The sequence below is a fragment of the Stenotrophomonas sp. YJH_SMC_81 genome (genome assembly GCF_059370875.1).
Map to the genome: position 1 here is coordinate 226276 of NZ_JCAFUB010000001.1, position 455401 is coordinate 681676.

394 protein-coding genes, 10 tRNA genes, 4 pseudogenes and 2 riboswitches (1 of these 410 cut by a window edge) are annotated in these 455401 nt (G+C 67.0%); of the genes and pseudogenes, 170 read left to right on the top strand and 238 right to left on the bottom strand.

Annotated features, from left to right (window positions below):
- Both metX (AC5P8U_RS01055) and AC5P8U_RS01060 read left to right on the top strand, forming a co-directional pair.
- On the top strand, positions 1-501 hold the 3' portion of the coding sequence (metX, locus tag AC5P8U_RS01055; RefSeq protein ID WP_072168381.1) for a homoserine O-acetyltransferase MetX. It extends 612 nt beyond the left edge of the window; the window shows 501 of its 1113 coding nt (coding positions 613-1113); its start codon lies beyond the left edge, outside the window; the stop codon is at positions 499-501.
- A complete protein-coding gene (locus AC5P8U_RS01060; RefSeq protein WP_061478025.1) occupies positions 502-846 on the top strand; it encodes a DUF1294 domain-containing protein in 345 nt (114 codons plus the stop codon).
- Between the two features lie 85 nt (positions 847-931).
- On the opposite strand, the gene cydC is transcribed toward AC5P8U_RS01060, so the two are convergent.
- Positions 932-2605, bottom strand: a complete 1674-nt coding sequence (gene cydC / locus AC5P8U_RS01065) for a thiol reductant ABC exporter subunit CydC (RefSeq protein ID WP_334271383.1) — start codon at positions 2603-2605, stop codon at positions 932-934.
- The gene (gene cydD, locus AC5P8U_RS01070) at positions 2602-4347 is read right to left on the bottom strand and encodes a thiol reductant ABC exporter subunit CydD (protein ID WP_088497654.1); all 1746 of its coding nucleotides are present in this window, start codon (positions 4345-4347) and stop codon (positions 2602-2604) included. Before cydD ends, cydC begins: the two co-directional genes overlap by 4 nt.
- Before the next feature lie 228 nt (positions 4348-4575).
- Between cydD and AC5P8U_RS01075 the strand changes: the two genes are divergently transcribed.
- The 10 genes from AC5P8U_RS01075 to pgaD all read left to right on the top strand — a co-directional run bounded on the left by AC5P8U_RS01075 (position 4576) and on the right by pgaD (position 15263).
- Positions 4576-6165 carry a cytochrome ubiquinol oxidase subunit I gene (locus AC5P8U_RS01075; RefSeq protein ID WP_053501033.1) on the top strand — a complete coding sequence of 530 codons (1590 nt, stop codon included), beginning with the start codon at positions 4576-4578 and terminating at the stop codon, positions 6163-6165.
- A 15-nt stretch (positions 6166-6180) separates the two neighbouring features.
- Positions 6181-7332 (top strand): cytochrome d ubiquinol oxidase subunit II, encoded by a 1152-nt coding sequence (gene cydB / locus AC5P8U_RS01080; protein ID WP_053501030.1) that lies wholly within the window; start codon positions 6181-6183, stop codon positions 7330-7332.
- 53 nt (positions 7333-7385) lie between these two features.
- Positions 7386-7502, top strand: coding sequence for a cytochrome bd-I oxidase subunit CydX (cydX, locus tag AC5P8U_RS01085; RefSeq protein WP_072168384.1), 117 nt, complete (start codon positions 7386-7388; stop codon positions 7500-7502).
- A gap of 55 nt (positions 7503-7557) precedes the next feature.
- Positions 7558-7634: transfer RNA gene (locus tag AC5P8U_RS01090), tRNA-Pro, on the top strand.
- 140 nt (positions 7635-7774) lie between these two features.
- Positions 7775-7851: transfer RNA gene (locus tag AC5P8U_RS01095), tRNA-Pro, on the top strand.
- Positions 7852-8073: 222 nt separating this feature from the next.
- Positions 8074-9279 carry a CynX/NimT family MFS transporter gene (locus AC5P8U_RS01100; RefSeq protein ID WP_072168385.1) on the top strand — a complete coding sequence of 402 codons (1206 nt, stop codon included), beginning with the start codon at positions 8074-8076 and terminating at the stop codon, positions 9277-9279.
- A 343-nt stretch (positions 9280-9622) separates the two neighbouring features.
- Positions 9623-11650: a poly-beta-1,6 N-acetyl-D-glucosamine export porin PgaA gene (gene pgaA / locus AC5P8U_RS01105; protein ID WP_088497653.1), complete on the top strand. Its 2028-nt coding sequence runs from the start codon at positions 9623-9625 to the stop codon at positions 11648-11650.
- A 1-nt stretch (position 11651) separates the two neighbouring features.
- Positions 11652-13538 (top strand): poly-beta-1,6-N-acetyl-D-glucosamine N-deacetylase PgaB, encoded by a 1887-nt coding sequence (pgaB, locus tag AC5P8U_RS01110; protein ID WP_447897507.1) that lies wholly within the window; start codon positions 11652-11654, stop codon positions 13536-13538.
- Position 13539: 1 nt separating this feature from the next.
- The gene (gene pgaC, locus AC5P8U_RS01115; protein WP_061478032.1) at positions 13540-14796 is read left to right on the top strand and encodes a poly-beta-1,6-N-acetyl-D-glucosamine synthase; all 1257 of its coding nucleotides are present in this window, start codon (positions 13540-13542) and stop codon (positions 14794-14796) included.
- The gene (gene pgaD / locus AC5P8U_RS01120; RefSeq protein ID WP_072168388.1) at positions 14793-15263 is read left to right on the top strand and encodes a poly-beta-1,6-N-acetyl-D-glucosamine biosynthesis protein PgaD; all 471 of its coding nucleotides are present in this window, start codon (positions 14793-14795) and stop codon (positions 15261-15263) included. The genes pgaC and pgaD overlap by 4 nt, the downstream gene beginning before the upstream one ends.
- Positions 15264-15342: 79 nt before the next feature.
- On the opposite strand, the gene AC5P8U_RS01125 is transcribed toward pgaD, so the two are convergent.
- From AC5P8U_RS01125 to AC5P8U_RS01175, 11 genes are all read right to left on the bottom strand, one after another.
- Positions 15343-16614, bottom strand: a complete 1272-nt coding sequence (locus tag AC5P8U_RS01125) for a glutamate-5-semialdehyde dehydrogenase (protein ID WP_072168389.1) — start codon at positions 16612-16614, stop codon at positions 15343-15345.
- Entirely contained in the window at positions 16611-17768 is a 1158-nt protein-coding gene (gene proB / locus AC5P8U_RS01130) for a glutamate 5-kinase (RefSeq protein WP_072168390.1), read from the bottom strand. Before proB ends, AC5P8U_RS01125 begins: the two co-directional genes overlap by 4 nt.
- Positions 17769-17779: 11 nt before the next feature.
- A complete protein-coding gene (locus AC5P8U_RS01135) occupies positions 17780-18043 on the bottom strand; it encodes a YciI family protein (protein ID WP_072168391.1) in 264 nt (87 codons plus the stop codon).
- Positions 18043-19338, bottom strand: a complete 1296-nt coding sequence (argH, locus tag AC5P8U_RS01140) for an argininosuccinate lyase (protein ID WP_188240794.1) — start codon at positions 19336-19338, stop codon at positions 18043-18045. The genes AC5P8U_RS01135 and argH overlap by 1 nt, the downstream gene beginning before the upstream one ends.
- Before the next feature lie 20 nt (positions 19339-19358).
- Positions 19359-20312: an N-acetyl-gamma-glutamyl-phosphate reductase gene (gene argC / locus AC5P8U_RS01145; RefSeq protein ID WP_088497650.1), complete on the bottom strand. Its 954-nt coding sequence runs from the start codon at positions 20310-20312 to the stop codon at positions 19359-19361.
- A complete protein-coding gene (locus tag AC5P8U_RS01150; protein ID WP_088497649.1) occupies positions 20309-20911 on the bottom strand; it encodes a GNAT family N-acetyltransferase in 603 nt (200 codons plus the stop codon). Before AC5P8U_RS01150 ends, argC begins: the two co-directional genes overlap by 4 nt.
- 3 nt (positions 20912-20914) lie before the next feature.
- Positions 20915-22243, bottom strand: a complete 1329-nt coding sequence (locus tag AC5P8U_RS01155) for an acetylglutamate kinase (RefSeq protein ID WP_061478039.1) — start codon at positions 22241-22243, stop codon at positions 20915-20917.
- A 76-nt stretch (positions 22244-22319) separates the two neighbouring features.
- On the bottom strand, positions 22320-23408 hold the full coding sequence (locus tag AC5P8U_RS01160) for an acetylornithine deacetylase (RefSeq protein WP_049412643.1): 1089 nt from the start codon (positions 23406-23408) through the stop codon (positions 22320-22322).
- A gap of 152 nt (positions 23409-23560) precedes the next feature.
- Positions 23561-24757 carry an argininosuccinate synthase gene (locus tag AC5P8U_RS01165; protein ID WP_072168394.1) on the bottom strand — a complete coding sequence of 399 codons (1197 nt, stop codon included), beginning with the start codon at positions 24755-24757 and terminating at the stop codon, positions 23561-23563.
- A 67-nt stretch (positions 24758-24824) separates the two neighbouring features.
- Complete coding sequence (locus tag AC5P8U_RS01170) at positions 24825-25835, bottom strand: N-acetylornithine carbamoyltransferase (RefSeq protein ID WP_072168395.1); 1011 nt, start codon at positions 25833-25835, stop codon at positions 24825-24827.
- 318 nt (positions 25836-26153) lie between these two features.
- Positions 26154-26717, bottom strand: coding sequence for a glycine zipper 2TM domain-containing protein (locus AC5P8U_RS01175; protein ID WP_072168396.1), 564 nt, complete (start codon positions 26715-26717; stop codon positions 26154-26156).
- 188 nt (positions 26718-26905) lie between these two features.
- Between AC5P8U_RS01175 and cysS the strand changes: the two genes are divergently transcribed.
- From cysS to AC5P8U_RS01190, 3 genes are read left to right on the top strand one after another with little or no spacing between them, the layout of a single operon-like run.
- Entirely contained in the window at positions 26906-28282 is a 1377-nt protein-coding gene (gene cysS / locus AC5P8U_RS01180; RefSeq protein ID WP_072168397.1) for a cysteine--tRNA ligase, read from the top strand.
- A 54-nt stretch (positions 28283-28336) separates the two neighbouring features.
- Positions 28337-28789, top strand: coding sequence for a SufE family protein (locus AC5P8U_RS01185; RefSeq protein ID WP_061478045.1), 453 nt, complete (start codon positions 28337-28339; stop codon positions 28787-28789).
- Entirely contained in the window at positions 28786-30033 is a 1248-nt protein-coding gene (locus AC5P8U_RS01190; protein ID WP_188240792.1) for an MFS transporter, read from the top strand. Before AC5P8U_RS01185 ends, AC5P8U_RS01190 begins: the two co-directional genes overlap by 4 nt.
- Before the next feature lie 675 nt (positions 30034-30708).
- Here the strand turns inward: AC5P8U_RS01190 and dksA are convergent.
- Complete coding sequence (gene dksA / locus AC5P8U_RS01195; RefSeq protein WP_447897473.1) at positions 30709-31935, bottom strand: RNA polymerase-binding protein DksA; 1227 nt, start codon at positions 31933-31935, stop codon at positions 30709-30711.
- Between the two features lie 272 nt (positions 31936-32207).
- On the opposite strand from dksA, the gene yidD reads away from it, so the two are divergent.
- The 3 genes from yidD to AC5P8U_RS01210 are packed head-to-tail and all read left to right on the top strand — an operon-like array spanning position 32208 to position 34658.
- Positions 32208-32462, top strand: a complete 255-nt coding sequence (yidD, locus tag AC5P8U_RS01200; RefSeq protein ID WP_014037867.1) for a membrane protein insertion efficiency factor YidD — start codon at positions 32208-32210, stop codon at positions 32460-32462.
- A gap of 1 nt (position 32463) precedes the next feature.
- On the top strand, positions 32464-33810 hold the full coding sequence (locus AC5P8U_RS01205; RefSeq protein ID WP_061478048.1) for a dihydroorotase: 1347 nt from the start codon (positions 32464-32466) through the stop codon (positions 33808-33810).
- On the top strand, positions 33810-34658 hold the full coding sequence (locus AC5P8U_RS01210) for a M23 family metallopeptidase (protein WP_353080619.1): 849 nt from the start codon (positions 33810-33812) through the stop codon (positions 34656-34658). The genes AC5P8U_RS01205 and AC5P8U_RS01210 overlap by 1 nt, the downstream gene beginning before the upstream one ends.
- An 87-nt stretch (positions 34659-34745) precedes the next feature.
- Here AC5P8U_RS01210 and AC5P8U_RS01215 read toward each other — a convergent pair whose 3' ends face one another.
- The 5 genes from AC5P8U_RS01215 to efp form a co-directional block, all read right to left on the bottom strand.
- Complete coding sequence (locus AC5P8U_RS01215; RefSeq protein ID WP_065196619.1) at positions 34746-35450, bottom strand: squalene/phytoene synthase family protein; 705 nt, start codon at positions 35448-35450, stop codon at positions 34746-34748.
- Positions 35451-35461: 11 nt separating this feature from the next.
- Positions 35462-36157, bottom strand: a complete 696-nt coding sequence (locus AC5P8U_RS01220; RefSeq protein ID WP_447897472.1) for a phosphoglycolate phosphatase — start codon at positions 36155-36157, stop codon at positions 35462-35464.
- Positions 36154-36870 (bottom strand): bifunctional 2-polyprenyl-6-hydroxyphenol methylase/3-demethylubiquinol 3-O-methyltransferase UbiG, encoded by a 717-nt coding sequence (gene ubiG / locus AC5P8U_RS01225; protein ID WP_049412667.1) that lies wholly within the window; start codon positions 36868-36870, stop codon positions 36154-36156. The genes AC5P8U_RS01220 and ubiG overlap by 4 nt, the downstream gene beginning before the upstream one ends.
- Before the next feature lie 24 nt (positions 36871-36894).
- Positions 36895-38238 carry a TRZ/ATZ family hydrolase gene (locus AC5P8U_RS01230; protein ID WP_053500540.1) on the bottom strand — a complete coding sequence of 448 codons (1344 nt, stop codon included), beginning with the start codon at positions 38236-38238 and terminating at the stop codon, positions 36895-36897.
- 205 nt (positions 38239-38443) lie between these two features.
- Positions 38444-39010 (bottom strand): elongation factor P, encoded by a 567-nt coding sequence (gene efp / locus AC5P8U_RS01235; RefSeq protein ID WP_005410381.1) that lies wholly within the window; start codon positions 39008-39010, stop codon positions 38444-38446.
- A 96-nt stretch (positions 39011-39106) separates the two neighbouring features.
- On the opposite strand from efp, the gene epmB reads away from it, so the two are divergent.
- On the top strand, positions 39107-40147 hold the full coding sequence (gene epmB, locus AC5P8U_RS01240) for an EF-P beta-lysylation protein EpmB (protein ID WP_447897471.1): 1041 nt from the start codon (positions 39107-39109) through the stop codon (positions 40145-40147).
- A gap of 71 nt (positions 40148-40218) precedes the next feature.
- On the opposite strand, the gene AC5P8U_RS01245 is transcribed toward epmB, so the two are convergent.
- The 3 genes from AC5P8U_RS01245 to AC5P8U_RS01255 form a co-directional block, all read right to left on the bottom strand.
- A complete protein-coding gene (locus AC5P8U_RS01245; RefSeq protein WP_005417742.1) occupies positions 40219-42345 on the bottom strand; it encodes a putative bifunctional diguanylate cyclase/phosphodiesterase in 2127 nt (708 codons plus the stop codon).
- Positions 42342-43217 (bottom strand): phosphate/phosphite/phosphonate ABC transporter substrate-binding protein, encoded by an 876-nt coding sequence (locus AC5P8U_RS01250; protein WP_227836954.1) that lies wholly within the window; start codon positions 43215-43217, stop codon positions 42342-42344. Before AC5P8U_RS01250 ends, AC5P8U_RS01245 begins: the two co-directional genes overlap by 4 nt.
- Positions 43218-43320: 103 nt before the next feature.
- A complete protein-coding gene (locus AC5P8U_RS01255; protein ID WP_072168405.1) occupies positions 43321-44091 on the bottom strand; it encodes an RNA methyltransferase in 771 nt (256 codons plus the stop codon).
- 120 nt (positions 44092-44211) lie between these two features.
- Here AC5P8U_RS01255 and AC5P8U_RS01260 point away from each other — a divergent pair, with 120 nt between their 5' ends.
- Positions 44212-45039, top strand: a complete 828-nt coding sequence (locus AC5P8U_RS01260; RefSeq protein WP_049468091.1) for an inositol monophosphatase family protein — start codon at positions 44212-44214, stop codon at positions 45037-45039.
- A 249-nt stretch (positions 45040-45288) separates the two neighbouring features.
- On the opposite strand, the gene htpX is transcribed toward AC5P8U_RS01260, so the two are convergent.
- Positions 45289-46155 (bottom strand): protease HtpX, encoded by an 867-nt coding sequence (gene htpX, locus AC5P8U_RS01265; protein ID WP_049415827.1) that lies wholly within the window; start codon positions 46153-46155, stop codon positions 45289-45291.
- A gap of 93 nt (positions 46156-46248) precedes the next feature.
- On the opposite strand from htpX, the gene gluQRS reads away from it, so the two are divergent.
- The 3 genes from gluQRS (at position 46249) to phaR (ending at position 48643) form a co-directional block, all read left to right on the top strand.
- Positions 46249-47169, top strand: a complete 921-nt coding sequence (gene gluQRS / locus AC5P8U_RS01270) for a tRNA glutamyl-Q(34) synthetase GluQRS (protein WP_072168406.1) — start codon at positions 46249-46251, stop codon at positions 47167-47169.
- Positions 47170-47186: 17 nt separating this feature from the next.
- On the top strand, positions 47187-47927 hold the full coding sequence (phbB, locus tag AC5P8U_RS01275; protein ID WP_088497642.1) for an acetoacetyl-CoA reductase: 741 nt from the start codon (positions 47187-47189) through the stop codon (positions 47925-47927).
- Positions 47928-48109: 182 nt separating this feature from the next.
- Entirely contained in the window at positions 48110-48643 is a 534-nt protein-coding gene (phaR, locus tag AC5P8U_RS01280; RefSeq protein WP_005417756.1) for a polyhydroxyalkanoate synthesis repressor PhaR, read from the top strand.
- A 74-nt stretch (positions 48644-48717) separates the two neighbouring features.
- On the opposite strand, the gene AC5P8U_RS01285 is transcribed toward phaR, so the two are convergent.
- The 6 genes from AC5P8U_RS01285 to AC5P8U_RS01310 form a co-directional block, all read right to left on the bottom strand.
- The gene (locus AC5P8U_RS01285) at positions 48718-49686 is read right to left on the bottom strand and encodes a TraB/GumN family protein (protein ID WP_495213842.1); all 969 of its coding nucleotides are present in this window, start codon (positions 49684-49686) and stop codon (positions 48718-48720) included.
- A gap of 2 nt (positions 49687-49688) precedes the next feature.
- Positions 49689-50618, bottom strand: a complete 930-nt coding sequence (locus AC5P8U_RS01290) for a DUF1684 domain-containing protein (protein WP_447897593.1) — start codon at positions 50616-50618, stop codon at positions 49689-49691.
- A gap of 11 nt (positions 50619-50629) precedes the next feature.
- Positions 50630-52531 (bottom strand): DNA mismatch repair endonuclease MutL, encoded by a 1902-nt coding sequence (mutL, locus tag AC5P8U_RS01295; protein ID WP_061478061.1) that lies wholly within the window; start codon positions 52529-52531, stop codon positions 50630-50632.
- Positions 52532-52652: 121 nt separating this feature from the next.
- Entirely contained in the window at positions 52653-54224 is a 1572-nt protein-coding gene (locus AC5P8U_RS01300; protein ID WP_061478062.1) for an N-acetylmuramoyl-L-alanine amidase, read from the bottom strand.
- A gap of 82 nt (positions 54225-54306) precedes the next feature.
- Positions 54307-54789 carry a tRNA (adenosine(37)-N6)-threonylcarbamoyltransferase complex ATPase subunit type 1 TsaE gene (gene tsaE, locus AC5P8U_RS01305; protein WP_447897594.1) on the bottom strand — a complete coding sequence of 161 codons (483 nt, stop codon included), beginning with the start codon at positions 54787-54789 and terminating at the stop codon, positions 54307-54309.
- Positions 54786-56270 carry an NAD(P)H-hydrate dehydratase gene (locus AC5P8U_RS01310; RefSeq protein ID WP_088497640.1) on the bottom strand — a complete coding sequence of 495 codons (1485 nt, stop codon included), beginning with the start codon at positions 56268-56270 and terminating at the stop codon, positions 54786-54788. Before AC5P8U_RS01310 ends, tsaE begins: the two co-directional genes overlap by 4 nt.
- Before the next feature lie 23 nt (positions 56271-56293).
- Between AC5P8U_RS01310 and queG the strand changes: the two genes are divergently transcribed.
- Positions 56294-57364 (top strand): tRNA epoxyqueuosine(34) reductase QueG, encoded by a 1071-nt coding sequence (gene queG / locus AC5P8U_RS01315; RefSeq protein WP_061478065.1) that lies wholly within the window; start codon positions 56294-56296, stop codon positions 57362-57364.
- A gap of 44 nt (positions 57365-57408) precedes the next feature.
- Complete coding sequence (gene xseA, locus AC5P8U_RS01320; RefSeq protein WP_072168413.1) at positions 57409-58740, top strand: exodeoxyribonuclease VII large subunit; 1332 nt, start codon at positions 57409-57411, stop codon at positions 58738-58740.
- A 559-nt stretch (positions 58741-59299) separates the two neighbouring features.
- On the opposite strand, the gene AC5P8U_RS01325 is transcribed toward xseA, so the two are convergent.
- Both AC5P8U_RS01325 and AC5P8U_RS01330 read right to left on the bottom strand, forming a co-directional pair.
- The gene (locus AC5P8U_RS01325; RefSeq protein ID WP_005417787.1) at positions 59300-60196 is read right to left on the bottom strand and encodes a M48 family metallopeptidase; all 897 of its coding nucleotides are present in this window, start codon (positions 60194-60196) and stop codon (positions 59300-59302) included.
- An 88-nt stretch (positions 60197-60284) separates the two neighbouring features.
- Positions 60285-62177 (bottom strand): formylglycine-generating enzyme family protein, encoded by a 1893-nt coding sequence (locus AC5P8U_RS01330; protein WP_005417788.1) that lies wholly within the window; start codon positions 62175-62177, stop codon positions 60285-60287.
- An 84-nt stretch (positions 62178-62261) separates the two neighbouring features.
- Between AC5P8U_RS01330 and rnd the strand changes: the two genes are divergently transcribed.
- Positions 62262-63341 carry a ribonuclease D gene (rnd, locus tag AC5P8U_RS01335; protein WP_005417789.1) on the top strand — a complete coding sequence of 360 codons (1080 nt, stop codon included), beginning with the start codon at positions 62262-62264 and terminating at the stop codon, positions 63339-63341.
- Between the two features lie 132 nt (positions 63342-63473).
- On the opposite strand, the gene AC5P8U_RS01340 is transcribed toward rnd, so the two are convergent.
- Complete coding sequence (locus AC5P8U_RS01340) at positions 63474-65804, bottom strand: TonB-dependent receptor (RefSeq protein ID WP_088496275.1); 2331 nt, start codon at positions 65802-65804, stop codon at positions 63474-63476.
- 518 nt (positions 65805-66322) lie between these two features.
- Here AC5P8U_RS01340 and AC5P8U_RS01345 point away from each other — a divergent pair.
- A tRNA-Ala gene (locus AC5P8U_RS01345) sits at positions 66323-66398 on the top strand.
- A 62-nt stretch (positions 66399-66460) separates the two neighbouring features.
- Here AC5P8U_RS01345 and AC5P8U_RS01350 read toward each other — a convergent pair.
- A complete protein-coding gene (locus AC5P8U_RS01350) occupies positions 66461-66631 on the bottom strand; it encodes a hypothetical protein (protein ID WP_162838143.1) in 171 nt (56 codons plus the stop codon).
- A gap of 159 nt (positions 66632-66790) precedes the next feature.
- Between AC5P8U_RS01350 and AC5P8U_RS01355 the strand changes: the two genes are divergently transcribed.
- Positions 66791-67276: a hypothetical protein gene (locus AC5P8U_RS01355; protein WP_447897554.1), complete on the top strand. Its 486-nt coding sequence runs from the start codon at positions 66791-66793 to the stop codon at positions 67274-67276.
- Positions 67277-67282: 6 nt separating this feature from the next.
- On the opposite strand, the gene AC5P8U_RS01360 is transcribed toward AC5P8U_RS01355, so the two are convergent.
- On the bottom strand, positions 67283-68044 hold the full coding sequence (locus tag AC5P8U_RS01360) for an SDR family oxidoreductase (protein WP_072169139.1): 762 nt from the start codon (positions 68042-68044) through the stop codon (positions 67283-67285).
- A gap of 132 nt (positions 68045-68176) precedes the next feature.
- Between AC5P8U_RS01360 and AC5P8U_RS01365 the strand changes: the two genes are divergently transcribed.
- Entirely contained in the window at positions 68177-69019 is an 843-nt protein-coding gene (locus tag AC5P8U_RS01365) for a bifunctional transcriptional activator/DNA repair enzyme AdaA (protein WP_072169138.1), read from the top strand.
- 44 nt (positions 69020-69063) lie between these two features.
- On the opposite strand, the gene curA is transcribed toward AC5P8U_RS01365, so the two are convergent.
- Complete coding sequence (curA, locus tag AC5P8U_RS01370; protein WP_088496594.1) at positions 69064-70089, bottom strand: NADPH-dependent curcumin/dihydrocurcumin reductase; 1026 nt, start codon at positions 70087-70089, stop codon at positions 69064-69066.
- A gap of 364 nt (positions 70090-70453) precedes the next feature.
- Here curA and AC5P8U_RS01375 point away from each other — a divergent pair.
- The 7 genes from AC5P8U_RS01375 to dxs all read left to right on the top strand — a co-directional run bounded on the left by AC5P8U_RS01375 (position 70454) and on the right by dxs (position 76936).
- Positions 70454-70529: transfer RNA gene (locus tag AC5P8U_RS01375), tRNA-Phe, on the top strand.
- A 71-nt stretch (positions 70530-70600) separates the two neighbouring features.
- Positions 70601-70676: transfer RNA gene (locus tag AC5P8U_RS01380), tRNA-Phe, on the top strand.
- Between the two features lie 159 nt (positions 70677-70835).
- Positions 70836-71387, top strand: a complete 552-nt coding sequence (locus tag AC5P8U_RS01385; RefSeq protein ID WP_005417806.1) for a lipocalin family protein — start codon at positions 70836-70838, stop codon at positions 71385-71387.
- A gap of 142 nt (positions 71388-71529) precedes the next feature.
- The gene (locus tag AC5P8U_RS01390; RefSeq protein ID WP_072169136.1) at positions 71530-72006 is read left to right on the top strand and encodes an LEA/WHy family protein; all 477 of its coding nucleotides are present in this window, start codon (positions 71530-71532) and stop codon (positions 72004-72006) included.
- Positions 72007-72070: 64 nt separating this feature from the next.
- A complete protein-coding gene (locus AC5P8U_RS01395) occupies positions 72071-73861 on the top strand; it encodes an acyl-CoA dehydrogenase C-terminal domain-containing protein (RefSeq protein ID WP_061478075.1) in 1791 nt (596 codons plus the stop codon).
- 396 nt (positions 73862-74257) lie between these two features.
- The gene (locus tag AC5P8U_RS01400) at positions 74258-74923 is read left to right on the top strand and encodes an HNH endonuclease (RefSeq protein WP_032954353.1); all 666 of its coding nucleotides are present in this window, start codon (positions 74258-74260) and stop codon (positions 74921-74923) included.
- 105 nt (positions 74924-75028) lie between these two features.
- Positions 75029-76936 (top strand): 1-deoxy-D-xylulose-5-phosphate synthase, encoded by a 1908-nt coding sequence (gene dxs, locus AC5P8U_RS01405; protein ID WP_111200650.1) that lies wholly within the window; start codon positions 75029-75031, stop codon positions 76934-76936.
- A 132-nt stretch (positions 76937-77068) separates the two neighbouring features.
- Here the strand turns inward: dxs and AC5P8U_RS01410 are convergent, their stop codons facing one another.
- The 3 genes from AC5P8U_RS01410 to AC5P8U_RS01420 all read right to left on the bottom strand — a co-directional run bounded on the left by AC5P8U_RS01410 (position 77069) and on the right by AC5P8U_RS01420 (position 78352).
- Positions 77069-77272, bottom strand: coding sequence for a hypothetical protein (locus tag AC5P8U_RS01410; protein ID WP_005417823.1), 204 nt, complete (start codon positions 77270-77272; stop codon positions 77069-77071).
- Positions 77273-77446: 174 nt separating this feature from the next.
- Entirely contained in the window at positions 77447-78013 is a 567-nt protein-coding gene (locus AC5P8U_RS01415; protein ID WP_353080273.1) for a DUF3011 domain-containing protein, read from the bottom strand.
- Positions 78014-78145: 132 nt separating this feature from the next.
- Positions 78146-78352, bottom strand: a complete 207-nt coding sequence (locus AC5P8U_RS01420; RefSeq protein ID WP_072169134.1) for a hypothetical protein — start codon at positions 78350-78352, stop codon at positions 78146-78148.
- Positions 78353-78753: 401 nt separating this feature from the next.
- Between AC5P8U_RS01420 and AC5P8U_RS01425 the strand changes: the two genes are divergently transcribed.
- From AC5P8U_RS01425 to AC5P8U_RS01435, 3 genes are read left to right on the top strand one after another with little or no spacing between them, the layout of a single operon-like run.
- The gene (locus tag AC5P8U_RS01425; RefSeq protein ID WP_088496164.1) at positions 78754-79035 is read left to right on the top strand and encodes a hypothetical protein; all 282 of its coding nucleotides are present in this window, start codon (positions 78754-78756) and stop codon (positions 79033-79035) included.
- A 12-nt stretch (positions 79036-79047) separates the two neighbouring features.
- Positions 79048-79281, top strand: coding sequence for a DUF1653 domain-containing protein (locus AC5P8U_RS01430; protein WP_072169132.1), 234 nt, complete (start codon positions 79048-79050; stop codon positions 79279-79281).
- 33 nt (positions 79282-79314) lie between these two features.
- Positions 79315-79647 (top strand): SMR family transporter, encoded by a 333-nt coding sequence (locus AC5P8U_RS01435; RefSeq protein WP_053499229.1) that lies wholly within the window; start codon positions 79315-79317, stop codon positions 79645-79647.
- A 22-nt stretch (positions 79648-79669) separates the two neighbouring features.
- Here AC5P8U_RS01435 and AC5P8U_RS01440 read toward each other — a convergent pair whose 3' ends face one another.
- From AC5P8U_RS01440 to AC5P8U_RS01460, 5 genes are all read right to left on the bottom strand, one after another.
- A complete protein-coding gene (locus AC5P8U_RS01440; protein WP_088496161.1) occupies positions 79670-79843 on the bottom strand; it encodes a DUF1328 domain-containing protein in 174 nt (57 codons plus the stop codon).
- Between the two features lie 94 nt (positions 79844-79937).
- The gene (locus tag AC5P8U_RS01445; protein ID WP_188240784.1) at positions 79938-80579 is read right to left on the bottom strand and encodes a LysE family translocator; all 642 of its coding nucleotides are present in this window, start codon (positions 80577-80579) and stop codon (positions 79938-79940) included.
- A 98-nt stretch (positions 80580-80677) separates the two neighbouring features.
- Positions 80678-81286, bottom strand: coding sequence for an ATP-dependent Clp protease proteolytic subunit (locus AC5P8U_RS01450; RefSeq protein WP_005417839.1), 609 nt, complete (start codon positions 81284-81286; stop codon positions 80678-80680).
- 37 nt (positions 81287-81323) lie between these two features.
- A complete protein-coding gene (locus AC5P8U_RS01455; protein WP_072169129.1) occupies positions 81324-81674 on the bottom strand; it encodes an SRPBCC family protein in 351 nt (116 codons plus the stop codon).
- Positions 81674-81985 carry an ArsR/SmtB family transcription factor gene (locus AC5P8U_RS01460; RefSeq protein WP_072169128.1) on the bottom strand — a complete coding sequence of 104 codons (312 nt, stop codon included), beginning with the start codon at positions 81983-81985 and terminating at the stop codon, positions 81674-81676. The genes AC5P8U_RS01455 and AC5P8U_RS01460 overlap by 1 nt, the downstream gene beginning before the upstream one ends.
- 86 nt (positions 81986-82071) lie before the next feature.
- Between AC5P8U_RS01460 and AC5P8U_RS01465 the strand changes: the two genes are divergently transcribed.
- A complete protein-coding gene (locus tag AC5P8U_RS01465; protein WP_088496163.1) occupies positions 82072-82764 on the top strand; it encodes an aspartate/glutamate racemase family protein in 693 nt (230 codons plus the stop codon).
- 12 nt (positions 82765-82776) lie between these two features.
- Here AC5P8U_RS01465 and AC5P8U_RS01470 read toward each other — a convergent pair whose 3' ends face one another.
- On the bottom strand, positions 82777-83172 hold the full coding sequence (locus AC5P8U_RS01470; protein WP_061478088.1) for a hypothetical protein: 396 nt from the start codon (positions 83170-83172) through the stop codon (positions 82777-82779).
- Positions 83173-83414: 242 nt separating this feature from the next.
- Here AC5P8U_RS01470 and AC5P8U_RS01475 point away from each other — a divergent pair, with 242 nt between their 5' ends.
- On the top strand, positions 83415-83930 hold the full coding sequence (locus AC5P8U_RS01475; RefSeq protein ID WP_447897458.1) for a DUF3011 domain-containing protein: 516 nt from the start codon (positions 83415-83417) through the stop codon (positions 83928-83930).
- 203 nt (positions 83931-84133) lie between these two features.
- Here AC5P8U_RS01475 and AC5P8U_RS01480 read toward each other — a convergent pair whose 3' ends face one another.
- The 11 genes from AC5P8U_RS01480 to thrS all read right to left on the bottom strand — a co-directional run bounded on the left by AC5P8U_RS01480 (position 84134) and on the right by thrS (position 92584).
- The gene (locus AC5P8U_RS01480; RefSeq protein WP_072169125.1) at positions 84134-84475 is read right to left on the bottom strand and encodes a low molecular weight protein tyrosine phosphatase family protein; all 342 of its coding nucleotides are present in this window, start codon (positions 84473-84475) and stop codon (positions 84134-84136) included.
- Positions 84472-84672 carry a hypothetical protein gene (locus AC5P8U_RS01485; RefSeq protein WP_088496157.1) on the bottom strand — a complete coding sequence of 67 codons (201 nt, stop codon included), beginning with the start codon at positions 84670-84672 and terminating at the stop codon, positions 84472-84474. Before AC5P8U_RS01485 ends, AC5P8U_RS01480 begins: the two co-directional genes overlap by 4 nt.
- A gap of 117 nt (positions 84673-84789) precedes the next feature.
- Positions 84790-84866: transfer RNA gene (locus AC5P8U_RS01490), tRNA-Pro, on the bottom strand.
- A gap of 68 nt (positions 84867-84934) precedes the next feature.
- A complete protein-coding gene (locus AC5P8U_RS01495) occupies positions 84935-85291 on the bottom strand; it encodes a MerR family transcriptional regulator (RefSeq protein WP_053518690.1) in 357 nt (118 codons plus the stop codon).
- Positions 85272-85571: an integration host factor subunit alpha gene (locus tag AC5P8U_RS01500; protein WP_005410432.1), complete on the bottom strand. Its 300-nt coding sequence runs from the start codon at positions 85569-85571 to the stop codon at positions 85272-85274. The genes AC5P8U_RS01495 and AC5P8U_RS01500 overlap by 20 nt, the downstream gene beginning before the upstream one ends.
- 27 nt (positions 85572-85598) lie before the next feature.
- Entirely contained in the window at positions 85599-87980 is a 2382-nt protein-coding gene (gene pheT / locus AC5P8U_RS01505) for a phenylalanine--tRNA ligase subunit beta (RefSeq protein WP_227836942.1), read from the bottom strand.
- Positions 87981-88067: 87 nt separating this feature from the next.
- Positions 88068-89063, bottom strand: coding sequence for a phenylalanine--tRNA ligase subunit alpha (locus AC5P8U_RS01510; RefSeq protein ID WP_072169124.1), 996 nt, complete (start codon positions 89061-89063; stop codon positions 88068-88070).
- Positions 89064-89256: 193 nt separating this feature from the next.
- Positions 89257-89616 (bottom strand): 50S ribosomal protein L20, encoded by a 360-nt coding sequence (gene rplT / locus AC5P8U_RS01515; protein ID WP_005410435.1) that lies wholly within the window; start codon positions 89614-89616, stop codon positions 89257-89259.
- 11 nt (positions 89617-89627) lie between these two features.
- Complete coding sequence (gene rpmI / locus AC5P8U_RS01520; protein WP_005410436.1) at positions 89628-89825, bottom strand: 50S ribosomal protein L35; 198 nt, start codon at positions 89823-89825, stop codon at positions 89628-89630.
- A 266-nt stretch (positions 89826-90091) separates the two neighbouring features.
- The gene (infC, locus tag AC5P8U_RS01525) at positions 90092-90634 is read right to left on the bottom strand and encodes a translation initiation factor IF-3 (RefSeq protein ID WP_080104334.1); all 543 of its coding nucleotides are present in this window, start codon (positions 90632-90634) and stop codon (positions 90092-90094) included.
- 48 nt (positions 90635-90682) lie between these two features.
- Positions 90683-92584, bottom strand: coding sequence for a threonine--tRNA ligase (gene thrS / locus AC5P8U_RS01530; RefSeq protein ID WP_262222731.1), 1902 nt, complete (start codon positions 92582-92584; stop codon positions 90683-90685).
- A gap of 428 nt (positions 92585-93012) precedes the next feature.
- On the opposite strand from thrS, the gene AC5P8U_RS01535 reads away from it, so the two are divergent.
- Genes AC5P8U_RS01535 through AC5P8U_RS01545 form a run of 3 tightly spaced genes read left to right on the top strand, consistent with a single transcriptional unit; the run spans position 93013 to position 95142 of the window.
- Entirely contained in the window at positions 93013-93309 is a 297-nt protein-coding gene (locus tag AC5P8U_RS01535) for a hypothetical protein (RefSeq protein ID WP_005410439.1), read from the top strand.
- A complete protein-coding gene (locus AC5P8U_RS01540; RefSeq protein ID WP_061478092.1) occupies positions 93309-93572 on the top strand; it encodes a hypothetical protein in 264 nt (87 codons plus the stop codon). Before AC5P8U_RS01535 ends, AC5P8U_RS01540 begins: the two co-directional genes overlap by 1 nt.
- A 10-nt stretch (positions 93573-93582) precedes the next feature.
- Complete coding sequence (locus AC5P8U_RS01545) at positions 93583-95142, top strand: PepSY-associated TM helix domain-containing protein (protein WP_423173094.1); 1560 nt, start codon at positions 93583-93585, stop codon at positions 95140-95142.
- A 37-nt stretch (positions 95143-95179) separates the two neighbouring features.
- Here the strand turns inward: AC5P8U_RS01545 and AC5P8U_RS01550 are convergent, their stop codons facing one another.
- The 28 genes from AC5P8U_RS01550 to AC5P8U_RS01685 all read right to left on the bottom strand — a co-directional run bounded on the left by AC5P8U_RS01550 (position 95180) and on the right by AC5P8U_RS01685 (position 124425).
- Positions 95180-96370: a glycoside hydrolase family 18 protein gene (locus AC5P8U_RS01550; RefSeq protein ID WP_188240779.1), complete on the bottom strand. Its 1191-nt coding sequence runs from the start codon at positions 96368-96370 to the stop codon at positions 95180-95182.
- 280 nt (positions 96371-96650) lie between these two features.
- Positions 96651-98759, bottom strand: a complete 2109-nt coding sequence (gene pnp / locus AC5P8U_RS01555) for a polyribonucleotide nucleotidyltransferase (protein WP_005417884.1) — start codon at positions 98757-98759, stop codon at positions 96651-96653.
- 151 nt (positions 98760-98910) lie between these two features.
- Positions 98911-99171, bottom strand: a complete 261-nt coding sequence (gene rpsO, locus AC5P8U_RS01560) for a 30S ribosomal protein S15 (RefSeq protein ID WP_005417886.1) — start codon at positions 99169-99171, stop codon at positions 98911-98913.
- 173 nt (positions 99172-99344) lie between these two features.
- A complete protein-coding gene (gene truB, locus AC5P8U_RS01565) occupies positions 99345-100253 on the bottom strand; it encodes a tRNA pseudouridine(55) synthase TruB (protein ID WP_072169119.1) in 909 nt (302 codons plus the stop codon).
- A 105-nt stretch (positions 100254-100358) separates the two neighbouring features.
- Positions 100359-100742, bottom strand: coding sequence for a 30S ribosome-binding factor RbfA (gene rbfA, locus AC5P8U_RS01570; protein ID WP_005410447.1), 384 nt, complete (start codon positions 100740-100742; stop codon positions 100359-100361).
- Between the two features lie 132 nt (positions 100743-100874).
- Complete coding sequence (gene infB, locus AC5P8U_RS01575) at positions 100875-103523, bottom strand: translation initiation factor IF-2 (RefSeq protein WP_053499259.1); 2649 nt, start codon at positions 103521-103523, stop codon at positions 100875-100877.
- Positions 103524-103615: 92 nt separating this feature from the next.
- The gene (gene nusA, locus AC5P8U_RS01580; RefSeq protein WP_005417911.1) at positions 103616-105127 is read right to left on the bottom strand and encodes a transcription termination factor NusA; all 1512 of its coding nucleotides are present in this window, start codon (positions 105125-105127) and stop codon (positions 103616-103618) included.
- A 4-nt stretch (positions 105128-105131) separates the two neighbouring features.
- A complete protein-coding gene (gene rimP, locus AC5P8U_RS01585) occupies positions 105132-105722 on the bottom strand; it encodes a ribosome maturation factor RimP (RefSeq protein WP_005417913.1) in 591 nt (196 codons plus the stop codon).
- Positions 105723-106088: 366 nt separating this feature from the next.
- Positions 106089-106165: transfer RNA gene (locus AC5P8U_RS01590), tRNA-Met, on the bottom strand.
- 82 nt (positions 106166-106247) lie between these two features.
- Positions 106248-106324, bottom strand: a tRNA-Met gene (locus AC5P8U_RS01595).
- Positions 106325-106451: 127 nt separating this feature from the next.
- Positions 106452-107912: an NADH-quinone oxidoreductase subunit NuoN gene (gene nuoN / locus AC5P8U_RS01600; protein ID WP_049415243.1), complete on the bottom strand. Its 1461-nt coding sequence runs from the start codon at positions 107910-107912 to the stop codon at positions 106452-106454.
- A 15-nt stretch (positions 107913-107927) separates the two neighbouring features.
- Complete coding sequence (locus AC5P8U_RS01605) at positions 107928-109436, bottom strand: NADH-quinone oxidoreductase subunit M (protein WP_005410452.1); 1509 nt, start codon at positions 109434-109436, stop codon at positions 107928-107930.
- A gap of 23 nt (positions 109437-109459) precedes the next feature.
- Positions 109460-111625, bottom strand: a complete 2166-nt coding sequence (gene nuoL, locus AC5P8U_RS01610) for an NADH-quinone oxidoreductase subunit L (RefSeq protein ID WP_227836937.1) — start codon at positions 111623-111625, stop codon at positions 109460-109462.
- Positions 111626-111632: 7 nt separating this feature from the next.
- Complete coding sequence (gene nuoK, locus AC5P8U_RS01615) at positions 111633-111938, bottom strand: NADH-quinone oxidoreductase subunit NuoK (RefSeq protein WP_005417921.1); 306 nt, start codon at positions 111936-111938, stop codon at positions 111633-111635.
- On the bottom strand, positions 111935-112591 hold the full coding sequence (locus tag AC5P8U_RS01620) for an NADH-quinone oxidoreductase subunit J (RefSeq protein WP_005417923.1): 657 nt from the start codon (positions 112589-112591) through the stop codon (positions 111935-111937). The genes nuoK and AC5P8U_RS01620 overlap by 4 nt, the downstream gene beginning before the upstream one ends.
- Before the next feature lie 9 nt (positions 112592-112600).
- The gene (gene nuoI / locus AC5P8U_RS01625; RefSeq protein ID WP_005417924.1) at positions 112601-113089 is read right to left on the bottom strand and encodes an NADH-quinone oxidoreductase subunit NuoI; all 489 of its coding nucleotides are present in this window, start codon (positions 113087-113089) and stop codon (positions 112601-112603) included.
- Positions 113090-113092: 3 nt separating this feature from the next.
- Entirely contained in the window at positions 113093-114187 is a 1095-nt protein-coding gene (gene nuoH, locus AC5P8U_RS01630) for an NADH-quinone oxidoreductase subunit NuoH (protein WP_072168488.1), read from the bottom strand.
- Positions 114184-116418 (bottom strand): NADH-quinone oxidoreductase subunit NuoG, encoded by a 2235-nt coding sequence (nuoG, locus tag AC5P8U_RS01635; protein ID WP_111007443.1) that lies wholly within the window; start codon positions 116416-116418, stop codon positions 114184-114186. The genes nuoH and nuoG overlap by 4 nt, the downstream gene beginning before the upstream one ends.
- Positions 116415-117755: an NADH-quinone oxidoreductase subunit NuoF gene (gene nuoF / locus AC5P8U_RS01640; protein WP_072168489.1), complete on the bottom strand. Its 1341-nt coding sequence runs from the start codon at positions 117753-117755 to the stop codon at positions 116415-116417. The genes nuoG and nuoF overlap by 4 nt, the downstream gene beginning before the upstream one ends.
- 4 nt (positions 117756-117759) lie before the next feature.
- The gene (nuoE, locus tag AC5P8U_RS01645) at positions 117760-118287 is read right to left on the bottom strand and encodes an NADH-quinone oxidoreductase subunit NuoE (protein ID WP_005410460.1); all 528 of its coding nucleotides are present in this window, start codon (positions 118285-118287) and stop codon (positions 117760-117762) included.
- A 97-nt stretch (positions 118288-118384) separates the two neighbouring features.
- Positions 118385-119692: an NADH-quinone oxidoreductase subunit D gene (locus tag AC5P8U_RS01650; protein ID WP_005417935.1), complete on the bottom strand. Its 1308-nt coding sequence runs from the start codon at positions 119690-119692 to the stop codon at positions 118385-118387.
- The gene (locus AC5P8U_RS01655; protein WP_010486428.1) at positions 119689-120438 is read right to left on the bottom strand and encodes an NADH-quinone oxidoreductase subunit C; all 750 of its coding nucleotides are present in this window, start codon (positions 120436-120438) and stop codon (positions 119689-119691) included. Before AC5P8U_RS01655 ends, AC5P8U_RS01650 begins: the two co-directional genes overlap by 4 nt.
- A 33-nt stretch (positions 120439-120471) precedes the next feature.
- Entirely contained in the window at positions 120472-121026 is a 555-nt protein-coding gene (locus AC5P8U_RS01660) for a NuoB/complex I 20 kDa subunit family protein (protein WP_005417936.1), read from the bottom strand.
- Positions 121017-121373 carry an NADH-quinone oxidoreductase subunit A gene (locus tag AC5P8U_RS01665; RefSeq protein WP_005417937.1) on the bottom strand — a complete coding sequence of 119 codons (357 nt, stop codon included), beginning with the start codon at positions 121371-121373 and terminating at the stop codon, positions 121017-121019. The genes AC5P8U_RS01660 and AC5P8U_RS01665 overlap by 10 nt, the downstream gene beginning before the upstream one ends.
- Before the next feature lie 111 nt (positions 121374-121484).
- Positions 121485-121569: transfer RNA gene (locus AC5P8U_RS01670), tRNA-Leu, on the bottom strand.
- A 51-nt stretch (positions 121570-121620) separates the two neighbouring features.
- Complete coding sequence (gene secG, locus AC5P8U_RS01675) at positions 121621-122058, bottom strand: preprotein translocase subunit SecG (protein ID WP_049415231.1); 438 nt, start codon at positions 122056-122058, stop codon at positions 121621-121623.
- 31 nt (positions 122059-122089) lie between these two features.
- The gene (gene tpiA, locus AC5P8U_RS01680; RefSeq protein ID WP_072168490.1) at positions 122090-122845 is read right to left on the bottom strand and encodes a triose-phosphate isomerase; all 756 of its coding nucleotides are present in this window, start codon (positions 122843-122845) and stop codon (positions 122090-122092) included.
- A 602-nt stretch (positions 122846-123447) separates the two neighbouring features.
- Entirely contained in the window at positions 123448-124425 is a 978-nt protein-coding gene (locus AC5P8U_RS01685) for an isopenicillin N synthase family dioxygenase (RefSeq protein WP_049414703.1), read from the bottom strand.
- 150 nt (positions 124426-124575) lie between these two features.
- Between AC5P8U_RS01685 and AC5P8U_RS01690 the strand changes: the two genes are divergently transcribed.
- The 3 genes from AC5P8U_RS01690 to AC5P8U_RS01700 are packed head-to-tail and all read left to right on the top strand — an operon-like array spanning position 124576 to position 128469.
- Complete coding sequence (locus AC5P8U_RS01690) at positions 124576-126453, top strand: DUF3413 domain-containing protein (RefSeq protein WP_072168492.1); 1878 nt, start codon at positions 124576-124578, stop codon at positions 126451-126453.
- Positions 126454-126473: 20 nt separating this feature from the next.
- Positions 126474-127619, top strand: coding sequence for a glycosyltransferase family 4 protein (locus AC5P8U_RS01695; RefSeq protein WP_447897414.1), 1146 nt, complete (start codon positions 126474-126476; stop codon positions 127617-127619).
- Complete coding sequence (locus AC5P8U_RS01700) at positions 127612-128469, top strand: polysaccharide deacetylase family protein (RefSeq protein WP_061480014.1); 858 nt, start codon at positions 127612-127614, stop codon at positions 128467-128469. The genes AC5P8U_RS01695 and AC5P8U_RS01700 overlap by 8 nt, the downstream gene beginning before the upstream one ends.
- 81 nt (positions 128470-128550) lie before the next feature.
- On the opposite strand, the gene glmM is transcribed toward AC5P8U_RS01700, so the two are convergent.
- From glmM to trpB, 5 genes are all read right to left on the bottom strand, one after another.
- Positions 128551-129912: a phosphoglucosamine mutase gene (glmM, locus tag AC5P8U_RS01705; RefSeq protein ID WP_447897415.1), complete on the bottom strand. Its 1362-nt coding sequence runs from the start codon at positions 129910-129912 to the stop codon at positions 128551-128553.
- Positions 129912-130787 carry an acetyl-CoA carboxylase, carboxyltransferase subunit beta gene (accD, locus tag AC5P8U_RS01710; RefSeq protein WP_005417947.1) on the bottom strand — a complete coding sequence of 292 codons (876 nt, stop codon included), beginning with the start codon at positions 130785-130787 and terminating at the stop codon, positions 129912-129914. Before accD ends, glmM begins: the two co-directional genes overlap by 1 nt.
- A 254-nt stretch (positions 130788-131041) precedes the next feature.
- Complete coding sequence (gene trpA, locus AC5P8U_RS01715; RefSeq protein WP_447905071.1) at positions 131042-131857, bottom strand: tryptophan synthase subunit alpha; 816 nt, start codon at positions 131855-131857, stop codon at positions 131042-131044.
- A 1-nt stretch (position 131858) separates the two neighbouring features.
- Positions 131859-132539, bottom strand: a complete 681-nt coding sequence (locus tag AC5P8U_RS01720; RefSeq protein ID WP_072168496.1) for a hypothetical protein — start codon at positions 132537-132539, stop codon at positions 131859-131861.
- Entirely contained in the window at positions 132536-133753 is a 1218-nt protein-coding gene (trpB, locus tag AC5P8U_RS01725; RefSeq protein ID WP_072168497.1) for a tryptophan synthase subunit beta, read from the bottom strand. Before trpB ends, AC5P8U_RS01720 begins: the two co-directional genes overlap by 4 nt.
- 97 nt (positions 133754-133850) lie before the next feature.
- On the opposite strand from trpB, the gene AC5P8U_RS01730 reads away from it, so the two are divergent.
- Positions 133851-134738, top strand: a complete 888-nt coding sequence (locus AC5P8U_RS01730; RefSeq protein ID WP_334271403.1) for a LysR family transcriptional regulator — start codon at positions 133851-133853, stop codon at positions 134736-134738.
- 71 nt (positions 134739-134809) lie between these two features.
- Here AC5P8U_RS01730 and AC5P8U_RS01735 read toward each other — a convergent pair whose 3' ends face one another.
- The 13 genes from AC5P8U_RS01735 to prmB form a co-directional block, all read right to left on the bottom strand.
- Positions 134810-135919, bottom strand: coding sequence for a toxic anion resistance protein (locus AC5P8U_RS01735; RefSeq protein WP_072168499.1), 1110 nt, complete (start codon positions 135917-135919; stop codon positions 134810-134812).
- 44 nt (positions 135920-135963) lie between these two features.
- Entirely contained in the window at positions 135964-136671 is a 708-nt protein-coding gene (locus AC5P8U_RS01740) for a hypothetical protein (RefSeq protein WP_495213846.1), read from the bottom strand.
- A complete protein-coding gene (locus tag AC5P8U_RS01745) occupies positions 136668-142055 on the bottom strand; it encodes a DNA repair ATPase (RefSeq protein ID WP_447897497.1) in 5388 nt (1795 codons plus the stop codon). Before AC5P8U_RS01745 ends, AC5P8U_RS01740 begins: the two co-directional genes overlap by 4 nt.
- A gap of 82 nt (positions 142056-142137) precedes the next feature.
- Positions 142138-144156 carry a hypothetical protein gene (locus AC5P8U_RS01750; RefSeq protein ID WP_005417967.1) on the bottom strand — a complete coding sequence of 673 codons (2019 nt, stop codon included), beginning with the start codon at positions 144154-144156 and terminating at the stop codon, positions 142138-142140.
- Positions 144156-144830, bottom strand: coding sequence for a DUF1449 family protein (locus tag AC5P8U_RS01755; RefSeq protein ID WP_072168502.1), 675 nt, complete (start codon positions 144828-144830; stop codon positions 144156-144158). Before AC5P8U_RS01755 ends, AC5P8U_RS01750 begins: the two co-directional genes overlap by 1 nt.
- A 168-nt stretch (positions 144831-144998) precedes the next feature.
- Complete coding sequence (locus AC5P8U_RS01760; RefSeq protein ID WP_072168503.1) at positions 144999-145655, bottom strand: phosphoribosylanthranilate isomerase; 657 nt, start codon at positions 145653-145655, stop codon at positions 144999-145001.
- Positions 145652-146422 (bottom strand): tRNA pseudouridine(38-40) synthase TruA, encoded by a 771-nt coding sequence (gene truA, locus AC5P8U_RS01765; RefSeq protein ID WP_088497829.1) that lies wholly within the window; start codon positions 146420-146422, stop codon positions 145652-145654. Before truA ends, AC5P8U_RS01760 begins: the two co-directional genes overlap by 4 nt.
- A 33-nt stretch (positions 146423-146455) precedes the next feature.
- The gene (locus tag AC5P8U_RS01770) at positions 146456-146818 is read right to left on the bottom strand and encodes a VOC family protein (protein WP_049414720.1); all 363 of its coding nucleotides are present in this window, start codon (positions 146816-146818) and stop codon (positions 146456-146458) included.
- 26 nt (positions 146819-146844) lie between these two features.
- Positions 146845-148872, bottom strand: coding sequence for a FimV/HubP family polar landmark protein (locus AC5P8U_RS01775; protein ID WP_188240773.1), 2028 nt, complete (start codon positions 148870-148872; stop codon positions 146845-146847).
- 144 nt (positions 148873-149016) lie between these two features.
- Positions 149017-150045, bottom strand: a complete 1029-nt coding sequence (locus AC5P8U_RS01780) for an aspartate-semialdehyde dehydrogenase (RefSeq protein ID WP_072168506.1) — start codon at positions 150043-150045, stop codon at positions 149017-149019.
- An 89-nt stretch (positions 150046-150134) separates the two neighbouring features.
- The gene (locus tag AC5P8U_RS01785; protein WP_072168507.1) at positions 150135-151172 is read right to left on the bottom strand and encodes a 2-hydroxyacid dehydrogenase; all 1038 of its coding nucleotides are present in this window, start codon (positions 151170-151172) and stop codon (positions 150135-150137) included.
- Complete coding sequence (gene aroC, locus AC5P8U_RS01790; protein ID WP_061480026.1) at positions 151165-152268, bottom strand: chorismate synthase; 1104 nt, start codon at positions 152266-152268, stop codon at positions 151165-151167. The genes AC5P8U_RS01785 and aroC overlap by 8 nt, the downstream gene beginning before the upstream one ends.
- Positions 152265-153194 carry a 50S ribosomal protein L3 N(5)-glutamine methyltransferase gene (gene prmB / locus AC5P8U_RS01795; protein ID WP_069139585.1) on the bottom strand — a complete coding sequence of 310 codons (930 nt, stop codon included), beginning with the start codon at positions 153192-153194 and terminating at the stop codon, positions 152265-152267. The genes aroC and prmB overlap by 4 nt, the downstream gene beginning before the upstream one ends.
- 122 nt (positions 153195-153316) lie before the next feature.
- On the opposite strand from prmB, the gene AC5P8U_RS01800 reads away from it, so the two are divergent.
- Positions 153317-153967 carry an SCO family protein gene (locus AC5P8U_RS01800; protein WP_072168509.1) on the top strand — a complete coding sequence of 217 codons (651 nt, stop codon included), beginning with the start codon at positions 153317-153319 and terminating at the stop codon, positions 153965-153967.
- Positions 153964-154806, top strand: coding sequence for an archaetidylserine decarboxylase (gene asd, locus AC5P8U_RS01805; protein ID WP_069139587.1), 843 nt, complete (start codon positions 153964-153966; stop codon positions 154804-154806). Before AC5P8U_RS01800 ends, asd begins: the two co-directional genes overlap by 4 nt.
- A gap of 111 nt (positions 154807-154917) precedes the next feature.
- On the opposite strand, the gene AC5P8U_RS01810 is transcribed toward asd, so the two are convergent.
- Together AC5P8U_RS01810 and AC5P8U_RS01815 are read right to left on the bottom strand one after the other, a co-directional pair.
- Entirely contained in the window at positions 154918-155265 is a 348-nt protein-coding gene (locus AC5P8U_RS01810; protein ID WP_049414732.1) for a ribonuclease E inhibitor RraB, read from the bottom strand.
- Positions 155266-155288: 23 nt separating this feature from the next.
- Positions 155289-156899 carry a transglycosylase SLT domain-containing protein gene (locus AC5P8U_RS01815; protein WP_447897352.1) on the bottom strand — a complete coding sequence of 537 codons (1611 nt, stop codon included), beginning with the start codon at positions 156897-156899 and terminating at the stop codon, positions 155289-155291.
- Between the two features lie 122 nt (positions 156900-157021).
- Here AC5P8U_RS01815 and AC5P8U_RS01820 point away from each other — a divergent pair, with 122 nt between their 5' ends.
- Positions 157022-158527, top strand: a complete 1506-nt coding sequence (locus tag AC5P8U_RS01820; protein WP_447897353.1) for a helicase HerA-like domain-containing protein — start codon at positions 157022-157024, stop codon at positions 158525-158527.
- 86 nt (positions 158528-158613) lie between these two features.
- A complete protein-coding gene (gene greB, locus AC5P8U_RS01825) occupies positions 158614-159120 on the top strand; it encodes a transcription elongation factor GreB (protein WP_005418006.1) in 507 nt (168 codons plus the stop codon).
- An 86-nt stretch (positions 159121-159206) separates the two neighbouring features.
- On the opposite strand, the gene AC5P8U_RS01830 is transcribed toward greB, so the two are convergent.
- Entirely contained in the window at positions 159207-160031 is an 825-nt protein-coding gene (locus AC5P8U_RS01830; protein WP_111201697.1) for a DUF3025 domain-containing protein, read from the bottom strand.
- On the bottom strand, positions 160028-161389 hold the full coding sequence (gene rimO, locus AC5P8U_RS01835) for a 30S ribosomal protein S12 methylthiotransferase RimO (protein ID WP_111201698.1): 1362 nt from the start codon (positions 161387-161389) through the stop codon (positions 160028-160030). Before rimO ends, AC5P8U_RS01830 begins: the two co-directional genes overlap by 4 nt.
- Before the next feature lie 205 nt (positions 161390-161594).
- Between rimO and AC5P8U_RS01840 the strand changes: the two genes are divergently transcribed.
- The 3 genes from AC5P8U_RS01840 to AC5P8U_RS01850 are packed head-to-tail and all read left to right on the top strand — an operon-like array spanning position 161595 to position 162868.
- Positions 161595-162266, top strand: a complete 672-nt coding sequence (locus AC5P8U_RS01840; RefSeq protein WP_065179170.1) for a dienelactone hydrolase family protein — start codon at positions 161595-161597, stop codon at positions 162264-162266.
- Positions 162263-162685, top strand: coding sequence for an HIT domain-containing protein (locus tag AC5P8U_RS01845; RefSeq protein WP_049414742.1), 423 nt, complete (start codon positions 162263-162265; stop codon positions 162683-162685). Before AC5P8U_RS01840 ends, AC5P8U_RS01845 begins: the two co-directional genes overlap by 4 nt.
- A 15-nt stretch (positions 162686-162700) precedes the next feature.
- Positions 162701-162868 (top strand): LiaI-LiaF-like domain-containing protein, encoded by a 168-nt coding sequence (locus AC5P8U_RS01850; protein WP_005418011.1) that lies wholly within the window; start codon positions 162701-162703, stop codon positions 162866-162868.
- A gap of 106 nt (positions 162869-162974) precedes the next feature.
- On the opposite strand, the gene dcd is transcribed toward AC5P8U_RS01850, so the two are convergent.
- Together dcd and apbC are read right to left on the bottom strand one after the other, a co-directional pair.
- Positions 162975-163547 (bottom strand): dCTP deaminase, encoded by a 573-nt coding sequence (gene dcd / locus AC5P8U_RS01855; protein WP_005418012.1) that lies wholly within the window; start codon positions 163545-163547, stop codon positions 162975-162977.
- A gap of 78 nt (positions 163548-163625) precedes the next feature.
- Positions 163626-164480 (bottom strand): iron-sulfur cluster carrier protein ApbC, encoded by an 855-nt coding sequence (apbC, locus tag AC5P8U_RS01860; protein WP_005418013.1) that lies wholly within the window; start codon positions 164478-164480, stop codon positions 163626-163628.
- Between the two features lie 214 nt (positions 164481-164694).
- On the opposite strand from apbC, the gene AC5P8U_RS01865 reads away from it, so the two are divergent.
- Both AC5P8U_RS01865 and AC5P8U_RS01870 read left to right on the top strand, forming a co-directional pair.
- Positions 164695-167484 carry a TonB-dependent receptor plug domain-containing protein gene (locus AC5P8U_RS01865; RefSeq protein ID WP_065185504.1) on the top strand — a complete coding sequence of 930 codons (2790 nt, stop codon included), beginning with the start codon at positions 164695-164697 and terminating at the stop codon, positions 167482-167484.
- A gap of 414 nt (positions 167485-167898) precedes the next feature.
- Positions 167899-170706, top strand: coding sequence for a TonB-dependent receptor domain-containing protein (locus AC5P8U_RS01870; RefSeq protein WP_065179173.1), 2808 nt, complete (start codon positions 167899-167901; stop codon positions 170704-170706).
- 115 nt (positions 170707-170821) lie between these two features.
- Here AC5P8U_RS01870 and AC5P8U_RS01875 read toward each other — a convergent pair whose 3' ends face one another.
- On the bottom strand, positions 170822-173938 hold the full coding sequence (locus tag AC5P8U_RS01875; RefSeq protein ID WP_188240770.1) for a TonB-dependent receptor domain-containing protein: 3117 nt from the start codon (positions 173936-173938) through the stop codon (positions 170822-170824).
- Positions 173939-174496: 558 nt separating this feature from the next.
- On the opposite strand from AC5P8U_RS01875, the gene AC5P8U_RS01880 reads away from it, so the two are divergent.
- The 4 genes from AC5P8U_RS01880 (at position 174497) to AC5P8U_RS01895 (ending at position 181100) form a co-directional block, all read left to right on the top strand.
- Entirely contained in the window at positions 174497-176599 is a 2103-nt protein-coding gene (locus AC5P8U_RS01880) for a M13 family metallopeptidase (RefSeq protein ID WP_072168541.1), read from the top strand.
- Positions 176600-176815: 216 nt separating this feature from the next.
- Positions 176816-178825: a M13 family metallopeptidase gene (locus AC5P8U_RS01885; protein ID WP_188240769.1), complete on the top strand. Its 2010-nt coding sequence runs from the start codon at positions 176816-176818 to the stop codon at positions 178823-178825.
- A gap of 123 nt (positions 178826-178948) precedes the next feature.
- Positions 178949-179443: a VOC family protein gene (locus tag AC5P8U_RS01890; RefSeq protein WP_447897354.1), complete on the top strand. Its 495-nt coding sequence runs from the start codon at positions 178949-178951 to the stop codon at positions 179441-179443.
- A 73-nt stretch (positions 179444-179516) separates the two neighbouring features.
- Entirely contained in the window at positions 179517-181100 is a 1584-nt protein-coding gene (locus AC5P8U_RS01895; protein WP_447897355.1) for a phytoene desaturase family protein, read from the top strand.
- A gap of 90 nt (positions 181101-181190) precedes the next feature.
- Here the strand turns inward: AC5P8U_RS01895 and AC5P8U_RS01900 are convergent, their stop codons facing one another.
- The 7 genes and pseudogenes from AC5P8U_RS01900 to AC5P8U_RS01930 form a co-directional block, all read right to left on the bottom strand.
- Entirely contained in the window at positions 181191-181865 is a 675-nt protein-coding gene (locus AC5P8U_RS01900) for a rhomboid family intramembrane serine protease (RefSeq protein WP_005410509.1), read from the bottom strand.
- Between the two features lie 93 nt (positions 181866-181958).
- On the bottom strand, positions 181959-182387 hold the full coding sequence (locus AC5P8U_RS01905; RefSeq protein WP_404830527.1) for an MGMT family protein: 429 nt from the start codon (positions 182385-182387) through the stop codon (positions 181959-181961).
- On the bottom strand, positions 182294-183214 hold the full coding sequence (locus tag AC5P8U_RS01910) for a DMT family transporter (protein WP_447897356.1): 921 nt from the start codon (positions 183212-183214) through the stop codon (positions 182294-182296). The genes AC5P8U_RS01905 and AC5P8U_RS01910 overlap by 94 nt, the downstream gene beginning before the upstream one ends.
- A 159-nt stretch (positions 183215-183373) precedes the next feature.
- Positions 183374-184732: a glutathione-disulfide reductase gene (gene gorA, locus AC5P8U_RS01915; RefSeq protein WP_072168518.1), complete on the bottom strand. Its 1359-nt coding sequence runs from the start codon at positions 184730-184732 to the stop codon at positions 183374-183376.
- Positions 184729-184881 (bottom strand): annotated as a pseudogene (locus tag AC5P8U_RS01920) (amino acid dehydrogenase); the annotation flags it as partial. The gene gorA and the pseudogene AC5P8U_RS01920, both read right to left, overlap by 4 nt.
- A 35-nt stretch (positions 184882-184916) precedes the next feature.
- The gene (locus AC5P8U_RS01925; RefSeq protein ID WP_353762564.1) at positions 184917-186161 is read right to left on the bottom strand and encodes a DUF418 domain-containing protein; all 1245 of its coding nucleotides are present in this window, start codon (positions 186159-186161) and stop codon (positions 184917-184919) included.
- 99 nt (positions 186162-186260) lie between these two features.
- Positions 186261-186743 carry an FKBP-type peptidyl-prolyl cis-trans isomerase gene (locus AC5P8U_RS01930; protein ID WP_005418041.1) on the bottom strand — a complete coding sequence of 161 codons (483 nt, stop codon included), beginning with the start codon at positions 186741-186743 and terminating at the stop codon, positions 186261-186263.
- A 111-nt stretch (positions 186744-186854) separates the two neighbouring features.
- On the opposite strand from AC5P8U_RS01930, the gene AC5P8U_RS01935 reads away from it, so the two are divergent.
- Complete coding sequence (locus AC5P8U_RS01935) at positions 186855-187394, top strand: C40 family peptidase (RefSeq protein ID WP_005418044.1); 540 nt, start codon at positions 186855-186857, stop codon at positions 187392-187394.
- Positions 187395-187525: 131 nt separating this feature from the next.
- A complete protein-coding gene (locus AC5P8U_RS01940) occupies positions 187526-188299 on the top strand; it encodes a C40 family peptidase (RefSeq protein WP_495213850.1) in 774 nt (257 codons plus the stop codon).
- A gap of 287 nt (positions 188300-188586) precedes the next feature.
- Here the strand turns inward: AC5P8U_RS01940 and AC5P8U_RS01945 are convergent, their stop codons facing one another.
- On the bottom strand, positions 188587-189921 hold the full coding sequence (locus AC5P8U_RS01945) for a dicarboxylate/amino acid:cation symporter (protein ID WP_072168520.1): 1335 nt from the start codon (positions 189919-189921) through the stop codon (positions 188587-188589).
- A gap of 154 nt (positions 189922-190075) precedes the next feature.
- Here AC5P8U_RS01945 and AC5P8U_RS01950 point away from each other — a divergent pair, with 154 nt between their 5' ends.
- The 5 genes from AC5P8U_RS01950 to AC5P8U_RS01970 all read left to right on the top strand — a co-directional run bounded on the left by AC5P8U_RS01950 (position 190076) and on the right by AC5P8U_RS01970 (position 195316).
- The gene (locus AC5P8U_RS01950; protein ID WP_235647962.1) at positions 190076-191782 is read left to right on the top strand and encodes an alkaline phosphatase; all 1707 of its coding nucleotides are present in this window, start codon (positions 190076-190078) and stop codon (positions 191780-191782) included.
- Positions 191779-192324 carry a WG repeat-containing protein gene (locus AC5P8U_RS01955; RefSeq protein WP_188240763.1) on the top strand — a complete coding sequence of 182 codons (546 nt, stop codon included), beginning with the start codon at positions 191779-191781 and terminating at the stop codon, positions 192322-192324. The genes AC5P8U_RS01950 and AC5P8U_RS01955 overlap by 4 nt, the downstream gene beginning before the upstream one ends.
- A 540-nt stretch (positions 192325-192864) precedes the next feature.
- Positions 192865-194151 (top strand): tRNA lysidine(34) synthetase TilS, encoded by a 1287-nt coding sequence (tilS, locus tag AC5P8U_RS01960; RefSeq protein WP_172412115.1) that lies wholly within the window; start codon positions 192865-192867, stop codon positions 194149-194151.
- Positions 194152-194187: 36 nt separating this feature from the next.
- Positions 194188-194448, top strand: coding sequence for an exodeoxyribonuclease VII small subunit (locus AC5P8U_RS01965; RefSeq protein ID WP_072168524.1), 261 nt, complete (start codon positions 194188-194190; stop codon positions 194446-194448).
- Entirely contained in the window at positions 194438-195316 is an 879-nt protein-coding gene (locus AC5P8U_RS01970) for a polyprenyl synthetase family protein (protein WP_072168525.1), read from the top strand. The genes AC5P8U_RS01965 and AC5P8U_RS01970 overlap by 11 nt, the downstream gene beginning before the upstream one ends.
- Before the next feature lie 75 nt (positions 195317-195391).
- Here AC5P8U_RS01970 and AC5P8U_RS01975 read toward each other — a convergent pair whose 3' ends face one another.
- Positions 195392-195763 (bottom strand): DUF4870 domain-containing protein, encoded by a 372-nt coding sequence (locus AC5P8U_RS01975; RefSeq protein WP_005418071.1) that lies wholly within the window; start codon positions 195761-195763, stop codon positions 195392-195394.
- Between the two features lie 87 nt (positions 195764-195850).
- On the bottom strand, positions 195851-197218 hold the full coding sequence (pmbA, locus tag AC5P8U_RS01980) for a metalloprotease PmbA (protein WP_072168526.1): 1368 nt from the start codon (positions 197216-197218) through the stop codon (positions 195851-195853).
- 68 nt (positions 197219-197286) lie between these two features.
- Here pmbA and yjgA point away from each other — a divergent pair, with 68 nt between their 5' ends.
- Positions 197287-197874, top strand: coding sequence for a ribosome biogenesis factor YjgA (gene yjgA, locus AC5P8U_RS01985; RefSeq protein ID WP_088496583.1), 588 nt, complete (start codon positions 197287-197289; stop codon positions 197872-197874).
- Between the two features lie 41 nt (positions 197875-197915).
- Here yjgA and tldD read toward each other — a convergent pair whose 3' ends face one another.
- The 4 genes from tldD to AC5P8U_RS02005 are packed head-to-tail and all read right to left on the bottom strand — an operon-like array spanning position 197916 to position 205396.
- Positions 197916-199361: a metalloprotease TldD gene (tldD, locus tag AC5P8U_RS01990; RefSeq protein WP_072168528.1), complete on the bottom strand. Its 1446-nt coding sequence runs from the start codon at positions 199359-199361 to the stop codon at positions 197916-197918.
- A 58-nt stretch (positions 199362-199419) separates the two neighbouring features.
- Complete coding sequence (locus tag AC5P8U_RS01995; RefSeq protein WP_227836923.1) at positions 199420-203277, bottom strand: YhdP family protein; 3858 nt, start codon at positions 203275-203277, stop codon at positions 199420-199422.
- 30 nt (positions 203278-203307) lie between these two features.
- On the bottom strand, positions 203308-204795 hold the full coding sequence (gene rng, locus AC5P8U_RS02000) for a ribonuclease G (protein ID WP_005418079.1): 1488 nt from the start codon (positions 204793-204795) through the stop codon (positions 203308-203310).
- Positions 204788-205396 (bottom strand): Maf family nucleotide pyrophosphatase, encoded by a 609-nt coding sequence (locus AC5P8U_RS02005; protein ID WP_072168530.1) that lies wholly within the window; start codon positions 205394-205396, stop codon positions 204788-204790. Before AC5P8U_RS02005 ends, rng begins: the two co-directional genes overlap by 8 nt.
- 130 nt (positions 205397-205526) lie before the next feature.
- On the opposite strand from AC5P8U_RS02005, the gene AC5P8U_RS02010 reads away from it, so the two are divergent.
- The 4 genes from AC5P8U_RS02010 (at position 205527) to arcD (ending at position 211701) form a co-directional block, all read left to right on the top strand.
- Entirely contained in the window at positions 205527-206264 is a 738-nt protein-coding gene (locus tag AC5P8U_RS02010; protein ID WP_072168531.1) for an SIMPL domain-containing protein, read from the top strand.
- A gap of 215 nt (positions 206265-206479) precedes the next feature.
- Positions 206480-207130, top strand: coding sequence for an energy transducer TonB (locus AC5P8U_RS02015; protein ID WP_072168532.1), 651 nt, complete (start codon positions 206480-206482; stop codon positions 207128-207130).
- A 195-nt stretch (positions 207131-207325) separates the two neighbouring features.
- Positions 207326-210115 carry a TonB-dependent receptor gene (locus tag AC5P8U_RS02020; RefSeq protein ID WP_495213851.1) on the top strand — a complete coding sequence of 930 codons (2790 nt, stop codon included), beginning with the start codon at positions 207326-207328 and terminating at the stop codon, positions 210113-210115.
- Positions 210116-210279: 164 nt separating this feature from the next.
- Positions 210280-211701 (top strand): arginine-ornithine antiporter, encoded by a 1422-nt coding sequence (gene arcD / locus AC5P8U_RS02025; RefSeq protein ID WP_072168533.1) that lies wholly within the window; start codon positions 210280-210282, stop codon positions 211699-211701.
- Positions 211702-211802: 101 nt separating this feature from the next.
- Here the strand turns inward: arcD and AC5P8U_RS02030 are convergent.
- The 9 genes from AC5P8U_RS02030 to AC5P8U_RS02070 all read right to left on the bottom strand — a co-directional run bounded on the left by AC5P8U_RS02030 (position 211803) and on the right by AC5P8U_RS02070 (position 218902).
- Positions 211803-211879 (bottom strand) — tRNA-Asn (locus AC5P8U_RS02030).
- A 22-nt stretch (positions 211880-211901) separates the two neighbouring features.
- A complete protein-coding gene (gene rlmH, locus AC5P8U_RS02035; RefSeq protein WP_005418108.1) occupies positions 211902-212372 on the bottom strand; it encodes a 23S rRNA (pseudouridine(1915)-N(3))-methyltransferase RlmH in 471 nt (156 codons plus the stop codon).
- 64 nt (positions 212373-212436) lie between these two features.
- Complete coding sequence (rsfS, locus tag AC5P8U_RS02040; protein WP_005418109.1) at positions 212437-212847, bottom strand: ribosome silencing factor; 411 nt, start codon at positions 212845-212847, stop codon at positions 212437-212439.
- A 58-nt stretch (positions 212848-212905) separates the two neighbouring features.
- A complete protein-coding gene (nadD, locus tag AC5P8U_RS02045) occupies positions 212906-213571 on the bottom strand; it encodes a nicotinate-nucleotide adenylyltransferase (protein ID WP_072168534.1) in 666 nt (221 codons plus the stop codon).
- Positions 213572-213574: 3 nt separating this feature from the next.
- Positions 213575-214612 carry a DNA polymerase III subunit delta gene (gene holA, locus AC5P8U_RS02050; protein WP_072168535.1) on the bottom strand — a complete coding sequence of 346 codons (1038 nt, stop codon included), beginning with the start codon at positions 214610-214612 and terminating at the stop codon, positions 213575-213577.
- A 12-nt stretch (positions 214613-214624) separates the two neighbouring features.
- On the bottom strand, positions 214625-215209 hold the full coding sequence (locus AC5P8U_RS02055) for an LPS-assembly lipoprotein LptE (protein WP_005418114.1): 585 nt from the start codon (positions 215207-215209) through the stop codon (positions 214625-214627).
- A 137-nt stretch (positions 215210-215346) separates the two neighbouring features.
- Positions 215347-217989, bottom strand: coding sequence for a leucine--tRNA ligase (leuS, locus tag AC5P8U_RS02060; RefSeq protein WP_072168545.1), 2643 nt, complete (start codon positions 217987-217989; stop codon positions 215347-215349).
- Positions 217990-218094: 105 nt separating this feature from the next.
- Entirely contained in the window at positions 218095-218694 is a 600-nt protein-coding gene (locus AC5P8U_RS02065) for a DUF998 domain-containing protein (protein WP_072168536.1), read from the bottom strand.
- A 28-nt stretch (positions 218695-218722) separates the two neighbouring features.
- Positions 218723-218902 (bottom strand): hypothetical protein, encoded by a 180-nt coding sequence (locus AC5P8U_RS02070; RefSeq protein ID WP_141653594.1) that lies wholly within the window; start codon positions 218900-218902, stop codon positions 218723-218725.
- Between the two features lie 49 nt (positions 218903-218951).
- Here AC5P8U_RS02070 and trxA point away from each other — a divergent pair, with 49 nt between their 5' ends.
- The 4 genes from trxA (at position 218952) to AC5P8U_RS02090 (ending at position 223787) form a co-directional block, all read left to right on the top strand.
- Positions 218952-219809 (top strand): thioredoxin, encoded by an 858-nt coding sequence (trxA, locus tag AC5P8U_RS02075; RefSeq protein ID WP_069139614.1) that lies wholly within the window; start codon positions 218952-218954, stop codon positions 219807-219809.
- Positions 219810-219916: 107 nt separating this feature from the next.
- The gene (locus AC5P8U_RS02080) at positions 219917-221617 is read left to right on the top strand and encodes a FecR family protein (RefSeq protein WP_088496124.1); all 1701 of its coding nucleotides are present in this window, start codon (positions 219917-219919) and stop codon (positions 221615-221617) included.
- Complete coding sequence (locus tag AC5P8U_RS02085; protein ID WP_061479663.1) at positions 221614-223236, top strand: CHASE2 domain-containing protein; 1623 nt, start codon at positions 221614-221616, stop codon at positions 223234-223236. The genes AC5P8U_RS02080 and AC5P8U_RS02085 overlap by 4 nt, the downstream gene beginning before the upstream one ends.
- 98 nt (positions 223237-223334) lie before the next feature.
- Entirely contained in the window at positions 223335-223787 is a 453-nt protein-coding gene (locus AC5P8U_RS02090; RefSeq protein ID WP_072168538.1) for a DUF4442 domain-containing protein, read from the top strand.
- 127 nt (positions 223788-223914) lie between these two features.
- Here the strand turns inward: AC5P8U_RS02090 and AC5P8U_RS02095 are convergent, their stop codons facing one another.
- The gene (locus AC5P8U_RS02095; RefSeq protein ID WP_088496125.1) at positions 223915-225231 is read right to left on the bottom strand and encodes a hypothetical protein; all 1317 of its coding nucleotides are present in this window, start codon (positions 225229-225231) and stop codon (positions 223915-223917) included.
- A gap of 76 nt (positions 225232-225307) precedes the next feature.
- On the opposite strand from AC5P8U_RS02095, the gene AC5P8U_RS02100 reads away from it, so the two are divergent.
- From AC5P8U_RS02100 to rnfB, 9 genes are all read left to right on the top strand, one after another.
- Positions 225308-225991: a DUF502 domain-containing protein gene (locus AC5P8U_RS02100; RefSeq protein WP_227836920.1), complete on the top strand. Its 684-nt coding sequence runs from the start codon at positions 225308-225310 to the stop codon at positions 225989-225991.
- A complete protein-coding gene (locus AC5P8U_RS02105; protein WP_061479667.1) occupies positions 225988-226776 on the top strand; it encodes a queuosine precursor transporter in 789 nt (262 codons plus the stop codon). The genes AC5P8U_RS02100 and AC5P8U_RS02105 overlap by 4 nt, the downstream gene beginning before the upstream one ends.
- A gap of 94 nt (positions 226777-226870) precedes the next feature.
- Positions 226871-228811, top strand: a complete 1941-nt coding sequence (locus AC5P8U_RS02110; RefSeq protein WP_495213853.1) for a DUF885 domain-containing protein — start codon at positions 226871-226873, stop codon at positions 228809-228811.
- A 16-nt stretch (positions 228812-228827) separates the two neighbouring features.
- Positions 228828-229898, top strand: a complete 1071-nt coding sequence (locus AC5P8U_RS02115; RefSeq protein ID WP_088496128.1) for a serine hydrolase domain-containing protein — start codon at positions 228828-228830, stop codon at positions 229896-229898.
- Positions 229895-230299 carry an SMU1112c/YaeR family gloxylase I-like metalloprotein gene (gene gloA2 / locus AC5P8U_RS02120; protein ID WP_072169114.1) on the top strand — a complete coding sequence of 135 codons (405 nt, stop codon included), beginning with the start codon at positions 229895-229897 and terminating at the stop codon, positions 230297-230299. The genes AC5P8U_RS02115 and gloA2 overlap by 4 nt, the downstream gene beginning before the upstream one ends.
- Before the next feature lie 479 nt (positions 230300-230778).
- The gene (locus AC5P8U_RS02125; RefSeq protein ID WP_049415741.1) at positions 230779-231222 is read left to right on the top strand and encodes a DUF2147 domain-containing protein; all 444 of its coding nucleotides are present in this window, start codon (positions 230779-230781) and stop codon (positions 231220-231222) included.
- 100 nt (positions 231223-231322) lie between these two features.
- Complete coding sequence (gene metG / locus AC5P8U_RS02130; protein ID WP_072169113.1) at positions 231323-233395, top strand: methionine--tRNA ligase; 2073 nt, start codon at positions 231323-231325, stop codon at positions 233393-233395.
- Positions 233396-233473: 78 nt separating this feature from the next.
- The gene (locus AC5P8U_RS02135; protein ID WP_495213900.1) at positions 233474-234064 is read left to right on the top strand and encodes an HAD family hydrolase; all 591 of its coding nucleotides are present in this window, start codon (positions 233474-233476) and stop codon (positions 234062-234064) included.
- A 24-nt stretch (positions 234065-234088) separates the two neighbouring features.
- A complete protein-coding gene (rnfB, locus tag AC5P8U_RS02140; RefSeq protein ID WP_061480619.1) occupies positions 234089-234502 on the top strand; it encodes an Rnf electron transport complex subunit RnfB in 414 nt (137 codons plus the stop codon).
- A 50-nt stretch (positions 234503-234552) separates the two neighbouring features.
- On the opposite strand, the gene AC5P8U_RS02145 is transcribed toward rnfB, so the two are convergent.
- The gene (locus AC5P8U_RS02145; RefSeq protein WP_005418155.1) at positions 234553-234900 is read right to left on the bottom strand and encodes a RidA family protein; all 348 of its coding nucleotides are present in this window, start codon (positions 234898-234900) and stop codon (positions 234553-234555) included.
- A gap of 193 nt (positions 234901-235093) precedes the next feature.
- On the opposite strand from AC5P8U_RS02145, the gene mprF reads away from it, so the two are divergent.
- Positions 235094-237658 carry a bifunctional lysylphosphatidylglycerol flippase/synthetase MprF gene (gene mprF / locus AC5P8U_RS02150; protein ID WP_495213854.1) on the top strand — a complete coding sequence of 855 codons (2565 nt, stop codon included), beginning with the start codon at positions 235094-235096 and terminating at the stop codon, positions 237656-237658.
- A 95-nt stretch (positions 237659-237753) separates the two neighbouring features.
- On the opposite strand, the gene AC5P8U_RS02155 is transcribed toward mprF, so the two are convergent.
- The 4 genes from AC5P8U_RS02155 to AC5P8U_RS02170 all read right to left on the bottom strand — a co-directional run bounded on the left by AC5P8U_RS02155 (position 237754) and on the right by AC5P8U_RS02170 (position 240618).
- The gene (locus AC5P8U_RS02155) at positions 237754-239100 is read right to left on the bottom strand and encodes a virulence factor family protein (RefSeq protein ID WP_072169110.1); all 1347 of its coding nucleotides are present in this window, start codon (positions 239098-239100) and stop codon (positions 237754-237756) included.
- A 78-nt stretch (positions 239101-239178) separates the two neighbouring features.
- On the bottom strand, positions 239179-239796 hold the full coding sequence (locus AC5P8U_RS02160; protein WP_072169109.1) for a DUF998 domain-containing protein: 618 nt from the start codon (positions 239794-239796) through the stop codon (positions 239179-239181).
- The gene (locus AC5P8U_RS02165) at positions 239793-239966 is read right to left on the bottom strand and encodes an oxidoreductase-like domain-containing protein (RefSeq protein ID WP_061480629.1); all 174 of its coding nucleotides are present in this window, start codon (positions 239964-239966) and stop codon (positions 239793-239795) included. Before AC5P8U_RS02165 ends, AC5P8U_RS02160 begins: the two co-directional genes overlap by 4 nt.
- A 49-nt stretch (positions 239967-240015) precedes the next feature.
- Positions 240016-240618 (bottom strand): HD domain-containing protein, encoded by a 603-nt coding sequence (locus tag AC5P8U_RS02170; protein ID WP_072169108.1) that lies wholly within the window; start codon positions 240616-240618, stop codon positions 240016-240018.
- A gap of 229 nt (positions 240619-240847) precedes the next feature.
- On the opposite strand from AC5P8U_RS02170, the gene AC5P8U_RS02175 reads away from it, so the two are divergent.
- Complete coding sequence (locus tag AC5P8U_RS02175; RefSeq protein ID WP_188240755.1) at positions 240848-241999, top strand: transglutaminase domain-containing protein; 1152 nt, start codon at positions 240848-240850, stop codon at positions 241997-241999.
- A 7-nt stretch (positions 242000-242006) separates the two neighbouring features.
- Here AC5P8U_RS02175 and AC5P8U_RS02180 read toward each other — a convergent pair whose 3' ends face one another.
- A complete protein-coding gene (locus AC5P8U_RS02180; protein WP_010482882.1) occupies positions 242007-242342 on the bottom strand; it encodes a zinc ribbon domain-containing protein YjdM in 336 nt (111 codons plus the stop codon).
- Between the two features lie 179 nt (positions 242343-242521).
- Between AC5P8U_RS02180 and AC5P8U_RS02185 the strand changes: the two genes are divergently transcribed.
- The 3 genes from AC5P8U_RS02185 to AC5P8U_RS02195 all read left to right on the top strand — a co-directional run bounded on the left by AC5P8U_RS02185 (position 242522) and on the right by AC5P8U_RS02195 (position 244599).
- Complete coding sequence (locus AC5P8U_RS02185) at positions 242522-243883, top strand: Hsp70 family protein (RefSeq protein WP_495213855.1); 1362 nt, start codon at positions 242522-242524, stop codon at positions 243881-243883.
- 228 nt (positions 243884-244111) lie between these two features.
- A complete protein-coding gene (locus AC5P8U_RS02190) occupies positions 244112-244405 on the top strand; it encodes a YkgJ family cysteine cluster protein (RefSeq protein ID WP_111200933.1) in 294 nt (97 codons plus the stop codon).
- 11 nt (positions 244406-244416) lie between these two features.
- A complete protein-coding gene (locus AC5P8U_RS02195; protein ID WP_005410566.1) occupies positions 244417-244599 on the top strand; it encodes a hypothetical protein in 183 nt (60 codons plus the stop codon).
- A gap of 49 nt (positions 244600-244648) precedes the next feature.
- Here AC5P8U_RS02195 and AC5P8U_RS02200 read toward each other — a convergent pair whose 3' ends face one another.
- The 3 genes from AC5P8U_RS02200 to AC5P8U_RS02210 are packed head-to-tail and all read right to left on the bottom strand — an operon-like array spanning position 244649 to position 246650.
- Positions 244649-245530, bottom strand: coding sequence for a DUF4097 family beta strand repeat-containing protein (locus AC5P8U_RS02200; protein ID WP_061480626.1), 882 nt, complete (start codon positions 245528-245530; stop codon positions 244649-244651).
- Between the two features lie 11 nt (positions 245531-245541).
- Positions 245542-246075, bottom strand: a complete 534-nt coding sequence (locus AC5P8U_RS02205) for a hypothetical protein (RefSeq protein WP_072169106.1) — start codon at positions 246073-246075, stop codon at positions 245542-245544.
- Entirely contained in the window at positions 246072-246650 is a 579-nt protein-coding gene (locus tag AC5P8U_RS02210) for an RNA polymerase sigma factor (RefSeq protein WP_072169105.1), read from the bottom strand. The genes AC5P8U_RS02205 and AC5P8U_RS02210 overlap by 4 nt, the downstream gene beginning before the upstream one ends.
- 126 nt (positions 246651-246776) lie before the next feature.
- Between AC5P8U_RS02210 and AC5P8U_RS02215 the strand changes: the two genes are divergently transcribed.
- Together AC5P8U_RS02215 and AC5P8U_RS02220 are read left to right on the top strand one after the other, a co-directional pair.
- Positions 246777-246956, top strand: a complete 180-nt coding sequence (locus AC5P8U_RS02215) for a hypothetical protein (RefSeq protein WP_061480628.1) — start codon at positions 246777-246779, stop codon at positions 246954-246956.
- Between the two features lie 35 nt (positions 246957-246991).
- A complete protein-coding gene (locus AC5P8U_RS02220) occupies positions 246992-247585 on the top strand; it encodes a mechanosensitive ion channel family protein (RefSeq protein ID WP_005418176.1) in 594 nt (197 codons plus the stop codon).
- A 603-nt stretch (positions 247586-248188) separates the two neighbouring features.
- Here AC5P8U_RS02220 and AC5P8U_RS02225 read toward each other — a convergent pair.
- Both AC5P8U_RS02225 and AC5P8U_RS02230 read right to left on the bottom strand, forming a co-directional pair.
- Positions 248189-248455 (bottom strand): DksA/TraR family C4-type zinc finger protein, encoded by a 267-nt coding sequence (locus tag AC5P8U_RS02225; RefSeq protein ID WP_072169104.1) that lies wholly within the window; start codon positions 248453-248455, stop codon positions 248189-248191.
- Between the two features lie 171 nt (positions 248456-248626).
- Positions 248627-249184, bottom strand: coding sequence for a DUF2058 domain-containing protein (locus AC5P8U_RS02230; protein ID WP_005418186.1), 558 nt, complete (start codon positions 249182-249184; stop codon positions 248627-248629).
- Positions 249185-249247: 63 nt separating this feature from the next.
- On the opposite strand from AC5P8U_RS02230, the gene AC5P8U_RS02235 reads away from it, so the two are divergent.
- The 3 genes from AC5P8U_RS02235 (at position 249248) to AC5P8U_RS02245 (ending at position 252213) form a co-directional block, all read left to right on the top strand.
- Entirely contained in the window at positions 249248-249748 is a 501-nt protein-coding gene (locus tag AC5P8U_RS02235) for a M48 metallopeptidase family protein (RefSeq protein ID WP_053499398.1), read from the top strand.
- 47 nt (positions 249749-249795) lie between these two features.
- The gene (locus AC5P8U_RS02240; RefSeq protein WP_005418190.1) at positions 249796-250494 is read left to right on the top strand and encodes an RNA pseudouridine synthase; all 699 of its coding nucleotides are present in this window, start codon (positions 249796-249798) and stop codon (positions 250492-250494) included.
- A gap of 162 nt (positions 250495-250656) precedes the next feature.
- Positions 250657-252213 carry a phospholipase D family protein gene (locus tag AC5P8U_RS02245; RefSeq protein WP_269777779.1) on the top strand — a complete coding sequence of 519 codons (1557 nt, stop codon included), beginning with the start codon at positions 250657-250659 and terminating at the stop codon, positions 252211-252213.
- Positions 252214-252216: 3 nt separating this feature from the next.
- On the opposite strand, the gene AC5P8U_RS02250 is transcribed toward AC5P8U_RS02245, so the two are convergent.
- Positions 252217-253293, bottom strand: a complete 1077-nt coding sequence (locus tag AC5P8U_RS02250) for an HDOD domain-containing protein (RefSeq protein WP_072169100.1) — start codon at positions 253291-253293, stop codon at positions 252217-252219.
- A 277-nt stretch (positions 253294-253570) separates the two neighbouring features.
- Between AC5P8U_RS02250 and AC5P8U_RS02255 the strand changes: the two genes are divergently transcribed.
- Complete coding sequence (locus AC5P8U_RS02255) at positions 253571-254668, top strand: Glu/Leu/Phe/Val dehydrogenase dimerization domain-containing protein (RefSeq protein ID WP_049413064.1); 1098 nt, start codon at positions 253571-253573, stop codon at positions 254666-254668.
- Between the two features lie 47 nt (positions 254669-254715).
- On the opposite strand, the gene AC5P8U_RS02260 is transcribed toward AC5P8U_RS02255, so the two are convergent.
- Positions 254716-257559 carry an autotransporter serine protease gene (locus AC5P8U_RS02260; protein WP_072169098.1) on the bottom strand — a complete coding sequence of 948 codons (2844 nt, stop codon included), beginning with the start codon at positions 257557-257559 and terminating at the stop codon, positions 254716-254718.
- 182 nt (positions 257560-257741) lie between these two features.
- Between AC5P8U_RS02260 and AC5P8U_RS02265 the strand changes: the two genes are divergently transcribed.
- The 3 genes from AC5P8U_RS02265 to AC5P8U_RS02275 all read left to right on the top strand — a co-directional run bounded on the left by AC5P8U_RS02265 (position 257742) and on the right by AC5P8U_RS02275 (position 259948).
- Positions 257742-258917 carry a thiolase family protein gene (locus AC5P8U_RS02265; protein ID WP_227838282.1) on the top strand — a complete coding sequence of 392 codons (1176 nt, stop codon included), beginning with the start codon at positions 257742-257744 and terminating at the stop codon, positions 258915-258917.
- Between the two features lie 124 nt (positions 258918-259041).
- Positions 259042-259383, top strand: a complete 342-nt coding sequence (locus tag AC5P8U_RS02270) for a hypothetical protein (protein WP_005418203.1) — start codon at positions 259042-259044, stop codon at positions 259381-259383.
- Between the two features lie 154 nt (positions 259384-259537).
- Positions 259538-259948: a hypothetical protein gene (locus AC5P8U_RS02275; protein ID WP_088496748.1), complete on the top strand. Its 411-nt coding sequence runs from the start codon at positions 259538-259540 to the stop codon at positions 259946-259948.
- Positions 259949-260228: 280 nt separating this feature from the next.
- Here AC5P8U_RS02275 and AC5P8U_RS02280 read toward each other — a convergent pair whose 3' ends face one another.
- On the bottom strand, positions 260229-261866 hold the full coding sequence (locus tag AC5P8U_RS02280; RefSeq protein WP_353080239.1) for an acyl-CoA dehydrogenase family protein: 1638 nt from the start codon (positions 261864-261866) through the stop codon (positions 260229-260231).
- A gap of 113 nt (positions 261867-261979) precedes the next feature.
- Here AC5P8U_RS02280 and AC5P8U_RS02285 point away from each other — a divergent pair, with 113 nt between their 5' ends.
- The 4 genes from AC5P8U_RS02285 to pdeM are packed head-to-tail and all read left to right on the top strand — an operon-like array spanning position 261980 to position 267669.
- Complete coding sequence (locus AC5P8U_RS02285; RefSeq protein ID WP_088496750.1) at positions 261980-262978, top strand: ligase-associated DNA damage response exonuclease; 999 nt, start codon at positions 261980-261982, stop codon at positions 262976-262978.
- Entirely contained in the window at positions 262975-264582 is a 1608-nt protein-coding gene (locus tag AC5P8U_RS02290; protein WP_072169096.1) for an ATP-dependent DNA ligase, read from the top strand. Before AC5P8U_RS02285 ends, AC5P8U_RS02290 begins: the two co-directional genes overlap by 4 nt.
- Positions 264579-267038 carry a ligase-associated DNA damage response DEXH box helicase gene (locus AC5P8U_RS02295; RefSeq protein WP_494541414.1) on the top strand — a complete coding sequence of 820 codons (2460 nt, stop codon included), beginning with the start codon at positions 264579-264581 and terminating at the stop codon, positions 267036-267038. The genes AC5P8U_RS02290 and AC5P8U_RS02295 overlap by 4 nt, the downstream gene beginning before the upstream one ends.
- Positions 267028-267669, top strand: coding sequence for a ligase-associated DNA damage response endonuclease PdeM (gene pdeM, locus AC5P8U_RS02300; protein WP_072169094.1), 642 nt, complete (start codon positions 267028-267030; stop codon positions 267667-267669). Before AC5P8U_RS02295 ends, pdeM begins: the two co-directional genes overlap by 11 nt.
- 1 nt (position 267670) lies before the next feature.
- Here the strand turns inward: pdeM and AC5P8U_RS02305 are convergent, their stop codons facing one another.
- The 9 genes from AC5P8U_RS02305 to rlmD form a co-directional block, all read right to left on the bottom strand.
- Complete coding sequence (locus tag AC5P8U_RS02305; RefSeq protein WP_495213901.1) at positions 267671-267940, bottom strand: hypothetical protein; 270 nt, start codon at positions 267938-267940, stop codon at positions 267671-267673.
- A gap of 180 nt (positions 267941-268120) precedes the next feature.
- A complete protein-coding gene (locus tag AC5P8U_RS02310; RefSeq protein WP_088496752.1) occupies positions 268121-269389 on the bottom strand; it encodes an FAD-dependent oxidoreductase in 1269 nt (422 codons plus the stop codon).
- A gap of 124 nt (positions 269390-269513) precedes the next feature.
- On the bottom strand, positions 269514-269720 hold the full coding sequence (locus AC5P8U_RS02315; RefSeq protein ID WP_005410590.1) for a cold-shock protein: 207 nt from the start codon (positions 269718-269720) through the stop codon (positions 269514-269516).
- Positions 269721-269808: 88 nt separating this feature from the next.
- On the bottom strand, positions 269809-270549 hold the full coding sequence (locus AC5P8U_RS02320) for an S-methyl-5'-thioinosine phosphorylase (RefSeq protein ID WP_495213858.1): 741 nt from the start codon (positions 270547-270549) through the stop codon (positions 269809-269811).
- Between the two features lie 82 nt (positions 270550-270631).
- Entirely contained in the window at positions 270632-271186 is a 555-nt protein-coding gene (locus AC5P8U_RS02325; protein WP_005418223.1) for a hypoxanthine-guanine phosphoribosyltransferase, read from the bottom strand.
- Positions 271186-272193: a beta-N-acetylhexosaminidase gene (gene nagZ / locus AC5P8U_RS02330; protein ID WP_061479808.1), complete on the bottom strand. Its 1008-nt coding sequence runs from the start codon at positions 272191-272193 to the stop codon at positions 271186-271188. Before nagZ ends, AC5P8U_RS02325 begins: the two co-directional genes overlap by 1 nt.
- A 164-nt stretch (positions 272194-272357) precedes the next feature.
- Positions 272358-273053 carry a DsbA family oxidoreductase gene (locus AC5P8U_RS02335; RefSeq protein ID WP_151354904.1) on the bottom strand — a complete coding sequence of 232 codons (696 nt, stop codon included), beginning with the start codon at positions 273051-273053 and terminating at the stop codon, positions 272358-272360.
- Between the two features lie 113 nt (positions 273054-273166).
- Positions 273167-273652, bottom strand: coding sequence for a CYTH domain-containing protein (locus AC5P8U_RS02340; RefSeq protein ID WP_053500339.1), 486 nt, complete (start codon positions 273650-273652; stop codon positions 273167-273169).
- Between the two features lie 34 nt (positions 273653-273686).
- Entirely contained in the window at positions 273687-275021 is a 1335-nt protein-coding gene (gene rlmD / locus AC5P8U_RS02345; protein ID WP_088496755.1) for a 23S rRNA (uracil(1939)-C(5))-methyltransferase RlmD, read from the bottom strand.
- Between the two features lie 127 nt (positions 275022-275148).
- Between rlmD and AC5P8U_RS02350 the strand changes: the two genes are divergently transcribed.
- Positions 275149-275877: a response regulator gene (locus AC5P8U_RS02350; protein ID WP_447897452.1), complete on the top strand. Its 729-nt coding sequence runs from the start codon at positions 275149-275151 to the stop codon at positions 275875-275877.
- Positions 275878-276185: 308 nt separating this feature from the next.
- Here the strand turns inward: AC5P8U_RS02350 and recO are convergent, their stop codons facing one another.
- The 9 genes from recO to rpoE all read right to left on the bottom strand — a co-directional run bounded on the left by recO (position 276186) and on the right by rpoE (position 284838).
- Positions 276186-276905, bottom strand: a complete 720-nt coding sequence (gene recO, locus AC5P8U_RS02355) for a DNA repair protein RecO (protein ID WP_049447075.1) — start codon at positions 276903-276905, stop codon at positions 276186-276188.
- A gap of 18 nt (positions 276906-276923) precedes the next feature.
- On the bottom strand, positions 276924-277820 hold the full coding sequence (gene era, locus AC5P8U_RS02360; protein WP_005410599.1) for a GTPase Era: 897 nt from the start codon (positions 277818-277820) through the stop codon (positions 276924-276926).
- The gene (gene rnc, locus AC5P8U_RS02365) at positions 277817-278497 is read right to left on the bottom strand and encodes a ribonuclease III (protein ID WP_005418230.1); all 681 of its coding nucleotides are present in this window, start codon (positions 278495-278497) and stop codon (positions 277817-277819) included. The genes era and rnc overlap by 4 nt, the downstream gene beginning before the upstream one ends.
- Positions 278487-278870, bottom strand: coding sequence for a DUF4845 domain-containing protein (locus tag AC5P8U_RS02370; RefSeq protein ID WP_014038086.1), 384 nt, complete (start codon positions 278868-278870; stop codon positions 278487-278489). The genes rnc and AC5P8U_RS02370 overlap by 11 nt, the downstream gene beginning before the upstream one ends.
- Positions 278871-278907: 37 nt before the next feature.
- Positions 278908-279702 carry a signal peptidase I gene (lepB, locus tag AC5P8U_RS02375; RefSeq protein ID WP_005418234.1) on the bottom strand — a complete coding sequence of 265 codons (795 nt, stop codon included), beginning with the start codon at positions 279700-279702 and terminating at the stop codon, positions 278908-278910.
- A gap of 54 nt (positions 279703-279756) precedes the next feature.
- The gene (gene lepA, locus AC5P8U_RS02380) at positions 279757-281550 is read right to left on the bottom strand and encodes a translation elongation factor 4 (protein WP_005418237.1); all 1794 of its coding nucleotides are present in this window, start codon (positions 281548-281550) and stop codon (positions 279757-279759) included.
- 182 nt (positions 281551-281732) lie between these two features.
- Positions 281733-283265 carry a DegQ family serine endoprotease gene (locus AC5P8U_RS02385; RefSeq protein WP_111008361.1) on the bottom strand — a complete coding sequence of 511 codons (1533 nt, stop codon included), beginning with the start codon at positions 283263-283265 and terminating at the stop codon, positions 281733-281735.
- A 74-nt stretch (positions 283266-283339) separates the two neighbouring features.
- The gene (locus tag AC5P8U_RS02390) at positions 283340-284221 is read right to left on the bottom strand and encodes a sigma-E factor negative regulatory protein (RefSeq protein WP_072169164.1); all 882 of its coding nucleotides are present in this window, start codon (positions 284219-284221) and stop codon (positions 283340-283342) included.
- On the bottom strand, positions 284218-284838 hold the full coding sequence (gene rpoE / locus AC5P8U_RS02395) for an RNA polymerase sigma factor RpoE (RefSeq protein ID WP_005418256.1): 621 nt from the start codon (positions 284836-284838) through the stop codon (positions 284218-284220). Before rpoE ends, AC5P8U_RS02390 begins: the two co-directional genes overlap by 4 nt.
- Positions 284839-285073: 235 nt before the next feature.
- Between rpoE and AC5P8U_RS02400 the strand changes: the two genes are divergently transcribed.
- The 4 genes from AC5P8U_RS02400 to AC5P8U_RS02415 all read left to right on the top strand — a co-directional run bounded on the left by AC5P8U_RS02400 (position 285074) and on the right by AC5P8U_RS02415 (position 290128).
- Complete coding sequence (locus AC5P8U_RS02400; protein ID WP_495213859.1) at positions 285074-287137, top strand: 3-hydroxyacyl-CoA dehydrogenase NAD-binding domain-containing protein; 2064 nt, start codon at positions 285074-285076, stop codon at positions 287135-287137.
- A 630-nt stretch (positions 287138-287767) separates the two neighbouring features.
- Complete coding sequence (locus tag AC5P8U_RS02405) at positions 287768-288631, top strand: pirin family protein (protein ID WP_005410608.1); 864 nt, start codon at positions 287768-287770, stop codon at positions 288629-288631.
- Positions 288632-288752: 121 nt separating this feature from the next.
- Positions 288753-289472, top strand: coding sequence for an aquaporin Z (aqpZ, locus tag AC5P8U_RS02410; RefSeq protein WP_134972113.1), 720 nt, complete (start codon positions 288753-288755; stop codon positions 289470-289472).
- A 197-nt stretch (positions 289473-289669) separates the two neighbouring features.
- Positions 289670-290128 carry a hypothetical protein gene (locus AC5P8U_RS02415; protein ID WP_049414687.1) on the top strand — a complete coding sequence of 153 codons (459 nt, stop codon included), beginning with the start codon at positions 289670-289672 and terminating at the stop codon, positions 290126-290128.
- A 128-nt stretch (positions 290129-290256) separates the two neighbouring features.
- On the opposite strand, the gene AC5P8U_RS02420 is transcribed toward AC5P8U_RS02415, so the two are convergent.
- Complete coding sequence (locus tag AC5P8U_RS02420) at positions 290257-291108, bottom strand: pirin family protein (protein ID WP_053499689.1); 852 nt, start codon at positions 291106-291108, stop codon at positions 290257-290259.
- A gap of 215 nt (positions 291109-291323) precedes the next feature.
- On the opposite strand from AC5P8U_RS02420, the gene AC5P8U_RS02425 reads away from it, so the two are divergent.
- Both AC5P8U_RS02425 and AC5P8U_RS02430 read left to right on the top strand, forming a co-directional pair.
- The gene (locus AC5P8U_RS02425; protein ID WP_005418274.1) at positions 291324-293405 is read left to right on the top strand and encodes a carbon starvation CstA family protein; all 2082 of its coding nucleotides are present in this window, start codon (positions 291324-291326) and stop codon (positions 293403-293405) included.
- Positions 293405-293629 carry a YbdD/YjiX family protein gene (locus AC5P8U_RS02430; RefSeq protein ID WP_005410613.1) on the top strand — a complete coding sequence of 75 codons (225 nt, stop codon included), beginning with the start codon at positions 293405-293407 and terminating at the stop codon, positions 293627-293629. Before AC5P8U_RS02425 ends, AC5P8U_RS02430 begins: the two co-directional genes overlap by 1 nt.
- A 117-nt stretch (positions 293630-293746) precedes the next feature.
- On the opposite strand, the gene AC5P8U_RS02435 is transcribed toward AC5P8U_RS02430, so the two are convergent.
- The 3 genes from AC5P8U_RS02435 to AC5P8U_RS02445 all read right to left on the bottom strand — a co-directional run bounded on the left by AC5P8U_RS02435 (position 293747) and on the right by AC5P8U_RS02445 (position 297105).
- Positions 293747-294997, bottom strand: coding sequence for a DUF819 family protein (locus AC5P8U_RS02435; RefSeq protein ID WP_072169169.1), 1251 nt, complete (start codon positions 294995-294997; stop codon positions 293747-293749).
- A 121-nt stretch (positions 294998-295118) separates the two neighbouring features.
- On the bottom strand, positions 295119-296405 hold the full coding sequence (locus AC5P8U_RS02440) for a sensor histidine kinase (RefSeq protein ID WP_088497636.1): 1287 nt from the start codon (positions 296403-296405) through the stop codon (positions 295119-295121).
- Positions 296392-297105: a response regulator transcription factor gene (locus AC5P8U_RS02445; RefSeq protein ID WP_072169171.1), complete on the bottom strand. Its 714-nt coding sequence runs from the start codon at positions 297103-297105 to the stop codon at positions 296392-296394. Before AC5P8U_RS02445 ends, AC5P8U_RS02440 begins: the two co-directional genes overlap by 14 nt.
- A gap of 130 nt (positions 297106-297235) precedes the next feature.
- Here AC5P8U_RS02445 and AC5P8U_RS02450 point away from each other — a divergent pair, with 130 nt between their 5' ends.
- The 4 genes from AC5P8U_RS02450 to AC5P8U_RS02465 all read left to right on the top strand — a co-directional run bounded on the left by AC5P8U_RS02450 (position 297236) and on the right by AC5P8U_RS02465 (position 304034).
- Positions 297236-298939, top strand: coding sequence for an ArnT family glycosyltransferase (locus AC5P8U_RS02450; protein WP_072169172.1), 1704 nt, complete (start codon positions 297236-297238; stop codon positions 298937-298939).
- Between the two features lie 113 nt (positions 298940-299052).
- On the top strand, positions 299053-299820 hold the full coding sequence (locus AC5P8U_RS02455) for a phosphatase PAP2 family protein (RefSeq protein WP_088497635.1): 768 nt from the start codon (positions 299053-299055) through the stop codon (positions 299818-299820).
- The gene (locus AC5P8U_RS02460) at positions 299817-301466 is read left to right on the top strand and encodes a phosphoethanolamine transferase (RefSeq protein ID WP_088497634.1); all 1650 of its coding nucleotides are present in this window, start codon (positions 299817-299819) and stop codon (positions 301464-301466) included. The genes AC5P8U_RS02455 and AC5P8U_RS02460 overlap by 4 nt, the downstream gene beginning before the upstream one ends.
- A gap of 603 nt (positions 301467-302069) precedes the next feature.
- Positions 302070-304034: a M2 family metallopeptidase gene (locus AC5P8U_RS02465; RefSeq protein ID WP_088496823.1), complete on the top strand. Its 1965-nt coding sequence runs from the start codon at positions 302070-302072 to the stop codon at positions 304032-304034.
- Between the two features lie 82 nt (positions 304035-304116).
- On the opposite strand, the gene AC5P8U_RS02470 is transcribed toward AC5P8U_RS02465, so the two are convergent.
- The 3 genes from AC5P8U_RS02470 to AC5P8U_RS02480 form a co-directional block, all read right to left on the bottom strand.
- Positions 304117-304509: a hypothetical protein gene (locus AC5P8U_RS02470; protein WP_005418286.1), complete on the bottom strand. Its 393-nt coding sequence runs from the start codon at positions 304507-304509 to the stop codon at positions 304117-304119.
- Positions 304510-304577: 68 nt separating this feature from the next.
- On the bottom strand, positions 304578-305474 hold the full coding sequence (locus tag AC5P8U_RS02475; RefSeq protein ID WP_072168601.1) for a siderophore-interacting protein: 897 nt from the start codon (positions 305472-305474) through the stop codon (positions 304578-304580).
- 141 nt (positions 305475-305615) lie between these two features.
- Positions 305616-306842: a multidrug effflux MFS transporter gene (locus tag AC5P8U_RS02480; RefSeq protein WP_072168607.1), complete on the bottom strand. Its 1227-nt coding sequence runs from the start codon at positions 306840-306842 to the stop codon at positions 305616-305618.
- A 299-nt stretch (positions 306843-307141) separates the two neighbouring features.
- Positions 307142-307244: riboswitch (glycine riboswitch) on the top strand.
- Between the two features lie 62 nt (positions 307245-307306).
- Here AC5P8U_RS02480 and gcvP point away from each other — a divergent pair.
- Entirely contained in the window at positions 307307-310174 is a 2868-nt protein-coding gene (gcvP, locus tag AC5P8U_RS02485) for an aminomethyl-transferring glycine dehydrogenase (RefSeq protein ID WP_072168600.1), read from the top strand.
- 93 nt (positions 310175-310267) lie between these two features.
- Here the strand turns inward: gcvP and AC5P8U_RS02490 are convergent, their stop codons facing one another.
- The 3 genes from AC5P8U_RS02490 to AC5P8U_RS02500 form a co-directional block, all read right to left on the bottom strand.
- Positions 310268-310678, bottom strand: a complete 411-nt coding sequence (locus AC5P8U_RS02490) for a VOC family protein (protein ID WP_005418291.1) — start codon at positions 310676-310678, stop codon at positions 310268-310270.
- Between the two features lie 186 nt (positions 310679-310864).
- Entirely contained in the window at positions 310865-312232 is a 1368-nt protein-coding gene (locus AC5P8U_RS02495; protein WP_088496821.1) for an amino acid permease, read from the bottom strand.
- Between the two features lie 82 nt (positions 312233-312314).
- Positions 312315-313037 carry a helix-turn-helix transcriptional regulator gene (locus AC5P8U_RS02500; protein ID WP_005418296.1) on the bottom strand — a complete coding sequence of 241 codons (723 nt, stop codon included), beginning with the start codon at positions 313035-313037 and terminating at the stop codon, positions 312315-312317.
- A gap of 114 nt (positions 313038-313151) precedes the next feature.
- Between AC5P8U_RS02500 and AC5P8U_RS02505 the strand changes: the two genes are divergently transcribed.
- Positions 313152-315233 (top strand): catalase, encoded by a 2082-nt coding sequence (locus AC5P8U_RS02505; RefSeq protein ID WP_088496820.1) that lies wholly within the window; start codon positions 313152-313154, stop codon positions 315231-315233.
- 22 nt (positions 315234-315255) lie between these two features.
- Positions 315256-315732, top strand: coding sequence for a hypothetical protein (locus AC5P8U_RS02510; protein WP_072168595.1), 477 nt, complete (start codon positions 315256-315258; stop codon positions 315730-315732).
- Between the two features lie 9 nt (positions 315733-315741).
- Here AC5P8U_RS02510 and AC5P8U_RS02515 read toward each other — a convergent pair whose 3' ends face one another.
- Positions 315742-316482 carry an alpha/beta fold hydrolase gene (locus AC5P8U_RS02515; RefSeq protein WP_072168594.1) on the bottom strand — a complete coding sequence of 247 codons (741 nt, stop codon included), beginning with the start codon at positions 316480-316482 and terminating at the stop codon, positions 315742-315744.
- Between the two features lie 141 nt (positions 316483-316623).
- Here AC5P8U_RS02515 and AC5P8U_RS02520 point away from each other — a divergent pair, with 141 nt between their 5' ends.
- Both AC5P8U_RS02520 and AC5P8U_RS02525 read left to right on the top strand, forming a co-directional pair.
- A complete protein-coding gene (locus AC5P8U_RS02520; RefSeq protein WP_088496819.1) occupies positions 316624-317163 on the top strand; it encodes a hypothetical protein in 540 nt (179 codons plus the stop codon).
- Between the two features lie 14 nt (positions 317164-317177).
- Positions 317178-317468 carry a hypothetical protein gene (locus AC5P8U_RS02525; RefSeq protein ID WP_032954416.1) on the top strand — a complete coding sequence of 97 codons (291 nt, stop codon included), beginning with the start codon at positions 317178-317180 and terminating at the stop codon, positions 317466-317468.
- Positions 317469-317556: 88 nt separating this feature from the next.
- On the opposite strand, the gene AC5P8U_RS02530 is transcribed toward AC5P8U_RS02525, so the two are convergent.
- The gene (locus AC5P8U_RS02530; protein WP_188240743.1) at positions 317557-319683 is read right to left on the bottom strand and encodes a methyl-accepting chemotaxis protein; all 2127 of its coding nucleotides are present in this window, start codon (positions 319681-319683) and stop codon (positions 317557-317559) included.
- A gap of 234 nt (positions 319684-319917) precedes the next feature.
- Here AC5P8U_RS02530 and AC5P8U_RS02535 point away from each other — a divergent pair, with 234 nt between their 5' ends.
- Together AC5P8U_RS02535 and AC5P8U_RS02540 are read left to right on the top strand one after the other, a co-directional pair.
- On the top strand, positions 319918-320880 hold the full coding sequence (locus AC5P8U_RS02535) for a L,D-transpeptidase family protein (RefSeq protein WP_188240742.1): 963 nt from the start codon (positions 319918-319920) through the stop codon (positions 320878-320880).
- A gap of 4 nt (positions 320881-320884) precedes the next feature.
- Positions 320885-321565, top strand: a complete 681-nt coding sequence (locus AC5P8U_RS02540) for a M23 family metallopeptidase (RefSeq protein WP_072168591.1) — start codon at positions 320885-320887, stop codon at positions 321563-321565.
- Here the strand turns inward: AC5P8U_RS02540 and AC5P8U_RS02545 are convergent.
- The 5 genes from AC5P8U_RS02545 to hflK form a co-directional block, all read right to left on the bottom strand.
- Positions 321495-322163 (bottom strand): hypothetical protein, encoded by a 669-nt coding sequence (locus AC5P8U_RS02545; RefSeq protein WP_164263143.1) that lies wholly within the window; start codon positions 322161-322163, stop codon positions 321495-321497. The two genes, AC5P8U_RS02540 and AC5P8U_RS02545, sit on opposite strands and share 71 nt — an antisense overlap.
- Positions 322164-322295: 132 nt before the next feature.
- A complete protein-coding gene (locus AC5P8U_RS02550; RefSeq protein WP_005418326.1) occupies positions 322296-323588 on the bottom strand; it encodes an adenylosuccinate synthase in 1293 nt (430 codons plus the stop codon).
- 317 nt (positions 323589-323905) lie between these two features.
- A complete protein-coding gene (locus tag AC5P8U_RS02555; RefSeq protein WP_005410640.1) occupies positions 323906-324091 on the bottom strand; it encodes a DUF2065 domain-containing protein in 186 nt (61 codons plus the stop codon).
- Positions 324092-324158: 67 nt separating this feature from the next.
- On the bottom strand, positions 324159-325022 hold the full coding sequence (gene hflC, locus AC5P8U_RS02560; RefSeq protein WP_019660037.1) for a protease modulator HflC: 864 nt from the start codon (positions 325020-325022) through the stop codon (positions 324159-324161).
- A complete protein-coding gene (gene hflK, locus AC5P8U_RS02565) occupies positions 325019-326152 on the bottom strand; it encodes an FtsH protease activity modulator HflK (RefSeq protein WP_005418335.1) in 1134 nt (377 codons plus the stop codon). Before hflK ends, hflC begins: the two co-directional genes overlap by 4 nt.
- Positions 326153-326305: 153 nt before the next feature.
- Here hflK and AC5P8U_RS02570 point away from each other — a divergent pair, with 153 nt between their 5' ends.
- Positions 326306-327301, top strand: coding sequence for a YhdH/YhfP family quinone oxidoreductase (locus AC5P8U_RS02570; RefSeq protein WP_072168588.1), 996 nt, complete (start codon positions 326306-326308; stop codon positions 327299-327301).
- A gap of 88 nt (positions 327302-327389) precedes the next feature.
- The gene (pilH, locus tag AC5P8U_RS02575; protein WP_005410644.1) at positions 327390-327761 is read left to right on the top strand and encodes a twitching motility response regulator PilH; all 372 of its coding nucleotides are present in this window, start codon (positions 327390-327392) and stop codon (positions 327759-327761) included.
- A gap of 80 nt (positions 327762-327841) precedes the next feature.
- On the opposite strand, the gene AC5P8U_RS02580 is transcribed toward pilH, so the two are convergent.
- Positions 327842-328729 carry a DnaJ C-terminal domain-containing protein gene (locus AC5P8U_RS02580; protein WP_061478849.1) on the bottom strand — a complete coding sequence of 296 codons (888 nt, stop codon included), beginning with the start codon at positions 328727-328729 and terminating at the stop codon, positions 327842-327844.
- 262 nt (positions 328730-328991) lie between these two features.
- On the opposite strand from AC5P8U_RS02580, the gene AC5P8U_RS02585 reads away from it, so the two are divergent.
- Together AC5P8U_RS02585 and AC5P8U_RS02590 are read left to right on the top strand one after the other, a co-directional pair.
- Positions 328992-329474, top strand: coding sequence for a peroxiredoxin (locus AC5P8U_RS02585; protein WP_049413449.1), 483 nt, complete (start codon positions 328992-328994; stop codon positions 329472-329474).
- 29 nt (positions 329475-329503) lie between these two features.
- Entirely contained in the window at positions 329504-330079 is a 576-nt protein-coding gene (locus AC5P8U_RS02590; RefSeq protein WP_072168586.1) for a ferritin-like domain-containing protein, read from the top strand.
- Between the two features lie 120 nt (positions 330080-330199).
- On the opposite strand, the gene pbpC is transcribed toward AC5P8U_RS02590, so the two are convergent.
- The 9 genes from pbpC to prpB form a co-directional block, all read right to left on the bottom strand.
- The gene (gene pbpC / locus AC5P8U_RS02595; RefSeq protein WP_072168585.1) at positions 330200-332581 is read right to left on the bottom strand and encodes a penicillin-binding protein 1C; all 2382 of its coding nucleotides are present in this window, start codon (positions 332579-332581) and stop codon (positions 330200-330202) included.
- 49 nt (positions 332582-332630) lie between these two features.
- Complete coding sequence (locus AC5P8U_RS02600; protein WP_188240739.1) at positions 332631-337538, bottom strand: alpha-2-macroglobulin family protein; 4908 nt, start codon at positions 337536-337538, stop codon at positions 332631-332633.
- Positions 337539-337698: 160 nt separating this feature from the next.
- Entirely contained in the window at positions 337699-339159 is a 1461-nt protein-coding gene (locus tag AC5P8U_RS02605; RefSeq protein ID WP_447897500.1) for a bifunctional 2-methylcitrate dehydratase/aconitate hydratase, read from the bottom strand.
- 102 nt (positions 339160-339261) lie between these two features.
- Positions 339262-340440: a 2-methylaconitate cis-trans isomerase PrpF gene (prpF, locus tag AC5P8U_RS02610; RefSeq protein ID WP_088496825.1), complete on the bottom strand. Its 1179-nt coding sequence runs from the start codon at positions 340438-340440 to the stop codon at positions 339262-339264.
- 23 nt (positions 340441-340463) lie between these two features.
- A complete protein-coding gene (locus AC5P8U_RS02615; protein ID WP_072168582.1) occupies positions 340464-340790 on the bottom strand; it encodes a type II toxin-antitoxin system RelE/ParE family toxin in 327 nt (108 codons plus the stop codon).
- Entirely contained in the window at positions 340777-341034 is a 258-nt protein-coding gene (locus AC5P8U_RS02620) for a type II toxin-antitoxin system ParD family antitoxin (RefSeq protein ID WP_019338677.1), read from the bottom strand. Before AC5P8U_RS02620 ends, AC5P8U_RS02615 begins: the two co-directional genes overlap by 14 nt.
- A gap of 100 nt (positions 341035-341134) precedes the next feature.
- The gene (acnD, locus tag AC5P8U_RS02625; protein WP_088496814.1) at positions 341135-343753 is read right to left on the bottom strand and encodes a Fe/S-dependent 2-methylisocitrate dehydratase AcnD; all 2619 of its coding nucleotides are present in this window, start codon (positions 343751-343753) and stop codon (positions 341135-341137) included.
- Between the two features lie 97 nt (positions 343754-343850).
- Positions 343851-345008, bottom strand: a complete 1158-nt coding sequence (gene prpC / locus AC5P8U_RS02630) for a bifunctional 2-methylcitrate synthase/citrate synthase (RefSeq protein WP_005418357.1) — start codon at positions 345006-345008, stop codon at positions 343851-343853.
- Between the two features lie 35 nt (positions 345009-345043).
- Positions 345044-345937, bottom strand: coding sequence for a methylisocitrate lyase (gene prpB / locus AC5P8U_RS02635; RefSeq protein ID WP_088496824.1), 894 nt, complete (start codon positions 345935-345937; stop codon positions 345044-345046).
- A gap of 154 nt (positions 345938-346091) precedes the next feature.
- On the opposite strand from prpB, the gene prpR reads away from it, so the two are divergent.
- Complete coding sequence (prpR, locus tag AC5P8U_RS02640; RefSeq protein WP_227837283.1) at positions 346092-347675, top strand: propionate catabolism operon regulatory protein PrpR; 1584 nt, start codon at positions 346092-346094, stop codon at positions 347673-347675.
- 57 nt (positions 347676-347732) lie between these two features.
- Here the strand turns inward: prpR and AC5P8U_RS02645 are convergent, their stop codons facing one another.
- Positions 347733-348092 (bottom strand): YqfO family protein, encoded by a 360-nt coding sequence (locus AC5P8U_RS02645; RefSeq protein ID WP_072168578.1) that lies wholly within the window; start codon positions 348090-348092, stop codon positions 347733-347735.
- A gap of 9 nt (positions 348093-348101) precedes the next feature.
- The gene (pdxH, locus tag AC5P8U_RS02650; protein WP_065178210.1) at positions 348102-348701 is read right to left on the bottom strand and encodes a pyridoxamine 5'-phosphate oxidase; all 600 of its coding nucleotides are present in this window, start codon (positions 348699-348701) and stop codon (positions 348102-348104) included.
- Between the two features lie 40 nt (positions 348702-348741).
- Between pdxH and AC5P8U_RS02655 the strand changes: the two genes are divergently transcribed.
- Positions 348742-349569 (top strand): kinase, encoded by an 828-nt coding sequence (locus AC5P8U_RS02655; protein ID WP_151355325.1) that lies wholly within the window; start codon positions 348742-348744, stop codon positions 349567-349569.
- Positions 349570-349575: 6 nt separating this feature from the next.
- Here the strand turns inward: AC5P8U_RS02655 and AC5P8U_RS02660 are convergent, their stop codons facing one another.
- Positions 349576-349779, bottom strand: a complete 204-nt coding sequence (locus AC5P8U_RS02660) for a dodecin family protein (protein ID WP_447897499.1) — start codon at positions 349777-349779, stop codon at positions 349576-349578.
- 98 nt (positions 349780-349877) lie between these two features.
- Between AC5P8U_RS02660 and AC5P8U_RS02665 the strand changes: the two genes are divergently transcribed.
- The 5 genes from AC5P8U_RS02665 (at position 349878) to mdtD (ending at position 354481) form a co-directional block, all read left to right on the top strand.
- A complete protein-coding gene (locus AC5P8U_RS02665; protein ID WP_061478864.1) occupies positions 349878-350420 on the top strand; it encodes a shikimate kinase in 543 nt (180 codons plus the stop codon).
- Positions 350417-351529 (top strand): 3-dehydroquinate synthase, encoded by a 1113-nt coding sequence (aroB, locus tag AC5P8U_RS02670; RefSeq protein ID WP_188240737.1) that lies wholly within the window; start codon positions 350417-350419, stop codon positions 351527-351529. Before AC5P8U_RS02665 ends, aroB begins: the two co-directional genes overlap by 4 nt.
- 102 nt (positions 351530-351631) lie before the next feature.
- Positions 351632-351871: a WGR domain-containing protein gene (locus AC5P8U_RS02675; protein ID WP_053498927.1), complete on the top strand. Its 240-nt coding sequence runs from the start codon at positions 351632-351634 to the stop codon at positions 351869-351871.
- Positions 351872-351896: 25 nt separating this feature from the next.
- Positions 351897-352979 carry a uroporphyrinogen decarboxylase gene (hemE, locus tag AC5P8U_RS02680; protein ID WP_061478866.1) on the top strand — a complete coding sequence of 361 codons (1083 nt, stop codon included), beginning with the start codon at positions 351897-351899 and terminating at the stop codon, positions 352977-352979.
- 92 nt (positions 352980-353071) lie between these two features.
- The gene (mdtD, locus tag AC5P8U_RS02685) at positions 353072-354481 is read left to right on the top strand and encodes a multidrug transporter subunit MdtD (protein WP_005418383.1); all 1410 of its coding nucleotides are present in this window, start codon (positions 353072-353074) and stop codon (positions 354479-354481) included.
- 336 nt (positions 354482-354817) lie between these two features.
- On the opposite strand, the gene AC5P8U_RS02690 is transcribed toward mdtD, so the two are convergent.
- Together AC5P8U_RS02690 and AC5P8U_RS02695 are read right to left on the bottom strand one after the other, a co-directional pair.
- Complete coding sequence (locus tag AC5P8U_RS02690) at positions 354818-358345, bottom strand: hybrid sensor histidine kinase/response regulator (RefSeq protein WP_088496807.1); 3528 nt, start codon at positions 358343-358345, stop codon at positions 354818-354820.
- A gap of 96 nt (positions 358346-358441) precedes the next feature.
- The gene (locus tag AC5P8U_RS02695; RefSeq protein WP_072168573.1) at positions 358442-361984 is read right to left on the bottom strand and encodes a hybrid sensor histidine kinase/response regulator; all 3543 of its coding nucleotides are present in this window, start codon (positions 361982-361984) and stop codon (positions 358442-358444) included.
- A 164-nt stretch (positions 361985-362148) separates the two neighbouring features.
- Here AC5P8U_RS02695 and AC5P8U_RS02700 point away from each other — a divergent pair, with 164 nt between their 5' ends.
- The 3 genes from AC5P8U_RS02700 to AC5P8U_RS02710 are packed head-to-tail and all read left to right on the top strand — an operon-like array spanning position 362149 to position 363940.
- Positions 362149-362781 (top strand): YceI family protein, encoded by a 633-nt coding sequence (locus AC5P8U_RS02700; RefSeq protein WP_088496806.1) that lies wholly within the window; start codon positions 362149-362151, stop codon positions 362779-362781.
- 10 nt (positions 362782-362791) lie between these two features.
- Positions 362792-363364, top strand: coding sequence for a cytochrome b (locus AC5P8U_RS02705; RefSeq protein ID WP_088496805.1), 573 nt, complete (start codon positions 362792-362794; stop codon positions 363362-363364).
- A gap of 3 nt (positions 363365-363367) precedes the next feature.
- A complete protein-coding gene (locus tag AC5P8U_RS02710) occupies positions 363368-363940 on the top strand; it encodes a YceI family protein (protein ID WP_021202032.1) in 573 nt (190 codons plus the stop codon).
- A gap of 71 nt (positions 363941-364011) precedes the next feature.
- Here AC5P8U_RS02710 and AC5P8U_RS02715 read toward each other — a convergent pair whose 3' ends face one another.
- A complete protein-coding gene (locus tag AC5P8U_RS02715) occupies positions 364012-364242 on the bottom strand; it encodes a glutaredoxin family protein (RefSeq protein ID WP_072168604.1) in 231 nt (76 codons plus the stop codon).
- Positions 364243-364342: 100 nt separating this feature from the next.
- Here AC5P8U_RS02715 and AC5P8U_RS02720 point away from each other — a divergent pair, with 100 nt between their 5' ends.
- Both AC5P8U_RS02720 and AC5P8U_RS02725 read left to right on the top strand, forming a co-directional pair.
- Positions 364343-365725, top strand: coding sequence for an L-serine ammonia-lyase (locus AC5P8U_RS02720; RefSeq protein WP_049415888.1), 1383 nt, complete (start codon positions 364343-364345; stop codon positions 365723-365725).
- A gap of 127 nt (positions 365726-365852) precedes the next feature.
- Positions 365853-366848, top strand: a complete 996-nt coding sequence (locus tag AC5P8U_RS02725; protein WP_072168570.1) for an alpha/beta fold hydrolase — start codon at positions 365853-365855, stop codon at positions 366846-366848.
- Between the two features lie 107 nt (positions 366849-366955).
- Here AC5P8U_RS02725 and AC5P8U_RS02730 read toward each other — a convergent pair whose 3' ends face one another.
- Genes AC5P8U_RS02730 through metX (AC5P8U_RS02740) form a run of 3 tightly spaced genes read right to left on the bottom strand, consistent with a single transcriptional unit; the run spans position 366956 to position 370283 of the window.
- Entirely contained in the window at positions 366956-368023 is a 1068-nt protein-coding gene (locus AC5P8U_RS02730) for a homoserine dehydrogenase family protein (protein ID WP_088496804.1), read from the bottom strand.
- Positions 368020-369255 carry an O-succinylhomoserine (thiol)-lyase gene (locus AC5P8U_RS02735; RefSeq protein ID WP_111200760.1) on the bottom strand — a complete coding sequence of 412 codons (1236 nt, stop codon included), beginning with the start codon at positions 369253-369255 and terminating at the stop codon, positions 368020-368022. The genes AC5P8U_RS02730 and AC5P8U_RS02735 overlap by 4 nt, the downstream gene beginning before the upstream one ends.
- Entirely contained in the window at positions 369252-370283 is a 1032-nt protein-coding gene (metX, locus tag AC5P8U_RS02740) for a homoserine O-succinyltransferase MetX (protein WP_353080228.1), read from the bottom strand. Before metX (AC5P8U_RS02740) ends, AC5P8U_RS02735 begins: the two co-directional genes overlap by 4 nt.
- Positions 370284-370359: 76 nt before the next feature.
- A riboswitch (SAM riboswitch) is annotated at positions 370360-370478 on the bottom strand.
- A 147-nt stretch (positions 370479-370625) separates the two neighbouring features.
- On the opposite strand from metX (AC5P8U_RS02740), the gene AC5P8U_RS02745 reads away from it, so the two are divergent.
- From AC5P8U_RS02745 to AC5P8U_RS02760, 4 genes are all read left to right on the top strand, one after another.
- The gene (locus tag AC5P8U_RS02745; protein WP_088496802.1) at positions 370626-371510 is read left to right on the top strand and encodes a M23 family metallopeptidase; all 885 of its coding nucleotides are present in this window, start codon (positions 370626-370628) and stop codon (positions 371508-371510) included.
- Between the two features lie 66 nt (positions 371511-371576).
- Positions 371577-373181, top strand: coding sequence for a peptide chain release factor 3 (locus AC5P8U_RS02750; RefSeq protein WP_049415910.1), 1605 nt, complete (start codon positions 371577-371579; stop codon positions 373179-373181).
- 159 nt (positions 373182-373340) lie between these two features.
- Complete coding sequence (gene trhA, locus AC5P8U_RS02755) at positions 373341-373979, top strand: PAQR family membrane homeostasis protein TrhA (RefSeq protein ID WP_005418403.1); 639 nt, start codon at positions 373341-373343, stop codon at positions 373977-373979.
- 82 nt (positions 373980-374061) lie between these two features.
- Positions 374062-376035 carry an AsmA family protein gene (locus AC5P8U_RS02760; RefSeq protein WP_434556929.1) on the top strand — a complete coding sequence of 658 codons (1974 nt, stop codon included), beginning with the start codon at positions 374062-374064 and terminating at the stop codon, positions 376033-376035.
- A gap of 491 nt (positions 376036-376526) precedes the next feature.
- Here the strand turns inward: AC5P8U_RS02760 and AC5P8U_RS02765 are convergent, their stop codons facing one another.
- From AC5P8U_RS02765 to mtgA, 3 genes are all read right to left on the bottom strand, one after another.
- Entirely contained in the window at positions 376527-376958 is a 432-nt protein-coding gene (locus AC5P8U_RS02765) for a CBS domain-containing protein (RefSeq protein WP_005418405.1), read from the bottom strand.
- Positions 376918-377937, bottom strand: coding sequence for a glycosyltransferase family 2 protein (locus AC5P8U_RS02770; protein WP_072168565.1), 1020 nt, complete (start codon positions 377935-377937; stop codon positions 376918-376920). The genes AC5P8U_RS02765 and AC5P8U_RS02770 overlap by 41 nt, the downstream gene beginning before the upstream one ends.
- 61 nt (positions 377938-377998) lie before the next feature.
- A complete protein-coding gene (gene mtgA / locus AC5P8U_RS02775) occupies positions 377999-378748 on the bottom strand; it encodes a monofunctional biosynthetic peptidoglycan transglycosylase (protein ID WP_072168564.1) in 750 nt (249 codons plus the stop codon).
- A gap of 77 nt (positions 378749-378825) precedes the next feature.
- On the opposite strand from mtgA, the gene hslO reads away from it, so the two are divergent.
- From hslO to AC5P8U_RS02790, 3 genes are all read left to right on the top strand, one after another.
- Complete coding sequence (hslO, locus tag AC5P8U_RS02780) at positions 378826-379719, top strand: Hsp33 family molecular chaperone HslO (protein WP_072168563.1); 894 nt, start codon at positions 378826-378828, stop codon at positions 379717-379719.
- A gap of 116 nt (positions 379720-379835) precedes the next feature.
- Entirely contained in the window at positions 379836-380684 is an 849-nt protein-coding gene (locus tag AC5P8U_RS02785) for an XOO1806 family protein (protein WP_061478882.1), read from the top strand.
- Between the two features lie 373 nt (positions 380685-381057).
- Entirely contained in the window at positions 381058-383946 is a 2889-nt protein-coding gene (locus tag AC5P8U_RS02790) for a TonB-dependent receptor plug domain-containing protein (protein ID WP_053496147.1), read from the top strand.
- A gap of 141 nt (positions 383947-384087) precedes the next feature.
- Here the strand turns inward: AC5P8U_RS02790 and AC5P8U_RS02795 are convergent, their stop codons facing one another.
- Entirely contained in the window at positions 384088-384690 is a 603-nt protein-coding gene (locus AC5P8U_RS02795; RefSeq protein ID WP_005418411.1) for a TetR/AcrR family transcriptional regulator, read from the bottom strand.
- Positions 384691-384843: 153 nt separating this feature from the next.
- Between AC5P8U_RS02795 and AC5P8U_RS02800 the strand changes: the two genes are divergently transcribed.
- The 3 genes from AC5P8U_RS02800 (at position 384844) to AC5P8U_RS02810 (ending at position 388779) form a co-directional block, all read left to right on the top strand.
- Entirely contained in the window at positions 384844-385761 is a 918-nt protein-coding gene (locus AC5P8U_RS02800) for an alpha/beta fold hydrolase (RefSeq protein WP_188240735.1), read from the top strand.
- Positions 385758-388235 carry an acyl-CoA dehydrogenase gene (locus AC5P8U_RS02805; RefSeq protein ID WP_088496272.1) on the top strand — a complete coding sequence of 826 codons (2478 nt, stop codon included), beginning with the start codon at positions 385758-385760 and terminating at the stop codon, positions 388233-388235. The genes AC5P8U_RS02800 and AC5P8U_RS02805 overlap by 4 nt, the downstream gene beginning before the upstream one ends.
- A gap of 76 nt (positions 388236-388311) precedes the next feature.
- On the top strand, positions 388312-388779 hold the full coding sequence (locus AC5P8U_RS02810; RefSeq protein WP_072168561.1) for a hotdog fold domain-containing protein: 468 nt from the start codon (positions 388312-388314) through the stop codon (positions 388777-388779).
- 487 nt (positions 388780-389266) lie between these two features.
- Here AC5P8U_RS02810 and AC5P8U_RS02815 read toward each other — a convergent pair whose 3' ends face one another.
- A complete protein-coding gene (locus AC5P8U_RS02815; protein WP_072168560.1) occupies positions 389267-389617 on the bottom strand; it encodes a DUF1304 domain-containing protein in 351 nt (116 codons plus the stop codon).
- 42 nt (positions 389618-389659) lie between these two features.
- Positions 389660-390988, bottom strand: a complete 1329-nt coding sequence (locus AC5P8U_RS02820) for an NTP/NDP exchange transporter (protein ID WP_447897465.1) — start codon at positions 390986-390988, stop codon at positions 389660-389662.
- Between the two features lie 285 nt (positions 390989-391273).
- Between AC5P8U_RS02820 and AC5P8U_RS02825 the strand changes: the two genes are divergently transcribed.
- Positions 391274-392674 (top strand): serine hydrolase domain-containing protein, encoded by a 1401-nt coding sequence (locus tag AC5P8U_RS02825; RefSeq protein ID WP_005418422.1) that lies wholly within the window; start codon positions 391274-391276, stop codon positions 392672-392674.
- A gap of 93 nt (positions 392675-392767) precedes the next feature.
- Here AC5P8U_RS02825 and AC5P8U_RS02830 read toward each other — a convergent pair whose 3' ends face one another.
- The gene (locus AC5P8U_RS02830; protein ID WP_072168558.1) at positions 392768-393526 is read right to left on the bottom strand and encodes an SDR family NAD(P)-dependent oxidoreductase; all 759 of its coding nucleotides are present in this window, start codon (positions 393524-393526) and stop codon (positions 392768-392770) included.
- Between the two features lie 114 nt (positions 393527-393640).
- On the opposite strand from AC5P8U_RS02830, the gene AC5P8U_RS02835 reads away from it, so the two are divergent.
- The gene (locus AC5P8U_RS02835; protein WP_447897464.1) at positions 393641-394555 is read left to right on the top strand and encodes a LysR family transcriptional regulator; all 915 of its coding nucleotides are present in this window, start codon (positions 393641-393643) and stop codon (positions 394553-394555) included.
- A 64-nt stretch (positions 394556-394619) separates the two neighbouring features.
- Here the strand turns inward: AC5P8U_RS02835 and AC5P8U_RS02840 are convergent, their stop codons facing one another.
- Positions 394620-395114, bottom strand: a complete 495-nt coding sequence (locus AC5P8U_RS02840; protein WP_252744788.1) for a hypothetical protein — start codon at positions 395112-395114, stop codon at positions 394620-394622.
- A gap of 111 nt (positions 395115-395225) precedes the next feature.
- On the opposite strand from AC5P8U_RS02840, the gene AC5P8U_RS02845 reads away from it, so the two are divergent.
- The gene (locus tag AC5P8U_RS02845) at positions 395226-395597 is read left to right on the top strand and encodes a hypothetical protein (RefSeq protein ID WP_134968390.1); all 372 of its coding nucleotides are present in this window, start codon (positions 395226-395228) and stop codon (positions 395595-395597) included.
- A 292-nt stretch (positions 395598-395889) separates the two neighbouring features.
- On the opposite strand, the gene gcvH is transcribed toward AC5P8U_RS02845, so the two are convergent.
- From gcvH to nudE, 7 genes are all read right to left on the bottom strand, one after another.
- Positions 395890-396285: a glycine cleavage system protein GcvH gene (gene gcvH / locus AC5P8U_RS02850; RefSeq protein WP_005418426.1), complete on the bottom strand. Its 396-nt coding sequence runs from the start codon at positions 396283-396285 to the stop codon at positions 395890-395892.
- 93 nt (positions 396286-396378) lie between these two features.
- A complete protein-coding gene (gene gcvT, locus AC5P8U_RS02855; protein ID WP_049438098.1) occupies positions 396379-397491 on the bottom strand; it encodes a glycine cleavage system aminomethyltransferase GcvT in 1113 nt (370 codons plus the stop codon).
- A 159-nt stretch (positions 397492-397650) separates the two neighbouring features.
- Entirely contained in the window at positions 397651-397953 is a 303-nt protein-coding gene (locus tag AC5P8U_RS02860; protein WP_049415586.1) for an Mpo1-like protein, read from the bottom strand.
- A 124-nt stretch (positions 397954-398077) separates the two neighbouring features.
- Positions 398078-398410, bottom strand: coding sequence for a YnfA family protein (locus AC5P8U_RS02865; RefSeq protein WP_252744787.1), 333 nt, complete (start codon positions 398408-398410; stop codon positions 398078-398080).
- Positions 398407-399246: a nucleoside triphosphate pyrophosphohydrolase gene (mazG, locus tag AC5P8U_RS02870; protein WP_072168555.1), complete on the bottom strand. Its 840-nt coding sequence runs from the start codon at positions 399244-399246 to the stop codon at positions 398407-398409. Before mazG ends, AC5P8U_RS02865 begins: the two co-directional genes overlap by 4 nt.
- 13 nt (positions 399247-399259) lie before the next feature.
- Positions 399260-400063: a 3'(2'),5'-bisphosphate nucleotidase CysQ gene (gene cysQ, locus AC5P8U_RS02875; RefSeq protein WP_111007839.1), complete on the bottom strand. Its 804-nt coding sequence runs from the start codon at positions 400061-400063 to the stop codon at positions 399260-399262.
- Positions 400060-400623 carry an ADP compounds hydrolase NudE gene (gene nudE / locus AC5P8U_RS02880; protein WP_005418435.1) on the bottom strand — a complete coding sequence of 188 codons (564 nt, stop codon included), beginning with the start codon at positions 400621-400623 and terminating at the stop codon, positions 400060-400062. Before nudE ends, cysQ begins: the two co-directional genes overlap by 4 nt.
- 77 nt (positions 400624-400700) lie before the next feature.
- Between nudE and bioA the strand changes: the two genes are divergently transcribed.
- Together bioA and AC5P8U_RS02890 are read left to right on the top strand one after the other, a co-directional pair.
- Complete coding sequence (bioA, locus tag AC5P8U_RS02885) at positions 400701-402092, top strand: adenosylmethionine--8-amino-7-oxononanoate transaminase (RefSeq protein ID WP_216358873.1); 1392 nt, start codon at positions 400701-400703, stop codon at positions 402090-402092.
- On the top strand, positions 402083-402820 hold the full coding sequence (locus tag AC5P8U_RS02890; protein WP_111007840.1) for a 16S rRNA (uracil(1498)-N(3))-methyltransferase: 738 nt from the start codon (positions 402083-402085) through the stop codon (positions 402818-402820). The genes bioA and AC5P8U_RS02890 overlap by 10 nt, the downstream gene beginning before the upstream one ends.
- A gap of 88 nt (positions 402821-402908) precedes the next feature.
- On the opposite strand, the gene AC5P8U_RS02895 is transcribed toward AC5P8U_RS02890, so the two are convergent.
- The 7 genes from AC5P8U_RS02895 to pilG form a co-directional block, all read right to left on the bottom strand.
- Complete coding sequence (locus AC5P8U_RS02895; protein WP_005418442.1) at positions 402909-403373, bottom strand: chemotaxis protein CheW; 465 nt, start codon at positions 403371-403373, stop codon at positions 402909-402911.
- Positions 403370-404707 carry a chemotaxis protein CheB gene (locus tag AC5P8U_RS02900; protein WP_088496837.1) on the bottom strand — a complete coding sequence of 446 codons (1338 nt, stop codon included), beginning with the start codon at positions 404705-404707 and terminating at the stop codon, positions 403370-403372. Before AC5P8U_RS02900 ends, AC5P8U_RS02895 begins: the two co-directional genes overlap by 4 nt.
- Positions 404694-411431, bottom strand: a complete 6738-nt coding sequence (locus AC5P8U_RS02905; RefSeq protein WP_495213864.1) for an Hpt domain-containing protein — start codon at positions 411429-411431, stop codon at positions 404694-404696. The genes AC5P8U_RS02900 and AC5P8U_RS02905 overlap by 14 nt, the downstream gene beginning before the upstream one ends.
- Before the next feature lie 100 nt (positions 411432-411531).
- Positions 411532-413568 (bottom strand): methyl-accepting chemotaxis protein, encoded by a 2037-nt coding sequence (locus AC5P8U_RS02910; RefSeq protein WP_049415562.1) that lies wholly within the window; start codon positions 413566-413568, stop codon positions 411532-411534.
- Positions 413569-413609: 41 nt separating this feature from the next.
- Positions 413610-414140 carry a chemotaxis protein CheW gene (locus tag AC5P8U_RS02915; RefSeq protein ID WP_005418454.1) on the bottom strand — a complete coding sequence of 177 codons (531 nt, stop codon included), beginning with the start codon at positions 414138-414140 and terminating at the stop codon, positions 413610-413612.
- The gene (locus AC5P8U_RS02920; protein ID WP_005410717.1) at positions 414140-414502 is read right to left on the bottom strand and encodes a response regulator; all 363 of its coding nucleotides are present in this window, start codon (positions 414500-414502) and stop codon (positions 414140-414142) included. The genes AC5P8U_RS02915 and AC5P8U_RS02920 overlap by 1 nt, the downstream gene beginning before the upstream one ends.
- Positions 414503-414520: 18 nt before the next feature.
- Positions 414521-414922: a twitching motility response regulator PilG gene (gene pilG / locus AC5P8U_RS02925; RefSeq protein ID WP_005418455.1), complete on the bottom strand. Its 402-nt coding sequence runs from the start codon at positions 414920-414922 to the stop codon at positions 414521-414523.
- A gap of 240 nt (positions 414923-415162) precedes the next feature.
- Here pilG and gshB point away from each other — a divergent pair, with 240 nt between their 5' ends.
- Positions 415163-416110 (top strand): glutathione synthase, encoded by a 948-nt coding sequence (gene gshB, locus AC5P8U_RS02930; protein ID WP_061478899.1) that lies wholly within the window; start codon positions 415163-415165, stop codon positions 416108-416110.
- Positions 416110-416994, top strand: coding sequence for an energy transducer TonB family protein (locus tag AC5P8U_RS02935; RefSeq protein ID WP_445391246.1), 885 nt, complete (start codon positions 416110-416112; stop codon positions 416992-416994). Before gshB ends, AC5P8U_RS02935 begins: the two co-directional genes overlap by 1 nt.
- A 456-nt stretch (positions 416995-417450) precedes the next feature.
- Here the strand turns inward: AC5P8U_RS02935 and tsaB are convergent, their stop codons facing one another.
- From tsaB to mrcB, 4 genes are all read right to left on the bottom strand, one after another.
- On the bottom strand, positions 417451-418164 hold the full coding sequence (tsaB, locus tag AC5P8U_RS02940; RefSeq protein WP_072168547.1) for a tRNA (adenosine(37)-N6)-threonylcarbamoyltransferase complex dimerization subunit type 1 TsaB: 714 nt from the start codon (positions 418162-418164) through the stop codon (positions 417451-417453).
- Positions 418165-418173: 9 nt separating this feature from the next.
- Positions 418174-420222, bottom strand: coding sequence for a DNA repair helicase YoaA (gene yoaA / locus AC5P8U_RS02945; RefSeq protein WP_072168546.1), 2049 nt, complete (start codon positions 420220-420222; stop codon positions 418174-418176).
- A 597-nt stretch (positions 420223-420819) separates the two neighbouring features.
- Positions 420820-421356 carry a hypothetical protein gene (locus tag AC5P8U_RS02950; RefSeq protein WP_050562713.1) on the bottom strand — a complete coding sequence of 179 codons (537 nt, stop codon included), beginning with the start codon at positions 421354-421356 and terminating at the stop codon, positions 420820-420822.
- Entirely contained in the window at positions 421353-423779 is a 2427-nt protein-coding gene (gene mrcB, locus AC5P8U_RS02955) for a penicillin-binding protein 1B (protein WP_188240732.1), read from the bottom strand. Before mrcB ends, AC5P8U_RS02950 begins: the two co-directional genes overlap by 4 nt.
- Before the next feature lie 96 nt (positions 423780-423875).
- Here mrcB and AC5P8U_RS02960 point away from each other — a divergent pair, with 96 nt between their 5' ends.
- Complete coding sequence (locus AC5P8U_RS02960; RefSeq protein WP_188218913.1) at positions 423876-425975, top strand: glycosyltransferase; 2100 nt, start codon at positions 423876-423878, stop codon at positions 425973-425975.
- On the opposite strand, the gene AC5P8U_RS02965 is transcribed toward AC5P8U_RS02960, so the two are convergent.
- Positions 425972-427537 carry a hypothetical protein gene (locus AC5P8U_RS02965; RefSeq protein ID WP_005418464.1) on the bottom strand — a complete coding sequence of 522 codons (1566 nt, stop codon included), beginning with the start codon at positions 427535-427537 and terminating at the stop codon, positions 425972-425974. The genes AC5P8U_RS02960 and AC5P8U_RS02965 overlap by 4 nt on opposite strands.
- Before the next feature lie 30 nt (positions 427538-427567).
- Positions 427568-429724: a RelA/SpoT family protein gene (locus AC5P8U_RS02970; RefSeq protein WP_061480346.1), complete on the bottom strand. Its 2157-nt coding sequence runs from the start codon at positions 429722-429724 to the stop codon at positions 427568-427570.
- A gap of 130 nt (positions 429725-429854) precedes the next feature.
- On the opposite strand from AC5P8U_RS02970, the gene AC5P8U_RS02975 reads away from it, so the two are divergent.
- A complete protein-coding gene (locus tag AC5P8U_RS02975) occupies positions 429855-430379 on the top strand; it encodes a hypothetical protein (RefSeq protein ID WP_053500608.1) in 525 nt (174 codons plus the stop codon).
- A 75-nt stretch (positions 430380-430454) separates the two neighbouring features.
- On the opposite strand, the gene hrpA is transcribed toward AC5P8U_RS02975, so the two are convergent.
- Positions 430455-434537 (bottom strand): ATP-dependent RNA helicase HrpA, encoded by a 4083-nt coding sequence (gene hrpA, locus AC5P8U_RS02980; RefSeq protein ID WP_088497518.1) that lies wholly within the window; start codon positions 434535-434537, stop codon positions 430455-430457.
- A gap of 86 nt (positions 434538-434623) precedes the next feature.
- Here hrpA and AC5P8U_RS02985 point away from each other — a divergent pair, with 86 nt between their 5' ends.
- The 6 genes from AC5P8U_RS02985 (at position 434624) to AC5P8U_RS03010 (ending at position 441439) form a co-directional block, all read left to right on the top strand.
- A complete protein-coding gene (locus AC5P8U_RS02985) occupies positions 434624-435172 on the top strand; it encodes a Dps family protein (protein WP_005418469.1) in 549 nt (182 codons plus the stop codon).
- 511 nt (positions 435173-435683) lie between these two features.
- A complete protein-coding gene (gene recQ / locus AC5P8U_RS02990; protein WP_072167681.1) occupies positions 435684-437489 on the top strand; it encodes a DNA helicase RecQ in 1806 nt (601 codons plus the stop codon).
- A gap of 93 nt (positions 437490-437582) precedes the next feature.
- The gene (locus AC5P8U_RS02995) at positions 437583-437966 is read left to right on the top strand and encodes a CopL family metal-binding regulatory protein (protein ID WP_252745500.1); all 384 of its coding nucleotides are present in this window, start codon (positions 437583-437585) and stop codon (positions 437964-437966) included.
- 75 nt (positions 437967-438041) lie between these two features.
- Positions 438042-439853 carry a copper resistance system multicopper oxidase gene (locus tag AC5P8U_RS03000; protein ID WP_088497079.1) on the top strand — a complete coding sequence of 604 codons (1812 nt, stop codon included), beginning with the start codon at positions 438042-438044 and terminating at the stop codon, positions 439851-439853.
- A complete protein-coding gene (locus AC5P8U_RS03005; protein ID WP_414607095.1) occupies positions 439850-440845 on the top strand; it encodes a copper resistance protein B in 996 nt (331 codons plus the stop codon). Before AC5P8U_RS03000 ends, AC5P8U_RS03005 begins: the two co-directional genes overlap by 4 nt.
- 81 nt (positions 440846-440926) lie before the next feature.
- A complete protein-coding gene (locus tag AC5P8U_RS03010) occupies positions 440927-441439 on the top strand; it encodes a GNAT family N-acetyltransferase (protein ID WP_353761555.1) in 513 nt (170 codons plus the stop codon).
- A gap of 87 nt (positions 441440-441526) precedes the next feature.
- On the opposite strand, the gene AC5P8U_RS03015 is transcribed toward AC5P8U_RS03010, so the two are convergent.
- Positions 441527-441847 carry a TFIIB-type zinc ribbon-containing protein gene (locus AC5P8U_RS03015; RefSeq protein ID WP_061480338.1) on the bottom strand — a complete coding sequence of 107 codons (321 nt, stop codon included), beginning with the start codon at positions 441845-441847 and terminating at the stop codon, positions 441527-441529.
- A 150-nt stretch (positions 441848-441997) separates the two neighbouring features.
- Here AC5P8U_RS03015 and AC5P8U_RS03020 point away from each other — a divergent pair, with 150 nt between their 5' ends.
- On the top strand, positions 441998-442765 hold the full coding sequence (locus tag AC5P8U_RS03020) for a CPBP family glutamic-type intramembrane protease (protein ID WP_495213866.1): 768 nt from the start codon (positions 441998-442000) through the stop codon (positions 442763-442765).
- Positions 442766-442858: 93 nt separating this feature from the next.
- Positions 442859-443284 carry a response regulator gene (locus AC5P8U_RS03025; RefSeq protein ID WP_061480336.1) on the top strand — a complete coding sequence of 142 codons (426 nt, stop codon included), beginning with the start codon at positions 442859-442861 and terminating at the stop codon, positions 443282-443284.
- Between the two features lie 37 nt (positions 443285-443321).
- Here AC5P8U_RS03025 and AC5P8U_RS03030 read toward each other — a convergent pair whose 3' ends face one another.
- The gene (locus AC5P8U_RS03030; protein WP_072167675.1) at positions 443322-444260 is read right to left on the bottom strand and encodes an alpha/beta hydrolase; all 939 of its coding nucleotides are present in this window, start codon (positions 444258-444260) and stop codon (positions 443322-443324) included.
- An 82-nt stretch (positions 444261-444342) separates the two neighbouring features.
- A complete protein-coding gene (locus AC5P8U_RS03035) occupies positions 444343-445194 on the bottom strand; it encodes an alpha/beta hydrolase (protein WP_088497082.1) in 852 nt (283 codons plus the stop codon).
- A 1033-nt stretch (positions 445195-446227) separates the two neighbouring features.
- Between AC5P8U_RS03035 and AC5P8U_RS03040 the strand changes: the two genes are divergently transcribed.
- The 3 genes from AC5P8U_RS03040 to lptA all read left to right on the top strand — a co-directional run bounded on the left by AC5P8U_RS03040 (position 446228) and on the right by lptA (position 448215).
- Positions 446228-446380 carry a hypothetical protein gene (locus tag AC5P8U_RS03040; RefSeq protein WP_227838078.1) on the top strand — a complete coding sequence of 51 codons (153 nt, stop codon included), beginning with the start codon at positions 446228-446230 and terminating at the stop codon, positions 446378-446380.
- An 83-nt stretch (positions 446381-446463) separates the two neighbouring features.
- Positions 446464-446793, top strand: coding sequence for a hypothetical protein (locus AC5P8U_RS03045; RefSeq protein ID WP_072167673.1), 330 nt, complete (start codon positions 446464-446466; stop codon positions 446791-446793).
- 891 nt (positions 446794-447684) lie between these two features.
- Complete coding sequence (lptA, locus tag AC5P8U_RS03050; protein WP_188240725.1) at positions 447685-448215, top strand: lipopolysaccharide transport periplasmic protein LptA; 531 nt, start codon at positions 447685-447687, stop codon at positions 448213-448215.
- Positions 448216-448409: 194 nt separating this feature from the next.
- Here lptA and AC5P8U_RS03055 read toward each other — a convergent pair.
- The 5 genes and pseudogenes from AC5P8U_RS03055 to AC5P8U_RS03075 all read right to left on the bottom strand — a co-directional run.
- Positions 448410-448553: pseudogene (locus AC5P8U_RS03055) on the bottom strand (SAM-dependent methyltransferase); the annotation flags it as partial.
- Between the two features lie 54 nt (positions 448554-448607).
- Positions 448608-448871 carry a DUF6959 family protein gene (locus AC5P8U_RS03060; RefSeq protein ID WP_242015791.1) on the bottom strand — a complete coding sequence of 88 codons (264 nt, stop codon included), beginning with the start codon at positions 448869-448871 and terminating at the stop codon, positions 448608-448610.
- Positions 448872-449019: 148 nt separating this feature from the next.
- Positions 449020-449268: pseudogene (locus AC5P8U_RS03065) on the bottom strand (OmpA family protein); the annotation flags it as partial.
- A gap of 281 nt (positions 449269-449549) precedes the next feature.
- Positions 449550-449735 carry a plasmid partition protein ParG gene (locus AC5P8U_RS03070; protein ID WP_425604529.1) on the bottom strand — a complete coding sequence of 62 codons (186 nt, stop codon included), beginning with the start codon at positions 449733-449735 and terminating at the stop codon, positions 449550-449552.
- Between the two features lie 542 nt (positions 449736-450277).
- On the bottom strand, positions 450278-451444 hold the full coding sequence (locus AC5P8U_RS03075; RefSeq protein WP_353089380.1) for a YadA-like family protein: 1167 nt from the start codon (positions 451442-451444) through the stop codon (positions 450278-450280).
- Positions 451445-452465: 1021 nt separating this feature from the next.
- Between AC5P8U_RS03075 and AC5P8U_RS03080 the strand changes: the two genes are divergently transcribed.
- Entirely contained in the window at positions 452466-452801 is a 336-nt protein-coding gene (locus tag AC5P8U_RS03080) for a hypothetical protein (RefSeq protein WP_188240721.1), read from the top strand.
- Between the two features lie 577 nt (positions 452802-453378).
- On the opposite strand, the gene AC5P8U_RS03085 is transcribed toward AC5P8U_RS03080, so the two are convergent.
- The gene (locus AC5P8U_RS03085) at positions 453379-454368 is read right to left on the bottom strand and encodes a hypothetical protein (RefSeq protein WP_447899899.1); all 990 of its coding nucleotides are present in this window, start codon (positions 454366-454368) and stop codon (positions 453379-453381) included.
- A 444-nt stretch (positions 454369-454812) separates the two neighbouring features.
- Between AC5P8U_RS03085 and AC5P8U_RS03090 the strand changes: the two are divergent.
- A pseudogene (locus tag AC5P8U_RS03090) lies at positions 454813-455136 on the top strand (phage integrase central domain-containing protein); the annotation flags it as partial.
- Positions 455137-455401 lie beyond the last annotated feature (265 nt).

Genomic DNA, 455401 nt, shown 5'->3' on the forward strand with positions numbered 1-455401 from the left:
GACGATGCCGAGTACCCCGAGTCCGGCATGCGCATGGCGCGCAAGCTGGGCGTGATCACCTACCGCTCGGCGCTGGAGTGGGATGGCCGCTTCGGCCGCGTGCGGCTGGATTCGGACCAGACCGACGACGATCCGTTCGGCCTGGAATTCCAGGTGGAAAGCTATCTGGAAGGCCACGCACGGCGCTTCGTGCGTTTCTTCGATCCCAACTGCTACCTGTACCTGAGCCGCTCGATGGACTGGTTCGACCTGGCCGAGTATGCCGACGGCAACGTGCTGGCCGGGCTTGCGAAGATCCGTGTGGAGAAGGCGCTGGCGATCGGCGCCAACACCGACATCCTGTTCCCCGTGCAGCAGCAGCAACAGATTGCCGATGGCCTGCGCGCCGGCGGTGCCGATGCGCACTTCATCGGCCTGGAATCGCCGCAGGGCCACGACGCCTTCCTCGTCGATTTCGAGCGTTTCGGCCCGGCCGTGCGCGGCTTCCTCGACGCGCTGTAAGTGGCGTGGCGGCGTAATCTCGCGCTGGCTGCCTTCGGCGCGTTGATCGCGCTGATGATCAGCGGCGTGCTGCCGCTGTGGCTGGGCGGCTGGTGCGTGCTGGCCAGCGCGGTGTCGTTCGGGCTCTATGGCCATGACAAGCGCGCGGCGCAGCGAAAGCAGTGGCGGATTCCCGAGCGCACCCTGCAGCTGCTGGCCTTTGCCGGTGGTTGGCCCGGCGCGCTGCTGGGCCAGGCGATGTTCCGCCACAAGCACCGCAAGGCCGCGTTCCAATGGGTGTTCTGGCTGTGCGTGCTGGCCAACGTGGCCTCGATCGCGGTACTGCTGCGCGAATTTTCGCGATAACCCTCGCCATCGGTAGTGCCGGCCGCTGGCCGGCAACCTCAGACGCTTCAATTGCCGGCCAGCGGCCGGCACTACCGGACCATCGTCACGATTCGCGGATCAACACCCCATCACGCAACCGGTACTGCGCATCGACCACGCCTTCGGGCAGGTCGTCGTGGGTGATCATCAACAGGCTGCGCCCGTCCAGCAACCCGGAGAGATCGTGCAGCAGCGCACGTGCGGTATCCACGTCCAACCCTTCGGTTGGTTCGTCCAGCAGCAGGATCGGCGCGTTGCGCAGCAGCGCCCGCGCCAGCGCCAGCCGTCGCGCCTGGCCGGCCGACATCGTCGCGCCGTTCTCGCCCACCCAGGCCTGCAGGCCACCGTTGCGCTCGGCCCAGTCGCCCAGGCGCACGCGACGGAGGACCGCCCACAAGGCGGCGTCGCTGGCATCGGGATCGCCCAGCCGCAGGTTTTCTGCCACGCTGCCGGCAAACACCGGTGCGTTCTGTGGCAGCCACGCCAGTTGCTGGTGCCACTCAGCCTGGGCGACGTCGCGCAGATCGCGGCCACCATAGGTGATTCGCCCCTGCTGCGGATCCCACAGCCGCAGCAGCAGGCTGGACAGCGTGGTCTTGCCACTGCCGCTGTCGCCGCGGATGGCGATGCGTTCGCCTGGCGCCAGGGTCAGCTGGAGGCCGGACAGCACCGGCCGCGCCGCGCCCGGCCACTGGAAATGCACATCGTCCCAATGCACGCGCGCGGCTTGCGGCACCGGCTGTGGCACTTGCGGATCGTCCACCGTCGGCGGTTGCTCGACGATCGCCTGCAGGCGATCTGCGGCAATGCGCCCGGACTGCAGCGACTGCCAGGCCAGGCCCATGCCGGCCCACAGTTCGATCAACGCCACGGTCAGGAACACGAGGCCCGCCGCCATCTCCGGCGCGATGCGCTGCTGTTCGGCGGCGTGCAGGGCCAACGCCAGCATCGCCACCAGGCCCAGCCCGGCCACCAGGCCGTGCAGGGTCGAGGCCGCGATCAGGCGCCAGCGACGGCGGCGGTCACGCGAGGCCAACTGCTTGGCTGCCACGCGCACCTTCAGCTGCCACGCGGCATCGGCATGCAGCGCGGCCAGATCTCCCGCCCCCTCCAACCCCTCAAAGGCCGCGGTGCGCAATGCGGCGCGATGTGCGGCGCGGTCGGCTTCTTCATCATCGTGGCCACGCACGCCCAGCCACGGCACACCGAAGGCGATCAGCAGCGCCAGCACCGCCAGCAGGACTGCCGCCGACGGCAGGATCAGCGCCGCCGATGCAACCGCCACCACCGACAGCGCACCCAGCGCCACCAGCGGCCCGATCGCACGTACCAGCAGGCCATCAACTTCGCCGATGTCGCCCAGCAGTCGCGCCAGCAACTCGCCGGTACGCGTAGCCCCCAGCCGTGCCGGCGCCAGTGGCAGCGCGCGGCGGAAGAACCAGACGCGCAGATCGCGGGCGATGCGCAGGGTGGCATCGTGGCCCACCAGCTTTTCGAAGTAGCGCGACACGATGCGCGCCATGGTCAAGCCACGGATACCCGCAGACGGCGAGAAGAAATTGAATCCCTGCCCCAGGCCTGCGGCACCGGCCAGCGCGGCCGCGGTGAGGAAACCACCGGACAGGCCCAGCAATGCAGTGCCGGCCAGCATCGTGGTCCACAACAACAGGATCGTCAGCAACAGGCGTGGACGATGACGCAGGAACACCGCGCGCAGCGAATCAGGTGAACGGCTCATGCGCGCACCGCCTGTGCCGGTTCTACCAGGCGGCCTTCCGGCAGCAGCAGGCAACGATCGGCCCAGGCGATCACCGCCGGGCTGTGGGTGGCGACCACCACGCTGCGGCCACGTGCATATGCGGCCAGGCTGCGCAGCAATGCCGCTTCGGTATCGGCATCCAGGAACGCGGTGGGTTCGTCCAGCAGCAGCACCTGCGGATCACGCAGCAGAAGGCGGGCCAGGCCGATGCGACGCGCCTCACCACCGGACAGGCCGAAGCCACGTTCGCCGATCACCGTATCCAGCCCCTGCGGCAGGCGCTGCGCAAACTGCAGTACCTGCGAAGCCTCGGCCACCGCGCGCAGGCGCGCATCGCTGGCGCCGGGATCGGCCAGGCGCAGGTTGTCGGCGATGCTGCCGTGGAACAGGTACGGACGCTGGCTGGCATAGGCCACCTGCACGCCGGGACGCACCTGCAGCTTGCCGGCACGCGGCGGCAGCCAACCGGCCAGCGCCTCCAGCAACGTACTCTTGCCGGACCCGCTGGGACCGACCAGGGCCAGGCGCTGGCCCGGTTCCAGCAGCACGTCCAGATCCTGCAGCACATCGTGCGGCGCGCCCAGCGGACGCAGCACCAGACCCTGTGCCCGCAGCGGCGGCAGCGCGGCCTCGGCCGGCTCCACCGCCAGCGGCGCAGCTTCGTTCTCGATCAGGCCCTGCTCATCGGGCAGCGACTGCAGCAGGCGCTCCACCTCGGCAGCGGCAGCCAGCGCATTGGCACGGTCGTGGTAGTGGGCGGCCAGCCGTCGCAACGGCGCATAGAATTCCGGCGCCAGCAGCAGGCAGAACAGGCCCGCCCCCAGCGTCGGTACCGTTGCATGCAGCGACATCATGCCCAGATAGCTCAGCCCGAGGTACAGGGCGACCATCGCCACGCTGACCGAGGCGAAGAACTCCAGCACCGTGGACGACAGGAAAGCGATGCGCAGAACCTTCAGGGTGCGCACGCGCACGCCTTCGGCAGCCGCCTCGATCCCCTCCAGCTCAGCCTCGCCGCGGCCATACAGGCGCAGCAGGCCCAGGCCCTTGATGCGGTCGGCGAAATGGCCGCTCATCCGCGCCAGCTCACCCAGCTGCGCGCGGCCGGCCGCTTCGGCCCCCCAGCCCACCAGCATCATGAAGAACGGTACCAACGGTGCAGTGAACAGCAGGATCAGCGCCACCACCCAGTCGACCCAGGCTACGGCGGCCAGGATCAGCAGCGGCACCACCACTACTTCGGTGCGTACCGGCAGGAAACCGCTGTAATAGCTCTCGATCGCATCAGCGTGATGCAGCATCAGTTCGCCCAGTTCGCCGGTGCGGCGCTGGCGCAGCCACAGCGGCCCCAGGCCAAGCAGGCGTCCGAACACGCGTTCACGCAGGGCCAACCGCGCGGCATCGGCCACATCACCGGCGGCGGCCTGGGTGGCGCTGCCCAGCAGCGTGCGCGCCACCAGGATCGCCGCCAGACCGCCCAGCACCGGCAACCCCGAGGCCAGCGGCGCGCGCTCTACCAGCACCTGCTGCACCAGCCAGGCGATGGCGGCCGCCTGGCCGATCAACAGGGCACCGGACAGGCTGATGCACAGTGCCGCCAGCCGCTGGCGGCCTCGAGCAGGCCGCGCCAGATCGGCCAGCCACGCGCTGCGGGCGCGCCGCTGGCGGGTCGTTTCGGCGTCCTGGGACAGGGCGACGGAGGAGGTTTCGGCAGCGCTCAAGGGGTCTTCACGGGCAACGGGGGAGACACGGCATTGTAGGCGCAGGCAATGGCCGGCCTCTGCGGCCAGCAGTCGCAGTCTTCATCAGGTTGGCATACGATCGACCGGGGCACCTGTTCATACATTGATCTGGATCAAGGCTGTTTGAAGTAGTCGGTCACATCATTCACGTCGTAGACCACCCTTCCCGCCACCTGCAACGGCACTATCCAACGAGGTAGCCAGGCCATGATTGATCAGACAGTCGTAGAACTGTCGCGGCTGCAATTCGCGCTGACCGCGATGTACCACTTCCTATTCGTACCGCTCACCCTCGGCCTGTCCTTCATGGTGGCCATCATGGAGAGCGTGTACGTGATGACCGGCAAGGAGATCTGGCGCAGGATGACCCTGTTCTGGGGCGTCCTGTTCGGCATCAACTTCGCCATGGGCGTCGCCACCGGCATCGTCATGGAATTCCAGTTCGGCATGAACTGGTCCTACTACAGCCACTACGTCGGTGACATCTTCGGTGCGCCGCTGGCCATCGAAGGCCTGATGGCCTTCTTCCTGGAAGCCACCTTCGTCGGCCTGTTCTTCTTCGGCTGGAACCGCCTGACCAAGGTCAAGCACCTGATGGTGACCTGGCTGATGGCGCTGGGTACCAACCTGTCGGCGATCTGGATCCTGGTCGCCAACGGCTGGATGCAGAACCCGACCGGTGCGGTGTTCAACCCGGAAACCATGCGCATGGAAGTGGTCGACTTCATGGCGGTGGTGTTCAACCCGGTGGCGCAGGCCAAGTTCGTGCACACCGTCAGCGCCGGTTATGTGACCGGTGCGGTGTTCGTGATGGCGATCAGTGCCCTGTTCCTGCTGCGCAACAAGCACAAGGACCTGGCCCGTCGTTCGTTCGCGGTGGCCGCAGCGTTCGGCCTGCTGTCATCGCTGTCGGTGGTGGTGCTGGGTGACGAGAGCGGTTACGCCGCCAGTGAACACCAGAAGATGAAGCTGGCCGCGATCGAAGCGATGTGGGAGACCGAGCGTGCGCCGGCCGACTTCACCGCCTTCGGCATCCCGAACCAGGACACCCACCAGAACGACTATGCGGTGAAGATCCCCTACCTGATGGGCCTGATCGCCACCCGTTCGTTGAACCAGCCGATTCCAGGCATCCTGGAACTGGTCGAGCGCGCCGAACACCGCGTGCGCGGCGGCCAGCTCGCCTACGGCGCGCTGGAACGCCTGCGTGCGAACAAGAACGACGTGGAAGCACGCGAGATGTTCGACCGCCACTGGCAGGACCTGGGCCACGGCCTGCTGCTCAAGCGCTACCGCGATGACATCCTCAACGCCACCCCGCAGGAGATCTCGCAGGCGGCGATGGATACCGTGCCGCGCGTGATGCCGCTGTTCTGGACCTTCCGCGTGATGGCCGGCCTGGGCTTCTACCTGATCGCCTTCTTCGCGCTGGCCTTCTACTACTCGTGCCGCAACAACTTCCAGGACAAGCGCTGGTTCCTCAAGCTGGCCCTGTGGACGCTGCCGGCACCGTGGATCGCGATCGAGTGCGGCTGGTTCGTGGCCGAGTATGGTCGCCAGCCGTGGGCGGTCGATGGCGTGCTGCCGACCTTCTATGCGGCATCGGGCCTGGCCCTGCATGAAATCGTGCTGACCCTGGCCGGCTTCACCGCGATCTACACCGCGCTGATCGTGGTCGAGATCAAGCTGATGCTCAAGGCGATCCGCAAGGGTCCGGACGAGTTGCTGCCTTCGCTGCAGTCGCCCCAGCCGCATGCTTCCCACAATGCCTCGGCGCCCGCCGCCGGCCAGGCCTGAGGCAGGAGAACCAAGATGGATTTCATTCTTCTGGACTACACCACGCTGCGCGTGATCTGGTGGCTGCTGCTCGGCATCCTGCTGATCGGTTTCGCCGTGATGGATGGTTTCGACCTGGGCGTGGGCACCCTGCTGCCCTTCGTCGCCCGCACTGATGCCGAACGCCGCCGGGTGATCAACACCATCGGCCCGGTCTGGGAAGGCAACCAGGTGTGGCTGATCCTGGGCGGTGGCGCAATCTTTGCCGCCTGGCCGCCGCTGTATGCGGTCAGCTTCTCTGGCTTCTACCTGGCGATGTTCGTGATCCTGTTCGCCCTGATCCTGCGTCCGGTCGGCTTCAAGTTCCGCAGCAAGATGCCCAGCGAACGCTGGCGCAACACCTGGGACTGGGCGCTGTTCATCGGTGGCTTCATTCCCGCACTGATCATGGGCGTGGCCGTGGGCAACGTGTTGTTGGGCGTTCCGTTCCATTTCGATGACAGCATGCGCATCTTCTACACCGGCTCGTTCTTCGGCCTGCTGATGCCCTTCGCGCTGCTGGCCGGCCTGCTCAGCGTGTCGATGCTGGTCGCCCACGGTGCGGCCATGCTGGTGATCAAGACCGACGGCCCGGTGGCCGAGCGTGCTGCCCGCTTCGGCAGCATCGCGGCAATCATCGCCTTCGTGCTGTTCGCAGTGGGTGGCGCCTGGGTGGCCTTCGGCCTGCCGGGTTACCAGATCACCTCGCAGGTGGTTACCGATGGCGCCACCAATCCGCTGCTGAAGACCGCCGAACTCGGCGCCGCCGGTGGCTGGATGCGCAACTACAGCGCGATGCCGGCCACGATCCTGGCCCCGCTGCTCGGCCTGGCGGGCCTGCTGGCCAGTGCGGTGCTGCTGCGTGCCCGTCGTGGTGGCCTGGCCTTCATCGCCTCCGGTGCGGCTATCGCCGGCATCATCCTGACCGTCGGCTTCGCCATCTTCCCGTTCCTGCTGCCGTCCTCGAGCCAGCCCACCTCCAGCCTGACCGTGTGGGATGCCTCGTCCAGCCACCTGACCCTGTGGATCATGCTGCTGGCCACGGCGGTGTTCCTGCCGATCATCCTCGCCTACACCACCTGGGTGTACCGTGTGCTGAAGGGCAAGACCACCACCGAAGAGATGGGCAACAACCCGAACGCCTACTGATTGCCGGTGTGCCGGCCGACGGTCGGCACACCCTTGAACAATGGAGATTGACTATGTGGTACTTCGCCTGGATTCTCGGTGCCGGCCTCGCCTCGACGGTGGCCATCCTCAACGGCATGTGGTTCGAAGCCCGCGAGCAGAACCGCATCGAGAACGGAAATCGTCGCTGAGCTGTAAAAAAGCCTTGCCGCCCTGGCCTTCACACGGTATCTTAGGCGGCTCCTTCGGGGTGTAGCTCAGTCTGGTAGAGCGCTACGTTCGGGACGTAGAGGTCGCAGGTTCGAATCCTGTCTCCCCGACCACTCACGTGGTCGCATTGAAGCCTGGTGAAGTCATCCAGGCTTTTTTGTTCCCTGAGGTGGCACTGCTTCGGCGGTGTGAAGAAAACAGCATTCACCCCTTGCCGCCATCGGGGTGAATCGCTAGAATAGGCGGCTCCCTTCGGGGTGTAGCTCAGTCTGGTAGAGCGCTACGTTCGGGACGTAGAGGTCGCAGGTTCGAATCCTGTCTCCCCGACCACTTCGGTGGTCACCAAGAAGCCTGGAAGACATCACTGTCCTCCGGGTTTTTTTGTACCCCGCGCCAGGCCGCCCGCATGACGGGACCTTGCCGGAGCGCACACGTACAATGGCCGCGCTGCCGGCCCACCTGCAGCCCCCACCCCCACCTGCCGCTTCGGCGTAGACCGATGCCGGCGCTGCATGCCGTTGCTGCGGCGTGCGACACCTGCAAGGACCATCGATGAGTTCCTCCACTTCCGATTCGCCGTCGCTGCTGCACGGTCGCGTCCTCGCGTTTGCCGCGATCCTGCTGGCAGCAGTCAACCTGCGCACTGCGGTCACCTCGATCACCCCGCTGCTGGACGTGCTCGGCCAGCAGTTCGGCTTCGGCACCACCATGACCGGCGTGCTGGGCATGCTGCCGACCGCCTCGTTCGCGCTGTTCGGCGTGGCCACGCCGGCACTGGCGCGGCGCCTGGGCCTGGAACGCACCACACTGCTGGCGATGGCGATGGCGATGGCCGGCCTGCTGCTGCGCTCCAGCGCCGGCAACGTCGGCACGCTGCTGCTGGGCTCGGTAATCGCGCTGGCCGGCATGGGCATCGGCAACGTGGTGGTGCCGCCGCTGGTGAAGCGTTACTTCGCCAACAAGGTCGGCACCATGAGCACGCTCTACATCAGCGTGCTGCAGCTGGGCACGATGCTGCCGGCGCTACTGGCAGTACCGATGGCCAACGCTGCAGGCTGGCGCGTGTCGCTGGGCATGTGGGCGCTGCTTGCACTGGCCGCCGCGCTGCCGTGGCTGCTGCTGGCCAGGCGCGCACCGAAGCCGCTGGCCGACGCCGCCGATCCCACCGCGCAGCCGCACGGAAAGGTCTGGCGCACGTCGCTGGGCTGGAGCATGACGCTGATGTTCGGCATGACCTCGCTGATGACCTATTCGATGTTCACCTGGCTGCCGCGCATCGTGGTCGAGGCCGGTGGCACGCCCGCGTTCGGCGGCGTGATGGTGGCCGTGTTCTCGGCACTGGGCCTGCTGCCGTCACTGGTCATTCCGTCGATGGCGGTACGCATGCAGAACCCGTTCCCGCTGGTGCTGATCGGCTTCTTCTCGTTCGTGATCGCCTTCACCGGGCTGCTGCTGGCGCCGATGAAGGCGCCCCTGCTGTGGGCCTGCCTGCTCGGCGTCGGCCCGTCCACCTTCCCGCTGGCGCTGACCCTGATCAACCTGCGCACCCGCACCCCGGCCGGCTCGGCCGCGCTGTCGGGCTTCATGCAGGGCGTGGGCTACAGCTTCAGCTGCCTGGGCCCGTTCCTGGTCGGCTGGCTGCATACCGTCAGCAATGGCTGGACGCTCCCGTTCAGCTTCCTGTTCGGCTGCGCCACCCTGATGCTGTGCGCTTCGTGGGTCGCCTGCAAGCCCCGCAAGCTGGAAGATCTCTGGTAGCCCGGCCGGGGCCGCCAGAGGGCCCCGCCTACCGCTCGTCAGACACCCGGGAAATTTTGACGCCGGACTGACAATTGCGGGCGGATAGTGCCCACGAATGCCCTTCCTTGCCGCGTGCCGGCATCGGGCATGGGGGCGGCGGCGCCGCCCAGGCCACCACTCGGTGTGCGGGGGACTCTCGTTTCAGACAAGACATTGCAGGTCGCTGTCCGGGTTGTATCCGTCTTCAATGGGCGGGAATGCACGAAGGGAGTGACGCGGGCCACGGCCACGCCAAATACTGGCATGTGATTTGCGTCACATTTTCACAGGTTGTCTGGTTCGGAAGCCAAGGGGGTCCCCAATGGTCGTCCACCGCCGGCTGGCGCTCTGCGTCGGCCTCGCATGCACCGCTCTGGCCTGGGCCAGCGGCGCGGCTCCGACCGACCGCGACGCGGCCCTGGCCGAGATCGGCCGCTACCGCGACCAGGCCCGTTGGCTGGATGCGCTCGGCGCAATCGAGCGCGCCAGCCAGCAGCAGCCCAACGACGATCTGCTGTTCAAGCTGCGCGTGCTGACCCTGGGCGACATCGGCAATGCCTGGCGCGCCTGGGAGCTGTACCAGCAGCGGCCGCAGCTGTTCGACGACGCCCAGAAGCAGCGCCTGGAAGGCGACTACCTGGCCAAACTCGTGGTCTGGAGCCTGGCCTACAGCAGCAGCGAGGACAGCCGCCTGGAAGAAGCCGAGTCGACCCTGGCGCGCATGCAGCGCTACGTCGGCGGCGAAGGCACCCCACCCTCGCAGGCGCCACTGCGCATCCGCATGGACCGGCTGATCCTGCTCAACCGGTTGGGCCGCCATGTACAGGTGCGTGAGGAAGCACGAGCCCTGCAGGCCGAAGGCCACACCCTGCCCGACTACGTGCTGCCTGCCGTGGGCGATTCGTTGATGGGCACCCTGCACCCGGAAGAAGCCATTCCGGTACTGCAGGCGGCCGTCGCTGGCGATCCGGCGCGCGACGCCTCGCATTCGGAACTGGCCTACGCCTACCTGGAAAGCGAGCAGCAGGAAAAGGCGATCGACCTGCTGCAGGCATGGCGCGACAAGGAGCCGGCGTGGCGCTGGAGCAATGGCAAATCACCGTACGCGAACTGGTCACGCTACGAGGCCGATCTCAACCTGGCAATGGTGCGCGCTTACAGCGGCGACCTGGTCACTGCGCAGCACGATCTGGAGTCGATGGTGGACATCGCAGCCGGCAACGGAGGCCTGCAGAGTGCGCTGGGCAGCGTCTACATGATGCGCGGCTGGCCACGCAGGGCACTGCAGCGACAGCAGATGGCACACGCGCTGGACCCGCGTGACATCGAACCGCGGCTGGGCATGGAAGAGGCCTACGTCGCCCTGCAGCGCGACGACCTGGCGCGACCGCTGCACGATGACCTGGTCGCACGCTATCCCACCCAACCGGCCGTCGAACGCATGGACCAGGCCTGGCGTGCGCATCGCGGCTGGCAGCTGAAGGCATGGACCGACATCGGCCGCAGCTCCGGTGGCGGTGGCACCTCGCCACTGGGCAACAACGATCGCCACTACGGTGTGGAAGTGGAGACACCGATCCTTGATGACCGCTGGCGGTTGTTCGCCCTGGCCGACCGGCGCTCGACCGATTTCCAGGACCAGCGCATCGATCCCCTGTGGCTGGGTGCGGGCGTGCGCTACCGCTTCGGGCAGCTGGATGCGGAAGCGGCCGTCCTGCGCGCCAACGACCACATCGGCGATACCGGCCTGCGGGCCGGCGTCGGCTGGCAGTTCAACGATTACTGGCACGCCGGCCTGGTGGCCGCGCGCAATGATCCAGAAGCCTCGATGCAGGCGCGCGCGGCCGGCATCACCGCCGACAGCATGAGCGCACAGGTGGACTACCGGCGCAGCGAGCTCACCCACTGGACGTTCGGCGCCAGCCGCTTCCGCTATGACGATGGCAACCACCGCGAACTGTTCAGCACCCGCCTTGAACAGCGCCTGCTGACCCGCCCGCGCTGGCTGATCGATGGCCTCGCCAGTGCCTACACCAGTCGTGGCAGCCGCGACGATGCGCCCTACTTCAACCCGAAGCGCGACCGCATGGTCGAGATCGGGCTGCGCATCGACCAGCAGCTGTGGCGGCACTACGAACGCCACTTCCGCCACCGGCTGACGGTCTCGCTGGGCGACTACTGGCAGGACGGCTTCGGCAGTGCGCTGGTGCCGTCGGTGTCGTACATGCACGAATGGCAGCTGGGCCCGGGCCGCGTGTTCGAGTACGGCGTGCGCTGGTCGCGGCCGGTCTACGACGGCCACCGCGAGCGTCATATCGGCTTCGAAGCCGCACTGCGCTGGGGAGACTGACATGGCCTGCTTCCTGCGACTGATCGTGCTCCTGCTGCTGGCCATCACGCCACCGGCCTTGGCGCAGCAGGCCGCGCATCTCGATGCGATCGACAATGGCCTGCTGATCCTCAGCTACCACGACATCCGCGACCAGGTCGCGGCCAAGGGCGATGCCGATACCTATGCGGTGAGCACGCAGAACTTTGCCGCACACCTGGACTGGCTGGGCGCGCATGGCTATCACCCGGTCTCGCTGTCGCAGGTGATCGATGCCTCGCAGGGGCGGGCCACGCTGCCGCCCAAGCCTGTGCTGCTGACCTTCGATGACGGCCTGCGCAGCGTCTACGACAAGGCCTTCCCGCTGCTGCAGGCGTACCGCTACCCGGCGCTGGTGGCAGTGATCACCGATTACGTGGACATGGCACCCGGGCGCACGATCGACTATGGCTACCGGCCGTTCGGCCACGATGACTTCGTTACCTGGGCGCAGCTGAAGCAGATGCACGACAGCGGCCTGATCGAAGTGGCCAGCCATACCGACGACCTGCACCACGGCGTGCTTGCCAATCCACAGGGCAATTCAACGCCCGCCGTGGTCACCCGCATCTACAGCCCGGCCACGCACAGGTACGAGACTGAAACGCAGTATGAGCAGCGCCTGCGCGCCGATCTCTCGCGCAGCGTGCAGCGCATCAAGCAGCACCTGGGCGTGCGCCCGCGCGCCATCGTCTGGCCATACGCCGCCTACAACCAGTTGAGCAACGACATCGCCGAACAGCTGGGCATGCCGGTGTCCTTCGATCTGGAGGGCCGCAGCACGCCGGTGGCCAGCGACCTGCATGGTCTGGCGCGCTTCCTGGTCAGCGACAACCCGACCGTGGAAGGGCTGGCCTACGAGCTGCGCCGCGATGTCGCGCTCGATGGCATCCGTGCCCTGCAGATCGACCTGGATGATGTCTACGACGCAGACCCGACGCAGCAGGCACGCAACCTCGATGCGCTGGTCGAACGGGTCAAGCGCATCGCGCCGACGCACGTCTACCTGCAGGCATTCGCCGATCCGGACGGCAACAACACTGCCGATGCGCTGTACTTCCCCAACCGTCACATGCCGATGCGGGCGGACCTGTTCAGCCGCGTTGCCTGGCAACTGAAATCCCGCGCCGGCGTGAAGGTCTACGCATGGCTGCCGGTGCTTGGCTTCGAGCTGCCCGACCTGGCGCAGCGCAAGGCGCTGGCGATCCGCAACGGCGATCCCGATGGCATGTACCGGTTGGACTTCACCAACCCGAAGGCCCGCCAGATCATGCTCGACATCTACGAGGACCTGGCGGTCAATTCCTACTTTGAAGGCCTGCTGTTCCATGACGACGGCTACCTGCGCGACACCGAGCTGCCGACACTGGCAGCCGGGGGCGATGGCAGCGCGCGCACGCAGGCGCTGATCAGCTTCACCCTGGCGCTGCGCGACAGCGCGCAACGCTGGCGCCCGAAACTGGCCACCGTGCGCAACCTGTACGCTGAGCCGGTGCTCCGCCCGCAGAGCGAGGCCTGGTTCGCGCAGCGCCTGGACCTGTTCAACAAGGCCTATGACCAGACCGCGCTGATGGCGATGCCGTGGATGGAAGGCAGCCAGCACCCCGAGCGCTGGCTGGACCAGCTGCTGGCCGCAGTACGCGCACATGACCCGCAGCTGCAGCACACCCTGTTCGAGCTGCAGACCGTCGATTGGCGCAACGGGCAACCGATTCCCGCCGAGCGCCTGCGCGCACAGATCCGCCAGTTGCAGGCGCAGGGCGTGCACCACTTCGCCTGGTACCCGGACGATTTCATCGCCGACCAGCCCTCCACCCGCGATGCCCGCGCGGCGATGTCCGCCGGCACCTTCCCGTACCCGGAGAAGTGACATGGACATGCATCCGCTGCTGCAGGTCCTGTTCCAGTTCGCCTTCTACTACCCGATGGTGATGGCGTTCTTCTGGATGTCCGGCGGCCTCTACTACTACTACCGGCGCGAACGCCACTCGCGGCCGCGCAACGACCCTCCATTGATGGTCGATCCGCCCTTCGCGAGCCTGCTGGTGCCCTGCCACAACGAGGCAGAGAACCTGGATGACACACTCACTGCGGCGCTGGCCCAGCGTTACCCCGCCGACTACGAAGTGATCGCCATCGATGATGGCAGCAGCGATGACACCGGCGCGCGGCTGGATGTGCTGGCGGCAAGGCACCCGCGGCTGCGCGTATTGCACCTGGACCGTAACCTGGGCAAGGCCAATGCGCTGCGCATGGGCGCACTGGCCGCTCGCTCGGAGTACCTGGTGTGCATCGACGGCGATGCAATGCTGGAGGAACATGCGCTGCACTGGATGGTCTGGCACCTGGTCAGCGGCAACCGGGTCGGTGCGGTCACCGGCAACCCGCGCATCCGCAACCGCTCCACCCTGCTCGGGCGCCTGCAGGTGGCCGAGTTTTCCTCGATCATCGGCATGATCAAGCGCGCGCAGCGCGTATACGGGCGCATCTTCACCATCTCCGGGGTGATCGCCGGCTTCCGCCGTACCGCCCTGCACCAGGTGGGCTGGTGGTCGGATGACATGGTGACCGAGGACATCGACATCAGCTGGCGCCTGCAGCGCGCGCACTGGGACATCCGCTACGAACCCAATGCGCTGTGCTTCATCCTGATGCCGGAGACCCTCAAGGGCCTGTGGCGGCAGCGCCTGCGCTGGGCCCAGGGCGGCGTGGAGGTGATGCTGCGTCACGCGCGCTCGCTGCTGCACTGGAAAGAGCGACGCATGTGGGGCGTGCTGCTGGAATACGTGCTGAGCGTGATCTGGGCCTACACCATGTTGTTCATCGTGCTGCTGTGGGCACTGGGCAAGTTCATCGAGCTGCCGCCGCAGCTGCATATCGCCAGCCTGCTGCCGCAGTGGCATGGCGTGATCCTGGCGCTGGTCTGCCTGCTGCAGTTCGCCAGCAGCCTGATCATCGACCGGCGTTACGAAACACAGATTGGACGCAACTATTTCTGGGTCATCTGGTACCCGATGGCGTACTGGCTGATCAGCCTTTCCACCACCCTGGTGGCGCTGCCGAAGACACTGCTGCGCCGTCGCAGCAAGCGCGCCACCTGGACCAGCCCTGACCGGGGGATCCGATGAACGCGCAACGCCCCTCCAACCGCTTCGACTCACGGATGATCCGCAAGCCACACCGCCAGCCGCGCTTCCAGCGCACCGCCTGGGGATTCGTCACCCTGGCGTTCTGGGGCTTCTACTTCTACCTGTGGGCGCCCCTGGTGACACTGTTCTCGTGGTTGGTTGGCGGCCAGCTGGCCTGGCAGCAGTTGTACGAACGGCAAAGCCAGTTCGATCCCTACGTGCTGGTGGCATTGCCGCTGATGCTGTTGTGCGCCAGCGTGCTGCTGATCGGTTGGGCCGAGTACAACCGTGCCCGCTTCCGTGGCCGCGAGCGCCGCCTGCCGCGGCCACTGGCCAGCCTCAACGAAGTAGCCGCCGATCTGGGTGCCAGCACCGGCCTGGCCGAACGCCTGATGAGCTGCAAGGCCGCCACGCTGCACATGGATGATCACGCACGCCCGGTCGGCATCCGCCGCGAGGTGGTGTAGCCCGACAGCCCGGTGGATGCCGGCCTTGGTCGGCACCGGGGTCTGCCGCGAAGAACATCCACGCATGGCGTGGATCCACTTATGTGCGCGTCTGCCCTTCGCCACGCACCACGAAACGTTCGACAGTGAGCGCTTCCAGACCCATCGGGCCATAGGCATGCAGGCGCGTGGTGGAAATGCCGATTTCGCTGCCCAGGCCCAGCTGGCCACCATCGGAGAAGCGCGATGAGGCATTGACCATCACCACCGCCGAGCGCAGCGCAGTAACGAAACGCTCGGCATGGCCGGCGTCTGCGGTCGCGATCACTTCGGTGTGATCGGAGGTATAGCGGCGGATGTGCGCGATGGCCGCATCGAGGTCGTCCACCACGCGCACGGCCAGCACAAGGTCGAGGAACTCGGCGGCGTAGTCCTCCTCGGTCGCCGCCGTGCTGCCCGGCAGCAGCGGCTGCGACTGCGCATCGGCGCGCAGCTGCACGCCACGCTGGCCGAGCGCCTGCGCCACGCGCGGCAGGAAGGAATCGGCTACGTCACGGTGTACCAGCAGTGTCTCCAGCGAATTGCAGGCGGCTGGCCGGCTGCACTTGCCATCCACCAGCAGGTCGATGGCCTTGCCCAGGTCGGCGCTGGCATCCACGAACAGATGACAGACACCCTTGTAGTGCTTGATCACCGGCACCCGCGCATGCTCGGCAACGAAACGGATCAGGCCTTCGCCACCGCGCGGAATCGCCAGGTCGATCAGCTCATGCAGCTGCAGCAGTTCCAGCATCGCCTCGCGGCGCAGGTCAGTCAGCACGGTCACGGCGGCCGGCGGTACCCCGTTGGCCTTCAACGCACCGGCGAGTGCCTGCGCGATCGCGGTGTTGGAGTGAATTGCCTCGGAACCACCGCGCAGGATCACGCCGTTACCCGCCTTCAGGCACAGCGCCGCGGCTTCGGCGGTCACGTTCGGGCGCGCCTCGTAGATCATCGCGATCACGCCCAGCGGCACGCGCACCTTCTGCACGCGGATGCCGTTCGGGCGCACGTCATCGCGGGTGACCTCGCCGACAGGATCTGGCAATCCAGCCACTTCGCGCACGGCTTCGGCCATCGCGAACAGGCGCGGCGGGTCCAGTGCCAGACGATCGAGCATGGCGCTGCCCACGCCCTTCTCGCGCGCGGCGGCGAGGTCACGTGCATTGCCGGCCAGGATCAACCCTGCATTCACTTCCAGCGCCTGCGCCATCGCCAGCAGCAGCGTGCGTCGTGCCGCACTGTCCAGGCCGGCAACGATCTGCGCCGCATCACGGCAGGCACGCGCCTGCGCTTCGATCTCGCTCATCGGTGTGTCCTTCAATCCGGTCATGGCAGCACCAGGTCGTCGCGATGGACGACGCTGCCGCCGTAGTTGTAGCCGAGCACGGCCTGGATGTCGCGCGAATGGTGGCCGGCAATCCGGCGTACGTCGTCGGCAGCATACTGGCTGACGCCACGGGCCACGCAGACACGGCCCTGCGGCGCGTTCCAGCACACCTGTACCATATCGCCGCGGCGGAACACGCCCTCTGCACCGGTGATGCCACCGGGCAGCAGCGAGGCGCCCTTCTCGCGCATCGCCTGTGCCGCACCGGCATCGATGACGATCACGCCCTCGGCCAGCGGTGCATGCCGCAGCCAGTGCTTGCGGGCGGCCTCGCGGCTGCGTGCGGCATGGATGCGGGTGCCGAACAGGCGATCCTGCGCCAGCGCGCGCACCACGTCACCGCTGCGGCCATTGAACAGATAGGTTTCGATGCCCAGGCGCCCGGCCTTCGCCGCCGCCTCCAGCTTGGTCCTCATGCCGCCGGTACCGGCGCGCGAGCCGGCGCCGCCCGCCATCGCCAGCACCTCGTGACCCAGCTCCGGCACGTCGTGCAACGGCCGCGCATCGGCCACGGTGCGCGGGTCGGCGCTGTACAGGCCATCGATGTCGGTGGCGATGAACAGCGCATCGGCGTCGACCAGCGCCGCCACGGTGGCAGCCAGGTTGTCGTTGTCGCCGAGCTTGAGCTCATCCACCGACACGGTGTCGTTCTCGTTGACCACCGGCAATGCGCCCAGGCGCAACAGTTCACTCAACGTGGCGCGTGCATTGAGGTAGCGGCGGCGGTTGCGCAGGTCGTCGTGGGTCAGCAGCACCTGCGCCACCGGGCGCTCGAAGAAGCGCTGCCAGAGCCCGATCAGCTGTGCCTGGCCGAGCGCGGCCAGGGCCTGCCTCGCCGCCATCGCCGCGCCAGGCTCATCGGCCCGAGGCAGGATTGCGCGCCCGGCAGCGACCGCGCCGGAAGACACGATCACCACCTCGCGCCCGGCCAGGACATTGGCTGAGACGAACTGCGCCAGGCCCAGCGCGTGGCGTGGCGACAGGCCGCCGCCATCGGCTGCCAGCAGACTGCTGCCAACCTTGAGCACCGCACGCCGCCACGGCGGCAGCGCTTGTTCGGGGAACGGCGAGGCGACATGGGCAGCGTGCTGGATCATCGGTCAGGCTCTCAGCGGGTGTTCCATTCGTGCACGGTCAGGTCGGAGGCCTGCATCGTCACCAGCGGATCGGTGGCGACGATGGCCTGCGCCTGCGCCAGGCTGTCCACGTTGCACAGCACGTAGGCGCCACCGCTGCCATCGGCGAAGCCACCGGTCAGCTGCAGCTTGCCCTGCGCCTGCAACGCATCGAGGAAATCGCGATGCGGCTGCACCGCTGCATCGTTGAAGTCCGACCGGCGCATGGCCAACACCAGGTAGACCGTGCCCGCCATCAGGACAGCGCCTGCCAGCGCGCGCGCAGTTCGTCCAGGCGCAGGTCAGCGGCCGAGCCCGGCGATACACGCGCAGCCAGGCTGCCTTCCGGCGTGCGTCCCTGCCCTGCGCTGTCGGCACCGGCCGCAGCCGCCTTGTAGGCCTCGCGGAACGGCACACCGGCCACGGCCGCTTCCACCGCCACGTCGGTGGCATACATGCCCGAATCGATCGCCGCACGCAGCCTGTCGTCGCGCCATTCCAGGTTGGCCAGCAGCGCCGGCAGCAGCTCCAGCGCGGCCAGGCCACGGCCGAAGCCGTGGAAGATGGCACCCTTGGACGACTGCAGGTCGCGATGGTAGCCGGACGGCAGCGACAGCAGCTGCTCGATCTCGGTGCGTGCAGCGGCGACGCTGGCGTGGGTGGCGCGCATCAGCTCGATCACATCCGGATTGCGCTTGTTGGGCATGATCGAACTGCCGGTGGTGTACTGCGCCGGCAGCGCGACGAAGCCGAACTCGGCGCTGGTGAACAGTGACAGGTCCCACGCAATGCGGCGCAGGTCCAGCGTGGCGCCACCGAGCGCTTCCAGTGCAGCCAGCTCGAACTTGCCACGCGACAGCTGCGCGTAGATCGGCGAGACCTGCATGCGCGCGAAGCCCAGCGCGGCGGTGGTGTGCTCGCGGTCCAGCGGCAGGTTCACGCCGTAGCCGGCAGCCGTGCCGAGCGGATTGGCGTCGACCAGCGCATGGGTGTCGCGGGCACGGATGGCATTGTCGATGAAGGCCTCGGCCCAGCCCGCCCACCACATGCCGGCCGAGGACACCACGGCACGCTGGATGTGGGTATAACCGGGAATCGGCAGGTCCTTCTCGGCCTGCGCGCGGTCCAGCGCGACCTTTGCCACTTCGGTGCTGAGCTGGGCAACGCGCTGCAGCTTCTCCTTCAGCCACAGGCGCGTGGCGACCAGGATCTGGTCGTTGCGGCTGCGGCCGGTGTGGATCTTGCGACCCGCATCACCAAGGCGTTCGGTCAGGCGCGCTTCGATCGCCGAGTGGCCATCCTCGTACTGCGTATCCAGCACGAAGCGGCCTTCGCGGAAGTCCTGCGCCAGGATCTCCAGTTCGCGCAGAAGTCCGGCAAGCTCATCGGCACTGAGGATGCCGATGTGCTGCAGGCCCTGCGCATGCGCGGCGCTGGCAGCGATGTCATGCAGGAAGAACTCGCGGTCGAGGATCACGTCGTCGCCGGCGAGGAAGGACTGGATCTGGACGTCGACAGCGACGCCGGGCTTCTGCCAAAGAAGGTCTGCCATGGGGGCTCCGGAAGGCGTGTTCAGTGCGGGATCGACGTCAGTTCGTCGATGCCCAGCGCGAGGTTGAGGTTCTGCATGGCCTGGGTGGCCGCGCCCTTCAGCAGGTTGTCCAGCGTCGCCACCACCACCACGCGCTTGCCGCCCGGCGCGAGCGTGAAGCCACCGACCTGGGCACCGTGGCGGCCGGCGATGCGGCTGACCCACGGCGCTTCGTCCACCACCTCGATCAAGGGTTCAACGTCATAGGCCTGCTGGAAGCGCTCGACGATCTGCTCGCGGGTCTGTACGCGGTTCAGCCACAGGTTGGCGGTCAGCGTGATGCCACGGAAGTGCGGCGCGACGTGCGGCATGAACTCGACCGCCACGCCCAGCTGTACGGACACCTCGCGCTCGTGCACGTGGTTGGTCAGCGCGTAGGGCATCAGGTTGTCGGCCAGCAGTTCGACGTTGTTCTTGTCCGACGGCGTGGTACCGGCACCGGAGTAGCCGGAGACACCGAAGCACTGCGGCGGACCCGCCAGCAGGTCCAGCAGCGGATGCACCGCCAGCTGCATCGCGGTGGCATAGCAGCCCGGGTTGCTGATGTGCTTCTGGCCGTTGTACCGGCCGCGGGTCAGCTCCGGCAGGCCGTAGTACCAGCTGTTGTCGAAACGGTAGTCGGCCGAGAGGTCGACGATGACGGTGTCCGGCTTCGCGGTTTCAAGCGCGGCCACGAACGGCGCGGCCAGGCCGTTGGGCAGGGCCAGGATCACCGCGTCCACGCCCTTGGCCGCCACCGCATCGGCGTCCAGGTTTTCGTACTGCAGCTCGCCCTGGAATTCCGGGTGGTGGTCGGACAGGCGCTGCCCGGCGCGCTCGCGCGAGGAGACGAAAGCCAGCTTCAGCCGCGGGTGGGCGGCCACCAGCTTGATCAGCTCGGCGCCGGTATGGCCGCGGGCACCGACGATGCCCAGGGTAAAAGTCGAATCGTTCATGCGTGACTGTCCAGGCGGTACTGCAGGTGGCGCTTCACGCCCTGCCATTCCGCATCGATGATGGAGAAGATGACGGTGTCGCGCGGCGTGCCGTCGGCGTGCCGCTTGTGGTTGCGCAGCACGCCATCCTGCTTGGCGCCGAGGCGGGCGATGGCGGTGCGCGAGGTGACGTTGAACCAGCTGGTTTCCAGCACCACGCTGATGCAGCCCATGGCCTCGAAGGCGTGCTGCAGCAGCAACAGCTTGGCCTCGGTGTTGGCGCCGGTGCGCTGCACGCGCGGCGTGTACCAGGTGTAGCCGAGGCTGAGCTTGGGCACGCTGGCATCCATGTCGTAGAAGCGCGTGCTGCCGATGATGTCACCGGCGGCGTCGCGGATCACGAACGGCAGCACCTTGCCTTCGGCGTGCGCCTGCAGCGCGGCCTGCACATAGTGCTCGACCTGCTGCGGTGACGGCACCTGGGTGTACCAGAGCTGGTCCAGGCCGCTGCCTTCGAGGGCAGCGCGCAGGCCCGGGACATGCTCAAGCTGAAGCGGCTGCAGCGCCACGTGCTGGCCGCGCAGGGTAGGCACCGTGTTCCACACGTCAGGAGGACTCATCGCTCACCCCAGCAGGCTCGGCGCGCGTTGGGCGCAGTGGTCGACATAGGTCTTGATGCGGTCGATGCCATCGGCACCGAACCAGAACACTTTCCAATGGTCCTGCTTGTAGCAGCCATCGGACTCGGCGTAGTAGAAGTGGTTGATCGGGTTGCCGTGGCGCGAGCGCCAGAACAGCTGCGGGGTCTCCTCCAGCATCACGTTCCAGACCGCGCGGCCCAGGCCTTCGCCCTGCGCATCGTCGAGCACGGCGAACTTGTCCAGGTACACGCCTTCGGCCTCGTCGGTGAGGATCACCGCGGTGCGGTAGTTCTCGCTGACATAGGCACGCAGCAGCCTGGTCTTTTCGAAGTAGTCCGGCACCAGGGTGCGGCCGAAGCTGGATTCGATCAGGCCCTTCAGCCGTGGCAGGTCGAGCTCGCTCCAGGCGGTGGCGCGCAGCACTTTCTCACCCTTGCGCACCAGCGTGCCCGAGCCCTTGTGGGTGAACAGTTCCTTGGCCAGGTCGGCCGGGCGAGTGATCGACACCGACGACTCCAGCGGCAGGCGGTCGAGCAGGTCCTTGATCTGTTCGATCTTCACCTTCATGCCGCCGTGGATCCACGGCTGCGCGATGAGGTGGTCGTACTCGGTGGACAGGTTGATCGAATCGATCACGTTGCCCGCCTCGTCCAGCAGGCCACCGGTGCCGGTCAGGAAGATGATCTTGTACGGCTGCAGCTCCTGCACCAGCTCGTTGGCGGCGAAGTCGGCGTTGACGTTGAGGATCTGGCCACCGGCGGTTTCACCCAGGCTGGTGATGACCGGGATCGAACCGGCACGCAGGCTGGCCTCGATCGGTGCCAGGTTGACCTTCTTCACCTCGCCGACGAGGCCGTAGGTGTCCACGTCCAGGTACTCGGCCTCGAACACGCCACCGGTAATCGAGGTGGCACGTGCGCCGTTCTGCTGCAGCGCCTCGACCAGGCGCAGGTTGGACTGCTGGAACACCCGGCGCACGATCGCCAGTGCTTCCGGCGAAGTCACGCGCAGGCCGTTCACGGTCTGCTTCTCGATGCCGGCCGCCGACAGCTCGGCATCCAGCTGCGGGCCGGCGCCGTGCAGCACGATCGGGGTCAGCCCGACTTCCTGCAGGAACGACAGCGAAGAGGTCAGCGCGTCGAGATCGTCGCGCAGCACCGCGCCGCCGACCTTGACCACGGCGAAGCGCTTGGCGTCCAGCTGCGAGAAACGCTTGAGGTACTGGCTGATCTCCTTCGCGCTGGCCATGCTGGAAAGCAGGCGCACGATGGTCTGGCGGGTCTGGCGGTGGGGCTGGAGGGCAGGAGACATTTCGGTTTCGTCACAGGCGGCGGTCGCCGCGTTGCAGTTCCGCCATGCCCGGGGCATGGCGGCGTTGTAGGGTCGATCAGGCGCCGGCGGCGATGATCCGGTGCACGGCGTGGGTATAGCGCTGCAATTGGTCCAGCGTCACGAACTCATCGGCGGTGTGTGCCTGGGCGATGTCACCCGGGCCGAATACCAGTGTGGTGTAGCCAGCGGCCGAGAACAGCGACGCCTCGGTCCAGAAATCCACGGCATTGCCGATCGGCAGCTCCAGCGCATCGGCCACGTCGCGCGCCAGCAGGCGGCGGTTCTCGGCCTCGGCGATGTCACCGGCGGGCAGGCTGGGACCACGGAACGTCTCGGTGAACACGGCGGCTTCCGGCTCGGCGAAACCGGCGAAGGTCGCCAGCAGGCCATCGATGTCCATCGACGGCAGCGGGCGGAACCCGAAGCGCACCTCAGCAGCCGGTGCGATCATGTTGGCCTTGATACCGCCTTCGACGCGACCGATGTTGAAGCGCAGGCCGGTCAGTCCACCGAAGCGCGCCGAGGCCAGCGATTCCACATGATCCAGCGCGCGATTGCCCCAGCGCATGGCCTGGTGCAATGCGCTGGCAGCCGCATCCTGCTTGCCCGACGCATGGCCGGCACGGCCGGCGAACTGCATCAGCACCGAGCTGATGCCACGATGCGCCAGCACCGCTTCGCTCATGGTCGGTTCGGCCACGAGTACGGCTTCATACGGCAGGCCACGGGCCAGGAACGCGGCGATGCAGCGCGGGTCGTTGGCTTCTTCGTCGCTGGAGAACAGGAAGGCGGCATCGCCATCACTAGCGTTGGCCGCCGCCACCAGCGCAGCGGCGGCGCCCTTGATGTCACACACGCCCAGGCCGACCACACGGTCGTCCAGGCGGCGCATCACATGCGGATCGGCACTCCAGTGCGGCGAGTCCGGTACGGTATCCAGATGCACGTTGAACAGGTACTTCGGCGTCCCACGCACGGCGTACAGGCTGACCGCACCCGCGCCATGGTCGATCACCTCGACGTTGAAGCCGGGCAGGTTCGCGCGCAGGTAATCGAAGATGCCACCGGTGGTGATCGCACGCGGCGGGTTGCGAGTGTCGAAGGACACCAGGGCCTGCAGGTGATCGAGCGTCTGTTCAAGCATGTGTCTGAATATCCGTAGGGTTCGAAATCGGTAGTGCCGGCCGCTGGCCGGCTCCGCAATGATCCAGCCGTGCCACGAGCCGGCCAGCGGCCGGCACTACCTTCCATTGACGCTGCGAGGCGCCGGCCAGCGGCCGGCGCCCCCGTCACAGGTCAACCGCGATTGACCTGCGCATAGACAGTCGAACTCATGCCGAACAGCTTGATGAAGCCTTCAGCCTCCTCCACGCCCCAGTCGGCCGACTGTGCGTAGGTGGCGCCCTTGGTGTTGAGCAGGTGCGGCGACTTCACCGCCACCGCGTCGACGCGGCCACCGCGGGTTTCCAGCACCACTTCGCCGTTGACCTTGGCCTGCGAGGACTTCAGGAAGGCTTCGATGTCGGTCTTCAGCGGGTCGTGGTAGAAGCCTTCGTACACCAGCTCCACCCACTTGCGTGCCACGTCCGGCTTGAAGCGGTTCTGCTGCTTGGTCAGTACGGCATCTTCCAGCGCGCGGTGCGCGGCCAGCAGCGAGACCAGGCCCGGGGCCTCGAACACGATGCGACCCTTCAGACCGATCACGGTGTCGCCGGTGTAGACGCCGCGGCCAACACCGTACGGGGCAAACAGCTTGTTGAGCTGGGCCAGGATCTGGTCGCCCGGCAGCGCCTTGCCGTTCAGTTCAACCGCTTCGCCTTCGACGAACTTCAGGGTGACCGTCAGCGCTTGTTCCGGCCACTCGCTGCGCGGCGAGCACCAGCCACGCGCACCTTCGCCCGGGGCTTCCCAACGGTCGATCTCGCCGCCGGACATGGTCACGCCCAGCAGGTTCTCGTTGATGGTGTAGGCCTGCTGCTTGGCGCGCACGCCGAAGCCGCGCTCTTCCAGGTACTTCTGCTCGTAGGCGCGGGTCTGGGTGTGTTCCTTCTGGATCTCGCGGATCGGCGCGATGATCTGGTAGTCACCCAGCGCCTTCACGGCCAGGTCGAAGCGGACCTGGTCATTGCCCATGCCGGTGCAGCCGTGGGCGATGATGTGGGTACCCAGCTCGGCAGCACGCTTCAGCGCGGCATCGACGATCAGGTAGCGGTCCGAGACCAGCAGCGGGTACTGGCCCTGGTAGCCTTCGCCGGCCCACACGAACGGCTTGACGAAGCCTTCCCAGATGGCCGGGCCACCATTGACGGTGACATGGCTGGTCACGCCCAGCTCGGCGGCACGCTTCTCGATGAAATCGCGCTCTTCATCATCCACGCCGCCGGTGTCGGCGAACACGGTGTGCACGTTGTAGCCACGCTCCTGCAGGTAGGGCACGCAGAAGCTGGTATCCAGGCCGCCGGAGAAGGCGAGAACGACGTCTTTGTTGCTCATGGGGATCAGGTCCACTTGGGGGATGGGAATTCGGTAGAGCCGACCGCTGGTCGGCTGAAGTGTTGGATCAGCGCCCGGCAACGGCGGCCATGATCGCCTTCTGCACGTGCAGGCGGTTCTCGGCTTCGTTGATGGCGATGCACTGCGGCGAATCCATCACCGCATCGGTGGCTTTCACGTTGCGGCGCAGCGGCAGGCAGTGGCTGAACACCCCGTTGTTGGTCAGCGCCATCTTCCGCTCGTCCACGATGAAGTGCTTGAACTGGTCGCGGATCGGCTTTTCCGGTTCCCAATTGCCGAAGAACGGCAGCGCACCCCAGCTCTTGGCGTAGACCACGTCGGCGCCGGCGTAGGCGCTGTCGATGTCATGGCTGATCTTCAGCGAACCACCGCTCTCGGCCACGTTCTGCTCGGCCCAGCCCATGTAGCGCTCGTCGAGGATGTAGTCGGCGGTCGGGCACAGCAGGGTCACGTCCATGCCCATGCGGGTGGCGATGGTCAGCGCCGAGTTGGCCACGGCGGTGTTCAGCGGCTTGGGGTGGTAGGTCCAGGTCAACACGTACTTCTTGCCGCGCAGGTCCTGGGTACCGAAGTGCTCCTGCAGCGCCATGATGTGGGCCAGCTCCTGGCACGGATGGGTGATGGTCTCCATGTTGATGACCGGCACCGGCGAGTACTTGGCGAAGCTGTTGAGGACGATGTCCTGGCGGTCGTAGGCCCAGTCGACGAACTTGGGGAACGCACGCACCGCGATGATGTCGCAGTAACGGCCCAGCACCTTGGCCACTTCAGCGATGTGCTCTTCGGTATCGCCGTCCATCACCGTGCCGAGGTTGAACTCGATCGGCCACGCATCCTTGCCCGGCTGCAGCACCACCGCGTGGGCACCGAGCTGGAATGCGCCCAGTTCGAAGCTGGTGCGGGTACGCATGGAAGGGTTGAAGAACACCAGCGCGATCGACTTGCCCTTGAGCTGGTCGCCGAGCTTGTTGCGCTTGAACAGCGCGGCCTGGGTCAGCAGCGCGTCGAGATCGCTGCGGCTCCAGTCCTGGGTGTTCAGGAAGTGCTTGGGGGACATCATCTTTCCTTGCGTGGCGGCGCCGGGTTCGACGCGGTGGAAGGGAAAACAGGAAGCAAAGGTGAAACGAAAAGGTTGCAGTTGCAGCTTTCAGAACGCGGAAACGAAAAAACCCAGCCGGCGGGCTGGGTTTTTTTCGGACGAACAGCAAAAAGCTCCGGTTACCCAGCGAGAATGTGGGGTTCCGGTCGACGCGCACGCGAGGTCATGCCAGACGCCTGTCGGGCTGCGCTGCTGTCGTGCTGGAAGTCGGTGAGCTTCATGGCCGAATATCTTTGCATGCGGCCGTGACCGGCGCAAGGGGCCGGGGTCGCAGAATCAGGGATTGCCGGCGGCGCCCTGCTCCGGACCGACCCAGGGGGTGATCGACACCCGGATCTTGAGCCGGTTGCCCGGGTCTTCCGGCAGCCGCGACCGATACTTGGTGCCCTTGTAGACGTAGTCCACGTCGTAGGCGATGGGCCGGCGGAATTCACGCCCCACCGGCACGATGCGGCAGTCGCGGGTCAGCATCGGGCCATTGTTGGCAGGCGCTGGGGCCGGCGTTTCGGGGCCGGCCTCTTCGGAGGGCTCCTCGTCGCTGCGCTTGAACATCGAGCGCACCGAATCCCAGAAGCGGCTGATCCGGCCCTTGTCCTCGACCGGCTCCTCGCCGGTCACGTTCACCGGGGCCAGGGTCCGTGTCGACACCGGCTCGCAGTGCTCCTCGGTGCGGGTCGCGCGCAGGGTCTGGAACACCGGCTCGACGTTCAGCACCTGGGCGTAGTCGAACTTCACGTTCTCCACGATCACCACCCGGTTGCGGGGCTCGGTCTCCTGGGCCAGCACCACGGCGGGCAGCGCCGACAGGCAGGCCAGGGTCAGCAACGCGGTGGATTTCATTGGCGACGGGAGCAAGGACACGGCAATAGTGTAGGCAGTGGCGAGCGCAAGGGGCTGAACATTACCCGTCCACGCTGCTCCTGCCCACCCCACCCAGGATGGACCCGGCGTCCACCGGTGGCAGCCAGTGCCCCCAAAGGAGGCCGACACGTTCTAAAATCACAGGCTTGTCCCCCAGCCACAGCCCCATGACCCTGCGCCTGCACAACAACCTGACTCGCCAGCTCGAACCGTTCACTCCGCTCGACCCGGCCTGTCCGACCCTGTATGTGTGCGGCCCCACGGTCTACAACTACGTGCACATCGGCAACGCCCGTGGCCCAGTGGTGTTCGGGGTGCTGGCCGATCTGCTGCGGCGCCGTTTCGGCGCGCTGCGCTACGCCCGCAACATCACCGACGTGGACGACAAGATCAACGCCGCTGCGCGCGAGCAGGGCGTGCCGATCAGCACCATCACCGGCAAGTTCGCCGCCGCCTACCGTGAAGACATGGCCGCGCTGGGCGTGGTGCCGCCGGACATCGAGCCGGAGGTGACCGCGCACATGCCGCAGATCATCACCATGATCGAGCAGCTGATCGCCAATGGTCATGCCTACGCCGCCGAGGGTCACGTACTGTTCGCGGTCGCCAGCTTCAACGGCTACGGCAAGCTCTCGCGCCGTGACCCGGAAGAAATGCTGGCCGGTGCCCGTGTCGACGTGGCCCCGTACAAGCGCGACCCGGGTGATTTCGTGCTGTGGAAGCCGTCCAGCGACGACCTGCCCGGCTGGGAATCGCCGTGGGGCCGGGGTCGTCCGGGCTGGCATATCGAATGCTCGGCGATGGCCGCAGCCCACCTGGGCGAGACCATCGACATCCACGCCGGCGGCGTCGACCTGCAGTTCCCGCACCACGAGAACGAGATCGCGCAGAGCGAATGCGCCCACGGAGGTAGGATCTTCGCCCGTTTCTGGCTGCACAACGGCATGCTCAACTTCGGCGGCGCCAAGATGAGCAAGTCGCTGGGCAACATCGAGCGCGTACACGACCTGGTCCGCCAGCATCCGCCGGAGGCGCTGCGCCTGGCCCTGCTGTCGGCCCACTACCGGCAGCCGCTGGACTGGTCCGATGCGCTGATCGAACAATCGGTGCGCACCCTGGACCGCCTGTACGGCACCCTGCGCGAACTGGCGTCGATCGAGGCCACGGCAGTGATCCCCGCCAGCGTCGAAGCGACCCTGGACGACGATCTCAACACACCCCAGGCGCTGGCCGAAGTGGCCCGCATCGCCGCCGACGCGCGTCGTGCCACCGACCCGGCCGAACAGGCACGCCTGAAGGGCGAGCTGCTCGGTGCGGGCCTGGTGCTGGGCCTGCTGCAGGCCGACCCGGCGCAGTGGTTCGGCACCGCAGCGGGCGACGAGGACGACGATGCCCGCGTCCAGGGCCTGATCGACGAGCGCGCCGCGGCCAAGAAGGCACGCGATTTCGCCCGTGCCGACGCCATCCGCGACCAGCTGGCCGCCGAAGGCATCGTGCTGGATGACACCCCGCAGGGCGTTCGCTGGTCGCGCAAGCGCAGCTGACCTGCCCTGCCCCGTGGCCGGTCCGCCGGCCACGCCCCCACCGTAGAGACTGTTGTGACCGACTCCCCGTTCCCGCTTGAACCCACCGCCGCCGAGGCCCAGGCCGCCATCGCCGAGGAATTCGGCTTCTTCGGCGACTGGTCCGAGCGCTACCAGTACCTGATCGACCTCGGCCGCAAGCTGCCGCCCTTCCCGGAAGAATGGAAGACCGAAGAGCATCGCCTGCTCGGCTGCCAGTCGATGGTCTGGATCGTGCCCGAGGGCAACGCGCAGTCGCTGCGCTTCCATGCCATCAGCGATTCGGCGATTGTCTCCGGCCTGATCTTCCTGGCGCTGCGCGTGTACTCCGGGCGCTCGGCGCAGGAGATCCTGGACACCGAGCCGAGCTACATCCAGGACATCGGCCTGGCCCGCCACCTCTCGCCCACCCGCAGCAATGGTGTGGCGGCGATGCTGGCCTTCATCCGCGAGACGGCGCAGGCGCAGCTGCAGCGCGACCCGTCGTGAGCGAACCCGCCACAGCCGAAGACAGTGCACTGGGCCTGCTGTCCCGCCCCGGTTTCGCCAGGCTGCTGGCCTACCGCATCTTCGCGATGCTGTCCTACCAGGTGGTCGCGGTCACTGTCGGCTGGCACATCTACGAAGTCACCCGCAATCCGTTCTCGCTGGGCCTGATCGGCCTGGCCGAGGTCGTGCCGTTCTTCTGCGTGGCTCCGTTCGCCGGTTACCTGGTGGATCACCTGCCGCGCCGTCGGCTGGGCATGGTCGCCTGTTGCGGGCTGATCGCCACTGCACTGGTATTGACCAGCGTAGCCATGGGCTGGCTGCCGATTGACGGCGTGTGGCCGATCTATGCGGCCATCGCGCTGACCGGCATGGTCCGCGCCTTCCTGTCGCCGATCTACAACGCCCTGTTCGCCCGCGTGCTGGCCCGTGACCAGTTCGCCCGTGGCGCCGGCCTGGGCGCGGTGGTGTTCCAGGCCGGCATGATCGCCGGCCCGGCACTGGGTGGCGTGCTGGTCGGCTTCGGTGGCAAGGGTCTGTCCTACGCGGTGGCTACGGCCTTTGCGCTGGTGGCGATGGCCTGCCTGGCCACACTGAAGGTGGAAGAACCGGTGCATACCGGTCCGGCCGCACCGATCTTCAAGAGCATCGCCGAAGGCGCGCGCTTCGTGGTCGGCAACCGGATCATGGTCGGCGCGATGGCGCTGGACATGTTCTCGGTGCTGCTGGGCGGCGTGGTAGCGATGCTGCCGGCGTTCCTGCACGAGATCCTGCACCACGGCCCGGAAGGCCTGGGCATCCTGCGCGCGATGCCGGCGCTGGGCTCGGTGTGCGTGGGCCTGTGGCTGGCGCGCCACCCGCTGCAGCGCAATGCCGGCCGCGTCCTGCTGTTCGCGGTGGCCGGCTTCGGCCTGTGCGTGATCAGCTTCGGGTTGTCGCAGCATTTCTGGCTGTCGGCGCTGATCCTGCTGTTCTACGGCACGTTCGATGGCGTCTCGGTGGTGATCCGCTCGACCATCCTGCAGTTGGCTACGCCGGAAGAGATGCGCGGTCGCGTATCGTCGATCAACGGCATCTTCATCAGTTCGTCCAACGAGCTGGGCGCGTTCTATGCCGGCACGATGGCGAAGCTGCTCGGCCTGGTGCCGGCGGTGGTGCTGGGCGGATTCGCGGTGCTGAGCGTGGCCGGGATCACCGCGTGGAAGAACCCAACGCTGCGGAAACTGAATCTTCGCGACCTGCAGTGAACCTGTAGAGCCGAGCCCATGCTCGGCTGCGTATTTCCGTGCGCCCACGCAGCGGTTGCGCCGGGCCGCGCCCGGCGGGCTACTTCCGCGACCGCGGCGGGGTGTGCCTTTCTTTCCTCGTGCAAAGAAGGTCACCAAAGAAACACGCCGCCATCCGCGAGCCGGCGCTGCGCGCCGGTGCCCTGCGCTCCTCGGCGAATCAGGGGACGGCGCGGAGAGCCAGCCGACTAGCAGTCGGCTCTACAGGATCGAGCGGCCTCTTCGCCCCTGACTCCCCTGCGGTGCTCGGCTCGCTACAAGGCGGACCCAACAGCCGCGAGCGCACGCATGACCGCTCCTGGTGGAGCCAAGCCATGCTTGGCTGCTTCTGCTTTTGCTTTTGCTTTTGCTCTTCCTTGCCCTCCGGCTTCGGCCTGAGCAGAGCGTGGGCTCGGCTCTACATCGGCCGCGCACGCAGGAAACCGTCGAGAGCCTGCGGGAGGGTCCGGGCAGGACCGTCCGCGGCATGGATGCCGCGGCCGAGCTTACAGGGATGTACTTGCAGCCTGTCCTGCCCGGACCCACCCGCAGGCTCACGCCGATCCCCGCAAGGCGCCGCCCTACGCAGCCAACACGAACCCAACAAAAAACCCGGCCGAAGCCGGGTTTTTCGCATGACCAGACAACGAACTGGAATCAGTCGCCCTGCTGCTTCTGCAGGTGCTCCCAACGCTCCTGGGCGTCGATGGTGCGCTCTGCGGTGAGGCGCGCTTCCAGGCGCTCCAAGCCGATTTCTTCGCCGGTGTCGACGCAGTAGCCGTAGTCGCCTGCTTCCAGGCGCTTCAGGGTGCTGTCGATCTTGCCGATCAGCTTGCGGTAGCGGTCGCGGGTACGCAGTTCCAGCGAGTTCTCGGTCTCGCGGGTCGCACGCTCGGCTTCGTCGCCGATGTCACGCACTTCCTCGCGCAGGTTCTCGATGGTCTGCTTGGACTCTTCCACCAGGTCCGCGCGCCAGTTCTGCAGGCGCTGGCGGAAATACTCCTGCTGCAGCGGGCTCATGTATTCCTCTTCCGAGGACGGCTTGTAGCCAGCCGGCAGGATCGGGCGGCCAGTGGCCTCGTCGGTCTTGTACTCGACCACCTTGTACTTGCTGCGCGGGGCCGGTGCTGCCGAGCGGGCGGCGACGGCCACGGCAACCTTGCCGACAGGGCGCGACACGGTCTTCGGGGCGGAATCGGATTTCACGGCGGTTTTGGCAGGCGATTTCGAAACGGGCACGGGATTCTTGGATTGCGGGGCCTTCGAAGCGACAGGAGCGGCGGCCGGGGCCGGCGTTGAGGCCGGCTGGGCTGCCGCCACTGCCACGGTCTTGGCCGGGACAGGCTTGGCCGGAGCCGGCTTGGCAGCAGGCTTCGGTGCGGACTTCACTACTGGGGCCGGGGTCGGCTTTGCGGCCGGCGCGGCAACGTTCTTGGCAACCTTCTTTACAGCGGCGGGCGTGGCGGCCGGTTTAGCCGCAGCGACCTTCTTTGCTACGGGCTTGGCGACCGGCTTGGCTGCAGCCTTCTTCACCACCGCCTTCGGCGTCGGCTTGGCGGCGGCCTTCTTGACCACCGGCTTGGCGGCGGCCTTCTTCACTGGCGCGGCCTTGCTGACGGTCTTCTTCACCGGCGCCTTCTTGCTGGCGGCGGCTGGCTTGGCCTTGGCGGGCGCAGCGGCCTTCTTCGCCACCGGCTTGGTTGCCTTGACCGGCGTTTTCTTTGCGGTGGCCTTCCTGGCCGCCGGTTGCGAGGACGCTGCCTTGGTCGCCGGCTTGCTGGCCGGCTTCTTGGCAACGGGCTTTGCCGCCAACTTCTTCACAACAGGCTTGGCGGTTTTCTTGGCGGCCGTTGCGGCCTTCTTTGCAGTTTTTTTAGCAGCCACGAAACGCTCTTCCTTGGATTTCCCGGGGCCCGGGAAAGCGGGCCTTTATAGCCTACCCGACCCGCAGCAGCAACCTCGGCACCCTGCTCCATTCAGTCCTGGAGCCAAGGCGCCCTGGAGGGCAGTCCGACGAACACGGACCGCCTTGCGCGGTACGGAACCTGGCCAGCACCCGACGGTGCTGGTACCGGTCGCAGGCCATCGGCGACATGCGACCAACGCCCCATCCTGCACAAATGCGTCCTTCATGCCAACTGGCATAAGATGACTGGGTGATCTCGCGCCTGCTCATTGCCCTGCTGCGCTTCTACAAGCGCTTCATCAGCCCCCTGCTGGGGCCGCGCTGCCGTTTCGTGCCGAGCTGTTCTGAATACGCGATGGACGCCATCTCGCGGCACGGCCCGCTGCGCGGCAGCTGGTTGGCTGCGCGCCGGCTGGGCCGCTGCCATCCGTTCCATCCCGGCGGCTTCGATCCCGTGCCCGAGTCCCCCAACGCCCCCTCTTGCCGTTGCACAGGAAAACACTGACATGTCCTCCACCCTCATCACCAACGCCCGCATGGTCAACGAAGGCCGCACCTTCGATGGTGACCTGCGCATCGAGAACGGCCGCATCGCGCAGATCGGCAGCGGGCTCGCGCCGCGCGACGGCGAGCAGGTGGTGGACGCGGCCGGGCGCTGGCTGCTGCCCGGCATGATCGATGACCAGGTGCACTTCCGCGAACCGGGCCTGACCCACAAGGGCGACATCGCCAGCGAATCGGCGGCCGCCGTGGCCGGTGGCCTGACCAGCTTCATGGACATGCCCAACACCAACCCGCCGACGCTGGATTCAACCATCCTGGAAGCCAAGTACGAGCTCGCGCGCGGCCGCGCCTGGGCCAACTACGGTTTCTACCACGGTGCCAGCAATGACAACCTGGACGCGATCCGTGCCCTGGACCCGAAGAAGGCCCCGGGCGTGAAGGTGTTCATGGGTGCTTCGACCGGCAACATGCTGGTCGACAACCCGGAAACGCTGGACGCGATCTTCCGCGAATGCCCGACCCCGATCATCACGCACTGCGAAGACACGCCGATGATCGATGCCAACCTCAAGGCCTTCCAGGAAAAGTACGGCGATGCGCTGACCCCGGACATGCACCCGGACATCCGTTCGCGCGAAGCCTGCATCAAGTCGACCCGCCTGGCAATGTCGCTGGCACGCAAGCACGGCACCCGCCTGCACGTACTGCACATCTCCACCGCCGATGAGCTGGCGCTGTTCGAGAAGGGCCCGCTGATCCGCGCCGATGGCAGCCGCAAGCAGATCACCGCCGAAACCTGCGTGCACTTCCTGCACTTCGCGCGCCCGGACTACGCGACCAAGGGCAACCTGATCAAATGCAACCCGGCGATCAAGGAAGTGTCCGACCGCGAGGCAATCACCGCTGCCTTGGCCGATGACGTGCTGGACGTGCTGGCCACCGACCACGCGCCACACACCTGGGAAGAGAAGCAGAAGCCCTACGCGCAGGCGCCGTCGGGCCTGCCGCTGGTGCAGTACGCGCTGGTGGCCGCGCTGGAGCGGGTGCACGAAGGCAAGCTGACCCGCGAGCAGGTGGTGCAGAAATTCGCACATGCGCCGGCGCAGCTGTTCGACGTGGAAGAACGCGGCTTCCTGCGCGAAGGCTACTTTGCCGACCTGGTGCTGGTGGAGGACGTGCCGTTCACCGTCAAGCGCGAGGACGTGCTGTCCAAGTGCGGCTGGTCGCCGTTCGAAGGCACCACTTTCCGCTCGCGCATCGCCTCCACCTGGGTCAACGGCCAGCTGGTGTGGGACGGCAGCAAGCTGGTGGGTGAGCCCGCCGGCCAGCGCATGACCTACGACCGCTGATGCGTTCGGCACTGATGATCGGGGCGCTGCTGCTGGCCGCGCCCCTGCTCTGCACATCTTCGGCCAACGCGCAGGATGGCATCGGCAGCCTGATCGACAGACGCGTGGTGTTCCCGGCCAGTGCCTCGCAGGGCGCGCTGGTGATCGGCAAGGTGCCCGCAGGCAGTCGCGTGCAGTACGCCGGCCGCCAGCTGCGGGTGAGCGGCTACGGCAGCGTGGTGTTCGGCATCGGCCGCGACGAGAAGGGTCCGCTGCGCGTACAGGTGCAACGCCCCGATGGTGGCAGCGAGACCGCGACCATTGCGGTGACGCCGCGCGACTGGCCCACCGAGCGGGTCAACGGGGTGCCACCGAAGACGGTCAATCCGCCGGCGGCGATCGCCGAGCGGATCAAGCGCGAACAGGCGCAGGTGACCGCCGCACGTGCCCGCGATGACGACCGCACCGACTTCACCCAGACCTTCATCTGGCCGGTACAGGGCCGCATCAGCGGCCGCTTCGGCAATGCACGCGTCTACAACGGGCAGCCGGGGGCCGGTCACTCCGGCATGGACATCGCGGTGCCGACCGGCACCCCGGTGAAGGCGCCGGCGGCCGGCATCGTGACCTTCGCCGGTCCGGACCTGTACCTGACCGGTGGCACGCTGCTGCTCGACCACGGCTTCGGGGTCAGCTCCAATTTCCTGCACCTTTCGCGCATCGACGTAAAAGTTGGCGACCGTGTGGAGCAGGGCCAGGTGATCGCTGCCGTCGGCGCCACCGGCCGTGCCACCGGCCCGCACCTGCACTGGGGCATGAACTGGTTCGACACCCGCATCGACCCGTTGCTGGTGCTGGAACGCAAATAACGGTAGTGCCGGCCGCTGGCCGGCAACCGCATGAATTCTGCAGTGCCCGAGCTGCCGGCCAGCGGCCGGCACTACTAGACAGTTGGATCAACCGCGGGCAGCCCACCACACGCGCAGCAACGTGCGCACCGGGGTGGCTTCGATTGGCTTGCCTGCGGCCTGCGCGGCAACGCGGGCGCGCGCCAGGCTCGACCACACGCGCCGCGGGCGCGGGCCCGGCACGCGGCTGCCCCATCCTTTCAACAGGTACTGGGCCCAGCGCTGCGCGGCCGTGCTGGAATCCTCATCCAACAGGCTGCGCGGCACACCGGCCACGCCGGCGTCCTGCAGGCGCTGGGCCAGGGTCTGCAGCTGCACCGCACGACCGGCGCCGGTGCGCGGCTTGTCGGCAAACAAGGCCGCTTCCACTGCGGCCACGGCGTCGGCGTAATTGGCCAGCGCACGCTCGGCACCGGCTGCATCCAGCGCAACGGTACGCGCTTCAACGAGGTCCGGCAGTGCTTCGGCCAGTTGCACCCACGGCGCACGCACCGGCTCCAGCAGACGGCCCAGCGGATGGCGCGAACGATGCCCTGCCCAGCTGCGCAGCTCCTCGCCCCACCACGCCAGCTTGGCATCGGCGGGCAGCGGATCGCCGCTGGTGTTGAGCATGTCGTCGAACTCCTGCAGCAGCGCAAACCACGCCACTGCGAGCTCGCGTTGCGGTTCGGCCACGAACGGGGCGGCCACCGACCATTCCGGCCAACGGCTGCGCCACTTGTCGAGGAAACTGTCCAGCGCGGTACTGCTCACTACGGGATTCCTTACGGCTGGGCCGGGGCTGCCGGCCGGGTCGGCCAGAGACTGGCCAGTTGCAGAAGTTCAGCGTTCTCGACCAGCACGTCGGCCTGCCAGGCCAGCGGATCGTCGCTTTGCAGGCGGTAGCCCCACAGCGCCGCCACCGACGGCATCGCGGCAGCACGTGCAGCGATGATGTCGCGCTCGTCATCACCCACGTACACGCAGTCTTCGGCGGCCATGCCAATGGCCTGCGCAGCGTGCAGCAGTGGAAGCGGGTGCGGCTTGCGCTCGGCCAGGCTGTCACCGCCGACCAGCACCGCGCAGCGCTGCTGCCAACCCTGCTGCGGCAGGATCAGGCGCGCCAGGTGCTCCGGCTTGTTGGTGACGATGCCCCATACCGTACCGGCCTCATCCAGCGCGGCGAGCATGCCGGCCACGCCGTCGAACAGCACCGCGTGCTGGCCGATCAGCGCTTCGTAGCGCTGCAGGAATTCCGGGATCAATGCATCGCGCGCAGCGGCATCCAGGTCCGGGAAAGCGGCCCCGACCATCGCGCGCGAGCCCTTGGAGACCACCGGCCGCAGCTGCGCCGGATCGATCGCTGCCCGGCCCCGCTCGGCCAGCATCGCATTGCAGGTGGCGACGAAGTCCGGCGCGCTGTCCAGCAACGTGCCATCCAGGTCGAACAGCACCGCACGCGGGAAGCGGGCGGAGGTCATGCCGGCTTGACCGCGTAGGCCAGGTAGTTGATGTCGGTGCGGCTGCTCAGGCGGGCATGGTTGCGCCACGGCTCGTAGGCCATGCCGCTGACATCCACCAGCTGCAGGTCAGCCTCGCGCAGCCAGCGCGCCAGCTCGGCCGGCTTGATGAATTCCTGGTAGTGGTGGGTGCCTCTGGGCAGCAGCCGCGCCACGTACTCGGCGCCGACAATCGCCACCGCGAAGGCGGCCGCGGTGCGGTTGATGGTCGACAGGAACAGGTGGCCGCCCGGCTTCAGCAGGCGCTTGCAGGCGTCGATGATCGCGCCCGGGTCTGGCACGTGCTCCAGCATTTCCATGCAGGTGACCACGTCGAAACTTCCCGGCTGCTCGGCGGCCAGATCCTCGGCGGCCTGCACGCGGTAGTCGACCTTGGCGCCGCTTTCCAGCGCATGCAGGCGCGCGACCTTCACCAGTTCCGGGGCCAGGTCGATGGCGGTGACGTCGGCGCCGGCCTGCGCCAGCGCTTCGCTCAGCAGCCCGCCACCGCAGCCGATGTCGAGCACGCGCGCGCCACGCAACGGTACGCGGTCGGCCACGTACTTCAGGCGCACCGGGTTCAGCGCATGCAGCGGCTTCTGCGGGCCGTCAGCGTCCCACCAGCGGTTGGCCAGCGCGGCGAACTTGTCCAGCTCGGCCTGATCGAAATTGGAGGAAGCGTGGGGGGCAGTCATGAGGGGTCCTTGCGGCGCCAGGGATCAGGCGCGGATATGACGGATGCGCTCGCGCCACTGGCGCGCGTTGGCGATGATGCCCGGCAGGTCCATGCCGACCAGCTCGCGCTGCACCAGCTTCGGCTTGCCGGCGATCCAGACGTCGCTGACCTGCTGGCGGCCGGTGGCATACACCAGCTGCGACAGCACGTTGTGCAGCGGCTGGGTTTCCAGCGCCGACAGGTCGACACAGACCAGGTCGGCCTGCTTGCCGACTTCGATCGAACCGATGCGGTCAGCAAAGCCCAGCGCACGGGCGCCGCCCAGCGTCGCTGCGCGCAGCGTGGTGGCCGCGTCCAGCGCGGTGGCATCATCGGCCACGGCCTTGGCCAGGATCGCTGCGGTACGGTTCTCGCTGAACATGTCCAGGTCGTTGTTGCTGGCGCAGCCATCGGTGCCGATCGCCAGGTTCACGCCGGCGCGCTGCAGGGCGCAGGCCGGGCAGAAACCGGAGGCCAGCTTCAGGTTCGATTCCGGGCAATGCACCACGCTGACGCCGCGTTCGGCGCACAGGTGGATTTCCGCATCGGTCAGCTGGGTCATGTGCACCGCGATCAGGCGGTCGTTGACCAGGCCGAGCCGATCCAGCCGCGCCAGCGGGCGCTGGCCGTGCAGCTTGATCGAATCGTTGATCTCCTGCGCGGTCTCGTGGGTATGCAGGTGCACCTGCATGTCGAGCTGGTCGGACAGCATCCGCACCCGCTCGAAGTTGGCATCGTTGACCGTGTACGGCGCATGCGGCGCGAACGCGGTGCCGATCAGCGGATCGGTGCGCCACTGATCATGCAGTTCACCGGCCTTGGCGAAGTATTCGTCGTCGGTCCTGGCCCAGGCGGTGGGGAAATCGATGATGACCGCGCCAACCAGTGCGCGGAAACCGTGCTTCTTGTAGACCGCAGCCTGCACGTCGCCGAAGAAGTAGTTCTCGTTGGCACAGGTGGTGCCGCCGCGCAGCATCTCGGCGATGGCCAGGGTGGTGCCGTCGGCGACGAACTCGGGGCCGATCACCGCCGCTTCCACCGGCCAGATGTGCTGCTGCAGCCAGGTCATCAGCGGCAGGTCGTCGGCGACGCCGCGCAGCAGGGTCATCGGGTTGTGCGTGTGCGCGTTGACCAGGCCCGGCATCAGCGCCGACTCGGGGCGGCTGACCACCTGTGCGGCACGGAAGCGTGCGCGCGCCTCGGCACGCGGCAGGATGGCCACGATCTCGCTGCCACGCACGGCAACGGCATGGTCTTCCAGCACCACCGCATGCGGCTCGATCGGAACGACATGACCGGCTTCGATGAGCAGGTCGCAGGCTTCGGGGAGGTGCGGGCTATCGCTCATGCGGGCTCACTGGCTGGGGGCGGCGAGATACTTCTGGGGAACACGCCCCTGAGTCAGGGGCTGCCGCGAAGCGGCGGGGTCTGGAGACCCGTGAAGCGCGGCCCATGATCTGCCGAAGCAGATCATGGGAGCGCCAGCGCGAATGCACTGGCGCGTATCCGAGCATGGCTCGGCTCTACAGCAAGGTCGGCCTGCGGCCGGAACCTTATTTGACGCGTGCGGAGTATTCGCCCGAACGCGTGTCGACACGGATCACTTCGTCCTGGTTGACGAACAGCGGCACGCGCACCACGGCACCGGTTTCCAGGGTGGCCGGCTTGCCGCCGCCGCCCGAGGTGTCGCCACGGACGCCCGGATCGGTTTCGGTGATCTTCAGTTCGACGAAGTTCGGCGGCTGAACGAAGATCGGCTCGCCATTCCACAGGGTGACCACGCAGGACTCTTCGCCCTTCAGCCACTTCTCGGCGCCGCCCATGCCAGCCTTGGTGGCCTGGACCTGCTCGAAGGACTCCGGATCCATGAAGTGCCAGTATTCGCCGTCGCTGTACATGAAGTTCATGTCGGTATCGACGACGTCGGCTGCATCCAGCGAGTCGGTCGACTTCATGGTCACTTCCTGGGTACGGCCGTCCTTGATCAGGCGGTACTTCACGCGGGTGAAGGCCTGGCCCTTGCCCGGCTTGACGTATTCGGTGTCGATGATGACGGCCGGTTGGTTGTTGACCAGGATCTTCATCCCGTTCTTGACGTCGTTCATGCCGTAGCTGGCCATGCGTAAACTCCTGAGTGGCAGAAACGCCGCGGGTGCGGCGAGCCGTTAGAATGGAAAGCCCACCGGATGCCGGTGGGCGACTGTTTTTCTGCCCCCATGATAACCGCAGGCCCCCTCTCCATGCAGCTTTCCGCCTTCCCCCGGCCCCAGTCGCCAGGCGCGCCCGTGCGCTGGCAGCAGCTCTGGCGCCAGGCGCTGCGCGACCCCCACGCCCTGCTGGCCCGGCTGCAGCTGGACCCGGCGGCGCTGGGTGTCTCGGAGGCGGCCATGAACCAGTTCGCACTGCGCGTGCCCGAGGGCTTCGTGGCCCGCATGGGCGTGGGCGATGCGGCCGACCCGCTGCTGCGCCAGGTGCTGCCGATCGACGAGGAAATGCGCCCGGCGCCCGGGTTCAGCTTCGATGCGGTGGGTGATGGTGCCGCCAGGAAGGCCACCGGCGTCATCCAGAAGTACCGTGGCCGCGCCCTGCTGGTCGCCACGGGCAGCTGCGCGATCAACTGCCGCTACTGCTTCCGCCGCCACTTCGACTATGCCGCGGAGAACGCCGCCAAGGGTGGCTGGCAGGAGGCCGTAGCCGCCATCGCGGCCGACCCGGACATCGATGAGGTGATCCTGTCCGGCGGTGACCCGTTGTCACTGGCCACGCACAAGCTGGTCGAGCTGACCGACGCCCTGCGCGCGATTCCGCATATCCGCCGCCTGCGCATCCATACCCGGCTGCCGATCGTGCTGCCGGAACGCGTGGACGATGAACTGGTGTGCTGGCTGGGCAGCCTGCCATGGCCGCTGGCGATCGTGGTCCACGCCAATCACGCCAATGAATTCGACGCCAGCGTGGACGCGGCGATGGCCCGCCTGCGCGGCGTCGGCGCCCAGCTGCTGAACCAGGCGGTACTGCTGCGCGGGGTCAACGACAGCGTGCAGGCCCTGCAGGACCTGAGCGAGCGCAGCTTCGCCGCGGGCGTGCTGCCCTACTACCTGCACCAACTGGACCGGGTCGAAGGCGTGGCCCACTTCGAAGTGGATGATGCCCAGGCCAAGGCACTGATTGCCGGCCTGACCGCACGCCTGTCCGGTTATCTGATCCCGAAACTGGTGCGCGAACTGCCCGGCGACCCGAGCAAGCGCCCGCTGTAAAAAAAGGGACGGAGGGGATTAAGTCGCAAATGCATAAGCGACTTAATCCCCTCCGTCCCCTTTTGTGTCGGTCAGAGGCCCGACTCGATCATCCGCACCACTTCGGTGGCGGTCACCGGGTGGCTCAGCCAGTAGCCCTGGCCGAGATCGCAGCCGCGCTGCACCAGCAGTTCGAACTGCGCCTGCTGCTCGATGCCCTCGGCCACCACGGTGATGCCCAGTGCGTGGGCCATGGCGATGATCGCCGTGGTCAGCGCCAGATCGTCGGGATCGCGCTGCATGTCGGCCACGAAGCTCTTGTCGATCTTCACGCCGTCCACCGGCACCTGGCGAAGATGGCTGAGACCGGAGAAGCCGGTACCGAAATCGTCCAGCCAGACCTTCACGCCGGTGCGGTGCAGCTTGTCCAGCAGCTGCGCGGCAACCATTTCGTCGCCGATCACCGCGGTTTCGGTCAGTTCCAGGTGCAGGCGCGACGCCGGCAGCCCGGACTCGTGCAGGCACTGCGCGACCAATGCCGGCAGTTCACCGCCGCGCAGCTGCCGCGGCGACACATTCACCGACACGAACAGATCATCGCCGCCCGCCCCGCGTGGCCACTGCGAGGCTTCCATGCAGGCCGCACGCAGCACCTTCGGGCCGATGAGCTCGATCAGCCCGCTCTGCTCGGCCACTTCGATGAACACCGACGGCGGAATCGTTCCCAGGGTCGGATGCTGCCAGCGCAGCAGCACTTCCACGCCGACCATGCGCCGGTCGCGCATGCGGAAGATGGGCTGGTAGGCCAGGCGCAGCTCGCCGCGCTCCCAGGCCCCGCGCAGCTCCTGCTCCATGTGCACGCGGCGCTCGACCGCGTGGTCCATCGCACGGCTGTAATAGCGGTAGCAGTTCTTGCCGGCCATCTTGGCCTGGTACATGGCGATGTCGCCGTTCTTCAGCAGCGTGGTCGCATCAGCGGCATCGTCCGGGAACAGGGTCACGCCGATCGAAGTGCCCAGGAACAGTTCCCGGCCCTGCACCACCAGCGGCTTGCCCAGCTCGCGCACCAGCACTTCGGCCAGCAGCCGTGCGTTGGCCGCCACGTCGCCATCACCGACCAGGATCACAAACTCGTCGCCGCCAAAGCGGGCCAGCAGCGCTTCATCGCCACCGGCTTCGGTAACCGCACTGCCGATGCGCTGCGCGAACTGCAACAGCGCTTCGTCACCGGCCTCATGGCCCAGGGTGTCGTTGACGCGCTTGAAGTCGTCGATATCGGCAAACAGCAGGCCCAGCCGATGATTGGATGCGCGCGCGGCCATCAGGCGATGGTCCAGCGCTTCCCGGAATGCCAGCCGGTTGGTCAGCCCGGTCAGCGCATCGGTATAGGCCATGCGCCGCACCTCGCGGTCATGGCGGGCGATGGCATCGCGCATGCGGGCGAAGCCGCGCACCAGCTCGCCGACTTCGTCGTCGCGGGTGTTCTCGGCCAGCGGCGCCTGGTAGTCGCCAGCCTCGATGCGGCGCGCCGCAGCGGCCAGGTCCCGGATCGGCGCCACCAGGGTGCGCTGCACGTACAGGATCACCACCACGCCGATCACCACCAGCAGGCCCAGCATCAGCAGCAGCCAGCCCAGGTGGCGGCTGCCGACCTGCTGCAGGCGCTCGCCGAGCGTGGCATTGGCGGCCTGTTCGCGCTGCTGCACCTCGTCCAGCGCCATGCCGACGCGGACGCCGCCGATGCGCTGGTTGCCGACCATGATCGGCATGGTGTTGTCGAGCACCTTGGGCGATTCCTGCACCACCAGCGCCTGCGCCACCGCGGCCTTGGGGGCCAGCGGGTCGGTCATCGGCTGGCCGAAGCCGGACACCTCTATCGAGCCGTCATGCACCAGCCGGCCGCGTTCGTCGAACACCAGCACATAGCGCACGACCGGTTGCCGTGCGGTGCTGCGCACAAGCGCACCGACCTGGTCCAGGTCGCGGTAGTACAACGGGTTGGCCAGCGCGTCGGACAGCTCGCGCGCCATTGCTTCGCCGCGGCTGCGCACGCTGCGGTCGAACAGTTCATGGATGACGCCACCACTGAGGTTGCGCACCTCGCCCTGCATCGCCGCCTGCCGCCCCAGCAACACCGCCAGGATCGCCACCACCACGACCATCGCCCCGCCCATCGCCAGCAGGAACCGGGCCTGCATTCCCGAGCCGAGCCACTTCATTCCACTTCCATCCGCACGCGCGTCAATCCTTGTTTCAATTCATCCAGCCGCTGCTGCGCATGCGCATCGACGCGGTGGAAACCGGAAGTGCCGAAAAACCGATGCAGCGCCCCCTGTGCCTGCGGGTCGCTGGCCGCCTGCAGCAGGACGTCCTGCAGCCGGTCACGCACCCGCGGGTCAAGGTCGGCGCGAACCATTTCCACCGCCCGTGGGTAGGGTTCGGTGCGCAGCAGTTCGCGGAAGTCGCGCCGGAATGCTGCAGGCATCCGTCGCTCGTCATTCCAGTCCACGCTGCTCACCGCCCCCACTTCGACCATGCCCTTGTGCACGAACGTGGCGATGTTCAACTCGCTACGTGCGAACACGTACCCCACGCTGTCCCGGCCCGGCACGTCCCACACACCGGCCAGGATCTGCGGCGCCAGCCCCTCCTGCAGCAGCGTCATCACCGGCACCAGGTAGGCACTGGTGGACGCCGTGTTCTGCAGCGCCAGGCGATGCCCGCGCAGGTCCTGGATCCGCTGGATCGGACTGTCGCGACGCACGAAGAACACGGTCTGGTACTCACGCACGCCATTGCGCTCGGTCAGCAGCAGCGGCCGCGCGCCACTGCGCTGGCCCAGTGCCACCGCCGTACCCGACGTTTCCGTGACCCAGTCGACCCGCCCCCGCCGCAGATAGCTGGCCATCTGCTGCGGGTCGCGTGCCATCAGGATCCGCCCTTCCTTGATGCCGACGTCGTGCATGCGTGCCACTACATAGTCCAGCAACGGTTGCAGCTGCTCGTAATGGGCCTTGGGATCATCGCTGATCCGGCCCAGCACCAGCACCCGGTCCGGTGCTGCATGCACCGTCCCGGCCAGCAGGATCATGACCAGGCTCAGCAGTCCCCTCTGCACTGCCCTTCGCAGACCCGACACAGGCTTCATCCCCCCTGGGTATCCGGACAGACTACCCGAAAAAATGAGAACGTCGTCAGCTGTCCTTGTTGCCCGCCTGCGCCAGCCGCGCCATCCGCTGGGTGTCGGCAAGGATGCCGCGCAACAGGCGCACTTCCTGCTCGCTCGGCTCGCTGCGCAGGAACAGCCGGCGCAGCTTGCGCATCGCCGATTCCGGCGCGCGGCCCTTGTGGAAATCGATCTCGTCCAGGGTGTCGCCAAGCTGGGCGAAGAAACTCTCCATCTGTTCATGGCTTGCTGCCTGTTCGCGGAAACCGGGCTCGGCGTCCGCGGCCGGCTGCGCGCCCAGCAGCTGCATGCGTGTCTCATAGGCCAGCACCTGCACGGCGGCAGCCAGGTTGAGCGAGCTGAACGCCGGATCGGACGGGATGTGCACCGCCGCGTGGCACAGCTGCAGTTCTTCGTTGGTCAGGCCAGTGCGCTCACGGCCGAACACCAGCGCCACCTCGGCGCCCTCGCCCGCCTTGGCCACCGCACGAGCGGCGGCATCGGCCGGCAGGTACTCCTCCAGCTGCACGCGGCGGGCACGCGCGGTGCAGCCCAGCACCAGGCGGCAATCGGCCACGGCCTCGGCCAGGGTGGCGACCACCGGGGCGTCCCCCAGCACATCTTCGGCACCGGCAGAGCGGCGGAAGGCCTCCTCGTCCAGCGGTTTCTCGGGGGCGACCAGCACCAGGCGGGCCAGGCCCATGGTCTTCAGGGCACGGGCGGCGGCCCCCATGTTGCCGGGGTGCTGGGTACCGACCAGGACGAATCGGAGGCGGGTGGTGGCAGGAAACTGGGACATGAACAGGGAAAAGGTCGAGCTGGACGATGACCAATGGTAAACTGTGCGACCGGCCACTGCGCCGGACCCGCTCTTTTCCCCCGCCAGTCCATCTCTTCTGCCTTTCCGGGAGCCCACGCCATGCAGAAACCCGCCGTCACCGTCATGGTCAAGGCCGCCCGCCTCGCCGGCAACGTCCTGTTGCGCAACATCAACAAGCTCGAGGCACTGAACGTGGTGCAGAAGGGCCGGATGGACTACGCCAGCGAAGTGGATGCGGACGCGGAAAAGGTCATCGTCAAGGAACTCAAGCGCGCTTACCCGGACTACGGCATCTTCGGCGAAGAAGGTGGCGTGCAGGGCGAGCGCCGCCAGATGTGGGTCATCGACCCGCTGGACGGCACCAGCAACTACCTGCGTGGCGTGCCGCACTACTGCGTGTCGATCGCGCTGGTAGAGAACGGCGAGCCGACCGACGCGGTCATCTTCGACCCGCTGCGCAATGAGCTGTTCACCGCCAGCCGGGGTGCCGGCGCCGTGCTGAACGACCGCCGCATCCGCGTGGCCGAGCGCAAGGATCTGGAAGGCACGATGATCCACACCGGTTTCGCCCCGCGCGAGCGCAGCCGCGCCAGCGCCCAGCTGAAGGCGGTCGACGCCCTGCTGGTGCACGGTGAGGACATCCGCCGCACCGGTTCGGCGGCACTGGACCTGGCCTACGTGGCCTGCGGCCGTGCCGACGCCTACTTCGAGGCCGGTGTGAAGGCGTGGGACATCGCCGCCGGCCTGCTGCTGGTCCGCGAGGCGGGCGGCAAGGTCTGTGACTTCAAGGGCGCGACCCTGGGCCGCATGGACAACCGTGGCCCGGAGACCCACCAGATCGTGGCCGGCAACCTGAAGGTGGCCGAGTCGCTGCAGAAGGTGCTGGTGAACACCGGCTACGCCGCCGAGTTCGACGCGAAGTTCTGAGGTTTTGCGTAAAGCGGTTCATGGAGACGGCGCCTGCGAGGGTGCCGTTTTCGTTTGTGCGCACGGAGATTCGTTTCCGCGACCGCGGGGGGTGTCACTTTCTTTGCACGAGCAAAGAAAGTGACACCCCTCCGCGGTCGCGGAAATGACTCTCGCCGGGTCGTACCCGGCGCCACAGATGCGTCGGCGCGCCAACAAAAACGCCCGGCGCGCGGCCAGGCGTTCCTGCACTACCTTGAAAGCAGAAGCTTACGCCACCGTCGACGCCCGCAGCGCGGCGATGCGCTCTTCCAGCGGCGGGTGGCTCATGAACAGCTTCTTGGCCGTCGAACCGGAAATGCCGAAGGCGGCAATCTGGGTCGGCAGCGTGCTCTGGCCATGGTTGAGCTGCAGGCGCTCCAGCGCGGCGATCATCTTCTGGCGACCGGCCAGCGAGGCACCGCCGGCATCGGCGCGGAACTCGCGGTGGCGCGAGAACCACATCGAGATCATCGTGGCGAACAGGCCGAACACCATCTCCAGCACGAACACGATGATGTAGTAGGCGAACCCACGGCCGCCGCCTTCGCGGTTGCCCGACAGCGCGCTGTCGATGATGCCGCCGACCACGCGGGCCAGCACGATCACGAAGGTGTTCAGCACACCCTGCAGCAGCGCCATGGTGATCATGTCACCGTTGGCGACGTGGGCGATCTCGTGGCCCAGCACCGCTTCGGCCTCGTCTTCGCTCATGTTGTGCAGCAGGCCGGTGGACACCGCCACCAGCGCGTTGTTGCGGTTGGCACCGGTGGCGAAGGCATTGATCTCCGGGCCGTCATAGACGGCCACTTCCGGCATGCCGATGCCGGCGGCCTTGGCCTGGCGCTCGACCGTGGCCAGCAGCCAGCGCTCGGTCTGGTTGCGCGGCTCGGTGATCACCACCGCACCGGTGGAGCGCTTGGCCATCCACTTGGACAGCAGCAGCGAGATGAAGGAGCCACCGAAACCGAAGATGCCGGCCATCACCAGCAGGCCGCTCATCGAACGCGCGTCCACGCCCAGGATCGACATGACGATGCCGGCCAGGATCAGGACCGCGAGGTTGGTCGCCAGGAACAGGGCAATACGGGTGAACATGGGAAAATCCGGCTCGGAAGGGGTCGATATCCGTCAATTTGCGGTGCGCTCAGCTTGAATTCAAGCGCCAACCTGACCGACGATTCAGCCTGCATGACCGCCATTGTTCCCTGCGGCCGCTTCGCGCCCTCGCCGACCGGCCTGCTCCACCCCGGATCCCTGCTTGCCGCCTTCGGCAGCTGGCTGCTGGCCCGCCACCACGGCGGCCTGTGGCGGCTGCGCATCGAAGACGTTGACCCGCCGCGTACCGTGCCCGGCGCCGCGCAGTCACAGCTGCAGGCACTGGCTGCGTTCGGCCTGGTCCACGACGGCCCGGTCCTGTGGCAGAGCGCTCGAGGCGAGGCCTACCAGGCCGCGCTGGACGTGCTGCTGGCCAGCGACCAGGCCTTCATCTGCCACTGCAGCCGCAGCGAACTGGCTGCCAGCGGCGGCATCCACCACCGCTGCGTTGCGCGGCAACCGCGACCGGACCCCGCCGTCCGCTTCCGCGTGCCACCGGGCAGCGTCGTGCACTTCGACGATGGGCTGCGTGGCCCGCAGCAGCAGGACGTGCATGCCGAAGTCGGCGACTTCGTGCTGCGCCGTGCCGACGGCTGCTGGGCCTACCAGCTGGCGGTGGTGGTCGATGACGCCGCGCAGGGGGTGACCGAAGTGGTGCGCGGCGCCGATCTGCTCGATTCCACCGCGCGGCAGATCCTGCTGCAGCAGGCGCTGGGCCTGGCGGTGCCGCGCTACTGGCACCTGCCGCTGCTGCTCGACGCCCCCGGCCACAAACTGTCCAAGTCGCTGGCGTCGCTGCCGGTGGACAGTACACGGCCGGTGCCGGTACTGCGCGCGCTCTGGCAGCTGCTGGGCCAGGCCCCTGCCGCACTGGACGGCGCCGATGACCGGGATGCGCTGCTGCACACTGCGCAACGGGCATTCGACCCGGTTCGACTGCCGCGGACCGACATCCTGTTGCCGGCCGGCGCACTTTCCGCGCCGATGTTGCAGAATCCCCCTTCCCCCACCTGATTCCCGGACAGCACTCCATGACATCTCGCGTCGCACTGGTCACCGGCGGAACCGGCGGCATCGGTACCGCCATCTGCCAACGCCTGGCCGACCAGGGCCACCGGGTCGCCACCAACTACCGCGACGAGGGCAAGGCCCGCGCATGGCAGCAGGCGATGACCGAGCGCGGCTACAACGTGTCGATCTTCCCGGGCGATGTCTCCGATCCAGGCAGCGCCGAGGCGCTGGTGCGTGCGGTCGAGGCCGAGCTGGGCCCGGTCGAGATCCTGGTCAACAATGCCGGCATCACCCGCGACACGACGTTCCACCGCATGCGCGCGGACCAGTGGCACGATGTGATCAACACCAACCTCAATTCAGTGTTCAACGTCACCCGCCCGGTCATCGAAGGCATGCGGCGCCGCTGCTGGGGCCGGGTCATCCAGATCAGCTCGATCAACGGCCTGAAGGGCCAGTACGGCCAGGCCAACTACGCCGCGGCCAAGGCCGGCATGCACGGCTTCACCATTTCGCTGGCCCGCGAGAACGCCGGCTTCGGCATCACCGTGAACACCATTTCGCCCGGCTACGTCGCCACCGACATGGTGATGGCGGTTCCGGAGGACGTACGCGCCAAGATCATCGCCGACATCCCCACCGGGCGCCTCGGCAAGCCGGAGGAAATCGCCTATGGCGTGTCCTTCCTGGTGGCCGAGGAAGCCTCATGGATCACCGGCAGCAACCTGGACATCAACGGCGGCCACCACATGGGCTGGTAAGCCGCGCAGGGGCCGCTGCGGCATGCGCTGACGGCCCCTGCCGATGGTCATGCTGCGCAGCACGCAAACCCTTGCTGCGCAACATGATCGCTCCTGAAAGCCAAGCCTGGCGGGGGCTGGGGCGGTTGCAACCGCTGCTGCACTGCGCCATGCTGCGCGTCTACTGTGACGAGTACCGCTTCATGGCTGCGACCCGCATCATCAAGAAGTATCCGAACCGCCGTCTCTACGACACCGAGATCTCCAGCTACATCACCATCGAGGACGTGCGCCAGCTGATCCTGGACGGTGAAGACTTCGAAGTCCGCGACGCCAAGAGCGGCGACGACCTCACCCGTTCGGTCCTGCTGCAGATCATCGCCGACCAGGAACAGGACGGCGAACCGATGCTGTCGACCCAGCTGCTGAGCCAGCTGATCCGCTTCTACGGCGATTCCCTGCAGGGCTTCATGGGCAACTACCTGGAGCGCAGCATGCAGGTCTTCCTCGACCAGCAGCAGCAGTTCCGCCAGCAGATGGGCAACCTGCTGGGCCAGACCCCGTGGGCGATGATGAACCAGCTGACCGAGCGCAACCTGGAGCTGTGGCAGGAATTCCAGCGCAGCATGGGCAGCGGCTTCGGTGGCCCGCGCCCGGGCGGCACCGGAACGGGAACCGGCAACAAGCCCGGCGAACCCGGCACCGGTACCGGCACCGGCGGCAAGACCCGCCGCTGAGCTGCAGCAACGGCTGATACGAAAACGGCGCGCCCCTGGCGCGCCGTCTTGTTTGGCATCGCGCCAACCGTGCGTCAGCGTTTGGCCTTGCACCCCGTGCACACGCGCTCGACCTTGTAGCCCTTCGCCCTCAGCTTCTCGACCACGCCATCACTGCCCAGCAGGTGCAGCGTGCCGACCACCACCAGCGTACCGCCCTGCCCGGCCTGCAGGTACGGCTGCAGCTTCGGCACCCAGGCATCGTTGCGACCGGTGTTGATGCGCTGGTACAGCTGCGGATACTGCTGGCGCATCTCTGCCGCCATCTTGGTCCACAGCAGGCGCTCGTCGCCGCGACGCCATGCATCATGCAGCAGCCGCGCCTGCTCATCGGCCTTGCCGGCCTGGTCCAGTGCTTCGGCCAGCATCTGCCGCTGTTCCTGCACCGTCATCCCGTCCAGCATGCCGATCTGGGTATCGATATCTTCCAGTCCCGCGGTCTTGCGGCCGGTCTTCTGCGCGCGTTCCATGAAGTGGCGGTCCAGGCCCAGCGCCGGGTCCAGGCCCAGCTTCTGCATTTGCCCGATCGAAATGCTCAGACCGACGAACCAGGGCTTCATGCCCTGCATCTGCGCCAGCGGCAACTGGTTCTGGGCAGCAAAGGCCTGCAGCTTCTGCCAGGTGGCCGCATCCAGATCACGCTTCAGCTCGCTGCCATCGGTGCGGGTCGCAGCCTGCACCATGCGGCTGGCCAGCTGGGGCGATTGCATGTCTTCCGGCGACAGTTCGAACACCACCCGCTGCGAGGCTTCGAACGCCTGCTCGACATCGGGCGACAGCGGGTAGTCCTGTGGCTTCAGCAGATGGAACGATCCCAGCAGGTACACGCGTGCATCGCCCGGGCCGGTGACTTTCCACAACAGGGGCACCGGCGGCTTGGCCGCCGTTGCGGCCGCGGCCGCGGCCGCGGCAGGGCTGGCCTGGCCAACGCGGGCCGTGGCCAGTGGCGCCACTGCGCAGGCCGCCAGCAGCAGCGCGGTACGGAACAGGTGTTTGATCGGCATGGTCAGCCTTCTCCTTCAGGCAGGTGGTAGGCCTTCTCGCCCGCTTCCACGCGCAGGTCCAACCGGTTTTCCGGCGGCGCCAGTGGGCAGGTCGCGTAGGCGGTGAACGCGCACGGTGGGTTGTAGGCATGGTTGAAATCGATGCGCACCGTGCCGTCTACAGCGGGGGCCTCGGTATCCAGATAGCGCCCGGCCGGATAGCTGCCGCGGCCGCTGGTGCGGTCGGCGAAGATCAGGAACAGTGGCTGCCCGGGCGCACCGATCGCCTCCAGGCGCCAGCTGCGGCCATCACGTTCGAACTCCACCGCACCGGCATTGGGCATCTCGGTGGTCAGGCCAGTGATGTCGACGATCGGCAAGGTCTTCCCCGGCGGATGCGCGATGAAGCGCGCCTGCACCTGCCAGTCCGCGCCGCCCGGCCAGTACCGCAGGCCGGCGAAATCACGCCGCGCCGGTGCCTCGGCATGCTTGACCCGCAGCGCGTCCCGTGGCCCCCGGCGGATGATGCTGAGCTGGCCCTTGCCGCCATCGAAGGCCAGCAGCGTCGGCTGCGTGTCCTTGTCGGTGTCGACGCGGATGCGGCCACGCACCGGCTGGCCGTCGTGGCTGACATCGACACCGGCTTCAGGCGTGAACCACCACTGCGTCCCGTCGCGACGCAGGAGTCCCAGCCTGTCCGGGCCGACCGACAGGCGGATGCCGTTGGTGGCGCCGCTGCCAACGAAATGGGATTTGTTCTGCAGCCAGTGCAGGCCGACCAGGGCCGTCCAGCCATCGGGCCGGGTCAGGTCCTGGTAGCGCGCTACACGCCATTGCTGCTGCGCGGCCGCGTAGGCCGGATCTTCAGCGACCGTCGGCGCCGGCGGAGTTGCCGGGCTGCAGGCGGCCAACACCACGGCGGCCAGCAGGCCCGCCACTCCCCGATAACGCATCGATGCTCCCCTCAACGTCCGCGCAGGAACCAGCGGTCGATCTCCGCCAGCGAAAAACGGGCCCAGGTCGGTCGGCCGTGGTTGCACTGGCCGGACCGTTCGGTGATTTCCATGTCGCGCAGCAGCGCGTTCATTTCCGGCACGGTCAGGCGCCGGTTGGCACGCACCGCGCCATGGCAGGCCATGGTCGACAGCAGCTCGTCGCGTGCACTGGCCACGCGGCGGCTCTGGCCGTGCTCGCGCAGGTCGGTCAGCACGTCGCGCAGCAGTCCTTCCGGTTCGGCATGCGCCAGCAGTGCCGGAATGCTGCGCACGTGCAGCGACCCGGGGCCGGCCCGGGTCACCTCGAAGCCGAGCGCCGCCAGTGTGTCGGCTTCGCTTTCGGCGGTGTCGGCCTCGCGCTCGCCCACCGCCAGCGTGATCGGCACCAGCAACGGCTGCGACTGCAGGCCGATGCCATCGTGCGCATTCTTCAGGCGCTCGTAGCCGATGCGTTCGTGGGCCGCATGCATGTCGACCACGATCAGGCCTTCAGCGTTCTCGGCCAGGATGTAGATGCCATGCAGCTGCGCGATCGCGTAGCCCAGCGGCGGTACACCCGCGTCGGCACTGGTTACCGGCAACCCGTTCTCGCTCGGCATCGGCGGCAACGCCGCTGCGCGTTCGGCACCGGCCGGCGTGGCATACAGCGCGGCGTAGGCGGCCGGTGCATCGGCCACCTGCAGGCCCAGCGGCTGCTGCGGACGCCAGCCTGAAAATCCGCCACCACCACCTCCCGAGCCGGGCGCAGCCCCACGCACCAGCCCGAACCCCGACGCGCCGGCGCTCGATGCCGTCGGGACGGCGGCGGCGTCCGCCGGATGTGCGGGGCCGGCACCGATCTCCTGCGCCGACATGCCGGCACGGGTATCGGCCAGCGCATCCTTCAACGTGCGATAGACGAAATCGTGGACCAGCCGCGAATCGCGGAAGCGCACCTCGTGCTTGGCCGGATGCACGTTGACGTCGACGCGGGTCGGATCCAGTTCGAGGAACAGCACATAGGCCGGCTGGCGGCCGTGATACAGCACGTCGCCGTAGGCCATCTTCACTGCGTGGGCGACGCTGCGGTCACGCACTGAGCGACCGTTGACGTACAGGTACTGCTGGTCGGCGCTCGCGCGCGAATAATGCGGCTGCGCAATCCAGCCATGCAGGCGCAGGCCGGCGCCGCTGTGGTCCACGCGCACGGCCTGGTTGGCGAAATCCTCGCCCAGCGTTTCGGCAAGGCGTGCATCGGAATACAGATCGCCTGGCTTGTAGCGCCGCGAGGCCTTGCCGTTGTGCGACACGCGCAGCTCGACATCCGGCCGTGCCAGCGCCAGCGAACGCAGCCACTCTTCGATATGGCCCAGTTCGGTACGCTCGGCGCGCAGGAACTTGCGCCGCGCCGGCACGTTGTAGAACAACTCACGCACTTCCACCGTGGTGCCCGGCGCATGCGCGCGCGGGGTCACCTCGCCGATCTTGCCGCCTTCGATCTGCAGTGCCGAACCGTGCTCGTCGTGCGCGCGCCGCGAGCACAGGGTGAAGCGGCTGACCGATGCGATCGACGGCAGCGCTTCTCCCCGGAAACCGAGCGTGGCCACCGATTCGAGATCGTCAAGATCGGCGATCTTGCTGGTGGCATGGCGCGACACTGCCAGTGGCAACTGCTCGGGCGCGATGCCACTGCCGTTGTCGCGGATGCGGATCAGGCGCACGCCGCCCTCTTCAAGATCGATATCAACGCGGCTGGCGCCGGCGTCGATCGCGTTCTCGACCAGCTCCTTGACCACCGACGCGGGTCGTTCGACCACTTCGCCGGCGGCGATCTGGTTGATCAGGATCTCCGGCAACGGCCGGATCGGGCGCGGATGGGTAGCAGACGTCATGCGGGGATGATAACGGAGCGGCCAAGGGTAGAGTCGAGCCATGCTCGACTGACGGGCTACCCGCAAGGCCCAGTCGAGCGCGGCTCGACTCTGCAGAAAGCAGAAACCCGCCTTCGGCGGGTTATTTGCTGCCGCCGGCCATGGTGGCTGCGGCGTCGATCTCGGCCTGCGCGCGGGCGGCATACAACGTGCCCGGCGGCGGTTGGCGGCTGAAGAAGGTGTGCACACCATCCAGCACAGCGCCAGCGACCTTGCGCTGGTAAGCCGGGTCCGTCAGGCGGCGCTCTTCATCCGGATTGGAAATGAACGCCGTTTCCACCAGCATCGCTGGCATGTCCGACGTGCGCAGCACCGCGAAGTTGGCGCGCTCGATGTTCGGCTTGTGGTTGTTGCCGATCCGCTTCAGGCCGCCCAGCACGTGGCCGGCGGCGTCTTCGGACGCCTTCATGTAGCCGCTCTGCGCCAGGTCCAACAGCACATTGGCAAGCGTGCCCTCGGTCTGCTGCAGGCGAACGCCACCGACCAGATCGGCCGCGTTTTCCTTGTCTGCCAGCCAGCGGGCGCGCTGCGAAGAGGCACCCTTGGTCGACAGCACGTACACCGACGAACCCGTGGCCGAACGGTTCTCGGCCGCGTCGGCATGGATCGAAATGAAGATGTCCGCCTTGTTCGCACGCGCCTTCTGCGCACGCATCGGCAGCGGGATGAACACGTCGCTGTCGCGCGTCAGGTAGGCCTTCAGGCCCGGCGTGGCGTTGACCTGGCGGGCCAGCTCACGCGCCACGGCCAGGGTGACATCCTTCTCGCGCTTGCCGGTCGGGCCGATCGCACCCGGGTCCTGACCACCATGACCGGGATCGATCGCCACCACAAGGTGGCGCATGCCGGGCTGCATGCGGATGCGCGATGCATCGCTGGGCATGGCCGGACGCGGCGGCTCGGCCGGCGTCGGTGCCGGTGTAGGGGCCGTTGCCGGCGGCGTGGTCACCACCGCAGCAGTGCGCTGGCCGGCGAGGATTGCAGCCGGCGAGGATGAAGGCGTGCTGCTGGCCGCGACACCTGCCGCAGCAACCTGGGCCGGCGCGCTGGTCGGTGCGGGGGTCGGCGTGGCGGGTGCGGCGGCGCTGGCGCTGGCCTGCTGCTGCACCTGTGCGGTCAGCAGGGCGGTGGCCCGCGCAGCATCGGTGCGTGACTGCGCGTTCTCGGCCGGCGTGGGCGCGACTGAGCCCCCCGCAGCGGCCGCCTGCGGCTGCACCGCCGGTGGCGTCGCCGGGCGGCTGGTTGTGGCCACGGCAGGGCCATCACCCGGCCATTCGATCACCAGCTTGGATTCATTGCCCTCGCGCTGCATCTGCGGGCGGAACGGCGCCACCGATTCGGCAAGGTCGAACACGACACGGAAAGTGCCCGGGACCGGCTGTCCGGTACGCACCGCCGTGACCACGCCCTGCGCGGCCGGCATCTTCAGGTTGCGTACGGCGCTGGAGTCGGGGAAATCGACCACCAGGCGGTTCGGGCCGGCCAGCGACAGGGTCTTGTAGCCGCCACTGCCGACCAGTGAGATCTCGGCACGGGTGCCGGTCGCGCCGGTGTTCAGCAGCACCTGGCGGACTTCACCCGCCCACGCACTGACGCTCGCCAGACCCAGTCCGACGGCGGCACAGATGGCGATGAGACGGTTCCCCGGGCGCATGGCTCAGGATTCAATCACCGCGCTGAACGGAATGCAACACCTTTTTCCTTAATAATCCGTAACCTGCCGATCTTTGTTCTCGTCAGCCGACAGAAATGGCCTGCAAGTCGCCCCCTTTGGGCAGCCGTTTCAGCCATTCATGTCCAACGTCGCTGGCTCCGGTGAGACGGACACGGCGCCCCTGTCCTTCGATCTCCAGCGCTACCACCAGATCGGTCGGCGGCAGCGCGCCGGCGCCCCGTTCCGGCCATTCGACCAGCCACAGCACCGCGCTGCCCTCGTCCAGGCCTAGGAAATCCAGCTCACCGGCCTGGCCGATGCGGTACAGGTCCAGGTGCCACGCCTCACCGCCACTGGCCAGCGGATAGCGCTCGACCAGGGTGTAGGTGGGGCTGCGGATCGCGCCCTGCACGCCCAGCGCGCGCAGCAGCGCGCGGGCCGTAGTGGACTTGCCGGCGCCCAGGTCGCCGCGCAGTTCGATCAGCGCCTGCGGCGGCCGGGTGGCCGCCAGCCACTGCCCGAGCAGTTCGGTGGCGTCGCTGTCGGCAAGGAAGAAATCGGTCATGGGAAGCATTCCGGGTTGGCCAGTCGCCGCAACGGCGCCAGCAGATCAGTAGGAAGCAGGCCGCGTGCACCGTCAGCGGCAGCCGCGTCGCCGGCCAGCGCATGCAGCAACGCGCCCGCCGCGGCGGCATCGAAGGCGGCCAGGCCCTGCGCACGCAGGCCGGCGATGATGCCGGTGAGCAGGTCGCCCATGCCCCCCACGGCCATGCCGGGATTGCCGGCGGCGATCAACCGGGGCGTTTGCCCGGGCGCCGCCACGATGCTGCCGGCGCCCTTCAACACCACGACCGCGTGGAAACGCTCGGCGAGCGTCTGCGCACAGGCGTAGCGATCGGCCTGGATGTCGCTGGTGCTGCAGCCGAGCAGGCGTGCGGCCTCGCCCGGGTGCGGTGTGAGGACGGCGCCGGGCAAGGCACGCGGATCCTGCGCCAGCAGGTTCAGCGCGTCGGCATCGACCACCAGTGGTCTGGCGCTGGCCAGCACCCGCGCAAACAGCGCGCGTGCCCATTCGTCCTGGCCCAGACCGGGCCCGATCGCCACCACCTCCGCCCTGTCAAGCAAGGCCGGCAGCGCTTCGCCGTCTTCCAACGCGTGGGTCATCGCCTCGGGCAGCCGAGCCAGCAGTGGACTGACGTGGTCGCGGCGGGTGCCCAGGCTCAACAGCCCCGCCCCTGCGCGCAAGGCGGCCTCGGCTGCCATGGCGATGGCTCCGCCGCTGCCGTGGTTGCCGCCGACGCACAGCACGTGGCCGGATTCACCCTTGTGGGTATTTGCGCGGCGCGGCGGCAACAGGGCCGGCAACCGTGCCTGCGTCCAGTACTCCACGGCAGGCGACACGCTTTGCCATGCGGCCGCGGGCAACTGCAGGGGTGCCAGGGCCTTGTGCCCGCAATGATCCAGCGCGTCGCCGGTGTACAGCCCGCGATGGGCCACGATGAACTGCAGGGTCAGCGCAGCGCGTACTGCCGCGCCGGGTACCGCACCGCGGTCGGCATCGACGCCACTGGGCACATCCAGGGCCAGCACAGGTGCCGCCTGCGCATTGATCGCAACGATCAGCGCCTGCGCCGCGCCCTCCGGCGCGCGATCGAAACCCAGCCCGAACAGGGCATCGACCCAGAGGTCGGCCTCGGGCAGCGCGCCGTCGAACTCGGTGATGGCGCCGCCGTCGGACCTGAACTCCGATGTTGCACGCTGCGCCAGCGCGGTCGATGGCGCCCGGCCCGGCAGGGCGATCACCCTCACCTCGCGTCCGGCCTGCAACGCGTGGCGAGCCAGCACGAGGCCGTCGCCGCCATTGTTGCCCGCACCGACCACCACGCCGATGCGCTGCGCCTGCGGCCAATGCTGCAGCAGGCACTGCCAGGCGGCCTGGCCGGCCTGCGCCATCAGTCCCCAGCCAGCATCCCCCGCCAGGGTGGACGCCTGGGCATCCAGCGCACGCGCGGCAGCGGAATCGAACAGATCGGCGAGGTTGGCCATGCAGGGATTTTATACTGGTGCGCATGTCCCTCGCCCCCTCCCCCGTCGATCCAGCCCAGGCCGTGCAGCGCATCCGCGAACTGGCCCGCGCGCATGGCTTCCAGCGCTGCGGCATCGCCGGTATCGAGCTCGGCGAGGACGAGGCGCACCTGGCCGACTGGCTGGGCCAGGGCCTGTACGGCACGATGGACTGGATGGCGCGCCACGGCACCCTGCGCGCACGACCGGCCGAGCTGTTGCCCGGCACTGTGCGCGTGATCTCGGTGGGCATGGACTACAGCCACAAGGATGACACCGAAGCGTGGGCGACGCTGGCCGACCCGGGCCGCGCCTACGTGGCGCGCTATGCGCTGGGCCGCGACTACCACAAGCTGATGCGCAACCGCCTGCAGAAGCTGGCCACGCAGATCAACGACGAAGTCGCACCACTGGGCTACCGCGTGTTCGTCGATTCCGCCCCCGTCCTGGAGCGCGCACTGGCCCGCAACGCCGGGCTCGGCTGGATCGGCAAGCACACCTGCCTGATCGACCGCCATGGCGGTTCCTGGTTCTTCATCGGCGAGATCTACATCGACATCCCGCTGCCGATCGATACGCCGGCCACGGCGCACTGCGGCACCTGCACGCGCTGCATCGATGTCTGCCCGACCCAGGCCATCACCGGCCCGCAGCGGCTGGACGCGCGGCGCTGCATTTCCTACCTGACCATCGAACACGACGGCGCCATTCCCGAACAGATGCGCCCGCTGATCGGCAACCGCATCTATGGCTGCGACGACTGCCAGCTGGTCTGCCCCTGGAACAAGTTCGCCAAGCGCACCGACGAAGCCGATTTCCGTGCGCGCAACAACCTCGATACCGCGCGCCTGGACCAGCTGTTCGCCTGGGACGAAGCCGAGTTTCTGCGCCGCACCGAAGGCAGCCCGATCAGGCGCAGCGGCCATGAGCGCTGGCTACGCAACATCGCCGTGGCGCTGGGCAATGCGCCGTCCTCGGCCGAAGCGCTGGCTGCGCTGCAGACCCGCATCGACGATCCCTCGCCGCTGGTGCGTGAACACGTGCAGTGGGCACTGGGCCAGCACACGGCGCGCTGACGTGCGATCCTGAGCCCCCGTTCCGCCCGCAGCACGCCGTTTCCATGCAGCCACGCAACAACGACATCCTCACCCCCAGCCAGCTCAACACCCTGGCCCGCGACCTGCTGGAAGGCAGCTTCCCGGCGATCTGGGTCGAGGCCGAACTGGGCAGCGTGGCGCGTCCTGCCTCCGGACACCTCTACTTCAACCTGAAGGACGCGCGCGCGCAGCTGCGTGCGGCGATGTTCCGGATGAAGGCGCAGTACCTGAAGTTCGTGCCGCGCGAAGGCATGCGCGTGCTGGTGCGCGGCAAGGTGACCCTGTACGACGCCCGTGGCGAGTACCAGATGGTGCTGGACCACATGGAGGAAGCCGGCGAAGGCGCGCTGCGCCGCGCCTTCGAGGAGCTGAAGGCACGGCTGGAGGCCGAGGGCCTGTTCGACCCGGCACGCAAGCGGCCGCTGCCGGCGCACGTGCAGCGCCTGGCCGTGATCACCTCGCCCACCGGCGCCGCCGTGCGCGACGTGCTGAGCGTGCTCGGCCGGCGCTTCCCGCTGCTGGAAGTGGACCTGCTGCCGACCCTGGTACAGGGCAGCAGTGCCGCCGCGCAGATCACCCGGCTGCTGCAGGCCGCCGATGCCAGTGGCCGCTACGACGTGATCCTGCTGACCCGCGGTGGTGGTTCGCTGGAAGACCTGTGGGCCTTCAACGATGAAACACTGGCCCGTGCGATCGCCGCCAGCCGCACGCCGGTGGTCTCGGCGGTGGGCCACGAAACCGACTTCAGCCTGAGCGACTTCGCCGCCGACCTGCGTGCACCAACGCCCTCGGTGGCGGCCGAGCTGCTGGTACCCGACCAGCGCGAACTGGCCCTGCGCCTGCGCCGCACGGCCGCCCGCATGGTGCAGCTGCAACGGCATGCGATGCAGCAGGCGATGCAGCGCGCCGACCGCGCCCTGTTGCGCCTGAACGCCCAGAGCCCGCAGGCACGACTGGATCTGCTGCGTCGACGCCAGCTCGATCTGGGCCGGCGCCTGCATGCCGCGTTCAACCAGCAGCAGGAGCGCCGTGCCGCGCGCCTGCGTCACGCGTCTGCGGTACTGCGTGGGCATCATCCGCAGCGCCAGCTGGACGCGATGCAGCGTCGCCTGACCGCCCTGCGTGGGCGGCCGCAGGCAGCGATGCAGCGTCTGCTGGAGCGCGATGCACTGCGACTGCGCGGACTGGCGCGTTCACTTGAAGCAGTCAGCCCGCTGGCGACCGTGGCGCGTGGCTACAGCATCCTGACCCGCAGCGATGACGGTACGCTGGTGCGGAAGGTTGATCAGGTACAGCCCGGTGACGCGCTGCAGGCCCGCGTTGGTGACGGCGTGATCGACGTACAGGTCAAGTAGAGGGGGGTTCGGCAGGGCTGCGCCCTGCACCCGCGGTAGTGCCGGCCGCTGGCCGGCAGCCTCAACAGCAACAGCAAAAGCTGGCATTCCGCGGGTTGGCGGGGCGGTGCCAGAGTGCGGGGACGCCGTAAAACCGCCCATGGGGGCTTGGCAGCCGCATCCATGCGGCTGACACCCCGCACTCCGACACCGCCCCACCTCTGACAGTTTTCCGCGATGGGGTAGATCCACGCCATGCGTGGATGAATCTCCATCGAAATCGAATACATCGAATCGAGATCGACAAGCATCCACGCATGGCGTGGATCTACCGTGTCGACCAAGGTCGACACCTACCAACAGCAGCAGAAATCTGTCGAAGGCGGGGTGGGTCCGGTTGCGGGGGCGTGAGCCGCATGGATGCGGCGACCGAGCTTACATGGACGTACTTGCAGCGGCCCCCGCAACCGGACCCACCCCGCCATCCCACGGAATGCACGCTGTTGCTGTTGCCGTTGAGGTTGCCGGCCAGCGGCCGGCACTACCGCAGGTGCAGGGCGCAGCCCTGACGAACAACCCCCTACTTTGCCTGCTCGCAGAACTTCTGCCGGTACTCGAGCGCCTTCGGCATCAGTGCCTGCAGGTTCTGGATGCGGGTGCCCGGATTCGGGTGGGTGGAAGCGAACTCCGGCGGCGCCTGGCCGCCACTGGCCTGGCCCATGCGCTGCCACAGCGGCACCGCCTCGCGGGGATCGAAGCACGCCGCCGCGGCCAGCATCAGCCCCACTTCATCGGCCTGCGTCTCGTGGCTGCGCGCATAGGGCAGCAGATAGCCGTAGCCCATCGCCGACATCATCATCTGTTGCTGCTGCGCATCCATGCCGCTGGCGGCACCGGCCATCTGCCCGATCTGGGTCAGCTTCTGCTGCGCCATCCGCTGCGCACCATGGCGCAGCAGCGCGTGGGCGATCTCATGGCCCATCACCACCGCCATCGCATCACGCGTACGCGCCACCGGCACCAGGCCGGTGTAGACCGCCATCTTGCCGCCCGGCAGGCAGAACGCATTGGCCTGCTCGGACGGGATCACATTCACTTCCCACTGGAAATCCCGCGCGAAATGCGCCGGCTGCACGCCGTGCTCCTGTGCCAGCGCGGTCTCCACCACGTCCACCTTGGCGATCAGGCGCTGCGCGATGTCGCGCACATCGCGCGCGATCGGCGCATTCGGATCCATCGGCCGTTCCTGCGAGAGGATCTGCTGGTAAGCCTGCAGACCAAGCGCGGTCTCCTGGCGCGCATCCAGGCTGCTGTCGATCATCACCTTCTCGCCAGTGTAGGGATCGACGGTGCGATTGGAGAACCAGTAGAACACCGCATAGCCCGCCGCCAGCAGCAGCACCCACCAGCGGATGTTGCCGAACAGGCCGCGTCGCTGCGGACCTTGGGGCGAGCGGGAAAAGGGATCGTTGCGCATCGGTGGTCTTCCAGCAGACCCCGCCGGCTGGCGGGCACGGCGCAATCTTAGTGCGCGGACGCCAGCAGCGGGTGAAGCCCGATGCCGCTCAGATGCCGCGCACCAGGCGGAAGCCGATGCGCGCATTGGTGGTGTCCGAATCCTGCGATTGACGCCAGGCCGCACGGGTCTGCTCGGGCGCATTGGCCCAGTTGCCGCCCCGGATCACCCGCGACCGGCAGCCCGGGTTGAACCAGGCGACACCATCGGACGGCGCACGCCGGTAGCTGGCGTGCCAGCAGTCGGCCACCCATTCGCTCAGATTCCCGGCCATGTCGTGCAGGCCGAAAGCATTGGCCTGGAAACTGGCCACCGGCGCCGGTCCCCACCAGCCATCGCCATAGCCGATGAATGCGTTGTGCCAGTGCCGACCCGAAGGCGAGACGTCCTTGCTGCCGGTGAAATTGCCGCTGCCCGGCGGCGGCGTACCAGCGTCTCCCCAGGGGTAGCGGCCACTGCTCCCGGCGCGCAGCGCATATTCGAATTCGGCCTCGCTCGGCAGCCGGTAGCTGCGTCCTGTCTGCTCGGACAGCCATGCCGCGTAGTTCTCGGCATCCCGCACGCTGACATGCATCACCGGCGAGTTACCCAGTGCACGCGCGCCATCGTAATCCGAACGCCAGTCGACGCCGCTGCGGCGGATGAAATTGCCGCTGCGCTCGTCATAGACCACCGAGTGGCCGCGCCGGGTCGCACGTGGTCGTGCATTGGTCGACTTCACATAGCGCTCGAAATCGCCGACGGTAACCTCGGTGATCGCCATCGCGAAGCCGCGGTCAAAGCGCACGTAGTGGGAGGGGCGCTCGGCGTCGGTGGAGCCGGGCTCGGCATCACCCGCGCCCATCTGGAAGCCGCCATGCGGCACCACCACCATCTGCGGACCGCGCCCACCATCACGCATCGCGTCGCTGAACACCTGGCCCGGACGGAAGCTGCCGTAGTGGGTGGCCAGATCGATGCGTTCGCGCAGCTGGGCCACCACCGCATCCCCCGGCAAGGCGATGCGCAGGGCCTCGGCCAGCTTTTCGCGCGCCGGCTTCAGCCCCTGCGGCGTGGCCAGCTCGCGCAGGCCCTCATCACGCAGCTGCAGCAGCGCGGCGGCGCGGATCTGCTCGATGCGCTCGAAGGCATCGGCAATGGTCGGTGACGAGTCACGGACCTTGCTGGCTTCGGCCAGCCAGGTGCCCGCACTGGCAAAGTCGCGTACGCGCGCGGCGTCCTCGGCCCGGCGGATCAGGCCACTTTCGGCCGCCGCCAGGCCCTGCCGCGCCCGGCTGTTGTGTTCGTCCAGAGCCAGCGCTTCACGGAAGTTGCCAATCGCACCGTCACCGTCCTCGCCGATCCGCCCCGATCGCAGGTCTTCCTCGCCGGCACGGTTATAGGCCACCACGCGCTGGGCGAGCTCCACCCGGCCCTGCAGCGCGCGCACCTTCTCATCCTTCGGCGCCAGGGTCAGCAGCACCAGTGCCTGGCGACTCGCCTCGGCCAGCGCCTCGCGCTGCCGTAGTGGCCGAACCAGCAGAGCATCGGCCTGCTGCTGCAGGCGCTGGCGAGCACGCTGCAGGCCGCTGCGGGCCAGGCGATCATCCGGATCTTCCTCCTGCACCGCCAGCCACAGCGGAACCGCCGCGTCGGCGTCCTCGTACAGGTGCCCTTCGCTGAACGCCTTTTCGGCTGCGCGGCGCAGCTGGGCGACGCTGCGGCCCTGCCGGTCGACCCGTGGCGGTGTCCACCGCTGCACGTCCTCGGTGGCATCCTCACCGGCAATGGTGACGCTACCCTGCCCTGCCCCCGGTGTCGGCTCCGCCAGTGAACCTTCCTGCGGCCGCGCGTCTTCGCCAGCAGCCGGTCCCGGCTCCGGTGTTGCCGAGGGCGACGGCGTGCAACCGGCCAAGGCCACGGCCAGAGCGGTGCACAGCACGGACGACAGCGGAAAACGCAAGCAGGATCTCCTTCGGCACGGACGCGGACCGACGTTAGGCTATTCTCCCCTGCCTGAGCAAACCCGAGTAGTAGGCCCTGACCCGTGGCAACCTGGATCACCACCCCCGCCGAGCTGGATGCGTACTTCCAGCAGCGTCCGGCCCGCATCGGCCTGGACACCGAATTCATCCGTGAACGCACGTTCTGGCCGCAGTTGGCTCTGGTGCAGATGGCGGTCGGGCAGGACATCCTGCTGATCGATCCGCTGATTCCCGGCATGGCCGAGGCACTGGCGCCGTGGCTGGCCGATGAGTCGATCACCAAGGTGATGCACAGCGCCAGCGAAGACCTGGTTGCCTTCAAGTGGACCTGCGGCGTGTTGCCGCGACCGCTGTTCGACACACAGATCGGCGCCTCGCTGGCCGGCATTGGTGGCGGCATGGGCTACCAGAAGCTGGTCGCGGAAATCACCGGCGTGGCGCTGGCCAAGGGCGAAACCCGCTCGGACTGGATGCGCCGTCCGCTCTCGGAGTCGCAACTGCAATACGCCGCCGACGACGTCGAGCACCTGTTCGCGCTGCATGACGCCATTGATGCCAAGTTGCAGGCGCTGGGCCGCCAGCAGTGGCTGCACGACGACGGCGAGCGCCTGCTGGCCAGCGTCGCCAATGACGAGGACCGCTGGCCGCATCTGGCGATGCGCTCAGCGCAGTTTCTCGATGCTCCCGCGCAGCGCCGCCTGCTGCGCCTGCTGCGCTGGCGTGATGTGCAGGCACGCAGCAGCGACCGCCCGCGCAGCTGGATCCTGGACAACGAACTGGCCGCCACGCTGGCACGCACGCCACCGGCCGATGCCGCCGCGCTGGCCACGCTGTTTGAACAGTTCCCGAAGGCACCGCGCAAGCTCGCCGGCGCGGTGTGGCAGGCGCTGGACACGCCGCTGGCCGATGAGGCCGAGGCACCGCTGGCATTGCCCGCCAACGACACCAACAAGCAGGCACTGAAGAGGCTGCAGGACGCCGTTGCCGAGCGCAGCCGCGAGCTGGGCCTGCCGGATGGCGTGCTGGCCTCGCGCAAGCATCTGGAAAGCTACCTGGAGCGCCGCCAATGGCCGGCCGCACTGGCCGGCTGGCGCCAGCAGGAGCTGGAGTCGCGGCTGCAGGCGCTGCTGCCGGCACGTTGAAGCGCCGAGCACGGCGCCGGATTGCGGTCCGGCTACCGTGGAAGGCCATGAAAAAGGGCGACCCGGATCACCGGGCCGCCCTTTGCATTCCAGCAGTGCGATGGCGGGAAGTCCAGCCACCGTGGCAACGCCTTACCAGTTCATGTTCAGCGAGACACCGACGGTGCGCGGTTCGTTGTAGACCGCAGCCATGTAGTTCTCGATCACACCCTTGAGGTTCTTCTCGTTGGTGATGTTGCGCGCGAACAGCGCCACTTCGTAGGCACCGTAGTTGCCCGAGTAGCCGATCTTCAGGCCGCCTTCGAAATCACCCTTGGAGTTGAACTCCTTGCTGTCGTACAGCACGAAGCTGGTGTAGCCCTGCTTGTTCCAGTCGGTGGACACGAACATGGTGCCGGCGTCGCTGACCGGGAAGTCGTAACGGGCGGCCAGGTTGACGTTGTACTTCGGCGCGTTCGGCAGCGGGTTGCCGTCGATCTGCGCGAAGGTGTTGGCACCGACCTTGATGGTCGGGTCATTCACCGTGCACACCACCTGGCCGTTGAGGCCGCAGACCTGCGCGTAGACGCGCTTGTCCCTGATCTCGCTGTGCAGCAGGCTCAGGCCGGCGCTCAGGGTCAGGTTCGGGATCGGGCGCAGCTCCATGTCCGCTTCGAAACCATAGGCCTTGGCCTTGTCGGCGTTGAACAGCACGCCGTTGCCGTCCGAATCGTTGCCGTTGAGCTGGATGTCGTTGACGGTGTAGGTGAACGCGGTGGCGTTCAAGCGCAGGCGGTTGTCCCACAGGCTGCTCTTCACGCCCGCTTCCCAGGACAGGATGGTCTCGGAATCGGCGGTGGTGAAGTCGGCATTGAACACGGCCGAGCGGCCCTGGATGGTCGGGCCGCGGAAGCCGCGGGCGACCTTGGCATAGACGCTCACGTCCGGCGTGATCTGATACATCGCGCTCAGATCCCAGCTCGGAGTGGTGTCGGACATCTTGACGTCGGTGCGGCCCTTGTAGGTGACCACGCCAGCGGCAGTGTCAGCCGTCTTCAGCAGGCGGGTGTGCTTCTCGTCCCGGGTCTGGCGCAGGCCGGCCGTGACGGTGAACTTGTCGGTGAAGGCATAGCTCAGCTGGCCGAAACCGGCCCACGAGGTGTTCTTGTTGCGCAGGCGCACCCAGTTGTTCGGGTTGCGGGCCGCGCCCTGCAGGAACCAGGCGCGCTGGTAGAAGTCGGTGGTGTCGCTGCCGTTGAAGTAGAAGGCACCGGCCTGCCACTGCAGCGCGCTGTCGTCATGGCTGGCCAGGCGGAATTCCTGGGTCCACTGGTCCAGGTCACGGATGCGGCCCATCGACTGGCCGTAGCCGTTCGGTACGCCGTTCACCGGGAAGTTCACCGCAGCGCCGCCGTCGGTGTCGCCCCGGCTGTAACCGGAGGTGGTCTCGTAGGCGGTGATCGAGGTGAAGTCGATCGCGCCGAAGTCGTAGCGCGCCTTCACCGAGCCGCCGTAGGTCTTGTAGGCCTGCGGGTTGTTGTCGGCTTCGTCGTAGGCGACCTGGTCGCGCGGCACGTCGGTCTTGTTCGAGCCCTTGGTCAGCGCACCGCGCAGGAACAGGGTCGAGGTGCCTTCGTAGTCACGGGCGTGGGCCGAGGCCAGGATCGAGAACTGGTCGCTCGGGGTCAGCAGCAGCTGCGCGCGTACGTTGCGGTCATCGAAGCCGCCCATCGCGTTCTTCTTCGGGCTGACCGTGCCGTCGGCACTCGGGCCCTTGTAGGTGTTGTCGACGTAGTCATCGCGGTGCTGGTACAGCGCCGACACGCGGAACGAAGCGATGTCGTTGATCGGGCCGCCGAAGCCGCCGTCGATCGACACGCTGTTGTAGGTCGCGTAGCTGGCGTTGACCCGACCGGTGTAGTCCTGGGTCGGCTTCAGGGTGTCGAACTTGACGATGCCGGCGGTGGTGTTGCGGCCGAACAGCGAGCCCTGCGGGCCGCGCAGCACTTCCACCTGGTCCACGTCATAGACCGGGTTGGACTTCAGCACCACGTGCTCCAGCACCACATCGTCCTGGATGATCGACACCGGCTGCGAGGCACCCAGATAGAAGTCGATATTGCCCAGGCCACGGATATAGAAGCGCGGGAAGATGCGGCCGGTGGTGGTTTCCGCATACAGGCTCGGCACGCGGCCGGACAGTGCCAGCAGGGTGTCGTCGCCGCCGGCGGTGAAGTCGCGCATGCGCTCGCCCTGCACCACCCCCACCGAAACCGGCACTTCCTGCAGGTTCTGCTCACGGTGTTCGGCGGTCACGGTGATCGTGTCCAGGCCGGTCGGGGTCGGCGCGCTGTCCTGCGCGGCGGCACCGAAGCTGCCGACCAGGGCCAGGCCGGCACAGGCCAGGGCCAGCGGATGGCGGCGGAAGGAAACGAAGGAAGACGACAGACCCGACAGGCGGCGGGAATCGGAATGGGAGGGCATGGAATGCTCTGAGGAGGCGTCCGTGCGGCCTGCGCGAGCCGGGCGGCAAAAAGGGGGGAAACTGCGCAAGCGGCCATTATCCCCCAAATTGTTACGATTTCGTTGCGCGGCACCCGAACCCGGCGAAACAAGCGGTTTCGGCACAGTCCGCCGGCACCACCTTGGGGTCAGCTCCGTTCTCCCAAGGAAAACGGATCTGATCCCGAAGCTCCTGGCAGCCGGGTCAGCGCGACATCGACCCTCGCAAGTCGCCCGCGTGCGCGCTGCGAAACCAACTCTCGCCTTTACTTCTACGGCGCCGCGGCTTCGAGCTACGGCGTCGCGGCTTCGCGGAACGACTGCTCATTGCTGCCGCCCCCGGCATTGCCTTGCGCAACGCCTGGTCTCTGTCGAATTCGCCCTGCTGCAGCAGGCCCTGGCCTGAAACGGTCCGGGACGGCGGTGGATCCCGTCCCCGCCCCGTCCCGGCCGGGCGCTTGGCAAGCGCGGCGGGCGGCGCTACACTGAAAGCCTGCCGTGGGGCCATAGCTCAGCTGGGAGAGCGCGTCGTTCGCAATGACGAGGTCAGGAGTTCGATCCTCCTTGGCTCCACCACTCTTCAGAAGGACCCGCAGATCGCCATGATCTGCGGGTTTTTTCTTTTCAGCGCCTCCGGCTCAGGCCGGCTCCTGGTCACCATCCTTGCGTTGCGGGCCGCGCGAGTGCGCATCGCGCACCTGTTGATCGCGCTGCCCCGGCCGCTGCTTGGCCACATCGTCCTGCTTCCTGTCCTGGCGGCTTTCCTGGATACCCTGCTTCGGGTCCTGATCCCTGCTTTGCTCGTTCATCGAAAACTCCCTCGCCGGCAGCAGGCCAACGTTGCCACCACGCTAGAGGTTGCCGGGTGAGCCGCGGGTCAGTCCCATGCCAACATCGTGTGCAGGAAGCGGCTTGCCGCCAGCGCCCCACGCGGCCAGAATCCGGGGCACCACGCTCACCTGTGTTCCATGCCCTCCCCTGCCCAGCACGCAGCTCACGCGTTGCCGATGCTCCTCAATGCGACCGACGGCAGGATCCAGCTCGGCAACCTGCCCGCATTGATCGGCCCCACCCTGTCACTGGACGAAGCGCGCGTCGCCTTTGCCCCTCTGGTGCGAGGGGAGCGCGATGTCGGCACCGGCTATCACTGGCTCAGCCTGCACCGGCTCAGCCTGGGCGGTGCGCCCGCTGGCATCAGCCTGGGCTTCCACGGGCAACGGCTCGACATGGTGACAATGAGCGTCGATCTGCTCGGTGCAACACTGGAAGACGGCTGGCCGACCCAGGCCGCGATCGATGCCGAAGTCGCTTTCATGCGGCGCACCTTGGCCACGGCACTGGGGCGCAAACTGGCAGGCGGCCACGCCCGCTTCAGCTGGGGCGAGGCCTGGGCCCGGTTCGACCCGAAGGGATTCATGGCCAGCAGCGGCATCCGCTACTCGCCTCGCGCGTGACGGCGCTCAGGTTCGGGTGATCGACACGCCGCCTTCAACGCGCATTGCGGTACCGGTAACGAAGCTGCTTTCATCGCTGGCCAGGAACAACGCCGCATTGGCGATCTCTTCCGGCTCGGCCATGCGCTTGAGTGCATGCAGCGAGCGCACGAAGTCGCGGGCATCGCCGGTCGGTGCGGCCTGCCGGCCCATTTCGGTATCGGTGCCACCGGGCAACAGCACGTTGCTGCGCACGCCGCGCGCGCCGTATTCGGCGGCAATCACCTGGCTCAGGCCTATCAAGCCGGCCTTGCTCGACGCATAGGCCGCCATGCCCGGGAAGCCGACGGTGTGGCCGACGAAGGTGCCGACAAACACCAGCGAGCCACCGCCGCGTGCCAGCAACGCCGGCAACTGGGCGCGTGCGGCGTGGAAGGCGGCATCGAGATTGGTGGCCATCACCTCGCGCCACGCATCCACCGGGAACTCTGCTGCCGGTGCACCGGGGCCGAGCATGCCGGCATTGTTGAGCGCGATGTCCAACCCACCGAATGACTGCTGGGCCAGTTCCACCAGCGCCGGTGCCGTGGCCGGATCAGCCACGTCCGCGGCATGCACCACCACCTCGCCACCGGCGGCGCGGATCTGCTCGGCCAGCACCAGCAGCGGCTGTGGGCGTCGTGCATTGAGCACCAGCTTTGCCCCTTCGGCAGCAAAGCGCAGCGCGCTGGCGCGGCCGATGCCAGCACTGGCACCGGTGATGAGGGCGATCTTGTTGTTCAGGCGCATGAGGGTGGTACCGGTTGTGGAGTGGCCACCACGATGCCGCGCCTCTCGCCTGCCGACACTCCGTTTCCGGGCCTCCCGACCCGGTGCAGGAAACGGAGTTTCCGTAGAACCGGCACGTGCCAGAATCCATCCATGGAAAGCGCCGCCACCACCGCTCCCGATGCCCGTGTCGAACGGGTCTGCCGCCATCTGCAGGCCAGCCTCGACGAGCCCTCGCTGCAGGCGTTGGCCGCCATCGCTGGCTGCAGCCCGACCCGGCTGCATCGCCTGTTCAAGCAGGCCACCGGGTTGACCCCGAAGCAGTACGCTGCAGCGCTGCGCGCCGATCGCCTGCGCAGCGGACTTCAGCAGAAGGAACGCATCACCGACGCCTTCCACGATGCCGGCTTCGGCTCCAGCGGACGCTTCTACGAGAACGCGCCGAAGCTGCTGGGCATGACGCCGAAGCAATGGCGTGCCGGTGGTCGCGGCGAAGTCATCCACTTCGCGCTTGCCGAAAGTTCGTTGGGCAGCGTGCTGGTGGCCAGCAGTGCCACCGGCGTCGTCGCGATCCTGCTCGGCGACGATCCGGAAGCGCTGCTGCAGTCACTGCAGCAGCGCTTCCGCCAGGCCGAACTGGTCGGGGCCGACAGCGGCTATGAGCAACTGGTGGCACAGGTGGTGGGCCTGGTCGAGGATCCCTCGCGAGGCGCCACGCTGCCGCTGGACATCCGCGGCACGGCGTTCCAGCAACGTGTATGGCAGGCGCTGCAGCAGATTCCGCGTGGACAGACGGCCTCATATGCGGAGATCGCCGCGCGTATCGGCGCGCCGCGATCGAGCCGCGCGGTGGCACGCGCCTGCGCAAGCAATCCGCTGGCTGTGGCGGTGCCCTGCCACCGGGTGGTGCGCCGCGACGGCGACCTGTCCGGCTATGCCTGGGGCGTGGCACGCAAGCGCGAACTGCTGCGCCGGGAAAAGGTCGCCAACGGCTGACGCGACCCGCAAGCCGCCGACCTTGTCCGGCACCGGCCAAGCCCTCAGTCCAGCTTCACCACCAGCTTGCCGAAGTTGTGCCCCAGCAGCAGCCCGAAGAACGCCTCCGGTGCATTTTCCAGCCCTTCCACTACATCCTCGCGGTACTGGATGCGGCCCTCACGCAGCCACTGCGCCATCTCGCGCTCGAAGTCCGGCCACAGGTGCTTGAAGTCGTGCACGATGAAACCGCGCACGGTCAGGCGCTGGCGCAGGATCTGGCTGAACAGCGCCGGCAGGCGGTCCGGGCCAGGCTGCGCGACACCACGATTGTTGTAGGTGGCGATGGTGCCGCACACCGGAATGCGGGCGAAGTCGTTGAGCAACGGCAGCACCGCGTCCAGTACATGGCCCCCGACGTTCTCGAAGTACACGTCGATACCCGCAGGTACCGCCGCGCGCAGCTGCTCGGCAAAATCAGCCGCGCGATGATCCAGCGCCACATCCACGCCCAGCGTTCGCAGATAGGCACGCTTGGCCTCGCCACCGGCGATGGCCACTACGCGCGCGCCCTGCAGCTTGGCCAACTGCGCCACGGTCGCGCCGACCGGCCCCGTTGCGGCGGCCACCACCAGCGTCTCTCCCGGCTGCAGGCGGGCGATTTCATGAAGGCTGGAATAGGCGGTGAAGCCCGGCATGCCATACACCCCCAGCGCCGTACTCAACGGCAGCCCGGCCAGGTCCAGGCGGCGGCCCAGCGCCTTGGCCGGCAGCACGGCGTGGGTCTGCCACCCGCCCGGCGCCAGCACCCGTTCGCCCACTGCGACCCCCTCAGCCCTGGATTGCACCACCTCGGCCACGGTCTGGCCTTCCATCACAGCCCCCACTGCCACCGGCGCGGCATACGACGGTCCCTCATCCATGCGTCCACGCATGTACGGGTCCAGTGAGAGATAGCGATTGCGCAGCAGCACCTCGCCGTCGCCCAAGGGCGGCAGCGCGGCCTGCTCCAGGCGGAAATTGGCTGCGGCGGGCGCCCCCTGCGGACGCGACGCCAGCACGATGCGGGTGGTGGTCGATGAGTCGGACATGACGACGGTCTCTGCTGTTGCCAGCATCAGGAAAGGAACGCCGACACTACGCCGCAGCGTTCCCCCATGGCGGTCACGAAAACAGCGTTCCATGTCCGGTATCGGTGCCGTCCACGCGCAGGCCGCGCCACGCCGCGTTTGTCGATCACCGTGGCCCGCTGAATTCCGCCGCACGCGATGATCACCGCGCCGCCGCGCCCGGTTGAATCGGCATCCAGCGCGCCCCCTCTCGGCGACGGCGGATCAAGTACTTGCGCCTGCGCAGACGGCAATGTGAAGGTTTTTTGCCAAAATGCTTGCCGTAGGCGGCTGACCTCCGTAATATGCGCGTCCTTGGCAGCGACCTCGCTGCAATGAACTACGTGGCCGAGTAGCTCAGTTGGTAGAGCAGGGGATTGAAAATCCCCGTGTCGGCGGTTCGATTCCGTCCTCGGCCACCACGTTCGACAGCCTGCAGAAATGCAGGTCTTTTTTTCGGGAATCGCAGTTGATCGTGATTGCCACACAGTTTGGCCGAGTAGCTCAGTTGGTAGAGCAGGGGATTGAAAATCCCCGTGTCGGCGGTTCGATTCCGTCTTCGGCCACCATCTTTCGAGACCTGCAGAGATGCAGGTCTTTTTTTGTCCGTGCTTCGCGCACTGCACGAGTGGCGGATGCGGCGCCTGCGCACACGCCCGGTTGACGAAACATTTACACCGGCATGCGCGGCGGCACCTACGCTCCAGACTCCTGCCTGGAGCCTGACGATGCCTCTGCGCCCCGCCCTGTTCGCCTGCCTGCTGCTGGCCGCTTTCCCGGTGATCGCCACTGAACCTGTGCGCGCGGTCGAGCGCTTGGACATCGATCGCTACGCCGGCCAGTGGCACGAGATTGCGCATCTTCCGGTCTCGTTCCAGAAGCAGTGCGTGGGCGAGATCACCGCCAACTACGGACTGCGCAGCGATGGCCGCATCAGTGTCACCAACGCCTGCCGCAACGGCGACGGTGAGCGCGTGGTCGCCGAAGGCGTGGCTCGCGCGGTGGCCGGCCATCCCGGCCAGTTGCAGGTGCGCTTCGCGCCGGACTGGCTGAGCTGGGTCCCGCTGGTCTGGGCCGACTACTGGGTGCTGGCGCTGGATCCGGACTATCAGTGGGCGCTGGTCGGTGAACCGGACCGGAAGTACCTGTGGATCCTCTCGCGCCTGCCGGAAATGGATCGCGCACGCTTCGAAGCGCTGAAAGAAAAAGCCGAGGCCATGGGCTACGACCTGCGCCCGCTGCGCCTGATGGCCCCGCTTCGCGATACGCCCGCCGATTGAACCGCGTCGCAACCGCGGCGCCGCGCACGCCCGGCCACCATCTTCACGCGCTACCCTCTGCGACGGGTCGCCACAGGCGATCCAAACGACCATACGCCGTAGTATGCTTATTCAAACGCACCCCTCCAGAGGACTTGCGCCCATGCTCCACCGTTTCCGTATCGCCTTGATTGTCCTGTGCACCCTCGCCCTTGTTGCCTGCAACAACGGCATCGTCAAGCGTGTTTCGGAACCGGCGGCCAGCCTGCAGCAGCTGACCGTGCGTGCCGACGGCAACTGGACCGTGGCCCTGCGCCTGCAGAACTTCAGCTCGATGCCGATGACCTTCGATGACGTCTCGCTGGCGCTGACCGTCGGCGACAACGAAGCCGGCACCCTGCAGGCCAAGCCCGGAATCTCCATCGGCGGCACCTCCGCCGACGTCATCAATGTCGACCTCGTGCCCAGCTCGGCCGCGCGCCTGGTGGTGGCCGATGCGCTGGCCAGCAACCGCACCCTGGCCTATGGCCTGAAGGGAACGGTGGCGGCCACGCCGCAGGAGAAGAAGCAGCGCAGCTTCGACATCAGCAGCCGCAGCACCCTCAACCAGGCCCCCGGCCTGCCCGGCGTGCTGCGCTGAACCCGCCTTTCGTGGCGGCGCCCGGCGCCGCTCTCCCCTGCCCTGATCAAATCGAGACGTACCGATGAGCAGCTACACCGCCCCGCTTTCCGACCTCCGTTTCGCCCTGCACGACGTGCTCAAGGTCGAACCCCTGTTCGCCCGCCTGGGCTTCACCGACGCCACCGCCGACGTGGTCGATGCCGTGCTGGAGGAAGCCGGCCGCTTCAGCGCCACCGTGCTGGCCCCGCTCAACAGCGTCGGCGACGAGATCGGCTGCGTGCTCGACCAGGCCACCGGTGAAGTGACCACCCCGCCCGGCTTCAAGCAGGCCTACGACCAGTTCGTCGATGGCGGCTGGACCGGCCTGACCGCCTCGCCGGAGCTGGGCGGCCAGGGCCTGCCGCACACCCTGGGCGTGCCGCTGAACGAAATGATCAACGCCGCCAACCTGGCGTGGGGCAACTTTCCGCTGCTCTCGCACGGCGCGATCGAAGCATTGAAGCAGCACGGCGAGGCCTGGCAGCACGAGGCTTTCCTCAAGCCGCTGATCGAGGGCCGCTGGACCGGCACGATGTGCCTGACCGAACCGCACTGCGGTACCGACCTCGGCCTGCTCAAGACCAAGGCCGAGCCGAACGCCGATGGGAGCTATTCGATCACCGGCACCAAGATCTTCATCACCGCCGGCGAGCATGACCTGACCGGGAACATCGTGCACCTGGTGCTGGCCAAGCTGCCCGACGCTCCCCCGGGTGCCAAGGGCATCTCGCTGTTCGTCACCCCGAAGTTCAAGGTCGACCGCGACGGCAACGTCGGCGAGCGCAACGCACTGCGCTGCGGCTCGATCGAGCACAAGATGGGCATCAAGGGGTCGGTCACCTGCGTGATGAACTTCGATGGCGCGCAGGGCTACCTGGTCGGCCAGCCGCACAAGGGCCTGCAGGCGATGTTCACCATGATGAACACCGCGCGCCTGGGGGTCGGCCTGCAGGGCATCGGCCTGTCCGAGCGCGCCTACCAGAACGCGCTGAAGTACAGCCGTGAGCGCCTGCAGTCGCGCGCCCTGAGTGGTGCAAGGTTCCCTGACAAGCCGGCCGACCCGATCCTGGTCCACCCGGATGTGCGTCGCATGCTGCTGACGGTGAAGTCGCTGGTCGAAGGCAGCCGCCTGCTGGCGCTGCACGCCGCAACCCTGATCGACGTCGCCCACCATGCCGAAGATGCGGCCGAGCGCGAGCGCGCCGACACCCTGGTGAGCTTCCTGACCCCGATCTCCAAGGCCTGCCAGACCGAATGGGGCATCGAGAACACCTACAACGCCCTGCAGTGCTTCGGCGGCCACGGCTACATCCGCGAACACGGCATGGAACAGCTGGCCCGCGATGCCCGAATCACCACGCTGTATGAAGGCACCACCGGCATCCAGGCGCTGGACCTGATCGGCCGCAAGACCGCGTCCAGCCAGGGCGCCGGCCTGAAGCTGATGCTGGCCGAGATCGAAGCCTTCGCCAAGGAACACGAGGGCAACGAAGCGCTGGCCGAGTTCATTGGCCCGCTGCGCGCCAAGGCCGCCGAATGGGGCAAGCTGACGATGGATGTGCTCCAGCGCGCGGCCGGCAATCCGGACGAACTGGGCGCGGCCAGCTACGACTACCTGTTCTATTCGGGTTACGTGGTGCTGGCCTACTGGTGGGCCCGCAGCGTGGCCGCCGCCGATGCCAGCGCGCACGGCGCCGCCTTCGCCCAAGGCAAGCGCGAGACCGCGCGGTTCTACTTCGCCCGCGTGCTGCCGCGCACCCTCAGCCACGCCGCCGCGATCCAGTCCGGCGCCGCCCCGCTGATGGCGATGGACGACGAGCGATTCGGCGTCTGAGCCGGGCTGCCGCCCGGCACCCGCGGTAGTGCCGGCCGCTGGCCGGCAACCGCAACAGCAACAGCTGCATCCCGGTGGATGGCGGGGCGGTGTGGCCTGGCAGGACACGCCGTAAACCCATCCATGGGGGCTCGATGGCGCCATCCATGGCGCCAACGGTCCTGCCACCCCACACCGCCCCGCCTCTGACAGTTCCCCGCGAACTGCCGTAGATCCACGCCACGCGTGGATGAGAACCACCGGAATCCATCTGGAGAAAAGCCCCCCTTTGTTAAGGAGGGCGCACCGACAGGTGCGGGGAATAGGAGGAATGCGCGGACCTGAATGTTGACGATTTGTGTATCGCCTGTCGGCGATACACAAATCGTCAACATTCAGGTATAAGCTGTTCTCCCGATGGAGACAGACACTACACGCTTGGGTCTGATCGAAGCCGGAGCTCCGTTTTCTGCTCCGGGCGCCGAAGCATCGCCCAACGCCACGACGCTGCATCGCCCCGGTTCGGTCCGGCTGCTCTCGCTTGATGCCCACGGACGCGTACTGGACTGGATCACCTGGCAGGATGCGGCCTGCCTCTACGCCCGCGAGGCAGTGGCCTGGACGCTTGGCGATCCCTGCCTGCACATCCACGGTGGCACCAACCGCTTCAGCGGCCTGCAGAGCGGCATGGACCTGCACCCGATCATCGCTGCCCGCGGCCACGCCCGCTCCCGCGCGATCGACCCGACGCCGAACCTGACCAACCAGGCCCTGTTCGCCCGCGACGCCCATCTGTGCATGTACTGCGGCCAGCAGTTCACCCGCCCGACGCTCACCCGCGACCATGTCATGCCGCTGTCCAAAGGTGGCCTGGACTGCTGGGAAAACGTGGTCACCGCGTGCTTCCACTGCAATTCGCGCAAGAGCGACCGCACCCCGCAGCAGGCCGGCATGCCCCTGCTGGCAGTGCCCTACCGGCCCAGCTGGATCGAGCACCTGATCCTGTCCAACCGCAACATCCTGGCCGACCAGATGGCCTTCCTGAAGGCGCAGTTGCCCAAGCGCTCGAAACTCAGCACCTGAACGCCCGAACATGCAACCCTCACCGTCCTGTCACGGACGGCGGCGTTTGCTTGCCCCACCCCCGTTTGAGGGCGAAAATGGGCGTTCAGAAAAAGTGCGAACATGATGATCGACTCTGCCCGCTATCCCCGCCTCGCGCGCATCCAGACACCGGATGACCTGCGCACGTTCGACGAATCCGAATTGAGGGCGGTCGCCGACGAACTGCGCGCCTACCTCATCGAATCGGTGGGCAAGAGCGGAGGCCACTTCGCCGCCGGCCTGGGCGTGATCGAACTGACCGTGGCCCTGCACTACCTGTACCAGACCCCGGTCGATCAACTGGTCTGGGACGTCGGTCACCAGACGTACCCGCACAAGATCCTGACCGGCCGCCGCGACGAGATCCATACCGTCAAGCAGAAGGACGGTGTCGCGCCGTTCCCGAAGCGCGAGGAAAGCGAGTACGACACCTTCGGCGTCGGCCACTCTTCCACCTCGATCTCGGCCGCGCTCGGCATGGCCATCGCCCGCCAGTCCGAAGGCGACGACCGCAAGGTCGTGGCAGTGATCGGTGACGGCGCGATGACTGCCGGCATGGCGTTCGAGGCGCTGATGCACGCTGGTGGCATGGAGCCGGAGCCGAACCTGCTGGTGATCCTCAACGACAACAACATGTCGATCTCCGAGGCAGTGGGCGGCCTGACCAAGATGCTGGGCCGAGCGACCGGCAGCCGTACGCTCAACGCGCTGCGCGAAGGTGGCAAGAAGATCCTCGGTGACAAGAAGAACAACCCGGCGCGTTTCGTGAAGCGCTGGGAAGAACACTGGAAGGGCATGTTCGTGCCCTCCACGATGTTCGAGGAAATGGGCTTCCACTACACCGGCCCGATCGACGGCCACGACATGCCGGCGCTGTTGTCCACCCTGAAGACGCTGCGCGCCTCCAAGGGCCCGAAGCTGCTGCATGTGATGACCACCAAGGGCAAGGGCTACGAGCCGGCAGAAGGCGATCAGATCGGTTACCACGCCGTGGGCCCGTTCGATCCGGACAAGGGCCTGGTGGCCAAGGCCGGGGCCAAGAAGCCGACCTATACCGATGTATTCAGTGACTGGCTGTGCGATGCCGCCGCCGCCGAGCCGCGCCTCTACGGCATCACTCCGGCGATGCGCGAAGGCTCTGGCCTGGTGCGCTTCAGTAAGGAATATCCGCAGCGCTATTTCGACGTGGCGATCGCCGAGCAGCACGCGGTCACCCTCGCCGCCGGCATGGCCACCCAGGGTGGCAAGCCGGTGGTGGCGATCTACTCCACTTTCCTGCAGCGTGCGTACGACCAGCTGGTGCACGACGTGGCGATCCAGGATCTGGACGTGCTGTTTGCGATCGACCGCGCTGGCGTGGTCGGTCCGGACGGCGCGACCCACGCCGGCAACCTCGACCTCAGCTTCCTGCGCTGCGTGCCGAACATGGTGGTGATGGCACCCTCCAATGAAGCCGAGTGCCGGCAGATGCTCAGCACCGGCCTGCAGCACCCAGGTCCGGCTGCCGTGCGCTACCCGCGCGGTACGGGTACCGGCGTTGCGGCCGGCACCGACCTGTCGACCCTGCCGATCGGCAAGGGCGAGCTGCGTCTGCAGGGCAACCGCATCGCCCTGCTTGCCTTCGGCAGCACCGTGCCCGCCGCCGAGCAGGTCGGCCGCGAACTGGGCCTGAGCGTGGTCAACATGCGCTTCATCAAGCCACTGGATCGCGAGCTGGTGCTGGCCATGGCCGCCCAGCACGAGGGCCTGGTCACGATCGAAGACAACGTCGTGGCCGGTGGTGCCGGTTCCGGTGTCGGTGAGCTGCTCAATGCCGAAGGCGTGCTGCGTCCGATCCTGCACCTGGGCCTGCCCGACAGCTACCAACACCACGCCAGCCGCGAGGACCTGCTGGCCGAAGCCGGTATCGATGCGGCCGGCATCCGCGCCGCCGTGCTCAAGCGTTGGCCACAGCTGGCCGCAGGCAACCCGCCGCTGAGTGCCGCGGGCTGAGGCCGATCAGGAATCCACGCATCACGGGAAGGTGCAGCCGAAGGCTCGCACCTTCCACGGTGGAAGCAGGTGGTTCCACGCCATGCGTGGATGGCCGAACCCCGCAGGCCTGCCCCAGCAGGCGCCCCACGCTCAACCGTAACTGACCGCTTCCACGAACGCCCCGCTGGCCTCCACGCGCACGGCGGCGCGCTGCCCGGTGTCGACGAAGTGCAGGCGGGCCAGGGTCTCGGCAAAGTCATAGGCTCGTGCGCCATCACGGAACTCGATCGGCTCCGGCCTATCCGGGTGCAGCACGCGCCACTGGCGCTGTTCGCATTGCAGGCGGATCAACATGCAGCTCACTCCTTGAGGCAGCGTATCGACGGCGGCGCGATGCTGATGCCGGCTACGGCAATCGACATCACCGGGTATCAGGGCACGCAGGGCGCCCTGATCACAGACGATACGTCGTTCAAAATGTGAGCTGTATCAGATTATTCTGATTTTCACGGGTTGAACCCGTAAAGCTCAGTTCACCTGGAACTGCGCCCTGCAGCCATCGCTCACCCAGATGCCGCGGCGATCCCAGCCCCAGCTCTGGCCTTCGATGCAGGCACTGCGCGAGTCCTGGCGGATCAGGCGCACGCCCCGGCGGATGCGGGCATCGCAGTACTCCTGCCGGTGGCCATTGGAATGGCAGGTGACCACATCGCCACCACCCCATCCATTGCCGTTGCCCCAGCCGCCGCCATTGCCGCCCCAGCCGCCCCAGCCGCCGCCGCGGCGGTATTCACCAACGAATTCGGCACGGCACCCCTGTGTGACCCAGACGCCGTTGCGCGACTGGCCCCAGGTCTCACCTTCCACACAGGGCGAACCGGACAATTGGCGGATCAACCGCGCGCGGCCATCCAGGCGGCACTCATTGCTGCGGTTCTTGACCGACTCGCAGCGCACGATGCCACTGCCATCGCGGCCGCCATAGCGGTCGTCGTCGTAGCCGTAGCCATAGCTCTGCGCCTGGGCGCCGCCGGCGGCCGCCAGCATCGGCAACAGGGTGCAGGCCAGGGTGCGCCAGGTGAGTGCCTTGCCCATCGAGATCTCCAGATGAATACGATGGCGCAAGCATCCGGGATTCACGGCCCGGCGCACAGAGGGAGCGGCGATGGCAGTTGTTCCCCCATTCAAACAACTCAACCGTGGCTGACTGCACCAAGGGGGCTGGCGTCACTCTCCAACGTAAAGCGCGTCTACCGTGTTGCCAAGCGCCTCGACCCGCACCGTGCTGCGCTGGCCGGTGCGGCGGTGATGCTCCAGGGCCAGCGCGGCGGCGGCATCAAAGGCGTCGGCGCCCCGCGCGTAACCCGTGGTGTCGCTCAGCTGCGGATGCAGTACGGACCAGCGCTGGGCATTGCATTGGACGGTGATGACCATCGGAGTCTCCTGCGGATGAAAGGGTGCAGTGGCAGGCAGTTGGCCGCTTGCCGTTACACCATCAGGCTAGCGACCGCCTCCGGGATGGCCTATCAGATTTGTACGAAAATGCCGCGCCCTCGCATCGGATCTCGGCTTTCCTCACATCCCTGAGTCCGTTTAGCCCGTTCATTCCGTGATCCTTGTCACGGAGTCAGGCTGGCTTCACACTACCGTCATCAACAGGGGCCCCTTCCACATGCGCACCTTCCTCCCGCACCAGCGTTCGACGTTGCTGAAGTTCTATTTCGTGGCCTGCTATCTGATCCTGATCGAAGAGTTGATCCGCGCCGCCGTGCATTGAGCGCTTGCTGACGGGCTATTTGCGACAGAAAATGTCGCTTTACGCACGGAGCTCGCGCATGAAGGTGCTTCTTCTGATTCCAGCGCTGCTGGTTCTGGCCGCATGCGCGAGCCCGGGCAATGCACCCCGGCGTGCCGACGGCAAGCCTTCGACCACCACGCCGAGGGTAGGCGGCGATCGTGACGCGCACGGCTGTATCGGCTCTGCCGGCTATCAGTGGTGCGAACACAGCCAGCGCTGCGAGCGCCCCTGGGAACTGGCGCAGGCGCAGGGCCTGGCCAACACGGCCGAGGCCATCGACGCGTACTGCGCCAAGCCCGCCAGCCCGGCGCGCAAGTGAGCACGCCCTGCCATGGCTGAGCTGACTCCCCTGCCCGATCTCGTCCGTGGCCGGTATCGCCACTTCAAGGGCGGCGAATACGAGGTGATCGATATCGTCCGCAGCAGCGAGACGTTGGAACCGATGGTGCTTTATCGCGCACTCTATGGCGAAGGCGGCCTGTGGGTACGCCCCTACCCGATGTTCATCGAGCAGGTTCCGGGCGAACACGGCCCGCAGGCGCGCTTCGCTCGCATCGACGATTGATCCGGTGCGACCCGCAGTGACCCGGAGCCCGCGATGAACCCTTATATCTACCTGGCCGCCGCCATCGTGCTGGAAGTGATCGCCACGTCACTGCTGAAAGCCTCGGACGGCATGAGCCGGCTGTGGCCGACAGTGGGCGCGCTGGTTGGCTATGGGCTGTGCTTCTACCTGCTGTCGGTCACCATGAAGTCGGTGCCGACCGGCATCGCCTATGCAATCTGGTCCGGCGTCGGCATCGTGCTGATCTCGCTGATCGGCCTGGTGGTGTTCAAGCAGCGGCTGGATGCACCGGCATTGATCGGGATCGGCCTGATCTGCGCCGGCGTACTGGTGATCAATCTGTTCTCGCGCAGCAGCGCGCACTGAAGACGCTGCTGCGCGACTGGCGCTAGCTGACCTTCTTCGCCACGCTCATGCCGATCAGGAACAGGACCACGGCGATGATGATGCCTGCCCAGAACAGGAACTTGGCGATGCCCACGGCGGCGCCAGCGATGCCGCCGAAGCCCAGCACGCCCGCGATGATGCCGATGACGGCGAAGATGATGGCCCACTTGATCATGTCAGTCCTTTCCCTGCAGGGAACGCAAACGGTGCGATCAGGCTAGGCCGCCACCGATGCGGCGCTCGTGAACGGGCCGCGTGTGCGGCGTGAATCAACGCGGCCGGAAGCGCAACAACGCCACTGCGAAAGCCAGGAACACGCTTCCCACCAGCCGCTCGAACCAGCGCCGTGCGAATGGCTTTGCAAGCCAACGGCGCAGGCCGTGGCCACCGGCTGCGTACATCGCGTACCAGAACAGTTCGCAGGCCGCGAAGGTCGCGACCAGCACGCTGTACTGCACGGCCTGGCTGCGCGACGGGTCGACGAACTGCGGCAGGAACGCTGCGGCGAACAGCAATAGTTTGGGATTGCTCAGGCCGACCCACAGGCCGCCGCGGAACACCGCGCCTGCGCCATGTACCGGCGCCAGTGTGACCTCTGCAGCATCAACCACCGCGGGTGCGGGCCGGCAACTGTCACGCCAGGCCTTGATGCCGAGCCAGGCCAGGTAGGCCACACCGAGATAGCGCAGCACCTCGAACAGCATCGGCGAGGAATGCAGCAGCGCACTCAGGCCCGCTGCGGAAGCCGCCAGCACCAGCAGCATCGCCAGCAGGCAGCCGGCCATGGCCGGCACACTGCCACGGAACCCCAGCCCGACGCTGCGGCCAAGGATGTGCAGCATGTTGGGCCCGGGCGTCCCGCACAGCACGAAGACCGTGGCCAGGAACCACCACCAGGTATGCAGGGCCATATCAGGCGTCCACTTCAGAACATCCAACCAGCATAGAGTGCGCCGGCCTGGCGCGGCACACACAGTGCAGCATGGATGCGGTGGTTACAGAGGCAGACTCAGGCCGCGAGCGCGTCGCGCCGTACCAGTACCTGGTCGATCAGGCCCCATTCGCATGCCTGCTCGGCACTCATGAACCGATCGCGGTCCAGGGTCTGTTCGACCTCCTCGAAACTGCGTCCGCAATGCCGCGCATACAGCTGGGTGATGCGCTGCTTGGTGCGCTGCATCTCCTCGGCGTGGATGAAGATGTCCGAAGCCTGGCCCTGCACCCCGCCCAGCGGCTGGTGCACATGCAGGCTGGCATTGGCCAGCGCCGCGCGGTGACCCGGCTCGCCGGCCATCAGCAGGAACGAACCCATCGACCGCGCGGTGCCCATGCACAGCGTATGCACCGGGGCCGAGATGTATTGCATCGTGTCGTACATCGCCAAGCCGCTGGAGATCACCCCGCCCGGCGAGTTGATGTACAGATGGATCGGCTTCTCCGGATTTTCAGATTCAAGGAACAGCAGTTGCGCGCAGACCAGCGCCGATACGGTGTCATCGACTTCGCCGTTGAGAAAGATGATGCGCTCGCGCAGGAGCCGCGAGTAGATGTCATAGGAGCGCTCACCGCGCTCGCTGCGTTCCACCACCATCGGTACCAGCTGCATTCTGTCCCGCATGTGCCTGCTCCCTGTAGCGTTCGATCCAGGCGCCGGCTCACGCCGCGCGCATCACCGTGCGATGGTCATCGTTGGACGCCGGCGGTATCAGCGCGCGCCGGTCGGTGAGCCGGTGCACGATGGTCAGCACCGTTCCCCCATCCTCATCACCGCGCAGCCGGAAACACACCAGGCTGTGCAGATGTGGGGGCTGTGCATCGCGCAAGCGGAATCCCAGCTCCCGCCCCTCCTCGCACAGGCAGGGCTGTGGATCGGCAAGATCGGCGGCAGGCAACCAGCGCTCACGCAGTGCCGGATCGAACAGTGCGCGCCAGACCCGTTCCGGTGGCACAGGCAACCGCTGCTCCATCACCAGCGCGGGAGCCGCTTCCTCCAGAACATCGTCCATCAGTCCATCTCCTCCAGCAGGTTCTGCAGTGCGGACATCCGCGCCGGCCAGTAGGCCCGGTACCGCTGCAGCCAGCGACCGATGTGGGCCAGCCCGCGCGGATCGACTTCATAGTGGACGAAACGTCCCTGACGCTGCTCACGCACCAGCCCTGCATCGCGCAGCACTGCCAGGTGCTGGGACATCGCAGACTGGCTGATCGCAATGCCCTCACGTAGCGCGCTGGCATGTTGCCCGCCATCGGCCAGCTTTTCGAAGATATGGCGGCGGGTGGGGTCGGCCAGCGCCTTGAACAGGGCGTTCTCGATCATGGCCTATACATTAGCGATTACTAATGTGTCGTGCAAGTCCCGCATCGGTTGTGCTGCAATGACGGCTCCCTGGCATGGAGCTGAGCATGAAGACCCTTGGCCTGATCGGCGGCATGAGCTGGGAAAGCTCCGCGCAGTACTACCGTCTCATCAACGAGGCGGTGCGGAACCGCCTCGGTGGCGCCCATTCGGCGCAACTGCTGCTGTGGTCGGTGGATTTCGCCGGCATCAAGCAGTTGCAGCACGACGGTCGGTGGGATGTGCTGGGCAACCACATGCTCGATGCTGCACGGCGACTGCAGGCCGGTGGCGCCGAGCTGCTGGTGATCTGCACCAACACCATGCACACGCTGGCCGACCGGATCGAAGCCGAGTGCCGGTTGCCCCTGCTGCATATCGCCGACCCGACCGCCACGGCGATCCTGCAGGCCGGCATCCGCAAGGTGGGACTGCTCGGCACCGCCTTCACCATGGAGCAGGCGTTCTACCGCGACCGGCTGCAGGACCGCTTCGGGCTGCAGGTACTGGTTCCGGAGGCTGATGATCGCCGCTGCGTGCACGACATCATCTACCAGGAGCTGATCGCCGGCGTGGTCAGCGAGCACTCGCGGCAGGTGTACGCCGGCGTGATCGCGCGGCTGGTCGCGCGCGGCGCCGAAGCGATCATCCTCGGCTGTACCGAGATCATGCTGCTGGTGCGCCCCGAAGACAGTGCGGTGCCGTTGTTCGACACCACCACCCTGCACGCGCTTGCGGCGGTGGACGCGGCGCTGGCCTGACCGCGCGCAGCGTCAGCCTTCGCCCTGGACTTCCAGTGCGGTGATCAGCCAGTCGACCACGGCTTGCGAATCACACAGGAAGAAGATGGCATCGCCCGAACGCGCTTCGGTCAGCAGCCGATAGACGGTAATCGCCACCGCCGACTGGTTAGCGATGAACACCTCCGGGCTGCGCGGCCCTTCGCTGTGGCCGGCCACGGCGTGCAACGCCTTGCGCGCAGCCACGGTGGCGGGCGGGTCTGCGCTGCGGGTCAGTTCCGGCCCGCGCAGGCCCCACGCAATGAACACATGCTTGCCCTTGAACGTGGTGTCCAGGACACGCACCTGCCCGGCCTCTGCGCCAGCCGAGCGATGAATGACGGTACTGCTGATCAACGCAACCCCCTGTGGTCGTCGTGGTCCGCGCATCCTCCTCCGCAAGCCGGCTGCACGCCAGTGACGGCAGCCACAGGCTGCGCCGGCATGCGTGGGAGACATGTAAGAAGGTGTAAGCCGATGCGATCGGATGTGCCGCGATGATAAGGGATGTAAGGCCCTGCATGGGCCGGTGCGCACTACTAAATCCCCACTGAGCCAGCGCCGGAACGATCCGTTCCGACGGCCTCGGGCTGGTCCATTCTTGCGGCCCATTCCCTCTGCCTAGGCTCTCCATGACCCATCGCCCGTTGCTGCCGATTGCCACCTCCGCCCTGGCCCTGTTGCTGGGGGCCACCCCGGTGGCCGCCCAGGACTACGTCAGCGATCACATTCCGCCGCTGCGTTGCGAGTCGCAGTTCAACAAGACCCAGCAGTGCCCGATCGAAGGCCGCATGCGCATGGCCAGACAGCTGTCGGTCACCCGCTGCGTCGAGGACCAGAACTGGGGCCAGAGCCGCCGCATGCTCTGGGTCACCGAAGGCTGCCGCGCTGAGTTCGTGGCCGACGAACAGGGACGCGGCCGCTGGCCGGGGCGCGGCCGGGACCGTGACCGGGATGACGACGGCGAGCGCCTGGTCTGCGAGTCCTACGAACAGAAGGACAAGGAATGCCGCATCCGGGTGCGCCATGGAGTGCGCTTGGTCAAGCAGAAGTCGGTGACGCCGTGCGTCGAGGACCGCAACTGGGGCTGGGACCGCCGCGGGGTGTGGGTCAGCGACGGCTGCCGTGCCGAGTTCCGCGTGTATTGACTGCCGACCACACGCTGGCTGTGGCGGATACGCAGACACGGCCGACGTGATCGATGGACCGGGCGCATCCAGCCCAGGAGCCTTCGATGACGCCACCCGATCCTTCCTCGACGATGCTGCATATCCGCGAGGTGATGCCCGCCTCGGGTTCTCACCGGCAGCGGCATCGTGCATGGATTGGACGAAGGCGATCCGGAGCTGATCTACCGCTTTTCCGGCAGCTGATCGAGATACATGGTCACCTTTGCGTCCAGCAGGTCCATCAACGCCGGATCCATGCAGCGATAGTCGTCGGGGATGTCCAGGCAGTGCACGCGCTTGTGTTCCAGCAGGCGCGCGTACGCGGCCTTCAGGCGATGCTGGTGCTTGGCCTCCATCACGAAGACGACATCGGCCCAGCGGATATCCGCCGGGCCGATGGGGCGTCGTGCGTGCGGGCTGGTGCCGGCCGACTTCGCGTTGAAGCCGGGCCGCCGTCGCCACATGGCTTCGGCGGTCGGGCTCCGCAGCTGGTTGCGGCTGCAGACGAACAGCAGGTTGATCATTCCTGTTCCTGCAGTTGGCGGGCGCTGAGGACCGGATAGGTGAAACCCAGCTGGCGTGCACGCGCGAGCTTGGCATCCCGCGTATACAGCAGCTTCCAGTTCTTCTCGGGCTTGTAGCGGTAGGCCGTCGTGGCGCGGTCGCCACCACGGTTGCGGGCCTGGCTGCGACGCCAGGCACGGTTTCTTGCAGATTCCATGATGTGTTCTCGTGAGTACCGGGTTCAGCAGCCGCGGTAGTACGAGTGGCGCGCAGCATACACCGCACGCACAAAAAAGCCCACGCATCGCTGCGCGGGCTTCCTGATTCATCACAGTGGTCGGGACGGCCGGATTCGAACCGACGACCCTCTGCCCCCCAGGCAGATGCGCTACCAGGCTGCGCTACGCCCCGACTGATGCTGCGATGTGCCCGCCAGTGCGGCGGGCCGTGAAGTATAGCGGATTACGATGGAAATGGGATCAGCGGCGCAGCAACTGCAGCACTTCTTCCAGTTCCATGCGCACCTGCTTGATGATCTGGTTGCTCAGCGCCGATTCCTCGCGGGCATCGGGACCCTCCAGGCGCAGGCGTGCACCACCGATGGTGTAGCCCTGTTCGTACAGCAGGCTGCGGATCTGCCGCACCATCAGCACGTCATGGCGCTGGTAGTAGCGGCGGTTGCCTCGGCGCTTGGCCGGCTCAAGGCTGGGAAACTCGGTTTCCCAGTAGCGCAGGACGTGCGGCTTGACGTCGCACAGCTCGCTGACTTCACCGATGGTGAAGTAGCGCTTGGCCGGGATCGGCGGTAGTTCGCGGTTACTGCCCGGATCCAGCATAAGCTTCCACCCTCTCCTTGAGCTTCTGGCCCGGACGGAAGGTGACCACCGTACGGGCGGAAATCGGAATTTCCTCGCCGGTCTTGGGGTTGCGACCCGGGCGCTGGTTCTTGCGCCGCAGATCGAAATTACCGAAACCCGACAGCTTCACCTGACGTCCCTGTTCCAATGCTTCACGCAGCACATCGAAAAACGCGTCGACGAATTCCTTGGCTTCCCGCTTGTTCAGACCGACTTCGTCGAACAGCTTTTCCGCCATCTCCGCCTTGGTCAATGCCATTGCCTGCTACCCCCGAGTGCTGCCCGCTCAGCCGCGGATCCGGGCGTGGTGTTCACGCTCGATGGCAGCGACCGCCTCGGCCACCACCGCATCCACGTCGCGGTCCGTCAGAGTGCGCGACTTGTCCTGCAAAATCAAGCCCATAGCGAGACTCTTGAACCCCGGCTCGACGCCCTGGCCAACATAGCGGTCGAACAGGTTCAGGTCGCGCAGCAGCGGGCCGGCGGCCTGGCGGACGGTCGCGGCCAGATCGGCCCAGGCCACCTGTTCAGGCACCAGGAACGCCAGGTCGCGACGCACCGCCGGGAAGCGCGACAGCTCGCCGGCACGGGGCAGGCGACGGGCGGTCAGCGGTTCCAGATCCAGCTCGAAGGCGTAGACATCGGCCTCGATATCCATCGCCTTGGCCAGGCGCGGGTGGATCTGGCCGATCCAGCCGATCGCCACGCCATCGCGGAACACCTCGGCCGACCGCGCCGGGTGGCCGTAGGCACGGGACGACGGGCGGAACTCCAGTACCGCACCACTGGCAGCCGCCAGCGATTCCAGGTCGCCCTTCAGGTCATGGAAATCAACCTTGCGGGTCGGCAGGCCCCACTGCACCGCCTGCGCCTCACCGCAGACAGCTGCCGCCACGCGCGGCGTTTCCAGCGGTGCCAGTTGGCCATCTCCGGCCTGCTGGGCGAACACGCGGCCGAGCTCGAACAGGCGCACGCGGCCGAGCTGGCGGGCGGCGTTGCGGCCCAGCGTGGCGACCAGGCCCGGCAGCAGCGACGGGCGCATCACCGCCAGTTCGGCCGACAGCGGGTTGGCCAGCGGCACCAGGCCGTCGCGCAGCTGCCACTGGGCCAGCAGGGCATCGTCGACGAAGGCGAAATTGACGGTTTCCTGCAGGTCGCGGGCGATCAGCTGGCGACGCACGCTCAGCGCGTCCAGCTGGGTCTCGCTCGGCATCGCCACGCGCGAGGCACCGCCCGGCAGCGTGGTCGGGATCTGCTCGTAACCGTGGATGCGGGCCAGCTCTTCGATCAGGTCTTCTTCAATGGCGATGTCGAAGCGGCGGCTCGGCGCGGCGACCTGCCAGCCCTCGGCCGTGGCAGCCACGTCCATGCCCAGCGCGCGCAGGATGCGCTCGACTTCCGCATCGTCGATGGTGATGCCGAGCACGCGGGTGATGCGGGCGCGGCGCAGCACGATGGTTGCCGGCTGCGGCAGATCGGCTTCACGCACGGCCTCGGTAACCGGCGCCGGGGTACCGCCGGCCAGGTCCAGCACCAGGCGGGTGGCGTATTCGATGGCGGTGCGCGGCAGTGCCGGATCTACGCCACGCTCGAAGCGGTGGCCGGCATCGGTGTGCAGGCCCAGCTTGCGGCCACGGCCCATGATCGCAGCCGGCGCGAAGTGCGCGGCTTCCAGGAACACGGCAGTCGTCGCGTCGGTGACGCGGGTGTCGAAGCCGCCCATCAGGCCGGCAAGGCCGATCGCACGATCGGCGTCGGTGACCACCAGGAAGCTCTCGTCCAGCGCGGCATCGCGGCCGTCCAGCAGCTTCAGCGTCTCGCCCGCGCGCGAACGGCGCACGGCAATGCTGCCCTGCAGGGTGCCGAGGTCGTAGGCATGCATCGGCTGGCCCAGCTCCAGCATCACGTACTGGGTGATGTCGACCAGCAGCGAGACCGGACGCACGCCACTGCGGCGCAGGCGCTCGGCCATCCACAACGGGGTTCTGGCGGCGGCGTTGACGCCTTCGATGACGCGGCCCAGGTAACGCGGCGCTTCGGCGCCAGCGTCGAGCTGGATGCTCAGCTCACGGCTGCCGACCGCCGGAATGGCGTCAGCGGCGAAGTCCAGCACTTCGCTGCGGGTGGCGGCGGCGACGTCGTAGGCGATGCCGCGCAGGCTGAAGCAGTCGGCGCGGTTCGGGGTCAGCTTGATCTCGATGCTGGCGTCCGGCAGGCCGAGGTACTCGATCAGGGCATGGCCGACCGGTGCGTCATCGGGCAGCTCCAGAAGGCCGGAGGCATCGTTGTCCAGGCCCAGCTCCTTGGCCGAGCACAGCATGCCGTTGGACTCCACGCCGCGCAGCTTGGCCGGCTTGATCTTCAGCTCGCCGATCTGCGCACCCACCATGGCCAGCGGCGCGACCAGGCCCGGGCGCGCGTTCGGTGCGCCGCAGACGATCTGCAGCAGTTCGCCCTGCCCGGCATCGACCTTGCACACCTGCAGGCGATCAGCTTCGGGATGGCGCACGGCCTCGACGATGCGCGCCACGACCACGTGATCGAGGCCTTCGCCCAGCGCGGTCACGTCTTCCACTTCCAGGCCGATGGCGGTCAGCACTGCACTCAGTTCATCGCGCGAGGCGCCGGTCGGGACATGGCTGCGCAGCCAGTTTTCGGAGAATTTCATGGTGTCACCCTGGTGGGCCCGGCGCATGCGCCTGGGCCTGCGAATTTAGGAGCAGCCGAGCATGGCTCGGCTCTACATGGTTGCGGCTTACGCGAACTGTTTCAGGAATCGCACGTCGTTCTCGAAGAACGCGCGCAGATCGTTGACGCCGTAACGAAGCATCGCGAAACGCTCCACGCCCATGCCGAACGCGAAGCCGGTGTAGCGCTCCGGATCGATGCCGACGTTGCGCAGCACGTTCGGATGGACCATGCCGCAGCCCAGCACTTCCAGCCAGCGGGTGCTGCCGTCGGGCTGCTGCCAGGCAATGTCCACTTCCGCGCCCGGCTCCACGAACGGGAAGTAGCTGGGGCGGAAACGCATCTCGAAATCGCGCTCGAAGAACGCGCGCACGAACTCGGCCAGCGTGCCCTTCAGGTCGGCGAAGGTCGAATGCTCGTCCACCAGCAGGCCTTCGACCTGGTGGAACATCGGCGAGTGGGTCTGGTCGCTGTCGCTGCGGTACACCTTGCCGGCGGCGATCATGCGCAGTGGCGGCGCGTGGTCGCCCATGTAGCGCACCTGCACGCCGGAGGTGTGCGTGCGCAGCAGGCGGCCGTCGCCGAAGTAGAAGGTGTCGTGCATGGCGCGCGCCGGATGGTGCGGCGGAAAGTTCAGCGCCTCGAAGTTGTGCCAGTCGTCCTCGATCTCCGGCCCTTCCGACAGCTCGTAGCCCAGCCGGCCGAAGATGCCGGTGATGCGCTCCAGGGTGCGGGTGATCGGGTGCAGGCCGGCACGCTCGCCGTTGCGGCCCGGCAGGGTGATGTCGATGGCTTCGGCGGCCAGGCGCGCATCCAGCGCCGCGTCTTCCAGCAGCGCCTTGCGCTCGCCCAGCGCGCGGGTCAGCGCGTCGCGGGCCTGGTTGATCGCTTCACCAGCGGCCTTGCGCTCGTCCGCCGGCAGGGCGCCGAGCTGCTTGAGCTGCGAGGTGATGCTCCCACTCTTGCCAAGCAGGGCAACGCGCAGCTGTTCCAGCACGTCGGGACTCTGTGCGGCGGCCACATCGGCCAGCGCCTGGGTGGTGAGGGATTGGATGTCGCTCATGGGGGGCCGGAACTCCAGTCGATCTGCCATCGCGATGCGCGAAGGGCCGACCCCTGTCGCCACCGCCGTCCCCGCGCTGCCGCCATGGCCTCGCCGGAACCCAAAAAAGAATGGGGAAGGACTTGCGCCCTTCCCCATGCATTGCCTTGACCTGACACCGTTCCGAGTGAACGGTTACGGCATCGGGAAGGACTTATGCCGCCAGCGCGCCCTTGGCCTTTTCGGCCAGCGCAGCAAAACCGGCTGCGTCGTGCACGGCGATGTCAGCCAGGACCTTGCGATCCAGGGTGATGCCGGCCTTCAGCAGGCCGTTCATGAAGCGGCTGTAGCTCAGGCCGTTGATGCGGGCAGCCGCGTTGATGCGGGTGATCCACAGCGAACGGAAGTTGCGCTTCTTCTGCTTACGGCCGATGTAGGCGTACTGCTGTGCCTTGATGACCGCCTGCTTGGCGACGCGGAAGACCTTGCGACGGGCGTTGTAATAGCCCTTGGCGAGATCCAGAATCTTCTTGTGGCGGCGACGCGCCTGTACGCCACGCTTAACTCGTGCCATTTTTCAGTTCCTCAGAGGTAAGGGAGCATGCGGTCCAGACGGCCTGCGTCTTCTGCACGGACATGGCCCGTCTGACGCAGATTACGCTTACGCTTGGTCGCTTTCTTCGTGAGGATGTGGCTACGGTTGGCGTGGCCGCACTTGTACTTGCCCGAGGCGGTCTTGCGGAAACGCTTGGCCGCTGCCCGGTTGGTCTTGATCTTGGGCATTGCAATGTCCTTGATGGGATATGACCCTGGTTTCTGACTGATCTGGCGGCGGCCTGGGCCGCTCTTTCCGTCCTGCCATGATCGGCGTACGACCCGTCCTGGGTGGGTCGAGCCGGGCATGATACAGGCAAAACCGCCCTGCCACCAGCCCCTGCAACCCTTTCACCGGCACTTCACCGGCATCCTGCAAAAGCAAAGGGACGCCAGCGGCGCCCCCTTACCCTGAACCATTCAGCCAGGCGCCCCGCAAGGCGGCCCGTCAGGCCTCAGGTCTTCTTCTTCGGCGCGATCATCATGACCATCTGACGCCCTTCCAGGCGCGGACGGGATTCAATGACGATGTCCTCGCCCAGATCGGCCTCGATCCGGTTGGCCATTTCACGTCCCAGTTCCTGGTGGCTCATTTCACGGCCACGGAAGCGGATGTTGACCTTGATTTTGTCGCCTTCTTCAAGGAACCCGCGCATCTTGCGCAGCTTGATCTGGTAGTCGCCCTCGTCCGTGACCGGACGGAACTTCACTTCCTTGATCTCGACCTGCTTGGTCTTCTTCTTGGCCTCGCTGGCCTTCTTCTGCGCTTCGAACTTGAACTTGCCGAAGTCCATGATCTTGCAGACCGGCGGATCGGCCTGCGGCTGGATCTCGACCAGGTCCAGGCCTTCATCTTCGGCCATGGACAGCGCTTCGTCGCGCGACAACACGCCGATCATTTCTCCGTCACTGCCGATCACGCGGACGCGCGGCACACGGATTTCCTGATTCTTGCGGTTCTGTTTGTTGTCAGGGGTGCTGATATTACGTTCTCCCAAGGGTATCGAACCGGTCCGGGTGCCTGTGCGCCCGGACCGGACCTTTGCTTACGCGCCCTCGGCGTGGAGCCGCTCGATGAAGGCCTGCAGGCTCATGCTGCCCAGGTCTTCGCCAGAACGCGTACGCACCGCTACAGCCCCATTCTCCTTCTCGCGGTCACCGATGACCAGCAGGTAGGGCACGCGCTGCAACGTATGCTCGCGGATTTTATAGCCGATCTTCTCGTTACGCAAATCCGAGCTGACGCGGAAGCCTTGCTCCGCAAGGGTTTTGGTCACGCCCGCGACGTAGTCGGCCTGGGCATCGGTGATGTTGGCCACCACCACCTGGGTCGGCGCCAGCCAGGCCGGGAACTGGCCGGCATGGTGCTCGATCAGGATGCCCAGGAAGCGCTCCATCGAGCCGACGATGGCGCGATGCAGCATGACCGGGTGCTTCTTCTGGCTGTTCTCGTCCACGTACTCGGCGCCGAGGCGACCCGGCATCATGAAGTCGACCTGCATGGTGCCCAGCTGCCAGGTACGGCCGATCGCGTCCTTCAGGTGGTACTCGATCTTCGGGCCGTAGAAGGCCCCCTCGCCCGGCAGCTCCTGCCATTCCACGCCACAGGCGGTCAGTGCCGAGCGCAGCGCGCCTTCGGCCTTGTCCCAGGTGGCGTCGTCACCCAGGCGCGATTCCGGACGCAGCGCGATCTTGATCTGGATCTCGTCGAAACCGAAGTGCCGGTAAACCGCCAGCGCCTGCTGGTGGAAGGCCGTCACTTCCGACTCGATCTGGTTTTCCGTGCAGAACACGTGGCCGTCGTCCTGGGTGAAGCCACGCACGCGCAGGATGCCGTGCAGCGCGCCGGACGGCTCGTTGCGGTGGCAGGAACCGAACTCACCGTAGCGGATCGGCAGGTCGCGGTAGCTGTGCAGGCCCTGGTTGAACACCTGGATGTGGCCCGGGCAGTTCATCGGCTTGACCGCGTACGTGCGCTTCTCCGATTCGGTGAAGAACATGTTGTCCTGGTAGTTGTCCCAGTGGCCGGACTTCTTCCACAGGCTCACGTCCAGGATCTGCGGGCAGCGCACTTCGCCGTAGCCGCTGCTGCGGTAGACCTTGCGCATGTACTGCTCGACCACCTGCCACAGTGCCCAGCCCTTCGGGTGCCAGAACACCAGGCCCGGGGCTTCTTCCTGCAGGTGGAACAGGTCCTGCTGCTTGCCGATGCGGCGGTGGTCGCGCATCTCGGCTTCCTCGATGCGCTTGATGTACGCCTCCAGCTGCTTCTTGTCGGCCCAGGCGGTGCCGTAGATGCGCTGCAGCTGCTCGTTCTGCGCGTCGCCGCGCCAGTAGGCGCCGGAGATGCGGGTCAGCTTGAAGGCCTTCAGGAAGCGCGTGTTCGGCACGTGCGGGCCGCGGCACATGTCCACGTACTCCTGATGGTAGTACATGCCCATCGCCTGGATGTCGTCGGACATGTCTTCGATCAGACGCAGCTTGTAGTCCTCGCCACGGGCCTTGAAGATCTCGATCACCTCGGCGCGTGGCGTCATCTTCTTGATGACGTCGTAGTCCTGGGCGATCAGTTCACCCATGCGCTTCTCGATCGCGGCCATGTCGTCCGGCGTGAACGGGCGCTCGGAATAGATGTCGTAGTAGAAGCCCTCGGCGATCACCGGGCCGATCACCATCTTCACGTCCGGGTACAGCTGCTTGACGGCGTGGCCGACCAGGTGGGCGCAGGAGTGGCGGATGATCTCCACGCCCTCCTCGTCCTTGGCGGTGATGATGCGCAGGCTGGCATCGTGGTCGATGACGTCGCTGGCATCGACCAGCACGCCATCGACGGAACCGGCGATGGTGGCCTTGGCCAGGCCGGCACCGATCGACTGGGCGACGTCCATGACGCTGACGGGATTTTCGAACTCGCGGCGGCTGCCGTCGGGAAGGGTAATGTTGATCATCGCATTGGCTTCGTGCGGGGCCCGCGGGGCGGGCTGGAAAGCGTTCCCGGGCCGCGGCCCGGGCAATAAAAAAGCGCCGCGAGGGCGCCTGGAACACAGGGCCTTCGGGGGCAGGTCAACAGTGGGCGGTGGTAGTGCTCATGTCGCACGCTCGGCCGGCGCTGGGCGCGGGCCACCTTGTTCCAGTCAGGAGTCTGCGACGATCTTAAACCAGCGCACCGGAAAGCCCAAGGGCTGCCGTACGGTCCGCTGAATGGCCGGCGCTGGCGGCGTGAAAACGCAATGATTACCATGTCCGCGCAGCCCGCCCCGTGCCAGCCTGCCCGCTTCCCCCAGGACCTCGTGATGCGCCACCCGCTCCGACCGGCTCCCGCCGGCCCCGCCCGTGCCCCGCGTTCGCCGGCCCACTGCCGCGGCGCCCGCCCGCAATGATCACCGTCGGCCTTTCCACCCTGGGCTTCTGCAGCCTGGGCATGCTGGCAGCGATGTTTTCGGCACTGGCCTTCTATGCCGCCTCGCCGCACTGCCGTTGGCCGCGCCTGCGCCGCGCCGGTCGCCTCGGCCGCCAGATCGGCCTGGTCGCCGCGGCTGCCGCATTGTGGCTGTGGATGGCCGAACTCGGTTTCGCTGCCGGTCTGGTGGCGATGCTGTGCACCTGGATGCTCGCCGCGATGCTGCTGCCGGCGCTGGCCGCCTGGCATCGCCCGGGCACGGAGTCGCCGTGATGTGGTCGCGCGCCATCGCCGGCATCATCGCTGGCTTCCTGCTTGCGGCCGCCGCGACCGGCCTGCTGGCCTGGCTGCCGCCCGGCCCTTGGCAGCGCGCACTGGTGCCGACCCTGATCGCCTTCATCCCGTTATGGATGCTGGCCGCCCTGTGGGCGTTCAGCTTCCGCAGCGCACTGCGCGCCTGGCTGGTTCTGGGTGGCAGCGCCGCGGCCGGCTTCGCCGTGCTCGGGCTGCTGCGCCTGGCCGGCGCGGTGCAATGAGAGCTCCCCCATGAAGTTCAGTTCGCAGACGCTGCGCACATTCACCACCCTGCACACCTGGGTCGGCCTGGTCGCCGGCTTCGGCCTTTTCGTGGCCTTCTATGCGGGTGCGCTGACCCTGTTCCATCACGACTTGCCGCTGTGGCAGACCCCGGGCGCAGCCACCGCCTTGCCGGCGGGCCTGGACGATGCGCAGTACCTGCTGGAAGACGTACTGGCGACACACCCGGAGGCCCGCCGCCACGTTGGCATGACCTTCCCCGGCACCGAACACCCGCAGCCCCTGGCGTACTGGCAGGCCGATGACGGCAGCTGGCGCTACGCCTGGCCGGGCCAGATCGCCGGCAGCCCCTCGCCGCCGCAGACCGGACTGGCAGAACTGGTCAACGAACTGCACTACAGCCTCGGCCTGCCGGTGGCCGGCATCTATGTGATGGGCATCGTCAGCCTGCTGTATGGCATGGCGCTGCTGAGCGGCCTGGTGATCCACCTGCCGAGGCTGTTCGGCGACCTGTTCGCGCTGCGCCCGGGCCGCAACCTGAAGCAGCTGTGGCAGGACGCGCACAACGTGATCGGCGTGCTCAGCCTGCCTTTCCACCTGATGTTCGCAGTCACGGGCGCCCTGCTGTGCCTGGTGTTCGTGCAGATGGCCCTGCTCAATCCGCTGATCTACGACGGCAAGGCGCTGCAAGCGGTACCGACCGCGATGGACACTGCGCCGGTGCGCGATGCCAGCGGGATTCCGGCGCCACCGGGCAGCCTGCGCGTGCTGCATGCGCGCGCACTTGAAGTGGCCCGCGCGCAGGGCGTGGCCAACTTTGAACCGGCCTACCTGAAGCTGGCCAATGGCGGCGATGCCAACGCCACGATCGAGATCACCGGCGAGGCCAGTGGCACCCTCGGCCCGCTTGGTGCCGTGGCATTGGACGTCGCCACCGGCAACCTGCTCGCGTCGCAGCTGCCGGGCCAGCGCGACGCCAACCACGCCACGCTCAGCGCCGCCTACGCGCTGCACTTCGGTGAGTTCGGCAACGGCGTGGTGATCTGGCTGTACTTCCTGCTCGGCCTCGGCGGTGCGTTCCTGTTCTACTCCGGCAACCTGCTGTGGATCGAGTCGCGGCGCAAGCGTCGCCAGCCGCAACAGCCACGTGCCGGTGTGAACATGGCGCGGGCCACGGTCGGCGTGTGCATCGGCCTGTGCGTGGCGATCTCGATCGCGTTCGTCACCGCACTGGTGCTGGAGCGGCTGGCACCGTCGGCGGTCGACCACGGCATCCGCTGGGCCTGCTTCGGCAGCTGGGCAGCCTGTGCGCTGTGGGCTGCACTGCGCCGTCCCGCGCAGGCCGCGCGCGAACTGCTGTGGGCCGCAGCGATCAGCACTGCACTGGTGCCGGTCCTGCACGGTGCACTCAATGGTGACTGGCTGTGGCGCGCCGCCGGGCGTGGCCAGTGGCCGCTGTTCTGGATCGATGCCATCGCGCTGGCCATGGCCTTCGGCTTCGCCCGCCTGGCCGTCGCCAGCCAGCGCCGCGCCCGCAACGGCGATCCGAACAGCGTCTGGGCGAACTGAAGCGTCGCCGGGCATGAGCCCGGCGCCAGCACGCGACTCAATCGCCGATGCGCGCCTTCTGCCACGGGCCGAGCATGGCGTTGAGCAGGCTGGCCTGCTCGTCGTCGCCGGTCAGCTCCCACATGAACACCCCGGCCAGGCCCTGCTCGCGGGCGAACTGCGCACGCAGCCCGATCGAGCGCGGGTCTTCATAGCTGATGAAGACCTTCTGTTCGGCGTTGTACAGCCACGGGCTCTGCGCCTGCGGCTGCCAGTGCCTGGTCCAGCCCGGCTGGTCGAGATAGCGCGCCTTGATCACCCGCCAGTCGCCGGCGTCGGCCGGTGTGCTGTAAGGCTGATACAGGCCATCCGGTGCATCGCCGGTGACCTTGAAGCCGCGCCCGTAGAACGGCACGCCCAGCACCAGCTTGTCGGCCGGTACACCGTGCTCGCGGTAGTACTGCACCGCGCCGGCCACGTTGTTCCAGCGGCGCAGCTCCGGCGCCAGCGGATCGGCCGGCACTTCATGCAAGGGCGCATTGAAGGTCGACACCGACGAGAAGCCGGTGCCCATGTCGTAGCTCATCAGGTTGATGAAATCGAACACCCTGGCCAGCGCCGGCAGGTCGTAGCTCGCCGCCGGATCATAGGGGCCATCGGTCTGCAGGCGACCGGCGGCCAACGCGGCGGTCAGCAGCATCGGCTGGCCAACCTTGCGACCGCGCGCATCGAGTGCCTGGCGGAAGGCCTGCGCAAGCCGGGTCAGGTTGGCGCGATCCTGCGGGCGGTGTGCCAGCTCCTCCGGCCCACCACTGACCGGGAATTCCCAGTCGATGTCCACACCATCGAAGCTGCCTGCATGGCGCTCGAAGAACAGCGCCATGCATGAGTCGACCAGGCGCTTGCGGCTGGTTTCGGTCAGTGCCGCATCGGAGAAGCCGCCTGCGCCCCAGCCGCCAATGGAAATCAGCGTGCGCAGGTGCGGGTGCGCCTTCTTGAGTTCGGCCAGTGCGGCGAAATTCTTCGGCGCTTCCGCACCGACCGTGCAGCGGCCGTCCTCGATGGTGGAGAACGCGTAGAACAGGTGGGTCAGGCGCTCGGCCGGAATGCTCGACACCGGATAGCGCTCGGCCGATCCACCAGGGTAATAGGCGCCGAAGATCGGCTGCTGTGCGGGCGCTGCGTGCGCGGCAATGGGCAAGGCACCGGCAATCAGCACGGCAAGGACGGCCACGGTCTGGCGGAACATGGGATCTCCCGGTTCAAAGGCGCCGCCACGTTAGCAAACCGATAGGGCTGCGGTACGGATGTCGCGGCATGTCGTCCCATGGACAGGCGCGATCCGTGCAACGGTGACAGAACGATGGCTGCGTGGCGGCGATCATGCACTGCAGCAGGACATGCAGCGACCTGGATGAGCGTCTCTTCACAACATCGAGGCAAAGAAAAAGCGGGCCGAAGCCCGCTTTCTCATTTGCGAAAGCGTGAGGACCAACGGTCCTCACCCACCGCACGAGCAGCAGTACCGATTATTCGGCGCTGGCGCCTTCGCCTTCTTCGACGGCCTTCATCGACAGGCGGATACGGCCCTGCTTGTCGACTTCCAGCACCTTGACCTTGACCACATCGCCTTCCTTCAGCTTGTCGCCGACCTTCTCGACGCGCTCGCTGGAGATCTGCGACACGTGGACCAGGCCGTCCTTGCCCGGCAGGATGGTGACGAACGCACCGAAGTCCATGATCTTGGCGACCTTGCCTTCGTAGATGCGGCCCGGCTCGACGTCCGAGGTGATCTGCTCGATGCGGGCCTTGGCAGCCTGGGCAGCGATGGCGTTGACCGACGCGATGACGATGGTGCCGTCGTCCTGGATGTCGATCTGGGTGCCGGTTTCCTTGGTGATGGCCTGGATGGTCGAGCCACCCTTGCCGATCACTTCGCGGATCTTGTCCGGGTGGATCTTGATGGTCAGCAGGCGCGGCGCGTAGTCCGACAGCTCCTCACGCGGAGCGGTCAGGCCGTGGGCCATTTCACCCAGGATGTGCAGACGGCCAGCCTTGGCCTGCTGCAGGGCCTGCTTCATGATCTCTTCGGTGATGCCTTCGATCTTGATGTCCATCTGCAGGGCGGAGATGCCCTCAGCGGTACCGGCCACCTTGAAGTCCATGTCGCCCAGGTGATCTTCGTCACCCAGGATGTCGGACAGGACCACGAAACGGTCGCCTTCCTTGACCAGGCCCATGGCAATACCGGCCACCGGTGCCTTCACCGGCACGCCGGCGTCCATCAGGGCCAGCGACGAGCCGCAGACCGACGCCATCGACGAAGAACCGTTCGACTCGGTGATTTCCGAGACGACGCGGATGGTGTACGGGAAGGCTTCCAGCGACGGCATGACAGCCAGCACGCCGCGCTTGGCCAGACGACCGTGGCCGATTTCGCGGCGCTTCGGGCCCATCATGCGGCCGCACTCACCCACCGAGAACGGAGGGAAGTTGTAGTGGAACAGGAAGTTTTCCTTGTACTCACCGGCAACGGCGTCGATGACCTGGCCGTCACGGGCGGTGCCCAGCGTGATGGTCACGATGGCCTGGGTTTCGCCACGGGTGAACAGCGAGGAACCGTGGGTACGCGGCAGCACGCCGGTCTTCACGGTGATCGGGCGGACGGTGTCCAGCGCACGGCCGTCGATGCGGACCTTGGTGTCCAGCACCGAGTCACGCATGGTGCGGTATTCCAGTTCGCCGAATTCCTTCGACAGCTCGGCCGGGTTCCAGCCTTCGGCGGCCACGCGGCCCGCCAGGGCTTCGAACACGTCCTTCTTGATCGCCGAGATGGCGTCACGGCGCTGCAGCTTGTCGCGCACCTGGAAGGCTTCGCCCAGGCGCGGGCCGATGGCTTCCTTCAGCGCGGAGATCAGCGCGTCGTTCTTGGCCGGGGCTTCCCAGGTCGACGGCTTGGTGCCAGCTTCGACGGTCAGCTCGTTGATCGCGTTGATGACCTTCTGCATTTCGCGGTGACCGAAGGTCACGGCGCCCAGCATCACTTCTTCGGACAGCAGCGCGGCTTCGGATTCGACCATCAGCACGGCGTTGGAGGTACCGGCGACAACCAGTTCCAGCTGCGAGTCAGCCAGTTCGCTGACGGTCGGGTTCAGGATGTACTCGCCGTTCTTGTAGCCGACCTTGGCAGCGCCGATCGGGCCCATGAACGGGGTGCCGGCCAGGGCCAGCGCAGCCGAGGCGCCGATCAGGGCCGGGATGTCGCCGTCCACGTCCGGGTTCAGCGACATGACCGTGGCGATGATCTGCACTTCGTTCTTGTAGTCTTCCGGGAACAGCGGACGGATCGGACGGTCGATCAGACGCGAGATCAGCGTTTCCTTCTCGGTTGCACGGCCTTCACGCTTGAAGAAACCACCCGGGATGCGGCCGCCGGCGTAGAACTTTTCCTGATAATCGACGGTCAGCGGGAAGAAGTCCTGGCCTTCGCGCGCGCTCTTGGCGGCGACGGCGGTGACCAGCAGTACGGTGTCGTCCATCTTGACGATGACCGCGCCGCTGGCCTGGCGGGCGACTTCGCCGGTCTCAAGCGTGACGGTGTGCTTGCCGTACTGGAAGGTTTTGGTGATTTTTGCCACGGAGGGTGTCCTTGGGGATGCTGTCTGCGAATTTGGACCGTCGGCGACCCTTGCCGCCAGCGGGTGGCCGGATCGTTCCGGCCTGAATCGGGGATTGCGGTGCTACAAAACAAAACCGCGGCGCATCGCTGCGCCGCGGGGGATTCGTTGCTTAGCGACGCAGGCCAAGCTTTTCGATCAGGGCCTTGTAACGCTCGACGTCCTTCTTCTTCAGGTAGTCGAGCAGGCTGCGACGGCGGTTGACCATCTGCAGCAGGCCGCGGCGGCTGTGGTGATCCTTCTTGTGGGTCTTGAAGTGGCCGGTCAGCAGTTCGATGCGGGCGGTCAGCAGGGCAACCTGGACTTCCGGGGAGCCGGTGTCAGCGGCGCTGCGCTTGTTGTCTTCAATGACCTTCTGGGTGTCGATCGACATTTCTTTTTTCTCTGTGATGCGTGGCCGGCAGGAACGCGCTTCGCGCACCGCCAGGCTCGCCGTGGACTACGAGGATGAAACCTGCGCGAGGCAGGTTGCCGGAAAACGGCCGCGAAATTGTAACGGCCAGGGGCTTCCGGGACAAGGACCGGGGCTGAACCACCCTGCCCCGGTCAGAGGTTGAAACGGCGCTGCGGGGCCAGCAGGCCACTGTCGTCGACCTGGCCCAGGCCCTGGACAGCATCGTCCGGACCGAACACGGCCACCAGGCCATGCGGCCAGGACATGTCACGCTGGCGCTGGCCGACGCAGAAACGGTGAGCCTGGGCGGCGTCGAGGTCGACCCGCGGATACTCGGCCAGGCCAGCCGCCAGCGGCAGCAGCAGCGCGTCCATGCCCGCCTCGTCGCCGGCCTCAGCCATCACCCGCAGCTGGTCCAGGGTGACCATCACCGGTTCACGGAACGGCTCGACCCACAGCCGGCGCAGCGCACTGATATGGGCGCCACAGCCCAGGCGTTCGCCGAGGTCGCGTGCCAGGCTGCGGATGTAGGTGCCGGAGCCACAGGTCACGCGCAGCCGCAGCCGTTCCGGCTGCTGCTCGAGTACCTCGATGGCGTGCACCTGGACCTCGCGCTCCGGGGCCTCGATGGCCTCGCCGCGGCGGGCCTTCACATACAACGGTTCACCGCCCTGCTTCAGCGCCGAATAGATCGGAGCCCGCTGGCGGATGTTCCCCGTCAGTGGCGCCAGCGCAGCCTGCAGGGCCTCGGCGCTGATCGCCGGCACCGGGCGCTGCAGCAGTACCTGGCCCTCGGCATCATCGGTATCCGTGGTCTGGCCGAGCACGATCTCGGCATCGTACGCCTTGGCCGAACCCAGCAGCAGGCCGGCGATCTTGGTTGCCTCGCCGAAGCATAGCGGCAGCAGGCCGGTGGCCAACGGGTCGAGGCTGCCGGTGTGGCCGCCCTTCTGGGCACGGAACAGGCGGCGCGCCACCTGCAGGGCGGCGTTGGAGCTCATGCCGGTCGACTTGTCGAGCAGCAGGATGCCATCCAGGCGGCGGAACTGAATTCGGGTCATGACAGGATGTTGTAGAGCCGAGCCATGCTCGGCTGCAGCGGCGCGGCCCGCACAGGCATCGCGTTGCCGGAATGGAAAGACGCCGGGCATGGGCCCGGCGCTAGCTTATTCTTCGTCGCTCTCGCGACGCTTCTCCGCGGCCAGCGTATCGGGCAGGTCGCGCAGGATGTTGTCGATGTGCTCACCACGGTCGACCGAATCGTCGTAGTGGAAATGCAGCTCCGGCACGTGGCGCAGCTTCATCGCGCGGGCCAGATCCATGCGCAGGCGGTAACCCAGCTCCTTCAGGCCGGCCACGGCTTCAGCCGAGCGTTCCGGCATCAGCGCGGTGACGAACACCTTGGCATGGGCCATGTCGCGGGTGATTTCCACGTCGGACACGCTCACCGAGGGCAACCCGTGCTCGCGCACGGCGTTGTGCACCAGGGTGCCGAGCTCACGGCGCAGCTGGGCGGAGACACGGTCGGTTCGATGGAAAGTCTTGGGCACGAGGAGCTCTTGGTTCAGTTGTCGCCCGACCAACGGTCGGGCACTACCTTTGATTCGATTGTCGCCCGACCAACGGCCGGGCGCTACAGGTACATGGTAGGGCCCGACCGTTGGTCGGGCCACCTTGCAGCATTACAGGGTGCGCGGCACTTCGATACGCTCGAAGCACTCGATCTGGTCGCCCGGCTTGACGTCGTTGTAGGCCTTCACCGCGATACCGCATTCGGTACCGTTGCGGACTTCCTCGACGTTCTCCTTGAAGCGACGCAGCGATTCCAGCTCGCCCTCGAAGATCACCACGCTGTCGCGCAGCACGCGGATCGGCTTGTTGCGCTTGACCACGCCCTCGATGACCATCGAGCCGGCAACGGCGCCCAGCTTGGAGCTGCGGAAGACGTCGCGGACCTCGGCGATACCGATGATCTCTTCGCGGATCTCCACGCCCAGCAGACCGGATGCCACCTGCTTCACCTGATCGATCACGTCATAGATGATCGAGAAGTAACGCAGGTCGACGCCGTTGGATTCAATGATGCGGCGGGCCGAAGCATCCGCACGCACGTTGAAGCCGATGACGGTGGCCTTCGAAGCAGCCGCCGAGTTGGCGTCCGATTCGGTGATGCCGCCGACGCCGGAGTGGATCACGTTGATGCGGATGTCTTCGTTGGACAGCGCGACCAGTGCCTGGCTCAGGGCCTGCACCGAACCCTGCACGTCGGCCTTGATGACCAGGTTGAGGACCTGCTGGCCCTCGCCCTTGCCCAGGGTCGCCATGATGTCTTCCATGCGGCTGCCAGCGGTGGCGACCAGGCGCGACTCACGGCGCTTGGTCTCACGCTGCTGCGCAACATCCTTGGCCAGGCGCTCGTCCTCGACCACCACGAAGTCGTCTCCGGCTTCCGGCACACCGGACAGGCCCAGGACCTGCACCGGGATCGACGGGCCGGCGAACTCCGGCTGCTTGCCGGTTTCGTCGAACAGCGCACGCACGCGGCCGTACTGGATACCGCACACCAGGTAGTCGCCCTTCTTCAGGCGGCCCTGCTGCACCAGCACCGTAGCGACCGGGCCGCGGCCCTTGTCCAGCGACGATTCGATCACCACGCCCGAGGCGCGGCCTTCGTCGACGGCCTTCAGTTCCAGCAGTTCGGCCTGCACCGACACCGCGTCCAGCAGGTCGTCGATGCCCAGGCCGGTCTTGGCCGAGATCTCCACCATCTGGATGTCACCACCGAACTCTTCGGCCACGACCTGCTCGGAGAGCAGCTCGTTCTTGACCCGCATCGGATCGGCACCGGACTTGTCGATCTTGTTGATCGCCACGATCAGCGGCACACCCGCCGAACGGGCGTGCTGGATCGCTTCCTTGGTCTGCGGCATGACGCCGTCGTCGGCAGCAACCACCAGCACCACGATGTCGGTCAGCTTGGCGCCGCGGGCACGCATCGAGGTGAACGCGGCGTGGCCCGGGGTATCCAGGAAGCTGATGACGCCCTTGGGCGTTTCGACGTGATAGGCACCGATATGCTGGGTGATGCCGCCGGCTTCGCCGTGGGCAACCTTGGTGCGGCGGATGTAGTCCAGCAGCGAAGTCTTGCCGTGGTCGACGTGACCCATGATGGTGACCACCGGCGGGCGCTGCACGGCTTCGCCCTGGTTTTCACCGGTCGAAGCAAGCAGCGCGTCTTCGGCATCGTTGTCGTTGGCACGGATCGCCTTGTGGCCGAGTTCTTCGGTCACCAGCGCAGCGGTGTCGTGGTCGATGGACTGGGTGATGGTTGCCATCACGCCCATCTTGAACAGCGCCTTCACCACCTCGCCGCCCTTCAGCGCGAGCTTCTGCGCCAGGTCGGCCACGGTGATGGTCTCGCCGATCGCGACTTCACGCACGACCGGGGCGGTCGGGCGTTCGAACGCGTGCGGGCCGGCATTGTTGCCACCACGCGACATGTCGCGACGGCCACCGGACTGGTTGCGGCCACCCGGACGTCCACGCGAATTGCTGTTGTTGCTGTTGCCGCGACGCGCACGATCGGCGGCCGACAGGTGCATCTGGCCGGCGAAGCGGTCGCCCGGGCCACGCTCGTTGCGCGGCGCGCTGCGGTTGTTGCGCTCGTCGTTGCGCGGCGGCGGCGGCGGAGCACCACGCGGCGCAGCCGGGGCGGCGGCCGGGGCGCGCGGCGGGCGCGGCGCGGTTTCGTCGATCGGAGCACGCTTGGGCTTGCTGGCGGCCAGTGCCTCGGCCGCCTTGGCCGCAGCCGCAGCTTCCTCGGCAGCCTTCTTCTCGGCTTCGGCGCGTTCCTTGGCGGCGGCCTCTTCCTCACGGGCACGGACGATGGCCTCGTCGCGCAGACGATCCTTCTCGGCCAGGGCCTGCTGTTCGGCGAGGTTGCGCGCACGCGACTCTTCCAGCTTGCGCAGGATGTCGGCGCGCTCTTCGTCCGGCGTCATGGCGCGAGCACCATCCTTGACGTAGGTACGCTTCTGGCGCACCTCGACATTCACGGTCGTCTTGCTGCGACCGGAATTGACCGTCACTTCCTGCTGCTTCCGGCGGTTGAGCGTGATCTTCTTCGCAGACTGATCGGTCTCTTCCGGGGCCTGCTCGGGCTTGCCGTGCGAACGACGAAGGAAGCCCAGGAGCTTTACCTTCTCGGAGCTGGTCACGACCTGGTCGGGACCGCTGAACTTCATGCCGGCACCGGCCAGCTGTTCCAGCAGTTTTTCGACCGGCGTGTTGACCAGTTCGGCAAGCTTGCGGATGGTGGTTTGCTGCGACATTCGGATCCTATGATCTTGTGGGCGCCCCCCCGCATCTGGAGGTGGCGCGGATTCTACGCCCTGAGCGGCTCAGGGCCCTGTTCATTGCCGGCTCATTCGCCGCGTTCCAGTCGGGCGATCTCCTCGGCACGGGCGGCCAGGATCAGCGCAGCGGCGCGCGCCTGATCCAGTCCTTCGATGCCGAAGTCCATGACCTCGTCGGCGGCCAGGTCGGACAGGTCCTCGCTGGTACGCACGCCGTGGCCGGCCAGCGCATATGCGGTGGCTTCGTCCATGCCCTTCAGGGACAGCAGGTCCTGCGCCGGCTGGCCGTCTTCAAGGCCTTCCTCGACTGCCAGGGCCTCATTGAGCAGCGCATCGCGGGCACGAGCGCGCAGCTCTTCGACGATGTCCTCGTCGAAACCTTCCACGGCCAGCAGTTCGCCGACCGGGACATATGCGATTTCCTCGACGGTGCCGAAGCCTTCGCTGACCAGGATGCCGGCGATTTCCTCGTCCACTTCCAGCTTGTCCATGAACAGCTGGCGGGCGGCAGCCTGCTCGGCCTCCGACTTGGCAGTGACCTGGTCCTGGGTCATCACGTTGAGCTGCCAGCCGGTCAGGCGGCTGGCCAGGCGCACGTTCTGGCCGCCCTTGCCGATCGCCTGGGCCAGGCGGTCTTCGGCAACGGCCAGGTCCATCGAGTGCTTGTCCTCATCGACGATGATCGACTGCACTTCGGCCGGCGCCATCGCGTTGATGACGAAGTTGGCCGGGTTGTCGTTCCACAGCACGATGTCCACGCGCTCGCCATTGAGCTCGTTGGACACGGCCTGCACGCGCGAACCGCGCATGCCGATGCAGGCACCGATCGGATCGGTGCGCTGGTCGTGGGCCAGCACGGCGATCTTGGCGCGGTCGCCCGGATCGCGGGCGCAGGCCTTGATTTCGACCAGGCCCTGGCCGACTTCCGGCACTTCCAGCTTGAACAGCTCGATCATGAACTCCGGCGCGGCGCGGCTGATGAACAGCTGCGGGCCACGCGGCTCCGAGCGCACTTCGGCCAGGTAGCCGCGCACGCGGTCGCCGGCACGCAGCACGTCGCGCGGAATGCCCTTGTCCTTCGGAATGAAGCCTTCGGCATTGCCACCGAGGTCGACGTAGATGTTGCCGCGCTCGGCGCGCTTGACCACACCGGTGATCAGCTCACCCACGCGATCCTTCCATGCATCCACGACCTGCTGGCGCTCGGCTTCGCGCACGCGCTGGACGATGACCTGCTTGGCGGCCTGGGCAGCGATGCGGCCGAAGTCCGGGTTCTCGATCTGCTCTTCGATGTAGTCGCCGACCTCGACGCCTTCGGCCTCGTCGACGGCGTCCATCAGGCGGATCTGGCGATCCGGGGATTCCATGACCACGTCATCAGCCACCACTTCCCAGCGGCGGAAGGTTTCGTAGCTGCCATCCTTGTGGTCGATGACCACGCGGGTCAGCACTTCCTCCTCGGGATAGCGCTTCTTCGCTGCCGAGGCCAGGGCGGCCTCGATGGCATCGAAGATCACTTCACGCGGCACGCCCTTCTCGTTGGCGACTGCGTCGACTACCAGCAACAGTTCCTTGCTCATTGGCTCACTCCGCGCGCGGCTTCTTTGCCGCCGGCTCGTTGGAAGAAGAATTCGTGTTCGGCTTCGGACGCTTCGGTGCCGGACCGGTCGGCTTGCTCGGGGCCAGCCCCAGCGCCACCCAGTCGGGCATGATCCGTGCCTTGTCGATGTTGTCGGCCGACACGACCACTTCAGCCTTGTCGACGATGAAGGTGATGGTGCCCGCGGCCTCGTCGATCGCTTCGATGCGGCCCTGCAGGCGACGACGGTTGTCCTGCGGCAGCTTCAGCGTCACCTTGGCCGATTCACCCTGGTGGCGGCCGAACTGCTCCAGGTTGAACAGCGGGCGGTCCACGCCCGGCGAGGACACTTCCAGCGTGTAATTGCCGCTGATCGGGTCTTCGACGTCCAGCTGCGCCGAGACTTCGCGGCTGACCCGCTCGCAGTCGTCGACATTGATGATGCGCTCGGGCTGTTCAGCCAGCGGCACGTCGATGTAAAGGCGCAGGGTCGCACCGCCGGGGGCCGGCAGATACTCAACGCCCAGCAGCTCCAGGCCCAGCGACACAACGGTCGGGGCGAGCAGATTCGCGATGTCGGTTGCCTTGTCGCTCACAGCCTGCCTTGATCTCTATGGTTGGGTGCCGGCCTTGGCCGGCGTGGAAACATGACGCCCCGGAAACGACAAAGGGCCCGTTGGGCCCCTTTTCCGGAAAGACTCCGGTGACTGGATTCCGGTTGCAACCTGCATTGCCTGCCGGTCGCGGCCCTCCTTCCGGGTCCGGACTCCCGCTGGGAGGCCGCCTTCAGGGGTACTGCTAGGCCGCTGATGATAGCGGCTGCACCGCGCTGGTGCAAGGTGCGGGGCCGGGTCAGATCCCTTTTCCATACCGGAAGTCGAGCATGGCTCGACTCTGCAAGAACGGAACCCGCCCAAAGAAAAACGCCCTCGAAGCGGGACTTCGAAGGCGATCTCCTTACTTGGTAGCGGGGGCAGGATTTGAACCTGCGACCTTCGGGTTATGAGCCCGACGAGCTGCCAGACTGCTCCACCCCGCATCAGAAGCGGAATTATGAGCGATGGCTCCAAAAACTGCAAGCTTTCCCTCATTCATCAAATCGGTTGGCGCCGATCCGAAGTTGGTAGCGGGGGCAGGATTTGAACCTGCGACCTTCGGGTTATGAGCCCGACGAGCTGCCAGACTGCTCCACCCCGCACCGGAAGTGCTTGAACTGCTGCCCTGCTCTTTCGAGGAGGGCTACCGCAACGATGTTCTGGCTGAACCGCTGCAGTGACAACTCAGGCTGCGCATATTACACGAATCGCGCAGCTTTGTGTCAACTTTTATGCAAGATGCGCAAATGCCTGCTGGCACCAGACCATGATCGGGTTCCAGGCCAGGCCCAGGGCCAGCAGCGCCAGGGCATTGACGCCCAGCACCACACCCAGCACGCGGTCGTTGTTGCGCGGCATGGCCTCGCCCACCGGCTCATCGAAGTACATGACCTTGATGACGCGCAGGTAGTAGAAGCAGCCGACCACGGCGCACAGCACGCCCAGGATGGCCAGCCACAGCAGGCCGCCGTTGACGGCCGCGCCCAGCACCGCCAGCTTGGTCCAGAAGCCCAGGAACGGCGGGATGCCGGCCAGCGACGCCATGATGCACAGCACCAGGCCTGCCATCCACGGGTTGCGGGCATTGAGGCCCTTGAAGTCCTCGATGTTCTCGGCTTCAAAGCCGGCACGCGACAGCGCGATGATCGCGCCGAAGGCGGCGGTCGACATGATGGCGTAGGCCAGTGCGTAGAACAGCGCAGCGGCATAGCCCTGTGCGCCACCACCGGCGATGCCCATCAGCAGGAAGCCGATGTGCGAAACGGTGGAGAACGCCAGCATGCGCTTGAGATTGCTCTGCGCGATGGCCATCAGGTTGCCGATGACCAACGAGACTGCGGCCAGGCCGGCGATCAGCAGCTGCAGTTCCGTCGACAGCGGGCCCACGCCCATTTCCAGCAGGCGGTAGGCCATGCCGAAGGCGGCCAGCTTCGGCGCCGAGCTGATGAACAGCGCGATCGGTGCCGGGGCACCCTGGTACACGTCCGGCAGCCACATGTGGAACGGTGCCGCACCCAGCTTGAAGGCGACGCCGGCGATCATGAACACCGCACCGGTGATCAGCAGCACGCGCTCTTCCGAGTGCGGGATGGCGTCACGGATGACGTCCAGGTGCAGGCTGCCGGTAGCACCGTAGATCAGCGACATGCCGTACAGCAGCAGGCCAGAGGCCAGCGAGCCGAGCACGATGTACTTCATCGCCGCTTCCGAGGCCAGGCCGTTTTCGCGGTTGCTGGCGACCAGGGCGTAGGAGCACAGCGCCAGCAGTTCCAGGCCCAGGTAGACCATCAGCAGGCTGCCGGCCGACACCAGGATCATCATGCCGGCGGTGCCGAACAGGATCAGCACCGGGATCTCGCCCTGGAACAGGTTGCGGTCACGCAGATAACGCCAGCCATAGACCAGGGTCAGGCCGCTGAGCAGCACGATCCCGGTCTTCATCACGTCCGCGGCGGTATCGCGCACGAACATGCCATGGAAGACCTCGCCCTGCCCGCCCACGCCGGTGGCCAGCATGAACAGCACCACGGCCAGCGCAGCGAGCGAGAACAGGTGGGTGACGATCTTGTTCCGGTTGCTGACGAACAGGTCGAGGATCATCAGGGCGAAGGCGCTGCCGATCAGCACCAGCTCGGGAGCGAGCGGTGGCAGGTCAGCGGCGGTCAATGGCAGCAGCGGCGAGGTGGTCATCATCAAATCCTGGAATTACAGCAGCTTGCTGGATGCGATCTGCATCGCCAGCTTCGCGATCGAGGGCTCCATCAGGTCGGTCAGCGGCTTGGGATAGATGCCCAGGGCCAGCACGCCGATGGCGAACACGCCCAGCACCAGCCATTCGCGGCCGTTGATGTCCTTCAGTTCGGCAACATGGCTGTTGGCCACTTCACCGAAGAAGATGCGCTTGTACAGCCACAGGGTGTAGGCGGCGCCGATGATCAGGGTGGTGGCCGCGCCCAGCGCGATCCACGGATTACGCTGGAAGGCCGAGAGGATGACCATGAACTCGCCGACGAAACCGCTGGTACCGGGCAGGCCCGCGTTGGCCATGAAGAACAGCATGGCGAAGGTGGCGAACCACGGCATCACGTTGACCACGCCGCCGTAATCGGCGATGCGGCGGCTGTGCATGCGGTCGTACAGCACGCCGACGCAGGAGAACATAGCGCCGGACACGAAGCCGTGCGAGATCATCTGCACCATGGCGCCCTGCAGGCCCAGGCGGGCGGCATCGGCGTTGCCGGCTTCACGCACCAGCCACAGGGCAATGAAGGTGCCCAGGGTGACGAAGCCCATGTGCGCGATCGACGAATAGGCGATCAGCTTCTTCATGTCGTCCTGCACCAGGGCGACCAGGCCAACGTAGATCACTGCGATCAACGACAGCGCGATCACCAGCCAGGCCCATTCCTGCGAAGCGTCCGGGACGATCGGCAGGTTGAAGCGCAGGAAGCCATAGCCACCGATCTTCAGGGCGATGGCGGCCAGGATCACCGAACCGGCGGTCGGCGCTTCCACGTGGGCGTCCGGCAGCCAGGTATGGACCGGGAACATCGGCACCTTGACCGCGAAGGCGATCAGGAACGCGAAGAAGATCCAGGTCTGTTCCTTGGCCGACAGCGGCAGTGCATACAGGTCGGCCAGCTGGAAGCTGCCGCCCTTCATGTACAGGTAGATCAACGCCACCAGCATCAGCACCGAGCCGAGGAAGGTGTACAGGAAGAACTTCAGCGCAGCGTAGATGCGGCGCGGGCCGCCCCAGACACCGATGATCAGGAACATCGGGATCAGCATGGCTTCGAAGAACACGTAGAACAGCATCGCGTCCGTCGCCGCGAAGATACCGACCGTGACGCCTTCCAGGATCAGGAAGGCCGCCACGTACTGGTTCACGCGCTTGTCGATGGCGCTCCAGGCGCCGATCAGGGCAAGCACGCTGACCAGGGTGGTCAGCAGGATCAGCGCCACGGCAATGCCGTCCACGCCCAGGTTGTAGCCGATCTTGTACGCCGGGATCCACGCATGGGTCTCGACGAACTGCAGACCGTCGATGCCCGCGTTGTAGCCGCTCAGCAGCGAGAGGCTCGCCACGAACGTCAGCACCGCTACGCCCAGCGACGCCCAGCGGGCGGTCTGCGCATCACGGATCGCGAGGATCAGGGCGCCACCGATGATCGGCAGCCAGATGAGGACACTGAGTAGAGGCCAGTTCGACACGTCTTCTTATTCCGTACAGGTCATCAACGCAGGTAATGCATCAGCACGCCCAGCAGGGCAATCAGGCCGATGATCATCGCGAAGGCGTAGTGATAGAGGAAACCGGATTGGGTACGACGCAGCACGCCGGCTGCGACGTCCACAACACGTGCCGAGAGATTGACCACGCCGTCGACGATGTTGCTGTCGATCCAGCGCGAGACTTTGCCCAGCTTGACGCTGCCACCGGCAAAGCCATCGATCCACAGCTTGTCGAAGCCGTACTTGTTTTCCAGCACCGACACCAGCGGAGCGAAGGCCTTGCGCGCCTTGCCCGACAGGTCCGGCTTCCACAGGTAGAACAGTACGGCCAGCAGGAAGCCCGCGACGGTCAGCATGAACGCCGGAGCCATCATGCCGTGCAGCGCGAAGGCGACCGGGCCGTGGAACTCCTCACCCAGGAAGCCGATGGTGTTCTTGGCCGGATCGTAGAAGTCGACGATGCCGGTGAAGAACGTATGCGCCTGGCCCTTGATGGCATCGTGGGCATGGTGGCCGGCCCAGTCGGTGCCGTACAGCATCGGACCGATGCTGAAGAAACCGATGGCGATCGACGGGATGGCCAGCAGGATCAGCGGCAGGGTCACCACCCACGGGGTTTCGTGCGGCTCATGCGGACCGTGGCCATGGCCGTGGTCATCGTGATGCGCATCGCCGTGGTGGGCGTCGGCGGCGTGGTGATCGTCATGGCCGTGACCATGATCGTCATGATGCACGTCGCGGAAACGCTCCTTGCCGTGGAAGGTCAGGAACAGCAGGCGGAAGCTGTAGAAGCTGGTGACGATCACGCCACCCAGCACTGCCCAGTAGCCGTAGGTGGCCACCCAGTTGTTGGACAGGTGCGCGTGCAGCTCGGCGGCCTCGATGATGGTGTCCTTCGAGTAGAAGCCGGAGAAGAACGGCGTACCCACCAGTGCCAGCGTACCGATCCACATGGTGATGAAGGTGATCGGCATGTACTTGCGCAGGCCACCCATCTTGCGCATGTCCTGCTCGTGGTGCATGGCAATGATGACCGAGCCGGCACCCAGGAACAGCAGCGCCTTGAAGAAGGCGTGGGTCATCAGGTGGAACACGGCTGCCGAGTAGGCCGACACGCCCAGTGCAACCGTCATGTAGCCCAGCTGCGACAGCGTGGAGTACGCGACGACGCGCTTGATGTCGTTCTGCACGATGCCGATCAGGCCAGTGAAGAAGGCGGTGGTGGCACCGATGAACAGCACGAAATTCAGCGCGGTCTGCGACAGCTCGAACAGCGGCGACATGCGGGTGACCATGAAGATGCCGGCGGTCACCATCGTCGCGGCGTGGATCAGTGCCGAGATCGGGGTCGGGCCTTCCATCGAGTCGGGCAGCCACACGTGCAGCGGGACCTGGGCCGACTTGCCCATGGCACCGATGAACAGGCAGATACAGATGACGGTGGCGATCGACCAGATCACCGGCTCGTTCAGCAGCTGCATGCCCAGGAGGGTGCCGTCCCAGATCTGCAGCTGGGCGCGCGGGTCGGCCAGCATGCCGGCCTGCGAGAACACCTGCGAGTAGTCCAGGGTGCCGAACACCCACAGCACGCCGGCGATGCCGAGCAGGAAGCCGAAGTCACCGACGCGGTTGACCAGGAACGCCTTCATGTTGGCGAAGATCGCGGTCGGGCGCTTGAACCAGAAGCCGATCAGCAGGTACGACACCAGGCCCACCGCTTCCCAGCCAAAGAACAGCTGCAGGAAGTTGTTGCTCATCACCAGGGTGAGCATCGAGAACGTGAACAGCGAGATGTAGCTGAAGAACCGCTGGTAGCCCGGATCGTCCTGCATGTAGCCGATCGTGTAGATGTGGACCAGCAGCGACACGAAGGTCACCACCACCATCATCATCGCGGTCAGCTTGTCGACCATGAAGCCGACGTGGGCCGAGTACTGGCCGACTTCGAAGAACGTGTAGATGTTCTGGTTGAACGGCTGCGCGCCGCCCCACATCAACTGGTAGAACGTGTACATCGACAGGCCGCAGGCCACCGCGACGCCGAGGATGGTGATGGTCTGCGCGCCGAAGCGCTTGACCTGGCGACCGAACAGGCCGGCGATGATGCTGCCGAACAGCGGTGCGAGCACCACTGCGATCAACAGACTCTTGGAGAGAGTGATTTCCATCTGTGGATCAGCCCTTCAACGAATCGACTTCGCCGACATTGATCGTGCGGCGGGTACGGAACAGGGTCACCAGGATCGCCAGGCCGATGGCGGCTTCCGCGGCGGCGACGGTCAGGATGAAGAACACGAACAGCTGGCCGGACGGATCGCCCAGCTGGCGCGAGAAGCCGACGAAGTTGATGTTCACCGACAGCAGCATCAGTTCGATCGACATCAGCAGGACGATGACGTTCTTCCGGTTGAGGAAGATGCCGGCCAGGCTGATGGCGAACAGCACCGCGCCAAGCGCAAGGATGTGGCCAAGGGTAATCACGGCTGGGTCTCCTCGCCGGTGGCCGGCTTGCTGTTGCTGTGCACGACCGGTGCTTCGGCACCCATCTTGACCATGCGCAGGCGCTGGCCGGCCTTGACCATGGTCTGCTCGCCCGGGTTCTGGCTCTTGACGCCGGTACGGCGGCGCAGGGTCAACATCACGGCGGCAACCACGGCCACGGTCAGGATGACGGCGGCGAACTCGAACGGCAGCAGGTACTCGGTGAACAGCGTGCGTGCCAGCCAGGTGATGTTGGAACTGTCGGCGGCGACCGCAGCGGCGTTGTCGGCCGGGAACGGCGTGACCGAGCGTGCCTTGACGCCGATCAGGATCAGCATCTGCGCCAGCATCGCCACCGCCACAATGAGGCCGACCGGCAGGTAGCGCACCCAGCCCTCACGCAGCTTGGTGGGGTCGATGTCCAGCATCATCACCACGAACAGGAACAGCACCATCACCGCGCCAACGTAGACCAGCACCAGCGCCACGCCGAGGAACTCGGCGCCCACCAGCAGCCACACGCAGGCAATGGAGAAGAAGGTCAGCACCAGGCAGAGCACGGCGTGAACCGGGTTGCGCACGCTGATCACCGCACCGGCCGAAACCGTTGCCGCGATGGCGAACACCCAGAAAGCGATATTTACCCAATCCATCTCTCGACCTCAGCGGTAAGCGGCATCGGCGGCACGACGCTCGGCGATCTCGGACTCGAGACGGTCGCCAAGGGCCAGCAGCTGCGGCTTGGTAACGATGTTTTCCCCACGGTTCTCGAAGTGGTACTCGAGGATGTGGGTTTCGACGATCGAGTCCACCGGGCAGCTTTCTTCGCAGAAGCCGCAGAAGATGCACTTGAACAGGTCGATGTCGTAGCGGGTGGTGCGGCGGGTGCCGTCCTCGCGCTTGGCCGAGTCGATGGTGATGGCCAGCGCCGGGCACACCGCTTCACACAGCTTGCAGGCAATGCAGCGCTCTTCGCCGTTGGGATAACGGCGCAGGGCGTGCAGGCCGCGGAAGCGCGGCGACTGCGGGAACTTCTCCATCGGGTACATCATCGTGTACTTCGGCTTGAAGCTGTACTTCAGCGTCAGCCAGAGGCCGGCCAGCAGTTCGAGCAGCAGCAGGCTCTTGAAGTAATGGGTAATCCTGTTCATCACTTAGACGCCCTTTTGAATCACGCCGAAGAACACCATGACGGCGGTAACCGCGATCCACAGAATGGCCAGCGGGATGAAGACCTTCCAGCCCAGGCGCATGATCTGGTCATAGCGGAAGCGCGGGAAGCTGGCACGGAACCAGATGTAGGCACTGGCGAAGAAGAACACCTTGACGAACAACCACGGTGCACCGCCCTTCCAGATCCAGTCGACCAGCGGCGAGACATTGCCGAAATCGACCCAGCCCTGGACCGGGCTCAGCCAGCCGCCGAGGAAGAAGATCGAGATCAGGAAGCTGATCAGGATCATGTTCGCGTATTCGGCCAGGAAGAACAGGGCGAACGCACCGCCGGAGTACTCGACCATGTGGCCGGCAACGATTTCCGATTCGCCTTCCACCACGTCGAACGGCGCGCGGTTGGTTTCAGCCACGCCCGACACCCAGTAGATGACGAACAGCGGGAACAGCGGCAGCAGGAACCAGTCGAAGAAGCCGGAACTGCCGGCCTGCGCAGCGACGATGTTGCTCAGGTTCAGGCTGCCGGCGGCGATCATCACACCGACCAGGGCGAAGCCCATGGCGATTTCGTAGCTGATCATCTGCGCCGAGGCGCGCATGGCACCCAGGAACGCGTACTTCGAGTTCGATGCCCAACCGGCCAGGATGATGCCGTAGATGCCCAGCGAGGTCATCGCCAGCAGGTACAGCAGGCCGGCGTTGGCATTGGACAGCACGATCTGCGAATCGAAGGGCACCACCGACCAGGCCGCGAAGGCCGGGGCCAGGGTGATCAGCGGGGCCAGAAGATAGATCGCCTTGTTGGCGCTGCTCGGCTGGACCACTTCCTTGAACAGCAGCTTGAAGACGTCGGCGAAGGCCTGGAAGATGCCCATGCCCACGTACATCGGGCCGTGGCGGACGTGCATCCAGCCGATCAGCTTGCGTTCCCAGACCACGTAGAAGGCCACCGAGATGATCACCGGCACGGCGATCACCAGGATCTTCAGGATGATCCAGATCAGCGCGCCGATGTCACCGAGGCCCAGCAGCCACTGGTGCAGCGGGTCGACCGCGTTCAACAGCAATTCGTTCATGCAGCCACCACCGATACGCGAGCGGCACCCAGCGGCGCGGTCGCGCCGTGGCCCGATTCAATCCAGACCGAACCCGCAGCGACGCGGGCGTCGACCACCACCGGCAGGGTGGCCTTGCCGGCGTCGGTGCCGACCTTGGCCATCTGCCCTTCCTGCAGCTGCAGGCGAGCGGCATCTTCTGCGTTCAGCACGATGCGCGGGGCGTTGTTGAGCGGATGCGACTGCAGTGCCGGCGCGCGACGGACCACCGCATCGGTGCGGTAGATCGCGGCGGTCGAAGCCACTTCCAGGCCTTCACCGGCAACTGCCGGCTGCGCCGAAGCAGCGACGGTGACCGACACCGGGGCCAGGCTGGCACGCAGGCCGGCCAGGTCGGTGAAGTCGAAACCGGCCAGGGCCATGTCGCCGCCCAGTGCGCGCAGCACGCGCCAGCCTTCGCGGGCCTCGCCCGGCAGCTTGCCGCCGGCACGGGCCGACTGCTCGCGACCATCGAGGTTGGTCAGGGTGGCATCGATTTCCGGCAGCGCACCGATCGGCAGGATCACGTCGGCAACGTCGCGGGTCGAGGCGCAGGCGAACTGGCTGAAGGCCACCACCTGCGCACCGGCCAGCGCCTTGCGGGCGGCCGGGGCGTCGGCGAAGTCCAGGCCCGGCTCAAGGCCGTACACCACGTAGGCCTGGCGCGGCTGCGCCAGCATCGCGGCGACGTCCTTGCCAGCCGGCAGCACGCCGGCGCGGGTCAGGCCAACGGCGTTGGCGCCCTGCGGGATGCGGCACAGCTTGGCACCGGTAGCGGCAGCGAAGTCACGCGCGGCAGCGCGGATCGCGGCAGCCTGCGGGTGGTTCTCGGCGATGCCACCAACGATCAGCACGGTGTTGTTGCCGCCCTGCACTGCCGAACGCAGCTCGGCGTTGGCCAGCGCGTCGACGAACTTCGACGGGGCAACGATCTGCTTGCCGGCGACACTGAAGGCGAAGTCGAAGTCCACCGGATTGACGACGTGGATCTTCGCGCCCTTGGTGGTCTGCGCCTTGCGCAGGCGAGCGTGCAGCAGCGGCAGTTCGTGGCGGATGTTGCTGCCCAGGACCACGATGCGGTCGGCGCCCTCGATCTCGGCCAGCGGCAGGCCGAACACTTCGGCGGTTGCGGCGTCGGAGAAATCGCGGTTGTTGATGCGGTGGTCGATGTTGCCCGAGCCCAGGCCCTTGGCCAGGCGGGCCAGCAGTGCGCCTTCCTCGTTCGAGGTCGACGGGTGCACCAGCAAGCCCAGGTTGTCGCCCTGGTTGGCCTTGAGGATTTCGGCGGCCGCGGCCAGGCCTTCGGCCCAGCTCACTTCCCTCCACTCGCCGTTGACCTTGCGCAGCGGCTTGACCGCACGGTCTTCGCTGTACAGGCCCTGGTGCGAGTAGCGGTCACGGTCGGACAGCCAGCACTCGTTCACGGCTTCGTTGTCGCGCGGCACGGTGCGCAGCACTTCGCCGCGACGCACGTGCAGGAACAGGTTCGAACCCATCGCGTCGTGATAGCCCAGCGACTCGCGCGCGGTCAGTTCCCACGGGCGGGCGCGGAACTGGAACACCTTGTTGGTCAGCGCGCCGACCGGGCAGACGTCGACGACGTTGCCGGACAGCTCGGTGGTCAGCGGCTTGCCGTCGAAGGTACCGATCTGCAGGTTCTCACCGCGGTACATGCCACCCAGTTCGTAGGTACCGGCAACGTCGGCGGTGAAGCGGACGCAGCGGGTGCACTGGATGCAGCGGGTCATCTCGGTGGCAACCAGCGGACCCATGTCCTCGTCAGGCACCACGCGCTTGCGCTCGTTGAAGCGGCTGACCGAACGGCCATAGCCCAGCGACACGTCCTGCAGCTCGCACTCGCCGCCCTGATCACAGATCGGGCAGTCCAGCGGGTGGTTGATGAGCAGGAACTCCATCACCGAGCGCTGGAACTTCAGCGCCTTTTCGCTGCGGGTGGCGACCTTCATGCCGTCCATCACCGGGGTGGCACAGGCCGGCGCCGGCTTCGGCGACTTCTCCACGTCCACCAGGCACATGCGGCAGTTGGCGGCGATCGGCAGCTTCTCGTGATAGCAGAAGCGCGGAATCGGAATGCCGGCCTTGTCGGCCGCCTGGATGATCATCGAGCCCTTGGGCACGACCAGCGACTTGCCATCGATCTCGATGGTGACGTGATCGGGTGGGACGCTCGGATTTACGGGTTGCGCGCTCATGCAGCGGCTGCCTCCACCTTCTTGCCGTCAACCATCGAATGACCGTTGACGATGTAGTACTCGAACTCGTCCCAGAACTGGCGCAGGAAGCCCTGGATGGGCCATGCAGCCGCTTCGCCGAACGCACAGATGGTGTGGCCTTCGATCTGCCCGGCCACTGCCTTCAGCTGGTGCAGGTCTTCCATCGTGGCCTTGCCGGCGACGATGCGCTCCAGCACGCGGTGCATCCAGCCGGTGCCTTCACGGCACGGGGTGCACTGGCCGCAGGATTCCTTGTGGAAGAACTGGCTGATGCGGCAGGCGAACTTGACGCAGCAGACGCTGTCGTCGAGCACGACGATCGCACCCGAGCCCAGGCCGGAGCCCAGCGCACGGATGGTGTCGTAGTCCATCGGCAGGCCCTTCAGCTCGGCCGCGGTCAGCACCGGCATCGACACGCCGCCCGGGATCGCGCCCTTGAGCTTGCGGCCCGGACGCAGGCCACCGGCCATTTCCAGCAGGTCGTCGAAGGTGGTGCCCAGCGGCACTTCGAAGTTGCCGCCGTTCTGCACGCAGCCGGACACCGAGAAGCACTTCGGGCCACCGTTGGCGGTCAGGCTCAGGCCCTTGAACCACTCCGGGCCGTTGCGGATGATCGCCGGCACCGAACCGTAGGTTTCGGTGTTGTTGATCGTCGACGGCTTGCCGTACAGGCCGAAGTTGGCCGGGAACGGCGGCTTGTAGCGCGGCTGGCCCTTCTTGCCTTCCAGCGATTCCATCAGCGCGGTTTCTTCGCCGCAGATGTACGCGCCGGCGCCCAGCGCGCCGTAGATGTCGATGTCCACGCCGCTGCCGAGGATGTTCTTGCCCAGCCAGCCGTTCGCATAGGCGTCGGCCAGGGCCTGCTCGAAGTGCTCGAACGGCTCGTGGTGGAATTCACCGCGCAGGTAGTTGTAGCCCACGGTCGAACCGGTGGCGTAGCAGGCGATCGCCATGCCTTCCACGACCGAATGCGGGTTGTAGCGCAGGATGTCGCGATCCTTGCAGGTGCCCGGCTCGGATTCGTCCGAGTTGCAGAGGATGTACTTCTGCATGTTGCCCTTGGGCATGAACGACCACTTCAGGCCGGTCGGGAAGCCGGCGCCACCGCGGCCGCGCAGGCCCGAGGCCTTGACCATCTCGATGACCTGCTCCGGCGTGATCTTCTCTTCGAGGATCTTGCGCAGGGCAGCGTAGCCACCGGTCTTCAGGTAGCTTTCGTACGACCACGGGGTGTCGTAATGCAGGGTGGTATAGACCACCTGGTGCGGCAGCGGCGCGGGGCCGACCGGACCCTTGGATTCGTGGTGATGTGCCATGCCCTTACTCCAGCCCGTCCAGCAGCTCGTCGACCTTTTCCAGGGTCAGACGCTCATGGTAGTGACCGTTGATGACCATCATCGGCGCGCCACCGCAGCCGGCCAGGCACTCTTCCTCGCGCTTGAGGTAGACGCGGCCGTCAGGGGTCGATTCACCGTGCTTGATGCCCAGCTTCTTCTCGCAATGGCGCACGATGTCCTCGGCGCCATTGAGCCAGCAGCTGATGTTGGTGCAGATGGCCACGTTGTTGCGGCCCACCTTCTCGGTCTCGAACATCGAGTAGAAGCTGGCGACCTCGTAGGCCCACACCGGTGGCAGGTCCAGGTACTTGGCCACGCCGGCGATCAGTTCGTCGGTCAGCCAGCCCTGGTTCTGCTCCTGGGCCGCATGCAGGCCCTGCAGCACGGCAGAGCGCTTGCGGTCCGGCGGGAACTTGGACAGCCAGTGATCGATGTGAGCGCGGGTCTTGTCGCTCAGCACCACCATCGGGTCGACGTCGCGCGCCGCCTCGAAATTACCTGTCGCCTTCATCGGCCGACCTCAGCGAAATGCATAACGTGAAATTCCAGAAACTGCGGCGCCGGCTTGCGCCGGCTGCCTGCAGCGGGCGTTGGCGTGGCGGACGGCATTACCGGTCAACCTCGCCGAACACCAGGTCGTAGGTGCCGATCATCGCCACCACGTCAGCCAGCATGTGGCCGCGCACGACCGAATCGATCGAGGACAGGTGGGCGAAGCCCGGCGCACGCAGGTGCACGCGGAACGGCTTGTTGGCGCCATCGGAGACCAGGTAGCAGCCGAATTCGCCCTTCGGGGCTTCCACCGCCGAGTAGGTCTCGCCGGCCGGCACGCAGTAGCCTTCGCTGAACAGCTTGAAGTGGTGGATCAGCGCTTCCATGTCGTCCTTCATGTCCTCGCGCCTGGGCGGAGCGACCTTGAAGTTCTTCACCATCACCGGGCCCGGGTTGGCCTTCAGCCACGCCACGCACTGCTTGATGATGCGGTTGGATTCGCGCATTTCGGCAACGCGGACCAGATAGCGGTCGTAGCAGTCGCCTTCCTTGCCCAGCGGGATGTCGAAATCGACGGCATCGTACTTGGCGTACGGACGCTTCTTGCGCAGGTCCCAGGCAATGCCCGAACCGCGCAGCATCACGCCGGTCATGCCCCACTGGTGGGCCAGTTCGGGAGTGACCACGCCGATGCCGACGGTACGCTGCTTCCAGATGCGGTTGTCGGTCAGCAGGGTTTCGTATTCGTCGATGCGCTTGGGGAACTCGACGGTGAAGTTCTCCAGGAAGTCCAGCAGCGAACCCTCGCGCGAAGCATTGAGCTGCTTCAGCGCCTTGCCCTTGTGCCAGCGCGATTCCTTGTACTTCGGCATGTGGTCCGGCAGGTCGCGGTAGACACCGCCCGGACGGTAGTACGCCGCGTGCATGCGCGCGCCGGAAACCGCTTCGTAGCAGTCCATCAGCTCTTCGCGTTCGCGGAAGGCGTACAGCATCACCGCCATCGCGCCCAGGTCGAGCGCGTTGGAGCCCAGCCACATCAGGTGGTTGAGGATGCGGGTGATTTCATCGTACATGGTGCGGATGTACTGGGCACGCTCCGGCGCCTCGATGCCCATCAGGGTCTCGATCGCGCGTACGTAGGCGTGCTCGTTGCACATCATCGACACGTAGTCCAGTCGATCCATGTAGCCGATCGACTGGTTGAACGGCTTGGACTCGGCCAGCTTTTCGGTACCACGGTGCAGCAGACCCACGTGCGGGTCGGCGCGCATGATGGTTTCACCGTCCATTTCCAGGATCAGGCGCAGCACACCGTGAGCGGCCGGATGCTGCGGGCCGAAGTTCATGGTGTAGTTGCGGATTTCCTGCCGGCTCTCGGCGGCGTTGCTGGCGAATGCTTCGCCGGCCTGGTGTACGTGGCTCACTTCACTGCCTCCTGCGCGCGCTCACCTTCTGCGGTCTGCAGACGGGCGTCGTCGCGGATCACGCGCGGCACGCCGACACGCGGCTCCACCGAGGTGACCGGTTCGTAGATCACGCGCTTCTTCTCTTCGTCGTAGCGGACTTCGACATTGCCGATCAGCGGGAAGTCCTTGCGGAACGGATGGCCGACGAAACCGTAGTCGGTCAGGATCCGGCGCAGGTCCGGGTGGCCTTCGAAGATCACGCCGTACAGGTCGAACGCCTCGCGCTCGAACCAGTTCAGGCCCGGCCAGATACTGGTCAGCGAGGACACCACCGGCAGCGCTTCGTCAGGAGCGAAGCAGCGCAGGTGCATCATCAGGTTGTGCTGGTAGGAACGCAGCTGCGCGACCACGGCGAAGCGCTGGGTCGGCATGTGCTGCGGGCGGGCACCGTCGGCACCGTTTTCCTCGGTGGGGAACTCGCCCCACGCGAAGCGGCCCTGGGCCTTGCCTTCGACGCCTCGGCTGAAGCCCTGCGAGGACACATCGGCGGTGTCCCATTCGTCGGAGCCATAACCGAGGTAGTCGACGCCGCACAGATCCACGGCCTGCTCGAAACCAAACTCGTCACGCAGCGCCAGGGCGGTGGCGTGCCACTCGGCGGCAGGCACTTCCAGCGTCACTTCGCCGCGGGGTTCGACCACGATGACCTTCGCACCAGCGAAACGTGCGGAGAGTCGGTCGATGAAGGATGCTTGCTCTGCCATGGGGGCTTGGCGCGCTCTAGTCAGGTGAAGGGGTCAGCGGGCGATGGTCTGTGTACGCCAGATCTTCTTCTGCAGCTGCAGGATCCCGTACACCAGCGCCTCGGCGGTCGGCGGGCAGCCCGGGACGTAGACGTCCACCGGCACCACGCGATCACAGCCGCGCACCACAGAATAGGAGTAGTGGTAGTAGCCGCCACCGTTGGCGCAGCTACCCATCGAGATGACCCACTTCGGGTCCGGCATCTGGTCGTAGACCTTGCGCAGCGCCGGGGCCATCTTGTTGACCAGGGTACCGGCCACGATCATCACGTCGGACTGACGCGGCGACGGGCGGAACACCACGCCGTAGCGATCCAGGTCCAGGCGCGCGGCGCCGGCGTGCATCATCTCGACGGCGCAGCAGGCCAGGCCGAAGGTCATCGGCCACATCGAGCCGGTGCGCGCCCAGTTCAGCAGTGCGTCGACGCTGGTGGTGACGAAGCCCTTTTCCAGCAGCGGGTTGTCGCCTTCCGGCCGCAGGATGTCATCAACCCGGCCTTCCGGCGACGGATTGTTCATGAGGCCATCGAGAGTCTGAATCACTCCCATTCCAGCGCTCCCTTCTTCCAGACGTAAATGAAACCGAGGAACAGCATGCCGACGAACAGGCCCATGGTGACCAGCGAACGGGCGCCCAGTTCCATGAAGACCTGGGTCCACGGCACGATGAAGATGATTTCCAGGTCGAAGACGATGAACTGGATCGCGATCAGGTAGTAGCGCACGTCGAACTTCATGCGCGCGTCTTCGAAGGCTTCGAAGCCGCACTCATACGGCGACAGCTTTTCCAGATCGGGGCGGCGGGGACCGAGGAATCGACCAACCAGCATCAGCGTAACGCCGATACCGGTGGCAACGATCAGAAACAGCAGAGACGGCAAATATTCGGCCAGCACAGCGATTCTCTCTTGCCTCTGCCGCTGCGCCTGCAGGCGCTTTGGCATGGGGGAGTGGACGGGAACCTGCCTGGCGCCTTGCGCGCCAGACGAACCCGCTTTACTTACAAATGGTGCCCAAGAGGGGACTCGAACCCCTACGACTTGCGTCGCTACCACCTCAAGGTAGTGCGTCTACCAATTCCGCCACCTGGGCAAACGATCACATCAGACTATCTTTCCGATGCGCCGCGTATTGTAACCGGCTTCAGTCTTTCTGGGAGCCTTCCGAAGGCTTTTCTTCACCAGAAACCGAAGATTCCGCCTGAGCCGGCACATTGGCGGCCGGAACCGGGGCTGCCGGGACCGCATCGGCCTTCGGGACGGCCGGCAGCTCGCCCGCCGGCGCCGCCGGAGCGGTCGCTGCCGGGGCGGACATCAGACCCAGATCCTGGTCGGCCGCCGGACGGGTGCCGTGACCGGCATACCAGGCCATGAAGAGGCTGATGCCAAAGAACACGACAGCCAGCCACTTGGTCGACTTGGACAGGAAGTTCGAGGCGCCACGCGCACCGAACACCGTGCCCGAGGCACCGGCACCAAAGCCCGAACCTGCCGCCGCACCCGAGCCACGCTGCATCAGGATCAGCGCGATCATGGCCACAGCGACCAGCACGTAGACGACATTGAGGATCAACATCAGCATTGGAAACCGCCCTCGGACAATACTTCTAGGATTAGTTCGCGGCCGCCGCCCGTGCGATGGCCAGGAAGTCCGCGGCCACCAGGGAGGCGCCGCCGACCAGCCCACCATCGACATCCGGCTGCGCGAACAGTTCCCCGGCATTGTCGGGCTTCACGCTACCGCCGTAAACAATGGGCAGTGAATCGGCGATTCTAGCATCGATACGCGCGACTTCGCCACGGATGAACGCGTGCACCTGCTGCGCCTGCTCCTTGCTGGCGGTACGGCCGGTGCCGATGGCCCAGACCGGCTCGTAGGCGACCACGGCGCTGGCGAAACCGGCCGCACCGGCCAGTTCCAGTACCGGCGCCAGCTGGCTGGCGATGACCGTTTCGGTCTGCCCGGCCTCCCGCTGTTCCAGGGTCTCGCCCACGCACAGCACCGGGACCAGGCCAGCATGCTGGGCGGCGGCGAACTTGCGCGCGACCAGCTCGCTGCTTTCATGGTGGTACTGGCGGCGTTCGGAGTGGCCGACCAGGCCATAGCGGGCCCCGACCTCGACCAGCATGGCTGCGCAGACCTCGCCGGTGTAGGCGCCCTTCTCGTTGCTGCTGACGTCCTGTGCACCAAAGGCCAGGCCGGTCGCGCCGAAGTCCTCGACCAGCTCGCCCAGGTACGGCAGCGGCGGCAGGATCACCACGTCCACGCCCTCCAGCGGCAGCCCGGCGGCCACCTGCTCCAGCAGTTCATTGGCGAATTGACGGCTGCCGTGCAGCTTCCAGTTTCCGGCGACGATCTTGCGGCGCATGAGCGGGTGGCTCCTGTGTGAAGTCAGCCGGTCATGATACCCGCTACGGCAAAAATCCGTTTCTGTGTAAGCGGTTACATGGGTTTTCAGCCAACGGCGCAGCCCCTCGTGGCGGGGGTCGGGTTGGTCGCGGAGAGCCCGGCTGGATCTGGGGCTTGGCCGCGGCATGGTTGCCGCGAACACCCCCGTCATCCCCGCCCGCCCGGCCTCTGACACATTCCGACGGTTCCGCCCGCCACGGAAAGAAAAAAGAAGAGCAAGAGCAAAAGCGGCATTCCGGGTGCCCTGCCCCACTTCGATCTGACAGATCTCATCCACGCATGGCGTGGATCTACCGCGTCGACCACGGTCGACACCTACCCACCGCCACCGGGAAACCGTCGAAGGCGGGGCGGTGTGGGTTGGCAGGACCGTTGGCGCCATGGATGGCGCCATCGAGCCCCCAAGGACGGGTTCACGGCGTGTCCTGCCAACCCACGCCGCGCCGCCCAACACGCAGAAACCCAGAGCCGATTTGGCTTTGGGCCTTGGCTTTGGCCTCTACGGGTGCAGGGCGAAGCCCTGCAAAGAAAAAGGCCGCCTTTCGGCGGCCTCACTTTTCTTTACTTCAGCTTGATCTCGCGCAGGCGCTCCTCGAGGAAGCCGTGGGCGGTGATCGGCTCCGGGTACCGGCTCGGGTTCTCCGGGGTGATGCACGAGGGCAGCACGTCGATCAGGAAGTCCGGGTTCGGGTGCAGGAAGAACGGCACCGAGTAGCGCGGCTGGCGCGCCAGCTCGCCCGGAGGATTGACCACGCGGTGGATGGTCGACGGATACACATGGTTGGTCAGGCGCTGCAGCATGTCGCCGATGTTGACCACGATGGTGTCCGCGTCCGAGGTGAACGGCACCCACTCGCCGTCGTGCGACTGCACTTCCAGGCCCGCGGCACTGGCACCCACCAGCAAGGTGATGAAGTTGATGTCGCCATGAGCACCGGCACGAACGTTCGGGATGTCGTCGGTGGTGATCGGCGGGTAGTGGATCGGGCGCAGGATCGAATTGCCGAAGTTGGTCTTGTCGGCGAAGAAATTCTCCGGCAGGCCGATGTGCAGGGCGAGCGCCGACAGCACGCGCGACCCCAGGTTGTCCAGCGCCTGGTACAGGCCGTACCCCCGCTCGCGGAAGCCCTCTACTTCGGTCGGCCACAGGTTCGGCGCCATCACGTCACGGTACTTGGAGTCGTCGGCGATCTCGCGGCCGATGTGCCAGAACTCCTTCAGGTCGAAGTGCTTGGAGCCCTTGGCGGTCTCCACGCCGAAGGGGGTATAGCCGCGGGCCCCGCCGCTGCCAGGCACGTGGTACTTACGCTTGACCTCTTCCGGCAGGGCGAAGAAGGCCTTGAAGGCATCGTAGGCCGCGTCGATGTCGGCCTGCGGGATGCCGTGGTTGCGGATGCCCGCGAATCCCCATTGGCGATAGGCCGCGCCCAGCTCGGCCACGAAGGCCTCGCGGTCGCTGTCGAAACGGGTGATGTCGAGGGTGGGGATCTGGCTCACAGCGGTTCCTGGCTTGTCATTGGGTCTGGGGGGCCAGCGCATTCATGGCCCGCCTGAACATTGTGACAGATCGCCCGGGGGACGCCACTCGATACGAAGAAACAAACCGATACAATGCGCGACCCGCGCGCGGATTAACGCTTCCGTCACGTGGGGCCCGACCTTTTCCCCGCTCCCTGAATCCGCTTCGCCATGTCTGCAGCCGCCCCTGCCGCACTCGCCCTTGAAGGCTTCACCCGGCGTTGGCGCCGGCTGGCCTGGTGGTCGCTGTTCGTCGCCGGCAATGCGGTCCTGGCTGCGGCGATCGCACTGGGCAACGTGCCGCTGCGGGACAATCCAGGCGGCAGCGCGGGCCTGGCCTACCTCGCGATCGCCCTGCCCGGCCACCTGCTCGCGTTCGGCGCGCTGGCCGGCCTGCTGCCGTTGCTGCTGGGGCTGTGGCCACGCACTGCCCGTACGCTGAGCATCAGCGCCGTTCTCCTGCAGGGCCTGTGGCTGTGCCTGCTGCTGGTCGACGCCAAGGTGTTCACCCTGTACCGCTTCCACCTCAACGCCATGGTCGTGAACATGGTGTTCGGCGGCGCCCTGCAGGACCAGGTCGCCCTGTCCTGGAAGACCTGGCTGCAGGTCGCGCTGCTGGTCGCCGCGGTCTTCGCCGCCGAAGGCCTGCTGGCCTGGGCGTGCTGGAAGCTGCTGCCGGCAGTGCCGCGCCGGCGACGGGTGCTGCAGGCGTGGGCAGCGGTCGCGCTTCTGATGGCCGGCGGCCAGGTGGCCACCGCCTACTACGACGCCCGCGGCGACCGCGATGTGATCGCGCAGTGGAACTACCTGCCGTGGGCGCAACCGATCACCGCCAAGAGCTTCATGCGGCGCCTGGGCGTGGTCAGCCAGCAGCAGGCCGGCCTGCCCGACCCGCGCCATGCGCAGCTGCAGTACCCACTGCACCCGCTGCGGTGCCAGAACCCGCATCGTCCCAATGTGCTGATGGTGGTGCTGGAATCGCTGCGCCAGGACGTGCTGACACCGCAGCTGATGCCCAACACGTCGGCGCTGGCGCAGGACGCGCGCGTGTTCGACCAGCACTTCAGCACCGGCAATGCCACCCGCTACGGCCTGTTCGGGCTGCTGTACGGCCTGCCCGGTGGTTACTGGCCAAGCATGCTCGACGAGCAGCGCGGCTCGCAGCTGTTCCAGGTGCTGGGCCAGCAGGGCTACGACCTGCACCTGTACGGCAGTGCGCCGTTGTACAGCCCGGAATTCGATCGCACGGCATTCGCCGATGTGCGCGACCAGCTGCACCAGGGGCCATCGGCACTGAAGTCCGACGGCCGCGACCGCGCGATCATCAGTGCACTGCAGCAGGACATCCGCGCCAGCCAGGCGGCGCAGCGCCCGTGGTTTGGCTTCGTGTTCCTCGACTCCACCCACGCGCCGTACCACATGCCCGATGGTTACCCGCCCGTGGCGACGCCGATGGCTGCGGACATCGACTTCCTCAAATTCGGCCCGGAGCATGACCCGACGCCGGAACTCAACCGCTACCGCACCGCCGTGCACTACGCAGACAGCCTGATCGGCTCGCTGCTGGACGACCTGCGCGCACAGGGCCTGGCCGAGGACACCATCGTGCTGGTCACCGGCGACCATGCCGAAGAGTTCAACGACCTCAAGCTGAACTATTGGGGCCACAACGGCAACTTCTCCGACTACCAGCTGCAGGTCCCGTTCGTGCTGCATTGGCCAGGCAGGGCCGCTGGCCGCGACGCCCGCACCAGCTCGCACGAAGACTGGGTACCGACACTGATGCGCCATGCGCTGGGCTGCGAGAACGCGCTGAGCGATTACAGCACCGGCCAGGACCTGCTGGCCGAACCGCAGGGCCCGCGTGCCCTGGTGGTCGAAAGCTGGTCGCAGCGCGCGATACGCCATGGCGACGCGATCTACGTGTTCGACAAGTTCGGCAACGCCACAGCGCTGGACCGGCACTACCTCCCGCTGCCCCAGCAGGCCCCTGATGCGGCTGCCGTACGCACTGCATGGGAAGCGTTGACCCGCTTCCGCAATCGTTGACCTTCAAGGATCGATCCCGCATGAACCGTCCGCTGCGCATCCTGCACACCGAAGCCGCCAAGGGAATGGGCGGACAGGAGATCTACATCTTCCGCCACATGCAGGTGATGCGCGCGCGTGGCCATGAGGTGGCGCTGCTGTGCCAGCCCGAAGCGCGCCTGGCCAAGCTGGCACGCGACGACGGTTTCACCGTGTACACCCTGCGCATGGGGGGCCTGCTGCGCCTGCTGCGCGGCATCTGGTCGGTCTCGCGCCTGGTGCGTCGCGAGCGCTACGACGTGGTCAACACCACCAGCCGCCGTGACGCGCTGATCGCCGCCGCCGGTGCACGCCTGGGCGGCACACCGCTGGTAATACGCTCGCGCCACCTGATGAGCCCGGTCAACTCGCTGCTGACCTATACCGGCCTGCCGCACCGGGTGATGACCGTCAGCAGCTTCGTCAAGCAGCTGCTGACGGAGCGCGGCATTCCGGCCGAGCACATCGGTATCGTGCCGCCAATTGCAGTCCCGCCGCGCTGGAGCGAGATCCGCAAGGCCGATCCCTGGCAATGCCTGCAGGAGGTGCGCGCGGAGGTGCGCGCCGAGCTCGGTTTCGGCGAGCAGGACATCGTGGTCGGTTGCGTGGCGGTGCTGCGCGGACCCAAGGGCCATGCCGACCTCCTGCAGGCGATGGTGCCGCTGTGCAGGACGCATCCGAACCTGCACCTGGTGGTGATCGGCGATGGCCAGCCGGTCATGGATCGGCTGCAGGCGCTGCGCGACGAGCATGGGCTGCAGCAACAGGTCCACCTGCTCGGCTATCGTGACGGCGCGTGCCGGCTGATGGCCGGCTTCGACATCTTCGCGCTGGCTTCGCACAAGGAAGCGGCCGGTACCGTGTTGCTGGAGGCTGCCTATGTCGGGGTACCGATCGTGGCCACGCGCGTAGGTGGCGTGCCGGAGATGGTGGTCGAGGGCAGCAATGCGATCCTCACCCGATTGGGCGACAATGCAGCCCTGACAGGCGCACTGCGCCTGCTGGTGGAAGATCCGGAACGGCGGCGGCAGATGGGCCGCGCCGGGTGGGACTGGATGCACAGCGCGCACCGGTTCACCCCCGATGGCCACGGTGAGACCACCGAACACTACTACCGCCAGTGGCTGAAGGAGCTGGGACATGGCTGATGCCCGAACCGTACCGGTGCTCATGCACCACCACGTCAGTCCGTCGCCGGGCATGATCACCGTGTCACCGGAAAATTTCGAAAGCCAGATCGCCTGGTTGGCCGGCAACGGCTGGACTTCGCTGACACTGGACCAGTACGCCGGCTTCCTGGCCGGCAAGCCGGTGCCGCGCAAGTCGATCGTGATCACCTTCGACGATGGCTACCTGGACAACTGGGTGTATGCGCACCCGATCCTGCAGAAGTACGGCATGCACGCAGTGGTGTTCGTGGTCACCGGCTGGATGGGTGAAGGCCCGGAGCGGCCCCACGCGGGGCTTGCCGGGGCAGTGCTGCCTGCCACGCCGGACCACCGCGGTTGCGAAGCGGCGATCTACGAGCAGAACCGCAGCGACGACGTGATGATGCGCTGGAGCGAAGCGCGCGCGGCCATCGCCGCCGGCACCTTCGAAGTGCATTGCCACACCCATACCCACACCCGCTGGCTGCGCCGCGACGACCTGGACCGCGCACAGCGCCGTGCGGGCCTGAGCCACGACCTGGCAGTCTCGCGCGAAGTCCTGCGGGACAAGCTCGGCGAGGTGTCCGATACGCTGTGCTGGCCTTACGGCGATTTCGACCAGGACCACATCGAGGTGGCACGCGAGCACGGCTTTCGCTACCTGCACACCACCCACCCGTTCGGCCGTAACGTGGTCGGCGGCGATCCGGAACGCATCTACCGCTTCGCGATCCGCAACCGCCCGGCGAGCTGGTTGCGCAAGCGCATCGCCCAGAGCTACACCCCCCTGATCGCGCCGCTGTTCAATGGCTTCAAGGCGCGGCAGAAGAAGATGGTGCCGGGGCCGTGAGCCCCGCGCAACCCTGCCGCCTGAACGAAAAAACGCCCCGGCTTTACGGGGCGTTTCTGTTTGGGCGAATGCGCAGCTGCCTCAGGCGGCGGCTTCACGTACCGCCGCGGACAGGCGGTCCAGCGTGTCCTGCATCAGCGTTGCATCGTCGGCCTCGACCGTGACACGCACCACCGGCTCGGTACCGGACGGGCGCAGGAACGCACGGCCACGGCCGGCCACTGACTGCTGCGCGACGGCCAGCGCGGCCTGCACGCTGTCGGCCTGCACGGTGGCCTTGGCCGAGACATTGCCCAGCCGCACGTTGACCGTCTTCTGCGGCACCCGCACCAGCCCCTTCAATGCCTGGCGCAGGGTCTGCCCGCTGTTGCGCAACGCCACCAGCACCTGCAGCGCACTGACGATGCCGTCACCGGTGGTGGCCCGATCCAGGCACAGCAGGTGGCCGGAGGCTTCGCCGCCGAGCACCCCACCGCCTTCGATCAGCGCCTGGTGCACATAGCGATCACCGACGTTGCTGCGCACGAACGGAATCTGCAGATCGGCGAAGGCCTTCTCCACGCCGTAGTTGCTCATCAGCGTGCCGACCACCGGGCCGCGCAGGCGGCCTTCGGCTTTCCATGCCCGGGCCAGGATGTAAAGCAGGTCGTCGCCGTCGACCGGGTTGCCCTGGGCGTCGGCCATCAGCACGCGGTCGCCGTCGCCGTCGAAGGCAATACCGAGATCGGCGCGGGTTTCGCGGACCTTGGCCGCGAGATTGTCGATATGGGTGGAGCCCACGCCGGCGTTGATGTTGACGCCGTTGGGCTCGGCGCCAATGCCGATCACCTCGGCACCCAGCTCGCGGAACAGCAGCGGTGCGATCTGGTAGGTGGCGCCGTGCGCGCAGTCCAGCACCAGGCGTACGCCACGCAGGTCGAACGCGCGCGGCACGCTGGCCTTGCAGAACTCGATGTAGCGGCCGACCGCCTCGCGGCCACGCGACGCCTTGCCCAGCTTCTCCGATTCGACGGTGGTGAACGGAACGTCCAGCGCCGCTTCGAGGGCAAGCTCGGTGGCATCGTCGAGCTTCTCGCCCTGGGCGGAGAAGAACTTGATGCCGTTGTCGTAGTGCGGGTTGTGCGAGGCACTGATGACGATGCCGGCATCCACGCCCAGCGTACGGGTCAGGAACGCCACCGCCGGAGTCGGCATCGGCCCCAGCAGCTGCACATCGGCACCGGCGGCCACCAGGCCGGCTTCCAGTGCCGCCTCGAACATGTAGCCGGAGATGCGGGTGTCCTTGCCGATCACCACGATCGGCCGGCGCCCGTCCTGGCCGCGCTGGGCGACCAGGACACGGCCCAGGGCGTTGCCCAGGCGCAGCACGAAGTCGGCCGAGATCACGCCCTGGCCGACCCGGCCACGGATGCCATCAGTACCGAAGTACTTGCGGCCTCCCATCAAGCCACCTCCGGCGCCGGCTGACGGCCCAGCATCGCCAGCAGGTCGGACAGGCGGTCGCGCAGCTCGCGGCGATCGCAGATCTGGTCGATGGCACCATGTTCGAGCAGGAACTCCGAGCGCTGGAAGCCTTCCGGCAGTTTCTCGCGCACGGTCTGCTCGATCACGCGCGGGCCGGCGAAGCCGATCAGCGCCTGCGGTTCGGCGATGTTGATGTCGCCCAGCATCGCAAAGGAGGCCGAGACCCCCCCGGTGGTCGGATGGGTCAGCACCGAGATGTACGGCAGCCCGGCTTCACGCAGCTTGCCCAGCGCGGCCGAGGTTTTGGCCATCTGCATCAGCGAGAACAGGCCTTCCTGCATGCGGGCGCCGCCGCTCTGCGAGAAGCACACGTAGGGCGCCCCGATCTCGACCGCTGTTTCTGCGGCCAGTGCGAAACGCTCGCCGACCACCGAGCCCATCGAGCCGCCCATGAAGGCGAAGTCGAAGGACGATGCCACCAGCGCACGGCCCTTGAGCAGGCCGCGCATGGCGATCAGCGCGTCGTACTCGCCGGTATTCTTCTGCGCGATCTTGATGCGCTCGCTGTACTTCTTCTGGTCCTTGAACTTGAGCAGGTCGGTCGGCCCCAGGCGCGCACCGATCTCGGTGGTGCTGTCGGCGTCGAACAGCGCGGCCAGGCGCGCGCGCGCGCGGATCGCCATGTGATGGCCGCACTTCGGGCAGACTTCCAGGTTCTCTTCCAGTTCCGGACGGTACAACGCGCTGCCGCAGTTGCTGCACTTTTCCCACAGGCCCTCGGGGACACTGCGCTTCTTGCTGGGGGTGTTGTCGGTGCGGATGCCGGACGGCATCAACTTGCTGAGCCAACTCATGCGGGAGGACACTTCCGTTCAGGGCGGCCCGGGGGCCGCAAAGGCGGACAGTCTAGCTCCGCTTTCCCCGCCCGTGCACCCCCTTGCCAGCCGCGGGGCAGCGGGAAAAAACCATGCTGGGACGTACGTTTAGGTGCTGGACGGTGCCCGCCGCCGGCCGGCAGCCCTTGCGTGCAGACCTATGGGTAGTGCCGGCCGCTGGCCGGCAGCCCTTGCACGCGAGCCCTCGGGAGGATGCCGGCCAGCGGCCGGCACTACCGTTCCGCGTCCAGCGCCTGCCGCAGCGGGGCGAGGAAGGCCCGGGCGCGCTGCACCGCGTCTTCCGCCGAGCCCGCTTCTGCCAGCGCCGCCACCAGCGCGCTTCCGACCACCACGCCATCGGCCTGGCGGGCCATGGCCGCGGCACTGGCGGCATCCTTGATACCGAAGCCCGCCACCACCGGCACCGATGCGCGCGCGCGCAACGCCTGCAGGCGGGTACTGGCGGCATCGCTGTCCAGGCGCTCGGACGCGCCGGTGACGCCGGCAAAGCTGACGTAGTAGAGATAGCCACGGGCCAGCGCCAGCAGCTTGTCGGCTCGCGCCTCGCTGGTGGTCGGCGACGCCAGCAGGACCAGCGCAAGGCCGGCTGCGTCGAACGCCTGCTGGGCATCGCCCGCTTCTTCCGGCGGCAGGTCGACCAGCAGCACGCCGTCCACGCCGGCGTCGACGGCGGCCTTGGCGAAGGCCGCGTAGCCATGGATCTCCACCGGGTTGAGGTAGCCCATCAGCACCACGGGGGTCTGCACATCGCGTTCGCGGAACTGCGCCACGGCCTGCAGGACGTAGCGGCTGCCGGCGCCGCGTGCCAGCGCGCGCTCGGAGCTGCGCTGGATGGTCGGGCCATCGGCCATCGGGTCGGAAAACGGCACGCCCAGTTCGATCACGTCGGCGCCGGCCTCGACCAGTGCGTGCATGACCGGCACGGTCGCCTCCAGCGAGGGATCACCGGCGGTGACGAAGGGAATCAGCGCCTTGCGCTGCTGTTCGCGCAGACGCAGGAAACAGGCATCGAGTCGGGATACGGGCATTTCAGGCACATCCTTCAATCAGTTCAATCGCATCGCTGGTTCCCCAGTACATCCGGGTGACCTTCCCTTCAAACAGTTCCAGGCGGATGCCCAGGTCCGAACCCGGGTCCTGCCAGGTGAGGTACTCGCCCTGGTCACCGTCGTAGGCATGCGGGCTGGATACCGGCGGCTTCGGGAACTGCGCCATGGCCTGGGCACGGGTCATGCCGATGCGCAGGCCGAAGGGACCGGGCTGTTCAACCGGCAGCTCCGGGTCGTCGCCCGGCTTCAGATCAAATCGGACCACGCGGTCGTCGTCAGTCATCATCGACACGCCCGGCGGCAACCCCCTGCCGTCGTAGTACTCGCAGTCGCCTTCGAAGAACTCTTTCGCGCCCTGTGCCTTCCACGGCCCCAGTGACTTCAGGTCCCCCATGTGCTGGCCAACCAGCACTTCGCCGGCATGGTCCAGTGCAACCGAGGCGACGGCGGGGGCGTTGTCGCCGTTGCTCTCTTCCGCAGACGGCGGATCGACGATCGGCGTACGCGCCATCGGGTCGAGGTCATCGTTGGCGGCCGGCTGCCGTGCGGGCTGCGCGGTGGCTTTGGCAGCCGGCGCAAGCACTGGCGGTTCCGGCGGCTGGCACGCGGCCAGGCCCAGCACCAGCAGAAGCACCCCGCTGTTCCGCAGCAGCGCGCTCACAGCACCAGCCCTTCGCGAGCGGCGATGGTGTGCACGTCCTTGTCGCCACGGCCGGACAGGTTGCACAGCACGATCTGGTCACGCGGACGCTCACGCGCCAGCTTGATCGCCTGTGCCAGTGCGTGGCTGGACTCCAGTGCCGGCAGGATGCCCTCGGTATGCGCCAGCAGGTGGAAGGCCTGCAGCGCTTCTTCATCAGTGATGCCGAGGTAGCGCGCACGGCCGGTATCGGCCAGGAAAGCATGCTCCGGGCCGACGCCCGGATAGTCCAGGCCGGCCGACACCGAGTGGGTCTCGATGATCTGGCCGTCGTCGTCGCACAGCACATAGGTGCGGTTGCCATGCAGCACGCCCGGCCGACCGGCGGCGATCGATGCGGCGTGGCGGCCGGTGCCGATGCCGTCGCCGGCGGCTTCGGCGCCGACGATCTCGACCTGGCGATCGTTGAGGAAGGCGTGGAACAGGCCGATGGCGTTGCTGCCGCCGCCGACGCACGCGGTGATCGCATCGGGCAGGCGGCCATACTCGGCCAGCATCTGCTCGCGTGCCTCGCGGCCAACGATGGCGTTGAAGTCACGGACCATGCGCGGATACGGATCCGGGCCGGCCACGGTGCCGATGATGTAGAAGGTGTCCTGCACGTTGGTCACCCAGTCGCGCATCGCTTCGTTGAGCGCGTCCTTCAGGGTGGCCGAGCCGGAGGTGACCGGCACCACCGTCGCGCCAAGCAGCTTCATGCGGTAGACGTTGATCTTCTGCCGCTCGATGTCGGTGGCGCCCATGTACACCACGCATTCCAGGCCCAGGCGGGCGGCAACGGTGGCACTGGCAACACCGTGCTGGCCGGCACCGGTCTCGGCGATGATGCGCTTCTTGCCCATCCGCGCGGCCAGCAGCGCCTGGCCGATGGTGTTGTTGATCTTGTGCGCGCCGGTGTGGTTCAGGTCTTCGCGCTTGAGCAGGATCTGCGCGCCGCCGACATGGTCGCTCAGGCGCTGGGCGTGGTAGATCGGGCTCGGCCGGCCCACGTAGTGGGCCAGGTCGCGGTCGTAGGCAGCCTGGAATGACGGGTCCTGGCGGGCCTGGTCATAGGCCTGGGCCAGTTCCTGCAGCGGACCCACCAGGGTTTCGGCAACGAAGCTGCCGCCGTAGCGGCCGAAATGGCCCTGGGCATCCGGGAAGGCGTGGTAGTCGGCAATGGGGGAGGCAGACATGGAAGCGACCGCTGGTTCGAGACAGGTGGATACTCTAGCGCACGGGTCTTGACCGGAAAATGGATATTATCTGGCGCATATCGTCAGGAAATCTCACATGAGCCGTTCCCTGCTGCCGCCACTCAATGCGCTGCGTGCGTTCGAGGCCACCGCCCGTCTCGGCGGCGTCGGCCGCGCCGCACACGACCTGCATGTCACCCACGGTGCGGTCAGCCGGCAGCTGAAGCTGCTGGAAGACCATCTCGGCCTGGCGCTGTTCCAGCGTGCCGGTCGCGGCCTGCGCCTGACCGCTGCGGGCACGCGGCTGCAGGCAGCGTGCAGCGAGGCCTTCGGCGGCATCGAAGACTGCGTGCGCGAACTGCGGCGGCCGGCGGCGGCCCCGGCGCTGGTACTGGGCTGCAGCGGCAGCGTGCTGGCGCGCTGGATGATCCCGCGCCTGCCTGCGCTGCAGGCCGCCCTGCCCGGCGTGCGCCTGCAGTGGTCAGCGCTGGATGGCAGCTTCACCGAGGCACAGGCGGCACTGGATTCGGTACTGCTGCTGGCACAGGGGCCGTGGCCCCGGGGCTGGCAGGTGCGTGAGCTGGCCCCGGAACGGGTCGGCGTGGTAGTGGCCCCCTCGCATCCGGCCGCGCAGCGCCTGCGGCATGTACCGCCCTCGGCGCTGCTGCAGGAGACGCTGCTGCACACCAGCTCACGGCCGCAGGCGTGGCCGGCGTGGGCGCAGGCGCACTCTCTGGACCCCGCGAAGCTGCAGCTGGGCACGGCCTTCGAGCATCTGTACTACCTGCTGGAGGCAGCGGTGGCCGGGCTGGGCCCGGCGATCGCACCCGAGCCACTGGTGGCCGAGGACCTGGCCGCCGGACGACTGGTCGCGCCGTGGGGGTTTGCCGCCACTGGTGGTTTCTGGGTGCTGGCGCAACCGGACGGACCACCTGATGCGCGCGTGGATGCGCTCGCCGACTGGCTGGGCCAGCAACTCCGATGACAACAAAAAGGGGACGGAGGGAATTAAGTCGCAAGTGGCACAAACGACTTAATTCCCTCCGTCCCCTTTTTTCAGCTGGCGGTCGGTGTGGCCAGGCGCTGCTGCAGGTCTTCGCGCAGGCGCGACAGCTCCGCTTCCGCCTGCTGCCGCTGCTGCATCCCTTCGCGATGGATGCTGCGCACTTCTTCCACCGTGGCGATCAGCTGGTCGTGCACATGGCGCAGCGTGGCCACGTCGATCACGCCGCGCTGGTTGCTGCGCGCGGTATCCACCGAGGCCTGGCGCAGCAGGTCGGCATTGCGGCGCATCAGTTCGTTGGTGGCGTCATCGATGGCCGTGGACAGTTCGACCGCAGCCTTCTGTTCGCCCAGCGAGAGCTGGATGGCGAACTGGCGCTTCCATGACGGAATGGTGATGTCGCGGACGGTGTTGAACTTCTCGATCAGCTGCAGCGCGTTGGCCTGGATCAGGCGGATCATCGGCAGCGACTGATCGGCGGCGTGCTGCATCAGCTGCAGGTCGGACACGCGCTTCTCGATCAACCGGATCGCATTGTCGATCTCGCCCTGGCGGATGCGCTGCTGGGGGTCCTCGCTGGCCTGCCCGGCCAGCTGTTCGGCCTGCAGTTCGGCCAGCCGCTGCTTGCCCGCTGCCGCATACAGGCCGAGCGCACGACGTTCTTCGCGGACGATATCGTGCATGCGGTCGAACTCGCCCACGCGCTTGCCCATCAACGCCTGCTGCACGCCGACGTCGGCCAGCAGCTGTTCGATCTGCGCGTTGGTGTCGCTGAACTTCTGCACCAGCTCGCCCTTGGAGGCGCGCATGCGGTCGATCAGGCCACCGATCACCGGCACCTTCGAACGCTGGGCGAAGCCATCCAGCTTCAGGCTGCGCGCGATGCGCACCACCTCGCCCAGCTTCTCGCCACTGGCATCCAGGTCACGATTGCGCACCTGGTCCAGCAACTGGCTGGAGAACGCGGCGGTGCGCGTGGCCGCCTCGCGGCCGAACACCTGCAGGTTGCCCGGGCGCAGATCGTCCAGTTCCAGACGGATCTCGGCGATGCGCGGCAGATCCTCGCGGACCAGCCCAAGCGCCTGCAGTGCACCTTCGTCGAGCGCAGTGGCGGTGGTCGTGCCGGGTACGAGGGCACCGGGGGTCTGGCTGTCCTGGGTCATCGGGCAGTCTCCTTGCAGTTGGGTAAGCGGCAGCGGCGGCCGGCTCAAGGCAGTCTAGCCTGAGCCGCGGCCACCTCGTCATCGATCTGTGCGTGCAACGTGGCAGCCTTGCCGGCCAACGCAGCGCCCGCAGCGGCCTGGCCCGCCAGTGCAGCCTGCCGCCAGGCTGGCGGCAGCACGTCATGGATGCGCGCGAAGCGTTGCAGCAGCATGTTGTCCTGGTCCTGCAGCAGCTGCCATTGGCCGGCTTCCAGGCGGCGCAGCGAGGCCAGCCGGCGAAGATGGTCCAGCCGGTGCGACAGCGCGGCCTGACCGGCGATATCCAGCGTCGTCAGCCGCGACGCAGCCAGTTCGGCCCAGCCGTCCAGCGCCGCGGCCGCCGCGGAATGCTCAACGATGGCCATGGCCCGCAGCTGCATGTGCTGCTGCAGGTGCTGGGCCTGCTCACGCGCCTGCAGGGCCAGTACGCCCAGCTGCGACTGCAGCGCGTGCCCTTCTGCTTCGCGAGCGACATCGCGCCCCAGCAGCCGTCCCCACCAGCCTTCCTGCTGCCGGATCTGCGCCGGGTTGCCGGCCTGCAGGGCCAGCGCGATGCGCGCAAGCGCAGCCACCAGGCGCTCGCCCGCACCCGGTGGCAACGGCGTTTCGCGCCGCGCCAGCGCCTGCAGCAACGGCGCACCATAGTCGGCCAGCGCAGCGACATCGACCGTATCCGGCAGCATCGGTGGCGGCAGTGGCACGCGCGTGGTCACGGCAGCGGCGGCGGCTTCGGCGTGGATGCCGGCATGCCATCGCCGTCTTCCGGTGGCAATGACTCGCCGTAGAAGTGGCGCATCAGCGCCTCATCCAGCGCCCGCTCCTCCGGCGTCGCGGCGCGGCGCACGCGCGCGCGCTGCGCCACCACAGCGCTCGGCGTGCCCCGCTCGACCTGCTGTCGCGCCCAGCCGGCGAACGCGGCCAGGGTCTGCGACACCTGCACCTGCTGCGCCTGCGATGCCGCCAGCAGCTCCACCAGCGGCGCCAGGCCCGCCTGCAGGTCTTCGGCCAAGGCCGTGGCCGGCACGCCGGGGGCTGCCGCGACCGGCGCCGGCGCAGCGGCCGGACGCGCCTCTGAAAGGCGATGCAGGGCCTCCAGCAGCGCCGGCCACGGCGCCGGGTCCGCAACGGCGATCGCTTCCGGCGCGGGCGGTGGCAGCTGCAGCGCGGTGGCGATATCGGCCAGCTGCGCCACCACGCGCCCGCCGACATCGCTGTCGTCGGCCCCCATGGCCTTGTTGCGCAGGAAGTCGCGCTTGATCTGTGCCCAGCGCTGCGCCTGCGTGTCATCCAGTACGCCGCGCAGTTCGGCCAGCTTCAACAGGTTCTCTTCGGCACCGGTGGTCAGCAGCTGCGCCTCGCCCAGGTAGTGGTCGGAGATCAACTGCTGCAGTTCGTCCTCGTTCATCACCGGGGAGATCTTCTCGGCCAGCTTGTTCATGTTGCGGTAGCTGCCTTGCAGGCGGAACGGCGGCTCGGTGCGGTAGCGGTCGTCCTGTGCGGCGCTGGCGATGTACTGCTGGTTGACCCGGTAGACCACGTCACGCACACGCAGCATGCGCTGCAGGGTGGCGGTGATCTCGTTGATCTCCGCGCTGCTGTAGGCGTGGCTGAGGCCGTTGGTCGAGACCTCCTTGCCCATCGCGCGGTCGACCAGTACATACAGGTCGGCCATGTCGCGCGTGGCCAGCGGCGCCAGCACCGGATTGGAGGTCAGGCTGTTCTCGATGTAGCTGAGGGTGAAGGCGGCCTCCATGCCACCGAGCACGTCACCGAGGTTGTAGATGTCGGCACGGTTGGCCAGCATGTCCGGAATCTTGAACACCTCGCCGGACTCGGTGTACGGGTTGCCGGCCATCACCACGCAGAACTTCTTGCCGCGCATGTCGTAGGTGCGGGTGCGACCGCGCCACACGCCCTCGATACGGCGGGTGCCATCGCACAGCGAGATGAACTTCTGCAGGAACTCGGGATGGGTGTGCTGGATGTCGTCCACATACAGCATGGTGTTGTTGCCCATTTCCAGCGCCAGGTTGAGCTTCTCCAGCTCCTGCCGCGAGGTCGCGTCCGGTGCCTGGGCCGGGTCCAGCGAGCGCACCTCGTGGCCCAGCGCCGGGCCGTTGATCTTCATGAAGACCAGGCCCAAGCGGTGCGCCACGTATTCCATCAGCGTGGTCTTGCCATAGCCCGGGGGCGAAATCATCATCAGCAGGCCCATCAGGTCGCTGCGCTTGTTCTCGCCGACCGTGCCCATCTGCTTGGCCAGGTTGTCACCGATCACGCCCAGGTAGACATCGTTGATCAGCTTGTTGCGTACGAACGAGGACAGCGGCCGCGCCTTGAACTCGGAAAGCCGCAGGGTCTCGCGCTCGCGACCGATGATGCCCTGGCGCAGCGCCTGGTAGGCATGAAACGCTGGCACGAAATGACGCAGGTGCTGCTGCAGGCGCGCGAGGAAATCATCCAGCGATACCATCAGCGCGCCATTGCTGATGCGTGCGTGTTCACCCAGCAGGCCATTGACCTCCGCCTGCAGTGCGGCATCGCTGGCACGGGTGCGCAACTGGCGCTGCACCAGCAGCAACGCGGCGGCTTCGTCGACATAGCCGGCATGCTGCGCATGCGCCGGCATCCGCGCCACTGCGCGCAGCCACTGCCCAGCCAATGACCAACGCGTAGCCAGTGGATCCTGGCCGCGCTGCAGGGCACGCTCGACCGCCTCACGCTGCCCCGCCTGTTCCAGCTGCTCGGCCAATGCCTCCAGCAGCGCCACCGCGTGGCGGCTGCTGCTGAACACCGGATCGCCCGCCGCCAGTTCTTCGCCCAGATAGGCGGCTGCAGCCTCCGCGGCATCGGCATCGAACGGCAACGCGTGGGACTGCGCATACCCCAGCAGCGCCTCGGCCATTTCTGTGCGCAACGCCAGGCGCCCTTCGTCGGACCCCAGCAGGCGTGCCAGCGCCTCGGCGCCCACCTGCCGCGCCGGCCATTGCGCCACCGCTTCGCGCCGCTGCTCAGCGGCCCAGAACAGCAACGCCAGCGCACGCACCCGCGGTGCGTGACGCAGGCTGCCGGCCGCCTGCTGCAAGGGCAGTAGCGCACGCAGGATCAGTGCCGCATCGTGGTCATGGATGCCACGCTCGTAGCCTTCGCGATAGCGTGGTGCGGCGAACGCACGCACACGCTGATCCAGCGCTTCCGGGTTGGCGACGTCGTGCTGCAGCGCAGCCAGATCGAGGCCATCGCGCCCCTCCTGCGCGGCCAGCAGCAGGCTGCCGGCCAGATACTCGCCGCGATACAGCGTGGGCGATTCCGAGTCGAGGGTGACCGGCCAGAACGGCTTGAGTGCGTCCAGCTCCGGATCGTGCAGGGTCTCCAGGAAGTCGGTGCCGGTCAGATGGATGACCAACGTGTCGCCACGCGGCAACAGGGTCAGGTCCAGTGCCTGCGTATTGACGCTGAAGCGATGGCGCGGGCCCAGCCGCACCACGTTGCCGCCGGCTTCGTACAGGTCACTGCGGTCGCGCAGCTGGCGCACCGCCTGGTCACGCACGCCCTTCAGCCGCGCCTCGATGTCGTCGGCCTTGACGTTGTCGTGCAGCGTGCGCAGGCGCTCGGCCAGCTCACGCAGCTTGAGGATCAGCGGATCACCGGCAAAGAACGCGTTGAGCTCATCGGCGGTGGCGAAGCGCTCGGTGCGCCTGGCCAGGCCGTCGAGGATCCGATTGGCCGCATCCAGTACCGAGCGCGCCTTGCGCTGGCGGTCATCCAGCAACGCCTGCTTGTGCGTTTCGAAGGCCTCGACCAGCTCTTCGCGCTTGCTCAGGATGTCGCCGAGGAACTGCTCGTGTTCGCCGAACTGGCTCTCCAGTTCCTCCAGCTGCACCAGCAGGCGCGACAACTGCTCGTCGGCACGTTCGGGATCGGTGGCCAGCGCCAGCGCGCTGGTGATCGACTGCGAGAACAGCGCGAACTGGGCGGCGAACTGCGCCACGGCCTCGGCCGAACCGAGTGACCTGCGGCGCTGGTCAGCACGCGCGCGCGCCTGGTTGAGGCGACCGTACACCACCGAGATCGACTCGACCACGCGGGTGCGGGCAGTGGCATCGTCCACCTTCAGGCCGGCCATCAGTTCGGACAGCATGTCCAGGTCGGACGCCATGCCACGCAGGCCTTCCAACTGCTCGTCCAGCTGGCGCGCCGTCTGTGCCTGCTGCGCGGCATCATCCAGCGCCTGCAGGCGCGTGGCCAGCGGCGCCAGCGCTTCCTCGCCAGCGAGGAAGTCACCGGTGGCGGCGCCAACACGGTCCTGTGCCTCCACCAGTTCGACGGTCATCGCCTCGATGCGCGCGGTGTCGATGTAGCGCAGCTCGCGGAGGGTCAGCAGCCGCCCGCGCAATGCGGTGATCGCGTTGAGGGCCTCGACGAAGGCCTGCACCTCGCTCCAGTTCTGCGGTTGCAGCCGGCCCAGCAGCGCCTTGTGCGCGGCCTCGGCCTCCCGCATCGCCTGTGCCGATTGCTGACGGATCGACTGCACCTTCTCGTACTCGTCCAGCACCGATTCGCCGGTCGCGCTGATCTGCCGCAGCAGCGCCTCGGCGCCATCGCAGGCCGCGTCACCCAGCCAGTGGTGCGCATCGAACAGACGCCGCGTATCGGCCACCAGGCGCTGGTAGCGCTGTACCGACACGTCCTGGCCATCGATCTCGCGCGCCAGGTTGAACAGGTTGGAAATGCCGCGCACCAGCTCGGCGTTGCCGATGCGGCCCATGAACGTGTTGCCGGGCGGCCGGTTGGCGGCGAACTCGTCACTGCTGAACGGCGTCTGCCAGACCTGCATCGGATGGATGCGGGTCGGTTCGCTGCCCTCGGCATGGAACAGCACCATGCGCCCGTCCTGCATCAAGGCGTAGCCATGGCCGAACACCGGGTTCTGCAGCACGCGCTGGATGGTGTTGTAGACGAACAGCGCCGAGCGCCCGCCTTCGCGCTCGTAGAAGATGTACAGCACGTCCTCGCCGTTTGGCGAACGGATGCTGCGCTTGAACTGCATGCCGGCCATCGAGGCATCAAATGCCTTGTGCTCGCCGCCCTGCAGGTAATAGCCACCCGGGAAGATCACGCCATGGTCTTCGGGCAGCTGCACGCAGGCCTGCACGATCGCATCATTGCGCACGATGCTGCCGGTCAGCGTGTTGTAGATCAGGCCGCGCCATTCGGTCTCGCGGTACGGCAGCACCTTCAGCAATACCAGCGAGCCGACCCGGGCGAACTCGAACTGGGCGTCGTCCAGCGACTGCGTGCTGTCCTCCACGGGTTCGCTGTAGATGCCCTGCCCGGTTTCGGTGTTGTTTTCGACCTTGATGGTGAGGTCGCCGCCGGTGGTCTCCACGAACAGGGTGTCGAGGATGTTCAGGTGCGAATGGCGGCCGTTGACCGCCAGGTCGCGGGTCGCCCGGGTCCATTCGAAGTCGAACGGCGGCGGCAGCGCGATATCGCGCTCACCGCGCGCATCCAGGTAGGTCAGCTCGCCCTCGCGCGACAGCGCCCAGCGGAACACGCGCACGTCGCTGCTGCGCTCGCCGATCTGGAACGAGGCCAGCAGCTTGTCGCCGACCACGATCAGCTGCAGCAGGCGCGCGTGCTTGTAGTAGGCATACAGCTCGTTGAAATCGTGCACGAAGCCGGGCTGGTCGAGGAAGCTGCCCTTCAGCTCCAGGGCAGCGACGTCGTAGCCATCGCTGCCCTGCACCAGCCGGTACAGGCCGAACACATCCTCGATGCGGGTCTGGGTCTTCAACCCGATGAACACGTTGTAGCCGAACAGCAGGCGGTCCGGGCCCACCTGCACGATGTCACGGCCGACGCAGTTGTTGTCGCTGCGGATGCGGAAGCGCCCGACCACCTCCAGGCGGCTGTCGCCGAACTCGGCCAGGCGCTGGCGGTTGAGTGTTTCGGCCAGGCCCTGCAGGCGCTGGCCCTGCTCGGCCAGGCGGCGGCGCAGGACTTCGTAGGCGCCGCCCTGGGCGACAGCCTGGTCGACGGTGCTGCCGCCGGCCTCCGGCGCAGTGGATTCGGCGGACGGATGGGTTTCAGACATCAGCAGGTTTCCGGCTCACGGGCGGACGGCCGCGGTTGCGGCCGGCGCGGGCGGGCGATGGCGGCGGCCATCGCCCGATGCATCAACGGGCGCTGTCGACCACGGTAGCCGACACGGTCGGTACCGCTTCGGCATCCTCGGCGATCTGGCGCGGCGCCGGTTCGGCCACGGCCACGCCCAGGTAGCGCTGCATCAGCTCCTGCACGATCGGGCTCTTGCCGGCGAAGCCTTCGATCGACTTGCCCAGCGACACCGCCTTGACCAGGTTCTCGAACATGCCGCCGTCGCCGCCGACCAGGTCGATATCGGCGTTGCGCAGCGCGCTGGCGATGACATTGGCGTTCTCGCGCGAGACTTCCTTGCCGGCTTCGATCGAGGCCAGCGCCTGCTTCAGGCTGTTGTCCAGCATCATGCGGAACTCTTCATGGCCACGTGCCTGGTCACTCAGCGAGGCGATGGCTTCGAACTTGCGCACCAGGCCCTCGGCCTCGGCCAGCAGCTTCTTCTGCACCACGCCGGCTTCGGCATTGCCCAGCGACTCGGTGGCGGTGGCACGGGCCAGGCCCATCTTTTCCTCACCCTGCGCCTGCGCCTGCAGGGTCTCGGCCAGAACGCGGGCTTCGTTGCTGCCCTGCTTCAGGCTGGCTTCGGCCTTGGCTTCGATCACGCGCGCTTCGGCAATGCCGACCTTCTCGATGGCCAGCGCCGAAGCTTCACGCACCTGCGCTTCGGCCAGGCCCGGCGCTGCCTGTTCGGCACGCAGGGCATCGGCCAACAGGCGCTTGGCTTCGGCCTGCTTGCCGGCCGCTTCATGCTCGGCCTGGGCCAGCGTGGTCAGTTCCACCGCGCGATGCTTTGAAGCGGTCTCGCGCGCCTGCGCTTCCTTGACTTCGCGCACCAGCGCTTCCTGCGCCTTGGCCTCGGCTTCCAGGATCAGCACCTGCTTCTGGCGGTCGGCCTCGGAGACTTCGCGCACTTCCTTGATGCGCTCCTCTTCCTGCGCCACGGTCTTGTCGATGGAGATGCGTTCACGGGTGATGTTGGCCACGTCCATCTTGCCCTGCTCGACCACCTTGTCACGCTCCACGCCCTGCAGCTGCACTTCACGATCGGTGGTGACCTGCTCCAGCTGGCGTGCGCGCTCCACGCGCTCGGCCTCGATGGCCACGGCACGCTGGCGGTTCTGCTCGGCCACTTCCACTTCGCGCAGGCGGTTCTGGTCGCGGATCTCGATCAGCTGCTGCGCTTCGATGCGGGCGTTCTCGGACAACTGGCGCTGCTCCTCCTGCACCTTGGCGGTTTCGGCCTCCTCGCGTGCGCGGATGGTCTCGATCTCACGCTTCTGCCGTGCTTCGGCTTCGGCCTGCTGGCGTTCCAGGGCCAGCAGCGCTTCGCGCGCTTCCACGTTCTTCTTGGTGATGGCGAGCTTCTCGTTCTGCTCCAGCTCGTTGGTCACCACGTTCTGCGCGGCCGTCAATTCGGTGATCTTGCGGATGCCCTGCGCATCGAGAATGTTGAACTGGTCCAGCAGCGACTTCGGGGTCTGCTCCAGGTAGTCGATCGCCACGTCCTCAAGGACGTAGCCGTTCAGATCATTGCCGATCACCGCGATGATCTCGTCGCGGAACTCCTGGCGCTTCTCGAACAGTTCGGTGAAGTCGAACTTCTTGCCGACCGTCTTCAGCGCTTCGGAGAACTTGGCGTTGAACAGCTCGTCGACGGCATGCTTGTCCGATGCACGGTCGGCACCGATGGCCTTGGCCACGCGCAGGACGTCGGCCTGGGTCTCGTTGACCCGCAGGTAGAAAGCCACGGCGATATCGGCACGCATGTTGTCGCGGCAGATCAGGCCTTCCTTGCCGCGGCGGTCGATCTGCAGCGTGATCAGGCTGATCCGCATCAGCTCGGCGCGGTACAGCACCGGGATGATCAGCGCACCGGTGAAGTGCACCTTGGGCGTGGAGCTCATGTCGTTGACGATCAGGGCCACGCCCTGGTCGACCTTGCGGTAGAAGGCCTTGAACAGGCCGGCCAGGCCGAGCAGTGCGACCAGCAGCACGGCTACGCCGATCAGGAAGGGGGCCATGGTTGCCAACGTCATCAGTGATTCTCCTTGTTGCCCGGAAGCAGGTTGTCCTGGAAGTCGAGGGCGACCGCGTCGGCGCGGACCACCCGGTAATGGTGTTGATCAGCCACGTGTTCGACCAGCACGATGCGCTCGCCACGCTGCAGTTCGATCTCGCTGCGCACCTGCAGCACCAGTCCGGCGCCGCCATCGTCGAAGGTGGCGTGACCGCCGCGGGCATCCACCTTCGGCGAGGCAACCACGCCGGTACGCCCCAGCAGCGAGGCCTGCGCCACCGGGCGCAGGCGCAGCAGGAACCTGCGGACGGGGCGCAGCAGCAGCGCGGTGAACGGAACCGCCGGCAACGGCGCCAGAAGGGCCACGACCGCACCGATCGCCCAGCGCAGCAGGTCCGGCAGCGGCAACAGCACGAACAGATGGACGAAATAGGTGACGATCCAGGCGAAGAAACCCAGCAGCGTCACCACAAGCATGAGGGGAACCCCACCGAGGCCCCAACGCGCCAGCAGTGCGGACAGTCCCTGCAGATCTTGTGGGTCGCCATGCAGCGCCCCATCGGCGCCGGCATCGCCAAACCCGTCGTCGACCAGACCGAAGGCCGCCAGTGCCCAATACAGCGCCGCCACCGCCAGCACGATGCTGTACGGCAGGGTCGGAAAACCGAACACGACGGTGAGGAACTCCTGCATCGCTTGCCCTCCTGGGCTGTGGGCTGCGGCCGCCCGTTCGGGGCGCGCCGAGTGCGTCCCGTCGATCCCCGCGCCAGCCCTCATGGCAGGCGCGCTTGGGACCATCCTATGTGAAGAATGCGTGCAGGCTCAAATCCAGGTCCAAATCACGGCAAATAATGACGCCAATCACTCGAGAACCGTGCAATCGGCTCGGCGCACTTCCTCGACGAAGGTGCGCATCCTGTCGCCGTCCTTGATGCCCGGCTCCAGTTCGATGCCACTGGAGACATCCACGCCCCACGGCAGGGTACCCAGCACCGCGTCGTAGACGTTTTCCGGGTTCAGGCCACCGGCCAGCAGGAACGGGCGATGCAGGCCGGTCGGGATCCGGCCCCAGTCAAAAGCCACGCCGGTGCCGCCACCGCCGCCCGGCGCGTGGCTGTCGAACAGGAAGCCGGCGGCGCTGGGATAGCGCAGCTGCAGGGTGCGGGCGTTGATCTCTTCACGGCCGCCCATGGCGATCGCCTTCAGGTACGGCATGTTGAAGCTGCGGCAGAAGCTCTCGTCTTCCTCGCCGTGGAACTGCAGCAGGGTCGGTCGTACCGTGCGCAGCACCTCGCGCACTTCTTCCTTGCTGTTGTTGCGGAACAGCGCCACCACGTCGACCATGGGCGCGATCGCCTGGCGCATCGCGCGTGCCTCGGCCGGAGCGACCCGGCGGCTGCTTTCACGGGCGAAGATGAAACCCACCGCGTCCACGCCCAGCTCACCGGCCAGGCGGACGTCGCCGGCCCGGGTCATGCCACAGAACTTGATGCGTGTGCGGTAGTAGGAACGGCTCATAGCGTGACCTCGGCGGGCAGGTGCCAGTTGTCGGGGTACAGGGGCCCAAGGAACACCAGGCCCTGCGGCGGTGCGGTGGGACCGGCTACGGTGCGATCGCGCCCGGCCAGCAGTTCGGCGATCCATTCCACCGGCTTCTCGCCACTGCCCACCAGGATCAGCGATCCGACGATATTGCGGACCATGTGATGAAGGAATGCATTGCCCTGCACGGCGACCTCGATCACCTCGCCCTGGCGGCTGACCTGCAGTGACTGCAGCTCACGCCGGGCGTGCAGCGCCTGGCACTGCACCGAACGGAACGCGCTGAAGTCGTTCTCACCGAGCAGGGCCTGGCCGGCGGCGTGCATCAGGGTCTCGTCCAGCGCGCGGCGCTCCCAGCTCAAGGTCTGCCGGTCCAGCGCGGGCCGCACTTCGCGGTTGAGCAGGCGGTAGCGGTAGCGGCGTGCGCGCGCGGAGAAACGCGCGTGGAAATCCTCGGCCACCGGCACGCACCAGCGCACTGCGATCGAGCGCGGCAGGCGGGTGGTAGTGCCCAGCATCCACGCGCGCGGATCGCGCACCACGTCGGTATCGAAATGCACGACCTGGCACTGGCCGTGCACGCCGGCATCGGTGCGGCCGGCACAGACCACCTGCAGCGGCGCATCGGCCACCGACGACAGGGCCTGCTCAAGGCTGGCCTGCACGCTCGGGCCACCCTCGCCCAGGTTCTGCCAGCCCCTGAAATCGCTGCCGTCGTACTCGACGCCAAGCGCGTAACGCATGTGCTACCTCAGATGTTGCGGGAGGGGCGGCGCTCAGGCCGGATCGCGTTCGGACCACACCGCCAGTTCGTTGCCACCAGGCTCGACGAACTGGAAACGGCTGCCGCCGGGGAAGGAAAACACCGGCCGCACGATCTCACCGCCAGCGTCAAGCACCGCCGCTTCGATCGGTGCCAGCTGGTCAGCGTACAGCACCAGCAGCGGGGCACCGGCATCGCTGGCACGCAGCGGCTGGCCGCGGAAGAAGCCGCCCTGCAGGCGGCCGTCGTCGAACGCGGTGTAGTCGCTGCCATAGTCTACGAACGACCAGCCGAACGCCTTCTCGAAGAAGGCGCGGCTGGCTGCAGGATCCGTGGAAGCGAATTCAACGTAGTCGATGCGGCGCTCGCGGCTCATGACGGGGTCCTTGTCGGCGGGTTCGATCACGGCAGGCGGGCCAGCAGTTCGCGGGCCTGGGCCTGGCAGTGCAGGTCGCCGCCCTCGGCCACTTCCTGCAGCAACGTACGCGCGGTCTGGGCATCGCCCAGGTCGAGGTAGGCGATGGCCAGCTCAAGGCGTTCCTGCCCGGCGCGCGGCGCCCAGCCGGCATCGCTGGCCGGCGGCGCAGTACCGTCTTCATGCGCCGCCGTGGCCAGCGCGTCATGCGGCGCTGCGCCCGAAGCCTCGCCGTCATGGTGCTCGGCCGGCAGGTCGAACACGCCGCGGAACTGCGGCTGCTGTTCGGCGTGCAGCGCGTAGTCCGGCACTGCCACCTCGCCAGGGGCCGCCTGCGCGAGCGGCTCATCCTGCGCGGCGGCGGCCGGCGCGGAATCCTCCTGCGTGACCACCGGCTCGTCCCAGCGCGGCAGGTCGGTCACTGCCTCGGGCAGCTCCATCACTTCGTCATCGCGCAGCGTCTGCGCCTGCCAGTCAGCCTGGGCGGCGACGTCGGCGACCGGTTCGGCAGCCACGTCATCCTGCCCCCCGGTTTCGCTCGCCCAAGCCGGCATCGCCGGCTCCTGGCGGCCCGCTTCGGGCACCACAGACGACCATGAAGACTGCTCGGCCAGCGTATCCAGCGCCGCGCCCGCCGGTACCGCAGCGGTCAGGCCGGCGGCATCGTCTTCGTCGCGCAGCGGCGGCAGCGGCGATGGCTTGCGACGACGCAGCAGCCAGGCTGCACCGGCCGCCAGCAGCAGCACCGGCAGCCCCAGCCAGTACCACGGCGTTGCCGCATCGCGGGTATCCGGTGCCTGCGCCAGTCGCTGCTGCGCGGCGGCCAGGTCGTTGTCCTTCATCGCGATCAGCGACTGCTGCTGTTCCTTGAGTTTTTCCAGGTCGGCGACGCGCTGCTTCAGCTCGCCAATCTCGGCATCGCGGGTCGCGATGTCCTCGCGTGCCTGGCGCAGTTGTTCGTTGCCCAGCATGTCACCCTCGCTGCCGGCTCCAGTGCCGGTGGTTGTGCCCGCGCGCGCGGCGTCGGAAGCCAGCGCCGGAGCGATTTCAAGTCGTGCCCCATTGGCCGCGGCCGGGGAAGAAGCGTTCGTGGTTGCCGCCGCGGCCACCGGGGCGACGGTACCCGCCGGTTGCGGCACGGTGCGCGCCTGCCGCCACTGCGCGGCGTGCTCGCGCACCAGCGCTGCGGCCTCGGCGGCATCGACCGCCGCCAGTGCATCGCTGCCGGGCATGCGCAGTACGGCGCCTTGCTTGAGCAAGTTGACGTTGCCGCGGATGAAGGCCTCCGGGTTGGCCCGCAGCAGGGCGATCATCGCGCGGTCGCGGCTGACCTGGTTGCCGCGGGCCACCGCGCTGGCGATCTGCGACAGGGTCTGCCCACGCTGGACGATGACGCTGCCATCGGCTGCCTGCGCGGCAGCGGGTGCAGCCCCTGCACGCGGGCGAGCCGATGCAGGTGCCGGCGCTGCCGCAGTGGACGGCGCAGGTGCGCTTGCGCTCTCCGCAGCGGCCGGTGCCGGTGCAACGTCACGGACGATGGTGTTGGAGAGGGTACCGGCCGGCGCGACGATTTCCGGTTCGGCCACCGCCAGTGCGCTGGAGGGCGCATCAACCAGTGCCGAGTATTCGCGCACCAAGCGGCCCTGGCCCCAGTCGGCCTCGATCAGGAAGCTCAGCGACGGGGTTTCGACCGGCGTCTGCGAGGTCACCCGCACCACCGCCCTGCCCTGCGCATTGCGGGTCAGTTCGAACTGCAGCTCGCTGACCAGCCCGGCCGGCCGCTGCAGGCCGACGCGTTCGAAGGTGACCGCAGAGGCCAGCGCGACGCGCAGGTTCTCCAGTTCGGATGGATCGGCCGAGACTACCGGGATTTCGGCCAGCAGGGGCTGGCCCGGCTTGGACAGGACACGGATGTCACCCAAGCCCAGGGCAAGCGTCGAACTGCTGGCCAGGGCCAGCAGCGCGGTGGAAAGATAGAGGAGCGGGCGCTTCGCGCCCCTGGCCCGTTTATTCATGGGCGACACTATAAAGCGTGCGGACCGGGGTCCGCACCCACCGAGGGGACCTTCGGTAGCGCCGGCCGCTGGCCGGTAGCACCACATGCCAATCACGGCAATGCCGGCCAGCGGCCGGCACTACCGGTGAGGCAACCGCTGTGATCAGCGCTGCTCGGCGGCGACCAGCTCGGCCAGCTGCACGGCGTTCAGGGCAGCGCCCTTGCGCACGTTGTCCGACACGATCCACAGGTTCAGGCCACGCGGGTGCGACAGGTCCTCGCGGATGCGGCCGACGTACACCGCATCGGTCCCCGAAGCATGGGTAACCGGAGTCGGATAGCCACCGGACTCGTGACGATCCACCACTTCGATGCCCGGCGACTGCTCCAGCAGCGCGCGCGCTTCAGCGACGGTGACCTTGTCGCGGGTCTCGATCGCCACCGACTCGGAGTGGCCGTAGAACACCGGCACGCGCACCGCGGTCGGGTTCACCAGGATGCTGTCGTCGCCGAGGATCTTGCGGGTCTCCCAGATCAGCTTCATCTCTTCCTTGGTGAAGCCATTGTCCTGGAAGTCATCGATGTGCGGGATCAGGTTGAAGGCGATCTGCACCGGGAAGCGCTGCGGATCGATCTCCTGGAAGCTGAGCAACTGGCCGGTCTGCTTGCCCAGTTCCTCCATCGCCGAGCGGCCACCGCCGGACACCGACTGGTAGGTGGACACATTGATGCGCTCGATACCGTACTTGCGGTGCAGCGGCGCCAGCGCCACCAGCATCTGCATGGTCGAGCAGTTAGGGTTGGCGATGATGCCACGCGGACGGTTGGCGACCTGTTCCGGGTTGACCTCGGACACCACCAGCGGCACGTCATCGTCGTAACGGAAGGCCGAGGAGTTGTCGATCACCACCGCACCGGCGGCGGCGAACTTCGGTGCGTATTCCTTGGACACGCTGCCGCCAGCCGAGAACAGCGCGATCTCGACACCGGTCGGATCGAAGGTGGCCAGGTCCTGGACCTTGACCTTCTGGCCGTTGAATTCAATCTCGCCACCGGCCGAACGCTCGGAGGCGAGGACGCTCAGGGTGCCGACCGGGAAATCACGCTCGGCCAGGATCGACAACATGGTCTCGCCAACGGCGCCGGTGGCACCGACGACGGCGACGTGGAAACTGCGCTGTGCATTGCTCATGGGGAACTCTCACGAAAACGGGAATGGGGGAAAACACGCACGACAGCTGGGTTCGGGGAACCTCCTCAAGCGGGGCGCGCGGAGGTTCCCTATCGTTTCCCGGTTTTTTTGCCCAGCATCACGCGCGCGGCCATCGCCGCGTCAGCGTTGATCGCGCTCGGCATGCGCGACGGGCCGCCGTCCAGGCCGAGCCCGGCAGCCAGATTATCCACGGCCAGCTGTACCATCGCCGTGCGCGTGGCCAGCGAGGCGCTGCCGATATGCGGCGTGAGCACCACGTTGCGCAGCGCCAGCAGCTCCGGGCGCACCTTCGGCTCGCCCTCGTACACATCCAGGCCAGCGGCCGCCAGGTGGCCGTTGGCCAGTGCGTCGGCCAGCGCCAGTTCGTCGACGATGCCGCCGCGGGCGATGTTCACCAGGGTTGCCGTCGGCTTCATCTTCGCCAGCGCAGCTGCGTCGATGATGTGATGCGAGGCCGGCGTGTAGGGCAGCACCGTTACCAGATGGTCGGACTGTGCCAGCAGTGTATCCAGGTCCACATAGGTCGCGCGGAGCGACGCCTCGGTGTCGGCCGGCAACCGTGAACGGTTGTGGTACAGCACCTTCATGCCGAAACCGTGCGCGCCGCGGCGGGCGATGCCCTGGCCGATGCGGCCCATGCCAAGGATGCCCAGCGTGCTGCCATGGACATCCGCGCCCAGCATGGTCTGGAACGACCACTGCTGCCACTGCCCTTCACGCAGCCAGCGCTCGGACTCGGTGATCCGGCGCGCGGTTGCCATCAGCAGCGCGAAACCGAGATCGGCGGTGGTTTCGGTCAACACGTCCGGCGTGTTGCTGGCCAGGATGCCGGCCGCGCTGAGCGCGTCGACATCCAGGTTGTTGTAGCCGACGCCGACATTGGCGATCACCTGCAGCTGGGTGGCATCGGCCACCTGCGCCGCACCGATGCGCTCGTTGAGGGTGATGATCGCGCCGTCGGCGCTGGCCAGCTGTGCGGCGATCTGGTCCGGCGACCAGGCGGTGACGGTGTCGGTGCTGCGCAGCTGCACGCGATCGCGCAGCGGCGCGATGGCCGCCTCGATCAGCGGCTGGCTCACCCACACGGTCGGCCGCGTGTCAGCCATCGATCTGCCCGGGAATGCGCGGGGTGATCGTGCCGACATCGCCGCACTGCGCGCGATGACGCAGCGCCTGATCCATCAGCACCAGCGCCACCATCGCTTCGGCGATGGGCGTGGCGCGGATGCCGACGCAGGGATCGTGGCGGCCGGTGGTGACCACCTCGACCACGTTGCCGTCCGTATCCAGCGACGGGCCCGGCAGGCGCAGGCTGGACGTCGGCTTCAGGGCGATCGACGCAACGACCGGCTGGCCGGTGGAGATGCCACCGAGGATGCCGCCGGCATGGTTGCTGGCGAAGCCCTGCGGGGTCAGCAGGTCGCGGTGTTCAGTGCCCTTCTGCGCGGCGCTGGCGAATCCGTCGCCGATCTCCACGCCCTTCACCGCATTGATGCTCATCAGCGCAGCGGCCAGTTCGCCATCAAGCTTGCCGTAGATCGGCTCACCCCAGCCCGGCGGCACGTTGTCGGCGACCACGTCCACGCGCGCACCGACCGAATCACCGGACTTGCGCAGCGCATCCATGTACGCCTCGAGTTCCGGCACCTGTGCGGCGTGCGGCCAGAAGAACGGATTGTCTTCCACCGCCGACCAGTCGAAACCGGCCGGGGTGATGTCGCCCAGCTGCGACAGGTAGCCACGCACGGTGACGCCGAAACGCTCGGCCAGCCACTTCTTGGCGACCACGCCAGCGGCCACGCGCATGGTGGTCTCGCGTGCCGAGGAACGGCCACCGCCACGCGGATCGCGGATGCCGTACTTGTGCCAGTAACTGTAGTCGGCATGGCCCGGGCGGAACTGCTGGCCGATATTGGCGTAATCCTTGCTGCGCTGGTCGGTGTTACGGATCAGCAGCGCGATCGGGGTGCCGGTGGTCAAGCCCTCGTATACGCCGGACAGGATCTCGACCTCGTCGGCCTCGCGCCGCGCGGAAGTGTGCCGGCTCTTGCCGGTCGCACGGCGCTGCAGGTCGTGGGCGAATTCGGCCGCGTCCAGCGCCAGCCCCGGAGGGCAACCATCGATCACGCAGCCGATGGCCGGCCCGTGCGACTCGCCGAACGTGGTGACGGTGAACAGCTTGCCGAACGAATTGGAGCTCACGGGCGCTGCGCCGCCAGTTCGGTGATGCGTGCGCTGTGGGCGATCAGCTCGCGGCATTCGACCGCAAAGATGCCCATCTGGCCAACCTTGAACTCGATCCAGGAAAAATCGACTTCCGGCAGCAGCTTGACCAGATGCTGTTCGGACTCACCCACTTCACAGATCAGCAGACCGTCTTCGCTCAGGTGCAGCGGGGCGTCGCGCAGGATCTTCAGCACCAGGTCCAGGCCATCGTCACCGGCACGCAGGCCCATTTCCGGCTCGTAGGAATATTCCTGCGGCAGGGCATCAGTCTCGTCGTTGGTGACGTACGGCGGGTTGGTGACGATCAGGTCGTAGTGGCGGCCGGTCAGGCCATTGAACAGGTCCGACTTGATCAGGGTGACGTTGTGCGCCTGCAGGCGCTCCTTGTTCTCCTCGGCCAGCGACAGTGCGTCGTCACTCAGGTCGACGCCGTCCACTTCCCAGTTCGGGTAGTAGTGGCCCATGGCGATGGCGATGCAGCCCGAACCGGTGCAAAGATCCAGCGCGCGGCTGACATCGCGGCCGGCCAGCCACGGTTCGAAACCACATTCGATCAGTTCGGCGATCGGCGAGCGCGGCACCAGCGCGCGCGTGTCACTCTTGAAGCTCAGGCCGGCGAACCAGGCCTCACCGGTCAGGTAGGCAGCGGGGATGCGTTCGTCGATGCGACGCTGGAACAGTTCCAGCACGCGCAGCTTTTCGGCCTGCAGCAGGCGTGCCTGGCCGTAGGCCGGGCCGAGGTCGTGCGGCAGGTGCAGGCTGTGCAGCACCAGTTGGGTGGCCTCGTCCAGCGCATTGTCGTAGCTGTGCCCGAAGGTCAGCCCGGCTTCGTTGAAACGGCTGGTGCCGTAGCGGATCAGATCGATGATCGTGTGGAGTTCGGCGGCCGTTTCAGCGGTCATGGCGGTACTGCGGGCAAAGTGGCCCCCGATTATAGGGGCTGGCGCCCGCGGCGGCATCCGTTGCGGCGGAAACGATCGGGCCACAGCCGGTATGATGGAGCCCATTTCGCGCGGGAGCCCCCATGTTCAATCGCAACGCCGGCATCATCCTGCTGATCGCCCTGGCCGCGGGGCTCGGCCTGCTCGCCGCCCAGCAGGTGTTCGCGCCGAAGCCGCCGGCCAACGCCCCGGCCACCGAAGCGATCACCCTGTACCCGCAGCCGCGTGAACTGCCCGACTTCAACCTGGCCCAGTCCGACGGCACCCGCCTCATCCCGGGCGAACTGAAGGGCCACTGGACCCTGGTGTTCCTGGGTTTCACCTTCTGCCCGGACGTCTGCCCGACCACCCTGGCCGAGCTGGCCGGCGCACAGAACCAGTGGGAAGCCCTGCCCGACAGCCTGCGCCCACGCGTGCTGTTCATCTCGGTCGACCCGGACCGCGACAGCGCCACCCGCCTTGGCGAGTACGTGCACGGCTTCCACAAGGACACCCTGGCCGCCACCGCCGATATCCCCTCGCTGGAGCGCTTCGCCACCTCGCTGGGTTTCGTGTTCCAGAAAGTGCCGGGCAAGCATTTCGACGAAAACCCCGAGGATTACACCGTCGAGCATTCGGCCAGCCTGGCCGTGCTCGACCCGCAGGGCCGCCTTGCCGGCCTGGTGCGCCCCCCGTTCAATGCGCCGGCGATCGCCCGCGACCTGCACAAGCTGACCGAGAAAACCGCCCCATGAGCCTCACCACCGCCCTGACGTACGCCCTGCCCCATCGCCTGCTGTCCTCGATGGCACGCTCGCTGGCGTACTCGGACGATCCGCGCGTGTCGCGCTGGCTGATCGACACCGTCACCCGCAAGTTCAACGTCAATCTGGACGAAGCGGCCAACCCGGACCCGCGCAGCTACGCAACCTTCAACCAGTTCTTCACCCGCGCGCTGAAGCCGGGCGCGCGCGTGGCCGATGCCGATCCGCGCAGCCTGGTGATGCCGGCCGACGGCCGCATCAGCCAGCTGGGGAAGATCGAGGCCGGCCGCATCTTCCAGGCCAAGGGCCAGTCGTTCACCGCCGCCGAGCTGCTGGGCAGCGACGAGGACGCCAAGCCGTACAACGATGGCCTGTACGCCACCGTGTACCTGTCGCCGCGCGACTACCACCGCGTGCACATGCCGTGGACCGGCACCCTGCGTGAAACCGTGCACGTGCCAGGACGCCTGTTCAGTGTCGGTCCTGCGGCCGTCAACGGCGTACCGCGCCTGTTCGCACGCAACGAGCGCCTGGTCTGCCACTTCGACACCAGCTTCGGCCCGATGGTCAGCGTGATGGTCGGCGCGCTGCTGGTGTCCGGCGTGGAAACCGTGTGGAGCGGCGAGGAGATCCCGGCCTACGGCGATCGCATCACCCGCAAGGACTACCGCGGCAAGGGCATCAAGCTGGAGCGTTTTGCCGAGATGGCACGCTTCAATTACGGCTCGACCGTGGTGGTGCTGCTGCCGCCGGGCGTGGCCGAATTCGCCCCGCATCTGGATGCCGAGCATCCGGTGCAGCTGGGCCAGGCGCTGGCAAAGCTGCGCTGACAAAAAGGGGACGGAGGGGATTAAGTCGTTTATGCATAAACGACTTAATCCCCTCCGTCCCCTTTTTCCACAACGGAATGCCGGCCAGCGGCCGGCACTACCGGTCGCGCGTTACTGCAGGACCGGGGCCGGTCCGACGTCCATGCCGTCGTAGTCTTCCACGCCGTGCTCCGCGGCCAGCGCCGCGAATTCCTGGTTGCGGCGGTCCAGCGAGGCTTCGTCGTGGATTTCCACGCGCTCCACGTGCAGCACGTGGAACGGCGCGTCGCCCTCTTCCGGTTCCTGCTCGAAGAGTTCCACGAAGGTGTAGCCCTGTGCCTGCAGGTGCTGGGCCAGCGCCTGCAGCGGCTCGGCACTGGCGTGGACGAAGAAATACCCCCACAGCAACGGGCCGTTGATGTCCCAGTCGGTGTTCTCGCGGAGGTTGGCGAACAGGTTGCGGGTGGCTTCGAGGTCCATACAAATTCCAGTGGTCTTGGGAATTACTTGTCGCAGCCCTGCAGCTTCAGCGTCTGGCCCTGGCGCAGGCTGTAGGCCGGCGCCTTCAGGCCGTTGGCGCGGGCCAGGGTCGGCAGGTCGCACTGGAACTTGGCGGCGATGGCGCCCAGGGTCTCCCCCCGGCCCACCTTGTGGCTGCGCGCCGGCTTCGGCCGGGCGGCCGGCGCCGGGCGCGGTGCCGCCACTGCAGCCACCGGTGCGGTCGGCACGCTGGTGGATGCAGCCGCGTCGGCCACCGGCACCACGCCGCCCACCGCCACGCTGCCGGTATAGCTCGACGCGGCCGGGCGCTTGATCGCCGCGTTGAGATCAGCGGTGATCAGCGTGCGGGCGAGGTCGGCACGCGGGCCACTGACGCAGTTGCGCTGGTACAGGCCGGCGATGCGGGTGGTGGCATTGATCAGCGTGCCGGCCGGGATCCAGCCATCGGCCTCATAGCGCGGGTTGAGGTTGCGCAACGCACGCATGTAGCCATCGCGGGTACCGTGGCTGCCCAGGCAGATGGTCAGTTCATAGATGGTGGTGGACTTGGCCAGCCGCAGCGTGGCCGGCTGCGCGCTGATCTTCGGGAACTCCACGCCGTACTGCTGCGGGTGCAGGAAGATCCATGCCGCGGCAATCACCATCGGCACGTAGTCCTTGGTCTCGCCCGGGAACTGGTTGTAGACGCTGTCGGTCCAGAAGCTCTGCCCACCGCTCTGCTTGAACACGCGCGCAGCACGGCCTTCGCCGCCGTTATAGGCGGCCACCGACATTTCCACGTTGTTGCTCAGTTCGCGCAGGCGCTCGTTGAGGTAGCTGGCGCTGGCCTCGGCGGCGCTGCGCGCGTCGAAGCGGGTATCGAAGCCGGTGCCGTCCGGGCCCAGGCCGAAACGGCGGCCAGTGGCTGGCATGAACTGCATCAGGCCGGCGGCGCCGGCGCGCGAGGAAGCATGCACACGGCCATTGGATTCCTTGGCCATGATCCCGAACAGCAGCGCCTCGGGCAGGCCGCGCTTTTCCCACTCCGGCCACATCACCGCGCGCAGGTTCTGGTAATTCTCGTAGCTGGTCAGCAGCGCCGGGCGCATGTCGGTCAGCCAGCGGCGGATGCCGGCCTGCACCGCCGGGTTGTACTCGACCATCGTGTCGAAGGCGTGCCGCTTGTCGTTCAGCAGCGCGGCAGCGCGTGCGGCCTCGGGCACGTCGGCGGTAAGCGGGCCGATGTGATCCGGGTCGGCTTCCAGGCGGTCACCGCCCTCGTCGGCCACGTCATCGCTGGCGGCGGCATCGGCGTCGTGCTTGAGCAGCCGCTTGTAGCTGGCCAGCAGGGTCCCCATCTGGCAGCCCTTCTGCTTCACACAGTCGTTGAGGACATCTTCCATGTCCTCCAGCGCGGCATCGGCCTCGTTGCTGCCCTTGGGGTCGGCATTGGCGACCAGCAGCAGGGCATCGCCGTAGCGCTTTTCGGCGGCGGTCATGCGCTGCTGCAGCGCATCCACCTTCACCTTGTCCCGGGCCGAAACCCGCTGTGCGTGGGCGTCGGGCGCCAGGGAAACCAGGCCGGCCAGGGCCAGCAGCGGCCAACCGCGGGAAATCAGGACAGGAACGGGCATTGATGGCACTGTGTGCAAAACAGGCAGGCAGAGTAGCGGCGCCGCCAAGGTCCGGGCAAGCCGACCTTCGGACCGTCACTGCCGGCGGTTAACATTGGGCTATTCATCACAAGGGCTGGACAATGGATCCGATTCTGCTCGGCAAAGGCATTACCGACGATATTGCCGTCACCCTGCTGCCGAAACTCGGCAACCGCCACGGTCTGGTGGCCGGCGCCACCGGTACCGGCAAGACCGTGACCCTGATGACCCTGGCCGAGGGCTTCTCGCGACGGGGCGTGCCGGTGTTCCTGGCCGATGTGAAGGGCGATGTCTCCGGCCTGGCCGTGCCCGGCAGCGGCGCCGAGAACCTGCTCGAGCGTGCCGCCGAGATCGGCGTGGCCGACTATGCGCCGGCCGCCAGCCCCACCATCTTCTGGGACCTGTACGGCAAGCTGGGCCACCCGGTGCGCACCACGGTCAGCGAGATGGGCCCGACCCTGCTGGCGCGCATCCTCGAATTGAACGACACCCAGGCCGGAGTACTCGACATCGTATTCAAGCTGGCCGACGACCGCGGCCTGCTGCTGCTGGACATGGACGACCTGCGCGCCCTGCTCGGCCTGGTTGCCGAGGAGCGCAAGGACATTTCCACCGAGTACGGCCTGGTCAGTGCGCAGTCGATCGCGGCGATCCAGCGTTCGGTGCTGCGCCTGGCGCAGGACGGTGGCGAGAATTTCTTCGGCGAACCGGCGCTTGAACTGGCCGACATCATGCGGGTCAACCACGACGGCCGCGGCATGATCGGCATCCTCGCCGCCGACCAGCTGGTGCTCAAGCCCAAGCTCTATTCCACCTTCCTGCTGTGGCTGCTTTCGGAACTGTTCGAGCAGCTCCCGGAAGTGGGCGACCTGGACAAGCCGAAGCTGGTCTTCATCTTCGACGAGGCGCACCTGCTGTTCGATGATGCACCGCCGTCGCTGGTGCAGCGCATCGAGCAGGTCGTGCGACTGATCCGTTCCAAGGGCGTGGGCGTTTACTTCTGCTCGCAGTTCCCCGACGACGTGCCGGGCAACATTCTCGGCCAGCTGGGCAATCGCGTTCAGCACGCACTGCGTGCGTTCACCCCGCGCGACCAGAAGGCGGTGAAAACCGCGGCCGAGACGTTCGTGCCGAATCCCAAGCTGGACGTGGCCAAGGTGCTGAGCCAGCTCGGCACCGGCGAGGCACTGGTATCCACGCTGCAGGACAAGGGCGTGCCGATGCCCGTGCAGCAGACGTTGATCGCGCCGCCGCGCTGCCGGATGGGACCGATCACCGAGGCCGAGCGTGCACAGGTACGCGCCGGCAGCCCGGTCGGCAGCCGCTACGACACCGCGATCAACCGCGAATCGGCCGCCGAACTGCTGGCCCAGCGCGCGCAGAAGAGCATCGAGCAGGCACAGGCGCCGGCCGCGCGCAGCCGCGAGCAGGACGAAGCTCAGGAAGGGGGGTTCGGCCAGGCCATCAAGGACGCGATCTTCGGCACCAAGCGCCGCCAGGGCATGATCGAGACCATGGCCAAGCAGACCACGCGCACCGTCGGCACCAAGCTGGGCAACCAGATCGTGCGTGGCATCCTCGGTGGCATCTTCGGCGGCAAGCGCTAGATACCCCTGCTGGGGTCAGAGCCCTCCCGCAAGGGAGGGCTCCGACCCCGCTCCCCATTCGTCATCCAGAAAAGAAGTCGTATTGCATGTCCCGTTGGCGTCCCCCCGCAGAAAAAAGCACCGCCCTGATCACCGCTTCCGGGCATGCGCGACTGAAGGCCGAACTGGATGAGCTATGGCGCGTGCGCCGTCCGGAGGTGGTGAAAGCGCTCGCCGCCGCTGCCGCAGAAGGCGACCGTTCCGAGAACGCCGAGTACACCTACCGCAAGAAGCAACTGGGCGAGATCGACCGCCGCGTGCGCTACCTGACCAAGCGGCTGGAATCGCTGCGCGTGGTCGATACCACGCCAACCGATCCGCTGGCAGTGTTCTTCGGCGCGTGGGTGGAACTGGAGAACGTGGACAGCGGCGACACCAGCCGCTACCGCATTGTCGGCCCGGATGAGACCGATGCGGGCCTGGGCTGGATCAGCATCGATTCCCCCCTGGCGCGTGCGCTGCTGAAGAAGCGGCTGGATGATGAGTTCTCGGTGGAGCTGCCCGGCGGGCAGTTCACCTTTGCAGTGATCGGCGTGGAGTACGAGCCTGTGTAGCGTCGAGCCATGCCCGACCTCGCCGCCGTTGTAGAGCCGAGCGCATGCTCGGCTGAAGCGCCGCGCAGCCGGGCATGGGCTCGGCTCTACAACGGTGGCGGGTACGTGCGCCCTGCACGCAGCGGGCGGAAATAGTCGGCATTGCGGTAGAAGGCGGAATCCTGCACGTCGTGCCAGCCTGGGATTCCAGCCAACGGCAGCGGACGCAGCTGCAGCGGATCGGTCACTGCCCTGCCCTCGGCAATGGCCGCAGTCATCACGTCAACGCAGGCAGCATCGGCATCACCCTGCACCACCACGCACTTGCCGACCAGCAATCGCCCCGGCAGCAGTGCCTGTTCCATCAGCGCATGCCCGAATACCACAGTGATGGCGATGTCACCGCTCTGCCAGTTCACCGGGTCAAACAACGCGGGCCAGTCGTGTGCGTCCCAGGCAGCCAGCAGTGAGTCATCGCGCACACGCACGATCACGCCGGTTTCGTCGAACTGGGTCAAGGCGGCCTGCGCGCGGTTGCGCTGGCCGGGTGGCATCGCCTCGATATGCAGGCACTGCCGCACGTTGAGCGCGCGCTTCAGCTGCGGCTGTGAGGCCCACACCAGCGCATTGAACAGGTCGTGCCAGTTGCCGGCACGGGTGGCAATGCGTCCCTGCGCGATACGCACTTCGTAGTGCAGGCCATCGGCCAGCAGCGCGGCGTCCTGTTCAACCAGGCGCTTGCCAGGCACGGCCAGGCGTGCATCGAGCGCCGCGATGGACGGCCATGCGGTGCCGTCCAGCAGGTCACGGAAGTCCTGAAGCCCGGCAAACAGCGGGTGCTCGAACCGCCGTGCAGCTACCGCCGCACGTGGCGGCGGTACGAAGCGCCGTGAACCGCCGCCGTTGCCGGTGGCGGCCGTCGCTGCGATCACAGCACCTTGAGGTCGAACACCGGACGGGGGGCGGCCGCCAGCGCGTCACCGTACAGGTCATGCTCGTCGCTCTCGGTGATCTCCACGTCGACGAATTCGCCCACGCGCAGCGGCACCTGGTCGGCATTCTGGATGTGCACCAGGCCGTCGATCTCCGGGGCATCGGCCTTGGAGCGGGCCACGGCGATGTCGCCTTCGATGCCGTCGACCAGGCACTGCTGCACGGTGCCGATCTTGGCCTCCAGGCGCGCGGCGGAAATCTGCGCCTGCTTCTCCATGAAACGGGCCAGGCGTTCCTGCTTCACCTCTTCCGGCACGGCGTCAGGCAGGTCGTTGGCGGTGGCACCCTCGACCGGCGAGTAGGCGAACGCACCGACGCGATCCAGCTGCGCTTCGTCAAGGAACGACAGCAGTTCCTCGAACTCGGCTTCGGTCTCGCCCGGGAAGCCGACGATGAAGGTCGAACGCACAGTGATGTCCGGCGCGATACGGCGCCAGTTCTGCACGCGCTCCAGGGTCTTCTCCACCGCGCCGGGGCGCTTCATCAGGCGCAGGATGCGCGGGCTGGCGTGCTGGAACGGGATATCCAGGTACGGCAGGATGCGGTTCTCGGCCATCAGCGGCACCACTTCATCCACGTGCGGATACGGGTAGACGTAGTGCATGCGCACCCACGCATCCAGCTCCGACAGGCCTTCGCACAGCGCCTTCAAACGGGTCTGGTAGGCCTTGTCGCGCCACATCTTTTCGGCGTACTTCACGTCCACGCCGTAGGCCGAGGTGTCCTGCGAAACCACCAGCAGCTCGCGCACGCCGCCACGCACCAGGCGCTCGGCTTCACGCAGCACCTCGTCGACCGGGCGCGAAACCAGCTTGCCGCGCATCGACGGAATGATGCAGAAGCTGCATTTGTGGTTGCAGCCCTCGGAAATCTTCAGGTACGCGTAGTGCCGCGGGGTCAGCTTGATACCGTAGTCGGGCACCAGGTCCACGAACGGATCGTGCTTGGGCGGCAGTGCTTCATGCACCGCTTCCATCACGCTCTGGTAATCCTGCGGGCCGGACACCGCCAGCACGTTGGGGTACGCCTCGCGGATCTGCTCCGGGCGCTTGCCCAGGCAACCGGTGACGATCACCTTGCCGTTCTGGTTCATCGCCTCGCCGATCGCGTCCAGCGACTCGGTCACCGCAGAATCGATGAAGCCACAGGTGTTGACCACCACCACGTCGGCCGAATCGTAGGACGGGACGATGTCGTAGCCTTCCGAGCGGAGCTGGGTGAGGATGCGCTCGGAATCGACGAGGGCCTTCGGGCAGCCAAGGCTGACGAAGCCGACTTTGGGGTTCAGCTGGGACATGGAAATCGCGGGACTCTGGGGGCCTGGGCCCCTGCCGCCATGGCAGGGGTTCCTGGGGGCCGGGGCCTGAAAGGGCGCCAGTATACCGGGGTTGGCGGCCGCGCTCTGAATGCCCAGCCGACCGATACGGCACAGCCACTGACGCCGCGCTAACCGGCGCAGCACCGACAATGCAGTTCTGTTTCCAGCAACGAGGAAGATGACGATGGCCGAGTGGATCACCCTGGATACGCATCATGGCCCGGTACGGGCCTGGCAGGCCCTGCCGGAAGGCACCGCGCGCGGCGGCCTGGTGGTGGTGCAGGAAATCTTCGGCGCCAATCCGCATATCCGCAGCGTGGCCGAGCGCTTCGCGGCGGAAGGCTATGCGGTGCTGGCGCCCTCGTTCTTTGACCTGCTCGATGGCCCCGACGCCGATCCGGACGCGCTGCCCTACGACGCCGACGGCGTGAAGCAGGGCCTGGAACGGGTCGGCGCGCTGGGCATGGAGCGGGCGCTGGAAGTGGTCCGCGCGGCGGCCACCCGGCTGGCCCCCTACGGCAAGGTGGGCACCGTCGGCTACTGCTGGGGCGGCACGGTGGCGATGCTGTCCGCAGTGCGCCTGGGGCTGCCGTCGGTCAGCTACTACGGCGCCCGCAACGTCCAGTTCCTTGATGAGACACCCAAGGCGCCGGTGATCTTCCACTTCGGCGCCCAGGACCGCAGCATCCCACCGGAAGCCGTGCAGGCCCACCGCGAGAAGCTGCCGCAGATGGCCACCTACGTCTATCCGGCCGATCATGCCTTCAACCGGGAGGTCGGACATGCGTATGATCCAGACAGCGCCGCCCTGGCGCTGCAACGCACCCTGGACTTCTTCTCGGAGCATCTTGGATGAGCGAATTCGAACTCGATTCACGCCTGGCCACCGATAGCGTGCTGGTGGCGGAAGGACCGTTGTCGCAAGTGCGGCTGATGAACGACGAACGATTCCCCTGGCTGGTGCTGGTACCGCGCCTGGCCGGGGTCACCGAGTGGATCGAGCTGGACGGCGAGCAGCAGGACAAGCTGCGCACCGAGCTCAACCGCGCCTGCAAGGCCCTGAAGGGCTCCGACGGGGTGGAAAAGATCAACATCGGGGCGCTGGGCAATATCGTGCGCCAGCTGCACTTCCATGTGATCGGCCGCCATGACGGTGATCCGGCCTGGCCGGGCCCGGTCTGGGGCAGCGGCCCGGCGCACCGCTACGAGCCGGCGGCGCTGGACCAGCATGTCGCCTACTGGAAGGAACGGCTAGGATATCCGGCCCTGTCCTGAGCCTTCGCCGACCCGATGCGATTCAACCTCGTTGCCGCCGTCCTGCTGATCCTGATCGGCCTGTTCATGCTCGCCAGCAATCTCGGCTGGACGCACCTGAACCTGTCCAAGCTGCTGCTGACCTGGTGGCCGGTGGCCCTGGTGGGTGTCGGCATCGCGATGCTGTTCGGTCGCGGCAAATAAGAAAGGCGGCGCATTGCGCCGCCTTCCTTCATGTGGAGCCGGGCCATGCTCGGCTGCCCTGCCTTGAAGCCGAGCATGGCTCGGCTCTACAAATCGCCTGCAATCTTCAGGTCCGCGGCAGGGTCACGCCGGTCTGGCCCTGGTACTTGCCGCCACGGTCGCGGTACGACGTCTCGCAGATGTCATCGGCGGCCGCCTGGAAGAACAGCATCTGCGCCACGCCTTCGTTGGCGTAGATGCGCGCCGGCAGCGGCGTGGTGTTGCTGAATTCCAGGGTGACGTGGCCTTCCCATTCCGGCTCCAGCGGCGTCACGTTGACGATGATGCCGCAGCGCGCGTAGGTGCTCTTGCCCAGGCACACCACCAGGGTATCGCGCGGAATGCGGAAGTACTCCACGGTACGCGCCAGCGCGAAGCTGTTGGGCGGGATGATGCACTCATCGCCGACGATATCCACGAAGCTGCCCGGATCGAAGTGCTTGGGATCGACGATCGTCGAGTTGATGTTGGTGAACACCTTGAACTCGCGCGAGCAGCGCACGTCATAGCCATAGCTGGACGTGCCGTAGCTGACGATGCGCTGGCCGTTGGCCTGCTTGACCTGCCCGGCCTCGAACGGCTCGATCATGCCGTGCTGCTCGGACATGCGGCGGATCCAACGGTCACTCTTGATGCTCATGCTTTGTCCTGGGGGTACGAGGGGGCGCGAGGATTCTAGCAGGGGGCCGGCCTGCGCCGGCGGCCCCTGCCCCAGCACTTACAGCAGCGAGGACAGGATCGGGATCGAGGCCCGCGGGCGCTTGCCGACTTCCTCGATCAGGCGCTGCGCGGCATGGCGGTAGGCCTGGGCCGGTGCCGAATCCGGCTGGGCCACGGTGATCGGCGTGCCTGCATCGCCCTGCTCGCGGATGCCGATCTGCAGCGGCAGCGACCCCAGCAGCGGCACGCCGTACTGCGCGGCCATGCGCTCGCCGCCGCCCTCGCCGAACAGGTGCTCGATGTGCCCGCAGCTGCTGCACGTGTGCACCGCCATGTTCTCGACGATGCCCAGCACCGGCACCTCGACCTTCTCGAACATCTTCAGCGCCTTCTTCGCATCCAGCGTGGCGATGTCCTGCGGCGTGGTGACGATCACTGCACCGGCCAACGGAATCTTCTGGGTCAGGGTCAGCTGGATGTCACCCGTGCCCGGCGGCAGGTCGATCAGCAGGAAATCCAGGTCGTCCCACAGGGTATCGTTGAACAGCTGGGTCATCGCCGAGGTGGCCATCGGGCCGCGCCAGATCATCGGGGTGTCTTCTTCGATCAGGTAGCCGATCGACATGGTGTCCACGCCGAACGCACGCAGAGGCTCGATGCTCTTGTTGTCCGGGCTTTCCGGGCGGCCGGACAGCCCCAGCATGGCCGGCACGCTGGGGCCGTAGATGTCGGCGTCGAGCACGCCCACCCGCGCACCGAGCTGCTGCAGCGCCACGGCCAGGTTCACCGAGGTGGTGGACTTGCCGACGCCGCCCTTGCCCGAACCGACCGCGATGACATTGCGGATGCGGGCATGCGGCGTAAGTCCCTTCTGGACCTGGCTGGCATGGGGACGGCGGGGAGAACTGTTCACAACGAGCACCGGCGGAGTCAGGGGGATAACCCGACATCATACAAGCTGGACGTAACCTGACTGAAATTCAGGATTGCGACGGATTCGTGCACAGATTGTTAAGTTCATGTTACGTTCGATCAGCACTGTTTTGAGCTGCGGAGCCCGTTGTTCCGGCCCGCGCGATGGCGCATGCGCAGTGCCGTTTTTGTTTTTTGCTCTCCATTGGAACTACATGAAACACGTCAGCAATACCGCACGTCGCAACACGCTCGCCGTCGCCCTGATTTCCGCTCTGATGGCCGCCTCCCCGGCAATGGCCCAGGACAAGGCGACCAACCTGGACAAGATCACCGTCACCGGTTCGCTGATCCCGCAGACCCAGGTCGAAACGCAGACCCCGGTGATGTCCATCACCGCCGAAGACATCCAGACCCGCGGCTTCAGCAGTGTTGCTGAAGTGCTGCAGCAGTCATCGCTGACCACCGGCGGCCTGCAGGGTGGCCAGACCTCGGGTGCGTTCACCCAGGGCGCCGAAGCCGCCGGCATGTTCGGCCTGAATCCGGGCTACACCAAGTACCTGATCAACGGCCGCCCGATGCTCTCGTATCCGGCGCTGTACAACGGCAGCGAGTCGTTCAACAACATCAGCGGCATTCCGATCGACATCGTCGAGCGCATCGAAGTCCTGCCGGGCGGCCAGTCGTCGCTGTATGGCTCGGACGCGATCGCCGGCGTGGTCAACATCATCCTGAAGGAACGCATGGACGGCGGCACGATGTCGATCCGTGGCGGTACCTACACCGAAGGTGGTGGCAGCAACATCCGCTTCAGCGCCGCCAAGGGCTTCAACGCGTTCGACGACCGCTTCCACGCGCTGGTCAACGTGCAGATCGAAAACGGCAGCCCGATCTGGGGCTACCAGCGTGACATCACCAAGCAGAACAACCCGGTCGGTTACACCGCGCAGCTGCCGTCGAACGACTTTGCTGTCATCGGCAACGCCGACAACAAGCTGTACATGATGGACCCGACCCGCTGCGCCAACGTGGCAGGCCTGTACGACGGCACCACCACCGTCGGCAAGCGTGCATCGGGCGAATCGTGCGGCTCGGTGTACAGCGCCGGCTACAAGACCCTGAAGAACGGCAAGAACAGCGGCCAGTTCTACTCGTCGATGACCTTCGACGTGAACGACAACTTCCAGCTGTTCGCCGACGTGCTGTACAGCAAGGAAAAGACCGAGTTCACCTCCGGCTCCAGCGCCCTGTGGTGGGGCACCAAGTCGGTGATGGGCGGCTTCTACGACCAGGGCCTGGGCAAGGTCGTGAACCTGCAGCGCGCCTTCGCGCCGGAAGAAATCGGCCCGGGCCACTACAACAACATCCTGAACTCCGATGAGAGCCGTTCCTACCAGGTCACCCTGGGCGGCAAGGGCATGGTCGGCGACTGGGACTACAGCGCCAGCTTCACCCGCGGCGAATACCGTCTGGACCAGAACCGCTTCGCGCGCTGGAAGGACAAGATCGAAGGCTTCTTCGGCGACACCGTGCTGGGCCCGCGCCTGGGCACCACTGCTGATGGCTTCGGCATCTACAACCCGAACTACACCGCCTTCTACTCGCCGATCACCCCGGACCAGTTCGCCAGCTTCACCGGCTATGGCACCCACCGCAGCAAGACCTGGCAGAACCTCGGTCGCGTGCAGGTGACCAACGGTTCGCTGTTCTCCCTGCCGGGCGGCGACGCCGGCCTGGCCGTCGTGCTGGAAGGCGGCAGCGAAGGTTGGGACTACTCGCCCGACCAGGCCTTCGTCGATGGCAACGCGTGGGGCGCCAGCGCCGTGGCCGGTGCCGGCCACCGCAGCAACTACGCGGTGACCAGCGAACTGCGCATGCCGGTGTTCGAGTCGCTGACCATCAGCGCCTCGGGCCGCTATGACGCCTTCAAGATCGCCGACAAGACCGTCGACAAGGCCACCTACAGCATCGGCCTGGAATACCGTCCGGTGGAAAGCCTGCTGCTGCGCGGCAAGTACGGCACCGCGTTCCGCGCGCCGACCCTGTCCGATGCCTTCCAGGGCATGAGCGGCTCGTTCGCCTCCGGCCAGAACGACTACTACCGCTGCAGCCAGATGGGTTACGCGCTGCGTGACGAAGCCTGCTCGTTCTACAAGACCACCTCGGTGTACAGCGAAAAGTCCGGCAACCCGGACCTGAAGCCGATCACCGCCGACGTGTGGAGCGCAGGCGTGGTGTGGGCCCCGGTGAGCAACTTCTCGCTGTCGGTCGACTACTACAACTGGAAGATCAAGAACGAGGTCAAGACCCTGAGCACCGACCAGCTGCTGCTGGCCGAGTACCAGTGCCACAACGGCCTGCCGAACAACACCTCGGCCAGCTGCCAGAACGTGACCGACTGGGTGACCCGCGACGCCGGTGGCAACCTGACCCGCGTGTACACCCCGAAGCTCAACGTGGCCAGCCAGAACCTGGAAGCGGTGACCGTCGGTGCCAAGTACCAGCAGGACCTGGGCCGCTTCGGTTCGCTGATGTTCTCCGGCAACTACACCAACATGCTCAAGCGTGAAGTGGTGGCCCTGCCGGGTGCGCAGAAGCTGGACCTGCTGAGCGATCCGTACAACATGTGGTACTACGACAACTTCGCCAAGGTACGCGGCGACGTGTCGGTGGGCTGGGCCATCTCCAAGTTCACCACCACCGTGTACGCCAACTACGTCGGCAGCACCCCGAACTACCTGGCCTACACCGGCCGCAGCTATGACTACGTCCACTCCTCCGGCGCCAAGGCCGGCAAGTGGGGCTCGTACACCACGTACAACATGAGCCTGAACTACCAGGCACAGGACGATCTGACCCTGTCGCTGATGGTCAACAACGTGTTCAACAAGCTGCCGGAAGGCCAGCGCTACAACTACCCGGGCAACGAATCGACCCCGTTCAACGACGGCTTCTACAGCGTCTACGGCCGTCAGATCTCGGCCCAGGTCAAGTACGACTTCTGATCCCGTCGTATTCCGGACTGCGTGTCTGGACCAGGCCCCGCTTCGGCGGGGCCTTTTTTTTCACCACTGAGCCCCGCCCCCTGTCCGGCCTGTAGCAGAAAGTGTGATCCACAACGCACAAACATCCGGGCTCCCGGCAGCGCTGATCCAAGGCAACGCATTGATCTACAAGGCATATCCGCAATGCCGACATGTTCCCTTGCACGCCGCCAACTTTTGAAACATGCCAAAACAAATCGCCTTATCCATTGATTCTGAAGCATTTTTTCATCTCCCAACGGCACCTTGATGTGACAAACCTGTGTTGGCAGCGTTAACGACGTGTTACGGTCGACCTGAATGGAGTCACACTGAACGAATTGTTAATGCGCAGGGAATGCGCCGCCAAGACATTGCTCACTACGGGGATCCACCATGTCTCGCCAACGTTCCACGCTCTCGCGCCACCCTCTGACCCTCGCCCTGCTCGGCACCCTCCTGGCCTCCGGCACCGCCCTGGCCCAGGACGGCAATGCGCCGACCCAGCTTGATCGTGTGACCGTCACCGGGTCGCTGATTCCGCAGACCGAGATCGAGAACCACACGCCCGTCCTGACCGTCACCGCCGAGGATATCCAGACCCGCGGTTTCACCAGCGTCGCCGATGTCCTGCAGCAGTCCTCGCTGTCCACGGGCGGCCTGCAGGGTGGCCAGACCTCCGCATCCTTCACCCAGGGCGCCGAAGCGGCGGGCATGTTCGGCCTCAGCCCGGGCTATACCAAGTACCTGATCAACGGCCGCCCGATGCTCTCGTATCCGGCGCTGTACAACGGCGGCGATACCTTCAACAACATCAGCGGCATCCCGATCGACATCGTCGAGCGCATCGAGATCCTGCCGGGTGGTCAGTCGTCGCTGTACGGCTCGGACGCGATCGCCGGCGTGGTCAACATCATTCTCAAGGAGCGCATGGATGGCGGCGTGCTCAATGTGCGCGGCGGTGCCTACAGCGAAGGTGGCGGCAACAGCTTCCGCTTCAGCGGCGCACGCGGTTTCAACTCCAAGGATGACCGCTTCCATGCACTGGTCAACGTGCAGTATGAGAAGACCAGCCCGATCTGGGGTTACCAGCGCGACCTGACCAAGGTCAACAACCCCGACGGTTACAGCCCGCAGTACGTCTCCAACGATTTCCTGGTGCTGCTGCCGGCCGCCAACAACCGCTACGCGATGATGGACCCGAACCGGTGCGCCAACGTAGCGGGCCAGTTCGACGGCACCACCGTGCTCGGTACCCGTCCGACCGGCCAGGCCTGCGGCTCGGTCTACGGCACCGGGTACAAGACCATCAAGAACGGCAAGGAAAGCGGGCAGATCTACAGCTCGGCCACCTTCGACGTGAACGACAATTTCCAGCTGTTCGGCGACGCGCTGTACAGCCTGGAGGAGGTCAAGTACGCCACCGGTTCCGGCTACACCTGGTGGGGCACCTCCTCGGGCTGGGGCCGCTTCTACGACCAGGCCAGCGGCCAGTACATGAACCTGCAGCGCGTGTTCGCGCCGGAGGACATCGGTGGCGGCGGTTATCGCGACATCATGAACACCGACCGCAACAAGGCCTACCAGGTCACCCTCGGCGGCCGCGGCACCGCAGGCAACTGGGACTACAGCCTCAGCTTCACCCGTGGCGAGTACAAGCTGACCGAGCGCAATTTCGTGCGCTGGAACGACCCGATCAACGACTACTTCGAGCAGCGTGTGCTGGGCCCGGTGCTGGGTACCACCAGCACCGGCTACAACATCTACAGCCCGAACTGGGAAGCGTTCTACGCACCGCTGCCCGCCGGTGACTTCCAGAGCTTCACCGGCTACAGCTACAGCGAAAGCCGCACCTGGCAGAACCTGGCCCGCGCCCAGGTCACCAATGGCTCGCTGTTCAAGCTGCCGGGTGGCGATGCCGGCTTCGCCGTGGTTCTGGAAGGCGGCAGTGAAGGCTGGGATTACACGCCCGACCCGGGCCTGATGGACGGCAGCGTGTGGGGGACCACCGCCGTATCCGGTGCCGGCCATCGCAGCAACTACGCGGTGACCACCGAACTGCGCATGCCGCTGCTGGAAACGCTGACCGTCACCGGCTCCGGCCGCTATGACGCCTTCAAGATCGGCAGCAACACCGTGGACAAGGCCACCTACAGCGTCGGCATCGAGTTCCGCCCGATCGAAAGCCTGTTGTTCCGTGGCAAGTACGGTACGGCGTTCCGCGCACCGACCCTGTCCGATGCCTTCCAGGGTCGCAGCGGTTACTACGCCAACGGCTCCACCGACTACTATCGCTGCGGCCAGCTGGGCTACGACCCGGCCAACACCACCGGCTGCCCGTACGACAGCGTCTCGGTGTTCGGCACCCGCTCGGGCAACCCCGACCTGGAGCCGATCACCGCCGATGTCTGGAATGCAGGCGTCGTGTGGGCTCCGATCAACAACCTGTCGCTGTCGGTCGACTACTACAACTGGAAGATCAAGAACGAGGTCGATACGCTCAGCTCCGACCAGCTGCTGCTGGCCGAGTACTACTGCCGCAACGGCCAGTCCAACAACACCTCGGCCAGCTGCCAGAACGTCGACGACTGGATCACCCGTGATGCATCGGGCGTGCTCGACGAGATCTACACGCCGAAGATGAACGTCGCCCGCCAGAACCTGGAAGCACTGACCGCCAGCTTCAAGTACGTGCAGGACATCGGTCGCTTCGGTTCGCTGCAGTTCTCGGCCAACTACACCGACATGCTCAAGCGCAAGCTGCAGCCGCAGCCGGGTGACGAGTTCCTGGACCTGCTGCACGACCCGTATGCGATGTGGGTGTATGACTCGTACGCCAAGGTACGCGCGGACGGCTCGATCGGCTGGGCCAAGGACAACTGGACCACCACCCTGTATGCCAACTACATCGGCAAGACGCCGAACTACATGGCTTACGTGGGCAACGGCTATGACTACGTCCACAGCTCCGGCTACAAGGCAGGCAAGTGGGGTTCCTACACCACCTACAACCTGAGCGTGAACTACCGCGCGATGGAAAACCTGACCCTGTCGCTGATGGTCAACAACGTGTTCAACAAGATGCCGGACAACCAGCGCTACAGCTTCGCCGGCACCAGCGGCCAGCCGTACAACAACTACCTGTACAACGCCTACGGGCGCGCGATCTACGTGCAGGCCAAGTACGCGTTCGGCGTGAAGTAATCCCGCAACCGCAGCAACGGAAAAGCCCCGCCATGGCGGGGCTTTTTCGTGTCCGGCCTGAGCGGATGGAAGAATAGGCCCTGGTGGAACAGGGCCTGCCGTCAGGTCCGCCCGCTCAGCGGAAGCTGTAGCGGAGGCTGGCCATGTAGCGGCGACCAAGCGCGTCCAGTACGTACGGGAACGGACCGATGTCGTCGGACAGGTTCAGCACCGACAGGTTCAGGCGCGCATTGTCGGTCAGGTGGTAGCTGACATTGGCATCCCAGGTCGTCCAGCTGTCGCGCTTGAAGTACTGCCGGCTTTCCGGGGTTGCGGTCAGGCTGAACTGCGAGCCGCTCGTGTAGTTGGACGTCACGCCATAGCTCCACTTGCCGATGGCATGCTGCGCCGTCCAGCGGAACTGGCGCTTGGGCTCTTCGAACGTACCCACGCGCTCCACGAACGGCACATCCGCGTTGGCGGCTTGGCCACGGTTCTTCGGCATGTAGCCGTAGAAGCCCAGTGCCACCTGGCCGAACCGGCCCATGTCCCAGTTGTAGTCCACCTCGGCCGTCCAGCCGCGGAACATAAGCACCGGGCCATTGCCGTACTCGGTGCGGATATCGGTGGCCGCACCCGTCAACGGATTGCGCGTGACCAGGCTGCAGAAGCGGTTGGCGTTGGGCACGTTGGACGCATTGAAATCCGGGTTGTCGAAGCAGCCGGTGATGATGTCGGTCGGGCTCAGGCTGGTGATCACATCGGTGATCTTGATGTCATACCAATCGGCGGCGACGCGCAGGCCCTTCGCCCAGTCCGGTGCGAACACGATGCCCGCTGTCCAGGATTTGGCCTTCTCGTTCTTCAGGCCGGTATAGCCGTTGACCGAGCCGAGGGTGTTGGTCGGCGACGCCTGGAAGGTCGCCGGGTCCGCGCCCGGGTAGGCCTGGAAGAAGGCCTCGCAGTTGCGGCGGCGAATCGCGGGATTGGTGCCGCCGTTGATGGCTGACACCGAGCAGACTTCCGGGATGTTGTAGTACGCCGGCTGCAGCGAGGTATAGAGCTCGGCAATGGACGGGGCACGCAGCGACTGGGTCTTGCTGCCGCGCAGCTGGATTCCCGCGAACGGCTCGTACTGGATGCCATAGGTGTACGCGTTGAACCCACCAGCCACCGAGTTGACCACGCGGCGGCCCTTCAGAGTCAAGTCCAGGCGATGCAGGCCAGGCAGATCCCAGTCGGGGTTGAACAGCGGTGCCAGAAACTCAGCGAAGATTTCATTGGTGTGATAGTCGCCCTTGGCGCCCTGGATCGGCACCGAACGGCCCTGCCCCAGCCGCTGGTACTCGCTCGGGGTGAACGAGCCTTCTTCGCGGCGATGCTCCACGCCTGCGGCGAAGGAGAACTCGCCCCCCGGCAGGTCGAACAGGCCACCAGTCACCGACGCGTTGAACACGGTCTGGCGCGTCCGCGCCTTGGCCAGGGTCGGCGTCGATACATAGGCCAGTGCTTCAGGCGATGCCTGGTTCTCGCCGAACAGATTCAGCGGACGGCAGTTCGGATCCGCAGTGGTGCCGCGGGCGGATGCATCACAGACGATGTTGCCGCTTGCATCGCGCTTCACGTTGAGCGCATTGATGAAGTTCTGCTGGATCAGGCCGGTGCCCTTGTAGTCGAAGTCGCCTCGGCCGTGGGTCACACTGGTTTCCCAGTTGAAGCGGCGCTCGCCGATATCGAAGAAGCCGTCCAGGCCGAGCACGATGCGGCTGAGGCGCGTATCGGTACTGGCGTTGTTCATGCTCAGGTCGCGCGAAGAGCGCGACAGGCGGAACGAGGTGATGCCGTTCTCGGCCAGGATGCGACGGGACTCCGCGCTGAGGAACGGATTGTTCGCGCTGAACAGCATCGCGCCGCTCTGGTCGCCACTGCCATCGGGGTTTGCGGCACCGAAACCGGCAGCGTTGTAGACGTTCTGGTCCAGCGTCTCGCGCGCGGTGGCGCTGTAGTGCGACAGTTCGAAGAAGCCACGCACGTTGTCGTTGAAGTCGAAGCTGCCGGTCGAATAGACCGTACGGCGTTCGAGGTCGGCGATCAGTGGGACGGTCTCGTTGAGGTTGAGGCCATCGCCACCGGACGCGTTGCCGCTGGGATAGGAGATGCCCGGATCGTAGGCAACCAGATCGCCCTTGTCGTTGAAGTGCCAGAGCTTGTTGTTCGGACCAAAGCCGTTCAGTTCACCCGTGGCATTGCGCTGGTAGCTGCGCCGCACCTGGATGTCCGACGGCATGATCAGGCCACCGAAGGTCATGCTGGAGATACGCCGGTTGCGGATCCAGACCTGGTCGGCGATGCCGTCGGCCGGTCCGGTGTTGAACGGGATGCTGGGGTCAATGCGACCGTCATTGCCCGGCGTGCGCCACGGCTGGAAGCGCGCCACGTTGGCTGCCGTCGGATTGGTCTGCAGGCTGTAGCCATTGCGGTAGAAGTCGCGCTGGAGCGCGTTCACGCCTTCACTGTTGTCCAGTTCGGCAGCAATGGTGAAGTGGCCACGTCCGTCGGCGAAGCCGCTGCCGAAGATGGCAGACCAGGAGTAGCGGTCGTTGTCGTTCTTGGTGGTCCTGCCAAAACCCAGCTCGACCTCGGCGCCCTCGAACTTGTCACGCAGGATGATGTTGTTCACGCCTGAGATGGCGTCGGAACCATACGTGGGTGCACCACCGATGCTCAGGCTTTCCACACGCTCGACCATCACGGTCGGAATCGCGTTCATGTCGACCTGGATGCCCGAGCCGCCGCCGGCGCCGAATACGGTTGGCGGTGCCGAGGTCACGAAGCGGCGACCGTTGACCAGGGTCAGCAGGCGGTTGCTGCCCAGACCGAAGCGACTGGCGAAGTTCACGCCCGCACCGAAGCCGGCCTGATCACCGCGTGAGGACACGCCGGCGGACACACCGGGAATCTTGGTCAACGCATCGATCAGGTTGGTGTGTCCGTACGCATCGATATCCTGGCGGGACACCACAGCGGCTGGTTCCAGGGTGTCATAGCCGGCGCGGTAGATGTGCGAGCCTGTTACCGTGATGCGGTCCAGCTGGGTGGCCGCGGCTTCATTGGAAGCCTTCTTCGCGCTCTCAGCGGTTTCCTTTGCAGTTTCTGCCTCCTGCGCGAAGGCAGGCAGGGCAACGGCAAGCAGAATGGCCGAGGTGAGCGCGAGGCTCAACGGATTACGGGGTAGTGGGCGAGTCTTCTGCATGTCTCTCTCTCTGAAAGTGAGGGCACAAAAAGCTCTGCATCGGCAAGGCAGAGGAAATTTAGTCAGCAACTGTTCACGTGCCGATAACGGAATTCATACACATAACGACACGAAACGGCAACATTCAGCAAAAGTTCGATTTGATATGACGCGCAGGGAAATGAAGCATGAGCGCGTAAACCCGCGTCGGCATTGTTCAAATAATCATCTCCAATCAAAGGCTTGAGCCGACATCACGCCCCCCCTGCCGCAGCCGTGGCACTCGTGCACAGCGCTCTGGACACGTCATGTCCCGGCAGGCGCGCAACCTGTACCCGCGGGCAACTGCGAGCACGCGTTCATCATCAATTCACCCGTTGGGCAGGCAGACGCCCAGCCTTCGCTCGGCGCTGCGGCGACGCCTGATGTGCCTTCCTGCAACGCCTTCTGGCGCGTGCACGCCCCTTGCGCAGGGACATGACCTTCGACACCCTTGCAGGTCTGGCCGGCGGCGTATCGTTCGGCCCACGGTCGCACCTGCGGCCACTCCCTGACTCACTCGGCCCGGAGGCCATTCAAGTGACCCGTACTCCCAAGATCGTGCTGCTGACCCTGGCCGTTTCGGCCGCGCTGGTCGGCTGCGGCAAGACTGAAACCCCGGCCAAGGACGCCGCCGCCTCCGCCCCGGCCACCGCCGAAGCCACCACCTATAAGCTGGACGAGAGCAAGCTGCCGGCCTACAACGCCTTCCAGCCGAGCGACCTGGACACCACCAAGGACGCCTGCACCGCCTTTGGCGACTACGTCAACAGCAAGTGGCTGGCCGCCAACGAAATCCCGGGCGACCGCACCAGCTGGGGCGCGTTCACCATCCTCGACGAGCGTTCGGTGGCCGTGCAGCACCAGCTGGCCGAACAGGTCGCGCAGGTCAAGAACCCGAACCACATCGAGAAGATCGTCGGCGACCTGTGGGCGACCGGCATGGACGAAGCGAAGATCAACGCGCAGGGCATCGAGCCGCTGAAGGCGGACCTGGCGGCGATCGACGGCCTGCAGGACAAGGCAGCGATCGCCAATTACCTGCGCACCAGCGCCGCCAAGGGTGACAACGTCCTGTTCGGCTTCGGTGCCGAAGCGGACTTCAAGAACTCGGCCATGAACATGGCCTACGCCAGCCAGGGCGGCCTGGGCCTGCCGGATACCACCTATTACACCGATGCCAAGAACGCCGACAAGCTGAAGGCCTACCAGGCGCACGTTGCCAAGGTGCTGGAGCTGTCCGGCGTCGCCGCGGCCGACGCGGCCAAGCAGGCCGAGGACGTGGTCAAGTTCGAAACCCGCCTGGCCAAGGCTTCCAAGTCGCGCGTCGAGCTGTCGCGCAACGTCGAGCTGTACTACAACCCGGTCACCCTGGCCGACGCCGACAAGCTGACCCCGAACTTCAGCTGGACCGAGTTCTTCAAGTCGCAGGGCGTGGCCGCACCGGAGAAGTTCTCGCTGGCCATGCCGGCTTTCCATGAGGAAGTGAGCAAGGCGCTGGGCGATACCGACCCGTCGGTGTGGCGCGCCTACCTGCGCTTCCACACCGTGGACAGTGCCTCGCCGTACCTGGCTGACGCCTTCGTGCAGGAGAACTACGAGTTCTACGGCAAGACCCTCAACGGCCAGAAGGAACAGAAGCCGCGCTGGAAGCGCGTGCTGGGCACCATCGAGAATGATGCCGGTGAAGCCTTCGGCCAGCTGTACGTGAAGGTTGCCTTCTCGCCGGAAGCCAAGGCGAAGATGGAAGAACTGGTGAAGAACCTGGCCGCCGCGCTGAAGGACCGCATCCAGGGCCTGAGCTGGATGAGCGAGGAAACCAAGGCCAAGGCCATCGCCAAGTGGGAGACCTTCACCCCGAAGATCGGTTACCCGGACAAGTGGCGCGACTGGTCGGGCCTGCAGACCCAGCGCGACAGCTTCCTCGGCAACGTGCGCGCGGCCAACGAGTTCAACTACAAGTTCAACCTGTCCAAGATCGGCAAGCCGGTGGACAAGACCGAGTGGGGCATGACCCCGCAGACCGTCAACGCCTACTACAACCCGCTGCAGAACGAGATCGTGTTCCCGGCCGCCATCCTGCAGCCGCCGTTCTTCGATCCGAAGGCCGACGACGCGCTGAACTACGGCGGCATCGGTGCGGTGATCGGTCATGAGATGACCCACGGCTACGACGACCAGGGTGCGCGCTTCGGGCCGACCGGCAACATGGAAGACTGGTGGACCCCGGCCGACAAGAAGAACTTCGAAGGCCTGACCGGCAAGCTGGTCAAGCAGTTCGACCAGTACAAGGTGGACGGCCAGGCGGTGAACGGCCACCTGACCCTGGGCGAGAACATCGCCGACCTGGGTGGCCTGGCCACCGCCTACGACGCCCTGCAGAAGGCCTCCGCCGGCAAGGAAGATGCGAAGGTCGATGGCTTCACCCGAGACCAGCGCTTCTTCTTCAACTGGGCCACCGTGTGGCGCACCAAGTACACCCCGGAAAACGCCAAGGTCCGCCTGGCCACCGACCCGCACGCCCCGGCGCAGTTCCGTGCCATGGGTGCGCCGTCGAACCTGCCGACCTTCGCCGCCGCGTTCCAGTGCAAGGCCGGTTCGCCGATGGCCCGCACCGGCGAGCAGCAGGTGGTGATCTGGTAAGCAACGGCTGACGTTGCGGCGTACCTGCAAGGGCCCGGGAATTCCCGGGCCTTTGTTTTTCACAGCGCCCGTCATCCACGCATGGCCCACGCCGTTGGAAGATGCCGACCTTGGTCGGCGCACGGCTCGGCGGAGCCACCGTGATGCGTGCATGCCGCGCCCATGCCCGGCTTGCTATAGTGCGCGCGCCCTCAATCCATCACGGATTCGTTCCACATGCCCAACTTCCGTCCGCTTGCCATCGCCCTGGGCATCAGCCTGGCGACTCTGGTCCCGACCCACGATGCGTTTGCCGCCGCCAAGAAGAAGGCCGCACGCGCCCCGGCCGTCAGCGCCCAGTGCAGCGACTTCTATAACACCACCAATGCAGGCTGGCTGAAGGCCAACCCGGTTCCGCAGACCGGCGCCACGACCGCGCTGGGCCAGTTGGTCGACCGCAGCCGCCAGCAGCAGCGCGACCTGCTCGATGCCGCGATGAAGTCGCCGCAGGGCAACGTGCAGAAGCTGCTGGGTGACTTCTGGGCCAGCGGCCTTGACGAAGCCGCCGTGGAAGCGGACGGTTCCAATCCAATCGCCCCGCTGCTGACCCGCATCAACGCCATCAAGAAGGCCAAGGATGTGCCGGCCTCGATCGCCGCGCTGCACCAGGTGGGCATCCCGGTCGCCTTCAACTTCGGCCCTGACGTCGACCTGAAGGCACTGGACCGCCACATCGGTTACTTCATGCAGGGCGGCATGGGCCTGCCGGATCCGGCGTTCTATACCCGCACCGACGCCGATACCGTGGCGCTGATGGGCCGCTACCGCAACTACGTCAAGCAGATCCTGGCGCTGACCGGCACCCCGGCGGCCAAGCTGGATGCCGAATCGCAGGCGGTGATCGCGCTGGAGACCGAGCTGGCGCGCAACGCGCAGTCGCTGGCCGGCATCAACAACCCGTTCAACAACTACGCGCCGATCTCCACCAAGGAGCTCAACAGCCGCTACCGCAACCTGCAGCTGGACGCGTTCCTGAAGGCACAGGGCGTGGACGATGACCTGGTCTCGCTGGCCGACCCAGGCCTGTTCAAGCAGCTCGATGGCATGGTCACCAAGCTCAAGCCGGAGCAGTGGAAAGCTTACCTGCGCTGGCGCGTGGGCGACTCGATGGCGCCGTACCTGTCCAAGGCCTACCGCGACGCCGAGTTCGAATTCCGTGGCCGTGTGCTGCGTGGCCAGACCCTGCCGCCGCAGCGCTGGGAATCCGTGCTGGATGCAATCAATGTGGCCGCCGGCCCGATGGTCGGCCGCGAGTACGCCGCCCGCTACCTGTCGGCCGAAGATCGTCGCCAGGCCGCATGGATCGTCGACAAGGTGCGCGAAGTACAGATCGAGGCGGTAAAGAACAGCAGCTGGATGAGTGCCGAAGCCAAGACCGAAGCGCAGGCCAAGCTGGCTGCGCTGAAAATCGAGATCGGCACGCCACTGCGCGACCTGGACTACAGCGTGCAGCCGATGGGGCGCGGCTCGTTTGGTGGCAACATGCTGATTGCATCGACCTGGCGCCACCGCGAGGAAATGAAGCGCATCGGCAAGGGCAATGCCGACCGCCGCTGGGACGTGCTGCCGCAGCAGCCGTCGCTGGCCTACGACCTGGCGCAGAACCGCCTGATCGTCACCGCCGCGATCCTGCAGGGCCCGGTGTTCAACGCCAAGGCCGACGCCGCCGACAAGTTCGGCAGCTTCGGTGGACTGGTCGGCCACGAGCTGACCCGTGCGATCGATGCGAAGGGCGCGCTGGTCGATGCCAAGGGCGAACTGCGCAGCTGGTGGACCCCGGCCGACAAGACCGCCTGGACCCTGCTCGGCAATCGCGTGGCCGCGCAGTACAGCGCCTACGACTTCCCGGGCGTAAAGGGTGCCAAGGTCAACGGCACGCTGACCCAGGAAGAGAACCTGGCCGACATCGCCGGCCTGGAACTGGCCTGGGCGGCGTATACCGCGCAGGAACCGAAGGCCAAGCAGGCACAGCAGCAGGGCTTCTTCCGCGCCTGGTCGGCACTGTGGGCACAGCAGCTGTCGCCGAACGAGGCCGCGCGCCGCCTGACCGCCGACATCCGCGCACCGGGCCTGTGGCGCAGCAACGGCACGCTGGCCAACCTGCCGGCGTTCGGTGCCACCTTCAGTTGCAAGGCCGGGCAGCCGATGCAGCGCAGCGAAGCCGACCAGATCAAGGTCTGGCGCTGAGCCCGCGGCCGCACTGGTAGTACAAAGGGCGCCTTCGGGCGCTCTTTTTTTGCGGGTGCAGCACGATCCCGGGTTAACACTGCGCGTGCTATCGCTGCGGCTTCGTCCAACGTGGAGCCGGACATGGCACACAAGAACACGATCTGTATCTGGTACGACAACGGCGCGCTCGAGGCCGCCACCTTCTATGCCAACACCTTTCCCGACAGCGCGGTGACCGCTGTCCACCACGCCCCGGGCGACTACCCGGACGGCAAGGAAGGCAACGTACTGACGGTCGAATTCACGGTCTGCGGCATCCCCTGCGTCGGCCTCAACGGCGGCACCGAGTTCAAGCACAGCGAAGCCTTCTCCTTCCAGATCCAGACCGAGGACCAGGCCGAGACTGACCGCTTGTGGAACGCCATCGTCAGCAACGGCGGACAGGAGAGCCAGTGCGGTTGGTGCAAGGACCGATGGGGCGTTTCCTGGCAGATCAGCCCACGCATGTTGATCGAAGCGGTGACCAGCCAGGACAAGGCACTGGCCAAGCGCGCCTTCAATGCGATGATGCCGATGAAGAAGATCGACATCGCCACCATCGAAGCGGCAATCAAAAAAGGGGACGGAGGGGATTAAGTCGTTTCTTCCCCCCTGTGCGCAGATGCGGATTGCGACTTAATCCCCTCCGTCCCCTTTTTCCGAGGTGCTGATGTCCTGGGATGCGATCATCATCGGTGGCGGCCACAACGGCCTGGTCTGCGCGGCCTATCTCGCACGCGCTGGCAAGAAGGTGCTGGTGCTGGAACGTCGTGGCGTTCTCGGCGGCGCGGCGGTCACCGAGGAATTCCACCCCGGGTTCCGCAACTCGGTGGCGTCATACACGGTGTCGCTGCTGCAACCAAAGGTAATCGACGACCTGCAGCTGCATGCGCATGGGCTGCGCATCATCAATCGCCCGGCCAACAACTTCCTGCCATTGCCGGACGGCCGCTACCTGCTGTCCGCACCGGGCCGCACCCAGGCCGGGGTCGCGAAGTTCTCCGAGCGGGATGCACAGCGGCTACCCGAATACGAAGCGCGCCTGGGGATCTTCGCTGATGTGCTGCGCGCCTGGGCCCTGCGCGCGCCGCCGGACCTGGGTGCAGCAGGCGGTTGGCGTGCCCTGCCCGCCCTGTGGCAGATGGGCCGTCTCGGTCGTGAACTGGCCACGCTGGATGCCTCGCTGCGGCAGGAGCTGCTGGACCTTTTCACGCTGTCGGCGGCCGAGTACCTGGACCGCTGGTTCGAAAGCGAGCCGATCAAGGCGCTGTTCGGCTTCGATGGCATCGTCGGCAACTACGCAAGCCCCTATACACCGGGCAGTGCCTACGTACTGCTGCACCACGTGTTCGGCCAGTGCAATGGCATGAAAGGTGCGTGGGGCCATGCGATCGGTGGCATGGGCGCGATCAGCCAGGCCATCGCCACTGCCGCGCGGGAGGCCGGGGCTGAGCTGCGCGTGGATGCCGGTGTGCAACGCCTGCTGATCGAGCAGGGTCGTGTCGTGGGCGTGGCGCTGGCCAACGGCGAAATCCTGCGCGCACGCGCGATGATCGCCAACGTCAATCCAAAGCTGCTGTACGAGCAGATGCTGGCACCGGAGCAGGTACCGGACGCAACGCGCGAACGCATGGCGAACTGGCGCTGCGGTTCCGGCACGTTCCGGATGAATGTCGCGCTGTCGCAGCTGCCGGACTTCCGCGCTCTGCCCGGTCCCGGCGATCACCTCAGCGCCGGCATCATCATGGCCCCAAGCCTGGATTACATGGACCGTGCCTGGCTGGATGCGCGTCGCAATGGCTGGTCACGCGAACCAATCGTGGAAATGCTCATTCCCAGCACGCTGGACGATTCGCTGGCGCCGCCGGGGAAGCACGTCGCCAGCCTGTTCTGCCAGCACGTGGCGCCCGTGCTGCCCGGCGGGCGTCACTGGGATGATCATCGTGAAACGGTGGCCGATCTGATGATCGCCACCGTTGAAGGGTATGCGCCGGGTTTCGCTGGCAGCGTACTGGGCCGCCAGGTGCTGTCACCGCTGGATCTGGAGCGCACCTTCGGCCTGATCGGCGGCGACATCTTCCACGGAGCGCTCAGTGCCAACCAGTTGTTCTCGGCACGGCCGATGGTTGGCCAGGCTGGCTATCGTGGTGCCCTGCCCGGCCTTTACCTGTGCGGGTCGGGTACGCATCCCGGCGGTGGCGTGACCGGCGCGCCAGGTCACAATGCGGCGCAGGTGGTGTTGCAGGATCTGTGAGGGCGTGCCGACCGGGGTCGGCACCTACCCGCGTGGGAGAAGGCGTGCCGACCAACGGTCGGCACCTACAGCGTCAAATGATCCTTCGGATCATTTGACGCTGCGCAGATGGTTCGGGCGCTTCGGTGGGCCGGGCGGTCGGCGCTTGTTGAACGGCGGCTGCCCGCGCCAGTAGCGGATCAGCAACCAGCCGAACAGCATGCCGCCGAGGTGCGCGAAGTGGGCCACGCCCGGCTGCCAGCCGGTCATGCCCAGCACCAGTTCGCCCACGCCGAACAGGATCACGAAGGTGCGCGCCTTCATCGGGATTGGTGGGAACAGCAGCATCACCCGCTGGTTCGGGAACAGCATGCCGTAGGCCAGCAGCAGGCCGAACACGCCGCCAGAGGCACCCAGCACCGTGGCCGGGTTCTCCAGCAGCGTACCCACCAGCAGCTGGCAGACACCGGCACCGGCCACGCAGACCAGGTAATACAGCAGGAAGCGCTTCTCGCCCCAGGTCTGCTCCAGTGGCGCACCGAACATGAAGACCGCCAGCATGTTGAAGAACAGGTGGCCGAAGCTGCCATGCAGGAAGCCATAGGTCAGCAGCTGCCAAGGCTGGAAGTTGCCGCCCGGCGAGAACGCATCGAAGCCCTGCTGCAGCGGTTGCAGCATGAACGGCTCAAAGGTCTGCATGCCGAGCAGGAACGGCTGCTGCAGCAGGAACAGGATCGCGTTGGCGATCAGCAGGGCCTTGGTGACGGTTGGCAGTCGCGGGAACATGGGAGCACCGGCATGGAACGACCTCCATCATAGCCGCAGCACCGCGCCTTGTTGGCGACCCGCAGGTCCGGCCTGTTCAGTCGCCAGCGGCGCTCAGCCCGGCCCCCATACGGCAGCATCCAGCGCTACCGCCGGATCGGTCGTGGGCATCTGCACCCGGCCGTTCTCAACCACCACGCCCTCGGCACGCAGCCGCTGCGACTGCTCGCGCCAGCCCGCCGACCCTTCTTCCATGGCGATGCGCCCATCCGAGCGCAGCACGCGGTGCCAGGGCAGGTCCGGGTCGTCGTTCTGGCCCAGGATGCGCGCGGTCAGGCGTGCACGCCCGGGCAGGCCCGCGCGCATCGCCACCTGGCCGTAGCCCATCACCTGCCCCGCCGGGATCGCGCGGATCACCGCCAGGATGCGCGCACGCGCCTGCTCCGGCGTCAGCGCCGCAGGCGGGTCACCAGCAGAACGCCGATCAGCACCAGCACGGTGCCGGCGATCTGTGCCGGCCCCATCGGTTCGTCGAGCAGCCATAGGCTCATCACGATGGTGGAAACAGGGCCCAGCATACCGACCTGTGCGGCCAGCGACGAACCCACGCGCTGCACCGCCAACATGATCGCCAGCACCGGCAGCACCGTGCAGACAGTGGCATTGACCAGCGACAGCCACTGTACCGGCGCCGGTGCCTGCCACAGCAGTGGCAGCGGATGGGTCACCGCGAAATGCAGCAGCACCAGCACGCTGGCCACGCAGCTGGCATAGGCGGTCAGCCGCACTGCACCGATGCGCGCGACCACCTGCCCGCTGCCGAACAGGTACAGCGCGTAGCTGAGCGCACTGCCCAGCACCAGCAGGCTGCCGACGATGATCTGGCCGCCCTCGCGCTGCAGGTCGTGCCCGAAGGCCAGCAGCACGCCGAGGTAACTCAGCACCAGCGCGCCGATCTGCCAGCGTCCCGGCCGCTGGCGCGCCAGCAGCACGTTGATCAGCAGCACGAGGGTCGGGTTCAAGTACAGGATCAGCCGTTCCAGCGTCACGCTGATGTACTGCAGGCCCTGGAAATCGAGCAGGCTGGACAGGTAGTAGCCGGTGAAGCCCAGCCACAGCACGCGGGCGTGGTCGGCCCAGGACAGCGGCTCTGCCCGGCGCGCAGCCCACAGTGCCATCAGCACGAACAGCGGCAGCGCCATCAGCATGCGCAGGGCGAGCAGCGTGGTGGCATCGACGCCATGACGCAGGCCGAGCTTGACGATGATGGCCTTGCCGGAAGCAGCTATCGCGCCGATCGCAGCCAGGCCGATACCCCCCAGCGCGATGCGGGGGGAAGCCGTAGCGATGCGGGAAGCGGGCGTGGACATCAGGACGACGGCGGGCCGCGCAGAGCGGCCCGGTAAGGCGTGGGGGCGCCCATTGTCGCACGGGCGCCCCCGGTGCCCTGTAGAGCCGAGCCTGCGCTCGGCTTCGCCAAGCCTGGGCGAAAAGCAGCCGAGCGTGGGCTCGGCTCTACAACTGCGGGCTCAGCGCATCAGCACCACTTCCTCGGCCGAGGTCGGGTGGATCGCCACGGTGTCGTCGAACTGGGCCTTGGTTGCGCCCATCTTCACCGCCACCGCGAAGCCCTGCAGGATCTCGTCGGCCGCTTCGCCCAGCAGGTGGATACCCACCACGCGCTCCTCCGGGCCCGCGCAGACCATCTTGAACAGGCTGCGCTGGGTGCCGTTGGCCAGCGCCTGCAGCATCGGGCGGAAACGGCTGTGGTAAACGCTCACCTGGTCAAAACGCGCGCGCGCTTCCTCTTCGCTCATGCCCACTGCACCCAGCGGCGGATGCGAGAACACCACGCTGGCCACGTTCTCGTAATCCATCTTCGATTGCGGACGTCCACCGAACAGGCGGTCCATCAGCCGCCGTGAAGCGGCCACCGCCACCGGGGTCAGGCCGACCTTGCCAGCGATGTCGCCGACCGCGTGCACGCTCGGCACAGAGGTGGTCTGCCATTCGTCCACCTGCACCTGCTGGTGCTCGCCAATGCCGATGCCGAGCGCTTCCAGGCCCAGATCACGGCTGTTGCCGCGGCGGCCGGTGGCAAAGAACACCGCATCGAACACGCTGTCGATCGGGCCGTCATGGCCGAACGCACGCACGCGCTCGCCATCGCGCTGCAGTTCGCGCAGGCGATAGTCGAAGTGGATCCGCACGCCCTGCTGCTTCAGGTTCTCGGCCAGCTGGTCGGTCAGCTCGTAGTCGAAGCGCTCCAGCAACCGCTTGCCCCGCACCAGCAGGCTCACCTTGCTGCCCAGCGCCTGCAGCAACCCGGCCAGTTCCACCGCGATGTAGCCGCCACCAATGATCGCCACCTCGGCCGGTGCCGCACGCAGATCGAAGAAGTCATCGGAAACCAGGCCCAGTTCAGCGCCGGGAATATCCGGGCGCAGCGGATGCGCGCCGGTGGCGATCAGGATGTGCTCGGCGCTGTAATGCACGCCGTCACTGCAGGCCACGGTATGCGCATCGAGCAGACGGCCGCGCGCAGGGATGCGCACCACGCCGGTTTCATCCAGGCGCTTGTGGTAGCTGGTGTGGATGTTGGTGATGTAGGCCTGGCGATGGATCACCAGCTCCTTCCACGACAGCGCCGGGCGTGCCTCGACATCGAAGCCCATCGCATTGGCCAGGCCGATGCGCTCGTGCAGATCGGCCGCCAGCCACATCGCCTTCTTCGGCACGCAGCCAACATTGACACAGGTACCGCCCAGTTCGCCCGGTTCCAGCATCGCCACGCGCTTGCCATGCTGCGCTGCACGGATGGCACCGGCCAGGCCGGCGGAACCGCCGCCAAGGACGATCAGGTCGTAATCATAAGGTGCAGTGCTCATCGGAATCGCTCGGGTCGGTAAGGGGCAGGATCGATCGCTGGCGTGCGGCCGCAGACGAGATCGGCGATCAGCTGGCCGGTGCCGGCGCTCATGCTGATGCCGAGCATGCCATGCCCCGCTGCAAGCCAGACGTGAGGATGCGCGGGCGCGCGGCCGATCAGCTCAGCGCATGCGCGCCCATCGCTCACCCCTGCTCCGTCCTGCGCCGCATCGGTGGCCACTGCCGATAGGTCATCGCACGCCATACCCACTCGATCGGGCCGAAGCGGAAATGGCGCAGCCACAGGTGCGAGAAGACCACCTGCGCGGCAAACAGCAGCAGCGCGAACAACAGCTGCACGCTGCGCGGCATCATCTCGAACCTGCCCAGGCCATAGTGGTAGAAGGTCCAGGTACACAGCAGCGACTGACCAAGATAGTGGGTCAGCGCCATGCGCCCGACCGGTGCCAGCCAGGCCAACCGCGCACGCCAATGCACGATCCACGCGAGGTAACCCAGGCACATCGGCAGGCCACCGATCGTCACCAGCGCCATCGCCGCTGTCACCGGCAGGCCGTAGGCACCCGGCGCCAGGTAGGGCTTCCAGGCAATACCCAGCAGCGTGACCACGAGGCCCAGCGGCAGTGCCCCCCAACGCAGCACCGCGTACAGCCGCGGAAAGCGCTCCGGCGTCGCCAACGCGCCGCTGGCGGCGAACCAGCTGCCGATCAGGAACATGCCCAGCACTTCCGGGCCGGTGATCAGCAGCGCGCCCATCGAGGTGCCGAACTCGCTCAGGCGCTGCACAGTGGCCTGCGCCCAGCTGCCCTGCCCGTACACCTGCCGCTGCAGGTCGATGCTCTGCTGCGCCTCGGCAAGCATGCCCCGCACCTCTTCGGTCGAAGCCATCGACACCATCGCGCCCACCAGCAGCATCAGCGCAACGCCGCCCAGATAGACGGTCACGCCCATCCACGGCAGCCAGCTGCGCGGCGCCTCGCGGCAGGCCAGCAACGGCAACGAGACCAACGCGTACATCACCAGGATGTCGCCGGACCAGACCAGCAGCGCGTGGCACAGGCCGATCAGCAGCAAGCCAGCGCTGCGGCGCAGGTAGAACGGGGTGAAGTCGCGCCCGGCGGCCTCAGCGCGCTGCGCCATCACCGCGAAGCCGGCGCCGAACAGCAGCGAGAACAGGGTGAAGAACTTGCCCTGCACGAACACGTACACAAAGGCATCGGCCCAGTAGTCGATGCCCTGCCAATGCACGTCGATGCCGGTGAAGGCCAGGTCCAGCGGTCCGCTGAAGGCCTCGATGTTCATCAGCAGGATGCCCAGCAGCGCGGCACCGCGCAGCACGTCCAGCACGGCGATGCGTTCGCCGGAAGCGACCGGCTGCAGGGAAGGAGAAGCGGCGTTCACGGGGCGTCCGTCAGGCAGGTCCGCCATTATGCCGCCGGCCCGTCCGCCATGGATGGCCGCGCCGTGTTCCAGAAACGCAACGGCCCGCCGAAGCGGGCCGCTGCATCCATCACGATCGCGCTGCGATCAGTGCTGGTGACCACCGTCGCCGTGGACGTGGCCGTGGTCGATCTCTTCCTTGCCGGCTTCGCGCACGTCGACGATCTCGACGTCGAAGTGCAGGTCCTTACCGGCCATCGGGTGGTTCAGGTCGACGTCGACGACGCTCATGCCGACCTTCTGCACGGTCACCGCACGCGGGCCGAAGTTGGTCTGCAGCACGACCTGCTGGCCCGGGGCCAGCTTGGTGTTGCCGAAGTGCTTCTTCGGCACGCGCTGGGACAGGCCTTCACGACGCTCGCCGTAGGCATCGGCCGCCTTGACGTCGACGTTGAAGGTCGCGCCGGCTTCCTTGTCCATCATGGCGTTTTCCAGGCCCGGGATGATGTTGCCGTGGCCGATCAGGATCGCCAGCGGCTCGCCGCGGTCCTTGGACGACTCGATCGGCTCCTGGCCGACTTCGGAAACGGTGTAGTGGAAGCGGACAACGCGGTCTTTTTCGATCTTCATGCGCAACTCTGTCTGGATCTGCCGGAGGCAGGCGGGTTGGGGCGGGTTGTCGCCCGGCGGGGACGCCGCCATCATGACGGCCAATCCAAGGTGGCGCATTATCCGGAGATCATGCACATCACGCCAGTTTCGTCCGGCCCGCGCCGGTTTCTCGCCCCGGCCCTGCTGCTGGCCCTGCCCGTGTTGATGACCGCCTGTGGCGGCGGCAAGGCCACCCGCCCGGCGCCGCCCCCGCCGACGGCGAACTGGCCGAAGACCGTGCCGGACAACCCCGAGGCCGCCAACTCGGTGCTGATGCGGGCCATCAGCCTGGTCGGCACGCCCTACCGCTATGGCGGCAACACCCCGGATTCGGGCTTCGACTGCAGCGGCCTGGTCGCCTATGTCTATCGCGAAATGCTGGACCTGCGACTGCCGCGCACCTCGCGCGACCTGGCCGCCGTACAGGGCCCGAAGATCGATCCGCAGCGCCTGGCCACCGGCGATCTGGTGTTCTTTGGCAGCCGAGGCAGCGTCACCCATGTCGGCATCTATGTAGGTGAGGGGCGTTTCGTGCACGCGCCGAGTACCGGCGGGACGGTACGCCTCGACTCGCTCAGCGGCCCCTACTGGAAAGACCACTACACAGGGGCGAAACGCGTCCTTCGCTAAAATGAACAGGCGATATGTTCAAAACTGTGACGTAAATCACTACTGAAATAACGTTTTACTAACGGAATTTTTAACTTATCGGCGGTTTTACAGGGCATGATGCCCCATCGTTTTTTTCCTGTGACCGACGCGTGACGACTGACGACCTGAAAAGCGAAGGCCATACTTCCGTATCTTCACGCAGTGCCCGCCCGTTGTTGCTTGGCCTGGCACTGTGCCTGACCAGCCTTCCGGCCTGGTCGCAGACTGCTCCGAACCGTTCCGATGTGCCCCCGGCCCCGGTGGCCGAGAGCGCCGCCCGACCGGCCGCCAAGGCCGAGGCTGCCGCTCCGCAGCGCAGCCGCGTCGATGCCGCCGCCAGCGCCACGCTGGCCGCCCTGCTGCCGCACCTGGCCGCCAACGACACCATTCCGCTGATGGACCGCTCGGCCGTGGTGGCCGGCGACCTCAGCCGCCTGCTCGCCAACTACGACACCAGCAGCGCCGCCAATGGCAGCGTTGTCGGTACCGCCGCCGACAACGGCAAGGTGCAGTCGCTGCTGCGCCGCGCGATGACCCTGCTGGGCACCCCGTACCGTTGGGGTGGCAGCAACCCGGACAGCGGTTTCGACTGCAGCGGCCTGGTCGGTTATGTGTTCCGTTCGGCCCTGGGCATCGAGCTGCCGCGCGTCTCGCGCGAGATGGCCCACGATGACAACGCCGAACTGATCAACGACCGCACCGCGCTGGCTGCCGGTGACCTGGTGTTCTTCGGCCGCAAGGGCCGCGTCGACCATGTCGGCATCTATGTCGGCGACGGTCGCTTCCTGCACGCCCCCAGCTCGGGCAAGGACGTGCGCGTGGACACCCTACTCAGTGGTTACTGGGGCAACAAGTTCATGCAGGCCCGCCGGGTCGACCTCTGACCCGCTGGCGCTACGGCGCCGCCTGACGCGAGAAGCCGCTGCCCTGCAGCGGCTTTTTTGTTGGCAGGAATCCATTGCCCCCCATCCACGCATAGCGTGGATCTACTGGGACCTGCTCGTTGTGCCACCGCCGACCGCCCTGGTAGGTGCCGACCGTTGGTCGGCACTGTGTCTCTCCCCCCACGCATGGCGTGGATCTACGAGGAATGCCCCTTGGCCGGCACCGCGTCGGCCATCCCCAAGCAAAAGGCCCGCCGGTCAGGCGGGCCTTTCATCTCCACGCAACCTCAGCTGCGTGGCGGAGTCGGGTCAGGATCGTCCACGCCCACATTGCTGGACGGATTGTCATACACCGCCTGGTCGAGCAGCCCGGTTTCCTTGGCCACGAGCACCGGCACCAGCATCTGGCCGGTCACATTCGTCATCGTGCGCATCATGTCCAGGATGCGGTCGATGGCATACAGGTAACCGATGGTCTCCAGCGGCAGGTTCGCCGCGCTCAGCACCACCGTGGCCATGATCACCGCAGTACCCGGCACGCCGGCGGTGCCGAAGCTGCCCAGCACCGAGGCGATCAGCACCACCACGTACTGCTCCGGGGTCAGCGGCACGCCGCTGTACTGCGAAATGAACACCGCGCACAGCGCCGGATAGATCGCGCCGCAGCCGTCCATCTTGATGCTGGCGCCCAGCGGCACCGCGAACGAACCGTAGTCCTTGTTCACGCCCAGGTTGTGGGTGATCGAACGCAGCGCCACCGGCATCGCAGCGAAGCTGGACGAGCTGACGAACGCAACCTGCATGCCCGGTGCGGCGCCACGGAAGAACTTCAGCGGGTTCAGGCCGTGCGCCAGCAGCAGCGCGCTGTAGACCACCACGATGTGCAGCGCACAGGCCACGTACAACGCCAGCACGAAATGGCCCAGCGGCAGCAGCTTCTCGAACCCATAGCTGCCGACCAGGCCCGCGATCAGGCCGAAGGTGCCGATCGGGGTGACTTCCAGCACGAAGCGGGTCACCTGGATCATGATGTCGCTCATCTGGCCGACCAGCTTGCGCGCCTCGGTCACCTTCTCGCCCAGCTTGACGATGGCAAAGCCCACCAGGCCGGCGAAGAAGATCACCGGCAGGATCGAGCCGCGACCCGCGGCCAGCACGGTCTCACCGGCCGCGTTGACCTTCGTGCCGATGCCGGACAGCGCATAGAAGACATTGGCCGGCACCACGTCCAGCAGCACCTGCACCACGCTGGGCACTTCGCGCGGCACGTAGTTGCTGGCCATGGACAACTGCAGGCCACCCGCGCCGGGCTGCAGCACCGTACCCACGGCCAGGCCGACACACACTGCCAGCGCGGCGGTGATCACGAACCACAGGAAGGTGCGCCCACTGAGCGCGGCCACGGACTTCTGCCCGTGCAGCGACGAGATCGCGTTGATGACTGCGAAGAACACCAGCGGCACGGCGATCATCTTGATCAGGGTGACGTACAGCTCACCGAGCGGGCCGAACCACGTTTCCGCGGCCGGGCCGAGCGCCCAGCCGGCCAGCGCGCCGAGCACGAAGCCACCGACCACGCGCTGCCAGAACGGAATCCGCAGCCAGGCAGAGACCAGCGTCATAGGCAATCCAGAGGGGAAGGAAGGGATGCTGGCACGATAGCCCAAGGCAGCCCGCAGAACGACCGCCCGGCCGGCAAATCAGTGTGTCATCGGCGTGCCTTGCTGGGGCGGGCATAATGAATGTCCCGTTACAGTTTGTGAGATCCCAGCGTCCATGCGCCGTTCCGTCTCCCTGTTGGCCGCCTGCGCCACCACCCTTCTGCTGGGCGCCTGCGCCAGCACCTCCCCTGCCTCCACCCCGGCCGGCCTGAAGATCGCCGTCGACCCGGTCGCCCATCCGGCCGGCGAGACCCCGCAGTGGTGGTACCGCAGCGGTGCCGCCCAGGCTGCGGCCAATGGTGCGATGTCCGGCAAGGCGAAGAACGTCATCCTGTTCCTCGGTGACGGCATGAGCTTGACCACCGTGGCCGCCTCGCGCATCTACGAGGGCCAGCGCAAGGGCGGCTCCGGCGAGGAGAACCTGCTGTCCTGGGAACGCTTCCCGGCCACGGCGTTCAGCAAGACCTACAACACCGATTCGCAGACGCCTGATTCGGCCGGCACCATGACCGCCATCACCACCGGCGTGAAGACCCACATGGGCGCGATCGGCGTCAGTGCCGGAAGCCGCACCGACTGTGCCGACAGCCTGTCCAAGGGCCTGCTGACCTGGCTGCAGCTGGCCGACAGCGCCGGCCTGGCCACCGGCGTGGTCTCCACCGCCCGCCTGACCCATGCCACCCCCGCTGCCACCTACGCGCACTCGCCCGAGCGCAACTGGGAAAACGACACCGACCTGACTGAAGCGGCCAAGGCGGCCGGCTGCAAGGACATCGCCCAGCAGCTGCTGTCGACCTCGCGCTATGGGCGCGGTCCGCTTGTCGCCCTTGGTGGCGGCCGTGGTGAGTTCACCACCGTGGAAGAGCGCGACCCGGAATACGACGACAAGGTCGGCCAGCGCCTGGACGGCCGCAGCCTGGTCCAGGAATGGCAGCAGGCGCATCCGCAGGGTGCCTATGTCTGGAACAGCAAGCAGCTGGCCGCAGCCGCAAATGCGCCGGCCATCCTTGGCCTGTTCGAGCCGGACCACATGCGCTACGAGTACGAGCGCCCGCAGGATCCGGGCGGTGAGCCGAGCCTGGCCGAACTGACCGCAGCGGCGATCAAGAACCTTTCAAGGCACCCGGAAGGCTACGTACTGATGATCGAAGGCGCGCGCATCGACCACGCCAACCACAGCGGCAATGCCTACCGTGCACTGACCGAGACCGTGGCGCTGTCCGATGCGGTGCGCGTGGCCAACGAGCTGACCTCGGCCGACGACACCCTGATCATCGTCACCGCCGACCACTCGCACACGCTGAACTTCGTCGGCTACCCGGCACGCGGCAACCCGATCCTGGGCAAGGTGAAGGACAAGGGCGGCGAAGACGGCGCCGGCAAGCTGGACTACGCCCTGGACGGCACCGGCCAGCCGTACACCACGCTGAGCTACGCCAACGGCCCAGGCCACACCGGCAGCAGCAACCAGCAGCCGGCCGGGCCGAAGCGTTACCCGCACAACCCAAGCAGCTTCGAACCGGCCAACGGTCGCCCGAACCTGCGCGAGGTCGACACCGAGCATCCGGACTACATGCAGGAAGCGCTGGTGCCGATGAAGTCCGAATCGCATGGTGGTGAGGACGTCGGCATCTGGGCACGTGGCCCGGGCAGCAAGGCGATCCGCGGCACGCTGGAACAGAACGCGATCTACCACATGATCGTGCAGGCCACCCCGGCCCTGCGCGAGCGCCTGTGCCAGGCCGGCACCTGCGATGACAAGGGCGTGCCGGTGCAGTTGCCGGCACCGACGGCCTTCGAACGCAAGGCCGAGGCCAAGTGATCGCGCGGCAGGCCCGCCCTGCCCCTGCCAGCGGCCGCCTTGCGCGGTCGCTGGCAATGCTTGGCGTGCTGGTCAGTGCCAATGCACAGGCACAGGCACCGGCATGCAAGCTGCTGACCGACGAACACGGGTTGTGGCCGCTCCCCAACTGCGAGGTGGTCGATCACCGGCTGAAGATCAGCGCCGATACGCTGAAGGACCTGAACTACGACGACCACGGCCTGGCCGTGGTGTATGCCGACCAGGGCTTCCACTACGTCGACCGCACGGGCCGCAGCCTGCCGGTGCTGACCTGGGACAACGGCCCGGAAACGCCGCAGGAAGGCCTGCTGCGCGGCCGCGTCGGCAGCCGCGTCGGCTACTTCGACCTGAAGTTCCGCCAGGTGGTGCCCGGCACCTTCGATTTCGCCTGGCCATTCCAGGATGGCGTGGCCGAGGTCTGCAACGGCTGCCGGCGCGGCACGCCGGATGCCGATGGCCACACGCCGATGGAAGGCGGAGAGTGGTTCCGCATCGACCGCTCGGGCCGCCGGGTGAAGTAGGATTTCGGCAGGGCTGCGCCCTGCACCTGCCGAAGCCAAATCAAGATCAAAAGCGGCTCTGGTTTTCTGTGAGTTGGGCGGGACGGTGTGGCTGGTCAGGACACACCGTAAACCCGTCCATGGGGGCTCGATGGCGCCATCCATGGCGCCAACGGTCCTGCCCACCCACACCGCCCCCCCCCCCGACAGATTTCCGGTGACGGTTGGACCATCCACGCCATGCGTGGATCAGATCTGTCAGATATCGAATTGAATCCGGGGTCAGATCCGTTTTCCTGCGGAAAACGGATCTGACCCCATCAACATGTCCAACAGACCGCAGGAAACTGTCGAAGGCGGGGTGGGTCCGGTTGCGGGGGGCGCTGCAAGTACGTCCATGTAAGCTCGGTCGCCGCATCCATGCGGCTCACGCCCCCGCAACCGGACCCACCGCGCCGACGCGCAGGAAACCAGCTTCTGCTGTTGCTTCGGCTCCTGCCGTGGCCGTGGCCTCTGCGGGTGCAGGGCGCAGCCCTGCCGAGCAACCCTATACTTGCCGGCGTGACTGCCTTCCCTGCCCTCGTTCCGCTGGATGCGCCACTGCTGGTGGGCTACAGCGGTGGTGTCGACTCGACCGTGCTGCTGCACTGGCTGTGGCGCTGCGCACAGGCCTCCGGCACGGCGCTGCGTGCGGTGCACGTACACCATGGCCTGCAGGCCGATGCGGACGGCTGGGTGCTGCATTGCCAGCAGCAATGCGCGGCACTGGGCATTGAACTGGCCGTGCATCACGTGCAGATCGACAATCGCGCGGGCCTCGGCCTTGAAGGCGCGGCGCGGCAGGCGCGACGCGCCGCCTTCGCGGCCGAACTGCGCGACGGCGAAACGCTGGCACTGGCGCAGCACCAGGACGATCAGGCCGAGACCTTCCTGCTGCGTGCCCTGCGCGGTTCCGGTATTGACGGCCTGGCGGCGATGTCCGCACACAGCCACATTGGCGGGCATCCGTTATGGCGCCCCCTGCTGCCGGCAACGCGCAACGCGCTGCTCGACTACGCGCGCCAGCACGCGCTGCGCTGGATCGAAGACCCCAGCAATGGCCACGACCACGCCGATCGCAACTTCCTGCGCCTGCAGGTGCTGCCGTTGCTGCGCCAGCGCTGGCCGCATGCGGCTGCGGCATTGGCGGGCAGCGCAATGCACTGCGGGCAGACCCGTGCTCTGCTGGACGAGGAAGACGCCGAGCTGATCGCCCACCTGGAAGTGGCACCACGCGTGCTTTCGCTGCAGCTGCTGCGCCAGGTGTCACCGGGGCGTGCCGCGCGCGTGCTGCGCGCCTGGGTGATCGGCCACGGTGCCGCCCCACTGCCGGCCACGGTACTGCAGCAGGGTCTGCACGAACTGCTGCCGGCCGGCAACGATCGCCACGCGCGGGTGCGCTGGCACGAGCATGCCATCCAGCAATGGCGCGATCACGCCTATCTGCTGCCCGCACAGCTGCCATCGCTGCCCCGCGGGTGGCAGGCCGAATGGGATGGGCGTGCCCCCCTGCCGCTGCCCGATGGTGGTCAACTGCGCCTGCGGGGCGCCGCGGCCTTCGAACGCCCGCTTCAGGTCCGTGCGCGCGTGGGCGGCGAGCGCATCGTGCTGCCCGGTCGCCCGCATTCGCATGCTCTGAAGGACTGCCTGCAACGCGAGCACCTGGCCCCCTGGCGGCGCGCCCAGCTGCCGCTGATCTTCGATGGGCCACAGTTGCTCGCTGCCGCCGACGTGGTCATTGCGGCCCCTCTGCAAGCCTGGTTGCAGGCCCAGGATGCTCAGCTGCAGTGGCGTCCCGGCGGCTGGTGAATTGACCCCCGCGCGCAGCCCGTCCACACTTGCCGCATGGCCAAGAAGTCCCCCGAAAACGTCTCCCCGGTCGCCCAGTTCGAGCAGTCGCTCGAATCGCTGGAACAGCTGGTGGAGCAGATGGAAACCGGCGAGCTGAGCCTGGAAGCCTCGCTCAGTGCTTACGAACGCGGCGTCGGTCTGTACCGCCAGTGCCAGCAGGCGCTGGAACAGGCCGAACTGCGCGTGCGCCTGCTCAGCGATCCGGCGCAGCCGGAAACATCCGAGCCTTTCGATCCGCCCAGCCATGACGGCTGAGGTTCTGTTCGCGCGCTGGCGCGACCGTATCGAAAGCCAGCTCGACGCCGCCCTGCCCTCGCCCGCCGAAGCACCGCAGCGCCTGCACCAGGCCATGCGCTATTCGGTGCTGGGCGGTGGCAAACGCATGCGACCGCTGCTTGTGTACGCCAGTGGCCATCTGTTTGGCGCGCAGCCTGAACACCTTGACGCAGCGGCGATGGCCGTCGAGCTCATCCACGCCTATTCGCTGGTGCACGACGACCTGCCGGCGATGGACGATGACGCGCTGCGACGCGGCAAGCCGACCACCCACATCGCCTTCGACGAAGCCACCGCGATCCTGGCCGGTGACGCCCTGCAGACCCGCGCCTTCGGTCTGCTGGCCGATGCGCCGCTGCCGGCCACGCTGCGCGTGGCCTGCCTGCAGACCCTGGCCCACGCCTCCGGCGCTTCCGGCATGTGCGGTGGCCAGGCGCTGGACATCGACGCCACCGGCCAGCAGCAGACGCTGGCGGCACTGACCCGCATGCATGCGCTGAAGACCGGCGCGCTGATCCGCGCGGCAGTGCGCCTGGGCGCGCTGTGCGGCCAGGCCCACGAACCACAGCTGGCCCAGCTGGACGGCTTCGCCGACGCGCTCGGCCTGGCCTTCCAGGTCCGCGATGACATCCTCGATGTCGAAGCCAGTTCCGAACAGCTGGGCAAGACCGCCGGCAAGGACCAGGCGCAGGACAAGAGCACCTTCCCCGCGCTGCTCGGCATGGACGGTGCGAAGGCGCAGCTGCGCGAACTGGCCGCACGCATGCAGGCCACGCTGGCCGACTATGGCGAAGAAGCCGATGCGCTGCGCGCGCTGGCAACACTGGCGGTGGAACGCGATCACTGATCGCTGGCGTGACGTTGGCGCCAAACAGGAACGCCCGGCAATGCCGGGCGTTCCTGTTTGCGCACGCAGACGGTATTACTTGACCAGGCGCAGCGCGAACGGGTAGCGGTAGGCTTCGCCGTTGTTGGCCTTCACAGCGGCGATGATGCAGAACACCAGGTTCAGGATGCCGACGATCGGCGCCAGGATGCCGCCGATGATCACGATGGTCAGCACGATGCAGATCAGCATCGCAATGGTGATGGTGATCTGGAAGTTCAGCGCTTCCTTGGCCTGGTCTGTCACGAAGGACTTGCTGGCGTCATCCTTGTTGATCAGCCAGATGATCAGCGGGCCGATGAACCAGGTGAAGATGCCCAGCAGGTGCGCGGCCAGCGCCATCGTGCGCTGGTCGGCCGGGGCATTGGTGGTTGCCGGCGGCGGCGGGACGTTATCGAATTCACTCACGACAAAACTCCTTTTCATTGGGTGGTCTTGACCCACCAGCACCAAGCTGGATGCGTCAGGCGGGCATAGCTTACGCCATCGATGCCATCAATCATTACCGGCAATGGTCATCCGCCCCAGCAGGATCGAGCCGGTCCGGATGTGCGAGCGCGGGTCGACGTCGCTGCCGACCGCCTCGATGCTGCTGAACATCTCGCGCAGGTTGCCGGCGATGGTGATGCCGTCCACCGGGTACTGGATCTCGCCGTTCTCGACACGGAAGCCGCCGGCGCCGCGCGAATAGTCGCCGGTCACCCCGTTCACACCCTGCCCCATCAGCTCGGTCACCAGCAGGCCGTCACCCATCTGCCGGGCGATCTCTTCGAGCGAGCCGGCATTGGCCGCCAGCTGCAGGTTGTGCACGCCGCCAGCATTGGCGGTGGTCTGCAGGCCCAGCTTGCGCGCCGAATAGCTGCCCAGCACGTAACGCTGCAGCACGCCGTCACGGACCAGCGCCGAGGCACGGGTGGCCACGCCGTCGCCGTCGAAGGCGGCCGAGCGCAGGCCGCGGCGCAGGTGCGGCAGTTCGTCAATCTGCATCCACTCCGGGAACAGGCGCTGGCCGACGCTGTCCAGCAGGAAACTGGCCTGGCGGTACAGCGCGCCGCCGGACACCGCCGACAGCAGGTGGCCGACCAGGCTGCGCGCCACTTCCGGGGCGAACAGCACCGGCATGCTGCCAGTGGCCAACGAACGCGGCTGCAGGCGGGCGATGGTGCGCTCGGCGGCGCGACGGCCGACCAGGCCCACGTCTTCCAGGTCCCCCTGCGCCAGCGCGCTGGTGTACCAGCCATCGCGCTGCATGCCGTCGCCCTGCCCGGCGATCAGCGCGCAGCCGATAGAATGGTGGGTGCCGCGCTCACGGCCGAAGAAGCCGTGCGAATTGGCGTACACCGACAGGCTCTGCATGCTCGACACGGAAGCGCCATCGGAATTGCGGATCTGCGCATCGGCCTCGCGGCCAGCGGCCTCGCAAGCCAGGGCCAGGTCCACCGCCTCATCGGCCTGCAGCGCCCACGGGTGCCAGCCATCCAGGTCCGGGAAGTCGGTGGCCATCAGTGCGGCCTCGGCCAGGCCGGCGGCCGGGTCATCCTCGGTATGCCGTGCGATCGCGCAGGCCTGCTCGACCGTAGCGGCCAGGCTGGCCTCGTTCAGGTCGCCAGTGCTGGCACTGCCCTTGCGCTGCCCGAAATAGACGGTCACGGCGATGCCACGGTCACGGGTGGACTGCACGGTCTCGACCTCGCCGAGGCGGACATTGACCTCCAGGCCGCGGTCCTCGCTGCAGCTGACCTCGGCCTGGCTGGCGCCCAGCGCGCGGGCGCGGTCGAGCAGCTGCTGGGAGAGGTCGGCCAGCCGTTCCAGCCGGGCCAGGCTGTCGTCGCCGACGGCCACTTCAGGGGCGATCACGTTCAATGCTTTATCCTGTATGGGTTGGGCCCGGCATCACGCCGGGCGACTTTTTTTGAAATCAGGTAGGGACGATGCGCGGACGCGACGAAGAAACCGGTGAATTCCACGACAAGAGCCGCAGCCAGAACCGGCGCGATGCACTCGACGTGCTGGCCCTGGGTGAGAAGCTGGTGTCGCTGACCCCGGCCCAGCTGGCGCGCCTGCCGATTCCGGAAGACCTGCTGCCGCACATCGCCGAGTGCAAGCGCATCACCGCCCACATCGCCCACAAGCGCCAACTGGCGTTCCTGGCCAAGCACATGCGCCGCGAAGAAGAGGCCACGCTGGATGCGATCCGCGATGCGCTCGACGCCAACAGCGAAACCGGCCGCCGCGAAGTGGCGATGATGCACCGTGTGGAAGACTGGCGCGACCGCCTGCTGGCCGAGGGAGACAAGGCGCTGGCCGCTCTGCTCGATGACTATCCGCAGGCCGACCGCCAGCAGCTGCGCACGCTGGTACGCAACGCGCAGGCCGAGAAGGCCAGGAACAAGCCGCCGCGCGCTTACCGCGAGATCTTCCAGGTGCTGCGCGGCCTGATGCTGCCAGCCGCGCTGGGCCTGAAGGCCGGCGCCGAAGACGCCGACCACATCGGGACCGGCGAGGCCGACGAGGACTGAGTCCCCGTCGGCCCGGGCGGTTGCTGTGGCCATCGCCACGCTCAGGCCTGGGTACCGCCGACGGTGATGCCCTCGATCAACAGCGAGGGCTGGCCGACACCCACGGGCACACTCTGCCCGTCCTTGCCGCAGATGCCCACGCCCTCGTCCAGGGCCAGGTCATTGCCGACCATGCGCACCTTCTGCATGGTTTCCGGGCCGTTGCCGATCAGGGTCGCGCCCTTCACCGGCGTGGTGATGCGGCCGTCCTCGATCAGGTAGGCCTCGGTGGCCGAGAACACGTACTTGCCATTGGTGATGTCGACCTGGCCACCGCCGAAGTTGACCGCGTACAGGCCCTTCTTCACCGAACGGATCATCTCCTGCGGGTCGTGCTCGCCGGCGCGCATGTAGGTGTTGGTCATGCGTGGCATGGTCAGGTGCGCGAACGATTCACGGCGCCCGTTGCCGGTCGGGGCCATGCCCATCAGCCGCGCATTGAGGCTGTCCTGCATGTAGCCGACCAGGATGCCGTCCTCGATCAGCGGGGTGCACTGGCTGGGGTGGCCTTCGTCGTCGATGTTCAACGAACCGCGGCGGCCGTCGAGGGTGCCGTCGTCGACGATGGTCACCCCCGGTGCCGCCACACGCTCGCCGATGCGGCCGGCGTAGACGCTGGTGCCCTTGCGGTTGAAGTCGCCTTCCAGGCCGTGGCCGACCGCTTCGTGCAGCAGCACGCCCGGCCAACCCGGGCCGAGCACCACCGGCATCATGCCGGCCGGCGCCGGCACCGCTTCCAGGTTCACCAGCGCCTGGCGCAGCGCTTCCTGGGCGAGGGCTTCGGGGCGGCCGCTGGCAAACAGGTCTTCGTAGCCATAGCGGCCACCGCCCCCGGCATAGCCGGACTCGCGACGGCCGTTGTGCTCGACGATCACCTGCACATTCAGGCGTACCAGCGGACGCACATCGGCCGCCAGCACACCGTCGCTGCGCGCGATCAGCACCGTATCGACGCCGCCGGACAGGCTCACCATCACCTGCTTCACGCGCGGGTCGGCGGCACGCAGGTAACCATCCAGGCGCTTGAGCACCTCGACCTTGGCTTCGTTGCCGATACCATCGATCGGGTCCAGCGCCGGGTACAGTGCACGCGCATTGCCGCGCAGCAGCGATCGCCCGGACTGCGCACCGCCCTCACGCGAGATCGCGCGCGCCGACTGCGCCGCCGCCAGCAGCGCGTCGGCATGGATGTCATCGGAGTACGCAAATCCGGTCTTCTCGCCGGAAATCGCACGTACGCCCACGCCCTGCTCGATGGAATGGGCACCGTCCTTGACGATGCCGTCTTCCACGCTCCAGCTCTCGCGGCGGGCGTGCTGGAAATAAAGGTCACCGAAGTCGACACCGGGGCCGAGCAACTGGCCGAAGGTGCGCTCCAGGCCAGCGGTATCCAGGCCGCCGGGGCGCAGCAGGCGGTCTTGGGCAAGCGTCAGGGCGATATCAGTCATGGTCTCGATCTGGGGGTGCGGGGGCGCTCAGGCAAGCCCCGTGAACAGGGAACCGCGCTCAGCGCGAGCGCGGCAGGTCGGTGACGGTCGGCGGAATGGCCGGTGCAGACGCCGGCTCGGGCGGTGATGGGGTCTTGTCGCGGCTGCGCTCGATCACTTCCACCTTAGGTTCCTTCCATGGACCGGTCACCTTGTAGGTTCGGGCGCCAATCTCGCCCAGCGGCTTGGACAATACCGCATTGGTGGCCGCGCCCAGCGCGGCCCCCACCGGGCCGCCGGCCACCGCACCGACCACGGTCAGCAGGTTGCCCGCGCGCGGGTTGACGTCGATGGTCTGGTCGAACCGCTGGTTGCGCAGGTCGGCCTGGCCACGGATGGTGATGTTGGCCGCCGGGCCTTCGATCAGCACCTTGTCGGTGCGCGCCATGCCCTGGCCGAACTGCATGCTGCCGTCGATCTGGTTGAACGCGAAGCCCTTGGAGAAGAAGTCGCGGAAGTCGAACATCAGGCGCCGCGGCAGCTGCGCGACGCTGAGCAGGCCCAGCACGCGGCCGGCGCCTGGCTCCAGCTCCAGCAGCTGGCCATTGCGCGCGTGCAGGTCGAGGCTGCCCTGCAGATTGCCCAGCTGGAAGTCCGACGGGCCTCCGCTCCACGAGGCCTGCAACTGCGCCTGGCCGGAACCGCCGCGCAACTGGCCACCGTAATCAAGATTCTGCATCAACCCACCCAGATCCTCACTGCGCACCTGTGCGGTCAACTCGGTACGGGCACCGCCGGTCCGGCCCAGCCAGCGACCGCTGATGTCGATCTCCTGGTCCGGCGCACGGAAACGCAGCTCATCCACGTTCAGGCCGTTGGCCAGCGGCCGCGTGCGCAGCACCGCCTGGCCCAGCACCACCTTGCCGAACTTCAGGTCGGCAATGTCCAGCGCGAACGGCGGCAGCTTGGCCGGGTCCATGTCGTTGGCACCGGCCTGTACCCGCGCCGGTGCAGCCGGCGCACCCGGTGCCGCCGGCAGTGACTGCCAGTGCACGCGGTCAAGCTGGCCACTGATCGTGCCACCGTCCGCATTGGGGACGGTCAGGCGTCCGGCCAGCGACGGGCCGTCCAGGCGCACATCCAGTGCCTGTGGACCCGGGTGCAGCTGCAGCCGGGTCTGCTCGAACACGCCGCCGATCAGCTTCAACTGGCCGACCTGGACGTCCACCGCTCGCAGCGGCATCGCATCGTCGTCACCGCCGCCCCGCGCCAGGCCGATCCACTCCAGCGCATCCAGGGTCGCGCTGCGGCCATTGACCGTCAGCCCGCTCGGCGGCGGCTCACGATCAACATGATCACTGCCCAACATGACCTGCACGCCGGTCTGGTTGTTGTGGCTGCGTGCGGCCAGGGCCAGGCGCTGGCCGAAGGCCACATCGATGCGGCCGGCGCCCATCGGCAACTGCGCGGCCACCGTGGTCGCCAGCGCTTCGGCGGCCGGCTTGTCCAGCGGTGCCGGCAGGTCCAGCCGCGTGCCGACCAGATCCGAACTCAACCGCAGTTCACTCGGCGGCGCGGGCGCCCCCGGGGCCACCTTGGGCAGGTTGACCGCGATGGTCCACGCTGAAGTGCCGGTGATGTAGGGCTTGAGCCAGGCCATTTCCGGTGCGCGGTCGATCAGTACGCCCGCATCAAGATGCGCCGTCAGCTTCGATTCGAAGGCCTGCGTGCTGTCCTGCACGTAGCCGCCAGCGCGCAGGCTCAGGCGGCCATCCTGGCCGAGGTGGCGCACCGCCAGTTCGTCGGCGCCGAAGCCGCCATTGCTGTAGCGCGCCTGCCCTCGCATGTTGTCGAAGGCCAGCTGGAAGCGCTTGTCGACCAGCTTCACGCCGGTCAAGTCGACCGTCCCCTGCAGATGACCACCGCCTTCATCGTGGTGCAGCGGCTGCAGCAGATCGAAAGTCACATGTGCCGGACCACTGGCGACCAGGTTGTCCAGGGTATCGCCATAGTCCTTGTGCAACGGGCTCTGGCGCAGCATCGCCAGCAGCTTGCCGGCCTCGCTCGGCGCGTCGGCGCGCACGTACAGCGGCTGGTGGCCGAAGTCCGGAATGCCGGCTTCGAATTTCTGCACCGCCACGCCCGCCAGGTCGCCACGTCCACGCATCTCGAAGCCGGGGCCGATGAAGGCGATGTCGGCATCGACCTGGCGCATCAGCGGCCAATCGTGCTGGAAGCGGATGTCTCCATTGCTGATGTGGCCGGTGGCCTCGAAGCGGCCATCGTTGTTGTCGAACGGCCAGTCGTCCAGGTCACCGGTGACCAGGCCGACACCGCCACGCACCTGGCCGCCGGCCAGTGCCATGTCCAGCCAGTCGGTGGCGCCCTTGCTCATCTTGGAGTGGATCCAGAAGCGCTTGGCTGCCGTCATCGGCACGTCGTCCAGCTTGGCGGCCAGCTGCAGCCACGGCCGCGTGCCGTCGCCCTGGAACCAGACGCCGCCGCGCACGTCGGCCGCGTAGTCGGTGCCCTCCACGCGCATCGCCGGCGTTCCGATCCGCCAACCGCCGCCCTCGTCGCGCCACCCCACGATCTGTCCGGCCAGATGCAGGTCATGCCGCACGCCAAAGCCGGTCGGCCAATCGAACTGCAGCTGCCGTTGCGGCTGCAGCTGCAGGCTGAAGCCATCGGCATCGCCTTCGAAACGCCCCCCGAGGCCGCGCAGGCCCGGAGAATTGCCGACGCTGGCAAAGCCCAGCGACTGCAGTTCGCCCTGTGCCCGCAACGGGCCATCACGCTCGCCGGCCAACTGCAATCGGCGCATCTCCAACTGCGGCCTGGACAGGAACAGCCAGCGCCGCAGTCCCGGTTCAAGGAGATTGCTCAGGGCCAGCCCTCGCAGCGCGGTGCCGGCCTGCACCGCACCGGCGTTCACCCGCAGCTGCTTGCCGATCTGCAGCTGCAGGCCATCGAGCTGCTGTGCGCCATCTTCGGTCTTCAGGCGCAGGCGCGGCACCTGCAACGCCCAGCCATCGGCCTGGCGCTGCCAGCGCAGGCGGGCCTGCAGCCGCTGCAGCTGCAGCTGCGGCGCTGCCACGCCGGGCATCGGTGCACCGTCGACGCGCACGTCCCGCAGGTCCGAATCGGTGGTCAGTGCGACCGGCGCGAAATCACGCAGGGTCAGCCACAGGTTCAGCTCGCCCTTGCCCTCGCGGAGGCGCACGCCGCCGGCCGCCAGCAAGGGCGACCAGGCATGGAAATCGACCGGGTCGGCGCCGAGCCAGGCCTGGCCGTTGCCGCGCGCACGGTCCACGTCCAGTACCGCCGTCAGCGGCAGCGCTTGCGCATCGGCCCAGGCGCGTACACCCACGCGCAGGCGATCACCATTGACCCGCATGCGCAGGTCGATGCGCGGCAGCGTGGTGTCGATGCCGATCCCCGGCGCGTGCACGCCCAGGCGGCCGCCGATCACCTGCAGCTCGCCGAGCCGGCGCAACGCATCCAGCGGATCCCCCCCGTTGTCGGATTGCGGCAGCCCGCGCACCGACCAGCGTCCGTCTTCGCCCTGCTGCAGGTCCAGGGCCAGGCCACGCAGGCGCAGTTCGGTCAGCGAGCGCCCGGGCAGCAGCCCGCTGTACATCGATACCAGCACCTCGGCCTCGCCGATCGCCAGGCCCTGCCCGGCACCGATGCGCAGGCCCTTCAGCTGCAGCAGCGGGCCACGACGGGTCCAGGTCGTCCGCAGCTGGTCAAAACGCACCGGCTGGCCAGCCCGCTCGCTCAGCCAGGCAGCGATCCTGTCGGGATGACGCTCGGCCAGCGGCAGCAGTTGGCTGAAGGTGCCCACCAGCAGTGCAAGCCCGACCAGGCCCACCGCACAGGCGGCAATGAAATGACGGCGGATCCTTCGCAGTCGCAGGCGCGGCGGCGCGCTCATCGGCCACCGCCGGCCTGCAGCCGGCGAGGATCAGAGCAGAACAACATCGAATTGCTCCTGCAGGTACTGCTCGTCCGCCTGGAAGCGGATGCTCTTGCCGAGAAATTCCTCCAGCTCAGCCACCGCCGAGGATTCCTCATCGGTGATGCGCGCGACCACCTTGGTCGACGCGATGACCAGCAGCCGCGCGGCATCAAACTGGCGCACGGCGCGGGTGATCTCGCGGAAGATCTCGTAGGTCACCGTCTCGGTGGTCTTGATGCTGCCGCGGCCGCTGCACTGCGGGCAGGTTTCCGACAGCTGGCGCTCCAGGCTTTCGACCGTGCGCTTGCGGGTCATTTCCACCAGGCCCAGCGGCGAGAAGTCGTACACCGTGGTCTTGGCATGGTCGCGGGCCAGCGCCTTTTCCAGCGTGCGCAGCACCTGGCGGCGATGCTCTGCATCATCCATATCGATGAAGTCGATGATGATGATGCCGCCCAGGTTGCGCAGCCGCAGCTGACGCGCCACTGCCTGCGCCGCTTCCAGGTTGGTGCGGAACACCGTCTCTTCCAGGTTGCGCTGGCCGAGGAACGAACCGGTATTGACGTCGATGGTGGTCATCGCCTCGGTCTGGTCGATCACCAGGTAGCCACCGGACTTGAGCGGCACCTGCTTGTCCAGCGCGCGGCCGATCTCGTCTTCCACGCCGAACATGTCGAAGATCGGGCGGTCGCCGGAATACAGCTCCAGCTTTTCGGCCAGCACCGGCATGTACTTGGCGACGAAGGCCTGCAACTGGCCGAACGTCTCCTTCGAGTCCACCTTCACCTTGTCCACGTCCTTGCGGATCAGGTCGCGCACGGACCGCAGCGGCAGGCTCAGGTCTTCATAGATGATGCTGCACGACGGCGCCTCGCGGCCGCGGCGCTCGACCACGTTCCACACGCGCGACAGGTAGGCGATGTCCTCGGCGATGGCCTCGGCCGGCTGCCCTTCGGCGTTGGTCCGCACGATGTAGCCGTAGCCACCGTGCTGGGCCGACAGTTCGGTCACCAGCGCCTTCAGGCGGGCGCGCTCGGTTTCGTCTTCGATGCGCGCCGACACGCCCACCACCTTGGACTGCGGCAGCAGCACCATGTAGCGCGAGGGAATGCTGATCTGCGTGGTCAGGCGCGCGCCCTTGGTGCCGATCGGGTCCTTCACCACCTGCACCACGATGTCCTGGCCGTCACGCAGCAGCTCGACGATCGGCACGCTGGCCGGCGGCGGCAGGGTGGTATTCTCGGTGTCGGCGCTGGCCACCGGCGCCGGCCGCACCACGTCGTTGGCGTGCAGGAACGCCGCGCGCTCCAGGCCGACTTCGACGAAGGCGGCCTGCATGCCGGGCATGACCCGCTGCACCTTGCCCTTGTAGATGTTGCCGACCACGCCACGGCGCCAACCGCGCTCGATGTGAAGTTCCTGCAGCATGCCGTTTTCGATCACCGCGACACGGGTCTCGCGCGGGGTCACATTGACCAGGATTTCCTCAGACATCGGCAGCCTCCCTGGCGGCATCGGCAGTGGGGACCGGCACGCCACAGCGCGCCAGCAGACGATCGGTATGCAGCAGCGGCAGCCCCATCACGCCGGAGTAGCTGCCGGAAAGGTGTTCGATCCAGCGTTCGGCCCCACCCTGGATGGCGTAGGCGCCGGCCTTGTCCAGCGGCTCGCCGGTGGCGACATAGGCGGCGATGTCGGCGGCATCGATCGGGGCGAAGGTCACTTCGGAAATGACCAGCTCGCTGTCCAGGCCGCCCGCGCCGACCACCACCACGGCGGTCATCACCTGGTGGGTGCGCCCGGCCAGCCGCGCCAGCATCGCCCGCGCGTCAGCGGCATCGACCGGCTTGCCGAAGACCTCGCCGTCCAGGACCACCTCGGTATCCGAACCAAGCACCCGCGCCTGCCGGTCGTCGGCCAGCACCCGGGCCAGCCCGGCGCGCGCCTTGTCGGCGGCGACCCGGCATACATACTGTTCGGCGCTTTCAGTGGCCGCGCGCTGCTCGACGACCTCCAGGTCAAGGGCCTGGAAGGGGCGTCCGAGTCGGGCCAGCAGCTGGTTGCGTCGGGGGGAGCGGGAAGCAAGATAGAGCATCGGCACAGCATAACCTGACGCCGCCACCTGAATCGTCGGCAACCCGTTACGGAACGCGTACAACCCCGAACAGGCTCACAGCGCGTTCATCGCTACGACACCACCCTCACCGGCACAACAAGGAGATCCCATGCGCCTGACCGCCACCCCGCTGCTGCTTGCCCTGTCCCTCGCCCTTGGAACCTCGATGACTGCTCATGCCGCTCCGTCGTCGCCGTCGATCGCCGCCGCGGCCGAAGGCACCCTGCTGAACATCTCGGCCAACGCCGACGCCACCCGCGTGCCGGACGTCGCCACCCTGTCGGCCGGTGTGGTCACCCAGGCTGCCGACGGCAACAGCGCCATGCGCCAGAACGCCCAGCAGATGGACAAGGTGCTGGCCGCGATCAAGGCCGCCGGCATCGCCGAGCGCGACGTGCAGACCAGCGGCGTCAGCCTCAACCCGCAGTACCGCTATGCCGACAATGAGGCACCGAAGATCACCGGCTACCAGGCCAGCAACACGGTCAGCCTGAAGGTCCGCGACATCGCCAAGCTCGGCAAGGTGCTCGACGCGCTGGCCGCGCAGGGGGCCAACCAGATCAACGGTCCGCAGTTTGAGATCGACCAGCCCGAACCGGTCTATGACGAAGCCCGCCTGGCCGCCCTGAAGAAGGCCCAGGCCCGCGCCCAGACCTATGCCAGATCGCTGGGCCTGCAGGTGCGCCGCATCGTCAGCATCTCTGAAAACAGCAACGGCGGTTTCCGCCCGATGCCGATGATGCGCACCATGGCCGCCGGCGCGGCGATGGACAAGGCTACCCCGGTCGCACCGGGTGAATCGACCGTCTCGGTCAACCTGGACGTGGTGTTCGAACTGGGCCGCTGATCGCGCCCGGCACGGCCGACACAGGCGGGTCCCGCAGGGGCCCGCCTTTTTCGTGTATTCCGGCGGCGTTGGCTGAAGGCCAGCCCAACGCGCATGCCCCTGCCTCTAGGCAGTGGCCGCCATGCCGCGCTACTGATGGACTGCCAGCCGCGCGCGGCAACCCCGCCACGGACCCTGGTGCGTTGAGGACTTCGTCACTGGCATGGAGGTGGACCATGGTTCGTACCTATCCCGTTGCATCCCCGCACTTCGACCCCGCCCGCGTAGCCGCCTGGAGTGCAGCGATCGCCCTGCACCTGCTGGCCTTCCTGTTGCTGCTCATCCCTGCGACCTACCAGGCCGTGCAGGCCCCGCGTGAAAAGACGCCGGTCCGGCTGATCGAGAAGATCCCGCCACCGCCGGCGCCGCCGGTTCCGGTCCCGCCAAAAGAGATCGTCCAGGTGGTACCGAAGCCGCGGACGCAGCCGGTGGTACCGCCACTGCCCGCACCCACCGCGACCGTGGAAGAGACCCAGGGCATCGCATTGCCGGCCGCCGAACCGGCTCCGCCGCAATTGGCGCCCAGCATCGACACCTCCACCCCGTTGGCCGGCGCCCAGCTGCAGTACCGCAGCGCTCCGCCGCCGACCTATCCGATCCAGTCCCTGCGCAACCACGAACAGGGCACGGTGCTGTTGCGGGTGGAAGTGGACACCCGTGGCCAGCCGGTCGCGGTCAGCGTCGAGCGCAGCAGCGGCTCGCGCAACCTGGACCAGGCCGCCCGCCAGCAGGTGCTCAAGCACTGGCGCTTCGAGCCTGCCCAGCGTGACGGCGTGGCGGTTCCGGCCATCGGCATGGTGCCGGTGCAGTTCTCGCTGCCGGACTGAGCGTCCCACCGGCCCGGCCCCGCGCCGGGCCGGCCCCTGCCACTGCCCGACAAATGCGGACATGCCCGGGCCAAGCGTTACTGATTAAGCAAAAATTCACGTCTTCGTCACCTGCTGGAAACCTAGATTGGCGCGTCCCGGTATCGATCCGGCGACAGCCCTCAACGCTACGGTTTTCCAGTTAGGAGAGAAGCTGTGAAACACCCGATCCAACGGCCCGCCAGCCGCCGCCGCACCACCCTGGCATCGTCCATCACCCATATCCTTGCTGGCAGCACCCTGCTGCTGGTCGGCGCCGTGGCTTCTTCCTCAGCCTTTGCACAGGAGCAGGCCACCAACCTCGACCGCATCACGGTCACCGGCTCCAACATCCCGCGCACCAACACCGAGACACCGTCGCCGGTGCAGGTGGTGACCCGCCAGGAAATCGACCGCACCGGCAAGACCACGGTCGCCGAGTACCTGCAGACCCTGACCGCCGACGGCGCAGGCTCCATTCCCAAGACCTTCGGCAACGGCTTCGCCGGTGGCGGCGCCGGCATCTCGCTGCGCGGCCTGGGCGCCGGCTCGACGCTGGTGCTGTTGAACGGCCGCCGCATGGCCACCTACGGCCTGGCCGATGACGGCCAGAAGGTCTTCACCGACCTCAGCACCATCCCGCTCGATGCCGTCGAGCGCGTGGAAGTGCTCAAGGACGGCGCCTCGGCGATCTATGGCTCCGACGCCATCGCCGGCGTCGTCAACATCATCCTGCGCAGCGACTTCCAAGGCGCCATCCTGCGCGGTTCCTACGGCATTTCCGGTGACGGCGATGGCGACGCGAAGAAGGCGACCCTCACTGCCGGCACCGGCGACCTGTCCAGCGATGGCTGGAATGCGTTCTTCAGCCTGGACGTCGGCAAGACCGACGCGATCAAGATCAGCGACCGCAAGAACCGCAAGTGGATCGGCACCGGCGATATCCGGCGCTGGGGTTACGACGCTGCAGACGCGCAGTTCCTGGGCGGTGCCTACCTGTCGGGCGGTACCGCCGGCGGCGTGGGTCCCAATGGCTCGGTGTTCGATGCCACCGGCCATCTGGTTGCCCTGCCGGGCTGCGCCGGGCTGACCACGATTCCCGGGCAGAGTGACGCGACCGCGCAGGCCCAGGGTTGCCTGTGGGATCCGGCGCAGCAGTACCGCGACCTGAGCCCGGAAGAGAAGTACGTGAACGTGTTCGGCCGCGCCAGCTTCGCGTTTGGTGAAGGCGGCGAGGTCTATACCGAGATCGGTTACTCGAAGAAGGAAACGATCTTCAGCAATACGCCATCCGGCGTATCCGGCGGCTGGGGCTACCCTGGCGGCCCGGTCAACGCCAACAGCGGTGCCGGTGCGACCCAGCTGTATGCAGGTCATCCGGACAACCCGCTGCCCACCGCGGCCCGCCTGCGTTACAGCGCGTGGGACGTGGGCCCGCGCGTGACCGACAATACCAATGAGTTCAACCGCTTCCTGGTGGGTGTCAAGGGCAACTGGGGCGACTGGAGCTACGACACCGCCTACCTGCATTCCGGCACCGACCTGGTCAACAAGCGCACGGGTTTCCTGCGTTATGACGCAGTACGCTGCGTGCTGGGCAATCCGGCCTGCCCCTATGGCACCTGGCGCATCGGCGACAATGCCTCGCAGACGCCGCAGTCGGTCTACGATGCCATCAGCCCGACCATCAGCGCGCATGCCAAGTCGAGCCTGGACATGTTCGACTTCACCATCTCGCGCAGCCTGATGGATCTCAAGGGCGGTCCGCTGGGCCTGGCCTTCGGTACGGAGTGGCGCAAGACGAGCAACAGCCTGACGCCGCAGACCTTCACCGATATCGGCCAGATCATCGGCCTGGGCTACTCGGCCTACGACGGCACGCAGAATGTGTATGCCGGCTACGCCGAACTGTCCGCACCGGTGCTGGAGCAGTTGGAGCTGAGCGCTGCGGTCCGCTACGACAAGTACGAAAGCGGCGAAGGCAAGGCCACGCCGAAGCTGGGCGTGAAGTGGACCCCGGCCGACTGGATCGCACTGCGCGCCAGCTACGCTGAAGGCTTCCGTGCGCCGAACCCGGCCGAGAACGGTGACGGTGGCCTGGCCGCTTTCTCCAACGCCCGCGATCCGGTGCGTTGCGCCATCGACCCGGCCAACGAATGCACCGCGCGCTCAGTGGCGATCATCACGCGGCCGAACAAGGACCTGAAGCCGGAAGAGTCCAAGAGCTACTCGGTGGGCATCGTGCTGCAGCCAACCTCGACCACCTCGCTGACTGTGGATGCGTGGGAAATCAAGCGCACCAACGAAATCGCGCAGGGCAGCACGGCCGACGCCATCGCCGCGGGCAACGTTCTCCGCGATGCCAACAACATCGGCGGAGTCGCCAACAGCGGCACCATCCTGGCCGTCAATACCGCCTACGTGAATGCCAACTCCTCGCGCGTCCGCGGTATCGACACCGACATCCGCCAGACCTTCGACATCGGCCCGGGCCAGCTGGAAATGGACCTGCAGTGGAGCCACGTGCTCAAGTTCGAGCGCACCGAGGGTGATACCACCGTCGACTATGTGGGCACCCACGGCAACTGCGACGTGACCAACTGCATCGGCACGCCGAAGGACCGCATCAACTTCGGCACCACCTGGAAGCAGGGCCCGTGGAGCATCAGCGGCGTGGCCAACTACATCAGCAAGCTGGAGAACAAGGACCGCCGCGGCGGTGACTACCTGGCCTTCTATGAAGACGGCGAGCCGGTAGAGAAGATCTCCTCGTTCACCACCTTCGATCTGTCCGGCCGCTGGAACATCACCGAAGCCTTCGAGCTGAACGCTTCGGTGCAGAACGTGTTCGACCGCATCGCGCCGCTCGACCCGAGCACTTACGGTGCAGTCAATTACAACCCGCTGCACTTCAGTGGTGCGATTGGCCGCTACTTCACTGTCGGCGCCAAGTACACGTTCAAATAATCCCGCTGCTGTGTTTGCTTCGAAGGCCCGGGCTGTTGCCCGGGCCTTCGTCGTTTCCTGGCTGTTCGTTGTCCATGCCGGCTCCCGCACACCCGGCCTTGCAGCCATGTTCACGAGTACATGGCTAGGGTGTGCTCGCGGCATCCGGGCCGCAGGGGATCTCAATGGCCACGACATCGCAACGCCTCGGCCTGCCGGCGTTGACTGCACTGGTAGTCGGCTCGATGGTCGGCGCCGGCATCTTCTCATTGCCGCAGAACGTTGCCCGCAGTGCCGGCCCGGCCGCCGCGATGATCGGCTGGGCGCTGAGCGGTGCGGGCATGCTGATGCTGGCCTTCGTGTTCCAGGCCCTGGCCAACCGCCGTCCGGACCTGGACACCGGCATCTACGCATATGCACGCGAAGGCTTCGGCAACTACATCGGCTTCTCCGCGGCGTGGGGCTACTGGGTCGCTTCGGTACTGGGCAATGCCAGCTTCTTCGTGCTGATCTTCAGCGGCCTGGGCCATTTCATGCCGGTGTTCGGCGAAGGCAACACGCCAGCCGCCGTGGCCGCTTCGTCCGTACTGTTGTGGACCGTCCACCTGCTGGTGCTGCGCGGCCTGCGCACAGCAGCCATCGTCAACGGCCTGGTGACAGTGGCCAAGCTGCTGCCCATCGCACTGTTCCTGGTGCTGGCCGCCGGCGCGTTCCGCATGGAGGTGTTCCGCGCCGACTTCTTCGGCACGCCTGCGCTCGGCGACCTCGGCCAGCAACTGCGCGGCATGATGCTGGTCACCGTGTGGGTGTTCATCGGCATCGAAGGCGCCAGCATCTATTCGCGGCGAGCCGCGCGCCGTGCCGACGTCGGCCGTGCCACGGTGATCGGTTTCCTGGGGGTCTGGCTGCTGCTGGTCCTGGTCAGCCTGCTGTCGATGGGCGTGCTGTCGCAGGCCGAACTGGCCGGGCTGCCCAACCCGTCGATGGCCTACGTGCTGCGCGCCATCGTCGGCGAATGGGGCGCGACGGTGATCATCGCCGGTTCGATCATTTCGGTGCTGGGCGCGCTGCTGGCCTGGGTGCTGCTGTGTGCCGAAGTGCTGTATGCCGCCGCTGGCGACGGCACGATGCCCGCCTTCCTGGGACGCGAGAATGCGCGTGGCGTGCCGGCCAATGCATTGTGGTTGAGCAACGGGCTGATCCAGCTGTTCCTGCTGCTGGTGCTGTTCAATGCGGGCAGCTACACCGGCCTGGTGCTGCTGGCCGCATCGATGAGCCTGGTGCCCTACTTCCTGTCCACCGCGTTCGGCGTGCAACTGGCCTGGCGCGGGCAGTCCTACGCGGGTGAGCCACGCGAGCGCTGGCGCGATTTCGTCGTCGCGCTGCTGGCCAGCGCCTACGCGCTGTGGCTGGTGTATGCCGGCGGCCTGAACAACCTGCTGCTGTCGGTGCTGCTGTACGTGCCCGGCGTTGTTCTGTTTGCGCAGACCCGGCGCCAGCGCGGCGAGCCGGTTTTCACGCGCTGGGAGTGGGCGCTGTTCGGCGCGATCCTGGCAGTAGCGATCGCCACGCTGGCAGCGTTCTGGAAGGGCCGGATCACGCTGTAGCGCCGAGCGCGTGCCCGGCTTGGAGGATGCAGCCGAGCATGGGCTCGCCGCCACAACACGGCAAAAAAAAACCTGCATCTCGCGATGCAGGTTTTGCAAGGTGGCGCCCGAAGTTGGACTCGAACCAACGACCCCCTGATTAACAGTCAAGTGCTCTAACCGGCTGAGCTATTCGGGCAGACGACTAGTATAACCACTCTTCACGCGCGATGGTAGGGGTGATTGGCAATCATTGCGGCAGCCCGATACAGCTGCTCGGCCACCACCAGACGCACCAGCATGTGCGGCAGCGTCAGCGGTCCGATCGACCACTTTTCGTCGGCCAGCGCGGAGACCTCTGGCGAATGCCCTTCCGGGCCACCGATCAGGAACGCCAGGTCCCGGCCCTGCCCGCGCCAATGCTCCAGGCGCTGCGCCAGCTGCTCGGAACTCAACTGCCGCCCCGGCACGTCCAGTGCCACCACGTAAGCGTTCTTCGGCAGCGCGGCGATGACCCGCTTGCCTTCATCCTCGGTGGCACGGCGCGGATCGCGCCCCTTGCCGCGCAGGCCGGGTTCGATTTCCACCAGCTCGAACGGCAGCCAATGCGACAGCCGCTTCTGGTATTCGGCGAACCCCTGCGCGACCCAGCTGGGCGCGCGTTCACCGGTGGCGATCAGGCGGGCTTTCATCAACGGTCCTCCAAAACGTCGACGGCGCCATCGGCGCCGTCGAAGGGATGCGTCAACGTGCGGCTCAGGCCACTTCGTCGTCGCTGGACGGCGGCTGGTCGCCGACGGTCCACAGGCGCTCGAGCGCGTAGAACTCACGCACGCGCGGCAGCATCACGTGGACGATCACGTCGCCCAGATCGACCAGCACCCACTCCGCTTCGCGCTCGCCTTCAACACCCAGCGGCATCACGTCGATGTTCTTGGCGAAGCGCACGACTTCATCGGCAATCGACTTGACGTGGCGGGTCGAAGTGCCCGAAACGACGATCATGTAGTCGGCAACGCTGGACCGGCCGCGCACGTCGATCTCGACCAGGTCCTTGGCCTTCAGGTCTTCGGTGGCTTGGCGGACGCTGGCCAGCAGTTCCGGCACGGACGGCGGCGGGCTGGGCAGATCGACCTTGATGGTCTGGGGCTGGGTCTGGTTGCTCAAAATGGATCGACTCGATAAACGTGGGGGCGATTATACGGGGATGGCGCGGCCGCGCCATTCACGCCGTGGCCGGGCGGTACAGCCCGTGTGCAGCGACATAGTCGGCCACGGCCGGTGGCAGCAGTGCGCGCCAGGGACCGCCAGCGGCAATCTGCGAGCGCACGGCGCTGGCCGATTCCTCGCGCAGTGGGTGGTGCAGGCGCAGGATGCGCCCGGCCGGGCTGGCGAACAGGGCCTGCTCATTGTCGGCCCAGCGCCCTTGCAGGGCGCGCCCCAGCTCGCCATCGATCGACGCCTGCAACGGACTGCCCGGCCGTTCGGCCACCACGAAGTGGGCCAGACCGAACAGGGCCTCCCATTCATGCCAGCCGGACAGCCCCAGCAGGCTGTCGGCGCCCACCAGCCAGGCCAGCGGCCGGCTCGGGCCCAGCTCGCCACGCAGCTCGCGCAGCGTGTCGACGGTGTACGACGGGCGACCGGGGCAGCGGGTGGCACGATCCAGTTCGCGACGGTCCAGCAGCAGCCCCGGCTCGTCGCCGATGGCCAGCGACAACATCGTGCAGCGCTGCTCAGCAGTGGCACCGGGCACCGCGCGGTGCGGCGGATCGGCGGCCGGCAGCATGCGCACGGCGACCTGCAGTTCATCACGGGCCGCACGCGCGATCGCCAGGTGCCCGAGGTGCACCGGATCGAAGGTGCCCCCGTAGTAGATCCGCAGGCTCATCACTCAGGCCCGCACCAGCAGGCGCACGGCACGCGGCTCGGCCACGGCCACCAGCAGGCGTTCCAGCGCCAGCCAGGCGTCGCCGTCAGCGCGCCCCTTGGCAATGCGGTCGACCAGCCCCGCCTCGGCCACGAAGCGCTCCCAGCGCTTGCCTTCCGGGTGCCGCTGCAGCGCGCGCTTGTAAGGCGCCTGCCGCGATTCCCAGATGCCGCGCGATTTCATTTCAGCGGCCAGGTTGCCACCACGCGCCTGCACGCGGGCCAGGCCTGCGCCCGCCAGCAGCTCGCGGATCACGATCGGCATCAATGCGGCCACCGCCTCCCCTTCACCGCGCAGGCCGGCCAGCATGCGCAGCACCGCCGGCGGCTGGCCGGAGAACGTCGCCTCCACCAAGCGGAACACGTCGTAGCGGGCAGCGTCAGCCACCAGCGACTCCATCCGTTCCACATCCAACGGCTGGCCGTCGGCCAACAGCGCCAGCTTGTCGATTTCCTGGGCGGCGGCCAGCAGGTTGCCCTCCACCCGCTCGGCCAGGCGCTGCACGGCAGCCGGGTCGGCACGCAGGCCCTTGCCGCGCAGGCGGCGCTCGATCCAGTCCGGCAGTTCATGCGGCTTGATCGCCCATGCCACCGACAGCACGCCGATGCGGTTGACCGCCTCGGCCCACTTGCCCTGGTGGGCCTTGCTCCATTCATTGGCGGTGATCATCAACACCACGTCCGGCGCCGGGTTGGCGCAGAACTGGCTGATCACCTCGGCGCCCTCCTTGCCCGGCTTGCCGCTGGGCAGGCGCACCTCGACCAGGCGGCGGGCGCTGAACAGGCTGGGCGCATTGAAACTGGCGTCAAGCTGGTTCCAGTCGAAATCACGCCCGTCGGCGTCGAACACTTCGCGTTCGCCGATGCCCGAGGCGCGCGCACGCGCGCGGATGGCATCTGCGGCCTCCAGCACGCGCAGTGTTTCCGGGCCTGCGATCAGGTATACCGGCGCCAACGCCGTGTCAGCGCCCTGGCTGGCCAGCTGCTCCGGACGCAGTTCCATCGTCGCTGCCGCTCAGTGCTTGACGGCGGCGGCCGGCTCTGCCGGCACCGCGCCCTCGATCGGCTTGGCCTTCGGCGCGGACAGGCTGCCCCCCTTCTCGATCTCGGCGCGGACCACGCTGTCGATACGGCGGATGATCGAGGCGGACATTTCCCGGCGCAGCTCCGTGGCCAGGATTTCGCGTTCGGTGGTGGTGCCGGTGGCGTCGGTCGGCGGCGACACGTAGTCGCGCGACAGTTCGATCACCTGCTGCGGCACCAGTTCGCTGCCATCCTCGCGGCGGAAGATGAAGATCACCGCATAGCGCAGGCTGTACTCCTGCGCACGACCTTGCGAGTCGATGGCGATCGGGAGGTCACCCCAGCGCTCGGACAACACCTGCAGCTGGGTACTGGGTTCCTTGCTGTCCTCATCGGCCAGCCTGGCACCGGAGGCCAGCAGGCTGCGATTGAGCAGCTTGACCAGTTCACTGTACGGGGCGGTGGAGACCACCTTCACCGGGGCGGTGTCGGTCGGCAGCATCAGCTTGTTGCGCAGATGGAAGCCGCAGCCGGCAAGGCCGAGGACAAGAACGAGGGCAAGCAGGATTCGGGTCATGGAGACAGTCTGGCGGAGCCGGGCGATCACGGCAACACACAGCGTGCCCGAAGCCGCGTGAATGCAGGGCCATCAAGCACCCGGCCCTGCTTCTGGAAAGGCACCGGCCACCGCGCGGGTGGCCGGTGCGAGGTACATCAGGCGGCGACGATGTTCACGATCTTGCCCGGGACGATGATGATCTTGCGCACCGTCAGGCCTTCCATGAACCTGGCCGCGTTGGGCTCGGCCAGCGCCAGCGCCTCGACCTGCTCGCGCGCGGCATCGGCCGCCACCTCGATGGTGCCGCGCAGCTTGCCGTTGACCTGCACCGCCAGGGTCAGCGCATCGCGTACCAGCGCACTGCTGTCGGCCTGCGGGAACGGCTGGTCTTCCAGCAGCGTCTCGCCATGGCCAAGCACCTGCCAGAGGGCGTGGCTGGCATGCGGCGTGATCGGGTTCAGCAGCAGCACGACGGCCTGCAGCGCTTCCTGGCGCACCGCGCGGCCCTGCTCGCTGTCGTCCTCGAACCTGGCCAGCGCGTTCATCAGCTCCATCACCGCTGCGATGGCGGTATTGAAGCTGTGGCGGCGGCCGTAGTCGTCACCGACCTTGCCGATGGTTTCATGGGTCTTGCGGCGCAGCGCCTTCTGGTTGGCATCCAGTGCTGCAACGTCCAGCGCCGGGGCGGCACCGTCGGCAGCATGCTTCTGCACCTGGGCCCACAGGCGGCGCAGGAAGCGCGCCATGCCGTCCACGCCGGCCTCGTTCCACTCCAGCGACTGCTCCGGCGGCGCGGCGAACATCGAGAACAGGCGCACGGTGTCGGCGCCGTACTTGCCGACCATCGCCTGCGGGTCCACGCCGTTGTTCTTCGACTTGGACATCTTCTCGGTGCCACCGACCACCACCGGCTGGCCGTCGGCGATCAGGGTGGCGCCGGTGATGCGGCCGCGCTCGTCACGCTGCACTTCCACATCGGCCGGGTTGATCCAGTCCTTCGAACCGTCCGGATTCGGGCGGTAGTAGGTCTCGGCGATCACCATGCCCTGGCACAGCAGGTTGCGCGCCGGCTCGTTGCTGTCCACCATCCGCGCGTCGCGCAGCAGCTTGTGATAGAAGCGGAAATACATCAGGTGCAGGATCGCGTGCTCGATGCCACCGATGTACTGGTCGACCGGCAGCCAGTAGTTGCCGCGCTTGTCGACGGCGTCACGGGCACCCGGCGAGGTGTAGCGGGCGTAGTACCAGCTCGACTCCATGAAGGTGTCGAAGGTGTCGGTCTCGCGCTCGGCGGCGCCACCGCATTCCGGGCAGGTGGTCTTGCGCCATTCCGGGTCGGTCTTGATCGGCGAACCGGTCCCGGAGAACGCCACGTCCTCCGGCAGTACCACCGGCAGCTGCTCCTCCGGCACCGGCACCGCACCGCACTTGGCGCAGTAGATCACCGGAATCGGGCAACCCCAGTAGCGCTGGCGGCTCACGCCCCAGTCGCGCAGGCGGTAGTTGACGCGGCGCTGGCCCTGGGCCTTGCGCTCGAAACGTTCGGCCAGCGCTTCGAACGCGCCCTGGAAGTCCAAGCCGTCGAATTCGGCCGAGTTGACCAGTTCGAAGGCACGGTTCTTGTCGCTGTACCAGTCCTGCCAGCGGCTGCCGTCCCAGTTGCGTTCTTCTTCAGTACGCGGGTCCTTCAGCGCGATGACCTGCTTGATCGGCAGGCCGTACTTGTTGGCCACTTCATTGTCGCGCTGGTCATGGCCCGGCACCGCCATCACCGCACCGGTGCCGTAGCCCATCAGCACGAAATTGGCGACCCACACCGGGACCGGCTCGCCGGTGACCGGGTGCAGCGCGCGCAGGCCGGTGTCCATGCCGCGCTTTTCCTGGGTCTCCAGCTCGGCCTCGGACACACCGCCCTGCTTCAGGTCGGCCAGCATCGCGGCCAGTTCCGGGTTGTTCTTCGCTGCGTGCAGCGCCAGTGGGTGTTCGGCGGCGATCGACACGAAGGTCACGCCCATCACCGTGTCCGGGCGGGTGGTGAACACGCGCAGCGGATCCAGCACGCCACCATCGACGTCGCGCACGTCGAACTGGATTTCCAGGCCCTCCGAGCGGCCGATCCAGTTGCGTTGCATGGTCTTGACCGATTCCGGCCAGCCGTCCAGCTCGTCCAGGCCATCCAGCAGTTCCTGGGCGTAGTCGGTGATGCGCAGGAACCACTGCGGGATCTCACGCTTCTCCACCAGCGCACCGGAGCGCCAGCCGCGGCCGTCGATGACCTGCTCGTTGGCCAGCACGGTCTGGTCGACCGGGTCCCAGTTCACCACCGCGTTGCGGCGATAGGCCAGGCCCTTGCGCATCAGGCGGGTGAACATGCGCTGCTCGTGGACGTAATAGTCCGGACGGCAGGTGGCGAACTCGCGCGACCAGTCGATGGCATAGCCCAGCGATTTCAGCTGGCTGCGCATGTGGTCGATGTTCTTGTAGGTCCACGCCGCCGGCGCGGTCTTGTTCTTGATCGCGGCGTTTTCCGCCGGCAGGCCGAACGCGTCCCAGCCCATCGGCTGCAGCACGTTGTGGCCGGTCATGCGCTTGTAGCGGCTGATCACGTCGCCAATCGTGTAATTGCGCACGTGGCCCATGTGCAGCGCACCGGACGGGTACGGAAGCATCGACAGGCAGTAGTACTTCGGCTTGTCCGAGGTCTCGTCGACCTCGAAGGCACGGGTGGCGTCCCAGTACTGCTGGGCGGCGGATTCAACCTGCTGCGGGTCGTAGGCGTTGGTTTCAGCGCTGGTCATGGAACACGCGGATGCGGCGGCAAAGCGGTACAGCGTACCGCAGTGCGGCAAACGTCTCCAATCCTGCCTGCTGGAGGTGGGCGCCGCGATGCCCCGGGAGCCGTCTCAGCGTTGGCGCGACAGCGGCAGTGCGGTGGCCAGCCAGGCCACCCAGCAGGCGAACGCCAGCCGTTGTGCCAGCGGCGCCGGCAGGACGCCCTGCAGGGCAAACGCGGCCACCGCAGCCAGCATGCCGCAGCCCAGGGCCAAGGCGCCCAGGGCGCGGCCATGCGCCTGACGCAGCTGTGTCGTGCCCAGCAACAGGGTTCCGGCGACGAAGCCCAGCACCCAGATCATCCAGGCACTGGCATGCAGCTGGCTGGCCGGCCCATGCAGATCGTCCACGTCCAGCGGCAGCAAGCCCATCGCGGCAAAGCCCAGGCCAGCCAGCAGCAGCATCTGGCTGCCGACCCTCGATGCCCAGCCGGCAGTGGCGGGCAGGCTGCGGCGCAGGCGCTCAGCCACCACCGCGGCGAGCACGCCGGGCAGCACAAATCCAAGCAGATTGAAGGCCAGCGCATGCGGTACACCCCGCGCACCCAGCAGCGCCACCGGGTGGCGCGCCTGTGCATAACCCTCCAGGCCGGCACCGAAGCCAGACACAGCCAGGACGAACACGACTGCAGCAAGCAGTCCCAACCAACGATCAAGCCGGACCATGGACATTGCGCGCAGTCACCCGGAAAAGAATGGATCAGCGCATTGTCGCGGCAGCGACGCGGTGCGCCAAGCGCGCGACCGAGGCCGGGTGCTTCCGGCGCACCGCGACCACTACGCCGGTCAGCTCCGGAAAGCGGGTGATCCACGAGCTGTACTGCGTGCCACGCCCCCGAGGCCGTCGCGCGCGATGTGATGGCAGGGTTGAGACGGACATCGATCGTCACCATAGAATCGGTCTCCAGATGCCAAGCGATGCTTTCCCCATGACCGAGACGACCTACGTATTCGACGCCACCACTGCGACCTTCGAGGCCGAAGTCCTGCAGAAGTCGCTGCAGACGCCGGTGCTGGTCGACTTCTGGGCCACCTGGTGCGGGCCGTGCAAGACCCTCGGCCCGATGCTGGAAAAGCTGGCTGCCGAGTACAACGGTGCGTTCGAGCTGGCCAAGGTCGATGTCGACAAGGAACAGCAGATCGCTGCGGCCTTCCAGATCCGCTCGGTGCCGACCGTGTTCCTGGTCAAGGGCGGCCAGCTGGTGGACGGCTTCCCCGGCGCCATTCCGGAAGGCCAGCTGCGTGAGTTCCTGGCCCAGCACGGCATCGTACCGGCCGATGTGGGCGATGCTGTCCCCGAAGATGACACCCCGCTGGATCCGCAGGCGCAGGTCGATGTGCTGCGTGCGCAGATCGCCGCCGAGCCGGACAAGGATGAACTGAAGCTCGACCTGGCCCTGGCCCTGCTGCAGATCGGTGGCGTGGACGAGGCAGGCACCCTGATCGACGGCCTGCCTGCCAACCTGGCCACCGACGACCGCGCCGTGCGTGCCCGCGCCCGCCTGGCCTTCGCCGCCGCGCTGAAGGATGCACCGGCCGCCGAGGTACTGGACGCACGCATCGCCGCTGACGGCAAGGACCTCAAGGCCCGCCACCTGCGCGGCGTGCAACTGCTGCTCGGCGGTCATGACGAGGCCGCGCTGGCCCAGTTCCTGGAAATGCTGCGGATCGACCGCGGATTCGAGGAGGGCCTGCCGCGCAAGGCGCTGATCGACGCCTTCAATGTGATCTCCGACGAGGATCTGGTCGGCCAGTACCGCCGCAGGATGGCGTCGCTGCTGTTCTGAACGGGAACCCGCTCCGTTCAGAATCCCTGCACTGAACGCGGGCAATAATGCCCGCGCTGGTGGCCACGCGGTCGCCACGATCCGTTCGGGGGGATGAGGTCGGGGCCATGGGGTCTTGCAGCTGCACCCCCGCATTGCCGGGATTGCAAACTGTGACCGTCGTCCGCTCTCTGTCGTTCGCCATGCATTTAACGGGCGCTCTGCTCTGCGCCCTCTTCCTGATGCCCGCCATTGCCGGCGCCCAGGACTGGAACTACCGGGTCCGGCCCGGCGATACCCTGTGGGACCTGGGCGGGCTCTACCTGAAGCCCTCGGTACGCTGGCAGCAGCTGCAGCAGCACAACCGCATCGACAACCCCTACCAGTTGCCGCCGGGCCAGCTGCTGCGCTTCCCGATCAGCTGGCTGCGCACCGAACCGGCGCCGGCCCGGGTGCTGTCCGTGCGCGGCAAGGTCGCGCTGGCAGGCGCCGATGGCACGGCGACCCGCGCGCTCCAGGCCGGCGAACAGCTGCATATCGGTGACACCGTGGAGACCGAAGGCGATTCCAGCATCACCCTGGAATTCGCCGATGCCTCGCGCCTGCAGCTTCGCGAGTACTCGCGCCTGCGCCTGGACCAGCTGAGCCGTTACGGCCACACCGGCATGGTCGACACCCGACTGCGCCTGCAGCAGGGGCGAGCCAGCAACCGGGTGACGCCGGCGCGCGGCCCCGCCTCGCGTTACATCATCGATGCGCCCACCGCGACCAGCAGCGTGCGCGGCACGGTGTTCCGGGTCAGCGCCGGGGATAACGGGCACGTCGGTGCCACCGAGGTCCTGCAGGGCAAGGTGCAGGTCGGCAACTCCCATGGCCAGCGCCTGGTCCGGCCGGGCCAGGCGACCCGCAGCAGCAGTGCCGATGCGGCGCCCGCTGCGGTCTCCGCACTGCTGCCGGCGCCGGCGCTGCGCAATGACGCGCTGCGCCTGGCGCCGCTGCCGACCGTGCTTGCCTGGGAACCGGTCAATGGCGCCGATCATTACCGGGTGGAAGTGGTGCAGGCGGCAACGCCGGAGATCCTGCTGTTCGCCGCCACCACCGCCGACACCCGGCTGGCGATCGGCGATCTGCCGCCTGGCCAACTGCGCATCCTGTTGCGCGCGGTCGACGCCCAGGGGGTCGAAGGCCTGGATGCCAGCGCCGATTTCGAGCTCGGTGACCAGCCACCACCGCCGCTGACCGTATCGCCGCTGCATGGGCAGACGATCAACAGCGACCGCCCGCGTTTCCGCTGGAGCCAGGCCCCCGGTGCGCGCAGCAGCGTCCTGCAGATCGCCACCGAACCCAGCTTCCTGCAGCCCCTGCAGGAGCAGGCCACCCATGCGACCGACCTGCGCCTGGCGCAACCGCTGCCGCCCGGCCAGTACTACTGGCGCGTGGCCTCGCGCGATGGCGAAGGCCGACAGGGCCGCTATGGCCAGGCGTTGCCGCTGCAGCTGAGCAACGAACCGGTGGACCCGGCCCTGCAACCACCCGAGGCCGCACACGGCGAGCTCACGCTGCGCTGGCAGGCCGGCAGCGAGGGCCAGCGCTACCGGGTGCAGGTGGATCGCCGCGGCGACTTCAAGGCACCGCTGGTCGACGAAACCGTGGACCAGCCGCAGGTGAGCTTCAAGCGCCCGTGGAGCGGCACCCTGCATGTACGCGTGCAGTACATCGACGATGACGGCCACGCCAGCGCGTTCTCGCCTGCCCAGCAGGTCCCGCTGCCGTGCCGCCTGTGCTACGGCGCGGGTGGCGGCGCCCTGCTGCTCTGGTTGTTGTTGTGAGGCGCTCGCCGCTGCCATGGTCGAAGCGGATCCTGCTGGCCCTGCTGGCCGGCGTGCTGACCATCGTGGCCAGCCAGGGACAATGGCTGTGGCGGCAGGACGAGGCGGCCTATGACGCGCTGGTCGGCAACTGGGATTACCGCCCCGATCCCAGCGTGCTGATCGTCGCCATCGACGAAGGCAGCCTGCAGCGCATCGGCCAGTGGCCCTGGCCCCGCTCGGTGCATGCACGCCTGCTTGACCGCCTGACCGATGCCGGCGCCGAACGCGTCGCGCTGGACCTGATGCTGTCCGAACCGGATCGCCGTGACAGCCGACAGGATGATCAACTGGCGGCCGCCATCCGACGCAATGGCCGGGTGGTGCTGCCGGTGCTGGCCGCACCGGCGGCCGGCGACCGCATGGCCGAGGAGATGCTGCCGATCCCACAGATCGCTGCCAGTGCTGCCGCCATCGGCCACACCGATGTCGAGGTGGATGGCGACGGCGTCGCCCGTGGCGTCTATCTGCACGCAGGTATCGGCCAGCCGCACTGGCCGGCACTGGGCCTGGCACTGGCCGACCTGCCTGCCGGTGCCGTACGCGGCCTGCCCGATCCCGACCCGGAACTGGGCTCGCCCTATCAATGGCGTCGCGACGATTACGTTCGCGTGCGCTACGCCGGCCCCCCCGAGCGGCTGCCGCAGGTGTCCTATGCGGACGTTCTCGATGGCCACGTGGACATGGCGATGCTGCATGGCCGCCGCATCGTAGTTGGCATGACGGCCAGCGGCATCGCGCCCCGCCTGCTGACCCCGACCACCCGCGAGTTCTGGATGAGCGGCAGCGAGTACCAGGCCAACATCACCTCGATGCTGCTGCAGCACAGGCAGATCGATGTTCTACCGCATGCCTGGCAGCACGCCATCAGCGGTGTGCTGGTGGCGCTGTGCGTGATCCTGCTCGGCCTGCGCCTGCCCTGGCTGGTCGCGCTGTGTTCGTTGCCGATGCCTGCCCTGCTGAGCTGGCTGCTGCTGCGCACGAGTGACCTGTGGTGGGCGCCGGCCAGCGCGATGCTGGGCGTGACGCTGGCACTGCTGGTCTGGGCGGTGTGGCGGATCTCGGCCTGGCACCGCCAGGCCAACCGCGACGCCCTTACCGGCCTGGGCAACCGCCTCCGCTTCGAGCAGTCGCTGCAGCAGGAATGTGATGCAGCGCGGCGCAGCGGCAAGCCATTGAGCCTGGCGCTGATCGACGTCGACCACTTCAAGCGCCATAACGATCGCCACGGGCACCAGGTCGGCGACCGCGTGCTGCGTGATGTCGCCCGCCTGATCGGCGCCCATGCGCGCCGCCCGCGCGACATGGCGGCACGCTACGGTGGCGACGAATTCGCGCTGGTGCTGCCGGATACACCGGCCGAGGGCGCACGCCAGGTGATCGAGGACCTGATTGCCTGCGTGCGCGCCTTGCCGGCGCCGGGCGATGGCAGCGACGATACCGTCACGCTCACCATCGGCGTATTCACCCGCGTGCCCGACGGCGAACTGCAGCCCCACCATTTCGTGGAAGGCGCCGACACCGCCCTTTATCAGGCCAAGGCCAACGGCCGCGACGGGTACATGATCGACGGCCCATGAGGCAGGACATGCACGCCGCCGTAGGACACACGCCCGGGGTGCAACATACGCATGCGAATGGTTAGACTGGGCGCCTCGCCTCGCGCCCCCGGACCCGCATGAACGCCCGCCTGTTCCGCTTCGGCATCAACCTGTGGCCACCGTTCCTGTTCACCGGCATCCATGTCACCCGCATCACGCCCGATTACCGGCAGATCGACGTCGAGCTGCGGCTGCGCCCGTGGAACCGCAACTACGTCGGCACGCATTTCGGCGGCAGCCTGTTCGCGATGACCGACCCGTTCTGGATGCTGGGCCTGCTGCACATCCTCGGCCGTGACTACTACGTGTGGGACCGGGCCGGTGCGATCGATTTCCTCAAGCCTGGCCGGGGCACGGTGCGCACCTCGTTCCGCATCGACGATGCGCTGCTGGCCGAACTGCGTGCCGAAGCAGCGGGCGGCGAGAAGGTGCTGCGCTGGTTCAGCAACGACGTCGTCGACGACAGCGGCGAGGTGGTCGCCCAGGTGCGCAAGCAGGTCTATCTGCGGTTGAAGCCACACGCGCGCTGATCCGGCGCGGGCGCTGTCCTCTGCTGCCCTGCCAGGGAGGCTCCGATGCGCCCGTATGCGCGTGTGCACCTGCGGAGCGAAGGCAGCCGCGAGGATGACGGGGACAGCGCGCACTGGCCGCCGCTGCTCAGTCGCGCGCGGCGGCGGCCGGGGCGTCCCCCGCCACCATCGGTACCGACAACCATGGGCTCTCGTCGGTGCTGCGCGGCGCTGAGCGCCGCGGTACCTGCAGGCGGCGGCCATCGGCCGACAACTGCGGTGTCCGCACCTGCGAGCGGAACTGGGCAGGCAAGCGCTTCAGCGCATCCACAGGGTCCTCGGCCTGCTGTCGCAGCCAGCGTTGCGCACCGATCAGCCGCACCATCGCGGCAGCATCCTGGGGCCGTGACGAATAGGCCGGATAGGCCGGGCCCGCGATATCGGCCAGCACGCACCCCATGATGTTCGACAGGCAGCCGAAGTCATGCTGCGGCGGTGCCGGCACCGGCAGCGGGCGATCCGCCTCCAGCGCGGTCATCGCCGCCGCGCCACAGGCCCAGCCCAGGTTGCCCGCCACACGCGCCAGGGTGCTGCTGCGATCGAGTACCAGCACACCACCGAACTCCTGCGCCGAGGTTTCGATCGCAGCCCTGCTCATCGCATACTCGCCCTGCATCGCACGGCACAGGCTCTGTTCGGCGGCCCGCATCGGCTTCATCGCCTGCTCGCATTCCGCAGGCAGCGGCTGGTCGGCCGGCAGTTCAACCAGCATGTCGGCCAGCAGCTGGGCATTGGCCTGCACCAGGCTGGCACCGATGATGCTCTCCACCAGGTAGCTGCCGCCCGTCACCAGCCGGCGGCCCAGCTGCAGCCCGCGGCAACTGCCACGCAGCGCACCGTCGATATCACCCTGCACATAGGCCAGCGCGCGTGCGCTGGTGGCGTCGATCACCAAGCCATAGGTCGGCATCGGCACGAGGATGCCTTCCCCTTTGGGCCGGAACGGCGACACGAAGTGATCCGCATCGGCCAGCTGGTCCAGGCGCGCATGCAGCTGCTGGTGGCCAGCGTGGGCATCGACGAAGCGCTGCGGGTCCGCGCGCACCTGGGCGAGGCAGTCACTGGCGGTCGGTCCGCAGCTGGCCGAAGGCCGTGATTGCAGCTCGACGTGGTCCTCTGCCAGCTGCGGACGGGCGCCGCCATTGCCGCGCGGATCCGCCTCCCAGCGCTGTACGTCCCGGACCAGCGCCTGATCGCGCTGGCCCGGGTCGAGATCGTCGAACGCGAGTGTCCACAGCAGCGCAAAGCCGTTGCGGCCATCAGCGGGCAGGCGGGCCTGCAACCGCTGCTGGGCCTGCAGCCGTGATTCCGGCACGGGCCACATGCGCGAGGCACACCACGCCACGATGGCCAGCACCAGCAGTCCTGCCAGGGCCCAGCCCAGTCCGCGCAGAATCTTCAACACAGCTTCCCTTCCATGCATCGTTGCCGCAGTCGATCCCCCAGCGTAATCGACCGGCTGTGGCCGCTACAATGCGCGCATGTCGCTCGAAGCCCCCGCCCTGGTCCCCCGCCCCTCCCTGCAGCGCCTGTTCCTGACCGGCCTGCTGACCCTGCTGCCGATCTGGCTGACCTGGGTCGTGGTCAAGTTCGTGTTCGTGCTGCTGTCGGGCATTTCCAGCCCATTGGTGGTGCCGCTTTCCGAGCAGATCGCGACAAGCTTCCCGCATTACCTCGGCTGGGTCCGTGCCGAGTGGATCCAGAACACCATCGCCCTGCTCGCCACCCTGCTGGTGATCCTGGCGGTGGGCGTGGCCAGCCGCCGCGTGCTCGGCCAGCGCCTGCTGCGCTGGGTCGGCGCGGTGATCAAGCGCATTCCGCTGGCCAGCATCATCTACGACAGCGCCAAGAAGCTGCTGGACATGCTGCAGACCGAGCCGGGCAGCACCCAGCGCGTGGTGCTGATCGATTTCCCGCACCGCGACATGAAGTCGGTCGGGCTGGTCACCCGCGTGATCAAGGAACAGGGCACCGACCGTGAACTGGCCGCGGTGTACGTGCCAACCACGCCGAACCCGACCTCGGGTTACCTGGAGATCGTGCCGGTGGAGCTGCTGACCCCGACCGACTGGACCGTCGACCAGGCCATGAGCTTCATCATTTCCGGCGGTGCCGTCGCACCGTCCAGCGTTCCGTTCACGCGCGCAGGCGAACGCAGCGAATGACCACCGCGGCGCCAATCGAGCGCCCGCTGCAGGACCGCGCGGTCCTGCTGTTCATCGTGCTGGCCGCGTTCTTCTGCGGCAACGCCGTGCTGGCCGAACTGATCGGGGTGAAGATCTTCGCGCTGGAAGACACCCTCGGCATCGATCCGCTGAACTGGAACCTGTTTGGCCAGACCGGCTCGCTCAGCTTCACCGCCGGTACCCTGCTGTGGCCGGTGGTGTTCATCATGACCGACACGATCAACGAGTTTTTCGGCAAGCGCGGCGTGCGCTTCATCTCGTGGTTGGCCGTGGTGCTGATCGCCTATGGCTTCCTGTTCGCCTTCGCAGCGATCTCGCTGGCGCCGGCCAGCTGGTGGGTCACCTCGATGGACGGCCACGGCGTGCCGGACTACCAGGCGGCATTCGCAGCGGTGTTCGGCCAGGGCATGTGGACCATCGCCGGTTCGCTGGTGGCCTTCCTGCTCGGCCAGCTGATCGACGTGGCCGTGTTCCACCGCATCCGCCAGGCCACCGGCGAGCGCCACGTGTGGCTGCGTGCGACCGGATCCACCGCGATCTCCCAGGTGGTGGACAGCTTTGTAGTGATCTGGATCGCCTTCGTGCTCGGCCCGCAGCACTGGCCGACCTCACTGTTCCTGGCCGTCAGCAGCGTCAACTACATCTACAAGATGGGCTTTGCGGTTGCCTTGATTCCACTGCTGTACCTGATGCGGCGTGCGATCACCCGCTACCTGGGCGCAGACAGGGCCGCCGCGCTGCGCGCCGCCGCCGCGGCTGACTGAAGCCCCAGCGACGGCAAGCTGACTGCGCCTTCACGCTGGCCGTACGCGGCCGGATCGTGCAAGCTCCACGGTCTGTGTTCCACGGAAGCTCCTGATGCCGCATCGCACCCGCGCCCTGGCCGCCGCCATTGCCGCGTTGTTCCTGTTCAGTGCCGTACCGTCGGCCGAAGCAGCGAAGAAAAAGGCCAGCCGCCCTGCCGCCGCGCAGACCCGCCAGGCTGCCAAGCCCAAGGCCAGGCCCGCCCGCGTCACCGCGCCGGCGCGTGGCAGCTCGGCGCGCCGCGCCGCGCCGCGCCCGGTCGCCCCGGCCCGGGCCGTACCCAAGCAGGTGCAGCTGGAGCGCCTGTACGACGAGTACTGGGATGCCTCGATGCGGTTGAACCCGCTGCAGGCCACCTTCCAGGGCGAGGCCCGCTACAACGACCAGCTGCCCAACATCCTGTCCGCCGCCTGGCGCCAGCAGTCGCACGACTTCACCACGCAATGGCTGGGCAAGGTCGAGAAGCTCGGCAGTGACGGCCTGCAGGGCCAGGACCTGCTCAGCTACGAGATCTTCGTGCGCGACGCGCGCGCATCACTGGCCGCCGAGCGCTACCCGAGCTGGATGATGCCGATCAGCCAGTACTACAACATCGGCAGCATCATGGCGATCCTCGGCTCCGGTGCGGGCGCACAGCCATTCAACACCGTGCAGGACTACGACACCTGGTCACGCCGTTCGCTGGGCATTCCCGAGCTGTTCGACCAGGCCATCGACAACATGCGCCAGGGCATGAAGGCCGGCGTGGTGCAACCACGCGACCTGATGGAAAAAGTGCTGCCGCAGCTGGATGCGGTGATCAAGCCGACCGCCGAGGAGAGCATTTTCTGGTCGCCGATCCGCACCATGCCGAACACCATCCCGGCTGAGGACAAGGCGCGCATCAGCGCCGAATACAAGCGCATGATCGAGCTGCGCATCATGCCGGCCTACCGCGCCCTGCGCGGCTTCATCGCCACCGAATACCTGCCGGCCACACGCACCAGCAGCGGCCTGGGCGCATTGCCCGATGGCCAGGCCTGGTACGCCAACCTGATCGTGCAGACCACCGCCAGCGACCAGACCGCCGCACAACTGCATGCGCTGGGCGAACAGCGCGTGCAGGAACTGCAGGCGCAGATCGCCACGGTGATGAAGGACGCCAAGCTGCGCGGCTCTCCCACCAAGCTGCTGCGCAGCATGCGCAACGACCGCCAGTTCCAGTACGGCGACGCCAACGCGCTGATCAACCGCTACCGCCAGGTGCAGCAACAGGTCAGCGCACGCCTGCCGCAGGTGCTGGATACCTTGCCGCAGGCACCGCTGGAGGTCCGTGCGGTGGAACCGGAACGTGCACTGACCGCCGCCGCTGCCGCCTATCAGCCGTCGGCGGCCGGTCAACCGGGCGTGCTGTACATCAACACCCGCGACCTGCCCAGCCGCAAGCGCTGGAACGTGCCGGTGCAGTACCTGCATGAAGCGATCCCGGGCCACCACGTGCAGCTGGGCCTGCAGCAGGAGCTGGCCAAGCTGCCACGCTTCCGCCGCCTCGGTGGCGATCTCGCCTTCGTCGAAGGCTGGGGCCTGTACGCCGAAACGCTGGGCGAGGACCTGGGCATCTACACCGATCCCTACGACCGCATCGGCTACCTGTACTCGCGCCTGCTGCGCGCCGCCCGCGTGGTGGCCGACACCGGCGTGAACGCCCAGGGCTGGAGCAAGCAGCAGGCTGTCACCTACCTGCAGAAGACCGTGGACATGAGCAGCGACGATGCCAACGCCGAAGTCGAGCGGATCATGGCCCAGCCCGGCCAGGCGCTATCGAACGTCGCCGGCCTGACCACCATCGTTGCCCTGCGCGACAAGGCCAAGGCACGCCAGGGCGCCGCCTTCGACCTGCGCCGCTTCCACGCCGAACTGCTGAAGGACGGCTCGATGCCGCTGGACGTGCTTGACCGCAAGATGGAACGCTGGATGGTTCAGCCGGCCAGCACTCCGCCCACGCCTTCACCTTGACCCCTCCGGAGCCACCATGCGCCCTGCCGTCGCCCTGTTCGCCGTCGTGCTGGGCCTGCTGCCTTCAACGGGTATCGCCGCACCGGTGCTGACGCCACCGGATGCGGGCATCGACGGGCTGATGCAGGCCTACGACGGCCAGGTACCCGGTGCTGCAGTCCTGGTGCTGCACGACGGGCAAGCGGTGTTCCGCCGTGGCTACGGCCTGGCGGTGGTGGAGGACGGCACTGCGGTCACCCCGGCCAGCAACTTCCGGCTGGCCTCGGTCAGCAAGCAGTTCACCGCTGCGGCGGTGCTGCTGCTGGTGGAGGATGGCCGGCTTGGGCTGGATCAACCCGCCCGGCAGTGGCTGCCCGAACTGCCACCGGCTGCCGCGGCCATCACGATCCGCCAGCTGCTCTCGCACACCGGCGGCCTGCTCGACTACGAAGACCTGATGGATCCGGCTGACACTCGGCAGGTGCATGACGCCGATGTGCTGACCCTGCTGTCACGCCAGGACCGGCTGAAGTTCGCGCCGGGCACGCAGTACCACTACAGCAACAGCGGCTATGCGCTGCTGGCACTGATCGTCGGCCGTGCCTCCGGCCTGGATTTCGCAGCCTTCCTGCAACAGCGCATCTTCCGCCCGCTAGGCATGGCCCACACTGTGGCCCATCAGGACGGCATGGATACCATCGCCGCACGCGCCTATGGCTACAGCTGGATCGATGGCCGCTGGCAGCGCACCGACCAGAGCGCCACCAGTGCCGTGCTCGGCGATGGCGGGATCTACTCCTCGCTGGACGACCTCGCCCGCTGGGATGCGGCGCTGTACGACGACCGCCTGCTGTCGAAGGCCTCGCGCCGCGCGATGTTCAGCCCGGCCACATCGACATCCGAACCGGATGTGCCGCACTACGGCTTCGGCTGGCGCCTGAACGGCCCGGTGCAATGGCACAGTGGCGAAAGCATCGGCTTCCGCAATGTGGTCGTGCGACACCCGGAAAAGCACCTGACCGTGATCGTGCTGACCAACCGCAACGCCCCCGAACCTTATCCGCTGGCACTGAAGATCGCCCAGCGCTGGCTGGACACCCTGCAATGAACACTGGTTCCGACGCCCTGCTGGGCATCCACCATGCGGCACTGATCTGCAGCGATTACGCGCGTTCAAAAGACTTCTACGTCCGTATCCTCGGCCTGCGCGTACTGGCCGAGAACCACCGCGCTGCGCGCGATTCCTGGAAACTGGACCTGGCCCTGCCCGACGGCGGACAGCTGGAACTGTTCTCGTTCCCCTCGCCACCGCCCCGCCCCAGCCGCCCGGAGGCCCAGGGCCTGCGCCACCTCGCGTTCCGGGTCGCTGCGCTGGAGCCGTTCATCGAACGCCTGGCCAGCCACGGCGTGGACTGCGAACCGATCCGCGTGGACGAATACACCGGCCGCCGCTTCACCTTCTTCGCCGACCCCGACGGCCTGCCGCTGGAACTGTACGAAGTCGGTTGACGGCCCTGGGGTCAGATCCCTTTTCCGACGGAAAGGGGATCTGACCCCATCGCCGCCACCGGAAACGTCATCCACGCGTGGATCTACCTGTCGACCAAGGTCGACACCTACCAACAGCCGAAGGAATTTGTCAGAGGTGGGGCGGTGTGGATGGGCAGGACCGTTGGCGCCATGGATGGCGCCATCGAGCCCCCAAGGGTGAGGGCGCTTTGCTTGCGAAGCACTGCTTCGCAAGCGCCCGAACGCCCAGCCGCCAGCGGCTGGGCCGGACCGCGGAGCGGAGTTTACGGCGTGTCCTGCCCACCCACACCGCCCCGCCATCCCACGGATAGCTCGCTGTTGAGGTTGCCGGCCAGCGGCCGGCACTACCGCGGGTGCAGGGCGCAACCCTGCAACGCCCCCCTTCCCCATACTCCGCCGAATGGGTATACAGTCGACCCATGCCGGCACCGTGCCGGAATGAACCCTGGGAGGGGACCATGCGCAAGACCTTCAAGACCCTGCTGCTGGCATTGCCGCTGTGCCTGGCCGCGCTCTCGGCGCAGGCCGCCGACGGCGCCGCCGGCCGCTGGAAGACCATCGACGACAAGACCGGGAAGGTGAAGTCGATCGTCGAGATCACCCAGGCCCCCAACGGCACGCTGACCGGCAAGGTGGTCGACATCCTGCACTCGGACAAGGGCCCGAACCCGGTCTGTGACGGCTGTGAAGGCGCCAACAGGAACAAGCCGGTGAAGGGCATGACCATCCTCTGGAACCTGAAGGCCGACGGCGCCAACAAGTGGTCCGGCGGCACCATCCTCGACCCGGCCAACGGCAAGACCTACAAGTCGAAGATGGAACTGCAGCCCGGCGGCACCCGGCTGGACGTGTCCGGCTGCATCGCCTTCATCTGCCGCGCGCAGACCTGGCAGCGCGAATAAGCGCCCCGCACCTGCTTCAACCCCGTGACCCGGCCCCGGCCGGGTCACGTCGTTGCGGGCATGCGATACTCTGCGGTTCCCCTCGGATCCACCCGCGACCATGACCCGTACCGCGCTCGTCACCACCGCCCTGCCCTACGCCAACGGCCCGCTGCACCTGGGCCATCTGGTCGGCTACATCCAGGCTGACATCTGGGTACGTGCGCGGCGAATGAGCGGCGGCAGGACCTGGTTCGTCTGCGCCGATGACACCCACGGCACGCCGATCATGCTGGCCGCGGAAAAGGCCGGGGTCACCCCGGAAACCTTCATCGCCAACATCCAGGCCAGCCACGAACGTGACTTCGCCGCCTTCGGCGTGGCCTTCGACCACTACGACTCGACCAATTCGGCGGCCAACAAGGCGTTGACCGAGCAGTTCTACCTGAAGCTGGAAGCGGCCGGCCACATCAGCCGCCGTTCGGTCGCGCAGTTCTACGACCCGGCCAAGGGCATGTTCCTGCCCGACCGCTACGTCAAGGGCATCTGTCCGAACTGTGGCAGTGCCGACCAGTACGGCGACAACTGCGAAGTCTGCGGCGCGACCTATGCACCGACCGACCTGAAGGAGCCGCGTTCGGTCATCTCCGGCGCCACGCCGGAAATGCGCGATTCGGAGCACTTCTTCTTCGAGGTGGGCCACTTCGATGCGTTCCTGCGCGAGTGGCTGGCCGGCGATGTCGCCCTGCCGGGCGTGAAGGCCAAGCTGGGCGAGTGGCTCAATGCCGAAGGCGGCCTGCGCGCGTGGGACATCTCGCGCGATGCGCCGTACTTCGGTTTCCAGATTCCCGGCCAGCCGGGCAAGTACTTCTATGTCTGGCTGGACGCACCGATCGGCTACCTGTCCAGCTTCCAGACCCTGTGCGGCAGGATCGGTGAGGACTTCGAAGCGCACCTGCGTGCCGGCACCGCCACCGAACTGCACCACTTCATCGGCAAGGACATCGTCAACTTCCACGGGCTGTTCTGGCCGGCGGTGCTGCACGGAACCGGCCACCGCGCGCCGACCCGCCTGCACGTCAACGGCTACCTGACCGTGGACGGCGCCAAGATGAGCAAGTCTCGCGGCACCTTCGTGATGGCCCGTACCTTCCTCGATGCTGGCCTGGAGCCGGAAGCGCTGCGCTACTACTACGCCGCCAAGTCCGGCGGTGGCGTCGACGATCTCGACCTGAACCTGGGTGACTTCATCGCCCGCGTCAACGCCGACCTGGTCGGCAAGTTCGTCAACCTGGCCAGCCGCTGCGCCGGCTTCATCAGCAAGCGCTTCGACGGCCAGCTGGCCGCGCAGCTCCCCGATGCGGCGCAGTACCAGCGCTTCGTCGATGGCCTGGCGCCGATCCGTGAAGCCTACGAGCGCAACGACCCGGCCGCGGCGATCCGCTTGACCATGACCCTGGCCGACGAAGCCAACCGCTACATCGACGACGTCAAGCCGTGGGTCATCGCCAAGCAGGAAGGCGCCGATGCGCAGCTGCAGGCCGTGTGCAGCCAGGGCCTGAACCTGTTCCGCGTGCTGGTCACCGCCCTGAAGCCGGTGCTGCCGGCCACCGCCGCGCAGGCCGAGGCCTTCCTCGCCGCGCCGGTGAATGACTGGACCGAGCTGGCGCAACCGCTGCTGGGACACCGCATCACCGAGTACACCCCGCTGTTCACCCGTATTGACCCGAAGAAGATTGACGCCATGATCGACGCCTCCAAGGACACCCTGCAGCCGGCGGCTGCCGCTGCCCCCGCCGCCAAGCCGGCCGCCCCGGCTCCGGCCCCGGCCAAGGACGAAGCAATGAGCGCCGACGCGTCGGCCTACATCGGCATCGACGATTTCGCCAAGCTCGACCTGCGCATCGGCAAGGTGCTGGTCTGCGAGTTCGTGGAAGGTTCGGACAAGCTGCTGCGCTTCGAACTGGACGCCGGCGAGCTGGGCAAGCGCCAGATCTTCTCCGGCATCCGTGGCAGCTACGGCGAACCGGAGAAGCTGGTGGGCCGCAGCGTGGTGTTCATCGCCAACCTGGCCCCGCGCAAGATGCGCTTCGGCCTGAGCGAAGGCATGATCCTGTCGGCCGGCTTCGACGGTGGCGCACTGGCGCTGCTGGACGCCGACAGCGGCGCGCAGCCGGGCATGCCGGTCCGCTGATGCCTGCAGCGGGCGTGGTTACGGCCACGCCCGCCGGCAGCTCCGGCCCCGGGAGGCAACGCGATGGGAAGCAACGCAATGGAACTGGCGCTGTTCGACTTCGACCACACCGTGACCACCTGCGATACCTATGGCCGCTTCCTGCGCCGCGTGGCCACCGCCGAACAGCTGGCACAGGCATGGTGGAAAGTCGGGCCGTGGCTGGCCGCGTACAGGCTGAAGCTGATCTCGGCCGAACGCATCCGCGCCCGCGTCACCCGCCTGACCTTCAGTGACCGCCACAGCGATGACATCGCCACGCTGGCCGCCGGCTTCTCGCGTGAGTTCCTGCCCGACGTGGTGCGCCCGGAAATGCTGGAGCAGATCCGCTGGCACAAGGAACAGCAGCACACCGTCGTGATCGTGTCCGGCTCGCTGGACCTGTACCTGCGGCCGTGGTGCGAGCAGCTGGGCCTGCAGCTGATCTGCAACCGGCTGGAAAGCCAGGACGGCCGCCTGACCGGCCGTTACGCCGGTGGCGACTGCGGTCCGCGCAAGGCCGAGCACATCCGCCGCCAGTTCGATCTGTCGCGCTACGTGCGCATCCATGCCTACGGTGACAGTTCCGAAGACAGGCCGATGCTGGCGCTGGCCCACGAGCGCTGGTTCCGCGGCAAGCCCCTGAAATAACCCAACGCGCAGCCTCCGCCACGCATGAGCCTGATCCCGCCCCTGACCGAACGCCTCGACCGCCTGCTGCCGCAGACCCAATGCGGGCAATGCGGCTATGACGGCTGCCGCCCGTACGCGCAGGCAATGGCACGTGGCGAGGCGGGTGTGGACCGCTGCCCGCCGGGTGGCGACGCCGGTGCACGGGCGTTGGCGCAGGTGCTGGGCGTACCGGCGATTCCGTTCGATCGTTCGCGCGGCGAGCACAAGGCGGCCCAGGTGGCGTTGATCGTCGAAGCCGACTGCATCGGCTGCACCAAGTGCATCCAGGCCTGCCCGGTGGACGCCATCGTCGGCGGCGCCAAGTACATGCACACGGTCATTGCCGACCTGTGCACCGGCTGCGAGCTGTGCATCCCGCCGTGCCCGGTGGACTGCATCGAGCTGCTGCCCCTGTAACAGGGGTCAGATGCCTTTCCGCAGGAAAGGGACCTGACCCCATCCCGCAGTTACGGCACCGCTGCCGTCACCACGATCTCGACCTTCCACTCGGCGTGGGCGAGCTTGGCTTCGAAGGTTGCGCGGGCCGGGGTCGCGCCCTCGACCACCCACTCGTCCCACGCCTTGTTCATGCCGTCGAAGTCGGCGATGTCAGCCAGGAACACTTCCGCACGCAGCACGTGCTGGCGATCGCTGGCGACCAGCGCCAGCAGCTTGTCGATCTCCGCCAGCACCTGCCGGGTCTGGCCGGTGATGTCCTGGCTGGTGTCTTCCGGAATCTGGCCGGAGAGGTAGGCGACCTTGTTGTACACGGTCATTTCGGACATGCGCGGTCCGACGTCGTAACGCTCCATCATGGGCGTGGCTCCTGCGGGTGATCAGGCCCGCATTGTCCTCCAATCCGGTCAACGGTGGGTGCACGGGTCCCCCGCGCGACACGTCACTACCGGGCTCCGACACATCCGCTGGTCAAATGGCGGCGACAGGCGCACGATGCGCCACGCCCCGCGTTGACACCGCACTCGCCCCTCCTGACGCACCCTTGCGCCGATGACCGCAGCCACCAACCCCGCCGCCGCTTCCTCCACCCCGGCATGGAAGCGGGTCCTCTCCATTGTCGTTCCCCTGCTGATCCTGTCGCTGGCCCTGCATGGCCTGGCCAGTGAATTCGATGAGCACGGCTACCGCGCCATCCGCCAGGCGTTCCGCCAGCTCAGTGGCCTGCAGATCACGCTCACCGTGGTGCTCGGCCTGGCCAGCTACGCCTGCCTGATCGGCTTCGATGCCATCGGCCTGCGTCGCAGCGGAATCCGCGTGCATCCGGCACGCATCGGCATCACCGCCTTCCTTGCGCATACGCTGGGCCAGACCGTGGGCTTTGCCGCGCTGACCGGCGGCGCAGTGCGCCTGCGTGGCTACCGCAGCGCCGGCCTGGACCTGGCGCAGATCGGCCAGGTGGTGCTGATGAGCACGCTCGGTTTCGTGTTCGGTGCGTGGCTGTTGATCAGCGTGGCGCTCTGCATGGAACCGGCGGCAGCGGCGTTGGCATTGCCACTGAATCCCGATGCCGTGCGCATCGTCGGCATCGTCGCCCTGCTCGCCTATCTGGGTACCGTGCTGCTGGTCGGTCGCGATGGACGGCAGTTCAGCGTGTTCGGCCATGCGTTGTGGCTACCCGACCGCCGCACCATGCTCGGCGTCACCGTGCTCAGCGTGATCGAGCTGGTGCTGGCCAGCGCCGCGTTCTATGTGCTGCTGCCGGACTCGACGCCCACCGGCCTGCCCGGCTTCGTCGGCCTGTACCTCGTCGCGGTACTGGCCGGCCTGGTCTCGACCGTGCCGGCCGGCCTGGGCGTGTTCGAATGGAGCCTGTTGAAGCTGTTGCCGCAGGTGGCACCGGCGGCGGTGCTGGCGGCCGCGTTGATCTACCGCGTGACCTATTACGTACTACCGCTGGTGCTGGCCACGTTGCTCGCCCTTGCGCCCGCGCTGCGCCAGCCGCTGCAGGCCAGTGCCGGGGCAACCCGCGCCGGCTGGAACGCACTGCGCCCATGGTTGCCGCAGATCATCGCGCTGGCGGTGTTCAGCATCGGCGCCGCGCTGGTCATCGATGGCACGCTGCCCACGCCACGCCGGCACCTGGTGAATGCCTCGCTGCCGATCCTGGAAACCTCGCACCTGATCGGCAGCCTCAGTGGTGTCGCGCTGCTGCTGATCGGGCAGGGCCTGGCCCGGCGCAGCCACGCGGCGTGGATGCTGGCGATGGCGGTGTGCGTGGCCACCCCGCTGCCGCTGTGGCTGCGCGGTGGCCAACCGTTGATTGCCGTCTCGGCGGTGCTGGTGGCGATGGCGCTGTGGGCCGCGCGCCGCGAGTTCTACCGCCAGGGTGCGCTGCTGGATGAAGCCTGGTCGTGGCCGTGGCTGCGTAACCTGGGCCTGGTGCTGGTGGCAGTGACCTGGCTGCTGTTCTTCACCTACAGCCATGTCGAATACCAGAACGAGCTGTGGTGGCAGTTCGCGGTCTCCGGCAACGCACCGCGCGCGTTGCGCGCGTTGCTGGTGGTGGCCATCGCGCTGGTGATGTTCGGCCTGGCGCGGCTGCTGCACAGCACACGCAGCCCGCTGCCCGCCGCCGATGAAGCGACGCTGCAATCGCTGGCGCCAGTCCTGGCCGGTGCCACCGACACCCAGGCCTGCCTGGTGCTGACCGCTGACAAGGCAGTGCTGCGCGATGAAGCGAAACTGGGCTTCGTGATGATGCAGCGCTATGGAGGTTCGCTGATCGCGATGGGCGACCCGGTCGGCCCGCCGGACGTCGCCCGCGCATTGATCTGGCGCTTCCGCGAGGAAGCCGACCGCCTCGGCCTGCGCCCCGTCTTCTACCAGGTCGGCGAGTCCTACTGGCAGACCTACCTTGACCTCGGCCTGGGGCTGGTCAAGCTGGGCGAAGAAGCGATGGTGCCGCTGCATGATTTCGGCCTGGAAGGGCGCGAGCGCGCCGACCTGCGCCAGGCCTGGAACCGGGGCAAGCGGGGTGGCCTGTCCTTCCGCGTGGCGCCCGTGGAGGAAGTTCCCAGCCTGCTGCCGCGCCTGCACGCGATCTCCAACGCATGGCTGGAAGACAAGGCCGGCGACGAAAAGGGCTTCTCGCTCGGCAGCTACGACCCGGATTACCTGGTGCGCTTCCCGGTGGCGCTGGTCGAGGCCGAAGGCCAGATCGTGGCCTTCGCCAACCTGTGGCAGGCACCGGCAGGCGCCGAGCTGTCGGTGGACCTGATGCGCCACGTCAGCGAAGCACCGAAGGGCACGATGGACTTCCTCTTCATCGAGCTGTTCCTGTGGGGCCGCGCACAGGGCTATGCACGTTTCTCGCTGGGCATGGCGCCGCTTTCCGGGCTGGCACAGCATCGTCTGGCTGGCCGCTGGAACCGGCTGGCCGGCCTGCTGGCGCGGCATGGCGAACGTTTCTACGGGTTCAGTGGCCTGCGCCGCTTCAAGTCGAAGTTCGATCCGCAGTGGCGGCCACGCTATCTCGCCGCGCCTGGCGGCATGCACCTGCCGGCGGCGCTGCTGGACGCCACGCGCCTGATCTCTCTGGACCCGCGGCGCAACTGACGACCCGCACCACCCGGCAGGTGTCGACCTTGGTCGACACGCCAGCGCCGACCAAGGTCGGCATTTTCCAGCACGCTGGCCAGCGTGGCCCGGCGCTACGCCCCGCCCTTGAGGATCACCTCGGCCAGCCGATCATAGTCACCGCCGAAATGGTGGTCGCCCGGCAGCTTCACCCGCTTCACGCCGTCATTGGCCGGCAGGTCCGGGCACAGTGCGTCCTCGTCCTTGTCGCCATATACGCACAGGGTTTTTTCCGCCGGCAGCCTGGCCACCTCCGGTGCGATCGGCAGGCCATCGCCGCCACCGCCCAGCCAGTTGCTGACGTGGAACTCGAAGTCGGCCTTCCTGCCCACCGACAGCAGCACGATACGATCCAACGCTGCGCGGGTATCGGCGTCGAGCTGGTTGATGGTCGCCGGCAGCACGTCGGCACCCTGCGAGAAGCCGATCAGCATTACCTTGTCGCGGTGCCACTGCTGGCGGTAGTGGTCGATGATCTTCTGCAGGTCAGCGGCGAAGCCCTTCGGCGTGCGCTCGCTCCAGAAGTAGCGCAGCGAGTCGATGCCGACCACGGCCACGCCGTGCTCGTTGAGCGACGACGCCACGTCCTTGTCCAGGCCGGCCCAGCCGCCATCGCCGGACACGAACACGGCCAGCGTGTCACCGTTGCCACTCGCCGGCACTTCCACTATCGGCAGGTCCTTCAGCGCTGCCGGTGGCGGTGCCAGGCTGACACCCGCCTGCGCACCGATCACGCGCGCCGCGGCGACCAGACCCGGCGACGCATCACCGCGCGCGGTGCGCTTGAATTCGCGCGCCATCGCCACCTGCTGCACGAACTGGCTGGCCTCGCCCACCTTGCAGCCGTGATCGCCAGCGGCACTCAACCACGGAAAATTCAGTTCGGCGGGCTGCAGCGTGTTGTGCTTCACACCATCGCCGCAGACCATGCGCTCATGGTTGTGGTCCGGGCAGAAGCCGGTGGTCAGCAGGCCGGCAAACACCTGGGTGTCGGCCTGCGCCGCGAGCGAATAGGCCATCTCGGCACCCTCGCCGTCACCGCCGACCAGCGGCAGGTGGTAGCCGGGCAGATGCAGGGACGCCTGCAGCCAGCGCGAGAAGTTCTCGACGTCACCGGCGCCGAACGAGCAGGTCGGATCACCCTCGCGCTTGAGCACCCCGCGCAGGTGCGCGATGTCCACAGCGGCAACCATGGCGCCGTCGGCACGCAGGGCTTCGATCGGCAGGCGGCTGGTGTCACCCCCTGGGGTGGGTTCGTGGAACCAGATCACCACCCGCTGCGGCGTGCCGGCCGGCATGTGCACCGGAATCTGCTCGAACCGCCCGTGGCTGAACTGCTGCACGTTGGCCGCCGCCATTGCCGGCAGCGCCGCCAGCGCCAGAACCACACCCATTGCCCTGCCCAGCCCTGCACGCTTCATATCGCATCCCCGATGGAATGCGCACACGATACGCCGCCACCGCGTGCACGGCACGTACCGGTGCAGGCCGTTGGCGATTCAGTCGGCCGTGGTACGCCGACTGCGCCGGTACAGTGCCAGCGCCAGGTACAGCAGCCAGCCTACGATCACCACGATCACGACCTTCTGCCCCAACCCGCGCGGCGGCCCGCCACGCCACAGCACATGCAGCCACAACAGTACGAACGCCAGCCAGGCCCAGCCCCAGAGCAGGCCCGCGGCGGACTGCCAACCCGGTTCGCGGCGCAGGTACCAGGCCTGCAGCAGCATGCCGACGCTGGCACACAGGAACGCAGTGTTGGCCGCCAGCCCATGGATGAACGGTGCCAGCAGCGGCGTCGCTTCCGGCAGCCAGCTGTCACCGATGGCGACCGTGGCCAGGCCCAGCGCCGAGACAGTGAAGAGCAGCGGCGCCGCCGCGCTGCGCCGCGGGCCGACGCTGCCCCGGTAGAGGCTGATGCCGAGCAGGGCGATCGCCAATGCCAGCAGGCAGTAGGCCGCGCGCAATGCCAGCCCCCACGGCCCGTGCAGGTAGAGGCTGAGCGTGGCCCGCACCCAGTCCAGATCAGTGCGTGCGAACTGGGTCCACAGCGCGGTGGCCACGAACAGCAGCAGCGCCGCCAGCGCCAGCAGTGCCGCTGGGCGCGCGCGGCTCATGCGGACGCCTCCGGGTGCCGCGCCAGCCATTCGGCCAACGCCTTGCGATAGCGCTGCAGCTCGTCGGCATACAGGTCCAGCACGCACAGCGGGCAACCGCTGCCGCAGCATTCGTTCGGACCGGGCTCTTCCGGCGGCAACGGGCGGGGATCGGGATCAGGGACAGACACGGTTGGAAGCGGCAATCGGTGGAAACAGGCCCCAGTGTACCGGGCTGGTTCAGCGGCCCAGCTGCCGGCGCAGGTTGTCGCGCGCGGCCGCGTCGAGTCGCTGGTGGAAGAATTCGCTGAGGAAGATGCGCGGTGCACGCAGCAGGCCCTGCAGGAAACGGCGGCGGCCGGCGCGATAAAGGAAGCCCGGCACCACGCCCTTGTACTCTTCGGCCACGCCGCGGTCATAGGCGCTGAACACCGGTTCCGGCGCGGCCAGGATCGCCATGTCGCAGTCCAGGAACAACGCGGCCTCGGCATCGACATCGTCCAGGCCGAGCTCGCCATGACGGGCAGTCAGCAGGATCAGCTGCTCGACCCGGGCCGCGTCGACCGTGGCAAGTTCCGGCGCCTGCGCGATCACTTGCAGGGCCAGCTGCGCCGAACGCGCCTCATTGTCCTTTCGCCCCGCCACATAGATCGCATCGTGGTAGAGCGCGGCCAGGTAGACCTCGGCCGGCTGCTGCCAGCCTGGACCGTCGGCAACCTCCTGGCAGTGCTGCAGCACCGCACGCACGTGGCCGAAGTGATGGTAGGCACGTGGTGGCGTCGCATAGCTGTCCTGCAGCGCCTGCCACTGCGCCGGAGCGAGCGTCAGCGGGGAGAAGTCCATGACCGGATCATCCCGCCTGCGCCGGTGGCGGGCAAGCTGGCCATTTTTTCACCACACCCTCACAACGCCCTTCGCACGGGGCCCCAACGCGGTTGTCCACAGCTTTGTCGAGCGCTGGTCCACACCGGCTGTGGATGAACGCGCGTACCGACCAGCGGTCACTGCAGGGGGGCGCGCACAGGTCTACACTCGCCTCAGGCGGGAGCGCCCGCCGCTGCCGGGAGCCGTCATGTACCGTCCTGCCGCCCGATCCGTTCTGCTCGCACTGGCCGCATTGGCGGCACCCTCCGCGATCGCACTGAACCCTGGCGCGAACGAAGTCCCTGCGCTCACTGCCAGCACCGCCGCGCCGACGATTCCGACGCCGCAGCAGGTGTTCGCGATTCCACCGGCCATGCTCGATATGCTGCACACCCAGGTGACCCGTCGCAGCTATTCGCGCGAGCAGCGCCTGCAGGCGCTGGTGGAGATGATCTTCGACCGCCATGGCATGGACCTGCAGTACGACGCCGACGCGACCCTTACCGTCAGCGAGATCTGGCAGCAGCGACGCGCCAACTGCCTGGCCTTTACCCTGATGTTCGTGGCGCTGGCACGCGAAGCCGGCATCCAGGCGCGCGTGCAGGAGGTCGGCCAGGTGGTGTCGTGGTACCAGGACCAGGCCCAGGGCCTGGTCTACAGCGTAGGCCACGTCAATGCCGGGGTCGGCTTCGCCGGCCGCTTCGCCACCGTCGATCTGGATCGCAATGTGCTGTACGACCGCCGCGGGCCGCTGCCGATCAGCCAGGCGCGGGCGTTGGCGCACTTCTACAACAATCGTGGTGCCGAGCGCATGGCCAGCGGCGACCTGGCGGGCGCACGTACCTTCTTCGATACCGCGCTGGCGCAGGACGACAGCTTCGCTGCCACCTGGAACAACCTGGGCGTGCTGGAAAATCGCACGGGCGATACCGCCGCCGCGCGACGGGCACTGGAAAGGGCGCTGCGACTGGACGGCCGCCAGGATGCTGCACTCACCAACGCCAGCGCCCTCTACCGCAAGCTCGGCATGATTGCGCAGGCCCAAGCACTGGAGCAGCGGCTGCAATCGGTGCAGCGCGAAGACCCGTTCGCGCAGTACATGCTCGGTGCCGAGGCCGAACGCGCCGGGCAACTGCAGCAGGCGATCCGCTATTACCGGCAGGCCGTGCGCCTGTACGACACCGCGCACCAGTTCCACTTCGGGCTGGCGCGGGTCTATTTCCTGGCGGGCCAGCTCAAGCACGCCGATCGTGAGCTGCTGCGTGCACAGGAACTGGGCGGGGCGCCGCAGCAGGCGCGCTACCAGGCCAAGCTGGACAGCCTGGCCCGCTGGCGCGCACGGCAGCAGGCCAGGCGCTGAAGGCCGGTCAGGCCTTCTTGAGGAAGCAGGTCTTCAGGACCAGGCCCTTGATCTTGTCCGAATTGCCTTCGATGTGCTCGGCATCGTCCTCGACCAGGCGGATGTTGCGGATCACGGTGCCCTGCTTGAGCGGGATCGAGGAGCCCTTCACCTTCAGGTCCTTGATCACGGTGACGGTGTCACCGGCCTGCAGGGTATTGCCGTTGCTGTCACGCACGACCAGGGTCGAACCGGCACTTTCCTCGGCGGTCCATTCGAAGCCGCAGTCGGCGCAGATCCACAGCGCGCCATCGGCGTAGGTGTTTTCCAGGGTGCACTGCGGGCAGGCGGGGGCAGAAGACATCAGCAAGTACCTCAAAGTGAATCAACAGCCGCCATTGTAACCGCCCGGCTCCCCTGGCCTTTTCCGGGCAGTACGCCGCGACCTCCTTGACCCGGCCCGGAACAGGAAGCTGCGGGACCTTGCAGTCGGCGGCGAACTGCAGCAGAGTGCGCGGCCCCTGATCGCCCCCGGAACTCCCCATGCGCCTCGGCATCGACTTCGGTACCAGCAACTCCGCCGCCGCCATCGTGCATGAAGGGAAGCTGCTGCCGATCCGCTTCGGCGACGCCGAGCAGTTCCGGACCAGCGTGTACTTCCCCGGCGTGGTGCCCGACCCGGATGACTTCCAGCTCGATGACGGCCAGGAGCACCAGCTGCAGCAGATGATCGACAGCGCTGCGCGTGCGGCGCGCGCCGCCGGCCAGGAACGCACGCCGCAGGCGCTGCGCCGCGAAGCCCTGCGCGCGCTGCGCCGGGAATGGATGGAGGCCCGTGCCGGCAAGGAACGCAGTGCCAGCGACCTGCTGCAGAATGCGGTCTACGGTGACGAAGCGCTGGAAGCCTATTTCGAGGAACACGAAGGCAACCTGGTGCAGAGCCCGAAATCGATGCTCGGCTACAACCTGCACCCACGCGCCAAGCAGACCATCACCGGCATCGCCGCGCACATCCTCGAACACATCCGCCTGACCGCCAGCGCCCAGCTTGGCCAGCCGCTGCGAGCGGCCCTGCTCGGGCGTCCGGTGCAGTTCCGCAGCTCGATCGGTGCGGCCGGCAATGACCAGGCGCTGGACATCCTGCGCGAAGCCGCCCGCCAGGCCGGTTTCGACCAGATCGATTTCCTCGAGGAACCGGCCGCGGCGGCCATGCACTATCACGCCGAAAGCCGCGAACGGCACCAGGCCGTGATCGTCGACATCGGTGGCGGTACCACCGATATCGCCCACGCCGAAGTCGGCGGCGACGACGCCCCGCGCATCCACCGCGCCTGGGGCATCGCCCGCGGCGGTACCGACATCGACCTGGCGCTGAGCCTGTCCAGCTACATGCCGCTGTTCGGCCGCGGCATCACCCGCGTGCCCGCCCACCACTACGTGGAAGCGGCCACCGTGCAGGACATGACCCGCCAGCGCGACTTCCGCCAGCACAAGTATGACCATGTCGAGAATCCCTGGGGCGCGCGCCTGCAGGCCCTGCAGGACACCGGCAATACCGCCCGCCTGTACCGCGACGTCGAGCGCGCCAAGATCGCCCTCAGTGCCGCCAGCGAACATCGCAGCACGCTGGACTACATCGCCCGCGACCTGCATGCCGACAGCAGCGCCGACGGCCTGGCCGCAGCCGCCCATGGTTATCTGGAGCAGCTCCGGGAGCTGCTGGCCCAGGTCCGCAGCGACATCGGCGGCGACCCGGACGCGGTGTTCCTGACCGGCGGCATGTCCCACGCCGGGTATCTGCGCCAGGCCGTTGCGGAGGCCTTCCCGGGCGCCCGCATGGTCCACGGCGAGCCCTCGCTGGGCGTGGTCCAGGGCCTTGCGCTGGCGGCAGCCAGCCAGGATTAACAAAACGTTACGCGATCCAAGTTACTCTTGGTCGGCTAGAACCCTGCTGCACCTTCCACCGGCCACGCCGGTGTGTGTCCACGGTGCAGCCTGGCCCGCCCTCGGGCCTAGCGGCCATGCCTTCCTGGCTCGTTCATGGTCCGCGTCCCACCGGAGCCGCCATCGAGACCCGCTTTGGGCACCCGCCAGGCCCCTGAGGCCTTACAACCTGACGCAGCACATGCACCCATCGACTGCCGCCGTTGTGACGCGGTCTGTTGCCGGCTGCCCGTGTTGCTGCAGTCCGGCGACCACGTGCCCGGCCAGTTCCTGTCACGCGACACCCACGGCCGTACCGTGATGGCGCGCAACGAGGAAGGCTGGTGTGCGGCGATCGATCCCTATCACCTGCGCTGCACGATCTATTCGCAGCGCCCGGCGATCTGCCGCCAGTTCTCGATGGGCGGCAGTGACTGCCGCCGCGAGCGGCAGGACTACCTGCGCCAGGCTGATGCCTGGGCGCTTTCCTCCCCTTCCACCTGACAGGAGCAACCATGCCCCGCAAGGCAAAGACCCCCGCGAAGGCCAGCAACAGCATCCGCAGCGAACGCAAGGGCGCGGCCGCCAGCACCGTGGTCAGCAGCGATTCGATCGCTTCGGACCTGGCAGCGTTCCGCAAGGCCGGTGGCAAGATCGAAGTCCTCGGCACCACCTGGGCGCTGAAGAAAGCCAGCTGACCCAGTAGCGACCGCGGCGGCGCTGCCGCCGCGGCCTGCCGGATCGCGCTCAGCGATCCAGGCTTACCCGAACACTGCCCGAATGCGACTGGATGCGGATATCACCGTCGCCGCTGCCCAGCCGCGTATCAAGATGGCTGCCGGGGCCGTAGCGCGGCCGCTCCACCTGGCCAGCATCGCTGTTGATCGACCCGCTGAAGCTGTTCACCGACAGCTGCGCCGAGACGGCGCGCGGCAGGCGCAGGTTGACCGACGCACTCACCGATTCGACATTGATACGGCCTCCCGGCGCCAGCCCGGCCGCCGACAGGTCAATGCTGCCCGATACGGTTTCCACCGCCAGCCGCTGCACCCGCCCGGCATCGACCTCGACCCGGCCGGATACCGTCTGTGCACCGATGTCGCCGGACACGCCGCTCCCGGCCACGATCCGGCCACTGACCGTATTTACGTCCAGCTTCGGCGTCTGCAGGCGCGCGCTGACACCGCCACTGACCGTATTGAGCTTGCTGTCACCGCTGCGACCGGAGGCGCTGAGGCTGCCGCTGACGGTGTCGGCCTGCAGGCGGCGCACGTCGATGCCACTGATGTCCTGGCTGGCACTGACCGTGCTCAGCAGCAGCTCCACCGAGCGCGGCACGTTCAGCACCAGCGTTGCGCCGCCGTTGTTGCTGCGACGCGGATACTCGATCTCCCAGCGGACGCGGTTGGCACTCTTTTCCTGGCGCAGCTGCAGGCCATCACTGAGCGTACCGGTGAGCTGCACGTCGTTGCGGTCCCAGCCACGCACGGTCACCTTGCCGGCCACGTTGCTCAGTTCGATGCGGCCGCCGGCGGCCAGGTTGTGGCGTTCGTCGATCCGGGTGTCAGCCAGGGCCACCGCGGGCAGCAGCAACAGCGCGGCGCAGCAGGTCATCAGGGTTCGTGTCATCGGGGGTCTCCTCAGGTCGTCAGGCCGGACTCGGCGGCATAGGCCGCCTGCCGGGTCAGTTCCAGCCGCAGCGAATAGGTGCGCTTGAGCTGGCCAAGCAGGTGAGGCGCACGTGGGTCCTGCGCCAGCGCGGCCTGGATCTGTGCCGCGCTTTCATCCAGTTCGTGCAGCGCCGGCTGCCATTCCGGTGCCCGGCCTGCGGGCAGCGAGGCCACCGCCTGCCGGTACTGCTCGGTCATCGCCGCAGCCTGCAACTGCAGCGCGGACGGCACCGGTATATCCGGCTGCGCATGCCGCCAAGGGGCCACGGCGTAGATCGCCAGGCTGGCAGCCAGGGCAGCGCCGGCCGGCAACCACCAGCGGCGCCGCGAACGCGTTGCCAGGGCCACCACGTTGCCCGTTGGCGCAGGTGCTGCCTCTGGTTCACGCGGCGGCAGCCGCGCGGACAGGCGTGCCCAGCCATCGGCCGGTACATCGCGCTCGTTCGGCAGCGCGCGCAGCCGGGCCAGCAGATCGTGATCGCAATCGTGTTCGTGTGTACTCATGCCATGTCTCCCAGCCGTGCGCGCAGCAGGCCGCGCGCACGATGCAGCTGTGCCTTTGAACTGCCGACGGCCATCTGCAGCTGCTCGGCGATTTCCTGGTGTTTCCAGCCTTCGATGTCGTGCAGTACCAGTACCGCACGCGCCCTCGGAGGCAGCGTCGCGAGTGCGCGCTCCAGGTCGCGCTCGGTACCGGCACAACGGTCGTGCACCGCCAGCTCCTGCACGCCGCCGTCGACCTCCTCCAGACTGTCGTGGTCCTGCCCGGCGGCGCGCCCGCGCAGTTCCATCAGTGCGGCGTTGACGCCCAGCCGATGCAACCAGGTCGACAGGCTGCTTTCGAACCGGAACCCCGGCAGCGCCTTCCATGCCTGCAGGAAGGCCTCCTGCAGGGCATCCTCGGCACGCGCCTGCTGGCCCCCGCACAGGCGCCACAGTACGGCGAACACGCGCGGCGCATGGCGCCGGTACAGCAGTTCGTAGGCCGCAGTGTCACCGGCGGCGGCCGCCCGCACCAGGGCGGGTTCGTCGACAGGGGCGTGGGCGGCAGGCGGCGATGGCATCGTGGTGTCGAGCATATCGCTTGGATGCGGCGACCCGGAAAAAGGTTTAGAGCCGATCGCCAATCGAGGCCATGCAACCTTTTCGACGATGGCTGCATCCATGCATGGTCATTCGAGAAAACACCTCCAGGCAGTTCCGCCATGTCCAGCCCATCCTGCGCCGCCCTGCTGGTAATCGTCGCTTGCGTCGTGCTGCAGGCATCGGGCCTGTCCTTGCGGTTGTGCCCCGACAACGGCCGCGCCTGCCTGCAGCAGGATCGCCAGGAGCTGGTCTGCCTGGCGTGGTCACCGATGGTCGAAACCCCGGCACGCGCCGGGTAACATCGAGGCCGTTCCCGCCACCTGTTTTCGCCCCCATGATGTTGTCGCTGAAGGATCACCTGCCGGCCTGGAGCCACCCATGGCTGAACTACGCGGGCGTGGCCCTGCAGATCGTGCTGGTGCTGCTGGTCGCCTGGCTGCTGCGGGTACTGGCCCGTCGCCTGATCCGGCGCTTTGCCGAGCACTACACGCTGCCACCTGAAATGGTGATGGGCGCGCGCCGGATCACCAGTTTCGTGGTCTATTTCAGCGCCCTGCTGTATATCCTCAGCCTGCTCGGCGCGAAGCCTTCAGTGCTGTGGACCGCGTTCACCGGCTTCGCGGCCGTGGGCGCAGTGGCCTTCTTCGCGGCCTGGAGCGTGCTCTCCAACATCTTCTGCACGTTGCTGATCTTCACCACTCGCCCGTTCCGCCTGCATGACTACATCGAAGTGCTGGAGAACGGCGAGAAGCCGGGCCTGAAAGGCCGGGTGATCGACGTGAACCTGATCTACACCACACTGCAGGAAACCGGCGACGGCCACGAAGGCACGGTGCTGCAGTTGCCGAACAACCTGTTCTTCCAGCGCACGGTGCGCCGCTGGCGTGACCCGGCGCAGGCGCCCGGCGGCATCCAGGGCGACGGCTGAGGGTAGTTTTCGGCAGGGCTGCGCCCTGCACCTGCAGAGGCCGAAGCCGAAGCAAGATCAAGAGCGGCATTCCGTGGGATGGCGGGGCGGTGTGGGTGGTCAGGACACGCCGTAAACCCATCCATGGGGGCTCGATGGCGCCATCCATGGCGCCAACGGTCCTGCCCACCCACACCGCCCCACCTCTGACAGATTCCGCGCGCTGTTGGTGGGTGCCGACCGTTGGTCGGCACATCTGTCAGATATCGATAGTCAGAATTGGATCCGACCCCGTGCCGACCAACGGTCGGCACCCACCATCAGCAGCAGGTTCCAACAGATCGCGGAAATCTGTCGAAGGCGGGGTGGGTCCGGTTGAGGGGGCGTGAGCCGCATGGATGCGGCGGCCGAGCTTACATGGGTGAGGGCGCTTTGCTTGCGAAGCATTGCTTCGCAAGCGCCCGAACGCACAGCCGCCAGCGGCTGGGCCGGGCCCCGGAGGGGGACTTGCAGCGTCCCCCTCAATCGGCCCCCCCCCCCCGCCATCCCACGGATAGCACGCTTTTGCCGTTGCCGTTGCCGTTGCTCCAAGCAGGTGCAGGGCGCAGCCCTGCCCAACACCCCTTACCTCAACTGGCTGTCCTTGCTGCCGCGCCGGTTGTAACCGGCATGCGCCTGCGCTTCTTCGTCATGCGCCTGCTGGCACGCCACGCACAGGCGAACTCCCGGCACAGCACGACGTCGCGCCAACGGAATCGGCGCGTCACATTCCTCACAGTGTTCAAGGCCCGGGCCCTGCCGCAGCTGGCCTCGCGCGCGGGCGATCGCATCGTCGACGGTGGCGTCGATCTGGTCCTGGACCGCGCCATCTCCCGCCCAACCAGTGGCCATGGCCTTCCTCCGCAGGTGTGTCGCCTGATATGGGGACGATACACCCGCGCACAAAGGAGCAGGCCTGTGTTGCGCCGAGCCATGGCCGGTGCGCCTTCAGCAAGCTGAGCAGAACGCCAACGGATCCAATCAGGTCGATCGCGACTTAATCCCCTCCGTCCCCTTTTTTGCTTACCAGATCAGGTCGTCCGGCACCTGGAACTGGGCGTAGTAGGCGTCGTCCTCGGCGTTGCCGGTGGAGATCTCGGCGGTCGAGCCCGGCTGGCCGTGGTCGACGATGATCGCCTCCGGAGCCCGCTCGCGCACTTTCTCGGCGGCGGCGCGCGGCAGCAGGGCGTAACCCTCGCCATTGGCGACGATGACCAGCACGCCCACCGACAGCGCCTTGCGCAGCTTGGGGTCGATCAGCAGGGTGCGGATCGCCGCGCCATCGCTGAAGCGATACTCGTCATCGCCCTTGTGGGGCACGGCATGGGCCGCGATGATCTGCTTCGCCTGCGCCTTCTGTTCCGCCTGCCTGGCCTGGGCATTGCGCTCGGCGGCCAGCGCACGGTCGCGCTCGACCTTCTCGGCACGGGCACGTTCAGCCTCACGCTGGACCTCGGCCGAGGCCGATTCGGCCTTGCCCTGGCGGGCCTTGGCCTGCTCCCGCGCGGCGGCGCTGGCCTGCGATTTCTTGGCCAGACCGGCCTTGAGCAATTGTTCCTGCAGCGCGTTGGGCTTTGCCATGGTCGGTACGTACCGCGTGTAATCTTGGATGCTTCCATTCTACCGACGCCCCGCCGCCCCTGCATGGCAGTCCTGAAGTACCTCACCGGCTACCCCGAACCCCTGGTCGCCCAGGTCAGCGAACTGCTGGCGCAGGGCAAGCTCGGCCCCTGGCTGCAGCAGCGCTATCCCGACCCGCACGAGGTCCGCAGCGACCGCCAGCTGTACGACTACACCCAGGCGCTGAAGGACCGTTACCTGCGCAAGTCGGTGCCGCTCAACAAGGTCTGCTACGACAACACCCTGGAAGTGATCAAGCACGCGCTGGGTACGCATACCGCCATTTCCCGCGTGCACGGCAGCCGCCTCAAGGCCAGCCGCGAGATCCGCATCGCTACCGTATTCCGCCAGGCACCCGCGGCGTTCCTGCGCATGATCGTGGTGCATGAGCTGGCCCACCTGAAGGAAGCCGACCACAACAAGGCCTTCTACCAGCTGTGCCAGCACATGGAACCGGATTACCTGCAGCTGGAGTTCGATACCCGTCTGTACCTGACCGAGCTGGCCAACCGCAGCCAGCGCTGACCGGCCGCAGCAGCTACACTGCGCGCCCCCTGCCCGACCTGCCCGCCATGGAACCGATCCGTCTCGACAAACGCCTGTCCGCCCTGCTCGGCATCCCCCGCGGCGAAGCGCGGCGCTATATCGAAGGCGGCTGGGTAACGGTCGACGGCGAAGTGGTGGAACAGCCACAGCGCCCGGTCGATGACAGCGTGGTGATCGTCGTGGCCGAGCAGGCCAGTGATGAAAAGGCCGAGCGGGTCAGCATGCTGCTGCACAAGCCGGCCGGCGTTGCTGCTGAGACCCTGTGTGCGCTGGTCAGCAGTGACAGCCGCAGCGAACTTGATGCCAGCGACATCCGTCCGTTGCAGCGCCATTTCCACGGCCTGCAGCTGGCCGCTGCACTTCCGGCCAGCGACAGCGGCCTGGTGGTGGTCAGCCAGGATCCGGCCACGCTGGCCCATCTACAGCGCAATCTGGGCCGCACCGAACAGGAATACCTGATCGAAGTGGCCGAAGGCGGCCCCGAGCGAGGACCGTGGCTGCTGGCGCGGCTGCAGCAGGAATCCGGCGGCGCGAAGGTCAGCTGGCAAAGCGAGCAGCGCCTGCGCTTTGCCGGCAAGGGGCTGACCGCCAAGGGGCTGCGCGTGGCGGTGACCGCCGCCGGGCTGCAGGTGCTGGCCGTGCGCCGGCTGCGCATCGGCCGCGTGGCCTTGGGGCCGCTGCCGCCGGCGCAGTGGCGTTACCTGGGCAGCGACGAGCGGTTCTGAGGCCTGCGGGTCAGGGCCCTTTCCTGCGGAAACGGGTCCGCCCCCATCCTGACGCCCCGGGGTCGGATCCGTTGCCGAAGGCAAGCGCGCTGATGCCCTATCGATCCTGCAGGCATTCCTTCACGCAGGGCGTGGATCTACCATCGAGGCATGAGCCTGCCCATGCCCCTGTGGCGACGCCTGTTGCGCGTCGCTGCAATCATCCTCGCCGCGCTGTTGCTGCTGGTCCTGTCCGGGCTGCTGCTGGCCGACCATCTCACGCCACAGGCACAGGGCGCGCCCTCGCATGTACTGCCTTTGCAGCCGGCGCAGACCCGCATCGACCAGCAGATCGTGCCGCTGCAGGACGCGCATCCCGGGCAATCAGGCGTAGCGTTCCTCGGTGATGGCATGGATGCCTTCGCCGCGCGCGCGATGATCACCGCGCACGCTGGCCGCAGCCTGGACCTGCAGTACTACATCTGGCACGACGACCTGATCGGCCACCTGATGGCCAAGGCGCTGCATGACGCCGCCGAGCGCGGTGTGCGCGTGCGCATCCTGCTCGATGACATGAATGCCAAGGACAAGGACGCGCTGATGATGGCGCTGGACCGGCACCCCAACATTGAAATCCGCCTCTACAACCCGTTCCGCAACCGGACCGGCATCCTGCGCATGGTGGAGATGGTGCAACGCTTCTTCAGCGTGAACCACCGCATGCACAACAAGAGCTGGATCGCCGATGGTCGCGTCGCGATCGTCGGCGGCCGCAACATCGGCGAGGAGTACTTCAGCGCGCGCACCGATGTGAATTTCCAGGATCTGGACCTGCTGGTCGCCGGCCCTGCCGTGGAGCAGGCCAACCGGATCTTCGACGACTACTGGAACAGCGAGGCCGCCATTCCGGTATCCGCGCTTGCCTTCCATACCGATGCGCAGCTGCGCCTGCTGGTGCGCGAATCGGATCATGAGGCGCAGCGGGACGTGGCCCGGCCCTACCTTGCGCGCGTGGCCGAATCGCGCCAGCGGCAGCGCCCGAGTCCCGAGCCATTGCACTGGAGCAGTGCAGTGCGCATCGTCTCGGACCCGCCGATGAAGCATCGCAGGGATGATCGCGCTGCCTGGCTGGTGTCGACCCTGATCAGCGAGCTGCAGGCCGCCCGGCACAAAACGTTGTTGATTTCGCCCTACTTCGTGCCAGGCGACGAAGGCCTGGATGGCTTTTCGGCCATGGCCGGGCGGGGCGTGCAGGTCGGCGTGGTGACCAACTCACTGGCTGCCAACGACGTCGCCGCCGTGCACGGCGGCTACATGAGCTACCGCGTGCCGTTGCTCGAAGCGGGCGTCCACCTGTACGAACTGAAGGCGCAGGGGCAGTCCGGCGATGCCGGCATGTTCGGCAGCAGCGGCGCGAGCCTGCACACCAAGGCGTTCGTGGTCGACGACCGCCGCGGCTTCGTCGGCTCGTTCAACCTCGACCCGCGCTCGGCCTACCTCAACACCGAAATGGGCGTACTGTTCGACGACCCGGTGCTGGGGGCGCGGCTGCGCGATGAGTACCTGCGCCTGGCAGACCCCAGGCATAGCTGGTGGCTGGCGCTGGACGACCGTGGCCGGTTGCGCTGGCTGGAGCGCGAGCCGCCACCGCACTGGGTCGAGGCCGAGCCAGGGGCAACGGCGCGCAAACGCTGGTTGTCGCGGGCCATCAGCTGGCTGCCTGTCGAATCGCAGCTGTAGCACTCAGGCGGCCGGGCCGGCCTGGTCCTGTCCGGCCTCATCCAGCGTTTCCACGCTGCGCCCATGCAGGCGCCGCCAGATCCAGCGCAATGCATGCGGCGGCGCTGAAGGCAGCTGCTCCAGCAGCGCCAGCATGCGGCTCTGGCTGGCATGCCCATGGCGGCACAACAGGCTGGCCGCTGCGGCGGCGCTGGCCAGGCGCAGGCTGTCGGCCAGCGCCCCTTCTGCATCCACCGCCAGGGCCTGGTGAACCGGTTCAGGCAGCTCCCATGCGGCGGCGACCCGCTGCGCCAACGGTAACGACCACTGCTGCAGCAGCTGCAGGGCCAACGCCGGCTCCACGGCCTCGCCGCGGGCCTGCGCTTCCTGCAGCAGCTGGCGCATTACCAGTGACGCGCCCAGTCCCTGCACCAGGCCCAGCCACTGCGCAGCGAAGGCATCACCGAAGGTGACCGTACGTGCGTGATCGGCGGCCGCGCGCGAGGCCAGCAGCGCGTGCTCCCAGATGATCGCGCTGAACTGCGGGAACACTTCGCACTGCACCTGCATCACCGGCTGCACCAGTACCGCGCTGATGATCTGCCGCACGCCTTCGGTACCCACCAGTGTCACCGCCCGCTGCAGGCTTTCGACCGGGCGCTCATGCACCTTGTAGGCCGGGCTGTTGGCGATGCGCAGCAGGTTGCCGGTCAGTACCGGGTCCTGGCCGATGATCGCGGCCATCACCCGCGCTGAGGCGGCATCGTCGTTGACGGTCTGGATCAGCTGCGGCAGCAGTTGCGGCCGGCGGGGCAGCTGCCTGGCCGCCCAGTTGCGGTCCTGCAGCGCGCGCGCCACCGCCTCGCCCAGCCCTGCGGCCTGCACCGGCGTGGATTCACCGGCCAGACGCGGGTACAGGGCCAGGGCATGCAGGCCACGTTGCAGATGTGCAGCGATCTCGGCCGGGGGCAGCGCCTCGCCCTGCAGGCTCGCCGCTGCGGCGGCCACCGCCTGGCGGGACGCAGCAACCAGCCGCGACGGTGCCGCCCCGGTCGAACGCGCCAGCCAGGCGCGCAGCGATCGCCACCAGGCCGCTGTCATCGCCGCCTGCCCTGTCGTTGTGGTGCCCTTGCCGTCACTGACCGCCTGCCTCTTCACGCGAATCCGGCCACCCGCCGTCGTCGCAGCATCGGCCGCATTTTCATCTTCTTTAACTGCAAGGCATGCGATGTCGACGGCACCGGCCGGGGGAATGGACTAGAATGGCGCCGCGCGACCCGTCCCCCAGCCATGACGACGTCGCTTTTTTTGTTTTGGGACCCTACCGTTCACTGGCCGTTCGCTGCAGTTCGCCGCTGTTCGCGCCATCGGAGACGCCATGCTATTCGAAACCCTCGCCACCACCGGCCACGAACAAGTGGTGTTCTGCCACAACCACGATGCCGGCCTGCAGGCGATCATCGCCATCCACAACACCACCCTGGGCCCGGCCCTGGGCGGCGTGCGCATGCGTCCGTATGCCAGCACCGACGAGGCGCTGGCCGACGTGCTGCGGCTGAGCCGGACGATGACCTACAAGAATGCGCTGGCCGGCCTCAACGTCGGTGGTGGCAAGGCGGTGATCATCGGCGACCCGAAGGTGGACAAGACTGAAGTACTGTTCCGCGCCTTCGGCCGTTATGTCGACTCGCTGGGAGGGCGCTACATCACCGCCGAGGACGTCGGTACCGACGTCAACGACATGGAGAACATCTACCTGGAGAGCCAGTTCGTGACCGGCGTGCACCAGGTCCATGGCGGCTCCGGCGATCCGGCCCCGTTCACCGCCTACGGTGCGCTGCAGGCGCTGATGGCGGCGATGCGCTTCAAGTTCGGCCATGAGGAAGTGGGCAAGACCAGCATCGCAGTGCAAGGCCTGGGCCACATCGGCATGGAGCTGGTCAAGCTGCTGCGCGACCGCGGCGCCAAACTGTATGTCACCGACCTGGACAGCGCGCTGGTTGATCGCGCGGTCAGCGATTTCGGCGCCGAAGCGGTCAAGCCGGACGAGATCCACGAAGTGAACGCCGATGTGTTCGCACCGTGCGCGCTGGAAGGCGCGATCAACGCCGACACCCTGCCGCGGATCAAGGCGAAGATCATCTGCGGTACCGCCAACAACCAGCTGGCGAGCCTGGAAATCGGCGACGAACTGCATGCGCGCGGCATCCTGTATGCACCTGACTACGCGGTCAACGCGGGCGGCGTGATGAACGTGTCGCTGGAGATCGATGGCTACAACCGCGAACGCGCGATGCGCCTGATCCGCAGCATCTACCACAACCTCACCCGCATCTTCGAACTGTCGCAACGCGAGAACATCGCGCCGCAGCGGGCAGCCGACCGCATCGCCGAAAGCCGTATCCTGTCGATCGGCAAGCTGAAGATGCCGCTGGGCCGCAGCACCCCGCGCCTGGGCAACCTGCGCGGCGGCTGAGCCTGCCGATGTCGCGCCGGGCCTTTCGACCCGGCGCGACCTCCCGTTCAGAAGCCGGTGCTGTAGCGCAACGCCGCCTGGCGCGCGCCTTCGCCGCCGACGCGCTGGTCGAAGCCCAGGCTCAGGCGGCCGTTGCGGCCCCACCACGACTCCAGCGCCACGCCGAACAACGCACTGCCGCGCGGGGCGTTCCAGCCCGCCAGTGGCGCCCATGCATCAACGCCGACGAAACTGGCCTGCCAGTCCGCATCGGCACCATCGAGCCGCTGCTGCCATTCGGCATGCCCGCGCAGGGTCCAGCGCCCCCAGCCACGTTCGCCGCGGATACCGGCCAGCATCTGGCTGCGCTGTACGCGGTTGGCATCGCCACGCAGGCCGAAGCCGAACCCGCCCAGTTCGTTGAAGGCATCGGTATCCACGCGCGTCGTGCTGGCGCCCAGATACGGTGTCAACGACGCACCTACGCGGCCGAAACGATAGCCGCCTTCGACACTGGCACTGCTGAAACGTCCGCCGTAACGTGCAGAGACACCGTAGGCGCCGGCGCCCAGCAGCAACTGGCGATCCAGCGCCCGGGTGAACTGTCCGCTGCCGACCTGGGCCAGCGCATAGCCCCGGCCCAGGTTCCAGCCGGCGTACAGCTGCGCCTGCGCCTGGCGATCACGCCCACGATCACCGCCGAAGCTGCTGCCACCATTGCTGCGGGTTTCGCCGAAGGCCACACCCATCAGCCCATTGCTGCCCAGCGGCAGGTCCTGGCCGGCCATCCAACCACGGCTGTCGGCGGCATTGCCGGCGAAACTGCCCTGCCCGGCTTCGCCGAGCGCGCTCTGCCAGGCCCCGCGCAGGCGCGGCGCCGCCTGCACGCGATTGAAGCGCTCGGCGATCGCGCGGCGTGACATGTCGATGCTGTCGAAGGTGGCCGACTCGGCCCGCGCATGCGCCTGTCCGGACAGGCTCTGCAAACTGGCCTCGAGGCCTTTGCTGCCACCGCCGGTCCACTGCAGCGCACCGGCGGCCGTACCGAAGGCCGAGCCCTGCAGCGTCGTATCGCCATCAAGCGCGCTGAACGCACTGTCCACGCGTTGCGCAGCCGACTGCGCCGAGGCCGTGAGCCCGGTCGCTGCCGCCGTGACGCTGACCTGGGTCAGGTTCAACCAAGCGTTGTTGCTGTCATAGCCATAGCTGCTCTGCAGCAGCGACAGGCCCTGCAGGCCGCTGGAGGTGGCCGGGCTGCTGAAGGTGCCGCTGAGGCCGCCGGCGGCGTGGATCAGGTCCTGGCGGCTGCCGTTCTGCGGCACATAGCCGGAGACGAAGCCGTGTACGCGCACGCCCCCGTTGATCGTGGCGTTGCCGGTGACCTGCAGCGCATTGGCACCGAGCGCGATCATCAGCTGCGCGCCGGCCTGCTGGGTGTAGTTGCCCTCGATGGTGCCGGTGGTGCTACCGGTGGTCAGGAACACGCTGCTGCCGTTGACCACATTGCCGATCACGCGCGGCGTACCGCCATTGAACTGCAGGCCGGTCGAATCCGGATCGGGCTGCGCCAGGATCGTCACGTTGGAGCGGATCACGCTGCCGTTCTGGAGTGACAGGATGCCGCGCTCGATGCGGGTGGCGCCGCTGTAGCTGTTGTTGCCCCCCAGCACCAGGGTTCCCCCGCCCTGCTTGACCAGGCCACCGCTGCCGACGATGTCATTGCTCCACAGCGAGCCACTCGATGGCGCATCGACATTGGCCACCACGTCGCCCCAGTCGAAGCGCCCCGGCCCCTTGATCGCCCGCGAGATGTCGAGCAGGCCGTAGCCGAACACCGCATCCACGCCGGGCGCACCGATGTCCTTGGCGGTGCCCAGCAGGGTCTGCCGCACCAGGTTGTTGTCGAAGTACGGGTAGCGCTGCCAGACCAGGGCGGCGGCGCCGGAAATCAGCGGGGCGGCGAAGGACGTGCCGTAGTTCCAGTAATAGCTGCCGCCGTTGGCATCGGGATAGACCGCGCTGCCCGGCGCCGCCAGGCAGTAGCGCGCGGCCTGGCCGCAGGCATTGGCGTAGCTGGCCAGCGTGCCCGGTGCATACGGATCCACCGCAGTGGCCACCAGCCAGCCGCGCTCCAGATCGGCCGCTGGCAGCGAGCCGGCAACGCCCAGCTGGCTGGGCAGCGCGGCCAGGCTGCTCGGCTCGGGGCGCGCATCGTTGCCGGCCGCGAACACCACCAGGCCGCCATGATTGATGACGAACGGCCGGTACTCGGCCGCCACCTGCGCGGTGGTCGGCAGGTCGGTCCAGTACAGGCCGCCCCACGAATTGTTCATCACCTTCACGTTGTAGCTGATCAGGTCCTGGTGGACCTGCGCCACGCCCAGTGGGCCGCTGAAGGAATTGCCCTTGCCGCTGCCGTCATCGACGGGCGGCTTGTCGGCGATGATCCGCGCCGAAACGATCTGTGCGCCAGGGGCGATGCCGCCCGGCCAGGACCCCACCGGAGCACCCGCGGCCAGGCTGGCCACCGCCGTGCCGTGGCCCACCACGTCGTCCACCTGCAGGTTGTTGCGGGCGGGGTCGATGTAGTTGAGGTTGGCGACCACGCGCCCGTTCAGCGCCACTGCGTTGCGCTGCACGCCCGAATCGACGATGCCGATGCGCACCCCCTGCCCGGTCAGGCCAGCGGCCTGTGCGGCACGCGCATTGGTCACGGACAGGTGCGCGTCGAAGGCCGGCTCCTGCGGCTTGGCCGGAGGCGGGGTGGTCGGCGGGGGCGTGGTCGGGGGCGTCGGGGTGGTCGGGGGTGGATCGATGCGGACATTGCCGCCGCCTCCGCCGCCACCACATGCCGTCAATGCCATCGCCAGCGCCGACGCCAGCGCCGACCTCACCATCATCGTGCGTTCCATCGATTCCTTCCCATGAACGTTGGCCTGCCCACATCCCGGCAGGCGTGCGGTGCCGCCCAGCGGCGGCCCTCCCCGACCCTCTATACTTGGGTCGACCCCCACGCAGTCTGCCGGGAAATCGCGGCGCTTCCAACGTCTTCGGTCTCCTTTCCGAACATTGCTTACGCATCAACGAGATTGCCATGTCCAACATCGTCATCGCCGCCGCCAAGCGCACCGCCATCGGCTCCTTCCTCGGCCAGTTCAACGGCGTGCCGACCCCGACCCTCGGCGCGGCCGCCATCGCGGCCGCCCTGGAACAGTCGGGCGTGCCGGCCAGCGACGTCTCTGAAGTCCTCATGGGCTGCGTGCTGCCGGCCAACCTCGGCCAGGCGCCCGCCCGCCAGGCGGCGATCGCCGCCGGCATTCCGCTGTCGACCGGTGCCACCACCCTCAACAAGGTGTGCGGCTCGGGCATGAAGACCATCATGCTCGGCCATGACCTGATCAAGGCCGGTTCGGCCAGCATCGTGGTTGCCGGTGGCATGGAATCGATGTCCAACGCCCCGCACCTGCTGCCCAACTCGCGTACCGGCAACCGCTTCGGCAACTTCCAGGCGATCGACCACATGGCCCACGACGGCCTGGTCAACGCCTACGACGGCAAGGCCATGGGTGAATTCGCCGAATGCGCCGTGGACAAGTACCAGTTCAGCCGCGAGGAACAGGACGCCTATGCGATCGAATCGGTCAAGCGCGCACAGGCCGCACAGGCCAATGGGGCATTCGCCGACGAGATCGTCGCGGTGAAGGTCGCCACCCGCAAGGGTGAGGTCGAGGTCGCCACCGACGAGCAACCCGGCCGCTCCGACATCGCCAAGATCCCGACCCTGCGCCCGGCCTTCAAGAAGGACGGCAGCGTCACCGCCGCCAGCTCCTCCAGCATCTCCGACGGCGCCGCTGCGGTGGTCCTGCTGACCGAGGAAGACGCCAACGGACGTGGCATTACCCCGCTGGCGCGCATCGTCGGCCACGCCACCCATTCGCAGGAACCGGAGTGGTTCACCACCGCCCCGATCGGCGCGATCCGCACGCTGCTGGCCAAGACCGGATGGTCGCTGGACCAGATCGACCTGTTCGAAATCAATGAGGCCTTCGCCGTGGTGGCAATGGCACCGATGCGTGAACTGGGCATCCCGCACGACAAGCTCAACGTGAATGGCGGGGCCTGCGCACTGGGCCATCCCATCGGTGCCTCCGGTGCACGCTTGGTGGTGACCTTGGTCAACGCCCTGCGCACGCGCGGTGGCAAGCGCGGCATTGCCACCCTGTGCATCGGTGGCGGTGAAGCAACAGCCATCGCCATCGAATTGATTTAAAAAGATTTAACGACGATTTCGCAAAAATGAATGCGGGATCGCTTGACACCCAATCTTGGCTTGTCATCATGTTGTCGGCGCGCAGCATGCGCGTTGCCTAATTCTAACGACGAGGATTTACACAATGAGCATCAACAAGCTGCTGGTCGCGATGTCCCTGGCTCTGGCCCTGGCCGCCTGCTCGAAGCAGGAAGCTGCCCAGGACGCCGCTGCTTCGGCCAACGAAGCCGCCACCGAAGCCCAGGCTGCTGCCGACCAGGCCGCCGCTGCCGGCGCCCAGACCGCCGACGCTGCCCAGCAGGCTGCCAACACCGCCGCCACCGCTGCTGACGCTGCGACCGACGCTGCTGCCAACACCGCTGCTGCCGCGACCGACGCTGCTGCTGGCGAAGCCAAGGACGCTGCCAAGGCTGCCGAAGCTACCGCTGAGCAGGCCAAGGACGCTGCTGAAGAAGCCAAGAAGTAATAACTTCTTTCTTCAGGCTGTTCTGGAAAAGCCGCTGGTTCGCCAGCGGCTTTTTCTTTGGCCTGCTGCCTGCGCGCGCCTCGGATCGCGACCCCGTCTTCACAACGGCATGAATAGGCTGGCGTCCCCATCCATTGCAGTACCGGAGACCGCCATGAAGATTCGCCCGATCACCACCACGCTGCTGGCCGCCTCCCTGCTGCTGGCCCTGGCCGCCTGCAAGGGTCCGGAAGCCGAACAGGCCAAGCAGGACGCGCAGCAGGCCGCCGACAGCGCCGGCGCTGCCGCCCGTGACGCCGTGGACAGGGCCGCCGAAGCCACCCGCAACGCTGCCGACAAGACCGCTGCCGCTTCCGAGCAGGCCGCCGCCGATACCCAGCAGGCACTGGACAAGGCCGCAGACGCCACCGCAAACGCCGCAGACAAGGCCAAGGTTGCAGCCACCGACGCCGCTGCACATGCCAGCGACGCCACTGCGGACGCCGCACAGAAGGTTGCTGACAAGGCCCGTGATGTCGCCAATGACGCCAAGGCCAACGCCGCCAGGGAAGAAGCCAAGCACTAAGGCGTACCGGCAGCCGGGCATCGGCTCGGCGCCACAGGAAAAGCCGCGGCACTGCCGCGGCTTTTCTGCTTTTCGCTCTCTGCTCTTTCTGTTGATTCCGTGCTGGACGCGTACGGAAAGTGTCCAAGGACGCGCGGGTAGGTTGCGCAGGGGCGTAAGCGCCATGGATGGCGCGCCCGAGCCTAGAAGAACGTATTCACGGCGTCCCCTGCGCGACCTACCCGCGCGGCCCACCCATCAGTATCAGCGCCCACCACGAGGGGCTTCGCCGTTGGCCGCCCTACGGCAGCGCGCGCGCCAGCATTGCCGACAGATCCACACCCGCCGGCAGCGTCCCGAACACCAGCCCATGCTGCCCTTCCAGCCGGCTGCGCACGAACGCTTCAGCCATTGGACTGCCCGCCCGCAACATCAACGCTGCCTGCAACAGCAGCGCAGTGCGCTCGCAGAAAAGCCTCGCCTGCGACTCATCCGGTGCCGGTGCCGCTGCCCAACGCTGCAATGCCGCTGCGTAGCGCGCATCACGATCGGCCACCGCTGCCAGCTCGGCGCGCAGCGCCGCCAGTGCCTCCGGTTCACGTGCCAGCGCGCGCAGTACGTCCAGGCACTGGATGTTGCCACTGCCTTCCCAGATCGAATTCAACGGCGCCTGCCGGTACAGCCGCGGCAGCATCGATTCCTCCACATAGCCTGCGCCGCCGAGGCATTCCTGCGCTTCGTTGACGAAGGCCGGTGCGCGCTTGCACAGCCAGTACTTGCCCAGCGCCGTTCCCACCCGTGCCAGCGCAGCTTCGTTGGCATCCACGCCTGCGCGATCCACCGCGCGTGCGATGCGCATCGACAGCACCGTGGCCGCTTCCGATTCCAGTGCCAGGTCGGCCAGCACATTGGTCATCAACGGGTGCTCGACCAGCAGCTTGCCGAAGGTGCGGCGATGGCGTGCGTGGTGCAACGCCTGCGCCAACGCCATGCGCATTTCCGCCGCTGCGCCCAGCATGCAATCCAGGCGGGTCATCATCACCATGCCGATGATGGTGGCCACGCCACGCCCCTCCTCGCCCACCCGCCATGCCTGCGCGCCGCAGAACTCGACTTCGCTGGAGGCATTGGCCCAATCGCCGAGCTTGTCCTTCAATCGCATCAGGCGGAACGCGTTGCGGTCACCGTCGGCCAGCCGGCGCGGCATCAGCAGGCAGGTCAGTCCTCCCGGCGCCTGCGCCAGCACCAGGAAGCCATCGCACATCGGTGCGGAAAAGAACCACTTGTGGCCGACAAGGCGATAGCGCTCACCATCGATCGGTTCGGCGCGCGTGCTGTTGGCGCGCACATCCGAGCCGCCCTGCTTCTCGGTCATGCCCATGCCCAGGGTGATGCCGGCCTTGTCAGCCACCGGCACGTCGCGCGGGTCATAGACCGGCGCTGCGGCCTTGCGTGCCCACTCGGCCAGATGCGACTGCGCGTGCAGCACCGCTACTGCTGCATGGGTCATCGTCAAGGGGCAACTGGTGCCGGCCTCGGCCTGGTGGTGCAGGTAGCTCAACACCGCACGCGCGACGTGCGCGCCGGGTTGCGGTTCGTGCCAGGACAAGCCGGCGACACCGTGCGATTTCGCCGTTTCCATCAACTGGTGATAGGCCGGGTGGAACTCCACCGTATCGATGCGATGACCCTGCGCATCATGCGTGCGCAGGCGTGGGCGGTCGCGGTTGGCATCAAAGCCGAGCCGGTACAGCTCGTCGCCGGCCAGCGCGCCATAGACCGCCAGGCGTGGCGCGAAGCTGCCAGCGCCTTCGCGCTGCACGGCTTCCATCAGCGCCACATCGTCAGTCCACAACTGGCGCCCCGCGAACGGTGGCGGCTGGTTCAACACAACATGGGTCTCGTAGGGCGCGTCGCTGCTGAAGCTCGGTCCACTCATCCGGTCCATCCTGGCGGCAAGAGGTATGCGGTCCGATTGTGCCGCATGACTTGCCAAGCCCGTGTTCAGGCCGGTTCTCACCCTGTGCACGAGCGGCAGGCCACAGTGACCGCATGGCAGCCAACGACGATCTGGTGGTGTTGCGCCCGGAAGGGCTGTACTGCGCCGCCGGCGATTTCCACATTGATCCCTGGCGACCGGTAGCGCGCGCGGTCATCACCCATGGCCACGGCGATCACGCCCGCCCGGGCATGGGCGAGTACCACTGCAGCGAAGGCAGCCTGCCGATCCTGCGCTGGCGCCTGGGCGATGTGCCGGTGCAGGCGCACGTCGAGGGCGTGCCGTTCCGCCTGGGCCGGGTACAGGTATCGCTGCATCCAGCCGGTCACGTCCTGGGATCTTCGCAGGTGCGCGTCGACGACGGGCGGCAGGTCTGGGTCGCCTCCGGCGACTACAAGCGGCAGCCTGACCCAACCTGTGCGCCGTTCGAAGTGGTGCCCTGCGATACCTTCATCACCGAAGCCACCTTCGCCCTGCCGATCTACCGCTGGCCGGACACGCCGGCCGTCGCTGCCGAAATCGTGGCGTGGCGCCGCGAATGCGAACAACGCGGCGAGGCTGCGATCCTGCTGTGCTATGCACTCGGCAAGGCACAACGGGTGCTGGCCGAGCTGCGGCCGCTGGACGATCGGCCGGCCTGGCTGCATGGCGCCATCGCCAATGGCGTGGCGGTGTACCGGCAGGCCGGCGTACCGATGCTGGAGACGCTCACCGTGGCCGAACAGGGCCGCCAGCCCGATGCCGCCGGCCAGTTGATCCTCGCCCCGCCCTCGGCTGCGGGCACGCCCTGGATGCGCCGCTTCGGCCGTCACCAGCTGGGCTTCGCCTCGGGCTGGATGCAACTGCGCGGCAACCGCCGCCGCCGCAACGTTGATCGTGGCTTCGTCATTTCCGACCACGCCGATTGGCCCGCACTGCTGCAGACGATCGAACAGACCGGCGCGCAGCGGGTGATCGCCACCCATGGCAATACCGATGCGTTGATTCCGTTCCTGCGCGAACGCGGCGTGGCTGCCGAAGCCTTCCGTACCGATTTCGGGAGCGAGGAATGAAGGCCTTCGCAGCACTCTACCAACGCCTGGACCGCAGCACTGCCACGCTGGACAAGCGAGCGGCACTGGTCGATTACTTCGGCCAGGCAGGCGCGCACGATGCGGCGTGGGCGCTGTACCTGCTCAGTGGTGGCAAGGTGGGCGGCGCGCGCAGGAAGATCGCCGCCAGTGGCGAACTGCGCGCCTGGATTGCCGAGGAATCAGGGTTGCCACCGTGGCTGGTGGAGGACAGCTATGCGCAGGTGGGTGACCTGGCCGAAACGCTGACCCTGCTGCTGGACGACCCACCGAACCCCTCGCCTGACCGGCCCCTGGCCGAATGGATCGAACAGCACCTGCTGGCGGTGGCCAACCAACCCGAGGCGATGCGCCGTGCGGCAGTCGTGGCCGGCTGGCAGCAGCTGTGCAGCAGCGAACGCCTGGTGTTCAACAAGCTGCTGACCGGCGCCCTGCGCGTTGGCGTCTCGCAACGACTGGTGCAGCAGGCGCTGGCCGAATGGTCCGGCCTGGACATCGCACGCATCGCCCAGCGCATGCTGGGCGAGTGGGTGCCCTCGCCCGGGCTGCTGGCCCAGCTGCTGTCGCCGGATGAGCTGCCGCTGGACCGGCAGCAGCCCTACCCGTTCTTCCTCGCCTCGCCACTGGAGGGCAACCCTGCCGAACGACTCGGCGCGATCGATGACTGGCTGCTGGAATGGAAGTGGGATGGCATCCGCCTGCAGCTGCTGCGCCGGCGCGGCGAGGTCGCCTTGTGGTCACGCGGCGAAGAGCGGCTGGATGGCCGCTTCCCCGAGATCGAACAGGCGGCGATGGCGCTTCCCGATGGCTGCGTGCTGGACGGCGAGCTGCTGGCCTGGGACGAAGCCGCGGACCTGCCGCGTGCCTTCACCGCGCTGCAGACGCGCATCCAGCGCCGAAAACCCGGTGCGGCCACCCTGCGCAACACGCCGGTGCGGGTGCTCGCCTATGACCTGCTTGAACTCGATGGCGTGGACCTGCGCGAACGTCCGCTGCAGCAGCGGCGCGCGCGTCTCGCCGAGGTCGTCGGTGCACTGAACGATGCACGGATCCAGCTCTCACCCGGCGTTGACGCCGACGACTGGCTTCAGGCGGCGGCAATGCGCGACGTGGCACGCGAACGCGGCGTGGAAGGACTGATGCTGAAGCGGCATGCCTCGCCCTACCAGGCCGGACGCCGCCGTGGTGACTGGTGGAAATGGAAGGTCGATCCGCTCACCATCGATGCGGTGCTCCTGTACGCGCAGGCCGGCCATGGGCGGCGCAGCACGCTGTACACCGACTACACCTTCGGCGTCTGGGACGGCGACACGCTGGTGCCGGTGGCCAAGGCCTATTCGGGCCTGGATGACAAGGAAATCCTCGCGCTTGATCGCTGGATCCGCGCCAACACCCGCGAGCGCTTCGGCCCGGTGCGCAGCGTTCGCGCCGAACACGTCTTCGAGCTGGGCTTCGAGGCGGTCAACCGCAGCAGCCGGCACAAGTCGGGCATCGCCGTGCGCTTTCCGCGCATCCTGCGCTGGCGCCACGACAAGCCCGCCAGCGAAGCCGATCAGCTGGCCACGCTGCAGGCGTTGGCACGATGAACCGCAGCCAGGCACTGCGCCGGCTTGAAGACTGGTTCGCGTCCAGAGGCTGGCGCTCACTGCCGTTCCAGCGCGCGATGTGGCGTCACTATCTCGCCGGCGAATCCGGACTGCTGCACACACCCACAGGCAGTGGCAAGACACTGGCGATGTTCGGAGGGCCGCTGCTGCAGGCCATGATCGACCCGCCGACCTCCCCCCGCCGCGCCAGCGCGGTACGCCCGCTGCAGGTGCTGTGGGTGACCCCCTTGCGCGCCTTGGCCAGCGACACTGCACGCGCGCTGCAGACCGTGGTCGATGGGCTGGGGCTGGGTTGGCGTGTCGGCCTGCGCAGTGGTGACGCCAGCAACCGCGAGCGGCGCCAGGCGCGCGAAGGCCGCATCGACGTACTGGTGACGACGCCGGAATCACTGGCGCTGCTGCTGAGCTATCCAGATACGCTGCCGCGCATGCAGCGGCTGCGCTGCGTGGTGGTGGACGAATGGCACGAACTGCTGGGAAACAAGCGCGGCGTCCTGCTGCAGTTGAACCTGGCGGTGTTGCGCGATGCCACGCCGGCATTGCAGCTGTGGGGACTGTCAGCCACCCTAGGCAATCTGCAGGAGGCGCGCGACGTGCTGCTGCCCGGGCGACCGGAAGCACCGATCGTGCAGGGCGTACGGCCGCGCCCACTGAGCGTGCGCAGCCTGCTGCCAGACCCCGGCGAGCGCTTCCCATGGGCGGGGCATCTGGGCCTGGCACAGCTGCCACGCGTGCTGGAGGCGCTGATGCAGGCACGCAGCAGCCTGCTGTTCACCAACACCCGTGCACAGGCGGAACTGTGGCATCAGGCGCTGGCGGCGGTCTGGCCGGAAGAACCGGACACGCTTGCACTGCACCACGGCTCGCTGGATCCGGCACTGCGCCAGCAGGTGGAGGACGGCCTGCGCGCGGGTGCGCTGCGCTGCGTGGTTGCCACCTCCAGCCTCGACCTGGGCGTCGACTTCCCCGAGGTTGAGCAGGTCCTGCAGCTGGGCAGCCCGAAGGGCGTGGCGCGCCTGCGCCAGCGCGCCGGACGCGCACGCCACCGCCCGGGTGCCAGCGGCGCCATCCTGTGCGTGCCCAGCCATGCGCTGGAACTGGCCGAGTACGCTGCGGTGCGCCGTGCCTTGGCTGAAGGTGTGGTCGAAGCGCGCAGGCCGCCGACGCTGTCGCTGGATGTGCTGGCCCAGCACGCGGTCAGCCGCGCACTGGCGGGCGGCTTCGACAGCACTGCGCTGCTGGCACAGGTCCGGCGTACCCATGCCTTCGCGTCGCTCGGCGACGACCAGTGGCAGGCCGTGCTCACGTTCATTGTGCAGGGCGGGCAGGCGTTGGCCCAGTACCCCGATTTCCACAAGGTCGTGCGAGATGCCGATGGGTGGTACCGCATGCACGACCGCCGCCAGGCGCTGCGTCATCGGCTGTCGATCGGCACCATCAGCAGCGATGGCAGCGTGCGCGTGCAGTTCCTGCGCGGCGGCGGCCTGGGCGCCGTGGAGGAGCAGTTCGCCAGCCGCCTGCGCCGTGGCGACCGCTTCCAGTTCGCCGGGCGCCTGCTGGAGCTGGTGCAGCTGCGCGACATGACCGCCTTCGTGCGGTTGGCACGAGGGCGCGGAGACGGTGTCGTGCCACGCTGGCAGGGAGGCCAGTTGCCGCTGTCGATGCCACTCGGACGCGAGCTGGAGTGGGTACTGTCCGGTGCTGACGACAGCGCCGAATCACGCTGGCTGTCGCCCTTGCTGGCACTGCAGCAACAGTTGTCGGCGCTTCCCGGCCCGGACCACCTGCTGGTGGAAGAGGTGCGGCGTCGCGAAGGCCAGTTCCTGTTCGTCTATGCCTTTGCCGGCCGCCACGTGCATGAGGCGCTGGCCGCCCTGCTCGCGCTGCGCTGTACCCGCCGGCAGCGCAACAGCATCGGCTATGCGGTGAACGATCACGGCCTGGTGCTGGCACCGGCACAGGCCATCGATCTGGACGCGGCGCAATGGCGGGCGCTGTTCGCCACCGGTCAGCTGCTGGATGACCTGCGTGCTGCGGTGAACCTGGGCGAGCTGGCGCGTCGCCAGTTCCGCGGCATCGCACGCGTCGCCGGCCTGCTGATCCCCAGCCTGCCCGGTGGCATGCCACGGGCACTGCGCCAGCTGCAGGCGTCCGCGGGACTGCTCTACGACGTACTGCGCGAGCACGACCCGGATCACCTGCTGCTGGCGCTGGCGGAACAGGAAGTGCTGAATGACAGCCTCGACATGCCGGGGCTGCAACAGGTACTGGCCAGGATTCGGATGCAGACCCTCTCGGTGCAGCGCCCGGCGTCACTGACGCCGTTGGGTTTCCCGCTGTGGGCCGAACGCCTGCGCGGGCAGTTCAGCAACGAAGACTGGCGTACCCGGGTGCAACGCGTGGCCCAGCAGCTGGAGCGTCGGCATGGCCGATGAACTGCCGCTGCTGCGCGCAGGCGAGCCGCTGGTGCTGCTTGGCGCGCGTGCACTGTACTGGCCCGCGCGGCAGGCACTGCTGCTCGCCGACCTGCACCTGGGCAAGGCCGATGTCTTCCGCCGCGCAGGCATCGCGCTGCCCGGCGGCGGTACCGGCAAGGACCTGCAACGCCTGCAGGGGCTGCTGGACGCGCGTGCCTGCCGCGAGGTGTGGATCCTGGGCGACATCCTGCACGGCCCGGCGCATCGTGCTGCGTGGTACCAGCAATGGCTGGGATGGCGCGAACGCAATGCCGCACTGGACGTGCATGTCCTGCGCGGAAATCATGACCGGCAGCTGCCGCGTGCCGAGCTGCAGGTGCAGATCCACGACGAAGTACGGTTGCCACCGTTCCTGCTTCGGCATGAGCCGGTGCCCGATGCGGAGCTGCATGTGATCGCCGGGCATCTGCATCCACAGATCGCTTTGCCTCCGTTGCGGCGGCGCTTCCCCGCATTCTGGCTGCGTGACAGGATGACACTCCTGCCGGCCTTCTCCGCGTTCACCGCCGGAATCGTTCCTGTTCCCGCTGCCGGCGAACAGATGGTCGCCTGCGTGGACAACGGCCTGGTGGCACTGCCCCTGGCTTGAATCAGGCCGGACGGATATCCAGCTGCGGCATCAGCTGGAACTCAGGCGTGTCCTCTTCCCGTCGCCGCGGCAAGGCCTGGATCGCCGCCAGCATCTCCTGCGCGCAGGCGCGGATGCGCGTGTGGGGCTCCGGCGACGCATGACTGATCAGGCTGCCGACATGAAACTCGAACACGTCCTCCAGTACGTCGGGCTGGTCCTCGTGCAGCATCTGCAACAGACCGCGCAGCTTGCAGATTTCCGATTCCAGCTCCTCGACCGCGAACAACATGGCATCCTCCTCTTCGACAACAGGCGGCACATCCGGGCCGCAACAGGCCGCGACGGCAGCGCCTCCCGGGCCACGCGCGATGTTGATCACGGAAAGGAAAACGGGCGACGCGTAATCGCGTGCAACCTACTTCTCGCATATGCGCAGTGAGGCAACCGTTAATTCACGTGACGATGCGTTTCACGCAGTGGCTGTGATCGCGTTGATGCGAGGCACCTGCGCCGCAGTGGCCAGCGCGTCGACGAAAGCAGGATCCAGCGCGAGCGAACCGAACCAGCCATGCTGGGTACCGCTGAGCACACGCAGCATGTGACCACGTCCACCCGGCAGGCGCCCCATCGGGCCGAGCAGCACGTCGCGCGCTTTGGCCCAGGCATCGCGATCGGACTGGAACAGCGGCGTCAGCCAACGGCTCCAGCGCTGGTAGACCGCAACGTGTGCCCTGCGCTGCGCCTGGTAGGCCTGCAATGCCGCGGCACCGCCACCATGCGCGCGCAAGGCATCGCGCAGCGCCAGCGCATCGAGCAGCGCCATGTTCACGCCCTGGCCCAGCTGTGGGCTCATCGCATGCGCGGCATCGCCGGCCAGCACCATGCGGCCGTGATGCCAGCGCGTCATCACCGCGTCGCGGTAGACGGCCCGTGCCAGCTGGCCGGCGTCACGCAGATGCGCGAAGCGTGCACTGGCCTGCGGCCACAGCGCATGCAGTTCGTCCAGCCAGGGCATCATGCCGTCGGCCTGCCAACGTTCGAAATCGGCGCGTGGCAGGCTCCAGAAAAAGCTCAGGCGCGGCGTGTCATCACCGGGCCGCGTACCGACCGGCAACAGCCCGATCATCTTGCGAGCGGCCACGTAGCGCTGCCGCAGCTCCTGCAGGTGTGGCCAGTCTTCGGCCGGCAACAGGCACCACAGCGCACCCCACGGATACACGCGATCCAGTCCGTTACCGTCTTTGATCGTGCCGCGCAGCGTCGAGGCCGCACCATCGGCGGCCACCACCAGGTCGAACGCACCGTGCAGGCGCCCTTCGCTGTCACGCAGGCGGCCGTGCTCGGCATCCACTGCAGCGATGCTGACGCCGGCATGCAGCTGGCCCGCACCAGCACGCGCATCATCCAGCAACGAGAACAGGGCGCCGCGCTGCATGCCAAGGCCGTGCAGGCGCGCGTCCAGGCCGGCGTAGCGCATGTCCATCACTGCGCGTTCGCACGGCGTATCGCCGTACAGGCGATGCACCGGCGCGGCATGCGCGCGCACGGCGTCAAGCAGGCCCATCTGCCACAGCACCTGCAGGCCGCTGGGCTGCAGCAGGAAACCGGCGCCAACCGGTCCCGGCGTGGGCACACGTTCGAAGATCTCCACCTCGTGGCCATCACGGGAGAGCAGGATGGACAATGCCTGTCCAGCGGTGCCGTAGCCGATCACGGCGATGCGCAGTCGTTCCTTCATGGGCGCATTGTGCCCGAGCGCAAATCCGGATGCCCAGCGGGGCCCCGCCCACGGCAGCGCAATTCTTGTCGCAGCGCAAAAAAAACCCCGCCGGAGCGGGGTTTTCAACGCACTGTCGAGTGGATCACTCGGCCGGCGTGATGTTCGAAGCCTGGGCGCCCTTCGGGCCCTGGGTCACGTCATAGGTGACACGCTGGCCTTCCTGCAGGCTGCGGAAGCCCTTGGAGTTGATGGCGGAGAAGTGCGCGAACACGTCGGCGCTGCCATCCTCCGGCGAGATGAAGCCAAATCCCTTGGCGTCGTTGAACCACTTGACGGTACCGTTCGGCATGGTGATGCGAGACCTTATGCAATGAATGGGTGGTGTACGCTGAACCCGCGCACAAGCTGAGTATGCAAAGCTTGCTCGGGGAAGACAATCACCCCCGCGCCAATTCGCCCACCAGTTCCGGAAGTCCGTTGCTGGCCGCCTGCACATTGGCCAGCACTTCGGCCATCGTAATCTCCTCGCCATCACCGCAGCCGGCGGCCCAGTTGGCGATGATCGCCAGGCAGGCATAATCCAGCCCCAGCTCCCGCGCCAGTGCGGCTTCCGGCATGCCGGTCATGCCCACCAGATCGCAACCGTCGCGGCGCATGCGGGCGATTTCGGCGATCGTTTCCAGGCGCGGGCCCTGCGTTGCGCCATAGCAGCCACCGTCATGGACCGTGACACCGGTCACTTTGGCTGCCGCCAGGATCTTGCTGCGCAGCATCGGCGTGTACGGATGGCCGAAATCGACGTGGACCACGTCGGAGCCTTCACAGATCGTGCTGATGCGGCCCCAGGTGTAGTCGATGATCTGGTCCGGGCAGGCGAGCACGCGCGGACCGAAGTTCTCGGTGATGCCACCCACCGTGTTCAATGCCAGCACCCGCTGCGCGCCCAGCTGCTGCAGCGCAGCCAAATTGGCTCGGTAGTTGATCTTGTGCGGCGGCAGCGAATGCCCCTCGCCATGCCGCGCCAGGAACGCCACGCGATGGCCGAGCAGCGTGCCCACGCGCACCGGGCCCGATGGGCGGCCGAAGCGGGTGTCGACCTCGTGGGTCTGCACGTCGTCAAGCTTGGCCAGGTTGTAGACACCGGTACCGCCGATCACGGCCAGGGCGATCTGTTGCATTCGAAGCACTCCATGAAAAGACGAACGCCGGCACCCGAGGATGCCGGCGGCAGAAGAAGACGCGCCGCGGGCGGCTGCGCCGTTATTCCTTCATCGCGTAGATGGCCGGCACGCAGCGCAGGGTCTCGTTGACGTCCATGCCGAAGCCGAACACATAGCGGTCCGGCAGCTCGATGCCCGCGTAATCGGCGGTCACGTCAGGCAGCGCACGGTCGTGCTTCTTCACGGTCATCGCAGCGATGCGCACATCGGTCGCGCCCTGCTCCAGGCACCAGGTGCGAACGCCCTGCAGGGTGTAGCCCTCGTCGAGGATGTCGTCGACCAGCAGCACGCGGCGGCCGAACAGCGAGGTGGCCGGCTTGTGCTTCCAGACCAGGTCACCGCCGGTGGTTTCGCCGCGGTAGCGGGTGGCGTGCAGGTAATCGAACTGCACGTCCTGGCCGCGCGCGCCCAGTTCCAGCGCCAGCTGGCCGGCGAACGGCAGCGCACCATGCATGATCGACAGGAACAACGGCACCTCGCCCTTGTAATCGCGCGCGATGGCGTCGGCGATAGCAGCGATGGCCTTGTCGATGGTGGGGCGGTCGACCAGCAGGTCAGCCTGGGCCAGGGCCTGGGAAATGGTGAGGTTGGGCATCAGACGGTTCTTCCAAGGGTTTCAAGCAGACGGGATTGGGTGTCGCCATGGCGGGCATCGGCCAGCAGGCCGTCCCAGCCGAGCGCGCCGCGGCCGAGCAGGCCCAGCAGCGCAGCAGTATTGAGGGAGCGTCCCTGCACCGCATGCAGGGCTTCATCGACCAGTTCCGGATGGCAGACCAGCACCACGTCGCAACCGGCGTCCAGGTGCGCGTGCACGCGCGCCGGCACGCCGCCGGCGCTGTGCGAGGCGGCCATGCCGATGTCATCGGAGAACACCACGCCGCGGAAGCCGAGTTCGCCGCGCAGGATGTCCTGGATCCAGCGTGGGGAATAGCCGGCGGGCTCCGGTGCCACCTGCGGATAGATCACGTGCGCCATCATCACCGCATCGGCACCGGCGGCGATGCCGGCCTGGAACGGCACCAGGTCCTGCGCGCGCAGTTCGTCCAGCGCGCGTGGATCGATCGCGGTATCCACGTGGGTGTCTTCCAGCACGGTGCCGTGGCCAGGGAAATGCTTGAGCGTGGCGGCCATGCCGACCGCGTGCATGCCGCGCACATAGGCTGCGGTGAACGCGGCCACGACCTGCGGGTCTTCACTGAAGGCGCGGTTGCCGATGGCGCGGTTGCCGCGGCCAAGGTCGACCACCGGGGCGAAGCTGAGATCCAGGCCGCTGGCGCGGACTTCACTGGCCATCAGCCAGGCATGCTGCTCGGCCAGCGCCAGGGCCTGCTGCGGGTCGGTGGCGTACAAGGCACCAATGTCCTGCAGCGGCGGAAGATCGCTGTAACCCTCGCGGAAGCGCTGTACGCGGCCGCCCTCCTGGTCCACGCAGATCAGCTGCGGGCGCGGGGCAGCGGCACGGATGGCCGCGCTCAGATCGGTCACCTGCTGGCGCGAGGCGAAGTTGCGCTTGAACAGCACCACTCCGGCCACGGCGTCGTGCTGCAGCCAGTCACGTTCCTGGGCGGTCAGTTCGGTGCCGGCAACGCCGATCAGCAGCATGGTCGATCTCCACAACGCGCGCCCGCATGGCGCAGTGCCGCATTGTCGCAGAACCGGCCGACAGGCGCAGTGGTCAGAAAAAGGGGACGGAGGGGATTAAGGCGCAATCGGCCCCAAGAGGCTGGATACGTCTTAATCCCCTCCGTCCCCTTTTGAGGAGCCGGTCAGACCTTGCAGCCGTCCGGGCCGCAGGCCTCGTCGCCGTCAGCCGGGGTGGCCGGGGCGCCCTGTTCGGCCGCGATCTGCTGCAGGGCCTGGGCGAACGCCTCGGGTGGTTGGGCCCCGGAAATCGCCCACTTCCCATCGATGACGAAGGTCGGCACCGAAGAAATGCCCAGTGCATGGGCCTGCGCCAGCTTGGCTTCGACCTCGGCCAGCCCGCGGTCGGAGGCCAGCATCTGCGCGATTTCGCCACCGTCCAGGCCGCCCGCCACGCCGGCCTTCACCAGTACAGCGTTGTCAGCCAGGTTCTGGCCATGCTCGAAGTGGGCGCGGAACAGCGATTCACCCACCGCATCCTGCACGCCATGCTGGCCGGCCAGCCACAACACCCGATGCGCCGGCAGCGTGGTCACCCGCACCTGGCCCTGGTTGAAATCCATCGGCAGCCCCTCCGCGCGTGCGGTGGTCTGGGTCTGGCCGAGGATCTGCTCGGTGCGCTCGACGCCCCCGAACTTGCGCGCATAGGCCTCGCGCAGCGGCACCGGGGTGTCGTCCGCATCCGGGTCCAGCTGGAACGGCTGCCAGTGGATATCGAGGTCAGGCGCGTTCGGGCCCAGCAACTGCACGCCCTGCTGGAAACGATGCTTGCCGATCCAGCACCAGGGGCAGACCACGTCGGAGTAGATGTCGATTCTCATCCGAACGACATGGGGACCGCCTTCCTCGATAAAAGGGGACGGAGGGGATTAAGTCGCTTTCCGCACAGGCGGGGTAAAGCCGACTTAATCCCCTCCGTCCCCTTGTTGGGGGTTTACCACTGTGAATACGGGCGGCTGGCCAGGGCAACGTTGTAGTAGCGGGCGTCATCGGTCACTTCGGCGCCGACCCAGTCCGGCAGGTCGATGGCCTGGTCCGCGCTTTCCAGCTCGACTTCGGCCACCACCAGGCCGGCGTTGTCACCGAGGAACTCGTCCACTTCCCAGGTCAGGCCGGCGTGTTCGACCAGATGGCGGCGCTTGTCGATCAGGCCGCCGACACACAGCGCCAGCAGTGCGCGCGCGTCCTCCACGGGGATCGGGTAGTCGAACTCCTGCCGGGTGTGGCCGAGAGTGCGCGACTTCAGGTTCAGCGCGGCGTGGTCGCCTTCGATGCGCACGCGCACCGAGGCGTTCTGGGTGCCGCGGTCGAGCGCGCCCATGTCGTTGATGTAGCCCTGCGCCATCGGGATCACCCGATGCGCGGCGGTGCGCCAGCCATCGCTGCTGACCAGGAATTTGCGTTCGATTTCGATGCCCATGGCGCAATTATGCGCCACGGGTGATGACAGCTGCTCAGCGCTTTTCGAATACCGCGATGCTTTCCACGTGCGCGGTGTGCGGGAACATGTCCATGGCACCGGCGCTGACCAGGGTGAAGCCCTGTTCGTTGACCAGATAGCCGGCATCGCGCGCCAGCGAGCCCGGGTGGCAGCTGACGTAGACGATGCGCTTGAACTGCTTCAGCGGCAGCTGCTGCAGCACTTCGATCGCGCCCGAGCGCGGCGGATCCAGCAGCAGCTTGTCGAAGCCCTGGCGCATCCACGCCGTGCTGCGCTGGTCCTGGGTCAGGTCGGCGCTGAAGAACTGCGCGTTCGCCAGGCCGTTGCGCTCGGCGTTCTCACGCGCACGCGCGACGAGGCCGGCATCGCCTTCCACACCCACCACTTCACGCACACGGCGGGCCAACGGCAGGGTGAAGTTGCCCAGGCCGCAGAACAGGTCCAGCACGCGCTCGTCCTTACCCGGCTGCAGCAGGTCCAGGGCGTGGGCGATCATCTTCTCGTTGAGCTTGGCGTTGACCTGGATGAAATCCAACGGGCGGAACGCCAGCTCGACATCCCACGGCGCCAGCCGGAACGACAGCGGCACGCCCTGCCCGTCCAGCGGCTGCACGGTGTCCACGCCGCCGGACTGCAGGTAGATCACGAACCCATGCTGCTGGCCGAAGGCAGCCCAGGCCGCGCGGTCCGCATCGCTGAGCGGTTGCAGGTGGCGCACGGTCAGCACCACCGCCTGGTCACCGGCGATGAACTCGATCTGCGGGATGTCGCGCTTGCCATCGAGCGTTTCAATGAAGGTGGACAGCGCCTCGACCTGGGTGCCGATTTCCGGAATCACCGTCAGGCATTGGCTGAGGTCGGCGACGAAACGCGGATCCTGTTCACGGAAGCCGACCAGGGTCTTGTCCTTCTTCTCGACCCGGCGCACCGAGAAGCGGCCCTTGCGGCGGTAACCCCAGCTCTCGCCGACCAGCGGCGGCAGCACGGTGCCCGGCTTCACATGGCCGATCCGCTCCAGGTTGTCCATCAGCACGCGCTGCTTGGCGACGATCTGCTGGGCCTCGTCCAGGTGCTGCAGTACGCAGCCGGCACAGGTGCCGAAATGGGGGCACTTGGGGGTCACCCGCTGCGGCGAGGCCTGCAGCACCTCCAGCGTGCGCGCCTCGTCGAAATGGCGGCTGCGGGCTGTCTGTTCGGCCATCACCACCTCACCGGGCAGGGCGCCGCTGACGAAGGTAACCTTGCCGCCCTCGCCTTCACGGCGGGCGACACCGCGACCATCATGGCTGAGGTCGAGGATCTCGGTCTGGAACGGGGTACGGTCGGTGCGGGAGCGGGATCGGGCCACGTGGCAACAGGCTGCGGGCAAAAATGGGGGCGTATTGTCGCAGATCCTGACCGATGGGGCCCGGACCCGCTTGCGCCCGTGGCCGTCGTGCATGATGATTGGGACAGCTGACATGGAGGCAGCCCTGATGCAGATGACCCCGCGGGCCGCACGGCCCCGCTTCCTGCTTGTCGAGGACGACATCATCAGCCGCGGTTTTTTCAAGGCGGCGTTGGAAACGTTACCGGCGGATGTGGACACCGCAGATTCGCTGGCCAGTGCCCTGGCCAGTGCCGAGCCCGGCTCGCATGACCTGTGGCTGATCGACGTCAACCTGCCGGACGGCAATGGCGCGCAGCTGTTGCGTGAGTTGCGCCGTTCACATCCCGACACGCCGGCGCTGGCACATACCGCCGACGGCGATGCCTCCATTCACGCCCGCCTGCGCGAAGCTGGTTTCAGCGACACGCTGGTCAAGCCACTGGGCCGCGACCAGCTGCTGAAGGCCGTGCGCCGAGCGCTGGTCAACAGCCCGGCGGGGATCTTCATGGCACAGGCCCCGGCCGCGGTCGAACTGGCCGTACAGGACTGGGACGAGACCGCAGCCCTGGCAGCGCTCAATGGCCAGCGCAACCACCTGATCGCACTGCGCGAACTGTTCCTGGCCGAGTTGCCGGGCGTGCGCGACGCGGTCGAGCAGGCGGTCGACCAGCACGACGAGCGCCAGTTGCGCAGCCAGTTGCACCGATTGCAGGCCAGCTGTGGCTTCGTGGGGGCGGCACGGTTGGGACGGGCGGTGCGCCAGCTGCATCATGCGCCCGATTCCGGGCAGGCCCAGGCGGGGTTCCGCGACGCGGTGGCTGCCCTGCTGCACTGAGGGTTGCTCGGCAGGGCTGCGCCCCTGCAACTGCCGAGGCTTCAAACCAAGGCAACAGCAAAGGCCAGAGCCAGAGCGGCTCTGGCCTTTGCTTGTTGGGCGGGCCGGTGTGGGTGGGCAGGACACGCCGTGAACCCCGCTCCGCGGTCCGGCCCAGCCGCTGGCGGCTGGGCCGGGCCCCGGAGGGGTACTTGCAGCGCCCCCCCCTCAACCGGACCCACCCCGCCATCCGACGGAATGCACGCTGTTGCTGTTGCTGTTGCTTTGGCCTCGGCAGGTGCAGGGCTGCAAGCCCTGCCGAACACCCCTCAACGCCTGGGCGCCAGCTGCTCGAGCATTTCCCAGGACTTCAGCCCGCGCGGCCCCAGGTGATGGGCCAGCACCCGCCGCATCGGCAGGCGCAGGCTGGCCAGATCGGCGGCATCCGGCTCTTCGTCAGCCGCCAGCGCCAACAGCGCCGACCCGGTGGCGGCTGCCCGGCGCTCCCCGCCGCGCTCGCTCAACAGGCGCTGCGCACCCTCCTGCGGGTCCAGTTCGTACCGCGCCGCCGGGTCGATCGGCTGGCCATCGCTGGCGCTGTCCAGCTCGAAACCCAGGCCCAGCGCAGACAGCAGCTCGCGTTCGAAACGGCGCAGGGTCCAGGCCAGGCCAGCGCCCACCGCCAGCCGCGCACGCGCCTCGCCGTAGGCGAGGTACAGCTCCGGCAGCGGGTCCTGGCGCGGGGCCAGGCGCAGGGTCAGTTCGCTCAGGTAGAAGCCGGCCAGCATCGCCTGCCCGACCAGGCGTGGCGCGGCATCCAGCGCCTCGGCGCCACGCAGCTGGGCCAACTCACCCCGCTGCTGGGCACTGAAGCGGATCCACTGCAACGGCTGCAGGGCGGCGCGCAGCACCTGGCCCTTGGCAGTGGACACGCCACGCGCAAGCAGGCCGATACGGCCATGCTGTGCGCTCAACACTTCGACCAGCAGGCTGGTCTCGCGGTAGGCCCGTGCGTGCAGCACGAAGCCGGTGTCGTCCTCGATCATCATCGAAGCGACTACAACGCCTTACTCGTAACCGAAGGCCTTCAGCGCGGCCTCGTCGTCGGACCAGCCTTCACGCACGCGCACCCAGGTTTCCAGGAACACCTTGGCCCCGAACAGACGCTCCATCTGCAGGCGGGACTTGGCGCCGATCTCCTTCAGGCGGGCGCCGCCCTTGCCGATCACGATGGCCTTCTGGCCTTCACGCTCGACCCAGATCACCGCACCGATGCGCAGCAGGTTGCCGTCCTCGGTGAAGCGTTCGATCTCGACAGTGGTGGCATACGGTAGTTCCTCGCCGAGCTGGCGCATCAGCTGCTCACGCACCAGTTCACCGGCCAGGAAACGCTGGCTGCGGTCGGTGATCTCATCCTCGCCGAACATCGGCGGGGCTTCCGGCAGCAGCTTCAGCACGTCGCGCACCAGCGCTTCCAGGCCGTTGCGCTTCTGCGCGGAGATCGGATGCACGGCGGCGAAGTCGCGACCCTCGGTCACCTGCTGCAGGAACGGCAGCAACGCGCCCTTTTCCTTCAGGCGATCGATCTTGTTGACCACCAGCACCACCGGGATGCCGGCGTCGCGCAGCACGTTGAACGCCAGGCTGTCCTCTTCATCCCAGCGACCGGCTTCGATCACCAGCAGGCCGGCATCGACGCCTTCCAGCGAGCCACGCGCGGCGCGATTCATCACCCGGTTCATCGCCCGCTTCTGCACCTTGTGCAGTCCGGGGGTGTCAACCAGCACCAGCTGGCCCTCCGGATAGGTGGCGATGCCCAGCAGGCGATGACGCGTGGTCTGCGGACGGTTGGAGACGATGCTGACCTTGGCGCCGACCAGGGCATTGGTCAGGGTCGACTTGCCCACGTTCGGGCGGCCGATGACGGCCACGCTGCCGCAATGATGGGGAGTTTGTTCGCTCACTTGGAATCCAGTTGTTCTAGGACGGCCGCAGCCGCCTGTTGTTCGGCAAGCCGCCGCGAGGCGCCTTCGCCCTCGGTGCTGGCGGCCGGGTCGGCTACGTTGCAGCGTACCCGGAAGTGCTTGGCGTGGTCGTCACCGGATTCTGACACCAGTTCATACTGCGGCAACGCCTTCTGTCGGGCCTGCAGCCATTCCTGCAGGCGGGTCTTGGGGTCCTTCTCGGGTCGGCCGGAGGCCGGCAGTGCCTCGATCGAAGCGCTGAACCAGGGCAGTACCACCGCCCGGCAGGCCTCGAAACCGGCATCCAGGTAGATCGCAGCCACCACGGCTTCCACCGCGTCGGCCAGGATCGAATCACGACGGTGGCCACCGGACTTCATTTCGCCCGGGCCCAGGATCAGCCGCTCGCCCAGTTCCAGGCTACGTCCAATCACCGCCAGCGCGCCCTCACGCACCAGTTCGGCGCGGGCACGGGTCATCGCGCCCTCGTCAGCCTTGGGCCAGCGTCGGTACAACGCCTCGGCCGCCATCATGTTGACGATGCTGTCGCCCAGGAATTCCAGGCGCTCGTTGTGTGGCGCACCGGCGCTACGATGCGTCAGCGCCTGCTTGAGCAGCGCCGGGTCGCGGAAGGGATGACCGATCAGGTCACCACGTTGGAAAGGTTTATTCGGCACCGCTTCGAGTCAGGTCCTGGGATGAATCGAATTTGCCAACCACGTCCAGGTTGCCGACCAGCGGACGGCGCACTTCGTAGTTGACCTTGAGGGTCCAGCCATTGTCGCGACGGTCGAACTTCACGTTGGCCGGCTTCACGTTTTCCGAGTAATTGATGTACAGGCGCTTGAAGAACAGATCCTGGATCCGGGCCGGCTCCATGCTGCCCACGCCCGGCTCCTTGGCCAGGCTCTTCATCGCCGAGCGCACCGCGTAATACTCCTGGTACATCGGGAACAGCTTCATGCCGATGTAAAGGAAGAAACCCACCACGATCAGGACCGCCAGGAACGAGGTCAGGGTCATGCCACGCTGCGTGTTCATCGTCTTCATTGCGTTCTCCCCAGATACGCGTTGGATGTGAAGGTACTCAGTTGATGCTCGAGCCGATCCGCGACGGCTCGAAGCCATCCTTGCAGAACCAGCCCTGGCAGTTCAGCCAGATCAGGAAGGCCTTGCCGCGCAGGTTTTCTTCCGGCAGCAGGCCCCAGAAGCGGCCATCGTCGCTGTTGTCACGATTGTCGCCCATCACCAGGTACTTGCCGGCCGGTACGGTCCACTGGCCCTGGCCACGCGGATAGTCGGTCTCCAGCACGGTATGGGTACGGCCCGGCAGGTGCTCGACCAGCAGGTTGGCGCCCTCGCCCTGGCCCTTGTGGCCGGCATAGATGCCCTTGTTGTCGTACTTCAGCGGTTCGCCATTGAGGATCACGCCGTCGCCTTCGAAGACCACGGTGTCACCCGGCACGCCGATCACGCGCTTGATGAAGTTCTCGCCCTTGGCCGGGTCGTTGTCGCTGTGGCCGGGGAAGTGGAACACCACCACGTCGCCGCGCGACGGCTCGCCGAAGGGGACGATCTTGGTGTTGCTGATCGGCAGGCGCAGGCCGTAGGAAAATTTGTTGACCAGGATGAAATCGCCGATCAGCAGGTTCGGCATCATCGAGCTGGACGGGATCTTGTACGGCTCGGCGATGAAACTGCGCACGATCAGCACGATCGCCAGCACCGGGAAGAATGCACGCGAGTAGTCCACCAGCACCGGCTCGGTGTCGAGCAGGCCCGCGCGCTGGGCGCGGCGCTTGGCGAGGTACAGCTTGTCGGCGAGCAGGATCAGGCCCGAGGCCAGGGTCAGCACGACCAGGAGGATCTCAAACAGTTTCATTCAGGGTCCTTTGCAACGTCACCAGACGACCGGCCCCGCGAGGCCGGTGCGGGCTTACTTGTTGTCCATCTGCAGCACGGCCAGGAACGCTTCCTGCGGGATCTCCACGCGGCCGACCTGCTTCATGCGCTTCTTGCCTTCCTTCTGCTTTTCCAGAAGCTTCTTCTTGCGCGAGACGTCGCCACCATAGCACTTGGCCAGCACGTTCTTGCGCATCGCCTTGACCGTGGTGCGGGCGATGATCTGCGAGCCGACGGCGGCCTGGATGGCCACGTCGAACATCTGCCGGGGGATCAGGTCCTTCATCTTCTCGCACAGCTCGCGGCCACGGCGGTCGGCGTGGCTGCGGTGCACGATCAGCGACAGTGCGTCGACCTTGTCACCGTTGATCAGCACGTCGACGCGCACGAACGGGCCGGCGTCGAAGCGCACGAAGTGGTAGTCCAGCGAGGCATAGCCACGGCTGACCGACTTGAGCTTGTCGAAGAAGTCCAGCACCACCTCGGCCATCGGCAGCTCGTAGCTGATCTGCACCTGGCTGCCCAGGTAGTTGATGCCGATCTGGCTGCCGCGCTTTTCTTCGCACAGCTTGATGATGTTGCCGATGTATTCCTCGGGAGTGAGCACATTGGCGCGGATGATCGGCTCGCGGATCTCCTCGACCTGGTTCACCGGCGGCAGCTTGGCCGGGTTGTCCATGTTGATGACCGAGCCGTCGGTCTTCAGGACCTCATACACCACCGTCGGCGCGGTGCTGATCAGGTCCAGGTTGTATTCGCGTTCCAGGCGCTCCTGCACGATCTCCATGTGCAGCATGCCCAGGAAGCCACAGCGGAAGCCGAAGCCCATCGCTTCGGAGCTTTCCGGCTCGAAACGCAGCGCGGCATCGTTCAGGCGCAGCTTGTCCAGCGCTTCGCGCAGGTCCGGGTAGTCCTCGGCATCGACCGGGAACAGGCCGGCGAACACGCGCGGCTGCATTTCCTGGAAGCCCGGCAGCGGCTTCGGCGCCGGATCGCCGGCCAGGGTGAGGGTGTCGCCGACCGGCGCACCATGCACGTCCTTGATGCTGGCGGTGACCCAGCCCACTTCACCGGCACGCAGCGCCGGCAGCACCTTGCGCTTGGGAGTGAACACGCCGACGTTGTCGACCTGGTGGTTGCGGCCGGTCGACATCACCTGCAGCTTGTCACCGGCCTTGATCTCGCCCTGCATCACGCGCACCAGCGAGACCACGCCCAGGTAGTTGTCGAACCACGAGTCGATGATCAGCGCCTGCAGCTTGTCGGTGTCGCGCGGCACCGGCGGCGGGATGCGATGGACGATCGCCTCCAGCACGTCCTGCACGTTGAGGCCGGTCTTGGCACTGACCGGCACGGCGTCGGAGGCGTCGATGCCGATCACGGCCTCGATCTCGGCCTTGGCGCGCTCGATGTCGGCGGTGGGCAGGTCGATCTTGTTGATCACCGGCACCACTTCCAGGCCCTGCTCCACTGCGGTATAGCAGTTGGCCACCGACTGCGCTTCCACGCCCTGCGCCGCGTCGACCACCAGCAGCGCGCCTTCGCAGGCGGCCAGCGAGCGGCTGACTTCATAGGAGAAGTCGACGTGGCCGGGGGTGTCGATGAAGTTCAGGTGATAGGTCTGCCCGTCCTTGGCCAGGTACGGCAGTGACACCGATTGCGCCTTGATCGTGATGCCACGCTCGCGCTCGATGGGATTGGAGTCGAGCACCTGCGCTTCCATCTCGCGGGCCTGCAGGCCACCACAGAGCTGGATGATGCGGTCGGCCAGCGTGGACTTGCCGTGGTCGACATGGGCGATGATGGAGAAGTTGCGGATGTTCCGCATCGAATCAGAAGACATAGGTGGCGGCGGCGCGCGGCGTCGTCAGGGTAACGGTCGATTATCGCATGCCCGGCGCCCGCCCGCGAAAACTGCCTCATCGGGCCGGGGCCAGAACGGCCGAAGCCCCGCCGGGGCGGGGCTTCGGGGGCCGCGTCGGCGCCGCCGAAGCGGCCCCGGCAGGAGCCTTACTGGCCGGCCTTCACCGCCACGAAGGCGCTGTTGCCGTTGGCCGTGCGGACCAGCAGCATCACCACGTCGTCCTTCTTGAAGCTGGACAATGCCCGGTTCAGGGCATCCACGCTGCCGACCGCAGTGCGGCCGACCTGCAGGATCACCATGCCCGGCGACAGGCCGGCATCGCGTGCCGCCTGGCCCTTGACCCCGGTGATGCGCACGCCTTCATTGCCGTTGAGCCCCAACTGCTTGCGCTGGGCCGCGTTCAGGTCGCTGACGTCCAGCCCCAGCAGGGCGTTGGCACCGGTCTGCGGAGCCGCCTCGCCACCGCCAGCCGACGGCCCGCGGGCATTGGCCTGCCCGTCCTCGCTCAGTGCGGTCAGCGTGGCACTGAGCTCATGCGGCTTGCCGTCGCGGTAAACCACCAGGTTCACCTTGCTGCCCGGCGCCATCGCACCGATCAGCGGCGGCAGGTCGGACCAGCTGTTGACCGCGCTGCCGTTGACCGAGCGGATGACATCGCCCACCTGCACGCCGGCCTTGGCGGCCGCACTGCCGGCCACGATCTGGTTGACCAGCGCGCCGCGGCTGTCCGGCAGGCCCAGTCCCTGCGCCTTCAGCGAATCGATCGGTTCGACCACCGCGCCGAGCTGGCCGCGGGTGACCTTGCCGCTCTTCTTGATCTGCTCGACCGCGCTCATCGCCAGGTCGATCGGGATCGCGAAGCTGATGCCCATGTAGCCGCCGGAGGCCGAGAAGATCTGCGAGTTGATGCCGACCACTTCGCCGCGGGTGTTCAGCAGCGGCCCACCGGAATTGCCCTGGTTGATCGCCACGTCGGTCTGGATGAATGGCACGTAGCGCTGGTCCGGCCCCCCCGTACTGCGACCAACGGCGCTGACCACGCCGGCGGTAACGGAATGGTCGAGGCCGAACGGCGAGCCGATCGCGACAACCCATTGACCGGGCTTCAGGGTGTTGGAATCGCCCACGCGCACGGTGGGCAGGTTCTTGCCATCGATCTTGAGCAGGGCCACGTCGTACTGCTGGTCGCTGCCCACCACCTTGGCGGTGAACTCGCGGCTGTCGCCCAGCTTGACCTTCACTTCGCTGGCGTCGGCCACCACGTGGTAGTTGGTCAGTACATAGCCATCGGGCGAGATGATGAAGCCCGATCCCATGCCACGCCCCTTGATGCTGGGACCGCCATCCTGCCCACCCGGCCCCTGCCCCGGCATCGGGAAGTCAGGGCCGAAGAAGCGGCGGAAGAACTCCGGCATGTCATCGTCGCCCATCGGGCCGCGCGAGGCCTGGCGGTTGTTGCGGACGATGGTGGTGTCGACGTTGACCACGCCCGGGCCGACCTGTTCGACCAGGTTGGTGAAGTCAGGCAAGCCACTGACCAGCGGTTGTGCAGGCGCCCGCGGCGCCGCGGCCGGCGCAGGCTGGGTCTGCGCGGCAGGCGCCGGCGCCTGTGCGCAGGCCACCAGGGGAAGGGTCAGGGCCAGCAGGCCAATGGCCTGCGTGCGGAGTCGGGGAGTCATCGGACGGCAACCTCCGGATCGGGTGGAAAGAGGAATACGGGCCCCGCCGACGGCGGGGCGTGAAGGCGCCCGGCTCAGTCGCGCGGGCGCGGCGGCACCGGCAGGTCGTCCTGCAGGCGCGGCTCGAACGGGTAGAACGCGGCACCACCGGCATGGGCCGGGAAGCTGGCATTGAGCGCACCACCGGCGGCGGGCGCCAGGCTGGAGCGCGGCCATGGCCGGGCCTGCAGCCCACCGACCTCACCAAACGGCAGGTTGTGGTTGGCGTTGGCCGGTACGGTCGGAGCCAGCGGTGCCTGCACGGCGGCGATGGCGCGCTGCGGAGCGTCATCGCGCTGGGCGGCACGCGCGGCCTGCTGGCTGCGGGTTGCACTGGCGCGGCGGGCGTCCTGGCGACGGCTGGTAGCAGCCATCGCCACAGCCGGCGCCGCCGCCACGGCCATCGCGGCGGTATCCACCGATGCTTCGGTCACCGGGGCCGGCGCGGTTGGCGCCGGTGGCAGTTCCGCCTGGCTGGCGATCACCTGCGGCGCCAGCGGTTCACCCGGCGTGGCCTCCTTCAGTTTCTCGCCGCCGATGAACAGTGCGACGGCGGCCACCGACGCGGCCAGGGCGGCGCCGCCGCCCCAGGCCCGCCAGCCACTGCGACGTACCTGGCGACGCGGCTCGGCCTGTGGCGCCGGCTCGGCCGCGATGGCGGCAGCCACGGCGGCACTGAAGCCGGCCGGCGCCAGCGCCGACGCCTGTCCGCGCATCACGTCGCCCAGCAGCTGCCAGCGTTCCTGGCAGCCGGCCAGCTCGGGGTCGTGCTCCATCCGGCGCAGCAGGAAGCGCGCTTCATCGGCGCCCAGCTCGCCATCGACCAGGGCCGACAGCTGCTCGCGATGGCGCTGGTCCAGGCGCTGCCCGGCGGGCGATTGATGGTTCTGCGATTCGTTGAACGGGTTACTGGTCATACGCGGCTCTTCTCACGGGTGGCGCTGCCGATGTCCAGCAGCGGCCGGAGTTCGGTGTCGATCGCCTCGCGCGCCCGGAAGATCCGTGAACGCACCGTGCCGATCGGGCACCCCATCTTCTGCGCGATATCCTCGTAGCTCAGGCCTTCCACCTCGCGCAGGGTGATCGCTGACCGGAGTTCTTCCGGCAGCGCGTTGACGGCCTTCATCACCGTCTGTTCCAGCTCCTGGCGCATCAACTCGCGTTCGGGCGTGTCGGTGTCACGCAGGCGCGTACCACTGTCGAACTGTTCGGCATCGCCGATGTCGATGTCATCGGTCGGCGGCCGTCGATTGTGTGAAGCCAGGTAGTTTTTGGCGGTATTCACGGCGATTCGATGCAACCAGGTTGAGAACTGGGCATCGCCACGGAAACTCCCGATCGCGCGGTAGGCACGGATGAAAGTGTCCTGGGCGACGTCCTGACATTCGCTCCAGTCGGCGATGTAGCGACCGACCAGGGCCACCACCCGATGCTGGTACTTGCGCACCAGGACATCGAAGGCGGCACTCTCGCCGTGCTGCACGCGCCGGACCAGTTCCAGATCCAGCTCCTGTGGTGTATCAACCTCGGCCATGAGGGGCCGCACTCCTGTCAGCCCAACCGACGTCGGGCAATGAGACTGCCAATCCCGGGAAAAGTTCAGTCGCCGATCACCTGGCGCCGCACCAGCTTTTAACCACCGTTCCGTTAGCGTCCCGGTCCACGGCCATGGATCCGGGGGCGCCACTCCCCTGCTATTGGGATTTGACGCGAGGGAAACAACCTCTGGATCATAGCCGCTTCTCCATACACAACCGGATGGAACGTCCATGCTCTCAGGCTTCGATGGTCTCCGCTTCAGCCACTGGCACCCCGAGATCCGCGACGACGGCGTGGTGGTTCTCTCCCTGGATCGTCAGGACAGCAGCGTCAACGCGATGTCGCAGGACGTGCTGCTGGAGCTGGGCGACCTGCTTGAGCGCATCGCGCTGGACCCGCCCAAGGGCGTGGTGGTCCAGTCGCTGAAGAAGGCCGGCTTCATTGCCGGTGCCGACCTGAAGGAGTTCCAGGAATTCGACCGTCGCGGCACTGTCAACGACGCGATCCGTCGTGGCCAGGCGACCTATCAGAAGCTGGCCGAGCTGCCCTGCCCCACCGTTGCGGCGATCCACGGCCACTGCCTGGGCGGCGGCACCGAACTGGCGCTGGCCTGCCGCTACCGCGTGGCGTCCAATGACAGCAGCACCCGCATCGGCCTGCCGGAAACCCAGCTGGGCATCTTCCCGGGCTGGGGCGGCAGCGCCCGCCTGCCGCAGTTGGTGGGCGCGCCGGCGGCGATGGACATGATGCTGACCGGCCGCACCCTGTCGGCCTCGGCCGCGCGTGGCATCGGCCTGGTCGACAAGGTGGTGGCGCCAGCGGTGGTGCTCGACACCGCCGTCGCGCTGGCGCTGTCCGGTACCACCCGCCCGTTCAAGCAGCGCGCGACGGCATGGGCCACCAACACCTGGCTGGCACGCAGGCTGCTGGCGCCGCAGATGGTCAAGCAGGTCGCACGCAAGGCGAAGAAGGACCATTACCCGGCGCCGTACGCGCTGATCAGCACCTGGCAACGCAGTGGCGGCAAGCCGATCCAGGCCCGCCTGGACGCCGAGCGGCGCGCCGTGGTGAAGCTGGCCAGTACACCGACCGCGCGCAACCTGATCCGTATCTTCTTCCTCACCGAGCGACTGAAGGGCCTGGGCAGTGGTGATTCCGGCATCCGTCACGTGCACGTGGTCGGCGCCGGCGTGATGGGCGGCGACATCGCCGCGTGGGCCGCTTACAAGGGCTTCGAGGTGACCCTGCAGGACCGCGAGCAGCGCTTCATCGACCCGGCCATGGAACGCGCGCAGGCGCTGTTTGCCAAGAAGGTGCGCGACGAAAGCAAGCGCCCCGCCGTGGCCGCACGCCTGCGTGCCGACCTGGAAGGCAATGGGGTTGCCGAAGCGGATCTGGTGATCGAGGCGATCATCGAGAACCCGGAAGCCAAGCGTGCGCTGTACCAGACGCTGGAACCGAAGATGAAGCAGGACGCCCTGCTGACCACCAATACCTCGTCGATTCCACTGGTGGAACTGCGCGATCACATCCAGCGCCCGGCGCAGTTCGCCGGCCTGCACTACTTCAACCCGGTAGCACAGATGCCGCTGGTGGAAATCATCCACCACGATGGCATGGCGCCGGAGACCGAGCGCCGCCTGGCCGCGTTCTGCAAGGCGCTGGGCAAGTTCCCGGTGCCGGTGGCCGGCAGTCCGGGCTTCCTGGTCAACCGCGTGCTGTTCCCGTACATGCTGGAAGCCGCCACCGCGTACGCCGAAGGCATCCCGGGCCCGGTGATCGACAAGGCCGCCGTGAAGTTCGGCATGCCGATGGGTCCGATCGAACTGATCGATACCGTCGGCCTGGACGTGGCCGCCGGTGTCGGCCGCGAACTGGCGCCGTTCCTGGGCCTGCAGATTCCGGCCGCGCTGCAGACGGTGGAACCGGACAAGCGTGGCAAGAAGGATGGCCAGGGCATCTACACCTGGGAAAACGGCAAGCCGAAGAAGCCGGACGTGGCCAGCGACTACCCGGCCCCGGCCGACCTGGAAGACCGCCTGATCCTGCCGCTGTTGAACGAGGCAGTGGCGTGCCTGCACGAAGGCGTGGTGGCCGATGCGGACCTGCTGGATGCCGGCGTGATCTTCGGCACCGGTTTCGCCCCGTTCCGCGGCGGTCCGATCCAGCACATCCGTGCGGTCGGTGCCGATGCGATCGTCGAGCGGTTGAAGGCGCTGCAGCAGCGCCACGGCGACCGTTTCGCCCCGCGCCCGGGCTGGGACAACCCCGCCCTGCGCGAACCAGTGGTTTGAGTTGATCGGCCGGGCCTGCGGCCCGGCACCTGCAGAGGCAACCGCCGAAGCAAAAACCAGAGCCAGAGCCAGAGCCGGAGCCAGAACCGGAGCCGGAGCAACAGCCGGCTCTGGCTTTTCTGTTTGCTGGGCGGGGCGGTGTCGGGTTGCGGGGACGCCGTAAACCCGTCCTTGAAGTGACCCCCGCACCCCGACACCGTCCCACCCCTGACAGTTTCCCGGTGACGGTTGATGAACTGCGATGACTGGTAGGTGTCGACCTTGGTCGGCATGCTTGATCCACACCATTCGTGGATGCGAGCGAAGCGACCGGCGTTTGATTTTGATTTTCTTTTTCTTCTCCGTGGCTGGACGCACACGGAAACTGTCAGGGGCCGGGCGGGGTGGGTTCGCGGGGGTGTCCGCGGCATGGATGCCGCGGCCAAGCCTCCACGGACGGATTCACGGCGTCCCCCGCGAACCCACCCCGCCCGGCCAAGCACGGCTTGTGCTTGTGCCGTCAGCGACCAAGCGACCAGCCACGAGGGGCTGCGCCGTTGGCTGGAACACCCTGTTACCCATACGAGGCATGTCCCCGTCACAGCCGCATGCGATGCTGACCACCTGATCCCTGCCAGCGAGAACGCCCGCATGACCACCATCATCGCCCCGCGCGTGCACGACATCGGCGGCCTCGAAGTCCGTCGCGCCGTCCCCACCCTGCAGGCGCGCAGCATCGGTTCGTTCGTGTTCGTCGACCAGATGGGCCCGGCACTGATGCACCCCGGCACCGCCATCGACGTGCGCCCGCATCCGCATATCGGCCTGGCCACGGTCACCTACCTGTGGTCGGGCGCGATCGGCCACCGCGACACCCTTGGATCGGACCAGGTGATCCGTCCCGGTGACGTCAACTGGATGACCGCTGGTCGCGGCATTGCCCATTCCGAGCGAACACCGCAACCGGACCGCGACCATGACAACCCGATCCACGGCATGCAGACCTGGGTCGCGCTGCCGAAGTCGCATGAGGAAATCGAGCCGGCGTTCTATCACCATGCCGCGGCCACCCTGCCCGAGCAGCGCCGCAACGGCGCCTGGCTGCGGGTGATCGCTGGCCGCGCCTATGGCGAGGAATCGCCGGTGAAAGTGTTCGCCGATACGCTCAATGTGGCGATCGATCTGGACCCGGACGCGGAAATCGACATCGACGACGGCCACCGCGAGCGCGCGTTGTACATCCTTGAGGGCGACGCGCAGTTGGATGGCGTGGACATCCCCGCACAGCACCTGGTCATCCCCGAAGCCGGCGCACGCGGCCGCCTGCGCGCAAAGACACCGGTAAAGGCGATGCTGTTCGGTGGCGAGCCGCTGGATGGCCCGCGCCACCTGTGGTGGAACTTCGTGTCCAGCTCGAAGGAGCGTATCGAGCAGGCCAAGCACGATTGGGAAGCCGGTCGCTTCGGCACCATCCCCGGCGACGACAAGGAGTTCATCCCGCTGCCGCAGTACTGAGCATCGCGTGTTGCACACAGCCGAGGGTGTATTCCTGCACCCGGCGTTGACGCTACAGTCACCCGCTGATCATTGAAATGTGACATAAATCACACTTTCGACCGTCAAAGGAGTGCAACACATGAGCATGGGTAAACGCTTGTCCGCCGAATTCCTCGGCACGTTCTGGCTGGTTCTGGGTGGCTGTGGCAGTGCGGTGCTGGCCGCCAAGTTCGGTGGTGACGGCAATCCGCTGGGTATTGGCTTCCTCGGCGTGGCGCTCGCCTTCGGCCTGACCGTGGTGACCGGCGCCTATGCGTTCGGCCATATCTCCGGTGCGCACTTCAATCCGGCGGTCAGCGTCGGCCTGTGGGCGGGTGGTCGCTTCCCGACCAAGGACCTGGTGCCGTACATCATCGCCCAGGTTGCGGGCGGCCTGCTGGCCGGCTTCATCCTGCTGCAGATCGCCTCCGGCGCCAGTGGCTTCGCCATCGACGGCAGCCAGGCCGGAGCGTTCGCCAGCAATGGCTATGGCGCGCTGTCGCCCGGTGGTTACAGCGTGGCTGCGGCCTTCCTGTGCGAAGTGGTACTGACGGCGGTGTTCCTGATCGTGATCATGGGTACCACCCACGGCAAGGCACCGGCCGGGTTCGCCCCGCTGGCGATCGGCCTGTCGCTGACCCTGATCCACCTGATCAGCATCCCGGTCACCAACACGTCGGTGAACCCGGCCCGCTCCACGGCCGTGGCCTTCTTCGCCGGCAGCGGTGCGGTCAGCCAGTTGTGGCTGTTCTGGGTCGCCCCGTTGCTGGGCGGCGCGATTGGCGGCCTGATCTACAAGTGGATCGGCAACGACCGCTGATCCCCGCAGCAACCATTGCGGCCGACGGTCGGCCGCAATGGTTGCGCTTGCAACCGCGAATTGTGCGATTGCTCACGTTCCGTTAAGGTTGAGTTGACCGTCCGTGCACATGCCGGATGGGGTGGCGTCCGGGGATGGGATGCCATGGTCGCCGGCTCCGCTGGCGAAGCCAACCAATTCATCACCTTGGGGGATGCATGAAGTTCGTGCCTGTCATGTTGTCGAGCCTGCTTTTCGCTGCGGCCCAGGCCGCCGCGCAGGCGCCGTCCGAATGTCCTTCGCTGCCGGCCAGCAGCGGTCTGCAGTGGCAGCAGCAGGTGCAGGCCGATTTCCTGGTCTGCCGCGCCAGCACCCCTGATGGCCGCGAAGTGCTGAGCCTGATGCTCAGCGCGCGTGATCCGTCCATTCCGCTGAACCGCTCGCTGCGGCAGGAAAAAGGCAGCTTCGGCGGTGAATCGCTGTACTGGTACCAGCCCGACCTGGGCGGCCAGCAACCGCCGGGGTATGCCGAACGGCGCATCAGCGTGGTCAAGCTCGACAAGGGGCGTTACGCGCAGATTTCGCTGTATCCGGACAGCGCGCAGGAGCTGGGGTCACTGCAACAGCTGGCGCAGGGCATGAGCCTGACCCCGTCGGCCGTGGCCGCCGGGCGCTGAGGATGACGGGGATGACTGCTTGGCAGCATCCCCGCAGCGCGACCCGATCCAACGGTAGTGCCGGCCGCTGGCCGGCACCCCGATCCGCCTCCAGGCGAGGCAGTTGCCGGCCAGCGGCCGGTACTACGTCAGAACTTGCCTTCCTGGAAATCGACGAAGGCCTGCATCAGTTCCTGCCGCGTGTTCATCACGAACGGCCCGTGGCGCATCACCGGTTCGCGCAGCGGACGGCCGGCCACCAGGATCAGGCGCGCGCCTTCATTGCCGGCCGAGATGTGCAACTGCTCGCCACCGCCCAGCACCGCCAGTTCCTGGCGAGCGACGTCGCGCGCGGCGTCCTGCTCACCCACGGTCACGCCACCTTCGAACACGTACGCAAAGGCGTTGTGCCCTTCCGGCAGCGCATAGGTCCAGGCACGGTCGGGCGCCAACGTGATGTCGAGGTAGAGCGGGTCGGTGGCCGGTTGCACGATCGGGCCGCGGGTGCCATCGACCGTGCCAGCGATCACCTTCACCTCCACGCCCGCTTCCGGGTGCACCACGGGAATCCGCTCAGGCGCGAACTCCTGGTACTTCGGCTCGGTCATCTTCTCCTTCGCCGGCAGGTTCACCCACAGCTGGAAGCCACGCATCTGCCCGCTTTCCTGCTCGGGCATCTCCGAGTGCACCAGGCCGCGGCCAGCGGTCATCCACTGCACGCTGCCCGGGGTCAGCAGGCCTTCGTTGCCATGGTTGTCGCGATGCCGCATGCGCCCGTCGAGCATGTAGGTGACGGTCTCGAATCCGCGGTGCGGATGCTCCGGGAAACCGGCGATGTAGTCCTCGGCGCGGTCGGTGCCGAATTCATCGAGCAGCAGGAACGGATCGAGGTCGGGCAGCGTCGGGCCACCGATGACGCGGGTCAGGCGCACGCCGGCACCGTCGGAGGTGGGCATGCCACGGATGGTCCGCAGCACGCGGACCGGTTCGGGAAAGCTCATGGCGACTCCTGTTGGATGGATGCCACTGAAGATGGACGCCGCACGGCCACACGCCAATGGACGGCGCCGCAACCGATTGTTCCATCCCTGATGTTCGCTGCACGTCAGCACAACAAGCGTACGACCAAAGTACTACCGCCGATTCGTCCTGTGCCAATTGACCCTGTCGAGGGCACGCGGGACTCTTTGACTGTCTTTCCGGGAGAGAGCACCTCATGAAAGGGTTTTCCAAAATAGGCTGGGCGGTCCTCGCCCTGCTCGGCGCCTTCTGTCTGGGCACCGTGGCCCTGCGCCGCGGCGAACACATCAATGCGCTGTGGATCGTCGTCGCCGCGGTTTCGCTGTACCTGGTGGCGTACCGCTTCTACAGCCTGTTCATCGCCAACAAGGTGATGCAGCTGGATCCGACCCGGGCCACGCCGGCGGTGATCAACAACGATGGCCTGGACTACGTGCCGACCAACAAGCACGTATTGTTCGGCCACCACTTCGCCGCCATCGCCGGCGCCGGCCCGCTGGTCGGCCCGGTCCTGGCCGCGCAGATGGGCTACCTGCCTGGACTGCTGTGGCTGGTGGTGGGCGTGGTGCTGGCCGGTGCGGTGCAGGACTTCATGGTGCTGTTCCTGTCCAGCCGTCGCAACGGCCGTTCGCTGGGCGACCTGGTAAGAGAAGAGATGGGCCAGGTACCTGGCACCATCGCGTTGTTCGGTGCGTTCCTGATCATGATCATCATCCTGGCGGTGCTGGCGATGGTGGTGGTCAAGGCGCTGGCTGAAAGCCCGTGGGGCATGTTCACGGTGATCGCGACGATGCCTATCGCCATCCTGATGGGCGTGTACATGCGCTATATCCGCCCCGGCAAGATCGGCGAGATCTCGGTGGTCGGCCTGATCCTGCTGCTGGCCGCGATCTGGTACGGCGGCAAGGTCGCCGCCGACCCGGTGTGGGGCCCGGCGTTCACGTTCACCGGCACCCAGATCACCTGGATGCTGATCGGCTACGGCTTCGTCGCATCGGTGCTGCCGGTGTGGCTGTTGCTGGCCCCGCGCGACTACCTGTCGACCTTCCTCAAGATCGGCACGATCATCGCGCTGGCCGTCGGCATCCTGATCGTGATGCCGGAACTGAAGATGCCGGCGCTGACCCAGTTCGCCGCCAGTGGCGACGGCCCGGTGTGGAAAGGCGGCATGTTCCCGTTCCTGTTCATCACCATCGCCTGCGGTGCGGTATCTGGTTTCCATGCGCTGATCTCCTCCGGCACCACGCCGAAGCTGCTGGCCAATGAAGCGCACATGCGCTACATCGGCTACGGCGGCATGCTGATGGAATCGTTCGTGGCGGTGATGGCGCTGGTCGCGGCCTCGATCATCGATCCGGGCATCTACTTCGCGATGAACAGCCCGGCGGCGGTGATCGGCGCCGATGCGGCGTCGGCGGCGCACTACATCACCAACACCTGGGGCTTCACCATCACGCCGGAGCAGCTGACCGCGACCGCGGCGGCGATCGGCGAGCCGACCATCCTGCATCGTGCAGGTGGCGCACCGACACTCGCGGTGGGCATCGCGCAGATCCTGCACGAAGCGATCCCCAGTGGCAGCGACGCAATGATGGCGTTCTGGTACCACTTCGCGATCCTGTTCGAAGCATTGTTCATCCTGACCGCGGTGGACGCTGGCACCCGTGCCGGACGCTTCATGCTGCAGGACCTGCTGGGCAACTTCGTCCCGGCGCTGAAGAAGACCGAGTCGTGGACCGCCAACATCATCGGTACCGCCGGCTGCGTGGCGCTGTGGGGCTACCTGCTCTACACCGGTGTGGTCGATCCGTTCGGCGGCATCCAGACCTTGTGGCCGTTGTTCGGCATCTCCAACCAGATGCTGGCCGGTATCGCGCTGATGCTGGGCACGGTAGTGCTGTTCAAGATGAAGCGCGACCGCTATGCGTGGGTCACTGCGGTACCGGCGGTGTGGCTGCTGATCTGCACCACCTATGCCGGCTTCATCAAGATCTTCGACAGCAACCCGGCGCAGGGTTTCCTGGCACAGGCACACAAGTTCCAGGCCGCACTCGCCAGCGACACGATCACGGCGCCGGCCAAGTCGGTGGCGCAGATGAAGCAGATCGTGGTCAACGCCTACGTCAATACCGGCCTGACCGCGCTGTTCCTGCTGGTGGTGGGCGCAGTCCTGGTGTATTCGATCAAGACCATCCTGGCGGCACGCCGCAATCCGCAGCGCAGCGACCGCGAGACCCCTTACGTGGCGCTGAAGCCACATGAAATGGTGGATCTGTGATGAGTACGCAACTGGTTCCCGCCGGCCAGTACCAGGCGCACCGCCGCATCTGGCGGCGCCTGGTGCAGACCGCACGACTGTGCTGTGGCATTCCTGATTACGACAACTACGTCCGGCATATGCTGGAAAAGCATCCGGACCAGGAGCCGATGGACTACAAGACGTTCTTCCGCGAGCGCCAGGAAGCGCGCTACGGCGGACGCAATGGTGGCCGCTGCTGTTGAGGGCCGGGACGGTCTTTTCGCAGGCAAAAGAAGGCCGAGCGCGTGCTCGGCCCTGCACGGGCAGAGCGGGTTCGCGGCGCACGCCGCGAACCCGCAACAGGAACGTCCGGTCAGAACTCAGGCGCCGGCCATCCACTTCAGGATCAGGCCGGTGACATAGGCCAACCCGGTACCGGTGGCATAGCCCACCGTCCCCAGCAGCACCCCCACAGGCGCCAGCGTCGGATGGAAGGCCGCGGCCACCACGGGAGCCGAGGCGGCCGCCCCGATGTTGCCCTGCGAACCGATCGCGAAAAAGAACAACGGCGCGCGCAGCAGCTTGGCCACCCCCCACAGCACCAGCACATGCGTGGCCATCCAGATCGCGCCGAGCAGGAACAGCCAAGGCCGATCCAGCAGCGACAGCAGGTTCATCTGCATGCCGATGCAGGCGATCAGGAAGTACAGGAACACCGTGCCCAACCGCGAAGCGCCTGCGGCTTCCAGCCGGCGCGCACGGGTGAAGCTCAGGCCCAGGCCCATCGCCGTGGACAGCAGGATCACCCACACGAACTGGCTGTCCAGGCTGAACTGGCTGGCCCAGCTGACGTTGGCCTTGAACCAGCCCGACAGCGGTGCGGCGATGGCGTGGGCCAGGCCGACGCCACCCAGTGCCACGCCGACGATCACCATCAGGTCGGTCATGCTGGGAATGCGCGCGTTCTGTGCCTCGTAGGCGCTGATGCGTGCCTTCATCTCGTCGATGGCACGCGTATCGGCCCCGTTGCGGGTGTCGATCTGCTGCGCGCGGTTGGCCAGGAACAGCAGGATCGCCATCCACAGGCTGGCGCAGGCCACGTCGACCACGGCGAACTGCCCGAAGGTGGTGGCATCGGTGCCGAACACTTCGCGCATGGCGACCATGTTGGCGCCGCCACCGATCCAGCTGCCGGCCAGCGCGGCCATGCCGGCCCAGGTATCACCGGCCACCGTTTCCGGATGGATCAGCTTCATCAGCTGGAAGGAGACGATCGCACCGAGCATGATGCCAGCGGTACCGGCACAGAACACAAGCAACAGCTTCGGCCCCAGCTTGATGACGCCCTTGAGGTCGATCGACAGCGTCAGCAGGACCAGCGCGGCCGGCAGCAGCACGTCACGCGCGACCGGGTTGTACAGCGAGGTGTTGTGGCCATCGATGACACCGGCGGTGTTGTAGATGGCGGGGATGAAGTAGCACAGCAGCAGTGCCGGCACCCAGGCGAAGATCTTCTTCAACAGCGGGGTCGGACCACTGGCGGCCCAGAAGATCAGGGCCAGGGTGGCGGCAATCAGGCCCAGTCCAACGATATCGTTGCTGATCAGGGCAGTAGCGGGTTCGGTCGGCATGGGATCCTCTGTCGATCGAAGGAGCGGGGAAAAAAAAGCGCCGCATGAAGCGGCGCAGGTCGAGATTAACATTGTCTTCACGTCGGGTCATGCCGCAGCGCGGAGCAGGTCGGCCGTCCGATCAAGCGGGGCGCGAAGCGCCGAAGTCCAGGGTGACACGCGTCCCGCGCGGTTGGCGGGGCTGCAACTGCAGCGTCCAGCCCAGGTGCTCGCACAGCCGCGCGATCAGGTCCAGGCCGATGCCACTGCCTCGATCGGCACGCTCGCCGCGGGCCATGCGCGCGTGGATCGCCGCGATCTCCTCCGGGCTCATCCCATGCCCGGGGTCCTGCAGGGTCAGTACCGCCGACGAACTCAGCTGCAGCTCGATATGGCCGCGGCCGCTGTTTTCGATGGCATTGCGCAGCAGGTTGCCGATCGCCGCCTGCACCACCGCCAGCGGCGCGACGATATCCACCGGCGCAGCCTGGATGCCGATGCTCAGGTCCTTGTCGCCGAGCAGGTGGCGATGGTCGTCGACGATCTCCGGCAGCAGCTGGTCCAGTGCGATGCGCTCGGCACGCGCGGCCAGGCGCGCAGGATCACGCGCCAGCACCAGCAGCAGCTCGATCAGCTGCTCCACGCTCTGTGCCGTGCGCAGGACCCGCTGCATCTGTTGGCGGGCACGTTCGGGCAGGCCCGGTTGCTCCAGCGCCAGCTCGGCTGCACCGGTCATCACTGCGATCGGCGTGCGCAGTTCGTGGCTGGCGGTACTGATGAAGACCCGCTCACGCTCGACGAACTGCTCGTTGCGGTCCAGGTAGTCGTTCAGCGCATCGGCGATGGTGTGCAGCTCGGAACTGCCGCGCGGGTCGACCTCGATGCGCTGGCCCTGAACGCCCGGCCGCAATGCGCCGATGTGCTGGGCCAGCAGGCTCAACGGGCGCACCATGCGTTCCATGCCGAAGGACGCCATCAGCACGGTGACGAAGATCATGATCACCCCGGCCAGCATCACCCAGCGCGTGGCGAACTGCTCCAGGTCATGGAAGTCGGAGATGTCCAGCGCCAGCGCGACCCGTCCCATCGACCGGGTCTCGCGCACCATCACCGCCGTCTCCCGGCCTTTGATCATCACGCCGTCGTGAAGGCCCGGATGCAGCGTACGCAGGCTGTCAGGCAGGTTGACTGCATCGAAGCGGTACAGGCTGAGCGTGTCCGAATCCTGCCAGCGATAGTGCGGTTCATGCTCGACGTGCTCGACGATGCTGTCCAGTTCGGAGTTGAGCAGCGCACGCCAGGCGGCATGTTCGGCGTGTTCGTGCACGTAGTTGCCGACGCTGAACACAGCGATCGACAGCAGGGCCAGGTAGCCCAGCAACCACCACACCACGCGCCGGTACAGCGGGCCCGGCCTACGCGCCTTCATCATCATCCTTGCCTGCATCGGCGGCCGCGGTCACCGCAAGGCGGTAACCAACCCGCGGCAGGGTGTGGATCAGCTTGTCGGCAAACGGACCATCGACGCTGCGGCGCAGCTCATAGACATGCGAGCGCAGCAGGTCACCATCCGGTGGCTCGTCGCCCCACAGGGCGAACTCCAGCTGTTGGCGGGTGACCGCACCGGGGCTGGCGCGCATCAGCACCTCCAGCAGCTTCCGGCAGGCCGGGTAGAGGTGGAGCACCTGACCACCCCGCTGGGCTTCGAGGGTCGCCAGGTCCAGCACCAGGTCGCCCACCTGCAGGCGCTTGCGCGGGTTCCGGCCCTGCGCACGCAGCAGCAGCGCCTCCAGCCGAACTTCCAGCTCGGGCAGGGCGAACGGCTTGGTCAGGTAATCATCGGCACCCGCGCGGAAGCCGGTGATCTTGTCCGGCAGTTCGTCGCGCGCGGTCAGCATGATCACCGGCACCTCCGAAGCCTGCTCGGCGCGCAGGCGACGCAGCACCTCCGGCCCCTCCATGCGCGGCAGCATCCAGTCCAGGATCACCGCGTCGTAGGGATGGCTGCCGGCCAGGTGCAGGCCGGTGATGCCGTCCGGGGCCACGTCGAGCACGTGCCCGCGCGACTCGAAGTAGTCGAACAGGTTGGCCACCAGCTGGCGGTTGTCCTCGATCACCAACAGACGCATGCACGAAACATCCACGGAACTTCGTACCATGGTAGCGCTGCCCATGTCGGAATGCGGTCGCCCCGGCCTCCTCTGACGCTTTTCCAACCCCCGCCACCTCAGAATGGCCGTTTTGCTCCCGGAGCCTGCCGTGCCCGTAGTCCTGCCCCGCCGTTGGCGCCTGCCCCTGTTGTGGCTGTTGATCGTTGCTGCGCTGGCAGCGGGGATCGGCCTTCGGCAGCCGCAGCCACCGGACGAGCCGCGCTTCGTGCTGGCGGCCCGCACCATGGTCGAGAGTGGGCAATGGCTGCTGCCGCACCGGGGCGTGGAGCTGTATGCGGAGAAGCCACCGGTCTTCATGTGGCTGCAGGCGGCGGCCTACGAGATCGTCGGCAGCTGGCAGTGGTCGTTCCTGCTGCCATCGCTGCTGGGCGCCCTGCTCAGCCTGTGGTTGGTGTCGGATCTGGCACGCCGACTGTGGTCACCGCGGCATTCCCTGTACGCCCTGGCGGCGCTGTTCTGCACCCTGCAGTTTGGCCTGATGGCCAAGCGCGCGCAGATCGACATGGTGCTGGTCGGCATGACCACGGTGGCCCTGTGGGGCTTGATGCGCCACCTGTGCGAACGCCGCAACCTGGCTGCCTTGTGGCTGGCGGGGTTCGCCGCTGGCCTCGGCACGGTGACCAAAGGCGTGGGTTTCCTGCCGCTGCTGATGGTCCTGCCGTGGTTCGGCTGGTGGCTGTACCAGCGTCGCCGCGGGCGCAGCGTTGACGGCCCCCACCCGGCAACGCTGCTGTGGCTGATCCCGGCCTTCCTGCTGGGCGTGTCGGTGTGGCTTGCGCCGCTGGGCTGGGCCCTGCTGCACACGCCCAGCGCCGAACTGCAGGCCTACGCGCATGAGCTGTTGTTCAAGCAGACCGGTACCCGCTATGCCAACGCCTGGCACCATCGCCAACCGGCCTGGTACTACCTGCAGGTGATCCTGACCCTGTGGCTGCCGGGCAGCCTGCTGCTGCCGCTGCTGTTCAAGCCGTGGTGGCGCCGCATCCGCCGGGGCGACCGCCGGCAGTGGCTGCTGCTGGGTTGGGCGCTGCTGGTGCTGGTGTTCTTCAGCGCCAGCCCGGGCAAGCGCGAGGTCTATGTGCTGCCGATGCTGCCTGCGATGGCACTGGCGGTTGCGCCGTTGTTGCCGGGCTTGCTGCGCCGGCTGTGCGTGCGCCGGTATCTGTTCGGCTACAGCGTGGTGCTGATGCTGGCCACCGGCGTGCTCGGCGCGATGCTGATGACCGAGCACCCGTGGGCCTTGGCGCAACTGGAGCGCCGGGCCATGCCCGATACGCTGCTGCCGGTGCTGGGTGATGGCCTGCTGACCTTCGCCATCGCGCTGGCCACGTTGGCCGTCTGGTTGCGGGTGCGCCGCGCCACGACCCTGGTGCTGCTGACCCACGGCATGCTGTGGATGCTCTACGGCCTGGTGCTGATCCCGGCACTGGATCCCTACGCATCGGCATCGGCGCTGATGCGCCGCGTCGGCGCGCGGATCGGTCCGGACGCCGAATTGGCGCTGGTCGCCTGGCGCGAGCAGAACCTGCTGCAGGCTGACCGCCCGGTACGCGAGTTCGGCTTCAAGCGGCCCTGGGCCGAGCAATGGCACGATGCCGGCCCCTGGCTCGCCGAAGCGCCGGACAAGCGCTGGTTGCTGGTGCTGGACGAGGCGATGAGTCCCTGCGTGGACCGGGCCAAGGTGATCGACATCGGCATGGCCAACAGGAATCGTTGGCAACTGCTTCCCGGTACGGCCTGGGACCCGCAATGCCACGCCGAACGGGCCGGCTCGACCGCCGAAGAAGACTGAACGTTGACTCGTGCCGGGGAAATCATTAACCCGGCGCGAACGAGCGTCCGACCCTTCTCCGACATGCAGGTGACGAGCATGGCTGCGGATTCCCGAACCCGCCTTCCCTCAGCATGCCCGTTCGTCCCCTTGATTCGATCGCGCCGCTTGCGACATCGCCACTGGCGTCAAGATTCGCCGTAACTCACTTTTGGCTGCCTGTCGCAATCGGTCTGCCCGTGTTTGCGCTGCTGATGGGGTTCGGCGGCGACCAGTGGGTGGCCGATCACCTGTTCCGCCTTGAGGGCAGCCGATGGGTGCTACAGGACGCCTGGATCACCCGCACGGTGGTGCACAAGGCCGGCAAATGGCTGAGCACGTCAGCGGCCTTGGTCGCGATCCTGCTGTGCTTCCACCACTGGCGTAAAGGACGCGATCACACCCTGCGGTGGGCGCTGCTTTATGTCGTACTTGCCCTGGCGCTGGGCACCGGCGTGATCTCCCTGCTGAAGTCACTGGTGCCGATGGAATGCCCTTGGGACTTGCTGCGCTACGGCGGCCACCAGCCATTTATCGGGCTTTTCACCGCACGCCCCGCTGGCATGGCCGCGCAGGCCTGCTTCCCGGCCGGGCACGCCAGTGCCGGCTACGCCTGGCTGTGCCTGTACTATTTCGCCCTCCTATGGCGCCCGTCGTGGCGCTGGGCCGGGTTGTGGATCGGCCTCGGCGCCGGTTTGGTGTTCGGCATCGGCCAGCAGCTGCGCGGTGCGCATTTCCTTTCGCATGACGTCGCCACTGCATTGATCTGCTGGCTGCTTTCGCTCGGCCTGTATCTGATCGCCAAGCGCGTCCTGACACACCGTCAACTGAACCATGCCAACCGCCAGGAGGCAAACGCATGAGCGCATCGGTCCAACGGCCCGCCCGCCTCCCCGCCCTTGCGGGTCTGCGCCACTGGCGGCCGCAGCTGTCCACCGAAGCGCTGATCGCGCTGACCAGCCTGTTCTTCGCGGTGGCCGGCAATGGCCTGTTCTGGCACAGCGCGATGGCCAGCCATCCAGGCAGCCTGCGCTACGCGCTTTCGCTGCTGCTGTTGCTGCTGGGTGCTCACGGCGTGCTGCTGGGCATCCTGGTCTGGCGCTGGAACGCCAAGGTGGTGATCAGCCTGTTGCTGCTGGTGACCGCATTCGCCGCGCACTACATGAGCCGCTACCACATCTACCTGGATGCGGACATGCTGCGCAACGTGCTGGCGACGGACCCCAAGGAAAGCCGCGAGCTGATGACCGTGTCGCTGCTGTGGCCGGTACTGTTGCTGGCCGTGTTGCCGATGGCGGTGTTGTGGCGCGTGCAGCTGCGTCGCCGCAGCTGGGGCCGCACCCTGCTGTGGCGGCTGGGCTTCCTGCTGGTGGCCGCGGTAACCGCCGTCGGCGGCGCGTTGATCTCGTTCCAGGATGTTTCAGCACTGATGCGCAACCAGCGCGAAGTGCGTTACCTCGCCACCCCGGCCAACGTGCTGCTGGGCATGCCGCGTGCGCTGCGTGGCGACAACCCGGTGCAGCGCGCACCGAAGCTGCCGATCGGCACCGACGCCAAGGCCACTCCGCGAGCGCCGGCCAGCAAGCCGCGCCTGCTGGTGATCGTCATGGGCGAGACCGTGCGTGCGCAGAACTGGGGCCTCAACGGTGGCCGCAACACCACTCCGGAACTGGCGCAGGCCAGCGTGATCAATTTCCCGGACATGCATTCGTGCGGCACCAGCACGGAGGTCTCGCTGCCGTGCCTGTTCTCGCCGTGGGGCCGCCACGACTACGACGAGAAGAAGATCCGTGCGCACCAGTCGCTGCTGCACGTACTGAACCGCGCCGGCATCGCGCCGCTGTGGCGTGACAACCAGTCCGGCTGCAAGGGCGTGTGCGAGGGCCTGGACTTCCAGTCATTGTCCGACGCCACCACACCCGGCCTGTGCGCCGATGGCCGCTGCATGGACGAGATCCTGCTGCAGGACCTGGCCACCCAGGTGCGGGCCAAGCCCGGCGACCGGGTCGTGGTGCTGCACCAGCTGGGCAACCACGGCCCGGCCTATTTCGAGCGCTATCCGCCCGCGTTCCGCCGCTTCACCCCGACCTGCGACACCCGTGACATCGGCCGCTGCTCGCGCGACGAGATCACCAACAGCTATGACAACGCCGTGCTGTACACCGATCACTTCCTGACCAAGACCATCGGCACGCTGCAGGGCATGCAGGACTACGACACGGCGATGATCTACCTGTCCGACCATGGTGAATCGCTGGGCGAGAAGGGCCTGTTCCTGCATGGCGTGCCGTATGCGATCGCACCGGCCGAGCAGACCCGCGTACCGATGACGATGTGGTTCTCGCCGGGCTTCGCCAGCAGCCGTGGGTTGGACCTGCAGTGCGTGCGCAAGCGTTCGGCGGCCTATACAGACCACGACAACCTGTTCCCGTCGGTGCTGGGCCTGATGCAGGTTAAGACGGCGCTGTACGAGCGCGACCGCGACGTGTTCGCCAACTGCGAAGGTTGAGGGGTGTTTGGCAGGGCTTGCAGCCCTGCACCTGCAGGGGCAACGGCAACGGCCGAAGCAACAGCAGAAGCGGGTTTCCTGAGGGGTGGCGGGGTGGGTCCGGTTGCGGGGGACGCTGCAAGTACGTCCATGTAAGCTCGGTCGCCGCATCCATGCGGCTCACGCCCCCGCAACCGGCCCCACCCCGCCTTCGACAGTTTTCCGCGATCTGTTGGAACGATCTTGGGGTCAGATCCGTTTTCCGGAAGAAAACGGATCTGACCCCATTTTGATTGTCGATACCTGACAGATGTGTCGACCAAGGTCGACACCTACCAACAGCCGCCACGATCTGTCAGACGTGGGGCGGTGTGGGCTTGCAGGACCGTTGGCGCCATGGATGGCGCCATCGAGCCCCCATGGATGGGTTTACAGCGTGTCCTGCAAGCCCACACCGCCGCGCCATCCCACGGATACCCCGCTGTTGCGGTTGCTTCGGCGGTTGCTGTTGCTTGTGCTCTGGCCTCTGCGGGTGCCGGGCGCCGCCCGGCCGACTTCCGCCACTTGCGGTGGCAGCGACGGCCCACTAGCCTTCGGCCGTCGTTCACCACCCAAGGACCGCCCGTGAAACACCGTCATCTCCTGCTGGCCTCGGCAATCGCCGCCGCCACGCTGGCCCTGGCCGCCTGCAAGAAGGAAGCTGCCCCAGGCACCGATACCGCCAGCAGCAGCGCTCCGGCCGGTGAAACCGCCGACCAGTTCGTGGCCCGCATCAATGCCGAATTCAAGGCCGCTTACCCGGAGATGACCTCGGCGCAGTGGCTGTCCTCCACCTACATCAACGGTGATTCGGAACGCATTGCGGCCAAGGCCAACGAGCGTTCGCTGACGCAGCTCAACAGCTGGATCGAACAGGCCGCCAAGTTCGACGGCAAGCCGATGAGCGAGGACAGCAAGCGCGCGATCCACCTGCTGAAGCTGATGTCCTCGATGCCTGCACCGCGCGACCCGGCCAAGCTGGCCGAGCTGACCCAGATCGCCACGCGCATGGAAGGCAGCTACGGTGCCGGCAAGTACTGCACCGATGCCAATGATCCGAACTCCTGCCGCCAGCTGGGCGAGCTGGAACAGGTGCTGGCGCGCAGCCGCGACTATGACAAGCAGCTCGACGCCTGGCAGGGCTGGCACAGCACCACCAAGAGCATGCGCGGCGACTACCAGAAGTTCGTCGGCCTGGTGAACGAAGGCGCCAAGGGCATGGGCTTTGCCGACGCCGGCCAGATGTGGCGCAGCGGCTACGACATGCCGCCGGAGCAGATCGGCCCGGAAACCGACCGGCTCTGGGAACAGGTCAAGCCGATGTACGAGCAGCTGCACTGCTATGCACGCGGCAAGCTGGACAAGACCTACGGCAAGGACAAGGCCGAAGTGGGCAACGGCCTGATTGCCGCGCACCTGCTGGGCAACATGTGGCAGCAGGACTGGTCGAACCTGTGGGACCAGCTGGAACCGTACCCGGGTGCCGGCAGCCTGGACATCACCGCTGCACTGGAAAAGCAGTACCAGGCCAACCTGAGCGCGGCGCTGGCCAAGGCCGGCAAGGACGCCAACGTGGCGGCCCAGTACAAAGCCCAGCGCGAAGCCGAACTGCGTACCGCCAAGCAGATGACCGAACGCGCACAGGACTTCTATGTGTCGCTGGGCATGCCGTCGCTGCCGCAGTCGTACTGGGAACGCACCCAGTTCATCAAGCCCGACGACCGCGATGTGGTCTGCCACGCCAGCGCCTGGGACATGAACATGGAAGGCGATGTGCGCACCAAGATGTGCATCAAGCCGAACGAAGAGAACTTCACCACCATCTACCACGAGCTGGGCCATATCTATTACGACCTGGCCTACAACCCGCTGCCGCCGCTGTTCCAGGGCGGTGCCAACGATGGCTTCCATGAGGCGATCGGCGACACCATCGTGCTGGCGATGACGCCCAAGTACCTCAGCTCGATCGGCCTGGTCGATGCACCGACCGAGAGCCGCGAAGCGGTCATCAACAACCAGATGCGCATGGCGCTGTCGGGCGTGTCGTTCCTGCCGTTCGGGCTGATGATCGACCGCTGGCGCTGGGGCGTGTTCGATGGTTCGATCACCGCCGACAACTACAACAAGGCGTGGTGGGACCTGAAGGCCAAGTACCAGGGCGTGGCCCCGGCCAGCCCCCGTGGCGAGGAATTCTTCGATCCGGGCGCGAAGTACCACGTGCCGGGCAACACCCCCTACACCCGCTACTTCCTGGCCCGCATCCTGCAGTTCCAGTTCTACAAGGGCCTGTGCGATGCAGCCGGCTACAAGGGCCCGCTGCACGAGTGCACCTTCTACGGCAACAAGGAAGCCGGCCAGAAATACTGGGCGATGCTGAGCAAGGGTGCCAGCCAGCCGTGGCAGGCCACGCTGAAGGAGCTGACCGGCACCGACAAGCTCGATGCCGGCCCGATGATCGAGTACTTCACTCCGGTCAACGAGTGGCTGAAGCAGCAGAACGAAGGCCAGATGTGTGGCTGGCAGGCCAACGCGGCCCCGGCGGCGAAATGAGAAAAGGGGCGGATCCGCAAGGATCCGCCCCTTCTCCGTGTTGTAGAGCCGAGCCATGCTCGGCTCTACAGATTCGGCGCGATCAGCTGTCCTTCTTCGCCGCCATCGCCGCGGCCAGTTCCGCCTTGAATTCCTCGAAGGTCTGGCCCTTCTCTTTCGCTTCGGCGTGCGCGGCGTCGCGCAGCGCATCGGAGTACATCAGGCGCACCGGCGTGCCGTTGCGCTCGTGCAGTTCACCGGCCTGCATGATCAGCGCCAGTACCTGTGCGGCGGAGTCACTGTGGCCGGCGATACGGCCGTCCATGCCCAGCACCCATTCGCCGTCGCGGCGCACGACACCGGCCAGCAGGGTGCGCTGCGCGTCGCGCAGTTCGGCATGCGGCTCCACCGGCGAGGCCTGGGCAGCGGCCTTGTTGGCGGCCTGCTTTTCCTGGCGACGGCGCTGGTCGCGGCGGGTCTTGGAGCTGGTGGACATGGTGCAATACCGCTGCGAGGGGGGCGCAAGGATAGCGCACCCCACCCGCCACGCCGCTTCACACCCCCTCAATCCAGCACTTTGCCGTGCCGCCAGTAGCCCATGAAGCTGATCGCGCGGCGATCCAGCCCGCAGTCGCGGACCAGATGACGACGGATCGCCATCACCGCCGCTGCCTCGCCTGCCACCCAGGCATACAGCGGCCCGACCACGCGGGTATCGGCCTGTTCCCAGAGGATCTGCGTATCGACGTCGATCTCCTCCGGCGCATCGCCGGCAGCCACGCCCGAGGCCGCTGCCAGCCGCGCCTGCACCGCCTGCAACAGAGGCGCCCCGTACGCCGCGCGCCCGCGCGGCAGCCAGACCAGCTCGGCGGAAGCCGGTGCCTTCAGCGGCACCGCGTCGCCGGCCTGCGCCACTTCCAGCAGCGCCAGCGTACGCGGCGGATCCACCATGGCCGCCAGTTCCTCAAGAATGCCGGCCACCGCCGGTAACGCGGTTTCATCGGCCACCAGCAGCACCTGGCCGACGCCGGCCGGCGGCTTCCATTCCCAACCTTCGCTGCTGTCGGCACAGTCGGCATCGGGAGCCAGCAACACCACACGGTCGCCGGGGCGTGCATGGATGGCCCAGCGCGAGGCCGGCCCGGTCTCGCCATGCAGCACGAAATCAACATCGACTTCGCCCAGCTCTGCACGCAGCTGGCGGATGGTATAGGTGCGCATCGGCGGGCGCTGATCGTCCGGCAGCGCCCGGTAGCGGGGATACCAGTCCTCGCCGCTGGGCACCTGTGGCAGGTCCTGCCCGGGCAAGGGGAAGAATACCTTGATGCGCTGGTCCGGGCCTTCGGTCTTCATCCGCGCCACGTCGGCGCCGGTGAACACCATGCGGTCCAGGGAAGGGGAAAGAACGCGGCGCTCCTTCAGCGCCACCTCGAACAGGCGGTAGGTCTGCTGCGCAGCCATGGCGAAACCTCATGCAACGACATTGGGTCGGCTGGCTGTCGTGCACCCACGCACCGGCTGGCTGGAATGCCCAGCCTAGTCCGGCCGTTCCCTGCCGCAAGTGTTTCGGGCATCGCGGCCCACCCTACCCCTGCGCGCTGCTCAGTGACCCGTGCAGGCTGCCTGCGCCGCGCGCTCGCGCTGGTGTTCCCAGTACCAGAACACGAAACCGGCGCCGAAGAACGCCGCCTGGCCCAGTGCCAAGTGCAGCGGGCTGCCGCTCAGCAGTGGTGACACCACGCCGGCCACCACGGTGCTGATCATCAGCTGCACGAAGGCCTGCAGCGACGAGGCCAGGCCGCGCTGATGCGGGTACATGTCCAGCACCGCCAGCGCCAGGATCGGGAAGATCAGCGCCATGCCCATGCCACCCAGGAAGATCGGCAGTACCGCCCATGGCAGCACGAACTGTGGCGACAGCACCACGTAGCCAACGTTCAACAGCACTGACAATGCGCACAGGCCGAAACCAATGGAGACCTGGCGGGTGGGCGTGGTGTGCCCGGCCATGCGCCCGGACAGGAATGAGCCGGTGGTCATGCCGCCGATGGTCGGGATGAACAACCAGGCGAAACCGCCCTCGCCCAGGTGCAGGTGCTGCATCACGAACACCGGCGCCGAGGAGATGTACAGGAAGATTCCACCAAAGCCGATGCTGCCGGCCAGCGCCAGGCGCAGGAAGCGTGGATTGAAACCGATGCGCACGTAATCACGCAGCAGCACGCGCGGCGACAACGGCACGCGCGCTTCGACGGGATGGGTCTCGGGCAGGTAGCGTGCAGTGGCCGCCAGCAGGACCAGCCCGAACACCACCAGGAACCAGAAGATCAGCGGCCACCCCGCGCCACTGAGCAGGATCCAGCCACCGATGATCGGCGCGATGGCCGGGGCGATGCCGAACAGCATGGACACCTGGCTCATCAGCCGCTGCGCGTCATGGCCGTGGTACAGATCGCGGATCACCGCGCGGCCGACGATCATGCCGACACCCGCCGACAGGCCCTGCAGCGCACGGAACGCCAGCAGCGTGGTCAGGTCGGTGGACAGTGCGCAGCCCACCGAGGCGCCGACGAACACCACCAGGCCACCGAGGATCACCCGCTTGCGGCCCCAGGCGTCGGACAGCGGACCGTGCGCCAGGCTCATCAGGCCGTAGAACAGCAGGTAGACGCTGATGGTCTGCTGCACCGCCACCTCGTCCACCGCCAGGCGCTGGGCCAGCTGCGGGAAGGCCGGGAAGATGGTGTCGATCGAGAACGGGCCGAACATGGCCAGGCCGGCAAGCAGCAGGGCCATGCGGCGGGTGGAGGGAGCAACAGCGGCGGTCATGGGAAAGGCGTCCGGCAGGGCCATGCGCGGCACGCACGGCGGGCGCCGGTCCCTGTCTGCAGGGAGGGCGCCAGATGAATTCGGGTATCTGGCCATCATAGGTGGGGATTGCGCCTGATGCCATGCAGCGATGCACAAAACGCACGTCCGGGCCATCGGCCATTCAGGCGCAGCGGCCAGGCCCGTAGACGGCCAGCGGGCCCGCAACGGGCTATAATCGGCGGGCAACACGGTGGGAGAAGCGGAACACCGCTGCCGAAGGCGCAACGCCCGTAATCGCTCAGGCCCGATACCACCCGTAACAGAACTCTGGAGAGACCGGTTCGATCCGGCGCCGAAGGGGCACGAAGCTGCGGTTTTCCGCGCTTCCAAACTCTCAGGCAAAAGGACAGAGGGGCGCCCCGCAGACCGCCGACCGGCGGCTTGTGCCCGTGCGTGTGCCCTTTCCTGACGGATCCTTCGCCATGTCCCAGAACACCCCTTCCCTGCGTGAGCTCGAGCACCACAATGCGTTCGTCGAGCGCCACATCGGCCCCAACGATGCCGAGATCGCGCAGATGCTCGACGTCGTCGGCCACGCGTCGCTGGATGCGATGACCGATGCCATCGTGCCGGCCAAGATCAAGTCGCCGGCGCCGCTGGCGCTGCCGGAGTCGATGACCGAAGTGCAGGCACTGGCGAAGATCCGCGCGATCGCCGACAAGAACACCGTGCTGCGCAGCTTCATCGGCCAGGGCTACTACGGTACCCACACCCCGAACGTGATCCTGCGCAACATCCTGGAAAACCCGGCCTGGTACACCGCTTACACCCCGTACCAGGCCGAGATCTCGCAGGGCCGCATGGAAGCGCTGATCAACTTCCAGACCCTGTGCGCCGACCTCACCGGCATGGAGATCGCCAACGCCTCGCTGCTGGACGAAGCCACTGCCGCCGCCGAAGCGATGACCCTGGCCAAGCGTTCGGCCAAGTCGAAGTCGGACACCTTCTTCGTGCACGACGCCGTGCACCCGCAGACCCTGGAACTGCTGCGCACCCGCGCAGAACCGATGGGCATCGTGCTGCGCGTCGGCACCCCCGCCGAAGCACTGGAAGCGGAAGCCTTCGGCCTGCTGCTGCAGTACCCGGACACCTTCGGCCAGATCGGCGATTACAAGGCCCTGGTCGAGGCCGTGCACGCACGCGGCGGCTTGGTGGCCGTGGCCACCGACCTGCTGGCGCTGACCCTGCTGGCCGCACCGGGCGAATGGGGCGCGGACATCGTGGTCGGCAACAGCCAGCGTTTCGGCGTGCCGTTCGGCTTCGGCGGCCCGCACGCCGCGTTCATGGCCTGCCGTGACGCCTACAAGCGCTCGATGCCGGGCCGCCTGATCGGTGTCTCCATCGATGCCCAGGGCAACCCGGCCTATCGCCTGACCCTGCAGACCCGTGAGCAGCACATCCGCCGCGAGAAGGCGACGTCGAACATCTGTACCGCACAGGTGCTGCTGGCGGTGATGGCCTCGATGTATGCGGTCTACCACGGTCCGGAAGGCCTGACCCGCATCGCCCGGCGCACCCACCGCCTGGCTTCGATCCTGGCTGCGGCACTGCGCAACGCCGGCGTGCAGGTCGGTGGCGACTTCTTCGACACCCTGCACATCACCGGCGTGCATGCCGATGAGATCCACGCCAAGGCACGCGCCGCCGGTTACAACCTGCGCGCGATCGACAGCGACTCGGTCGGCATCAGCCTGGACGAGACCGCCACCCGCGCCGACGTGGTCGCGCTGGCCACCGTGTTCGGCGCGCAGGCTGACGTCGAGGCGCTGGACGCCAGCACCGCCGACGCGCTGCCGGCCGGCCTGCTGCGCCAGTCCGCGTTCCTGACCCACCCGGTGTTCAACACCCACCACAGCGAGCACGAACTGCTGCGCTACCTGCGTTCGCTGGCCGACAAGGACCTGGCGATGGACCGCACGATGATCCCGCTGGGCTCGTGCACCATGAAGCTCAACGCCACCGCCGAGATGATCCCGGTGACCTGGCCGGAGTTCTCGCAGATCCACCCGCTGGTGCCGGCCGACCAGGCGCTGGGCTACAAGGAACTGATCGACACGCTGGAAGCGATGCTGGTCGAATGCACCGGCTACGACGCGGTCAGCCTGCAGCCGAACTCCGGCGCGCAGGGCGAGTACGCCGGCCTGCTGGCGATCCGTGCCTACCACCGCTCGCGCGGCGAAGGCCACCGCGACATCTGCCTGATCCCGGACTCGGCACACGGCACCAACCCGGCCTCGGCGCAGATGTGCGGCATGAAGGTCGTGGTGACCAAGACCGATGCCAACGGCAACGTCGACGTCGAGGACATCCGCCTCAACGCCGAGAAGTACAGCGACCGCCTGGCCGCGATCATGATGACCTACCCGTCCACGCACGGCGTGTTCGAGGAAGAGGTGGTCGAGATCTGCGAGATCATCCACAAGCACGGCGGCCAGGTGTACACCGACGGCGCCAACATGAACGCCCTGGTCGGCGTGGCCAAGCCGGGCAAGTGGGGTTCGGACGTTTCGCACCTGAACCTGCACAAGACCTTCTGCATCCCGCACGGCGGTGGTGGCCCGGGCGTGGGCCCGTGCGCGGTCAAGGAGCACCTGGCCCCGTTCCTGCCGGGCAAGCTGGGTGACAACGGCCCGGTCGGCATGGTCAGCGCGGCCAGCTTCGGCAGTGCTTCGATCCTGCCGATCAGCTGGATGTACATCGCGATGATGGGCCGTGAAGGCCTGCGCAAGGCCACCCAGGTCGCGCAGCTCAACGCCAACTACATTGCCAAGCGCCTGGCTCCGCACTTCAAGACCCTGTACACCGGCCGTAACGGCCTGGTGGCGCACGAGTGCATCCTGGACGTGCGCCCGCTGGAGAAGACCAGCGGCATCGGTGCCGAGGACGTCGCCAAGCGCCTGATCGACTTCGGCTTCCACGCCCCGACCCTGAGCTTCCCGGTCGCGGGCACGCTGATGGTCGAGCCAACCGAGAGCGAGTCGCTGCACGAGCTGGATCGCTTCATCAACGCGATGATCCAGATCCGAGAGGAAATCAGCGCGATCGAAGACGGCCGCCTGGACCGCGAGGACAACCCGCTGAAGAACGCGCCGCACACCGCCACCGCGGTGACCGCCAGCGAGTGGACCCACGCCTACCCGCGCGAACTGGCCGCCTTCCCGCTGGCCAGCCTGAAGCAGAGCAAGTACTGGCCGCCGGTGGCACGCGTCGACAACGTGTACGGTGACAAGAACGTGATGTGCGCCTGCATCCCGGTCGATGCCTACAAGGATGATGAAGTCGAGGCTTGATTCCTCACTGCATCGATAAAGAAAAACGGCCCGCGCAAGCGGGCCGTTTTCATGAGGGCGTGTGAACCAGGGTCCACACCCACAGTTACCCGATCACGGGTCCGGCATCTGTCCCAGGCTCAACTGCCACGATACGCCGAAGCGGTCCTGCACCCAGCCATAGCGGTTGCTGAAGTCGTAATCACCCACCGGCATCAACCAATGGCCGCCCTCGCCCAGCACGCGTGCCGCACGCTCGAACTGCTCGGCACCGGAACACTCGACGAACAGCGAGATCGACGGGCTGAAGGTGAAGTCGTGCACATCCAGGCTGTCGAAGCACAGGTAATGGGTGCCACCGAGCAGGAAGATGGCCTGGCGGACCTGTCCGGGTACGCCGGCGCCGGCCCCCTCGGGGTGGCGTTGCAGGGCCAGCAGGCGGAAATCGGCAAAGGCTTCGGCGTACAGGGCCAGCGCGGCCTCGGCCTGGCCGGTGAACATCAGGAAGGGACGGCTGCGCAGCATGCGGTACTCCTGGTCGACGGGCCGCTGGCGGCCCACACGATCAGGATGGCACGGCGGATGTATGCCGGCTGTAGAGCCGAGCCCGCGCTCGGCTGGCGACTACGCGAACAGCAGCCGACCACAGGGTCGGCTCTACAGAAACTACAGCAACCGCAGCCGACCGTAGGGTCGGCTCTACAGCTTCAGTCACGCCTCGCGCATGCGCCGGGCGATGGCGCTGCCGGCGGCGATGGTGGCGGTCAGCGCCACCATCGACAGGAACTGCAGGCGGGTGTGCGCCTCGCTCAGCAGCAGGCCGAAGATCAGCGCCAGGATCGCCAGCGCGCAGCAGGTCAGCCACGGGAAACCGGCCATGCGGAACGGCAGCCGGGTACCCAGGCGATCGGCGCGGCGGCGCAGTACCAGCTGCGAAACCAGCGACAGCGTCCACACCAGCAGGCAGGTGGAACCGACGATGTTCAGCAGCACCGGCAGCACCCGGTCCGGGAACAGCAGTTCCATCACCGTGGCCGCAAAGCCGAACAGCACGCTGGCCAGCACGGCGATGACCGGCACCTGCCGCGGATCGGTCCAGCCCAGCACGGCCGGTGCTTCGCGGCGCTGCGCGAGCGAATACATCATGCGCGAGGCGCCGTAGAGGTTGGCATTGAGTGCCGACAGCAGCGCGATCACCGCGATCAGGGTGATCGCAGTGCCGGCGCCCGGAATGCGCGCTATGTCCAGCACGGCGGCGAACGGCGACTTCAGTGCTTCGCTGGTCCAGGGCACCACGGCGATGATCACGCTCAGCGAGCCGATGTAGAACACCAGGATGCGCCAGGCCACGGTACGGATGGCACGGGCGATGCTGCGTTCGGGATCTTCGGTTTCGGCCGCCGCAACGGCGACGATTTCGGTGCCGCCGAAGGCAAAAACGACAACCAGCAGCGCCGCACCGATCCCGGCCAGGCCCTTCGGTGCGAAACCGCCGTGTCCGGTGAAGTTGCTCAGGCCAGGTGAGGTGACCTGCGGCAGCCAGCCCATCAGCAGTGCCACGCCGATGGCAATGAAGGCCAGGATCGCCGCCACTTTCAGGATGGCGAACCAGAATTCGAACTCGCCGAAGTTCTTCACCCCGAGCAGGTTGATCGCAGTGAAGAACAGCATGAAGGCCAACGCAGCCATCGGCACCGGCACCACCGGCCAGACCGTGGCAAGCAACCCGGCCGCACCGACCGCCTCGGCGGCGATCACGATCACCAGCTGCACCCACCACAACCAGCCGACCGTGGCGCCAGCGGTGGCGCCCATGGCATCGGCGGCGTACACCGAGAACGCGCCGCTGGTCGGTTTGGCCGCCGCCATCTCGCCCAGTGCGTTCATCACGATGATCACCAGCGCGCCAGCGACCAGATACGAGACCAGAACGGCCGGACCGGCCGCCTGCACACCCACGCCCGAGCCGAGGAACAGGCCGGCGCCGATGGCACTGCCCAGGCCCATCATGATCAGCTGGCGGGGCTTGAGCGAATGTCCGAGGCGGGACGACGAAGCGGTCGGAATCGAATTGGGCATCGGCGGGGCTGGCGGCGGGCTACAGGGGCGACACCTTACCCTGTCCCAGGCCCGCGGGGATAGGCACAGCGCAGCAGGGGGCTCAGGCCAGTGCGGGCTCGCCGACGTTGCCGCCGATCCGGGCGCGATAGGCGCGCGGCGAGAAACCGGTTTCAGCCTTGAACTTGCGGGTGAAGGCGCTCTGGTCGCTGAAACCGCAGGCCTGCCCGATGCAGGCAATGCTGTCGTCGCCATGCAGCAAGTGCATGGCCATCTGGATCCGCAGCCGGGTCAGCACCTGCTGCGGGGTCATCTGGAACACCTTGCGGAAACTGCGCTCCAGCTTGGACAGCGAAAAGCCGGTGATGTCCAGCAGGGTCTGCATGCGCACGTTCTCGGCGTAGTGCGCGTTGAGGTGGGCCAGGGCCAGCCGCAGCTGCTCGTACTGGGCGCCCAGGCTGTCCTTCTGGCCCAGGTCGCGGGAAATGCCGATCAGGCCCTCGATGGCGCCATCGACCAGCAACGGGCGCTTGCAGGTCAGGCACCAGCCCGGTTCGCGGTTGGCGAACAGGTGCAGCTCCATCAGGTTCTCGATCACCTCGCCGGACAGCACGCGGGCGTCCTGGTCGACATAGTCCGCGCTGAGGCCGGTCGGGTAGATCTCGGCCGCTGTGCGCCCGATCACGTCCTTGCGCGCGCGCAGGCCCAGCCGTCGCAGCATGGTCTGGTTGACGTGGGTGTACCGCCCCTGGCGGTCCTTGATGAAGAACAGCACGTCCGGGATGGCGTCGAACAGGGCTTCGATGTCGGCGGGCTCGACTCGCATGGGGCAAGCATACCCGAGCCTGCTTTTGCCCGTACGTTCACCTTTGCCGGACCTGGGTTTAACGGGTTCGGTTCCAGTGTCGTGGTTCCCTTGATGATCCGGAGCCTCCCCCCCATGGCCGCCAGCAAGCCGACCGGCAAGCGCGCAACCGAAAACCACCCCCGCGGCAACGGCGATGAACTGCACCCGCGCGCCGGCGGCAGCCACCCGGCGATGACCACCGATCAGGGCATCCCGGTGGCAGACAACCAGAACTCCCTGCGGCAGGGACCTCGAGGACCCACGCTGCTGGAAGACTTCATCCTTCGCGAGAAGATCACCCACTTCGATCACGAACGCATTCCCGAGCGCATCGTGCACGCACGTGGCAGCGCGGCACATGGCTACTTCGAGTTGACCCGGTCTCTGGCCACCCACACCCGGGCGCGCATCCTGACCGAGGTAGGCGTGAAGACGCCCGTGTTCACCCGCTTCTCGACCGTGGCCGGTGGCGCAGGGTCGGTGGACACTCCGCGCGACGTGCGCGGCTTCGCGGTCAAGTTCTATACCAAGGAAGGCAACTGGGATCTGGTCGGCAACAACATCCCGGTGTTCTTCATCCAGGACGCCATGAAATTCCCGGACCTGGTGCATGCGGTGAAGATGGAACCGGACCGTGCGTTCCCGCAGGCGGCTTCGGCCCATGACACCTTCTGGGACTTCATTTCGCTGATGCCCGAGTCGATGCACATGATCATGTGGGCGATGAGCGACCGCGCCATTCCGCGTTCGCTGCGCATGATCGAAGGCTTCGGGGTGCACAGCTTCCGCCTGCTGAACGAGGCGGGCGAGTCGACGTTCGTCAAATTCCACTGGCGACCCAAGCTGGGCATCCAGTCAACGGTCTGGGACGAAGCGTTGAAACTGCAATCGGCTGACAATGACTTCCATCGCCGTGACCTGTTCGAGGCCATCCAGCGCGGTGATTTCCCCGAGTGGGAACTGGCGGTGCAGCTGTTCACCGAAGAAGAAGCCGACGCGTTCCCGTTCGATCACCTGGACCCGACCAAGATCATTCCCGAATCGCTTGTGCCGCTGCAGGTGATCGGGCGGATGGTGCTGGACCGCTGGCCCGACAACTTCTTCGCCGAGACCGAACAGGTGGCGTTCTGCCCGGCCAACGTGCCGCCGGGTATCGACTTCAGCAACGATCCACTGCTGCAGGGCCGCCTGTTCTCCTACCTGGACACCCAGCTGCTGCGGCTTGGCGGCCCGAACTTCCATCAGATCCCGGTGAATGCCCCGAAGTGCCCGTTCGCCAATCACCAGCGCGACGGCCACATGCAGATGCAGGTGCCCAAGGGCCGCGTCGCCTATGATCCCAGCTCGCTGCAGGAGGACTCGCCGCGCGAGACGCCCGCAGGTTTCCGCAGCCATGCCAGCGCCGACGATGGCCGCAAGGGCCGCACCCGCGCGGAGAGCTTCGCCGACCACTACAGCCAGGCCCGCATGTTCTTCCGTAGCCTTGAGAAGCCGGAACAGGCGCATCTGGCATCGGCACTCGTGTTCGAATTGTCCAAGGTGGAAACACTCAAGGTGCGGGTGCGTACCGTCAGCCACCTGCGCAACATCGACGAATCACTGGCGCAGCGCGTAGCCGATGGGCTCGCACTGCCTGCACTGCCCGACCCCGCGCCGACCGCCACGCCGGCGCAGGACATGCCTGCCGCTCCCGAGGTGCGCGTGATCGGGCGCAACAAGCCCACCCTGCAAGGACGCAGCATCGGCATCCTGTTTGATGAGGGCTCCGACGCGCGCGTGATGGCCAGCCTGAGCAAAGCGGCGCGGAAGGCAGGTGCAGACGTGAAGCTGGTCGCGCCCAAAGTAGGCGGCGCCACGCTGAGCGATGGGGCGATGCAGGCGGCAGATGGGCAACTGGCGGGCACACCATCGGCCGTGTTCGATGCGGTAGCCGTGGTGCTCAGTCCGGAAGCCGCGAAGGCCTTGTCGAAAGAGAGTGCAGCCATCGAGTTCGTCAGCCAGGCGTGGGCGCACCTGAAGGCCATCGCCAGCGACGCAGGCGGCCAGGCGCTGCTGAAGGCGGCGCGCGTCGGCAACGATGCCGGCATCGTCGAAGCGGAAGACGCCAAGGCCTTCCTGGCGGCGGCCGCCACCCGCCAGTGGGCGCGTGAACCCAAGCTGCGCCTGCTGGCCTGACTACTACAACAGGAGAACCGTCATGCCCCGTGGTGACAAATCCGCATATACCGAGAAACAGAAGCGCCAGGCCGAGCACATCGAGGACAGCGAGCGCGAGCGTGGCGCAAGTGAAGGGACTGCCGAGCGCATCGCCTGGGCCACCGTGAACAAGCAGGACGGTGGCGGCAAACGTAGCGGCAGCGCACGCAAGGGTACGAAGAAGGCGGCGAGCAAGAAGGCGGCCAGCAAGGCGCCTGCCAGGAAGTCAGCCGCAAAGAAGGCCACGACCAAGGCGACGGCCGCGAAGAAGGCGCCTGCGAAGAAGGCGGCGGCAAAGAAGGCACCGGCTCGTAAGACCGCCACCAAGAAGGCCGCAAAGAAGACAGCGGTCAAGAAGGCCGGTACAGCCGCCTCGCGCAGTGCTGCAGCGAAGAAGGCGGCCAAGACCCGTGCGGCGAAGAAGACCGTGCGCAAGGTGGCGGCCAGGAAGGCGGCACGTACCCGCGCCCGCAGCTGAGCGCATCGTTCAACGCGGCAACGTCCTCATCCACGCGGCCACTTCGGCTGCAGCTGCGTCGGCACGCGCCTGCAGCAGCAGATGTGGCCCCTCCAACGACACATGGCGGGCATCGGGCAACAGGGCCTGCAGCTCGGCCACGCTGGGCGGCCACAGCAGGCGGTCGTGGCACGCGTGCAAGCACAGCGTCGGCACCTGGATTGCCGGCAGCAATGCACGCACGTCGACCCGCAGGGTCGCTGCGGCGCGTTGCCGCAACGTGCTCGTCGGAGTCCTGGCCAACGCTTCGCGCAGCATCGACGTGTGCCCGCGGGTGTACCACGGCCCCAGCAACAGGCGCGCCAGCAATGCCACGGGAGGCAGCGGCCAGGCCGGCGACAGCAGGGCTGCGCTGGCTGCCGGCAGTAGCACCGGCCGACGCGCAAAGGTCGCTGCAAGCACCAGTCCGCGCAGCCCGGTGGGATGGCGCGTGGCCAGTTCAACAGCCAACGGGCCCGAGAAAGACTCGGCGAGCAGGATGAAGGGACGACTGGGCAGCTGCGACCACAGCCGTTGGGCAAGCGTGGCGTGATCCTGCGGTCCCTGCGCGGGCAGCGTGATCGCCTGCGTTGACAGACCGTAAGCCTGGAGTGCCGACAGGAACGGGGGCGACAGCCTGCTGGAGCCATCCAGACCGGGCAGCATCAGCACGTGCTGCGGCGCGGCCGATGCAGGGAAACAGATCGGCGTTTCCTCGCTCCCGATTCCCATGCCACCTCCTTTGCTGGCAAGCATCCACCCACATCGGCAGGCAACGGAACCCCTGCTCCGGCTGTCCTGCTGCTTTGCCGGCCAATGTTGGGCAATACTACCCGCTCTGCCGCGGGACGCGGCTACCCGGGAGAGCCGTTGATGCGATGGACCTGCGCGCTGACCATGATGGCCATGATGCTGCCACTGAACAGCTCCGCCAGCGATGGTTGGATAAATGGGGATGGCAAGGCGTTGACGGAGACCGATGCCATGAAATCCAGCGGCGGCTTCGCGGCATCGCTGCTGGTCACTTCCGATGCCGACTGGCGGGCCAAGTGGGCGACCCCGCCGGAGACCACTCCCCGCTTCAACGAGGCCGACGAAGTCCACCCGGGCGGTGAGTTGTTCCTGCTGACGTTCCTCTCCAACCCGCAACTGGACGAAAACCGCGTACCCAAGGTGCACTGCGATCTGCGCATGCTGCGCCCGGACGGCAGCACCAGTATCGACGAACGCGATGTTCCCTGTTTCACCGCCGCCCTGACCGGCCCGCCAAACCTGCTGTACATGACCAACCTGCACCTGAAGTTCGTCGCCGAGGCCGGTGATCCCAAAGGCACGTGGACTGCGCAGGTGGTGGTCCGGGATCTGCTGCGGAAGGTGAGCCTGCCGCTGCAGGCCCGCTTCGACGTCCGTTGAACCGGGGCATGCGGATGAAGATGCGGCGACTCCTGAGCTGGACCGGTCTTGCGCTTTGCGTGGTCTACCTGCTGTTGACCGCATGGCTGGTTCACGGCGCGCAGTCGGAGGGGGACCCGAAGGGTACCTATATCCTGATGGCGCTCCCCATCACCCTGCAGTCTGCCGCACTCGATGCCATCGGCGCAGGCGGCCTGCTGCGTGGCAAGCCCTGGTCGACCGCATATGCAGTGCTGGTTCCGCCAACACTGCTGTTGCTGTACGCAGCCGGCTGGCTGATCGAACGCTCAGCCCGCGGGCGCTAGCCCGCGGCATCGTTCCGGTGGGTGCATCGACGCCCTGCATGCGGGACATCGCAGGCAGGGCGCCATCCAGTATCCAGTTACAGGTCGCTTACGCCGCCCGCGCCGGCATGACCGGCATGCGCGGCCCCTGCTCCAGCTGGAATACCGCCACTGACGTGGTCAGTGCATGCGCCTGTTCTTCCAGCGCGCGGCTCGCGGCAGTGGCTTCTTCCACAAGCGCGGCGTTCTGCTGGGTCACCTGGTCCATCTGCACCACCACCTGGTTGACCTGCTCGATGCCGGCGGCCTGCTCCTTGCTGGCCGCTGCGATGTCGCTCATCAGCTGGGTGGTGCGCGAACTGGCCTGCGCCACGCGTGCGATCGCGGCTTCCGATTCAACGGTCACCGCCAGGCCACTCTTCACCTTGGAAGCGGCGTCCTCGATCAGTTCCTTGATCTCCTTGGCGGCGACACCGGCACGCTGTGCGAGCGTGCGCACTTCGCTGGCGACCACGGCAAAGCCACGGCCCTGCTCGCCTGCGCGCGCAGCTTCCACTGCCGCATTCAGCGCCAGGATGTTGGTCTGAAACGCGATGCCGTCGATCACCGTGGAGATTTCCGAGATGCGCGCCGAGGACTGATCGATTTCGCCCATCACCGATGCCATCTGTGCCATCGCCTGCTCGGTCTCGCGCACGGCGGCACCGGCGGCATGCGCTTCGCTGTCGGCCTGACGCGCCAGTTCGGCGTTCTGGCGTACGGTGGAGGTCAGCTCCTCCATCGACGCGGCCGCTTCTTCCAGATTCGCGGCCTGCTGCTCGGTGCGGCGCGACAGGTCGTTGTTGCCGGCGGCCAGTTCCTGGGCCGCGTTGTTGATGCTGTCGGCAGCCACCTGGATGCCGCGGACAATGCCGGTCAGCTGCGCGGTGGTGGTGTTGGCATCGTCGCGCATGCGCGCAAACACGCCGTCGTACTCGCCCTCCATGCGTGCGGTCAGGTCGCCATGCGAGATCGCGCGCAGCACGTCGGAAACATCGGCGATGCTGGCCTGCGAACTGGCCATCATGCCGTTGAGGTGCTCGACCATCGTCTTGAACTGGTACTGGAACGCAGCGGCATCGCCACGCATGCTGAAATCGCCGGCGCGTGCGGCGCGGGCCAGTTCATCGATCTGCGCGTTGATCGCCATCAGGCTCTGCTTCACCGCTGCCAGGGTGCGGGTCAGCGTGCCCTTCTCGCCCGGGTAGTCCGGCAGGTCGCGGCTGAGGTCACCCATGGCGTAACGCTGCATCACCTCGGCCATCAGCAGTTCCACCTGCACGTGCGACTCGACCAGGCTGTTCGTGGCCTGCACCATGCGGCCGAAATCACCGGGGAACGCACTGGCGTCCATGCGATAGCGGATTGCACCGGCCTCGTGCTGCTCGGCCATCTGCAACTGCGCGCCGATCGCCGCCTGCACACTCTGGCGCACGCTGGCCATCGCCTCGCCCAGCTGGGTCAGTTCGTCACGGCCGCCGAGGCGGAACTCCTGGTCCAGCTGGCCCTTGGACAGGCGCTCGGCCAGGTTCACCGCGCGGGCCAGCGGGCCGGTCAGGCTGCGCCCGATCATCACCGAGGCACCGATGCCGACCAGCAGTGCAACGCCGCCCAGCACCAGCAGCTGCAGCAGGCTGCGCTCGCCCAGGCGGATGGCCTCGGCGGCTGCCTCACGGCTTTCCTTCTCTTCGAAATCCACGCCATCGGACAGTGCCTTGTTCCAGCCGTTGGCCGCTTCCTGCACCGGGCCCAGGGTCAGTGCCACGGCACCCGGGTAGTCGCCCTGCTCCATCAGTTCGCTGGTCTGCTTGTTGAGCGGGCGCGCGATGGCACGCTTGGCCGCGATGGCTTCCGCGATGGCCTTGCCCTCCGCATCGCCTGGCAGTGCCTGGTAGGCGGTCCAGCTGGCCTCATAGCGCTTGACCAGATCGGCAATGCGCTTCTCATCGCTGCCGCGGTCTTCGCCCTGGCGGATCAGCATCTCGCGCCGCACCACCATCATCTGGTTGTTGGCGTCGAGCATCTGCGACAACAGGCGCACCTTGGCCACGCTGACGTCGACCACCTGCTGCATCGCGCGCTTCTGCACGACGCTGGCGGTGGCGCCGGTGGCCACTACGGCGGCAACCAGCAGCAGCAACAGGCCAAAGCCCAGCCCAAGACGCCAGGCAACCCTGACGTTCCTCAAGTAGTTCATGGGGGTATCCAAAACGGGGGGATGTGGCCTTATCGGCGGCACGGCAGGCAATCTTGATCGCCGCCCATCGACGGCGTCGGCCACCGTTCACCTTGGTGAGCCCCCGTCCCCAGCGGCACCTGCCGCTGGCAACCGGCCGCAATGACATGCCTGCTCATGCGGGCATCAGATCCCTTTCACGGCGGCTCGGCGCCGCCTGCGGGCAAGGTGGCGGCGTACCTGCTGGAGATCCCAATGCGCTCATCTGTGTCCCGATCCACCCTGCTCGCAATCTCGCTGCTGGCGTCGCCGGCCTTCGCGCAGGCGCCGCCGCCCAACCTGCCCGCCCCCATTGCCGAGAAGGCTGGCCCGGACACCGCAGTGCGCTCCGCACTGCATGCCCAGGTGCTGCTGGATCGTGCGAACTTCTCTCCGGGCCAGATTGATGGTGAGGTAGGCAGCAACCAGCGGCGGGCGGTGTCAGGCTTCCAGACGGCACACGGCCTGACCGTAACGGGTGAGCTGGACGACGCCACCTGGAAGGCTCTGCAGGCCGATACGATCACGCCGCTGGCCAGCTACACGCTGACTGCTGAGGATGTCGCCGGCCCGTTCCAGCCGATACCGAAAGGACCCGCCGACCAGGCCAAGCTGAAATCGCTGGGCTACAGCAGTGTGGAAGAAGCCCTGGGCGAGCGCTTCCACGCGTCCCCAGAGCTGATGAAGATGCTCAATCCCGGCGTGGATCTGACCAGGGCTGGCAGCCGCATCCAGGTCCCCAACATCGCCCCGGCCGCATTGCCGAAGGCCGCCAGAATCGTGGTCGACAAATCCGACTCCACACTGCAGCTACTGGACGCGCAGGGCAAGCTGATCGCGCAGGTGCCGGTGTCATCCGGCAGCCAGCACGACCCGTTGCCGATCGGTGAATGGAAAATCCTGGGCGTGTACCGCGACCCGCCGTTCCACTACAACCCCAAGCTGTTCTGGGATGCCCGCAAGGGGGAAAAGAAAGCCACGCTGCCGCCCGGCCCGAACAATCCGGTCGGCCGGGTCTGGATCGATCTGTCCAAGCCGCATTACGGCCTGCATGGCACGCCTGAACCCGGCCACGTGGGCAAGACCGAGTCGCATGGCTGCGTACGCATGACCAATTGGGATGCACTGCGCGTGGCCGACGCAGTGGACACCTCGGTGCCTGTCGTGATGCAGGAGTGAGTCGATGCGTCTTTCGCAACTGATCGTGCTGGGTGTTCTGCTGGGATTGGGTGCAGGTTGGTGGCTGCACCGCGATATGGATGAGCCGGTGACCGACGCGCTGCCGGAAGCGCCATCGACGGTGGCCGCCGCGCCGGTGACGGAACCGGCAGCGCCAGGCGCAACAGCCCCACCCGCCTCCACCGCGCCGCCGGCCGCCCAGGCTGCCGATGCACCGTCCGGCTTGCTGCTGCCGGTGCAGGGCATCCTGCCCTCGCAGCTGCGCGATACCTTCACCGATGCACGCAGCGAGGGCCGCGTACACGATGCCATCGACATCATGGCCGATGCAGGTACGCCGGTGCTGGCGGTGGCCGATGGCACGGTGGAGAAACTGTTCGACAGCGAGCGCGGTGGCCTGACGATCTACCAGTTCGAGCCCAGCGGGCATTGGTGCTACTACTACGCGCACCTGCAGCGCTACGCCGATGGCCTGGCCGAGAAGCAGGTGATCAAGCGCGGCGAGGTGATCGGCTACGTCGGCAGCACGGGCAACGCCAGCGCCGAGGCCCCACACCTGCATTTCGAGGTGCATGTGCTGGGGCCGGAGAAGCAGTGGTGGAAGGGAGAGTCGATCAATCCCTATCCGCTGCTGAAGTCGGCAGCGATGATGCCCGGCGCTGCCAGCGTCGCAATGCCACAGTAAAGACGGCCAACGCAGCTCCTGGAATCATCAGCAACAGCGCCGCCATCTTCCAGAAGAAGAACGGCCACAGCCAGAGGTAGTCGAGGTCGGTCAGCTTCAGCACGTCCATCGGCGGCAGCAGGTCCACCGAGGCCGCACGGCCGGCCAACGCCGGATCGACCTCCAGCACGGTCAGCCGCAGCGAGGAACGGCCTCGCCGCAGTGCGTCACTGCGGCCGTAGCCGAAGTACGAGGCGGCGAACCGGTCTCGCTCGACCGATTCCAGTGCGCGGTGGATCTCCGGATCGGTCACCGCCGAGCGGCTGTCCGCGCGGAACTCGGTGCGATCGGTTGGGGTTTCCGCGCGCAGGCGCAGCTCGGGATCGACCGCCGGATCGGCGCCGTCATCCGCATAACGCAGACGCAGTCGCAGCGGGTCGTCGATGAAGCGGTACACCGTGATCTCGGCGGTCGCGCCCGGCTGCAGCACCAGCGGCAGGGTCTGCGTGCGCGAAGCCAGGTAATTGGCGAGCGCGCCCAGCACCAGCACGATGCAGGCCAGCGTCCACAGGCTCCACAGCAGCCACAGAGTCACCCGTGCGACCGTCTCGCCCTTCATGCCGAAGTCTCCGTCATCGCTGCGCTGCCCTGCCGGCTGTGCCGCCACAGTACCGAAAACGAAAAAGCCCCGCTTGCGCGGGGCTTTTCCTTCAGCAACACCAGGCAGGGCCCAGCGCTACCGGTCTCTCACTCAGGCAAACGGGTCCTGCAGGACCATGGTGTGGTCGCGGTCCGGGCCGGTCGAAACGATGCTGATCGGGCAGCCGGCCAGTTCTTCCAGCGAACGCAGGTAGGCGCGTGCCGCCGGCGGCAGCTCGTCCCACTGGGTGATGCCGTGGGTGTTCTCGCTCCAGCCCGGGAACTCCAGGTACACCGGGGTGCACTCTTCCCAGCCCTGCGCATCCAGCGGAGCATATTCGGTGCGCTTGCCGTTGTATTCGTAGGCGATGCAGACCTTCAGCTTTTCCATGCCATCGAGCACGTCCAGCTTGGTGATGCACAGGCCGCTGATGCCGTTGATGGCCACGGCGCGCTTCAGCGCGACGATGTCCATCCAGCCGCAACGACGCGGGCGGCCGGTCGATGCGCCGTATTCGGCGCCGCGGTCACGGATGCCCTGGCCGACTTCGTCGTCCAGTTCGGTCGGGAACGGGCCGCCGCCGACGCGAGTGGCGTAGGCCTTGGCGATGCCCAGCACGTAGTCGATCGAATCGGCGCCGACGCCGGAACCGGCCAGCGCACCACCGACGGTGGTGTTGGAGCTGGTGACATACGGGTAGGTGCCGTGGTCGATGTCCAGCAGCGCACCCTGCGCGCCTTCGAACAGCACGCGCTTACCCTGCTTGCGCAGGTCGTGCAGGATGCCGGCCACGTCGGACTTCATCGGTTGCACGTACTCGCCAAAGGCCAGCGCTTCGTCGAAGGTCTTCTGGAAGTCGACCGCATCGGTGTTCAGATACTTGGTCAGCACGAAGTTGTGGTAATCCAGCGCGGTGCGCAGCAGTTCTTCCAGCTGCTTCGGGTAATGCAGGTCGGCGATGCGGATGCCGCGACGCGCCACCTTGTCTTCGTAGGCCGGGCCGATACCACGGCCAGTGGTACCGATCGCCTTGCCACCGGCAGCGCGTTCGCGCGCCTGGTCCAGGGCGATGTGGTACGGCATGATCAGCGGCGCGGCCGGGGAGATCTTCAGGCGCGAACGCACTTCCACGCCGGAGGCTTCCAGCTCGGCGATTTCCTTCTGCAGCGCGGCCGGCGAGATCACCACGCCGTTGCCGATCAGGCACAGCGCGTCGTCACGCAGGATGCCCGACGGGATCAGGTGCAGGACGGTCTTCTTGCCGTTGATGACCAGGGTGTGGCCGGCATTGTGGCCACCCTGGAAGCGCACGACGGCGCCGATTTCCTCAGTGAGCAGATCGACGATCTTGCCCTTGCCTTCATCGCCCCACTGGGCACCCAACACTACGACAGACTGACCCATGACGGGCTCCTCGATTTGTTGCGGCCATCGGGGCCGCGGACGGGTAAACCGTGGCGGGGCTGGCCAGCACCTGGAGGGCGGCTCCAGACGGGGAGCGGCCGGCGATGGAAGGCCCAGACACGGAAAAAGCCGAACGGGGAGGCCCGTCCGGCTTTTGTGCATTATCCGGGTTTCCGGGGTCCGCTGCCACCTTTCCGACCGGCGGCTTCACCCACCGGTCAGGCCGGCGTCTCATGTAGAGCCGAGCCCATGCTCGGCTGCCTTCCCGCCGCTGCGCGGCGCCGCCCGAGCATGGTCTCGGACGCTACAGGGTGGGGTCAGTGCCGTGCCCACCACAGCAGGCTCAGGCCGGCCAGCAGCACCAGCCCGCCGAAGCTGCGCAGGGCCGGGCTGGGCAGGTCCAGCAGGCGCTCGGCCATGCGCTTCCAGGCGAACGGCGCCACGAACAGGAAGAGGCCTTCCAGCACCGCGACCAGGCAGACGGCGGCGAACAGATCTTTCATGGGGAACTCCGGAAAAAGCACGGGGCCCGGCGTCTGGCCGGGCCCCGTGGGGTAGTGCCCTGCGACCTCAGCGGTCGTTCTTCAGGTACTGCAGGAACGGGTCGTTCTTGTCGAGCACAATCACGCCATTGCCGTCGGTCATGGAGCCACGGTAAGCCTCCAGGCTGCGGTAGAACGCATAGAACGACGGATCAGCCGAGCCAGCCTTGCCGTAGATGCGGGCCGCCTCGGCATCGCCTTCACCGCGCAGGCGCTGTGCATCGCGCTCGGCCTCGGCGATCAGCACGGTGCTGTCGCGGTCGGCCTGGGCACGGATGGTCAGCGACTGCTCCTCGCCCTCCGCACGCAGCTTGGCCGCTTCCTGCTTGCGCTGGGCGCGCATGCGCTCGTACACGTCGTTGATCACCTGGCTGTCAGTCGGCAGGTCCACCTGCTTGATGCGCAGGTCGATCATCTGCATGCCGAGGCCGGCCACCGCCTCGTTGATCCCCTTCAGCTGCTCGGCGATCAGCTCGCTGCGGTCGCCGGACACCAGCTGCTGCAGGGTGCGCGAGTTGATCTGGTTGCGCAGCGAGTCGGTGATGATCGGCGCCAGGCGGGCGTTGGCCACACGCGGGTCGCCGCCGGTGGCACGGAAGTAGTCACCTACGTTGGAGATGTAGCCGATGGCGAAGAAGTCGACGCTGACATCCTTCTGCTCGGCGGTGAAGTAGCGCGCAGGCGCAGTGTCGAGCACCTGGAAGCGGCGGTCGAAGACCTTCACCGTTTCCACCACCGGCACCTTGAAGTGCAGGCCCGGCTTGATGTCCGAACGCACCACCTTGCCCAGGTTCAGCACCATGGCGGTCTGGTCCTCACGAACCACGTACACCGAGCCGAGCAGGCCCAGCACCACCGCCACGATCACGGCGATCCAGATAGGACTCTTCATCGGCTGCCCTCCTCACGGCCGCTCGGTCGCCCGGTCGGGCGGCCCACCGGCCGGCCCGGATCACGGGAAGCTTCCACCGCTGCACCCGGCAGCGACGGCATCACCACGTCCGGGTTCGCCACTGCGGCCGGGGCCGAGGTGGTGGGACGGGTATCGCCGGTCATCGGCACGTAGATCAGCTGGCGGCCATCGCCGCCGATCACCTTGCGGTTCTCGCTCAGCACCTGCTGCACGGTTTCCAGCCACAGGCGCTTGCGGGTCACTTCCGGGGCGTCCTTGTACTGGGCCTGCAACAGGCTGAAGCGCTGCGCGTCACCCTCGGCCTTGGACACCACGGCCTGCTTGTAGCCTTCGGCGGTGGTACGGGCGCGCGAGGCCTGGCCCCGGGCTTCCGGCACGACCTTGGCAGCGTAGGCCTGGGCCTCGTTGATCAGGCGTTCCTTGACCTGCTGGGCACCGTTGACTTCGTCGAAGGCCGGCTTCACTTCTTCCGGCGGACGGGCGTCCTGCAGGGTCAGGCCGGTCACGGTCAGGCCGGTCTTGAACGCCTTCAGCAGTGCCTGCAGGCGCTCCTCGGCAGCCACGGCCAGCGGGCCACGGTTGTTCAGTACCGCGTTGAGGTCGGCACGGCCGACTTCCTCGCGCACCGCGCTCTGCGCCGACTGCTCCAACACCTGATTGGCATCGACGGTGCCGAACAGGTACTGCTGCGGGTCGTCGATGCGGTACTGGACGTTCAGCGAGACGTTGACGATGTTCTCGTCCCGGGTCAGCACCGGCACCTGGATCGAGAACGTCTTGATCTCGGTGGCGTTGACCTTGGTGACCGATTCGATCGGCCACGGCAACTTGAAGTTCGGGCCGGGCTGCAGGATGCGCGAGAACTGGCCGAAGCGCAGGACCACGCCACGCTGCTGTTCACCGATCAGCTGGAAGCTGGAGAACAGCACCAGCAGCACCACGGCCGCCACCACCCAACGCACGATGCCGCCGTCGAACAGGTCCTTCAGCGGCCCGGGCAATCCGCCCCAGCCACCACCATTGCCACCGCCGCGCGACCCGAACGGCCCGCGTCGATTGTCCTCGGGGCCTTGTCCGCCCTTGTTGCCGCCGGGTGTATTCCAGGCCATGCACGCTCCATCAAGATGTGGGCTGCGGCGCGGGCCCTTCCCGCGGCGCCAGCCGTGAAACCATTACTGATCATACAAGATGGGGCGGATTGGCAGGATCGAAAGGGGGGCAACGGGGTAAGGTGGCGTTTTCCTCGAAGTCAGGCAATGCCGATGGCCCCCACCACCCCGTTCACCGCCTTCCGCATCGAAAACGACGACGCCGGTTACCGCAGCGGCCTGGCCCAGCTCAAGGTCGAAGACCTCAGCCCCGGCCAGGTTCTGATCCGCGCCAGCTGGTCCTCGGTCAACTACAAGGACGCTCTGGCCGGCACCGGCAAGGGAAAGATCCTGCGCCGCTTCCCGCTGGTGGGGGGCATCGACGTAGCCGGCACCGTGGTCGCCAGCACCGATCCGGAATGGCGTGAAGGCGACGCGGTGCTGGCCACCGGCTGCGGCCTCAGCGAGACCCGCGACGGCGGCTACAGCCAGTATGTGCGGCTGGAATCGCGTGCGGTGATCGCCCAACCGGCCGGGCTGAGCCCACGCGAGGCGATGGTGCTGGGCACCGCCGGCTTCACCGCGGCGTTGGCGCTGCTGCGCATGCAGGACAACCGGCAGAGCCCGGAACTTGGACCGCTGGCGGTCACCGGCGCCAGTGGCGGCGTCGGCGCGCTGGCACTGTCGATCTTCAGCCGCGCCGGCTACACGGTGCATGCGATCAGCGGCAAACCCGACCAGACCGGTTTCCTGCACGCCATCGGCGCCACCGAGGTGCTGCCGCGTGAGGCCCTGGCCGACACCGGCCCACTGCAATCGGCGCGTTTCGGTGGGGGCCTGGACAATGCCGGCGGCGCCATGCTCGCCAGCCTGCTGGCGCAGACCGCGCCCTACGGCAGCGTGGTCAGTGCCGGCCTGGCGGCCAGCCCGACCCTGGAGATGACGGTGATGCCGTTCATCCTGCGTGGTGTGTCGCTGCTGGGCGTGTCGTCGGCCAATGCGCCACGCGGGCTGCGCGAGGACGTCTGGGCGCGGCTGGGCAACGAATGGAAACCGCAGCACCTGGACCGCATCTGTACCGCCGAGGTCGGCCTTGATGGCCTGCCGGCCGTGTTCGAGCGGATGCTGGCGGGCGGATCGCTGGGCCGCACCGTGGTGCGGATCGACTGAACGTCGCAGGCAGGCGACAGACGGCAGATGCGCCCCTCCCGCCGGTAATGAGCCCGCACTACACTGCGGGCATTACATGGGGAACAACATGGCACGCATTCTGATCGTCGACGACTCACCGTCGCAGCTGTTGGGGATACAGCGCATCGTCGAGAAGCTCGGGCACCAGATCCTGACCGCCACCGATGGCGCGGCCGGGGTCGAAACCGCCAAGGCCGAGCTGCCCGACCTGGTCCTGATGGACGTGGTGATGCCCAATCTCAACGGCTTCCAGGCCACCCGCACCCTCGCCCGCGACGAGGCGACCCGGCATATCCCGGTGATCCTGGTGACCACCAAGGACCAGGACACCGACCGCATGTGGGGCATGCGCCAGGGCGCCAAGGCCTACATCACCAAGCCGTTCTCGGAAGACGAGCTGTCCGAAGTGCTGGAGCGCGTGTTCGCCGGGCAGGGTTGAGACGCGCGCGGTAGTGCCGGCCGCTGGCCGGCAATCACAGCTCATTGCCGGCCAGCGGCCGGCACTACCGGAAGGCGTGCTCAGATCGTCTCGCCAAACGCCTTGGCCAGGTTCCGGTAGGCCTTCTTCTGCGCCTCGTCGGTCGCGGCCGGGGCCACGATCTCGATCTCGACGATCTGGTCGCCCTCCGGGTTGCCCGGCAGGCCCCGCCCGCGCAGGCGCAGCTTGCGCCCGGCATCGGAGTCGGCCGGGATCTTCAGTTCCACCGCGCCGCCCAGGGTCGGCACGCTGATGCTGGTACCCAGCGCGGCCTGCCACGGCGTGACCGGCAAGGTGTAGAGGATGTTGCGGCCATCGACCTCGAACTGCGGGTGTGCGGCGTACTCCACTTCCAGCAGCAGGTTGCCACCATGGTTGCCCTGCCCCGCCAGGCGGATCACCTGCCCCGGACGGATGCCCTTGGGCACGCGCACGTCCAGCTGCTTGCCGTTGACGGTGATGCGCAGGCTGTCGCCGCTGTAGGCCGCTTCCAGCGGGACCGACAGCTTGGCACGGGTGTCGCGGTTGGGGGCATGGCCCTGGCTGCTGAACCCCGGGCCAGGACCGGCACCGCCGCGCTGGCGCGCGAACAGGCTTTCGAAGAAGTCGCTGAAGCCGCCGTTGGCGCCACCACCCCCGAACACTTCCTCGAAATTGAAACCACCGGCGCCGCCGTAGTTCGGCGGCACGTTGAACTCCTCGCCCGGGCGATAGCCCTGCGCGCGCAGCTGGTCGTAGGCTGCACGCTTTTCCGGATCGCGCAGCGCCTCGTAGGCCTCGTTGACCGCCTTGAACTTGTCCTCCGCCCCGGCTTCCTTGCTGACGTCCGGGTGGTACTTGCGTGCCAGCCGCCGGTAGGCGGTCTTGATCTCCGCCTCGCCCGCGCTCGGTTCCACCCCCAGGGTGGCGTAGTAATCCTTGAATTCCATCCAGCTACCTCGATCTGCTTCGGCCGCGCCGGTGGCGCCGCCCCGGGTTCATTCTACGCGCCGGCGATGCTACGCCGCCCCTCGTGCGGCGCCGGTGAGGCCGACTGATCCTGCGCAATGCGGTTGCCATCGCCCTGCCCCAGGCTATGGCTGGAAGCCCGCTCCGCAAAGCCTGAAGATGGGGCCTGCACGCCGGTTTTCCAATGTCTTGACGTCCCTGTCCCATCCGGCCCACTACGCTGCCCCAGCAAGGAGTTCCCCCATGACCATCCATGTCGGCGACCGCATTCCGGAAGTGACCCTCAAGCGCATCCGCGAGGGCATTGAAACGCTCGATACGCATTCGCTGTTCGACGCGCGCAAGGTGGTGCTGTTCGCCGTGCCCGGCGCGTTCACGCCGACGTGCTCGGCCCGCCACCTGCCCGGCTACGTCGAGAAATTCGAGGCCTTCCGCCAGCGCGGCATCGATGTCTACTGCATGGCCGTCAACGACCCGTTCGTGATGAAGGCCTGGGCCGCAGATCAGCACGTGCCCGACGGCCTGCTGATGCTGTCCGACGGCAATGCCGAACTGACCCGCGCGCTCGGCCTGGAGCTCGACGCCAGTGCCTCGGGCATGGGCATCCGCTCGCGCCGTTTCGCCCTGTACGTGGTCGACGGCGTGGTCCGCGCCGCCTGGGTTGAACAGCCCGGTCAATTCGAAGTGTCTTCGGCCGACTACGTGCTGGAGCACCTGCCCACCTGATCTCCCACCGCAAGAGGAAACGGCCAGCCATGTCCAGCAAGCCAGCCAAAGCCCCCAGGCCCGCCGCGCAGATTCCCGGCATCAGCGAGCGCACGGCCCTGCGCGAGCGCGCCCGGCGCAACATCGAGGATGGTGCGATCACCGACAGCTACAGCGCCGACCGCAAGGTGGTGATCAAGCTGCTCAACGACGCACTGGCCACCGAGTACGTGTGCGTGTTGCGCTACTACCGGCACTACTTCATGGCCAAGGGCATGCTGGCCGACGCGGTGAAAGCCGAATTCCTTGAACATGCACAGCAGGAACAGGCGCATGCCGGCAAGCTGGCCGAGCGCATTGTGCAGCTCGGCGGCGAGCCCGACTTCAACCCTGATACGCTGACCGCGCGCTCGCATGCCGAATACAAGGAAGGCAGCGACCTGCGCGACATGGTCCGCGAGAACCTGGTGGCCGAACGCATCGCCATCGACAGCTACCGCGAGATGATCAACTTCATCGGCGACCGCGATACCACCACCAAGCGCATCCTCGAAGAGATCCTGGCGCAGGAAGAGGAACACGCCGACGAGTTCGCCGATCTGCTGGATGGATGGATCGGGGAATGATTGCGCTGCGGATGCTCTGGTAGATGCCCACCTTGGTGGGCGCTTTGCCGTTCGCGTGCCAACCAAGGTTGGCACCCACCAAAGCGGAGCAATGCCATCCCGCCGCGCATGGCCCGGCACCTACCGGAGGACAGTGAACCGTACCTGCGTCCACGCGCCGTCCGCGGCCAAGGCGGTCAGAGTATGCGCCCCGGGATCGGCGAACTCACGCTGCATCAACTGTGCGCCGCGGGTCTGCGCGATCCAGCGTCCATCCAGCAACCAGTCCACCGCCTGCTCGCTGCCCAGCGCGCGCAGCTGCAGGCGTACGCCATGTTCGGCGTTGGGCGCACGCGCCAGTGCGGCGCCATCATTGAGGCCATCGATGTGCAGCGCGACGCTGGCCTCCCGGCCATCATCACGGCAGTCCGGCGACAGCGCCGGCAGCTGCGAGGCGTCGCGTGTGGCCTTGGGCAGCCACGGCGACAACAGCGCCGGCCAGCGCGCGATCTCACGCGCGACTTCTTCGTGCGGCAAGCGGCAATCGGCGGATACACGCAAGCCGGTGCGCGCGTCGGCAAGGTAGCGCTGCCGCCCCGGCTGCCAGCGCCGCGCCTCGCGCTCCGGGAAGGTCGGCGGTGCGGCGCCATCGAGCAGGTAGGCTGGCATCCTGCGCTGGCACAGTGCCGCCGGCAGCCCCTCGGCACGTTCGCCAGTGGGCCAGCAGATGTCTTCCTGGCTGACACTGGCCGGCATCGGCGCGGCCGCCGAATCACCACGCTGGCGCGGCAGGCTGTCCACCACTTCGAACATCAGCGGCAGCGCGGTGACCGCGCCGTACTGGCCCGGCAACGGAGTACCGTCCGGCCGGCCCACCCACACGCCCACCGTGTAGTGGCGGGTACTGCCGATCGCCCACGCATCGCGGTACCCGTAACTGGTGCCGGTCTTCCACGCCACGCGCGGGCGGCCACCGACATCGAACGTCCCGGCGCTGTATCCCGGGCGCGGGTTTGATTCGAGCATCTCGCGCACGATCCAGCTGGCGCCCGGCGAGGCCAGGCGCCGCTCGATCATCGGCTCGTCGTCGGTGTAACGCACGCGGCCGGCGATACCGCTCCGGTTGAGCGCGGCGAAGGCGCCGACCAGGTCTTCCAGGCGCGCGCCGGTGCCGCCCAGGATCAGCGACAGGTTGGGCGTACTGCCCGGCGGGAAGCGCAGCTGGATGCCCGCGTGCGACAGCCGGGCAGCGAAGCGCGCGGCGCCGACCCGCTGCAGCAGGTCCACCGACGGTACGTTGAGCGACAGCCGCAATGCGGCAGAGGCACCGATGGGCCCATTGAAGGCCATGTCGAAGTTGCCGGGGCGGTAGCTGCCGAAACTCTGCGGTGCATCGACCAGCAGGCTTTCCGAATGGATCAGGCCATCGTCCAGCGCCATCGCGTACAGGAACGGCTTGAGCGTGGAGCCTGGCGAACGCCAGGCCTGCACCATGTCCACGTGACCCAGCCGCTGGCGGTCACCGAAGGACAATGTGCCGACATAAGCGCGTGCCTGCAGGGTCCGGTTGTCGACCACCAGCAGGGCCGCCGAGGTACGCTCGGGCAGCGTCGAGAAATAGCTGGCCACGCGCTCTTCCAGCGTGCGCTGCAGGCCGATGTCGATGCTGCTCTGGATGCGTGCCTGGCCCGGATGCGCCGAGTGCAGGCGCTGCGCCAGCAGCGCGGCGTGCAAGGGAGGGCGCAGCGAACGCGCCACCACGTTCTCGATGCGCGCATCCTCCACTTCTTCCGGTGTCCACGCGCCCAGCTCGGCCATGCGTGACAGCACCTTGTCGCGCGCTTTCTGCGCAGCTTCCGGATGGCGGTCCGGGCGCAGCCGGCTGGGCGCCTGTGGCAGCACCGCCAGCAGCGCAGCCTCGGCATGCGACAGCTGCGCCGCCGGCTTGCCCAGATAGGCCCAGCTGGCCGCTTCCACGCCTTCGATGGTGCCGCCGTAGGGTGCACGCTCCAGGTACAGGGCCAGGATCTGCTGCTTGCTCAGGTGCACCTCAAGCTGCACTGCACGCAGCATCTGCTTCAGCTTGCCCCACGGGGTGCGTGAGTGCGGATCGAGAATGCGCGCGACCTGCATGGTCAGGGTCGAGCCACCGGACACGATGCGGCCGCCGCGCAGCAGCTGGCCGCTGGCCCGCAGGATCGCCAGCGGGTTGATGCCCGGATGGCGCCAGAACCAGCGGTCTTCGTAGGTCAGCAACGCTTGCAGGTACAGCGGCGAGACGCTGTCGACCGAGGCCGGATACCGCCACACGCCCTCGGCATCGGCAAACGCCCGCAATGGCGTGCCGTCGGCAGCCACCACCAGGGTGCTGGTATCACGCTGCTTCGGCAGCGGCGGCGGGAAGGCGAAATCCAGCACCAGCAGCAGCGCCAGCGCAGCGGCCATGCCCCAGCGCAGCCACGGCCACAGCGGCCGCCACCGGCGGCGCAGGGTCGCCAGCCGGGTCGTCATCGTGTTCTTCATTGCGGGTTGCCAGCAGGACGGGCCGCGCCGTCGCGGCCCGTCCGCGCGGTCACGGCTGTACCACCGTGATCGTGGTCGGGTTGCTGCGGCCGACACCGCGCAGCTGCGGCCGGTACATGTCCTCCACCAGCGGCGGCGGCACCGAGTAGGTACCCGGGGTCACCGCGCGCACCAGGTAGAACACGTTGGCCTTGCTGCCACGCGAGAGCTTCAGCGCAGCCACGTAGCGGTCGTCGCGGAACTCCTCGTGCTTGGTATCGGCGGCCTCACCCCGGTCGCTGATGGTGATGCCATCGACCACCACGTCGGCCCACTGCTTGGCATCGCCCAGGTTGAAGTTCTCGATCTCCAGGCCCGCCGGCAGCAGGTCGGTCAGCAGTGCATCGGGCATCGTGGTGTCGGCGGTGACGGTGACGCGCACGATCAGCGCTTCGCCTTCCTTCAGCGGGCGCGGCGACCACGGCTTGCCATCGGTACCGAAGTAACTGCGTTCAATACCCACTACGCTGTTGTCTGGTGCGGGTGCACTGCGCGGGATACCGGCCACGTCGATGCTGGCGAACATCGGCGGTTGCCCCTGCGGGGTGAAGCGCACGCCACTGGCCAGCTCGCTGGCGCTGAAGTTGCGTCCGAACAGCTTGCGCTCGCCGATCGCTTCGGTGGTGCCACCGATCACCAGCTCACCGGCTACCAGCGCCTTCTGGTTGGCGGCGAGCGCCTTGCCGAGGCGGGCAATCGCCACCTGCTCCTGCGTGCTCAGCCACATCCAGCCGGCATTGCGGCGCGCATCCAGGCCACGACCGAGGTCGACCGCGCGCGCGTCCCAGGCCGGCTTGGCCAACTTGTTCTCGTGGGTCAGCGCGATCATCAGCGCGTCATCGCGGATCGCGCTGCCGTAGTCGCCGAAGTACGACGGGCGCTCGCTGCTGGACTTGGCGAAGGCCGCCGCCAGCGCGGCCTGGCCACGCTTGGCATCACCCTGCAGCGACAGCGCCACGCCCAGGTGGACCAGCGACAGGCCACCGACCGCCTTGCTGCGTTCGTTGTCGTACAGCGTGCGCAGGGTACCCAGCGGTGCACGATTGACCCGAGCCAGCACGTAGCCCGAATACGCCTGGTTGGCGAACTTCAGCTTCTCGCGATCCTCCTGGCCATAGAACTGATTGCCGCCGGACAGCAGATCCTCGCTCAGGCGGTTGAGCGCCTTCTGCAGCACGTTGTCAGGCACGGCGAAGCCGGCGTCCTTGGCATCGAGCAGGAACTCGGTGATGTACGGGGTCAGCCACGGGTTCACGTAGCCGTCGTCACCCCACATCGAGAAGTTGCCGTTGGCCACCTGCATCGACGCCAGGCGACCGAACGCACCTTCCATGCGCTCGCGGCGGGTCTTGGCATCCAGGCCATCGGCGCCGAGCATCGACGAGGTGGCCTGGTCCAGGATCAGCGCGGCGTAACCCTTGCTGGTGGTCTGCTCGGCGCAGCCATATGGATAGTTCAGCGCGCCCTGCAGTGCACTGGCGAACGGGATCGGCGGCAGCGGGCTGACCAGCAGGCGGGCATTGACCGACTCGGACATCAGGCCATCGGTCAGGCTGTTGTCGAGGCTGACTGCGGCCAGCGGATCGAGCGTGCGCACCTGCGAACGCAGCACCTGCGGCCACGCCGCACGCACCGGCAGGTCGTAGCGGCGATCAGCCTTGAAGCCGTTGCCGTCCACCCGCACCCGCACCTTGGCCACGCTGTGGCCCTCGCGAGCCGACAACGGGAAGCTCAGCGTGGTCTTGGCATCGGCATTCAACTGCACGCTGCGGCTGCCCTCACCCAGGTTCAGCGGGCCTTCGCTCTCCACCTTCACGTTGAACTGCCCCGGCTTGCCGGTGAAGTTCTGCACGTCCAGAGTCACCGTGCTGCGGTCGCCCGGGGCCAGCACGCGCGGCATGCTGGCTTCGGCCAGGATCGGGGCGCGCACAATGGTTTCCACGTCACGCTTGCCGTACTGGTCATCGCTGTAGACCAGCGCCGACACGCGCAGGGTGCCGTTGAAGTCCGGCACCTTCAGGCGGATGCGGGCATTGCCCTTGGCATCGAGCTGCACCGGGCCGGAGAACAGGTCCACGGTCTGCACGCGCGCGGTCGGGCGCTTGGCCTGCGGCAATGCCTGCAGCGCCATGTCGCCGCCGAACTTCAGCTTGCCGCTGCCGCCATCGAAGCTCTCGATCACCCGGCTGTAGATGTCGTAGGCATCGATACCGAGGCGACGCTGGGCGAAGAAGTGTGCACCGGCGTCGGGCACCGGGAAACGGGTGATGTTGAGGATGCCCACGTCCACCGCCGAAACGGTGACGTGCGCGGTCTTGCCGGCCAGCTGCGGCGCACTGACGGTTACCGGCAGGTCCTGCTCGGGCCGCATCTGCTTGGGCGCGACCAGGCCGACGGCCACGGTGCGGCCCTTGCGGTCCATCGGCACATGCACCACGCCCACGGCACGGGCCGGGGTGATCTTGCTCGGCGCACTGCCGCCACGGAACACCAGCGCAGTGATATAGACGTCGTGGCGTTCCCAGTCGGCGGTGACCGGAATCTTGAAGGTCGAACCCGGCTTGGCGTCGATGTCCTGCACGTACAGCATGCGGTCGGTCTCGACCATCAGGATGCCCTTGCCGGCGTGCGGCGGGGTCACCGTCACTTCCAGGGTGTCACCGGCCTTGTAGCCGGTCTTGTCCAGGCCCAGCTTGACCTTGTCCGGGCGTGCATCCAGGCCACGGTTGTCATCGCCCCAGCTCCAGCCGGCACGGAACGGGTAGCGGCTGGTCAGGCCGGTGGACGGATCGAACACGTCCACCCGGTACTCGCCCCACTCCACCGGGAAATCAAAGGCGACCGCGCTGTTGCCGGCATCGACGGTGTGGGTTTCCTTGTTCTCGAAACGGCGGGTGAAATCGTAATCCCAGCGGTTGTCGTTGAAGGTCCAGTGATAGTCGCGCAGCTCGCGCACCAGGGTGATCTTCAGGCCCTTGGCCGGCTGTGGCGTACCAGCGGCATCCACGCGCATCAGCTCGAAGCGTGCGTTGCCGTTGGCATCGGCACCATCGTCCGGGTTGAACAGCGGGCGCACGCCGACCAGCGCGTTGGCCGGCCACATCACCCGCTTCAGGGTGCGGGTGACCGTGCGGCCACCGGTTTCATACAGGCTGCCGGACAGCACCACGGCGATCGGCGCCTTGGCCTTGGCCGCCTCTTCCGGCAGCGCCACATCCTCACGCAGCTGGCCATTGGCCGGCAGCGTGGTATCGATCACGTCCTTGGCCTCGCGCGGCAGCTGCAGGGTCGGGTCACCGAAGAAATAGCCCGGCAGGCCTTCCACGGGCTTCTGTTCGGCGGCAACCGCCATGCGTGCGGTGAAGCGGTTGCCATCGGCCGGTGCGCCATACAGGTAGGCACCATTGGCCTGCAGGCGCAGGTCCTCACCCGGCTTCAGCGTCTTCTGCGCGCTGTCCAGGTCCAGCTTCATGCGTTCGGGCAGGAACTCCTCGATGCGCAGGGTCATGCCCTGGATCGCTTCCTTGCTGGCCGGGTCGGTGCGGAACTCGACCTGCCAGCGGCCGGTCGGCGCCTCGGCGGGGATCACCTGCTCGAAATTGATGTAGCCCTGGTCGCCCGGCTGCAGGCGGGTCTCGCGGAAGGTCTTGCCGTCGGGCTGCTTCAGGCGCAGGAACACCGGTTGTGCCTTGACCGGCTTGCCGTCGTTGTCGCGCAGCAGCGCGGACAGGCGCACGGTCTCGCCCGGGCGGTACAGGTCGCGGCCGGACCAGGCGTAGACGTCGAACCACGCGTTGTCGCGGCCGGCCACAGCGAACTCGCTCAGGTCCAGCGCCGGCTGGTTGAACGGCAGGAAGCTGGTGTCCTTGCCACTGCTGGCGACCAGCACGTGGGTGGCATCCAGGGTGTAGTTCAGCAGCGCATTGCCGTTGCCGTCGGTGCTGCCCTTCAGCACCACCTCACCCTTGGCGTCGAGCACGCGCAGGTCGATGCCCTTCAGCGGCGCGCCGTCCTTGAGGCCGGCGGTATGGACGAACAGCTTGTCCTTGTAGGCGCGGGTATGCAGGCCGATGTCGCTGACCGAGAAGAACGCGGTGTCGAACTCGCCTTCGTAGTCACCGGTACGCTTAAGCAGGGCGAAGTACAGGCCCGGCTCCTGCAGTTCCTTGATGTCCTGGGTCGGCAGGTAGGTCAGCACCCGCTCGTTCTTCTTGCCCCCCAGGATGAAACGGTTGACGTACACCGGCTCGGCCAGCTTGTTGATCGGGCTGCGCTCGTAGTCGCTGCTCAGCTCCCAGCTGCCACGGCGGCCGCCGCGCTGGTACTGGCTGAAGAAGGTCGGAAGATCCTTCTCGCGCACGCGCAGGAATTCGACGTCGACTTCCGGCACGTTCACCGAGACCACCGGCAGGCCACGGCTGTCCTTGGCAGGCAGCACGCTGCCCTGCGAGGCGAAGCCAACCACCGGCTTCAGCTCGCCGCTGAACACCTTCTGCTTCAGTTCCTTGCCCAGGCGGCTGCCATCGGCGGCCAGCAGGTCCGGCGAGACCACCAGGCTGAACTCCTTGCCGGCCTCGACGAACGGGTAGCGCAGGGTCAGGCCGTCATCGGACAGCGTCCAGCTGCTGTCCTCGGTGCCGACCTTCTCCTCGAAGCGCACCAGCGTGTCGAAATCCTGGGTGCCGACCAGCGGGCGCGAGAACTCCAGCGCCAGCGACAGGCCGTCATTCTTCTGGTCCGGGTAGGCGCGCAGCAGGGTGAATTCCTTCACCTGCTCGGCCTTGGTGGTGATCGCCTCGCCACTGGCCTTGGGCAGCTGCCCGCTGTCGTTGCGGCAGCCGGCCAGGCCCAGCAACAGGCCTCCTGCCAGTACCACCGCCGCCCATCCCCACCGCTTCCGCCGTGCCGGACCGCTCATGTCGTCACTCCTTGATCGAGGTGGCCATTATAGGCAGGCCGCGTCAAGGCGTTGGCGCCCCGGCGGTCGGAAACCCGGTTCCGCCCGGGACCCGGTAGCCGCCAACCTTGGTTGGCGCCCCCCCACTTGCCAACCAAGGTTGGCCTCTACCAGAGCGGCCCTACCCCGGCAGGTACAGGTCCACATAGTCGGTCACCGGCATTGCCGCCAGCGCCACCGGGTCCAGCGAGGCCGCCAGGATGCGCTGCTGCTGGACGGTCGGGAAGCGGTGGGCCAGGTGCCGGCGGAACTTGTCCATCAGCAGCGGAATGCCTTCCCCCCGGCGCCGGGCATGGCCGAGCGGGTACTCCACCAGTACCTCGGGTAGCTCAGTACCGTCGCTGAAGCGCACGCCCAGGCCATTGGCGATGCTGCGCTTGTCCGGATCCAGGTAGTCGGCGCTGAGTTGCGGATCCTCATGGCAGGCCATCTTCGCCCGCAGGGCATCGATGCGCGGATCAGCTGCAACGTCGTCCTCGTAGTCCTCGGCCACCAGCCGCCCGTGCAGCAGCGCGATGGCGACCATGTACTGCACGCAATGGTCGCGGTCGGCCGGGTTATGCAGCGGGCCCTGCTTGTCGATGATGCGGATGCAGGCTTCCTGGGTCCGGATCGCGATATGCGCGATGTCCTCGACCCGCCGCCCCATCGCGCGCAACTGCTGGTGCAGCGTGATGGCCGCCTCCACCGCGGTCTGGCCATGGAACTCGGCCGGGTAGCTGATCTTGAACAGCACGTTCTCCATCACGTAGCTGCCCAGCGGTCGCCCCAGCGTCAGTGCCTTGCCATGCATCGACACCGCTTCAAAGCCCCAGGTCGGCGCGCTGAGCACGCTGGGGTAGCCCATCTCGCCACTGGCCGCCATCAGCGCCAGGCGCACGCCACGGCTGGTCGCGTCGCCGGCGGCCCAGCTCTTGCGCGAGCCGGTGTTGGGTGCGTGCCGGTAGGTGCGCAGGGACTGGCCATCGACCCAGGCCAGCGACAACGCATTGAGCATGCGCTCGCGATCCAGGCCGAGCAGCTGCGCAACCACGGCGGTGGTGGCCACTTTGACCAGCAACACGTGGTCCAGCCCGACCCGGTTGAAGGAATTCTCCAGCGCCAGCACGCCCTGGATCTCGTGCGCCTTGATCATCGCCAGCAGCACGTCGCGCACGGTCGGCGGTGGGCGTCGCAGAGCCTGCGCGTTGCGCCCCAGCCAATCGCAGACGGCAAGGATGCCACCCAGGTTGTCCGAAGGGTGCCCCCATTCGGCCGCCAGCCAGGTATCGTTGAAATCCAGCCAGCGCACCATCGCGCCGATGTTGAAGGCGGCCTGCACCGGGTCCAGCACGTAATGCGTACCCGGAACGCGGGCGCCGTTGACCACGCTGATGCCCGGCACCAGGGGACCAAGCAGCTTGCTGCAGGCCGGGAAGGACAGCGCTTCCAGGCCGCAGCCCAGCGTGTCGAGCAGGCAGTGGTGCGCGGTCTGGAACGCCAGCGGTGAGTCGATGCGCGCGTCGCGCACGTAGTCGACGATGCCCACCAGCAGCGCATCCCACGCTGCACGCTCGTTGGATGGGGTGTGGCTGTCGGACATCGTCGATCTCCTCGCCGGAAAGCAGGTCAGGCCGCGTGTCCCGGTAGTCGCCAACCTTGGTTGGCGCTTGCATGCCAACCAAGGTTGGCATCTACCAGAGCACTATTCGGCCGGCACCCGCACCTTGCCTTCCATCAGCACACGGGCGCTGCGGCTCATGATGGCCTTGGTCACTGTCCACTGGCCGTCAACGAGCCCGGCTTGTGCGCCGACACGCAGCGTGCCGGAGGGATGACCGAAGGTCACCGCTTCACGTTCGCCACCACCGGCCGCGCGATTGACCAGCGTGCCAGGAATCGCTGCTGCGGTGCCGATCGCCACGGCAGCGGTACCCATCATCGCGTGGTGCAGCTTTCCCATCGACAACGCACGCGCATGCAGGTCGATCGCCGAGGCCGGAATGGCCTTGCCACTGGACGACACGTAGTCCTGCGCCGGGGCCACGAAGGCCACCTTCGGCGTGTGCTGGCGGGTCGCCGCATCTTCCAGGTTCTTGATCAGCCCCATGCGCAAGGCGCCGTAGGCGCGGATCTTCTCGAAGCGCTCCAGCGCCCCCTTGTCCTCGTTGATCGCAGGCTGCAGTTCGGTGCCGGTGTAGCCCAGGTCGGCCGCATTGAGGAAGATCGTCGGGATGCCGGCGGTGATCATGGTCACCTCGAAACTGCCCACGCCCGGCACGTCCAGGGTGTCGACCAGGTTGCCGGTCGGGAACATCGCGCCCGCATCGCCGTCATCGGACGGATCGATGAATTCCAGTTGGATCTCGGCCGCCGGGAAGGTCACGCCGTCCAGCTCGAAATCGCCGATCTCCTGCACTTCGCCGTCGCGCATCGGCACATGGGCGATGATGGTCTTGCCGATGTTGGCCTGCCAGATGCGCACGGTGCACAGGCCATCGCGCGGCACGCGGGCCGGATCGATCAATCCATTGGCGATCGCAAACGGACCCACCGCGGTGCTGAGGTTGCCGCAGTTGCCGCTCCAGTCGACGAAGGCGGTGTCGATCGAGACCTGGCCGTACAGGTAGTCCACATCGTGGTCCGGCACCGAGGCGGCGGAGATGATCACGCACTTGCTGGTGCTGGACGTTGCACCGCCCATGCCGTCGGTCTGCTTGCCATACGGATCGGGCGAGCCGATCACGCGCATCAAAAGCGCGTCGCGTGCGGCGCCCGGCACTTGCGCGGCGTCGGGCAGGTCCTGCAGGCGGAAGAACACGCCCTTGCTGGTGCCACCGCGCATGTAGGTGGCGGGAATACGGAGTTGCGGGAGGAAGGTCATGGTCGAATCCACGCGTTTGAATTTCAGGAAATGTCTTGCATCAGTGCGTCAAGACCACGATCAACGCACCACACGCGCATGATGTCCACGCGGTCCGGTAGATCGAGGTAATAGACGAGGTAGCGTTCGAAGCCCGGAACCAGCATGAACCGCAACGGCACCGGTAGCTGTGCTGCGAGGTCGGCGTGCCGGGTGGAACCCGAGCCTGGAAATACCGCGATGCGTTGAAGCGTGGCCTCCAACTCGGCGAGAAAGCGCCGACCCAGTATCAGCCCACCCTGCCGTGCGAACCACAGTGCGGCATCGGCTGCGTCGGCTTCGGCCCTGGGTCGCCATTCAATCGCCCTCACGCTCCATCCTTTCGGTCAGTTCACGACGCATGCGCTCGAATGTGTCGGCCGTCACCGGGACGCCAGGCCCAGAAGCCAGACCCTCGGCAATCAGCTGCTTGAGCAGTTCTTCGGCCTTGCTGCGCTGGCGCTGGCGGATCAGGTCACGCACGTAGTCCGACGTACTGGAATAGCCGCCTTCACGCACTTCCTCGTCCACGAACTGCTTGAGCGGGTCGGTCAGCGAAATGTTCATGGTGGCCATGAGACTCTCCAATGGCAGTTTTTGCCAAGTCAGTGTGCGCCCTGCCCAGGTGTCGGACAAGCCCGCCCCCGGCCTCCGGGGGCAGGCATTCAGGCCGGTATCACGCCACCTTGGCGCCTTCCAGGAAGTCCTGGGCGAAGCGCTGCAACACGCCACCGGCTTCGTAGATCGCCACTTCCTCGTCGCTGTCCAGGCGGCAGGTGACCGGCACGATCACGTCCTGGCCGTCGCGGCGGTGGATGACCAGGGTCAGCTCGGCGCGCGGGGTGCGCTCGCCGACCACATCGAAGGTTTCGGTGCCATCAATGCCCAGGGTCAGGCGGGTGGTGCCCGGCTTGAACTCCAGCGGCAGCACGCCCATGCCGATCAGGTTGGTACGGTGAATCCGTTCGAAGCCCTCGGCCACGATCGCCTCCACACCAGCCAGGCGCACGCCCTTGGCGGCCCAGTCACGCGAGCTGCCCTGGCCGTAGTCGGCACCGGCAATGATGATCAGTGGCTGCTTGCGCTCCATGTAAGTCTCGATGGCTTCCCACATGCGCATCACCTTGCCTTCCGGCTCCACGCGCGCCAGCGAACCCTGCTTCACGCTGCCGTCGTCGTTGCGCACCATCTCGTTGAACAGCTTCGGGTTGGCGAAGGTGGCGCGCTGCGCGGTCAGGTGGTCGCCGCGGTGGGTCGCGTAGGAATTGAAGTCCTCTTCGGGCAGGCCCATTTTCGCCAGGTATTCACCGGCGGCACTGGAGGCCAGGATCGCGTTGGACGGCGACAGGTGGTCGGTGGTGATGTTGTCCGGCAGCACCGCCAGCGCGCGCATGCCCGACAGCGTGCGCTCACCGGCCAGTGCGCCCTCCCAGTACGGCGGACGGCGGATGTAGGTGCTCTGCGGGCGCCAGTCGTACAGGGGGCTGACCGCGGCGCCGTGCTCCACGCGCACATTGAACATCGGGTTGTAGACGCGGCGGAACTGCTCCGGCTTCACCGATGCCTTGACCACGGCGTCGATCTCGGCGTCGCTCGGCCAGATGTCCTTCAGGCGCACCTCGTTGCCGTCGGCGTCCACGCCCAGCACGTCCTTCTCGATGTCAAAGCGCACGGTGCCGGCGATGGCATAGGCGATCACCAGCGGCGGCGACGCCAGGAACGCCTGCTTCGCATACGGGTGGATGCGGCCATCGAAGTTGCGGTTGCCCGACAGCACGGCCGTGGCGTACAGGTCCCGGTCGATGATCTCCTGCTGGATGGCCGGATCGAGCGCGCCGCTCATGCCGTTGCAGGTGGTGCAGGCGAAGGCGACGATGCCGAAGCCCAGCTTCTCCAGGTCCGGCAGCAGGCCGGCCTCTTCCAGGTACAGCTGCACCGCCTTCGAGCCGGGCGCCAGCGAGGACTTCACCCACGGCTTGCGCAGCAGGCCGCGCTCGTTGGCCTTGCGTGCCAGCAGGCCGGCAGCGATCACGTTGCGCGGGTTGGAGGTGTTGGTGCAGCTGGTGATGGCGGCGATGATCACCGCGCCATCCGGCATCAGGCCCTGCGCCTGCTCGGCCTTGCCCGCTGCCAGCTTGGCCTCGTCGGCGATGCCGCGCTCGGCCAGCTCGGAAGTGGCCACGCGCTTGTGCGGGTTGGACGGGCCGGCCATGTTGCGCACCACGCTGGACAGGTCGAAGCGCAGCACGCGCTCGTACTGCGCGGTGGCCAGGTCGTCAGCCCACAGGCCAGTGGTGCGGGCGTAGTTCTCCACCAGCGCCACCTGCGATTCCTCGCGGCCGGTCAGGCGCAGGTAATCGATGGTCTGCCCGTCGATGTAGAACATCGCGGCGGTCGCGCCGTATTCGGGGCACATGTTGGAGATGGTGGCGCGGTCACCGATGGTCAGTGCCGCCGCCCCCTCGCCGAAGAATTCAAGGTACGCGCCGACCACGCGCTCCTTGCGCAGGAATTCGGTCAGCGCCAGCACCACGTCGGTGGCGGTGATGCCCGGCTGCGGCCTGCCGGTCAGCTCGACGCCGATGATGTCCGGCAGCCGCATCCACGAGGCACGACCGAGCATCACGTTCTCGGCTTCCAGGCCGCCCACACCGATCGCGATCACGCCCAGCGCATCCACGTGCGGGGTGTGGCTGTCGGTGCCCACGCAGGTATCCGGGAAGGCCACGCCGTCCTGCACGTAGACCACCGGCGACATCTTCTCCAGGTTGATCTGGTGCATGATGCCGTTGCCCGGCGGAATCACGTCCACGTTCTGGAACGCCTGCTTGGTCCAGTCGATGAAGTGGAAACGGTCTTCGTTGCGGCGATCCTCGATCGCGCGGTTTTTCTCGAACGCCTGCGGGTCGAAACCACCGCACTCCACCGCCAGCGAGTGGTCGACGATCAGCTGCACCGGCACCACCGGATTGACCTTGGCCGGGTCACCGCCCTTGTCGGCGATCGCATCGCGCAGGCCGGCCAGGTCAACCAGTGCGGTCTGGCCGAGGATGTCGTGGCAGACCACACGCGCGGGGAACCATGGGAAATCGAGGTCGCGGCGGCGCTCGATCAGCTGCTTCAGCGAGTCGCCAAGCGTGGCCGGATCGCAGCGGCGCACCAGGTTCTCGGCCAGCACGCGCGAGGTGTACGGCAGAGTGGCGTAGGCGCCGGGCTGGATTGCATCGACGGCGGCGCGCGCGTCGAAATAGTCCAGCGCGCTGCCGGGGAGGTTCTTGCGGTAATCGGTATTCATGGGCTGGCGGAATGCTTGGGGCGGGCCGGGTGCCGGCGGTGCGGCGGCGAAAGCATCCGGCCGGCACGCGGCCGGCCGGATGGGGACAGCAGGTGGATCAGACGCGCTTGTCGATGGCGACGAAGTCGCGGTCTTCCGGACCGATGTAGTTGGCGCTCGGGCGGATGATCTTGCCGTCGATGCGCTGCTCGATGATGTGCGCGCTCCAGCCGGCTGTGCGCGCGATCACGAACAGCGGGGTGAACATCGCGGTCGGCACGCCCATCATGTGGTAGCTGACGGCGCTGAACCAGTCCAGGTTCGGGAACATCTTCTTGATGTCCCACATCACCGATTCCAGGCGCTCGGCGATGTCGTACATCTTCATGCTCGACTGTTCTTCGGACAGCTCGCGGGCCACGTCCTTGATCACCTTGTTGCGCGGATCGGACACGGTGTAGACCGGATGGCCGAAGCCGATCACCACTTCCTTGCGCTCGACGCGGGCCTTGATGTCTTCCTCGGCCTCATCCGGATTGTCGTAGCGCTTCTGCACTTCGAACGCCACTTCATTGGCGCCGCCGTGCTTCGGGCCACGCAGTGCGCCGATGCCACCGCAGATCGCGCTGTACATGTCGCTGCCGGTACCGGCGATGACACGACAGGTGAAGGTCGAGGCGTTGAACTCGTGCTCGGCGTACAGGATCAGCGAGGTGTGCATCGCCTTCACCCACGAGTCCTGCGGCTTCTCGCCGTGCAGCAGGTGCAGGAAGTGGCCACCGATCGAGTCATCGTCGGTTTCCACGTCGATGGCACGGCCGTTGTGGCTCCAGTGGTACCAGTACAGCAGCATCGAGCCGAGGCAGGCCATCAGCTTGTCGGCAATGTCGCGCGCGCCCGGATGGTTGTGGTCATCCTTCTCCGGCGCCACGCAGCCGAGCACGGACACACCGGTGCGCATCACGTCCATCGGGTGTGCCGACGGCGGCAGTTCTTCCAGCGCGGCCTTCACCGCGGCCGGGATGCCACGCAGCGACTTCAGCTTGGCCTTGTACGAAACCAGCTCGGCGCGGGTCGGCAGCTTGCCGTGCACCAGCAGGTAGGCGATTTCCTCGAACTCGCTGGTGTTGGCCAGGTCCAGGATGTCGTAGCCACGGTAATGCAGGTCGTTGCCACTGCGGCCCACGCTGCACAGCGCGGTGTTGCCGGCGGCGGTGCCGGACAGGGCGACGGACTTCTTCGGCTTGAAGGTCGGGGTTGCGGTCGTATCGTTCATGTTTCCCTCCGAAACTTGATGGTGCAGGGTACTGCTTATTTCTTGGCGGCGAACAGCGCATCGAGCTGCTGCTCGAAGGCGTGGTAGCCGATGCGGTCGTAGAGTTCTTCGCGGGTCTGCATGGTTTCCACCACGTTGCGCTGGTGGCCATCGCGGCGCACCGCCTGGTAGACGTTCTCGGCCGCCTTGTTGGCCGCGCGGAACGCCGACAGCGGGAACAGCTGGATCGCAACTCCGGCCGAAGCCAGTTCATCGCGGCTGAACAGCGGGGTGGCACCGAATTCGGTGATGTTGGCCAGCACCGGCACCTTCACCGCGTCGACGAAGCGGCGGTAGGTATCCAGATCGTAGGCGGCCTCGGCGAAGATGCCGTCGGCACCGGCCTCGACACAGGCGATGGCGCGCTCGATGGCCTTGTCCACGCCGTCCACCTGGATGGCGTCGGTACGCGCGATCAGGAAGAAGTCCGGATCGGTCCTGGCATCGGCGGCCGCCTTCACCCGGTCCACCATTTCACCCTGCGAGACGATTTCCTTGCCCGGACGGTGACCGCAGCGCTTGGCGCCGACCTGGTCTTCGATGTGGCAGGCGGCCGCGCCGGCCTTGATCAGCGACTTCACGGTGCGCGCGATGTTGAACGCGCTCGGACCGAAGCCGGTGTCGATGTCAACCATCAGCGGCAGGTCGCAGACATCGGTGATGCGGCGCACGTCCACCAGCACGTCTTCCAGGGTGTTGATGCCCAGATCCGGCAGGCCCAGCGAGCCCGCGGCAACACCGCCGCCGGACAGATAGATGGCGCGGAAGCCGGCGCGCTTGGCCAGCAGGGCGTGGTTGGCGTTGATGGCGCCGATCACCTGCAGCGGCGATTCGGCAGCCAGCGCCTCACGGAAGCGGGCACCGGCGGAGAAAGGGGCGGAAGCGGTCATGCGGCAATCCAGGTTGGAGAACGGATAGGTAGCCGCAAGCACCATGCCAAGCTGCAAGCCGTTGATTTCACGAGGATGACCGCCACGCGATAGTGAAACATATGAAACATTGAAACGGATGTATCATGAAACATTCCGTCGACCTCCCGCCGCCATGTACCTGCCCCGCTCCCTCCTGCGCCACGCCGACGCCGACCCCGGTCGCCCGGTGATCTGGACCGTCAGCGTTTCGCGCCTGACCGGCCTGCTCGGCGACGTCATTCCCGAGTTCGACCGCCGTGCGCGCATCGAGCAGATCAACCTCGGCTTCGAGGAAGCGGTGGACGTGATCGGCCAACGGCTACGCCGCGAGCACTGCGACGTGGTGATCGCCGGCGGCTCCAACGCGGCCTGGCTGCGCGGCCGGCTGGAATTGCCACTGGTGCCGATCCAGGCCAACGGCTTCGACCTGATGGAAGCGCTGGCCCGTGCCCGCCGCATCGCCAGCCGCATTGGCCTGGTCACCCACGCCAGCGACGTGCCCGTGTTCAGCAACTTCCAGCAGAGTTTCGGCCTGGATATCGAGCATCGCCGCTTCGTCACCCGTGAGGACGCGCGCGACTGTATCGCCGACCTGCGCGCCAATGGCATCGAGGTGATCGTCGGCACCGGCATGGCCATTGACCATGCCGAGCAGGCCGGCCTGCCCGGCGTGCTGCTCTATTCGGCTGACTCGGTGCGGCAGGCGTTCGAGCATGCGCTGGAGCTGACCCGGGCCCTGGCCCGCTCCGGCGGCAACCACGCCGCCCCGCGCCGGCGCCCGGCAGCGCGTGCCGATGCGCATGAACTGCTCGGCGACAGCCAAGCGATGGCCCAGGTGCGCGCACAGATCGCGCTCTATGCACCGCATGACAGCACCGTACTGGTGACCGGCGAAACCGGCACCGGCAAGGAGCTGGTGGCGCGGCAGCTGCACGCAGCCAGTGGCCGCCGTGGCCGCTTCGTCGCGCTGAACTGCGGCGCCATCAGCGAATCACTGCTGGAGGCGGAACTGTTTGGCTACAGCGATGGTGCCTTCACTGGTGCACGGCGCGGTGGTCGCGTCGGCCTGGTCGAGGCCGCCGATGGCGGTACGTTGTTCCTGGATGAAATCGGCGAACTGCCGCTGCCGTTGCAGACCCGCCTGCTGCGCGTGCTGGAAGAACGCGAGGTGCTGCGTGTCGGCGCTACCGAACCGACCGCAGTCGACCTGCGCGTGGTGGCCGCCACCCTGCAGTCGCTGGAGCAGCGCGCGGCGACCGGCAGCTTCCGTCGCGACCTGTATTACCGGCTGGCCGCACTACGCATCGCCCTGCCCCCGCTGCGTGCGCGGCGCAGTGACATCCCGCTGCTGGCACAGCACTTCTTCCGCAAGCTGCGTGGCATCGACGCGCCATTGGATGCGGAGGCACTGGCGGTACTGAGCGCGGCCGAGTGGCCGGGAAACGTGCGCGAACTGCGCAATCTGGTGGATCGACTACGCATCCACTGGCAGCCTGGGGAAGGATTGATCGATGCAGCGCGTCTGCTGCAGCTCGCGCCCGAACTGGTGAAAGAAAGCGCCACCATGTTGCCGCTGGAAAGCAACGGCAAGCGTCCGCCGCGCGCGCAGTTGGAAACGCTGTTGCAGGATCACCGCAATGACCGTGAGGGCATGGCACAGGCGTTAGGGGTATCCCGCACCACGCTGTGGCGCTGGCTGCGCGCGGAGGGGCTGTAGAGCCGGGCCCATGCTCGGCTGCGCGTGCGGAAACATCAGCCGAGCATGGGCTCGGCTCTACAACGGCTGCCCACCCGTCAGCAGCAGCTCGACTTCCTCCACCTGCACCACCGGCACCCGCCACGGATGATGCGGCACGATGCCCTGCTCGAAGATGCGCTGCAACCGCTGCGGATCCCGAGGCAGGCAGAACTCCAGGCGCACGCTGTCAACCACTTCCGTGCGCCCCTCCTCCCCCTGGACGGGCGATGCACCCACCCGCGGGCGGAACTGCTCGAACCCCGGCGCCGACCACCACATGCCGTGCTCGTAGTCACCCGCCGCCAGGGCATCCACCGCAAGGATGCCCTGCTTCACTGCGTCCAGTGCTGCCGACGGCACGAACACCACCACGCGGTACAGCGGCAGGCGTTGCATCAGTCAGCCTTACGGGTACAGCAGTCGCTTGCTCCAGCGCCCTTCAGCACCGGCTTCATAGCACCAGCGCTCGTGCAGGCGGAACTGCGCGCCGTACCAGAACTCGATGCGGTCAGGCACCACGCGCAGGCCGCTCCAGCCGTCCGGGCGCGGAACGTCCTGGCCCTCGAAGCGGGCTTCGACCTCGGCCACGCGCGCGTCGAACTCCTCGCGCGTGGCCAGCGTCTTCGACTGCTGCGAGGCCCAGGCACCGATCTGGCTCATGCGCGGGCGGCTGGCGAAATAGGCATCGGCCTCGGCATCGGCCACCTGCTCGACACGACCTTCGATGCGCACCTGGATGCCGGCCTCGCGCAGGCTGCGCCACAGGAACAGCAGTGCAGCCTGCGGATTGGCCTGCAGCTCCCGGCCCTTGTGGCTGTCCAGGTGGGTGTAGAACACGAAGCCACGCTCATCGAACGCCTTCAGCAGCACGGTGCGCGCCGAGGGACGGCCGTGCGTATCGGCGGTCGCCACGGTCATGGCGTTCGGCTCGACCTCGCGGCTCTGCCTGGCCTCTTCGAACAGGCTGGCAAACGTGGACAGGGCTTCGGCGTACAGGTCGCTCATGATTGCGTTCTTCTCACACGGATTGGGCTATTGTGGCTGCATGGCCGCTGCTGCGTATATGCCCCAGGTGAAAGGATTCCCCGAAACATTGGCCGAACAGGTGCTGGACGACGCACTGGGCAGTGGCGCAGCGGTTCCAGTATTGGCGATCAGCGGCCTGCAGGGGAGCGGCAAATCGACGCTGGCCGCGCAGGTCGTGGCCCGCGCCCAGGCACGCGGCCTGAACGCGGCCACGCTGTCGATCGATGATGTCTACCTGACCCGCGCACAGCGCCAACGGCTTGCCCGCCAGGTGCATCCACTGCTGATCACCCGGGGTCCGCCGGGCACCCATGACCTGCCGCTGGCCCACGCAGTGCTGGATGCGGTGGCCGCACGCCAGCCCTTCGCGATGCCGCGTTTCGACAAGCTGGCCGACGAACGGCTGCCAGAAGCGCAATGGCCGCGCCTGCAACATCCGCTGGACCTGCTGGTGTTCGAAGGCTGGTTCCTGGGCACGCCCGCGCAGGATGACATCGCGCTGGACAGCCCGTTGAACGCGCTGGAGCGCGAGGCCGACGCCGATGGCCGCTGGCGGCGCTGGTGCAACCAGGCGCTGGCCCACGACTACACGGCGCTGTGGCAGCGCTGCGACCGGCTATGGTTCCTTCAGCCGCCGGATTTCTCGGTGGTACCGCGCTGGCGCTGGCAGCAGGAACAGAACCTGCAGGCCGCGCAGCCGGGCCGGCACGGCATGAGCCGGCCACAGCTGGAGCGCTTCGTGCAGTACTACGAGCGGGTCAGTCGGCAGGCACTGCACACCCTGCCCGCCATCGCCGACCACGTGGTGGTACTGGATGGCCAGCGCCAGGTGCAGGACGTGCGCTGAGCGCGCCTATTCCATCAGGAAGGTCACCCGCAGGTTGACCCGCCACTCGGTGATCTCGCCGCTGCCATTGGTGACCACCTTGGTCTCGTTCACCCAGGCGCCCTGGATGCCCTTGACCGTCTCGGAGACCTTCTTCAGCCCGCTGCGCACGGCGTCCTCCACGCTTTTCGGAGAGGAGGCGGTGATTTCGATGACCTTGGCGACCGTCATGGCCTGTACTCCGGCTGGCGCGGGAGACCCCGCAGGAACACCTACCCTGACGTGAAGGACGTAAAGGCCAGGGCACGGAGGTGTTAGCATCACAGGGCATGAATCCTGCTCCGAACCTGATCCTGATCGGCCCGATGGGCGCCGGCAAAACCTGCATCGGCCGCCGCCTGGCCGAGCGCTTCACGCTGGACTTCGTGGACGTCGACCAGGCCATCGTCGATGCCGCCGGCGCCAGCATCCCGACCATTTTCGAGCACACCGGCGAAGCCGGCTTCCGCAGCCATGAGCGGCAGGCCCTGGCCCGCGTGCTGGAAGGCCGCGGCCAATTGGTCTCCACCGGCGGCGGCGCGGTGCTGGACCCCGGCAACCGCGCATTGATTGCCCGGCGCGGCTTCGTGGTCTACCTGCGGGTCGGCGTGGCCGCGCAGCTGGAGCGCCTGGCCCGCGACAAGGGCAGGCCGCTGCTGCAGCGCCCGGACCGCGAGCAGGTACTGCATGATCTGGCCGCACAGCGCGACCCGCTGTACCGAGAACTGGCCGACCTCACCCTCGATACCGACCCGTATACCGCTGCCGACGCGACTGCCCAACTGGTAGTCAAGCTGGCCACGCAATGGCAGCGCCAGGACATGACCGCATGACTTCCCCCGCCCTGCTGCAGGTCGCCGTTGGCGGCGATCGCCCGTACTCCATTACCGTCGGCGCCGGTGCCCTGGCCGATGGCGCTGCACTGGTTTCACACGTGCGCGGCCGCCATGTGCTGCTGCTCAGCGACAGCGAAGTCGCCCCGCGCTATCTGGCGCCGGTGAAGCAGACGCTGCTCGCCGCACGCCCCGACCTGATCGTCGGCGAGCACATGCTGGCCGCCGGCGAAGCGTCCAAGACCCTGGCCGAATTCGGCCGTGCCATCGAAGCGCTGGCCGCGCTCGGCGCCACCCGCGACGCCTGCGTGTTCGCCCTCGGCGGCGGCGTGGTCGGTGATCTCGCCGGTTTTGCCGCCGCCTGCTGGATGCGCGGCGTGGACTGCGTGCAGCTGCCGACCACCCTGTTGGCGATGGTCGATTCGTCGGTGGGCGGCAAGACCGCGGTCGACATCCCTGCCGGCAAGAACCTGGTCGGCGCGTTCCATCCACCGCGTGCGGTGATCGCTGATACCCGCGTGCTGGCTACCCTGCCGCCGCGCGAACTGCGCGCGGGCCTGGCCGAAGTGGTGAAGTACGGCGCGCTGGGCGATGCGGTGTTCTTCGAATGGCTGCAGCAGCATGCCGATGCGCTGCTGGCCGGCGAGGATGCCACGCTGGCCGAAGCCATCGCGCGCAGCTGCCGGCACAAGGCCGCCATCGTCGAGCGCGATCCGTTCGAGAAGGGCGAGCGTGCCCTGCTCAATCTCGGCCACACCTTCGGCCATGCCATCGAGACCGAGCAGGGCTACTCGGCTCCGGGCCGCGATGCGCTGAACCATGGCGAAGCCGTGGCGGTCGGTATGGTGCTGGCGGCAAAGCTGTCCACCGACCTGGGCCTGGCCGACGACGCCGACCGCGCTCGCCTGCAGGCACTGTTGGAACGCCTCGGCCTGCCGGTGGCGATCCCGGCCGGGCTGGACCCGCAGGCCCTGCTCGGCCGCATGCGCCTGGACAAGAAGAATGTGGCCGGCCGCCTGCGCCTGGTGCTGTGGCGCGGCATGGGCCGCGCCGAAGTGGTGCCGGACGTGGATGAGGCGGCGGTGCTGAAGGTGCTGTCAGCCAGGTAGAGCCGGCCGCTGGCCGGCTTGTCCACGCATGAAGTTGCCGGCCAGCGGCCGGCACTGCCACGTTGCGGCAGGGGTCACCCCTGCCCCGCTACAATCGGCGCCATGCACGTCTACCTGCAACATCCCGACGCCGGTGCGCAGGCACCGCGTTTCCTGCGCCTGAGCCTGCAGCCGGACCTGTTCGGCGGTTGGGAGCTGCTGCGCGAGAGCGGCCGCGTCGGCAGCCGCTCGCAGCTGCGGCGCGAGCTGTTCCTGCAGGCCGACGACGCCCGCCACGCCTTCGAGAAGGCCCGCGATGCCGAACTGCATCGCGGCTTCCAGATCCTTTCGCACGGCGACTGACGCCGCTGCTCCTCCCGTCCAAGGAATGCCCATCGTGACCAGCCCTCTCCGCAACGATCGCCTGCTGCGCGCCCTGCGCCGCGAACCGGTGGACTGCACCCCCGTCTGGCTGATGCGCCAGGCCGGCCGCTACCTGCCGGAATACCGCGCGACCCGGACCAAGGCCGGTAGCTTCCTGGCCATGGCCAAGACCCCGGAGATCGCCTGCGAAGTCACCCTGCAGCCGCTGCGCCGCTTCCCGCTGGACGCAGCCATCCTGTTCTCGGACATCCTCACCATTCCCGATGCGATGGGCCTGGAGCTGTACTTCGTCGAAGGCGAAGGCCCGAAGTTCCGCCACCCGGTACGTGATGAAGCGGCCATCGCCAAGCTGGCGGTGCCGGACATGGAGCAGGACCTGGGCTACGTGATGGATGCGGTACGCCTGATCCGCCGCGAGCTGGACGGCCAGGTGCCGCTGATCGGCTTCTCCGGCAGCCCCTGGACGCTGGCCTGCTACATGGTGGAAGGCGGCGGCAGCAAGGATTTCGCACGCATCAAGGCGATGGCGCTGAACCATCCGCAGGCGCTGCACCGCCTGCTGGAGGTCACCACCGAAGCGGTGATCGCCTACCTCGGTGCGCAACGCGCGGCCGGTGCGCAGGCGCTGCAGGTGTTCGACACCTGGGGTGGCGTGCTGTCCCCGGCGATGTACCGCGAGTTCTCGCTGCGTTACCTGCAGCGGATTGCACAGGGCCTGGATCGCGGCGAAGGCAGCGAGCGCACGCCGCTGATCCTGTTCGGCAAGGGTACCGGCCTGCACCTGGAAGCACTGTCGCAGACCGGCGCCGATGCACTTGGCCTGGACTGGACGCTGGACCTGGACGAAGCAATGCGCCGCACCGGTGGTCGCGTCGCCCTGCAGGGCAACCTCGACCCGACCACGCTGTACGCCTCGCCGGATGCGATCGCCACGGCCGCAGCGCGCGTGCTCGACACCTATGCCGCCGGCAACGGCGGCTCGCGCGAAGGCCATGTGTTCAACCTCGGCCACGGCATGTCGCCGGACATGGACCCGGCGCACGTGCAGGTCCTGGTCGACGCGGTGCACGCGCACAGCCAACGCTGAGCATTCCGCATGCCATCACGGCGCGATGTTGATCGCGCCGTGACCCGCAGTGCGCGATCATGGCCGCCCCCACGTTGCACCGGCCGCACCCCATGTCCACATCGCCATCGACCTACAACCGCCAGCGTCCCCTGCTGTGGCTGGTGTCCCTGGCGATTTTCATGCAGATGCTGGACTCGACCATCGTCAACACGGCGTTGCCGGCGATGGCGGCCAGCCTGGGCGAGAGCCCGCTGCAGATGCAGTCGGTGGTGTTCAGCTATGCGCTGGCGGTCGCCACGTTCATTCCCGCCTCGGGCTGGATCGCCGACCGCTATGGCACCCGGCGCACCTTCCTGGTGGCGATCATTCTGTTCACCCTCGGCTCGCTGGCCTGCGCGTTGGCCCAGCACCTGCACCAGCTGGTTGGCGCGCGCGTGCTGCAGGGCATCGGCGGTGCGATGCTGCTGCCGGTCGGCCGGCTGGCGGTGATGCGCTCGGTGCCGCGCGAGGATTTCCTGCGCGCGATGAGCTTCATCGCCATCCCCGCGCTGGTCGGCCCGCTGATCGGCCCGACGCTGGGCGGCTGGCTGGTCGAGATCGCCTCATGGCACTGGGTGTTCCTGATCAACCTGCCGATCGGCGTGATCGGTTTCATCGCCGCGATGAAGATCATGCCCGACCACTACGCCAGCCATCGCACCCGTTTCGACCTGCGCGGCTACATCATGCTGGCCTTTGCGATGGTGGTGCTGTCGCTGGCATTGGACGGCATCTCCGGACTCGGCACCCCGCACGCGCTGGTGATGCTGATGACGGTCGCGGGCCTGGCTGCGCTGGTGGGCTACTGGCTGCATGCAGCCAATTCCACCGCGCCCTTGTTCTCGCTGGCCCTGTTCCGCGTACCCAGCTACCGCATCGGAATCCTCGGCAACCTGTTCTCGCGCATCGGCAGCAGCGCCATGCCGATGCTGATCCCGCTGCTGCTGCAGGTCGGCCTCGGTCTGGGCCCGATGAACGCCGGCCTGATGATGGTACCGGTGGCGGCCGCCGGCATGGTCTCAAAGAAACTGGCAGTGAAGCTGGTCGAACGTTACGGCTACCGCCGCGTGCTGATGACCAACACCGTGCTGGTGGGGCTGGCAATGGCCAGCTTCATCCTGATGACACCCGGCCAGCACCTGGCCTGGCGCCTGGTGCAGCTTGCATTCTTCGGCGCGGTCAATTCACTGCAGTTCACCGTGATGAACACCGTGACGCTGCGCGACCTTGACCGCGAATTCGCCAGTTCCGGCAACAGCCTGCTGTCGATGGTGATGATGCTGGCCGCCGGTTTCGGCGCCGCGGCGGCCGGCAGCCTGCTGGCCGCGTTCGGCAATCACCTGGACAGCAACAGCGCGACCGCCGCGCTGCATGCCACATTCCTGTGCGTGGGCGCCATCACCCTGACCTCGACGATGATCTTCTGGCAGCTGCCTGACACCAAGCCCGAACCGCGGCAGGTCGAGCACGTCGCGGAGTGAGGGTGGTTCGGCAGGGCCTGCGGCCCTGCACCCGCGGTAGTGCCGGCTGCTGGCCGGCAACAGCAACAGCCAAAGCGGCATTCCGTGGGTTGGCGGGGCGGTGTCGCAGTGCGGGGACGCCGCAAGTACGTCCCTGTAGGCTTGGCAGCCGCATCCATGCGGCTGACACCCCGCACTGCGACACCGCCCCACCTCTGACGGATTCCGGCGGCTCTTGGTAGGTGTCGACCTTGGTCGACACATCTGTCAGATATCGAAATCGATCTGACCCCACGCCATTTCAACAGCTCGCAGAATTCTGTCGAAGGCGGGGTGGGTCCACAGGCCCTGCAGAACCTACCTACCCGTGACCCTGGCGATCGCTTCCACCAACAGCTCACCAGTCACCGGCTTGCGCAGGAAGCCGCCGATGCCGGCTGCTTCCACCTGCTGCTGCAGGTCCGGATCGGTGCGTGCGGTCACCGCCAGCAACGGCAGCATGTAGCCCTGGTTGCGCAGGTGCTGGGCCAGTTCGAAACCGCTCAGGCCCGGCAGGTCCAGATCCAGCAGGCCGACGTCGAAATCGCCGGCACTGACCTCGCGCAGCGCCGCCAGCGCATGGCCGGCATGCACCACCTCGTGGCCGCGTGCGCTCAACAGGCCACGCACCACGTCGGCCACGGTGGCATCGTCCTCGACCAGCAGCACCCGCAGCGGCGGCATGTTCGCCGCTTCGTCGCGGTTCGCCTCGGCCGATGCCTCGACATCGCAGTTCACCACCAGCGGCAACGGCAAGGTCACGCCGAAACAGGTGCCCCGGCCCAGCTGGCTCTCCACCTGGATCCGCCCCTGCATCGCATGCGCCAGCTCGCGGCAGATCGCCAGGCCGAGGCCACTGCCACCGTACTGCGCGGCGGTACGGGCACCATCGGCCTGCTCGAAGCGACGGAACAGGCGCTGCTGCTGTTCCTGGCTGATGCCTGGGCCGGTATCGCGCACCTCGAAGTGCAGCGCGCGCAGCTCGCCATCGCAACGTGCGTGCAGGGTGATAGTGCCGCGGCTGGTGAATTTCACTGCGTTCGACAGCAGGTTGAGCAGGATCTGCCGCACGCGCATGGCATCACCGGTCGCCTGCAGGCCCGGCGGCAGCTGATTGTCGAGGACGAAGCGCAGGCCCTTCTGTGCAGCCAGCGGGCCCATCAGCGCCGCCAGATCCTGCAACAGGCCATTCAACGCAAACGACTGCGACTGCAGTTCCAGGCGCCCGGACTCGATTCGCGCCAGGTCCAGCGCATCGTTGACCAGGTGCAGCAGGTGCTCGCCCGCATGCCGGATCGACTGCGTGTAGCCACGCTGCTGCGGGTCCAGTGGCGAGGCCAGCAGCAGCTCGCTCATGCCCAGCACGCCGGTCATCGGCGTGCGGATCTCATGGCCAAGGTTGGCCAGGAAGCGGGTCTTGGCCGCCGAGGCCTGCTCGGCAAGCTCCTGCTTGTGCAGCGCCAGCTGGTAGGCATGGCGCCGCTGCAGGCGGCGTCGGTACAACCAGGCGAACCAGCTGGTCAGCAGCAACCCGACCGACGCCAGCACCAGCAGGCCGGACAGGCTGCGCCACCACGGCGGCTGCACGCGGAATTCCAGGCTCTGCACCCGCGACCACACATGGTCGGCCGAGCGTGCCTGCACTTCCAGCCGGTAGCTGCCCGGCGCCAGGCGCGAGAACAGGCGCTCGCCGGCCGGGCCGACTTCGACCCAATCGGGGTCGTAGCCGGCCAGGCGGTAGCGGTACGTATTGGACGCCGAGTCGGCGAAGGACAGCAATCGCGCGACGATGCGCAGGTCGCGGTCGCCATCGGCGATCTGCAACGGCGCATCGTGGGTCATGTCCAGCACCTGCTCGTTGCGGCGCACTTCCACCCGCTCGATCACCAGCGGGGCGCGACGGACCGAAGGCCGTACCTGCTCCGGGTCGAACACCACCGCGCCCGCTGCCGTTCCGGCCACCAGGTGGCCATCGGCCGCTGCGATCAAGGTGTGCTCGCGGAATTCCTGGCTGGGCAGCCCATCATGCACGCCGTACAGGCGCACGCTCTGCCCATCGGCACTGACGCGTACCAGGCCGCGTGCGCTGGTCGCCCAAGCCACGCCCTGCGCATCCACCACCAGGCCGGAGGCGGAGATCGCCGGATAGCCCTGTTCGGCACCGACCACCGCCTGCCGTTCCAGGCGTCCCTGGCTCCAGCGGTAACGGGACAGGCGACCATCCTCGGACAACCAGACCTGGCCGTCACGGCCCACATGCAACGCATGGATCGCCGTTGCCGGCGCACCCGGCACCGGCTGGAAGCGCTCGCTTTCCGGCAGCCACTGCAGCAGGCCACGGCTGCTGGCCAGCCAGATGTGGTCCTGCGGCCCGCATTCCACATCAAGGTTGAGCTGGCCCTGCTGCAGGCCGCGCTGGCCATTGTCCAGCTGGCGCCGCACGTGGCCGTCGAGGTCGCGCTGCTGCAGGCCCGCGGGCAGCATCAACCAGAGGCTGTCGCCGTCGCAGGTCATCATCGCTTCGACGACCCCTTCCATCGCCGCATCTGCACCGGCATCACGGCCCCAACGACGCAGTTCGCGCCGTTGCGGGTCGTAGCGCACCAGCGCATCGGTCGATCCAATCCAGACCTGCCCACGCCGGTCCTCACGCACCGAGGTCAACCAGTGCATGCCGTTGACCCAGGTGCGATGCTGCTCGATCCTGCCGGTCTTCGGATCGAAGCGGTCCAGCGCGCCATGGCTGCCCACCGTCCAGACGCCGCCGTTGCTGGAGGGGCTGGTACCCAGCACGAGCGCATTGCGCAGCGAGCTGGGGTCGTCCTCCAGGCGCGACAGCACCGAGAACTGCCACCAGCGTGGCAGCAGGTGCCACAGCCCGGCATTGGTGCTGGCCAACCAGATGCCACCTTCGCGGTCCTCGTAGGCACCGGTCCAGTTCGGCCGTACCGGACCGCGCGCGATCACGCTGTACAGCGGCACGGTCTGGTACTGGCCATCGACCGCACGCCCCAGCCCGGTGCGTGTATCCAGCCAGTGCCCGCCCTGCTCGTCGCGCAGCATCATGCCCAGCACCTGCTCGCCCGGCGGCAGCTTCCACGGGGGGGCTTCGAAGCGGCCATCCGGGCGGCGCACGGTGGCGCCGGCCATCGTGCTGATCCACAGGCTGCCATCCGGTTCGGCGGTCAGCCCGTTGATCAGCAGGCTGGGGATGATGTCCGTACCGACACGCTCGAAGTCGGTCCCGGTCCAGCGCGCCACGCCATGCTTGGTGCCGATCCACAGGCTGCCATCGGCCAGCGTGGCCAGGTAGGGCACCGACGACGAAGGCAGGCTGCGCGGATTGTTCGGCTCGGGCAGGAAGCGCTGCAGGCGATCCTGGCTGTCCAGGCGGTACAGGCCGCCTTCGTGGGTACCGAACCAGATCGAGCCATCAGGCGTGCTGGCCAGGCTCCAGACCGTGTTGGTACCCATCAACGGCTGGCTGCTGCGGTCGTAGAAGTGCAGCTGGCGGCGGTCGGCCGACATGCGCACCAGGCCGGCGTTCTCGGTGCCTATCCACAACTGGTTGCGGGCATCGACCAGCACCGTCCAGATGCGGTTGTCACGCAGTCCATCCTCGGAACGCCACACGCGGTAGGTGCGGCCGTCATAGCGGGCCAGGCCATCGTTGGTGGCGATCCACAGGTAGCCGTAACGGTCCTCGGCCATGCGGTTGACGGTATTGGACGGCAGGCCATCGAACACGGTCACCTGCCGCGGGCTCGGAGGCACCGGCTGTGCCGCAGCGGGCAACGCGCAGCACAGGAGGACCAGCAGCAGCATCGCCGCCCGCAGATACACCACCGATTGCCTCCTCACGCTGGTCCTGATGATTCCCGCGCTGCGGGCGTCGGCATGGTAAACCGAAAGTCACGCCGTTCACGCCCGGCGTCGGCGTCGTCACGCAGTCGCCTGTCGTTTCGCACGTGCCTGGGCGATGGCCGTCACCAGCAGGTCGCCGGTCACCGGCTTGCGCAGGAAGCCATCGAAGCCTGCGGCCAGCACCTGGGTTTCGGCATAGGCATCGGAACGGGCGGTCACCGCCACCAGCGGCAGTTCATAGCCCATGGTGCGCAGCTGGCGGGCGATGGCCGTACCATCCAGCGCGGGCAGATCGAGATCGAGCAGGCCGACGTCGAAACCATCGGTGGCGATCTCCGACAGCGCGCCCAGGCCATGCAGCACGTGGACCACCTCATGCCCGCGCACGCGCAGCAGGCCGGCGATGACCTCGGCCACCGTGGCATCGTCCTCGACCAGCAGGATGCGCAGCGGCGGCAGTTCCGGCAGGGCCGCCACGTCGCCCGCACTGTTGGCGGCCTGGCGCGTCCAGGGCAGGGGCAGGCGCACGCGGAACCGCGCGCCCTTGCCAGGCTGGCTGTCCACTTCGATGCGCCCCCCCATCGCCACCGCCAGTTCCTGGCAGATCGCCAACCCCAGGCCACTGCCGCCGTAGCGCGACGCGGTACGCGGGCCGTCGGCCTGTTCGAAACGATGGAACAGGCGCTGCTGCTGCTCGGCGTTGATGCCCGGGCCGCTGTCATGGACTTCGAAACACAGGCCGCCCTTTTCTTCCAGGCGTACGGCCAGGCCGACGTGGCCGCGCTCGGTGAATTTGATCGCGTTGCCGAGCAGGTTCAGCAGGATCTGGCGCACGCGCATCTCGTCGCCACTGACACTGATCGGCCCGGGCGGGTCTTCGCCGCGCTGGAACACCAGCTGGCGTTGCTGCGCCATCGGCTGCATCAGGCCCTGCACCTGGTCCAGCAGCTCCCCCAGATCGAACGGGCGCAGGTCCAGCTCCAGCCGCCCGGCTTCGATCCGGGCCAGGTCCAGGGCATCGTTGACCAGCCGCAGCAGATGGCTGCCGGCCTGCTGGATGGACCCGGCGTAGCCGCGCTGCACCGGATCCAGCGGGGTCGCCAGCAGCAGTTCGCTCATGCCCAGCACGCCGGTCATCGGCGTGCGGACTTCGTGGCCCAGCGTGGCCAGGAAACGGCTCTTGGCCTGCGAGGCCTGCTCGGCCAGCTGCTGCTTGTGCACCGTCAGCTGCCATTGCTGGCGGCGGCGCAACCGCGCGCGGATCGACCAGACCAGAACCACCAGCAGCAACGACCCCAGCAGGATGTAGCCGAATATCGCCATGCCGCTGCGCCACCACGGCGGCAGCACCTTCACCTGCAACTGCTGCGAAGGCGTCCACGTGCCCCGGGCAGTCGCAGCCTGCACCTCGATGACATAGCGGCCGGTCGGCAGCCGCGACAGGGTGCGCTGGCCATCGCCCCCCTGCTCCACCCAGTCCTGGTCGTAACCCTGCACGCGGAAGCGGTACCGGTTGCCCTGCGGGCTGGCATAGGACAGCAGCCGCGCATCGATCTGCAGATCGCGGTCGTCCGGTCCCAGCAGCAGGGTGCCAGTAAGCGGCAACGGTTGCCAGCCGCGTGCGTCGTCGCGCCGCACACGCACTTCGGCGATCACCAGCGATGAAGGCGGCAGCACGGTGTCGTCGGCATTCACATCAAAGGCGACCAGGCCGGTCTGGGTAACCGCCAACACGCGGCCATCGGCATTCACCGCAGGTGGCCGACCGGTGAACTCGGCATCGGACAGGCCATCGCGTTCGTTGAACTGTTGCAGGCGCCGCGTCTTCGGGTCCCACCGCAGCAGGCCGCGCGGCGTCGTGGCCCAGAGCTGGCCATTGTCGGCCAGCGCCAGCCCCCCCATGGTCACCGGCGGCACGCCCGCACTGCCGTCGATGCGCTGGATCAGGCGCAGGCTCATGCCATCCCACTGGTAGCGCTCGAAGGCGCCTTGGCGCGCCAGCCACAACTGCTGCGGATCGATCCATACCAGATCGTAGATCGGGCCGCGCGACACGCCGGGCACTGCCTCGAAGCGTCCGGCCTGCTCACGCCAGATGCCCATGTCGCCCATCACCCAGGGCCGGCCTTGGGCGTCGAAGCGAATCTGCTCGATCGGCGCATCGGCCGTCCCGCGGAAATGTTCCAGCGGATGACTGTGCAGCAGCCGGCCCTCTGCATCGCGCTGCTGCAGGTCCAGGCCCATCACCGACACCCACACCGTGCCATCAGGGGCCTGCCGCATCAGGTCGATGCGCTGGCGCAGGTCGGCACTGCCATCGATCCGCAGGTCACGCAATGCGCCGGTGGCCGGATCGTAGACGGTGATGCGGCCGCCGCGTCCCAGCCACAGGCGACCATCCGGGCGCGGCAGCACCGACCACACCACGCCGTTGCCGAGCTGCCGGTCGCTGGCCAGCAGACGCAGGGTGCCCTGCGCATCGAGCTGGTACACCCCTCGCGCCGAGCCGACGTAGTAGTTCTTCCCATCGCTGGCCGCGCTCAACAGGTACTGGCTGTCCAGGGGCTTGCCGTCGAGCTGGTTCCAGATCGAGAAGCGCCGCCAGTCCGGTGGCAGATAGGCCAGGCCCTGGGTCAGCAACGCCACCCACAGTCCGCCCTCGTGGTCCTGCAGCAGGTCAAGCACACCGCTGTGCGCGGTCAGGAAGCCGCTGCCGCGGTCCCCCTCCAGGCGGCGCAACGCCGCCGCATCCCCTCGCAACAGGCCATCGGAGGTACCCGCCCAGTAGCCCCCCTGGCGATCGGCCAGGACCAGGGCCGACCGCAGCTGGGCACTGTCGGCCCATCGCGGGCGACTGACCCGGTCCTGCCCATCGATGCGGTAGAGGCCATCGTTCTGGCTGCCTACCCAGATCGAACCGTCTGCATCACGGCTCAACCGGAGCACGCTCAGCCTACCCAGTTCCCGCGCGGCCACCGGCTCGAAGCCGCTGCCGTTCCAACGCGCCACACCGGCTTCGGTGCCGACCCACAGGCGGCCCCGCGCGTCGACCAGGCTGGTGAAGATGCTGTTGCTGGGCAGGCCACCCGGGTGCGCCGGATCATGGGTGTAGAGGCGCACGCTGCCGTCTTCGCCGAAACGGCAGACGCCATGGTTGTTGGTCCCGATCCACAAGGCGTCGTCGACATAGGCCAGTGCCCAGAACTGCCCCTGGCAGGTGGAATTGACCGTATCGAAGGTCTGGAAGCGTTCGCGGTCGGCATCCAGGCGTGCCACGCCCTTGCCATTGATGCCCACCCAGACCCGGTCCAGCGGGTCGATCAGCAGGGTCTCGATCTCGTTGCCTGGCAACGAGCCCGGCTGTTCCGGGTCGTGCTCCCAGACCCGCAGGCTGTTGCCGTCATAGCGGGCGAGTCCACCATCGGTGGCGGCCCATACGTGGCCCTGGCGATCCTCGGCCAGCGCCACCACCATGCGAGACGGCAAGCCTTCGGCGGCACCGAAGCGGCGCAGGCGTGGTGTTTCTGCCATGTGCAGGGTCGCAGCCGCCGTGGCCATCGCCACCAGCAGCAGTCCCATACCTGCGATGCCACGGCACCACAGGCGCCAGCCGCTCGTCATCCTGAACCCCCTGTCCTGCGCCGATTGTCACACAGGGCCGGGGTCATGGCTGCAACAGCCTGTTTCCAGCGGCGGCACCACCACGAACTGTTGCACCCATGCACGCAACGTTGGCAGGGGGCTGTGCGTATGATCGCAGCGTCCCCTTCCGGAGCCCGCCATCGATGCGTCCCTGTCTGGCCCTGCTGCCGATGCTGCTCGCCACCGCCCCTGCCTGGGCGGCCGCTGACACCTATCGCCTCGATCCGGTGCACACGCGGGTGCTGTTCTCGATCGACCACGCAGGCTACTCGCAGGCCATGGGCACGGTATCGGGCAGCGAGGGGCGCGTGCGGTTCGATCCCGACAACTGGCGCGACGCCACCGTGGAAGTGGATGTCCCGGTGTCGCGACTGGACCTTGGTGATGCCAAGTGGAACCAGGCCACGTTGGCCCGCAGCCTGCTCGACGGCGAGCGTTTCCCGACCGCGCGATTCGTCTCCACCAAGGTCGAGCCGATCGATGCCAGGCGCGCGCACGTGTCCGGCACGCTGACCCTGCGCGGGGTCAGCCAGGAAGTCACGCTGGATGTGACCCTCAACGCCATCAAGCGCTACCCGCTTCCCCCGTTCCGACGCACCGCCGGTTTTTCCGCCAGCACCACGCTGAGCCGGCGCGCGTTCGGCATCACCGCCTGGCCGGGCGTCATCGGTGATGCAGTACAACTGAGGATCGAGGCTGAAGCCACCCTCGACCGCAGCGACGCCCCGGGAACTCCCGCTCCCGTTCCGCACTCCGACCCCAAGACGGCCCCCTAGAGGACCCCTCATGACCGCCAAGAACACCCCCGCCGCCTGGGGGAGTGTCAGCCAGATCCTGCATTGGTTGATCGCACTGCTGATCCTCGCCCTGGGCGTGGTCGGCCTGACCATGGGTGAACTGCCCAAGACCCCGAAGTACTTCTGGGTCTACACCGCGCACAAGTCGATCGGCATCACCGTGCTGGCGCTGGTGCTGTTCCGCCTGGGCTGGCGCCTGTACGCCGGTGCACCGAAGCCGGTGCCGGGCGTGCCCAGCTGGCAGGAGCGCATCGCCGGCGCCACCCACGTGCTGCTGTACGTGCTGATGTTCGCCATCCCGCTGTCGGGCTGGCTGTACGACTCGGCCAGCGGCCTGCGCCCGTTCCGCTGGTTCGGCCTGGTCGACGTGCCCAAGCTGAGCGGACCCGACCCGCAGGTTGTCGCGGTATCGCATGCCATCCACGAATACGGCTTCTGGCTGTTGATCGCGGTGGTGCTGGCCCATGCCGGCGCTGCCTTCTACCACCACCTGTTCCAACGCGATGCAACGCTGTCCCGCATGTTGCCGCGCGGCTGGCTCGCCTCCCCTCAGAAGGACTGACCGATGAACCTGAAACTGACCACTCCGGCCGCCGTGGCCGCCGCCCTGGCCGGCATGCTGGCCACCGCTCCGGCACTCGCTGCCGATTACGCGCAGGCTCCCGGCGCCGGTTCGATCCTGGTGTTCGCCACCAAGTACGACGGCGAAGTGTTCACCGGCAGCTTCCCGGGCTTCGCGACCAAGCTCAGCTTCGACCCGGCCAACCCGGCCGCCGGCTCGCTGGACGTGGTGATCCCGCTGGCCGGTGCCAAGAGCGGCAACAGCGACCGCGATTCGACCCTGCAGGGTGCCGACTTCTTCAATGTTGGCAAGTTCGCCACCGCACGCTACACCGCCAAGGGCTTCCGCGCGGTGGGCAACGACCAGTTCGCCGCCGATGGCACACTGGAGCTGCGCGGCGTCAGCAAGCCGGTCACGCTGACCTTCACCTGGAAGCCGGGCACCCAACCGGTGCTGACCGGCAAGGCCACGGTCAAGCGCCTGGACTTCGGCGTCGGCGGCGGTGACTGGGCCGACACCAAGACCATCCCGGACGAAACCGCGATCAGCACGATCGTGAAGTTCGACGCGAAATAAACCGCATCGGGTAGTGCCGGCCGCTGGCTGGCATCACCGGGAACAGAGGGGTTGCCGGCCAGCGGCCGGCACTACCGATCGACGGCCAACCACGCCCGAACCGTGGCGGCGTCGAACGGCCAGTCCAGCTCGCGGTCGCCGCGCTCGTCACGCAGCACAGGCACCCGCGTGCCATAGCGCGCTTCCAGCGCCGGCTGGTCGTCCAGGAACAGCGATTCGAACTCCGGCGCCCGTGCCCTCGCCAGCTCGGCCAGGGCCATGTCGCACAGGTGGCAATCGTCACGTTGGATAAGGGTCAACACCGGCCGGGCTCCCGTGGCGGAAATGCTGCGCCGCAGCCATGGAAGTGCGGCGTGAACCGCTAGAATAGCGATCTCTTCCGGTACCCGCAGTACGGCAATCATGGCTGTCAGCACGTTCGACGTTTTCAAGATCGGCATTGGCCCGAGTTCCTCGCACACCGTCGGGCCGATGAAGGCCGCCGAGCGATTCATCCATCGCTGGCTGCTCGACCCGGGCCGCCTGCACGAGGTCGCGCGCATCCGCGCCGATGTCTATGGCTCGCTGGCACTGACCGGCCGCGGCCACGGCACCGACAAGGCGATCCTGCTGGGCCTGGAAGGCCAGCGGCCGAACCTGATCGACCCGGACATCATTCCGGCCACGCTGGAGCGCATCCGCAGCAGCAAGCGCATCCAGCTGATGGGCCAGCACGAGATCGCCTTCGACGAGAAGCGCGACCTCGGCATGAACAAGCGCCAGAAGCTGCCCTACCACACCAACGGCATGCGCTTCACTGCCTACAACGCCGACGACGAAGTGATCGCCACCCGCGACTACTACTCGGTGGGCGGCGGCTTCGTGGTCAACCAGGACGACGCGGCCGATGATCGCATCGTGCCCGACGAGACCCCGCTGCCCTACCCCTTCAAGAGCGGCGATGAGCTGCTGGCGCAGACCGCGCGCAGCGGCCTGAGCATTGCCCAGCTGATGTTCGAGAACGAGAAGTGCTGGCGCAGCGAAGACGAGATCCGCGCGCAGCTGCGCGAGATCTGGAGTGCGATGCAGTCGTGCGTGGCGCGCGGCATCCGCGAGGAAGGCGTGCTGCCGGGTGGCCTGAAGGTGGGCCGTCGTGCACCGGCGCTGTACCGCGAACTGTCGTCGAAGCCGGAAGCGGCGATGCGCGACCCGCTGACCACGCTGGACTGGGTCAACCTGTACGCGCTGGCCGTGAACGAGGAGAACGCGGCCGGTGGCCGTGTGGTGACCGCGCCGACCAACGGTGCGGCCGGTGTGCTGCCGGCGGTGCTGCACTACTTCGACCGCTTCTGCCCGGGCGCGAACGAACAGCGCGTGTTCGACTTCCTGCTGACCTCGGCGGCGATCGGCATCCTCTACAAGGAAAACGCCTCGATTTCCGGCGCCGAAGTGGGCTGCCAGGGCGAGGTTGGCGTGGCCTGCTCGATGGCGGCCGGCGGCCTGGTCGCGGCACTGGGTGGCAACCCCAGCCAGATCGAGAACGCCGCAGAAATCGGCATGGAACACAACCTGGGCCTGACCTGCGACCCGATCGGTGGCCTGGTGCAGATCCCCTGCATCGAACGCAACGCGATGGGCGCGGTGAAGGCGATCAATGCCTCGCGCATGGCGATGCGTGGCGACGGCAAGCACAAGGTGTCGCTGGACAAGGTGATCAAGACCATGCGCGATACCGGCCGCGACATGCAGGACAAGTACAAGGAAACCAGCCGCGGTGGCCTGGCAGTGAACGTCATCGAGTGCTGAGTTGTAGAGCCGGGCACCTGCCCGGCTGATGGGGCAGGAGCAGCCGGGGGTGGCCCCGGCTCTACATCGGACGACACCATCACCGCGTTCCGGTTAGGCTCGGGGCTCCCCCATCCCGGATTGCCCCATGCGCGTGATCGCTGCTGCCCTGCTTGCCTGCCTTCCGCTGCCTGCCCTGGCCGCGCCCAGCTACGGGCCGCGCCTGGAGGGCTTCGACTACGGCTATCCGGTGAAGACCTTCGCGCTGGAATCGCAGCGGCAGCCGCTGGAGATGGCCTACCTGGACATCGCACCGAAGAAGACTCCGATCGGCGTGGTGGTGCTGCTGCATGGCAAGAACTTCTGTGCGGCCACCTGGAAGGAATCGATCAAGCCGCTGGTTGCCGCCGGCTACCGGGTGATCGCTCCGGACCAGGTCGGCTTCTGCAAATCCAGCAAGCCCGAGCGCTACCAGTACACGTTCGCACAGCTGGCAGCCAACACCCATGCCCTGCTGCAGCAGCTGCAACTGGGCGACGTGCCAGTGCACCTGGTCGGACATTCGATGGGCGGCATGCTGGCGGTGCGCTACGCGCTGATGTACCCGCAGGACCTGCGCAGCCTATCGCTGGTCAACCCGATCGGACTGGAAGACTGGAAGGCGCTGGGCGTGCCATGGCGCAGCGTGGACGCGTGGTATGCCGGTGAAATGAACATCAGCTACGACAGCATCCGCCGCTACCAGCTGGATGTGTACTACGACGGCAAATGGAAGCCGGCCTACGAACCCTGGGCGCGGATGCAGTCAGGCATGTACGAAGGGCCCGGCAAGCAGGCCGTCGCATGGAGCCAGGCGCTGGCCTCGGACATGGTGTTCAACCAGCCGGTGGTCTACGAACTGAAGAACCTGCAGGTGCCGACTACGTTGTTCATCGGCCAGAAGGACCGCACCGCGATCGGCCGCGACCTGGCGCCGCCTGCGGTGAAGGCGACGCTGGGCAACTATTCGGTGCTCGGCAAGTCCGCGGCCGCGACGATTCCCGGCGCCACGCTGGTCGAGTTCGCCGAACTGGGCCATTCGCCGCAGGTGCAGGACCCGAAGCAGTTCAACGCCGCGTTGCTGAAGTCCTTGAAGTCACGCTGACCGGCAGGGCGCCCCTGTAGAGCCGAGCCCATGCTCGGCTCATCCAGCAGGAGGGGATCTCGCCAGTAGCAGCCGAGCATGGGCTCGGCTCTACAAGAACTGTGCGATCAGCCGACGATCCGCAGCACGTCATCCAGCAACGCGGCGGCGGTGACTTCCGCGCCCGCACCCGGGCCTTGGATCAACAGCGGCTGGCGACGGTAGCGATCACTGTGGATGGCGACGCGGTTGTCGGTCCCCGCACCCTGCGCCAACGGGTGATCAGCCGGCAGCTCGCGCAGGCCCACCTGCGCACCCTCACCGTCAACACGGCCAACGAAACGCAACACGCGGCCGTTTTTGCGTGCCTGCTGCCAACGCGCCTGCAACGGCGCATCCAGCTGCTCCAGCGCAGCCACTGCGCCCTCCAGCGGCAACGCGGCCAGCGTTTCAGGTACCAGTGAATCCACCTGCACCTGCGAAGCATCCAGCGCCAGCCCGCTGCTGCGGGCCAGGATCAGCAGCTTGCGCCGCACGTCTTCGCCGGACAGATCCAGGCGCGGATCGGGCTCGGTGTAGCCGGCCGCCAACGCTTCGCGCACCGCCGCCGAGAACGGCGACTGGCCGTCGTAACGATGGAACAGCCACGCCAGCGAACCGGACAGCACACCCTCGATGGCATGGATGTGATCGCCACCGGCCACCAGCGCGCGCAGGCTGCTCAGCAGCGGCAGGCCCGCGCCGACGGTGGCGCTGTCGCCATAGCGCGCACCACTGTCTGCGCAGCTTTCGGCAATCGCCTGCGCGCGTGCGAGCTGCGCACCACGGCCCAGCTTGTTGGCGGTCACCACATGCACGCCGCGCGCCAGCCACTGCACGTGACGTGCGGCCACGTCTTCGCTGGCGGTGGCATCGACCACCACATCGCCACGCTCCAGCCCTTCGGTGCTGGCCCACGCCGGCGAACTCTGGCCATCGCGTGGCGCACGTCGCGCCAGCTCCAGCGGCAGCACCAGGTCACGATCGATCTCCAGCGCAGTGCGTGAATTGGCCAGCCACTGCACGCTGGGCAGTTCCAGCCCACGCGCCCGCAATGCCTGGTAACGCTGCACGAAGGCCGAGCCGACCGTGCCAGTGCCCAGCAGCGCCAGGCGTCCCACGCCCAGCGCAGGAATGTCGGCGGCGAGCGCGCTCATGCATCCACCACCTGTTTGCGGCGTGCGGCCGCATCGATCACGACTTCGGCGCGCTGCAGCGCGGCACCGAGATCGGCCAGCAGGTCGCGCTCGGCCTCGATGCCGACCGACAGGCGCAGCAGCCCTTCGCTGATGCCAGCGGCGGCACGTGCTTCTGGGGTCATCGCCGCATGGGTCATGGTCGCCGGATGGGCGATCAGGCTTTCGACGCCGCCCAGCGATTCGGCCAGGGTGAAGCAGCGCAGGCCATCCACGAATGCGCGCACTGCCGCGTGCGGATCTTCACCGGCGCAGTGCGCAAGCTCGAACGACAGCATCGCACCGAAGCCGTTCTGCTGGCGTGCGGCGATGGCATGGCCGGGATGTTCGGCCAGGCCCGGGTAGTACACCGTGCCGACCGCCGGATGCCGGTCCAGCAGGGCGACGATCGAGGCGGTATTTTCCTGGTGCACGCGCAGGCGCGCATCCAGCGTGCGCAGGCCACGCAGCGTCAGGAAGGCATCGAACGGTGAACCCGTCAGGCCCAGCGCGTTGCCCCACCACACCAGCTGCTCGTGCAGTGCCGGATCACGCGCGACCACTGCCCCGCCTACCACATCGCTGTGGCCGTTGATGTACTTCGTGGTGGAATGCAGCACCAGGTCCGCACCGAACGACAGCGGTTGCTGCAGCGCTGGCGACAGGAACGTGTTGTCGACCACCACGAGAGCGCCGGCCTTGTGCGCGGCATCGATGACGAAGCGCAGGTCGGTGATGCGCAGCAGAGGGTTGGACGGCGTTTCCACCAGCACCAGCTTCGGCTGGGTGGCCAACGCCTGCGCCAGTGCACGCGGATCGGTCAGGTCGGCGGTGACCAGTTCAAAGTGGCCCTTCCTGGCCAGCGCATTGAACAGGCGCCAGCTGCCGCCGTACGCATCGTGCGGCACCACCAGGGTATCGCCCGGCTGCAGCAGTGCGTTCAGCACCAGGTTGATCGCGCCCATGCCGGTGGCGGTGACCACACCACCGACGCCGCCTTCCAGTTCCGCCAGCGCCTCACCCAGCAGGTCGCGGGTCGGGTTGCCACTGCGCGTGTAGTCGTACTGGCGCTTGTTGCCGAAGCCGTCGAAGCTGAAGTTCGACGACAGCACGATCGGCGGTGTGACCGCGCCATGCGCGGTGTCCCGATCGATGCCCGCACGGACGGCGGCAGTGGTGCGACTACAGGACGGCTCGTTGGCGTGCAGGCTCATGCGGACTCTCCAGAGGTGCGGAAGGCGGTGGCGAGGATCGCGTCGATGCGATCGGTTTCTTTGAGGAAGGCGTCGTGGCCATAGGGCGAACGCAGCACGCGCAGGCTGCCGCGCGGGCCCAGCCCTTCGACCAGGCCGACCAGGTCGGCCAGCGGCACCAGGCGGTCGCCCTCCACGGCGACCACCACGGTCGGTGGCAGGATCGCGGCGGGGTCGACACGGTGCAGGTCGATCGATTCGGACAGGCGCAGGTAGGCGGTCACCGGCGTGCGCGCGACGTACTGCGCGCCGGCGGCGTCGAGGTAGTCTTCGGCGGCCACGCGCACGCGGCCATTGATGACCTCCGGCGCGGCGTCGAAGCGCTCGCCGAATTCTTCCGGGGTGCGGTAGCTGAGCATGGCGAACTGCCTGGCCAGGGCCAGGCCGTGGTCTTCGCCGCACTGCAGCTGGCCCAGCGCAACCGCGCGGCGCTGCAGCGCGCGCCACGCGGCGGCATAGGGATGCGGGCGGTGCGCGCCGCTGGCCAGCACCAGCTGGCGCACGCGGGCGCGGTGACGGATCGCGAACTGCTGGCCGACCAGCGCGCCATACGAATAGCCGACGAAGGCCTTCAGCGTGCGGATGCCGAGATGGTCCAGCAACAGCGCCAGCGCATCGGCCTGGTCGGCAGTATCGATCGGCACATCCAGTGCACCGTCGGCACCGATGAAATCGAAGGCCAGCACGCGCAGCTGCTGCGGGTCGAGCGCGCGGCCGCTACCCACAAGCGCTTCGGCCCAGCCCTTCTCGCTGAACTGTGCATTGGACGCCACGTGGCGATGGGCGGAAATGCCACCGGCCAGCACCACCACCGGTGCGTTGGCCGGGCCCACCCACTCATAGCGCAGGCGCACCGGGCTGGGGCCTGCATGGCGCATCGACAGCACTGCGGCGAACTCACCGCGCTCCGCGTGCACGCGGTCTGCGACCGGCACGCTGACGGGGACAAAGGGTTCGGGGCGAATGGCGGTACTGGAAGCGAAGCTCATGGCGGGATCCGGTTGGGGAATCGGCCATCGAGCCTTCGCGGGCCCGCGTTCGATATGCACGTGGGGTGCATGGTTCGAACCATCTTTCGGTGGACGCCACGGTCCCCGCAGGATTTGGCACCTACGCAGACGCTTGCGCGCCTGCGGGCTGCCCCGGCTTCAAAGGGCCTGTCCCTCTGCCGGTCTCGATGGTGGAGCCACGATGCCAGCCCTTTCCGGCACTGTCAATCCCTTCATGCGGATAAAGCGATAGATATTTCCAGGATCACTCTGCGAGGGCCGTCCCGGTCGCCCCGTTCAGGATCGGGTACAGTCCCGGCGGTCCTCTTGCTGGAAACGCCGATGCCGCGCCTGCCCCTGTCCTGCCTGCTGTTGCCTCTGCTGGCGAGCGCGACCGCATACGCCGGCGACTGGCGCCAGGGCTGGGGACTGGCTCCCCCTTCCGCCCCTGCCACCCGCGCAGGCAGTGCCGAGGGCGCCGTCCCCATGGCCCGGTTGCGCCTGCAGCCGGTCGGTACGCAATGGCAGGCGCGGATCGACAACGGGCTGGCAGGGCCGCTGCAGATCCAGCTGCGCGCCGCCCCCGGACACCCGGTCGAAGGCCTCCCGGTCGAGTCGCTGATCCAGGGCGACAGCAGCCTGGTGGTCGGCCACCTGCCCGCCCCGATCGATGGCCGCATGCTGGATCTGCGCCTGCAGTCGGTGCCGGGCAACCCGGCCGCACAGGCCGAAGATGTCGGCTATCGCCTGCCGTTCGATGCGACCCGCCTGCGTGTGGACCAGGCACCGCAGGGGCGATTCAGCCATGACGACGAGGAGAACCGCGACGCGGTCGACTTCGCACTGCCGGAGGGCACCCTGGTGCTGGCCGCGCGCGAGGGCACGGTGATGCAGATCCAGGATGGCTTCCGTGGCAACGGCCAGGACCGCGAGCGCGATGGTGCCCGTGCCAATTTCATCCGCGTGCTGCACAGCGACGGCAGCATGGCCCTGTACGGCCACCTCCAGGCCGGCGGCATGCGCGTGCGCCGCGGCCAAGCGGTGGGAGCCGGGCAACCGATCGGCCTGTCCGGCAACAGCGGCTACAGCACTGCGCCGCACCTGCACTTCGTGGTGCAGGTCAACCGCGGCATGGGCCTGCGCTCGGTGCCGGTGCGCATCTTCGCCGGGCAGGGCCAGCTGCAGTTCGCCCGCCACAGCGAGGCCGACGGCGGTATCGGGCGCTGACCGGCCCCGGCCGGTATAATCGGGCGCTTATCTCTTTGAAAAGCGCCCCGGGCGGGCGCCACTGCCATGTCCGAAGTCGCCAACGAAGCGTCGCGTCGCCGCACCTTCGCCATCATTTCCCACCCTGACGCCGGCAAGACCACGCTGACCGAAAAGCTGCTGCTGTTCGGAGGCGCGATCCAGATGGCCGGTTCGGTCAAGGGCCGCAAGGCCGCCCGCCACGCCACCTCCGACTGGATGGCGCTGGAAAAGGAGCGCGGCATCTCCGTCACCTCCTCGGTGATGCAGTTCCCGTACGAAGGCAAGATCGTCAACCTGCTTGACACCCCTGGTCACGCCGACTTCGGCGAGGACACCTACCGCGTGCTGACCGCAGTGGACTCGGCGCTGATGGTGATCGACGTGGCCAAGGGCGTGGAAGAGCGCACCATCAAGCTGATGGAGGTGTGCCGCCTGCGCGACACCCCGATCATGACCTTCATCAACAAGCTCGACCGCGAGGGCAAGGACCCGATCGAGCTGCTGGATGAAGTGGAGACCGTGCTCGGCATCCAGTGCGCGCCGGTCACCTGGCCGATCGGCATGGGCCAGCGCCTGAAGGGCGTGGTTCACCTGCTGACCGGCGAAGTGCACCTGTACGAACCGGGTCGCAACTTCACCCGCCAGGACTCGACCATCTTCCCATCCATCGATGCGCCCGGCCTGGCCGAGAAGATCGGTGCGCAGATGCTGGCCGACCTGCGCGACGAACTGGAACTGGTGCAGGGCGCCAGCCATCCGTTCGATCTGGACGCTTACCGCGCCGGCAAGCAGACCCCGGTGTTCTTCGGCTCGGGCGTGAACAACTTCGGCGTGCAGCCGCTGCTGGACTTCTTCGTCGAGCATGCGCCGTCGCCGCAGGCGCGAACCACCACCGGCCGCGAAATCGCACCGGAAGAGAACAAGCTGACCGGCTTCGTGTTCAAGATCCAGGCCAACATGGACCCGCAGCACCGTGACCGCGTGGCATTCATGCGGGTCTGTTCGGGCCGTTTCAGCGCCGGCATGAAGACCTTCCACGTGCGCACCGGCAAGGAAATGAAGCTGGCCAACGCGCTGACCTTCATGGCCAGCGACCGCGAGATCGCGGCCGAAGCGTGGCCCGGCGACGTGATCGGCATCCACAACCACGGCACCATCTCCATCGGCGATACCTTCACCGAAGGCGAAGCGGTGACCTTCACCGGCATTCCCAACTTCGCCCCGGAACTGTTCCGCCGCGCACGCCTGCGTGATCCGCTCAAGCTCAAGCAGCTGCAGAAGGGCCTGGCCCAGCTGTCCGAGGAAGGCGCGACCCAGTTCTTCCGCCCGCTGACCAGCAACGACCTGATCCTGGGTGCCGTCGGCGTGCTGCAGTTCGACGTGGCGGCCTACCGCCTGAAGGACGAGTACGGTGTGGAAGCCACCTTCGAGCCGGTCAGCGTGACCACTGCGCGCTGGGTCCACTGCAGCAACGAGAAGAAGCTGGAAGAGTTCCGCGAGAAGAATGCGCTCAACCTGGCGCTGGATGCGGCCGGTCACCTGGTCTACCTCGCTCCGACCCGGGTCAACCTGCAGCTGGCCCAGGAACGCTCGCCGGATGTGCGTTTCTCGGCCACACGCGAAGCGGCGCACACCGTTTCGGCAGGCTGATGCCACGGGGTCGGATCCCTTTCCGCAAGGAAAGGGCTCTGACCCCGCCGTCGCAACGCAGGGATTCACCCACCATACGGTGACGGGCGTGCACGTGCCGCCCATCGCGGCGATGATAGAGGGGTGCGGGTCCCCCTCCCCGCGAACGATGCCTACGCCATGTCCACGACTTCCGTTGCTTCGATCCGCGAAGAAATCGCCAGCGCCCTGACCCACGGCCTCGGTGCCGTGCTCGCCCTGGGCGCCGGTGCGGTGCTGATCACCCTGGCCGCGATCTACAGCGATGGCTGGCAGCTGGCCGGCGCCATCGTGTTCGGCATCGCGCTGCTGCTGCTGTACACCGCGTCCACCCTGTACCACGCCATCCAGCACCCGGTCGCCAAGGGCCGGCTCAAAGTGTTCGACCACTGTGCGATCTACGTACTGATCGCCGGCACCTATACCCCATTCACCCTGATCGGCCTGCGCGGCCCGTGGGGCTGGGGCCTGTTCGCCGCGATCTGGACCCTGGCCCTGGCCGGCGTGGTGTTCAAGCTGTTCTACACCGGTCGCTTCAAGCGCCTGTCCACTGCCATCTACGTGGCCATGGGCTGGCTGGTGATCGTGGCGGTCAAGCCGATGCTGGCCTCGATCGACGGCTGGACGCTGGGCTGGCTGCTGGCCGGCGGCCTGTCCTACACGCTGGGCACCTATTTCTACCACCGCGAATCGATTCCCTATTCGCATGCGATCTGGCACCTGTTCGTCATCGGTGGCAGCGTCTGCCACTTCGTCGCGGTCACCATGCAGGTGCTGTAGCACCGGCCCGTGCGTGGCGCGTGCACGCCGCGCACATGGACGCTTCGCGCCCCGTCCACGATGAGGGGGCAACCATGGCAGCGTGAATGCCGCCGCCTCCCCTGCCACAAAGCGCACGAACCGCTGGCGCCTGGGCCGCCCCGGCCCGCGAGGCCGGCGCTGGTTGACGCTGCTGATCTTCCTGCTCGCGGCGATCCTGGTACTGATCGCACTGTGGGACTGGAACTGGTTCAAAGGCCCTGTCGAGCGCGCCGTGCAGGCCCGTACCGGCCGTGCACTGCACATCGGCCATCTGGATGTCGACCTCGGCCGGACCAGCACCATCCGTGCCGATGCGATCACCTTCGCCAATGCCGGTTGGGCGAAGCAGCCGAACATGGCCACGGCCGACCGCGTCGAGATCGACGTGCGCGTGTGGCCCCTGCTGCGCGGCAGCGTGCAGCTGCCGGAAGTGCGCCTGACCCGACCGGACGTGCTGCTGGAAACCGCCCCACGCCAGGGCGAGCCGGGCAACTGGGACTTCCTCGGTGACAGCGCTGGCGGCACCAGCCCGCAGCTCAAGCGCCTGCGCGTCGACGACGGCCGGCTGCAGTTCCTCGACGCACCGGGCCGTACCGACATCCGCGTGGGCGTGCGCAGCGGCCAGCCGAAGCAGGCAGATGCCTCGCCGCCGCTGCTGGTGCAGGGCAAGGGCCACTGGCAGGGCAATGCGTTCACCCTGCAGGGCGGAACCGAATCGCCGCTGGAACTGACCAACAGCGACCACCCGTTCCGCATCCACCTCGACGGCCGCGCCGGCGCCACCCACGCGGTGGCCAGCGGCACGCTGACCAATCCGTTCCAGCTGCGCGTGTTCGACCTGCAGTTCGCACTCAGTGGCCAGGACCTGGCCGATCTCTACCCATTGCTCGGCATCGCCATTCCGCCGTCCCCGCCCTACGCGCTGAACGGACGCCTGAAGCGCGACCACGACGTCTGGCGTTACGACGGTTTCACCGGCAAGGTGGGCGACAGCGACCTCGGTGGCAGTCTTCAGTTCGAGGTGGGCCGCGACCGTCCGCGGCTGACCGCGACGCTGGAATCCAAGCGCCTGGACTTCGATGACCTGGCCGGCTTCGTCGGCGCGCCGCCGAAGACCGGCGGCGGCGAAACCGCCAATGCGGAGCAGAAGGCCGAGGCCGCACGGGTGGCCGCGCGCGCGCGCGTGCTTCCGGACACGCCCTACAACCTCGGCAAGCTGCGTGCGATGGATGCCGATGTGCGCTGGAAGGCCCACCGCATCAACGCACCGTCATTGCCATTGGACGACATGGACGCCCATCTGCTGCTGGATGACGGGGTGCTGCGGCTGGCCCCGCTGAACTTCGGCGTCGCCGGCGGCGATATCCGCAGCACCATCCGCATGGACGCACGCCAGCCGCAGATCAGCACTGCGCTGAAGGCGAGCGTGCGCGGCGTTCAGCTGGGCCAGCTGTTCCCCGATGCCAAGCTGGCCGAACAGGCCAAGGGCGGCATCGGCGGTGAGGTGGACCTGAGTGGCCGCGGCAATTCGATCGCCGCGATGCTCGGCAGCAGCAGCGGCAAGGTCGGCCTGGCGATGGGCCGTGGCCACGTCGGCAACCTGGTGATGGAGCTGGCCGGCCTGGATATCACCGAATCGCTGAAGTTCCTGGTGACCGGCGACAAGCAGATTCCCCTGCGCTGCGCCTTCGCCGACTTCGGTGTGCGCGACGGCCTGATGACCAGCCAGGCGCTGGCGGTGGACACCACCGACACGATCCTCATCGGCGAAGGCACCGTCAGCCTGCGCGACGAAACCCTGGACCTGCTGCTGAAGCCGCGCCCGAAGGACAGGAGCATCCTGGTACTGCGCTCGCCGCTGCACGTTGCCGGCACGTTCAAGGACCCCTCGTTCCGCCCGGACTTCAAGGCGCTGGGCATCCGCGGAGCGGTGGCCCTGGCACTGGGCAGCATCGCCCCGCCGGCGGCGCTGCTGGCGACGATCGAGCTGGGGCCGGGCAAGGATGCCGACTGCGGTGGGCAGTATGCGAAGTAGGTTTACAGCGTTGTTCGCGGCGCCTCTTTTCCCGCGCGTAGAGCCGGAGCAGGGCGACAGGCAGGACACGCCGTAAATACGTCCCTGTAGGCTCGGTCGGCGCATCCATGCGCCTCACGGTCCTGCCTGCCGCCTTGCTCCGGCTCCGGACAGTTTCCTGCGCGCGCGGAACGAGAGCGAAATTCAAAGTCAAAAGAAAAAAGCAAAGTCACAAGCTGTTGCCAACCAAGGTTGGCGGCTACCCAAAGCGAGCCATCGCGCATGTGCGCACCGCGCTCACAGGAACGTGTCCAGAGGCGGAGGGTGCGGCTGGGCAGGACCGTGAGGCGCATGGATGCGCCGATCGAGCCCCCATGGATGGGTTTACGGCGTGTCCTGCCCAGCCGCACCCTCCGCCTCCCAACGTATCAGGAAGGCGCTGCTTTGGCTTTGGCTGTGGCTTTGAGCTTCGAAAAGCGGGCCGGCGGGCCGCAGGCCCGCCAGCGACACCCTCACCCGGCAACGATGTACTGCTGCAGTTGATCCAGCTCCCGCCGCTGCGCATCGATCACCGACTTCACCAGGTCGCCGATGGAGATCACCCCCAGCACCTGCGCGCCCTCCACGACCGGCAGATGGCGGATGCGATAATCGGTCACCAACTGAAGGCAATGCTCCACCTGCTCGCCCGGCGACACCGTCACCACCTGCGACGTCATGATCTCTGCCACCGCCGTATCGCGCGAAGAGCGATCACGCAACACGATCTTGCGCGCGTAATCACGCTCGGACAGGATTCCCACCAGCCGCGGGCCGTCCATCACCAGCACCGCACCGATGCCCTTTTCCGCCATCAACCGGATCGCATCGATCACCGCCGCATCCGGCGCGACCGCATGTACTTCAGGAGACTTGCCGTCCAACAGTTGCCGTACCGTGGTCATCTGCCTGCCCTCCCAGGGTGGGTTGCGGGACCGAGTCTGCCACGGACGATGCTAGCCAGGCGTCAACCAGGTACAACGGCCGCTGCTTGGACTCCTCGTACAGCCGCCCCAGGTACTCGCCGATCAGGCCAAGCGCGATCAGCTGCACGCCGCCCAGAAACAGGATCACCGCCATCATCGTCGGCCAGCCCGCCACCCGGTCGCCATACAGCGCCGCCTTCACGATCACCCACAGGCCGAACACGAAAGCGACGGCCGCGGTTGCCAGCCCGAGGTAGGTCGCCGCCCGCAACGGCACGGTCGAGAACCCGGTGATGCCTTCGAGGGCGAAATTCCACAGCCGCCACAGGCTGAACTTGCTGGTGCCGGCCACACGCGCGTGGCGGTGGTAGGTCACGGCGATCCGCTTGAATCCCACCCAGCTGAAAAGTCCCTTCATGAAGCGGTGGCGCTCGCGCATCCCGCGCAGGGCGTTCAGCGCGCGCGGTGACAGCAGGCGGAAGTCCCCGGTATCGGCCGGAATCGGTGTCCGCGACAGGCGGCCCATCACCCGATAGAACATCGCTGCCGTGGCGCGCTTGATCCAGGCCTCGCCATCGCGGGCCATGCGCGTGCCGTAGACGTTGTCATGCCCTTCGCGCCAGCGCGCAACGAACTGCGGCACCAGCTCCGGCGGGTCCTGGCCATCGGCATCGAGGATCATCGCCGCACCCTCGTGCACCAGATCCAGGCCGGCGGTCAGCGCCGCTTCCTTGCCGAAGTTGCGCGACAGCTTCAGCGCCGATACGCGTGCATCGGCCTGGGCCAGCCCGGCGATCACGTCCCAGGTACCGTCATGGCTGCCGTCGTCCACATAGAGGATGTGACCGTCGATGTCGGGCATGCCGTCGAGCACCGCGCACAGCCGTGGATGCAGCAGCGGCAGTGCCAGGGCCTCGTTGTAGGCGGCGATGACGAAGGTAAGCCGTTCGCGGGTCATGCCCGGATTATACGTTGCCGGCACGCGGCCGGCCCGTCGCCTGCCAATTGCAGCGCCGGGCTCAGTCCTCCGACAGATAGGACGCACCACCCAGCTGGCGCGCCTGGCGTTGGATCCACGCGGCCCGCCGCTGCACATACGGCCCAGGTTTTGCCGCGTTGTAGCGACGCGGTGCCGGCAACACCGCGGCCAGGCGCGCGCTCTCGGCCGGACTCAGCCGGGCCGCGTCCTTGCCCCAGAATTTCTGCGCTGCCGCTTGCGCGCCATACACGCCATCACCGAATTCGGCAATGTTGGCGTACATCTCCAGGATCCGCTCCTTTGGCCACAGCGCCTCGATCAGCACCGTGTACCAGACTTCCAGGCCCTTGCGGATCCAGCTGCGGCCCTGCCACAGGAACAGGTTCTTGGCCACCTGCTGGCTGATCGTGCTGGCGCCGCGCAGGCGCCCGCCCCTGGCGTTGTGGTCGCGCGCCTTTTCGATGGCCTGCAGGTCGAAGCCGTTGTGGTCGGGGAAGCGCTGGTCCTCGGCCGCCACCAGCGAGATCGGCAGGCTTGGTGCCATCTGGCCGAGGTCGCGCCACTGGTAATGCAGCCGATAGGACCAGTCGGCCTCGCCCAGCGCCTCGCCATAGCGCCACAGCATCACCATGGACACCGGCGGGTCGATGAACCGCAGCACCAGCACCTGCAGACAGCTGAAGGCGGCCAGCAGCACCGGCAGCCACAGCAGCCGCTTCCAGCGCCAGCGTCGCCGGCGCGGCGCGGCGACCACGGCCTCTACCTTGTGCTGCTCTCCCGCTGCCCCCATTACTGGTGCATCCTTCTTCTGTCTGGTTGTCGGCGCATTATCCGGCAACCGCCCCCGTTTACGCGCGATGTGAGCCGATGACCGCCAACCCCGATTCCCTGATCCGTTTCCTGCTCCCCGACGCCGGCGTGCGTGGCGTGCATGTGCACCTGCAGGCCACCTGGCAGGAAATCCTGTCCCATGCCGCCTACCCGGACGCCGCTGCCGAACTGCTTGGCGAGGCCTGCGTCGCCTCGGCGCTGTTCACCGGCCACACCAAGATCGACGGGCGCCTGTCGGTGCAGCTGCGCAGCAGCACCGCGCTGCGCACCCTGTTCGCCGAATGCACCGCCGTCGGCACCCTGCGCGGTATCGCCCAGCTCAGCGAGGGTGGCGACGCACCGCGTGACCTGTCCCGCCTCGGTGATGACGCAATCCTCGCCATCACCATCGAGAACCCCGGCCTGGACCCGCGCGAGCCGCAGCGCTACCAGAGCCTGGTCGCGCTGACTGCGCCGGAACTGGACGAGGCCTTCGAGGACTACTTCCGCCAGTCGGAGCAGCTGCCGACCCGCCTGCTGCTGGCCGCCGACCGCAACGGTGCCGCCGGTCTGCTGCTGCAGAAGCTGCCGGGCGACGAAGGCGACGAAGATGGCTGGGCCCGCGCCAGCGCCCTGTTCGAAACCCTGGGCAAGGCCGAACTGCTGGCGACCCCGGCCGAGCAGCTGCTGCACCGCCTGTTCCACGAGGAGCGGCCGGAACTGCTGGGCGACAAGCCGCTGTCCTTCGCCTGCTCCTGCTCGCGCGAGCGGGTGGCTGGCATGCTGCAGTCATTGGGCGAGGACGAAGCCCGCGCGGCCGCCGAGGCCACCGGCGCCGTCGAGGTGCGTTGCGAATTCTGCGGGCGTGAGTATCACTTTCCATTGACGGAGTTCGGCATACTGTTCCACGGCGCCCAGGGGGCTGTGGCGGCGCCTGAACGACTTCAGTAAACGGCAGTCTTGTACCTGGGGAGGATCAAGGCTTGTTAAGAATTCATAAACACCCTAGGATCGAGTTCCCGTCCCCGCGGGAACTTCCGTTGTCCGTCCCTGTCTGAACTGGTCCGATGCGTACCTTCCTGCGTCTACCGCTGGCCCTGCTGATCGCCCTTGGCGCGATCACGGGCGTGCATGCGCAGAGCAAGGACACCCGCACCGTGTTGCCGGTATGGAACAAGGGCAGCGGCAAGGTCGAGGCGCTGCTGTACCTGGAGCCGACCGGCGAACAGGCAGCCGGCGCCCGCTGGCATTTCGGCCGCAATTCGCTGGACGCGGCCTTTGGCCTGTCCTCCGGCGATTCGCTGGGCCTGCTCTGCAACAGCAGCAGCGGCACCAGCATCAGCGGCCTGGCCAGCCATTGCATGCTGGCCAGCCTGGGCGACGAGGATGATCTGAACAGCCGTCGTTTCAGTGGTACCGCCGCGTTGAACCGGGGCAACAGCCGCTTGGGCATCACCGCCGGCACCGGCCGTGAAACCCTGCCCGCCTGGTTGTCGGGCCCGAACAAGACGCCCTCGCTTCGCGCCGAGCAGAACGATCTGACCGTGTTCGCGCAGAAGAACATTGGCCGCGAAGGCTTCGTCTCCATCGCCGGTACCTACGCCAAGGCACGCCTGGTACCGCTGGCCGACGCTTCGCCGGCCATCGTCGATCGCTGGGACAGCAAGAGCCTGAGCATCGGTGCCGGTTACGGCAACTTCACCGGCAGCATCATCGGCCGCGTGGTCGACGTGCCGGGGAAGCCCGGCAAGTTCGAAGGCCTGGGCATCGGCCTGACCTGGCGTACCCCGTGGTCTGGCCAGCTGACCGTCGGCGCCGAGAACGTGATCAGCCGCGGCAAGAATCCATTCTCCCCGCGCAACGAAAGCAACGACGACGGCACCGTGCCGTACGTGCGTTACGAACAGGATCTCTGATCCCCTCAATCAGGTTCAGCAACGATATTCCCGAAGGCGCCGAAAGGCGCCTTTTTGCATCTGCGTGCCTGCCTCGCACTCGCATGAGCAGTATCGACCGTAGAGCGTATCGACATAATGGGATACATATCAGTCGAAACTTTTTTCATCATTCTGTGTTAACAAACGAGGCAGATCAGCATGACCATACCGGCAACCCGTTGATTAGGCTGGGAAAAGCGCTTTTTTACCAAAATCACAGACTTCATTAACACAGCTTTAATTCTTGGCGAACGCCCGTTACTATCGGGTCAGCCTCGCGATTTGGGAGCGCTTTTTTCGCTCCCCCGCCGGGCATTAACCCCAGCCAAGATTTCTTGGAGAGAGAGAGCCAATGAAACTCAAGTCCAGCCAGCTGCGTGACGCAGTTGTGATCGCGCTTGTCGCCGGTGCCACCACCGCGACGGCCCACGCCCAGGAAGCCACCAACCTCGACCGTATCGAGGTCACCGGTTCGCGCATCCGTCAGGTCGATACCGAAACCGCCCAGCCCGTCCTGAGCATCAGCCGCGCTTCGATCGAGAAGAGCGGCTTCAAGACGGTTGCCGACGTCCTGCAGAACATCTCTGCCGCCGGCAGCCCGGCCATCAGCCGTTCCGAGCCGCTGTCCTCCGGCGAAGCCGTCGGTGGCTTCTACATCGACCTGCGCAACCTCGGTGCCGAGCGCACCCTGGTGCTGGTCGACGGCAAGCGCCTCGGCGCCAGCGTCAGCGGCCTGCAGGACGTGTCGCAGATTCCGTCGGCCATCGTCGAGCGCATCGACGTGCTGAAGGACGGCGCCTCGTCGATCTACGGCTCCGACGCGATCGCCGGCGTGATCAACATCATCACCCGCAAGAACTTCCAGGGCCTGGAAGCCAACGCCTACGTCGGCCAGTACGGCGAAGGCGACGGCCAGAAGAGCAGCTTCGACTTCGTGGCCGGCTTCACCGGTGATCGTGGTTCGGTCACCATCGGTGCGGAATACGCCGAAGAAAAGGCCGTCTGGGCCAAGAATCGCTGGTTCAGCAAGTCGCAGCGCACGGATCGCCACCCGGACCGCGGCTGGACCCCGGTCAGCCAGTGGGGCGCGGTCTATGACGTCAATGATCCGAATGCACCGTTGCTGACGCTGAACCGTGGTGGAAATCCGTTCGATCCGAACGCCTATCACGAGACCGACCTCACCCCGATCACCGGTGACGTCAGCAACTCCAACGAGCAGATGCACCTGCTGACGCCGACCAAGCGTCGTTCGGTGTTCGCCAACGTACAGTACGACCTGACCGACAACATCCGCTTCGTCTCCGACCTGCTGTACACCCGTCGCGAGTCGCAGGCCCAGGTCGCCGGTTATCCGCTGCAGTCGGCCGACTATGAGCGTCAGCTGGGTACCGTGCTCTCGCAGGACAGCTACTACAACCCGTTCGGCACCGACATGGGCTTCATCCGTCGTGGCTGGGAAGTGCCGCGCCTGTCGACCAACAAGCTGACCACCTTCCGCTTCACTGGCGCCCTGCAGGGCAGCTTCCAGTTCAATGACAAGTACTTCGACTGGGAAGCCGGCTACATCTACCAGAACTCGGAGAACCTGCAGACCCAGACCGGCAACTACAACATGCTGGCGGTCACCCAGGCCACCGGAGCGTCGTTCCTCAATCCGGCCACCGGCCGCGTCGAGTGCGGCACGGCCGCCGGCCTGGCCGCGGGCACCAACCCGATCTATGGCCCGGGCCCCGGCGGCTGCATTCCGTGGAATCCGGCCATTCCGTACGGCCGTACCGGCGACGGCGGCCTGACCGGCAACCCTGCCCTGCAGCAGTTCCTGTTCCCGACCACCAAGAACACCGGTGAAGTCACCACCAAGACCTACTACGCGAACATCGCCGGCAGCCTGTTCACCCTGCCAGCCGGCGACCTGGGCTTCGCGCTGGGTTACGAGTACCGCGAAGACAAGGGCACCTACGTTCCGGATGCGCTGTCACAGTCGGGCTACTCGACCGATCTGGCGGCCGGCCCGACCGGTGGTGGCTACAACGTCAACGAAGTGTATCTGGAGCTGAACGTTCCGATCCTGGCCGACCTGCCGGGTGCCAAGGAACTGAGCTTCAACGCCGCATCGCGCTACTCGAAGTACAACACCTTCGGCAACACCACCAACAACAAGTTCGGCCTGAAGTGGAAGCCGATCGACCAGCTGCTGGTGCGCGCCACCTATGCCGAGGGCTTCCGCGCACCGACCATCGACAATCTGTACGGTGGCAGCTCGCAGACCTTCGCCTACTTCACCGATCCGTGCGATACCGATTTCGGCCTGGCTGCCAGCGATCCGGCCACCGCCCAGCGTTGCGCCGCCGCCCTGGGCGCGCTGGCCCCGAATTTCCGCCAGCTGAAGCAGGGTTACGTCCCGGCGGAAGGTCAGGATGAGCAGAGCCCGGTGCCGTTCAACGCCGTCTCCAACCCGAACCTGACTCCGGAAAAGTCCAAGTCCAAGACCGTCGGCCTGGTGTGGAGCCCGACCTTCGCCCAGGGCCTGAACATGAGCCTGGACTGGTGGAACATCAAGATCACCAACACCATCGTCACCGACGATCCGACCACCCAGCTCAACGACTGCTACGTACTCGGCATCGCCGACCGCTGCAACTCGTTCACCCGCGACGCAACCCGCGGCATCGTGACCAACCTGACCTACGCACCACGTAATGCCGGTTACCAGGAAACCGAAGGCTTCGACTTCGATGTGGCCTATCGCTTCGAAACCAGCAGCTGGGGCAGCTTCAACGCCAACCTGCAGAACACCTACGTCAGCAAGAACGTGCTGAAGACCACCAACGCGCAACAGGTGCCGGTGTCGATCCTCAACGGCTTCAGCAGCAACTTCCGCCTGCGTTCGAACCTGGTGCTTGGCTGGGAATACGGCGATTGGGGCATCACCTGGGGTACGCGCTACTTCTCCAGCGTGAAGGAACAGTGCTACTTCTCGACCGAGTGCAGCCTGCCGGACTTCGGTTCGCCGGATCCGGCACGCGACCAGCCGATGAACCGCCGTGGCGCCACCACCTTCCACGACGTCCAGGTCTCCTGGAACGCACCGTGGAATGCAACCATCGCCGTGGGCGCGCGTAACGTGTTCGACCATTACGGCCCGCAGATGTACTCGGCGCCGAACTCGCAGTACTCCTACTACGGTGGCTACGACATCGGTCGCTTCATGTACATGCAGTACAAGCAGAAGTTCTGATCGGGAACCTGATCAGCTGATGCAGCAACGGCCCCGAAAGGGGCCGTTGTTCTTTGTGCGCCATGGACGGGCGCTGGCCAGCGCACAACAAAAAAGGCCGCAGCATCGCTGCGGCCTTCCTTCGAGATCATTTCCGGGCGCTCATCCGTTCGGAATCAGCGTCTCGATCAGATGCTCGACGTACGCTTCGAAATCCTCGCGCGCCTGCTTGGGCTGCTGCAGCTGCAGCGACAACTGCAGGAAGCCGACATAAGCGGCGTACGCAAGGCGTGCGCGATGACGCGCATCGGTCGAGCTGAGGCCGGCCTGGCGGAACGAGGCGACCAGATAGTCGAGGCGACGCTGCGAGACCCGGTCGATCACCGGCCGCACCATCGGATGATCCAATGCCTTCAGCAGCTCGCTGTAGATGATGTGCGGCTGCACTTCATGCGCCACCATCTGGAACAGCTGGCGCAGGCGCACGCGCGGATCCGGTACGTCTTCCAGGCTGCCGAACACCTGTTCCTGTTCGAACAGTTCCCAGCGTTCCAGCGCCGCCTGCAGCAATGCATCGCGCGAAGGGAAATGCCAGTAGAAACTGCCCTTGGTAACGCCGAGCCGCCGTGCCAGCGGCTCTACCGCGACGGCGCCGACACCTTGTTCAGCAATCAGATCGAGGGCCGCCTGGGCCCAGTCTTCGGCACTCAGGCGGCTGTTGCGGCCGGCGCGCGGTTCGCCGGCGGAAGCGTCAGGTTGATTCATGGACTGATTTAACCATACGCCGGGGTTCGTTGCAGTACGCGGTTGCGGTCGAAACCGTCGCAGGCCCGTCGGAAGGGTCCCTCCACGCGCGTTCTGCAACGCACCATACCGTGCAGTATTGACTTCCTCTCGAAGCTCTCCATACTAGCAAGTATGGTTATGTCCCCAACTCCAGCTGCGTTCCATGACCTGCGCCTGGACGCCGCCCATGGCGCCCGCCTGGCGGCGACCGTCAGCGACCATGGCCGGCGTGGCCGGGTCCTGTTTGCCCATGGCTTCGGCCAGACCCGCCACGCCTGGAATGCCACTGCCCGCGCACTGAACGCGGCCGGCCTGCAGACGCTGGCCTACGACGCCCGCGGCCATGGCGATTCCGACTGGAATGGCGCCGATCTGCCCTATCACGGCGAACAGTTCGCCGACGACCTGATCGTGTTGGCCGGCGAACAGCCGCGCCCGCCGGTGCTGGTTGCCGCTTCGATGGGTGGCCTGTTCGGCCTGCTTGCCGAATCGCGCTGGCCGGGCCTGTTCTCGGCCATGGTGCTGGTCGACATCACCCCGCGCTGGGATACCGCCGGTGTCGAGCGCATTCTCGCCTTCATGACCGCCCATCCCGACGGCTTCGCCTCGCTGACCCAGGCCGCCGACGTGATCTCGGCCTACATGCCGCACCGGCCGCGCAAATCCGAGCAGTCGCTGCGTGCGCTGCTGCGCGAGGACGGCCACGGGCGCTGGCGCTGGCATTGGGACCCGCGCCTGGTGGCCGAGCTGGCCCGCGACAGCGAACAGCACCAGGACGCACTGGCCGAGGCCGCACGCCAGGTGAAGTGCCCGCTGCTGCTGGTCAGCGGGGGCCGCAGCGACCTGGTCACGCCGCAGACCGTGGCCGAATTCCTGACGCTGGCGCCGCATGCGCGCCATGTACAGCTGCCGCAAGCGACCCACATGGTCGCCGGCGATGACAACGACGCCTTTACCGCTACTGTGTTGGACTATCTGGACGTGTTGCCCGCAGCGGACGCTGCGGCTTCGTCCGCCACAAACGAGCACGTCACCGGAGCACGCTCATGAGCATCGTTCTTCCCTTCCTCGCCTTGCTGCTGGCAGGCGCCTTCGTCGCCTACCACCGCATGCGGCTGGTTACCTGGACGCTGATCAGCGTGGCCCTGCTGGCCGCCTGCTGGTTCATTCCCTACGTCAACCAGACCGCCACCATCGTCGCTGCGGCGGTGCTGGCGGTGATCGCCGTGCCGCTGCTGCTGCCGTTCATCCGCAAGCCGCTGCTGACCAGCCCGATGATGAAGGTGTTCCGCAAGGTGCTGCCGCCGCTGTCGCAGACCGAGCGCATCGCGCTGGAAACCGGTTCGGTCGGTTTCGAGGGCGAACTGTTCACCGGTGATCCGGACTGGAACATCCTGCTCAACTACCCCAAGCCGCAGCTGACCGCTGAAGAACAGGCCTTCCTCGATGGCCCGGTGGAAGAGCTGTGCACGATGGTCAACGACTGGGAAATCACCCACGTCCACGCCGACCTGCCGCCGGAGCTGTGGGCCTTCATCAAGAAGAACAAGTTCTTCGGCATGATCATCCCGAAGGAGTACGGCGGCCTGGGCTTCTCCGCGCTGGCCCACCACAAGGTGATCCAGAAGCTGGCCTCGGTGTCCTCGGTGGTCAGCTCCACCGTCGGCGTGCCCAACTCGCTGGGCCCGGGTGAACTGCTGGTGCATTACGGCACCCAGGAACAGAAGGACCAGTACCTGCCGCGCCTGGCCGATGGCCGCGAAGTGCCCTGCTTCGGCCTGACCGGTCCGTTCGCCGGCTCCGACGCCACTTCGATCCCGGACTACGGCATCGTCTGCAAGGGCGAGTGGAACGGCGAGCAGGTGCTCGGCGTCAAGCTGACCTTCGACAAGCGCTACATCACCCTGGCCCCGGTCGCTTCGCTGATCGGCCTGGCCTTCCGCATGTACGACCCGGATGGCCTGATCGGCGATACCCGCGACATCGGCATCACCCTGGGCCTGCTGCCGCGTGACACCGCCGGCGTCGAAATCGGCCGTCGCCACTTCCCGCTGAACTCGACGTTCCAGAACGGTCCGATCCGCGGCAAGGACGTGTTCATTCCGCTGACCCAGCTGATCGGTGGCGCAGCCATGGCCGGCAAGGGCTGGAACATGCTCAACGAGTGCCTGGCCGTGGGCCGCTCGATCACCCTGCCGTCCACCGCCAGCGGCGGTGCCAAGGCTGGCGCCGCGGTGACCGGCGCCTATGCACGCATCCGCAAGCAGTTCGGCCTGTCGGTCGGCCGCTTCGAGGGCGTGGAAGAAGCGCTGGCCCGCATCGGCGGCAAGGCCTACAAGATCAGCGCGCTGTCGCAGGCCACTGCCGCCGCGGTCGATCGTGGTGACGTGCCGTCGGTGCCGTCGGCGATCGCCAAGTACCACTGCACCACCATGAGCCGCGAAGTGATCTCGGACATGATGGACGTGATCGGCGGCAAGGGCATCATCCTGGGGCCGCGCAACTTCGCCGGCCGCAGCTGGCAGGCCGCGCCGATCGCGATCACCGTGGAAGGCGCCAACATCATGACCCGCAGCCTGCTGATCTTCGGCCAGGGTGCGATCCTCTGCCACCCGTGGGTGCTCAAGGAAATGAAGGCCGCGCAGGATCCGGATACCCGTGCCGGCCTGCAGGAGTTCGACCGCAGCCTGTTCGGCCACATCCGCTTCGGCATCTCCAATGCCGTGCGTTCGTTCTGGTTCGGCCTGACCGGCGCGCGCTTCGGCGCCGCCCCCGGCGACGCCTACACCCGCCGCTACTTCCGCAAGCTGGACCGTTACTCGGCCAACCTGGCGCTGATGGCCGACATCTCGATGATGACCCTGGGCGGCAAGCTGAAGTTCAAGGAATCGCTGTCCGGCCGCCTGGGCGACGTGCTGAGCCATGTCTACATGACCAGCGCCATGCTCAAGCGCTACCACGACGAAGGTGCACCGCAGGCCGACCAGCCGCTGCTGGCCTGGGCCTTCCATGACAGCGTGCACAAGATCGAAGAGTCGCTGTCGGCCGCGCTGCGCAACTTCCCGATCCGTCCGATCGGCTGGCTGATGTGGGCGCTCATCTTCCCGTTGGGCCGTCGTGCCGAGGCTCCGGGTGATCGCTTGAGCCGCCGCGTCGCCGCCCTGCTGATGGCGCCGAATGAAGCCCGCGACCGTCTCGCCAATGGCGTGTTCCTGACCCCGTGCGAGAACAACCCGGGCGGCCGCATCAACAGTTACCTGAGCAAGGCGATCATGGCCGAGCCGGTGGAGCGCAAGTTCCTCAAGGCGCTGAAGAGCAAGGGCATCGAGGCGCTGGACTTCAAGGCGCAGCTGGACGAAGCCGTGGCCGAGGGCGTGATCACCCAGGACGAGCGCAGCCTGCTGGAAGAGCTGCGCACGCTGACCCTGGACACCATCACCGTGGACGACTTCGACACCCACGACCTGCGCGCGGCCAGCTACTACGACCGCCAGCGCAAGGATCCGCATTCGCAGGCGGCCTGATCGCCCGCGACACGCGTTGCCTTCGACGGCGGGCCTCGGCCCGCCGTCGCGTTATCCGCCGACCGGAATACCCCTCATGTCCACGCCCCTGCTCTCGCTTTACCAACGCCTGCAGCGCTGGCCCGCCGGCGCCTGGCTGTTCTCGCGCGCGGTGTGCCTCAAGGCCCCCTACTTCGCCAGCATCGCGCCACGCATCACCCGCCTGGAACACGGCCGCTGCGAAGGCACGCTGGCCGACCGCCGCAGAGTACGCAACCACATCGGCACGGTGCACGCGATCGCGATGTGCAACCTGGCCGAACTGACCGCCGGGCTGATGGTCGATGCATCGCTGCCGAAGGGCATGCGCTGGATCCCGAAGGGGATGCAGGTGCAGTACCTGGCCAAGGCGCGTGGCACGCTGCAGGCGGTGGCGTTGCCGGCACAACCGATTGTCGTTGCGGCCGAGGGCTATGCGCTGCCGGTGACGGTCAGCGTGCGCGACCGCGCGGGCACCGAGGTGTTCAGCGCGATCATCGACATGTGGATGTCGCCGGCCAAGTAAGTTCCCGCGAACGGCGCAGCCCCTCTTGGGTGGACGCGGAATGCGGTTTATCGGTGGGGCCGGAGGGGTGGGGCCGCAAGTACGTCCCTGTAGGCTTAGCCGCGCCATCCATGGCGCGGATACCCCGCCCGGCCCCACCCCTCCGGCCTCTGACAGATCTCTGCGGCGTCCACCCACGCAAGAGAAAAAAGAAGAGCAGAAGCAGAAGCGGCCCAATGGCCGCTTTTTTCATGCGCACAGAACCCAACGAGCGCAGCGACCCGCTGTTGCTCTTGATCTTCTTTTTTTCTTCTCCGTGGGCTGGCCGCGCACGGAACCTGTCTGAGGCCGGGCGGGTTGGGTTCGCGGGGGTGTCCGCGGCATGGATGCCGCGGCCAAGCCTACACGGACGTACTTGCGGCGTCCCCCGCGAACCCAACCCGCCCGGCCAACCCCATGACAAGCTCTACGCGGCCAACCCACGAGGGGCCGCGCCGTTGGCTGGAATCTACGCTACCGCGCGAAACACCAACGCCAGGATCGCAGGCACCGCCTGGATCATGAAAATGCGGCGGCTGACGCTGTAGGCGCCATAGCACCCCGCCACCACCACGCAGGCCAGCGAGAACGTCACCAGCACTGGCTGATCGATCACCAGCCCCACCACGATGCCTGCTGCCAGGAAGCCGTTGTACAGGCCCTGGTTGGCCGCCAGGACGCGCGTGGTCGCCGCCTTCTCCGGCGTGTTGCGGAACGTCTTCAGGCCCAGCGGGCGGGTCCACAGGAACATCTCAAGCGCCAGGAAATAGACGTGCAGCAGTGCGACCAGCAAGGTCAGGGCGAGTGCGATCCAGTACATGGGCGGTTCCTTGGACAGGGATGGGGCTCGGAGCCCGGGAAATCATCGGTCGCGCGGCAGTTTCTTTTCTTCGCGCAGTACACCGAACGCGGCTGCGGTCATGCACGCGGCCACCAGCATGCCGCCGATGAACACTACGTGCGAGCCGAACAATGACAGGCCCTTGTGCACCCAGGCAAAGCTCAGGTCCGCACCGCGGTAGACCACGGTGTCGATCGCTGCGCCGGCCTTGTAGCGCCACTGCCGGTCCACGCGCGTGTAGATTGTCTCGCGCGCCGGCTTGGCCAGTGCGAATTCGCTGGCCCGGGTCATCACCTGCACTACCGCGACCATCAGCGGCATCGGCGAGGCCGCCAGCACCGAGAAGCCGATCAGGATCGCGAAGGCGGGAATCAGCAGCGCCGGGGCGATGCCGTGGCGCGACAGCAACCAGCGGGTCAGGCCCAGCTGCATCAACAGCGCCAGCGCATTCACCGCCAGGTCGATGCGCGAGAAAAACGCGGTGCTGGCTGCGGGGTCAGTGAACGCCGCACGCACGATCGCAGCCTGCTCGTTGTAGAGCAGCGTCCCCACGCCCACCCCGAACACAACCATGATCGCCAGCCAGCGCAGCAGCGGCTCGCGCACGATCAACTTCAGGCCGTCCAGCACGCTGCCGCCCATCGGCTGCTCGCCGGACACCAGCTGCTGCTCGCGTTCGCGCAGCACCGCCCAGTGCCGCAGCCGCCAGATGCACAACAGGCACACGACCAGGAAAGCTGCGGAGACCAGCATCAGGTTGGCGATGCCCACGCGCTGCACCAGCGCACTGGTGATGATCGGACCAAGGAAGGCACCGACGGTGCCCGCCGCGCCAATGTATCCATAGAAGGCCCGGGCCTGCACATTGGAGAACACATCGGCCATGAAGCTCCAGAACACCGCCACCGCGAACAGGTTGAAGACGGTGATCCAGAAGAAGAAGGCCATGCCGCGGCCAGGCACGCCGCTGTCGAACATCATGTAGAAGCCCAGCAGGGTCACGATGAAGAACCCATACACCGCCGGCAGGAACACCCGTCGCGGGAAGCGGCTGACCAGCCAGCCGTACACCGGCTGCAGCACCAGCATGATCACGAACACGCAGGAGAACAGGAACTGCAGCACGAAGTCCTTCAACGCAATGCCGTGGCTGGCGAACCAGGCGATCAGCACGGGTGGGAACACCGTTTCCAGGTCTGCCGAGGCGGCCATGGCCTCACGCACCGGGCGCAGCACGTAGTAGCCGCTGAGCAGGCAGAAGAAGTACAGGAACGACCACCACAGCGCCGGCGACTCGCGCAGTGCCGACGCCAGGCCCTGCAGCGGCCCCTTGTTCCGTACCGCACTCACGCGGTGTCCCTCGCCTGAAGACGGCGGTTGGACAGCGGCATGGCAGGCTCCGGGGCGATGAAACGCGTACGTTAGCCAATGCACCGCAACATCGCCAGCGCGACGCGCCTTCCTGCGGGCGGATCGGCTCCGCTGATCGGCCCCGGATGACACGTTCCGATACATGCTTTCAGCACCTCAAATTCCAAATTTTTCAACGAGATGCGCATTCATCTTCGCTTTGTTTGTGCACAAGGGAAAAGCGGCGCTAGAATCGCCATCAGCAGTCGCGCACGGGTCCAACCGATGAAAAAGAACAGCCTGCGTCGCCCGATCCGTTCGGCGGCCACCGGTTTGCTGGGCATGCTGATGCCCGTTGCCTTGTCCACCACCGCGCAGACACCGCCGGCATTGCCGCCGATGCCGACCAACATCGAATCCGCTGCCGGTCCCACTGTCGCCCACACCCAGCCGGCGGCCTACCGTACCGGCCTGGTGCCGCGCGTGCAGGCCCCGGCGCCCGGCTTCAACGTCGCCAACATCGAATCGATGGCGCAGCAGCTCACCTATGGCGAACGCGTGCCGGGCATGGCCGTGGCGATCGTGCAGGGCGGCCGTATCCTCAGCGCGCGCGGCTATGGCGTCACCGACGTCAACAATCCGCTGCCGGTCGATGCGCACACCGTGTTCCGCCTGGCTTCGCTGTCCAAGGCCTTCGCCGGCACCATGGCCGGCCTGCTGGTCAACGACGGCACGCTGCGCTGGGACAGCAAGGTCACCGACTACGTGCCGGGCTTCCGCCTGAACTCGCCGGAAGCCACTGATCGCCTGACCGTGGCCGACGTGCTCAGCCATCGCGTCGGCCTGCCGTACAACGCCTACGACCGCGACATCGAGGGCAACGCCGAGTACTACGCGCTGACCCAGAAACTGGCCAACACCAGCCTGAAGTGCCTGCCGGGCGACTGCTATGCCTACCAGAACGTGGCCTTCAGCCTGATCGGCGATGTCGTCTACGCGGCCTCCGGCAGTTTCTACGAGCAGTCGGTCGAGCGCCGCATCTTCAAGCCGCTGGGCATGAACGATGCCAGCCTCGGCCTGGCCGGCATCCAGGCCAGCTCGCGCTGGGCGCGTCCTCACGTGCGCAGCCGCAACGGCTGGGTCTCGCTGACGCCGAAGCCGACCTACTACCGGGTCGCCCCGGCGGCCGGCGTCAATGCCAGCGCCAGCGACATGGCGCAGTGGCTGCTCGCCCACACCGGCCACCGCCCCGACGTGCTGCCGGCACCGCTGCTGGCCACCCTGCATTCGAGCCTGATCAGCACCCCCGGCGAGATGCGTTCGGGCTGGCGCCGCGAGCGCCTGCACTCGGCCGGCTACGCCCTGGGCTGGCGCACCTTCGACTACGCCGGCCACGACGTGGTGTTCCATGCCGGTGCCGTGCAGGGCTATCGCGGCCTGGTCGCGCTGGTGCCGGAACGCGATCTGGGCATCGCCATCATGTGGAATGGCGAAAGCAGCCTGCCCAGCGGCCTGCTGCCGACCGTGCTCGACTCCGCGCTCGGCCTGCCGGCGCAGCGCTGGCTGGACGTGGACACCGACTTCGGCAGCGACAACCTGATGGCCGAGGGCGCCAGCCCGGCGCAGCAGGACAAGCGCAAGGGCAAGGGCGCCTCGGGCAATCGTGCGGTGGCGTCGCCGCGCTGATCAGGCGGGCTCGATCGTGTGTGCGAAGGGCGGCCTGCGGGTCGCCCTTTTTGTTGGCTCGACTCTACAGATGCAAAGAGCAGTTCCGCGGCGCTAATGCGCGAAGTAGTGCATGCCGCCGTCCACCGGAATCACCGCGCCTGTGATGTAGCCGGCCAGCGGCGAGGACAGGAAGGCCACCAGTGGCGCCACTTCCTCGGGTTCACCGAAGCGTCCGATCGGGATATTGCTGGCGATGAACGCACGCCGGCTTTCCTCGGTGGGATGCAGGCGTTCCAGGATCTGCGCGCTGTTGATGCGCCCCGGTGCAATCGCATTCACCGTAATGCCCTGCCCGGCCACCTCCGACGACAGCCCCTTGCTCCACAGATGCAGCGCCGCCTTCGCCGCAGTGGCCGCGTTCACCGCACGCGGTTCCATCGAACCGCTGAAGTTGATCACCCGCCCCCATGCCTGCGCCTGCATGCCAGGCAACAGCGCCTGGGTCATCCGCCGCGCAGCGGAAAAGTTCAGGGCGATCGCTTCCTCCCAGACATCATCATCGGCATCGACGGTGGTCGGCCGGGAGCCCCCTGCGGCGTTGACCAGGATGTCGACGCGTTGCAATGCGTCCCGGGATGCCTGCGCGATGTACCGGACGTCACCGGCCACGGTGACATCGCCGGCCACGATGACCGGTGCCACGCCGCCTTCGGCTTCGATCCGCGCCGCCAGCGCCTGCAGGGGTGCCCGCTGCCGTGACGTGATGGCAACGCGCACGCCCTGGGCCGCCAGCTGCCTGGCGACGGCGGCACCGATGCCGCTGGCCGCGCCCGTCACCAAGGCGGTACGGCCTGCAAGATTCAAGTCCATGGTGTTCTCCTGTCCGCATGGCCGGCCAATCCAGCCCTTGCACGACATGCTGTTTGATCACCCCTGATTGATAAACTCCGCGCAGGTTTCAGCATTCAACACCCGGGGTGTCAGATGAACCTGCTGGAAAGCATGCGGGTCTACGTGCTGATCGTGGACAAGGGCAGCCTCAGTGCGGCAGCTGCGGCGATGAACATCTCCGCGACGATGGCCGGCAAGCATCTGCGTGCATTGGAAGCACGGCTGGGCATGCAGCTGTTGAGCCGAACCACCCGGCGCCAGCACACGACCCCGTTCGGCCAGGATTACTACACGCGCTGCCGGGAGGTCCTGCGCCTGGTGGACGAAACCGATGCGCAGGCGCAGCACCAGCACCTGGCACCGGCGGGCACGCTGCGCATCAGTGCACCAGTGATCTTCGGTACGCATGCGCTGGTACCGGCACTGGCCGAGTACATGGCGCGCCATCCGGATGTCCGGGTCGAAGCGACGCTGACCGATCGCGTGGTCGACCTTGCCGAAGAGGGCTTCGAAGCGGCGCTGCGGATCGGCACGCTGGCCGACAGCAGCGTGCTGGTGGCACGAGCCCTGGCCCCTTATCGCCTGATGATGTGCGCCTCGCCGGCGTATCTGGCCAGGCATGGCACGCCACACAGCGTGCATGCACTTGCCGGCCATCAATGCCTGTCGTTCGAACCGAGTGCACTTGCGCAGTGGCTGCAGGACGACGCTGGCGAGCTCGACCACGTGCCCGACGGCCGACTGCAGATCAACAATGGCGAAGCGCTGCGTTCGGCGGCGCTGCATGGCCTGGGCATCGTCCTGCAGTCGACGCTGCTGCTGGCAGCCGATGTCGAGGCTGGACGACTTGTGCAGCTGCTCCCAGGGCACGGCCAGGCCGGTCGGCCGATGCACGCGGTCTATGCGCACGACCGTTACCACTCCACCCGCCTGCGCAGCTTCCTCGACTTCCTGGTGGAACGATTCCCGCCGGTAGTCACCCCACCAGGCGATCGAAGCCGCCCATAAAAAAACCCCCTCCCCGCTGGGCAGCCAGGGAAGGGGGTTTCAGGATGCGGCTATCGGGAAGTACTTAGATCAGCGGCGCCGGGGTTGCCGGCAGAGCGACCGGAGCGGCCTTCTTCTTGCGGGCGGCCGGCTTGCGCTTGGCAACCTTCTTCGGGGCAGCCTTCTTGGTAGCCTTCTTCGCGGTCTTCTTTACTGCCTTCTTGGCGGTCTTCTTGACGGCCTTCTTGGCAGTCGCCTTCTTTGCGACCTTCTTGGCCGGCTTGCGGGCCGTAGCCTTCTTGGCAGTCTTCTTGGTGGCCTTCTTGGCCGCCTTCTTCGCGGTCTTCTTGACGGCCTTCTTGGCAGTGGACTTCTTGGCGACCTTCTTCGCCGCCTTCTTCACTGCCTTCTTCGCAGTGGTCTTCTTGGCGACCTTCTTCGCCGCCTTCTTCACTGCCTTCTTGGCAGTCGCCTTCTTCGCGACCTTCTTCACTGCCTTCTTGGCAGCGGCCTTCTTCGCGACCTTCTTCACCGCTTTCTTGGCGGCGGGCTTCTTCTTCGCAGCTTTCTTGGTTGCCATGGGATGGCTCCTCGTCAGTGATAGGGAGTTGAAACGCCCAGTTGGATCAAACCCGCGGATGCTGCGTGCGGGGACCGCCGGCGCGTCAGGCGCGCCGTTACGGATGCGGCGATGCCCGCCTCGATCGGCGGAGCGGACATCGGAACGGGAGGTGCCTTGCATTTCTCCGGGGGAAGCGGGGCCGTGTCCACCGTCATCAGGGTCGCGGTGGTCTTGAAGGGGCTGCTTCGCATCGGACGATTGATTCTGCGCACTCGGTTGGGCAGGCAAGGTCTGCTGAGGCGAAACCTAATCACGGTTTTTTTTACTGTCAACAACCCCCGCGAAAAATTTTCACATCCGCGCCTTTCCGAGCGCCGTCGGCGCCACTGCTCTACGCGGCCCGCGATGGCGGTTGAAGCATCGCGCAAGCGTGCTGCATGCACCGGCATCGATGCATACGTTGAACAAAAAACACTTGAAATAAGCACTCCGCGCATTTAGACACAGACTCGCAACGGCATCGCGCGTGCGACGTCGATGGTCACCGGCGCCGCCACCAACGCCAGCACAACGGCGCCGCAACAGGGGGCGAAAAGTTTTCACATCCGAGTGCGTCGGCGCGGGGCTGAAACGCGGATTTGCGCAAAACTGCGCACGCCCATCGGCACCGTTCGCCTGTCGGCTGATGCCACGCCGAGGGTGCGCAGCGAACCCCGCGTCATGAGTCCGGTGCAGTCGCCAAAACAAAAACGGCCACCCGAAGGTGGCCGTTCCAGAATCCGGAAACGACGACTCAGTGGTCTTCGTTCTCCAGGGCTTCGGCGTACGCGTCCGGATCCAGCAGCTCGTTGACCTCATCGGCGTTGGTCAGTTCGACCACGAACATCCAGCCTTCGCCGTAGGCATCTTCGTTGATGGTTTCCGGCTTGTCGGACAGGGCCGAGTTGACCTCGACGACCTTGCCGCTGATCGGGCTGTAGACGTCCGAGGCGGCCTTCACCGACTCGACGACGGCGATCTGCTCGCCGGCCTTGGCGTCGGCGCCGACTTCCGGCAGTTCGACGTAGACCAGGTCACCCAGCAGGCCCTGGGCGTGGTCGGAAATACCGACGGTGACGCGGCCATTGCCTTCGACACGGGCCCACTCATGGGACTTGAGGAACTTGAGGTCGCCGGGGATCTCGCTCATGGGACTGCTCCAGAGATATGCAGGGGTGGAAAAAACGGGGCTAGTGTAACCAACCGGCCACCACTGCTGTCAGTGACGACCGGCACGTACGGATCAGGCGTCGGCGAGCACGCCGGGCTGCGCCTGGCCTTCCCGAACGAACGGGAACTTGACCACCCGCACCGGCACCTGACGGCCACGGATGTCGACGGTGACCTCGCCGAGTTCACCGGCCGGCACGCGGGCGAAGGCGATGCCCTTGGCCAGCGTCGGCGAGAAGGTGCCGGACAGGATCTCGCCCTGGCCGCTGGCCGTGGTGACCGTCTGGCCATGGCGCAGCACGCCCTTCTCGTCCATCACCAGGCCGATCATCTGGCGCGCGGTGCCGGCGCTCTTCTGCGCCTCCAGCACGTCGCGGCCGATGAAGTCGCGGCCTTCGTCCAGCGACACGGTCCAGGCCAGCGCCGCTTCGTAGGGGCTGATCTCTTCGTCCATGTCCTGGCCGTACAGGTTCATGCCAGCTTCCAGGCGCAGGGTGTCGCGCGCGCCAAGGCCGGCCGGCTTCACGCCCGCCGCCAGCAGGCGGTTCCAGAAGGCGACCACGGCGTCCTGCGGAAGCAGGATCTCGAAACCATCTTCACCGGTGTAGCCGGTGCGCGCGACGAACAGCTCGACGCCGTCATCGGACTGCACCTGCAGGGCGGCGAAGCGACCCAGCTTGGTCAACGCTGCGCGGTCGGCTTCGCGGGCCAGGCCGATCACGATGTCGCGCGCCTGCGGGCCCTGCACGGCGAGGATGGCCAGGTCCGGGCGCTGCTCGACGGCGACGCCGAACGGCGCAGCCTGCTCGCGCAGCCAGGCCAGGTCCTTCTCGCGGGTAGAGGCATTGACCACCATGCGGAAGAAGTCGTCGCCCAGGTAGTAGACGATCAGGTCGTCGATGACGCCGCCGCGCGGATTCAGCATGCACGAGTACAGTGCCTTGCCGGTCACCTTCAGCTTGTCGACCGAGTTGGCCAGCAGGCGGCGCAGGAACGGCTTGACCTGGTCACCGCGCAGGTCGACCACCGTCATGTGGCTGACGTCGAACACGCCGGACTCACGGCGCACCAGATGGTGCTCGTCCAGCTGCGAGCCGTAGTGGATGGGCATGTCCCAACCCCCGAAATCGACCATCTTGGCGCCAAGGGCGCGGTGGGTATCGTTGAGCAGCGTCTTCTGGGTCATGACCGGGTCCGGCAGCAGAGGAAACAGGAAACCCCATTATCCCAGATCGGTCGCCCGCAGGCGTGCCGCAGCGCAGCGGTTCATGCAAGCGGAAGTGCAACCCGCCCCACCCTTTCCTCTGCCGGCGAGGCAATGCCCGCAAAGCGCCGCAGCCGCCCGCTACAGGCGCACCCGCCCACGCAGGATGTCGAGGAACATCACCCAGTCACCCATGAACGAGTACAGCGGATGGCGGAACGTCGCCGGTCTGTTCTTCTCGAAGAAAAAATGGCCGACCCAGGCGAACCCGTAGCCGCAGAACAGGGCGCCGAGCAGGAACAGCGGCTGGCCGCGCAGCAAGGCAGTGGCGACCAGCAGCAGGACCCCGCAACTGCCGATGAAGTGCAGCCGCCGCGATACCGGGTGGCGGTGCTCGCTGAGATAGAACGGATAGAACTCGCGGAAGCTGGCGAAGCGGGACATGAGCAGGCTCGGGGAACCAGGGTCGCCCACATCATGCGCCATCGCTGACCTTGTAGAGCCGAGCCATGCTCGGCTTGCGCGCGCCAGCGCGGTCGGAAGGAGAGCAGCCGAGCATGGCTCGGCTCTACACCGATGAGGTGCGCGGCCCGAACATGATCACCGCCATGCCGGCCAGGCACAGCGCTGCGCCCAGCAGGTCCCAGCGGCTGGGACGAATGCCATCGACCAGCCACAGCCAGAACAGCGCGGTGCCGATGTAGACGCCACCGTAGGCGGCATAGACCCGTCCACTGGCAGTCGGGTGCAGGGTCAGCAGCCAGGCGAACAGGGCCAGGCTGGCCGCCGCCGCCGGCAGCAGCAGCCAGACGCTGCCTCCCTTGCGCAGCCACAACCATGGCAGGTAGCAGCCAACGATCTCGGCCAGCGCGGTCAGCAGGAACAGGCCAAGCGTTTTCACGCCTTCTCTGCTGCCTTGGCCTGCTGCCACAGTGCTTCCTGCGCATCCAGGTCCAGTTCGGCCAACGCCTCACCCTGTGCGTCGGCCTGCGCTTCCATCGCGCGGAAGCGACGCTCGAACTTGTGGTTGGCACCGCGCAGTGCAGCGCCCAGATCGATATCGGCATGACGCGCCAGGTTCGCGCAGACGAACAGCAGGTCGCCCAGTTCTTCCTGCAGGCGCGCCTTGTTGCCCGCGACATCGCCGCGTTCGAACTCCTCGCGCAGCTCCTGCAGCTCCTCGGCGGCCTTGTCCAGCACCGGCAGCGGACCCGGCCAGTCGAAACCGACCTTGGCTGCGCGCGACTGCAGCTTCACCGCCCGCTGCCATTCCGGCAGGCCGCGCGAGATACCGGCCAGTGCGGAGGTGTCCTGCTCGCCCTTGGCGGCACGCTCGGCGCGCTTGATCGCCTCCCAGTTGCGCGTCACCCCGTCGGCATCGTCCACGCTGACATCGGCGAACACGTGCGGGTGACGGCGCTGCATCTTGTCGCTGATCGCACGGGCGACCTCGGCGAAGGCAAACGCCCCCTGCTCCTCGGCCATGCGTGCGTGGAACACCACCTGCAGCAGCAGGTCGCCAAGCTCGTCGCAGAGATCGTCCAGGTCGCCGCGGTCGATCGCATCGGCGACCTCGTAGGCTTCTTCGATGGTGTAGGGGGCGATGGTCGCGAAGTTCTGCTCCAGATCCCACGGGCAGCCTCCCTGCGGGTCGCGCAGCCGCGCCATGATCGCCAGCAGGCGCTCCAGTTCGTTGCTTGCGGCGCTGCCAGTGGTGGGGGTGTCGTGCGCGCTCATGCGGCCTCCAGGATCAGTCGGACAACCAGTCGCGCCACGGCAGGCTGGTATCACCAAGGGCAATGAAATCGCCGTTCAACAGGGTCTCGCGGCGGTTGTAGCGGAACGGCTTGCCGGTCGCCGCCGACAGCACCGCGCCGCCGGCGGCATGCAGCACGCACTGGCCGGCGGCCGTATCCCATTCGGAGGTCGGGCCCAGCCGCGGATAGACATCCAGGCCGCCTTCGGCGATCCGGCAGAATTTCAGCGACGAGCCCTGCGCGATGGTCTCGATGCGGCCCATGCGCGCCAGCAGCGCCTCGGTTTCCGGCGAACGGTGCGAGCGGCTGGCGGCAACGCGCAGCGGAGCCGTGGCCGGTGTGCGGGTGCGCAGCACGGTGTCATGCAGGCCCTGCCGCCGATAGGCCAGTTCGCCGCGCATGGCATGCCAGACAATGCCGGTGACCGGCGCCAGCACCACGCCGAATGCCGGCGCGCCCTGGTAGATCAAGGCGATGTTGACGCTGAATTCGCCGTTGCGCTTGACGAACTCGCGGGTACCGTCGAGCGGATCCACCAGCCAGTAAGCGCCCCAATGGCGGCGATGCTCCCAGCCCACCTGCGCCGATTCCTCGGACAGGATCGGCAGGTCCGGTGTCAGCTGCTGCAGGCCCAGCTCAATGACCTGGTTGGCCGCCAGGTCGGCCGCGGTGACCGGGCTGTTGTCGTCCTTGATCTGGACCTCGAAGCCATCGGCATACACCTGCATGATGGCTTGGCCGGCCTGCTGGGCGATGGCGATGGCGGTCTCGCGCAGGTCCGTCGTCAGCTTGATCATCGCGTTCCCTGCAGCCACTGGCGGGCAATGAACAGCGCCGCCAGCGAGCGTCCCTCGGAGAAGTCCTCGCGCAACATCAGCTGGTCCAGTTCGGCCAGCTTCCACGGCACCACTTCCAGTTCTTCCGGCTCGTCGCCGGCCAGTTTTTCCGGGTACAGGTCGCGCGCCACCACCAGCCACGACTGGTGGCTCATGTAGGTCGGGGCCAGTGTCATCGCGCGCAGCACGTCGACCCGGCGCGCACCATAACCAGCCTCTTCCTTCAGTTCGCGGTCGGCAGCCTGCTCGGGGGTCTCGCCGGCGTCGATCCTGCCCTTCACCAGCCCCAGTTCGTAACGATGCATGCCGGCGGCGTATTCACGCACCAGCAGCACGGTTTCATCGTCGAGCATCGGCACCACCACCACCGCACCGTGGCCACGGCTGACCAGGCGCTCGAAACGGCGACGTTCACCGTTGGAGAACTCCAGGTCCAGATGCTGGCGCTGGAAGGGGCCGTTCTCCTCATCGGTGATCCGATGGATGATCGGCAAGCGACGGCCGGCACGGTCATCGTTCATGCGGAATCTCCGCGGCGACCGGCGGCTGCGCCGGGGCCGATAGAATGTGCAGGCAGCAACATGTTCATGAGCCCGAAATGCTAGCAGACCCGACCCCCTCCCCGCTGGCCCGCCACTGGCGGCAGCGCGACCTGCAGGTGCTGTGGCACCCGTGCACGCAGATGCGTGAGCATCCGGACACCCTGCCGCTGGTGCCGATCGCCCGTGGCGAAGGCGCGTGGCTGATCGACCACGACGGCCACCGCTACCTGGACGCCGTCAGCAGCTGGTGGACCAACCTGTTCGGTCATGCCGAACCGCGCATCGGCGGTGCCATTGCCACCCAGGCCACGCAGCTGGAACAGGTGATGCTGGCCGGCTTCAGCCATGAGCCGGCCATCACCCTGGCCGAACGCCTGCTGGCATTGGCACCACGCCAGCCCGGCCGCGAGCCGCTGGCCAAGGTGTTCTACGCCGACAACGGCTCGGCCGGCGTGGAAGTGGCGCTGAAGATGGCCTTCCAGTATTTCCAGAACCGTGGGGAGCCGCGGCGCACGCGTTTCATTGCACTGGAAAACGGCTACCACGGCGAGACCCTGGGCGCGCTGGCGCTGGGTGACATCCCGCTGTATCGCCGCGTCTATGCGCCGCTGCTGGCCGAAGCGCTGTTCGCGCCGTCGCCCGATGCCTACCTGGCCGAACCCGGCCAGAGCGCGGCCGACCGCGCGCGGCAGGCTGCCGACGGCCTGGCCACGCTGTTCGACCAGCATCCGGGCGAGATCTGCGCGGTGATCCTGGAACCACGCCTGCAGTGTGCCGGCGGCATGCGCATGCATGACCCGGTCTATCTGCAGCGCGTGCGCGAACTGTGCGATGCCCATGGCGCGTTCATGATCGCCGACGAGATCGCCACCGGCTTCGGCCGCACCGGCACCCTGTTCGCCTGCGAGCAGGCAGGGGTGATGCCGGACCTGATGTGCCTTTCCAAGGGCCTGACCGGTGGCTTCCTGCCGCTGGCCGCCGTGCTGGCCACGCAGGCGCTGTACGACGCCTTCCTCGACGACTCGCGCGAGCGCGCCTTCCTGCATTCGCACAGCTACACCGGCAATCCGCTGGCCTGCGCGGCGGCACTGGCGACGCTGGACATCTTCCGCGACGACGATGTGATCGCCCGCAACCGGGGCATCGCGTCGGTGATGGGCACGCTGGCGGCGCCATTTTCCGACCATCCGCACGTGGCCGACGTGCGCCAGGCCGGCATGGTGGTGGCGTTCGAGCTGTCGCGCGACGGCAACAGGCGCACGCCGTTCGACCCGGGCCTGCGGCTGGGCCTGCACGCTTACAAGGCCGCCCTCAAGCGCGGCGTGGTGCTGCGCCCGCTGGGCGACGTGCTGTACTGGATGCCACCCTATTGCGTGGATGACGAACAACTGGAGCTGCTGGCACACACCACGCTGGCGGCCATCGACGAGGCGATTGCATGCGCGTGACCCGCTGCCCCATCGACCTGGCGCTGCACAGCGGCCAGACCGTGACCCTGCCGGAAGAGACGGCCAACCACCTGGTGCGGGTGATGCGCCTGCGCGAGGGAGACACCTGCGTGCTGTTCAACGGCGACGGCCATGACTACAGCGCCACGCTGACCGTGGCCGGCAAGCGCGAAGTGCAGGTGCGCATCGATGCTGTGCAGGCCATCGATAATGAATCACCGCTGGCGATCACCCTGCTGCAGGGCATCGCCCGTGGCGAGAAGATGGACCTGATCCTGCAGAAGGCCACCGAACTGGGCGTGGCGGCGATCATTCCGGTCAACGCCGAGCGCACCGAGGTGAAGCTCGATGCCGCGCGCGCCGAGAAGCGCGTGGCGCACTGGAACAACGTGGTGACGTCGGCCTGCGGCCAGTCCGGGCGTGCGCGCATTCCGCAGGTGGGGCCTCCGCTGTCGCTGGCGCAGGCCGCGGCGGCGCTGCCGGCCGATACGCTGCGGCTGACCCTGGATCCGCGGGGCGCACATCGCCTGTCGACGCTGACGGCCGCTCCGGCAGGGGGCGTCGTGCTCGCGATCGGCCCGGAAGGGGGCTGGTCGCCGCGCGACCGCGACCAGCTGGCGGCGGCAGGGTTCCAGGGACTGCAGCTGGGCCCGCGGATCCTGCGCACGGAAACGGCCGGGCTGGCCGCGGTCGCGGCGTTGCAGGCGCGGTTGGGCGACCTGGGATAAGACAGGTTCGTGGTAGTGCCGGCCGCTGGCCGGCATCCACGGGATCATGAGGTTGCCGGCCAGCGGCCGGCACTACCGGTCTGGTGGATCAGGCGGCGAGCGAATCCAGCGCCGCTTCCAACGCGTCCAGGTTCGGCAGCAGCGCACTCTGCTCACCCAACAGCACGCGCATGTGCACGGTCTGCGGCAGGGTTTCTTCGGAGGCGTCGGCCAGCAGGCCATCGCGTGGCACCGAGATCAGCTGCGGGAAGTTCTGCGTCAGCAGCGCGTAGTACGGGCGCTGCGCGTTGCCGCTGAGGGACTTCAGCACCACCACCTTGTTGTGGCCGGCCACGGTCTCTTCGCCCAGCCCCGAAAGGCGCGCGAACGACACCAGCGGCACCTGCCAGCCGTGCCAGCCGATCTCGCCTACCAGCCAGCGCGGCGCATCGGAGACCGGCTGCACCGGCACGCGCGACATCATTTCGGCCACGGTGGCATTGGGCAGCAGCACGCGCTCGTTGCCGGCCTGGATCAGGACGCCGCGGATTTCGTCATTGCTGGCATAGCTCATGGTGCGTCTCCGTTGTCGTCCTGCTCACCCCAGCGCGCGGCAATTGCCTGCGCCAGTTCCTGCGGTTCACCGGCCACCATGCCGGCAGCCACCACGGCGGTGGCCGCCGCCGGGTCATAGCAGCCCTCGCCCACCTGCCCGGCCACCCACGCACCGGCGGCCGCCAGGTCCAGCGCCGGGCCTACGTGGGCCAGGTCGGCACCGCTGAGCAGCACCAGTGCGGTGTGTTCGGCCGGCAGCGAAGCGAGCGAAATACCGTTGGCATCGCTCTGGAAATGCAGGCCATCGCTGGCCGCGCGCACGCCGATATCATCGGCCAGCACGTGCACCTCGCCCGGCACCGCGTGCTGGCCGGCCTCGGCCAGCTGCACCGGCAACGGCGAAACACGGGACATCTGCTTGACCAGGTTGCCGTAGCGGCCACCATCCAGACGCATGTGCACCAACACCGGCACGCTCAACGACGCAGGCAGTGCGCCGAGCAGGCGACGCAACGCATCCGGGCCACCGATGCCGGCCAGCACCAGCAGCGATGCGGCACGCGCACCGGCCGGGGCGGCGGCATCCAGATCGACCAGGCTCAAATGATCGGTATCGAACGAGGGCTGCGGCGCGACGACCGGCGCCACGGCTTCTGCCGATACAGGTGCTTCGATCGATTCCTCGACCAGCGACCAGGCGGTGTGATCGAAGGAGACCGGCGGTGTCGCGGGCGCCGCCGGTTCGGCCAGTGCCTGCGGCGCCGAAGGCGGATCCAGAGGCTCGGGCACGACCGGCTGCAGCGCCGCCAGGGCCTGCTCCAGCGCGATCGGTTCGTGCAGGTCTGCCGGTGGCGAATACAGGCCGTCGGCCGGAACGTCATCGGCCCAGCTCAGCGCCTGTTCCAGGTGCGTGCGCAGGGCTTCTTCCTGCGGCGCCGGCGCGGGCGCCGGATGACCAGGCTCCAGCTGCAGGCTGGGCTCTTCTTCGGCGCCCGGCGGCAACACCTGCTGGTGGCCGTGCAGCTTGGCGGCCAGGTGGCGCCCCCAACGTTGCGCCTCCCAGCCGTCGCGGCGGGCGGCCAGCTCAGCCTCATCGAACACCAGGGTCAGCCCCGGTGCCGAGAGCGCGGATTCCAACCGTTCCAGTGCGTCCTCGATGGCAGCTTCCAGCGCGATCACCACGAACTGCGGATCCGCGGCCTGCAGGACCTGCGGCTCCAGGCCGTTCGGATCATCTTCCAGGACCAGCTGTACATCGGCATGCGCCAGTGCCTCGCGCAGGCGTTCACGCGCCGCACCGGGGCGGGCCAGCAGGGCGACGGCCGGGGCCGGATGGGTTTCACTCACGGACACGGGCGATCCCCAGCAGGTCGTACACGTTACGCATCAGGTCCAGTTCCTGGTACGGCTTGCCCAGATAACGCTGGACACCGATCTCGAAGGCACGCTGGCGGTGCTTGTCGCCGCTGCGCGAGGTGATCATCACGATCGGCACATCCCTGTAGCGCGGATCGGCACGCATCACAGTGGCCAGCTCGTAGCCGTCCATGCGCGGCATCTCGATGTCCAGCAACATCAGGTCCGGCACGCGCTCTTCCAAGCGCTCCAGTGCTTCCACGCCATCGCGGGCGACACTGACTTCGAAGTTGTGGCGCTCGAGGATGCGGCCGGTCACCTTGCGCATGGTCAGCGAGTCATCGACCACCATCACCAGCGGCACCTGGCGTTCGTCGCGCGGTGCATTGGCCAGCACCGGTGCCGTCGGATTGGCCAGGAAGCGGCGCACCAGCGGCGCGACGTCCAGGATCACCACCACGCGGCCATCGCCGGTGATGGTGGCACCGTAGATGCCCGGTACCGATGCGATCTGCAGGCCGACCGGCTTGACCACGATTTCGCGGTTGCCCAGCACCTGGTCGATCGCCACGGCTGCACGCAGGTCACCGGCACGGACCAGCAACAGCGGCACCTGGTCCTGGCCATCGGCACGCGCCGGGGCCTGCCCGACCAGGCTGCCGAGGTCATACAACGGATAGTCTTCGCCGCTGTAGCGGTAGCTGCTGTCGGCGGCCTCGAAACGTTCGCGCGACAGGCGGCCGATACCGCTGACCGAGGCCACCGGCACGGCGAAGGTGGTCTCGCCGATCTGCACGAACACCGCCTGGGTGACGGCCAGCGTCTGCGGCAGGCGCAGGGTGAAGCGCACGCCCTGGCCGCGCACCGACTGGATGTCGACCGAGCCGCCCAGCTGGCGCACTTCGTTGCGCACCACGTCCATGCCCACGCCACGACCGGCCAGCTGGCTGACCTGGTCGGCGGTGGAGAAACCGGAGGCGAAAATCAGGTTGTCCAGTTCCTGATCGTTCGGCTGCGCGTCGGCGGCCAACAGGCCACGGTCGATGGCGCGGCGGCGGATCGCTTCGCGATCGAGGCCGGCACCGTCATCGGCCACTTCCAGCACGATTTCCGAGCCTTCACGGTGCAGGCGGATGGCAACTTCGCCCTCTTCCGGCTTGCCGGCGGCGCGGCGCTGTTCCGGCGCTTCCAGGCCATGGGCCACCGAGTTGCGCAGCATGTGTTCGAGCGGCGCGACCATGCGGTCGAGAACATTGCGGTCCAGTTCGCCGTGGGTGCCTTCCAGGGTCAGGTGCACCTGCTTGCCGGTATCCATGCCGGACTGGCGGACCACGCGGCGCAGGCGCGGCACCAGGCCATCGAACGGCACCATGCGCGCGCGCATCAGGCCGTCCTGCAGCTCGGAGCTGACGCGCGACTGCTGTTGCAGCAGCGAATCGTACTGGCGCGACAGATCGTCCAGCACCCCTTGCAGCCCGCCAAGGTCGGCCGCCGATTCGTTCAGCGCACGGCTGAGCTGTTGCAGCGTGGAGAAGCGGTCCAGCTCCAGCGGATCGAACTTCTGGTCTGCCTGGTCCTGCTCACGCTGGTAGCGGGCGACGATCTGCGCTTCGGTTTCCAGGTCGAGCCGGCGCAACTGGTCGCGCAGTCGCGCGTTGGTGCGCTCCAGCTCGCCCATCGCACCACGGAACGCGCCGAGCTGCTGCTCAAGGCGCGAGCGGTAGATCGCCACTTCACCGGCATGGTTGACCAGGCGGTCGAGCAGATCCGCGCGCACGCGCACCTGTTCCTGCTGCGGGCGTGCCAGCGGATCTTCATCGACCACGCCTTCGGCCGGCAGCGGTGCCGACAGCGGCGCGTCGAGCAGTGCCGGCGCCGGGCTGGCAACCGGTGCAGAAGTGGCTTCTGCGACGCTCGGCACGTTGGCTGCAGCTACGGCAGCCGCCGCTGCCGCAGCGAGATCGGTGGTCGTACGCACTTCGAACGCATCGACCAGGTCCTGCGCCGGTTCCACCACTCGATGGTCACCGGTGCGGGTGAGCAGCTGGTGCAGGCGATCGAATCCGCGCTCCAGCAACTGCACATCGCGGCGTTCGATCTCGGTGCGACCAGCGGCGACGGCTTCCAGCAACGATTCGATGCTGTGGCCAAGATCGCCGATGGCGTTGATGCCGGCCATGCGTGCGCCACCCTTCAGGGTATGCAGGTCACGCTGCAGGCCGGCCAGCACCTCGCGGTCCTGCGGCGCATCGCGCAGCTCGCTGATCAGGCCATCGCAGTGGTCGAGCAGGTCCTTGCCTTCCTCGACGAAGATGTCGACCAGCTCGCGATCGTAGACGCTGAAGTCGAGCGTATCGGCGCTGTCTTCCGGCACCGGGATGTCAAGGACGTCGGGTGCCACGGTTTCAGCCACGTCGGCGTCAGGCACGCCAACGGCCGGGGCATCCGACGCGGTATCGGCCTCGGCATCGGCAGCTTCGGCGTGGACTTCCACCTGGCCCGGCGCGTCTTCCAGTTCGAAGAACCGCACCGGCTCGGCGGTTGCCGGCGCCGCGGCCTCCGCGATCTCCTCATTCACCGTCGCCGGGGACGGCTGATCGGCGCTCTCTCCTTCACCGATCGCCGCCTCCCCGCCGACGTCCGCATCCTCGGCAAAGGCTTCCGCCTCGCCCGGCGCGAGTTCGCTGGCCTGCAGGCCGAGCACGGACCATTGCCCGTCGTCGGCCAGGGGCTGCTCTTCGTCGATCACGTGCAGGCCGGCCTCGAGCGCGGCGTCCAGCGAGACCGGTTCTGCAAACCCCGGCGCAGCCATTTCATCCTGCAGGCTCGACAGCTCGCTGTCGAGTGGCAGTGCAGCAGGCGTCTCGAATGCCTCAGGGTCAGCGACGTGCACGTGATCGAACGAGGACGCATTCAGGTCAGATGCGACGGCTTCGACAGCATCCGGAATCTCTTCGGCATCGCGGTCGTCGACCGGCAGCGCACTGGCATCCAGGTACGGCGACAGATCGTCCACGACGGTCAAACCGGCATCGTCGGCCAACAGCGGCGCGCTTTCGGCCTCCGTCTCGACACCGTCTACCTCAACGCCCGGAACATCGTCGGCCACCTGGATCGATTCGACCACCGGTAGCGACGCCGCTCCCTCACCCGGTACCGACGGCCATCCGGCATCGAAGTAGCGCGAAAGATCGTCGCTGGCGGTCAGCTCACCGACCTCCAGCCCGCCCTCGCCCTCGATCGCCGCATCCTCGACCGGGGCTTCGGCGACATCGGCAACTGCCTGCGGTTCCTGCTCCGGCGCGACGGACGAAGGCGGTACCGCATCGGTTTCAGGCGCGATGGCTGCCGAGGCGTCCGCATCCAATTCCGCCGTCGGTTTGTCATCCAGCGCCAGCTCGGCTTCGTCGTCCTCCAGGCCCACCATCGGCCAGCGCGCTTCCGGCAACTCGCTGGCCAGCGCCTGCAGGCGCTGTGCCAGTACCTGTTGCGGTGCGATGCGCGGCTGTTCGGCCTGCAGCGCTTCCATGGTGGCGGTGATCGCCTGCGCGGTCGCATCCAGCGCGGCCACGCCTTCATCATTCGGCACCACCTCGGCGGCCAGCGCACGCTTGATGTAGGACTCGGCACCGCCGGTTACAGCCGTGATCTCGGGCACTTCGGTCATCGCGAAGGCGCCGTTCATGGTGTGCACTGCGCGCAGGAGTGCGTCGCTGACCGGCTGCGGTGCCTGCTGCGCCGAACGCAGCCAGTCCTGCAGGGTGGCCTGGTGGACTTCCACCTCGGCCTCGAGAATCTCGCGCAACACGCTGTCGATGTTGGCCGGCGTGCCGGTGGTTTCGGCCTCCTCGGCGGTATCGGCCAGCGCCGAAGCGGCAATCTCCGCGTCGAGAATGCGGCTGATCTCGTCTTCGCCCTCGGCTTCGGCCACCGGTGCAACCGGTGCAGTGGCCCCAGGCAGGGGGACGTAGTAGGTTTCCTCGCCTGCACCGACACGATCGGCGATGGCCTGCATGGCCTGCAGGTCGACGCTGATGCGCTGGCCATGGCGCAGCGCCGCGTTCAGCTGGGGCAGCGCCGCATGCGCGTTGTCGACCATCGCCAGCACGGCGGGGGATGCAGCGCGGCTGCCATCCAGCACGCGGTTGAGCATGCCTTCGATCTTCCACGCGAACTCACCCAGGGTGCGTGCGCCGACCAGGCGGCCACTGCCCTTGAGGGTATGGAAGATGCGGCGGATCGGGCGCAGCCGGTCCATGTTGTCCGGCTGCATCCGCCATGCCGGCAGTAGCGTGCCGAGATTGGCCAGCTCATCGTCGAACTCTTCCAGGAACACCTCGCGGATGTCCTCGTCGATGTTCTCGGCATCGTCGTCGAAACCAGCGTCGAAGCCCGCATTGGTGTCGGCATCGGTCCCGGCAACGGCCGAATCCACCGCCTCTGGCGCTGCCGCAGCGGCCATCGCCTGTGGATTGAAGCCGGCAGCGGCCGCACTCAACTCGGCGAAGAACTGGGCGTCGGCGTCGCTGAAATCGATCGGCGCGATGGTGTCGATATCGATCACCGACACGGCCGGCGCCGAGGTTTCCGCTGCCGGGATGGGCGCTTCGATCGACGGCGGCGTGATCAACGTTGCCGGCAGGTCATCCGGGGCCTCATCCACCTCGGCCAGCACTGCGGGCGATACATCGGCCAGCGGCGGGACGACGGCATCGACGATCTCCAGCGAAGGATGCAACGCGGCGTCATCGTCCAGCGACGGCGTTTCCATCGCATGCAGCGACAGCACGTCGTCAGCGTTGTCCAGCGCGTCGGCATCGAAGCGGAACACCACGTCGTCGGCCACGGCAGCCGCATCCTGTTCGGCCGCCACCGGGTCGAATACCGGTGCAGCATCGAAAGCGGTCGCGGAGGAATCCACCGCGTCCGTCCTCTCATCGATCACAGGCGCTGCGGTGTCCTCAAGCATCTGCGGCGCCTCGGACAGCGACCACTGCGGTGCACCGGGGGGGCCGCTGTCAGCCAGTTCGAAGCTGACCGGATCGAAACTGGCGAAGGTCGGGCTGCGCTCGTCATCGGCAGGCACGATGGCGTCGGCCTCCGGATGGAACGGCGCCAGCTCCCACTGCGGGACATCCGGCGCAGGTGCGCTGGACGCCGCGAAGACCAGCGATGCCCCCGCATCGTCGTGCGTCGGCGACGGCGAAGCATCGATATCAGCCTTGCTGGCGGCCACGGCGGCCACGGTGCCCAGTGCGCCGAACATCAGGCGGTTGTCGGACACCATCGGCGCCGGCGAGGCCGGCGGCGGATCGAAGGTGAAGTCCGGCAGTGGCACCGGCACGTCGCCGGCAGCGGGCGCCGCAGGCTGCACCGGAACCTCGACGCGCTCCGGCTGCAGGGGCTCGGCCTGCAACGCAACCAGCTCACGTTCGACCGGCAGCAGTGCCGGCGCGTCCGGCGCGACGGCATTGTGCTCCGGCAGCGGCCAGTAGCGCAGAGCCTCGAGGCTGCTGCGGGTGATTTCGAGGATGTCCTCGCGGCCCGGGCGGCGGTCGCGCAGGGCTTCCAGGTAGTACTCCAGGCTGGCCATGGCATCGGCCAGGGTGTCCAGCTGGCGGCCACTGGGCACGCGCTGGCGGCCGATCAGTTCGGCCTCGATGTACTGCTGCACGCCGCGCAGGTAATCGGCGGCGGTACCCAGGTCGAGCATGCGCAGCGCGCCGGACACATCGCCCAGCAGGCGTGGTACATCCTGCAGCTCGGCATGGTTCCAGCTGGTTTCGATGAAGGCGACGAAATGCTCGCGGGCAGCGGCGAAGTTGGCGATGGCTTCATGCGCCAGCACCTCCACCGTGCGCCGGTTCTCGACCGCGCTCGGATCGTCCTCGCCACTGCCGCCGGCGCCCAGATGGGCAACCTGGTCGTCCAGCGAGGCATCGACGTACAGCAGTGCACCGGCAATATCCAGCAGCAGGTTCTCGTCAATCTGCTGGCGACCTTCGACCACGCCGCGCAGCGCATCGCGCTGCTGCACGACCACGCCGCGGGCCACGCCCAGGCCCATCATGCCCAGCGTATCGGCCACGGCGCCGAGCTCGTTGGCCTGGGTCTGCAGCTGTTCCGGCGCACCACCGGTGCGCAGGTGCAGGTCAAGCGCATCCTTGATGCGCAGCAGTTCTTCCTTCACCGCACTGCCGACCGTGTCGAGCAGCTCGCGGTTGCGTCCGCTCAGGCTGCCACGGGCATGGTCCAGCTCGGCCTCGGTGGCGGTGACGCTCTCCGGCGCAAAGGCCAGCAGCACACTGTCAGTGACGCCTTCTTCGCCGCGCGACGCACGGATCTCGTTGAGCAGCGGCATCAGCACGATCGGAATGTCGCGATGGCCGTTCTGCAGGCGTTCCAGATAGTCGGGCAGCAGCACGCTGCCACGCATCAGGGTTGCGCAGGCTTCATCACGGTCGGCCACGCGACCGGCGCCGATGGCATTGGCCAGCTGCTCCAGTTCTTCGGCCACCATCGCCGGGGCATACAGCTCGACCATGCGCAGGGTGCCCTGCACCTGGTGCAGGTAGCCGGCGCAGATGCGCATGCGGCTGGCATCGGTCGGGTCTTCGGCGTAGTACTCGACCTCGTTGCGCACCTGGCGCAGGGTCTCGTCCAGCTCGGGCTTGACCCAGCCCAGCGCTGCGTGGCTCATCGCATCGCGCAGACTGCTCATGGACGCGCTCCGTTCGCCGCCGCGCGGTGGCCGCGCGAGTTCTGGCGTGGGGAATGGAAATGCTTCATCGACTGGTTCCTTGCTCGCCGCCCTGCCCGCGTCACGCCGGCAGCTTGAAGTCGGCGACCGAACGGCGCAGGTCCGCCGCCAGCTGCGCGAGGTGGCCGATCGACTCGGCGGTCTGTCCGGCACCCTGCGAGGTCTGCCCGGTGATCTGCCGGATCACGCCCATGGTGCGGGTGATGTCCGAGGCGGCGGCCGACTGCTGCTGGGCGGCGATCGAGATGTTCTTGATGAGGGTGTTCAGCGCGTTTGACACGCGTTCGATCTCGGTCAGCGCGGTACCGGCGTCCTCGGCCAGGCGCGCACCAGACACCACTTCGGCCGTGGTCTGCTCCATCGAGGTGACCGCTTCATTGGTGTCGGCCTGAATGGCCTGGACCAGGTTTTCGATGCGTCGGGTCGCACCCGAGGTGCGTTCTGCCAGGCGCTGCACTTCGTCCGCCACGACCGCGAAACCGCGGCCCGCTTCACCGGCCGACGCGGCCTGCACCGCCGCGTTCAACGCCAGGATGTTGGTCTGCTCGGAGATGTCGTTGATCAGTTCCACGATCGAGCCGATTTCCTGCGACGACTCGCCCAGGCGCTTGATGCGCTTGGAGGTTTCCTGGATCTGGTCACGGATCTGGTCCATGCCCTGGATGGTCTCGCGCACCACGCCGGCACCTTCGGCAGCGATCACCACCGAGCGCTGTGCCACGTCGGCCGACTCGGCCGAGTTGCGCGACACCTGCTCGATGCTCGCCGCGATCTCCCCGATGCGGTCCGAAGCCGAGGTGATCTGGTTGGCCTGGTGCCCTGCGGCCTCTGCCAGCTGCATGGCGGTGGCCTGGGTTTCCTGGGTGGACATCGCGACCTTGGCCGAGGTGTCATTGATGGTGGTCACCAGGTGGCGCAGCTCGTCGACCGCGTAGTTGATCGCGTCGGCGATCGCGCCAGTCATGTCCTCGGTCACCGAGGCCTTCACCGTCAGGTCGCCCTCGCCGAGCGAGGAGATTTCGTCCAGCAGCCGCATGATCGCCTGCTGGTTGCGGCTGTTGAATTCCACCTGGGTCTGGTAGCGCAGTTCCTGCTCGCGCGAGCGGCTGCGCACGTTGGTGGAGACGAAGCCGATGATCGCGATCAGCGACAGCGCACCGGAGACCACGCCAATCCAGAAGTTCGGGAACAGGCGGGTGTCGGATACCGAGCCGAACGAGGAGAACGCGTCGAACAACTTGCGGCTGTCATCCAGCATGTGGGCCGAACCCTGGCCCAGCGCGGTGGCAGCGGACTGCGCCGCGAACAGCTGGCGCGAGCTGGCCAGGATCGCGTCGGCGTCCTGCTTCATCGCTTCCCACTTCTGCTGCGACTGTTCCAGCGCGGCCACGGCGGCGGCACCGCGCACGGCGGTGATGCCCAGTTCCTCGTTGCCGTTGCGCAGGCCGTCGAGCACCTGCGAGAACACGGTGATGTCACGTGCCAGCGCATCGCCGGAGGTCGCCGCGGCGCTGCCACCGGCACGCATTTCGGTCACGCGGCGGGCCATCGAACCGGCCACCACAACCTGCTGCAGCGCGCTGTACACCTGCGACGACGGCGCGCCGGAAGCGGACATCGCACGCACCAGCTCGTTCAGCTGGGCCTGCAGGCCCGGCACTGCGCCGGTGAAGTTGTTCGCGTTGCCGGCCAGCGCCAGCACGGCCGGTTCGCTGGCCACCAGCTGCCCGGCCTGCTTGCCCAGCGGCGCCCAGGTCTCGCCGAGGGTGGCGATGGCACCGGCTACGCCCGGCTCCTTGCCGTAGCGTCCCTGCAGGGTCGACACGTTCTGCTCGATCGCGTTGCGGGTGGCCTTGAAGGCGGTGAAGGCCTGGGCGTTGCCGCCGACCGCGTCACGTCCCTGGTTGGCCAGCTGCTGCGACAGCACCTGCAGGTCGGCGGCCTTGGAGCCGGCGTCGGCAAGGCGGCTGCCCTGCCAGGTGGCGACGCCGGTGTTGACGCCGAACAGGATCATCGATGCCAGCAGCAGGAACAGCCAGAGGTTGCTGCCGCCCAGCCGCAGCTTGCCGGTCTTGGTGGCGTCCGAAGCAGTACTCATCGTTCAACCTCGATCTTCAATGCAGGGGGCGATGCCTGGCCTCAGGCCGCGGCTTGCCGGAATTCAGGGGTGCGCGACAGCAGCGAGAGCGAGAACACGCCCCAGTCATGGCCGTCGGCATGGAAAGCACGATCGACGAAATGCCCGTAGCGGCCTTCGGCCAACGTGCCCGCTTCGATCTGCTGGTCCAGCTCGAAGCTGCGCTGGCCGAACAGTTCATCGATGGTCAGTGCGACGTCGCCGCCGGCCTGGCGCATGATCAGCACGCGCTGGCCTTCCTGCTGCACGGTGCGCGTGCCTTCCAGGAAGTACTTCAGGTCGACCACCGGGAACAGGTTGCCGCGCAGGTTGCCCACGCCCAGCAGCCAGGGCTGCGCACAGGGTACCGGGGTCACCGGCGGCATCGGTACGATTTCCACCACTTCGCGGAAATCGGACACCAGCCGGCGCTGGCCGACGCGGAAACCCACGCCACGCCACAGGTCCTGGGCAAACTGTTTTCCGGGCAACTGCACCGCATGGGCCAGGCTGCGCCGTTCATAGGCTTCAAGGATGTCGAAGGGCGAGCGCATCAGGCCACCAGTTCGTTGATCCGCGCGATCAGTTCATCCTCGCGCGGCGGCTTGACGATGTAATCGGCGGCGCCCTGGCGCAGGCCCCAGGCCTTGTCGGTTTCCATCGCCTTGGTGCTGACGATGATCACCGGGATGTGCTTGATCGCCGCATCACGGGCCATCGCACGGGTCGCCTGGAAGCCGCTCATGCCGGGCAGGACCACGTCCATCAGCACCAGCTGCGGCACCTGGTCGCGGACCAGCTGCAGGCCATCCTCGGCGTTGTCCGCTTCCAGCACTTCGTGGCCGGCACGGCGCAGCCACTGGGTGAACACCGCGCGGTCGGTCGGTGAATCCTCGATCAGGACGATACGAGCCATTGTGCCTTTCCCCCCTGGTCAGGCGTTGACGTATGTGCGGATGGCACCCAGCAGTTCTTCACGCGTGAAAGGCTTCGTCAGGTACTGCTCCGAGCCGACGATGCGTCCCCGCGCCTTGTCGAACAGGCCATCCTTGGACGACAGCATGATGACCGGGGTCGCCTTGAACAGCTGGTTGCCCTTGATCAGCGCGCAGGTCTGATACCCGTCCAGGCGCGGCATCATGATGTCGACGAAGATGATCTGCGGCTGCTGGTCTGCGATCTTGGCAAGCGCTTCGAAGCCGTCGGTGGCGGTGACCACCTCGCAGCCTTCGCGCTTGAGCAGCGTTTCCGCAGTCCTGCGGATGGTCTTCGAGTCATCGATGACCATCACCCGGAGTCCTGCGAGTTCCCCGCCCGCAGTCGTGTTTTCAGTCATTGCCTATCCCCAAGCGCACGGCCCGATCTCTGGCGGGGGCCGCTGCGAAAGCGTATCTATATCGCACTTTCCGCGCCCGCTTCAAGGCCGCCCCACGGCGCGGGGCATGGCCCCCTCCTGAACGTGACGGGTTTCGCAATGAGTGCGCGACCGCCGGGCGGACGCTGCGTTGCAGTATGGCAGGGAGGCGCGCGACCGGCGTTGCCGCTACCATCAACGCCTTGCCTGACAGGTGCGCCCATGCCGTTGAACGTCATCGTGGTGATGGACCCCATCGCCCACATCAAGATCGCCAAGGACACCACCTTCGCCATGCTGCTGGAAGCCCAGCGCCGCGGCCATGCCCTGCACTACGTGCGGCCGGGCGGACTGGCCCTGGAAGGTGGCGTGGCGGTGGCCCAGACCGCGCCGCTGCAGGTGCGCGACGACCCGGCCGGCTGGTATGAGCTGGGTGAGTTCAGCCGTACCGAGTTCGGGCCCGGCCAGATCGTGCTGATGCGCAAGGACCCGCCGGTCGACGCCGAGTACATCTACGACACCCAGGTGCTGGACGTGGCCGCCGCTGCCGGTGCCTGCGTGGTCAACAACCCGCAGGGCCTGCGCGACTACAACGAGAAGCTGGCAGCCCTGCTGTTCCCGCAGTGCTGCCCGCCGACCCTGGTCAGCCGCGATGCCAAGGCGCTGAAGGCCTTCGCCCTCGAACACGGCCAGGCCGTGCTGAAGCCGCTGGACGGCATGGGCGGCCGCTCGATTTTCCGCAGCGGCCAGGGCGATCCGAACCTGAACGTGATCCTGGAGACACTGACCGACGGCGGCCGCAAGCTGGCGCTGGCCCAGAAGTTCATTCCCGACATCACCGCCGGCGACAAGCGCATCCTGCTGGTCGACGGTGAACCGGTCGATTACTGCCTGGCGCGCATTCCCCAGGGTGACGAGTTCCGCGGCAACCTGGCGGCCGGCGGCCGTGGCGAAGGGCGCCCGCTGAGCGAGCGTGACCGCTGGATCGCCGGCCAGGTTGGCCCGGAGATGAAGCGTCGTGGCATGCGCTTCGTCGGCCTGGACGTGATCGGCGATTACCTGACCGAGGTCAACGTGACCAGCCCGACCTGCGTGCGCGAGCTCGACGCGCAGTACGGCCTGAACATTGCCGGCACCCTGTTCGACGCGCTCGAGGCCGGCCTGCGCTGATGCCGTCCGCACCCGCCGTTCTGCCCCCGCCGCCACGCGAAGCGCAACGGCTGGGGGCCACCATCGCACTGTCGGTGCTGGTCCACGCCCTGCTGATCCTGGGCGTGGGTTTCGCCGTGAAGGGCGATGCTCCGCTGGTGCCGACGCTGGAAGTGATCTTCAGCCAGACGCGCACCGCACTGACGCCAAAGCAGGCTGATTTCCTTGCCGCCGCCAACCAGGAAGGCGGTGGCGAGCACGACCGCGCACAGCGTCCGCGCGACAACCAGGCCGGCATCGTGCCGCAGGCCCGGTCCGGGTTGAGCCCGGTGCCGCAGCAACAGCAATCGGCCGCCCCGGTTCCGCCGCCGCAGGCACGGGTGGTCAGCAGCCGCAACGGACAGGATACGGTGGCACAGGCGCAGGCCCAGCCAACCCCGGAACGCCCCGAGCCGGACGCGCCGTTGAGTGCACGCGAGCAGCGCGATGTGGAGATGGCGCGACTGGCTGCCGAAGTGCATCTGCGCTCGGCGCAGTATGCCAAGCGCCCGAATCGCAAGTTCGTGTCGGCCAGCACGCGTGAATATGCCTATGCCAATTACCTGCGCGCCTGGGTCGACCGTGCCGAGCGCGTCGGCAACCTGAATTATCCGGACGAGGCCCGGCAGCGCCGGCTCGGCGGCCAAGTGGTGATCAGCGTGGGCGTGCGGCGCGATGGCAGCGTGGAGAGCAGCCGCATTCTGCGTTCAAGCGGGACGCCGCTGCTGGATGAAGCGGCGCTGCGGGTGGTGAAGCTGGCGCAGCCGTTCCCGCCGTTGCCAAAGACCGAGGACGAGATCGACATCCTGCAGGTCACCCGTACCTGGGTGTTCCTGCCGGGCGGCACCCTGCACGACGACCGGTAGCGTTTTGCTGCCCGGGCCTGCGGCCCGGGACCCGCTGAAGGGCTAGAGCAACAGCAACAGCAGCGGTTGGTGTCCTGAAGCTTGGCGGGGCGGTGTCGGGCGGCGGGGACGCCGCAAGTACGTCCGTGTAGGCTTAGCCGCGGCATCCATGCCGCGGATACCCCGCCGCCCGACACCGCCCCGCCTCTGACAGATCGCGGCGCACCATTGCTGTTGGTAGGTGTCGACCTTGGTCGACACACATCCACGCCAGGCGTGGATACGAGCGAAGCGACCCGCTTTTGACTTTGATCTTCTTTTTTTTATTTTCCGTGGCGGACGCACACGGAAACTGTCAGAGGTCGGGCGGGGGTGGGTTCGCGGGGGTCACGTCAGAGACGGGTTCACGGCGTCCCCCGCGCACCCACCTCGCCCGGCCAAGCGCGGCTCGTGCTTTCGCGCCCCGCCACGAGGGGCTCAGCCGTTGGCCTTCGCCTTCGCCTCGCGCGCGGCCTGCTGCTCGACCAGGGTCAATGCCACGTTGTCGCGCAGGTACGCCGGCTCGACCTTCTCCGGTGCGATCGCCTCGCCACGCGCGAACGCCGGCACGGCCAGTGCCAGCACGTCCGACGCCCGCGGCAATGCCGCAGCATCGAAACCGCGCAGGCTACTGCCCAACTGTGCCACCAGCGCGCCGTCGCCCGCGCCGAAACCGGTACCGACACCGTAGGCCGACATTCCCTCCGGCAACGTCACCACGGAGGGCGCGCAGACGCGCTCGGCATCGCGCGCGACCGGCAGGCCGTCGACGCGTTCGAAGCGCGCGACGTAGAGTTCACCCATCCGGGCATCGATTGCCGACAGGATCTGCGTTTCTTCCACCGGTGCCCGCAGCGCCAGCACCTGCAGCGTCGAAACCGGCAGCAGCGGGCGGTCCAACGCCAACGCGATGCCCTGGGCGATGGCGATCGCCAGGCGCACACCGGTGAACGCCCCCGGGCCGCGACTGAGCGCGATGCCATCGAGCTGGCGACGGCTGATGCCGGCTTCGGCCAGCAGCGCCTCGGCCCATGGCAGGCTCAGGTCAGCATGCCGGCGCGGGGCGATCTCGAAGCGTTCCAGCACCTGCCCATCGACATGCAGGGCAACGGAGCAGGCTTCGGTGGCGGTTTCAAAGGCGAGCAGTTTCATCAGATCAGGTCAGAACAGGGGGAACGTGGCACCAGGAGCCGGCTCCGGGCCCGGCGCAACAGCGGCCGGGTCAGCCGCATCATCAGCCACGGGCACCCATTGTGGCGTAAAGAAGGCCTGCACATCGGCCAGGCTGCGGGTGCGGCGGAAGGGTGGCAGTGAATCCAGGAAGACCCGGCCATAGCCACGGTTGAGCAGGCGCGGATCGCACAGGACCAGCACGCCACGGTCGCTTTCGCTGCGGATCAGGCGACCGACACCCTGCTTCAGTGCGATCACCGCCTGCGGCAGCTGTTCGTCGCGGAACGGATTGCCGCCCTGGCTGCGGATCGCCTCCAGGCGTGCCTCGTACACCGGATCGTCCGGTGCCGCGAACGGCAGCTTGTCGATCATCACCACACTCAGCGCTTCGCCGACCACGTCCACGCCCTCGCGGAAACTGGCCGAGCCCAGCAGCACGCCATTGCCCGATTCACGGAAGCGCTGCAGCAGCGTCGCGCGCGGTGCCTCACCCTGCACGAACAACGGCCATGGCCCGTCGCGCAGTGCTTCGGCCGCCTCGCGCAATGCACGGTGCGAGGCGAACAACAGGAATGCCCTGCCCTGCGATGCCTGCAGTACCGGCCGAAGGGTCTGGATCAGCGCGGTTCCGAAGCCCCGTGCGGCCGGATCAGGCAGGCCTTCCGGGAGGTAGCACAACGCCTGCTCGGGCCAGTTGAACGGACTCGGCTGGACCAGGGTATGCGGATCGTCCAGGCCCAGGCGCGTGGCGATGTGGTCGAATCCATTGCCCACGGTCAGCGTGGCCGAGGTGAAGATCCATGCCGCGCGGCTGCGCTCGCGATGCTCGCGCAGCGGGCCGGACACATCCATCGGCGTACGCTGGCAGCGGAAACCCCGCGGCGTGAGCTCGTACCAGAGCACATCGGCGGCACTGGCGTGGTCCGCCGGATCGGCATCGAAATCGAGGGTGGGTTCATCATCGCCCAGCCAGCGCTGTAACCGCGACACCGCCTCGCGCGCCCGCGCATGGCAGGCGTCCAGACCCGCCGCCGATTCGCGCAGCGGTTGAAGTGCCTGCTCCAGCGCCACCAGGCCGGCCATCACCGTATCGAAGCCGTCGCGGACCTGTGGCATGGCCAGCGCACGCCACTGCGTACCCCGCGGCGGCAGCCCCTCCATCGCCGAACGCAACGCCAGCAACGCCAGTTGCAACTGGTCGACCGGCTCCTGCAGCGCCGATTGTGCGCCCCCTACGCCGCGCGCTTCAGCCAGGCAGTCGCGACCCAGTTCCTGCCATGGGCGCATGCCGAAACCTTCGCCGAAGAACTGCGCTGCCAGTTCGGGCAGCTGGTGTGCCTCGTCGATGACAAAGGCCTGCGCCCCCGGCAGCAACTCGCCGAAGCCGTCCTGTTTCAGTGCCAGATCGGCCAGCAGCAGGTGGTGGTTGACCACCACCACGTCGGCGGCCTGCGCACGCTGCCGTGCGCGCACCACGAAGCAGTCGTCCCAGAATGGGCAATCGGTGCCCAGGCAATTGTCGACAGTGGAGGTGACCATCGGCAGCAGCGGCGAGTCATCGGCCAGGCCCTCCAGTTCGGCGATGTCACCGAACTCCGAGCGGCCGGACCACGCCAGGATGCGCTGGAACTGCGCGGCCTGTTCGGGACTGGAAAACCGCGGCTCGCCCCGCGCCTGCTGCAGTCGATAGCGGCACAGGTAGTTCGCGCGCCCCTTCAGCAGCGCGCTGCGCAGGCCGACGCCCAGCGCCTGGCGCACGCGCGGCAGATCGCGGTGGTAGAGCTGGTCCTGCAGCGCGCGGGTACCGGTGGAGATGATGGTGCGCAGCCCGGACAGCAGCACCGGCACCAGATAGGCGAAGGTCTTGCCGGTGCCGGTACCGGCCTCGGCCAGCAGCAGGTCCCGCTGCTGCAGCGCATCGGCAATGGCTGCGGTCAGGTGCAGCTGTGCCGGACGCGGGACGAAGGCATCCAGGTGCGAGGCGAGCGCGCCGCCTTCGCTGAGGGCTTCGCGGCTGGCATGGACAAGGTCGGACATCAGAGGGAAAGGATACCCGGCCGGGCGCTGCCCGGCACCCGTTTCAAGCCAGAGCGCAGGCAAAAGCAACAGCAACAGCGTGGTTCATGGCTCTGGGTTGCTGCGTGTTTGGCGGGGCAGGAGGGGCAGGCAGGACACGCCGTAAACCCGTCCATGGGGGCTCGATGGCGCCATCCATGGCGCCAACGGTCCTGCCTGCCCCTCCCGCCCCGCCTTCGACAGTTTCCCGGTGACGGATGGACGTGCTTCGTGGCGTCGCGCTTGCTCGACTGATTCAGAAGCGGTGGGTCGAACGGAAACAAGAAGGGGTCGGAGCCGTTTTCCTGCGGAAAACGGCTCCAACCCCACAACGAGTGCGCGCAGCGCGCGACCCGCTTTTGATTTTCTTTTTCTTTTCCGTGGCTGGACGCACACGGGAACTGTCAGAGGCCGGGCGGGGTGGGTTCGCGGGGGTGTCCGCGGCATGGATGCCGCGGCTAAGCCCCCAGGGACGGGTTCACGGCGTCCCCCGCGAACCCACCCCGCCCGGCCAAGCGCGGCTTTTGCTTTACTCGGCCAAGCAGCCAGCCACGAGGGGCTGTGCCGTTGGCTGAAAACTCAGTAACGCTTGATCCCCGGCACCGTGCAACCTTCAATCTGCGCGTGCGCCGACACCGCATTTTCCTTCTCGCCCCGCGCCAGCCGCGACTGCTCGATCGTCGCCCAGTGCCGGCGGCACAGCGGCCCGGTCTTCGAGCCCAGATCCACGGCCTTGCGCGCGAACGTCTCCGCTTGTGCCCACTGCCCCTGCAGCAGCGCCAGTTCGGCACGCTCCTGCAGCACCGCCGGGTCACCAGCCACGATCTCCAGCGCATGGTCCAGGCTGCTGGCGGCACCGGCGAGGTCGTTGGCCTGGCGCTGCGCCTGTGCGGCCAGCCTCAGGTCTTCCACCTGCGAATCACGCAGCGGCTGCACCGACAGTTCCTTGTCGTCCGGACCCGCTGCAGCATCCACGGCCGCCAGGCGCTGCGCCGGCGTGGTGGTGTCGACCGGCTTGACTACCGGCGGCGCGCTGCTCACGCAGGCGGCCAGGGCCAGACTTAGGCCGGTCAGGGCCAGGGGCTGCAGCAGGGTTCGCATGTTCATCGGCATCATCGGCTCGGGGGAGGAGTGGTGGCGGCAGGTTCGGCGGGTGCTTCCGGCTTGCGGTCCAGGCCGAACCAGCTGCGCCAGCCACCGCCCTCGCCTTCAGCCTCGCCCTGCCCCTCGGGCGACGCGGCCGGCGCGCACGGCACATAGGCAGGCGCATAGCCCACCACGAACGGGAAACGACGCGCGCCGGGGCAGCCTTCATCGGTGCTGTTGAGACCGGTGGGAGCCACCGGCTGCCAATCCAGGCCCTTGTTGCTGACCCGCAATGGCGCACTCGGCAGGCGCTGGAAGATGCCCGACCAGACCCGCATCGCGCCAGTGGCGCCATACAGGCCGGCCTGCTGGTTCTGATCGTTGCCGATCCAGATCACCGCCAGGTGGTCGCCGGTGTAGCCGGCATACCAGCTGTCACGGCCATCGTTGGTGGTGCCGGTCTTGCCGGCTGGCTGCAGACGGCCGAGGCCATCAGCATTGAGCCGCTGCGCGGTACCACTGGCGACGACCTGCTGCAGGCCGACACTGATCAGGTTGGCGGCAATCGAATCGCCTTCCTGTGCCGGTGCCGGGGTCTTGTCGTAGCGCTTGAGCAGCTTGCCCTGCGGATCGAGCACGCCACGCACGGCGTGCAACGGCTGGATCTCACCCCCGGACGCGAGGAACTGGTACAGCTGCGCCATCGCATACGGGCTCTGGTCGGTCGAGCCGAGGATCACCGCCGGATTGGCCTCGGCCTTGATGCCGGCCAGCACATGGATCAGCTGGGTCACGCGCTCGGGGCCGACCTGCATGCCCAAGCGCACCGTCGCCTGGTTGTACGAATGCGCCAGCGCATCGATCAGGCGCACCGTGCCGTGGCTGCGGTTGTCGGCGTTGCCGGGGCTCCAGTTGCGGCCGCGGCCGAGCTGCACCGTCACCGGCGAATCATCGACCCAGCTGGCCAGCGAATAGCGGTCCGGCTGCGCCAGGGCCAGCAGGTACACGAACGGCTTGAGCAGCGAACCGACCGGGCGCTGCGCCTCGATCGCACGATTGAAGCCGACCTCGGACACCTCACGGCTGCCGATCACCGCCAGCACGTCGCCGTTGTGCACGTCGGTCAGCACCATGCCGGCCTGCAGTTCAGGGCGACGCTGGCTTTCCAGCGACTTGATGGTGCGGGTCACCGCGCCTTCGGCATAGGCCTGCGCGGACGGCGACATACCGGTCATCACGCTCAGGCCCGCGCCCTGCAGCGCAGATTCCGGATAGTCATGCGCAAGCTGCCGGCGGACCAGGTCGACGTAGGCGGGGAAGCGGTTGGCTGCCACCAGGCCCGGTGTCTTGGGCACACCCAACGGAGCCTTCAGCGCGCGCTGGTACTCGGCATCGTCGATCAGCGTGGCCTCGTGCAGCTTGCCCAGCACGAAGTTGCGGCGATCCAGCGCGCGTTCCGGGTTGCGCCGCGGGTCGTAGAAGGACGGCCCCTTGACCAGGCCGATCAGCAGGGCGATCTGCTCGGTCTCCAGCGACTGCAGGTCACGCCCGAACCAGAATTCGGCACCGGAGGACATGCCATGGATCGCCTGGCTGCCGCGCTGGCCCAGGTACACCTGGTTGAGATACGCCTCGAAAATCGTGCGCTTGTCGTAGCGCGCCTCCATGATCAGCGCGTACAGCACCTCATTGAACTTGCGGGTGAGCGTCTGCTCCTTGCCGATGCCAAGCAGGCCGCTGCGGGCCAGCTGCTGGGTGAGCGTCGAGGCGCCCTGGCGGCTCTGGCCACCGGAACGGATCGTCACCCACACCGCGCGCGCGATGCCGGACAGGTCGATGCCGTGATGGCGGTTGAAGTCCTTGTCTTCCACTGCCTGCAGGCCGGTCACCAGCAGGTCCGGCGCCTCGTCCATGCGGATCAGGCGGCGTTCTTCCTGCTTCTGGCCGTACAGCGTGGCGATGCGCGCCGGATCCAGCCGCGCGGCCTTCAGTGCCTTGCGGCTGTCGGCGTCGCGCAGCGAGGCCACGCCGCCATCGGCCAGCGACAGCTCCACCCGGCGCGGCGCCACCCGGCCATCGACATCGTTGTAGCCACGACTGGAGATCACGAAGCGACCGCCGTTCACCGCATAGGTGGCCGGCTCCTTGCCCTGGCCGTCATCACGATAGGCCGAGGCGGCCAGTTCGGTCTTCAGCGTGGACGCATCCATCGCCTTGCCGGGGGTGAGCACCAGCGGGCGCGCATACACGCGCGTCGGGATCTGCCAGCGCAGCTCGCCGAAACGCTGGGTCACCTGCTGGTTCAGGTACAGCGTATAGGGAATGAGGAAACCCAATCCCAATGCGACCGCAGCCATGCTCCAGGTGATCAGCCGGCGCCGCCACAGCGGACCGCTGTCCTGCGGGTCGTCGTCGAAATCGTCGATGTCGTCGGAATCGTAGCGTCGGGGCACGGGAATGCGAGAATGTAGGATCTGGCGAGTCTACCCCAGCCACTGCGGCTGGCGAGTTCTCCCGGGTTCCCCTGCTTAAGCTGGAGTTGCAACCGGATGGCGATGTCCCTGGCCGAGATCCGATACCTGATCAACCGCCTGTCGGGCCTGGCCCGCCGGAGCCTGGCAAGCCTGCGCACCCGCGGGTGGCGGGCCACCTGGCAACGCATCCGCGTGCACACCCAGCGCGCCGTTCCCGCGCCGCGCACGCCGCTGTTCCTGCCGCCAGCACAGGCTTTCGCCCCCTTCATGGTGCCGTTCAGCAAGTTGCCGGAGGTAAGCATCGTCATCCCGGTCTACAACCACGTCGACCACACCCTGGCCTGCCTCCGCGCCCTGGCGGCACACCCGCCCGCAGCCGCGTGCGAGATCCTGGTGGTGGATGACGGCAGCAGCGACGCTACCGCACAGTGGATGCCGCAGGTGGCGGGGTTGCGCTATGAGGTGCGTGCGCACAACGGCGGCTTCATCGAAGCCTGCAACGAGGGTGTATCGCGCGCACGCGGCCGCTACGTGGTGCTGCTCAACAACGATACGGTGCCGCAGCCGGGCTGGCTCGACGCCCTGCTGGACACCTTCGGCAGCGTCCCCGACGCCGGCCTGGTCGGCAGCCAGCTGCTGTATCCCGATGGCCGCCTGCAGGAATCGGGCGGAGTGATCTTCGCCGATGGCAGTGGCTGGAGCTATGGCCGCTTCGAGGCCGCTGACGACCCGCGCTTCGCCAGCCTGCGCGACGTCGACTATTGCTCCGGTGCGGCGCTGATGCTGCCGCGTGCCCTCTGGCAGCAGCTGGACGGCTTCGATACCCGCTACAAGCCAGCGTACTACGAGGACACCGACCTGGCCTTCCGCGTGCGTGCACAGGGCCTGCGCGTGCTGGTGCAGCCGGCCAGCCGGGTGATCCACGACGAGGGCACCAGCAACGGCACCGACACCGGCAGCGGGGTGAAGGCCTACCAGGTGCGCAACCAGGCCATCTTTGCCGCTCGCTGGGCCACCGAGCTGGCCGGCCATCCGGCGGTCGGCGCAGTGCCGTCGCCAGCGCTGCTGCTGCGCGGCCGGCGCCAGGTGCTGATCCTGGACGAGGAAGTACCGCAGCCCGATCGCGATTCCGGGTCGCTGCGCCAGGTCAATCTGATCCGCCTGCTGCTGCAGGGCGGTGCCCACGTGGTATTCGTCCCGACCCGGCGCGAGCATGCCGGCGCGGCGACCGAGGCGCTGCAGCGGATGGGCGTGGAAGTCTGGTACGCCCCCTTCCTGGACGGTGTAGCCGGCTGGCTGCGCAGCCATGGGTCGCGTTTCGACGTGGCGATGCTGGTGCGCCACCACGTCGCCCACGAGTGCCTGCCCCTGCTCAAGCGCTATGCGCCGCAGGCACGAACCGTGTTCGACACGGTCGACCTGCACTACCTGCGCGAGCGCCGCGGTGCCGAAGTGGCGGGTGATGCGGCCCTGCTGCGCGCAGCAGAACGCACCCGCAGCAGTGAATTGGCAGTGATGGAGCAGTGCGACATCACCGTGCTGGTCAGTGCGGCCGAACGGGAGCAGCTGCAGGCCGATGCGCCGCGGGTACGGGTGGAACTGATTTCCAACCTGCACGAGGTTGCCGGCGCCGGCGCTGTCTACGAGCAACGACACGATCTGGTGTTTGTCGGTGGCTTCCGCCATCCGCCGAACCTGGACGGCATGGAGTGGTTCATCGGCGAAATCTTCGCCCACATCCGCGCCCGGCTGCCGGAGGTACGCCTGCACTGCATCGGCGCTGCGGCGCCGGAATCGTTGCTGGCACTGGCCGCACGCCACCCCGGCGTGCAGATGCACGGCTTCGTCGAGGACATCACGCCCTACATGGACGGCGCGCGCATTGCCATCGCACCGCTGCGGTTCGGTGCCGGCGTGAAAGGCAAGATCAACCTGAGCATGGCCCATGGCCAGCCGGTGGTCGGTACCACCTGCGCCGTGGAAGGCATGCACCTGCATCCTGGCCAGGACGTACTGGTGGCCGATGACGCTGCCGGTTTCGCCGATGCGGTGGTCCGCCTGTACCAGGACCCGCAGCTGTGGCAGCAATTGTCCGATGCCGGCCTGGCCAACGTCGCCGAACATTTCTCACTCGACGCCGCCCGTGCGACCGTGCAGCGGGTGTTCTTCGCCTAGTCCGCCCGTCCACCGGCGCGGCGCAGGCGATCTTCAAACGCCGGCAGTTCGGCCAGATCCGGCTGCAGCAACCGCGCCTGTTCGGCGGCATGCGCGGCGAAGGCCAGGTCACCGTTACCGAGCCGCTCGCTGCCGATCGCCAGCCAGCGCTGGGCCAACCGCAGCCGCGCCGAGGGCAGTCCGGCTGCGGTCGGTGACAGGGTCTGCCAGGCCTGCAGGCAGGCGCCTGCCGCCTGCACGCGGTTCTGCCGCAGATTGTCGTCGAAGCAGCGTCGGCTGGCGGGCAGCAAGCGTGCGGCGGCTGCCTTCACCCGCGCATCGCGGGGAGCCAGCGACTGGGCTTCGCGCAACGCGTCGAACGCGCTGTGCCCGGGTGGGCTGATCCACTGCCCCGCGCGCTCGGCACGTTCGATCTTCCGCAGGTGGTCGCGCAGCTGGCGTTCGCGCTGCGCCGTGCTGACCGCGGGCTGCTGCAGAGCCCGCTGCGCCTGCTGCGCGCGCTGCAGGCGCTGCGCCAGTTGTTGCCGGACGGCCTGCGAAGCCCCCAGCTCCGCCGCCAGGGCCGCATCACGTTGCGCCGCATCGAACTGGAAGTCGTCGGCGGACTTCTGGCTGCGTGCAACCACTGCCTGCAGGGTCTGCTCACGCCCGCGCTGCGCATTGGAATCATCGGCGGCCACCACCAGCACCGCCTGGAAACCCTTGGCCGCAGCTTCCAGCTGCTGCCGTCGCAACGCACGCTGCGCCTGCCGCAGGCGCCGGTCGGCCGCGCGCGCGAGGGCCTCCTCGCTCGCCGGCAGATCGGCATGACCGGCATCGAACTGACGGGCACGACGCAGGAGCGCAGCCGCCTCGGCCAACTCCCCTCGCTCTGCCAGCGTGCGTGCCTGCAGCAGCAGGTCGCTCAGCGCATCTTCGCGCCCTTCCAGCGCCGGCAGGTTGTCCGGCTGCAGGGCCAGGATGCGCTGGAACAAGGGCAACGCACTGCTGTCGCCGTCATCCAGGCGTCCGGCCGCGAACGCGTTACGCGCCTGCGCCAACAACGCACCAATACCGGCTCCGGCGCTACGTCGCGCCTGCAACTGGCGGGCGACCGCATCGGCGTCGCCCTGCGGCACCTGCAGCTCACGGGCCAGTGCCAGGGCCTGCGCGCTGCCGTCCAGGTCATCCGCCTGCAGGCGATCGCGCGCCTGTTGCAGCGCTGCCGCGCCGGTATTGGCGAGGCCCTGGCGCGCCTGCGGGCGATCACCGTCCAGCGCCAGCGCCGCCTGGTAGCGCTCGCGCGCACCACTGCCGTCGGCATCGCTCAGGCGCCCAGCCGCCAATGCACGATCCCCCTCGGCCAGCAGCTGTTCGATCTGCGGCTCATCCCAGAACCAGTCTGCCAACGGCTTGCGCAGCAGGACCAGCAGCACGAACACGGCCAGCGCTGCGAGCAGCGCCCAGCGCCAGATCCGGCGCGCATGGCGCGCCTGCAGCCACCACCAACGCCCCTCGCGACGGACACGGTCCAGCGCAGGATGTTCAGCGCCATGCGGGCGATGCGGGGGCTCGCGTTCCATGCGTGCAGGGTAGCCGGGGCAGCGTGAAGCTCAGCCGAGGCGACGCGCCTCGCTCACGCCCGGCAGCGCATCGAGCTTGCCCAGCAGCGTCGACAACTGCCCGTAGTCACTGACCTTCAGGCGCAGCCGCAGATGGGCACGGCCACTGTTGCGCACGTTGTCACTGTGGATGTCGAGCACGTAGGCGTCTTCCTGGGCGATCAGGTTGGTGATGTCCTTCAGCAGCCAGCGGCGATCGACCGCATCGACCACGACGTCCACCTCGTAGCCGCCCCCAGCCTGGCCCCACTCCACCGGCAGGATGCGCTGCGGGCTGCTGGCCGCCAGCCGGGCCAGCGCGGCGCAGTCTGCACGATGCACGGTGACACCCCGGCTACGGGTCAGGTAGCCGACGATCGGCTCGCCGGCCACCGGCTGGCAGCAGCGTGCCAGCTGCACCAGCAGGTTGCCCACGCCCTGCACGGTGAACTTGGACTTGCCCAGGTTCTCGCGGCGCGCGGTCGGCCGCGGCAGAGCCGGTGCGGGCGCGGGCTGGCTGGCGGCACGCTCCGCCTCCAGCAGCGCACGGCTGACCTGGTTCGGGCCGGTATCGCCCAGCGCCACCTGGATGTACAGGTCATCGACGCTGTCGGCATGGAACTTCTTCGCCGCCACAGCCAGGTCCGCGTGCTGCAGGCCCAGCCGCTTCAGCTCGCGCTCGAGTAGCTCGCGACCGGCCTGCACGTTGCGCGCGCGGTCCAGCTTGTGGAACCAGCTGCGCACCTTCTCGCGCGAGCGGTTGCTGGCCAGGAAGCCGTTGGCCGGCATCAGCCAGTCGCGGCGCGGATCGGCCTCCTTGCCGGTCAGGATCTCGACGCGGTCGCCGCTGCGCAGGCGGTAGGTCAGCGGCACGATGCGGCCGTTGACCTTGGCGCCGCGGCAGCGGTGCCCGACCATGGTATGCACCTGGTAGGCGAAATCGAGCGGCGTAGCGCCCTGCGGCAGGTCCAGCACCTCGTCCTTCGGGCTCAGCGCATAGACCCGGTCCTCGGTCAGCTCAGCATCAAGCGCCCCGGCCAGTTCATTGCCCTGCCCGTCCTGCGCCTGTTCCAGCAACTGGCGCATCCAGGTGATCTTGCGGTCGAAGGACTTCTCCGCGCCCTTGCCACCTTCCTTGTACTTCCAGTGCGCGGCCACGCCCAGCTCGGCCTGCGAGTGCATTTCATGGGTGCGGATCTGCACTTCGATGGTGCGACCTTCCGGGCCGACCACGGCGGTATGCAGCGAGCGATAGTCGTTGGCCTTCGGGCGTGCGATGTAATCATCGAACTCGCTCGGTACCGGTGCCCACAGCGCGTGCACCACGCCCAACGCGGCATAACAGGCGGCAACGTCGTCGACCATCACGCGCACCGCACGGATGTCATACAACTGGTCGAAGGCCAACCGCTTCTTCTGCATCTTCCGCCAGATGCTGTAGATGTGCTTCGGGCGGCCGCTGACTTCGGCCTTGATGCCCTGGGCGACCAGCTCGCGCGACAATACCTTCTTGACGTTCTCGACGTAACGCTCGCGGGCGATGCGGGTTTCATCCACCTCGCGGGCGATGCGGCGGTAGGTTTCCGGTTCCAGGTGGCGGAACGCCAGGTCCTCCAGCTCCCACTTCAGCTGCCAGATGCCCAGCCGGTTGGCCAGGGGCGCGTGGATGTCGCGGGTAAGCTGGGCCAGCGCGCGCCGCTGCTCCTCGTCCAGCTTGTCGGCCGCACGCATCCTCGCGAGCTGGCGCGCCAGCAGGATCGGCACCACGCGCAGGTCGCGGATGATCGCCAGCAGCAGCCGGCGCAGGCCCTCACTGTTGCGCCCCGCCTCACGGCCGGCATGCAGCGCCCACACTGGATCGGCCGCATCCTGGCCATCCAGCAGGCCGGTCACCGCCGCCTTGTGGTTGCCCAGCGGCAGCTGGTCCAGGCTGGCGCGCAGGCCCGGCAGGTCGAACAGCAATGCGGCCACCACCGCGCCTTCGTCGGCCGAGAGCATCGCCAGCGCATCGAGGGTATCGCCCAGCACCGACCAGCTGGCACGCATCTGGTGGTCGCAATCCGGCGCTTCCCAATGCTCACGCAGGGCCTGGCGCAGCGGAGCAGGCAGCACCGCTGCCGAGGGACGGTTCAACAAGGCATCCAGGCCGGGGACGGAAGCGCGGTTCACAGCATCGAGCAGGCAAGACAGAGGCCCCTACACTAGCGCCGGCGCCGTTCAGGGACAATCACTGCACCTACCATCACCCGGCATGAAGACATGCCGCTACACTCGCCCACACACCCAGGAGAGACCCGCCATGCCTTCGATTGCCCCGCGCGTCCGTCCACGGCTGCTGGCCTGTGCCGCCGTGCTGCTGTCCCTGTCCGCGCCTGCGCTGGCCCAGCGCGTGGTGGAGGGCGACCTGCAGCAGCAGATGTCGCCCTCCGAGTTCAAGGCCGCCGGCCTGGACAAGCTCAGTGCCGGTGAACTGGCCACGCTCAACCGCTGGCTGCAGGGCAAGGTCGAGGCGGCCACCACCCAGGCCGTCGCCGCAGCGCGCGAAGAAGGCCGCCAGGAAGTGATCAAGAAGAACCGCGGCTTCCTGGACTTCGGCAGCAGCGAACCGATCGAAAGCAACCTGCAGGGTGAATTCCGTGGATTCGGCCAGGGCCGCCGCTACGTGCTGCAGAACGGCCAGGAGTGGGAGCAGATAGACGCCACGCACTATTCCGGTGGCCGCAAGGACGCCCCGGGCGTCAGCATGCGCCCAGGGGTGATGGGCGCCTGGTATATGAAGGTGGACGGGGTAAACGTGCAGCCGAAGGTTCGCCGCACCAAGTAACGTCCGGGCATTCCGGCCGTGCCCGGCTCCCTGCCCGGCCGGCCCCGGTCGCCCGAGGGGGCGGCCGGGGAGCGCTCAGGCCTGGCGCAATGCAGCCACGCGCTGCGCCAGCTTCTTCGCCGAGATGCCGGTGCGTGCCCCCAGCTCCTGCGCGAACAGCGATACCCGCAGTTCTTCCAGATCCCAGCGCAGCGCCTGCCATTGCGGGCGATCACGCAGGCCCTGCTGCTCGCCCGCCTCCAGCGCTTCCAGGAACGGATGCAGTTCCAGCATGCGCGCCTGGTCGCGCGGCGGATCACGCTTGGCACGTTCGGTGCGCAGGATCATCGCCTTCAAGTAACGCGGGTACTGCGCCAGCGCGTCGGCCGGCGTGTCGCGCAGGAAGCCGGGGTGGATCAGCCCGGCCAGCTGCGCTTCCATGTCGTCCAGGTTGCCGCGCGCCCAGCCCATCAGCGGCGCCTCCAGCATCGGCTTCAGCTCCGCCACCAGCGCCAGGATGGATTCGGCCAGCTTCAGCCGCGACATCGCCTCGCCAAACAGGGCCTTGGCGGCATGCTCGCGGCGCTGCTCGAAGGCCGCCGCATCACGGATGTCTTCCAGGCCCTCGGCCAGCACCGCGTTCATCGCTGCATCGACCAGGTCACCACGCAGCCGCTCCTGCGATTCGATCGCGGCATACAACAGGCCGGTCTTGGCACCGACCGGCAACTGCTTGCGTGCCTGCTTCACCTTCTCGGCCAGGGCGATCTCCAGCAGGCGGCGCACGCCCAGCGGATGGGCGTCCTGCGCCTGCTGGCGATCGGCGAAGATGCGCAGCGCCACGCTGTCGCCCTCGTCCAGCAGCGCCGGATAGGCCGGCACGCCGGCTTCACCGGGTACCTGCAGCGGAATCGGCGTGGCCGGGAACGTGCGCAGGCCGTCAGCCGCCATCTCGCGCCCGGCACGCGCGGCGAAGGCATCGCCAGCACGGCCACCGAATTTCGCGCGCAGCGCTTCCAGATCACGCGAGGTGGCCAGCACCTTGCCCTGTTCGTCGCGCAGCCGCAGGTTCATGTGCAGGTGTGGCTCGATCGAACCCGGCTCGAAATCCAGTGCGGTCACCGTCGCGCCGGTCGCACGTGACAGGAAACGCGCCAGCTCGCCGGTGATGGCATCGGCGCTGGGCTGCGGGAAGGCCTCGTAGAACGCGCGACCGAAGTCCGGCGCCGGCACATAGTTGCGGCGCATCGCCTTGGGCAGGCTGCGGATCAGTGCCGAGGCCTTGTCGGCAACAAAGCCCGGCGCCAGCCAGCCCAGCTGCACCGGGTCCAACGCGTTGAGCAGGTGCAGTGGCACGTCCAGGGTGACGCCATCGTCGTCGGCCCCCGGTTCGAAACGGTAGTGCAGCGGCAAGCGCGCCTGGCCCAGCGCCAGGTACTTCGGATAGCGCTCCTGTTCGCTGCCCTCACCGGGCAACAGGTCTGCCAACGACCAGTGCAGCGCCTTGCGCTGTTCCGGCGCCAGCCCTTTCCACCAGCTATCCAGTCCCGCCGCCGAGTGGATCTGCGGCGGCACCCGGTCCAGGTACCAGCGTGCCTGCCAGTCTTCGTCGGCAACGATGCCGGCGCGCCGCAGCTTGGCTTCTTCCTCGCGCGCGACCTCCAGCACTTTCTGGTTGTCGGCGACGAAACTGGCGCGGGTATTGATCTCGCCGGTCACCAGTGCCTGGCGCACGAAGATGTCATGCGCCTCGCCCGGCGCGATGCGGCCGTAATGGACCGGTTTCTTCGGTGCCAGCACCAGGCCGAACAGGCTGATCTGCTCGGACGCCAGCACCTGGCCCTGCGCGCGCGACCAGTGCGGGTCGAAGTGCTTGCGCAGCAGCAGGTGCGGCAGTTCGGCGATCACCCAGTCCGGCTCGATCGCGGCCAGGGTCATGCCCCATACCTTCTGCGTATCCAGCAGGTTGGCCACCAGCAGCCACGGCGGTGGCCGCTTGGCCAGCGCCGAACCGGGGAACGGCAGGAAGCGGCGCTGGCGTGGTGCCTGGAAATCGCCCTTCTCGGTGCGGTGGCCGATCTGCGTCGGCAGGCCCGCCACCAGTGCCCGGTGCAGGGTCTGGTAGGCAGCAGCGCGTACACGTTCGCTGAAGCCGCCGCCGACGGGCGCCTGTTCCTTCTGCGCGCGCGCGGCCGCCGGTGCCGGTGCGGCCTCGGCCTTGCCTTCGCGGGCCAGGCGCGCGGCACGATGCAACTGGCCGCGGGTGGCCTTTACTGCGGCCGCGTCATCACGCGCCGGTGCCGGCGCACTGCTGCCGGCCAGCAACGGTGCCATCGACGCCTCGCTGGCCTCTTCCTTCCAGCCCAGTTCCTCGCACAGCAGCCGCAGCTGGCGATGCAGCTCGCGCCACTCGCGCATGCGCAGGAAGCCGAGGAAATGACGTCCGCACCAGTCGCGCAGCTTGGACTGGGTCAGGTCCTCATGGGCCTGCCGGTAGGCATCCCACAGGCGCAGCACGCCGACGAACTCGGAGCGGCCATCGGCGAACTGCGCATGCGCGCTGTCGGCCGCACCGCGCGCTTCCGGCGGGCGTTCGCGCGGGTCCTGGATGCCCAGGAACGAGGCAATCACCAGCATCGGCCGCAGGCAGCCGGCGGCCTGCGCGGCGACCAGCATGCGCGCCAGCTTCACGTCCACCGGCAGGCGCGCCATCTGCTTGCCGATGGTGGTCATGCGCCGCTCGGCATCGATCGCGCCCAGCTCGGTCAGCTGCTGCCAGCCATCGGCCACCGCGCGCTCGTCCGGTGCCTCCAGGAACGGGAACTCCTCGATGCGGCCCAGGCCCAGCTGCAGCATGCGCAGGATCACGCCGGCCAGGCTGGAGCGGCGGATTTCCGGATCGGTGAACTCCGGCCGCGCCTGGAAATCCGCCTCGGCGTACAGGCGGTAGCAGATGCCTTCGGCGATACGGCCGCAGCGACCCTTGCGCTGGTTGGCGCTGGCCTGCGAGATCGGCTCGATGTGCAGGCGATCCAGCTTGTTGCGCGGGCTGTAGCGCTTGACGCGGGCGAAGCCCGGATCGACCACGTAGCGGATGCGTGGCACCGTCAAAGAGGTCTCGGCCACGTTGGTGGCCAGCACGATGCGCCGGTTCGGCCCGGGGTTGAACACCCGGTCCTGGTCCTGGTTGGACAGGCGCGCGTACAGCGGCAGCACCTCGGTATTGCGGTACTTGCGCCGTTCCAGCGACTGGTGCGCATCGCGGATCTCGCGCTCGCCCGGCAGGAAGATCAGCACGTCGCCGCGTGCGTCCAGGCGAGTGATCTCGTCGATGGCCGACACGATGGCATCGTTGACGGTGCGCTCGCCCTGGTCTTCGCCCTCACCTTCCAGCGCGCGGTAGCGCACTTCCACCGGGTAGGTACGGCCTTCGACGCTGATCACCGGCGCATTGTCGAAATGCTGGGCGAAGCGTTCGGTGTCGATGGTGGCCGAAGTGACGATCAGCTTCAGGTCCGGGCGCTTGCGCAGCAGCTGCTTCAGGTAGCCCAGCAGGAAGTCGATGTTGAGGCTGCGTTCGTGTGCCTCGTCGACGATGATCGTGTCGTAGTTCGACAACCAGCGGTCGCTGGCGATCTCCGCCAGCAGAATGCCGTCGGTCATGAACTTGATGCGGCTGTCGTCGCTGACCTTGTCATTGAAGCGCACCTGGTAGCCCACCAGCTGGCCCAGTTCGCTCTGCAGTTCCTGCGCCACGCGGCTGGCTACCGCACGTGCGGCGATCCGTCGCGGCTGGGTGCAGCCGATCATGCCGGCCTGGCCACGGCCTGCGGCCAGGCACAGTTTCGGCAGCTGGGTGGTCTTGCCCGAACCGGTTTCACCGGCGATCACCACCACCTGGTGGTCGCGGATCAGTTTGATGATCGCGTCGGCTTCACGCGCAATCGGCAGCTGCGGGTCCAGAGTAATGGACGGCTGCTGTTGCGCCCGCACCTGCCGGCGCTGCACCGACGCCTGCAAGGCCTGCTCGAAAGTAGCGGCCAGTGCCGCATCCTGCGGCTTGGCCTGGCAACGCGAGAGCATTCCCAGCAAACGGCCCCGGTCGCGGCTCATGGCGCCGTCGATGGCGGCGCGCTGTTGGCGCAGGCGGGGCGATGGATTTTTATCGATAGAGTTCATCAATCGGTTCGTTCAAAACTTTGAAAGCGACCAGTCATCACGACCGGTTTATTGTGAAGGCCAACGATTCCACAAGGAGGAACCCCATGGCGAAGACCAAGAGCACGACCAAGGCCAAGACCGGCAAGCAGAAGCTTGCAGCGGCGGCACCGTCGGCGCCGAACATCGATATCGGGATCACCCAGGGCGACCGCAAGAAGATCGCCGACGGTCTGTCGCGCTTCCAGGCCGACGCGTTCACGCTCTACCTGAAGACGCACAACTTCCACTGGAACGTGACCGGGTCGATGTTCAACTCGCTGCACACCATGTTCGAGACGCAGTACACCGAGCAGTGGGCGGCACTGGACGACGTGGCCGAGCGCATCCGCGCGCTGGGCTTCAATGCCCCGGGCTCCTACCGGGAATTCGCTGCGCTGACCTCGATCGTCGAGGAACCGGGCCTGACCGACAGTGCGGACTGGCGTGAAATGGTACGCCAGTTGGTGGTCGCCAACGAAGCGGTATGCCGTACGGCGCGTGAAGTGCTGGATGTGGCGGCCAAGGGTGACGATGCCCCGACCGAGGATCTGATGACCCAGCGCCTGCAGACCCACGAGAAGTACGCCTGGATGCTGCGTTCCCTGCTGCAGTAAGGGTTGGGGGGGGGGGCGGCAGGGCTGCGCCCTGCACCCGCAGAGGCAACTGCAACGTCAACGTCAACGTCAAAAGCGGGCTATCCGTGGGTTGGCGGGGCGGGTCCAGTTGCGGGGGACGCCGTGAATACGTCCATGTAGGCTCGGTCGCCGCATCCATGCGGCTCACGCCCCCGCAACCGGACCCACCCCGCCTTCGACAGTTTTCCGCGATCTGCCAGCAAAGCCATTGGGGTCAGATCCGTTTTCCGCAGGAAAACGGATCTGACCCATTTTGTTTGTCGATATCTGACAGATTTCATCCACGCATGGCGTGGATCTACCGCCCACCGGGCCAAGTCCGGGGGAGAGCCCCCTGAGTCAGGGGGCGGACGCGAAGCGGCGGGGGTCTGGGAGCTGGTAAGTGGGGCCCGCGTTTCGCGGAGCGAAGCGTGGGAGCGGCAGCGCGCATGCGATGGCGCGTTCCCAGGGCGCAGCCCTGCCGACTCCCCCGCCGGGGTAAACTAGCGCGATGGCTTCCCGTCCCGCGCACGACCTGCTTCAACGCGTCTTTGGTTACGACGATTTCCGTGGTCCGCAGCAGGACATCGTGGAGCATGTGGCTGCCGGTCACGACGCCCTGGTGCTGATGCCCACCGGCGGCGGCAAATCGCTGTGCTACCAGGTCCCGGCCCTGCTGCGTGACGGTTGCGGCATCGTCATCTCGCCGCTAATCGCACTGATGCAGGACCAGGTCGAAGCCCTGCGCCAGCTCGGCGTGCGCGCCGAGTACCTGAATTCAACCCTGGATGCCGAGACCGCCGGCCGCGTCGAGCGCGAGCTGCTCGCCGGCGAACTGGACATGCTGTATGTCGCCCCTGAGCGGCTGCTTACCGGGCGTTTCCTGTCGCTGCTGTCGCGCAGCCAGATCGCCCTGTTCGCCATCGACGAAGCACACTGCGTGTCGCAGTGGGGCCATGACTTCCGCCCCGAATATCGCCAGTTGACCGTGCTGCACGAGCGTTGGCCGCAGATCCCGCGGATCGCGCTGACCGCCACCGCCGATCCGCCGACCCAGCGCGAGATCGCCGAGCGCCTCGATCTGCAGGAAGCGCGCCATTTTGTCAGTTCCTTCGACCGCCCCAACATCCGCTACACCGTGGTGCAGAAGGACAACGCCCGCAAGCAGCTGACCGACTTCCTGCGCGGCCACCGTGGCGAGGCCGGCATCGTCTACTGCATGTCGCGGCGCAAGGTCGAGGAGACCGCTGAATTCCTCTGCGGCCAGGGCTTCAACGCTCTGCCTTACCACGCCGGCCTGCCGCCGGAAGTGCGCGCCGGCAACCAGCGCCGCTTCCTGCGCGAGGACGGCATCGTGATGTGTGCCACCATCGCCTTCGGCATGGGCATCGACAAGCCGGACGTGCGCTTCGTCGCGCATACCGACCTGCCCAAGTCGATGGAGGGCTACTACCAGGAAACCGGACGCGCAGGCCGCGATGGCGAAGCCGCCGAGGCCTGGCTGTGCTACGGCCTGGGTGATGTGGTACTGCTCAAGCAGATGATCGAGCAGTCCGAGGCGGGCGAAGAGCGCAAGCAGCTGGAGCGGGCCAAGCTCGACCATCTGCTGGGCTACTGCGAATCGATGCAGTGCCGCCGCCAGGTGCTGCTGGCCGGCTTCGGCGAGACCTACCCCCAGCCGTGCGGCAACTGCGACAACTGCCTGACGCCACCGGCCTCGTGGGACGCGACCATACCGGCACAGAAGGCGCTGAGCTGCGTCTACCGCAGCGGCCAGCGCTTCGGTGTCGGCCACCTGATCGACATCCTGCGCGGCAGCGAGAACGAGAAGGTGAGGCAGCAGGGCCACGACAAGCTGAGCACTTATGCCATCGGCCGCGACCTCGATGCACGCACCTGGCGCAGCGTGTTCCGCCAGCTGGTCGCGGCCAGCCTGCTGGAAGTGGACAGCGAGGGTCACGGTGGCCTGCGCCTGACCGATGCCAGCCGCGACGTGTTGACCGGCCGCCGCCAGATCAGCATGCGCCGCGACCCGGCCAGCAGCAGCAGCGGACGCGAGCGCAGCGCGCAGCGCACCGGCCTGTCGGTACTGCCGCAGGACCTGGCCCTGTTCAACGCGCTGCGCGGCCTGCGCGCCGAACTGGCCCGGGAACAGAACGTACCGGCGTTCGTGATCTTCCACGACAGCACGCTGCGCAACATCGCCGAGCGGCGCCCGACCAGCCTGGATGAACTGGCCCGGGTCGGCGGCATCGGCGGTACCAAGCTGAGCCGCTATGGCCCGCGCCTGGTCGAGATCGTGCGCGAAGAGGGGTAAGCCGGGCTCGGCTCTACATTGGTGCGGCTCCAACCTTGAACCGGCCATTCAGCCGGAAGTGCATCCGCACCCGCTTGCGGCTAAATTAGCGCCATGTCCCTGGCCTCGACCCTGCTCCGCGTCGTGCTCATGCTCAGCCTGTTGCTCAACGGGCTGAACGCGGCCATGGCCCGTGGTCACGAAGAAATGGGGCGGATGGCCCACGCCGCAGCCGCTGCTGTTGATGGCGGCACTGCCGACTGCCACCACCACGCCGGCACGCAGGCCGACCCGGCCCCGCAGGCCAAGGCCCCGGCCCACGACGCCCACTGCCAGATCAAGGACTGCGTGCGCAGCTGCGCCCAGCACCCGCTGCTGGTGGTGCAGCCGTTGCCGTTCATTGCCGGACCGGCACTGTCGCTGGCCCCGCAGCCGATGCCGGCCACCGGCCGGCCGGCGCCGCCGCTGCCGCCGATCTCACGCCCTCCCATCGGCTGATTCCACACGCACCGTGCGCCCTGCGCACCGCAGCCGGCCGCCTGCCGGCGTCTTTACGTGTCTGGAGTCACCACCATGAATACCCGCATCCCCCGCGGTCCGGGCGCTGTGCCCATGCCGTCGCGCCGCCTGTTCGTGCAGGGCCTGGCCGCCGGTGGCGTGGTTGCCGGCATCGCCGCTGTCGGCGTGCCGCAGCGCGCGCTCGCCGCCGCCACTGCCGCCCCACGCCTGGCCGGCGCCCCCGCCGTGCTCAGCGACACCCGCATCGAACTGGCCATCGGCGAATCGCTGGCCAACTTCACTGGCCGCACCCGTCCGGCGATCACCGTCAATGGATCGCTGCCGGCACCCATCCTGCGCTGGCGCGAAGGCCAGACCGTGGACCTGTTCGTGCGCAACACGCTGGACCGCCACCCGACCTCGATCCATTGGCACGGCATCCTGCTGCCGGCCAACATGGACGGCGTGCCCGGCCTGAGCTTCAATGGCATCGGCCCCGGTGAGACCTACCACTACCACTTCGAACTGAAGCAGTCGGGTACCTACTGGTACCACAGCCACTCGATGTTCCAGGAGCAGGCCGGCCTGTACGGCGCGCTGATCATCGACCCGGCCGAGCCGGCGCCCTACCAGCACGACCGCGAGCACGTGATCCTGCTGTCCGACTGGACCGACATGGACCCCGGCGCGCTGTTCCGGCGCATGAAGAAGCTCGCCGAGCATGACAACTACTACAAGCGCACCCTGCCCGACTTCCTGCGTGACGTGAAGCGCGACGGTTGGTCGGCCGCGTTGTCCGACCGTGGCATGTGGGGGCGGATGCGGATGACGCCCACCGACATCTCCGACATCAATGCGCACACCTACACCTACCTGATGAATGGCACCGCGCCGGCCGGCAACTGGACCGGGCTGTTCCGCAGCGGCGAGAAAGTACTGCTGCGCTTCATCAACGGCGCCTCGATGACCTACTTCGACGTGCGCATTCCCGGCCTGAAGATGACCGTGGTCGCCGCCGACGGCCAGTACATCCATCCGGTCAGCATCGACGAGTTCCGCATCGCGCCGGCCGAAACCTACGACGTGCTGGTGGAACCGACCGGGCAGGACGCGTTCACCATCTTCTGCCAGGACATGGGCCGTACCGGCTTTGCCGCCGGAACGCTGGCAGTCCGCCATGGCCTGCAGGCACCGATTCCCGCGCGCGACCCACGCCCGTTGCTGACGATGAGCGACATGGGGCACAACATGGGTAGTGGTGGCCATGGTGGCCATGACATGGCCGCGATGAAGGGCATGGAAGGCGGCTGCGGCGCCAGCATGGGCCACGGTGCGCACGGCGGTAGCGATGCCGCCAGCAAGGCACCGAAGCACCCGGCCAGCGAACGCAACAACCCGCTGGTGGACATGCAGAGCTCGGCCACCGAACCGAAGCTGGACGATCCCGGTATCGGCCTGCGCGACAACGGTCGCCAGGTACTCACCTACGGCGCGATGCGCAGCCTGTTCGAGGACCCCGATGGCCGCGAGCCGAGCCGCGAGATCGAGCTGCACCTGACCGGCCATATGGAGAAGTTCTCCTGGTCATTCGATGGCATTCCGTTCGCCAGCGCCGAGCCGCTGCGGCTGAACTACGGCGAGCGCATGCGCATCGTATTGGTCAACGACACCATGATGCAGCACCCGATCCACCTGCACGGCGTGTGGAGTGATCTGGAAAACGCGCAGGGCGAATTCCAGCTGCGCAAGCACACCATCGACATGCCACCCGGCACCCGCCGCAGTTACCGCGTGCGTGCCGATGCGCTCGGTCGCTGGGCCTACCACTGCCATCTGCTCTACCACATGGAAGCGGGCATGATGCGCGAAGTGAGGATCGAAGAATGAGCCACTCACTGCTTTCCCCCAGCCTGCTGGCCCTGGGCCTGGCCGCGGCATGGCCGGTATTCGCGCAGTCGCATGCTGGCCATGACATGGGCGCGATAGATCCGCCCGCAAAGACCGCCAACCCGCCGGCCGAACCGGTCGATCATTCGAAGATGGATCATTCAAAGATGGACATGGGCGCGGCGGATCACGCCGGCATGGACCACTCCACGATGGACCACTCGAAGATGGACCATTCACAGATGGACCACGAGGGGATGGGTCACGGCACGCCCGCACCGATCGAACCGCGCGAGCCGATCCCGGTTCCCACCGATGCCGACCGCGCTGCCGCATTCCCACCGATCGCGCACGATGCGATGGAGCATGCACCGCAGATCAACAGCCTGCTGCTGATCGATCGCCTCGAACACTGGGACGGCAAGAACAGCACCGGCCAGGCCTGGGAGGCCACCGGCTGGATCGGTGGCAACATCAACCGCCTGTGGTTGCGCACCGATGGCGAACGCAGCCGCGGCCGCACGGAATCGTCGTCACTGGAAGCACTGTATGGTCGCAGCGTATCGCCGTGGTGGGACGTGCTGGTCGGCGTGCGCCAGGACTTCCAGCCGGCCGACTCGCGCACCTGGGCGGCCATCGGCATCCAGGGCCTTGCACCGTACAAGTTCGAGAGCTCGGCAACGCTGTACATGGGTTCCGGCGGCCAGGTGCTGGCCAAGGCCGAGGTCGAGTACGACGTGCTGCTGACCAACCGCCTGATCCTGCAGCCGCTGCTGGAAGCCACCATCGCAGCCAAGGATGAACCGGAGTACGGCATTGGTCGCGGACTGAACAAGGTCGAAGCCGGGCTGCGCCTGCGTTATGAGTTCAGCCGCCGTTTCGCGCCGTACATCGGCATCAGCCACGAGCGCACGTTTGGCGACACCGCCGACTACGCCGGTGACCACGCGCGCGACACGCGTTGGGTGGCCGGCGTTCGCATGTGGTTCTGATCAGCGGGGTGTGAGCAACCGCCAGCCCCGGCAAACGCCGGGGCCGGCTACACTGCGCCACGTTCCAATGCAGGCTCCGCCATGTCGCTGCAGATCCGCCGCGCCACCCTTGCCGATGTCGACGCGCTGTCGGCCATCGCCATCACCACCTACAACGAAACCTGGGGCGACTCGTATCCGGCGCAGGAGCTGCAGGATTTCCTGCAGGCGCACTACAGCAGCGAACCGCAGCGCGCCGAACTGTCCGACCCGCGCAGCGCGATCTGGCTGCTGATGGACGGCAACAACGTGGTCGGCTACCTGGCTGCCGGTGCCAACACCCTGCCGCATGCCGAGGCCTGCGAAGGCGACATCGAACTGAAGCGCTTCTACATCCTGGCCGACTACCAGAACGGCGGCCACGGCGCGCGCCTGATGGACGCGTTCATGGCCTGGCTGGACCAGCCGCAGCGCCGCACCCTGTGGGTGGGCGTCTGGGAGGAGAACTTCGGCGCGCAGCGCTTCTACGCGCGCTACGGCTGCAGCAAGGTCGGCGAGTACGACTTCATCGTCGGGGATACGCGCGACCGCGAGTTCATCCTGCGCCGGCTGTGACCATGCTGCACATGTAGAGTCGAGCCATGCTCGACTGCTTTGGCAATAGCCAGTCGAGCATGGCTCGACTCCACAAAAGCGAAGCGCCTAGAAGTCGAACAACTCCGACAGGAAGCTGTCCTTCTTCTTTTTCTTGTACCCATGGCCGTACTGCTGGCCCCGGTTGTCCTCGTAGCGCTGGCCCAGGTGGCGGGTATCGCGATGCATCACCGGCGGCGGCGCTGCGGCCGGCTGTGCCTGCACAGGGGCGGGCGGCGGCACCGCAGCACCGGCGCCGGCACGTTCGATGATCTTGTCCAGCTCGCCACGGTCCAGCCACACGCCACGGCAACCGGGGCAGTAATCGATCTCGATGCCATGGCGCTCGGCCATCTGCAGGGTCTGGGTCTTGCACACGGGGCACAGCATGGGCATGGCTCCTGAAGGTCTGGCAACGACTCTACCTGCCCACGGATGACTGTGCGGCAACACATGACCGATGGCACAGGGACTTCCGGCGCGTGCCAGCGTCCCCGGCCGCCTTCCACACTGCACGCTGGTTCCGCAGGGAGTGCGTGCATGACCGTCCTGTCCCGCCTGCCCAACGCAGCGCGCCTGCTGCTGGTGCTCCTCGGCGTCGGCCTGGGCCTCAATCTGCGCGATGTCGCTGCGGCCGCAGGCGCGCCGATTCCCGCCTTGCCCATGCCCTACGGCGGCAGCCTGCTGGACAACGCACTGGCCGTGCTGCTGGCACTGCTGCTGGCCGCACTGCTGCGCCCCCATGGGGTAGGCCTGATGGCCAGCCTGGGGCTGCGCGGCAACGGCTGGCGCGGCCCGATGTGGGTGCTGCTGGCCAGCCTGCCCTGCTGGCTGGGCCTGGCGCTGCTGGGCACGCCCAACACCGCACTGACCACCCTGGATGCAACGATGCTCGCCGTGCTGTTCCCACTGGCCGAGGAAGTGCTGTTCCGCGGCCTCGGCTTCGTGTTGCTGGTGAAGCTCATGCGTGGCCCGTGGTCCCTGCTTGCGCTGCCGCAGGCGCTGCTGTTCGGTTGGGTGCACTGGCTGGGCTTCGGCGGCTTCGACGGCGGCGGCACTGCCCTGTTCGTCGGCGCGGTCATCGCACTGGGCGGCTTCATCTTCGCTTGGCTCGACCATCTGGACGGCGACACCCTGTGGTGCGGCCTGGTGATGCATGTATCGATGAACATGGCGTGGAACGCGTTCAGCCTCGATGACGCCGTCGCGCTGGGCTGGCAGGCCACCAGCCTGCGTATCGGCACCGCGCTGCTGGCGGTGGCGGTGCTGGCCTGGCAGGTACGCCGCCGGCAGCAGCATCGGCTGTAACGCCCACTTAGCCTGGCGTGCACGCCGGGATCACCCCCGGCTTGCGCATACTTGCGCGCCTTCTGCTCCCCTGTTGTCCGGAGTTGCCGCGTCATGTTGCTGTCCAAGCGCTTTGTGGAACCGCGCGTCCTGCTGATCGAGGACGCCGAGGAAACCCAGGAACTCAGCCGCCTCGCCCTGGAAAGCCAGGCCTGCCAGGTCACCGCTGTCAGCAGTGCCGAGGCCGCGCTGGGCCTGCTCAACGCCGGCGAGCCGTTCGACCTGCTGTTCACCGACGTCTGCCTGGGCGGGATCAGCGGCATCGAAACCGCCAACCGCGTGCGCGAGCATCTGCCGCAGCTGCCGATCCTGGTCACCTCCGGCATGGACCAGCATCATGTGCTGCCGCAGCTGCGCGCCGGCATCCACTTCCTGCCCAAGCCGTACAGCATGAGCGAGCTGCTCGATGCCATCCGCCTGTGCTTCCGCCATGCAGCGGATGCCACGTTGATGCCGCCGCCGCAGGCCAGCGCGGCCTGAGGCAATCATTCACGCATGGCGTGGATTGAACCTGCAATCAACCGCTGCTGTACGGTCCGGTACCCGGGAACACCTTCAGCAGCGCGCGGGTGATCATGTCCGGATACACGGTGAAGTGATCCTGGTCATCGATCACCATGTTGTCCACCGTCAACGAGCGCCCGTTGGCGCGCAGCTGCTCGGCGAATTCGGCGTTGTGGCGCAGCATGTCGTTGCGGGTGAAATAGCGCGGCTCCGGCTTCACCGTTTCGAAGCTGCCGATCGACAGCACCACCGTGGTCGGCTGCGTGGGCGCCTTGGCCTCGGCCTGCATGCGCGGCACCCGATGGTTGTCGAACCACAGCGACGGGCTTGACAGGATGTAGGTGCGGAACATGTCTGGGCGCGTGGTCAGCACGTAGGCACCGAACAAGCCACCATAGGAATGACCGGCATAGGCGCGCCGCGCCGGATCAGTGCGGTAGCGCGCATCGATCATCGGCAGCACCTGCTCAGCGAGGAAATCACGGTAGTGCGCCGCGCCGCCGTAGCTGACGTCGTCGCTGTAGTCACGCGGATCGGTGCGCGCCGGATCGCTGGGCGTGTAATCGCGCGAGCGGCTCTGCTTGGACGTCAGGCCTTCCTGCGGCGGCAGCCCGACCAGGATGAAATCCTCGAGGTTCACGCCCTTCTGCCCCACCATGTTGCGCACGCTGCGCACCAGCGGGAAGGTGTACAGCGCATCGGTCACATACAGCACCGGATAGCGCTTCTCTGGATGCGCCGCGTAGTCAGCCGGCAGTGCTACCCAGATCGGATAATCGCGGCCCACCGGATCGTGCACGCGCAGCGCTTCGGTATCCGGCAGCACCACGCCCGGCACAGCGGTGGCCGCGCTTTCTTTCGCTTCATTCTGCGTTGCCGGTGGCGCCACCGACATCGCACAGCTACTCATGGCCAGGCAGGCCGCCATACTCCATCCACGCACACGCTGCATCCACACTCTCCCATTGCGGGCGGCGCACCGCATGGCACCGCTGCCGCATCCTTGCATGGCGTGCAGCCCGGTGCCAGTGCGGTCAGGGCGAGGCCGGCGGTGGTGCCGGGAACAGCGTGCGCAGCGCCTGCATTGCGGCCGGGTGATAGAGGGTCGCGTGGGTTTCCTCCGGCAGTGGCAGGTACTTCACCAGCGGCGACGGCGAGGCGTGCTGCAGCAATGCGGCTAGTCGTGCGGCAGAGGCGGCCAGCTCCGGCTGCCCGCTGCTGGCCAGGAATACGTGCGGCTGCGCACGCGTCACCGCAGGCAACTGCCTGGCCGCTCCGGCCAGCATCGCGCCGCGGTTCCACCACAGGCTGGGATCCAGCGCGATGTAGCTGTTGAACAGCGCCGGTTCCTGCAGCAGCGTCTCAACCACGAACAGGCCGGCCAGCGACTCACCGATCAGCGCGCGCTCGTCGGTGGTCGGGTAGCGCTGGCGTACCTGCGGCATCAGTTCATCGCGCAGAAACGTGCGGTAGGCCGCGGAACCCCCAACGCGCGGCGCGATCTTCTGGTCCTGCGGATCGCTGCTGGGGCCGGTCATGTCGCGACGGCGCTCGGTGTTCTCGATGCCGACCAGCAGGAACGGGCGCATGCTGCCATTGCCGCTCAGCACCTGCACCAGTCCTGCCACGTGCAGGAAGTCCTCACCGATGCCGCCGTCGGGCATGTAGATCACCGGCAGCGGCGCCTTCGGGTCCAGGCCCCAGGGCTGCGGGCGGTAGACATTGATGCGGCGGGTTTCACCCAGCGCCTTCGATTCGATGGTGAAGGTTTCGCCGATCACCAGCGAGGTTGCGGCCGCTGATTGTGCGGACGGCGCCGGTTCGGCGGCCATCAACGGCGCGACGGAGATGGCGGACAACAACAGCGACAGCATGATCAAGCGCATGGGGTGACCCGTCCTGGGAAAGAGGCCGAGCATAGCGCCCAGCGGCAGGCATTGGCGGCTTCTGCACGCTCAGCATCCCTGCCAGATGCATAGATCCATGCCATGCGGGGGATGACCTCCCCGCGCGCAACCGGGTACGGCTCGGTTTCCCATGCGAATCGCAGCCGAGCATGGCTCGGCTCTACAACAGTTCAACCGTCGCGGATGGGACGGATCACTGTAGAGCCGAGCCCACGCTCGGCTCAGCCCACCGCGCAAACCGCAGCCGAGCATGGCTCGGCTCTACAACACCTTGGACGTCGCAGATGCACCGATTTTTGAGTGCGTGACCCGCTGTTCCGTACCACCACGGCTGGCAAACGTGGCGCGCACTTTCCACGTTCCCCACCACGGCAAACGTGCCGTCAGCGGCAGTTACCGACATTGTCCAACGCGACCGACCGAGCGCATGAGCACATGCGTCGCGCCCTGTCGCTTGCTGCGTCGGCGCGGCCTGCGCCACCATCGTCGCGCGCCTGGATTCCGCATCGTTCTTCGGAAAATCCTCATTGAGCTCCAGGCGCAGGCGTAAACACCATACTGCGCCACCGACAACGGGTGGCAGCGGGCCTGCAAGCCCGTAATGACATTCACGCTGTTGTTTGCGCTCACCCGCCGACACTGTCTTTGGACCGTGCCGGCGGGTGATCCGTCGGCCTTCATGGCGGGCGGTGCGTGGGGGTCTTCGGACCCGCCGGTTACTACGTGATGTCATTCCGGCTTGCAGCCACGCATCGCCTGCCACCCGCCCTGCGCGGTGGCACGCCCACTCCAGAGCTGAGGAAGCCGAGATGACCGACCGTCCGCCCTATGCTTCATACGCCGCCAGCACCCACGATGACGACGACAACCCTGCGCCCGAACTGAGCACGTTTCTGGCTGCCTCAAACGCATCCGCGCGGGCGAAGGCGCCGATGGCCTGCCCTGGCCTGAAACCAGCCTATCTGCAGGGCGCGGGGTTGCCCTGTCGCGGGTGGAACGAGCCGCCATTGGCATGCTGACCGTGGCGGAAATGCTGCACGCCGCCGACCGCTGCCGAGCAATGGCCACGCCGGACCGGCATCTGGATGCCGGCGTGGTTGAAGGGCTGTTCTTTGCCTGCCGCAGTCTGGCCGAGCTGGTGTGCCGGGACGTGCGGCCGGAGTAGCCTCACCCTGTACTGCAAACCGGGCCATACTGGGGCCGGACCGGCCGGTACCGGGTCCCATCGAAACCTACAAGGAGGTTTGCGTGTTGAATGTCGTGATCGTTGCCGCGCTGGCTGCTGGCCCCGCTGCGTCCGTACCGTATGCCGATTGCCTGCTGGGCAATATCCAGCCCGGGCTGTCCGATCATGCTGTGCAACTGGTACAGCGGGCGTGTGCGGCGAAGCATCCAGACAGTTTCCTTGCCTCGCTGGAACTGGAACGCGCCTACAGCGCCCAGCGGCAGGCGCGGTTCGATGCGGATCGGGCTGCGGCGGAGCGGGCTGCGAATGCCGCCGCCAATGCTGCAGCCGTTGCCACGCAGGTGGCGGCGGAACGCGAGGCGGCGCGGGCGCGCGGCGCCAAGGCGAAATAGGCATTTTGCGAGCAACAACACAAAAAGGCACCGCTGAGCGGTGCCTTTTTGAATGACTTGAGTCATTGACCGCAATGGTGGGCCGTGAAGGATTCGAACCTTCGACCAAAAGATTAAAAGTCGTCCAAATTGTAATCTAAGATCAAGCACTTGCTCTGAATAATTCTACGGAACGGCTCTATAGACTATAATGAATTCCTTACGATACTGAGCCGTTTTACGGAGGCCTGACAGCCCCCAAGACGCGAAGGTGCTCATCTTCCATCAAGCCAAGCGCCCCTCCCCGGTGGGGCGAGCGCAACACGCTCTCCCAGATCTCTGCCTTGGTTAGCAAAAGCCGCCAGATCTGCAAGATTCTTGGTCGACTAAGCATCGAGGGATGCTCTGAACAACTATCTGGGTAGTTGTTCAGAGCATCCCTAGGCGGCCTGACACTGGCGGTTATGCCCAACAGTTGGTGGCCAAAGCGGCCACGATGAAGTCTGGACTCCAAAGAGCCCCGCTCCTGAAAGCGGGGGTGCGTCGGAATCGGGACTGCTACTTGACGGGAATTCATTTAGCGCCCTCCGAATTGGGGAATCTGGCCGAACTTCCCGACTGGCTGAAGGCACGGCGGCTATGGACGCTGGATGGTGCTGCGCTCAGCGAAGATTACTCAGACCATTTCTAGGCGGCGGGCTTTCTAGCGGGCGATGCGTTGTGGTGGGTAAGTCGACGCGTGCAGAACGACACTCACCCGAGGGCCAGCAAGCGCAATTCCATGCGTCAACGAATGGTGAACAGTCCGTGAAGAAGACAGCATCAAGGGAAAGACACTGTAATCGTCCTTCAGTTAGGCTCGGTTGACAGGGCCACTCCCTGACCAAGCTGACGAGACCTCACCACAGTAATATGACCAGCACCGAACTGAAGTCAGTACTAGCGACAATCCTCGCACCGGCAACTTTTGTGACCACCTTGGCTTGGTGCGATACAGCAAGAGCAAAGACTGCGGACCGTGGTCAGCCTATGATAATCAGCTCTGACTCCACCAACTGCAAGGTCACCGCGAACGGCCATTGCCACCATCGAGGCAACGTGGAAATCAACCAAGGCACGCTAGAAATACGAGCGGATACCGCCGAAGTTCAGAAGAAGAATGATGAGATCCACCGAATTATATTCACCGGAAGTCAGGCCACCTTGAAGCAGCAGTTGGACGACAGCACATGGACCAACGCTCGTGCAGACCGGATCGACTATAGAATCAGCGATAACTTAGTCGTTCTAACCGGAAACTACGAAGTGAGCTCTATCCAAGGGACCACGACGGGACAGAAAATGGTCTATAACGTCGTTACAGGCGAGATCCGCAGCGGGGGAGACGGCACCCGCGTACGAACGGTTATTATGCCCAAGAATCCTCGCCCCTCGATACGCTGACGACGTTCCCAGGCAACTTCAAGCGCGTCAAACGTGGCATTCCCGTCCCAAGGCCGCGCAGCGAACTCCAGTCGATCTCGCCTTTTCAGGACTTCGATCGGTCTCTTACAGTTCCCTGGCTCCCACTGTTAGAACAGCAGATCTTCGCGTGCGGACCAAACTGTGTGGTGAGGCCCACTCAGTGCTCCTCTACACAGTAACGCTTCGCGAAGCATGGCGGTGGGGGCTTCCAGCATTGATCGCAGTGCCAATCCCAACGGGCCCAGCTGGCCGACGTTGGTCGGCAGTTCTTCGCGAGCGAGCGAACATGGTAGGTCCACCGCAACCACCTCCACGTCGCACATGCTCCGGTTGTGCCGGAAACGACTTAACCACCTCCGTCCCTTTTTCTGCTAGAGGGCCTCGCCGGCTTCGGCCAGGCGCGATTCGATCCGGGCGTACCACTGCTGCAGCACGTCGATCAGCATGTCCAGCTCGGCATCGGTGCGCTGTGTTCGCCCACTGCGCAGGCAGGCCTGGGCTTCCTGAAGCTGGGCCAGGATCCCGGCCACGGTATCGGCCTGCAGGATCAGGCCTGGCAGTCGCCGCCCGGGGATGCGCACCACGGCATGGTTGCCGAGCTGGCCGTACACGCTGAGCGTAGCTTCCGTCTTCATGGAGAGGGGCAGGAATTGGGCATTCATCGAGTGCATCGTTCGAAAACCTGAGCCGCAGGCAGGCGTGGACGACGGGGGAGACGTTGCCACGCCTGCCGGCGGTCAGGGGAGACTCGGGATGCCGGGACACCGCCCCGGCGCAGGAAGGTCAATGTGGCTGTGTCATCCCCGCGATCTGCACGCGGCGGTTCGGCGCTAGGCAGGCAATCGGCTCGCGCCGCTTGCGCTGTTCACACTGCACGATCGGCTCGGCCGCACCGCGTCCTTCCGCGCTGAGCACGGCGCTGTCGAAACCGAAAAAAGCATCGGCCGACAGCCGCAGCGGTTGTTCTGGCAGCGATGCCGGTGCCGGCGGGGCCGGTAGCCGCGGCGGCTCCAGCACGACCGCGCACGATTCCCAAGCTCTCTCAAGGACGTAGATCTTCCCCGCGACCTTGCCATAGAACTCCCTCCGGTCCTAGATTTGCGCCTCATGAACGTCGTCAAGCAGCAAATAGAAGGCGTTCCAATTCGCAACTTCTCTCCTCGCCCTGCATCTCGAACTCTCGGGCCAGATCGAAGCCTGGGCTAGCCTAGGATCATGTTGCAATCAAACCACAGACCGGGCTCGACGATGCGGCAAGAAAATTATCCCCATTTACTCATTGCAACTACAATGAACCAGATCCAGCCCCCCCCCTAAACCTTCCCATACTGCTCTGCAAGGAGAGCCCGCAACTCATCCGCAATCTTCGCCCCACGCTGCGCACAGGAAGCCTTGATCTGGCGATGAAGACTCTCAGGAATATCAATGGTGAGGCGTTTCATCCGCCCTGATTCCTTCAAATCATTCCGCCCACCAACCAATCCATCAGAAGCAAAAATAACGTCCTTGCAACGCGCGACTCCCGCAGGGACCTCTTTACAAGGAGGCACTCCCGAAAGGACATCCTTACAAGGAGGAAATCCCGCAAGTCGATATTCCTTGACGCTCATTTGCCGCCCCCAAGAATTTAGTTAATACAACTGCGACATCAGATAAAGCCTGGCGCAACCCCCGCCATTTCACTAGAGACGCTACCCGCCAGGTTGCGGGGATTCACACGAACCTTGCAAACCCAGCCACGCCTGACGGCCGTGGCGTAAGAATCACCCATGGTGGCCATCCCCCACCTCCGTTCGGCTTACAGGGGCAGTCCCCACCCCAACGCTGGAACCTAGTCCGAGTTGTAGTACGACGGGGTCAGCATAGGCAGCCGATCTATGCCTGGTCAAGCGGGGTGCAATTGCACTACGGCAAGAGGAAGGGAGGCACGCAATCAACATTCGACGCAAGATCACGGGGAGAGAAGATGCGTACCTCCAGAGCCCCTCCCCGCCACAGACGTTCACTTGCGTGGCAGGGATCGGGGTGCGCCCAAGCGTAGTTACCAGCTGACGCCAGCGCCGGCCGAAATGCTTCTGTCACTGCCACTGAATGCACCACCCAGTGACAGAGAAGCATTCTTCCTCTCGCCAAGAATTCGCTGATAGCCCACTGCCAGTGCCGTGCGCCCCCCCTGCGAGCCGACACCGGCCCCCAATCGGTTAACACCGCTTAATCCGGCAGTGTTGATTGCCATGCCAGCATAAGCGGCACTGATCGCGCCCATACGATCAATGCGCTTGTCAATGCTACGGAAGCGGCTGTTAGCCCACTCACGTTCGGACGCAAACCGACTGTCGGTCAACTCGCGCTCAGACTCAAACCGACTGTTAGTCAACTCGCGCTCAGACTCAAACCGACTATTGCTCCAGTCGCGCTCCGCAACGAAACGGTCATCCATCTGCCCAACATTAACCGCGTCATTCGGCATTGTGCCGCGCGCGACATTGCTAACAACACGTTCATTGCCCTCTGAACCTACTGAAAACTCGTTGTCACGAGTAGCGCTTGAACCAGCACCTACTGCAACTGAGTTATGACCTGTGACAGAGGAACCATCTCCGATTGCGGTCCCCTTCTCCTGTGTCACAACGGCGTCTTTACCAATTGCAACAGAACCAGGGTCGGTTACCGGCATGATGATAGAGCTTATACGCGAATCCATAGCGCTCCACCTAGCTTCCCAGTCTTCACCCACCTGCCACAACTGGCCGCCATTGATGACCTCTTTACTATTTTGACTCACACTCCCATTAGATACCCCCGTTATTTTATTGCCACTGAGCGAAATGGAATTACCAAAGGTAGCCGGACCAGTGACATGCACGCCCGCGCTTCCTTTTAGATAGAGATTTCCGTCTACTGTCCCGGAGACAATTGCGCTACTATCCGTGCCACCAACACCATTCAAGCCCCCATCATTCCCTACCCGGAATGAATATTCATCTGGGCAACTCACATTGGGCGAACTACCAATAGGGCCGTAGCTATACCCGGTCCCCGTTGAGCCTTGGCAAACCGTAACGAAGCCATTGCCCGTCGCTGCAAAAGAAGATTCCACAGCACCCGCCACAACGAGCGGAATTGCCAAGAACCTTAAATTGCGGCGAAGCAATGAAGAGCAGACTTCCAGCATGCCGGGAACCGCGTTGCCACTAATGCCGTTCATGATAATTTACCTCTTTAATATTCACTCGTTTAGAAGATCCCGCTGGGGCCAAAAAATCTTAAGCCCACGAGCGTTTACCAGAGCAATTAATGCCAGCCCTTCTCACCCAGCCAAGCATTTATTGCGATTGCAAGGTTAGTCGATTCCAAGCCAATCGTGACCGTCAGCACATTTATGCTTATCCAGACTTACTGATAATCGTATTTGTAGTTTTCATAGAACCCAGACACGAATGACCGCTGCAGCAGCAGTGCCGCCGAACGCGCCCGCACCTGAATCCACGCCACATTTTGCGGCAATGCTCCACGTTCCTCGAAAGGCCAAGGCCGCCGCGTCAACGCCACCCAGCGAAGCAATTTGAAACATTCGGAGAAATGAAGAGCAACAATGAATTAATCCGAATGCTTTCGAATTAATTTGGTTAATTTTGATTTGAATTTACGCACCCTGTATTGGCATCTACTACGCCAATGCGACTCCAGTGGCGTCGTATCACTCTATCTAGCAGCCGCTCAAGTCCATTCCTTGCGTTACGCCTCCGGAAGCCGGCAGCGATTGTGGCTGAGGGCAGAAATCAAGCGATTTCCGCCCTAGCGGGTTTGCGCTTTGCAGTCGCGGCTATAGGCAAATTTCATCAGGTGGAACATGCTGGATCTGATGCCACTTCCAAGCCAACCAGGCAATCGACTTAGGCATGGGCTGCAGCTATTGCAACAGGGCGCAAAAAGTCCGCGGCTCTCGATGTGCAACGAAGCCCGGGAGACGTGATCAGATCAACGCGCGATCTGAGCAGTACTGACTCGCTTTTGTGACTGATAACAGCAGCGCAAGGCTGAACGAACACCTTTAGCTTTGATGCCGACGCGTCTTTGCTTTGGCTTCCTAAGAGTGTAATGCCTGCCTCAAGCTCTTCCGTACTCCAAGGAATGGTGAACGCCTCGTGAAGCTAGAGGTTTCTCAAGTTCCCTCTACGGCGTGCGGTTGAGTAGCTTTAATTCTCCATAAGCCATTGGACATCGCCATGCCGATGACTGCACTCGCAATCGCAGTAGCACTTTCAGGTCATCCAACCCTCGACTGGGAGAAGGATCGTGCTGAGGACTCACACATGCTCACACTTTGCCAGATACGTCGCGATCAACTCCACCAGAGCAGAGTTATCGGTGATGATGAACGGTACGCGCGTGCTACTGAGATCTGCGACATGCTTGCACAGGAGTATGCAAAAAAATGGGATTTCGACGAACTGGATGCTCGTGCTCTGCCGACCATGGATTTCGTTGAAGCCATCCTACGCGGATACGCGGTAGTGGTGACGCCGACGCCAGAAGAACTTAAGCAATTCGAGTCCCTTTGATTGCCTAGACGGCCGCGGATATAGACGTATCATCTGCGGCCGCTTATGGTCTCCCCCTCCCGACCTAGACGGTCCGACCACTTAGGCAAGGCCGCTGTCACTCCGGGATCGACCGCTGCACCGCGTCCCGCAGCGATCAAGGGTTCGGCAAGCGCCGCTTGCCGCCCGGCCAGGAAATGATGGGCTTGGGCATGGTTTCTCAGTATTTGCAATAGAGGAAACCGACAATCCCGCCGCTCTCGCGAGCGCGACGGGGCCACCGCGACGGGGCCACGGCCAATGCCAGGTGCTGAGATCACCTGCGTTGCGGCGCCGCCCGGATGCTTGCCGGCAACCGGGCGGCGCCCTGTCTTGCTAGATGGTCAATTCGACGAGAGGCAAGTTGGGCGCGGCCTCAACCAGCCGACCGCCCCGAACCCACACGTTGTATGGGATGGACAACTGGAGCTGCCCAAACGCCCGCATCTGCACCCCGTCATAGGTGGTCAATGTGCTGGTGCCGTCACTGTTGTGTGCGGTGACTGTAGCGAGCAAGCGAGGGCTACTGCTTACCAACTCGCCAAATTGATCCCAGAGGTCAGTCCGCATCGGTGTAGTGCCTTTCCAGAGTGACGGTTTGTTCGATCACAACGGCCTGCTGATCGATCACGACCTCAATGCGCAACGAGTCGCACTGCCCGTGCCAGGTGCCTTCTGCCCCGACCACCTCCACCAGATCCAAGGGCATGATTGCGCCAACCTCGCCCGGCTTTAGCGGCCTCGGAAACAGTGGCACTGTCAGGTCCACCGCCGCCTGCTCACCTCGATCGCACAGGACATTCCGCCCCCGCTCGGCGCCCGCCGCCGCCACGTTGATGAGGGGATTGCTCACCTGCTGAGCAAAGAGCTGCCCGGCTTCACCAGCCTTCCGTACCTTGCAGGTCACGCCCTTGCCAGCCAGTTCACCAGTCACGACAACGGCGTCGTACAGGGGCGCGCTCCGCATCTGGAGGCTCTCCGTCAGCACGATGTCCTCCTGCAACACATGGTCCGGCTGCGTGTCGCGCCAGAGCCAAGGGCTGACTGGATAGCTCGCGCGAACGTGCAGTGCAGACTGAACAACGGCACCACTTGCCTCGGCCAGCGCACTGATTGCATCCAAGGGTGCGCTGCCGTCATAGAACCAAGCACCGGGGGGAACGGTCCAGTCGACCGTCTCGTAGTGGCTGGTAAAGCCGGTATCCACCAGTTCCTCTGCCACAAGTTGCGCCATGCTCCTCGCCTCGTTGGCGACCTTTACCCGAGCAGGCGCATAGGGTGCGGCCAGCAGTGCTGTGCGTGAGCGCCCACTGCAGCGGACACCGCCATCTGCGAACTCTCGTTGCTTCTGGAAGCTCTCCACGATGCCGGTCCATGTGTAGCCGTTGAGGACGACTTCGAACTGCCGGGGGCCGGCCGCTGTTGGCTTCAACAAGGACAGCTGCCCAGGATCGGCCAGCTCGAAGTCAAAGGTCCATCCCCACGCACTGCGGCTTGAGCTGAGCGAGATCCGCGTCAGCTCGATAGGGGTTCGGTCGGGTACCGTCACGATTCCGCCTTGCCGGAGGAGGTCCCGCTTGATCGGAGAAGTTCTCCAATTTCAGGATCTACAGGAACTGTGCAGACCTGGCGAGCGTCCGCGCCTCGCAACAGTAGAGGCTTGGGCGCGTACTTGCGGCATCCGCTACAAGTACGACGGCAAAGGTGGAATTTGGACCACGGCAGCAGCAATGAACGCCGCTCTCGGACTGCAGCAGGCGTCGAACGATGCATACGGGGCTGACGTAATCTGATGGCACCTCGACCGCGAAAACACAATCCATCCATCCCGCCACACATCGACCAGACGAAGATCCCCAAGGGCGTTTACTGGGATGCGACGGGCCGTGGCCGCTGGTACATCTTCGAAGCCACGACTGGCATCGATGGCCCCCGGAAAACTCGCCGAACGGTCGCGGGTCCCGAAGCCAAGCTCTCCGAATTGCATGGCCTCATGGAGTCAGCAGAAGGCACCGGAACTGTGGAATGGGTCTGCACTCAATACCACGACAGTGCCAAGTTCAAGGGGCTCGCGGCTGGCACGCGTGCGGACTACGAGTCGGCGCGTAATGTCCTAGTGGGCTACCCCACGAACCTGGGCGTGCCGTTCGGCAAGCTCCAAGTCAACAAACTGCGGAATCACAATTTCCAGCGCCTTATTGATCGGATTGAATCGGCAGGCACACCCACGAAAGCAAACAAGGTGCTGCGCTACTCACGGCTCGTTTTCCGCTGGGCATTGAATCGGGGCATCGTGAACCACAACCCCGCGCAGGGCCTGGAACAGGCGAAGGAGCGCAAGCGGCAGCGACTGCCCATCGATGATGCATACATCAAGCTGCTTAACTTCGCACAGGAGCGCAGCCAGCGACCAGCGAGAACTGAGGGCTCGGTGCCACAGTATCTATGGATGATCATGGAGCTGGGCTACCTCTGTCGGTTGCGTGGCATTGAGACCCTCACCCTGACCGAAGCACAAGGGACGGCCGAGGGCTTGCACACCAATCGACGGAAGCGCAGCCGGGATAATCTGGTGGAATGGA

What these genes read in the sequence shown, in the direction of transcription:
- cydC (WP_334271383.1), bottom strand. Translation starts at nt 2,605, where the DNA reads ATGAGCCGTTCACCTGATTCGCTGCGCGCGGTGTTCCTGCGTCATCGT.
- AC5P8U_RS01075 (WP_053501033.1), top strand. Translation starts at nt 4,576, where the DNA reads ATGATTGATCAGACAGTCGTAGAACTGTCGCGGCTGCAATTCGCGCTG.
- cydB (WP_053501030.1), top strand. Translation starts at nt 6,181, where the DNA reads ATGGATTTCATTCTTCTGGACTACACCACGCTGCGCGTGATCTGGTGG.
- cydX (WP_072168384.1), top strand. Translation starts at nt 7,386, where the DNA reads ATGTGGTACTTCGCCTGGATTCTCGGTGCCGGCCTCGCCTCGACGGTG.
- AC5P8U_RS01100 (WP_072168385.1), top strand. Translation starts at nt 8,074, where the DNA reads ATGAGTTCCTCCACTTCCGATTCGCCGTCGCTGCTGCACGGTCGCGTC.
- pgaA (WP_088497653.1), top strand. Translation starts at nt 9,623, where the DNA reads ATGGTCGTCCACCGCCGGCTGGCGCTCTGCGTCGGCCTCGCATGCACC.
- pgaB (WP_447897507.1), top strand. Translation starts at nt 11,652, where the DNA reads ATGGCCTGCTTCCTGCGACTGATCGTGCTCCTGCTGCTGGCCATCACG.
- pgaC (WP_061478032.1), top strand. Translation starts at nt 13,540, where the DNA reads ATGGACATGCATCCGCTGCTGCAGGTCCTGTTCCAGTTCGCCTTCTAC.
- pgaD (WP_072168388.1), top strand. Translation starts at nt 14,793, where the DNA reads ATGAACGCGCAACGCCCCTCCAACCGCTTCGACTCACGGATGATCCGC.
- AC5P8U_RS01125 (WP_072168389.1), bottom strand. Translation starts at nt 16,614, where the DNA reads ATGACCGGATTGAAGGACACACCGATGAGCGAGATCGAAGCGCAGGCG.
- proB (WP_072168390.1), bottom strand. Translation starts at nt 17,768, where the DNA reads ATGATCCAGCACGCTGCCCATGTCGCCTCGCCGTTCCCCGAACAAGCG.
- AC5P8U_RS01135 (WP_072168391.1), bottom strand. Translation starts at nt 18,043, where the DNA reads ATGGCGGGCACGGTCTACCTGGTGTTGGCCATGCGCCGGTCGGACTTC.
- argH (WP_188240794.1), bottom strand. Translation starts at nt 19,338, where the DNA reads ATGGCAGACCTTCTTTGGCAGAAGCCCGGCGTCGCTGTCGACGTCCAG.
- argC (WP_088497650.1), bottom strand. Translation starts at nt 20,312, where the DNA reads ATGAACGATTCGACTTTTACCCTGGGCATCGTCGGTGCCCGCGGCCAT.
- AC5P8U_RS01150 (WP_088497649.1), bottom strand. Translation starts at nt 20,911, where the DNA reads ATGAGTCCTCCTGACGTGTGGAACACGGTGCCTACCCTGCGCGGCCAG.
- AC5P8U_RS01155 (WP_061478039.1), bottom strand. Translation starts at nt 22,243, where the DNA reads ATGTCTCCTGCCCTCCAGCCCCACCGCCAGACCCGCCAGACCATCGTG.
- AC5P8U_RS01160 (WP_049412643.1), bottom strand. Translation starts at nt 23,408, where the DNA reads ATGCTTGAACAGACGCTCGATCACCTGCAGGCCCTGGTGTCCTTCGAC.
- AC5P8U_RS01165 (WP_072168394.1), bottom strand. Translation starts at nt 24,757, where the DNA reads ATGAGCAACAAAGACGTCGTTCTCGCCTTCTCCGGCGGCCTGGATACC.
- AC5P8U_RS01170 (WP_072168395.1), bottom strand. Translation starts at nt 25,835, where the DNA reads ATGTCCCCCAAGCACTTCCTGAACACCCAGGACTGGAGCCGCAGCGAT.
- AC5P8U_RS01175 (WP_072168396.1), bottom strand. Translation starts at nt 26,717, where the DNA reads ATGAAATCCACCGCGTTGCTGACCCTGGCCTGCCTGTCGGCGCTGCCC.
- cysS (WP_072168397.1), top strand. Translation starts at nt 26,906, where the DNA reads ATGACCCTGCGCCTGCACAACAACCTGACTCGCCAGCTCGAACCGTTC.
- AC5P8U_RS01205 (WP_061478048.1), top strand. Translation starts at nt 32,464, where the DNA reads ATGTCCTCCACCCTCATCACCAACGCCCGCATGGTCAACGAAGGCCGC.
- AC5P8U_RS01210 (WP_353080619.1), top strand. Translation starts at nt 33,810, where the DNA reads ATGCGTTCGGCACTGATGATCGGGGCGCTGCTGCTGGCCGCGCCCCTG.
- AC5P8U_RS01220 (WP_447897472.1), bottom strand. Translation starts at nt 36,157, where the DNA reads ATGACCTCCGCCCGCTTCCCGCGTGCGGTGCTGTTCGACCTGGATGGC.
- ubiG (WP_049412667.1), bottom strand. Translation starts at nt 36,870, where the DNA reads ATGACTGCCCCCCACGCTTCCTCCAATTTCGATCAGGCCGAGCTGGAC.
- AC5P8U_RS01230 (WP_053500540.1), bottom strand. Translation starts at nt 38,238, where the DNA reads ATGAGCGATAGCCCGCACCTCCCCGAAGCCTGCGACCTGCTCATCGAA.
- efp (WP_005410381.1), bottom strand. Translation starts at nt 39,010, where the DNA reads ATGGCCAGCTACGGCATGAACGACGTCAAGAACGGGATGAAGATCCTG.
- epmB (WP_447897471.1), top strand. Translation starts at nt 39,107, where the DNA reads ATGATAACCGCAGGCCCCCTCTCCATGCAGCTTTCCGCCTTCCCCCGG.
- AC5P8U_RS01245 (WP_005417742.1), bottom strand. Translation starts at nt 42,345, where the DNA reads ATGAAGTGGCTCGGCTCGGGAATGCAGGCCCGGTTCCTGCTGGCGATG.
- AC5P8U_RS01250 (WP_227836954.1), bottom strand. Translation starts at nt 43,217, where the DNA reads ATGATCCTGCTGGCCGGGACGGTGCATGCAGCACCGGACCGGGTGCTG.
- AC5P8U_RS01255 (WP_072168405.1), bottom strand. Translation starts at nt 44,091, where the DNA reads ATGTCCCAGTTTCCTGCCACCACCCGCCTCCGATTCGTCCTGGTCGGT.
- AC5P8U_RS01260 (WP_049468091.1), top strand. Translation starts at nt 44,212, where the DNA reads ATGCAGAAACCCGCCGTCACCGTCATGGTCAAGGCCGCCCGCCTCGCC.
- htpX (WP_049415827.1), bottom strand. Translation starts at nt 46,155, where the DNA reads ATGTTCACCCGTATTGCCCTGTTCCTGGCGACCAACCTCGCGGTCCTG.
- gluQRS (WP_072168406.1), top strand. Translation starts at nt 46,249, where the DNA reads ATGACCGCCATTGTTCCCTGCGGCCGCTTCGCGCCCTCGCCGACCGGC.
- phbB (WP_088497642.1), top strand. Translation starts at nt 47,187, where the DNA reads ATGACATCTCGCGTCGCACTGGTCACCGGCGGAACCGGCGGCATCGGT.
- phaR (WP_005417756.1), top strand. Translation starts at nt 48,110, where the DNA reads ATGGCTGCGACCCGCATCATCAAGAAGTATCCGAACCGCCGTCTCTAC.
- AC5P8U_RS01285 (WP_495213842.1), bottom strand. Translation starts at nt 49,686, where the DNA reads ATGCCGATCAAACACCTGTTCCGTACCGCGCTGCTGCTGGCGGCCTGC.
- AC5P8U_RS01290 (WP_447897593.1), bottom strand. Translation starts at nt 50,618, where the DNA reads ATGCGTTATCGGGGAGTGGCGGGCCTGCTGGCCGCCGTGGTGTTGGCC.
- mutL (WP_061478061.1), bottom strand. Translation starts at nt 52,531, where the DNA reads ATGACGTCTGCTACCCATCCGCGCCCGATCCGGCCGTTGCCGGAGATC.
- AC5P8U_RS01300 (WP_061478062.1), bottom strand. Translation starts at nt 54,224, where the DNA reads ATGCGCCCGGGGAACCGTCTCATCGCCATCTGTGCCGCCGTCGGACTG.
- tsaE (WP_447897594.1), bottom strand. Translation starts at nt 54,789, where the DNA reads ATGACCGATTTCTTCCTTGCCGACAGCGACGCCACCGAACTGCTCGGG.
- AC5P8U_RS01310 (WP_088497640.1), bottom strand. Translation starts at nt 56,270, where the DNA reads ATGGCCAACCTCGCCGATCTGTTCGATTCCGCTGCCGCGCGTGCGCTG.
- queG (WP_061478065.1), top strand. Translation starts at nt 56,294, where the DNA reads ATGTCCCTCGCCCCCTCCCCCGTCGATCCAGCCCAGGCCGTGCAGCGC.
- xseA (WP_072168413.1), top strand. Translation starts at nt 57,409, where the DNA reads ATGCAGCCACGCAACAACGACATCCTCACCCCCAGCCAGCTCAACACC.
- AC5P8U_RS01325 (WP_005417787.1), bottom strand. Translation starts at nt 60,196, where the DNA reads ATGCGCAACGATCCCTTTTCCCGCTCGCCCCAAGGTCCGCAGCGACGC.
- AC5P8U_RS01340 (WP_088496275.1), bottom strand. Translation starts at nt 65,804, where the DNA reads ATGCCCTCCCATTCCGATTCCCGCCGCCTGTCGGGTCTGTCGTCTTCC.
- AC5P8U_RS01350 (WP_162838143.1), bottom strand. Translation starts at nt 66,631, where the DNA reads ATGAACGAGCAAAGCAGGGATCAGGACCCGAAGCAGGGTATCCAGGAA.
- AC5P8U_RS01355 (WP_447897554.1), top strand. Translation starts at nt 66,791, where the DNA reads ATGCCCTCCCCTGCCCAGCACGCAGCTCACGCGTTGCCGATGCTCCTC.
- AC5P8U_RS01360 (WP_072169139.1), bottom strand. Translation starts at nt 68,044, where the DNA reads ATGCGCCTGAACAACAAGATCGCCCTCATCACCGGTGCCAGTGCTGGC.
- AC5P8U_RS01365 (WP_072169138.1), top strand. Translation starts at nt 68,177, where the DNA reads ATGGAAAGCGCCGCCACCACCGCTCCCGATGCCCGTGTCGAACGGGTC.
- curA (WP_088496594.1), bottom strand. Translation starts at nt 70,089, where the DNA reads ATGTCCGACTCATCGACCACCACCCGCATCGTGCTGGCGTCGCGTCCG.
- AC5P8U_RS01385 (WP_005417806.1), top strand. Translation starts at nt 70,836, where the DNA reads ATGCCTCTGCGCCCCGCCCTGTTCGCCTGCCTGCTGCTGGCCGCTTTC.
- AC5P8U_RS01390 (WP_072169136.1), top strand. Translation starts at nt 71,530, where the DNA reads ATGCTCCACCGTTTCCGTATCGCCTTGATTGTCCTGTGCACCCTCGCC.
- AC5P8U_RS01395 (WP_061478075.1), top strand. Translation starts at nt 72,071, where the DNA reads ATGAGCAGCTACACCGCCCCGCTTTCCGACCTCCGTTTCGCCCTGCAC.
- AC5P8U_RS01400 (WP_032954353.1), top strand. Translation starts at nt 74,258, where the DNA reads ATGGAGACAGACACTACACGCTTGGGTCTGATCGAAGCCGGAGCTCCG.
- dxs (WP_111200650.1), top strand. Translation starts at nt 75,029, where the DNA reads ATGATCGACTCTGCCCGCTATCCCCGCCTCGCGCGCATCCAGACACCG.
- AC5P8U_RS01410 (WP_005417823.1), bottom strand. Translation starts at nt 77,272, where the DNA reads ATGTTGATCCGCCTGCAATGCGAACAGCGCCAGTGGCGCGTGCTGCAC.
- AC5P8U_RS01415 (WP_353080273.1), bottom strand. Translation starts at nt 78,013, where the DNA reads ATGGGCAAGGCACTCACCTGGCGCACCCTGGCCTGCACCCTGTTGCCG.
- AC5P8U_RS01420 (WP_072169134.1), bottom strand. Translation starts at nt 78,352, where the DNA reads ATGGTCATCACCGTCCAATGCAATGCCCAGCGCTGGTCCGTACTGCAT.
- AC5P8U_RS01425 (WP_088496164.1), top strand. Translation starts at nt 78,754, where the DNA reads ATGAAGGTGCTTCTTCTGATTCCAGCGCTGCTGGTTCTGGCCGCATGC.
- AC5P8U_RS01430 (WP_072169132.1), top strand. Translation starts at nt 79,048, where the DNA reads ATGGCTGAGCTGACTCCCCTGCCCGATCTCGTCCGTGGCCGGTATCGC.
- AC5P8U_RS01435 (WP_053499229.1), top strand. Translation starts at nt 79,315, where the DNA reads ATGAACCCTTATATCTACCTGGCCGCCGCCATCGTGCTGGAAGTGATC.
- AC5P8U_RS01440 (WP_088496161.1), bottom strand. Translation starts at nt 79,843, where the DNA reads ATGATCAAGTGGGCCATCATCTTCGCCGTCATCGGCATCATCGCGGGC.
- AC5P8U_RS01445 (WP_188240784.1), bottom strand. Translation starts at nt 80,579, where the DNA reads ATGGCCCTGCATACCTGGTGGTGGTTCCTGGCCACGGTCTTCGTGCTG.
- AC5P8U_RS01450 (WP_005417839.1), bottom strand. Translation starts at nt 81,286, where the DNA reads ATGCGGGACAGAATGCAGCTGGTACCGATGGTGGTGGAACGCAGCGAG.
- AC5P8U_RS01455 (WP_072169129.1), bottom strand. Translation starts at nt 81,674, where the DNA reads ATGGACGATGTTCTGGAGGAAGCGGCTCCCGCGCTGGTGATGGAGCAG.
- AC5P8U_RS01460 (WP_072169128.1), bottom strand. Translation starts at nt 81,985, where the DNA reads ATGATCGAGAACGCCCTGTTCAAGGCGCTGGCCGACCCCACCCGCCGC.
- AC5P8U_RS01465 (WP_088496163.1), top strand. Translation starts at nt 82,072, where the DNA reads ATGAAGACCCTTGGCCTGATCGGCGGCATGAGCTGGGAAAGCTCCGCG.
- AC5P8U_RS01470 (WP_061478088.1), bottom strand. Translation starts at nt 83,172, where the DNA reads ATGCGCGGACCACGACGACCACAGGGGGTTGCGTTGATCAGCAGTACC.
- AC5P8U_RS01475 (WP_447897458.1), top strand. Translation starts at nt 83,415, where the DNA reads ATGACCCATCGCCCGTTGCTGCCGATTGCCACCTCCGCCCTGGCCCTG.
- AC5P8U_RS01480 (WP_072169125.1), bottom strand. Translation starts at nt 84,475, where the DNA reads ATGATCAACCTGCTGTTCGTCTGCAGCCGCAACCAGCTGCGGAGCCCG.
- AC5P8U_RS01485 (WP_088496157.1), bottom strand. Translation starts at nt 84,672, where the DNA reads ATGGAATCTGCAAGAAACCGTGCCTGGCGTCGCAGCCAGGCCCGCAAC.
- AC5P8U_RS01495 (WP_053518690.1), bottom strand. Translation starts at nt 85,291, where the DNA reads ATGCTGGATCCGGGCAGTAACCGCGAACTACCGCCGATCCCGGCCAAG.
- AC5P8U_RS01500 (WP_005410432.1), bottom strand. Translation starts at nt 85,571, where the DNA reads ATGGCATTGACCAAGGCGGAGATGGCGGAAAAGCTGTTCGACGAAGTC.
- pheT (WP_227836942.1), bottom strand. Translation starts at nt 87,980, where the DNA reads ATGAAATTCTCCGAAAACTGGCTGCGCAGCCATGTCCCGACCGGCGCC.
- AC5P8U_RS01510 (WP_072169124.1), bottom strand. Translation starts at nt 89,063, where the DNA reads ATGAGCGACATCCAATCCCTCACCACCCAGGCGCTGGCCGATGTGGCC.
- rplT (WP_005410435.1), bottom strand. Translation starts at nt 89,616, where the DNA reads ATGGCACGAGTTAAGCGTGGCGTACAGGCGCGTCGCCGCCACAAGAAG.
- rpmI (WP_005410436.1), bottom strand. Translation starts at nt 89,825, where the DNA reads ATGCCCAAGATCAAGACCAACCGGGCAGCGGCCAAGCGTTTCCGCAAG.
- thrS (WP_262222731.1), bottom strand. Translation starts at nt 92,584, where the DNA reads ATGATCAACATTACCCTTCCCGACGGCAGCCGCCGCGAGTTCGAAAAT.
- AC5P8U_RS01535 (WP_005410439.1), top strand. Translation starts at nt 93,013, where the DNA reads ATGATCACCGTCGGCCTTTCCACCCTGGGCTTCTGCAGCCTGGGCATG.
- AC5P8U_RS01540 (WP_061478092.1), top strand. Translation starts at nt 93,309, where the DNA reads ATGTGGTCGCGCGCCATCGCCGGCATCATCGCTGGCTTCCTGCTTGCG.
- AC5P8U_RS01545 (WP_423173094.1), top strand. Translation starts at nt 93,583, where the DNA reads ATGAAGTTCAGTTCGCAGACGCTGCGCACATTCACCACCCTGCACACC.
- AC5P8U_RS01550 (WP_188240779.1), bottom strand. Translation starts at nt 96,370, where the DNA reads ATGTTCCGCCAGACCGTGGCCGTCCTTGCCGTGCTGATTGCCGGTGCC.
- rpsO (WP_005417886.1), bottom strand. Translation starts at nt 99,171, where the DNA reads ATGTCGATCGACACCCAGAAGGTCATTGAAGACAACAAGCGCAGCGCC.
- truB (WP_072169119.1), bottom strand. Translation starts at nt 100,253, where the DNA reads ATGACCCGAATTCAGTTCCGCCGCCTGGATGGCATCCTGCTGCTCGAC.
- infB (WP_053499259.1), bottom strand. Translation starts at nt 103,523, where the DNA reads ATGTCGCAGCAAACCACCATCCGCAAGCTTGCCGAACTGGTCAACACG.
- nusA (WP_005417911.1), bottom strand. Translation starts at nt 105,127, where the DNA reads ATGAGCAAGGAACTGTTGCTGGTAGTCGACGCAGTCGCCAACGAGAAG.
- nuoN (WP_049415243.1), bottom strand. Translation starts at nt 107,912, where the DNA reads ATGACCACCTCGCCGCTGCTGCCATTGACCGCCGCTGACCTGCCACCG.
- nuoL (WP_227836937.1), bottom strand. Translation starts at nt 111,625, where the DNA reads ATGGAAATCACTCTCTCCAAGAGTCTGTTGATCGCAGTGGTGCTCGCA.
- AC5P8U_RS01620 (WP_005417923.1), bottom strand. Translation starts at nt 112,591, where the DNA reads ATGGATTGGGTAAATATCGCTTTCTGGGTGTTCGCCATCGCGGCAACG.
- nuoI (WP_005417924.1), bottom strand. Translation starts at nt 113,089, where the DNA reads ATGAACAGGATTACCCATTACTTCAAGAGCCTGCTGCTGCTCGAACTG.
- nuoH (WP_072168488.1), bottom strand. Translation starts at nt 114,187, where the DNA reads ATGAACGAATTGCTGTTGAACGCGGTCGACCCGCTGCACCAGTGGCTG.
- nuoG (WP_111007443.1), bottom strand. Translation starts at nt 116,418, where the DNA reads ATGAGCGCGCAACCCGTAAATCCGAGCGTCCCACCCGATCACGTCACC.
- nuoF (WP_072168489.1), bottom strand. Translation starts at nt 117,755, where the DNA reads ATGGCACATCACCACGAATCCAAGGGTCCGGTCGGCCCCGCGCCGCTG.
- nuoE (WP_005410460.1), bottom strand. Translation starts at nt 118,287, where the DNA reads ATGAAGGCGACAGGTAATTTCGAGGCGGCGCGCGACGTCGACCCGATG.
- AC5P8U_RS01655 (WP_010486428.1), bottom strand. Translation starts at nt 120,438, where the DNA reads ATGGCAGAGCAAGCATCCTTCATCGACCGACTCTCCGCACGTTTCGCT.
- AC5P8U_RS01660 (WP_005417936.1), bottom strand. Translation starts at nt 121,026, where the DNA reads ATGGGAGTGATTCAGACTCTCGATGGCCTCATGAACAATCCGTCGCCG.
- secG (WP_049415231.1), bottom strand. Translation starts at nt 122,058, where the DNA reads ATGCTGATGTTGATCCTCAATGTCGTCTACGTGCTGGTCGCTGTGGCC.
- tpiA (WP_072168490.1), bottom strand. Translation starts at nt 122,845, where the DNA reads ATGCGCCGCAAGATCGTCGCCGGAAACTGGAAGCTGCACGGCAGCCGT.
- AC5P8U_RS01685 (WP_049414703.1), bottom strand. Translation starts at nt 124,425, where the DNA reads ATGCGCTGGCCCCCCAGACCCAATGACAAGCCAGGAACCGCTGTGAGC.
- AC5P8U_RS01690 (WP_072168492.1), top strand. Translation starts at nt 124,576, where the DNA reads ATGTCTGCAGCCGCCCCTGCCGCACTCGCCCTTGAAGGCTTCACCCGG.
- AC5P8U_RS01695 (WP_447897414.1), top strand. Translation starts at nt 126,474, where the DNA reads ATGAACCGTCCGCTGCGCATCCTGCACACCGAAGCCGCCAAGGGAATG.
- AC5P8U_RS01700 (WP_061480014.1), top strand. Translation starts at nt 127,612, where the DNA reads ATGGCTGATGCCCGAACCGTACCGGTGCTCATGCACCACCACGTCAGT.
- glmM (WP_447897415.1), bottom strand. Translation starts at nt 129,912, where the DNA reads ATGGGAGGCCGCAAGTACTTCGGTACTGATGGCATCCGTGGCCGGGTC.
- accD (WP_005417947.1), bottom strand. Translation starts at nt 130,787, where the DNA reads ATGAGTTGGCTCAGCAAGTTGATGCCGTCCGGCATCCGCACCGACAAC.
- trpA (WP_447905071.1), bottom strand. Translation starts at nt 131,857, where the DNA reads ATGCCCGTATCCCGACTCGATGCCTGTTTCCTGCGTCTGCGCGAACAG.
- trpB (WP_072168497.1), bottom strand. Translation starts at nt 133,753, where the DNA reads ATGTCTGCCTCCCCCATTGCCGACTACCACGCCTTCCCGGATGCCCAG.
- AC5P8U_RS01730 (WP_334271403.1), top strand. Translation starts at nt 133,851, where the DNA reads ATGAGCCGTTCCCTGCTGCCGCCACTCAATGCGCTGCGTGCGTTCGAG.
- AC5P8U_RS01735 (WP_072168499.1), bottom strand. Translation starts at nt 135,919, where the DNA reads ATGACCCAGGACAGCCAGACCCCCGGTGCCCTCGTACCCGGCACGACC.
- AC5P8U_RS01745 (WP_447897497.1), bottom strand. Translation starts at nt 142,055, where the DNA reads ATGTCTGAAACCCATCCGTCCGCCGAATCCACTGCGCCGGAGGCCGGC.
- AC5P8U_RS01750 (WP_005417967.1), bottom strand. Translation starts at nt 144,156, where the DNA reads ATGACGTTGGCAACCATGGCCCCCTTCCTGATCGGCGTAGCCGTGCTG.
- AC5P8U_RS01755 (WP_072168502.1), bottom strand. Translation starts at nt 144,830, where the DNA reads ATGCAGGAGTTCCTCACCGTCGTGTTCGGTTTTCCGACCCTGCCGTAC.
- AC5P8U_RS01760 (WP_072168503.1), bottom strand. Translation starts at nt 145,655, where the DNA reads ATGAGCCGTTCCTACTACCGCACACGCATCAAGTTCTGTGGCATGACC.
- truA (WP_088497829.1), bottom strand. Translation starts at nt 146,422, where the DNA reads ATGCGTTACGCGCTTGGCGTCGAGTACGACGGCAGCGATTTCAGGGGC.
- AC5P8U_RS01770 (WP_049414720.1), bottom strand. Translation starts at nt 146,818, where the DNA reads ATGAGCCGCGAGCGCCGCATCGACTACGTTGAATTCGCTTCCACGGAT.
- AC5P8U_RS01775 (WP_188240773.1), bottom strand. Translation starts at nt 148,872, where the DNA reads ATGAATAAACGGGCCAGGGGCGCGAAGCGCCCGCTCCTCTATCTTTCC.
- AC5P8U_RS01780 (WP_072168506.1), bottom strand. Translation starts at nt 150,045, where the DNA reads ATGAGCAATGCACAGCGCAGTTTCCACGTCGCCGTCGTCGGTGCCACC.
- AC5P8U_RS01785 (WP_072168507.1), bottom strand. Translation starts at nt 151,172, where the DNA reads ATGGCTGACACGCGGCCGACCGTGTGGGTGAGCCAGCCGCTGATCGAG.
- prmB (WP_069139585.1), bottom strand. Translation starts at nt 153,194, where the DNA reads ATGACCGCTGAAACGGCCGCCGAACTCCACACGATCATCGATCTGATC.
- AC5P8U_RS01800 (WP_072168509.1), top strand. Translation starts at nt 153,317, where the DNA reads ATGTTCAATCGCAACGCCGGCATCATCCTGCTGATCGCCCTGGCCGCG.
- asd (WP_069139587.1), top strand. Translation starts at nt 153,964, where the DNA reads ATGAGCCTCACCACCGCCCTGACGTACGCCCTGCCCCATCGCCTGCTG.
- AC5P8U_RS01810 (WP_049414732.1), bottom strand. Translation starts at nt 155,265, where the DNA reads ATGGACCTCGAAGCCACCCGCAACCTGTTCGCCAACCTCCGCGAGAAC.
- AC5P8U_RS01815 (WP_447897352.1), bottom strand. Translation starts at nt 156,899, where the DNA reads ATGCCCGTTCCTGTCCTGATTTCCCGCGGTTGGCCGCTGCTGGCCCTG.
- AC5P8U_RS01820 (WP_447897353.1), top strand. Translation starts at nt 157,022, where the DNA reads ATGGATCCGATTCTGCTCGGCAAAGGCATTACCGACGATATTGCCGTC.
- greB (WP_005418006.1), top strand. Translation starts at nt 158,614, where the DNA reads ATGTCCCGTTGGCGTCCCCCCGCAGAAAAAAGCACCGCCCTGATCACC.
- rimO (WP_111201698.1), bottom strand. Translation starts at nt 161,389, where the DNA reads ATGTCCCAGCTGAACCCCAAAGTCGGCTTCGTCAGCCTTGGCTGCCCG.
- AC5P8U_RS01840 (WP_065179170.1), top strand. Translation starts at nt 161,595, where the DNA reads ATGGCCGAGTGGATCACCCTGGATACGCATCATGGCCCGGTACGGGCC.
- AC5P8U_RS01845 (WP_049414742.1), top strand. Translation starts at nt 162,263, where the DNA reads ATGAGCGAATTCGAACTCGATTCACGCCTGGCCACCGATAGCGTGCTG.
- AC5P8U_RS01850 (WP_005418011.1), top strand. Translation starts at nt 162,701, where the DNA reads ATGCGATTCAACCTCGTTGCCGCCGTCCTGCTGATCCTGATCGGCCTG.
- dcd (WP_005418012.1), bottom strand. Translation starts at nt 163,547, where the DNA reads ATGAGCATCAAGAGTGACCGTTGGATCCGCCGCATGTCCGAGCAGCAC.
- AC5P8U_RS01865 (WP_065185504.1), top strand. Translation starts at nt 164,695, where the DNA reads ATGAAACACGTCAGCAATACCGCACGTCGCAACACGCTCGCCGTCGCC.
- AC5P8U_RS01870 (WP_065179173.1), top strand. Translation starts at nt 167,899, where the DNA reads ATGTCTCGCCAACGTTCCACGCTCTCGCGCCACCCTCTGACCCTCGCC.
- AC5P8U_RS01875 (WP_188240770.1), bottom strand. Translation starts at nt 173,938, where the DNA reads ATGCAGAAGACTCGCCCACTACCCCGTAATCCGTTGAGCCTCGCGCTC.
- AC5P8U_RS01885 (WP_188240769.1), top strand. Translation starts at nt 176,816, where the DNA reads ATGCCCAACTTCCGTCCGCTTGCCATCGCCCTGGGCATCAGCCTGGCG.
- AC5P8U_RS01890 (WP_447897354.1), top strand. Translation starts at nt 178,949, where the DNA reads ATGGCACACAAGAACACGATCTGTATCTGGTACGACAACGGCGCGCTC.
- AC5P8U_RS01895 (WP_447897355.1), top strand. Translation starts at nt 179,517, where the DNA reads ATGTCCTGGGATGCGATCATCATCGGTGGCGGCCACAACGGCCTGGTC.
- AC5P8U_RS01900 (WP_005410509.1), bottom strand. Translation starts at nt 181,865, where the DNA reads ATGTTCCCGCGACTGCCAACCGTCACCAAGGCCCTGCTGATCGCCAAC.
- AC5P8U_RS01905 (WP_404830527.1), bottom strand. Translation starts at nt 182,387, where the DNA reads ATGGCTGCTCGACGAACCGATGGGGCCGGCACAGATCGCCGGCACCGT.
- AC5P8U_RS01910 (WP_447897356.1), bottom strand. Translation starts at nt 183,214, where the DNA reads ATGTCCACGCCCGCTTCCCGCATCGCTACGGCTTCCCCCCGCATCGCG.
- gorA (WP_072168518.1), bottom strand. Translation starts at nt 184,732, where the DNA reads ATGAGCACTGCACCTTATGATTACGACCTGATCGTCCTTGGCGGCGGT.
- AC5P8U_RS01925 (WP_353762564.1), bottom strand. Translation starts at nt 186,161, where the DNA reads ATGGCGGACCTGCCTGACGGACGCCCCGTGAACGCCGCTTCTCCTTCC.
- AC5P8U_RS01930 (WP_005418041.1), bottom strand. Translation starts at nt 186,743, where the DNA reads ATGAAGATCGAAAAAGACCGCGTTGTCCGCTTCCACTACACCGTTTCC.
- AC5P8U_RS01935 (WP_005418044.1), top strand. Translation starts at nt 186,855, where the DNA reads ATGCACATCACGCCAGTTTCGTCCGGCCCGCGCCGGTTTCTCGCCCCG.
- AC5P8U_RS01945 (WP_072168520.1), bottom strand. Translation starts at nt 189,921, where the DNA reads ATGACGCTGGTCTCTGCCTGGCTGCGGATTCCGTTCTGGCAGCGCGTG.
- AC5P8U_RS01950 (WP_235647962.1), top strand. Translation starts at nt 190,076, where the DNA reads ATGCGCCGTTCCGTCTCCCTGTTGGCCGCCTGCGCCACCACCCTTCTG.
- AC5P8U_RS01965 (WP_072168524.1), top strand. Translation starts at nt 194,188, where the DNA reads ATGGCCAAGAAGTCCCCCGAAAACGTCTCCCCGGTCGCCCAGTTCGAG.
- AC5P8U_RS01970 (WP_072168525.1), top strand. Translation starts at nt 194,438, where the DNA reads ATGACGGCTGAGGTTCTGTTCGCGCGCTGGCGCGACCGTATCGAAAGC.
- yjgA (WP_088496583.1), top strand. Translation starts at nt 197,287, where the DNA reads ATGCGCGGACGCGACGAAGAAACCGGTGAATTCCACGACAAGAGCCGC.
- tldD (WP_072168528.1), bottom strand. Translation starts at nt 199,361, where the DNA reads ATGACTGATATCGCCCTGACGCTTGCCCAAGACCGCCTGCTGCGCCCC.
- AC5P8U_RS01995 (WP_227836923.1), bottom strand. Translation starts at nt 203,277, where the DNA reads ATGAGCGCGCCGCCGCGCCTGCGACTGCGAAGGATCCGCCGTCATTTC.
- rng (WP_005418079.1), bottom strand. Translation starts at nt 204,795, where the DNA reads ATGTCTGAGGAAATCCTGGTCAATGTGACCCCGCGCGAGACCCGTGTC.
- AC5P8U_RS02005 (WP_072168530.1), bottom strand. Translation starts at nt 205,396, where the DNA reads ATGCTCTATCTTGCTTCCCGCTCCCCCCGACGCAACCAGCTGCTGGCC.
- AC5P8U_RS02010 (WP_072168531.1), top strand. Translation starts at nt 205,527, where the DNA reads ATGCGCCTGACCGCCACCCCGCTGCTGCTTGCCCTGTCCCTCGCCCTT.
- AC5P8U_RS02015 (WP_072168532.1), top strand. Translation starts at nt 206,480, where the DNA reads ATGGTTCGTACCTATCCCGTTGCATCCCCGCACTTCGACCCCGCCCGC.
- arcD (WP_072168533.1), top strand. Translation starts at nt 210,280, where the DNA reads ATGGCCACGACATCGCAACGCCTCGGCCTGCCGGCGTTGACTGCACTG.
- rlmH (WP_005418108.1), bottom strand. Translation starts at nt 212,372, where the DNA reads ATGAAAGCCCGCCTGATCGCCACCGGTGAACGCGCGCCCAGCTGGGTC.
- nadD (WP_072168534.1), bottom strand. Translation starts at nt 213,571, where the DNA reads ATGAGCCTGCGGATCTACTACGGGGGCACCTTCGATCCGGTGCACCTC.
- holA (WP_072168535.1), bottom strand. Translation starts at nt 214,612, where the DNA reads ATGGAACTGCGTCCGGAGCAGCTGGCCAGCCAGGGCGCTGACACGGCG.
- AC5P8U_RS02055 (WP_005418114.1), bottom strand. Translation starts at nt 215,209, where the DNA reads ATGACCCGAATCCTGCTTGCCCTCGTTCTTGTCCTCGGCCTTGCCGGC.
- leuS (WP_072168545.1), bottom strand. Translation starts at nt 217,989, where the DNA reads ATGACCAGCGCTGAAACCAACGCCTACGACCCGCAGCAGGTTGAATCC.
- AC5P8U_RS02065 (WP_072168536.1), bottom strand. Translation starts at nt 218,694, where the DNA reads ATGTCCATGGTCCGGCTTGATCGTTGGTTGGGACTGCTTGCTGCAGTC.
- AC5P8U_RS02070 (WP_141653594.1), bottom strand. Translation starts at nt 218,902, where the DNA reads ATGTCCGTCTCAACCCTGCCATCACATCGCGCGCGACGGCCTCGGGGG.
- trxA (WP_069139614.1), top strand. Translation starts at nt 218,952, where the DNA reads ATGACCGAGACGACCTACGTATTCGACGCCACCACTGCGACCTTCGAG.
- AC5P8U_RS02080 (WP_088496124.1), top strand. Translation starts at nt 219,917, where the DNA reads ATGGGGTCTTGCAGCTGCACCCCCGCATTGCCGGGATTGCAAACTGTG.
- AC5P8U_RS02090 (WP_072168538.1), top strand. Translation starts at nt 223,335, where the DNA reads ATGAACGCCCGCCTGTTCCGCTTCGGCATCAACCTGTGGCCACCGTTC.
- AC5P8U_RS02100 (WP_227836920.1), top strand. Translation starts at nt 225,308, where the DNA reads ATGTCGCTCGAAGCCCCCGCCCTGGTCCCCCGCCCCTCCCTGCAGCGC.
- AC5P8U_RS02105 (WP_061479667.1), top strand. Translation starts at nt 225,988, where the DNA reads ATGACCACCGCGGCGCCAATCGAGCGCCCGCTGCAGGACCGCGCGGTC.
- AC5P8U_RS02110 (WP_495213853.1), top strand. Translation starts at nt 226,871, where the DNA reads ATGCCGCATCGCACCCGCGCCCTGGCCGCCGCCATTGCCGCGTTGTTC.
- AC5P8U_RS02115 (WP_088496128.1), top strand. Translation starts at nt 228,828, where the DNA reads ATGCGCCCTGCCGTCGCCCTGTTCGCCGTCGTGCTGGGCCTGCTGCCT.
- gloA2 (WP_072169114.1), top strand. Translation starts at nt 229,895, where the DNA reads ATGAACACTGGTTCCGACGCCCTGCTGGGCATCCACCATGCGGCACTG.
- AC5P8U_RS02125 (WP_049415741.1), top strand. Translation starts at nt 230,779, where the DNA reads ATGCGCAAGACCTTCAAGACCCTGCTGCTGGCATTGCCGCTGTGCCTG.
- metG (WP_072169113.1), top strand. Translation starts at nt 231,323, where the DNA reads ATGACCCGTACCGCGCTCGTCACCACCGCCCTGCCCTACGCCAACGGC.
- AC5P8U_RS02135 (WP_495213900.1), top strand. Translation starts at nt 233,474, where the DNA reads ATGGAACTGGCGCTGTTCGACTTCGACCACACCGTGACCACCTGCGAT.
- rnfB (WP_061480619.1), top strand. Translation starts at nt 234,089, where the DNA reads ATGAGCCTGATCCCGCCCCTGACCGAACGCCTCGACCGCCTGCTGCCG.
- AC5P8U_RS02145 (WP_005418155.1), bottom strand. Translation starts at nt 234,900, where the DNA reads ATGATGGAGCGTTACGACGTCGGACCGCGCATGTCCGAAATGACCGTG.
- mprF (WP_495213854.1), top strand. Translation starts at nt 235,094, where the DNA reads ATGACCGCAGCCACCAACCCCGCCGCCGCTTCCTCCACCCCGGCATGG.
- AC5P8U_RS02155 (WP_072169110.1), bottom strand. Translation starts at nt 239,100, where the DNA reads ATGAAGCGTGCAGGGCTGGGCAGGGCAATGGGTGTGGTTCTGGCGCTG.
- AC5P8U_RS02160 (WP_072169109.1), bottom strand. Translation starts at nt 239,796, where the DNA reads ATGAGCCGCGCGCGCCCAGCGGCACTGCTGGCGCTGGCGGCGCTGCTG.
- AC5P8U_RS02170 (WP_072169108.1), bottom strand. Translation starts at nt 240,618, where the DNA reads ATGGACTTCTCCCCGCTGACGCTCGCTCCGGCGCAGTGGCAGGCGCTG.
- AC5P8U_RS02175 (WP_188240755.1), top strand. Translation starts at nt 240,848, where the DNA reads ATGTACCGTCCTGCCGCCCGATCCGTTCTGCTCGCACTGGCCGCATTG.
- AC5P8U_RS02180 (WP_010482882.1), bottom strand. Translation starts at nt 242,342, where the DNA reads ATGTCTTCTGCCCCCGCCTGCCCGCAGTGCACCCTGGAAAACACCTAC.
- AC5P8U_RS02185 (WP_495213855.1), top strand. Translation starts at nt 242,522, where the DNA reads ATGCGCCTCGGCATCGACTTCGGTACCAGCAACTCCGCCGCCGCCATC.
- AC5P8U_RS02195 (WP_005410566.1), top strand. Translation starts at nt 244,417, where the DNA reads ATGCCCCGCAAGGCAAAGACCCCCGCGAAGGCCAGCAACAGCATCCGC.
- AC5P8U_RS02200 (WP_061480626.1), bottom strand. Translation starts at nt 245,530, where the DNA reads ATGACACGAACCCTGATGACCTGCTGCGCCGCGCTGTTGCTGCTGCCC.
- AC5P8U_RS02205 (WP_072169106.1), bottom strand. Translation starts at nt 246,075, where the DNA reads ATGAGTACACACGAACACGATTGCGATCACGATCTGCTGGCCCGGCTG.
- AC5P8U_RS02210 (WP_072169105.1), bottom strand. Translation starts at nt 246,650, where the DNA reads ATGCTCGACACCACGATGCCATCGCCGCCTGCCGCCCACGCCCCTGTC.
- AC5P8U_RS02215 (WP_061480628.1), top strand. Translation starts at nt 246,777, where the DNA reads ATGTCCAGCCCATCCTGCGCCGCCCTGCTGGTAATCGTCGCTTGCGTC.
- AC5P8U_RS02220 (WP_005418176.1), top strand. Translation starts at nt 246,992, where the DNA reads ATGATGTTGTCGCTGAAGGATCACCTGCCGGCCTGGAGCCACCCATGG.
- AC5P8U_RS02225 (WP_072169104.1), bottom strand. Translation starts at nt 248,455, where the DNA reads ATGGCCACTGGTTGGGCGGGAGATGGCGCGGTCCAGGACCAGATCGAC.
- AC5P8U_RS02230 (WP_005418186.1), bottom strand. Translation starts at nt 249,184, where the DNA reads ATGGCAAAGCCCAACGCGCTGCAGGAACAATTGCTCAAGGCCGGTCTG.
- AC5P8U_RS02235 (WP_053499398.1), top strand. Translation starts at nt 249,248, where the DNA reads ATGGCAGTCCTGAAGTACCTCACCGGCTACCCCGAACCCCTGGTCGCC.
- AC5P8U_RS02240 (WP_005418190.1), top strand. Translation starts at nt 249,796, where the DNA reads ATGGAACCGATCCGTCTCGACAAACGCCTGTCCGCCCTGCTCGGCATC.
- AC5P8U_RS02245 (WP_269777779.1), top strand. Translation starts at nt 250,657, where the DNA reads ATGCCCCTGTGGCGACGCCTGTTGCGCGTCGCTGCAATCATCCTCGCC.
- AC5P8U_RS02250 (WP_072169100.1), bottom strand. Translation starts at nt 253,293, where the DNA reads ATGACAGCGGCCTGGTGGCGATCGCTGCGCGCCTGGCTGGCGCGTTCG.
- AC5P8U_RS02255 (WP_049413064.1), top strand. Translation starts at nt 253,571, where the DNA reads ATGCTATTCGAAACCCTCGCCACCACCGGCCACGAACAAGTGGTGTTC.
- AC5P8U_RS02260 (WP_072169098.1), bottom strand. Translation starts at nt 257,559, where the DNA reads ATGGAACGCACGATGATGGTGAGGTCGGCGCTGGCGTCGGCGCTGGCG.
- AC5P8U_RS02265 (WP_227838282.1), top strand. Translation starts at nt 257,742, where the DNA reads ATGTCCAACATCGTCATCGCCGCCGCCAAGCGCACCGCCATCGGCTCC.
- AC5P8U_RS02270 (WP_005418203.1), top strand. Translation starts at nt 259,042, where the DNA reads ATGAGCATCAACAAGCTGCTGGTCGCGATGTCCCTGGCTCTGGCCCTG.
- AC5P8U_RS02275 (WP_088496748.1), top strand. Translation starts at nt 259,538, where the DNA reads ATGAAGATTCGCCCGATCACCACCACGCTGCTGGCCGCCTCCCTGCTG.
- AC5P8U_RS02280 (WP_353080239.1), bottom strand. Translation starts at nt 261,866, where the DNA reads ATGAGTGGACCGAGCTTCAGCAGCGACGCGCCCTACGAGACCCATGTT.
- AC5P8U_RS02285 (WP_088496750.1), top strand. Translation starts at nt 261,980, where the DNA reads ATGGCAGCCAACGACGATCTGGTGGTGTTGCGCCCGGAAGGGCTGTAC.
- AC5P8U_RS02290 (WP_072169096.1), top strand. Translation starts at nt 262,975, where the DNA reads ATGAAGGCCTTCGCAGCACTCTACCAACGCCTGGACCGCAGCACTGCC.
- AC5P8U_RS02295 (WP_494541414.1), top strand. Translation starts at nt 264,579, where the DNA reads ATGAACCGCAGCCAGGCACTGCGCCGGCTTGAAGACTGGTTCGCGTCC.
- pdeM (WP_072169094.1), top strand. Translation starts at nt 267,028, where the DNA reads ATGGCCGATGAACTGCCGCTGCTGCGCGCAGGCGAGCCGCTGGTGCTG.
- AC5P8U_RS02305 (WP_495213901.1), bottom strand. Translation starts at nt 267,940, where the DNA reads ATGTTGTTCGCGGTCGAGGAGCTGGAATCGGAAATCTGCAAGCTGCGC.
- AC5P8U_RS02310 (WP_088496752.1), bottom strand. Translation starts at nt 269,389, where the DNA reads ATGAAGGAACGACTGCGCATCGCCGTGATCGGCTACGGCACCGCTGGA.
- AC5P8U_RS02315 (WP_005410590.1), bottom strand. Translation starts at nt 269,720, where the DNA reads ATGCCGAACGGTACCGTCAAGTGGTTCAACGACGCCAAGGGATTTGGC.
- AC5P8U_RS02320 (WP_495213858.1), bottom strand. Translation starts at nt 270,549, where the DNA reads ATGCAACAGATCGCCCTGGCCGTGATCGGCGGTACCGGTGTCTACAAC.
- AC5P8U_RS02325 (WP_005418223.1), bottom strand. Translation starts at nt 271,186, where the DNA reads ATGCCCAACCTCACCATTTCCCAGGCCCTGGCCCAGGCTGACCTGCTG.
- nagZ (WP_061479808.1), bottom strand. Translation starts at nt 272,193, where the DNA reads ATGCTGCTGATCGGCGTTGCCGGCACCGAACTGACCGCCCAGGAACGT.
- AC5P8U_RS02335 (WP_151354904.1), bottom strand. Translation starts at nt 273,053, where the DNA reads ATGAGAATCGACATCTACTCCGACGTGGTCTGCCCCTGGTGCTGGATC.
- AC5P8U_RS02340 (WP_053500339.1), bottom strand. Translation starts at nt 273,652, where the DNA reads ATGGGCATCGAAATCGAACGCAAATTCCTGGTCAGCAGCGATGGCTGG.
- AC5P8U_RS02350 (WP_447897452.1), top strand. Translation starts at nt 275,149, where the DNA reads ATGCAGATGACCCCGCGGGCCGCACGGCCCCGCTTCCTGCTTGTCGAG.
- recO (WP_049447075.1), bottom strand. Translation starts at nt 276,905, where the DNA reads ATGATGATCGAGGACGACACCGGCTTCGTGCTGCACGCACGGGCCTAC.
- AC5P8U_RS02370 (WP_014038086.1), bottom strand. Translation starts at nt 278,870, where the DNA reads ATGAAGACGATGAACACGCAGCGTGGCATGACCCTGACCTCGTTCCTG.
- lepB (WP_005418234.1), bottom strand. Translation starts at nt 279,702, where the DNA reads ATGAAACTGTTTGAGATCCTCCTGGTCGTGCTGACCCTGGCCTCGGGC.
- lepA (WP_005418237.1), bottom strand. Translation starts at nt 281,550, where the DNA reads ATGCGGAACATCCGCAACTTCTCCATCATCGCCCATGTCGACCACGGC.
- AC5P8U_RS02385 (WP_111008361.1), bottom strand. Translation starts at nt 283,265, where the DNA reads ATGACTCCCCGACTCCGCACGCAGGCCATTGGCCTGCTGGCCCTGACC.
- AC5P8U_RS02390 (WP_072169164.1), bottom strand. Translation starts at nt 284,221, where the DNA reads ATGACCAGTAACCCGTTCAACGAATCGCAGAACCATCAATCGCCCGCC.
- rpoE (WP_005418256.1), bottom strand. Translation starts at nt 284,838, where the DNA reads ATGGCCGAGGTTGATACACCACAGGAGCTGGATCTGGAACTGGTCCGG.
- AC5P8U_RS02400 (WP_495213859.1), top strand. Translation starts at nt 285,074, where the DNA reads ATGCTCTCAGGCTTCGATGGTCTCCGCTTCAGCCACTGGCACCCCGAG.
- AC5P8U_RS02405 (WP_005410608.1), top strand. Translation starts at nt 287,768, where the DNA reads ATGACCACCATCATCGCCCCGCGCGTGCACGACATCGGCGGCCTCGAA.
- aqpZ (WP_134972113.1), top strand. Translation starts at nt 288,753, where the DNA reads ATGAGCATGGGTAAACGCTTGTCCGCCGAATTCCTCGGCACGTTCTGG.
- AC5P8U_RS02415 (WP_049414687.1), top strand. Translation starts at nt 289,670, where the DNA reads ATGAAGTTCGTGCCTGTCATGTTGTCGAGCCTGCTTTTCGCTGCGGCC.
- AC5P8U_RS02420 (WP_053499689.1), bottom strand. Translation starts at nt 291,108, where the DNA reads ATGAGCTTTCCCGAACCGGTCCGCGTGCTGCGGACCATCCGTGGCATG.
- AC5P8U_RS02425 (WP_005418274.1), top strand. Translation starts at nt 291,324, where the DNA reads ATGAAAGGGTTTTCCAAAATAGGCTGGGCGGTCCTCGCCCTGCTCGGC.
- AC5P8U_RS02430 (WP_005410613.1), top strand. Translation starts at nt 293,405, where the DNA reads ATGAGTACGCAACTGGTTCCCGCCGGCCAGTACCAGGCGCACCGCCGC.
- AC5P8U_RS02435 (WP_072169169.1), bottom strand. Translation starts at nt 294,997, where the DNA reads ATGCCGACCGAACCCGCTACTGCCCTGATCAGCAACGATATCGTTGGA.
- AC5P8U_RS02440 (WP_088497636.1), bottom strand. Translation starts at nt 296,405, where the DNA reads ATGAAGGCGCGTAGGCCGGGCCCGCTGTACCGGCGCGTGGTGTGGTGG.
- AC5P8U_RS02445 (WP_072169171.1), bottom strand. Translation starts at nt 297,105, where the DNA reads ATGCGTCTGTTGGTGATCGAGGACAACCGCCAGCTGGTGGCCAACCTG.
- AC5P8U_RS02455 (WP_088497635.1), top strand. Translation starts at nt 299,053, where the DNA reads ATGCCCGTTCGTCCCCTTGATTCGATCGCGCCGCTTGCGACATCGCCA.
- AC5P8U_RS02460 (WP_088497634.1), top strand. Translation starts at nt 299,817, where the DNA reads ATGAGCGCATCGGTCCAACGGCCCGCCCGCCTCCCCGCCCTTGCGGGT.
- AC5P8U_RS02470 (WP_005418286.1), bottom strand. Translation starts at nt 304,509, where the DNA reads ATGTCCACCAGCTCCAAGACCCGCCGCGACCAGCGCCGTCGCCAGGAA.
- AC5P8U_RS02475 (WP_072168601.1), bottom strand. Translation starts at nt 305,474, where the DNA reads ATGGCTGCGCAGCAGACCTACCGCCTGTTCGAGGTGGCGCTGAAGGAG.
- AC5P8U_RS02480 (WP_072168607.1), bottom strand. Translation starts at nt 306,842, where the DNA reads ATGACCGCCGCTGTTGCTCCCTCCACCCGCCGCATGGCCCTGCTGCTT.
- gcvP (WP_072168600.1), top strand. Translation starts at nt 307,307, where the DNA reads ATGTCCCAGAACACCCCTTCCCTGCGTGAGCTCGAGCACCACAATGCG.
- AC5P8U_RS02490 (WP_005418291.1), bottom strand. Translation starts at nt 310,678, where the DNA reads ATGCTGCGCAGCCGTCCCTTCCTGATGTTCACCGGCCAGGCCGAGGCC.
- AC5P8U_RS02495 (WP_088496821.1), bottom strand. Translation starts at nt 312,232, where the DNA reads ATGCCCAATTCGATTCCGACCGCTTCGTCGTCCCGCCTCGGACATTCG.
- AC5P8U_RS02500 (WP_005418296.1), bottom strand. Translation starts at nt 313,037, where the DNA reads ATGCGAGTCGAGCCCGCCGACATCGAAGCCCTGTTCGACGCCATCCCG.
- AC5P8U_RS02505 (WP_088496820.1), top strand. Translation starts at nt 313,152, where the DNA reads ATGGCCGCCAGCAAGCCGACCGGCAAGCGCGCAACCGAAAACCACCCC.
- AC5P8U_RS02510 (WP_072168595.1), top strand. Translation starts at nt 315,256, where the DNA reads ATGCCCCGTGGTGACAAATCCGCATATACCGAGAAACAGAAGCGCCAG.
- AC5P8U_RS02515 (WP_072168594.1), bottom strand. Translation starts at nt 316,482, where the DNA reads ATGGGAATCGGGAGCGAGGAAACGCCGATCTGTTTCCCTGCATCGGCC.
- AC5P8U_RS02520 (WP_088496819.1), top strand. Translation starts at nt 316,624, where the DNA reads ATGCGATGGACCTGCGCGCTGACCATGATGGCCATGATGCTGCCACTG.
- AC5P8U_RS02525 (WP_032954416.1), top strand. Translation starts at nt 317,178, where the DNA reads ATGAAGATGCGGCGACTCCTGAGCTGGACCGGTCTTGCGCTTTGCGTG.
- AC5P8U_RS02530 (WP_188240743.1), bottom strand. Translation starts at nt 319,683, where the DNA reads ATGAACTACTTGAGGAACGTCAGGGTTGCCTGGCGTCTTGGGCTGGGC.
- AC5P8U_RS02535 (WP_188240742.1), top strand. Translation starts at nt 319,918, where the DNA reads ATGCGCTCATCTGTGTCCCGATCCACCCTGCTCGCAATCTCGCTGCTG.
- AC5P8U_RS02540 (WP_072168591.1), top strand. Translation starts at nt 320,885, where the DNA reads ATGCGTCTTTCGCAACTGATCGTGCTGGGTGTTCTGCTGGGATTGGGT.
- AC5P8U_RS02545 (WP_164263143.1), bottom strand. Translation starts at nt 322,163, where the DNA reads ATGAAGGGCGAGACGGTCGCACGGGTGACTCTGTGGCTGCTGTGGAGC.
- AC5P8U_RS02550 (WP_005418326.1), bottom strand. Translation starts at nt 323,588, where the DNA reads ATGGGTCAGTCTGTCGTAGTGTTGGGTGCCCAGTGGGGCGATGAAGGC.
- AC5P8U_RS02555 (WP_005410640.1), bottom strand. Translation starts at nt 324,091, where the DNA reads ATGAAAGATCTGTTCGCCGCCGTCTGCCTGGTCGCGGTGCTGGAAGGC.
- hflC (WP_019660037.1), bottom strand. Translation starts at nt 325,022, where the DNA reads ATGAAGAGTCCTATCTGGATCGCCGTGATCGTGGCGGTGGTGCTGGGC.
- hflK (WP_005418335.1), bottom strand. Translation starts at nt 326,152, where the DNA reads ATGGCCTGGAATACACCCGGCGGCAACAAGGGCGGACAAGGCCCCGAG.
- AC5P8U_RS02570 (WP_072168588.1), top strand. Translation starts at nt 326,306, where the DNA reads ATGGCCCCCACCACCCCGTTCACCGCCTTCCGCATCGAAAACGACGAC.
- pilH (WP_005410644.1), top strand. Translation starts at nt 327,390, where the DNA reads ATGGCACGCATTCTGATCGTCGACGACTCACCGTCGCAGCTGTTGGGG.
- AC5P8U_RS02580 (WP_061478849.1), bottom strand. Translation starts at nt 328,729, where the DNA reads ATGGAATTCAAGGATTACTACGCCACCCTGGGGGTGGAACCGAGCGCG.
- AC5P8U_RS02585 (WP_049413449.1), top strand. Translation starts at nt 328,992, where the DNA reads ATGACCATCCATGTCGGCGACCGCATTCCGGAAGTGACCCTCAAGCGC.
- AC5P8U_RS02590 (WP_072168586.1), top strand. Translation starts at nt 329,504, where the DNA reads ATGTCCAGCAAGCCAGCCAAAGCCCCCAGGCCCGCCGCGCAGATTCCC.
- pbpC (WP_072168585.1), bottom strand. Translation starts at nt 332,581, where the DNA reads ATGAAGAACACGATGACGACCCGGCTGGCGACCCTGCGCCGCCGGTGG.
- AC5P8U_RS02600 (WP_188240739.1), bottom strand. Translation starts at nt 337,538, where the DNA reads ATGAGCGGTCCGGCACGGCGGAAGCGGTGGGGATGGGCGGCGGTGGTA.
- AC5P8U_RS02605 (WP_447897500.1), bottom strand. Translation starts at nt 339,159, where the DNA reads ATGTCCGACAGCCACACCCCATCCAACGAGCGTGCAGCGTGGGATGCG.
- prpF (WP_088496825.1), bottom strand. Translation starts at nt 340,440, where the DNA reads ATGACCTTCCTCCCGCAACTCCGTATTCCCGCCACCTACATGCGCGGT.
- AC5P8U_RS02620 (WP_019338677.1), bottom strand. Translation starts at nt 341,034, where the DNA reads ATGGCCACCATGAACATTTCGCTGACCGACCCGCTCAAGCAGTTCGTG.
- acnD (WP_088496814.1), bottom strand. Translation starts at nt 343,753, where the DNA reads ATGAATACCGATTACCGCAAGAACCTCCCCGGCAGCGCGCTGGACTAT.
- prpC (WP_005418357.1), bottom strand. Translation starts at nt 345,008, where the DNA reads ATGAACGATACGACCGCAACCCCGACCTTCAAGCCGAAGAAGTCCGTC.
- prpB (WP_088496824.1), bottom strand. Translation starts at nt 345,937, where the DNA reads ATGACCGCTTCCGCCCCTTTCTCCGCCGGTGCCCGCTTCCGTGAGGCG.
- prpR (WP_227837283.1), top strand. Translation starts at nt 346,092, where the DNA reads ATGTACCTGCCCCGCTCCCTCCTGCGCCACGCCGACGCCGACCCCGGT.
- AC5P8U_RS02645 (WP_072168578.1), bottom strand. Translation starts at nt 348,092, where the DNA reads ATGCAACGCCTGCCGCTGTACCGCGTGGTGGTGTTCGTGCCGTCGGCA.
- pdxH (WP_065178210.1), bottom strand. Translation starts at nt 348,701, where the DNA reads ATGAGCGACCTGTACGCCGAAGCCCTGTCCACGTTTGCCAGCCTGTTC.
- AC5P8U_RS02655 (WP_151355325.1), top strand. Translation starts at nt 348,742, where the DNA reads ATGGCCGCTGCTGCGTATATGCCCCAGGTGAAAGGATTCCCCGAAACA.
- AC5P8U_RS02660 (WP_447897499.1), bottom strand. Translation starts at nt 349,779, where the DNA reads ATGACGGTCGCCAAGGTCATCGAAATCACCGCCTCCTCTCCGAAAAGC.
- AC5P8U_RS02665 (WP_061478864.1), top strand. Translation starts at nt 349,878, where the DNA reads ATGAATCCTGCTCCGAACCTGATCCTGATCGGCCCGATGGGCGCCGGC.
- aroB (WP_188240737.1), top strand. Translation starts at nt 350,417, where the DNA reads ATGACTTCCCCCGCCCTGCTGCAGGTCGCCGTTGGCGGCGATCGCCCG.
- AC5P8U_RS02675 (WP_053498927.1), top strand. Translation starts at nt 351,632, where the DNA reads ATGCACGTCTACCTGCAACATCCCGACGCCGGTGCGCAGGCACCGCGT.
- hemE (WP_061478866.1), top strand. Translation starts at nt 351,897, where the DNA reads ATGCCCATCGTGACCAGCCCTCTCCGCAACGATCGCCTGCTGCGCGCC.
- mdtD (WP_005418383.1), top strand. Translation starts at nt 353,072, where the DNA reads ATGTCCACATCGCCATCGACCTACAACCGCCAGCGTCCCCTGCTGTGG.
- AC5P8U_RS02695 (WP_072168573.1), bottom strand. Translation starts at nt 361,984, where the DNA reads ATGACGAGCGGCTGGCGCCTGTGGTGCCGTGGCATCGCAGGTATGGGA.
- AC5P8U_RS02700 (WP_088496806.1), top strand. Translation starts at nt 362,149, where the DNA reads ATGCGTCCCTGTCTGGCCCTGCTGCCGATGCTGCTCGCCACCGCCCCT.
- AC5P8U_RS02705 (WP_088496805.1), top strand. Translation starts at nt 362,792, where the DNA reads ATGACCGCCAAGAACACCCCCGCCGCCTGGGGGAGTGTCAGCCAGATC.
- AC5P8U_RS02710 (WP_021202032.1), top strand. Translation starts at nt 363,368, where the DNA reads ATGAACCTGAAACTGACCACTCCGGCCGCCGTGGCCGCCGCCCTGGCC.
- AC5P8U_RS02720 (WP_049415888.1), top strand. Translation starts at nt 364,343, where the DNA reads ATGGCTGTCAGCACGTTCGACGTTTTCAAGATCGGCATTGGCCCGAGT.
- AC5P8U_RS02725 (WP_072168570.1), top strand. Translation starts at nt 365,853, where the DNA reads ATGCGCGTGATCGCTGCTGCCCTGCTTGCCTGCCTTCCGCTGCCTGCC.
- AC5P8U_RS02730 (WP_088496804.1), bottom strand. Translation starts at nt 368,023, where the DNA reads ATGAGCGCGCTCGCCGCCGACATTCCTGCGCTGGGCGTGGGACGCCTG.
- AC5P8U_RS02735 (WP_111200760.1), bottom strand. Translation starts at nt 369,255, where the DNA reads ATGAGCCTGCACGCCAACGAGCCGTCCTGTAGTCGCACCACTGCCGCC.
- metX (WP_353080228.1), bottom strand. Translation starts at nt 370,283, where the DNA reads ATGAGCTTCGCTTCCAGTACCGCCATTCGCCCCGAACCCTTTGTCCCC.
- AC5P8U_RS02745 (WP_088496802.1), top strand. Translation starts at nt 370,626, where the DNA reads ATGCCGCGCCTGCCCCTGTCCTGCCTGCTGTTGCCTCTGCTGGCGAGC.
- AC5P8U_RS02750 (WP_049415910.1), top strand. Translation starts at nt 371,577, where the DNA reads ATGTCCGAAGTCGCCAACGAAGCGTCGCGTCGCCGCACCTTCGCCATC.
- trhA (WP_005418403.1), top strand. Translation starts at nt 373,341, where the DNA reads ATGTCCACGACTTCCGTTGCTTCGATCCGCGAAGAAATCGCCAGCGCC.
- AC5P8U_RS02765 (WP_005418405.1), bottom strand. Translation starts at nt 376,958, where the DNA reads ATGACCACGGTACGGCAACTGTTGGACGGCAAGTCTCCTGAAGTACAT.
- AC5P8U_RS02770 (WP_072168565.1), bottom strand. Translation starts at nt 377,937, where the DNA reads ATGACCCGCGAACGGCTTACCTTCGTCATCGCCGCCTACAACGAGGCC.
- mtgA (WP_072168564.1), bottom strand. Translation starts at nt 378,748, where the DNA reads ATGGGGGCAGCGGGAGAGCAGCACAAGGTAGAGGCCGTGGTCGCCGCG.
- hslO (WP_072168563.1), top strand. Translation starts at nt 378,826, where the DNA reads ATGACCGCCAACCCCGATTCCCTGATCCGTTTCCTGCTCCCCGACGCC.
- AC5P8U_RS02785 (WP_061478882.1), top strand. Translation starts at nt 379,836, where the DNA reads ATGCGTACCTTCCTGCGTCTACCGCTGGCCCTGCTGATCGCCCTTGGC.
- AC5P8U_RS02790 (WP_053496147.1), top strand. Translation starts at nt 381,058, where the DNA reads ATGAAACTCAAGTCCAGCCAGCTGCGTGACGCAGTTGTGATCGCGCTT.
- AC5P8U_RS02795 (WP_005418411.1), bottom strand. Translation starts at nt 384,690, where the DNA reads ATGAATCAACCTGACGCTTCCGCCGGCGAACCGCGCGCCGGCCGCAAC.
- AC5P8U_RS02800 (WP_188240735.1), top strand. Translation starts at nt 384,844, where the DNA reads ATGGTTATGTCCCCAACTCCAGCTGCGTTCCATGACCTGCGCCTGGAC.
- AC5P8U_RS02805 (WP_088496272.1), top strand. Translation starts at nt 385,758, where the DNA reads ATGAGCATCGTTCTTCCCTTCCTCGCCTTGCTGCTGGCAGGCGCCTTC.
- AC5P8U_RS02810 (WP_072168561.1), top strand. Translation starts at nt 388,312, where the DNA reads ATGTCCACGCCCCTGCTCTCGCTTTACCAACGCCTGCAGCGCTGGCCC.
- AC5P8U_RS02815 (WP_072168560.1), bottom strand. Translation starts at nt 389,617, where the DNA reads ATGTACTGGATCGCACTCGCCCTGACCTTGCTGGTCGCACTGCTGCAC.
- AC5P8U_RS02825 (WP_005418422.1), top strand. Translation starts at nt 391,274, where the DNA reads ATGAAAAAGAACAGCCTGCGTCGCCCGATCCGTTCGGCGGCCACCGGT.
- AC5P8U_RS02830 (WP_072168558.1), bottom strand. Translation starts at nt 393,526, where the DNA reads ATGGACTTGAATCTTGCAGGCCGTACCGCCTTGGTGACGGGCGCGGCC.
- AC5P8U_RS02835 (WP_447897464.1), top strand. Translation starts at nt 393,641, where the DNA reads ATGAACCTGCTGGAAAGCATGCGGGTCTACGTGCTGATCGTGGACAAG.
- AC5P8U_RS02840 (WP_252744788.1), bottom strand. Translation starts at nt 395,114, where the DNA reads ATGGCAACCAAGAAAGCTGCGAAGAAGAAGCCCGCCGCCAAGAAAGCG.
- AC5P8U_RS02845 (WP_134968390.1), top strand. Translation starts at nt 395,226, where the DNA reads ATGCCCGCCTCGATCGGCGGAGCGGACATCGGAACGGGAGGTGCCTTG.
- gcvH (WP_005418426.1), bottom strand. Translation starts at nt 396,285, where the DNA reads ATGAGCGAGATCCCCGGCGACCTCAAGTTCCTCAAGTCCCATGAGTGG.
- gcvT (WP_049438098.1), bottom strand. Translation starts at nt 397,491, where the DNA reads ATGACCCAGAAGACGCTGCTCAACGATACCCACCGCGCCCTTGGCGCC.
- AC5P8U_RS02860 (WP_049415586.1), bottom strand. Translation starts at nt 397,953, where the DNA reads ATGTCCCGCTTCGCCAGCTTCCGCGAGTTCTATCCGTTCTATCTCAGC.
- mazG (WP_072168555.1), bottom strand. Translation starts at nt 399,246, where the DNA reads ATGAGCGCGCACGACACCCCCACCACTGGCAGCGCCGCAAGCAACGAA.
- cysQ (WP_111007839.1), bottom strand. Translation starts at nt 400,063, where the DNA reads ATGATCAAGCTGACGACGGACCTGCGCGAGACCGCCATCGCCATCGCC.
- nudE (WP_005418435.1), bottom strand. Translation starts at nt 400,623, where the DNA reads ATGAACGATGACCGTGCCGGCCGTCGCTTGCCGATCATCCATCGGATC.
- bioA (WP_216358873.1), top strand. Translation starts at nt 400,701, where the DNA reads ATGCTAGCAGACCCGACCCCCTCCCCGCTGGCCCGCCACTGGCGGCAG.
- AC5P8U_RS02890 (WP_111007840.1), top strand. Translation starts at nt 402,083, where the DNA reads ATGCGCGTGACCCGCTGCCCCATCGACCTGGCGCTGCACAGCGGCCAG.
- AC5P8U_RS02895 (WP_005418442.1), bottom strand. Translation starts at nt 403,373, where the DNA reads ATGAGCTATGCCAGCAATGACGAAATCCGCGGCGTCCTGATCCAGGCC.
- AC5P8U_RS02905 (WP_495213864.1), bottom strand. Translation starts at nt 411,431, where the DNA reads ATGAGCAGTCTGCGCGATGCGATGAGCCACGCAGCGCTGGGCTGGGTC.
- AC5P8U_RS02910 (WP_049415562.1), bottom strand. Translation starts at nt 413,568, where the DNA reads ATGAGTACTGCTTCGGACGCCACCAAGACCGGCAAGCTGCGGCTGGGC.
- AC5P8U_RS02915 (WP_005418454.1), bottom strand. Translation starts at nt 414,140, where the DNA reads ATGCGCTCGCCCTTCGACATCCTTGAAGCCTATGAACGGCGCAGCCTG.
- AC5P8U_RS02920 (WP_005410717.1), bottom strand. Translation starts at nt 414,502, where the DNA reads ATGGCTCGTATCGTCCTGATCGAGGATTCACCGACCGACCGCGCGGTG.
- pilG (WP_005418455.1), bottom strand. Translation starts at nt 414,922, where the DNA reads ATGACTGAAAACACGACTGCGGGCGGGGAACTCGCAGGACTCCGGGTG.
- gshB (WP_061478899.1), top strand. Translation starts at nt 415,163, where the DNA reads ATGCCGTTGAACGTCATCGTGGTGATGGACCCCATCGCCCACATCAAG.
- AC5P8U_RS02935 (WP_445391246.1), top strand. Translation starts at nt 416,110, where the DNA reads ATGCCGTCCGCACCCGCCGTTCTGCCCCCGCCGCCACGCGAAGCGCAA.
- tsaB (WP_072168547.1), bottom strand. Translation starts at nt 418,164, where the DNA reads ATGAAACTGCTCGCCTTTGAAACCGCCACCGAAGCCTGCTCCGTTGCC.
- yoaA (WP_072168546.1), bottom strand. Translation starts at nt 420,222, where the DNA reads ATGTCCGACCTTGTCCATGCCAGCCGCGAAGCCCTCAGCGAAGGCGGC.
- AC5P8U_RS02950 (WP_050562713.1), bottom strand. Translation starts at nt 421,356, where the DNA reads ATGATGCCGATGAACATGCGAACCCTGCTGCAGCCCCTGGCCCTGACC.
- AC5P8U_RS02960 (WP_188218913.1), top strand. Translation starts at nt 423,876, where the DNA reads ATGGCGATGTCCCTGGCCGAGATCCGATACCTGATCAACCGCCTGTCG.
- AC5P8U_RS02965 (WP_005418464.1), bottom strand. Translation starts at nt 427,537, where the DNA reads ATGGAACGCGAGCCCCCGCATCGCCCGCATGGCGCTGAACATCCTGCG.
- AC5P8U_RS02975 (WP_053500608.1), top strand. Translation starts at nt 429,855, where the DNA reads ATGCCTTCGATTGCCCCGCGCGTCCGTCCACGGCTGCTGGCCTGTGCC.
- hrpA (WP_088497518.1), bottom strand. Translation starts at nt 434,537, where the DNA reads ATGAACTCTATCGATAAAAATCCATCGCCCCGCCTGCGCCAACAGCGC.
- AC5P8U_RS02985 (WP_005418469.1), top strand. Translation starts at nt 434,624, where the DNA reads ATGGCGAAGACCAAGAGCACGACCAAGGCCAAGACCGGCAAGCAGAAG.
- recQ (WP_072167681.1), top strand. Translation starts at nt 435,684, where the DNA reads ATGGCTTCCCGTCCCGCGCACGACCTGCTTCAACGCGTCTTTGGTTAC.
- AC5P8U_RS02995 (WP_252745500.1), top strand. Translation starts at nt 437,583, where the DNA reads ATGTCCCTGGCCTCGACCCTGCTCCGCGTCGTGCTCATGCTCAGCCTG.
- AC5P8U_RS03000 (WP_088497079.1), top strand. Translation starts at nt 438,042, where the DNA reads ATGAATACCCGCATCCCCCGCGGTCCGGGCGCTGTGCCCATGCCGTCG.
- AC5P8U_RS03005 (WP_414607095.1), top strand. Translation starts at nt 439,850, where the DNA reads ATGAGCCACTCACTGCTTTCCCCCAGCCTGCTGGCCCTGGGCCTGGCC.
- AC5P8U_RS03010 (WP_353761555.1), top strand. Translation starts at nt 440,927, where the DNA reads ATGTCGCTGCAGATCCGCCGCGCCACCCTTGCCGATGTCGACGCGCTG.
- AC5P8U_RS03015 (WP_061480338.1), bottom strand. Translation starts at nt 441,847, where the DNA reads ATGCTGTGCCCCGTGTGCAAGACCCAGACCCTGCAGATGGCCGAGCGC.
- AC5P8U_RS03020 (WP_495213866.1), top strand. Translation starts at nt 441,998, where the DNA reads ATGACCGTCCTGTCCCGCCTGCCCAACGCAGCGCGCCTGCTGCTGGTG.
- AC5P8U_RS03025 (WP_061480336.1), top strand. Translation starts at nt 442,859, where the DNA reads ATGTTGCTGTCCAAGCGCTTTGTGGAACCGCGCGTCCTGCTGATCGAG.
- AC5P8U_RS03030 (WP_072167675.1), bottom strand. Translation starts at nt 444,260, where the DNA reads ATGCAGCGTGTGCGTGGATGGAGTATGGCGGCCTGCCTGGCCATGAGT.
- AC5P8U_RS03035 (WP_088497082.1), bottom strand. Translation starts at nt 445,194, where the DNA reads ATGCGCTTGATCATGCTGTCGCTGTTGTTGTCCGCCATCTCCGTCGCG.
- AC5P8U_RS03040 (WP_227838078.1), top strand. Translation starts at nt 446,228, where the DNA reads ATGCTGACCGTGGCGGAAATGCTGCACGCCGCCGACCGCTGCCGAGCA.
- lptA (WP_188240725.1), top strand. Translation starts at nt 447,685, where the DNA reads ATGACCAGCACCGAACTGAAGTCAGTACTAGCGACAATCCTCGCACCG.
- AC5P8U_RS03060 (WP_242015791.1), bottom strand. Translation starts at nt 448,871, where the DNA reads ATGAAGACGGAAGCTACGCTCAGCGTGTACGGCCAGCTCGGCAACCAT.
- AC5P8U_RS03075 (WP_353089380.1), bottom strand. Translation starts at nt 451,444, where the DNA reads ATGAACGGCATTAGTGGCAACGCGGTTCCCGGCATGCTGGAAGTCTGC.
- AC5P8U_RS03080 (WP_188240721.1), top strand. Translation starts at nt 452,466, where the DNA reads ATGCCGATGACTGCACTCGCAATCGCAGTAGCACTTTCAGGTCATCCA.